This is a genomic window from Parahaliea maris (assembly GCF_008064665.1).
GTDB classification, from domain to species: domain Bacteria; phylum Pseudomonadota; class Gammaproteobacteria; order Pseudomonadales; family Halieaceae; genus Parahaliea; species Parahaliea maris.
In genome coordinates, this window is the sequence record NZ_VRZA01000002.1 from 114,512 (window position 1) to 575,884 (window position 461,373).

A 461,373-nucleotide genomic window follows, 5' to 3' on the forward strand; every position below is an offset into this window, starting at 1 on the left:
CGACGAACTTGGCATAGCGGGCCGCCAGCAGGCGGGGAATATCGGTATCCATGGTGAGCTCTCTTATTTCAGGTTGTTTTCCATCAGCCGGAAGATACGGCGGTACTCGTCCAGCCAGGATTCGGGATTGGTAAAACCGTGGGCATCCAGCGGATAGATGGCCATTTCAAAGTCCGGTTTTTTCAGTTCCAGCAGGCGCTGCACCATCAACACCGAGTCCTGGAAGAACACGTTGTCGTCCTGCATGCCGGAGGCAATCAGCAGCGGTGCCTTCTGCCCCTCGACATGATTGATCGGTGAACTGCGCTCGAAGGACTCCGGGTCCACCAGCGGGTCGTTGAGGATGCGCCGGGTGTAGTCGTTGTCGTAGTGCATCCAGTCGGCGACCGGTCGCAGGGCGGCGCCGGCGGCAAAGGCGTCGGGGGCGCGGAACAGGGCCATGAAGGTCATGAAGCCGCCGTAGGAGCCGCCGTAGATGCCGACCCGCTCCCGGTCCACGCCGTGGTTTGCCGCCAGGTAGTCGATACCGTCCAGGTAGTCCTCCAGTTCCGGGTGACCCATCTGCCGGTAAATGCTGGTGCGCCAGTCACGGCCGTAGCCCTGGGACGCGCGGTAGTCCATGTCCAGCACGACATAGCCCGCCTCGTTCAGCAGGGTGTGGAACATGAATTCACGGAAATAGTAGGGCCAGCCCATGTGGGCGTTCTGGGTGTAGCCGGCACCGTGCACGAACATCACGGCGGGGTAGGATTTGCCCGGGTCGTGGTCTTTCGGCAGGTACAGCTTGGAGTAGATCGGCCGGTCCACGTGGGAGGAGGGCACCTCGACAATGTCCGGCACGGTCCAGTCGATGGCGCTGTAGCGTTCGGAGACGGTGTCGGTCAGCTGGCGCAACTCACCGCTGCCGTCACTGTTGCCCACGTAGAGGTCCGCGTGGCGATCGATCCAGGAGCGCGACACCAGCAGCTTGTTGCCATCCGGCGACAGGGTGAACTGGCTGACGCCGTCCAGGTCGGTCACCTGTTGCAGTGCACCGCCCGCCAGGGGCACCCGATAGATCTCGTAGTTGCCGGGGTGAGCCCGGTTGCTCACGACCCAGGCGTATTTTGCCCGGGGGCCAATGACGGGTTCGCGCACGACAAACTGGCCACTGGTGAGGGCTTTCGGCTTGCGGGCGTCGAGATCCTTGCGATAGAGGTGGGAGTAGCCGCTGCGCTCGGACAGGAACCACAGGGCCTGGCTGTCGGGTAGCCAGCCGAAATCGTCGTATTCCCAGTTGATCCAGGCCTCGTCGCTGAGACGCTCCTGTACCACCGGGGTCAGGTCGTCATCGCTTGGGTCCACGGTGACCAGCCAGCGGTCCTTGAAGTCGGCGGCCAGGAACTCAATGGCCAGGTGCTTGCCGTCCGGGCTCCACTGGATGCCCCGGCTATGCCATTCGATGGCGCCCACGGTCACAGGGCGGACCTTGGGTGCCTCCAGGGCTTTTTTGACCTCGTCCCGGTCGGCGCCGTGGTCCACGTGCCACTCGAGGGCCGATTTGCGCAGTTTCGCCAGCGGGTCCCTGTCGATACCGGGGAGGGCGTCGGTATCGACCTGACGCACGCTACCGCTGGCCAGGTCCACCAACAGCACCTGCTGGGCCGGCTGGGTATTGCGGCCGACCCGGGTGCGGACCTCGCGGGTGGCGACATAGCCGTCGGCGGTGACGTAGTTGGGCATGGTGCCCTTGCGGCCGAGGTCGGCGTCCTTGTCGGTCACCACCAGCGCCAGCGTGTCACCGGCGGGAGAGAGCTGGCGACTCAATACCTTGTACTGGTCGCCCAGGTAGATCGGTTCGGGCCGCTGGTCGCGCTCGCGACCGGCCGCCTTGCCGGCGAGTTCCCGGCGCCGGGTTTCCACCACGGTGCGGTATTTGCGGGCCTGGTGCGCCCGCAGGGGGTCGAAGCCGGGGTCTGCGTCCGGGTCCTTGCCCTCGCGGATGTCGGTCAGGAGCAGGGCGCTGCCGACGGCCTCATCATATTGGTAGAACTGTCCCTCCCGCTCGAATTGCAGGAACTTGCCATTCGGAGAGAACTGCAGGTTGCCCTCGTCGGCGGTGGTGGCTGTAACCCGGCGCACGGCGCCGCCCGGCAGGGCCTTCTGGAACACGTCACCCTGGCTGATCCAGGCGACCCGGCTGCGGTCTGCGTTGTAGACCTTGTTCAGCCCGCTGTCGGACAGGGGCCGGGCTTCATCGATGGGTGTGGCGCTGTCCCCGGCCAGCGGCAGGTGGTAAAGGTCACTGAAATTCTCACCCAACCGCTTCTGGCGGTAGTACACACTGTTGCCGTCATCGGCCCAGTAGGGTTGTTGCGGGGCGTTACCGATCCAGTCCGGGTCGGACATGATCAGTTCCAGGGTGGGCTGCTCCGCACTGTGGGCGGTGCCGGTCACGGTGGCTGCACAGCCGAGCAGGGCGGCGGCGATGAGGCGTTTCACATTTCTTCTCCTGTTGGGTGCCAGCGGCCCTTCAGTACCTCTCCAGACCCCTCCGGGAGGCAGTTCCCGGTGGGCAGTGGTATAGTAGCGGGCTGGCTTTCGCTGCCAACCCTATAGATTCGTTCTCCCTGACTCAAGGTTGCCATGGTATGACCACCAACACCGATGACCTGCGGATTCGCAAAACCAAAGAGCTGCTCTCGCCGGAACAACTCATTGCCGACATTGCCCTGTCGGAGGAGGTCGCCGAACGGGTCGAGCAGGCCCGGCGCAGTATTCACGATATCCTGAGCGGCGAAGACGACCGCCTGGTGCTGGTGGTGGGTCCCTGCTCCATCCACGACCCGGACGCCGCGCGCGACTATGCGAAACGCCTGAAGGCCGCAGCCGACGCGGTGGCCGACGAGATTTTCGTGGTGATGCGGGTGTATTTCGAGAAACCGCGCACCACGGTGGGTTGGAAGGGCCTGATCAACGACCCGGATCTCAACAACACCTTCCAGATCAACAAGGGCCTGCACCTGGCCCGGCAACTGCTGCTGGACCTGGCGGAAATCGGCCTGCCCACCGGTACCGAGTACCTCGACCTGATCAGCCCCCAGTACTACGCTGACCTGGTCAGCTGGGGCGCCATCGGCGCCCGCACCACCGAGAGCCAGACCCACCGCGAGCTGGCGTCCGGACTGTCCTGCCCGGTGGGCTTCAAGAACGCCACCGACGGCGATATCCAGGTGGCCATCGATGCCATCAAGTCGGCCTCCAAGCCGCACCACTTCCTGTCGGTCACCAAACAGGGTCGCTCGGCGATCTTCCAGACGGCAGGCAACGAGGATTGCCACATCATCCTGCGCGGCGGCAAGCATCCTAACTACGATATGTTTTCGGTGGATGACGCCAGCGAGATGCTCGGGAAGGCGGGCCTGCCCGCGCGCATCATGATCGATGCCAGCCACGCCAACAGCCGCAAGATCCCCGCCCGCCAGATCGATGTGGTGCGCGATATCGCCACCCAGGTTGCCCGCGGCAGCCGCAGTATCTTTGGCGTGATGGTCGAGAGCAACCTGGTGGCGGGACGCCAGGACGTGGTGGCAGGCCGTCCCCTCACCTACGGGCAGAGCATAACCGACCCCTGTATCTGCTGGGACAACACCGAGCAGCTACTGGGCGAACTGGCCGCCGCCGTACGCCAGCGCCGGGGCGAGTGACGCCCGGCACACCCTCCCGGGCGAGCTCTCTCAAGCACACTATGCTGAACCAGCCAGTGGCCATCACGGGTCCCTGGCTGGTACCCACTTCCCTCGCGCAGTACATTCGGTAGATAACAAATAGCCGCGAGGAAACACCATGCACCTGGGCTTCAGCTCCATGAACACCGCCGATGACCCGGCCCCCGACCTGCTCGCCCGCACCCTGGAGCAGGCCGGCTTCGAGTCGCTCTGGTATGGCGAACACAGCCATATTCCCGTGTCGCGCCGAACGCCCTATCCCGCCGGTGACGAGCTCCCCGAACCCTACAAGAAGATGATGGATCCCTACGTTTCCCTGATGGCGGCTGCGGCGGCCACAGATACGCTGAAGCTGGGCACCGGCATTGCCCTGCTGATGGAGCGGGAACTGTTTTCCCAGGCCAAGACGATTGGCACCCTGGACCGGCTCTCGGGCGGACGCGTACTGATTGGCTGCGGTGTCGGTTGGAACGAGGAAGAGTTCGAGAACGCGACCAGCCTGCCCTGGAAGAAGCGCTACTCTGCGCTCAGGGAAACCGTGGCGGCCCAGCGGGCGCTGTTCAACGAAGCCGAGCCGACCTACCACGGCGAACTGATTGATTTCGACCCCGTGTGGTTCGAACCCAAGCCCCTGCAGGTGGGTGGCCCGCCGATCATCTTCGGTGCCATGGGCCCGCTGGGCGTGCGCCACGCCGCCGAGTGGGCTGACGGCTGGATGCCGGTGGATGTCGCCATGCCCGACGTCAAGCAGGGCATTGCCGACTTCCGCGCCGCGGTGAGCGCCGCCGGCCGGGACCCGGACAAGGTCGAAATCACCCTGGTGGTGATGTCGCCGGTTACCGCAGACCTGCTCAAGTCCTATCGCGACATGGGGGTGCATCGCTGCAACATTGGCGTGGGGGTGGAAAACTGGGATCGTCCTGAGGTTATCATGCCGATGATCGATGAGTTCGCACGCCTGATCCCCGAACTCTGACACCGCGGTATCCTGCCCCGGATGTGCTAATGTAGCCGCAGTCCGGGGTCGGTGGTCGCCCTGGTGGTAACGGGATTCAGGGTGATGCCTTTGGCTTACAGACTACTTTGCAGCGTATTCTTCTTGCCGCTTTACCTGTCGCTGGCGGCGCCTCTGGTTGCGTCTGAAGTCGCGGAGGAACCCATCGAGCCGCTGGTGGCGCGCGTTGAGAACCAGGTCAGGGAGATTCGGCTCCTGAGTGAACGCCTGGAAGTCGCGGGTCCCCAGGACCGCAATGCTCTGCTGTACCGGCGCGACCAGCGCAGCCTGGAACTGGTCAAGTTGATGGACGACCTCACCCCGCGGGTGATGGCCCTGCCCGAGGACAACCCCCTGCGCGTCGAGTTGGAGGCGCGGATACGTGGTGATCTGGCGGATGTCGGGCGCGCCGTGTTCGAGCGCCTCAATGAACTCGATGACCGCATCGATCAGCTCGGCGCCGATATCGAGCAACTCAGCGGTGCCGAACACATCGAGAGCGAAGCCTATCTGGAGAGCCTGAGTCAGCTCCGCTACCGCTACTACGAGGCGCTGATCGCCTTTTCCAACCGCCGTCAGTCCCTGGGCCTGCCGCAGCTGGAAGTGCTGAAGAAACTGCCCCAGGAGCTGTTCCAGTACGCCGAAATTCAGGTGGGCAAAGTCGAGTTCGTGGGCGCCGCAATCCGGGAGTTACAGAACCGGGTCAAGATCCGCCCCGACCAGACCGAGCTGGTGGTCGCACTGGAGGAACTGCGCATCCAGCGCTCCCGACACATTGCTGACCTTCGCATTGCCATCGAACTGATGGAACAGCTGAATCTCGATAGCACACCCTACCGGACTGTCGCTCTCCAGCAGGGCAACATGGTGTCCCTCAGTCTGTTCGACAGCGGCGTATTTATGGGCATGGTCAAGGATGGCTGGCAGCGTATGCGCCTGTCGCTGGTGGAGCGCGCCCCCGATGGTGTATTCCGCTTCCTGCTGTTCCTGGTCACACTCATCCTGTTCTTCTGGTTCGCCCGGGTGGTGCGCCGGCTGACGCGCAAGGCGCTGGATCGCTCGAATCTGAAAGTATCCAACCTGTTCAAGGACATCATGGTCTCGGTGTCCGGGGGTGTGGTGCTGATCCTGGGCCTGCTGATGGCCCTGTCACAGATGGGCATCTCCCTCGGGCCGATGCTGGCAGGCCTCGGGGTGGCGGGCTTCATCGTTGGTTTTGCGCTACAGGATACGCTCTCCAACTTTGCCTCCGGCGCAATGATCCTGATTTATCGGCCCTTTGACGTCGACGACTTCATCGAAGTGTCCGGTGCCACCGGTTTTGTGAAAAAGATGACACTGGTATCCACCACCATTGCCACCATCGACAACCAGATTCTGGTGGTCCCCAACAACAAGATCTGGGGAGATGTCATCAAGAATGTCACCGCCCAGCGTGTGCGGCGGGTCGACCTGACATTTGGTATCAGTTACAGCGACGACATTCCGCGTACCGAGGCGGTGCTGGCCGACGTGGTAAGCCAGCACGACAAGGTGTTGCGCTCACCGGAGCCGGTAATCAAGGTCCATGAACTGGGTGATTCCTCGGTTAATTTTATCGTGCGCCCCTGGGTGCGCACCGAGGACTACTGGGACGTGTACTGGGATCTTATCCGTGCGGTGAAATTGCGCTTCGACGACGAGGGCATCTCCATACCCTTCCCCCAGCGCGACGTGCATTTCTATCCGGCAAAATCCGCGGCCGAAGCGGGTCAGTAACTCCAGCCGAGTCCCGTGGTCACGCCATAGTCCGTATTGCGGTCGGTGTCGGCCTGGTTGTCGTAGCTGCCGTAGGCGGTGATATCCCAGTACAGGTCGCTGATGATTTCCCAGCGTAGCCTCAGGTCCGTACTACCACGGACCCGGCCGCTCTCGGTGAGGCTGGGGTAGAGCCCGAAGTTGAGGCTGACGTCCGCTTCCGGAGAGTCGAAGCGCCAGAAATCGTAGCCGACGGCAAAAAACGCCTCGACGCTCTGGCGGCTGCCTTCCTCCGAACCCTCCTCGGTCAACACCTGTAGGCCGGCACCGCCGGTAAGCCGGGTCTGGTAGGTGTCGATGAAAAACCGGCCCAACCCTGCACCCACGGACAGCCGGTAATCCACACCCAGTTCATCGTTGCTCTCGTAGTTGCCGTAGTAGCCGCGGAAGGCGCTGGCGCGGTCCCTGGACCATTCCTGCCGGACGAGATCGATCTTGCTGCTCTGGCTGTCGTCCTCCTCGGTCTGGGTGACAGTGGTGCGTGCCCCGAGGCTGTTGCGGGACTGCTGGTCTTCGTAGCTGAGATCGGTATTGAACGTGGTCTGGGCCACCGAGCTGGCCTTGGTGTAGGAGTAGCCCGCGGAGAGGTAGGCCTCGAAGCGGTCTTGCAGACGGTCCTCGATGGGCTGTACCTCGACGATCTCCAGGTACTCCAGCTTGTGCGTGCCGTAGAGGTCCACGATGGCCATTTCGCCGGGACGCTCCCCGGTTTTCAGTTCACCGTAGAAGCGTTCGCCGCTGGTGACCCTGATCTGGTAGTTGTACTTGCTGTCCAGCCGGGCGATCTCCTGCCACTCGATGCTGACGGTGCCCAGCGCGTCAGTGCTCAATTGCAACAGGCCCTGCCTCATCGACTTGATTTCACCGGTGATCCGGTCGCCGTTGTACAGGGTGATGACATCAGTCTTCTGGTGGCCACTGTCCGCGAAGGCCGCGGTGGCGGGCAGCAGGCACAGGCAGAGTACCCGGCACAATGTTCGAAAAGTCAGCACTCGATTCTCCACTGGCGTATTTCCAAAGCCCGATCATGCGAGCTCACGCTAACCATACTAGCGCAAACCTGCGCGCGGGTTTGGGTATCAGATGTTGTACCAGGGCGGGAATGCACGCGCGTACAGCCTGTCGGGGTTTGAATGCCATTGCCGCAAAACAGTAGGCTGCCAGCTCTCTCTTGCAGAGCGAAGCACACGTGTTGGATAAGAATAGATTACTCACGGTGGCGCAGGAGGAGACCGGACTGTCCGACTTTGGCGACCCCGGTTTCCAGCAACCCCTTGAGCTCCTGATAGACGCGCTCAATAACGAAGCGCGCCTCAATGACTTTGGCCAGTTGCGTGCCCAGATGACGCTGAATTCGGGCCTTGTGAACCGGCTGAAGATTGTCGATTACCTGGGCAAGCACCCGGATGTGCTAGAACAGGCGGTACCGCGACCGGTGTTTATTGTCGGGCTGCCCCGCACCGGCACTACCGCGCTGCATCACCTGCTCAACCAGGATGCTGGCAATCGCACGCTGCGTCTGTGGGAAGCCCAGGACCCGGTACCGCCGCCGGAGACCGCGACCTACCACAGTGATCCCCGCATTGCCGCCCGTGCCGACGGGGTGGCCCTCACCGAGCAGTTCCTGCCCGGGTTCCTGAAGACTCACCTGATCGATGCCGAGGAACCCGACGAGTGCTACATGCTGCTCAACCGGGACTTCCTGTCGGTGGAATACTCGGCGATGTTCCACATTCCGAGCTATGCCAACTGGCTCTATGCGAACTTGTGCAAATGCGGTGCCTACGAGAGCCACAAGCGCCAGTTGCAGTTGCTGCAATACCGGCACCCCGGGCACTGGGTACTGAAAGCCCCGTTTCACCAGTTGGGGCTGCGGGAGATTCTGCGGGTCTATCCCGAAGCGATTATCGTCCAGACCCACCGCGCGCCGATGCAGTTTGTCGCTTCCGGCTGCAGCTTCAGTGAGTTGTTGCGGCGCAGCGGCTCGGACCATATCGACCGCGAGGAGATCGGCCGCGACTGGATGGAGATGCTCACCGTCTACACCCGGACCTTTGAAGCCGACCGGGCAGCACTGGAAGCGCAATTCCCGGGGCAGTTCCTCGATATTTTTCACGATGACTTCGTACGAGACCCCTGGCCGGCCGTAGAGTCGATCTATCGTGCCCGGGGTACAGAACTCACCGCTGACGCCCGCGAGACCATGGCATCCTGGCTGGCGGAGCATCCCCAGGGCAAGCACGGGCGTCACGAGTATCACCTGGAAAATTACGGTATCAGCCGCGCCGAGGTTGCAGCGCTGTTCGATGCCTACATGCAACGATACAACCTGGACCTGGATTGACCGGCCAAAGGAGGCAGAGGATGACTGCAAGCGACAGCGAAGAGCGGATTATGAACGGCCAGGCCTGGGCGGACTTCTGCGACGGACTCAAGGAGGCCGGCCAACTGGTATTTGCCGACAAGGCCCCGGCCACGCCTTTCGACCGGGCAGAGGGTTACCGCTACCTGTCGCGCATGCTGCGCGCGGGTCTGGAGAGCTTTGTCGAAGGGGGAGACCCGGCGTTTCCAGTACTGCGCTGCCCGGCCCACGAAACCATCAAGCTGGGCGCCGACAACCCTGACAACCACTACCAGAGCGCGCCCCTCAACCCCGACTACGACTACCGCCTGAAGGGCCAGCGGGGCACCGTGGACTACCTGGGTTTCGGTACCGTGATCAACAAGTACAGCAGCGGCGGGGGCATGAAAACCGATGGCTTCCTGGATTCCCGGGAGATGGACATCGGGGAAGACGGCACCTTCGAGGTCATCATCAGCCAGCGGGAACAGCCGGGCAACTGGCTGCGCATGGGGCCGGAGACCAATGCCCTCAATGTCCGCCAGACCTTCCAGGATCGCAAGCGCGAGGTGCGGGCGGAACTGACCCTGGAGCGAGTCGGCTGGGAGGAGGATCGGCCCGCTCCCCTCACACCCGAAAAACTGGACCGGGGCCTGCAGGGTACAGTGCAGTTTGTGAAGAACACCACGGCCCTGTTCGAGGGCTGGGCCGAGAGTTTCCTGCCCACCACCAACCAGGTTGCGCCTGCCGACCAGGATTACTGCCAGGCCATCGGCGGCGACCCCAATATCTATTATTGCCACAGCGCCTGGGAGCTGGCCGATGACGAGGCCCTGGTCGTCGAGGCAGCGCACATTCCCGTCTGTCAGACCTGGAACTTCGTGTTGCAGAACTGGTGGATGGAGTCACTCGACTTTCGCTACTTCAACATTCATTTCAACAAGCACACCGCGCACTATGAGCCCGATGGTTCGGTAAAAATCATTGTCGCTCACCAGAAGCCGGACCATCCCAACTGGGTGGAAACCACCGGGCATAACCGGGGCACGATGTGCTGGCGCTGGATAGGGGCCGAGTCCCATCCGCCGGTCTCGGCGAAGGTGGTGAAATTCACTGAGTTGTAGCGGGGCCGATTCCCCAGCGATTTTACTGTAGGCGCGTTTTTTCGGGGCCGAGCAGCGACAGCTGTGCTAAGGTGCAGCGCACTTTTTCGAAGATTTTCGCGATACCTCGCCGCACAGTGGCGCGCGATGGTTGGGGCCTGTCGATGCAAAACTGGATGGAACTGTTGCCGCTGGCGCTGGCTATGCTTGGAACGGGTATATTTGCTGGTGTGCTGGCCGGCCTGCTCGGTGTCGGGGGCGGTATCGTCATCGTGCCGGTGCTGGATACCACCCTGGGTGTGATGGGCGTCGACCCGGCTATTCGTATGCACATTGCCGTGGCCACCTCCCTCGCGACCATAATTCTGACGTCGATCTCCTCGACCCGGGCACATCATGCTCGGGGTGCGGTAGATTTTGGTCTGGCACGCGATTGGGGTGTATTCATCCTGCTGGGCTCTGTGGCGGGGACGGTGCTGGCGAGCAGGGTTGACAGCAGTGTGCTGTCCATGGTGTTCGCTGTGGTGGCCATCCTCGTGGCGCTGAAGATGGTGCTGCCCACCGATAACCTGCGCCTGACGGATCACGTCCCCGGCGGGTTGGCAGGTAAACTGCCTCCTGTCGCTATTGGCGGTCTCTCTTGCATGATGGGTATAGGTGGAGGCAGCCTCACCGTGCCCGCTCTGACCCTGATGAGTGTGCCGGTACACCGTGCAGTAGGGACTTCGGCCTTGTTCGGCTTGCTGATAGCAGTGCCCGGAACCATTACCTACATCGCGACCGGCTGGGGTGATCTCCGCCTGCCGGTGGGGAATCTCGGATTTGTGAGTCTGCTGGGCCTCGTGTTCATAGCGCCGATGACGGTACTCACCGCGCCACTGGGAGCAAAGATCGCTCACAGGCTGAACCAGCGCCAGTTGTCTCTGGTGTTCGGAAGCTTCCTTTTGCTGGTCTCGATAAGGATGCTGTATCGCACGTTCAGCTAGTATCCTTGCTCCAGCATCCGGTTGGGCATAGCTGACACACCCCTGACCTACAACGACTCCACCCAGCGACGCAGCAGCGTGACCCCCGCCTCATCCACCAGATGACTACCCAGCGGTGGCATGGCTACGGCATCGCGGCGACCCACCCGCGCAATCAGGATGCTTCTGCCGGGTTCTCCCGGTGCGATGAGCCTGCCGTTTTCGATGCCGAGCGTACCCAGCAGGGGAGTGGTGTCGATCAGTCCGGTGTTAGCCAGCGGGGTAGTGAAGCGCAGGTCGATCTCTGCGGGCGTCGTGCCTCCGGACTGGTGGCATTGGGCGCAGTTCACATCGAGATAAGCCCGCGCCCGGTCCTCGAGCGAAGCCGTGTCGTCGCCGACAGCGGCATAGGCGGGGTAGTTACTGGTGGGGCCAATATCCTCGGTAAACAGGCCGATGTTGTTCCAGCTGCGCAACTGATTGTCTGTGACCTCGCCGGCGTTGTAGTCGAATTCGGTATTGATCTGTGCTGTTCTGATGCCCAGTACGCGGCCGGCGACTGCAGTGTGGCAACGGAAACAGTCGGTGCGAGATGGGTAGGTGTACACCTGGTCGGTGATTTCTCCACTGGCAGTCTGTACCTGCAGCTTTTCAGACTGCCTCCCGGACAGAAGGGTGGCGTCCGTCCCCGCGCTGTTCCAGCGGTAGGTAAAGGCCTGCCAGCCCTGTTCAAGGAGTACCATGACCCGGGTTTCCAAACGGGTCGTTGATGACGTGTCTCCTTCGCGTGCCAGGATTTCAAAGTGTTTGACGGCGATTGTGCCAATGGGAAAGTCCCAGTTACCGGTTGGGGCAAAGCCGATTGCTGCGTTTTCGGGGACCGCGATCCAGCGACGTTTCACGGTGTTGTCAGACCAGAAGGGAAGGTTGACCGTGTACTCGATAAGTCCTGAAGCCGGGGAGAGCGTGTCCAGTGAGCTGAAAAGCCCGGTTTCGGACAACTGGTCGGGTGGATTTTCCCCGCCGCTCTGGGTGAATCCGAAGAGTTCGCCCTGGCGGTTCACGATATACAGTTCCCCATTGCTGTCTTCGCCCAGGGAGGTAGGCGAGTCGGCCTGGGCAATCAGCTGGTTGCCCGTCACCTGCTGCCCGTTGAGCGTGATGGCCCACACGTTGCCCGAGCCGAAATCTGTGTAGATGTAACGGCCGCTGAGACCGGGAATCGCGTTACCGCGATAGACGTAGCCGCCGATCACGGCCACGCCCTGGTCACGGCCGTATTCGAACACCGGTGCAGTGAAGGCCGAGGGTGGCAAGGTGTTGGCGGAATCGTCGTAGGGGAGGGTGCCTTCGAGTACGCGCCAGCCAAAATTCTCACCGCCTCGGGCGATATTGATTTCCTCCTGGGCACCCTGTCCCACATCACCTATCCACATCAAGCCGGTGACGCGGTCAAAGGAAAAGCGGAAAGGGTTGCGCAGGCCATAGGCCCAGATCTCATTGCGAATGGCGGCGTTGTCACGGAACGGGTTGTCCAGGGGAATGGCGTAGGGTAGCGCCGGGTCCGCCGGATGCACGTTCAGGCGCAGGATGGTGCCGAGCAGGTTGCCGCCGTTCTGGGCATTGTTCTGCGGGTCGCCGCCACTGCCGCCGTCACCCAGTGCAATGTAGAGGCGATCGTCCGGCCCAAAGGCCAGCATGCCACCGTTGTGATTGGCGTAGGGTTGCGCCACTTCCAGCAGGATGCGTTCGCTGTCGAGGGCGATCAGATCGGTAGCCGCATCCCAGCGAAAGCGCGCGATGACGGAGCGGCGCGGGTTATCCATGCTGTAGTGCAGGTACAGCAGGCGGTTGGACACAAAATCGGGGTCGAAGGCCATACCCAGCAGGCCCTGTTCGCCGGCAAACAGCAGACGGTCACTCAGGTCCAGTACTGTGCGGGATTCGGTGGTCTGGTCATCATCGACAAACGCCTCCAGTTCGCCGGATTGGCGCACGACCAACAGCCGGCCCTCTCCGGGAACCGCCGTGATGAACAGTGCCGAGGGAAACGTCAGGGCGGCAAAGCGGCGGGTTAACTGGAAATCGCCTTCCCCCGACGCTGTTGTGGGCAGGTTGAAGTCGGCGAGCGGGGTACGCTCGGTCAGGCCGAAGGGGTCCGAAGCGGGTGGTTGTTCCGGTGGGGGTGTAGGGTTGTCGGGTGATCCGCCACCTCCACCGCAAGCGGTCAGTGCTGTCATGCTGGCGAGGAGTAACAGTGTCCGGCAGTATCGGGTTTTCATCCTGTTGAATCCGCCAACTCTTAAAACACTACACCCTGGAAAACGCCGTGATTGGTCTCGACGTCGTAGTCGAAGCTTCTCTGGTCGTAGCCGGCCGCGGCCTGCTCCAGTACAGCGTCGACCTCTTCGCTGATCGTATCGCAGCTGAATTGGCCCCGTGACTCAAAGAAGGCGACAATTTCCTCGAAGGAATCCCGGACAAAATTGGCGTGTCCCCCTTCGTGAGCCAGCAGGGCGAGGTAGAACTCGTCCCACCGTGCCTGCAGGTTTGCGGGCAGGGTGTGCCGTTGCTGCAGACCCGGCATGACGATGGTAATGGTGGCGTCAATGGTCAGCGCGGCGAACCGGCAGTTGCTGCTCCCGGGCTGGAGGCGTTCGGCGGAAAAGGAATAGTCATAGCCGGGCTGGGTAATCCCGACCTGGATGCCTGAGCCCACCGGTTCCGCGTTATAGAACGGGTTATCCTGGGAGTACAGGCTCGCCTGGATCGTCTCGACGCTGTCGCCGTGGATTGGGTAGTGGTCAAGGTTTACCGACTCGCGCAGCGTTACCTTCAGTGTGCTGGAATCGTCGACGGGCAGGGTGCCGTCGGCCACTACCTCGGGCTCGAGAAAGAACTCATCGTCCTGGCCCAGTAGGGCGGATAGCCCTTCATTGCCGGGGAATCCGCGCGTGTTAAGCGGGCCGCAGACGGGTTTTTCGCTGCCGCCACAGAACCTGCCCTGGCCCTCCAGGAATGTGGTAAAGGCGTAACCCGGTTTGGGCTCCACAGAGAATGCTTCATAATAATAGGGGTGATCAACCACCACGGTACAGGTGGTGCCAGCGCGGCAATCGAAGGCGCCGGAGGAGGAGACGACATCTGCCCCCAGAGGCGCTACCACCTGGATTTTGCAGCCAGTGGCACCCCCGAGGGTAAGGAAGGCCGCAATCAACACATATCTCAACACTTTTGCCTTTTCGTTCCTGCTTCTGGTGACAGTATAGGCTCTGCTTATTGCACACGATGGACAGGTTCGCGGTCCAGGCTGAAAACGATCACCCCTCACGCTTTTGCTCAGGGAAGATCGTTGCCTGAATCCGCCAGCGGCCCCTGTGTTGCCAGCCCCATTGCCCGGCTGCGCTGGCGGGCCAGATTGCGCGCCAGTTGCTGCAGGTCCACCGTGCGGTCCATCTCGTCCACGATCTCCAGACCCAGCAGCGTCTCGAAGATATCTTCCAGGGTGATGATGCCATCGACCCCGCCGTACTCGTCTACCACCAGCATGATATGGGTGCTCTGCTCCAGCATGACCTCGAAGGCCCTGAGCAGGTTGATGGCCGCCACCAGCGCCGGAATCTCCCGGCGGTACTGTTCCAGTGGCTGTTCGGCTTCGCCGCGGCCGTGGGCCATGATGAGGTCGCTACGCAGGACGAAGCCGGTGACCTTGTCCTGGTCTGAGCCGTATACCGGGATGCGTGAGAAGGGGTTGTCCTCGTGGTTGGCAATGTAGTCCGCCACGGTCATTTGCTGGGGTAGGGAGAAAACCACCGGGCGCGGTGTCATCACATCCCGGACCTGGGTCTCCCGCAACAGCAGCAGGTTGCGCAAAATCCGCGACTCGTGGTCCTCCAGTTGCCCCTCCATTTCGCCGAGTTCGGCCATCACCGCAAATTCCTCCCGACTCAGGCCCCGCAGGGGCTTGCGGTGGGAGATCAGCTTGGTCAGCCAGTTGGACATTTTTACCAGCGGATACAGCAGCACGATCATCCACTGCAACATGAGGGAGATAGGCGGGGCCAGCTGGCGCCAGTAAAAGGCCCCCAGCGTCTTGGGGATGATCTCCGAGAACACCAGGATGAGGAAGGTCAGCACCGCAGAGAACACGCCCAGCATATTGCTGCCAAACACAATGGCCGCCTGGGCGCCGGCGCCTGCCGCGCCGACGGTGTGGGCGATGGTGTTCAGTGTCAGGATGGCGGAGAGGGGGCGATCGATATCCTGCTTGAGGGCCCGCAGGCGCTTGCCGGCGGGGCGATCCTCCTGTTCCAGCAGGCGGGTATAGGCTGTGGTGACGCTGAGCAGTACCGCCTCCGCCACTGAGCAGAGAAACGACACGCCCAGTGCCAGGCCAACGTAGATAAACAGCAGAGTCATGGCTGCATTGTAGTCGGCCCGGGCGCCATGTACACCGGGTGGGCGTCTGGTGTAGCGGGGGCGTATTTTGCGGCGACTCCTGCGCCTGTGTGAGCTAACATGAGCGTCACGGGCAAAAAAAACCGCTGATGTAGGGATGGGAGATTAACGTGGCGATTCGATTCAGGTACCTGGGCTTGTCAGTATTGGCAGCCACTCTGGGCGCACAGGGGGTGCTGGCCGAGACCGTGACCAAGCAGACCGACTGGATGGAACTGGTCAAGGGTTACAAGGGCAAGCAAATGGGCGCCGAGCTGCGCGACATCGAGTCTGAGGACACCTTTGGCGGTCGAAAAATCACCATTGCCATCCCCAAAACCTCGATGTCAGACCCCGGCATGATGGAAGAGGTGAGGGTTGTGGGGCACCGCCCAGAGGAAACGGAGTTTGAGTTTCCGCTCGAATTCCGCCATGAATGGGTGGACGACTATGACAATGATTACTACGGTCTGGTGCTCTACCTGGGCAAGGACGCCAACGTACCGATCCGGCTCTATATGGAGTCCAACACCGGATTCGCCCGCTGACAGGGCCCCGGGACGGGGCGGATCACGAGAGTGTAAATTTTTCGCCAAGAGATGCGCGCAAGCGCTTGACTCATAACGGCTTCATCCCTATAGTACGCCACCTCAACGCGCCTGTAGCTCAGCTGGATAGAGTACCTGGCTACGAACCAGGCGGTCGCACGTTCGAATCGTGCCAGGCGCGCCATACAAACGAAAAGGGCTCACCCGCAAGGGTGGGCCCTTTTCGTTTGTGGGGTGTGTCTGGCCGAAAGACGTGCCCCGTTCGACAAATTGCGTCAGCAATTTGGACCGAGCCGCTCCCGCGGCGAGCCCGCAGGGTCGCAACGGCCCATAGGCCGATGCGAGTCCATCGTGCCGGTTGGTTTTACCACCTTCATCAATTTAGAACCCGCAACGACCTCATGGCCGTTGCGAGTCCATCGTGCTGTATAAATTGCCCACCTCAATCAATCTGGAACCGGGTGGGCCCTTTTCTTCTGTGTGGTCTCCCCCCACCGCTGTTAGCGGCGGGTTTCCAGTTCCGCTCGCAGCGCCATTTGTGACTGCCGGTCCAGCGGGAACCTGAACATGATTGCCGCCGTGATGAACAACAGCACGGTCGGAGAGGTGGCGACAAGAATGCGTACTCCGGTAATGGTCGCCTCGTCATTCACTCCGTTCGGATCAAATCCCACCATATCCAGCATGGGATAGATGATGCCGACAGAAGCCGCGAGGCCGATCTTGGCGGTCAGCGTCAGCATGGAGTAGTACAGCGCGCTGCGGTACTCGCCGGTCTCCAACCGGTCCTGGTCGATCACGTCCGCCATGATCGAACGCATGAGAAACTCCCGGGCGCCGGTGTTGGTGGCAATAAAGATATAGATCACGAAAGTCAGCCAGAAACTCTCCGGCGGAACGAAGAAAATGCCGGCGGTGCCGATGGACGTGGTCAGTACGGCAATGGCCAGTGCCTGATGTTTGCCGATTTTATAGCTCAGCCTGACAAACACGGGCACCACCAGCAGCCCGACGAGAAACAGCTGCACCAGAAACGTGGTGGCGTGTTCCGGCATGGCCAGCACGTTGCCGATGAAAAAGAAGTGCACGGCCCCGTTGATGCCGCCCTGAATACCGCACAGCAGGTCTGCCAGCAGCAGCCGGCGCAGCGGGCGATTCTGTACGAAGGCGCGCAACGCTTCGCGCCAGTGCGCGTGCTCGTGTTGGCGGCGCGGCGGCTCGGGCGTGGAAAACAACGCAGCGCCGCTGACCAGCGGCAGCGACAGCAGTACGAAGGCGCCCATGATAGCGGCACGGTCGCGCATGCTGGCGTCAATGGCGAGGAGATCGAGGATGGTCGGTAGCGCCAGAACAGTGAGGGCGCCCAGCAGTCCCAGAAACTGTACCGTGCCCATGATGCGCGAGCGGACGTCGTAGTCGGTAGACAGCTCTGACGCCCAGGCGGTGTGCGACAGCGAGAACATGGTCCAGCCCACATACATAATGAGCAGCGCAACCAGCAGGCCGGTGGCACTGGCCGACTCGCCCGGGAAGAACACCAGGTAGACACCGAGCAGGAGCACCGGCACCGATACTACGAGGGCGGTGCGCCTGCGACCCCAGCGCGTATTGATCCTGTCACCCAGCACGCCGAACACGGGATCTGTGGCCACATCAAAGAATCGGGTCAACATGAATATGGAGCCAACTACGGTCAGGCTCAGGCCCAGCTCTGCATACAGCGGCGGCAGAATGATGATGATCGGCAACCCCAATGCGGCAATCGTGGCCGAAGGCGAAGAAAAGGCTATCAGACGGCTCATCGACAGGTTCATGAAGGCATCGGCTCCCCCCGATCAAACTGGTTACCGGCAGCGACACGGCCAGGATCCGGCCGCGCACGCGGTTCGGTGTGATACGCGGTAGTGTATCGCTGATCATGCCGCCCCGAAATGCAGGAAGCACTATGCCCGAGCACACCCCCCGCGGTGAGGGTTAATCAATGGGCCATCGCATGCAGATAGAAGTCCGGGCTGGATGGTGTCTTCATGGTAGCGGCCGCCATGGTAGTCTATGGCACCATGATCGCCCTATCGGTCAGACTCGGCGCATGGAGCACCCGATGAGCAGGCATCGTTCAAACTGCCCCATTGCACGCACGCTGGATGTCCCGACTGAAAAGGGGCAGTCGGTCAACGGCGTCCTGCGCTCCCTGCGTGAGTTCGGGGAACAGCATCTCTGTGGCAGGGTACCCGGGTGACAGAGCGCGTCGATTGCGTTGTTGTCGGTGCCGGAGTCGTCGGGCTTGCCGTGGCCCGTGCCATGTCCGGCGCGGGACTTGAAACACTGGTACTCGAACGCGAACACCAGGTCGGCTCCGGTACGAGTTCCCGGAACAGCGAGGTCATACACGCCGGCATCTACTATCCACGAGGTTCTGTCAAAGCGCAGCTCTGCGTTGAAGGCAGGCAGATGCTGTATGACTTCTGTTCTACCCACGGTGTCGCTCATCGCCGATGCGGCAAGCTTATCGTCGCGACGGGACAGGATCAGGTCGATCAGCTCGAGAACATCCGGGCCGCCGCAACGGGAAATGGTGTAAACGACTTGCGATTTCTGCCAGGTGATGAGGCCATGGCCATGGAGCCGGGGCTGCAGTGTGCCGCCGCCCTATTGTCACCTTCCACTGGCATTATCGACAGCCATGCACTGATGCTCGCCCTCCAGGGTGAACTCGAACACTGTGGCGGCATGGTGGCATTCGGTGCTCATGTGAAGGCGGGCAGACTCACCGGCACAGGCATTCGGCTGGACGTCACCGGCGATGCGGACATGTCACTGGAAACACGTTTCCTGGTCAATTGTGCAGGCCTCTACGCGTGGGGTCTCGCGGGTTCGCTTGACGGGATTGAGCGAGCCTCCATCCCCCCGAGATTCCTGGCCAAGGGTAACTACTACACACTGGCAGGAAGATCCCCGTTTACGCGACTCGTCTATCCGGTTCCCGAGGACGGGGGACTTGGTATTCACCTGACGCTCGACCTGGGTGGCCGTGCCCGCTTCGGACCGGATGTGGAATGGACGACGACTATCGACTATGAGGTTGACCCCTCCCGGTCATCGGACTTTTACGATGCGATTCGACAATACTGGCCTGCACTGCCGGACAACAGTCTCGCGCCCGGTTATGCCGGAATACGCCCGAAAGTATCCGGACCGGGAGACCCTGCGGGTGACTTCACGATCCAGGGGGAAGCTGGGCACGGGATTCCCGGCCTCGTAAATCTTTACGGCATCGAGTCACCCGGGCTCACTGCTTCGCTGGCCATCGGGGCTCGCGTCAGGCAGATGCTGCTGGATCACTGATCCATTCTCGCGTTGGCCCTGCCATGAGTCAGCCATGATAGAGTTCGGGCTGATGCCTGAAGGGTCAAACATGCTCTTTCGAATTCACACCCGGCACTTGCTGACATGCCTGCTGCTTGTCTTCACCTTCCAGGTCTGAAGCGCCTGTGCCTAGACATACCGGACCGCGCCCCCATCCACCCGAATGTTCTGCCCATTGATAAAGCCCGCCCGCGGGCTGGCCAGAAACACCACCAGGTCCGCCACTTCCTGTCGGCTGGCCAGGCGGCCACAGGGGTTGGGAAAGTCGTTCTCCACAATGGCCTGCTGCAATGCTTCCCAATCCGTTGGCCAGCCCTTCTTTTCGGCCTTGGCCAGATAGGCCTGTTCAATTTCTGCGGTATGAATCAATCCGGGAGAGACGGTGTTCACGGTGATGCCGGTATTGCTCAGCTCCCTGGCCAGGCTGGCCGAGCTATTGGATAGTGCCGCCTTTGCCGCATAGTAGTGGGGCATGATGGCATTGGGCTGGTGATCGCCGATGGTACTGAGGTTGATGATCCGCCCCCACTGGTTTTGCTTCATCTGTGGCGTGCAGAGCTGGATCAGCCGTACCGCACTGAGGACATTCACATTGGTGGCTTCGATCCATTGATCAGTGGATAACGAACCCCATTTTCCCATCAGCGCAGCGCCGTAATTATTGACCAGGATATCCGCCTTCATCCCGTGTTGGGCCAGTTGATCCATGACCTCCCGGGCGCCTTCATCAGTCAGGAGGTCGCCTGTCACTGGCACAATGGACAATGCGGGGTCAGCGATGGCCGCCATGGCGGCATCTGCTTCCTGCGGAGTGAACGCATGCAATGCCACAGTTGCACCTTCCTGCGCCAGGGTGGTGGCAATGACATTGCCGGTGCCACGGTGGGCACCACTTACCAGTGCGGTTTTATTCCTGAGTTGTAGATCCATGGACAGGCTACTCTGTGTTTGGAAGTAAAGGGCTTAATAAAGACCTGTTGAAAGTACACAGGCTCGCTGATCCTGTCGACCGGCTTGCTGACCTGCCGAACTTTTGCCGAAGTCGGTCCTGCACGATTGCGCACGGTAGTGCAATTTGCAACGGGCGGAACAGCAAATGATTCAATTAAAACAAAGGATTAGGGCGTTCCGTGATAGCGACGAACCAGGCGGTCGCACGTTTGACAGATCGCGCCGGCAATTTGGCCGGGGGCGCGCACGAGACGAATCGCCACGTGGCGCTGGGCAAAACTGTCCTGATTAAGTAAAGTTAGGCCTGATTAAAAAATAAGGTGGTATTCAGGCATGCAGATCCATAACTATTTCGACTTTCACCTCCGTCGCGCTCCCGAGAGGGACTGCCTGATTTATCAAGGCCAGACCTACAGCTATCAGCAGATAGGCGAGTTGTCCCAGAAAATTGCCAACGGCTTGCTGGCGCTTGGTGTGCAGGCCGATGATCGCGTTGCCATCCTGTGCGAGAACTGCCCTGAATTCCTCGCTTTTATGATGGCCACCAGTCGAATTGGTGCCGTGGCCGTGCCGCTGAACTACCGCCTGGCGCCGCCTGAAACGGCATTTATCCTTGAGGACTGCCAGGCCAGTATCCTGCTTTCACCCGACGACGCCATGAATCCCCATCTGGAAGCCATGGGGGAAGTCACCAGCAAACTCGACAAGGTGATCAGTTGCATCAGCAGTCCGGACTGGCAGGAGTGGGTTGAGCAGCAAAGTGACGACCCGGTCGATATCGATACCTACACACAGGAAGGCTGTTTGCAGCTTTATACCAGCGGCACTACAGGCAAGCCCAAAGGCGTGCCCCTGACTCACGCCAACCTGACCTCGCTGTTCACCAAGCTGCTGGTGGCTGCCGACGACAAAACCCACCCGGATTCACGCGATCTGGTGTGTGCGCCGCCTTTCCACATCGGTGGTTCGGGAAACCTGCTGCTCGCGATGATGGCTGGCGGCGCTGTCGTGCTGCACAAAACTTTCGATCCACTGGCTGTGGTCGATGATCTCGAACGGTACGAGGTTGAAAGTGCTTTTCTTGTTCCCGCCATGATCCTGGCCATTGTCTCGTCGGTACCGGGACTGGAGCAACGGGACTTCAGCGCCCTGAAAAAGATCTCATACGGCGCGTCGCCAATCAGCCCGGCTCTGCTGGAACAGGCTCTGCAGATATTTGGTTGTGATTTTTATCAAGCCTACGGCATGACGGAGACGACCGGCACCATCGTCACACTGCAGCCGGAAGATCACCGAAGCGCGCTGGAAGGGCGACCTGAACTGCTGGAATCAGCGGGCCGTCCGCTGGCGGGCGTTGAAGTCAAAGTCGTCGATTCCGAGGGTAATACCCTGCCTTTCGGCCAGATCGGCGAACTGCTGGTACGCTCAACCTCGAACATGCCGGGCTACTACAATCGTCCGGAAGCCAATGCTGAAACCTTTGTTGATGGCTGGTTGAAAACCGGTGATTCGGCTGAAATGAACGAAGAGGGCTACATATTCCTGCGCGATCGCATCAAGGACATGATTGTCAGTGGTGCGGAGAATATTTATCCGATCGAAATCGAGAATGTGCTCTGCTCCCACCCCGCAGTCGCCGACCTTGCCGTGATTGGTGTTCCCGATGAGAAATTCGGTGAGGCGCCACTCGCCTGCCTGGTGCTCAAGCCGGGACAACACCTTGAAGCCGGGGAAATGGTCGAGTTCCTGCGCGGGAAGCTGGCCGGTTATAAAATCCCGCGTCAGTTGAAGATCTACGATGTATTACCACGCAACCCCTCCGGCAAAATCCTGAAGAAAGATCTGCGCTCGGAGTTCTGGGAGGGCAGGGAACGCCAGATCAACTAGGCCTGGCAGCCTTTCAGACAATATTTGTAAAGTGAGTAAGCTGACAGTATGAAAATCAACAAGCAGTGGCTGCTGAAAAGCCGCCCGATAGATACGCTTTCCGTAGAAAATTTCCAGTGGCACGAGCAAGCCATCCCTGAATTGAAGGACGGTGAAGTCCTCGTGCGTCATCTCTACCTGTCGCTGGACCCGACAAACCGGATCTGGACGAACAGTTGGGACAGTTATTTGCCACCGGTGAAGATCGGTGAAGTCATGCGCGGTATCGGTATAGGCGTTGTCGAGGCGTCCAGGCACAGCAAGTTCAAGCCGGGGGATTTTGTTCAGGGTTTACTGAACTGGCAGACCCATATGCTCACGCACGGTGATCAGCTGGCCAGGCTGAACGTCGCTGAGGGTGTTCCTCTTACTACCTACCACGGTTTGCTTGGAATGATCGGTATGACCGCCTACTTCGGGTTGATGGACATCGGCCAGCCCAAACCGGGTGAAACCCTGGTGGTATCGGCTGCAGCCGGTGCCGTGGGCTCACTGGTAGGTCAAATCGGCAAACTCGAGGGTTGCAGAGTTGTCGGTATCGCCGGCAGTGACGACAAGTGTCGCTGGCTGGTAGATGAGCTGGGTTTCGATGCGGCGATCAACTATAAAACGGGTGATCTCGAGCAACAACTTGAAGCGCAGTGCCCTGAAGGTATCGACATCTATTTCGACAATGTCGGTGGTGACATTCTGAACATCATGCTGGCCCACCTGAATATTGGCGCCCGAATTCCCCTTTGCGGCATGATTTCTACCTACAACGACAAAGAACTCCGTCCGGGCCCCAGCAACATCGGCGCGCTCTTGATGAAGCGCGCGCTGATCAAGGGCTTCATTGTTTCCGATTATTTTGACCGGGCGAAGGAAGCCGGCGAATACCTTTTGAATGCCTATAAAAATGACCAGTTGAAATTCCGCCTGGAAATGCATGATGGCCTGGAGAATGCCCCACACGTTTTCGGCAAGCTTTTCGATGGCAGTAACACGGGCAAGTTGGTGCTGAAAGTCGATCCGGATTGGCGTGAAGCTTAATCGCTGTTCAGATTGACGAAAGCCTGAAATAAGGAAAGCAGATGAAACCCAACCATGAAAATGTCAGTGTGGAAACCAGCGACAATGTCGCCATTGTCCGCTACAGCAACCAGCCAAGCGGATTAATGACCCGAAAAGGCGCGGAATTGCTGCTGAATGCATTGCAGCCGCTGACCGAAGATACCAGCGTCAATGCCGTCGTGCTCACCGGCGGCGACGAGGACGTATTTATTCGTCACGCCAGCGTCGGCCAGATTATTCGCGCAGCCGAAGCGCTCAGGCAAGAACAGGTTCCCAGGGACATCTTCTCGACCACCGCCTACTTTCACCTGTTGCAACTGCTCGATAACAGTCCCAAACCGGTTATTGCGGCAATCAACGGGACCTGTATGGGCGGTGGCTTTGAAATTGCGCTGGGCTGTACGTACCGGATTGCGTCACAACAGGTACAGCACATTGGTCTTCCCGAGATAAAGCTGGGTATATTCCCCGGCAGCGGGGGCACTCAACGACTGAGAGACCTGCTGGGGGTACACCACGCGCGCGCCTTTATCCTCCGTGGCAGAGTGGTCAATGCCACAACCGCGCTGGAAATTGGCTTGGTAGACGAAGTAGCCCCATCGGCACTGGACCAGGCCGTGGTCGTTGCCCGCGAGCTCGCAGCCCGCTCTCCCGCTGCCATCAGAAGCATTTTGCAATTGACCAAATCGAATCCCGATTCGCGGGCAACAGGCCTTATGGACGAGGCCAGGGTATTTGCTGACCTGTTGCTGGAAGATGATGTCGGTATCGACATCATGATCCGCTTTGAAGAGCAGGGTTTGCTGTTGAACGAACTGGAGTAGTATCCAACGAAGCTCCCTTGAGTAGATAACGCATCAACTCCGTAATGGTAGATGTCGCTAGCGAGCCGCCGGGCGGTGGGTCGCAGGTCCGGCATTGAGTGCTGTTACCGCGGCCGATATCATGAGTAGCGACGCCGCGAACCTCGGAGTATCCCTTGACCGATTTCGACAGCTTCATCACCGGCCTGCCCAAGGCGGAGCTGCATCTGCACATTGAAGGCAGCCTCGAGCCCGAGCTGATGTTCGAGCTGGCCCATCGTAATGGCGTCACTATCCCCTATGGCTCAGTCGAGGAAGTCCGGGCCGCCTATGATTTCAGCAATCTTCAGGACTTCCTCGACATCTATTACGCGGGTGCCAATGTCCTGCGCACCCGCGCCGACTTCCACGATATGGCCATGGCCTATTTTCGCCGCGCCGCCCGGGACGGTGTCATCCATGCCGAGCTGATGTTCGATCCACAGACCCACACCGACCGGGGCATCCCGTTCGAGGAGGTGATCGAGGGCCTGCTATCTGCGATGAAACAGGCAGAGACGGAGCTGGGTATCACCAGCCTCCTGATCATGTCCTTCCTGCGCCATCTGTCGGAGGACGCTGCCTTCGAAACCCTGGCCATGGCCGAGCTGTGGCTTGACCGGATCACCGCGGTCGGACTCGACAGCTCCGAAGTCGGCCACCCGCCCAGCAAGTTCGCGCGGGTCTTCGCGGCGGCGCGCGCCAAGGGGCTGAGGCTCACCGCCCATGCCGGAGAGGAGGGCCCTCCCGACTATGTCTACCAGGCGCTGGACCAGTTACAGGTCGAGCGAATCGACCACGGTAACCGGGCGCTGGAGGATGCTGACCTGACCGCGAGGCTGGCCGCGGAAGGTATGACGCTGACCGTGTGCCCGCTGTCGAACCTGAAACTCTGCGTGGTCGACGATTTGCAACACCACCCGATCGACCGCATGCTGGGAGAGGGTTTGAAGGCCACGATCAATTCCGACGACCCTGCCTATTTCGGCGGCTATATCGCCGACATCTATCGTGCCGTGATGGAGGCGAGGGGGCTGGCGCGCGAGGATCTCGTTAAGTTGGCCCGTAACAGCTTTACGGGTTCTTTCCTGCCGCGGGAGAAGGCTGATGCCTGTCTTGCTAAGCTGGAAGCTTTTCTCGATACCTTTTCCGATGCCCTTTCCGATGTCCTTTCCGATGCCAAGGTGGAGAAGCAGTCATGAACTACCGGATATGTGCGCTGTGCTGTGCGTTGATTGCCTGGACACTGGTGGCACCTGCGCAGGCGCAGGATGCCGGGCGCAAGGTCATTATTGATGACGAGGGCTTCGAGCTCATGCACCTCACCCTGCTGGAGAGCAGCAAGATCGATGTCATCGGAATCACCAGCGTTTCGGGCAATACCTGGGCCAATCGGGCCACGGCCATGGCGTTGCGGGGCCTGGAGATTTCGGGGCACGAAGCGGTACCCGTGGCGGAAGGTGCCACCTACCCGCTGCTCAATTCCGAGGCGCTGACCGATCGTTGGGAGGCCCTGTATGGCAAGCTCACCTGGAAAGGTGCGTGGATGAAAGAATGGGTGGAACCCACTGTCCAGTCCACACCGGACTATTTCGGCCCGGACGACCCCGTCAACCTGCCGCAGGGCAATCCGACTTTGCAGCCCACCGGCGAGATCGCAGCCAATTTTATGATCCGCCTGGTGCGCGCCCACCCGGGTGAAATCACTATCGTCGCCTGCGGGCCACTCACCAACCTGGCCCTGGCCCAGCGGCTCGACCCCGGGTTCGCCTCGCTGGTGGGGGAGCTGATTTACATGGGGGGCAGCCTCAACCCGCAGCAGGTGCTGGACAATGTCTCGGCGGAACAATTCGCGCGTGAGTTCGAGAATTCGCCGCGGCGCGAGTTCAACGTGCGCTTCGACCCGGAGGCGGCCAGTATTGTTTCGCGCAGCCCCTGGCCCAAACTGACGGTGGTTCCCATCGACCCCTCAACGGGCACCCAACGCACGCCGGAACTGCTGCAACGTATGAGCAAGGCAGCCAAGCCCGGCGTGGCGGAATTTATCGCGCAGCTGGAGCCCGGTTTCCCGCTCTGGGACGAGATCGTGGCGGGCTATCTGCTCGACCCGGGCATCGCCACCGAGACCGAAGACCTCTACGTCGATTACAACACCCAGTTTGGCCCCGGTTACGGCGACATGCTCAGCTGGCACGAGCATTACCAGCCCGGCCTTGGCGAACGGAAGGCGCACGTGGTGCGCACGGTCGACGCGAAGCGGCTGGAAGCGCTGATGGTAGAGGCGATGCGGGAAGGTGCCCGCTGACTGGGTTGCCGGGCGCGCCAGGATCACGTTGCCGGGCTTGTCAGCCTCCCATCCCGATAATCACGCAGCGCCTGGTTGATCTCGTCGGGTGTGTTCATCACGAACGGCCCATACTGCGCCACCGGTTCGCCGATGGGTTTACCGGCCAGCAGTAATGCGCGTCCGCCTTCTGCACCGGAGGTCAGGGTGACCGCATCGCCATCGGAGAGGATAGCGGCGCTGTGCCGCGGAACGTCACGGCCAGCCACCTGCAACTCGCCCTCGAACACGTAGAAGAACGCATTGTGGCCTGCCTGTACCGGGACCGTGATGTTGCTGTTTGCCGGTAGCTTGACGTCGACATAGAGCGGTTCGGTGCTGAGCCCCTGTACCGGGCCTTCATAGTGCTCGCCATTGAGCTCCAGCTTTCCGGCGATCAGCCTGATTTCCACGCCCTCCGCCAGCACGCGCCAGGGCATTGTCTGCGCGGGAATGTCGCGGTAGTTGGCCGGTTTCATTTTTTCCGCCGCGGGTAGGTTGATCCACAGCTGGAACCCGCGCATGCGGCCTTCGTTCTGCTGCGGCATTTCCGAGTGGATGATGCCCCGGCCGGCGGTCATCCACTGCACGTCTCCAGAGCGCAGGTCACCCCGGTTACCGAGGTGGTCCTCGTGCAGCATATGGCCATCGAGCATGTAGGTCACCGTCTCGAAGCCGCGATGGGGATGGCTCGGAAAACCGGCGATATAGTCTCCGGCGTCGAAGGATGAAAACTCATCGAGCATCAGGAACGGGTCCAGTCGCGCGCCCTGTGACTGGCCCAGCGTTCGCTGCAATTTCACCCCGGCGCCGTCACTGGTGGCCATGCCGGGAATCAGTGTTGTCAATGTACGCTCGTTCATGTTGCCTCCCTGATACCGCGTTATCGCGATCTCAGTTGTCGAATCCCGTTACTCAGCCGGTCGCGGCCGTGTGGGAGGTTAAAGTCCTCGATTGGACCCAGCGGTACGATACCGTTGGGATTGATGGTCTTGTGACTGCGATAGTAATGGTGCTGTATATGTTGCATGTCGACCGTGTCGGCGACGCCTGGCACCTGGTAGAGGTCTCGCACGTAGGCACTCAAGGCGGGGTAGTCGGCCAGCCGCCGGAGATTGCACTTGAAGTGGCCGTGGTACACCGCATCGAAACGCACCAGGGTGGTGAACAGGCGCCAGTCCGCCTCTGTCAGCGTATCGCCCAGCAGGTAGCGCTGTACGCCAAGATGCGCCTCGAGGTTGTCCAGTTCATCGAACAGCGCCTGCACGGCTGCCTTGTACACGGGCTGGCTGGTGGCGAAACCGGCCTTGTACACCCCGTTATTGATGCGCTCGTAGATCCGCTCGTTCCAGTCGTTGATCTGTTCGCGGAGTGCGCGCGGGTAGTAATCACCGGGAACTGCGCCAACGCCATCGAACGCGCTGTTGAACATGCGGATGATCTCCGACGATTCATTGCTCACCGGCCGGTCGAGTTGTTTGTCCCACAGCACGGGCACGGTCACGCGGCCGGTGTACTCGGGGCTGGCGCGCAGGTACAGCTGGTACAGGTAGTCGAAGCCGTAGAGCGTGTCGCCAGTGGCATTCTCGAAGTCGTCGTCGAGTTGCCAGCCTTTCTCCAGCATCAGGGGGTTGACCACCGACACGTCGATCATTTTTTCCAGCCCCTTGAGGCGCCTGAAAATCAGGGTGCGATGGGCCCAGGGGCAGGCCAGCGACACATACAGGTGGTAGCGACCGGGTTCCGCCCGGAAGCCGCCTTCACCGCTGGGGCCGGCGCTGCCATCAGCGGTCACCCAGTTGCGGAAGCGGGCGGCATCGCGCACGAATTTGCCGCCGGCACTGTCGGTGTCGTACCACTGGTCATGCCATTCGCCATCAATCAGTAGTCCCATTGCTCGCTCCAGTTGCTCTCTGAGTTCCGCTCAAGCCGCTGAGGCGACGTCGTCCAGCAGTTGCGTTGCTTTTGTCTTCGCCTGCGCCAGGGCCAGGTCTTTGTGGTCGCCGCTCATGTTGACACCCTCGGCAAAGACAAAGGTGACATCACTGAGGCCGATAAAACCGAGGAACTGTTTGAGGAACGGTACCTGGTTGTCATTGGGTGTGTCGGCGTAGACGCCGCCGCGTGCCGCGAACACCACAACCGGCTTGTTGTCGATCAGCCCTACGGGACCGTTCTCGGTGTACTTGAAGGTCACCCCGGCCCGGGCCAGTTGGTCCAGCCAACTCTTCAGCTGGCTGGGAATGGCGAAGTTGTACATCGGTACACCGAGCACAATCAGGTCGGCTTCCCGCACCTCGTCAATCAGTGCGTCGGAGTGGGCGACGATTTCCTGTTGCCGCTCGTTGCGCTCTGCCTCGGGGGTAAAGAAAGCGCCAACATGCTCGGCGGAGAGGTGGGCCTCAGGTTGCTCGGACAGATCCCGCACGCGCACGGTGCCATCGGGGTTGGCGGCTTGCCAGGCCTCGACAAAGTGGTTGCCCAGTGCCGAGGTGTTGCCCTGGTCGCCGAACAGGCTGCTTTTGATCTGCAGAAGGGTTTTCATGCTGTACTCCATCAATGTCAGTGGAAATTGCGTATGGGGCTATCATCGTATTTGTAAAACTGATAAAAAAGTGGATAAATATGCTCAATTAGATCAGGAAATTCGATATATGAGTGATTCCTCAGCGGTCAGCCTCGATCAGTGGCGGGCTTTGCTGGCCGTGGTGGATAGCGGCGGCTACGCCCCGGCGGCAGAGGCCCTGGGCAAGAGCCAGTCGGCCATCAGTTACGCCATCCAGAAGTTGGAGTCAGCCCTGGATTTGCGAGTGTTCAGCATCGATGGGCGCCGGGCCGTGCTCACTGACGCGGGGCAGGTACTCTATCGGCGGGCGCGACAGCTGGTGTCGGAGGCGGAGGACCTGGAGCACCTCGCCAGGCGTTTGCAGCAGCGCTTTGAGACCGAAATCCATATTGCCGTGGACGCCATCTTCCCGGTCTGGCTCCTGCTCGAAGGCATGGCGGAACTGGCCCAGGCCTTCCCGGATACCCGGGTGCAGGTGTATGAGACGGTGCTGACCGGTACCGAAGAAGCGCTATTGCAGCGGCGGGTGGACCTGGCCCTGGCATCGCGGGTGCCGGTCGGCTTTGTCGGCGACCCGATCATGCGGGCGCACTTCCTGCCGGTCGCCAGCCCGTCGCACCCGCTGCACCAGCTGGGGCGGCCAGTTTCCTTTGACGATCTCCGCCGCCATCGTCAGCTGGTCGTTCGCGACTCGGGTAGCCGTCGCACCGACTCGGGCTGGCTGGGCGCCGAGCAGCGCTGGACGCTGACCAATTTTCCCAGCTCCATTCGCGCTGCCTGCCAGGGGATGGGCTTTGCCTGGTACCCGCAGGACAAGATCAGCGCCGAACTGGCCTGCGGCGACCTCAAGGTATTGCCGATGGAGCAAGGGCAGTCGCGGTTTGCCGACATCTTCCTGATTTTTGCGGACAAGGATGCAGCCGGACCGGCGACGCTGAGGTTGGGGGAGGTCCTGCAGCGCCGGGTGGCGGAGCAATGCCAACTGCGCTCCACTGAGTCATCCAGTTGAGGCTGCGATGTGGCAGCATTGGCCATGTCCTGCAATGCCCACCGATGCCCCATTGTCACCGCCCCGTTAACTATAATGGTTAGCCCGTTCCAAGGGAGGTCGCTCAATGAGAAGGGCTGTGCTGTTTGATCTGAGTGGCGTGCTGTACGATGGTGACGCTGTCATTTCCGGCGCGCGAGCAGCGGTGGCGCGGGCACAGGCGAGTGATTTGCAGGTACGCTTTATCACCAACACCTCACAGAAAACCCGACAACAATTGCTGGAGCACCTGGGGCGGCTGGGCTTCGAGGTACGTCCGGGCCAACTGTTCACGGCGGTGGACGCGGCCCGGGACTGGTTGCGTGAGCACTCCCTGCAGCCCTACTGCCTGGTTCACCACAATGTGCGCAGCGAGTTCGATGAATTCGACCAGGCCAGCCCCAACGCGGTTCTGATTGCCGACGCGGCGGAGGACTTCACCTACGCCAACCTCAACCGGGCCTTCCAGTTATGTATGGACGGGGCGCCTCTGCTGGGTGTGGGCTACAACCGCTATTTCAAGTCGGGCGACGAGCTGTTAATGGATGTGGGGGCCTTCATTCGCGCGGTGGAGTTTGCCGCCGGTGTGGAGGCGACGATTGTCGGCAAGCCCGGTCAGGCATTCTATCAGCAGGTTTTGGCTTCAGCCGGTGTAGAACCCGGCGAGGCGCTGATGATCGGTGATGACGTGATTGGCGATGTGGAAGGGGCCCGCAAGGCCGGGATCCCCGCCTGCCTGGTCCAAACGGGCAAGTATCGGCGGGGCGGTAGCCAGTGGTGCAGGCGCTGTCGCCGAAGGCCGAAGCAGAAATCCGGCAGGGTCGGTATCTTGTTCAACTGCTGGGCTGCGGCACCTGCCACACCGACGGCGCCCTGACCGGGCAGCCACGCTCAGACCGGCTTCTGGCCGGCTCCAGTGTTGGCATCGCGTACTCCAACCCACTTCTGGAGGAAAACCCCGGGGTCGTGTTTCCCCCGAACCTGACGCCTGACCAGGACACGGGGATCGGCCGCTGGAGCGAGGAAGATATCGTACGTTTCTTGCGCAGTGGTATGGACCCAGTGGCTCGCCGGCACCTGCCGGTGATGCCGTGGCCGGCCTATGCCAGCCTGAGTGACGAGGATGCCAGTGCGATTGCCAGCTACCTGAAAAACCTCGCGCCGGTGCGGCATCGGGTGCCGGCGAATGTCGGGCCTGGTTGGGCGACATCTGCGGAGTTTGTCTATTTTGGTGTCTATCGTAGTCAGTAGCGCACGCTGATCCCCCACTGGCCGAGCTCGCTGCGCGGCCTTGCTTTTCGAACGAGGTGCATTCAGCTCACCCGATACCTGGTGAGCTAAAGTGTACACTCAACTTGATCCCTTCAGTCATAGTTCTGGCTCGCGGCCATCGCTAGCCTTTGCACAAGCTTGCAAGACCGGCGCAATAAACAAATCAGCCACGAAAATAATAGTAAGGTTATCTCGATGAATTTTCGTAAGAAATACCTCTGTGCAATGATCGGATCCGTTTCCACCCTGACCTTTGACAGCTCAGTAATTGCGGCAGAGGGGGGCAGTCGCGCGCTCGAAGAGGTCGTGGTGACTGCACAACACCGGGAGCAAAGCATTCTGGATGTTCCCATCTCCATGACAGCGCTGAGCGGGGAAGCCATGGAGCAAATGGGAATGGAGACGCCCATTGACGTATTCGCCCAGACTCCCAATGTCACTGCGCAACTGCCCACCAGTGGTACCGGATTTCCCATTTTCAATATCAGGGGTGTAACCCTGCTGGACTTCACCGATACCAACGAGGCATCGGTAGCCGTGTACGTGGATGAGGTGTATCTCGGCAGCCCGGCCATCCAGAACGGCCAGCTATACGACCTTGACCGGGTTGAAATCTTGCGCGGTCCCCAGGGAACGCTCTACGGGCGCAACAGCACAGGTGGCGTGGTGCAGTTCTACAGTCGCCGGCCGACCGATGAGCTGGAAGGTTACATCGAGGGTACGATTGGCTCCTACGGTGCGAAAACGGTTGAAGGGGCTATTTCCGGACCTTTGGGTGACAGCGTGCGTGGGCGTGTCGCCGTGTTCAGTAATAGCCGGGACGGTTGGCAGGATAACGTTGGGAACGTTCCTGGCGCGTCGAAGGATTTTGGAGACATCGACACCAATGAGGCTATCCGCCTGACCCTCGAGTCGGATCTGAGCGACACGGTGATGGTCACGGGCAACCTCCACTATGGTAATTACGAGGGTGAAACGGACCAGCGGGGTTTCTACGGTAAGGGCGACCCCGCTACCGGTGAACTCTGTTCGATTGACCGGATAATGGCTTCGCAATGTATCGACTATTCGACCGGTCGTACCCAGCGGGGTGATGATCCGGAAGAGGTCATGTCCGATCTCGCTAAGTCACCCATCGAAAACGAGAACTACGGTGGCTGGCTCAAGTTGGACGGGGCGCTGGGCGATATGAATTTCACCTCGATCACCAGTTATGACACCGTCGACAAATACCAGATACTCGATGCAGACAATTCGGATGCAGAGTTGTACGCGCTGGAATTCTATATCGATCACGAGCAGTTCAGTCAGGAGTTTCGGCTTGGCGGAGGTACGGATACGCTGGACTGGATAACCGGCCTTTATTATTACGAGGATTCGCGATTCTTCACCGTTACGTTCCCACAACTGGGTAATGGCTACGGCAGCTTCGCCGAGCAGGAAGTGGAAACGACCGCGGCCTTTGCTCAGGCTACCTACCAGCTTCCGCACAACTTCAGCGTGACGGCCGGTATACGATATACCCAGGACAGCCGCGACCTGAGTGAGATCGCGTCCATTCTCGCCAACGGGCAGGCTGGAACCAAGCAGGGAATTCAGGGCTACAACGTTTCACGTAGCCTCGATGCCAGTAAAACCACCTGGCGGCTGGCGCTGGACTGGGCGTTCGCCGAAGACCAGTTGCTGTACAGCAGTATTTCCACCGGCTTCAAGAGCGGTGCGTTCAATACGCTCTATCCCGGAGCGGAAACCAATGTGACCAAGGCTGACCCGGAAGAGATCACCGTCTACGAAGTGGGAGTCAAAGGTCGACTCATCGATGCCGTTGCCATGACCTATAACGTCGCGGCTTTCTATACCGACTACCAGAACGTCCAGGCCCAGGGAACAGTGATCATCGACGATACGCCGCAGTCCGTGATGGCGAATGTGTCAGATGCAGAAATATGGGGCATGGAAGCCGATTTGTTGATGGAGCCCGTGTCGGGACTGACATTGACCCTTGGTGTCGGTTATCTGGATGCAGAGTACGTTGCCGGATCGAATGATACGTTTAATGGACAACTGATTAACGGCAATCGCCCCGTCATGACCCCGGAACTCAATGTATCGGGTAGTGCGCGTTATGAAATGGACCTGGACAAAGCCGGGTACGCGTATGCCATGGCGGATTTCAATTGGGCGGATGATGTCTTCTTCGGCCCGGATAACCTGGCTACAGAAACCCAGGAGGCGTACGCCATATTCAACTTCCACCTGGGCTGGGTGAATGCCAGCGAAAGCGTGAAAATTGAGGCCTTCGCCAAGAACCTTACAGACGAAGACTACTTCACCCATGCAGTGGATCCCTCTGCCGCTGCGCCTACCCAGGTTTCCTACACCTGGGGTATGCCGCGCACCTGGGGCTTGCAGGCGAAATACTCCTTCTGATTGTCGGGAAAGTGTTCAGCCCGATACGCCTGTGTGCCTTCGTGGTGCGCAGGTTGATTCAGAAGGACGAGTTCTGTCCCCGCCGTCGAGCAAACTTTTGAGAACAGCATAATGAAACAAGAGGCATCTACAACAGTAATCCCTGATACGGTTAGACACTATGTATTGGGTATTCTGCTGCTGACCTACGTGTTCAATTTTGTGGATCGCCAGATCCTGGCCATCTTGCTTTCCCCTATCAAGAGTGAGATGGGCTTTTCCGACAGTGCGCTGGGTTTCCTGACGGGCTTTGGTTTTGCTCTTTTTTATGTCGCAGTGGGAATCCCCATGGCGATGTGGGCCGACCGCGGTAACAGGCGCAATATCATTGCCTTGTCCCTTACCATCTGGAGTGGGATGACTGCCTTGTGTGGCCTGGCACAGAACTTTGTCCAACTCGCTCTCGCGCGTATTGGGGTGGGTATCGGCGAGGCGGGTTGCAGCCCCCCGGCGCACTCCATGATCGCGGACCTCTACGGCCAGCAAAGGCGTGCCACGGCCCTGGCCATTTATTCGCTGGGTGTACCATTTGGCGTGCTGCTCGGGTTTGTCATAGGCGGTTGGGTTAATGAACTGTACGGCTGGCGCATGGCGTTCCTCGCGGCGGGAATTCCCGGCCTCGTATTGGCCTTCGTCGTGCGATTCACCCTGCCGGAGCCGCCTCGGGGGCTGGCGGAAAATCGCCCCGCCGAGCAGGCATCTCCCACCTTGAGCGATACAATAGGCTTTCTACTACGGCGTCCGGCTTTCATCCATATGGTGGCGGGAGGAGCCTTGTCGGCTTTCGTGGGTTACGCCGTCCTGGGCTGGATTCCCTCGGTGTTCATTCGCAGTCATGGCATGACCACGGGTGAAGTGGGTACTTGGCTGGGGCTGATTCTGGGAATACCCGGCGGATTGGGCATCATGCTGGGTGGGCACCTTGCCGACAGCCTCGGCGCAACCGACCGCCGCTGGTCGCTGTGGATTGTCAGTGTGGCACAACTGGTTGCCATGCCGTTCTATATCGCTGTGTTCCTGTCGGGAGACGCCAACTCGGCACTCTGGTTTCTCGTCGTCCCGGTAGCGCTGGGCAACTTCTATCAGGCCACAACCTTCGCACAGACCCAGGGGCTCGTACCGCTCAGAATGCGGGCTACAGCGGCTGCCATCATGCTGTTCGTGCTGAATGTAATAGGGCTTGGCCTCGGCCCCACCACCGTGGGCCTGCTCAGTGACGTCCTGGGGCCACGCTTTGGAGACGATTCGCTTCGCTATAGCCTGACCGTGCTCTCGCTTGCGTGTCTCTGGGCCGCCTATCACTACTACAAGGCCGGCCAGCACCTGCCACATGACCTGGTCGCGCTGCCAGATACGCCGCTTTGTCAGGATGACGCCTCTGAACTGGTCGACGGCCACTTGCAACACGGTGCGAGTTGAGAAGCCGCTGCTGACCCCAACCGACAGACAGGTATTGAGTGAAGATATGAAACCGATTGACCCCGGGCTTTTGACTGGCCTGCCTTCAAAACCCTCCCTCCTGGGTAGCCGCTGTACGGCCTGCGGAGAACACTTTTTCCCTGTCCAGAAGGGGTGCGCCAATTGTTCGTCGGATGATCTGCAAACCGTTGATCTAGGTAGCCGGGGGACCTTATGGACCTGGACCGTTCAACGCTTTGCACCGAAGCCCCCGTATCTCGGCGACCCGAATTCGTTCGAGGCTTACGGTGTCGGCTACGTGGAAATGCCCAGTGGCGTCAAAGTCGAGAGTCGCTTGCTTGGGCTCGGGGAGGACGACTGGACCATCGGCATGGCAATGCAGCTGGAACTGGAGCCCGTCGTGGTTCAAGGAGGCGCCACGGACCTGGTGACGTATGCGTTTCGCGCATTGAGGAAGGAGTGCTGCAATGACTGATGTCGCGATCATCGGTGTCGGCCTGCACCCGTTCGGCCGTACACCGGACAGGAGTGGCCTGGATCAGGGTGTCTACGCCGTACGGGAAGCACTGAAGGATGCCGGGATTCAGTGGAAGGATGTCCAGGTGGCCTATGGGGGCAGCATGGACGGTGGCGACGCGGAAGCCATCGTCAATCAGCTCGGGCTAACGTCGCTGCAATTCACCAATATCTGGAATGGCTGCGCGACAGGAGGGAGTTCCCTGAGTGCGGCTCATAATGCCATCAAAGCAGGTGCGGCAGATATCGCTTTGGCAGTGGGCTTCGACAAGCATTCGCCCGGGGCGTTTAATCCCGATCCAGCCAGTTTGGGGCTCCCAGCCTGGTACGGGGAAACGGGCATGATGCTGACTCCGCAGTTTTTTGCCATGAAGTTGCAGCGCTATATGCACGAACATGCCATCAGTGTTGAGACGCTCTCGCTTGTGGCCGAGAAAGCATTCCATAACGGGTCACTGAATCCGGGGGCCTGGCGGCGCCACGCTCTATCGCGCGAAGATATTGCCAGCTCGCCCATGGTCTGCGACCCACTGCGCAAGTACATGTTCTGCAGTCCTGCTGAAGGGGGAGCGGCCCTGATCCTGTGTCGTGGTGATATCGCCAGACGCTACACAACAAAGCCGGTATGGTTGAAAGCTGCTGTAGTTCGTGGTCGCCATTACGGGTCCTTCGAAGTCTATAGCCCCTGCATTGCCAGGGAGTTGGCGCCTTCCGCCACTGTTACTGCTGCGCGAGATGCCTTCGAGCTGGCCGGCATCGGCCCTGGAGATGTCGACGTACTGCAACTGCAGGATACCGAGTCCGGTGCCGAAATCATGCACATGGCTGAAAACGGGTTTTGCGAGCACGGTGAGCAGGAACACCTGATACGAAGCGGGGTCACCGCAATCGGCGGAGCCATGCCAGTGAACACTGACGGGGGGTGCCTGGCCAACGGTGAGCCTATCGGTGCCTCCGGCTTGCGGCAGATCTACGAAATATGTATCCAGCTAAGGGGCCAGGCCGGCAAGCGACAGGTGCCGAATAATCCGCAAGTCGGTTATACCCATGTTTACGGCGCACCGGGTGTTAGCGGCGTAACGGTGCTTCAGAGATAGAGGAGGGGCTGAGGTAATGGATCTGGCATTGAGTGCTGCTGACATCGCTTTCCGGGATGAAGTGCGCGAGTTTCTTAAGCAGTCCCTGACTCCTTCGCTCAAACGGTCGGGTGACCTGATGACGAGCGTATTTTCCAACTTTGAATCTGCCATGGCGTGGCAGGCCATTCTGGCAGAGAAAGGCTGGGCGGCGCCTGATTGGCCGGTCGAATACGGTGGAACGGACTGGACCGTCAACCAGAAGATTATCTATCTCAAGGAGTCGAAGAGGGCGGGTGCACCTTCACTGCTGCCCATGGGCATCCAGATGCTTGGGCCGATACTCATACGCTATGGAACTGAGGCGCAGAAACACGAACTGCTGCCGCGTATCCTTTCTGGAGAGGATGTGTGGTGCCAGGGTTACTCCGAGCCGGGTGCCGGCTCAGATCTGGCGAGCTTGAAAATGCGCGCGGTTGCGGACGGGGATGACTACATTCTCAATGGCTCCAAGATATGGACCAGCTTTGCCCATCGCAGCAACAAGATTTTCTGTCTCGTAAAAACCGACGTGGACAGCAAGCCCCAGGCGGGGATCAGTTTTATTCTGGTTGACCTCGATAGCGCTGGAGTCACCGTGGCACCCATTGTGTCGATCGATGGGGAAGTGGAGCAGTGCCAGGTTTTCTTTGAAGATGTACGCGTTAGCAAGGATAACCTGGTGGGCAAGGAAAACCAGGGGTGGGAGGTCGCCAAGTGTCTGCTCGAGTTTGAGCGAGGGGGCTATTGCTACTACGCGGCCATCGAAAAGCAGTTGGCTCAGGTGCGACGCCTCGCCGCCGAGGAGAAAACCGCCGAGGGCTGGTTCTATGAACTGGATCCGGTCTTCAGCACCCGTTTGGCCGAACTGGAAATCGAAAAACTGGCCCTTGAGTTTACTGAAAATCGTGTCAATTGCCTGGCGGAGGGGAAGCCGGGGGCCCTCACCTCTCTGGTCAAGGTTGCCGGAACCGAACTCAGTCAGAAAGTTGATGCCCTGGCACTTGAGCTTCGCGGCACTCATCTCCCGCTACTGCAGAATGAAGCACTGTCTTACGGGTTCGAAGGTGGATTCATTGGATCCGAGCACGGCCTCAATATCATGAACGCCTACCTGAATAACCGGGCGTCCACGATCTACGGTGGCTCTGCTGAAATACAGCGCAACATTATGGCCAAGCAGGTCCTTGGCCTGTAAAGAGATATCGCATGAATTTTGAATTTAACGAGGAACAGAAGCTGTTACAGCACAGCGTGGAAGCCTTCCTCCGCGACAACTATGATTTCCAGCGCCGTCAGCAGCAGGTCGAGAGTGATACACCGTTTGACCAGGACCTCTGGCGGCAGTGTGCGGAACTCGGTTGGCTCGGGTTGCCGTTCTCGGAAGAGGATGGCGGGCTGGGCGCTAGCGCAGTCGAGATGATGATTGTTTTCGAACAGTTGGGCAGATATCTGGTTATTGAGCCCTTTTTCGAGACGCTTGTGCTGTTTGGTGGCGCGCTCAAGCGCAGCCGTCACCCGATACGGAGCGAGTGCCTGCAGCAGTTGATATCGGGCCAGTTACATGGCGCGCTCGCTCACTTTGAACTGCACAGCCGTGGGGAGATCGGGAGTATCGAGTCTGTGTCCACCACAACGGACGACGGATTTTGTCTCAAGGGTTGTAAAACCACGGTCTACAATGCCCCTGAGGCCGATTTCGTTATTGTGTCTGCCTTGAACCTGGTGCGGGGAGAGGAGCTTCTGCAGTTGTTTCTGCTGCCTGCTAACAAGCCTGGTCTGGAGATCGAAGCCTACCAGACGACGGATGGGCGTCATGCTGCTGAGCTCCATCTCAACAATGTGCATGTCGACGCCAGTTGCCTGTTGGCAGAGGGTAGCGAAGCACTGGCCATCTTGCGTGAAACCTACGATGATGCGCTGCTGCTGTTGTGTGCGGAACACCAGGGGGCTATGGAACAGCTTCTGCGAGAAACCGTTGAGTATGCCAGTGAGCGCAAGCAGTTTGGGCAAGCCATCGGTTCCTTCCAGGTACTGCAGCACCGCATGGTGGATATGTATATTGCAACAGAACTCGCGCGTTCCTTGCTCTACGCCGCGACCCTGAAATCGGTTGACCAGAGCCCGGACGCAGGGTTATTCATTGCCGCGGCGAAAGTGAAGTCAGACACCTGCGCCAAAGCCGTCGCCGAGAGTGCAGTTCAGATACATGGTGGTATTGCCACTACCAACGAGCTCAGCATTGGCCACTATCTTAAACGCATCATTGTGGTTTCTCATCTGTTCGGCAGCACCCAGTATCACCAGCGCCGTTTTGGAAAATTGTCGCGACAGCTGTTCGCACCTGGCGGGATGGCGTAGGGGTTGGCGATGCAGATAAACTCCGTTGGAGATGTCGTGCGCGTTCATGCGGCAGCCGAACCCGACAAACCGGCGATGATCTTCAATGGTAATGTCACGACCTATCAAGAGCTGGACCAGCGTTCAAACCGGATTGCGAACCACCTCATCGAATCCGGGCTGGCTACGGACTCGCGTATTGCTTATCTCGGCAGGAATACGGACAGTTATTACGAGCTGTTCTTCGGAGCGGCCAAGTCAGGCAGGGTCATACTGACCATTAACTGGCGGCTGGCTGCAGAGGAACTGGCATATATCCTCAGGGATTCAGGGACTGTCTTGTTGTTCGTCGAGAAAGAGTTCGCAGAACGCTGTTTCGACCTAGCTCCAGAATGCCCGCAACTCGCCGAGATTGTTGTACTGGACGCCCGGCTGGAGGGCCATGCCTACTACCCGGACTGGCGAGATCAGGCACCTGCGAAGGATCCTGCGCTGATGGTTAACCCGGACGCACCCTTCGTACAGATGTATACCAGTGGGACCACAGGTCGGCCGAAAGGCGCCGTGCTGCGCCACGACTGCTTTTTCCATCAGCGGCGAGCGGAGGAGGGGGCCGGGGCATGGGCGGACTGGGGCCCTAACAGTGTGAACCTGGTCGCCATGCCAGTATTCCATATCGGTGGATCCGGTTGGGGTTACATTACCTTTCACCATGGCGGTACCAATATCATTCACCCGGAGCCGCAGGCTGAGCGAATCGGTATCGATATTGCGCGCCACCGCATAACCAAGATGTTCCTGGTTCCGACGGTACTGCAGGGCCTCGTAGAGTATGTTAAGCAACATCAGCTCGACGTAACAAGCATCGAGGATATTGTTTACGGCGCATCCCCCATCTCTGAGCATTTGCTTCAACAATCCGTCGGATTGTTCGGCTGCCGTTTCATCCAGCAATACGGCATGACGGAAACCACCGGCGCAGTGACCTACCTGCCCCCGGAAGACCATAGGGTGAACGGCAGCCCGCGAATGCAGTCCTGTGGCATCCCGTTTCCGGGAGTCCAGATCAAGATCTGTGACGAATCCGGGAATCAACTTCCCCCGGACTGCGTGGGAGAGATCTGCATCAAAACACCGGCGATCATGACCTGCTACTGGAATCGCCCGGACGCCACGCGCCAAGCGTTGACTGACGGCTGGTATCATTCCGGAGATGCCGGCTACCTTGATCCCGACGGTTACCTGTTCCTGAGCGACCGTATCAAGGACATGATCGTGTCTGGCGGAGAGAACATTTATCCTGCCGAGATCGAGCGTGTTTTACTGCGACATCCGACGGTCGCGGAAGTCGCAGTGATTGGTGTTCCCGATGAAAAATGGGGTGAGGCCGCCAAAGCCGTGCTCGTCCCCATTGCGGGCGCCACTGTTGATGCGGCCGAGATCGCCCGCTTTGCCCGGAGTTACCTCGCTGGCTATAAAATACCCAAGTCCATTGATGTTACCGACGCACTGCCTCGCAACGCCTCAGGCAAAGTCCTCAAGACGGTTATCAGGGAGCCCTACTGGAAGGAAAGGCAACGTCGGGTGAACTGAAACTCCCCGGTAGCGATATGGGATGCCGAGATGGGTTAAACTAGGGTCCGTGTGGGTGACATCTTCTCTTCAGCGTTCATGGCCAAACCAGAAATCCCGGCGCAACGTCCAGAAATACTGCTACCGCTGAGCGACCTGGAGCCACTTCAGGCCAAGCTGGCTGAAGACGGCTTGTCACTGGCGGATATTTTCTTCGAACTGGGTATTGGTGAACGTGGAATTCTGCCCGAACGGATCAGGTTCTCCGACTACTACCGGGCCCTGGGCCTGTTGTCCAAGACCACCGGTGATGAAATCTATCACCTGTCGTCGCGACCGTTTCTGCGTGGTGCCAACGACTTTATCACCTCCAGTGCCGTTGGGGTAGACAACCTGTTCGAGGCCATGAAGGCCATATCCAAATCGACCAACCTGCTGTACGGGGGCGAGTTCGACTACGTCGAACGACATGGCAGCAAGATCATATTCATCATCGAAGACGCCCATTTTCCGTTCAAGTTTGACGATGCGAATTTCAATTACCTGACGATGGAATGCGCGATCATCTACGTGGTCGCCATGCTGGTCTATCTCTCCGATGGTGCGGCACTGCAGTACCTGAAGAAATTCAAGTGCACACGTCCCCGGTTTGATCCCGAGCGTAATTTTCTCAGCTGCCTCGACGTTCCACTCGTTCACGGTTCCAACAGGTATGAAATGCACTTCGATGCAAAGGTGATGGCGCTACCGGTGGTCGAGTCGGTGCGCAGTGTCAATGTCTCCAAGAAGGTCGCGTTGACCGTGATAGACATGATCGAGGGACGGGTTGGCGGTACTCCCGGTGCGGACAGCATCCCGGAGAGGGTACTGAAAGTCATGGAGGATGGGGTCTACGAGCAGACGGTCATCGCCGAACGACTCCATGTCAGTGTCGCCACCTTGAAGCGTCACTTGATGGACAGCAATACCACTTTCAGGGAGCTACGTGACACCTCGCTTTTCGTCAGGGCGAAAGCGATGCTGGCACTGAAGTACCACCCCAACGAAGTGGCAGAAAAGCTGGGATACTCAGACTTCCGCAGTTTCTACCGGGCATTCAAGCGCTGGTCGGGCGTGACACCACATACCTACGTGAGTAAGCACAGACAGCGTGAAGAATAGCATCACCGGTTAGGTGCAGAGCAATAACAAGTGACCTTTGGCGCTAAAGTGGTAGTATCAGCTGCGGCTTGCGCGAGGGAATACCCGTGTCGTTGCGGGTGTTTCAGTTCCCGGGCATGCCGTTTCCCGAGGTGAAAAAGCGGATATCCTGCTGAGCGGAGAAAACCATGTCAGACCTGATTCAGTTTACCGAAAACAATTCCCATAGCCTCATCGTGATGGATGACGGCAAGGCCAATGCACTCTCCTTTGCCATGTTCGAGGCCCTCAACGCCGCACTTGATCGTGCCGAGCAGGCCGGCAAAGCCGTGGTTCTTGCAGGCCGGGCCGGTAAATTCTCCGCCGGGTTCGACCTCTCGGTAATGGTCAATATGGACGAGGGTACGATCAAGCTGCTGAGAGAAGGCGCTGAACTCTCGCGGCGACTGCTCACTTTTCCCTTGCCGGTTGTGCTGACGGTCAGCGGACACGCCCTGGCGATGGGGGCCTTGCTCTGCCTGTCGGCAGACTATCGGATTGGCGCGCAGGGGGGCTTCAAGATTGGCCTCAACGAGGTTGCAATCGGCATGACCCTGCCCTGGTTCGGCATAGAACTGGCACGGGGTCGGCTGACAACAACACATTTTGATAGCGCTGTAGGCCTGGCCCGTATCTACGACCCGGAAAGCGCAGTGACCGCCGGTTACCTGGATGAGGTGGTGGCAGCGGAAGACCTGCTCAGCCGGGCGACTGAACTGGCTGATTCCCTCGCAGGCCTGAATCTCGAAGCGCACTGTAAAACCAAGGCCCGCACCCGGGAGGATTTGCTGGCCAGGTTTGAAACTGCCCTGGAGCGGGACTTCGAGCGGGGAGAGGCGATGGGGTAGTTGCCCTGCCGAGGTAAGGTTTACGGGGCGTTGAGCTTGAGTTGCTGGAACGCCATTCCCGCCTGAGTGCGATTGTTGACGCCCAGCTTGACCAGGATTGCCGACACGTGCTTTTTGACTGTGGTTTCCTTGATATGCAGTTCGTGAGCAATCTGCTTATTAAGCTTTCCGTCGGAAATCAGGGACAGAACCGCATACTGTTGAGGCGTCAATTCAGCTAACTGCTGGGCAAGGCGGTGGTGTGTGTCGGCCTGGGCGTCCTCCGGAACCAAGTCGACATCCGTTGGCAACCAGCTATCTCCGTCCAGCACGGCGCTAATGGCTTCGCCGATGACTCTCAGGTCCGCAGACTTCGGTATAAAGGCCGAGGCGCCGAACTGCAGCGCCCTGCGCATAATCATGGGCGAGTTCTCGGAAGAAACCATGATAATGGTGACGTCCGGGTAGTGATTACGCAATTGTGTCAAACCGGTAAAGCCGTCGTTTCCCGGCATGTGCAAATCAAGAAAGACCAGTTCGACGCTCGGGTTGCTGTCGACCAGAGCCAGCAGGGAGTCAATGCTGTCTGCTTCAAGAATGGCGACATTCTCCATACATTGTTGCACCGCCTGGATCAACGCGGCCCTGAACAAAGGGTGGTCGTCGGCAATAACGACTGGGGTGGCTTCAGACATGAACCGGTTTCTCACAATATGCAGGCGTAGCCATGGATACCAGAGTCTGCGCGCAAAAAAAAGGCGCACATGACGTGCGCCCATACCTTAGCAAAAGGTCAGTGTTTTAAAAACGGTAACCCACGTTGAAGTGTACGGTTCTGGGGTCGCCATAGTAGCTGACCAGTGTCAGGTCGCCGCCAAGACCGGGGATATAGTTACCATCGTCACCAACGCTGACAAAGTTGTAGCCACCAATCATGTACTCCTCATCCGTGAGGTTCTTGCCGTAGATGCCTGCGGTCCAGTGATCGTTTTCGCTAACCCAGGTGATGCCCAGGTTGACCGTGCCGTAACCATCCTGCTGCAGCAGGTCTGAATCTTCGAACAGGATATAGTCGTCGCGGTAGTAGTAGTTTCCTGTGAAGGTGAATTCACCTACTGACGTAGGCAGCCGATACGTCGCGGCCAGGTTAGCGGTGTAATCCGGCGTATTAGACAGGCCTACCAGGGGCGTCGCGATGCTCGGGTCGTCCTCGATTTCGCCATCAAGCCAGCCGAGCGCAAAATCAAGGCTCAACGCCTCGTTTACGGCCCAGGAAACTTCCGCTTCCACACCGTCGACGGTTGAACCCTTGATATTGCCGAGATTCTGGTTCAACACGGTGGCGTCGTCCGGATCGGGCGTTACCGTAATATACTGCCGATCCTGGTGATCGATGGAGAACAGGGTCAGGTTGGTTCTCAAAGAGGACCCCCAGTCCTTCTTCACGCCGAGTTCATAGGAGTCGACAATTTCCGGGTCAGCGGCTTTCTCGTTTACGGTCGCTCGAGGGTTGAATGTGCCCGATTTGAAGCCCTGGGAGTAACTGGCGTAGAACATGGTCGTATCGTCAAACTGGTATTCGACGCCCACTCGGGGAGTAAAGCGTGACCAGTCCTCCGTGGAGGGGGAATCCAGAATGCCGTCGCCGTTGCTATCCTGTCCCAGTACCTGTGGGAAGAACAGGTCATCAGGGCGCACGTAACCCGGTATCCAGCCGCTAGAGGGATAGACGTTCTCGAAGGCCAGGCCATTGCGAACGTACGCCTCTTTTTCCTCTTTCGTATAGCGTGCCCCAACGGTCATCGACAGTTTGTCGGTGATGTCGAAGCTGGATTGTGCGTAGACGGCAGTGCTTTCACTGTTGTTACAGCCGGTCACCTCGCGGGTAAGTCCCGGCGTGCCGAAGGCCGCGCGGCCGAGGAAGCCCAGCACTGCGTCGAAGTGGCCACAGGACTCGCCGTCGTAGTAATACAAACCGCCAACGAGGCTGAAGCGGCCGCCAGTGTAGTCGAGTTGCAGTTCGTGGCTGGTATTTTCGTCGTCGTAGAACGCCGGCACGTCGAATACATCCAGCGGCGTGTTATCGAAGTCGATGTTGGTGTCGGAGTAGCTCTCGCGTGAGGCGCCAATGTACCGCAGTGTCAGGTCGTCCATGGCATCCCACTCTACCGTGAGGCTATAGCCCTCCAGTTCAACGGAGTTCTCGGTAGGCAAACTGGTGTAGGAGTCGTAGACGCTGCTGGGGACAGGGGCATCCACCAGAATACTCGGGAGCAGACGGTAGCCGCCCTTGGCGTTGGAGTCGTCCTCCGTCTTGTCATAGGCAAAGCGGATGAACAGGTCGTCGGTCGGCGTGAACTCGACGGTCACCTGTCCCGCTGTGAGATCCTTGTTGTAGTTCTCTTTGTCCTGCTTGCCCAGTGACGGGTTAATCGTGACGAATTCGCCGAAGCCGTCGCGGTTGAGGTCTGCGTAGCCGAAACCGACAAACAGGGTATCTTCAATCAGCGGCAGCTTGCCGGTGACCTTGATATCACGCTGGCTGTAGCTGCCCGCGGTAATGTCTACGCTACCTTCCGCCTCACCGCTCATGCGTTTGGTGACGTACTTCACGGCGCCACCAATGGTGTTCTTGCCGTAGAGGGTGCCCTGTGGCCCGCGCAGTACTTCGATGCGCTCGACATCGAGCAGGTCGATAACCGCGCCCTGGGGGCGGGCAAGGTAGACATCGTCGATATAGATGCCCACGCCCGGCTCATATCCCCACAGGGGATCTTGCTGGCCAACGCCGCGAATAAAGGCGGTCAGCGTACTGTTGGTGCCCCGGCTGGTCTGCAGGGTAGTGTTGGGCGAAAACTGCTGAACCTCTGTCAGTACCTCGATCCCGGAAACCGTAAGCTGCTCGGAGCTCAGAGAGGTCACCGCCACCGGCACCTCCTGCAGATTTTCCGATGTGCGGCGCGCGGTGACTACCACGTTTTCCAGTACCCCCGCGCCCTGGGCCATCACTGTCGGCGTGACACCAGCGCCGGCAATGGCAGCAGCCAGTGCAGATAGTTTGAAGGTTTTATTTATCATGGCTATTACCCCAGAGTTATTTTCGTGAGTTGGAATGCGTGTGTTATGAATCGGTCCAAAGGTCAATCAAGCGGCGACTCAAATCCATGGGACCGGGCTGGATATAAGGATCGCTGGGTCGGGCATTGCCACCCACCGACCAAGCGTGAGGAAATCCCGTCAATTCCCAGTACTCGAGCCGGGATTGCTCGCCGCGCCAGGATTGGCTGATATAGGATTCTCCGTTATCGACCAGGGCATCGAGACTATCGAGCCCCAACCGCTCCCGCCATTGACCTACCAACCTTTTGCTGTTCCTGGGATTGACGATGTCATCGTCGCTACCCGTAACCACTACCAGGTCGGGCCATGAGGCCGACGGGGTCTGCTGGCTATCGGGCCATTTCTCACCCGGTCCTGATTTCATGCAGGAAATTGCCGATACCAGGGAATTGGCGCAACCATGGGGAACTCCCGCCACTACGGCTACCGCCTTGAAATATTGCGGATAGTTGTCGGCCAGGTTGCTGGCCATGGCCCCTCCCGCAGACAAGCCCACCAGAAATACGGTTTTGCGGCTCCCTGAAGGATTGAGCCCATTGATCATCGCGATAATGGAGGCGGCTTCTCCTCCCTTCTGATCAGCCGGGTTGAACCAGGAGAAGCAACCATCGAGATTGTTCAGTGCCCGCTGCTGAGGGACCAGTACCAGCATGTCCGCTGCCTCTGCCTGGGCGAGTAATCCACTCGCCTCAGAGAACTGGCGCCCATCCTGTTTGCAGCCATGCAAGACGACGAGCAGCTTTTCCGATGCTTTGTTGCCGCTGAACCAGGCGTCCAGTTCGCCGGGATTGGCTCCGAACTGGCTTAGCTCCTGCCATTGCGACGCGTATAGCCCAGTGCTGAGCAAGCTCAGCAGGGGGGTAGCGATGGCGAGCAAGAATCTATTTATAGTTGAATGTCTTCTCATGCCCGCATTATGTACGTTACCGGGGTGCAGTCTATGGGCCTTTAGTACCCCCTGTACGATGGTAGCAGTTCGGCCCATCGGGGCTTTTGCTATGCTGCTGCAAAACTGGCCTCCAGAAGATAATTTGATATGAAAGGTAAAGTAGCACTGGTTACAGGATCAACCAGCGGAATTGGCCTCGCCATCGCCCGCACACTGGCTGCGCGCGGCTGTCACATCATGCTCAATGGGTTTTTTCCAGCCCAGGCAGGGCAGACCCCCGACCAGCAAGGGCAGGCGCTCGTAGCCGCCATGCAAGAGGAGTTCGGCGTCAGGGTGGCCTACTCGGCAGCTGACCTGAGCGACCCCGAGGCCATTGCCGGTATGCTGTCCGGTACGGTGGAACAGCTCGGCGCTGTTGATATTCTCGTCAATAATGCGGGTATCCAGCATACTGCGCCTGTCGAGGAGTTCACCACGACACAGTGGGACAGGATTATTGCGATCAATTTGTCGGCGGCTTTTCACACTATTCATCACGCGATACCTCATATGCAGCGTCAGCGCTGGGGGCGTATCGTCAATATCGCCTCGGTGCATGGCCTGGTTGGCTCCCTTCACAAATCGGCCTATGTCGCGGCAAAACACGGCATAGTCGGCCTGACCAAGGTGGTTGCCCTGGAGAATGCAGCCAATGGCATTACGGCGAACGCGATTTGTCCGGGGTGGGTGAGTACTGAGCTGATCAAGCGCCAGATCGAGGACATCGTGGAGAGGGAGGGCACGAGTTTCGAGCAAGCGCAACACGACCTGGTGACCGCCAAGCAGCCGCTGCCCAACATGACATCCACGGAGCAGATCGGGGAATGGGTTGCCTTTCTCTGCACTGAAGCCGCAGGCACAACCACCGGTGCCACTCTGGCAGTCGATGGCGGTTGGACCTCGCAGTAAGCTGGAATGACGCAGGGAAAGTGCTAACGGGCCGAGTGGATAAAGTCGCCCATGCAGCGATACAGTTGCTGGCACTCGTCGGGAACCAGGTCCTCGAGGTTCATAAAAGCATGAACCATTCCCTCAAAGTTCTGTATTTCGACGTCAGCATTCAGCGCCGACAGGCGCTCAGCATAGGCCAGGCCTTCGTCTCGTAGCGGATCGCAGCCAGCGACGATCACCAGGGTACGGGGCAGGTTGTCCGGTAGGGGCATGTGGAGGGGAGAGACTGAAGCCCGGTCACAATCTGCAGGCAGGTAGTTGTCGAAGTACCACTGAATTCTCGGTTTCTCAAGAAAGAACCCTTTTCCATTCTCCTCGATCGATGGCATGTTCATGGTGTAATCCACGCTTGGATACACCAGAATCTGCTGCGCGATGTGCAAGTCGGGATTGCCCACCATTCGCGCGACAAGCGAAGTACACATGGCGCCGCCTGCGCTGTCCCCGCAGACCAACAGCGTCTCAGTATGGGCCACGTCCTGCAGTACCTCGCGATAGCGCAGCAGGACTTGCTCACCCTCTTCGAGTGCGTTGGGGTAGGGATACTCGGGGGCCAGTCGATAATCGACTGAGACCACGACCACTTGTGCCGTGTTGGCAATCCGGCGGCAAATCGGGTCGTACAGTTTTGCGCTGCCGCACATATGGCCGCCACCGTGAAAGAATACCATTACCGGCAGGGCGACTGCGGGATCCGGGCTGTAGACCAGCACCGGAACGGCGTGGTCTTCGAGCTGAATCGATTGTTCTGACCAGTAGGAGACAGGTTCTTCCCGCGTGATAAAGGCCGCCAGCGCTTCGAGCCGGCTGCGGGCGAGGGCCGGTGTTGGCTTGATGCCCTCTTTGGCGGCCTGTTCAATCTGGGTGTTGATATTGTCGATAAAGTCGTCGAGTTTTGGCGACAGGATTCCACGCATGGTTGACACCTACTGGTGAGAGGTCCTTCCCTCGGGGAGAAAGAAGCTTCCGATGAAAAACGATGAACTCAGGATACTGACCATGACAAAGGCGGCCGTGAACTCACCGCCGTTGGCGTCCACCAGGATGCCAAAACCCCAGAGTGCGATCGTTGCGACCAGGTAGCTGATGGACCAGAAAAGTGAAAACACAACGGTGATTCTTTGCCCGGTCATGCCAGGGAGTTCGTGGGGAATCGACACCAGTGCGGTGACTGGCATGAAGACCGCAAAGCCGAGCACCATGGCGCTGGCAATGCTCAGCAATTCGTTCGAGCTGAAGCTGAGTATGACAACGCAGACGATCTGCACCAGTCCCGTCCAACGGATTACCGGTACGCGGGCCAGTACTTTGCGGCTGTAAATGATGCCAGCCAGAGTGCCGATAATGCCAAAACCGATCACCCACTTGCTTGCCGCGATACCTGCCTTGGGATAGAAGGTGAACAAGCATACGTAGAATGACAGCATACCCGCGTAGGTCAGGGCATAAGTCCAGACAAAGGAATCTTTCAGGCCTTGAGTGTAACTGTAGTGGGCATCCTGTTCTGACGCATCACCCACAGAGTGCGATTCCTCCTTCTGCCAACGCACGAGCAACCAGAGGACGGCGAACAGCAGGCTGACCACGGAAAACCATACCAGGCTTTGTTGCCAGCCGCCCGTGACCCGGTTGATTCCCGGCATCCCCCAGAGAATCATTGCAGTGCCAATATTGAAGGCCACCGCATTGAGGCCATTGACCGCCGGGCGCTCCTCCACAGAGAAGAATCTCAAGACGATCGGGTTGAAGTACACCACCATCAGTGCGCCGCCCAGGCCCATCAGGAAGCGACTGGCCAGGAGGAGGTCGTAGCTCTGGGCCAGCGGTGTGAAAATACCCAGCCCCACGAGGATCGCCGACACCAGGAATGCGTTCTTCATGCCCAGCTTGACGGCAATCCAGGCGGCAATGAAGGTGCCGACAATTTTGGCAATGGTCACTGCGCCGCTCAGAAAGCTGGCCGAAGCCAGCCCCTCGAGTTGCATGGACTGCATAATTTGGTCCATGCTCGCTGTGCCGCCCACCCAGGCCATTGCGAAAAGCACATAGCTGAGGAAAATAATACCCTCTACCAGGTATTTGTTGGTGATGCTCATGGCTGTCCAGGCTTATTGTTGCTTGTTGTCAGCCTAACCGAGGCGGTGCGAAAAAGAACTACTACCTTAGTTCACCTGGTCAGGGTAGCCTGTTTATGCGAGTGAAATAACGAGGAATAGAGCCTTTGTCGTGGCTTTCCATCGATACCTGGATTATCGCAACCATCGTTTTTGGTTACCTGTCGATATTGTTCCTGTTGGCTTATTGGGCCCAGCACACACGATTCCAGCGCTGGGTAAGTAATCCGTGGGTGTACAGCCTCTCCCTGGGCGTCAGCTGCACCAGTTGGGCTTTCTACGGCGTCATCGGGCAGGCCGCAACCACGGGATACTGGTTATCGCCCATTTACGTCGGCACCGTCGCCATTATGGTGGTGTTCGGGCCGGTCCTGATGAAGCTGTTGCAGGTCAGCAAGCGCCTCAACCTCAGCTCGCTGGCGGACTTCCTCGCGACCCGCTACGAATCCCGTCCGCAAATAGCCGGTATCGTTACTCTGATCACGCTGCTCGGCATGATTCCCTACATCGCGCTGCAATTACGCGCTGTGAGCCAGAGTTTCGACCTGGTGACGGGAACACTGCGCACCGGGTTCAGAACGACCGCCATTGTTACCCTGCTGATGATCGTATTCAGTATTCTGTTCGGCGCCCGGCAGGAAAACGTCCACCGTCATAACTCCGGGCTGGTGTTCGCCATTGCGTTCAATTCGGTTCTCAAACTGATGGCCCTCACTGCGCTGGGTGTGTATGTGACCTTCTTTCTGTTTGATGGCTTTGGTGATCTCATTGGCCGCAATGTCGTGCCCGCATCGACAGCGCAAACCAGCCTCTACTTCTCAGCCGCGCAGGCCCTGCTGGGAGCATTGACTGTCATTACCCTGCCTGCTCTTTTTCATATGCTGGTGGTTGAGAACCACCAGAAGCAGGCGCTGCGCACGGCCCGCTGGCTCTATCCGCTGTATCTCATTGCTATCAACGTATTTGTATTGCCCATTGCCATTGCCGGCCAGGTTACGTTCCCGGGTGAAAGTATCAATGCAGACACCTTCGCCTTGACGCTGCCCCTTTTCCATCACCAGGCGGGCATCAGTATCGCGGTGTTTATCGGCGGGATTGCCGCCGCCCTGTCAATGGTCATCGTCGCCGCTATCGTGCTTGGCAAGATGGTAGTGACCGACCTGCTGACACCGTTGGCGGTAAGGGCCCGTATCTCGACGAGTGAGACGCGAGGTAACTTCGCCGGCTGGTTACTGCTTCAGCGCCGTTTCACGATTGTCATCGTGTTGGGATTGGCGCTGCTGTTCGAGCAGTTTGTTACCCAGGAAGAACACCTCGCGAACATCGGGCTCCTCGCGTTCGTTTTGCTTTCACAGACGGCCCCCGCGGTCATTGCCGGCCTTTACTGGCGGCGAGCCAATGCCACTGGCGCCGTATGGGGGCTGTTAGCCGGCAGTATTCTGTGGATCTATTGCCTGCTGTTACCGGTGCTCTTGCCGCACAGCGCTTTCGTTGCCAGCGGACCTTTCGGCATCGACTGGCTAAAACCCGGTGGCCTGATTCCCTTTTTTGACCATGACATCATTACCCACGGTATTGTTGTCAGCCTGCTTTCAAACACTGCACTTTTGATTCTGTTTTCCCTCCGCTCTTCCCAAACCAGGGCAGAACTGTCACAAGCTGATCTTTTTGTTAATGAAACCTCCACTTCATACGATTACCAGTTGAGCTATGAGGATTTGCATTCCCTTCTGCTCCGCTTTACCGATGACGTGACCGCCCGGCGCTACCAGGATGCGATTCCAGGCGATATCAATCCCAAACAGTATGCCACTGAGAAGTGGCTCAACAGGGTGGAGCAGACGCTGGCAGGAGTGCTGGGAAGTGCCACCACCCGTCTGCTTATGAGCGCGAGTTCACGCGGGCGGAGAGACAAAATTGCGCTCGATCAGGTAGAAGAGTTCGTTAATGAGGCATCCCAGCTGCTGGAGTTCAATCGTGAGTTATTGAATGCGGCGGTAGAGAACATCGAACAGGGCATATCCGTGGTGGATTCAGACATGCGCCTTGTTGCCTGGAACCGTCGCTACCAGACTTTGCTGGATTACCCGGAAGATTTTCTTCGAGCAGGTATGCCGATCGAACAACTCTTGCGCTACAACGCTGAGCGCAACCTGATTTCGGGTGAAGATACCCAGCAACAAATAGCAAAACGCCTCGAACACATGCGCCAGGGGAGGGACCACCATTTTCGTCGCACCTTGCCCTCGGGTCAGGTCATCGAAATTCGTGGCCAGGTAATGCCCGGTGGTGGTTTTGTGAGCACGTTTACTGACATCACCAGCCACGTGAGAGCCGAGCAGGCGCTGAAACAAGCCAACGAGTCGCTCGAACAGCGAGTGGCGGAACGCACCGAGGACCTGTTTAAAGCCAAGCAGCTGGCAGAGGCCGCAAGCAGCAGCAAGTCGCGATTCCTGGCAGCTGCCAGCCACGATCTCATGCAACCGTTTAACGCATTGTCCCTCTTCACCGATATGTTGCATCAGCAATTGGAGGGCAGTGAGCAGGCAAAGCTGACAACCCAGATTCGAACGTCCCTGGAATATGTGGAATCGCTCCTTTCGGACCTGCTGGAAATATCCCGACTCGAAGGCCAGAGTACCTCGGCACAGCTCGAAGACTTTGCTCTCTCTGAGGTTCTGACGCCCCTCGCTGAGGAATTCAATTTGATCGCACTGCAGAAACAGGTGCAGTTCAAATATGTGCCTACCAGCGTTTGGGTACGTTCCGATCGCAAGCTGCTCAGGCGCATCATCCAGAATTTCCTGAGTAACGCCATCCAATATGCCAGCTCACAGGGCGAGCCGCGGGTACTGCTCGGTGTACGTTATCGTGGCGAAGGGCTGGAAATTCAGGTAGTTGACAATGGTCCTGGTATACCACCCGACAAGCAGGAACTGATTTTCGACGAGTTCGAGCGCCTGGCGGACGACGCTGAGCACGCGGGGCTGGGGCTTGGTCTGGCCATATGCGAGCGTATGGCAACCGTACTCAGGACACGTATCTGTCTCGACTCGCAGCTCGGCAAGGGTTCCTGTTTCTCCCTGCCATTGCAGCGAATTCCGAAGTCCGTGGATACCTCTGCTGCGAACAGGGCTCTGGATCGCCAGCCGAAGGGGGATCTGGTCAATCTCCCCGTACTCGTGATCGAAGATAATCTCCTGAATCTCGAGGCATTGTCATCGCAGTTGCGTGATTGGGGTTGCGAGGTGGAATCGTGGCGTTCGTCCGCCGACCGGCCAGAGAATTTTCTCTTTGCCCCGCGCGTGATAATCGTTGATTACCATCTCGACCAGGGTGAAACAGGGGTCTCGGTTGCCGCTGAGCTTGCTGCCGGTATGCGTCAACCGCCGGCCGTCATTGTTTGTTCCGCTGACAGCTCGGAAGAAATTCGTCAGGACTGTATAGACCACGGATTTGCGTTTATCCGTAAACCCGTGAAATCACTGACGCTGAAACGGATGATCAAGAGCCTGCTGGTGTGATTGCGGTTGCTCAGTGACGGGTGAGCTACTTGCTTCAGCCAGTGGTGGCGGGTCGATCGTTGGTTTTCATGCTGATTCGAGTGCCCCCCCGGTTTTCTGCCCAAGGCGCAGGGAAGGGCGGGTACCGTAGGTCAGCGCGCGCCACAGCCATTCCAGTGGCCCCATGCTGTAGCGTCGGAGCCACCACACCGAGAAGATTGCCTGGAAGGCCCAGATAGGGAGAATCACCAGCCAGATCTCCGCCCGGTCCACCTGCTGGTGCAGGCCGAGGCCGAAGCCATACCACACCAGTACCTGGAACACCGACTGCATGAGGTAATTGGTAAAGGCCATGCGGCCGATGGCGCCGAGCACTCGCCGTAAGGCACCGAGAATATTGTAGGAAAACAGTAACTGGACAAGTGCCAGATGGCCGATGCCGATGGCGAGCCGCCGGATGTCGTAGAGGTAGGTGAACTCCACTACAGAAAAATAGTTGAAGCCCCCGGACCACAGTGACCAGGTACGATAGGCGCCCACGCCCAATCCCACACCGTAGCCCGCCAGCAGCAGGCTCCAACTGGTCCCGCGGGATGGCGCTACCATCAGCCCTGCGCGGTACATCAGCATGCCCAGGGCGACGGCCATCAGGCAATCGGTGAGAAAGCGCCAGAAGCTGCGAGAGGCAAAGAACCCCAGGTAGTCCTTGGCGAGCTTCTGCCACAATTCTAACGCGGTACCCTCAGTATAAAGCTCTCTTTCTTCAGTCCGTTTGGCCTCATCCGGTTGCCAGCGCACGTGGCGCTTTTCCCAGCTCTTGATGTCAGATTGCTGTTCATCATCCAGGGTGGTCCCGCTGGCCAGCTCGGCCTTGGCGCTCTGGTACTTTGCATATTGCTCTTCGGTGCTGCTCACCCAGGTGTGAGTGTTGAGCAGTTGTACGGCGAACAGGGCGGCAAACAGCACGGCGAGCCCTCGGGGTGAGAGATTGCGGAAGGCGAATAGCAGTAAGCCGCAAATTCCGTAAAACAGCAGGATATCGTAGGGATACACGATCACCAGCATGTTGATCAGGCCAAAGCCTATGAGCAACAGCATGCGGCGCGCATGGATGTCGAGTGGGTTCAGTGTGGTGTTTTTGGCTTCCAGACGGTCGATAAACAGCAGCATGCCGGCGCCAAAGAGAATGGAGAACAGGGCACGCATGGAGCCTTCAAAAAACGTCCCCATCATCAGCCAGGACAGCAGGTCCGCGGTACTGTCACCTCCGCCAGCGGTGATGTTGAGATAGGCGCCCCCGACCAGGGCCATACCGGTGGAGTTCATGATCAGGATGCCCAGCAGGGCGAGTCCCCGTGCGGAGTCGAGCGCGTCTATGCGCTCGTTCAGCGAGGTTGGCAGTGCAGTGGGTGGAACCGACATTGGCGTTGCTCCCGAGCCGACCGTCAGGAAAATGTAGTCGAGCTTGCTAGTGAGAGCCAGGCATCAAGTACACAATTCTGTCATAAAGTGGAATGCCGGCAGGCCTGTTGGTCATTGCCGGGGCTCCAGCGGAATGCAGGCCCACAGCCGTGCGGATGCAGCATTCAGGCCGCCCGTGGCGAGGTAGACTTTCGACAGGACGTCAAAAGCGCGAAATTACGCGCCTGCGCTGACCCTGGGAACCGGAGACGGCGCCAGTGGCAGACGCGAATACGCCTCGGTCACCACGTGCAGGTAGCCCGAGATCACGCGGGACAGCGGCCACCACACTCCCGATCGTTTGAGGATCTCGTGTGCGATCACTCCCGTCTGCTGGCTGACGTGGCGCCCGATGGCGGATTGCTGCTCCGGGAAAGACAGGCCCAACAACTCAAAGTAGGCCAGGGTGTGCTGGTACAGCACCTGGGCGATCAGATTCACCGTGTCCGGTAGCAGGCGGAAGACCAGATCCTCCTTCAGCGCGCCCGGTAGCACGATGGGGCTGCTGTCGATGTGCTGGTAGTTGATGCCATTGCTGGCGGTAATCAGCGCGTCTACGGCGCGATCCCAGAGTGCGTCCCTGCCAATTTCCGGCGTGTAGAGCGCCTTCAACTCGGTCAGTCCCGGCACATCCCAGGCGTGGGTCACCACATCCATCGGATTGAAGATCCGGTGCAGGTGCGGGCCGAAACGCTGGTTCATGTATCCCGCAAAGGCGGCGTCACCCGGGGAGGGGCCGGCATAGGCGTAGACGTCGATTTCGGTCAGTCCACGGGGGTCCCAGTCGCTCTGGGTATCCAACAGCCAGAGTGCGAGAGCGGGTGACAGGGCGCCTCCGAGGCTGTGCCCCGCCACAGTGAGTTTGAGTTTCTTGCGGCGTCTCTTGAGGTACCCTTCGAGGAATCCGCCCAGTGATTCATTGCTGCCCGGAGGTACCATGCCCTGCAAGGCGCGCAGGCCGGTAAGCGTGCCCCGGGAGATGGCGCCCGCCGGTTTACCGCCCGCGTAGGTCCAGGGGCGGGTCTCGTCCACGTCGAAATCCTCGGCCAGCCAGGCGTAGGCCGAGAACGGATTGGTCCCGGCGATACTGACGAAAAGCTCGTCGCCGCTACCGTGCTCGGCGACGAACATGGTGTTGGCGGGCACGGCTTCGGGAACAGCCTGGAATACTCCCGGCCCCCAGGCGAGGTCCCAGTCACCGAGTGGTTCACTGAGTGCCATTAGAGCCCTCGCCACCAGCTTCCTCGCGTTCTCTTCCACATCGGGCCCCGAGAGTGGCGATCCCAGGTAGGGCACGAATGCCATGATGAGGTTGCGCTGTACCCTATCCAGCGTGCTGGCGCTTGTGGAACACAGATCGGGATTGAACTTGATGCTGGGCTTCACGATAGATTCCCCCTGACTATTGCACAGTCTGGCTGTAATACAGCGATATGAAAGTGGCAAAAGGGTGACGCGGACTGGCGGACAAGGCTGCGTCTTGGTGCGCGTTGGTTATTGCTTGCCTGCCAGAAAAAAGCATAGAAGCGAAGGCGGATAAATCAAGGCAGAATTTGAGCGGCCGGTGGATTGCGACATTTCCGGAGCCAGTAGCACCTGAACACCGACTGATGCTCTATTGGCTCGCGTGCTCGCGCACCTGCGCTTCGCGGTCTGGCCGCAGGCCGATGGTATAGGCTTCCTCGAGAACCTGGTCTAGAGGGCGCCCGCGACCCAGTTGGTAGGCGGCCCACATCACGGCGGCGCGGTTCCCGGAGGCGCAATGCATCAGCAGGGGCTGGTTTGCCGGGTCCTCCACCAGTTTTGCAAAACGGGCGACCGCCTCAGGAGCAGGCCAATCCCGTCCAAGCGGGATATTAACGTAATGCATGCCGGCCTGTTCCACGGCCGTTTCCTCCGTGCCGGGTTCTTCTCCTGCAGTCCGCAGATCCACCACGGTGCGAAACCCGTGTTCAGACAGTTCTTCTGCCGCACCGGGTTGCAGGCTGCCGGAGGTGGCGATCATGGGGCGATGGCGGTGGTAGTTTTCAATTTTCTCACTGACCCTGTCGCCAAAGGGAACATCCGCCATGGCCGCGGGTAGCAGCATGAGGCCGGTGGCCAGCGCGGCCAGTGAGCGCCGCAGGGTGACAAGGGCGGAGTGCTGGTAGTTCATCAAAGAGGTCTCCTCGGGTCTGCCTGGCTTCGTTCCAGAGTGTAGTCGCAGCATTGCGCAAAGGCGATACCGGTAGCTGTGCTCAGCACTACGACGCTCTTTCTACATGCGACACTCTCTACATGCGACATTCTCTACATGCGACACTATGTCACACGCCCCTGCGGCAGTGCGCTGCTACCATGCCTGGCTCCTTCAGTTGTACTGGTTCCGATGATGCGCATGCGATTACGTCCCCTGTCCCGACCCTCGCTCTCTGCCACGCTTTGTGCTGCGTTGGCCTGCGCTGTTCCCTCCGTATCGATGGGCGGGGACGCACTGGAGGAGATGATCGTTACCGCGGTGCGGATGGATAAACCACTGCGCCTCGTCACCGATCCGCTGAAGCCCCGTCAGCCACTGCCGGCGAGTGACGGCGCCGGTTACCTGAAGTCCATCCCAGGATTCTCGGTCATCCGCAAGGGCGGGTCGGACGGCGACCCTGTGTTGCGTGGTATGGCGGGATCCCGCCTGTCCATGTTGCTGGATGGAGACGTCATTCTTGGTGGTTGCAGCAATCGCATGGATCCTCCAACGGCCTACATATTTCCTGAAACGCTCGATGTCATCGAAGTGATCAAGGGCCCTCAGAGCGTGCGCTACGGGCCGGGTAACTCCGCTGGCGTGGTGGTATTTGAACGGGATAACCAGCGTCCGGAGGAGGCCGGCTGGAGCGGTCATGCCAGTTTGCTTTCCGCAAGTGCCGAAAGGCTCGATGGCATGCTGGACGCGCGCTACACCAATCGCGATTTCACCCTGCGTACCACCGGGTCCAGCACCTCTGCGGAAAACTACGAGGATGGTGACGGCACCGAGGTTCACTCCCGCTACGAGCGTTGGACGGCCCAGGTCGATTTCGCCTGGACCCCGGACGATGACACCCGGCTGGAAATGGGCGCAGGCTTCAGTGACGGCGAAGCGGCCTATGCCGATCGTGGCGTGGATGGCTCCCTGTTCCAGCGCGAGGCTTACAGCGCCAGCTTCGAGAAGCGAAACCTCGGTTCTCTTCTGGATAGCATTGAGGTGGCCGCTTACCATAACTATGTTGATCATGTGATGGACAACTACAGCCTGCGGGAACCCGCCGCCATGATGGCCTCGCGGATGGCGATGAACCCGGACCGGGAGACACGGGGGGGCAGGCTGGTTGTCGGCCTGACACCCGCGGCTACCGTCGATGTCACCCTGGGAGGTGACCTGCAGCGCAATGACCACAGCAATCGCAGCAGCATGAACCAGGACATGGTTGATTATCGCGACCTGGCACGTGAACCGGATGCCCGGTTTGAACAGGCCGGCCTGTTTACCGAGGTGAACTGGCGAGCGACGGAAGCCAGTCGCTGGCTGGCGGGTGCCCGTGTCGATCAGTGGGAGGTGAGTGATTTACGCAGCGAAGTCGCCCTTTCGATGATGTCATCGGTCCCCAATCCCACCTCCGGAGAGTCTCGCGATCAGAGTCTCTACAGTGGTTTCATGCGCTTTGAGCGGGATTTCGACAGTCCGGGAACCTATGCCACAACAGCGTACGCCGGTATTGGCCATAGTGAACGTTTTCCCGATTACTGGGAAATGATTGCCAAAGAGACTACGGACTCCGTCAGCGCATTGGGCATCGATCCCGAGAAAACCACCCAACTCGATGTGGGACTCCTCTATAACGCTGACCGCTTCAGCGCGGGGCTGTCCCTGTTCTACAACGAAATCGATGACTTCCTGCTGATCGAATCCGGCTTCGAGAAGCCCGCGGTTATGGGGGCCATGCCGATGAATGCCATGGCGACGAACTCCATGGCCGCCACTCGTGAAACCACCGTGGTGCGTAATATTGCCGCGCGCTCCTGGGGGTTGGAGTGGGATATGGCTTACCGTCTCACTGAGCGGCTGCGTCTGGAGGGCTCCCTGGCCGCCGTTCGCGGTGCCAATGACAGCGACGGAGAGACCCTGCCTCAGTTGCCACCACTGGAGATGCGTATGGGGCTTACCTACGAACGCAGCAACTGGTCTGCAGGCATGTTGTGGCGGGCGATCGCCGCCCAGGACCGGGTCGATCCGGGCCGCGGGAATATTGTGGGCCAGGACTTCGGGCCGACCGACAGTGCCGATGTGCTGTCGCTGAATGTTGGCTGGCAGCCAGCGGCCTCCCTGCTGGTGACTGCGGGAGTGGATAACTTACTGGATGCAACCTACGCCGAGCACATCAGCCGGGCCGGCGCCACCGTGCAGGGCTTCGATCAACTCGCGCGCATCAATGAGCCGGGGCGCACGTTCTGGTTGAAGGCGAGTTACAGCTTCTAACCAGGGGTACCACCGGATTCTGTCGTGCTGGCAGTCAGTTATCCCGCCGCCAGCGCGCCGGCGAGCAGCCGTGCCAGCGGCGGAAGGCGCGGCCGAAATTGGCCGGTTCCCGGTAGCCCAGTAGCTCCCCCACCTCGGCCACGCGCAGGCCAGCATTGCCCAGCAGGGCGCCGGCGAGTTCCCGCCGTTGTTGTTCCATGATCTCCCGGTAGCTGGTGCCTTCCGCTCGCAGCCTGCGGATCAGGGTGCGTTCTGTCATGTGCATATCCGCGGCGATACCGGCCAGGGTTGGTGGTGGCCCCGGCGGTTTTTCCCTGCGTATCAATTGGTCAAAGTGGTTACTCAGCATGTTGCTGACGGCCCAGGTCGTGCTGCCACCCTGTTCCCTGCTGGCGATGATCTCCCGGCAGCGCAGGGTATTGAGACGGTAGGTAACTTCATCGTGCAGGGGGGAGGGCAGTGCACACCAGGTGACCGGCAGGGAAATGGACACGCGGGGGGCGTCGAAGATGACCTGTGCCTGGTAGGTCGCCGTAAAGTTTTCCAGGTCGGGGGGGCGGCGGCCCGGTGAATCGTACCTCGACATTGTGCCCCACAGGATGGCCGAGGATGGTAGCGAGCAGCGACTCGGCAATACGCATGACAACCTGCGCCATGCGTTCGCCAAACACCGCGTCGCCGGTGAGGTCATCGAGGAACAGAAAATAGCGGCGTTCGGCTTCACCTTCTTCAATACGCATGGCCGAGTTGCGGGCCGGATACAGGTTGCCCAGGACTGCTAGCGCAGCGCCCAGGGTGGGCGCGCTGAGGGCGGCGAAGCCCAGCGGGCCGTGAGAGCTGATATTGAACAGGGCCCCCAGTGCCGGTGCCCAGGCACGTCCGGGTTGTGCGCGCTCAAGGTTATTGAACATCAAGGCCAGCGTTTCCCAGGGGATAAAGTCCTCCCGCTCCAGATCGATGGCAGTCACCCTGGTGCCGGCGAGGGCCGCCGCCGGCGTCAGCCATTCGGAGCGCAGAATCAGCCTGGCGTAGGCGGTGGAAATTTCGAGGTTTCGGGCCATACTGTTGGAGCAAGTGTCATTAAATGACCAGAATATCGTCATTTAATGAAATCGGGCAAGAGGACGCTCTCACCTAGACTATCCTTTATCCAATAACGATAAGGATTGCTTCATGATTACCTACACCCTGGACCACCCCGAGCGCGGCCATATCGAATACCGGGACCGCAAACGCTACCTCTGGCTGTCGTCGCTGTTCATGCCCCTGTTTCCGCTACTAGGCGTCCTGCTTTACTTTGGCACCGGTTCACAGTGGGCGTTGGCGGTGCCCCTGGTCTTCAGCTACCTGATTATTCCCTGCCTGGATTACTTACTGGGCTCTGATGAAAACAATCCCCCGGAAGAAATCGTGCCGCAGCTCGAGGCGGATCGTTACTACCGGGTGCTGACGTGGATCACGGTGCCGATGCACTTTATCGTGCTGATCGCCATTGCCTGGTTTGTCGGTACCCAGCCCCTCACCGCCTGGTCGGTGTTGGCGTTGGCGATCACCGCCGGTAGCTACAGCGGGCTGGGGATCAATACCGCCCACGAACTGGGACACAAAAAACCGGCCTTTGAACGTTGGCTGGCGCGGGTGGTGCTGGCCGTGCCGGCCTACGGGCATTTCTGCGTGGAACATAACCGGGGGCATCACAAGGACGTCGCCACTCCCGAGGATCCCGCCAGCTCCCGCATGGGCGAGAACATCTACCAGTTTGCCTTGCGCGAAATTCCCGGCGCCTTCCGCCGCGGGTGGGAAGTGGAGCGCGAGCGCCTGGCACGCCAGGGCCGGTCGGTCTGGTCGCTGCATAACGAAGTGCTGCAATCCTACGCGCTCAGTGCAGTGCTCCAGGGCGCCCTGATCTTTGCCTTCGGCTGGATCATGTTGCCCTTCCTGCTGATCCACAATGTCTGGGCCTGGTTCCAACTCACCAGTGCCAACTACATCGAGCACTACGGCCTGCTGCGCCTGAAGGACAGCAACGGCCGTTACGAGCGCTGCCAGCCCCATCACAGCTGGAACGCGAACTACATCTTCAGCAATATCGTTCTGTTCCACCTGGAACGGCATTCCGACCACCACGCCAATCCGACGCGGCGTTACCAGAGCCTGCGCAATTTCGATGACATTCCGGAGCTGCCCAATGGCTATTACGGTATGTACCTGCTGGCTTACGTCCCCTGGCTGTGGTTCCGCGTGATGGATCCGAGGGTGCTGGCGCTGCCGCACATCCACGGTAACCTGAACCGGGTGAATATCGATCCCGCCCACCGCGACCGGATTCTGGCTCGCTACGGTGCCGGCGGCGTCACCGCCTGAGGAACCCACCATGAGCCGTTATCGCTGCCCGGGCTGTGATTATGTCTACGACGAGGCGCAGGGCGACGAGCATGAGGGCTACCCGCCGGGTACGCCCTTCGACCAGTTGCCCGATGACTTTACCTGCCCCGATTGTTCGGTCCGGGAAAAAAGCGATTTCGAGCCCTTGCCCGACTGATGGCGGCGGCCAATGGCGACAGCCCGCCGTGAAAATAGACTTGCGTTTGTTGGCATCAGCGGGGAATGGAACATGGCGGGTCTCCTGGTGGATTTTGACTACCCAGTCTATGTGCATCGACGATACCCGCCACCCAGAAAACGGCGAACGCCAGTGAGGCCATTTGTAGCGTATTACTGCCCGCGTGTACCCGGGACATGGTTTCCTGGGTCAGTATCAGCAGGTCGGGCGGCAGCGCCCCCGACTCGAGTTCGGCAACCAGCTCCCGGGTGATAGCGAACACGGTGGACACCAGCAGGTAGAGGGGCACCAGGGAGGCGAGTGCCAGGCTCAGCCCGCGCCACCAGCGACCGAGGTAGCAGTGGCCCACTCCGGGAAAGACCAGGGCCGAGAGCAGAGCGGCGCGGGAGGCCCTATCCATGATAGTCCGGCCGGCTCAGCGCCCGACCAGGCGGGTCCACAGCCGGCTGCCTCCGCGGTACAGGAGGAAGGCGAACGGTGAACACAACAGGGCGAGCAGGGTGAACAGCAGCGGGAGACCCAGCACCAGCCAGGGGCCGTCGGTGCGGGAGATGTCGATATCGAGGCTGATGCTGCCCTCGACGCCACCCACCACCAGCAGGAGGGCGGTGAGTACCAGGCCGAGTGTCAGCATGAACAGGCCGGTGTGGCGCAATTGCGCCCCCAGCAACTGTCGGAAGGTCATTGCGGGGCTCCCGGGTCGCGGATCGGCAGTTCGGTGGTGTACTTCACTTCGCTCAGCGCCACCGAGGAAGTAATGTCCTGTACCCCGGGCAATTGGGACAGGTGGTGACGAAAGAAATACTCATAGCTTTCGACGTCCTCGGTGACGATGCGCAGGAGAAAGTCGCTGCGCCCCAGCATGACGTAACACTCGGTGACCTCCGGGAAGGAGCGAATTTTGGCTTCGAAGTCCCCCAGGGCCTGGCGGCCGTTGGCGGACAGCTTCACCTCCGTGTAGACCACGACATTCAGGCCCAGTTTCCTGCGGTTGAGCATCGCCACGCGGCGCTCGATATAACCCTGCTCCTCCAGCTTCTTGATCCGCCGCCAGCAGGGTGGCTGGGACAGGTTGATACGTTCGGCGATGTCCGCTACCGCCAGGCTGGCGTCCCCCTGGAGGAGTTCGAGGATGCGGCGGTCGGTGGCGTCGAGTGACAAGATATGAACCCTCCGTCGGGTATGTGGGTATAAAAATTACAACATAAATAAATTATAAGAAATAAATATATGAATTTTAGTCTCTTCCGCCCCTAAATAGAAAAGAACTCTCTCCGGGTAGGTTCTATAGTTGTTCTCCAGAGTGTCTGCGCCGGGCCAGGAGGTTACCGGGTGGATGCATTGTCAGGCCAGGGGGAAAGGGCGATGAATTCAGATAATGTGACCTATAACGATGCCACCACGGTCCACGGCGGGACCCTGGAGGACATTGTCCCGGAGCAGCGGGCAGGCGCGCTGCGCGGTGCCCAGCTGCTGGCGAAAGCCCTGCAGGCCGAGGGCGTGGATACCCTGTTTGGCTACCCCGGAGGGGCCAACCTGGAGATCTTCGATGTGCTGCGGGAATTCGGCATTCGCTGTGTGCGCACCGAGCATGAGCAGGGCGCGGTCCATGCCGCCCAGGGCTATGCCAGGGCGACCGGCCGGGTGGGTGTTTGCCTGGCGACCTCCGGGCCGGGCGCGACCAACCTGGTGACCGGTATCGCCGACGCCAACAGTGACTCCACTCCGCTGGTCGCCATCACCGGTAATGTCCCCTCCCACCTGTTGGGCAGAAACGCCTTCCAGGAAGTGGATATCGTTGCCATCACGCGCCCGGTGACCAAGCGCAGCTACCTGCTGCAGAAGGTGAGCGACATTCCGGCCACCGTGCGCGAGGCGTTCCTGCTGGCGGCGGGAAACCGCCCGGGGCCGGTATTGATCGACATCCCCAAGGACATCCAGCAGCACTACCCGCGCGATCCCGAGGGCAACTACGTGGCACCGAGGATTCCCGCGGTTATAGAAGCGCCGGAAAAACCGGTGCGCGGCATGACGGAAAATCAGTTGAGTGAGGCCAGCCGCCTGCTGTCTGAGGCGCGGCGCCCTGTCATCTATGCGGGGGGCGGTGTCATCTCGGCGGGCTGCGCCCCGGCCCTGCTGGCCCTGGCGGAGACCTTGCGCTGTCCGGTGACCACCACCCTGATGGGCCACGGTGCCTTTCCTGCCGGCCATGCGCTTTCGCTGCACACGCTGGGCATGCACGGCGCCCGCTATGCCAACGTGGCCGTGAACGAGGCAGACGTGGTACTGGCACTGGGCGTTCGCTTTGATGACCGGGTGACAGGGAACGTGGATACCTTCATCGCCGAGGGGCGGGTCATACACATCGACATCGACCGCGCCGAGCTGAACAAGAACAAGAGCGTTACCCTGCCAATATGGGCCGACCTGCGCGCCGCGCTGGACCAGTTGCTGGAGCGCGTCGTGGCCTGTGCTTCCGGTGAATGGCTGGACTACCTCGGTCGGGTGAAACGCGAGTTTCCCTACACCATACCCGAGCCCGAGAGCGGCGCGATCAGTCCCCAGTACGCTATAACTTTACTCAATCAGCAGACAGCCGGTGAAGCGATCGTATCGCTGGGGGTGGGACAGCACCAGATGTGGGCGATGCAGCACTACCAGCCGAATCAGCCGGCTTCGTTTCTCAGCAGTTCCGGCTTTGGCACCATGGGCTATGGACTGCCGGCCGCGATAGGGGCAAAGGTTGCTCGCCCGGCGCGCCAGGTGGTGGATATCGACGGTGACGGTTCGCTCAATATGACCATCCAGGAACTGGCGACCTGCCGCCGCTACGGCATCGGGGTGAAGGTGATGGTGATCAACAACCAGTGGCTGGGGATGGTGCGACAGTGGCAGGACATGATTTACCAGGGACACCGTGCGGAGTCGGATCTCTCGGATCCCACCTGCGTCACGCCGGCGGGTGAACGGGACATCTATCCCGATTTTCCCACGATCGCCTCGGGATACCGGGTGAGTGCTGAAAGGGTCTCCCGGCGCGAGGACCTGGCACCTGCCATTGCCCGGATGCTGGCCAATCCCGACGAGCCCTACCTGCTGGATGTGATCGTGGCGGCAGAGGAGAACGTCTATCCGATGATTCCGGCGGGGGGCTCCTACCGCGATATCATCATGGGGCCGGAAGACCTGGCAGCCATGTCGGTGGCATCCCAGGGCAGCAACGTTTGAGTCCCCGTCGCAGGCGGGGCTCCTCCGGTTGAATGGGGGGCGCTCTCAGTCGAGGACGCTCAGCTGCCACAGGTCCTTGCGGTTCATGTGGAGCAGGGGCCTGATGGCCAGCAGGCCGGTGCGGCCGATGCTGGTTTCCAGGTGTTCCAGTTCCGCAAACTTCTCCCGAATTTGTGCATCGACAGGTACCTCGAGGCCGTTCTGCCGCATCATCAGTAAGCCCTTGGCCCGCAGCGCCAGTTCGGTGTACACCCGCAGGTAGCAGAGCATATCCACCAATACCGGCCCGTCGAAATGGGCCTTCAGGTCGGCCATGAACTGGCCCGCGCGGGTGGCCCCGAACTGCCCGGAGGTCAACTGGCGGATGAACTGGGCATCGTCGTCGAAGTCCAGCTCCAGCCAGTGGTGCAGGTGGCTGGCACTCAGGATGAATACGCCATAGAGCAAGGCGGGCAGGGTGGTCAGGAACAGCAGGGTCATCTGCACCGGCGGCAACACGAAGTGATTGAACAGTGAGTGCACGGCGATCGCAGCGGCCAGCCCGGGAATGCAGGCCAGCGGGCTGACATGCAGGTGGCGGTCGGAGAAGACCTGGGTGAGTACGGCGAAGATTGCCGTGGCACCGCCGTGCATGATGGCGGTGCCGAATCCGCGTACCACCCAGATCGCGTGGTGGCCATGCTCCGGGCTGGCGAGGTAGTAGAGATTCTCGCCCAGCGCAAATCCCGTACCCACGGCGAATCCGAGAATGGCGCTGTCCACCAGGAAGCCGATGCGGCAGTTGCGCAGCAGGTACACAATGACCAGCGCCTTCAGGGCTTCCTCGGTTATCGGGCCGACATAGCGGGACAGGGACGTGATCGACAGATCGAACAGGTCCCGCAGGGCGCTATTGACGAAGTAGCCCGCCACCGCGAGCAGGCAGCCAGCGCCAATCACCCCCAGCACCAGCCGGGGGCGGACCAGCTTGTAGCTGTCCATGTACATCAGCACCCCGAGGAACACCAGCACGGGCAGCAGGCCCAGGGGAGCGGTCACCAGTAAGTGTGTATTCATGGGCTGAACTTTGCCGGGCTTGTCGAGCATGATCCCCTGATCGGCCGGGGAAATACAAGCCGCCGGGCGGCGCTGCTCTATTCGCCGGCGCCTTCCCGGATCCACTGGCCCAGCAGGTTGCGCTCTTGCTGGGTCATCCCGGTCTTGTTCAGGAACGGCATGTCGGTGGATTCCACCGAGCGGGCCAGAATCCGCGGCGCCCATTGCTCGATCTGGGCCATGCTTTCCAGCATGACGCCCGCCGGGGCCACGGTGAAAACGTCGTCGCTGGGGCTGGCGGAATGGCAGCTGGCGCAGCGCTCGTGAATGATCGTCTGTACCTGTGCGGCACCCACCTGCTGCTCACTGGCTGCGGGAGCCGGTGCCCGCTCGGGCATGATCACCCAGGCCAGAACCGCCGTGGCCACCAGGGCGGCACCCAGTATCCAGGGCTGCTGTATCCCCTTGTGGCGCAGGTTGAAGTAGTGCCTGGCGAAGGCGGTGATGGCAATGATCGCCAGCAGAACCAGCCAGTTGTGTGGGTGGGCATAGGTCATCGGGTAGTGGTTGCTGATCATGATGAACAGCACCGGCAGGGTCAGGTAGTTGTTGTGGGTGGAGCGCAGCTTGGCCTTTGCACCCCAGGCGGGATCCGGCGCTTCGCCCGCCTCGATGGCTGCCACCAGCGCGCGCTGGGACGGCATGATTACCCGGAACACGTTGCCGGCCATGATGGTGCCGATCATAGCGCCCATATGTATGAAGGCGCCGCGTCCGCTGAACAGGTGAGTGAGGCCATAGGTGGTGACCACCGCTAGCGCGATCAGTACAGCCCCAAGCAGGTAACCGTTGCGTGCCAGCGGGGTTGCGCAGAGCAGTTCGTACAACAGCCAGCCACCCGCCAGGAAGCCGATACCGATCGCAATCGCCTGGTACCGGCTGAGGTCTGCCACCCGCGGGTCGATCAGGTAGGCGTCGGCGCCGATATAGAACACCAGGATCATCAGCATCATGCCGGTCAGCCAGGTGGAGTAGGCCTCCCACTTGAACCAGTGCAGGGTCTCCGGCATTTTCTCCGGCGCCAGCTGGTACTTCGCCACTTCGTAGATGCCGCCGCCGTGGATCGCCCACAGGTCACCCTTGATGCCCTGGTCCTGCTTCCAGCGCGGAGGTTCCTCCAGGCTGTTGTCCAGCCACACGAAATAGAACGAGGCGCCGATCCAGGCGACGCCGGTGATGACGTGGAGCCAGCGGAAAATCAGTTGCAGCCAGTCGAGTAAGTAAGCATCCATGGTCTCAGTGAGTATCCGTGTCGTCTCGGTGGTGGGCGCAATGTCCCGCAATGTAGGTCGCCAGTATGGCCCGGTCATCGCCTAGCATGGCCAGCACGAAAAGCTTCTCCAGCAGCGATGCGCAGTGCTGGTAGCGGAACGCCAGCATCGGCGTGGCTGCCGGGTCCAGTACCAGGAAGTCCGCTTCCTTGCCGGCTTCGAAGTTGCCGATATGCTGCTGGCAGTCGAGGCTGCTGGCGCCGCCCAGGGTCGCCAGGTAAAAGGCCTTGAAGGGGGTGAGCTTGTAGCCGCTCAGCTGCTGGGTCTTGTAGGCGTCGGCCATGGTTTCCAGGATGGAAAAAGTGTGACCGGCGCCGATGTCGGTGCCCAGGCCCACGCGGATGCCCTGCTGGACCGCGCGCTGCAGTTTGAACAGGCCGGAACCGAGGAACAGGTTGGAACCGGGGCAGAAGGCAATGTTGGATTCGGTCTCTGCCAACCGCTGCCACTCGGCATCTTCGAGGTGGATGCCGTGGGCGAATACGCTGCGCCTGCCCAAAAGCCCGGCCTGGTCGTAGGTGTCCAGGTAGTGTGCGCAGTCCGGGAACAGTTCCCGCACCCAGGCCACTTCATCCCGATTCTCCGACAGGTGAGTGTGCAGGTGTACGCCCGGGTGTTCCCGCAGCAGGCGGCCCGCCTGCTCCAGCTGCTCGGGCGTCGAGGTCGGGGCGAAGCGCGGCGTGACGGCGTAACGCAGGCGGCCCTTGCCGTGCCAGCGCTCGATCAGTTCCCTGCTCTGCTGGTAGCCCGATTCTGCGGTGTCGGTGAGGGCTTCCGGGGCATTGCGGTCCATCAGCACCTTGCCGCAGATCATGCGCAGGTTGCGCTGCTCGGCGACGGCAAAGAACGCATCGACCGATTCGGGGTGAACGGTGCCAAACACCTGGGCAGTGGTGGTGCCACAGCGCAGCAGTTCGTCGAGAAAGCGCTCGGCGATTGCGGCGGCGTGTGCCCGGTCGGCGAACTCGGCCTCGGTGGGAAAGGTGTAGGTTTCCAGCCACTGCAGCAGCTGTTCACCGTAGGCGGCCACCATTTTGGTCTGGGGGTAGTGGATGTGGGTGTCGACAAAGCCGGGGCACAGCAGCTTACCCGGATAATCATTCAGCGGGGTGCCGGGTGGCAGTTCGGGCAGCAGGGCACTGGCTGGTCCGGTGGCGCTGACCCGGCCATCCTCCACCAGCAACAGGCCGTCTTCAATGTACTGGTAGCTCTCGGCCAGCGGTACGCTGTCAGGGTCCTGCAGGAAGTGCAGGATGTCTCCGCGGAAGGCTTCCAGGCTCATGCCTGCTCCCCCGCGGAAAGCCGGGAATCTGGCGCCAGGGCAAACTCCAGTGAAGGTTCCAGTGCCACCTCGTCGCAGTTGTCACCGGGCCCCTGGCGGTCGACGACCAAAAAGTCGCTTGCCCCGTTTAGGGCCAGGGAGTAATGGTGCCAGGTGCCGCGACGGTAGTTGACGCCCTGGCCCGGCGCGGCCACGAACAGTGTCACTGCATTGACGTCGAAGGGCCCGGGGGGCGCGACGGCGACCAGATAGGGATTGGCAGACAGGGGCATGAAGGCCTGGCTGCCCCGGGGGTGACGCTCCATGACCTCGGCTCGAAAGGGCAGCGCAACCGGCTGGCTGCGGAAGATGCTGATGATGGCGGCGTCTTCCTCGCCCGACAGTTCCGCCTGGGCCAGCGCGTGGTAGCGGGTAGTGCGTCCGTAGTTGATCGGGAAGTGTTCGCGGCTGGCACTGGCCTCGATGACATCGCCGTAGGGCGCAAAGGCGTCGGCGGTCAGTGGCTGGGCGTACAGGCGGCGGATCGACATCAGGAACCCCGGTAGGTCGAGTAGCCGTAGGCGGAGAGCAACAGGGGAATGTGGTAGTGCTCCCCCGTGTCCGGCAGGTTGAAGACCACGTCGGCCCAGGGGTAGAACACCGGGGAGCCCAGCGCTTCGAAGTAGGCGGCGGTGGCGAAGTGCATGCGGTAGGTGCCCGCGGGCAGGACCAGGTCCTGGGGACACAGTCCCGGGAGGCGTCCGTCGCTATTAGTGTGGCCGCCTCCAACCCGCTCCCAGTCGTCACCCGCCTGGCGGTAGAGCGTGATGGCCACATTGGCGGCGGGGCAGCCGCGCGCCGTGTCGAGAATGTGGGTAGTGATCTGGCTCATAGCAGTTTGTCCAGGCGGAGTTGGAAGATTTTGCGCTGCTCTTCGGCGGCGTTTGCCAGTTCCTCTGCGCGCGTGTTGGGTAGCCGCGCCTTGAGCAGGGCCAGCATGTCTGCCGCGCTTTTTCCCGTAGCGCAGACTATAAAGATAAATCCGAAGCGCGCCTCGTAGTCGCTGTTGCCCTGGGCCAGTTCCGTAATGACCGCCTCGGTGGCGCTGGCCACCGCAGCCTGCTCCCCGGCGGCCAGTTGCTTGGTATCCGCGTACTTCGCCTTGAGTGAGTCGACGTCGCCGATTTTGGGGTGACCGTCAAAGGCTTGCAGGTAGTCCGCTTCCTCCAGGCCTCGCCATACCGTATCGGCCGCGTCCTTGAGGCTCTGGGCATCGGCGAAGGGGCGTGCCGCCACGAGTTCGGCGATCCAGCGCTCGCTGGTGCAACACTGGCGCAGCTGCTGTGCCGCCTCGGCCGGCGATGCCGCGTTGAGCGCCTCGATGCTCACTTCAGCCGCTCCCACTCCGGCAGGCCGATGACCCGCAAGCGGCTGACTCCGCCATCCGGGAAAATGTTCAGCCGCATATGGGTAAAGGTCTGTTCGGGGCTGGTCAGGATCTGGTCGATAAACACCTGGGCGCGGTCGGGGCCCAGTGGCGTCCGGTCGATGACGGTAATCCACTCGGTGTTCTCGTCGGTTTCCCGTCCCTCGATGCAGGCGGCTTCCAGTACAAACTCGTCCGGGTAATTGCCCACGAAGTGGGCGGTGTCCACGATCACTTTGCGGATATTGCCCGGCACGCCGAGACGCAGGATGCACCAGTCATTGCCATCGTCCCGGCGCCGGCGGGTCTCCCAGCCGTCGCCCATATTGTCGCCGGGGTGGGGTAGTACCAGGTTGTGGGGTGAACTGTAGAACTGGTCGCTGCACTGCTGGCCGTAGCCGCCGAGAGCTGCGCTGGCGAGGTCGACCAGCTCGCCCTCCACATAGTGCTCCCGGCGCGGCTTGGCCCGGCCCCAGGTGCGCAGGCGGGCGACGCCGCCGTCAGGAAAGATCTTCAGGCGCAGGTGGGTGCAGGGCCTGCGTTCGCTGACGGCAAACTCGTTCTGGGCGTTGGCCTCTAGCGCCGATTTCGGCAACAGGCTGAACCACTCGGTGTCGTCGTTAATCGGGCCCTCCACCCAGGCCCCTTCCAGTGAAGCGTACTCCGGGGCGTTACCGCGAAAGTGGGTGGTTTCCACATCGACGATGTAGATGGAGCCGGGTATGCCCAGCCGCAGGATGCACCAGTCGTAGTCCACGCCCTGCTGGTCCCGGTCGCGGCGGCGGAATGAACGGCGGGACTCCCAGCCGTCCATCCACTGCCCCGTGGCGACAAAATGCCCCTGGCGAAAGATCGGGGGGTTGGGATTGACCAGGTTGGAGGCCTCGGCAAACCACTGGTCGGAGCAGGACAGGGCGCGCCCCCCGATCCGGCCGCTCAGCAGGTTGATGAAATCACGGGTGAACTGGTCAGTGATCATGTCTGGGTTCCGTACTGTTTCAATAGCGGTCGGCCGCGGGCGTGACCGACGACATCGCTCCCTCGGAAGATGTCTTCGCCCCGCAACAGGGTGCGTTCCACCCGGCCTGTGACCTTGTGCCCGGCATAGGGCGTGATCTTGTGCCGGTACTTGATGATCTCGGGTGTGATCAGGTACTCGCCGGTATCGTCGAACACCACCAGGTCGGCATCGTAGCCCGGTGCGATCCGGCCCTTGCGCTCGCCCAAACCGGCAAAGCGTGCCGGGCGGCTCGCCATCCACTCGACTATCTCGGGCAGGCTGAACCCTCGCTGGCGGGCCTCGGTCCAGATCAGTGACAGGCCAAACTGCAGGGAGGAAATACCACCCCAGGCGTTCTCCAGGTCACCGCTGTCCAGGTGCTTGAGCTGTGGTGTGCAGGGTGAGTGGTCCGACACCACCAGTTCGATGATGCCGTCGGCCAGCCCCTGCCAGAGCTTGTCGCGGTTTTCATTCTCGCGAATGGGCGGGCAGCACTTGAACAGGGTTTCACCGTCGGGGCAGGCCTCAGCCCACAGGGTGAGGTAGTGGGGGCAGGTTTCCGCGGTGACGGCCAGGCCTTCTTTCCGGGCGGCGGCAATCATGGCGATGGCGTCGGAGCTCGACAGGTGCACAATGTGCATCCGCGCGCGGACGCCCCTGATCTGCGCTTCCCGGGCGAGATCGATGACCATCCCGATGGCATCGTTCTCCCACTGCCGGGGGCGGGATGCCAGGAAGCTCTGGTAGCTGCGGCCGATTTCCGCCGGAGGCGTATTGTCGCGGTCGAGCTCCGCGTGCACCAGGTAGGGCAGATCGTAGTGGGCGAGGGTAGGGATTGCGGCGCGCATGTGTTCCGCTTCCACCTGGGGGAAGTCGTCCACGCCGGAAAAAATCGTGAAGGACTTCACTCCGAGGATGCCTGCGCGACAGAGGGCGTCGAGTCCGTCCAGGCTATCCGGGACCACCCCGCCCCAGAAGCCGCAGTCCACCCACAGCTGGTCCTGCACGGCGGTCAGCTTTTCCTCCAGGGCGGCGACGGTGGTGGTGACCGGGATGCAGTTGAGGGGCATGTCCACCACGGTGGTGATGCCTCCCGCTGCGGCCGCCTGGGTGGCCGTATCGAAGCCTTCCCATTCGGTGCGGCCCGGCTCGTTGATGTGCACGTGGGTATCGACCAGCCCCGGCATCAGCACTTTGTCGCCAAGGTCTTCCAATGGACAGCCGGGCTCGGCCTGCCAGTCCAGGATGTCGGCAATTTTGCCGTCGGCAATCACTACCGTGGCGGCGCGTTCTTCACCGTCGCTGATCACCCGGCGGCTGCGCAGGGCCCGGATGCTGGCTTCACTCATGGGGAGCCTCCGGACCGGCCAGTGCCTCCCGGACCGGCTGCAATGCTTTCGCATCCGGACCGGCGGCGGGGGTTGCGACCTGCTGCTGGTAGAGGTTGATGATCTGGCCAGCCACCGACACGGCGACTTCCACCGGGCGTTTACCCGGGATGGTGTCCAGGCCAATGGGGCAGTGCACTTGCTCCCAGGCGGCAGGGGAAAAGCCTTCATGCTCGAGCCGCATGCGAAAGCGCCGCCACTTGGTCAGGGAGCCGATGAGGCCAACGTAGCCTGCATCGGCACGTTTCAGGGCGGCCTTGAGGATGGCGTAATCCTGCTGGTGATTGTGGGTCATGATCAGGTACCAGGTGCCTGCGGGCAGGTTCGCCACCTCTGCCGAGGGATCGTCGCTGAAGTGCGCTGCGCCCGTTCCGCTGTCCGGCGCCTCGCTGAAGTGCTCGCGGCTGTCGAACCAGTACAGTCGGCATGGCATCTGCTGCAGCAGGGGAGCCAGGGTACGGCCCACGTGGCCGGCGCCGAACAGGGCGACGTCCAGGGCGGTCCCGGCAAAGCTTTCGAACAGCAGGCTGGTACTGCCGCCGCAGCATTGGCCGAGGGTCGGCCCCAGGGGCAGGTATTCGATGCGCTGGCCTTCTGTGCCGAGCATCTCGGCGGCGATCTGGGCGGCACGCAGTTCCAGGTGGCCACCGCCGATGCTGCCGTAACTGCCGTCGCGGGCAAACACCATCTTGGTGCCGGTGGGGCGTGGCGTCGAGCCCCGGGTGCCCAGCTGGGTCACCAGGACGTAGTCTTCGCCGGAGGCCTGCAAGGACTGTATGGCCTCGCTCCAGTGCAGGTGGGTGTGCAGTTCCTTCATGGTCTTGGCTCCCGGTGCGCCGTGCGCACGGCCTGACAGGCCGCCAGTACCCGTTCGGGGGTGGCGGGTGCGTCCAGGGGAGGACTGTGACGATATTCACCGAGACTGGCAATGGCATCGCGCAGCGCAGCCCAGACGGAGATGGCGAGCATCAGCGGGGGTTCTCCCACGGCCTTGGAATGGAAGATGGTCGCTTCCGTGTTGGGGCTGTCGGGCAGCAGTTCCACGTTCAGTATCTCGGGGGTGTCGCTGATGGCCGGTATCTTGTAACCGGCAGGGCCGGTGGTCTGCAGGCGACCGTCCTCGCCCCAGACCAGTTCCTCGGTGGTCAGCCAGCCCATGCCCTGGATAAAGCCCCCTTCGACCTGGCCGACGTCGATGGCCGGGTTGAGGGAGTCGCCCACGTCCTGGCAGATATCGGTGCGCAGTACCCGGTACTCACCGGTAAGCGTGTCCACCACGACTTCCGATACCGCCGCGCCATAGGCGTAGTAGAAAAACGGCCTGCCCTGGGCGGTGGTGCGGTCGTAGTGAATTTTGGGCGTGCGGTAGTAGCCGGTGGCCGAGAGCGGGACGCGGTGCATGTAGGCCAGTTGAGCCAGTTCGGCAAAGCTCAGCTTGTGTTCTCCGGCGCGGATATAGCCGGCACTGAAGTGAATCTCATCCTCCGCCACCCCGAAGTGTTCGGCTGCGAAGACGGTAAGCCGCCTGCGAATCTTGCCCGCTGCATCCTTGGCCGCCATGCCGTTGAGGTCGCTGCCTGAAGACGCCGCTGTGGGTGATGTGTTGGGCACCTTGTCGGTGCGGGTGGCGGTGCAGGTGATACTCGCCAGGTCGACCTGTAACTCCCGGGCCACGACCTGGGCGACCTTGGTGTAGAGCCCCTGGCCCATCTCCGTGCCGCCGTGATTCAACTGGATGCTGCCGTCGGTATAGACGTGCAGCAGGGCGCCGGCCTGGTTCAGGTGCTGCACGGTGAATGAGATACCGAACTTGACCGGTGTGAGGGCCAGGCCGCGTTTGAGCACCGGGCTCGCTGCATTGGCCTCGCGAATCGCCTCCCGCCGGGCGCGGTAGTCCGCGCTGCGTTCGAGACGCTCCACCAGTGGCGCCACAATGTGCTGGTTGAGCTGCTGGCCGTAGTGGGTCGTGTCGCGACCGCCTTCGGCAGTGTAGAAATTGCGCTTGCGCACATCGAGCGGGTCCAGCCCGGTGGCGGTGGCTATCTGCTCGACGATGTTCTCGATGGCCAGCATGCCCTGGGGGCCGCCAAAGCCGCGAAATGCCGTGTGGGAAACCGTGTTGGTCTGCACCCGGTGGCCCCGAATGTGGGCCGCCGGCAGGAAGTAGGCGTTGTCGGCATGGAACATGGCCCGGTCGACGATGGCATCGGACAGGTCTGGCGACATGCCGCAATTGCCCGCCAGTTCCAGGTCGAGGCCGAGAATCATACCGTCGCTGTCGAACCCGACCTCGTAGCGGCTGTAGAAGGGGTGGCGTTTGCCGGTGGTGATAAAGTCCTCGGCCCGGGCCAGGCGCAGTTTGACCGCGCTCCCGGTGTGCCGGGCCAGCAGCGCCGCCAGGCAGGCCCATTGGTTGGCGTTGGTCTCCTTGCCGCCAAAGGCACCGCCCATCCGGCGCACCTCACAGGTGACAAGGCTGAGTGGCAGCCCCAGCACCTCAGCTACCAGCTTTTGTCCCTCGCTGGGGTGCTGGGTGGAACTGTAGACCAGCATGCCGCCATCGTCCTGGGGCACGGCCATGGCAGCCTGGCCTTCGAGGTACATCTGTTCCTGGCCGCCGCTGTGAAATTCACCGCGCAGGGTGTGGGGCGCTGCCTCCAGGGCGGCGCGGGTATCCCCACGTTGCTGGCTGTGGGTGGGGCGCACAAAACGCTGTTCACCGATGCCATCGACCACGTCCAGTGCCGGTGGCTGTTCCTCGTACTCGATACTGGCCAGGCGGGCCGCCTGGCGGGCGACCTGCTGAGTGCTGGCGGCAACCACGAAGAGAACCTGGCCGAGAAAGGACACCTCGCCCTCGGCCAGTAGCGGATCGCCGGGAAACACGGGGCCGATGTCGCGGTGACCCGGGATGTCGTCGCAGGTCAGCACGGCGGCTACGCCGGGCAGGGCGCGTACCGCGCTCAGGTCCATGGACAGGATCCGGCCCCGGGCGACGGTGCTCAGGCCTGGGTAGGCGTAGAGCAGATTGGCCGGCGCCGGGAGATCGTCGACATAGCGTGCCTTGCCGGACACGTGCAACGCAGCGCTATCATGTTTCACCGCTCCGGCTGTTGCGGGGCCGCTGGTACTGGCTTCTCTTTCTTCCGGCAGCTTACGCATAGTGGGTCACCTGCAGCTGCGCGGGGGAAAGCTGCTGCGACAGCCAGAGCCGGCGCAGAAGGTTGGCGGCGACCTCGCTGCGGTAAGCTGCGCTGGAGCGAAAGTCCGAGATGGGGGTGAAGTCCCCATGCAGGGCGAGGCAGGCTTGCTCCAGGGTTTGCTCGTTGAAGGCCTGTCCTGTCAGGGCTGCCTCGGCAGCCGCCGCGCGCCTGGGTATTTCGGCCATACCGCCAAAGGCGATGCGCGCCGCGGTGATTGTCTCTCCCTCTCCCTGCAGGGTGAGCCGGAACGCAGCGCAGACCGTGGAGATGTCGTCATCCAGGCGTTTGCTGACCTTGTAGACCTGGAACAGGTCGCCCTCATGGGGCAACGGAATGCGGATCGCCTCGATGAACTCACCGGGCTCCAGCGCCGTCTGCCGATACGCCTTGAAGAATGCGTCGATTGCCAGCTCGCGTATTGTTGCACCTTTACGCAGCACCAGGGTTGCCTCCAGGGCAATCAGTACGGGTGGCATGTCACCAATGGGTGACGCATTGGCGATATTGCCTCCCACAGTGCCCTGGTTGCGGATTTGCTGTGAACCGAGGCGCGCCAGCAGCTCCCGCAGCGCGGGCCAGTGCGCGCTCAGCGTAGCCTGGCACCGGCTGTAGGTTACGGCAGCGCCAATTTCCAGGTAGCCCTCTTTCTCCTCCAGCCGCAGTAGTTCGGGTACGCAACCGGTGAATACGAGTCTGTCGCTGGGCTTGAGAGCCTGGGTGAACTCGAGGGCGAGGTCGGTGGCGCCGGCAACCAGTCGCGCATCGGCGTGGTTTGTCAGCAGGGTGGCCAGCTCCTCCAGTGTGGTGGGGGCGTGGTAGCTCTGCTGGGCAAGGTGCAGGCTGCCGGGGGCCGCTGCCAGGGCCGTGAGCCGTTCGGCGACGGCGCTCTCGCCGGCGCTGAAGGCATCCTCGATGGCCGGGTCGTACATCTGCACGGCGGCCTCGACAATTGGCCGGTAACCGGTGCAGCGACAGAGATTACCTCCCAGGGATTCGAGGATTTCCTCGCGTTCCGGCACTGCGTGATTCTTGCGATGGGCAAACATCGACATCACGAAACCGGGGGTGCAAAAGCCACACTGGGAGCCATGGCAATCCACCATGGCCTGTTGCACAGGGTGCAGCCGGTCTTCGCTGGCCAGGTCTTCAACGGTGAGCAGCTGGTGTCCGTGGAGATTTCCCAGCGGGGTGATGCAGGCGTTGAGACTACGGTAGTGAAGCCTGCCGTGCTCGGGGGCGGCGACCACGACGGTGCATGCTCCACAGTCCCCGGAGGCGCAGCCCTCCTTGGTTCCAGTGCGGCCCAGGTGATCCCTCAGGTAGTCGAGCACGGTGGTACAGGGGGCGACCTGGTCGACTTCCTGAAGCTCGTTATTGAGTAAAAATCTGATCATGCCGGGCGCCGGAAAAAACTTGACGATAGTGTCAAAAAACTTACCAGAGTTCGCCGGTTGGCGACAGCGTTTTGTGCCCTGTTGGGCCTGCATTTGCGCCTGTCACCCAGTATAGGTCTGCCCCTTGAACCCTGGATGAAGACGGTAACAGGGGAGGTCAAGGGCCCTGAGATGGCGTCGGTTTGGCGCTTGGCTGGCATGGTAGCAATTCCTCTGTCAGATAAAGGCAAAACGGGCCAGGAAGATACCGCCCAGCACCCACGCGCCCAGCGAGACCTGTCGCGAGCGGCCGGCCACCAGCTTGACGGCAACGTAGGTAATGAAGCCGATGGCGATGCCATTGGCGATGGAAAAGGACAGGGGGATCATGACCGTGGTCAGCAGGGCGGGCAGTAACTCGGTTGGGTCTTCCCAGTCCAGGGCGTGCAGGCCGGAGAGCATCAGCAATGCAACGTAGAGCAGGGCCCCGGCGGTGGCGAAGGCCGGAACCATACTGGCCAGCGGCGATAGAAACATGGCGAGCAGGAACAGCGCACCCACGGTGACCGCGGTGAGTCCGGTGCGGCCGCCGGCCGCCACCCCTGCGGCGCTCTCCACGTAGCTGGTAACCGGGGCGCAGCCGAGAAAGGCGCCCAGTACACTCGCGCTACTGTCGGCCTTGAGGGCGCGGTCCATGTTCTGGATTTCACCTTTGTCGTTGACGAGGTGGGCCCGGGTGGCCACGCCGAGCAGGGTGCCCGCGGTATCGAAGAGATTGACGAACAGAAAGGCGATGATCACGCTGACCATGGCCACATCGAGGGCGCCGGCAATGTCGAGCTGGAACAGCAGGGGGGCAATGCTGGGCGGTGCCGAGACCAGCCCCTGGTAATGGACTTCTCCGATCAGCAGGCCTATTGCGGTAGTGCCGAGGACGCCGAGCATGATCGCGCCAGGTACCTGCCGCACCGACAGCGTGGTGATCAGCAGAAATCCAATCGCGGATAGCAGGGGTCCGGGTTGGGAGAAATCGCCCAGGGCCAGCAGGGTCGCCGGGTTGGCGACGATGATGCCGCCGTTTTGCAGGCCGATGAATCCGATGAACAGCCCCACGCCGGCACCCATTGCCACGCGCATGTCCAGTGGAATGCTCTCCAGCATCCAGGCGCGCAGGCGAGTCACGCTCATCAGAACGAACAGCACACCGGAAAAGAACACCGCGCCCATGGCCACCTGCCAGGTGTAACCCATCTCACCGACCACGGTGTAGGTGAAAAAGGCATTGAGGCCCATGCCCGGCGCCAGTCCCACCGGCCAGTTGGCATACAGGCCCATGAACAGGCAGGCCAGTGCAGCCGCCAGGCAGGTGGCGGCAAAGCTGGCGCCTTCGTCCATTCCCGCCGCGGCCATCATCTGCGGGTTGACGAAGATAATGTAAGCCATGGTAATAAACGTAGTCGCGCCCGCCAGGATTTCGGTAGAGGCGCGGGTGTTGTGCTCATCCAGTTTGAACAGGCGATTGAGCAGGTCTGGCTTCATCGAATCGGTCCTTCTATGCGCGGTAGGTTTGCAGCAGGGTCGTGGCCTGACGGCGTTGTTGCGCCTTGAGCGCGTCGAGGTCAAGGCCGACGATCTCACCGTCGGTAACTCGCCATTCTCCGCCCACCATCACCCGGTCTGCTTTGTGTGCACCGCACAGGAGCAGGGCGGCCAGGGGGTCGTGACTGCCGGCAAAGGGCAGCTCGTCCAGCTTGAACAGGGCCAGGTCGGCCTGCATGCCCGGTGCCAGCGTACCGATATCGGAACGGCCGAGTACAGCGGCGGAGCCGGCCGTGGCCCAGCGCAGTGCGTCGATATGGGTGACCGCGGCGGCGCCGTAACGCAGGCGCTGCAGGTACATGGCCAGCCGCGCTTCAACGATCATGTTGCTGCTGTCATTGGATGCGGAACCGTCCACGGCCAGGCCGAGCCGGACCCCGGCGCCTTCCAACTCCAGGCTGCGGCAGATTCCCGATGCCAGCATCATGTTCGAGCCCGGGCAATGGGCGACGCCGACGCTGGCAGCACCGAGACGGGCGATTTCTGCATCGTCGAAATGGATGCCGTGGGCCAGCCAGGTCCGCGGCTGTAGCCAGCCCACGCGCTCCAGGTAATCCACGGTCCTGCAGCCAAAGCGCTGCAGGCAGAAGTTTTCCTCGTCGAGCGTCTCGGCGAGGTGGGTGTGTAAAAGTACGTCGTGCTTGTCTGCCAGGGCTGCGCTCTCGCGCATCAGTTCCTCGCTGACGGAAAAAGGTGAGCAGGGTGCCAGGGCAATCTGCACCTGCGCGCCCTCGCCGGACTGGTGATAGCGCTGGATGACGCGCTCGCAGTCCGCGAGGATACGCTCCTCGGATTGCACCGTGCTCTGGGGCGGCAGGCCGCCGTCATCGACTCCCAGCGACATCGAGCCGCGGGTGAGGGTAACCCGGTTACCGATGGCCGCACTCGCCTCAACCTGGATGTCGATGGCATCTTCCATTCCCTCGGGGAACAGGTAGTGGTGATCCGCCGCGGTCGTACAACCCGACAATAGCAGCTCGGCGAGGGCGACCTGGGTTGCCGTGTACAGCATCTCGGGCGTCAGGCAGGCCCAGACCGGGTAGAGGCTCTGCAGCCAGTCGAACAACTCCTTGTTCAGGGCCTCGGGCACCGCACGGGTCAGAGTCTGGTAGAAGTGGTGGTGGGTATTGACCAGTCCTGGCAGCAGGACGTGATCGCGGGCGTCAAAACTGTGATCCACCGGAACTGACGGTGTTTCACCGGCGGCCAACAGGGCTTCGATGCGATCGCCGCAGATCACGACACCGCCCGCCGCGGCATCGGGAGTAGCGGTAAAGCAGGCCTGCGGATTCCTGATCCAGGTGCGACGGGTCGCGTTCATTCGGTCTCCTTGTAGACGCTGGCAAAGCTCGAAGGCTAAAAAAGGCGCCCGCAGGCGCCAATCAATGGTGACGACTGCCGGTTGTCAGTAGTCACCGAAAGAATAGCTCAGCGTCAGGGCGACCGTGCGGCCTTCCGACGGCTTCACTACCACCGAGTCAAACAGGTCCGCCGAGGTGTAGTACTCCTCGCCGGTCAGGTTGTTGAACTGCAGCAGTGCCGAGAAGCGGTCGTAGACGTAGCCAAGTGAGCCCGTCCAGACCATGTAGTCGGGCAGCTTGATGGTCTCGAGCGCGTCGGTATAGGTTTCGTCTACCCAGGTGAAGCCGAGGGATGCCGTGAACTCGCCGTCGAACAGCTCCTGGTTCCAGGTGCCGTACAAGCTGACGATGTTGTCCGGCAGACCGCCCCGTTCCAGTTCGGCGCCGACACCGGTGAAGGTGTCGCGGTCGCCGGAAATCCGGCCGCCGTAGACATCCTCCGGGTTCAGCCCGTTCTGGGCGGCGAACTCGGCGCCATTGATCACGACGAAGGTGTTGCCGATCTCGGTCGTTTCGCTGTGGGTGGCGGTGGCCAGGAAGGACAGGTTGTCGTTCACCACGCCGCGGAACTCGAACTCGTAACCGTCGGAGAACACGTTGACCAGTGCGGCAGTCTGGCCGGCACGCTCGGTTTTCTCCTGGTCGTAGTAGGTCAGGGCAGCGTAGATGCGATCATCGAAGCCGGAGAATTTCACCCCGATTTCCTTCAGTTCGGAGTCCTGCAGGAAGGCGCTGGTGGGCACCGAGGCAGGGATGATGTTGCCTAGCTGCTCGGTGCTCAGGGAGCTGGATTCAGCGTAGGTTGCGTAGGGCACCAGGCCAAAGTCCGTGCGATAGGAAAGGCTGAAATTGTAACTGGTGGCATCGTCGCCGCCGCTCACCTGGCCATCGGGGATGCTGTCCAGGGTGGCGTAGGGGATGTTCAGCAGGGTGACCGCCGTTTCCTCGGCGTCGATATCGAAGTCATCGTAGCGCGCGCCCACCAGCATGAAGAACTTGCCGAAGTTGATGTTGGACACGAAGAAGATGCCGAGATCATCCGACTCGGACTTCTGCCCCAGGTTGTAGTTGCGGCCCGGGTCGCCGGAGGCAATACCGATGTTGTTGCCATCGGCATCGGTCTCGAACACCACGCCTTTGAAAGGATCGGTGGTGGCAGGGGCAATCCGGTCGTCGGGGGTTGGCCCTACGCTGATGTCGCGGAAATCGAAGGTCTCGTCGAAGAAGGCGTGGTTCAGCTCCAGGTTCTCCTGGCGGTAGCTGGCCCCCACCACGGTGTCGAAACCGATATTGTCAAACTGGTTCTTGAAATTGAGGGTGGTGCGGAACTCCCACAGGTCGGCATCGGGGTAAAAGGCGGTAAAGCCCCAGCTCTGGTACTTGGTGTGGTCCATGTAGTCGTAGAAGAACTGGTTCTTCCACACCATGTCGTTGTCGAAGGTGTGAGTGACGTCGAAGTAGGCGGTCAGGGCCGTGGTGTCGGCGAAGTCCTCACTGTCGATGAAGGTGGTGTCGTGGTCGAGCTTGGTGGTGCCGACGTTGCTCAGCGGCGAGATCCACGGGGTGTCGTTACCACCGAAACAGGTGATCTCCCGGCCGTTGTACACAGCTGTATTGAAACCGAGACCAGGTACACAGAAGGTGCCGACGCCGGAGAAGGAGTTGTTGATGTCCACCCCGGCCCCGGCGGAAATAAAGCCGGACTCATTGGGGCGCAGGTCCACGCCGCCGTTGCTGTTGCGTGAAGGCGGCGAGCCGGTGATGTAGGTGCCATTGTCGATCAGCTCCTGGGTGACGCGGTTCCAGCCGGGCACCTGAATGCTGTCGGTTTCCTGGTACTGGACACCGAATTCCAGCTTGGTCTTGTAGCTCAGGTCGATGTCGAAGGCCAGTTGGACCAGTTCGTGGCTGGGCTCGTAATCGTCGAAATAGGACTCGGAATCTTCCACTTCGGCAAACAGTTGCACCCCGCCCTCGGCGTCACCCAGGGTGAAGGGCATGCCGAACTCACCGGTCAGTACCCGCTGGTTGTAGGAGCCGTAGGTGCCCTTGATCTGGCCGCTGGGGCCGGCGATGTACTTGTTGTCCTCGCTCTTGGCGGACTTGGGTATGTAGTTCAACTGGCCGCCGATGCTGCCGGTGCCGTACAGCGGTGATACCGGGCCGCGGAGAATTTCCAGCCGCTCCGCGCCGCCGACGATGGTGTTGAAGGCGCCGGGGTTGGCGATACGGCGAAAACCGCGGAAGTAGTTGTCGGCGGGCTCGCCGCGAATATCCATCGCGCCCTTGATACCAAAGAAGGAACTGGTAAACGCCCCCGGCGTCAGGCGCACGAGGTCATCGACACTGCGCAGGGCAAATTTCTGGATCAGGTCCTCGCGCACCTCGGAGATGGAGCGCGGGGTCTCGGCGATGGTCATGTCCAGGCCAAAGGCGCTGTCGGTAGGCTGGTCGGGCAGGATGCTGAAGTAGTCTCCCTTGCCCACTACCACCACTTCTTCCAGTTCGGTCTGCGCCTGGCCGGCAAGGCTCAGGCTTCCGGTGACCGCAAGAACGGCCGCTGCCAGTGGTTTTCTGGCGGCATTGCGATGCTCGTACATTGTGTTTCCCCCACAAAAAATAAAAGAGCAAAAGGACCCAGATTTCGTTGTTGTTGGTGCCGGCAGGGCTAAAGCATTTTCCGTGCCACCTTCTTGACGACACTGTCAGGAAATAGTTGGCAAATTTCCCTGGAGCTGGAAAAACCGGGGGTTTTTGCCTGCATTCAGGGCCAATGCCCCTGCTGCTGCAGGTCCTGGAGGGGGCGGGCGAGGCCTGGGTGGGCGTCATACACGCTTGCTATTGGTGCGGGGCCTGCACCTGAGTTGTGCATTTTCTGACACTTGTGTCAGAAAAGTGGCCTCTTTGGGAGCGCTGTGGGCCGCTGTACCGGGGCTGCGGGCCGCTTGGCACGTATCCTGCTCTTTCCCGTTGATCAACGGCAATGTAGCCGCATTGCCGCCGTTGCGCGGCTGACAGGGGAAGAGAACAATGACCGAACCCACACCCTCGGATCTGATATACCGTCTGGAAGACAGGCCGCCGGTCCTCGAGTCATCCTTTGCGGCCCTGCAGCATTTGCTGGCCTCGTTTGTCGGCATCGTGACCCCGACCCTTATCATCGGCAATCTGCTGGGGCTGCAGTCCGAGGTCCCTTACCTGGTGAGTATGGCCCTGCTGGCCTCGGGTATCGGCACCTTTATCCAGGCCTATCGCCCGCTGGGAATCGGGGCGGGCATGCTGTGTATCCAGGGCACCAGCTTTGCCTTCCTGGGGGCCATCCTGAGCGCCGGTTTCATGGTGAAGGACCAGGGCGGCGGGCCAGAGGCAATTCTCTCGCTGGTGCTCAGCATGTGTTTTATCGGCTCTTTTGTGCAGATCGGCCTGAGCCAGGTGATCCCTCGCCTGCGCCGGGTTGTGACACCACTGGTGACGGGAATCGTCATTACCAGTATCGGGATCAGCCTGATCAAGGTGGGTATGACCGACCTGGCGGGTGGGCAGAATGCAGAGGACTTCGGCGCGCCCCAAAACCTGCTGCTGGGCTTCTTCGTGGTGGCCATCATCGTCGCGATGAATACCTCGTCCAATCCCTGGATCCGGCTCTCCTCGATCATTCTCGGCCTGGTGGCGGGGATCGTGGCGGCGCTGCTGACCGGGATGCTGGCGCCGGGTGCGCTCTCCTTCTCGGCCGATCTCGCCATTCCCCAGCCCTTTCGCTACGGCTTCAGTTTTGACCTGGCGGCGTTTATTCCGCTGGCGGTGATTTACATCATCAGCTCGGTGGAAACGACCGGTGATCTCACCGCCAACTGTGTGATCTCCAACCAGCCCATCGAGGGAGACAGCTATGTGCGCCGTATTCGCAGCGGCGTGCTGGGCGATGGGCTCAATTCGATGATCGCGGCGCTGCTCAACTCCTTTCCCAATACCACCTTCAGCCAGAACACCGGTGTGATCCAACTGACGGGCATCGCCAGCCGCTACGTGGGTATGTACGTGGCGGGCATCCTGGTGGTGCTGGGCCTGTTCCAGGGCATTGGCAATCTGCTGCTGACCATTCCCAAGCCGGTCCTCGGCGGTGCCACCCTGGTCATGTTCGGGACGGTAGCGGTGGCGGGCATCAAGATCCTGGCCACCGAGCATCTCGATCGTCGCAAGGTGATTATCATCGCCGTGTCCTTCGGCTTTGGCCTGGGGCTGGCATTGGTGCCGGAAGTGTTTTCGCGGGCGCCGCAACTGGTGCAGAATATCTTCAGCTCCGCCGCGGCGACGTCGGGGCTTACTGCAATCGCACTCAGTTTGCTGATACCCGAAACCGCTGAGCTAACCCTGGAGGAAGCCACAGCATGAGCAAAGGCCTCGCCCACGTGGAACTCGAACTGCCCTCACACAAGGGCGAGAAGTCCACCGGCCGTATTCGCAAGAAAAACGAAGAAAAGATCATCAATGCCGCCAAGGAGGAGTTCGCGGAAAAGGGCTACCACGGCGCCACGATGGACTCCGTCGCCCGCCGCGCGGGCTTGCCCCGGCCGAACGTCCACTATTACTTTGACAACAAGCTGCAACTCTACGCCGAGATCCTGAGCATTATCGTCGACCTGTGGGACGACGCGCTCAACGACCTCGACCCCGCAGAGGAGCCGGCGCTGGCCCTGCGCGAATATATCCAGCGTAAAATGGCCTTTTCCCGGCGCTACCCGCTGGACTCACGTATCTTTGCCAAGGAGGTGCTGTCAGGTGGGCCGCGGCTGGAGACCTATTTCCAGCGCGGTTACCGGGCCTGGTTCGAGCGCAAGACCCGGGTGTTTCACGAGTGGGCGGCCCAGGGCAAGATGGACCCGGTCGATCCGGCCCACCTGATGTTCCTGATCTGGAGCGCCACCCAGCACTACGCCGATTTCGAAACCCAGGTGAACGCCGCCCTGGGTGTCAGCAAACTCAATGACGAGGAATTCGACGCCGCCACCGAAACGGTGGTGTCGGTGATTCTCAAGGGTATTGGCGTGAGTTAACCCGCCCGCTCCAGCAGGCGCCTGCTGGCCTCGGCGACCCGCGCCCGCATCTGCGGCAGGTCGATGCCCGTCACTTCGCCATTGCTCACCACGCTGCGTCCATTGACCAGTGCCGCCCGTACCTGCACCGGCTCACCGCACAGAATCGGTGCCCACTCGGGAGTATGCAAACCCCAGTAGCGCGGTTGATCCAGGGCGTAGAGCACGATGTCAGCCGGGGCACCCACCCTGATCTCACCCAGGGCCGGCAGGCCGACCATGCGGGCCGCGTCCACAGATGCCCAGCGCAACAGGGTATCGGCGCTGGTGGCCGCAGCGCCGCCCTGCGCCCGGTGCAGCAGCCAGGCCAGGTTGAGTTCCTGCACCATGGAGGCGTTTTCCGAGGAGGCGGAGCCGTCCACGCCGAGGCTGACCGGCATACCCGCCGCCGCCATCTCGAGCACCGGGGCAATGCCGCTTCCCAGCCGGCAGTTGGAAGTGGGGCAATGGGCGATGCCGGTACCGGTGGCAGCGAGGCGGCCAATCGCTTCATTGTTGGCGTGGACCAGGTGGGCGAACCAGACATCGCTCCCCAGCCAGTCACAGGACGCGGCGTAGTCGACGGCGGAGAGGTTTTCCCGCTCCCGGGCCTGCTGTTCGTCGAAGGGCACTTCCAGCAGGTGGGAGTGCAGCCGCAGGGCGTGCTGCCGGGCGTAGCCTGCCAGCGCCTGCAAATCCTCCCGGGTCGTGCTGTGGATGAGGCTGGTGGGCGCCACCACCAGGCGGCGCATGGCATTGTCTTCGCCCTGGTGGTAGCGCCGACGCGTGCGCTCGAGGCCATCGACGAACTGGGCCAGTGTTTCCGGCTGCACCGCGTTGCCACGCATCCCCCGATGGCTGCCGCTGGTCGTCGCGCCGCCGCGGCACAGCACGAGGCGGATGCCAAGGTCCTCGGCCGCCTGCCACAGGGCCTCCTCCACGGCCTGGCCGCCACCCCCATGATACAGGTAGTGATGGTCGCAACAGGTCGTCGCCCCGGAACGCAGCTGTTCCGACAGCCCGACGATGGCTGCGCTGTACATGATGTCCGGGTCGATGGCGGGCCAGTAGCGGTAGGGGACCGCGGCGAGCCAGTCACCGAGGGGTTTGTCGAGTCCCGCGGGGATGGCCTTGAGAATGCTCTGTGCGAGGTGGTGGTGGGTGTTGACCAGGCCCGGGTAGATAACACAGTCAGTGGCGTCGATCACGCTTTCCCCCGGCGCCGGCTGGAGGTCGCGACCCAGCTGGCTTATGACACCGTTGGTGACGCGCAGGTCCCTGGGTGGGTGTGATGGGGAGGAAGAGGAGGGGGCATCGGCGGACCCGGAGGGAGAAACAATAGCGATCGCGTTGCGGACAAGGACATTCATCGGTTGGCTCCTGTTGGGCTCAGAGCAATGTCCCGGGTGGCCCCCTGACCGCTTCTACTGCTGAGTGCTGTAAACACGCAAAGCACTATAAACAGGGTTGCTGCGGGGAGTAAAGTTGTGGGGAGTCCCCGGTACTATTTTCCCTGCCTCGCTGGCTTTCGGTGCAAAAATGAGGTGCATGTTGCGCCAGCCTGGTGCGTGCAGTGGCCGGCATTGCCGGTGGCGAATTGCCAAGCACCTGATTCTAAAGAAAAATGTATGTGTGGCATGGTTTGTGTATTAACTTTGGTGCATTGCGTACTGGTGCTGATCAGTGCGTTCTGCAAGGTGCCGGCAGACGCTGTCCTTCCCTGGGAGCGGCCGGTGCCCTGACAATGATGAATGAGTAGAAGCTGTCAGGTGTCTGGCCCCGCTGCGAGCGGGTTCTTCGGGCGCCGGGGCATTGCTCGCACGAGTCGGTCCGGGATTGCGGCTGATGGCGAGTGGTGCAGGTTTCGAATTCCTTGCTCCCCGCCTTCATTCCCCCTTCCGCACCGGTTGAACCAATCACTGTGAGTAATGGAAGGTGAGATGATAAAAACGAATTCCCTGATGCTGCGTGTGTTGTCGCTGCTGGGGCTGTGGATGCTGGGCACTGCAGCCGCGGCGGCGGACAAGGTCAATTTCCAGCTGGACTGGATGCCGGGTGGCGACAAGGCGCCGGTCTATGTGGGCGTCCAGCAGGGCTTTTTCGCGGCAGAGGGGTTGGAAGTCAAAATCGCCCAGGGGCGGGGCTCCACCGATTCCCTCACCCGCCTTGCCACCGGGATCTCCGATATCGGCCTGTCGGATATTTCCGCCCTGCTGGCCGCCCGTGCTCGCGACGATGTCGGCGTGTCCGCCGTGATGAGCGTGTTCAGCCAGGCTCCCCACGCCTTCTTTACCCTCTCGGATAGCGGTGTCGATACGGTCGCGAAGGTGGCGGGCAAGCGCATCGCGACGTCGGCCTTCACCTCCTCCAACGTGTTTCTGCCGCTGCTGCTGGAAGTGAACCATCTCGATGAGAACGACATTCGCCTGATCAAGGCGGACGTGGGTGCACTGGGCCCGATGTTGATTACCGGAAATGCCGACCTGGTGATTTCCTGGGTTACCGATCGCGAGAAATACCAGGCCCAGGCCAGCGAGATGGGGCGCACCATCAGCATGCTGCCCTGGTACCAGGCCGGCATGGATATTTACGCGACGTCGCTGGTTGCCAGTGACCGCTTCCTGCAACAGCGGCCAGAGGTGGCGCGGCGTTTCATGCGGGCCTATCTCAAGGCTATCGCCTATACCTGGGCGGAGCCCGAACGTGCCGGGGCCATGGTCGAGGCCATGGTGCCCGAAGTCGATGCCGGGGTGGCCACGGCAACCATCCTGACCATGCGCGACCTGGTATTCAATGACGCCAGCGCGCGCCTGGGCCTGGGGGCACTGGACCCGGCGCGCCTGGCCGAGACCTGGCGCTGGGTTGCCAGGGCCCAGGACCTGGACGAGTCGGCGTTCGACCCGGAGACCGCCGTCGCTCGCGAGATCATGGCGGGTGTTGTTCCGGCGCAGCCAGTAAAGGAAGAGGTGACACCATGAAAGCCCATGTCCAGTTTGACCGCGTCAGTCACAGCTATCCCGCTGAATCCGGCGCGCCTGTCGAGGCCCTGCGGGACCTGAATTTCAGTATCGAGCAGGGCGAGTTTGTCGCCGTTCTTGGCCCCTCAGGCTGCGGCAAGTCGACCCTGTTACGTTTGCTGGCGGGGCTCTTTCCCGCCACCAGTGGCAGCGTTTCGGTATACGACTGCCCGGTCAGCGGGCCCCAGGAAAATACCGGTATCGTGTTCCAGAAGCCGACCCTGCTGCCCTGGAAGAACGTACTGGATAACGTGCTGTTCCCGATCCGCTACAAAGCCGGCCGACCCGGCGCCAGGGACATCGAGCAGGCGAAGTCGTTACTGGAGATGGTGGGGCTGGCCGATTTCCAGAAGCACATGCCGGACCAGCTTTCCGGCGGCATGCAGCAGCGGGTAGGGATCGCCAGGGCGCTGCTGCTGGATCCGGAAATACTGATCATGGATGAGCCTTTCTCCGCGCTGGATGCCCTGACCCGTGAGGAGATGGGCTTCGACTTGCTGCGGATATGGCGCCAGCGCCCCAAGACGGTGCTGTTCATCACCCACTCCATTGCCGAGGCCGTGCTGCTGGCCGACCGGGTGCTGGTGCTCAGCGAACGCCCGGCAACGCTGGTCGAGGAAGTGGCGATCGAACTGCCCCGGCCGCGGTCCGCGGACACCATCCACGAACGTGCATTCGCCGATTACACCCAGCGTTTGCGAGAGCTCATTTACCAGCCGAGGCTGACCGTGGTGCCCGGCGGCAAGCAGGATCAGGGAGGCCACCATGCCATCGCTTAATCGCACTGTGCGCCGGGCACTGCCCGTGTTGACACTGTTGAGCCTGATCCCCCTGTGGGAGCTGTGCTGCCGGCTGTTCGAGGTACCCACCTTTGTGCTGCCGGCTCCGTCCGACATTGCCCGGGCATTCGTCGAAGTCGAACCGGCGCGCTGGCTGGGCCACCTGTGGGCGACCCTGCGGGTGGCACTGGCGGGCTTCGCCATCTCGCTTGCCATCAGTATTCCACTGGCGGTGCTGATGGTGCGCTCGCGCTTTCTGTCGCAGACCCTGTATCCCCTGCTGGTGGTCATCCAGTCCACCCCCATCGTCGCCATTGCGCCCCTGATCATCGTGCTGTTCGGCACCGGTTGGGCACCGCGGCTGGCCATCACCAGCCTGATCACGTTTTTCCCGCTGGTGGTGTCGGCTACCACCGGGATGCTGGCTACACCGCAGGAGCTCATCGAGCTGTCCCGTTCCCTGCGCTCGTCGCCAACCCGTGAGATCTGGTACGTGCGCCTGCCCTACGCAATACCGCACCTGTTCAGCGGCATGAAGGTGGCGGTCACCCTGGCCATTATCGGCGCGGTGGTGGCCGAGTTCGTGGCGGCGGAGGAGGGGCTGGGCTATTTCGTCCAGTTCTCCACTTCGTATTTCAAAATTCCCCAGGCTTTTGCCGCGCTGCTGTTTCTGTCGGTGGTCAGCCTGGCACTGTTCAAGGGTGTGCAGTTACTGCAGGCCCTGCTGTTCCGCTGGAGTCTTCCGCGGGACAAAACCTGAGCGCCGCTCCTGATGGCTGCGACGACAGGTAAACGGACCGCCCGGGCGGTCCACAACGGAGTAGAAGCGGCAGGTCGATACCCGGCATTGCTCCATCGCAAATGCACGTGCAGTAATGCACAAGGAGCAAAACCATGACTACAGAAACAGGCAGCAACGCAGTGTCGCTCAGCGAACTTGAGCTGGAGCGAAGCATCGGGGGAATGGGAGAAGAACTGGGCGATGCGGTCATTCCGCTGATCGATATGTCCGACTTCGACCAGCGCAAGCTGGAGATCGCCGACCAGCTCTGGGAGGCGGCGACCGGGGTGGGATTTTTCCAACTGGAGAACCACGGCTTGCCCCAGTCCGAGATCGATGCCGCTTTCGATGCCTCGGCGGATTTCTTCGGCCAGGCAGAGAGCTTCAAGGCGCGCTACCCACTCAAGGAGGGGCAGAATGCCGGCTGGGAGTACCAGGCCCAGGTGCGCCCGTCAGTGGGGGTGGCGGATCGCAAGGAGTCATATCAGTTGACCCTGCCGCGGATGGACGGGCTGTGGCCCGATGAGGAGATCCTGCCGCGTTTTCGACCGGATGTGCTGAACCTGGAATACAAGGCCTGGGAGCTGGGTATGCGGGTGTTGAGCTGCTTTGCTCTCAAGCTCGGATTCGAAGAGGACTTTTTTACCCGCGCCCATGATCGGGAGCAGGCGGACTACCAGAGTACCCTGCGCCTGCTGCACTACTTGCCGGTGCCGGAGGGCGCGAGCCTGCCTGCCAATGCCTGGCGGGCCGGCGCCCACACTGACTTCGACTGCCTTACCATGGTGTTCCAGAAGACCGGGCAGGGCGGTCTGCAGGTGTGTGCGGGCAAGGATGCCGCCCGCAGTCAGTCCTGGGCGCCGGTGGAACCACGGGACGGTATTCTTACCTGCAATATCGGCGATATGCTGATGCGTTGGAGCGATGACCGACTGAAATCGACCCTGCACCGGGTGCGGATGCCCCGTCCGGGGGAGTACGCTGGCTCGCGCTACAGCATCGCCTTTTTCTGCCAGGCCAACAGCGGGGCCGTCATCCAGGGTCCGCAAAAGGTCTATGAGCCGATTACCGCCGCGGACTACCTGCGTCTGCGCCTGCAGGCCAACTTTGGTTGACCCGTTCAGGGGTAAGGACACCGTATGGACATACCCGTTGTTGATTTTTCCACCTATGACCCCGCCTCGGCGGGGGCGATCGAGGCCCTCGCCCGTCAGGTGAAGGCCGCCCTTGGTGAGACCGGGTTCATGACGGTCATCAATAGCGGTGTTGATGAAGCGGCCATCAGCGGGGTGTTCGCCCGCAGCAGTGCGTTTTTTCGTCGTGACAGTGCCTTCAAGGAACGCTTCCTCTACCGTGACGCGGGGGAAAACTTCGGTTACCAGGGGCTGGGGATGGAGAGCCTGGAGCCCGGCAAGCCGGGGGATCTCAAGGAGTCCTTCACCCTGCGCCTTAATAAAAATGCGCCCTTTGCCGACGAGCGCTGGCCCTCAGCCGAATTCCGCGACACCGTCACGGCGTTCTACGGCGAGTGCACCGCGGCGGCGAACCGCATGCTTCACGTCATGGCCAGTGCATTCGCGCTTGCGCCGGACTATTTCAGCTCGACGGTGGGCGGCGAGAACGTCGCCCTGCGCCTGCTGCGCTATCCCGGCGGACAGGCGGTCGAGGAGGGCGGGGAACAATACGGTGCCGGTGCCCATACTGACTACGGGATTCTCACCCTGCTGTTCCAGCGTGATGTGGGAGGGCTGGAAGTGCAGGATCAGCAGGGAAACTGGCAGGCAGTGCCCTGTGTCCCGGGTGCGGTGGTTATCAATACCGGAGACCTCATGGAACACTGGACCAATGGCCGTTTCCGCTCCACGCTGCACCGTGTCAGGCCCATGACCACCTCACGGGAACGCTATTCAGTGGCGTTTTTTGTCGATCCCGACAGCGCGACGCTGGTCGATGCCCTGCCGGCCTGCGTCGACGCGGCCAACCCTCTCCGCTATGCGCCCATTACTGCGGGAGAGCATATCCGGCGCAAACTCGAACGGACACACAATCACTGACGCGAGGGGGTGCCACAGGGGAGGCGGCTGAGGCGCCCCCGGGCGCTGCCGTCTCAGCCGACGGCGATGACCCCGTCAGCCAGGGGAGTGCCACTTTCCTCCCGATTCTGGATGGCGGCGGCAATCCGCTGCAGGGGAATCTCGAGCATTTGTTTCAGCTCTTCACTGGCCCCCGTTTGCGCCAGGGCCTGGTTCATGCACCACAACCACTCATCGCGTTCCACCGGGCCGATCCGGTAGGGGGCGTGGGGTTCGGTCATGCAGACCGAACCGTACTTGTTGGCGTACAGTGGCGGCCCGCCCATCCATCCCGTCAGGTATTCCGCCAGCTTTTCCTTCATGGGACCCAGGTCGGCGGCATGCATGCGCCTGATGGTGGCGGCTTCGGGCGCGCTGTCCATGATGTCGTAGAAGGCATTGCAGAGCTCGCGGATACCCGCTTCGCCCAGTAGTTGATAGGGTGTGCTCATGGTCTGATGTCCGGGTGAGCCCGGCCTGTGTTCGAATGCCCTGTGTTTTTAGCATACTTCGCCCCGGCAGGTCTCATTGCGGGCTCAATCTTCCGCACCAGCCCGGGTATTCCTGTGGTTATTGGACACGCCGTCCTCTCCATAACCTGTGTACCATGGGCTCAGTTGCTACACCCTTATTTGGCGATGTCTGTGCGAGGCAGGCCATCCAGATGTGCGAGGTATTATGTTCCGCCTGACTTGCTGTGCACTGTTGCTCTGGTGCTGCGCCACGCTGGTGCCGCTGGCCCGGGCCCAGGATTCCACCGGAGAGGAGGTATGGATTGCCGTGGACACGGCGGCACTGCGGTTGTCCGTCATGCGCGGCAAACACACCCTGCGTCGGTTCGACAATATAGCCATCGGCAGCAACGGGGTGACGCGGGACAAACGCCGCGGTGATGAGAAAACCCCCCTCGGGGAGTTTCACCTGACCGAAATCCGCACCAGCGAGCGTTTCGACTGGTTCCTCGGCTTCGACTACCCAACCCTCGCTATCGCCGAGAGGGCCTGGCGCAAGGGCGGCATCGGCGATGGGGCCTATGCCGCCATCCGCACGGCCTGGCGGAGCGGGGAACCCCCGCCCCAGGACACTGTACTCGGGGGCCACCTGGGGATACACGGCCTGGGGCGCGGCAACCTGGAGGTGCACCTCACGGTGAACTGGACCAATGGCTGCATTGCCCTGACCAACGAGCAGGTGCTTGAGCTGGTGGAACTGGTGTATCCCGGCACCCGGGTAACGGTCTATTGAACTGTTTCAATCCGCTGTGGACTATACTGTGGGAGCGCTGCGGGCTGAGCCGCTGGCGCCCGATCAATATCAAGAATGGAGATCTGTTTATGCCCGGTAAATTCAAGACCGCCGTCCTGCTCACGTCCGCTGTTGCCTTTGCGGGCCTCACGGGCTGCGCTTCAACTTCGGACCTGGAGGCCCTGCAAGCGGAAGTGCAGAAGGCGAACGATACCGCTGCCAAGGCCGCTGCGGACGCGGCCGCCGCCAAACGTGATGCCGCCGATGCCAAGGCGCTGGCGCAGCAGGCGAACAGCACCGCCCAGCAGGCCAATACCACTGCCAGCGAAACCAGCGAAAAGCTGGACCGCATGTTCAAGAAGTCCATGTCCAAATAGCCTCTGCCCGCCCTCCCGGCGGACGGGGGCTCAGTCCAGGGATATCCTGACCGGTATGCCTGTCTGGGCCTCGATTGCCGCCTGGATGGCGCGGTTGTCGAGCCGGACCCAGCGTCCGGTTCGCGCCCCCTCGATGGCACTGGACACGGCCTGGGTCAGCAGCCCCGGGTCGTCCCGGTCCTCCTCCAGTGGCGGATGTACCTCCAGATAGAGCACGTCGTCGAGCCAGCCAGCCTTGGCCGGTTGATTGACGATATGCACGGGGGTGTTGGCCGCTACCAGCGGGAACAACTCCTCAATGTCCTCCGGCAGCATCCTCACGCAGCCGTGGGAGACCCGCATGCCAACGCCAAAAGACTTGTTGGTGCCGTGAATCAGGTAGCTGGGCAGTGCCAGGTAAATGGCGTAGTCCCCTAGCGGGTTATCCGGGCCGGGCGGTACCACCCTGGGCAAGGGGTCGCCAGCTTCGGCGTGTTCCTTCCTGACGGACTCTGGCGGCGTCCAGGTGGGCCCTTTCTTTTTCGATACCACCCGGGTTTTGCCCAGGGGGGTGGCCCAGTCCATACGGCCGATACTGGCGGGGTAGGTGTGCACCTTCGGGGCTTCCCCCTCTGCCGCTTGCGGGTAGTAGTACAGGCGCATTTCCGGGAGGTTGAGTACCAGTCCGTGGTAGGACGCAACCGGCAGGACAAATTGGGAGGGGATTACCACCGGTGTGCCTTCGCCCGGCAGCCAGCGGTCCACATCGGGGTTGGCGCGCAGGATTTCCTCCTGGCCGATGTCCAGCAGGCGTGCAATATCCAGCAGGGTATCCTCGTGCCGGGCGGGCACGGTGACGGTTTCGCCGATGAGGTCATCACCTACCGGTGGCAGGGGGTAGATCGCGGCGCTGGCGGGCAGGGCGAACAGGAGGCTCAGGGCCAGGGTAAATCGAAACATGGATAAAACTGCTGGCAGGTGGCTTGCGGGATGGAATCCCGGTCGTTGTTTGCTTCTCGATACCCATGATAGCGGGGCACCCGGCACAGAAAAACCCGCCGTCCCGTTTATCCGGTAGACTTGCGCCATGAGTGCAACACGTACCGTCATCCGCCAGGGCATTATCGACGGGCTGCCGATTTTCCTGCCGGCTGTCCCGTTTACCCTGGTGCTCGCCATTGCGATTCTCGAGTCCGGCATGCTCCCCTTTGTCGGTTGGAGCAGTTCGCCGGTGGTTTACGGCGGTGCCGCGCAACTGACCCTGATCACCCTGCTTGGGGACGGTGTCGCCATGGCGGCCGCGGTCACCGCAGCCCTGATCGTGAATGCCCGGCACCTGATGTACTCGGCGGCAATGGCGCCGACCTTTCAGCGCCAGCCGGGCTGGTTCCGCTGGCTTGGCTCCTACTTTCTGATCGACCAGGTCTTCGCCCTGGCCATCCCGCGAATCAACGACGATCCGCACCTGTTCCGCGCCTATTACCTCAGCGTGGGGCTGACCTTCTGGGTCTGCTGGCTGGTCTTTACCGGGGCCGCGCTGATCATGGGGCCGGTCATTCCCGAGGCCTGGGGGTTCGGCTTTGCAGTACCCGTTATGTTCATGGGCCTGCTGGTGACGGGCATCGACCGCTGGCACAAGGCCGCTGCCGCCCTCATTGCCGCGTTGGCCACCCTGCTGGCGGCTGATCTGCCACACCGCGCCGGCCTGCTGGTGGGCGCGGTGGCGGGGGTGCTCGCGGGCCTGATTCTGGATCGCCGCCGATGAGCGCTCTTATCGCCATTGTCATCACCGGTCTCGGCACCTATTTCAGCCGGGCGGTGTTCATCATCGCCCTCGCCAACCGCCATATCCCGCCCCAGTTGCGACTGGCCATGGAGTACGTGGGCCCCTCTGTCATGGCGGCACTGGTAGTCACCATGCTGGTGACGCCGGAGGGCGAGGTGGCACTGGGTGCGCCGGAGGGGCTGGCGCTGCTGACGGCGGCGCTGGTGGTGTGGCGAACCCGCAATCACCTGCTCACGATTGTGTTGGCGATGACCGTATTCTGGAGCCTGCGGGCGGTGCTGGGTTAACCGGGGTCAGAGGCGGGAGGTGCGTGCCTCTCCCTGATCCATTTCGTTGGTGCCAAGCTGGCGTATGAGTTCGATGAAATGCCAGGGCGCGAGCATCGCCGCCGCCTGCTCGGCGGTGAGGTCTGAGGCGAACAGCGCGCCGCTCATCTGGCGTACCCCCTGCGGTGCCAGGTAGTGGTAGTCACTGGCCTCGGACACCCCTTCTGCAATGATGTCCCGGTTCAGGCTGCGCGCCGTACTGATCAGGGCGCGTACCGCCCCGCTGTCGGTCTTTTCGCTGTACTGGGGAGCCAGTTCCGGCGCCAGGCTGAGAGTGGTGATACGGCTGTCGCAAAACTGCTGGAGTGAGGCCCGGCCCTGGCCGAAGCCGGTCACGCTGAGACACACTTCCGCTTCCTGCAGTTCGGTGATCAATTCGCCAAACCGGCCTTCGGCCAGTACTTCCTCGCGCAGGTTCAGTTCCAGTTGCGTCACCGGCAATTTGCTGCCGATCAGCGCCGAGGCCAGCTGTTCGCTGATGTCGGGGCCGAGCTGGCTGGCGCGCAGGGTTATCCGTAGCCGCGGAGCCTGTCGGGTCGACGCGCTGAGCCTGGCAACTTCGGCACAGGCGGTTTCGAACTGCCAGGCAGTCAGTGCCAGGGCCAATTCCCGGTCCCGGTTCGAGCCATCCCATACCCACCAGCCGTTGTCGTCGTCTTCAGCGGCGGGGGCGGGGCAGCAGACCGTGCAATCCAGGGCGACTACCGACCCCATGACAGTATCGACCACCGGGGTGTAGCGCAGGCAGAGGCGCTTGTCCTGCAGGGCCTCGCGCCAGTGCGCGTCGGTGTCGGTTTCCTGTTGCGCTGCCATCAGGGCAGCGGAACAGATCGCAACAGGCTGGGCCGGGTTCTGCTTGGCCACCTTGAGCGCTACCGCGGCACCCTTGAGCAGGGCCTCGGCGGAGTCCCCATGCTGAGGAAAACAGGCGACGCCAATACAGGTTTGCACGGCGACGCTGCGATCATCCACCGTGAGCGGCTCCTGCAGGCGCTTGACGATGCGCTCCGCCACCTGCTGCGCAGATTCGGGCTTGTCCAACTGGTTCAGCACCACGGTGAATTCGTCCCCGCCGAGGCGGGACACACTGATATCGTGCTCGCTGCCATCGGTTGTAGCGACCGTATCGCTGTCCCGGACACACTGCTTGAGCCGCCCCGCCACCTCCCGCAGCAGCAGGTCGCCTACGTGGAATCCCTCCAGTTCGTTGATCTGGCGAAAGTTTGCCAGGTCGACATGGAGCAGGGACAGGTGCTGCTGGGAGCGGCGGCTCAGGCGCAGCAGCAGGTCCAGTTGTTCGAGAAACAGCTGGCGGTTGGGCAGGGTGGTGAGGTGATCGTAGTAGGTGAGACGCTGCAGTTGCTCGCGGGACGCCGATACCGCTTCGCTGGCCCGGTTCAATTCCTCGTTACTGCGGGAGAGCTGGCTGGTGCGCTCCTCGACCTTGCGGTTGAGCAGGTGTTTACCGGTCTCCAGTTCCTGGGTGTAGCGGCCGAGGCTGTCCGCCAGGCGGCGCAGGGCGTGATTGAATTCGCCGCTGGCCCCATTGCCACCTTCCGGCAGGGTCACCTCCTGCTCGCGGTTTGCCAGGTCGTCGACGATCCGGGTGGCGCTGCGCAGTTGTTCCTGCTGGCGCAGGCCAGCCACCAGCAGGGCGCCCGCTGCCAGCGCGGCCAGTACCATCCAGCCAGTCACCAGCCCCAGTACGAGAGGGCGGTTCACGGCGCGCAGGGCCTCGGGATCGATGGTGAAATCCACGTAGCCCATCACAATGTCACTACCCGGGCCGCTGGCGCGGGTGACGGCCTGGACAAAGTCCTGCCCGGTCAGGCCCTTGGCGTCGTGATTGATGCGGGTGATGACCGGCAGGTTGAGGTGAATAGTGGCGCCACTGCTGAGCAGGGTGGCAAACCATGAGGTGCCCTTCAGGCCGCCCTCGTCATCCAGTCCCTGCAGGACCTCCGCATTCAGCGAAGCGCTGCCACGGAGTTTGTCGAGGTCGGGGGGGCGTCCCGCGGGGTGTCCGGCCATGTGGTCGCCGAGGCCACTGTAGACATCGGCCCTGACCACCGCGGGGTGGCGGGTGAGTTCCTGCAACTGGCGCTGCAGGGCGGGAGCCTGTTGGGTGTAAATCAGCCACTGGAGGTCTGCCCGCTGGTCTACCCGGGTGTGGGCGCGGGCGGTGATGTCCTGGAGTTCCTGCTGGTAGAAGACGCGCGCACAGGCTGCCCCCAGAACCAGGCTGCTGACAAGTACCACCGCCATAGCGGCAAGACGGGTTCGTGTTGTAGTGGTCATGCCCCGACCGCGCGCGGCGCCTGTGGCGCTGCTGTCCCCTTCCCTCGGAATGCCCACACCGCAACTGTCCTCAGCACGGGCCTGATGCCCCCGACGTTAGCATGAGGCCTGAACCGGGTGCAATCACGATGGACCGGTAGCGGTTGGGAGGGACTTCACGCTGCGCTACACTGCGGCGCCTGAACACGCTGTGGAACACGGGAGAGGCAGGGCTTGAGTAACGGATTGTGGCTGGCGCTGATAGTGGCCATTCTGGGGCTGGCCTACTGGGCCAGTAACGCCATTCCACGCTGGCGGTTTGAGCGCGCAATGGCCCGCCCGTTCCCGGAACACTGGCAACAGACCCTGGAGAGCCTCCCGCTGTATTCCCGTCTGGAATCCTCCCTGCAGACGGAACTGCGCCACAAGGTCCAGGCCTTCCTTTATCGCAAGCGATTTGTCGGTTGCGAGGGACTTGCGGTCACTGACGACATGCGGGTGACCATCGCCGCGGAAGCCTGCCTGCTGGTCATCAACCGCCCCAGTACGCTCTATCGCGATCTCAAGTGGATCTACCTGTACCCGAGTACGTTCCGCAGTAAACAGCCAGAGCGCAATGAAATCGGGGTGGTGTCAAAACCGGAGGGCAGCCTGTTGGGGGTGTCCTGGAGCAACGGCCGCGTGGTGCTGGCCTGGGACAGCGTGCAGCGGGGCAGTGCCGATTTTGAAGATGGCCACAATGTCGTACTGCACGAGTTCGCACACCAGCTGGACCAGGAGGGCGGCAGTGCCGATGGTGCTCCCCTGCTGAACAGCCGGGCAGCTTACGGGGTGTGGTCAAAGGTGTTGAGTCGCGAGTTCGCCGTTCTGCAGCGGGAGGTTGAGCGCGGCCACCGAACGTTGATTGACAGCTATGGAGCGACCAACCCGGCGGAATTCTTTGCCGTGATCACCGAACTGTTTTACGAGCGCCCCGGCGCCATGCAGGCTACTCATCCGGAACTGTACGCCACCCTGATGGATTACTTTCGGGTTGACCCGCGGCAGTGGCACCGGGGCTGACCCTGCGACTGTCACTTGTGCTAGCTGGCGCGCACTCTACTGCCTGATTATCCTGATTTTCCTGCAACTCCCCCCGTAGGGGATACCGATAATCACAAGGAAAAGGGTCTACCCGTGAGCGCATCTCATCAATTTGCCGAGCTACGCGACAGCGACAGCACCGTGGCCATCGGATTTCTCGAAGCGTTTTTTGATTCCCTGCCCGCTGTGCGCCGGGAAGCCATGTTCGGTCGCTGGCAGGGTGGCTGCTTCAATACGGGGCATCCCGGCGAGGGCATGCTGGACAAGCTCAACTGGTGCGGCAAGCAGTTCAACAGTGACAACGACGTGAACCCGATTATGGTCCGCAGCGCTGATGGCGGGATGGAAGTCAGCGACATCATGGGGCAGGCGCAGTTGCGCATGGTTGAGTACCGCGGTGTGGTGACGGCCACCATGGCCTACGATGACAAGCCGATCTTTGATCATTTTCGCGCCATCGACGACGATACCCTGCTAGGTGTAATGGACAGCAAGGGGCACGAAATTCCCTTGTTTTTCTACCTCGAACGCTGCCCCAGGGGCTAGACACCCATGAAGATTACCGCTGCGGTTGTGCGTCAACCGGGGCACCACTTCGCCCTGGAAAGTTGTGAACTGCAAGCGCCCGGGCCGGGGGAGGTACTGCTCGAACTCGAGGCAGCGGGTATCTGCCACACGGATCTCGCCGCCAGTACGCAGGTGTGGCCGGTGCCTCTACCTGCCGTACTGGGCCATGAAGGGGTTGGCATTGTTCGTGCCGTGGGCGAGGGCGTGGAAGCATTCGCGCCGGGTGATCGCGTGTTGCCGGGCTTCGGCAGTTGCGGTCAGTGCCGCAACTGCCATGGCAATCAACCCGGTTACTGCCAGAACGGTGCCAGTTTCCAGGTTCATGGCCGGCGCCTGGACGGCAGTACGCCGCTGTACCTGAACAGCGAACCCATCACGGGCCATTTCTTTGCCCAGTCTTCCTTTGCTACCCATTGTGTGGCGTCCACCCGCAACATGGTGCGTCTCGACCCGGACCTGCCGCCGGCACTGATGGCGCCACTCGCCTGCGGGGTCCAGACCGGCATGGGCGCGGTGCTGCTGGCGCTGGATGTGCGCGAGGGCCAGGCCATTGCGGTGACCGGTGTTGGCACCGTGGGACTCGCTGCGATCATGGCCGCGCGCATTGCGGGCTGTCGCCGTATTGTCGCCGCGGATATCAACCCGGAGCGCCTCGCGCTGGCGCGGGAGCTGGGGGCGACGGATACCGTCGATACCCGCGAAACACCGCTGCGGCGCAGCCTGCTGAAACTGGGCGGTATGGACGCTGTCGTCGATACCACGGCAGTCCCTGCGGTCATTCGCGAAGCGCTGGAAGGCACCGCACAACGCGGCACTGTGCTCTGTGTCGGTGTATCCCGCCCCGGTGTTGAACTCCATCTCGACCTGGCTGGTCTGACGCTGGCCGGGCGCTCCGTGCGCGGTTCCATCGAAGGTGATGCCGATCCGCGCAGTTTCGTACCGCGCATGATCGAGTACTACCGTCAGGGGCTGCTGCCCCTCGAGAAAATTGTCACTGAATATCCCTTTGAGCGGATCGACGAGGCGGTGCGCGACACCGTCGAGGGGAGGGTGGTCAAGCCGGTGCTGAAAATGCCGGCTCAAATTAGTCCGTAGGGACGATATCAAAGGCGGCGGTAGCCGCTATCTTCACGGAACGTATTGCGACTATAAACAATAAGGAGGCAACACGATGTTCCGAACTTCGGTGCGCAGCGCCTGTGCTGCGTTTTTTGGAGCCTTGACAGTAGCGAGTAGCGTTCAGGCAGTGCCTGATAACGCCCGCCCGCTGCTCGACCAGGCCGCGATCCGGGCACCTTTCAGCGCGGCCTGCGAAGGCCAGCACGATTCGGTGCCCCTGCCCGTCGACCCCCGCACCCTGGTGGTTGAGGGTGTGAATTCCAACCCGGATGCGGCGGTGCAATTCAACGCCTTCTGGGTGGACCTGCACGAACCGGGAGAGGGCTTTCTTCAGGATATCCTGCCCCCACGGCCGCAAAACTGTGGCGAATTCCGGGCGGCGGTGGAGCGCGGCCGATACAACCTGACCCGCAAAACCTATTTCCAGCCCTTTATCACGGCAGCGGCCTACAACAAACTGTGGAGAGTGTGGGACTACCCCTGGCGCCCGTCGGACTTCGAGGAGCAGATCGAGAAGCGTTACGGCTACTACAAGGCGCCCTGGAACAATCCCTATCCCCTGCCCTGGGAAGACCCCAACAAGACCGACGGCGGTAGTGGCCAGTTGCCCCTCGGCATGGTGCAGGACCGCGACGAGAACGGTCGCTACACCGGGCTGATATCGGTCACCTGTTCCGGCTGCCACGACTCGCGCCTCGGCAGTGAGAGCGAAGCGTACTTCAGCTGGGGTCGTTCGGCGGATTCCAACGACGCCGGCCTGGTCCAGTCGGATTTCTTCCAGGCCAACGTGGTAACGGCACCCCTGCAACTGGCGCCCATCCCCTGGAGCACAGGCCGCGGTACCACCGATGCCATCGGTATTGTCGATCTGTTGCCGGCCCTGTTCGACGTGGAGACCATGCAGCTCTACCCCAGCCTGCTGGAATACTTCCCCAGCCACGCCGGCGGTATGTCCAAGGCGCCCCACTGGTACCACCGGGCCTGGAAATCCCGCCAGTTCTGGGATGGCGCCCTGACCTCCGACAACGTGCGCTCTGAGCTGGCCTTTGCCATGGCCAACGTGCTGAAGACGGGCCAGGAACGCCGCGCGGTCTACCCGGAATTCGAGGACAACAACCTGTTCATGATGTCCCTGTCGCCCAAGCCTTACCCGGGTGAAATCGACCTGCAACTGGCCCGTGAGGGCGCGGTGCTGTTCCACGAGCGTGACCTGTGGGCCGATGGCGCCAATGCCGATATCCCCAAGACGCCCGGTAATGGTTCCTGTGCCAGCTGTCACGGTGTCTACTCGCCGCGCTACGCCCACGATACGGACTACCTGCCCGACCCTCGCCTGAAGGGAGTCTCCGGGGTGATTACGCCCACCGAGACCATTGGTACCGATCCTGCGCGGGTCGGCCTGATGGAGGACGAGCGCAAACGCCGCGCCTGGGACACGTCCTGGCTGGCCTATAACGAGTTGAGTCCTGATCACGATGGCTACAATGACGACCTGATCACCAGCGAACTGCGCCGGATTCCCCGGGCGGCCTACGACCGCGGCGAGGGTCCGATCTTCTCCCCGGAAGGCCCCAACAGGTGGATCGATCCCTTCGGCTATGTGGCCAGCCCGCTGTACGGTGTGTGGCAGAACGCGCCCTTCTTCCACAACGGTTCTGTGCCGGACCTGTGGAGCGTGTTGCAACCCGAAGGCAACCGGCCTGATATCTGGAAGCGTCGCTACAGCGATCCCGGTGTGTTCGGCAAGAACAGGGGCTACGATTTCAGCTTCGCCTCCTACGATATGGACAAGCTGGGCTGGAAGTATGAAGAGGAAGAGTGCAGCAACTGGTACTCCCTGTTCAGCCCCTTCCTGCCCTGTACCCAGGACATGGCGACCATCGACATCCTGTTTGCGAATATCGCCAACAAGGCGGCCGAGTTCAATTCGCTGGCTTACCAGTCACCGCCGCCCGTCACCGACAAGCAGATCGAGTCCCGTATGATCTTCAACAGCCATCTGTACGGTAACGGCAACCAGGGCCACGACTTCGTCAAGTCCCTGACCGACGCCGAGCGCTGGGCCCTGATCGAGTACATGAAAACCCTGTAGCACAAGCTGCGGGGTACCCCCCACCAACACTGGCATTGGCCGGCAGTGGAAACTGCCGGTCTTTTTTTTTGCGATCGCTTCCACTTCGGGGGTAGGATGAAGGGCCACTGGCGGTAATGACTGGCTCTGGCATGCTTCCCCTGATCGTTCCAATATCGGCCCTGTTGGTCGGTGTGGCCCTGTTGTTGCTCGGAACCGGGTTGCTCAATACATTGCTCGCCCTGCGCGGCGACCTGGAAGGCTACTCCGCGGGCACCCTCGGCCTGATCATGTCGGGGTATTTTCTCGGCTTTTTCGTCGGCAGCCTGGTGGCGCTGAAGCTGATCCACCGTATCGGGCATATCCGTACTTTCGCCTTCTGCGCGGCCATCGCCTGTTGCACCGTGCTCTTGCACGTCCTGTTCATCAACCCCTATGCCTGGTTCGCTCTGCGAGTCCTCACTGGCGCGGTATTGGTGACCCTGTACACGGTCATCGAGAGCTGGTTGAACGGGGAGACACCGCCGGAGCAGCGAGGACGGGTGTTCGCCATCTACATGGCGGTCAACCTGGCGGCCCTGGCCCTGGCCCAGCAACTGCTCAACCTGGCTTCTCCCGCCGTTTTTACCCTGTTTGCCCTGTCGGCGATGCTGGTGAGTATTAGCCTCGCACCGGTTGTGTGGACGCGGATGCGACAGCCAGAAATTCACACCGCCCAGCGGATGCGCCTGCGGACGTTGTTTCAGATCGCTCCGGTAGCACCCGCGGGCGCCTTGCTGTCGGGCCTGGCCATGGGGGCATTCTGGGGGATGGGTGCCCTCTACGCAGGCCGCGTGGGATTCGACAGCGCCGGGGTAGCCAGCTTCATGACCTGCGCTATTCTCGGTGGGTCATTGCTGCAGTATCCACTTGGCAAGTACTCCGACTCCCACGACCGCCGGCGGGTTCTGGCGATTGTCTGCGCGACGGCTGCCCTGGTAGCGGCCCTGCTGATACCGGCGTCGGGTGCCGGGCGCTGGGTACTGCCGGTGATATTTGCCTACGGTGGCCTGGCGTTTGCGATATACCCGGTAGCAGTCGCCCACCTGGTGGATCACCTGGAGCAGGACAGTATCCTGGCGGGAGGGAGCGCGTTGTTGTTCCTGCACGGCATCGGTGCTGCCTTTGGTCCGGCCCTGGCCGGGCGCGGTATGGAGTGGCTCGGCCCGCAAGCTCTGCCGGGCTACTTTATGCTGGTGCAGCTGGCACTGGCGGGTTTCGTATTTTGGCGCCTGCGCCGGGTGGCGCAGGTCGACGTGTCGGAAGCTGTCGAAGAGGCCGAGGCGGAATCGTCGTCGACGTTTGTGCCCATGCTGCGTACCTCGCCCACGGCCCTGGAACTCCGCCCCGACGAGCACGTCGCGGCGGAGTCCGGGGCGGCGAACGGGGAGCCGTATGAAGAGCCGAATAAAGAGGCCGAAACACCGTCAGATATCCGGTGATGGCGGCGCTCAATTCAGTTCAATAGCCCGTGTTTGCGAGCTATCGCTACCGCTTGCGTGCGGCTACTGGCCGCGAGCTTGCCGTTGATATTTCGCAGGTGAGCACGCACGGTGCTGACCGAGATGAACATGCGCTCGCTGATTTCCTGGTTGCTGAGCCCTTCCGATAGTAGCGCCAACACCTCGAGTTCACGATCAGTAGGATGCTCCTGCAGCCCCTCGACTTTGGGTGTCGGAGCAGGCGGGGGCCTGTTGGAGCCAGGGTCGCGACACAATACCTCCAGGAGTTGCTCACAGTCGGCTGCACCCCCAGTCTCGCGCGCAGCGGACTGCAGCAAAGGCTGCAGGATGGCTTTTTCGTCCAGCAGCAAGCGGCGGTAACCTTCCGTCCTCGCGTGGTCGAGTAACTGCTCGAATCGCCGCAGGGCCCGGGCCCTGTGGCCCTGCTGGAGTTCGGCGCAGGCCAGCAACAGGCGGAGTTTCATAGCGCGGCGAGTTTGCTGTCCTTGTTCTGCCTTGCTCAGCAGGCGGCGCAGTTCGGGTTGTAGGTCGTGCGCCGCCCCCTGGTGCAGCGCCAGTCGCAATTGCACGAGGTCGGGAGTCTCGATGTCATTGGCAAATAGCCAGAGCGAGTTGGTGTTCTGCCACCCGCTGCAGGCCCGGGCCCGGGCGAGAAACTCCCCGGCGGCTTCATACTGTCCCCGGCGCAGGGCGAGGTTGGCCCGCTCCAGGCGGGCGCTGGCCACCAGACGCTGGTTGTCGTTGTGGTAGCCGAGGTGTTCCAGCTTGGTCAGGGCCTGTAAGGCGGCGTCGATATCACCGTGCAGGAAGTGAATGCGCGCGCGCGTGCGATAGCCAACGATGAGATGGTCCGGAATTCCCTGTTCCGCCATGGCGGGCAGATAAGTGTCCAGTAACCGTACCGACTCCTCCAACTGGCCGGTTTCATACAGCGCCTCAGCCAGCAGGATGCCAATAATCGTGCTGCCGGCGCCGACTTCCCGCAGGGTGGTCTGCAGCTGTACCAGGGCAGTGCGCAGGTGACCTGCAAACAGGTGGATGACGACCTCCACACTCTGGGCAAACATCGAGGAAAACCGGTTGTAGTCCACCAGGCCTGCGATGCGGCCCTGATCGATGATGTCTCTCGCCTCGTCCGGGGCGCGATGAACCAGTAGCTCGTAGGCCAGTGATACCTGCAATATCGCGCGCGGGAACGAGGGAGAGGCCGGAAAGATTTCCAGCAGTTGTCGGGCCTCCTCCAGGGCGCCGTCGTGGCGGTCCAGGATTACCTGCAACATCGGGCGCAGTGCGGTTGCGTCACCAAACGGGCTGGCGTGTTCCCTGCGCTGGAGCAGTTCCATGGCCTCGGTGGCACTGCGGGTGAAGGCCACTGCCCAGAGGTGGGCGGTACGCAGTTGCGGCCAGGGCTCGAGCGCCGCCTCCGGCACCGAGTCGAGCAAACCTGCGACGAGGCGACTGCGGCCCTCTCCCAACAGCCGCTCGCTGTGTTGCTCCAGCAGTGGCAATGCGAATTCCAGGTCGTCCGCCGCGATCCCCAGCTCGATCGCCGGCACCACCCGGCCTTCATCCAGGTACCAGTGCGCCGCACGAGCCTGGAGCCGCTGTCGCTCTCCGGGAAGGCGGCGTTCGAGTTGTGTCTGCAGGAAGTCGGCGAACAGCCGATGCAGGCGGTAGCACTGGGGCTGGCCGGCGATCGGCGAAATAAACAGGTTGGCATTGGCCAGAGAGACCAGAATCTGTTCGCTGTGGTCTATCCCGCACACGGCGTTGCAGGCTTCCACGATCAGGTAGGGAAGTACGCTGCAACGTATCAGGAACGCCTGCACCGACTGGGTTTGCGCGGCGAAGACCTCCTCGCTGAGGTAGTCCGAGATCACCTGGGTGGAACCGCTGAAGCTGCCTGCCATGTGCTTGCGATCCGGTGCATTGCGAAGCACCTGGGCGGCGAGCCACAGGGCCACAGGCCAGCCTTCGGTGGCCTGGTGCAGGGCTTGCAAGTCACCCTGGCTGAATCGCGCAGCACAAACCGACTCCACCAGCTGGTGTGCTTCGTCCTCGCTGAAGCGCAGCTCCTCGACGCCGAGTTCCACGACTTCTCCACGTCCTCGCCAGCGCGACAGGCCCATGTCAGCAACAGTGCGGGTGGCCAGGACGACCTGCCCGCCGGGAGGCAGGTGCTCGATCAGCTGGCGCAGACAGGCGAGGACGGCGGAACTGTTGATTGCCTCGCATTCGTCGATGAACAGGGTGAAGCGGTGACGGGCTGCGGCGAGCGCGTCCAGAATCTGCAGTGTTCTATCAGAGCCAGAATATCGCTCGATGTTGCCGGTCTCTACCCCCGCCGACGCCAGGGCCCTGCCGAGGAACCCGAGAAACCGGCTCAGGTCATTGTCGGCCTGGTCCAGCGTCAGCCACGCGGTCGCAACGCCCACCTGCAGCAGGCGTCCGTAAAGCTGGGCCAACAGGATGCTTTTGCCGTAACCGGCGGGGGCCGCGGCACACAACAGTCGCGCGGGCGTTGCGGTGTCAATCGCTGAAAACAGGGAATCCCGGGCAATCACGTGGGGTAACCGCCCAGTGTGTGGCGGCGCTAGCTTGGCGACTGGTGTTGGCGTCCTTGCCACGGCGGTTAATGATCAATGGGACTTATATTGACGGTGATGCCGGTCATGTGTGCCTGGTTGGACAGCTTTTCAAAGCTGTCTGGACCATGGGGCAGTAGTCTGTTCACGTTACTGCCGGGGTGGCGCGAGGCGATGCGCAGGCCCGGGGTGCGGCTATGGCCCCAGCCGTGGGTCATGGCCACCGTGCCCGCGCGCAGCGTGTTGTCGATTGTCACGGAGGTCTCGATATCACCCCAGGCGCTACTCACCCGTATCCGTTCCCCCTCGTGCAGTTGCCTGGCGTCGGCATCTGTCGGGGACAGGTGCAGCGGGTTGTCGAGGAAGCCGTCGCGCTTGAGATAGGGGGTGTTGTGAAACCAGCTGTTCAGCATGTGATTGGTGCGCAGGGAAATCAGTTTCAGTGTGTCCGCGGGCTCTGCCGCCATTTCCTCAAACAGCGTTCGGGCGCGCTCCAGCGCCGCCCCGAACAAGGTCGGTGCGCAATTCACCCGACCGGACTCCGTTTGCAGCCATTCGCTGAAGAAATGCCCGGTCTCATGGTCGGGGAGGGGTACGCAGTGATGGTTCGCCTCGCGCAGCTTGTCGATGCTGAGTCCGGCGTAGCGCAGCATGGCGTTCAGGCGGCCGGTCGGGTCCGGTGTCTCGCTCCGATCGAAGGGGCTTTGCAGCCCCATCGCCTGTAACAATCGTCCCAGTATCCACCATTCCTCGCGGCGCTCGGCCTTTGGTGCGACTACCGCGTCGGTGTACTGGACGTGGGGAACGTATTGCATCCCGAGTCCGCAGATATTGATATCTGCCCGTTCCAGCATGTCCGTGGCGGGCAGCACGAAATCGGCCAATTCCCCGGTCGCGCTGCGAAACAGGTCGATGACTACGAGTAACTCAAGCTCCGGCATTGCCTCGCGCAGCGCATCTTCACCGCCGATGGACAGCAGTGGATTGCCCGCGATAACGAACAGCGCACGCACCGGCTCGTCCCGGTCGCGGATAAATGGCGCCAGCAGGTTGCCGGGAAGTGCCCCGCGAATGTAGCGTATCTCCCCGAGGGGAGAGTCAAAAAACGGCTGGAAATTTCCGGGAACCCGGCCGGCCCGTGCGGCGGGGTAGAACCCCAGCGAGTACAGGTTGCCGCCGCGCTGGTCGAGGTTGCCGGTCACCAGGCTCAGCATCTGCAACAGCCAGTAACACAGGGTGCCCTGACGCCCCATGTTGACTCCGGTGCTCATGTGGACGCAGGCTCGCGCTGCGCTGCCAAACTCCATTGCCATAGCAACGATGTCTTCAGCCGGCAGGCCCACGACCGGGGCGACCCTGGCAGCGGGAAAGTCGGCAACGAATGCCTCCAGCCCCTCGACATGGTCAGCGTGGTTTGCCAGCAGATCGCGCCGCCACAGGTCGGCCCGGCGCATTTCCTCCAGCAGTGCCGCCATCAGGTAGAGATCGGTGTCCGGGCGGATCTGTACCACCTCGCCGGTGCGGGGAGTGGCGGACTCGATGCGGCGGGGGTTGATGTACTTCACCTTGCCGCCGCGCTTCACCACATTGCGGAGTTCCGCCATGGGGTCGAAGATCGACATGAAGCTCATGTGCGATACCTTCGGATTTTCCCCGAACAGAAGGCAGTAGTCGGTGTTTCCCAGATCCGGAATCGGGTGCAGGGTACTGGTGCCGTAGACCGCTTCGGCCGCGGCAAATTTGTTGGCGCAATCCTGGGTGCCCGAGCTAAAGATGCGGTCGGTCCCCAGCTGGGCGAAAAAGTGGCCGATGGCCTCGCTGCCGAGGCTGTTGAATGCGGTGGGGTTACCGATATAGCCCGCCACGGCAGACTCGCCATGGCGGTCGCGAACGGCCTGGGTGCGCCGGGCGATGTCTCGCAGGGCAGTCTCCCAGTCCAGCCGTGCCCAGCCCTCCGCTGATTTGCCGATGGGGTAGTCGAGACGGTCGGGATCGCCGTGTATTTCGGTAAAGTTGATTCCCTTGTGGCAGGCGAACCCCCGGCTTAGCGGGTGTTCGCGCAGGGGAGCCAGCCTGGTCAGCGTCAGTTCGCCGCCGCGCTCCTCCAGCTCGGCCTGCAGCGGGCAGCCGGGCTCACACACGCGGCAGAACGTGGTTTTGGTGGTAGCCATGTTATGAGTCCTTATTCTCAGGAAATCTAAGCACTACAGGGCCGTTTCAACAAGCTATCGGCTCTGATAGCCGTCCCGCTTACAAGGGAATTTCGCGGTGAAATGTCGCCGTCATATTAGTGCGCCAGACTTGTGCAGGGTCCCCTGTGGACTACATTCCAGAGACAGCCGGGTGACCGGCAGATGATTGTGAGGAGAGCTTCCTTATGAAAACAGGATTCGGACTCGTGCTGGCGGGTGTGATGGCGGTGCTGGCCGCGGGTCAGGCGGTTGCAGAGGACACCGGGTTTTATGTCGGCGGCAGCGTCGGCTGGGCCTATCTTGCGGGCGAGGGAACCGACCGTATCGAAGACCAGGACTTCGATTTCAGCGATGACGATGTGGGCTACAAAGTCTACGCCGGGTGGCAGATTCTACCCTTCCTGGGTATCGAGGGAGGGTATGTGGATTTTGGCGAGGTCGAGGATACCACGCCACTGACCCGCACCCGTATCGCCACTGACGGCTGGGACGCCTTTGTGGTCGGCAACCTGCCCCTGGGTTTTATTGACCTGTTTGCCAAGGTGGGTGTCATTGCGTTCGATAGCGACCTGGACTTCAACGGCACCAATATCTCCTTCGACGACAGCGAGTCAGGTACCGAGGGCGCCTACGGTGTGGGGGCGGCCCTTGAGCTCGGCAGCTTTGCCGTGCGCGGCGAGTGGGAGTACTTCGACATCGACGGCCTCGACGACCTCTCTCTCTGGAGCGTAGGACTTACCTACCAGTTCTGAGGCGACTTCAGGTGGCGGCCCGCCTGCGGCCGCCGCCCATACCAAGCCCGAACTGGGCTACCAGGTCGCGCATGACCTCCAGTACGCCACCGCCGAAGGTATTGATCTGGCAGCGGCGATACTCCGCCTCCAGTTCTCCCTGTAGCAGCGCGCCGGCACTCCCTGCGCGCAGGTTGGCCGCTGGTCCCATGGCATCGATGAGCAGGCGATAGATCTCGATCTGGGATTCTGTGCTGAATGTCTTGATGGCGGAGGAGTACGCGGGGTCGGGCTCTTCCGTTTCCATTTTCGCGACCATGCGCCAGGTGGTCAGGCGCATTGCCTCGAGGCGGGCGTAGGCCTGTCCGAGCAGGGACTGTACCACCGGCTGGTCGATGGGGCGCTCCCCGCCGGGCTGTTGCGCCCTGGCCCAGGCCAGCGCCTCCTCATACAGCTTCCAGGCGTAGACGCCGATCGCGGCCAGGCCAACGCGTTCGTGGTTGAGCTGTGATGTGATGAGCTTCCAGCCGCCGTTGAGGTCGCCGCAGATCATGTCATTTGGACAGCGCACGTTGTCGTAGTAGGACATGTTGGTGCGTACATCGCCGACCGTATGGATCGGGCTGTAGCTGAAGCCCGGCTGTGTGGCGTCGACCATGAAAACGGAAATTCCGGCGTGGGGGGAACTGGCCTCGGGGTCGGTGCGGGCGGCCAGCCAGATGTAGTCGGCGGCCTCTGCGCTCGAGGTGAAGACCTTGGTGCCGTTGATAACCCAGTCGTCACCGTCGCGCACCGCGCTGGTTTGCAGGCTGGCGAGGTCGGTTCCCGCCTGGGGTTCTGTGTAGCCAATGGCAAAGTGCAGCTCGCCGGCGGCAATCCGCGGCAGGAAGAACTGCTTATGGGCCTCCGAGCCATTGGCGATGATGGCCGGTCCCACGGTGTTGATGGTGACGAAGGGCAGGGGGGCGCAGGCCAGTTGGGCTTCTTCGAACAGGATCATCTGATCCATCGGGCCCCTTCCCTGGCCACCGTAGGCTTCTGGCCAGCCCAGGGTAAGCCAGCCGTCCCGGCCGATCTGGCGAATCACGGATTTGTAGGCATCCCCGCCTTCATTGCCGCGGGTGGCGGCGATCAGCTCCGGGGTCATCAACTCGCGGAAGTAGTTGCGCAATTCCCTGCGCAGGTCTTGCTGCCGGGGGCTCAGTTCGAGGTGCATGGCGGGCTCGTTGTTATGGTGTGGGGCAGATTGTTGTTGAAGTTGAATTCAAATTCAACAATAATTCGGTCACGCCAAGGTAGCGACATAATTTTAATAATCAGCAGCCCGGACAGAACGAAAAGCAGTGAACCCAGCCAAGCCAGATAGCCCCCGCCGCAGCGCGCGAGGGGAAGCCGCTCGCCAGCGCCTGATGGATGCCGCCGTCCGGGTCCTCGACCGGGTGGGTTTCCACCAGATGCGCATCAAGGACGTGACCCATGAGGCGGGTGTTGCCACGGGGCTCTTCTACCACTACTTCAAGGACCTGAGGCAGTTGGTGGACGAGGTGCTCGACGCGCATATCGCCGAGTTTGAAGCGGTGGACGTGATCGAGCGGGAGGTCAGCAAGGGCGACTGGTTCAATCGGCTGCGGGCCCACTATGAAATCTGTGTGCGGGTTCATGCCGAGCATCCCGGCATTATGCGCTGCATCGCCCAGTTCAGTGCCGACGATCCCGTTTTCCGCGAGCGCTGGAAGCGCTCTTTCAATCGGCGCCTCGATCTCCTTGTGGAAGTGTTCCCCTACGTCTTTCCCGATTGCCGGCTGAGCACCCCGGAGGTGGAGTTGCTGGTGCACGGTTTGTCCGGAGTCGGCAAGGAGCTCATGGCCGAGTATTACATCGACCGGGATCCGGTGCTGCGCCAGGTGGAACTGTCCCAGGAGGCGATGGCGGAATGGCTGGCCGCGCTGTTGTACCGCGGCCTGTTTGCCTGCAACCCGCCGGCAGAACAGCTGCGCCATGCCCAGCAAATATTGACGATTCGCAGGAACTGACAGATGTCCCATACAGCTCCCGATTTGACACCTTTTCTCGGCGGTGACCGCGGTCCCTACAAGAGCTGGGATCCGGTCAACCCGGCGATGATTCGCCACTGGTGCGAGGCACTGGGAGACAGCAACCCCATCTACACTGACGCCAGTGCGGCCAGGGATGCCGGCTTCAACGGCCTGGTGGCGCCACCTACCATGCTGCAGGCCTGGACCATGCGCGGTTACCGCGAGCAGCGGCCGCCGGGTTCCGATACCAGCGACCCCTTTGCGGTACTGGTGGCCCTGGAGGAGATGGGCTATCCCGCGGTGGTGGCGGTGAACTGCGAGCAGGAGTACCTGCAGTATGTGACTGAAGGTGACGAGCTCTACCATCGCTCCACCATCGAGTCGATTTCCGAACAAAAAACCACGGCGCTGGGCGTCGGCTTCTTCGTCACCGAGCTGTCCACCTACTACAACCAGCGCGACGAAGTCGTGGGCACGATGCGCTTCCGGGTATTCAAGTTCGCGCCCCACGAGCGGGATGATGCTCCGGCGGTCACCGACACCGGCGACGGCTTGCCGCCCGCGGTGCGTCGCATGCGCCCGGTACGCAATCACGATACCCGGTTTTTCTGGGAGGGTGTTGAGGCGGGCGAGTTGCGGGTGCAGCGCTGCCTGGGCTGCCAGACCCTGCGCCATCCTCCTGCTCCCGCCTGCCCGGACTGCCAGTCCCTGGAATGGAAGGCGCAGCCGGTCAGTGGGCGCGGCCATGTCTACAGCTTTGTCATCATGCACTATCCCGAAATTCCGCCCTTCGACTACCCCAACGTGATCGCACTGGTGGAACTGGAGGAGGGCACCCGCCTGGTGAGCAACCTTGTGGGTGTGTCACGACACGACGTGTCCATAGGCATGCCGGTCCAGGCGGAGTTCAGTGAAGTGGAGCCGGGTTTCCACCTGCACCAGTTCCGGCCGGCCGAGGCTGATTGATGGACTTTTCCTACAGCGACGACCATCAGTCCGTAGCGGATCTGGCGAAACAGGTTTTTCGCGATATGGTCAGCGATGGCGAGGCCGATCCCGCACTGTGGCAAACCCTCGCCGATGCCGGTTTGCTGGGGGTGGCGCTGGGCAGCGACAGTGGCGGTAGCGATCTGGGATTTATCGGCGCCGGCCTGGTGCTCCGGGAGCAGGGCGCGGTGCTGGCACCGGTGCCGCTGCTGCCGGCCATGGTTGCCGCACTCAGTCAGCAAGAGGCCGGCATTACCGCGTCCGTGGCGCGGTTTGTGAAGGGCGAGTCCTGGTCAGTGGCCTGCGTTGATGGCGGCCTCGAACTGGCAGGCGATACCGTCAGCGGGGAGCTGGCCTGCGTGCCCTTTGCCCTGGGGGCGGAGACCGTTGTCGCCACGGCGGGCCACCAGCTGCTCCAGGTGGCGCTGGCGCAGCCCGGGGTATCGCTCGAAGCCCAGCAATTGACCAGCCATCTCCCCGCCGCCCGGCTGCGCTTCAAAGAAGCGAAGGCGCAAATACTTGGCACCGATGCGGCCGTGGAGCGTTTGCGGCAACGCCTGCTGGTGGCAACGGCCATGCTACAACTTGGGGTCGTCGACGAGGCGCTGGCCAGGACAGCGGCCTTTACCGTAGAGCGCAGTCAGTTTGGCCAGCCCCTGGCGCGTTTTCAGGCAGTAGCACAACGTGCCGCGGATGCCTACATCGACGTCGAGGCTCTGCGCGCCACCGCCGAGAGTGCGTTGTGGCGGCTGGATGCAGGACAGGACGCCACCCTGGAAGCCGCAACGGCACTGTGGTGGGCGGCGGAAGCAGGGCATCGCGTTGCGCATACCGCACAACACCTTCACGGTGGTATCGGCGCCGACATCGACTATCCCATCCACCGCTATTTCCTGTGGGCGAAGCAGGTCGAATTCAGCCTGGGCGGTGCGGCACACACGGCGGCCCGTATCGGGCGGGACCTGGCGCTGCACCCCACTATCGGAGGACGTAAGTGAAAACCCGGAACATTGCCGAAGTGCGGGTGGGAGATTCCCTGCCCGAGTTGGTCATCGACATCACCCCGCGCCTGATTGTGGGTGCGGCCATTGCCTCCAGAGACTACCAGAACGTGCATCACGACAAGGCGGGTGCCCAGGCCCTGGGGTCGCCGGACATTTTCATGAACATCCTGACGACCAATGGCCTGGTTGGGCGCTATGCCACCGACTGGGCTGGCCCCGGCGCTCGCCTCGGCAAGGTGGCGATCCGCCTGGGGGCGCCCAATTATCCCGGTGACACCATGACCTTCCGCGGTGAGATAGCTGCGGTGGAGCCCTCGTCCCGACGCGTCGTACTGGACGTCAAGGGCAAGAACAGCATGGGCTACCACGTAACAGGCAACGTGGAGCTTATCCTCCCGGAAGAGGTGGCGGCATGACGCGCTCCGGATTGCGAGACCGGGCTGCCATCGTTGGTGTGGGTGCCACGGAGTTTTCCAAGGATTCCGGGCGTACCGAGATCCAGCTGGGGGTTGAGGCAATTCTGGCCGCACTGGCCGATGCCGGTATCGACCCGGTAGAAGTGGATGGTATGGCCACCTATACCATGGATAACAACCCGGAGATCGAGTTGCACCGTCTTATTGGCGGCCGCGCCCTGCGTTTCTTTTCCCGTGCCCACTACGGTGGCGGGGCGGCCTGTGCACCGGTCATGCATGCAGCGATGGCGGTGGCCACGGGGGTTGCTGACGTGGTCGTGGTTTATCGGGCCATGAATGAACGCTCGGGTTTCCGTTTTGGCCAGGGCGGCCTGCTCACCGAAGATCCCAATGCATTTGAAACTGTCGATTTCGGCTGGTATTTCCCCCATGGCCTGATGACGCCAGCCAGCTGGATTGCCATGTTTGCCCAGCGCTACCTCCACGAAACAGAGGCGACCGACGAAGATTTCGGTCGGGTAGCGGTAGGAGGGCGCGATTTCGCGTCTACCAATCCCAGGGCCTGGTTCTACCAGCAGCCGATCAGCCTGGAAGATCACCAGGCCTCGCGCTGGATCGCCGAACCCCTGCGCCTGCTCGACTGCTGCCAGGAGAGCGATGGCGCTGTTGCCATGGTGATTACCTCTGCCGAGCGGGCGCGGGATTTGCTGCAACCGCCGGTGCTGGTGCGCGGCGCTTCCCAGGGAGCGGCCGATGACCAGCGCATGATGACCTCCTTTTACCGCAAAAGCCTCACCGGACTGCCGGAAATGGGTGAGGTGGCGCGCAACCTTTACGCAATGTCGGGCCTCGGCCCGGAAGACATGCAGGCCGCCGTGCTGTACGACCATTTCACGCCGTTTGTATTGCCGCAACTCGAGGAGTTTGGCTTTGCACCGCGCGGAGAGGCCTGCCACTTTCTGCGCGAGGGGCACCACTTGAGAGGCGGTAAGTTGCCGGTGAACCCCCATGGTGGGCAACTTGGCGAGGCCTATATCCACGGCCTGAACGGGGTGGCGGAAGGGGTGCGCCAGGTCCGTGGCGAAGCCGTCAACCAGGTAACCGGGCTGGAGCATATTCTGGTGACGGCGGGTACGGGTGTGCCGACCAGCGGGCTGATACTGGGGGCGGCAAACTGACATGCACCTGATCGATTACGACAATCCCGCCGACCGACACCTGGGGCGGGCCCTGCGAGACCAGGCTGCAGCCATTGGTGATCAACCCTTCCTGCTCTACGGTGAGCAGCGCTTCAGTTATGCCCAGGCCAATGACCGGGTGAATGCGCTGGCCGCAGGCCTGGCCCGGCGCGGCCTGGTGGCTGGCGAACGGGTCGCGTTCTACATGGACTCGACCCCTGATGTTATCTTCCTTGCGCTGGCCGCCAACAAACTGGGCGCTGTCTGGGTGCCGATCAACAGCGATTACAAGGGCGACTGGTTGAGTGACAGTATTGCGCGCAGTCGCCCAACCCTGCTGGTCACCGACAGCCAGCATGCAGAGCGCGTGGCGACAGTGCGCGACAGTCTGGGATCGCTGGCCATTGCCTGCCTTGGCGAATGCACTCATTTACCCGCTGCGGAACCGCTCTCCTCGCTGTATGAGGAGGGGGCAGGGGAACCGGATATGTCGGGCTACCAGTCTGGCGATACCTGCGCGGTGTTGTGGACATCGGGCACCACCGGCCGCTCCAAGGGCGTCATGCAAAGCCACAACGTGTGGTTCAATGCGGTGATTTCCGCCAACAACCAGTTCGGTATCGCGCCGGGGGATGTCGTTTTTTCCGTGCTGCCACTCTACAACTCGGCGGCCTGGGTGACTTCGGTGTTCCGCGCGATGCTGGCCGGCCTGCCGCTGGCCCTGGACCCTGCGTTCTCGGTGAGCACGTTCTGGGACCGGGTGGATTATTACGGTGCCACCCAGAGCTTTACCCTGGGGGCAATGCACATGTTCCTGTGGAACGCCCCCTCCAGGCCCGACGATGCCGACCACAGCCTGAAGAAGCTGATGGCGGTACCCATGCCGGCACAGCTGGCGGGGCCTTTCAGTGAACGTTTTGGTGTGCAGCTGATGCCCCAGGGCCTCGGCCAGAGTGAAGCATTTACCGTGATCAACCAGGACAACTGCGAGCGAGACCAGGTGCCGCCGGGAAGTTGCGGCACGCCGGCAACGGGTATGGACGTCCGCCTGGTGGATGATGGCGGTGCGGATGTGCCGGTGGGAGAGCCCGGTGAGTTGTGGCTCAGGCCCCGGAAGCCACACTGTATCTTCAACGGCTATTTTGACGACCCGGATGCGACCGCGGCCGCTTACAGTGGCGACTGGTATCGAACGGGCGACCTGTTGCGCCGGGACGATGCAGGCTACTACTACTTCTGCGATCGCAAGAAGGATGCCGTGCGCTACAAGGGGCGCAACATATCGACCTTCGAGGTGGAGATGGCCGTGCGGCGCCATCCTGCGGTGGCTGATTGCGCCGCCTATGGCATTGCCAGTGATGAACTCGACAGTGAAAGCGAGTTGAAAGTGGATGTCATCGTAAAGCCGGGTATGAGCCTGGAGCCGGAACAACTGGCTCGATTTGTCAACGATAATGCGCCTTACTTTTTTGTACCGCGTTACATTGAATCCGTCGTTGCCTTGCCCTATACCCCGACCAACAAGGTGCAGAAATTTCGCCTGCGCGAGCGCGGCCTGACGGCACAGACCTGGGATGCCCGTGCAGAGGGCTTCGAGGTCAGGCGATAGATCGAGTGTCTCCGTCAGGCCGCGGAGCTCAAAAGGAGAAGGATTGGTAACAGTTAAGTACAGACAATAAAAACAAGGAGCGATAATCGCTGAACGGAACAGCAGTACGACGAAGTAAGTTTCAATAACCCAAAATAACAGCAATTGGAGCAATACTATGTCTCACTTCGGCTGCAACACCCGCAGTACCCTGACACCCCTCGCCGCCGCCCTGATTCTGGCCGGTGCTACCCAGTCTCCGGGTGCCCTCGGGCAGGAACTGGTTCTGGAAGAGATCGTGGTCACCGCCCAGCGGCGCCAGACCATGCTGCAGGACACCCCGATCGCGGTGACCGCGTTCAACACAGAAAAAATAGTGGACCTTGGTATCTACGACGTTTCCGATATCGGAGGCCTCGCGCCCAACACCAACATCCAGAAGCAGCCATCGTCCAATTCCAACATGTCCATCTATATACGGGGCGTGGGCAGCGGTGAGACCTCGCTCATGGTCGACCCCAAAACCAGCTTTTACCTCGATGGCGTGTACATGAGCAAAACGGTGGGCGCGGTGTTCGACATCGTCGACCTGGAAAGCGTGGAAGTGCTGCGAGGGCCGCAGGGCACCCTGTTCGGACGTAACAGTACTGGCGGCGCTCTCAACGTAACCACGGTAAAACCGACCGGTGAGCTCGGCTTCAAAGCGGAGGCCAATTTTGGCAACGACGGCTATCAGCGCACCGCTCTGTCCCTGGACCTGCCGCGCGTTGGCATGATGTCGGCAAAGATATCCGGGATGATCATGGAGTACGATGGCTGGGCGGAGAATGATTTTCCCGGGCAGGAGCGCGACATGGCGAGTGAGGATAACGAAGCCTATCGCATCGCCCTGCGCTTTGAGCCCATGGACAGCCTCACCATCGACTACGTTTACGATCGTACCAATAACGCGGGTGTTCCCACGCCGTTCCAGATTACCAAGGTGAAGGACAGTCTCTACAACGGCTTCACCACCACTCCGTTTCCCTTCACCTTCCTCGGCGGTTCGCTGTATCAGGACATGGCAGCGACAGTGGGGGATCCCGATAAGCGCCGCGAGGACTACACCCTGGATGCGGTGACGGAAGAGTGGCTCGACGTCAAGGGCAACACCCTGACCGTCGCCTGGGAGTTCGACAGTTTCCTGCTGAAATACATTTTTGCCGACCGGGACACCAACTCCGGCTACGGCTCCACCGATCTTGACGGTGGCGCCTACATAGCCCGCGACCTGCTCTATGGCGGAGGGTTCCCCGTTCCAACCCCCGGTTTTCACGCCACTATCGACAAGGGGTTTATCGAGCTCACCACCAATGAATTGCAGTTGATTGGCGACGCCTTCGACGACCGCCTGCAATATACGGTGGGGTATTACCAGTACAAGGAGGAGATCTACCAGAGCAATCCGCAGACCTTTTCCCTGCCCATTCAGTTCTTCCTGGGAGCGGGATTTGATGATGCCTATGTTGCCGCCGGTCTGTGTAACGACATTCCGGGCGCGGGCCTGGTCTGTCAGGGTACCCAGCGCCTGCCGTTCCCGTTTCCCTTCCCGGAGGCAGACCCGAACCTGAATGGTCAGGTGGACTTTATTTACGGGCAGAAAACCGAGTCGTGGGCGGTTTACACCCAGGGCACCTACGCTCTCACTGATCGCCTGGACCTTACCGCAGGCGTCCGTTATACCGAGGACGACAGGGAGGGCTTCCTGTTCAATGAGAGTATCGGGCAGAGCTCATTCGATGAGCGATTCACCAATTCCGGAACCTGGGACAACGTCAGCTACCTGGCGACCCTGAGTTATGAACTCATGGATTCGGTGAATATCTATGGTACCTATTCCACGGGTTACAACAGTGGAGGTTTCAATTCCCGGGCCTCAACCTTCAGTTCATGGCAAACGCCCTACGATGAAGAAGAACTGTTCTCCTATGAACTGGGACTGAAGTCCGACTGGTTCGGTAGCAGGGTGCGCCTGAATGCCGCGCTGTTCTACAACGACTACGAAGATATCCAGGTTGCCCAGTTCGAAGCGGGCTCGGGGGGGGCTTCCAGTCGAATTGTCAACGCGGGTAAAGCGACGTATCAGGGGTTGGAAATCGAGCTGACCGCTTTGATTACCCAGGGCCTGCTCGCAGAGTTGAGCTACGGCTACCTGGATGCCGAGTTTGATGAATACCTGGCCCGCAACCCGGCCACCGACAGGGAGGAAAACATCGCTGATGTCACCACGGTCAGTCGCGCTCCCGAGAATAGCGGCAACCTTGGCCTGCAGTATGATTTCGAGCCCTGGAGCTTCGGCGCCCTGTCGGCCCGGGTGGATGTACAGTACACGGATGGCTTTACCTTCCACCCCTTCCAGAACCAGTTCGACAGCGCCGACGACCGAACGATAGTCAACGCTCGCCTGAGCCTGAAGGATATCAACGTGGGCTCCAGCGGCAGCTTGCGCATCGCCGGCTGGGTGAAAAATGCCACCGATGAGGAGTACCGGGAGTGGGGGATCGATTTCGGTACGCTCGGGTTCGCCGGTGATACCTACGGTCGGCCGCGTACCTACGGTGTTGACCTGATCTACGAGTTCCGCTAGGCGGCGCGGGCCAGCCCTGCTTGTCACCCTCTCCGTCTGCGGTCACGTGTCACCGTGACCGCAGACCCCCTCCCATTCCAGGCCCCCGGATGCCCTGTCGCCGCAGGTAGCCACTTTCGACCGATTTCAGGGGGTTTCGCTGTCCACCGGATTGACCCGCCGACGATTCCTGACAATACTGTGCAGTTATAGTAAGACCTGATAAATGGACTTATTCAGCCGGCACCAATGGAGTGCCCGAGCACGGCATAACAGGGGAACGGAATGGGTAATCGAGCGCTGTCTGCCTTTGCGGCAGGCGTAGTGGCATTGGGGGCGATTGCGTCCACGGCGGTAGAGGCGGCTGGTGTTGCCGTCGGGAGGGACCAGAGCCTCGAGCTGTCTGATCCCTCTATCACCCGGGTAGAGGTGCTGGCTTCCCAGGCCCTGCCTGGGCATGACCCCAATGCCCTGCTCAGTCCCTTCACCGGGCAGGGCCCCTGCCTGACCTACGCCTACGATGACGCCCTGGTGCTCAACCAGGAGGTCCGCCTGGCCCTGTTCGATGCCAGCGACAACGTGGTTGGCCTGCCGATCATCACCGTCGACAACAGCTACTTCAACTCGGTGGACGCCAGTTGCGGGGTGGTGGTGGTTCCCAACCAGCAGCCCATCGCGGTAGACGACAACTTCGGCACCAATTATGTCGGCGCCAACGTGCTGGCGAACGATATCGACCCCGACGGCGATCCGCTGACCGCGGTCCTCCTGACGCCGCCCACCGCGGGCTCGGTCGTCCTGAATGCCAACGGTACTTTTGTCTACACCCCGCCGGCGGGCTTTTCCGGCGATGTGACCTTTACCTACGAGGCCTTTGACGGTACCGATGGCAGTACCAGCCCGGGTATTGTCTCCCTGACCGTGGTAGCGGTTGTCACTCCGAACCAGGCTCCGGTGGCGGTGGCCGATGATTTCGGCACCAGCTACGCTGGCGCCAATGTGCTGGCAAACGATAGCGACCCGGATGGTGACGCGCTGCTCGCAGCGCTTATCACCGGCACCACCAACGGGGTGGTGGTCCTGAACACGGACGGTACCTTCCAGTACACCCCGAACGACGGATTCTTTGGAAGCGACAGCTTCAGCTACCGGGCCACGGACGGGACCCTGTTGAGCGATACCGTTACCGCGACCCTCGAGGTAGCGGAGCCGCCGCCACCGCCACCGCCGCCGCCCACCAACGGTGTCCCCCGGGCGGAGGACGACGATTTCGGTGCCGATTATGAAGGCGCCAATGTCCTCGACAACGATTCCGACCCCGATGGTGATCCGCTCACGGCCATCCTGGTGTCCGATCCCTCACGCGGTTCGGTGACCCTGAACCCGGACGGTACCTTCGAATACATTCCCGAGCTCGGTTACACCGGTCCGGACAGCTTTACCTATCGGGCTTCCGACGGTGTGGTACCCAGTGAAATCGCTACTGTCTCATTGATAGCCCAGTTACCGGCCACCAACCTGCCGCCGGTCGGTGGGGACGACGACTTCGCTGAGGATTACGAGAACGGCAATCTGCTGGACAATGACCTGGACCCCAACAATGACACACTGATTGCCATCCTCGTGACACCTACCGAGTTTGGTGATCTGGAACTCCGGGAAGACGGTAGCTTCACCTACCGGCCCTTCGCCGGCTATGCGGGGCCCGATTCGTTCACCTACAAGGTGCGCGACCGTCCGCTGGGCGATCCCACCGGCCTGGAGTCGGATCCGATCCTTGTGCGACTGCAGGTGGATCCGTCGGCGGCCGCCGCTGACGGGGTGACCGGCAAAATCGACGCCGACGGCACCTCTGTGCTGGGTGGCGCTTCCGCCAACGAACTGCGCACCTCGCGCCGGATAGACCAGATCTGTCCGCGCATCGATCCGCAGACCCCGGACCAGGAAGACCTGCAGCGCCTGTGCACCAACCTGCGGGCCCAGGGGACCACCGCGAAACAGGCGCTGGTAGCCCTGCGAGCAATTACGCCCGAGGAACTGAGCGCCATCAGCAAAGCCTTCCGGGTGCTTTCCTTCAGCCGCTTCCGCAATATCGGCGCCCGGATATCCCGGGTGCGCGACGGTGAGTCGCGGGGTGTCAGCATCGCCGGCCTCAATATCCGGGCGGGCGATACCCTGGTCAGCGGCAACGACATTCAGTCAGCGCTATCCGAAGGCCTGGCGGCCATGGGCCTGGGGGCCAGTGCCGATGAAGAGGGCGGTGAAGACCTGCTGCGGGAGTACAGCCGCCTGGGTCTGTTCATTCGCGGCGATCTCAATTTCGGTGAAGGTGACGAGACGGAACTGGAGTCGGGCTTTGACTTCGATGCCCAGACCCTGACCGTGGGTGCGGATTACCGGATCAACGACAACCTGTTTGCCGGTGCATCGGTCAGCCTTGGCCAGTCCGAAGTCGACTTCGCCAACAACGGCGGTGAAACCACGACCGACAACTATTCCGTCGCCTTGTACGGGAGCCTGTATTCCGGTAATGGCTATCTCGACGGCATCGTCAGCTACGGTTGGTCCGACGTGGAGACCGAACGCAATATTTTCTACACCGATTTTGGCGGTACGGTGGACCGGGTGGCCGAGGGTAGCTCCGACGGCGACGAGTATTACATCAGCTTTAACGCCGGTTACAACTTCAACTGGGGTGCCTTGAACGTCGACCCGTTGGCGCGTTTCTTCTACCTCGATGGCTCGGTGGACCCCTTCACCGAGACCGGGGCGGGGGGCTGGAACCTGGCGATCGACGAGCAGGAATTTGAGTCCCTGAGCCTGAGTGCCGGAGGCCAGGTCAGCTATACCTTCCTGCCCAGTTGGGGGGTCATCACGCCCTACCTGCGCATCGAATACACCCGTGAATTTGAGGACAGCGCCGGTGGTGTGCGCTACCGCTTCGCCAACGACCCGCTGGGCCAGTTCAATGACACCAACGGCATGCGCATCGAGGCGGACGACCCCGATACCGGCTACATGGTGTACGGCGCAGGGGTGGCCGCCCAGTTTATCCACGGCATCAGTGGCTTCGTGAATTACCAGGCCTTGGGTAGCTACGACAACCTGAGTGGCGAGATACTCTCTTTCGGAGCGCGCTGGGAAGCGCACTTCTAGACAGTGAAATCAGGGACGATTACGGGAAGACCAATATGGCATCACTAAAATTATCAGACTCCGCCTTCGGTACCCTCGGGCTGACCATCACCGAGGCAATTGATCTGGCGGACATCTCTTCGCAACTGTCCAGCCTTCTGGGTGTCCCCTTCAGCTTCGAAAGCCTGGATGTGTCCAGCGTGACGCGCACAGGGCTAACGGCGGCAGGCATTGGTGTGCCTGGCGGCACCTTGACCGTGGGAGACTACTTCAATTTTGCAGCCGTTGCGCCGGTCAGCGGTTTCAGTAACCTGGCCCTCACTGAGGCGACCATCGCTGCACATGGCGCTTCTTTCGAGATCAGGGGTGAGGGCCAGCTGTTTGGCTTCGGCGCCGACTTTGGTTTCGATTTCGGCGCCGACGTATCGGTGCTGGATTTCTCCGCCACCGGGGCGGCGCCGCTGGAATTATCGATCGGTGGGGTGGCTTCCTTCGACAATGCCAATCTCCGTAGCGGCTTCGAGGTCATTGGCAATGATGTGGCCAACTTCTTTGCCGGTTTCGAGAGCTTCAGCCTTGATTACCAGGGCAGCAATACTTTCAGGGCCGGGGGTGGCGATGACATCGTGGCCGGTGGTTTTGGTGCGGAGTTGATCGAAGGCGGGGCTGATAACGACCTGCTGTTCGGCGACCTGTATACGGCTTCTTCCTTCAGCGACTCCTACGTGGACGTGATCTACGGTGACTTCGAAACGCCCCTGGACGGCGCGGTAGAAGGAGACGATGTGCTGTTTGGTGGCCGTGGCAATGATGAGCTTTACGGCGGGGGTGGTAACGACCTGCTGTTCGGGGGCAACGATTTCTTTGAAGAGGATACCGACCTGCTGGTTGCAGGGGACGGTAACGATGTTCTTTACGCAGGAACCGGGGCAGACAGCCTGACCGGTGACGCGGGGCGGGACCGCTTTATTTTCGCAGAGGATTACGATATTCCCACCGGTGTGTTTGATGGAGAGGTGGAGGTTGTGCTCCAGACGGGGTTTGGCGTTTCGTTTGTCGAGGCACCCAACGTGCTCGAGGACTTCGCCCCGGGTGAGGATATGCTGGTGGTGCAGGGCAATCAGTTCACCCTCGAGATACTCTCGATCGAAGGGTTTCCCAGCGCGGGCTTTGCGACCAATAACGCCGGAGAGTTGGTCGTGGACCTGGGCCTTGACCTGGTCGAGGGCGGAGACTTTTATACCTTTGTCGACCGGCAGGGAAACTTCGATCTCTCGGCTTCGCTGTTGCGCTTTGATATGTTCACGGACGCGCAGGACCCGGACTTCGATTATGACCTCGGCCTCAACTGGTTCATCCCGCAGGACGAGAGTTCAGCGCCAGCCTCGATCGAAATTGTCTACGATAGCCCTGACGATTCCGGGCGCTTCGAAGTGTTTGGGCCGGGAGAGTTTGATTATATCTTTGACGACTTCGACAGCCTCCAGCTGACACCCTTCGGAACCGACGGTGTGTTCGCAGGGCAAGACAAGTTTGATCTCACGGCCTTTAATCTCGGCGCTGTCGACTCCACGGCGATAGAAGACATACTGTTTACCACGGTGGGCGATTACGGCCCGTTCACCTTCGAGAGCTTTACGCCCGACGATGCGCCGATAGATAATTTTTTCTTCGACACCGACGCCCAGGTCGACAGGGCCGTCAACGTGGAATGGTCTCCTGGATTCAACGGCGAGAACGGCTCCATCGCGGTCTACGTCGATGCCAACTTTGATGGGGGCTTCCACCCCGATGACGATCTCTTCTTCTTCGTGGGAACCCTGGAAAATGGCAATGGCGCGTTTTATGGTGGTGATTTCGGCTTGCAACTGACCAAGGAGGATCTCTACGCGGACGCCAATGCGGACGGTAGCGGTACCGGTATTTTCATCTTCAACGATGATCAGTACGACCTCTGGTTTAATGATATCGCGCCCCCGGAAGAACCGATCGTCGCTGCCTGATCGGGGCAGCCCGCGGTTTGTCCGGGGCTGGCCCGTAGCTGAGATGCGAGCGATACATGCGATACAAGAGGGGCCATCGCGATCCCGGTGACAGAACGGAAGAATAGCGGCGAATTGAAACAGGCCTTGCAGCTGTGCAGGGCCTCTTTCTTTGTAGTTCTGGCTTTCAGCCTCGCCATCAACCTGCTGCTGTTGACCCCGGCTTTCTACATGCTGCAGGTCTACGACCGGGTAATTCCCAGTGCCAGCCTGCCGACACTGCTGATGCTGACGCTGGTGGTGCTGCTCCTGTTCGCCACTATCGGTGCGCTGGAGTGGGTGCGCTCGCAGATTTTGCTGCGCACCGGCGCGCGCTTCGATACCCTGCTGGAAGCCCGCGGTTTCGAGGTGTCCTTCCGTCAGGCACTGTATACCTCGGGGCAGGCGGCCCAGGCTCGATCCCTCGCCGATCTCTCCGTGCTGCGCCAGTTCATTTCCGGCAATGCACTGCTGGCCTTCTTCGACGCCCCCTGGTTGCCGCTCTATCTGCTGGTGATGTACTGGTTTCATCCCCTGTTCGGGCTGGTGGGCCTGCTGTCGGCGCTGGTGTTGCTGGGTTTGGCCCTGCTGAACGCGCGTCTCGGCCGGGACACGCAGGCCGAACTGGGCGAAGAATCCTCTGCGCTTGAATCCTTTGTGCTGAAGAACCTGCGCAACGCGGAGGTGATCGAGGCCATGGGCATGCTGGGTGATATCCGCAATCGCTGGCAGTCGAGATACCAGTCACTGCTCGCCCGGCAACTGCAGCGTGGTTCCACCGCGGGGGCACTCGCCTCGCTGTCGCGGACCTTCAGGCTCACGGTGCAATCACTGGTTCTGGGGCTGGGCGCGTATCTGGTGATCGAACAGCGTCTTACCCCCGGGCTCATGATCGCTGGCTCGATCCTGTTGGGCAGGGCCCTGGCACCCGTGGACCAGTTGATTTCCGGCTGGCGCCAGTTCGTACAGGCGCGGCTGGCGTACCGACGCTTCGACGGACTACTGCAGAAAATCCCGCCACTACCCGAGCGCATGAGCCTGCCTGCGCCCGAGGGGCTGATTACCGCAGAACAACTTTCCCTCGCACCGCCCGGCACCCGTAACCTGGTGCTGCGCAACGTGAGCTTTCGTATTGAACCGGGCGACAGTGTCGCCATTGTCGGGCCCAGTGGTTCGGGCAAGACCAGCCTTGCCCGGGCAGTGCTGGGCATCTGGCCGGTAACCGGCGGCAAGCTGCGCCTGGATGGTGCTGAGGTCTACACCTGGAATCGGGAAGACCTGGGGCCGCACGTCGGCTACCTGCCGCAGGACGTGGAACTGTTCGAGGGGTCGGTGAGCGAGAACATTGCCCGCTTTGGCACTGTGGATGCAGCCGCGGTGGTCGAGGCGGCGCGCCAGGCGGGAGTGCACGAGGCCATTCTCAGTTTGCCGGGTGGCTACGATATGCAGATTGGTGCCGGTGGCAGCGCCCTCTCTGCCGGCCAGCGCCAGCGTCTGGCCCTGGCCCGGTCCCTCTACGGCAACCCCTGCCTGCTGGTGCTGGACGAGCCCAACTCCAATCTCGACGACCGCGGTGAACTGGCCCTGATCGAGGCGCTCAGGGCGCAGAAAGAGCGGGGCGCCACTGTCCTTGTCATCTCCCACCGCAAGACCATCCTCGCCGCCGTGGACAAGTTGATGGTGCTGGGGGGTGGGGGTGTTACCCACTTCGGGCCCAAGGAGGAAGTGCTCGAAGCGTTGCAGTCCCAGGCGCGGCGGCGGCAGCGCGATTCGGCGGTGGGCTCATGAACGAGTCGGTGCTCGATACGTCTGACACACGCTACCGCTGGATCGGTGGCATTGTCCTGTTCCTGGTCTTTGTCGTATTTGGCGGCTGGGCGGCTTTTGCGCCCCTGGACAGCGCGGCGCTGGCGCCCGGTGTGGTAACGGTGAAAAACTATCGCAAGACCCTGCAACATCTCGAGGGCGGCATTGTCGAGGCTATCCATGTTCGTGAAGGGGACCCCGTCGCGGCAGGGGACCCACTGATCGTCCTGGATGCCACCCAGTACCGTGCCGAAAGCGAGGTGCTGCGCGGGCAGTACATTACGCTCAGGGCATTGGAATCACGGTTGTTGGCAGAACGTGATGGCAAGTCCAGCGTGGCCTATCCCGCCGAACTCACGGAGATGAATGATCCCCGGGTGGAGGCGGCCATCGCCGGCCAGAACGAGATATTCAATGCGAGAATGAGTGCCAATGCCGGCGAGCGGGAAGTGCTGGAGCAGCGTGTAGAGCAGCTCGAATCGCAGATCAGCGGCGTGGAGGCCGTGCGCGAGAGCAATGCCCGTCTGCTGGCCTCCTACGAATCCGAGATCAAGGACCTGCAGAGCCTGCAGGAGCGTGGTTTTACCGGCAAGCAGCGCCTGACAGAGGTCCAGCGGGCCTACGCCAGCCTGGTGGGAGAAAACGCCGAAGCCCTGTCGAAAATTTCCGCCAACCGTATCCGCATCGGTGAAACCCAGCTGCAGATTATCCAGTTGGAACGTTACCAGAGAAGTGAAGTTGTGGATGAACTGGAGGATATCCAGTCCCGGCTGTTTGACGTGAATGAACGGCTGCGAGCGGTAGAGGACAAGGTGGCGCGCACAGTGATCCGCGCCCCGGTCAGTGGCATCGTACTGGGTTTGAGTGTACACACTGTCGGTGGCGTAGTACGTCCCGGCACAGCACTCATGGATATTGTGCCGAAGGAACAGCAGTTGATGGTCGACGCGGAAATCTCCCCGGTGGACATCGACCGGGTACGCACCGGTGGCAAGGCTCGGATCCGATTCAGCGCCTTCAAGAGCGCGAGTACGCCGATTGCCGAGGGGCATGTGGTCAACATTTCCGCCGACCGCCTGATCAATGCCAACAGCGGTGAGCCCTATTACCTGGCCCAGGTGGAAGTGGATCCCGCAAGCCTGGCGCGCATGGCAGACCTGAGGCTGGTGCCGGGTATGCCGGCGGAGGTGTTGATCAATACGGGGTCACGCACCTTGCTGCAGTACCTCGTTCAGCCCGCCAGCAATGTGATGGCCCGCTCCTTTATCGAGGATTGAGTCATAGCGGCAGCGCATCGAATAGCGCTGTTACTTTTCGACCGAGGTTTCCCCCCTGCAACGCATGGCGCTGTTTGGCATTGATATCGGCGCGACCGCGCGCCGCCAACGCCAGCGCCTGATCCAGCACACCTTTTTCAAACTGATCTGCACGAGCGCCGATACCTCGGCCGGCCGCTACGATCCGCCTGGCCGTGTAGAACTGTTCCAGCCCCATGGGCAGCAGGAGTTGCGCGGTACCGGCGAGAAACGCCTGGGCACTGGTGGTGTGGCTCGCCATGGTAATCACCAGGTCCGCCTGGTCGAATGTCTGGCCCAGGTCGAGCGGTCGCCCGGTCATGTTGATTGCCGGGTAGGCCGCGCTTGCGGATGCCGGTAAACCGGGGCAGTAGATCAGGGCGCAGGCGTCGCTCTGGCCGAGATGTTGCAGATGTTGCAAAAGCCGCGGCAGGCCCGGAAAAGGCTGGAGGTAGCCAAACACCCTGGTGCCGCTCCGCTCGGGCCATTGTGGCCTGGCGCCGGGTTCGGGTGCAGCCACACCCAGGTAGGAAGGTGTTGGGCGCTCGCCAAAGGGGTCGATGTCCGGCAGTGTCATCAACAGTTGTTCGTCGGCCTGGGCGTAGAGTTCAGCCGGGTGCGTCAGCGCCTCTGTTTGCACACTGTTTACCCAATGCACGAGTTGTGTTTCGGCGGTAGCCAGTGCACGGGTGTTGGCCTCGGTATTGCGAACCCGGGGGAACAGGCCGAAGTAGGGCAGGTCGACGCGGGGCAGGGTGAAGCCGTTGCCGATGATCCATTTTTGCCAGGGGCGACCCAGGCTGGCGATCAGGGCCGCCGGTGCAAACTCGTACAGCACGACGTCCGGTTGCAAGCGGTCGAACAAGGCCTGCCAGCCGGCGACCCGGGGCGCGAGTTCGTCGGCAGCCCCCAGGTTGTGGAGTAGCACCTGGGTGAACGACAGCAGCTGGGCCGCGGGTGGCTTGCGTTGTTGCGGGGAGAGGGGTGCCGGCACGATATCAATGGCGTGGCCGGCGAACCAGCGCGCCGCGATGTCGACGTTGGGCACCGCCAGCGTCACCCGGTGGCCACGGCGTACTGCCTCCTTCACCCAGGGCGTCAGGTTGGCGAGGTGACCAGTGCCTCCTCCCATTTCCCAGACGCACAGTATGCTGGCCATTCCCCGATTCCCCCGCTTCGTTAAAGGGGGTCAGGGCTGGATTGCGATGGTGAGGCTGACACTCACGCGGTATTCATTCTCCCCGCCGGCCACCGGTACCGAGTCGGCAGCAGCCATTTCGCTCATCCGGAACATCGGGGCAGGGGAGGGCCCGCCGCGGTAGCTTTGTTCCTGGATTTCGATGATGTCACCGGTTTTCACCCCGGCGGCCGCGGCCAGGACCTTTGCCCGGGACAGGGCGTCGCGCATCGCTCGCTCGCGAGCCAGATCGATGGCCTCCTCCGGGTTGGCGTTACCCAGGCTGATTTGCCCGCCTTCGTTGACGCCCTGCCTGACTGCCGTATCGAGCAGTTTTCCAACCAGGGTGATATCCCTGATGCGCACACTGAGGCCGTTGCGCACCACGTAGCCAATAATGGTGGGCCCCTGTTGTTCACCTGCAGCTCTCGGGTCCGGCCGTGCATAGCGGGGAGCGATAGAGAAATTACTGGTTTGCAGGTCCTTCTCCGCCACGCCGGCCTCGCGCATGGCCGCCATCACCTGCCGCATGGCTTCTGAATTCGCTGACAGGGCAGCGCTGGCGCTCTCGCCCTCCCGGGTCACGGTCAGCGACAGTGTGGCCATGTCCGGCGCCAGCACGGCACTGCCTTCGCCAGTTACCTGTATGCGCCCGGGCAGGCTTTCCCCGGCCACTGCCAGAGACGAGAACACGCTGGCACAGCACAGTACCCAGCAGGCCAGCAAACTGCGTATCGACATGGCTGCTACCCCCGTGGGCCGAACAGGAACCACAGCACCAGGCCGAGTACCGGGAGCACCAGAATGACCACGATCCAGATGACTTTCTTCAGTGTGTCTGCGTTCGACTGCAGGACGTTCACAATGGCCCAGATGTCGGCAATGAGAATCAGTAGTCCGAAAATGCCTGATACCTGTATGTTCATTAACCTCTCCCTTGATCTGGCTGACCTCGTGCCAGCCGTAACGGAAAAACCGCCATTATCCGGCGGCTGTACAGCTCAACTATAGTGGGGATTACGACAACTACAAGTCACGGAAGCGGGGCAACCAAAGCTCGCTGCAACGTGTAGTGGCGGCGTTCAGTCCTGTACCTTGCCCCGCAGCGCCTTGACTTGCCCGCGGCGATTCTTTGCATCCATCCGTCGTTTTTGCGAGGCGCGGGTCGGGCGCGTGGGGCGGCGATTCTTGGGGACATGGCTGGCATCGCGAATGAGTTGCGCCAGTCGTTCCAGGGCGTCGGTGCGGTTTTTTTCCTGGGTGCGATGTCGCTGGGCCTTGATGACCACCTCGCCATCGCTGGTGACGCGACGATCCGACGCGGCGAGCAGGCGTTCTTTTACCGGTTCGGGCAGCGACGAAGCGCGGATATCGAAGCGCAGGTGAATCGCACTGGAGACTTTATTGACGTTCTGCCCGCCTGCCCCCTGTGCCCTGATGGCGCTGAATTCAATTTCATCCTCGGACAGTGAAAGCCCGGGTTCGATGCGTAACAACCAATATCTCCTGTCATTTCAATGCAACCGGTCGGTGCCGGCGTTGCGCGGGGCAGCTCTGCCACGCGCTTGCTGGTCAGCGTCCAACTCCCGGCGGCTCGGGTCCTGGCTGCGCCAGACGCGCTGCTGTGAGCTGGCCTGGCTGCGGTGGCCAGAGGCGCCGAAATTCTGCGGCTTGACCCTGACCTGGTCGTCGGAGGCCTTGTTACTCGCGCAGGCGACGTCGGTAAAGGTGGTCTTGCCGGTGGCCGGGTCCACACACTTGTATACCTTGGCCTGGGCCACACTCGCGCTGAGCAGCAGTCCGATGACTGTCATCCGGATGAACATGGGCTGTTCTCCCCATTTACTGAAAACCACCTGACACACTAGCGGGTTGAGCCCACGCTGGCGGCAATTTTCCGGGAAAAAGTCCGGATTTCAGCACTGCTGGGCCTATAACCCGGCGGCGAAGGCCAGGTATTCCAGCTTGTCCGAGCGAATGTCGGCATCCGGGCCACTGCCACCGGGCTTGCCATCGGCCCCGTAGGTTTGCAGTTGGTAAGGGCTCCTCACACCACCCCACGCCGGGCCTTCGTAGACGTAGGGCCTGTTCCAGGGGTCCTTTGGTAGCGCTTCAAGGTAGCCGCCCTCAGGGTAGTTATCCAGTGGCTTGGCGCTCTCGGGTTTACTGACCAGCGATGCAAGCCCCTGCTCGGTCGAGGGATAACCTCCATTTTCCATGTAGTAGCGCTCCAGGGTGGCTGCAAGCATGGCCATGTCCGCCGCAGCCCGTGCTGTGTGCGCGGCGCTGTCACCGCTGACCGGGATCCCCAGCATTGCCTCGACCACCTGTTTCGGGTTCTCGGCGCAGTACACTGCCAGGTCTTCGCGGCTGGGTCGCACCCTGGCCTCGCCATCCACGTAGACAAAGCGGCGCTTGCTGCTGCTTTCACCCCAGCGGTCAAAGCGTTCGTACATGCCGCATAGCACGCCGGAGGGATACTGTTCGATTTCGCTGATTTCCGTTGTTCCCTTGGGGCCAAAGGCAGCGGTAACGGCCTCGGTGGCCTCCTGGGCCGGGTCCGCGCAGGCGCCCAGTAACACAGCCAGCGGGAGGGTGGCCAGCAGGTGTTTCAACATGATGGCCAGGGGTTGTTTCAACATAGAGAATCTCTTGGTTCCAAAGTGTGGCATTCAGACAGCCGGATGGTGGGGAAATTCCCCGCCGGGGGCGCTCAGTCCGGATACTCGCGGCCGGCGTGAAGCACCCGGGTCGCGAGTTGGACCTCCTTCAGGAATAACACCAGGGCCACGATCAGCAGGAGCAGGGCGAGCATGAACAGGCTCACCACGACCTGGGCAATGTGCAGGTCCCACAGGTGGCCGATGAACAGGCTGACTATCACGCTACACACCGAGAGGCCCGACGCTGTGCACATGCCGATCGACCAGTTGATCAGGCGAACCCGTCGCCACAGGGTGCGCAGCTCCACCCGGGTCATCGACAGCCTCGGCTCCTCGGTCACCGTGCCTACCCGGAGTTCGACGATGCGCGCGCGATCAACGATGCGGCTGAGGCGGCCGGACATGACATTGAGAAAGCCGGCGATACCCGCCAGCAGAAACACGGGGGCAACGGCCAGCTGAATAATGCCCGCCAGGACCTGTATCGAGTTATCCATGGCGCTATTTTGCAGGAGCTTCAGGGCGTATACCAGATGGGGGAACCTAATGCCCGCGCCCGGATACTGCCCGGCAGTGCTCCGTTGCCAGTGTCGTGACCCTGCCAGACTGCGGCGCTGCCTAACAGAAACAGGTGAAGAATTTACAATTGCCGGGAACCGTCCGCCCGGGTGACACTCTAATCCCCTGTTATCCAGTATCGAGGTTCCCTTTCTCTCGTGACCCGTCTACTCACGCTCTGCTTCCTGCTGGCCACCCTCGGTGTGGCCGCGGCCTCTGCTGCTGAGCCGCAGGCGGCGCTCGATTCCGGGCTTTGCGTCCTGGGTCAGGACACGAGTGGCGACCGGGAGTTGGACGATCCTGCTGTACTGCCGTCCGCCATTGCCGATGCGGCCGTTCCCTGTCCGGGGCTAGCGCACGCTGTTCCCCCTGTAACAGCGCGCCTGTACCGACATACGAACGCGCCCCGCATTCGGGCACCCCCCACCTTCACCGCCTGACGTTCACGCGGCCGGGCCTTTCACGGCTCGCCAGAAAACTGTTCAGAACGGCTCCTGTCCCGGTTGACAGGGCGCCCTTATCAAGGTGAAAACAATGAAAACGCTGGAATTGAAACCCCTTCAGTCCATTGACCATCTGGTCCACCCCGAGGAATTTGCCGATATCACCTGGGATTCGTCGGCCCTGGAGATCTTTACCGACTTCCGCTTCCACAAGCCCCTGGTTATTTACCAGGGAGTGTCCGTCAGCGAGGCGGACCGTCGCATGCGCCGCGCGCATGTCAAACTGATGCTGGTAGTGGACGCGCACGACGAGTTCGTGGGTACGATCAGCGCTTCCGATCTGGAGCACCAGAACCTGATGTCCCACATCTCGCGAGGCAGCGCCCGGGATGATTTGCGGGTGGTCGATCTGATGTCACCGCGCAGTGAAATCCAGGCCCTCGACTTCGACCTGCTCGCCCATGCCCGCATCCGGGATGTGGTGGAAACCCTCAAGCAGCGAGGGCAGCAACACTGCCTGGTGGTGGATTCCGGCCTGCATCATATCCGCGGACTGATATCGTCCAGCGATATCGCGCGCCGACTCCACATGCCGATAGAGATCGCGCGCCAGAACAGCTTCGTCGACCTGTTCAACGCCATCCGCCACTGATCCGGGCCCTCCGACCACCGCGCGCCAGTTGGCGCGCGGGCGGTCAGCCGGCGCGCAGCTGGCCGAGAAAGTGCATGTGCTTTTCGTACTGGGTGATGACGTCGGCCAGGATCTGGTTCTTGTTCCACTCCATGATGTCGTAGGCCTGGCTGCCTTCACTGAGGAAGACCTCTGCCCGATAGTACTCCAGCTTGTCCCCGCGCTCGTGGCGGGTGTCCCGCATGATGAAGGCCGGCGCCCACCGGGCGACCGGTCGCACGCCGTAATGGAAATCGCGCTCGCTGTCGTGCTTGACCTCCAGCCGGACTCTCCCGTCCTCGCCCTCGCTCACCTGGGCTTCCAGTCCTTCCAGGTGAATGGCAGTGGCGAACTCCTCCAGGGTGTCGCGCACCTCGGTGTCGATGAACGCCAGGACTTCCTGCTTTTTCGGGTGATGGATCACCCGGCGCAGGCGCTGTTGCCAGGGTATCGGGTGCTGGCTGACTAGCGGGGTCGTGGTCGCTTCCCGCAGGGTGTGGCGTTTCATCACTTCCATGCGCAGCGCGCGCAGCAGCCCCCAGCACATGAGCACCATGACAATGGTGAAGGGCAGGGCGCTGGCAATGGTGGCGGCCTGCAGGCCCTGTAAGCCTCCGGCCACCAGCAGGGCGGCGGCAATACAGCCCTCCGAAGCAGCCCAGAAGATGCGTTGCCACACCGGGGATTCATCCTCGCCGCCCGCCGTCAGCATATCGACGACCAGGGAGCCCGAGTCGGAGGAGGTAACAAAAAAGGTAATGACGAGCAGGGTTGCCAGGCCCGAGGCAACAGCGGAGAGGGGCAGGTATTCGAAGAACTTGAACAGGGCAACCGAGGTGTCCGCGGCCACGGCGTCCGCCAGTTCCGTCGCCCCGTTGATCAGTATCTCGTACTGGGCGGTATTGCCGAATACCGTCATCCATAAGAACGTAAAGCCCGTGGGCACCAGCAGCACGCCGATCACGAATTCGCGTATGGTCCTGCCGCGGGAGACCCGGGCGATAAACATGCCTACAAACGGTGACCAGGCGATCCACCAGCCCCAGTAAAACAGGGTCCAGCCACCGATCCAGTCACTGGGGCGGTAGGCGTACAGATTGAAGGTGGTCTCCACCAGTTGCGACAGGTAGGCCCCCAGGTTCTGGAGGTAGGCCTGGACGAGGAAGATGCTGGGCCCTTCCAGCAGGACGAACAGCAGCAGGGCTGCCGCCAGAACCATATTCAGTTCCGAGACACGACGAATACCCCCGTCCAGCCCCATGACCACGGAGATAGTGGCGAGGGCGGTAATGGAGAAGATCAGTACCACCTGTACCGTGGCGCTGACCGGAATCTCGAACAGGTAGTTGAGGCCGGAGTTCACCTGGATCACCCCGAAACCGAGAGAGGTGGCTACGCCGAACAGGGTGCCAAGTACCGCGAAGGTATCCACCGCGTGGCCTATCGGCCCATGAATACGCTCACCGATAATGGGGTAGAGCGCCGAGCGAATGGTGAGTGGCAGCCCCTGGCGGAACGAGAAATAGGCCAGCGACAGGGCGACCACCGCATAAATGGCCCAGGCGTGAATGCCCCAGTGGAAATAGGTGATGCGCATCGCCTCGCGGGCGGCAGTGATGGTACCGCCTTCCCCGACAGGCGGGCTCATGGTGTGCATGACCGGTTCGGCCACCCCGAAGAACATCAAACCGATGCCCATGCCGGCGGAAAACAGCATGGCGAACCAGGAGGTGTAGCTGTAATCCGGTTCGCTGTGCTCGGGCCCCAGCTTGATCTGGCCGAGTTCGGAAAAGGCGAGATAGAGGACGAAAATCAGGAATAGCGCTACGGCCAGGATGTAGAACCAGCCCACTTCATTCACTACCCAGTCCTGCAGTTGGCCGAACCAGCGGTCTGCAGTGTCGGGGCTCAGCACGGCGAAGATGACGATCAGGAGGGCGAGGGTGGCGGAGCCGAAGAAAACAGGGGGATTGATGCGCGCTTTGATGGGGGGCATTGGTACTCCTGTGTGGTGCGGGGCTCGCCCGCAACGCGGGACGTTACCTTCATCCTAGCACTTTAATCGCGAGTCTGCGGTGGGGCGCTCCCGCCCGCGCTTGGCGGACTCGCCAGCGGATGGGCGTTTTCCGTAGGGCCGGCCAGCGGTTACCATGGCGCAGTTTTGGCGATCCCGCCCGTTCCGCCCGGAGTACCACAATGCATAATACTGACCTTGACCTGTCCTCCGCCGCCCTGGCGACCACCCACGAAGTCTTCAACCAGTCCCGGGCGCTGGAGGGCTACAACAGTTACTCCGGCGATACCGCACTGCGCGAGGCCGTGGAGCGGCACGGCGCCGCCTGGGCCGAATCCCGCTTGACGGAGCACGGCGCGCGCTGTGGCAGTGCCCAGGTCTACGAGTGGGGCTTTCAGGCCAACGCGAGCAAGCCGCAGTTTGCCTCCCACGACCGCCAGGGCCACCGGGTTGACCTGGTCAGGTACCACGACGCCTACCATCACCTCATGACCCTGGGGCTGGAGGCTGGCCTGCACAGCACTCCCTGGACCGATCCAGGCCCCGGGGCCCATGTGGCGCGGGCCGCACAGTACTACCTGCAGGCCCAGGTGGAGTCCGGGCACGGTTGCCCGCTGACCATGACGTTCGCCTCGGTTCCCAGTCTGCGTCTCACGCCCTCCCTCGGCGACACCTGGCTGCCGAAGATTCTCAATCGCGCCTACGACCCGCGCAATGTGCCCCACACCGAAAAGCAGGCCCTGACCATCGGTATGGGGATGACCGAGAAGCAGGGGGGCTCGGATGTGCGCGCCAACACCACCCGGGCCCGGCCCCTGGCTGGCGGTGGCCCCGGTGACGCCTATGAACTGGTGGGGCACAAATGGTTCACCTCGGCACCGATGTGCGATGCCTTTCTGGTATTGGCCCAGGCCGAGGGCGGCCTGAGCTGTTTCCTGGTGCCTCGCTGGCGCGACGATGGCAGCAAGAACCCCATCCAGGTGCAGCGACTCAAGGACAAGATGGGCAACGTCTCCAATGCCTCCTCGGAAATAGAACTGCGCGGGGCTCTCGGCTGGATGGTCGGGGAAGAAGGGCGCGGCGTGCGGGCCATTATCGAGATGGTTTCCATGACCCGTTTCGACTGCATGATTGGCTCGGCGGCCGCCCAGCGCCAGGGCGTGGCCCAGGCGGTGAATCACGCTGCCGGGCGATCCGCCTTCGGCAAGACCCTCATCGACCAGCCGCTGATGCGCAATGTACTGGCGGACCTGCAACTGGAGGCGGAGGGCTCGCTGGCCCTGACTTTGCGTATGGGTGAGGCACTGGACAAGAGCCTTGCTCCCGGCGGCGACGAACAGGAAAAGCTGTTACTGCGCCTGGGGCTGCCGACCGGCAAGTACTGGATTTGCAAGCGCACGCCCTTCCACACCTACGAGGCCATGGAGTGCCTGGGCGGGAACGGGGTCACCGAGGACTTTATTATGGCCCGACTGTACCGTGACGCGCCCATCAACGCGATCTGGGAAGGGTCAGGCAATGTCCAGGCCCTGGATATGCTGCGAGCCCTCAGTCGGAGTCCGGAGACCCTGGAAGCCTGGTTTGCCGAACTCGGACGGACCCGCGGCGACGACCCCCGCCTGGATGCTGCGGTGGGGCAGTTGCAAGCCGAGTTCAGCGATCCCGACGACATCGAGTATCGCGCCCGCCAGATTGTTGACCAGCTGGCCCTGACCATGCAGTCGAGTCTGCTGTTGCGCACGGGTAACCAGCCGGTGGCGGAGGCGTTTATCGCCTCGCGGTTGGTCGGAGGCAGCCAGCGCAATTTTGGTGGCCTGCCACGCGGTCTCGACATTGATACCCTGATTCGCCGGGCCGATCCCCACGGTTGAATTCACGGCCGCTCGCACTCGCGGCGGGCTATTGAAACCCGTCTCGGAAGAGGATGCCCTGCCCCGGGCAGGGTATCTCCCAAGTTTCCTGCCAACAGCGCGCCTGCTACACTGACTACCTCGCCTGATTCCAGCCGGCCCGGGACCCCGCCCCGGGCAGTTACCGGATTACTGGTATCAGGACCATGACATAACACGAGGTCATAGTGACACGACACAAAGCGCTCGCCGCCTTGCTGCCCGGACTACTGGTTGCGGCCTGTAGCTCTACGCCCGTAGAGCCTCCCGCTGTCGCCGAGGAGCGGGTCTGTCCCCCGGTGCCCGTGGTTGAATGTCCAGTCTGCGATGCGCGGGCCTGTCCGGCGCCTCCCGTGGTGGAGAAAGTGATCACCCGCACCGTCCCCGCACCGGCCCCGGTACCGCTGAGGGCGGGCAAGCTTAACCTGCCGGTGATTGGTTCCGAGGAGTGGGCGACGGTAGAGCCGCCCGGGCTGGAGCTGAAGGCCCGCATCGACACCGGTTCAGATGTCACCGTACTGACGGTCCAGAACCTGCGCCAGTTCGAAAAGGATGGCCAGCGCTTCGTGATGTTCGACCTGTCCGGCGCAGAGAGTGAGCAACCGGTGGAAGTGGAGACCCCGGTAGAACGGCGGTTGATGATCAAGCGGCGCGATGGCAGCAGCGAGCGGCGCTATATCGTCCAGCTCTGGCTCACCATCGGAGATAGTCGCTCCCTGATCGACGTGGCCCTGAGCGAACGCGATGAATCGGAATTTCCGCTGCAGGTCGGGCGTAACTTCCTTACCGATGTCGCCATTGTCGATGTCGGCCAGCGCTATCTCGCCGATTAGGGTTGCGCCAGGATGATTGCCTCCAAACTCAAGATTGGCCTGGTCGCTGCCTTCCTCATCGTGTTTGGTCTCGGCCTGACCCTGTACAAGGCCGGTCGCCTCGGCCTGCCATTGCTACCCGGCGAATCCCGGGAAGTGTGGACCATCGAGTCAAAAATCAGTTTCAAGCCGTCCTCGGGCCCTGTGGAAGTCGACCTGAAAATGCCCCAGGCCCTCGGCGGCTGGGTTCTCCTGGATGAGCACTTTGCCTCGTCCGGCTTTGGCTTTTCGGTCGACGACGAGGCCGGCCGTCGCGAGGCGCGCTGGACCCGCCAGGACCTGGAGCGGCCGACCACGCTGTACTACAAGATCCAGTCCTACCGGGCCAACGTGGACTCGCTGCCCGACTACCCGGTACAGCTCGACAGCAAGCCGCGGATGCAGGCCGACCAGCTCACCGCCATGGAGCGGCTGGTGGAACTGTTACGGGAGAAGTCCACCGGGCCGGAAACCCTCGCTCGTCTGCTCATACAGGATCTGAATCGGAGCGAACCCGACGCCGACACGGCCTTCCTGATCGACAGTTATGCCGGCTCGTTACAGGAATTGATGCTGCATGTAATGACCTTCGCCGAGATTCCCGCACACCTGGTACGGGGCATCCGGCTGGAGGACGGGCGCCGCCGCCAGACCCTCAGCGCCATGTTGGAAATTTACGACGGCGACCGCTGGGTACTGCTGGACCCGGTCAGCGGTGAAGTGGGTTTACCCGATGACTTCTTCGTCTGGCAGCGGGGCCCCGGCACCGTCCTGCGGGTGATGGGGGCGCGGGATTCGCGGCTCGAGTTTGCCCTGGTCAGCAACAACGTGCCCGCCAAGACCGTGGTATCGATGGAGCAGCAGAGCGAGCAGTTCGCCCTGCTGGACTTCTCCATCTACGCCCTGCCGGTGGAGCAGCAGGGTATCTTCAAGGGACTGCTGCTGATACCCGTGGCCACGTTCATGGTCGTGCTGCTGCGGCTGATTATCGGGGTGAAAACCTCGGGCACCTTCATGCCGGTACTGATTGCGCTGGCGTTCCTGCAGACCACGTTGTGGGTTGGGCTGGCCATCTTCCTGGTGATCGTCGGGGTAGGGCTGTGGATACGTTCCTGGTTGTCGCATCTCAATTTATTACTGGTGGCCCGGGTCTCGGCGGTCATTATTGTGGTGATACTGCTGATGGCTACCATGGCCATCATCGCTTACAAGCTGGGCCTGGACCAGGCGCTGACAGTCACCTTCTTCCCCATCATCATCCTGGCGTGGACGGTGGAACGGATGTCCATACTGTGGGAGGAAGAGGGCGGCCATGAGGTGCTGATCCAGGGCGGTGGCAGCTTGCTGGTGGCGGTGCTCGCCTACCTGGTGATGTCGATTCCGCTGGTCGCCCACCTGACCTTCAACTTCCCCGAACTGCTGTTCAGCCTGCTGGGAGTGGTATTGCTGCTCGGCAAGTACACCGGCTATCGCCTGTCAGAGCTCTACCGCTTCCGGGAAATGGTGAAACCCCAGTGATCCGCCTGGTCTCTCCGCGCACCCTGCGCAAACTCGGCATCCTCGGCATGAACCGGCGTAACGTCGGTTTTATCGGGCGCTGTAACGTGCGCCGCAACTACCGGCTGGTGGACGACAAACTGCTGACCAAGCACGCCGCACTTGACCGCGGGGTGCCCACCCCGGAGCTCTACGGCGTGGTGGAATACCAGTTCGAAATCAACGATATCGTGGAGGAACTGGCCCAGCGCGAGAGCTTCGTGATCAAGCCGGTGCAGGGCAGCGGCGGCAAGGGCATCCTCGTGATCACCGGACGCGATGGCGACCACTTTGTGAAGTCCTCCGGCGCGGTGATCGACGCCGATGCCCTCCGGCGCCACACCTCCAATATTCTCGCCGGGCTGTACAGTCTGGGCGGCCGCAACGACCAGGCGATGATCGAGGCCCTGCTGGACTTTGATCCCGTGATGGCCCCCTACAGCCACGAGGGTGTGCCGGATATACGGGTGATCGTCTATCGCGGCGTGCCGGTCATGGCCATGATCCGCTGTGCCACCCACGCTTCCGATGGCAAGGCCAACCTGCACCAGGGCGCTGTAGGGGTGGGCATCGATATTGGCAGTGGCTGCCCCGTTGCAGCCGTGCAACAGGGCAGGCTGGTGACCCATCACCCGGATACCGGCGCGCGCTTTACCGAGCTGAAGATTCCCCGCTGGCAGGAGATCCTTGAACTGGCCGCGGGCTGCGCCGAGATGTGCGGTCTCGGTTACCTCGGCGCCGACATCGTTCTCGACCGGAAACGCGGGCCCATGCTACTGGAGCTGAACGCCCGCCCCGGGCTGTCCATCCAGGTGGCCAACCAGGAGGGGCTGATCGGCCGCCTGCACCGCGCCGACGAGATTGCCGACCGCTGTGACACCGACGCCGAGCGCATCGCCGCCGCCCGGGAGGCTTTCAGCGTGGAGAACATGGTCCCCCTGGCGGAACAGGCTGCCGCCCTGTCCTGAACCCGGCCATGTGGGCCTTCCAGTCAGCCGCGCTGGGACGAAAGATTGCCGCCGTCCACCACCAGTTCGGTGGCGGTAATATAGCTGGCGTCATCCGATAGCAGGAAGCGTACCGCAGTACCGATTTCCCGCGGCTCTCCCAGCCGCCCCAGCAGGATCCGTCGCTCAAAGGCCTCTTTTTGCCCGGGGGCGTGCTCCAGTCCCCCCAGCAGCATCGGGGTGGCAATGTGCCCCGGTGATACCGAATTGATGCGCACCCCATAGCGGGCCAGTTCATCGGCCAGCGCCCGGTTCATGGCCAGCATGCCGCCCTTGCTGGCACTGTAGGTGGGGTTCATGGCATTGCCCTGGGTGGCATTGATCGAGGAAATTCCGACCACCGCGGCGCCCGGCGTGGCCTTGAGGTCTTCCAGCATGGCCTGGATAAGGAAGACCTGGGCGCGCAGGTTGATGTCCATCACCTGTTGCCAGGTGTCCTGGGTGAGTTGCTCGATGGTCGCTACCCCGCTGACGCCGGCGCTGTGGACCAGGCCGCCGAGCGGGCCCAGGGCTTCCCGGCTGGTAGCGACCCCGGCACGAATCGCGTCGAGGCTGGCGACGTCCACCGCCAGCCCGATTGCCTCAATGTCGTACTGCTTCGCCAGTTCACTGGCGAGGTTCTCCGCCGCAGCGGCATCGAGGTCCCAGATTGCCACCGGGCGGCCGGCTTCGGCCAGGGCCTCGGCGCAGGCGCGGCCGATGCCCGAGGCGCCACCGGTAATGATCACGGGCGTCAGGGGTGAGTGTGAAGGGCGGGACTGGTTGGCCACGGCAAGTTCTCCTCGGCTGGGTGCCGGCTTTGTGCCGGCAATAGGCGGCTGGCGCAGGATGGATATGCGCTTTAATTCTACCTGCGGGCAGGTAAGTGGCAAGGCCGACACCCGGATCGGAGCGCATTGGTTTAAATTTCGGTCAATTCCCGGGGGTGAGGTCCACCTCCGCAGAGCTCTGGGCTATAGTGTCCTGCATTTTGTCTTGGGGTTTAAGGAAGCGGGAGGCTATGGGGTCGCAGAGCGAGAGCCAGCATATCCAGCAGGCGGGAACGGCGATTCCACAACTGCACATCCTCACCTACAACGTGCACAAGGGTTACTGTGCAGGCAACCGGCGCTTCATGCTGGACGCCATGCGTGAGCGAATCGCTGAAACCGGGGCCGATATCGTCTTCCTGCAGGAGATCCACGGCCACGCTGAGAAAAGTGCCCGCAAGCGCCGTCGCGCCTCCTACCCCGACCAGCCTCACTTCGAGTACCTGGCGGACCAGTCCTGGCCCCACTACGCCTATGGTCGCAACGCCATCTATCGCAAAGGGGATCACGGCAATGCCATCCTCAGCATGCACCCCTTCACGCGCTGGGAAAATATCGACGTGGCCCTGTTTCCGCGCTCCAGTCGGAGCATCCTCCACGGGGTGATCGACATTCCCGGCTTCGACAAACCGGTACACACGCTGTGCGTCCACCTCGGCCTGCTCGAGCGCGAGCGCCGGGCCCAGATCCGCACCCTGGTGGAGCGCATCGAGGAGCACGTGCCGCGGGACGAGCCGATGATCATCGCCGGCGATTTCAATGACTGGCGCATGCAGGCCGAGCGCCACTTGCGCAGCGACCTGGGCCTCAGGGAGCTGTTCGTCAAGTTGACCGGGCGTCACGCCCGCACCTTCCCGGTCTGGGCCCCGGTGTTTCCGGTCGACCGCATCTACTACCGCGGGCTCAAGCCGGTGTCCTGCGCCTGCCTGGGGGAGGGCAGCTGGCGTGAATTGTCGGATCACGCGGCCTTGTTCGGGGTGTTCGAGCTTTCCGGGCATTAGTACCAATCCGGTTGCAACCGGTGGCGATTCGCGTATGATCTGCGCCCTTCGCACTTGCTGACAGTGCCCGCGTTGTTGTCAGCATTCCCCTTCTGTTAAGAGAAAGTTGACTATGACATTCCAAGACCTCGGCCTGTCCGAGGCCCTGTTGCGTGCTATTGCCGAGCAGGGCTACAACACCCCTTCACCCGTCCAGGCCAAAGCCATCCCCCACGTGCTGGAGGGCAGCGATGTCATGGCGGCTGCCCAGACCGGTACCGGCAAGACCGCCGCTTTTACCCTGCCTCTGCTGCAGCGCCTCGAGGGCGGCCAGCGTCCGCCCCGTCGCGGTTGCCGGGCCCTGGTACTGACACCGACCCGCGAGCTGGCGGCCCAGGTACAGGACAACGTGCGCGAGTACAGCCGCTACCTGCAGCTGAACTCGGCCTGCGTCTTTGGCGGCGTCAAAATCAACCCGCAGATCGCTCGCCTGGAACGGGGTGTTGACGTACTGGTCGCTACCCCGGGCCGTCTGCTGGACCTGCACGGCCAGGGCGCCCTGCACTTCGACAACCTCGAAGTGCTCGTGCTGGACGAAGCTGACCGGATGCTGGACATGGGCTTTATCCACGACATCCGTCGGGTTGTGAAGCTGCTGCCTGAAAAACGCCAGACACTGATGTTTTCCGCCACTTTCTCCGGTGACATTACCGGGCTGGCCCAGGGCTACCTGCAGAACCCGGTCAAGGTCGAGGTAACCCCGCCCAACAAGACCGCGGATACCGTCAAACAGTGGGTATACCCGGTCGACAAAAAGCGTAAGCCGGCACTGCTGAGCCACCTGGTGAAGGAAAACAACTGGGCCCAGGTACTGGTATTTACCCGCACCAAGCACGGCGCAAACCGTCTGAGTCAGCAACTGGAAAAGTCCGGCATCAGCTCCGCCGCGATTCATGGTAACAAGAGTCAGAACGCGCGTACCCGTGCTCTGGGTGACTTCAAGCTGGGTAAAGTGCAGGCCCTGGTCGCCACGGATATCGCAGCGCGTGGCCTCGATATCGAGCAGCTGCCACAGGTGGTGAACTTTGACTTGCCCAATGTGGCCGAGGACTACGTGCACCGCATCGGCCGCACTGGTCGTGCCGGCGCCGCCGGTCGCGCCTACTCCCTGGTCAGCGCCGATGAGGTGGACTACCTGAGAGATATCGAGCGCCTGATTCGCCAGAACCTGCCGCGGGAGTCGGTGGAGGGCTTCGAGCCCGATCACAGTGTTCCCGACACCCCGCCGGCTCCCACCGGGCCGCGTCAGGGTAACGGTGGCCGTCGTTCCCCGGGGCGCCCTGGGCAGGGCCAGGGTCGTCAGGGCGAAGGCCGACAGTCCGCTGCCCGTGGCAATGGCGGCGGCAATAACAGTGGTAACAACAGTAATGGTCGACGCCGCCGCGGTGGCCGCGGCCGTCGCAGTGGTGCAGGGCAGGGCGCCAGCCAGTAACCCGACACCCGGCCACCGCGCCGGGCCGCTGTTTTATTACTGTCACATTTCTGCCGCATACTGCGCTGCAATGAATCCAGCAGGCAGACAGTTCAGGGTGGTGCACGCGATCGGGAGTTGCCCGCGCTGATGGCCCTGTGGCCGTCCCGCTCGCTGCCTCCCGACCCCGCCAGCGGGGCGGAAGTCCTGTACCTCCAGCACGCGCCCCTGCGGCGCGTGGATAAACGCTTCCTCTCCTGGTCCATCGACATTTCGGTCTTTGCCGGTGGCCTCTGGTGGGAGGGCGCGGGGCGCGCCCGGCGAGGTGTCGGCACGCTGCCGGTTCCCCCGCTTTCCCTGGACAGTAAAGGGCTGGATCGCCTGGTGTCGGCCCTGGGCCCCGCCTACCTGCGTATCGGTGGCTCCGAGGCCGACCGCATCCACTATTTCGAGGCGCCGCCTGACGAAGAGGGTGGCCTGGTGCTTTCCCGTTCCCGCTGGGATGCCTTGCAGGCGTTTATCGCCCGCCATGACCTGGGTCTGATTTTTACCTGCAAATACGGTCTGTTCCGGCGCAGTGAGCACGGCAGTTGGGACGGCAGCGAACTGGAGCGGCTCCTGCAGCACGCCTGTGAGCGCGGCCAGCGCATCGACGTGTTCGAGCTGGGCAATGAACTCAATGCCTACTGGGCTTTTCACGGCCTGCGTGCGCAGCCGGGAGCTCGCAGCCTGGCCAGGGACTACGACCGTTTTGCCGAGCTGGTACGCCAATACTATCCCGAGGCGCGCATTTCCGGCCCCGGCAGCGCGTTCTGGCCGCGATTGGGAGAGACCTTCCGCCCCTTTACCCGCATAACGCCCCGCTTTCTGGCCAGCCTGCAGCAGTCGCTGGACATCGTCGACTGGCACTACTACCCCTTCCAGAGCGAGCGCAGCCCTTTGCGCACCCGCAGTGCGCGGCTGGAGGCCATGCTCGACCCGCGGGCGCTGGATGATTTCGGTCGCTACAGCCAGCAGCTGTCCCGTCTGCGGGACCGCTTCCAGCCGGGGGCGGAATTGTGGACCGGCGAGACAGGGTCCGCGCAGTGCGGCGGCCAGCCCTTTCTGTCCGATCGCTGGGCTTCCAGTTTCTGGTGGGCGGACCAGCTCGGCCAGGGTGCCGCTCTCGGCCAGCGGGTGATGGTGCGGCAGGCGCTGATCGGCGGCGATTACGGCATGATCGATCGCCTGACCCTGAAGCCGCGGCCGGATTACTGGGTGAGCTGGTTGTGGCAGCGCCTGATGGGGCAGCGGGTGTTCCGGGTGCGCAGCTCGGATCCCTACCTGCGTGCCTACCTGCATGAACGCCCGGATGCCGATGGCAAAACCCTGATGCTGATCAACCTGCACGGGGAACCGCTGCCGGTAAGCCTGCGCGGTTTCGGGGAACCCCTGGGCGCCTATACCCTGACCGCCAAGCACCCCACGGCGCGCAAGATCCGTATCAATGGCCTGAAGCCCCGCCTGCACAAGGGGCGCCTTACGCTCACGGATATTCCTGTGGTGCCGCTGCCATCGACCCTGCCACCGCACAGCATCACGTTCTGCCTGTTGCCGGGCTGAGAAAGGTCTATCAGGTGACTTAATTGCCGCCCCCCGCTCTGGTAGGCTTGCTACTGCTTTTGTCGACTACCCCTAACAACAATCAGGAGTCACCATGGCGTTGGATACTATTCCTTCACTGCTGAATCACTGGGCCGATACCTGCCCGGATACTGTCTGGATGCGCACGCTGGGCGAGGGTGGTCGTGAATGGACCTGGGGGCAGGCACGGGATGAGGCCATGGCCGTGGCCGCCGCACTGGAAGAAGCCTTTGGTTCCCGCGCCAGTATGGCCATTGTGGCGAAGAATGATCCCCACTGGTTTCTCGCGGACCTCGCTGTCATAGCCTCCGGCAACATTACCGTGGGGCTCTTCACTACCCTGCCGGCGGATACCGCCCGGTACATCCTCGATTTTGCCGAGGTCAAAGTGGTGTTCGTGGGCGAAACCGGGAACTGGGATGCGGTCAGCGGGGTATTGCCGGAGGGCGTGACCCTGGTAACCCTGCCGGGGGTGGAGCTGGCCCAGGAACACCTCACCTGGGAGGAACTGCTGGAGCGCGGTGCCGGGCGCCGGCCGACTTACCAATGCCAACCGGATGAGCTGATGTCCCTGGTATTCACCTCCGGCACCACTGGCAAACCCAAGGGGGTCATGCAAACTCACCAGAGCAACCTGGTTCCCATTCGCCGTTTCACCACCACCTTCGGCGCCGAGGAGGGCACCCGCTATTTTTCCTATCTTCCCCTGTCGCACATCGCCGAGCGCCAGATCGTGGAATTCTCCTCCCTGGTGGTCTGCGGCCAGGTGACCTTCAACAGCGGGTTGGAGAACCTGTTGCCGGAACTCCAGCAGACTCGCCCCCATATCTTCTTTGGCCCGCCGCGTATCTGGGAGCAGTTCCAGCAGGCGGTGATCGGCAAACTGGGTGGCCAGGCGGCCCTGGATGCCGCGCTGGAAGCCGATCGCGAGGGCACCGGTCAGCTTATCCTCAGCACCATGGGCCTGGACGAGGTGCGCTACTGCCTCACCGCGGCAGCTCCTACGCCGCCGCCGCTGATTCACTGGTTTGGCGAACTCGGCCTGACCCTGATGGAGGGTTTCGGCCAGACCGAGGCCATGGGGTTGATCGTCAGCAGTCACGACGACCGCCGGATCGGTTCGGTCGGCAAACCCCTCCCTGGCGTGGACATACGTATCACCGAGGAGGGCGAGCTGGTGGTGCGCTCCCACGGCAACACGCCGGGTTACTACAACGATGCCGACAAAACAGCCGAGTTACTGCGCGACGGCTGGCTCCATACCGGCGACAAGGCGCGGATCGACGAAGACGGCTTTGTCTACATTACCGGCCGGGTGAAAGACTATTTCAAGACCATCCAGGGCAAGTTTGTGGCGCCGCCGCCGATCGAGGGGGCCTTTGCGAAGAATCCACATACCGAGCAGCAGTGCCTGCTGGGTCGTGGTTTCTCCAAGACCGTCATGGTCGCGGTGCTGACCGAGGAGGCCCAGGGGCTGCCCCGCGATGCGGTGGAAAGTTCTGTCCGCGATATGGTGGCGGGCATCAACGATACGGTAGAGCACCACGCACGTATTGGCGCGGTGATTCTCAGTGAGGAACCCTGGAGCATCGAAAACGGGATTCTCACCCCCACCCTGAAGATCCGTCGCGAGCAGGTCGAGGGTCGTTTTGGCGAGCTGGCCCAGCAACTGGCGCGCCGCTCGGCAGAGGAAAAAGCCCTGCTGCTGCACTGGCTGGAGGCCTGACCACCTTGCATATCTGGGTCGACGCCGACGCCTGCCCTGTAGCTATCAAGGAGATCCTGTTCCGGGCGGCCCAGCGCACTGGCCTCGACATGACCCTGGTGGCGAATCACGCCATGCAGGTGCCCAAGGCGCCCAATATCCGTTTCAGCCAGGTGGAGAAGGGGTTCGATGTTGCCGATAACGCCATTGTGGAGCGGGTGGAAGCCGGTGACCTGGTGATCACCGGGGACATCCCCCTGGCTGCGGAAATCGTCGCCAAAGGCGCCCGTGGCCTCAGCCCGCGGGGCGATCTGTACACGGCTGAAAACGTGCGTGCGCGCCTCAATATGCGCGACTTCATGGCCACCCTGCGCGACAGCGGGGTGGACACGGGCGGCGCGCCGCCACTGAGCCAGGCAGACCGCCAGCAGTTTGCCAGTCGGCTGGACCGTATCCTGGCACAGGCCGTTCCCCGAAGCTGAACGCGAGCGCTGGGCAGCGTCATCTTGAGTATATGCAACATTTCGCCCGTCTGTGTTGCAGAGGGGGGGCGGCGCCCGGCTTACATCGGGCTCCCCGCGGGGGGGATCTGGTCTGAGGCGGTTTCCTCGGGTTTCAGGTCGCCCACTTCGTCTTCCAGGCCCCGGGGGTCGAGGTCGAAGGCGGTGGGTGCGGCTTCCATGCCAGCGGCGGAGAAAGGTGTTTGTTCTTCCACCGTAACTGCCCGGCGCCGGGTGCACTGGATGCCGACATAGACCGAGAACACGGCGCATAGCCCGGAGGAGGCCCAGAACAGGGCGGCCGGCGTCAGTGCGGTCATCAGTTGTCCCAGTAGCAAGGGAGCGGCCGCGGCAGAGAGCGCATTCAGCATCAACACGGACGTGCCGATCTCCACGAACTCGTGGCTGGCCGAGTTGTCGGCCGCCGTGGCCAGCGAGATGGCGTAAATCGACATGGTGCTGGCGCCAAACATGAACACTGCACCGAGGTGCCAGCTCTGGCCGATACTCCAGGCCACGGCAGCGGCGGTCAGGGTGCCCAGCAGGCACAGGGCCAGCATCACCCGGCGCCGGTCTACCCGGTCAGACAGCCAGCCGATGGGATACTGGAACAGTGCGCCCCCGGCGATGGCGCTGGTGATGAACAGGGTGACGTCGGACAGGGATGTGCCGTAGCGCTGGGCAAATACGGCCCCCAGGGACCAGAAGCCGCCCACCACCAGCCCGGACACAATGGCGCCGGCAAACGCGGCGGGAGAGCGCTGGTAGAGCAGGCTGAAGCGGGTGCGGGTGGATTCCAGGGGTGCCGGAGCCAGGCGGCTGGTCAGCCCCACCGGTACGATGGCCAGGGCCAGGAAGATCGCGGCGAGGGTGAACGGCGTGGCGCTGTCGATGGGGCCGACGTTGATCAGGCTCTGGCCTGCCGCCATGGAGACCAGCACGATAAAGGTATAGATGGCCAGCACCTGGCCCCGGGTTTCGGGCGTGGCCTGGTCATTGAGCCAGCTCTCGATCACGGAGTAGAGGCCGCAGATCATGGCGCCGGTGCTGAAGCGCAGGAGCAGCCAGGCGCCCCAGTTGTCGAGCATCTCCAGGCCCAGCAGGGCGGTGATAAAGATCGCCGTGAGTACGGCAAAGCTGCGGATGTGGCCGACCTTGGCAATGATGCGGGGAATGACCAGGGCGCCGCCCACGAAGCCCAGGAAATAGGCTGAGGCGCTCAGGCCGACCTGGAATTCCGAGAATCCAACGACCGAGCCGCGCAGGGGTAGCAGGGTGATTTGCATGCCGTGCCCGATCAGCAGCAGCGATGTCGAAATCAGCAGGGAAGTGACGGTGAGAAGTGCGCGCATGGTGCAGCCCAATGGTCATGGGGGTGGGTCGTTTCGGGTTGCGCAAAGCGTACTACGAAACGGCCCTCAGGCAACGACCGACTTTTGGTAAATTGCACCAGCTGTGTCGAGCTGTCGGCCGGTTCGGTGTCAGCCGGAGCGGGTCGCAGCCAGGCTGTGTTTGACGGCTTCCAGGTGGTCTGCAAAATCCGCACCCTTGCGCAGGGCAAGGGTGGTCACCAGGGCATCGATGATCACCAGTTGGGCGATGCGCGATGTCATCGGGGTGTACAGGTCGGTATCTTCACCGCAGGCGACCCCCAGTACCATGGAGCAGGCCTTCGCCAGTGGCGAGCCCGGGGCGGTCAGGCCGATCACCTCGGCGCCACTCGGCCGCGCCAGCCTGGCGACCTCGGTGATCGCCCGGGTGCGGCCGGTGTAGGAGATGCACAACAGGCAGTCATCCGGCTGCAGGCTGGCGGTGAGCATGCGCTGGTTGATGATATCGGTATGGGCAACGACCGGGGTTTTGAAGCGCAGCAGCTTGTGCTGGGCATCCAGGGCGACCGACGCCGAGGCACCGAGGCCGCACAGGGCGATGGAGCGGGCCCCATCCAGCGCGTCCACCGCGCGCTCCAGGGTGCTGGTGTCCAACTGGTTGTGGGCGCTGTTGAGACTGGCGTGGGTGGCCTCGAAGATTTTCGCGGCAATGTGGCTGCCGGAATCCCCCGGTTCGATATCGCGCGCCATACTGGGGCGGGCGCGCGCCAGTTCACCCGCCAGTTGCAACTTGAAGTCGGGAAAGCCCCGGGCGCCCATGGCGCGGCAGAATCGATTTACCGTCGGTTCGCTGACCCCGACGGCGGCGGCGAGTCGGGCGATCGGCGTGTTCAGTACTGCTTCCGGGTCGGCCAGCACGTGATCTATCAGCTTGCGTTCGGCCTTGCTGCGTCGCGCTTCGGCATCCCGCATCTCCGCCATCAGGCTCATGATTCATTATTCTCGTCGTAGGCTTGTCTCTAAAATGTAATAAAACAACATAATGATGGCAAGTACCTTTTGCCTGCCGGGACACTTTGGTGGGTGCTTTCCGGGCGGGCGGGGAGAAAAAACTTCGTATTAAGGGGTCTTATAACTTCAGGATATATTTCATTCCCGTGCGCACTGGCCTCATTCTGTTCCGTCTCGCCCTTGCCTTGGTCCGGGTGTTGGGCTACAGTTTTAAAAATGTAATAAAACAACTTTTTGGCGAGGTAGAGAACAGTATGCAGCCATCCGCGATGAAGTCGATTCTGAGTCCCTGCCGGGTGCTCCCGGTGATCACCGTGCTCGATGTCGGGCAGACCGTCACCCTGTCGCGCACCCTGCTGGACAGTGGTATGCCCGCAGTGGAGATTACCCTGCGTACCCCGGCGGCCCTGGAGGCCATTGCCGCCGTGAAAGCTGAAGTCCCCGAACTGCAGATTGCCGCCGGTACCGTCACCAACGCCGCTGAGCTCGATGCGGCCATGAGCGCTGGCGCAGATTTTGCAGTTAGTCCGGGGAGCACGCCTGCCTTGCTCGGCGCGGCGGCGGAGCGTGGGGTGGGGCTGGTGCCCGGTGTCGCCTCTCCCTCGGAGATCATGCTGGGGCTCGACCACGGCCTCGACACCTTCAAGCTGTTCCCCGCCACCGCGTTGGGGGGAATCCCCATGCTCAAGGCCCTGGGTGGGCCGTTCCCGCAGGTGAATTTCTGCCCGACGGGCGGACTCACCCCGGAGAACTTCCGCGACTACCTGGCCCTGCCCAATGTAGTCTGTTGCGGCGGGTCCTGGATGGTGGCACCGGCACTGGTGGAAGCGGGCGACTGGAAGCACATTGCAGCCCTGGCGGCAGACGCCATGGCCTTACACGGCAACTGATACGGAGAATTGACGATGCAACACAAGCCTATCCGCGTCGGGATCATGGGCTTCGGCCAGACCGGCCGCCAGATCTATGACCTGGCCTCCCGCAGTGACGACGTTGAGGTGGTCGCCATTGCCGATATTGGCAAGCCCGATATTCTCCACTACCTGCTGTGCTCCGAAGTGGATGAGCCCGCCCGGCACACCCTGGAGGGTAACTTCCTGGTGAACCCGCGTTTTCGTTCCCGGCTGATGCGCATCGACCAGCCCGCAGAGATGCCCTGGGACATGTTTGGCGTGGACGCGGTTATCGACTCCACCGGTAAATTCCGCGACACCGCCTGCATGCGCGACCACCTGGACAACGGTGCTCCCCGGGTACTGCTGCGCACGCTGCCGCTCGATGGCATTGACCGAATTGTCATTCCGGGTATCAACGGCAGCCAGATCGATACGGCCGACCGCATGATCTCGGCCGGCTCCGCCACCACCACGGCCCTCTGCCTGCTGCTGCATATCCTGTCCCAGCGCTTTGACATCGAGTGCGGCAGCATGACCACCGTACACGCCTACACCTCGGACCAGGCCCTGCAGGATTACGCCGGCTCCGACTTCCGTCGCAGCCGGTCGGCGGCGGAAAATATCATTCCCAACAACCACGAAGCCGGGCTCTGGTTGGGGCACATCCTGCCGGCGATGGACGGCAAGATCACCACCTCCGCCCTCAACGTGCCGATTCACGAGGGCTGCCTGCTGGACCTCAACCTGGTGGTGACGGACGCCTCGGTGACACCGGAAGACATCAACCAGGCGGTGCGCGATGCGGCGGGTGACTACCCCGGTATGGTGGCTGTAGTCGAGGACCCGATTGTCTCCTCCGACGTAATTGGCAATCCCCACTCGCTGCTGTTTGACGCCAAGGGCACCATCAAGGCCGGTGATCACACCATCAAGTGCCTGAGCTGGTACGAAAACCTGGGGCACGCAGCGCGTCTGCTGGACGTGGTGCGCCTCTACGCCGAACTGGACCGCAAGCAGGAGGCCGCGTAAATGAAAGTCGCCATCAATGGATTTGGCCGTATCGGCCGCTCGGTCTTTCGCATCCTCGAGGAGGTGGAAGGGGTGGACGTGGTTGCCATCAACGACCTGTTTGACCCGGATGCCCTGCGTTACCTGCTCAATTACGACACCGTGATGGGGCCGTTCGGCAAGAGCCTGAAACTGGAGGACGGCCATTTCGTGACACCCAAGAGCCGGGTGAAGCTGCTGAGTGAACGCAATCCCGCTGATCTGCCCTGGGCGGAGATGGGGGTGGATGCGGTGGTGGAGTCCACCGGTGTATTTCGCAAGCGTGCGCAACTGGAACAGCATCTCGAAGCCGGGGCCGGGAGGGTGATTCTGACCGTGCCGGCGGCCGATCCGGTGGACTACACCGTGGTGTTGGGGGTAAATGAGGACGGCCTGACCGCCGAACATCGCATCATTTCCAATGCCAGCTGTACCACCAACTGCCTGGCGCCCATGGCGCGAGTTCTCGACGAGGCCTTTGGCATCGAGGAGGGCGTCATCAATACGGTACACGCCTACACCAACGACCAGCGCCTGGCCGATGTACCGCACTCAGACTGGCGCCGCAGCCGGGCCGCCGCCGAAAACATCATTCCCACCTCGACTGGCGCGGCCAAGGCCGTGGGGGAAGTGTTGCCACAACTGAAGGGCAAGCTTCACGGCATCGCGGCCCGGGTGCCGGTGCCGGATGGTTCGGTGGTCGACCTGTTCGTCAAGCTCGGCCGGGAGATCACGGTAGACGAGGTGCACCAGGCGGTGCGTGAGGCTGCCGCCTCGGAGCGCCTGAGCGGGATTCTGCAATTCAGTGACCAGCCCATAGTGTCTTCTGATATTATCGGTAACTCGCACTCCTCGATTTACGATTCCGGGTTCAGCGCCGTAACCGGCGGTCGCTACCTGAGGGTGCTCAATTGGTACGACAATGAATGGGGCTATTCAAGCCGCGTATGTGACCTGCTCTCCCGGGTAGGTAGCTGGTAAGGGAACCGGGTATGGGACCAGTAGAAGTGGAAGAGGGGCAGGCGGACTACAGCGGCTTGCGCAGTAATGTCAGCTTTCTCGGGCGTTTGCTCGGCGAAACCATCGCCGATGCCGAGGGTGCCGAGTTTCTCGAGCTGATCGAAAAGATTCGCGGCCTGTCGAAGACCGCGCGGCTGGCGTCAGGGGATGACGGTGGTGTGGAACGCGAAGAGTTGCTCGGCGTTCTGCGCAACCTGGACAACGCCCAGCTGGTGCCGGTGGCCCGCGCCTTCTGCCAGTTTCTCAACCTGGCCAATATCGCCGACCAGCACCACACGGTCTCGCGTCAGATGGACCCTCTACTGTCGGCTTCCCGCCAGCTGTCCACCACCCTCACCGGGCTGGCGGAGGAGGGGGCTACCCGTGAGCAGATCGTCGAAACTATCGACAAATTGCGGATCGAGCTGGTACTCACTGCCCATCCAACCGAGATCATGCGCCGTACCCTCATCCACAAGCACACCGAGATCGGCCGCTGCCTGTCGCAACTGGAGCTTGGCGGGCTCACCGAGCGTGAGCAGCAGCGCCTGCACGACCGCCTGCGCGAGTTGATCACCCAGATCTGGTACGGCGACGACTTCCGCCTCACCCGGCCCACCCCGGTGGACGAGGCCAAGTGGGGCTTTGCCGTGGTGGAGGACTCCCTGTGGCGGGCCGTGCCTGAATTCCTGCGCCGGCTGGATAGCGCACTGCAGGAGGCCTGCGGCCAGAGCCTGCCGCTGGACGCGGCACCGGTGCAGTTCGTGTCATGGATTGGTGGCGACCGCGACGGCAACCCCAACGTGACCCACAAGGTGACCGACGAGGTGATGTGGCTGAGTCGCTGGCAGGCGACGGATCTCTACCTCAAGGATGTGGAGCAGCTGGTGGAAGAGCTGTCCATGACCAAGTGCAATGAACACCTGCGCGCGCTGTCGGGAGACGCTCACGAACCCTATCGCGAAGTGCTGCGGGAACTGCGCGGCACCTTGCGTAGCCACCTGGCCGATATCGAGGTGGTATTGGCGGACCCGATGCGCAGTGACCTGGCGCCGCTGGATGAGGAAGTCCTGTGGAAGCCGCTCAAGGCCTGCTACGACTCGATGCTCGAATGCGGTATGGGCAGCATCGCCAACGCCGGCCTGCTGGACCTGCTGCGGCGTGTGCGCTGTTTCGGCGTTCACCTGCTGCGCCACGACATCCGCCAGGACAGTGCCCGGCACACCCAGGTGCTGTCGGAACTGACCAGCTACCTTGGCCTGGGGGATTACGCCGAGTGGGATGAGCAGGCCCGCTGCGCCTTTCTCCTGCAGGAGCTGGCGAGCCGTAGGCCACTGATTCCGCCACGCTGGCAACCCTCCGAGGACGCAGCCGAGGTGCTGGCCACCTGTGAAGTGGTCGCGCGCCAGCCCAGGGAAGCGCTGGGAGCCTACGTGATATCCATGGCGCGCCAGGCCTCGGATATCCTCGCGGTGCACCTGCTGTTGCGGGAGACCGGTTGCCCCTTTGAACTGCCGGTGGCCCCCCTGTTCGAAACCCTCGATGACCTGTCGCGCGCGCGTGAGGTGATCAGCAGCCTGCTGGCCAACCCCTGGTACCGTGGCCTCATCGACGGCCGCCTGATGGTCATGATCGGCTACTCCGACTCTGCCAAGGACGCCGGGGTGCTGGCCGCCTCCTGGGCCCAGTACCGGGCGCAGGAGGAATTGCTGGCGGTGTGCGACGAACACAAGGTGAAACTCACCCTGTTTCACGGTCGCGGCGGCACGATTGGCCGCGGCGGGGCGCCCGCCCATGCCGCGTTGCTGTCACAGCCACCGGGAACCCTCGAGAACGGACTGCGGGTCACCGAGCAGGGCGAAATGATCCGCGCCAAGCTCGGCTGGACTGCGCTGGCGGTCAAGACCCTGGCCCTGTACACCACGGCAATCTGTCGCGCCAACCTCTTTACGCCGCCGGCCCCCAGGCCCGAGTGGCGCGAGATCATGGAGTCCCTCTCCGAGGATTCCTGCGAGGCCTATCGCGCGGTGATTCGCGGTGAACCCGAGTTTGTTCCCTATTTCCGTTACGCCACACCGGAACAGGAACTGGCGGGTCTGCCGCTTGGCTCCCGGCCTGCGCGCCGGGCCAAGGGCGGTGGTATCGAGAGCCTGCGCGCCATTCCCTGGATCTTTGCCTGGTCCCAGAACCGGCTCATGCTGCCGGCCTGGCTGGGTGCCGGCAAGGCCCTGCAGCAGGCAATTGATCGCGGTCAGCGCGATGTGCTGGAGGAAATGGCCGCCAACTGGCCCTTCTTTGCTACCCGTCTCTCGATGCTGGAGATGGTATTCGCCAAGGCCGATGTCGGGCTGTCCGCCCACTATGACGACTGCCTGGTGCCAGAGGAATTGCGGCGCATAGGTGAAGATTTGCGCACCCAGCTTGCCAATGACAGTGCCACTGTTCTCGCCTTGCACGGGCTCAGCGCACCGCTGGAGGATTCTCCCTGGATCCGGCAGTCAATCCAGTTGCGCAATATTTACACAGACCCCCTCAACGTCCTGCAGGCGGAACTTCTGCAGCGTCAGCGCGTCGAACCTGAACCGCTGCTGGAGCAGGCGATCATGGTGACCTTTGCCGGTATCGCTGCCGGTATGCGCAATACTGGCTAGCGGTCCAGGCGCAGGTGCGCTTGACCCTGTAACACGCCGCCACCAGAATGCTTGCAGGCCGCTTCGGCGGCCGCACTCCCAATACGAATTACGAGGCTCGCAATTATGAAGAACCTGTTCAAAACCTTTGTCGCCGTGTTGGCTTTTACCATCGGGGGCCAGATGGCATGGGCTGACAGCTACAGTGATGCGATCAAATCGTTCAAGGAAGCGGGAGAGAGCGGGAAATATTTCGATTCCGCCTACGGTTATGCCCTGTTCCCGACGATTGGCAAGGGCGGTATCGGTATCGGTGGTGCCCACGGCAAGGGCAAGGTTTACGTGCAGGGAAATCCAGTGGGTGAGTCCAGCATGACCCAGGTGACCGTCGGCTTCCAGCTGGGTGGCCAGGCCTACAGCCAGATCATCTTTTTCAAGGATCAGCGCGCCTTTGAGGAGTTCACTTCCGGCAACTTTGAATTCAGTGCCCAGGCCACCGCTGTGGCGATTACTGCCGGCGTTTCCGCCGAAGCCAATACTGGCGGCGGCGCTGCCGCTGGCGCCAGCGGCGGCAGCAACAATGCCAAGACCTCCCACGGTGGTTACCGCAAGGGCATGGCCATCTTTACCATTGCCAAGGGTGGCCTGATGTACGAGGCGGCCCTCGGCGGCCAGAAGTTCAGCTACTCGCCCCTCTAACAGACACTGCACAGGCGCTGCCCGCGCAGGCGGGCCAGCGTCGCCAGATCACACTGCCGCCCCGGTACCTGCCGGCTGGCGGCAGTGTTGTTTCTGGCACCTGGATTCTGCCCCTCACACTTGATGACTTCGGCCTGTTATCCGTTATACGGGGGTCCGGCCGCTTCCTGCCGCCCTGTTGCGGCGGCCCCCTTTGATGCGGCCTAGCAAATTCGATAACAGGAGAGACAGAATGCTCAAGGCAGCATACGGCCGAGCTATTGCCCCGCTGGCACTGGCAGTGGCGACCAGCACATTTGCCGCGCCCGCCACCGAACCGGAGGTGAGAGAGTTCATCGACAGCGCCGGTGCGCGCGCCGGTGAACTCGGGGTAAAAGCCACTCGTGCAGAGTGGGTATTTCAGAATTTCATTACCCACGATACTCAGCAAATGGCGGTGGAAGCCAGCAAGGCCCTGACTACCGAGGGTGGTAGCAACGCCCGCGAAGCCCGTGATTACCTGGCGTCCCCCGGCCTGTCACCGGCCACCCGCCGCGATCTCGAGCTGATCCGGCATAGCGTTTCCGTACCGTCGCCGGCGGATGCCCGGAGCATTGCGGAGCTGGTGGAGATCGGAGCCGAGCTCAAAAGCATTTACGCCACCGGCAAGTACTGCGCTGAGGACGGTGAGTGCAGCGTATTGCGGGACATGGAGCTGCGTATGGCCAACAGCCGGGATTCCGACGAGCTGCTGGAACTGTGGCAGGGCTGGCGCCAGGTGTCGCCTCCGATGCGCGACCTCTATTCGCGGCAGGTGGAGCTGGCCAACAAAGGAGCCCGCGACCTTGGCTATGTGGACCTGGGGGATTACTGGCGCAGTCGTTACGACATGAGCGGCGAGGCTTTCTCTGCCGATATGGAACGTTACTGGCAGGAGGCCAAGCCACTGTACGAGGCGCTGCAATGCCATGTCCGGGATCGCCTGGAGGCGTTCTACGGTGAAGCGGTAATGCCCGACGACGGCACTATCCCCGCGCACTTGCTCGGCAATATGTGGGCCCAGGGCTGGTCCAACATCGAGGACGTGGTGATGGAGGGAGCTTTCGAGGCGCCCTATGACCTGACCCGTATCCTCGAAGAGCGCGAGATGGACGAGGAGGCCATGGTGAAAATGGCCGAGGGTTTCTTCACCTCGCTGGGCCTGGAGCCGTTGCCGGAGACCTTCTGGGAGCGTTCTCTGTTCACCCGCCCCGAAGATCGCGACGTCGTCTGCCATGCCAGCGCCTGGGACGTGGACGCCAAAGACGACCTGCGGATCAAAATGTGTATCCAGCGCACCGGGGAGGAAGTCCGGGTGGTGCACCACGAGTTGGGTCACAACTACTACCAGCGCGCCTACAACGAGCAGCCCTATTACTACCGTGGCTCTGCCAACGCCGGTTTTCACGAGGCGCTGGGGGATGCGATCGCGCTGTCGGTCACTCCGGCCTACCTGGTGGAGCTCGGCCTGCTGGACCAGTTACCCGAGACCAGCGAAGCCAACACCATCGCCCAGTTGATGAACCTGGCCCTGGACAAGGTGGCCTTCCTGCCCTTTGGCTACATCATGGACAAGTGGCGCTGGCAGGTGTTTGCCGGCGAACTGACCCCCGAGGAATATAATGCGGGCTGGTGGAAGTTGCGGCGGGAGTACCAGGGTATCTCGAGCCCGGTTGCCCGCGGCGCAGATGCATTCGATCCCGGTGCCAAGTACCACATCCCCGCCAACGTTTCCTACAGCCGCTATTTCCAGGCCCACCTGTTGCAGTTCCAGTTCCATCGCGAGATGTGCGAGAAGGCCGGGTTCAAGGGGCCGTTGTACGCCTGCTCTGCCTACGGCAGCAAAGCGGCGGGTGAGGCCCTGAACGCCATGCTCAGCGCAGGCAGGAGCGTGCCCTGGCAGCAGACCCTCGCGGACTTCACCGGCAAGGACGATGTCGATGTCTCTGCCATGCTGGAATATTTTGCTCCGCTCAAGTCCTGGCTGGACGAGCAGAACCGCGGGCGGCAGTGCGGCTGGGAGGCCTGAGCCCCTCATCCGGGTGTCACCCCTTTAGATAAACTCCAGAAGCAGCGTGATGGCTGCCATGGTAGCCATCGTGCAGATGCCGGCACCCAGCGCCAGCGGGTGCCGGTTCTCGATGAGGCGAACCAGCAGCCCGCGGCGATCGCTGCGGGCTCCCCGCTCGACGACGGGAACCGCCAGGCGCTGGAGCGCGTCGGTGTCGAATGCCGGCAGATAGCGCGGACCGGAGTAGACGAGGACATCGTCGATCATCAGGAACCAGCCCCGGTAGCGGATGCGGGCTTCGCTGCCGATGTGGTAGGTCCCGCGGTGATCCACCAGTAGCAGGCGGTCGTCCAGTACCCCGATGTGGCCGATGCGACTGCGAATGTACAGCCACAGGCTCAGGGCCGGGCCCCCGAGTAACAGCATCAGGGCGGCCAGGGTCGAGGTATCTACCTGCACGACCACGGCCAGCACCAGCACAAGGCAGGTGAGCGACAGGTAGAGTCGCGCCCAGCGTCGCAGGCGCGCTTCGCGGTTGGCAGCGTGGGGAATCCAGCTGGCCTCCTTGCCAATGCTGTCGATAGGTTCTGCGCCGCGCAGCCCCTCGGGTTTGAAGGCAATCTGCCTCAGGTCCTGGTACCAGGCCATCAGGCTGCAAGCGATGAACGCGAGCCAGGCGAGGCTCTGCAGGCCCTGGGTAATGAAGGTGTGCTGTTGCAGGGCGAATTCACGGGATTCGATTTCCTCCGTGAGCAGGTCGGAACTGAAATCAACTTCCGGTGCGCCCTCGGCGCTGAAGCGGACGATCTCCCTTCTGCCAGGGTCCAGTACCAGCAGTTTCTCTCCCCAGGTCAACAACTGCTGTGGATGGAAGCCCGCGGGTAGTGGCAGTTCCCGTTCAAATCCGAAGCGCTGGTCAAACTGGTACAAGCCGCGTTCACCGGTTTCCGGATTGGCGAGTACCACCCACCAGTGGCTGCTGTTGCTGGTGAGCCCGGTGACCTGCTCCCGGCCCGCCTCCAGCGCCTGGGGGGCGAGCAGGATGATTTCGTCCAGCTGCGCGCCGAGGGCGTCGTCCTCGTAACGCAGTACGCTGAGCGCCGGGCCCTCGGCGCTAGCGACATAGAGTAGCCCGTCTCTCGGTTGCAGCCCGGGGTACTGGCCAAAGTCATGGGTTACCTCGGCCTGCACTGCGCCCTCGGGATCCAGTTTCCGCAGGCGCCATGGCTCCGGTATCGCTTGCAGCATCATGCCGCTGAAGGGGTGAACTGCAAAAACTGCCGGCAGTGCCGCCTGGGGGCCATGCGGCTGGCACTCTCCAGCTGCCAGCCGACAGCGCCACAGGCCGCGCTCGCCCGGTTCCCCGTTTTCGCCGGGTAGCGAGCGGGCGAGCAGGAAGTGACTTTCCCCGTCCGCGCCCATACTGACCTGCTCAACCTCTGCCAGCCCCAGTGATTGCAGAGGCAGTCGTTCGCTGCCTACCCCGGAGCGATCGTGGAGCAGCAGCTCCTCCGGCAATGCCAGAATCAGGCCTCCGTCCGCCCGTGACGCAATCGCGGTAGCTCCCGTAGGCGCTGGCGGCGGGTGCAGGACCTGACCCACTATGATGGTGACGATCATCAGGACCAGCGACAGGACACTACCAGCCAGGTAGCGCCTGGCGAGAACCCGGGCACGTTGCGGACGCTCCCGCAACGTCGTGGTGACCCGGAAGGGGCTCAGGGCGTAGAGATTGGGTGTCGCGCTGCGGGGCCTCTGTTTTGCCCTGTTGCCCGCATCTGATGTCGGGTGCTCTGCCTTGGCGCTCTCTGCGGCGTCGCGTTCTGCGCTCGCTTTACCCGCAGCCTCCGCTGCTTTGCGCTCCGCTTCGGCCTCGCGTTTTGCCTCCGCGGCTTTGCGTTCAGCTTCTGCTTTACGCTCGGCTTCGGCCTGAGCCTTCTCCGCGGCTTTGCGTTCAGCTTCTGCTTTACGCTCGGCTTCGGCCCGAGCCTTCTCCGCGGCCCTGCGTTCCGCTTCGGCTTTGCGCTCGGCCTCTTCCCGAGCTTTCTCCGCGGCCCTGCGTTCCGCTTCGGCTTTGCGCTCGGCTTCGGCCCGAGCCTTCTCCGCGGCTTTGCGTTCCGCTTCGGCTTTGCGCTCGGCTTCGGCCCGGGCTTTCTCCGCGGCTTTGCGTTCAGCTTCGGCCTTGCGCTCGGCCTCGGCCCTGGCTTCTTCCACAGCTTTCTGTTCTGCGGCGGCCCGACGCTGTGCCTCCGCCTCGGCCTGGCGGGCAGCCTTGCGTTCCGCCGCAGCCCGTCGCCTGGCCTCGGCCCTGTTTCGCCGTTCCGCCTTGCGCTTTTCCGCGGCTTCCTGCCGGGCCGCTGCCCTGGCCTCCTGTTCTGCCTTGCGGGCCGCGGCGGCCTCTGCCGCCAGACGAGCCTTTTCTTTCTCTGCCAGCGCTTTTTCCTGCGCCAGCCGGGCGCGGTCAGCGGCCTCGCGCTCCTCGGCCAATTTGCGTTCAAGGGCGTGAGCGCGCTCGCGGGCTTCGGCCTTGAGGCGCTCGCTGTTCTCTGCTTCGCGGGCTTTCGCGGCTGCAGCGGCCGCTTCGGCCCTGGCATCAGATGAGCGTTGAGCCGGGGCCTGGGCGGCGGAACTCACCGCCCATTTCTGGTCGATATGATCGCCCTCGCGGTGGACCATGCCCTCTCGCTGCAAAGCGCGGAGGTTGCGGTTGGCAGGCTTTGCCGGCGGCGGGGTAGCCGGGCTGGTTTTTGGGGTGTCATCGCGAACCAGCTGGGTATTGGCGCCGATGACGTAGAGCTTGTGGTAGAGATCTGCGGCGGTTTTACGGTCGAGATCCTGGCGCAGGGTAACCGCTTCGCCAGTAAAACAGGCATCGACCGCGGCAGGATCCTCGATGCCCAGTATTTCAGCGAACTGGCGTTTTACTTTCTCCGGGTCACGTCCCGGTTGGATCTCTCCATGGAACGTGAGGTTGAATAGATGCACCTCGCCCCGCAAGCCCCTGATGTCGTTATTAATAGGCTGAAAATGTACGGGCTTTTGCCCGGCTTGGCCAGCGGGAATGGCACGACTCTCGCTTTAGTCTGGTCCGGCCAGGTGAGGTCCGGCAGGTGAGGCCCGGCCGGGGGTGGCCCGGCCGGGCTCGGTCAGTTCAACCTGCGTTGTTCGGGCGGTGCAACTCGGCGAAGGTGGCGCAGAGCCGGATGGTCTCCAGGCTGTTGGCGAGGTAGCGGGGGCCGGACTCGAGGCTGTCGATGATCGGGGCAAAAGCCGCCTCCACTTTGGCGGCATCCTCCAGCGAACAGAACTCGTCGAAGTAGGCGGGCAACTGCCCCTTGCGCCAGCTGTCCATGCGACCCAGCACGCCGTCCATGTTGGCGCTTACCCAGTCGAACAGGGCATCGCGGGTTTGTGCGTGGGCCATCTGGCTGCCGAGAATGTCGAAGATCTCATTGTCGCGCAGCTCGGGTGACAGGATTTTCTCGCGCATCGCCGCAGCCACTTCGGGGTCGGTACTCCAGGCCATGGCGCCGAGCAGGTATTCCCGCAACAGGGCATTGTCGGAGGCCTGAAAGTGTTTCCACAACAGGTCGGTAAAGGCCTTGCCGTGGGCTTCGACACCGGCGAGCAGGGCGATGTAGCGGATATTGGTGTCGATGGCGTCGGGGTGTAATTCCTCATCGCCTCCAAAGCCGGTAAATGACTCGCCGGCAGACACCAGGCGGGCGTGGATCTCAGGGTCTTCCGCTCCCAGGCCGAGGGTGGATAGCATCAGCATGCGGAACTGCTGCTGATCCTGTGTGGGTTCCTCCAGCTTTTCCAACTCGGCAAGTACCGGCCGATACCAGTCGCGCATGCGCGCCAGCAGGGCGTCGCGATCCGCGCCGGTTAATACATGCTCCTTGAGCTTGTACAAGTCCGCGCGCGGCGCGATGGCCACTCGCCAGGAGTCAGCCCGGGTGAGCGGCCCCACGGATTCCAGGTAACTGGCCAGGGTCAGGCTGCCGTTATTGAGGGCGGCACTCATGCTTCCCGCAACGGAAATCTGTTCGCTGGTATTCAACTCGTCGAAGCGCGCCAACAGCGACTGCCACTGTTCCGGCGGCAGTGACCAGCGGTAGTAGCTGGCCCCACCGGTGTTGGGCAGGACGGCTTCGGGACACTGTTCTCCCACCAGCGGGACGGTCTGTGTGGCCTCCTTCAACAGGAAGCACTGGCTGTCCTCGCCTTCACCCGACAGGCTGCTGACACAAGCCGGCACGATCCAGGTCTGGTCGGTGGAGCCCTCGGAACCCGCGGGCAGGTAGCGCTGCTGGCTGATGCTCAACTGCGGTCCCGCCTCACCGCACTGCAACTCGGTGGCCAGTATCGGCAGCCCGGGTTGCTCGATGTAACTGCGGAAGGCAGCCCGCAGGTCGGTACCGTTGACCTGGGGATTGGCATCGGCGATGGCGCCGATGAAGTCCTCGGCGGTGGTGTTCTGGAAGGCGAATGCCTGCATGTAGTGACGGATGCCATCGCGGAATGAGTCTGTACCGAGGAAGGCTTCGAACATGGACAAGACGCCGCCACCTTTCTGGTAGGTGATGCCGTTGAATGCCGAGCCGATGTCTTCGTGGCGGTTAATCGGTTCGCGAATCTGGCGCGCACTGGCCAGGCTGTCGTTGACCATCACGTTGGCGCTGCTGTTGAGCAGAGACTCGCGGTAGTGCTGGTCCGGGTACAGGCTGTCCAGGATGATGTAGGAGTTCCAGGTGGCGAATGACTCGTTGAGCCAGATATCGTCCCACCACATGGGAGTGACGAGGTTACCGAACCACTGGTGTGCCAGTTCGTGGGCGTGGGTGGAGAAGAACCCGCGTTTCTGGCTGACCGGGGCGTTGTCGTCCAGCAGGATCAGCTGTTCGCGGTAGGTAATGGCCCCGGCATTTTCCATGGCCCCGGCGGAAAAGTCAGGCACCGCGATAATGTCCAGCTTGGCGTAAGGGTAGGGCGTGGCGAAGTAGTCCTCCATCGCTTCCACGATAGGCGCTGTGTTCTCCAGAGCGTAGCGGATCTCCTCACCCTTGCCACGGGTGGTGATGCCGCGTAGCGGGATGGGCTGTTCGCGGCCCGCACCCGCTGGAATCGGCTGGTAGTCCACCACGTCGAAGGGCCCTACAGCGAAGGCGATCAGGTAGGTGGGCAGGGGCTTGGTGGTGGCGTAGGTGATCGTCCGGGTACCGTTGCCATTGTCGATCATCGCGGTTTCCGGCGTGTTGGTGACGGCCACGTCGTTTGCCGGCACCGTGAGCCGGATATCAAACGGTACCTTGAAGGCGGGCTCGTCGAAGGACGGGAAGGCCAGGCGTGCCGAGGTGGCCTCGAACTGGGTGAACGCGTAGCTTTCGCCCCCGCTTTCCACCTTGTACAGGCCTTCCAGGTTGGTGTTGAAAGGCGCGGTGTAGTCAAAGTGCAGGCGCGCTTTCATGCCGGTCAGGAGTTGCGTTGCGGTGACCCTGGCCGTGCCGGAGGGTAGTACCTGCTCCCAGCTCAATTCCACGACGCTACCGTCTTCCAGGGTAGCACTGGCGCTGCTGACGTCGAGCCCGTTGCCGTGCATCCAGAAGTATTCCAGCGGCTGCTGAAGCAAGACCTCGATCTCGACACTACCGCTGAAACGCTCCTCGCGAGGGTCGATGGTGAGGGCAAGATCATAGTGGCGCGGCTGCACATCCTCGGGCAGTCGGGCAGAAGGGGCCTCGGTGGGGTAGGGAGCAGCCGGTTCACTTGCAACCTCGACATCGACTTGCCGGGTTACGGTCTGCTCTTCCTTCGGTTCCGGTGCTTTATTGCAGGCACTCAACAGGGAGAGGGTGCCTAGCAGCGCGCAAATCATCAAACGGCGGGTCTTCATACTGTTCACCTGGGGGGGAGAATGGCGCGAAACCGGGACTGGACTTCGCGCCGGGGTGGAATCAGGGAGTATCGGTAGCCACGGCCACCGGGGTGACTTCCTCGGAATGCTCCCAGCGTTTTGCCCGCAGGCTGATCAGCGCAATGATGATACCGATACCGATGCTGAACAGGCTGATCTGCAGGTAGAGGTTGGGCAGTTCGCTGACGTTATTGGGGTCGAAGTTACCCGCCAACAGGCCGGAGATGATGTTGCCGATGGAGTAGGTGAGTACAAAGACGCCCATCATCTGGCCGGCGAAGCGCTTGGGTGACAGTTTGCTGACCGCCGACAGGGCGACCGGGCTCAGGCAGAGCTCGCCCACCGTGTGCAGGAAGTAGGTTGTAATCAGCCAGTAGGGCGCGACCTTCAGACCCTGGGCGGCGTACTGGGCGGCGAAGAACATCACAATAAAGCCACTCGCCATGATGATCAGGCCGATCGCGCACTTCATGCCGTAGGAGGGGGAGATCATGCGCTTGCCGAGGTTGATCCACAGGGCGGCGAAGAAGGGCGAGAGAATCACGATAAACATCGGGTTCACGTTCTGGAACCAGGACGCGGGCAGTTCGAAAGAGCCGATCAGCCGGTCGGTGTAGTCGCGGCCAAACAGGTTCAGGGACGAGCCCGCCTGCTCGAATCCTGACCAGAAACAGGCGGACGCAATGCACACCAGGAACAGGGCCCACAGCTTTTTCTTCTCGGCGTCGTTGAGGTCGCCCATGAAGTAGATAAAGCCGTAGTAAGCGAAAAAGATCAGGGTGAAGGCGATGGCAGTGTACTGGGCCAGGGCTACAGCGTTGATGGTGATGGTGCCGCTCAGGGCCAGTCCGGTAACCACGGCTACCGCGGCCACCACGGCCCAGATGCCGGTCCAGGCCTTGCGGGCGCCCGCCGGAGTCATGGGAATTTCCGGCTCCAGGCTGGCACCGCCGAGATTGCCGATGGTGCGACGGTACTGCACCAGGCCGACAGCCATGCCGACCGCGGCAGCGCCGAAGCCCCAGTGCCAGCCGATGTTCTCACCGAAGTAACCGCAAATGGTGTAGCCGAGGACCGAGCCGATGTTGATACCCATGTAGTAGAGGGCGTAGCCGCCGTCCCGGCGCACGTCTTCTTCGGAATAGAGTTGGCCTACCAGGGCGCTGATGTTGGGCTTGAGCAGGCCGGTGCCCGAGGCCACCAGAATCAGGCCGATAAAGAAGGTACTGTCATTGGGGATCGCCAGCACGATGTGGCCGCACATGATCACCACCCCACCCCAGAAAACCGTACGTTGCCCCCCCAGCAGGCGGTCGGCAATCCAGCCCCCCGGCAGGCCCAGGAAGTACACCGAGCCGGTGTACAGGCCGTAGATGGCGGTGGCGGTGGCCACGGTGAAGGCCAGGCCTTCCTGCTGCACGCTGGCGGTCATGAACAACACCAGCAGTGCGCGCATGCCGTAGTAGCTCATGCGCTCCCACATTTCGGTGAAGAACAGGGTGGAAAGGCCTTTGGGGTGGCCAAAGAAGCCGCTGTCCATGGGGGTGCCCACGGCGCTGGTTGTCGCATTTGTCATGCTGTGCTGATCCTTTGATTGATAGAGCCTGGCTTGTGGCCGGTGGCGTCATTATAGGGATTATCGGGTTATGACGAAAAAGTGACCGTTTTCCTCAACTTTAATTCGCACAATTCGTCTCCGTGCGCGGTCCGGCTTTAGCCGGTATGATAGCGCCCTCGCCGAGGCCTGGCTAAGAAATAGGCAGGTGACACAATCTGGCGAAAATTTGAGCAAACCGTCCCGTGGCGACCCACCCGGTCACGCGGTGCGACTCCGGCGCACCACCCTCGCGCCCAATCAGAAAAATAGCAGGATCCTATGAAAAAACTCCTTCTGGCTCCCGTCGCCGCAGCGCTGCTGGTGGCGTGTAACGACAGCAATACGCCCGACCCCGCCGCCAGCGCGACCGCGCCCGCGGCAGTTCACGCCGAGTCCACCGCCAGCGTCGAGGCACCGGCGGAAAGCTTCCGCTACGTCATCGATCGCTTCGCCGATATCCAGGTACTGGCCTACCAGGTGCCCGGCTTTGAGGATCTCAGCCTCAAACAAAAAGAGCTGCTGTATTACCTGCACCAGGCCGCGTACGCCGGCCGGGATATCATGTGGGACCAGAACTACCGCTATAACCTGCGTATCCGTCGCACCCTGGAATCGGTGGTGCGCAACTACCCGGGTGATCGCAGCACTGAAGCTTTCGCCAACTTCATGACCTACGCCAAGCAGGTCTGGTTCGCCAACGGCATTCACCACCATTACTCCACCCTGAAGTTCCAGCCTGCTTTCAGTGCCGAGGACTTCGCTGGCTACGTTAATGCCGTTGCCGAGGCGGATGACCTGCCGCTGGCCGAAGGCCAGGATGTCGCCGGCCTCATTACCGAACTGACGCCCGTCATCTTCGACCCCGCCATCGCACCCAAGAAGGTAAACACCGCCGCGGATGTCGACAAGGTGGCTGCCTCGGCCGTGAATTTCTACGGTGAGGATGTGACCGAGCAGGAAGTGCGGGATTTCTACGCCGCCCAATCCGCCGATGACGGCGATGAGCCTGTCTCTCACGGCCTCAACTCCAAGCTGGTCAAAAACGCTGAGGGCCAACTGGAAGAGAAGGTGTGGAAGGTGGGCGGCATGTATTCGCCGGCCATCGAGCAGATTGTTGTCTGGTTGAACAAGGCCGTTGCCGTCGCGGAGAACGACAAACAGCGCAAGGCACTGGAACTGCTGGTGAAGTACTACCAAACCGGTGACCTGCATACCTTCGACGAATACAGCATTGCCTGGGTCGAGGACAGCGATTCCCGGATCGATGTAGTCAACGGCTTTATCGAAGTCTACAACGATCCCATCGCCTACCGTGGCTCCTTCGAGTCGGTGGTCTCTTTCCGCGATATCGAGACCAGCAAGCGTATCGCCGCCATCGGTGCCCAGGCCCAGTGGTTCGAGGACAACTCGCCGATCATGGACGAGCACAAACGCGCCAATGTCAAAGGCATTCTCGGCAAGGCGATTACCGTTGTTGCCGAAAGTGGCGACGCTTCTCCCAGCACGCCTATCGGCATCAACCTGCCGAACGCCAACTGGATTCGCGCCGGACACGGTTCCAAGTCGGTGAACCTGTCCAACGTTGTCGAGGCCTATGACGCCATACCGAGCAAGGCCCTGCACGAATTCGCCTGGGATGAAGCGGAAATCGAGCGTGCGGAGAAGTACAAGGTAGTGACCGGTGCCCTGCATACCGACATGCACGAGGTGATCGGCCATGCCTCTGGCAAGATCAACCCCGGAGTGGGAACGCCCAAGGAAACCCTTAAACAGTACTCTTCCACCCTGGAAGAGGGGCGGGCCGACCTGGTGGCCCTCTACTACATGATGGACCCCAAGCTGGTGGAACTGGGCGTCATGCCCGACATGGACGCCGGCAAGTCCGAGTACGATGGCTACATCCGCAATGGCATCATGACCCAGTTGTACCGGCTCAAGCCGGGTGAGCTGATCGAGGAAGCGCACATGCGCAACCGCGCCATGGTGGCTCGCTGGGCTATGGATATGGGCAAAGAGGATAATGTCATCGAGCGCCGCGAGCGCGACGGCAAGACCTATTTTGTCGTCAACGACTACCAGGCACTGCGCGGCCTGTTCGGTGAGCAACTGCGGGAACTGCAGCGGATCAAGTCCGAGGGTGACTTCGACGCGATCCAGCACCTGGTTGAGAACTATGGCACCCAGGTCGATCCGGAGCTCCACGCAGAAGTCATCGAGCGCTACGCGGCGCTGGACGTGGCTCCCTACAAGGGTTTCGTCAATCCTTACCTGGAGCCGGTGGTGGAGAATGGCGAAATTGTCGACGTGACCGTCAGCTACCCCGAAACCTTCGAGGAGCAGATGCTGTACTACGCCGAGCACTACTCCTTCCTGCCCAGCGACAACGGCTGATAACCGATAACTGCCGCCCCTGGGGGCGGCAGTCCTCTCCTGTAATGGCACTTGCCGCAGTCCCGGGAACGCTTACTACACGACCCCGCAGATAAGCCCTCCGGGGTATAACTTCTGCAGCCACCCCGGGGTTTTGTTGCAGCGGGCTCTGTCACCGCGGCCGCGGCCGGATAGACTTCAGGCACTTTGATTTTCCCTGGCAGTGGAGGACGGCGTGGATCGATTCGAAAACAAGGTCGCTTTTATCACGGGGGCGGCGTCGGGTATCGGCCTGGCCACGGCACGGCGCCTTGGCGAGGAGGGCGCGCGCCTGTTTGCCTGTGATATCAACGCAGAGGGCCTGGAGCGGGAAATGACCGCCCTGCGGGAACGCGGGGTAGAAGTCCGGTTCCGGGTGCTGGATGTGACTGACGACGCCGATTGTGCCGAGGCCGTGCAGGAGTGTGTGGCCGCCTACGGCCAGCTGGATATTCTCTGTAATATCGCGGGCATGGTGTGCACGGCCAACTTTACCGATCTGACGGCCGAGCGCTGGCGCCGGGTGATGGACGTGAACATCAACTCGGTGTTCGTGCTCTGCCTGGCCGCCATGCCCCACCTGCTGGAAAGCGGCGGCAATGTCGTCAACATCGCCTCGACCGCGGGGATTGCCGGGCTGCCCTACAATTCAGCGTATTGCGCCAGCAAGGCCGCGGTGCTGAACTTTTCCAGGGCGCTGGCCGTAGAGTATGCCAGTCGGGGCGTTCGGGTGAATGCGGTGTGTCCTGGGGGCGTGAATACGCCGCTGATCCAGAATGCCCAGGCTCCGGAGGGAGCGGACCTGGCCCTGTTCGGGCGGATGTCGCCCATCACCCCCTTCATGGCCGAACCGGAGGAAATTGCCGGCTCAGTGGCTTACCTCGCCTCGAATGAGGCGCGTTTCGTCACCGGATCTGCGCTGGTGATCGACGGCGGACAAACGGCAGTCTGATCTCTGCCGCCGGCGACGGCCTCAGGCGGCGGCCGCCGGGTTTTGCGCGACCTGTTCCTGCAGCAGCAACTGCTGCAGATCGGCCGGCTTACGCAAGCGCTTGATCCGTTCGAACAGGAGCGCCGCCTGGGGGTAATAGGTGCGCAGGTAGACCAGCCACTGCTTCAGCGGATTGCCGACGCAGTCGGCGTCGTAGCTCGCCAGGGTCAGGTCGAAGAAGGTCAGGATGAGGTCGCAGACCTCGGCCCAGGCCAGCGGTGCGATGTCCTCCCCACTGTCGGCGGCGCGCAGCAGGCGCGGCAGGTCGGGGCGGCACAGTGCCCCACGGCCCAGCATCAGGTCGCCGCACTGGCTGACGTCACGGCAGCGGCGGGCGTCTTCAAGACTCCACACCTCGCCGTTGGCGATCACTGGAATGGCCAGCCACTGGCGCGCCAGGGCGATCTGGTCCCAGTGGGCCGGGGGCCGGTAACCCTGGCGCTTGGTGCGGGCGTGAATGGTCAGTTCACTGGCGCCGGCCCCGGCAATGGCCTGGATATTGTCCCGGAAGCGTTCGGCGTCGTCGTAACCCAGGCGTATTTTCACGGTCACCGGGGTGGTCGCAGGCACCGCCTGGCGCACCGCCTCGACAATAGCGCCGACCCGCTCCGGTTCGCGCAGCAGGATGGAACCGCCGTCGGAGCGGTTGACGGTTTTTGCCGGGCAGCCAAAGTTGAGGTCGATACCCGGCGCGCCCAGTTCCGCCCCCCGCGCAGCGTTTTCCGCCATCGGCTGTGGCTGCCCGCCCAGCAGTTGCAGGTATACCGGTACCCCGGCCGGAGTGGTTCCCGCGCTCGCCAGTTCCGGGCAGATCCGGTGAAACACCCGCGGTGGCAGCAGGCGATCGCTCACCCGCAGGAATTCGGTGACGCAGCGGTCCAGCCCGCCCAGTGAGCTGAGCAGGTGGCGCATGGTGTGGTCGATAACCCCCTCCATGGGGGCGAGCATGAGTCGCATGGTGCTGTTCTTGCGTTAGTCGCTGATGCCGGCCCGGACGCCTTGAGTCAAGTCCAGGCCCCGGGGTTGATTGGGCCAGGGCGGGATTATACGCGTTGCGGCTCGCCCTGCGGAATGCCACTTTGGCGTTATTGGTCATCGGCCACCGTCCTGCTTTATGATACCTGACTTGTTTCAGACGCCGCAGGCAACCAGGGGGAATCATGCAGGCCGGCATTATCGATCAGGGGCTCGAGCTCATGCTGTACGGCATGGGCACCGTGGTGGTGTTCCTGGCGCTGCTGGTGCTCGCCACGACTGTCATGTCGCGCCTGGTGGAACGCTACTTTCCCGAGCCGGAACCGGAACTGCCAGCGCCGCGCAAGGCCGCCGCCCTTGCCGCCGACCCGGCCGCCGACCCCCAGCTTGTCGCGGTGATCAGTGCCGCCATTCATCAACATCGCAACCGTCGCTGATCCCGGCGCACGGCCTTACCAGTGAAAGAGGTATCCTGTCATGGAAGCAACTAAACGTCCCCTGGGCATCACCGATGTGGTACTGCGGGATGCCTCCCAGTCGTTGCTGGCGACTCGGGTGCGGCTCGATGACATGCTGCCCATTGCCGAGAAACTGGACGCGGTCGGTTTCTGGTCGCTCGAGTCCTGGGGCGGGGCGACCTTCGATGCCTGCATCCGCTACCTGGGCGAGGACCCCTGGGAGCGTATCCGCGAACTGAAAAAGGCCATGCCCAATACGCCTCAGCAGATGCTGTTCCGGGGTCAGAATATCCTCGGCTATCGCCATTACGCCGACGACGTGGTGGCCAAGTTTGTCGAGCGGGCAGCGGTCAACGGGGTAGACGTGTTCCGCGTGTTCGACGCCATGAACGATATGCGCAACATCGAAGTGGCGCTGAAGGCGGTCAAGCAGGTGGGCAAGCACGCCCAGGGCACCATCTCCTACACCTTGAGCCCGGTGCACGACATCGATACCTGGGTGGAGCAGGGCAAGCGCATCGAGGACATGGGCGCCGACTCCATCGCCATCAAGGATATGGCGGGGCTGTTGCGGCCCTACGACGGCTATGAACTGGTCAAGCGCCTCAAGGCCAGCTGTGATATTCCGATCCACATGCAGTGTCACGCCACCACCGGGCTGTCCACCTCCACCATTCTCAAGTGCGTGGAGGCGGGCATCGACAATGTCGATACCTCCATTTCCTCCATGTCCATGACCTATGGCCACTCGCCCACCGAGACTGTAGTGGCCATTCTCCAGGGCACCGACCGCGATACCGGCCTGGACATCGAAAAGCTGGAATCCATTGCCGCCTACTTCCGCGAGGTGCGCAAGAAATACGCGAAATTCGAGGGATCACTGCGCGGTGTCGACTCCCGCATCCTGGTGGCACAGGTGCCGGGCGGGATGCTGACCAACATGGAAAACCAGCTTCGCGAGCAGGGCGCTGCGGACCGCCTCGACGAGGTGCTGGAGGAGATTCCACGGGTGCGCAAGGACCTGGGTTACATTCCGCTGGTCACGCCAACTTCACAGATCGTTGGCACCCAGGCCGTACTCAACGTGCTTACCGGGGAGCGCTACAAGTCGATTTCCCGGGAAACCGCGGGGGTACTCAAGGGCGAGTACGGTGCCACGCCGGCACCGGTGGACGGTGATCTGCAGCAGCGGGTGCTGGAGGGCGGTGAGGCCATCACTTGCCGCCCCGCGGACCTGTTGAGCCCGGAGGTCGATACCCTGAGTGACGAGCTGCGTAAGTTGGCGGGCGAAAAAGGTATCAAGCTGACCACTGGGGAGGGTGAGATCGACGATGTACTGACCTACTCCCTGTTCCCCCAGGTCGGGCTCAAGTTCCTCGAGAATCGCGGTAATCCGGACGCCTTCGAGCCGGCGCCGGGCAGCGAGCCTGCGGCCCCTGCGGCAGCACCCGCCGCGCCGGCCGCTCCCCAGGAGGGCCCGGCAGTGTACACAGTTCGTGTCAACGGCCAGTCCTATGTGGTTGAAGTGGCCGACGGCGGCGAGGTGACGTCGGTGCAGTCGGCGGCGCCTGTTGCGGCGCCCGCTCCCGCCCCGGCGCCAGCTGGCGGCGGTGAACCCCTGCCGGCTCCGCTGGCGGGCAATATCGTGCGGATCAACGTGGCCGCCGGTGATGCCGTCTCCTCCGGTGACGTGGTGCTGGTGCTGGAGGCCATGAAGATGGAAACCGAGGTGAGGGCACCCCGGGATGGCAGTGTCGGCGAGGTCTGCGTGAAAGTCGGTGACGCCGTGAAAGTGGGCGATGCGCTGATCAAGCTGGGATAAGACCGCATGGAAAACCTGCTCACATTGTGGCACGCCTCCGGACTGGTGCAGATGGAGATCGGCCAGGCGATCATGATCCTGATCGGCCTGCTGCTGTTGTTCCTGGCCATTCGCAAGGGCTTTGAGCCCCTGTTGCTGGTGCCAATTGGCTTTGGCGGCATCCTTGCCAACATCCCCGGGGCGGGCCTCGCCTACTCGGCGGTGGAGAATGCCCTGCATCACGCCGACCCCCGGGTGCTGGCGGAGGTGGCGCAGCTGTTCAGCCTGCCTGCCGATGCCGGCATCAAGGCGATCATGGCCGCCTATGACAGCGCGGGGCCGGTGGCGCAGATGGCCCTGAAAGGGCTGGCCGAGAGCGCCGGCTACAACAACGGCATGCTCTACAACTTCTATACCGTGGCCATCGCCTCCGGTGTGGCGCCGCTGGTGATTTTCATGGGGGTTGGGGCGATGACCGATTTCGGCCCCCTGCTGGCCAATCCCCGCACCCTGTTCCTCGGCGCCGCCGCCCAGTTTGGCATCTTCGCCACGGTGCTGGGCGCGGTGGGCCTGACCGCACTCGGGCTGATGGATTTCAGCATCGCCGACGCCGCCGCAATCGGCATTATCGGTGGCGCCGATGGGCCGACGGCCATCTACGTTTCCAGCGTTCTGGCCCCGGATCTGCTGGGCGCCATCGCGGTGGCGGCCTATTCCTACATGGCCCTGGTGCCGATGATCCAGCCGCCGATCATGCGCCTCCTGACGACAAAAGAAGAGCGCGCTATCGAGATGAAGCAGCTGCGGCATGTGTCCAGGCGGGAGAAAATCGTGTTCCCGCTGGTGCTGCTGATCCTGGTGGCCCTGCTGCTGCCGGACGCGGCGCCCCTGCTCGGCATGTTCTGTTTCGGCAACCTGATGAAAGAGTGCGGGGTGGTGGAGCGCCTGTCGGATACCGCCCAGAACGCCCTGATCAACATCACCACCATCTTTCTCGGCCTGTCGGTGGGCTCCAAGCTGGTGGCCAGCAAGTTTCTCGATATCGAGACCCTGGGCATTCTCGGGCTCGGCATTGTCGCCTTCGGCATTGGCACGGCCTGCGGGGTATTGATGGCCAAGCTGATGAATCGCTTCAGCAGTGTGCCGCTGAACCCGCTGATCGGGTCGGCCGGGGTATCGGCGGTGCCGATGGCTGCGCGGGTGTCGAACAAGCTCGGCCTCGAGGCCAATCCGCAGAACTTCCTGCTGATGCATGCCATGGGGCCGAATGTGGCCGGGGTAATCGGCTCCGCGGTGGCCGCCGGGGTGATGATCAGCCTTGTCGGATAAAAAGTCGGATAAAAAGTCGGATAAAAGGTCGGATAACAAGCGTGTAATGGCCGTGCAATGAGCTGCCGAAGAAAAAGAACGGATGCCGTGCTGATCGCATTAGGTATCCGTCCTCTATTTTTTGTACACTGTGCGACTTATACGAATTAGCCGGGCCCAGGACGAATGAACCCCAACTATCTTGATTTTGAACAACCCATTGCCGAGCTGGAAGTCAAGATCGAAGAGCTCCAGCACGTGGGCTCAGACGCTGATATCAATATCAGCGAGGAAATCGAGAAGCTGCGAGAAAAGAGCACCAAGCTCACCGAGAAAATCTACGGCAACCTCAGTCCCTGGGACATCGTCAAGGTCGCGCGCCATCCCCTGCGGCCCTATTCGCTGGATTACATTCCCCGTATTTTCACCGAGTTCGATGAACTGCACGGTGATCGTCGCTTCGGCGACGACCGCGCGATCGTCGGCGGGGTAGCGCGCCTGGCGGGACGCCCGGTCATGGTGATCGGCCAGGAGAAGGGGCGGGCAGTCAAGGACAAGGTCATGCGTAACTTTGGCATGCCCAAGCCCGAGGGTTACCGCAAGGCCCTGCGCCTGATGGAAATGGCCGAGCGCTTCAAGATGCCGGTGGTGACCCTCATCGATACCCCCGGGGCCTACCCCGGTATCGACTCCGAAGAGCGCGGCATTTCCGAGGCCATCGCCCAGAACCTGGCGGTAATGTCCCGCCTGGCTACGCCCATTATGTGCGTGGTGATCGGGGAGGGCAGCTCTGGTGGCGCCCTGGGTATTGGCGTGGGTGACCACCTGGCGATGCTGCAGTACGCCACCTACTTCGTGATTTCCCCCGAGGGCTGCGCCAACATCATCTGGAAGAGTTCGGAGTTCGCGCCGGATGCAGCCCAGGCGATGGGGGTAACCTCCAGCGTGCTGGAGGAGCTCGGCATTGTCGATGCCACCATCCCCGAGCCGCTGGGTGGGGCCCACCGCAATGTCGGCCAGATGGCCGAGCGTATCCAGCAACACCTGATTGGCGAGCTCGACCGGCTGCAGCAGATGCCGCTGGATGAAATGCTCGAAAAGCGCTATCAGCGCCTGATGTCCTACGGCAACTAACGCGCCCCGGCCCCCGCGGGCCGGCCCCCGATAGCCGTGGCCTCGTCCGCACTCACTGTCGATCACGTTCTCCACCAGCTGCTTCCGCTGGCAACTGCCCCCCACTGGTGGGTGGCCTACAGCGGGGGACTCGACTCCACGGTGCTGCTGCACCTGCTGGTCAACGCACGCCGGATCAACCCCGGCCTGCCTGCTCTCACCGCGCTGCATGTCCACCACCAGTTACAGGCGGAGGCCGACAGCTGGCTGGCGCATTGCAAGCAGCAGTGCGAGGGGTTGGGGGTGAACTTTGATGCGCAGCGAGTTGCGGTAGCGGTGCAGGGGCGCGGCCTGGAAGCCGCCGCCCGCGACGCCCGGCAAGCGGTGTTTGCGAACCGCCTGGGTCAAGGTGAAGTCCTGCTGACGGGCCACCACCAGGACGATCAGGTCGAGACCTTTTTCCTGCGCCTGCTGCGTGGCGCTGGGGTGGAGGGGCTGGGCGCCATGGCAGCCAGTCGCCCGCTGGGGGAGGGGCAGCTGCATCGACCGCTGCTGGAATTTCCCCGGGAACAGCTGCTGGCCTACGCCCGCCTGTACAACCTGTCCTGGATCGAGGACCCCTCCAATCGCGATACCGACCTGGACCGCAATTACCTGCGGTCCCGGGTGCTGCCTATGTTAGCCGAGCGCTGGCCGGGATACCGGGCCACAGTGAGCCGCGCTGCCCTCGAGCAACAGGCGGCCGCCCACGCGCTGGCAGAGGACCTGCCCCCGATCACGACGCTCCACAATCGCTTTGGCGACCCGGGGCTGCCCCTGGATGATGTGCTGGAACAGGGGGATGCCCAGGCCGCACGGCTGCTCCGGCGCTGGTTGCGGCAGCAGGGGCTGCGCGCCCCCGATCGGGCCAGCTTGCTGGAATTCCTGCGTCAGCTGGGGCAGGCTGCGGCCGATCGTGAGCCGCGGCTGGTCGTCGACGGTGCGGTGTTTCAGCGCTTCCTGGGGGAGCTGTATCGGCTGCCCGCGACGCCGGATTGGCGGGCCGCCGAAGGGCTGGAGCTGGGCGCCGGGAACCCCCTGACACACCCCGGACTGGGGCGGCTGAGCCTGGTGCCGGCGGGTGAGGGAGAGCCGGGTATTGTGCTCGCCCCGGAAGAGCGTCTGACCCTGCGCTTTCGCAGGGGCGGCGAGCGTTGTCGCCTTGCCAGCAGAGAGGGTAGCCACAGCCTGAAGAAGCTGCTGCAGGAGGCCGCTGTGCCGCCCTGGTGGCGGGAGCGACTGCCGCTGCTCTACCGCGGCGAGGAATTACTGGCGGTGGCAGATTGCTGGTACTGCTCCGGGGACGTCGAAGAGGGGCATAGGGCGAGTCGCAAGCGCTGGCAAGTGCGCTGGGAGCGAAATTCTGCCACCGCCGCCGATTGAGCCAAATGCCGCTTTCTGCTAGTCTGATTTCCCATCTTTTTGCAGTACCCGCGCTCTGTCTGTCGCCCCCGCGTGCGACCCGGAGTGCGGGTTTTGTGTGTCCCGAACAACAGCGTACAGTAGGCTTTTCATGACGCGATATGTCTTCGTCACCGGTGGTGTGGTTTCGTCTCTAGGCAAGGGGATCGCAGCCGCATCCCTGGCGGCGGTGCTGGAGGCCCGTGGCCTGAAGGTCACCATGCTCAAACTGGATCCGTACATCAACGTCGATCCGGGCACCATGAGTCCCTTCCAGCACGGCGAGGTCTTCGTCACCGAGGACGGCGCCGAAACCGACCTGGACCTGGGGCACTACGAGCGCTTCACCCACGCCAACATGCGCCGGAGCAACAACTTCACCACCGGCCGGGTGTACAATGCCGTTCTGCGCAAGGAGCGCCGCGGTGATTACCTCGGCGGCACCGTGCAGGTGATTCCGCACATCACCGACGAGATCAAGCGCCGGGTCATCCTCGGCGCCGGCGATGCCGACGTGGCCGTGGTGGAAATCGGCGGTACCGTGGGTGACATCGAGAGCCAGCCCTTCCTCGAGGCGATTCGCCAGTTGCGTATCGAGGTGGGGTCCAGCCGCGCCCTGCTGATGCACCTGACCCTGGTGCCCTACATTGCCACCGCCGGCGAGACCAAGACCAAGCCCACCCAGCACTCGGTGAAGGAACTGCGCTCCATCGGCCTGCAGCCGGATATCCTGCTGTGCCGCAGCGAGGTGGAAATCGACGAGGGCGCGCGCAAGAAGATCGCCCTGTTCACCAACGTGGAAGAGCGCGCGGTGATCTCCCTGCCCGATGCCGACTCCATTTATCGCATCCCGGGCATCCTGCAGAAGGCGGGCCTGGACGATATCGTGGTGGAGCGCTTTGGCCTCAAGTGCGACAAGGCCGACCTGTCCGAGTGGGACGAGGTGCTGCGCCGGGAGTTCTCCGATACCCGGGGCAAGGTGCGCATCGCCATGGTCGGCAAGTACATGGACCTGCTGGATGCCTACAAGTCGTTGAATGAGGCTCTCAAGCACGCCGGCCTGCAGACCCTGGCCGAGGTCGAAGTGGACTACATCGACGCCGAGGACATCGAACGCGACGGCACCGCGGTGCTGGAGAAAGCCGACGCCATCCTGGTGCCAGGCGGTTTTGGCGATCGCGGTATCGAAGGCAAGATCACCGCCGTGCGCTACGCCCGCGAACACAAGGTGCCCTTCCTGGGAATTTGCCTCGGCATGCACGTGGCCCTGATCGAATACGCCCGTAATGTCTGCCACCTGGAAGGGGCCCACTCCACCGAAATGGAACCCTCCACGCCTCACCCCATTGTCGGCCTGATCACCGAATGGCAGAACGTGGACGGCAGCACGGAAACCCGGGACGAGAATTCCGACCTCGGCGGCACCATGCGCCTGGGCGCCCAGCAGTGCCACCTGGAGCCGGGCTCCAGGGTACGGGAGATCTACGGCAAGGAGTCGGTGATGGAACGCCACCGCCACCGCTACGAGATCAACAACAACTACATCCAGCAGCTGCAGGACGCCGGTGTACGCATTGGTGGCTGGTCGGCCGATCGCTCCCTGGTGGAGATGATCGAACTGCCGGACCACCCCTGGTTTGTCGCCTGCCAGTTCCACCCCGAATTCACGTCCCGTCCCCGCGGTGGCCACCCCCTGTTTACCAGCTACGTGGAAGCGGCGCTGGCCCACGCCGCCGCGGCGCAGGACTGATACCAGTAACTGCCCGGGCCCCCGGCCCGGGCCGATCGAGGATCACGTACCGTGAGTACTGAAACCCTGACGATAGGCGATATCACTATCGCCAACCACGCCCCTTTCGTATTGCTCGGCGGTATCAATGTGCTGGAGAGCCGCGAGCTGGCCCTGGCCGCGGCCGAACACTACGTGGCAGTGTGCGCCAAGCTCGCCATTCCCTACGTATTCAAGGCCTCCTTCGACAAGGCCAATCGCTCGTCCATCCACTCCTTCCGTGGTCCCGGCCTCGACGAGGGCCTGAAAATCCTTGATGAGGTGAAAACCACCTTCGGCGTCCCGGTCATCACCGACGTGCACACCCCGGAACAGGCGGCGCCGGCGGCGGCCGTGTGCGACATCATCCAGTTGCCGGCCTTCCTGGCCCGGCAGACCGACCTGGTGGCGGCGATGGCCGCTACCGGCGCCATCATCAACATCAAGAAGCCCCAGTTCCTGGCGCCCAGCCAGATGGCCAACGTGGCGGAGAAATTCCGCGAGTGTGGCAACGACCGGTTGATGATCTGCGAACGCGGCAGTAATTTTGGCTACGATAACCTGGTGGTCGACATGCTGGGCTTCGGAGTGATGAAGCAGACCTGCGGCAATGTGCCGCTGATTTTTGACGTGACCCATGCCCTGCAGTGCCGCGACCCGGGTGGCGCGGCCTCCGGCGGGCGCCGGGGGCAGGTGGTCGACCTGGCCCGCGCCGGTATGGCCACGGGGCTGGCGGGCCTCTTTCTGGAAGCCCACCCCGACCCGGACAAAGCCCTCTGCGACGGCCCCAGTGCCCTGCCACTGGATCTGCTGGAGCCCTTCCTGGCCCAGGTCAAGGCGGTGGATGACCTGGTCAAGAGCTTGCCGGCACTGACAATTTCCTGAACGCGATCATTCGACGCAATCATTCGAAACGGAGCACATCTCATGAGCAAGATAGCCAACGTACAGGCCTTCGAAGTAATGGATTCCCGGGGCAACCCGACGGTGATGGCCGAAGTCACACTGGAATCAGGGCATGTCGGCTCAGCCTGTGCCCCCTCCGGTGCTTCCACCGGGTCCCGTGAGGCACTGGAACTGCGCGACGGCGACAGCAGCCGCTACCTCGGCAAGGGTGTGCTGAAGGCCGTGGCCAATGTGAACGGCCCCATTCGCGACCTGCTGCTGGGTGTGGACGCAATCGCCCAGCGCGAGCTGGACGACCTCATGATCAAAGCCGACGGTACCGAGAACAAGGCCAACTTCGGCGCCAATGCCATCCTCGCCGTTTCCCTGGCCGCCGCCAAGGCGGCTGCCCAGACCAAGGGCGTACCGCTGTACCAGCACATCGCCGATATTAACGGCACCACCGAGTTCAGCATGCCGGTGCCGATGATGAACATCCTCAACGGCGGTGAGCACGCGGACAACAACGTCGATATCCAGGAATTCATGGTGCAGCCGGTCGCCGCCACCTCCTTCGCCGAGGCCCTGCGCGCCGGTGCGGAAATCTTCCACCAGTTGAAGAAAGTCCTGTCGGCCCGCAGCCTCAACACCGCGGTAGGGGACGAGGGCGGCTTCGCCCCCAACCTGCCCTCCAACGAGGCGGCCCTGGAAGCCATCGCCGAGGCGGTGGCCAAGGCTGGCTACGAGCTGGGTGTGGACGTGACCCTGGCCCTGGACTGTGCCGCCTCCGAGTTCTACAAGGACGGTGTCTACGACCTGGCGGGCGAGGGCAAGCAGTTCTCCAGCGCCGAGTTCTGTGACTACCTGGCGGCCCTGGCCGACGCCCACCCGATCATCTCCATCGAGGATGGCCTGGACGAGTCCGACTGGGATGGCTGGAAACTGCTGACCGACAAGATCGGCGACAAGGTACAACTGGTGGGCGACGACCTGTTCGTGACCAACACCAAAATCCTCAAGCAGGGTATCGAGCGCGGCGTGGGCAACTCCATCCTGATCAAGTTCAACCAGATCGGCAGCCTCAGTGAAACGCTGGATGCCATCGCCATGGCCAAGGATGCCGGCTACACCGCGGTGATCTCCCACCGCTCCGGCGAAACTGAAGACACCACCATCGCCGACCTGGCGGTGGCCACTGCCGCCGGCCAGATCAAGACCGGCTCCCTGTGCCGTTCCGACCGGGTAGCCAAGTACAACCGCCTGCTGCGCATCGAGGCGGAGCTGGGCGCTGCGGCTCCCTACCGCGGCCTGGCAGAGTTCAAGCAGGACTAAGCGACCGCGACGATGCGCTGGCTGCTCGCGGTTCTCGTGGCTCTGCTGCTGGTGCTTCAGTACCGGCTGTGGATCGCCGAGGGCAGTCTCGCCGAGAAGCACCGGCTGGAGCTGCAGGTGGTGGAACAGACCGCCATCAACGCGGAACTCCGGGAGCGCAACGCGGTGCTGGAGCGGGAGGTCCTGGAGCTCCAGAGCGGCAACCGGGGCGTGGAGCAACGCGCCCGGGAGCAACTGGGGCTGATCCGCGAGGGTGAGGTGTTTTACCAGTTTGCCGAGGAGGAAGACTCCCGGCAGAGGCCGGTCGCCAGGCTCCCCAGCCAACCTGACACCGTCAACCCGGACCCCTCCGCCCCCCAGCCCTCGGAGTCCGGCGATTGAGTAGCCCGGCCCTCTACGGTGTCATTCCCGCCGCCGGCGTCGGCCGGCGTATGGGCAGTGACCTGCCGAAGCAGTACCTGCCGCTCGCCGGGGAACCGCTATTGAGTCACAGCCTCCGGGCGCTGCTGGATTGCCCCGGGATGCAGCGGGTGGTGGTTGCCCTGCACCCGGATGACGGTTATGCCGACAGCGTGGCCGCTCTCAGTGACGAACGCGTTGTGCGGGCCGCCGGCGGTGCCGAACGGGCGGACTCGGTGCTGGCCGGGCTCGAGGCTCTGCAACAAATTGCATACGACGATGACTGGGTCCTGGTGCACGACGCGGCAAGGCCAGGCCTGGCTCGCGCGGACCTCGCCCGGCTGATTGCCGGGGTGGGCGACCAGCCGGGTGGTGGCATTCTCGCCCTGCCGGTGGTGGACACCCTGAAGCGCGCCGGTGCAAACGACCTGGTCGAGGCCACGGTGGACCGGGCGCGCTACTGGCGTGCCCAGACGCCCCAGATGTTTCGTCTCGGCGCGTTGCGCGAAGCCCTGCGCGGCGCACTGGCGGCGGGGGTCACTGTCACCGACGAGGCCTCCGCCATGGAGTGGGCCGGACACCCGGTGCAGCTGGTCGAGGGCAGTCCCGGCAACCTCAAGGTGACCGTTGCCGCCGACCTGGCGCTGGCCGGCTTCTACCTCGCCTCTTCAACACAGGAAAAGCAGTGATGCGAATCGGCCACGGTTATGATGTGCACCGCTTTGGCCCCGGTGACCAGGTGGTGCTCGGTGGCGTGCCCATTCCCCATCCGCACGGCCTGGTGGCTCACTCCGACGGTGATGTATTACTGCACGCCATCTGCGACGCCCTGCTGGGGGCGATTGGCGCCGGTGACATCGGCCGTCATTTCCCCGATACCGACCCGGCCTATGCCGGTGCCGACAGTCGCGAGTTGCTGCGGGCGGTCTTGGTCAGGGTTGCCGAGGCCGGTTGGCAGCTCGGCAACCTCGACGCCACGGTCATTGCCCAGGCCCCGAAACTGGCGCCGCACGTTGCTGCCATGCAGGCCCACATCGCCGCTGACCTCGATGCCACAGTAGCCCAGGTCAACGTCAAGGCCACCACCACCGAGGGGCTCGGGTTTACCGGCCGGGGGGAGGGTATTGCCGCCCACGCGGTGGTGCTGCTGGTCCCGCGATGACAGTCACCTGGCCCACTGCAGGCGCAGCGCCAACCGGCCGCGGCCTGATCCGCTGCACGCCCGAGGATTTCGTGGTTCGCGAGCAGCTTGGCTTTGCCCCCGACGGCTCCGGCGAGCACGCGTTCCTGCACCTGGAAAAACGCGGGCTCAATACCGCGGACCTGGCCCAGCGGATATCGGAGATATCCGGGGTGCCGCTGCGGGATATCGGCTTCAGCGGCATGAAAGATCGCAATGCCGTCACCAGCCAGTGGCTCAGCGTCGGCCTGGCCGGGCAGCCGGAGCCGGACTGGCTGCAGCTCGAGATAAAGGGCGATGTCCGCGTACTGGAGGCCACCCGGCACGGCCGCAAGTTGCGGCGTGGCGTGCACCGTGCCAACTCCTTTTGCCTGACCTTGCGCCAATTACAGGCCGATCGGGTGGAACTCGAGCAGCGTCTCGCCGGGGTGCGCAGCGGCGGAGTGCCCAACTACTTTGGCGAACAGCGCTTTGGGCTGGGCGGCAGTACCCTGGCCCAGGCCCGGCAGTGGGCCGCCCGCAGCAACAGCGGCCGCGGCGGGCGCAAGATTTCCCGCAACCGCCGCAGCCTCTACCTCTCGGCCCTGCGCTCGCTGCTGTTCAACCGATTGCTGGCGCAGCGGGTTGAAGAGGCCACCTGGAATACCATCCTCCCGGGGGATGTCTGCAGTCTGCAGGGCACCCGCAGCCGTTTCGCCTGTGAGCAACCCGACGCCGACATTACGGCCCGTGCCAGCGCCGGCGACCTGCACCCGGCACTGCCCCTGTGGGGGCGGGGCGAAGCCCTGCAGGGGGATGCCCGGCAGCGGGCGCAGGCACCGGTGCTGGCCGAAGAGGAGGGTGTGTGCGCTTTCCTCGAGCAAGCCGGCCTGAGCCTGGACTACCGCCCGGCGCGCGCACTCCCGGATGACTTTTGCTGGGAGTTTTGTGATGATGACAGCCTGCAACTGACGTTCAGTCTGGGGGCTGGAAGTTACGCAACCGCCGTATTGGCGCAGATATTAGAATATTCACAAGGGGACTTTGCGTTTGGTGACGGCAGTGAGTAGCGTCGACCTCAACGGTATTGGCATGACCTCCCGGCGCACGCGTGAGCGCCTGGTGCAGCGCCTGGTAGAGCAGGGAATTCGCGACCAGCAGGTGCTGGATGTCATGCGAACCACTCCCCGCCATATTTTTCTCGACGAGGCCATGGCCCACCGGGCCTACGAAGACACCGCCCTGCCCATCGGTTACCAACAGACCCTGTCCCAGCCCTATATCGTGGCGCGTATGACCGAACTGCTGTTGGCGGACGGCCCGCGCGACAATGTGCTGGAGATCGGCACTGGCTCCGGCTACCAGACCGCCGTGCTGGCGCAACTGGTGGGCGAGGTGCACAGCGTCGAGCGGATCAAGCCCCTGCTCGACAAGGCCCGGGCGCGCATGCGCCAGCTCAAATTCCGCAACGTCCAGCTGCGTCACAGCGACGGTGCCCTGGGTTGGGCCGACAAGGGGCCTTTTGACGGCATCCTCAGTGCGGCAGCACCGGAACAGATACCCCGGGAACTGCTGGCCCAGCTCGCACCTGGGGGGCGCCTGGTTATCCCGGTGGGCGGTGAGACCCAGCACCTGCAGGTGGTCTGCCGCCGTCCCGAGGGCTTTGTCACCGAAATTGTCGAGGCGGTTCGCTTCGTACCCCTGCGACCCGGCACGGAGCGCTAGTTCATGTCGTGGTTGGGCATTTACCTGCGCGGTGTGCTGATGGGCGCCGCTGATATCGTGCCGGGCGTATCCGGTGGCACCATGGCGTTCATTACCGGCATCTACGACCGTCTGCTGGGGGCGATCCGCGCCTTTGACCTGGAAGTTCTGGGCATGGTGGTGCGCGGTCGTATCAAGGATGCCTGGGAGCACGTGGACGGCACTTTCCTGCTGACCCTGCTGGCCGGTATTGCCACCAGTATCCTGTCCCTGGCACGCCTGATCTCCTGGCTACTGGAACACCACCCGATTCCCCTGTGGGCGTTCTTTTTCGGCCTGATCCTGGCCTCGGCCCTGGTGTTGTTGCGGCAGGTGGGGCACTGGAATCCGGCCCGGGTGGCCAGTCTGCTGGCCGGTGCCGGCGCCGCTGCGGCGGTGGCCCTGTCGCCGGCCCTGGGCCTCGACAACGCGGGCCTGCCGGCGGTATTTGCATCCGGCTTCCTGGCGATTTGCGCGATGATCCTGCCGGGTATTTCCGGCAGCTTCATTCTGGTGTTGCTGGGGATGTACGCCGTGGTACTCACAGCACTGAAGTCCCTGGACCTGGGCTTTATCCTGGTGTTCGCGGCCGGCGCGGCCTGTGGCCTGATGTGCTTTTCCCGCTTGCTGCACTGGTTGCTGCACCACTATCACGCCGCCACCCTGGCCCTGCTGACCGGTTTCCTGTTCGGGTCCCTGGCGATCGTCTGGCCCTGGAAAGAGGCCCTGGGCTGGGTGGTGGGCTCCCACGGTGAGCCGCGCCCGGTGCAACAGGTGCCGATCCTGCCGGGGCAGTACCAGCAACTGACCGGGGAAGACCCCCAGCTCTGGCTGTGCCTGCTGCTGGCTGTGGTGGGTGGCGTGGCGGTCTGGTTGATCGATACCCGCTGGAACCGGGACTGACCGGGGCCGCGTCGACGGAGAAACGCTTTCGGGCAAAGGAGGGGCCTTGTCGTACAAGCTGTACTGCTGCCTGCTTCTGTGCTGCCTGACCGCCTGCGGGAGCACACCTGCGCCCATCGAGGACCGCAACAGTCCCGCTGCACGCCCCAAACCCCCTGTCTACCGGTCCGGAGAGGCCCTCGCCCCGGGGCGTTACCGGGTGCGCCAGGGCGATACGCTGTATTCCATCGCCTGGCGCAATGGCCTCGACTTCCGCGCCCTGGCGGCGGCCAATGGTATCCGCGCCCCCTACACCATCTACCCCGGCCAGGAACTGGACCTCAGGGCTGCGCCTGTCCCGAGTGCGGCGCCTTCCAGTGCCTCCAGCAGCCAGACGTCCCGCCAGGTCACCACACCCGCGCCGGCGCCTGCCACCAGGACGGTACCAGCGGACCGTGTCACAAAAGAGTCACCGGGTTCCGGTAAAAAGGTCATTGCCGTCGAGTCAGCACCGCCCCCGGCGCCAGCCGTGCCGCAGAAAGCGGTGAGCGCCTGGCGCTGGCCGACCAGCGGTGCGCTGGTACGCCGCTACTCCAGCAGTGTCCACAAGGGCATCGATATCGGGGGTAATCGCGGTGAGCCGGTGGTGTCGGTGGCAGATGGCGTCGTGGTCTACGCCGGTACGGGTATCGCAGGTTTCGGGGAGTTGCTGATCGTCAAGCATAACGACACCTACCTCAGCGCCTACGGTCACAATGACCGGCTGCTGGTGGGAGAGGGTGCCAGGGTCAGCTCCGGGCAGAAAATTGCGGAAAAAGGCAGTTCGGGCACTGATACCGTGAAGTTGCACTTCGAGATACGGCGCAACGGAAAACCGGTGGATCCGCTCCAGCTCCTGCCCCGCCGTTAGTACTAGCGATAATTAAGATAGTCGCAGTTATATGCCAATCGGAATATGGTTGTCGAAAAAATCGTCTCGCCCCCGCTTGAATTCCCCAAGGCTTTGGGAGTAACCTGTCCGGCCGGCGAGAAATACTCTCAATCGTTCCATCGGATGATCAATGAGGTATAGCCCATGGATGTGGATGCGCCAAAAAAAAACTCGAAACGGATTTCGAAACAAAATGAAAACAGGGGCGACAGCAGTAGTCCTGATTCTGCCTATCCGGTCAGGAAAACGGCCGGGGCAAAGTCTGTGAAGTCTCCTAAAGTCAGGAAGCCTCCCGCCCCCCGGGAGGCCGACGGCGATCGCGATGACGACGAGGCTTTCAAGCGGGCCAAGTCCAGTCGGGCGGTAGAAAAGTCCCTCGACCCAACCCAGTTGTACCTGAATGAGATCGGGTTTTCGCCGCTGCTGACAGCGGACGAAGAGAAGTATTTCTCCCGCCTGTCTCGCAAAGGTGATGCCGAAGCCCGCCGGCGCATGATCGAAAGTAACCTGCGCCTGGTGGTCAAGATTTCCCGCCGTTATATCAACCGTGGCCTCACCCTGCTGGACCTGATCGAAGAGGGTAACCTCGGCCTGATCCGGGCTGTGGAGAAGTTTGATCCGGAACGCGGGTTCCGCTTCTCGACCTACGCCACCTGGTGGATACGCCAGACCATCGAGCGGGCCATCATGAACCAGACCCGCACCATCCGCCTGCCCATTCACGTGGTCAAGGAACTGAACGTCTACCTGCGTGCAGCGCGGGAGCTGACCCAGAAGCTGGACCACGAGCCCAGTGCGGAGGAAATCGCCGACATGCTCGACAAGCCGGCGGATGATGTTAAGCGCCTGCTCGGCCTGAACGAAAGGGTCACCTCAGTCGACCTGCCTGTGGGCCAGGATTCCGACAAGACGGTGGTCGATACCATCGCCGACGTGCAGGTGTCGGATCCGTCCCAGCTGCTGCAGGAAAACGACATCAACGACAATATCGCCATCTGGCTGGACGAGCTGAGCGACAAGCAGCGCGAGGTGGTGTCACGCCGCTTCGGGCTGCGCGGTTACGAAAGCAGCACCCTGGAAGAAGTGGGTCGGGAAATTGGCCTCACCCGGGAGCGGGTGCGTCAGATCCAGGTCGAGGCGCTGCGGCGGCTGCGGGTGATTATGGAGACCCAGGGCCTGACCGGGGACTCCCTGTTCAATTAGCTGAACCCTGCAGATCCACTGCCCACAAAAAACCCCGCTCACTGGCGGGGTTTTTTATGGGGAATTGACGGGGCCTAGCGCTCCAGCAACTCCAGCTTGTTCGGCTTGTTGGCCCACTCCTCGGCATCGGCGGGAGCGTCCTTCATCTCGGTGATGTTGGGCCACACCTCGGCCAGCTCCGCGTTCAGCTCGAGGAACACCTGCTGGTCTTCGGGCAGCTCGTCTTCGGAGAAGATCGCGTCCACCGGGCACTCGGGCTCACACAGTGCACAGTCGATGCACTCGTCGGGGTGAATCACCAGGAAGTTGGGGCCTTCGTAGAAGCAGTCTACGGGGCACACCTCTACACAATCGGTGTGCTTGCACTTGATACACTGTTCACCTACGACAAATGTCATGCTGCTTCTGCCTCTTGCTTCCCGTCTCTGGCGGGGGCCCGTGTTGAAAGGGCGGCCATTCTAACTGTTAAGCGGCTGTAATTGAAGCCTTTTTCATTCCAGCAGGGCCTTCAGCTGATAGAGCATTTGCTGGGCCTGGCGGGGGCTCAGGTCGTCCACGTCGAGGCCCTCCAGCGCCACCACCGCGGGGTGGGGTTCGGCACTGGCAAAAAGCTCTGCCTGGGCCGGCGCAGGGCCGGGTGACCGGAGCGGGGCGGGGTTTTGCGAGCTGCCACTTTCCAACTCGGCCAGTTTGTCCTGTGCGGCGGCCAGTACCGGGGCGGGAATGCCTGCGAGCTTGGCCACCTGGAGGCCAAAACTGCGGTTGGCCGGCCCCTCCTGTATGTGGTGGAGAAACACCACGTGGTCCTGGTGCTCGGTGGCGTCCAGGTGCACGTTGGCCATGGTCCCGCACTGCTCCGGCAGCGCGGTCATCTCGAAGTAGTGGGTGGCAAACAGGGTAAAAGCCTGTACTCGCTGCGCCAGGGCGACCGCCGCCGCCCAGGCCAGGCTGAGGCCGTCGAAGGTACTGGTGCCGCGGCCAACCTCGTCCATCAACACCAGGCTGCGGGGTGTGGCGTTGTGCAGGATGTTGGCGGTTTCGGTCATCTCCACCATGAAGGTAGAGCGCCCGGATGCGAGGTCGTCCGAGGAGCCTATCCGGGTGAAGATGCGGTCGATGGGTGCCAGCCGCGCCGCGCTGGCGGGAACGAAGCTGCCGATATGGGCCAGCAGGGCGATCACCGCATTCTGCCGCATGTAGGTCGATTTACCGCCCATGTTGGGGCCGGTGATCAACAGCATGCGACGCTGTGTATTCAGCAGCGTATCGTTGGCGATGAAGGGTTCTTCCAGGACCTGCTCCACCACCAGGTGGCGGCCGGCACTGACTTCGAAGACCTGCTCGTCGCAAAATTCCGGCTGGCACAGGCTGAGGCTGTCGGCGCGCTCCGCCAGGCAGGCCAGTACATCGATCTGCGAGACGGCCGCCGCGGTGTCCTGCAGCGCCCCCAGGTCTTCATTCAGGCGCTCCAGCAACTCTTCGTACAGGGCCTTTTCCCGGGCCAGGGCCCGGCTTTTGCTGGACAGGGCCTTGTCCTCAAAGGTCTTGAGCTCGGGGGTAATGAAACGCTCGGCATTTTTCAGGGTCTGGCGACGCACGTAGGCCGCGGGCGCCTGGTCGGACTGGGCGCGACTGATCTCGATGTAGTAACCGTGCACCCGGTTGTAGCCCACCTTCAGGGTCGAGATGCCGGTGGCCTCGCGTTCCCGGCGCTCGATGTCGAGCAGGTAGTCGCCGGCGTTGCTGCTGATCTGGCGCAGTTCGTCCAGTTCGCTGTCGTAGCCCTCTGCGATCACACCACCGTCACGGATCACCACCGGCGGATTGTCGATGATGGCCCGCTGCAGCAGGTCCACCAGCGTCGGGTAGTCACCCGCCTGATCGGACAGGCTGGCCAGCAGGGGAGCCGGGCACAGGTTCAGTTCGCTGCGCAGGCGGGGAAGGGCGGCCAGTGAGGCGCACAGCCTGGACAGGTCTCGCGGACGGGCCGAGCGCAGGGCTACCCGCGACAGGATGCGCTCCATGTCGCCGATGGGTTTGAGGGCTTCGCGCACCGTCTCATACAGGTAGTTGTTGCACAGCGCGCCAATGGCACCCTGGCGCTCCTGCAGTATCGCCACATCGGTGAGGGGGCGGTGCAGCCAGCGTCGCAACAGGCGGCTGCCCATGGCGGTGACGCCCTTGTCCAGTACCGCCAGCAGGGTGTGGGTTTCCCCCCCGGCCAGGTTCAGGTCAATTTCCAGGTTGCGCCGGGTGGCGGCATCCATGATCACGCTCTCGGCGCGATTCTCGTGACTGATTGAGCGGATGTGGGGCAGGCTGGAGCGCTGGGTGTCCTTGACGTACTGCAGCAGGCAGCCGGCGGCGCCAATGGCCAGGTCCAGGTCGTCGCAGCCGAAGCCCTTGAGGTCGTGGCTCTGGAACTGGGTGTTCAATGCGCGGCGCGCACTGCTGCTGTCGAACTCCCATTCCGGCTGGCTGCGAGCCCCCCGGCGGCCGGTAACCACCGGCAGGTAGAGGCTTTCGAGATACAGGGTCTCCGCGGGATCCAGGCGCTGCAATTCACTGGCCAGGGCCTCCTCGCCGTCGACTTCCAGCGCCCGGAAGCGGCCGCTGGACAGGTCCAGGTAGGCGAGGCCGAAATGCTCGCCCCGGCTGTTGATGGCCAGCAGGAGGTTGTCCACCCGGTCCTGCAGCAGGGCCTCGTCGCTCAGGGTGCCCGGAGTGACCACCCGCACCACCTTGCGTTCTACCGGCCCCTTGCTCTCGGCCGGGTCCCCGATCTGTTCGGCAATGGCCACCGACACCCCGGCCCGCACCAGCCGCCCCAGGTAACCCTCGGCGGCGTGATAGGGCACCCCGGCCATCGGAATCGGCTCGCCGCCGGACTTGCCGCGGGCGGTCAGGGTGATGTCGAGGATTTCCGCCGCCTTTTTGGCGTCGTCGTAGAACAGCTCGTAAAAATCCCCCATGCGGTAGAACACCAGGTCCTGGGGGTGGTCGGCTTTGATGCGCAGGTACTGCTGCATCATCGGGGTGTGTGTAACTGGTTGATTCAATTCGAAAAAATCTCTTTGGAGCGCGTCGGGTCAGGGGCGAAACGAAGCCGCTATGATAAGGAATGCTGTCGGTGGATGACAGAGGAGGATCGATATCACCTACATCGATGGTTTTGCTTGTGCGGTACCCACTACCAGGAAGGAGGCGTTCATCCGGCGTGCGGGCCATGCCGAGTCGACGCTTATGGAGTGGGGCGCCTCCAGGATGCTGGAGTGCTGGGAGGGCGAGCGCGAGTCTGCGGGCGCAGCCAGGTCAATGACTACCGACGCTCTATTTTTTGAATGTCCTTTTTCAGTTGATCGTTGATCATGGCACTGAGTTCGATTCCGGCTGCTTTCGCTCTGGCGGAAAAGTAGTCCAGAACGTCGGGTTCGAGGTACAGCGGTACCAGATGCTGCTGTTCGGCCGTGTAAAACTTCCCGCGTTGGCCTTTGCTGAAGTCGTATTCGTCACGCATGCTGATTTCCCTGTTCGTATTGCCGGACCTCGGTTTTGGTGGCGTGTCGGGCTGAAATTACCCGGATGGTAACGCAGTCTGGCGACTCTTCATAATAGCTGTGAATTACCACCAGATAGTGTTGGCCGTTGATCGTGCCCATTGTGGCCCATCGGTCCTCGCCTGGAGCGGATTCCACGCTATCGTAGACGCTCAGGGCCATTGGGTCCTTGAAGATCGCAACGGCTTGCTCAAAGCCTACACTGTGTTTCTCAAGGTTCCTTGCGGCTTTTTCGGGGTCCCATTCGAAGCTGTACTTCATTGCATTAGCGCCCGCTCGCAGAGTCCTCTGATGGAGTAGAAAGCTTCAGCGAGAGAGTCCATCTCGGCAAGCGGATTGCCGGATTTGATGGAATCCGGGTGTACGCTTTCTAGGATGGGGCGTTGTCAGTTCTCAGTCCCTGGAATTTCGGAGACTGCACAACTTCCTGATCGACAAAGTGCCGGTGCTGTCGCAGAGCGGGAAGCAGTACGCTGTCAGCGTAGGCACAACCGGTAGCGATCGGGTCGAGCTGCCCGCTTTTTCCCGCCTGAATCGCTGTGTGACCTTCGCCCTTCGTCAGCATCTCCAGCATTGGTGTGTAGCCCGGCTCCCAGGCGGCCAGAGCCGGCAATCTCTGGCGTAGCGCCTTCAGAATCCCCATGCCGGCAAAATCCAGATCGCCCCAGAAAAACACCGGCAGCGAATCGCCGAGCCACCGACTGTGGAAGCTCACGCTGTCGCTTCCTGGCAAAAAGGCGAATCGGGTATGTTCGCTGCCCAGGCGCTGGGCGCTGGCGCGGAAGCCGCCGCTGTACAGCAGCGCAAATCCGGGGGGTGGCTTGTCCGCGAGCCGCAGGAAGCTGTCCTGGTTCTCGACGATTAGCAATTGCCTGAATCCCAGTGGGGCGAAGGCGGTGAGCAGAAGAGCGCGGGGAGCGATACCCGTCGCGCGTGCACCGTACAGTTTCGCGAGTAATTCCTGTCGTCCATCGAGGAACTTGGAGTCTCCGCGGAAACACCGAGCGGAAATTTCACGCAGGCTAAGACCGTATTGCAGCCAGTTGCCCACGGCCACAAAGGCCTCAACGACCTCGTCGGAACCGTATCCATCGATGGTGATGGGCGCTGCCAGCAAGGCCGCGCCCTGGTCAGCGAAGTGCTGCCGGTGTGGCGCTACGGCAGCCTGCCATGCCGTTGTGGCCGGGTCGATCCGCGGTCGCTGTAGCCATTGCCTCAGCAGGTCCTCACTTTCGTGCCTCAGGCGAAGCTGGGCATTCGCGTAGGGCTCTTCGTGGCGGGGCGCGCGCCGGTCGAGCTGTATGCTGAATAGGCCGTAGTGTTGCTTGAGAGTTTCGATCAGTTGCCAGCGATACCCGGCTTCACCGTCAAAACGAAACAGGGCAGGGAGGGTGGAGCGGGTTACGCGACGGGTAATGGCCCGTGTACGCGGTTGCTCCAGTCGATCCAGAAACCAGTGCAGCAAATCCCGCAGCCAGGGTTCCTCCGCCAGCCAGTTGGGCGGCGGTGTGCCTGTGTTATCAGGGGCATCCGGCATCTATAAACCATCCATTATAAACCATCCATAAAATCCAGCGCTCCCTGCTGTCGAATCACCCGACGGTGCTGGGCCCACAGTTCGGCGACCCGCTCCACATTGAGCTGCTGGCGGTCCAGCAGTACCCGGGTGTTCAGTTCGCCCACCGCCTGCGGGCTCGGCACCTTGCTGAACACGAACTGGTTGCTCACCAGGTCGAGGAAGGGGCCAGCCTTGGAGGTCGGCATAATGAAAATGAGCTGCAGGCCAAGGGTGTTGGTGAGGTAGCCAATGACCTCTCGCGAACGGGCCTCGTCCATGTGCATGAAGGCCTCGTCGACGATCACCATGCGCAGGTGGCTGTCGCCCTCGCCGAAGCGGAAGGCGCTGGTGATGGCGGCGGCGCGGATAATATAGGCCGGGGTCTCCAACTGTCCGCCGGAGCCGGTGCCGTACTGGCTGAGGCGGATCGGGGCCTTGTGTTCCGGCGTTTTAAGAATGTCGTAGCGACGGTAGCGGCGGTAGTCGCTGATCCGTTCCAGTTCCCTCAGGGCCTGCTGTTCATTGCCATCCAGCAGCAGGGCCAACAGGCGGTCTCGCACCGCAGCGGCCCTGTCCGGGAGGCTGGCCTCGAACAGGCTGCTGCCGTCACCGAGATTGGGGATCTTGATCACTTCGCGGAAAAAGTCCCAGTACTCCTTGAATTCCGGTAGCCACTGCCACTCGAAGGCGAAGGTTTCCCGGTCGGCACCGAACTGGTGGTGTTCCAGTTCCTTGTTCAGGTTTTTCAGGCTGCGTTCGCCCTCGCGAATGGCCTGGTGGATCTCGTGGCAGAGGTCGCTGACGAAGGTGGTGTTGAAGGTGTCGCGCAGACCGCTGAGCTGCTCCTGTTTTTCCAGCAGCACGTTGTTATGGAGGCGATTGTGCAGGTTGTCGATCTGCTGGTGCAGGCCACGGATGTGGCCGAAGAAGGGGGCGCTGTGTGGGTCTTCCGCGCAATCGTCGAGCAATTGGTCGGCGGGCAGGGCCTGTAGGTTGTAGCTGTTGATTACCTGCTGCAAGGCCACCAGCGACTTGCCGAGCAGATTATTGCAGGACGCCTCCTCGACGGCGAAGTCAATCTCCACATGGGCCTGGTTCAGCCGCTCATCCATGGCGTCGATGCGCGAGTCCACCTCCAGCCCCGGCCAGTGGCGGCGGCTGGCGAGCAGGGCGGTTTCCGCCGTGTCGCGCGCTTCCATCAGGTCGTCGCTGCGGTCCGCCAGGTCCTTGATGCGCCTGCCACAGCTGCGCAACTGCTCTTCAATCTGGCCGCTGTGTTTGTCGAGCTCACGCTGGTGTTGCTCCAGTTCACCGTGTTGCTGCTGTAGCGCGGCCTGCTCCTGCTGCAGGTCGCGGTGGGCGCTGAGGTCCAGTGCCTCCAGTTGCTGTTCCACTGCGCGCAGCTGGTGTTGGGTGTCGAGCATGGCGGTAACGCTTTCTACCCAGGCCAGGGGTTTTACCTTTACCACCTGCTGCTGTAGTTGCCTCACCGCCTGGTAGCCTTCGCTGGCCCTTCGGCACTGTTGTTGCAGCTCTTCCAGACGCTGTCGTTGGGCCTGCAGGTTGCGCTCGCGGGCGGCTTCACCGAACACCAGTTGGTCGTCGTCGATGTCGCAGCGGAACATGGCGTAGTTGCCTGAGCCCAGACCGTCGCGGGTCAGGCCGCGACGGGCCAGTCGCAGGGTTTCAGCGTCGCTCACGCGCTGCAGGTTGCCATAGGACGCTTTCAGGTAGTGTTCGGCGCTGCGGTGGCTGAAGCGCAGTACATGGAAGATGGAATCTTCCGGCAGTGACTGGCGCTCGGCGTCGCGCCGGGCCTGTTCGCCCTGGATGACACGCGCCCGGTTGCGATTGCGTCCGGCGAGGCGGCGCACGATGCGGATGGCTTCCGCTTCGTATTCCGGCTCCACCAGAATGCCGAAGCGGGCGCCGCCGATGTAGCCTTCGATGGCCATTTGCCAGTCCGGGTCGGTGACTTCCACATGGTCGCAGAGAACCCGCGGATCGGCCTGCGGACAGGCTTTGTGGATGGCGGCCAACGCCTCTTCCACGTCCCGAGGGTAGTTGACCCGCCGCGCCTCCAGGGTGGCGATGCGCTGCTCAATATCTTTTGCCTGTTGCTCTCCGGCGCGCACATCCCGCTCCCGATCACCCACGATGCGGTCCAGCCGCTGGGCGAGGGAGGGCGCGGCGTCGCCCTGCGGGTCGATGTCACCGGGCCGATGCAGCAATTCAGCCAGCTGGTTTTGCAGGGGCTGTTCCGCGCGGGCGCGGTCGAGGCTCGCCTCCAGCGGGCTGAGATCGATCCAGTCCCGGGACAGCAGCTGGTTCAGGTCGGGCAGGGGCGCGTCACTCTGCCCCAGCAGGGTTTTGACGGGCACGCGCCAGCCGCGACTGGCCAGCTCCGGCAGCAGTAACTCCAGGCTGTGTCGCGACAGGAGTTCGCGGATGTTGCGCAGGGCCGCAAGGTTGGTGCCGCGCTGGTGGTCCTGCTCGAGCAGCGGGCGTGCCCCCAGCTGCAGTTCGCGGCCGAGCTCGGCGCAGCGTGCTTCCAGCTCCTGCTTGTTGCGCAGTGCGGGTACCCCCTGGATGCGGGCCTCCAGACTGACCAGTTCCCGGTGTGACTGGTCCAGCCGTCTCCGGGTCTGCTGCTGATCCTCTTCCAGGCCCTGTTGCTGCTGGCGCAGGGCGAGCTGTTGATCCTTTTCCCGGATATAGTGCCGCTGGTTTTGGCGGTAGCATTGGGCGGCGGCACCGTAGGCCAGGGTCGTGCGTTGCAACCAGCACTCCAGGTAGTCCCCGGCGCACTGGCGCGCCTGTTCCAGGTGGGCCACGCTGGTGCGCAGCGCTCTGGCCTCCTCTTCCATACCGTGGACCGTGCGCAACAGGTCGCGAATCCGGCGGATCGTGTCGCCCAGATCACGGGCCTCCAGCACTTCGTTGGCGACAAACTGGTCGATGGACTCCACCGGTTTGTAAGCCATGAAGCGGGCGAAAGTACGGGCAGCATTGGTGCCCTCGCGATTGGAGACCGCATCGCGCTTGCCCCGCAGGGCGCCGTAGAGACGGGCCAGGTAGGCTCCTTTGCGCTCGTAGATTTCCACCGCCTTTTTGCCGAACTCCATGCGCAGGAGGTTGGGCAGTTCGTTGACCGGCGTAACATGTTTGCCATCGGGGTAGCTGCGCACGAAGTGGGGCAGGCTCAGCATCTCGCCAGGTACGATCATCAGCAGCAGGTCGTCCTGACGCGCCTGGCGGTTGCTTCCGGCTGTGTCGAGGTGGGCGCGCACACCGATCACGGCGGTGAAGGGCTCGGCGCTCTCGCCTTTGGTGGGGTGAAAGACGCCGGCGATATAGCCGTCGCAGTCCCAGGGGCGGGCAAAGGCGCCATCATCGCAGCCAAGAATATAGGAAGCCAGGGTGCGTACCTGCTTGCCGCCGCGGCCGCGCTGGGTGGTCTCGTCCTGTCCCGGGTTGTAGTTGAACAGGTTGTCGTGGGCGGCGGTCATCAGGGTCTGCAGGGCGTCGGCAGCGGTGGTTTTGCCGGAGCCGTTGCCGCCGGAGAACAGGTTCACCGGCCCGTATTCCAGTTCTTCCGCTGGCAGGTTGCCCCAGTTTGCCGTGATGGAGCGCTTCAGGTACATGGTGTGCTCCCGTCGACAGCTGCCCTGTCATCATCGTCGTCAGCGGAGCCTCCAGCCATAGGGCCGGCGTCCGGCCCCAGCAGCTGCGTCAGCACGTTGTCAGTGATCAGGCTGGTGATATCGGGGCGGATGGTGAGCCAGGCCTCGGCATCCTCCAGCGCTTCGTCCCCGGCGCTGCGGATCAGGCGCAGCTGGCGCAGGCGTCGAAACAGGGCCCTGCGCTCCACAACACCATCTGGTAGCGGCCTTCCCAGCAGGTTCTTGCTGGCCAGATTCAGGCTTTCCAGCGGCAACACCACCTGTCCGAGCTCGTCGATCTGACCCTCCCTCAGGGCCTTGTCGTACTCCGCACGCAGCACCAGAATGGCCGCCACTTCCTGCTGGGTGAGGCGCTGGCGCAAACCGCTGTTGAAGCTGTCATCTGTATCGGCCAGTCCAGGCACTTCTGCCCCGGGGGGGAACAGGCGCAGCGAGTGAAAGCGCGGTTCGTGCAGGATGCGGATGCGCAGTACCTGCAGGTAATCCTCCACCAGGTCCGCCACCTGCAGGTAGCGGTCGTAGAATTCGGCCTCGCGCTTGCTCTCGTCGCGGCACAACACGCCGTTATCCAGCAGGCGGATCATGAGTTCGGAAAATTGCTCCGGGCTCAGGCCCCGGGTTTCCAGGGTCTCCTCAATGATGTTGCTTATCGTCATCCTGTTCCAGTTCCAGCAGGAAGCCATCCCTGCGCGTGAAGTAGTGTTCGCCGGTGATCGGCTCGTGGGTTTGCTCAACTTTCAGGTGGAAACCACCGCTGCGGTGCTCCGCACTGCCCAGCTCGATGACGTGGCTCAGCGCAAGCAGATCGGCGGCGCTGTCGATCGGCAGGTCGCGGCTGTCGATACGGCGGCTGGCACCGAGGGCATCCCGCAGGTAGTCGCGCAGGGCACCGCTGTTGATGTTGAAAGCTTTGTCCAGCAATTGCTGTGTCAGCAGCTCGCGCAGGGTGGCAGCGTCGGGTGATGCGATATCGTTGATGCGGCTCTGCACGACCCGCTGAGTGCGTCTTTCCCGCAGCCGGTTTTGTGCGGGGTCCACCAGTCCAACACGAAGTTCGGCCATCAGTTCGCCGGCAGCATTGAGCCGCTGCTCGAACTCCCTGTCATCCAGGCCGGAGAGCTCGCGGCACAGGCCGACGATGTCATTATGCTTCTGGCTGTGCAGGTAGTTGAGTTGGCGAATGATAATGTCGGCGCGCTTGGTGAAACCTTGCAGGGTGCGCCGCAGGGCCGGCAGCATGATTTCCGAGGCATTGCGCATGCGTGTTTCAATGCTGTCCAGCAGCTGCCACAGCACCGAGGCGTCCTCGTTGACCACCAGGTCCGGCGCCAGTCGCCTCAGTTCGCGCTCGGCGGCCTGTTTCCAGCTGTTGTGCTTGCGACGAATACTGGCGATGGTGTTCTGGATGCGATCGCGGTGCTTTTCCACGCTGTCGGCGGAGAGGCGAATCGCGACATCGGGCTGGAAGCGCTTTTCCATGAATTCGAAGAACTGGTCCGAGGCCTGCTGCACCAGCTGCTGGGCTTCCACTTCCCTGACCAGTTCCCGCTTGCGCTCCTCCAGTTCGGCGATGATGTCTGTAAAGTCGGCGATGATACGCTCCGAGTGTTCATGAGCGTCCAGCAGGTCGTAGACCTCACCGCGGTCGAGGAAGGCGGCCAGTGCATTGAGCGTATTGCGGGTGTTGCGGTGACGGGTGCGCACACTGCGCCCGTCCACCTCCGCCAGGGTCTGGGTAAACAGGCGCCCGGTACGGCTGAAGGGATAGGTGGATTGAAAGGAGGCCTCGTCCTTGTCCCGCTTGAGCCAGCCGTAATCCACCAGCTGGTTCAGAATCCAGCTTGCCTGTTCCCGGCTACTGGTAAAGCGCCCCTCGTCCTCGCCCTCCAGCAGGGGCGCCCGTTCCAGCGCTTCGCTGAATATGTCCAGCACCTGCTCCCGGCGCAGGGATTCGCCATAGTCGGCGCGGGCGCTATAGAGTCGTTCGTGCAGCAGGCGCAGGCATTCGGCAATCTGTTCGCGGTACTTGCCGGTCAGGGGGCGAAAAAACTGGCTGCGCTCATCGGAGAAGAACATGGTTGGTATCGGCCTGGTGGTGTTCTCGACAGGGCTTGAATCCGGCGTGCCTGAGGCGGGCGGCAGGCGCACCCGGAGCCAGCCGCACAACATAACAGAGTCGCCTCGCCTGGAGTAGTTTGTTCCCGCACTTAAGACTGCGGTAACACAATCTCGCTAGTATGCCCCGCAAGTCAGGAGACTTCGGGAGACATCCGCATGAATCGCAGCATATCGCAACTGCTCACCTGTCTGGCGCTGTGCCTGGGAACCACCGTAGCCGTGGCCCAGGACAATACCGTTTCGGCGGACGACATTCGCGCGCGCTGGGAACACGCCAATTTTGAGCTTTCCGGCGATGCCCGCGAACACGCGTTGGAGGAGGTGGCCGCGGCCTGTGAGCAAGCCACCGGCACCCACCGGGAAGACGCCGCACTGCTGACCTGGTGTGGCATTACCCACTCCAGCTACGCGGGAGCGAAGGGCGGCCTCGGAGCACTCGGTGAGGCCAAGCGCGCACGCGCTCTGCTGGAGCAGGCGGTGGAGGCGGATCGCAGCGTGCTCAACGGCGCCGCCCTGTGCAGCCTGGGCACGCTCTACGCCAAGGTACCCGGCTGGCCGCTGGGTTTTGGCGATGATGAGAGAGCAGAAAAATACCTGCAGGAAGCCCTGACGGTGGCCCCGGACGATATCGACAATAACTATTTCATGGCAGACTTTCTGTACGGCGAGCATCGCCGGGAGGAGGCTCTCAAGTACCTGCAGCACGCGCAGCAGGCCAGCCCAAGGCCCGGCAGGGAGGTCGCCGACCGCGGCCGCCAGGTGGAGATCAGCCAGCTGGCGACGCAACTTGCAAAATGACCTGACCCTGTGAGGCCTTGATGAACAAGCCGTTGCCCCCGCGTTACAGCCCGAGCCTGGTGGCTCTGCACTGGTTGACCCTGCTGTTGATAATTGGCGCCTACGCCAGTATCGAGCTTCGGGAGTTGTTTGAACGCGGGACCCCCGAACGTGACTTCATGAAGTGGCTGCATTTCAACCTGGGCCTGACCGTATTCGCGGTGACCGGCGCCCGTCTGGTGGCTCGCTGGTTTACACCGCTGCCGGCAGCGCTCGCCGGGACGCCTGGCTGGCAGGTCCTGTCTGCCCGCTTGCTGCACCTGGGTCTTTACCTGCTGCTGCTGGCCATACCCCTGCTGGGCTGGGCAATCCGCAGTGCCGAGGGTCATGAGGTCTCCCTGTGGGGGCTCGGGATTCCGGCGCTGCTGCCCGCCAACGAGGAGCGGGCAGAACTGCTCGAGGAGGTTCACGAGGTGCTGGGCACGGTGGGCTACTTCCTCATCGGGCTGCATGCACTGGCGGCGCTGGTGCATCACTATGTGCAGTCCGACGATACCCTGCGGCGGATGTTACCCGCGCGGCGCTAGGAGGCGTTGCGTGACAGGGCGGCCGTCGCCACCAGCGCCATTAGCGCCGCCGTTATGATGGCGGGAGCAATACCCCACAGGTCGGCGGCGGCGCCCATCACCAGGCTGCCCACGGCGGGCCCGCCCATGGCGAAGACGGTCCACAGGCTGAGGACCCGGCCGCGAAAACCCTCGTCCACGGCCAGTTGCGCCAGGGCCTGACTGCAGGTTCCCGTCATCGTGGTCAGGAGGCTCAGTGCGCCCACCACGATCGCGGTGGTGGCGAGGCTGGACAGCCAGGCCGCGGGCAACAATACCAGCGAGCTGCCCAGCAGGCAGGCCTTTATCAATCGCTGCAGCGCTTCCTCGCCACCGTGTTGGCGAGCCAGCAGCAGTCCGCCGATGACTGAGCCGGCGCCAGCGGAGCCGGTCAGTACCGCCAGGCTCGTAGCCGACCCGTCCAGCAACTTCCCCGATAGCGCCGGCAACAGTTCCAGCACGGTGCGACCGAGCAGCCCGTTGACCAGGGTCAACAGCAGCGCCAGGCGTATCGTGTCGTGCGCTCGCGCGTAGCGCATGCCCGCCGCCAACTGGGCGAGCATGGCGCCCTGCGACCGATGTTCCGGGGCTTCGATGCCGCGGATCGCCAGCAGTGGTAAACAGGCGCCGGCGAAGAGGCAGGCGGCGATTGCAAACGCCAGGGACAGGGACGTATGCGCCAGCAGCCAGCCGGCCGCCGCCGGTCCGAGAATGCGCGACACATTGAATACCACGGCGGTGATCCCGATCGCCCCCGGCAGTGTTTCGCGGGATACCAGGCGCGGTAACAGGGCCAGCCGCATCGGGTGATGCGCCGCGCTGATGGCGCCAATGCCCAGGGCCAGCAGTAACAGCCACTCGATGGAGAACCAGCCCAGCAAGATAGAAACAGCGGCCAGGGCTCCCAGTAGACCCTGGCTGCCAATGGTGCAGAGCAGGCCGCTGCGGGGGCTGACGCGGTCGGAGATGACGCCAAACAGCGGGGACAGGACGAACGTGGGCAGCAACATCAGGGCGCTGGTGATGCCCACCCAGAGTGCCGACTGGGTCAGTTCCCAGGCACTCCAGCCCAGCAGGAAGCGGCTGATCCAGGTCCCCATGTTGGACTGGCAGGAGGTGAAAAAGTAGCGCCGGAAGCCGGGCTCGGAAAATGCGGAAACCCGGGGTTGCGGGTCGCGGCCACCGTCGCCGGGTTGCTTGCTGTTGTCGTTACTGGTGGAGCGCAATGGCGTGTCGGGGAGTGGCCGCGGGGCTCGCCACTCTAGCGGTTGAGGGCACATACGGCAACGCCTGCATTGTGGCGACACTTGTAACTTTCACCGCAAGCACCATATTTAGGGTTTGGTAGCGCGAGTATTTCTCGCGCTGGGATACGGGCTAGTGAGGGCGCGGAAGGGCTTATGGAATTCAAGGATTACTATGCCATTCTCGGCGTTGAGCCGGATGCGGAAAAGGCGGACATCAAGACCGCCTATCGCAAGCTGGCGCGCAAATACCACCCGGACCTCAACCCGGGTGAGGAAGCCGAGGAAAAATTCAAGGAAGTGGCGGAAGCCTGGGAAGTTCTGGGCGACGATACCCGCCGTGCGGAATTCGATGAGCTGAGGCGCTACGGCGGCCGCAGGGCCGGTGGCTTTGAGCCGCCGCCCGGGTGGGAGTCGCGGGCTGCCGGGGGCAGCCATCACTTCAGCGGCGATTTCTCCGATTTCTTCAACAACATTTTTGGCGGTGGCTTCGACGCCGGCCCGGGTGAACAGGCTTTCCACCGCGGCCGCCCCGGGCGCGACGTGGAAATCGAGATGCCGGTCTTTCTCGAGGAGACCCTCGCAGATACCCAAAAACCCGTGGAATATGAATTGCCGGTGATCGAGAACGGCCAGCGGGTCACCCGCCGCAAATCGCTGAAGGTCACGATTCCCGCGGGTGTAGGAGAGGGCGAGCGCATTCGCCTGCGCGGCCAGGGCGTGCCGGGCCAGGGCGGTGCCCCGGACGGTGATCTCTACCTGCACATCCGCCTGGTACCCCACCCGCTATTCGATGTGCAGGGGCACGACCTGTTGGTGACCGTGCCGCTGGCCCCCTGGGAGGCGGCCCTTGGTGCCAAAGTGACGGTGCCGACGCTGGATGGCAAGGTGACCCTGACGGTAGCGCCGGACAGCCAGGCCGGTCGCAAGCTGCGGATCAAGGGCAAGGGGCTGGTCAGTAAGTCCGGCCGGGGTGACCTCTATGCGCTGTTGAAAGTGGTCATGCCACCCAAGGCCGGCGACAGGGCCCGGGAACTGTGGCAGTCCCTGTCCGAGGAACAGGCTTTTGATCCGCGGGCCGAGTGGAGGGCGTCAGCATGAGCACCAGTATCCTGCGGATTACCGCGAGAGAATTCTGCGAGCGTGAAGGTGTCACCGAAGAACAGGTGGTGACGATTGTGGAGCAGGGGATTGCCCGCCCGACGGCCGGGCAGCAGGCTCGCGACTGGGAGTTCGACACCACCTCGGCCCGGTGGATGCAGAAGGCGGTACGCCTGCATCGCGATTTCGACCTGGACTGGGTGGCCACGGCCATGTTGGTCGACCTGTTGCGTCAGCGCGACCGTCTCCACCGCGAGAACCGCAAGCTGCGGCAACAGTTGCGGCGCTTTCTGCTGGAGGATTGACCACCCGTCTGGACTGTTATCATGCGGGGCTATACTGTGGTGAGGGACGCCCGGGGTCGGTCGATCGCCGCCGGGGGATGTGTCCCCTGGCAGAGGAGTGCGCGTGGGTAGCGATATCGACAGGACCGATTTTGACGACGGCGAGTTTGCCGCCTTCGGACAGCGTCTGGAGGACAACCTGCGCCAGTTGGAGGAGACCCTGGCGCAGCCGGGCTTCGGTGCCGGGAATGGTTCGCTCGGCTCGGAACTGGAGATGTATCTGGTCGACGCCGATGGCCTTCCCCTTCACGCCAACCAGGAGTTGCACGCCGATGCCAATGACCCCCAGCTGACGCTGGAGCTCAATCGCTACAACCTGGAGTACAACCTCTCACCCTGGCCGCTGGACGGACAGCCCTTCGCCAACACCGAGCGCGAAATACTGGACAAGCTGTCGGGCCTGCGGCAACTGGCAAAGGCCCGGGGCGGGCAAATTGTGCTCACCGGTATTCTGCCGACCCTGCGGCGAACCGACTTTGGCCCCCACTGCATTACCGACCGCAAGCGTTACCACGCCCTGGTCAAGCAGCTTATCCGACGTCGCGGCCACGCCTTCAGTGTGGATATCAACGGGCCGGAACCCCTCAGGCTGCGCATGGCCGACATTACCCTGGAGGGCGCCAACACCTCCTTCCAGGTGCATTACCGGGTCCGCCAGGAGGACTTCGCCGACACCTTCAACGCTATCCAGCTGGTCACACCGCTGGTGCTGGCGGTCTCTGGCAATTCGCCCACCCTGTTTGGTCACTGCCTGTGGCACGAGACGCGGGTGCCCCTGTTCAAGCAATCCATCGATACCCGCATCCGGGACCGCTACGGCTGGAACGAGCCAGCCCGGGTCAACTACGGCCACGGCTGGGTTCGCCGCGGCGCGCTGGAACTGTTTGTCGAGGCGGTGCGCCTGTACGAGCCGTTGTTGCCGGTGTGCGCAGACGCCCGCGAAGCGGAGCGCGAGCCACCGCCCCTGTCGGAGCTGCGCCTGCACCAGAGTACGGTCTGGTCCTGGAATCGCCCGGTCTACGACCCGGCGGACGGCGGTCACCTGCGGATAGAAATGCGCGCGCTCCCGGCGGGGCCTACGCCGCTGGACATGGTGGCCAACGCCGCGCTGTTGATCGGCCTGGCGGAGGGGATGCGTTCGCGGATACACACCCTGTTGCCGGGGCTGCCGTTCTACCTGGCCGAGCACAATTTTTACCGGGCTGCCCAGTACGGCCTGGCCGCGCCCCTGGTATGGCCGGAGACCGGCAGCAGCGGTTACCGCGAGCACCGCGCCCTGACTATCGTGCGCGAACTGTTGCCGCTGGCATACCGTGGGCTGGCTGAGCTCGGTATTGATAACGCCGAGGCGGAGCAGTACCTGGGGGTGATCGCCCAGCGCCTGTCCCGGGCCCAGACCGGGGCGTCCTGGCAGCTGATGCGCCTGGCGCGCCTGCGCTGTGAGCTGCCCCCGGAGGAAGTGAACAGCGCCTTGCTGAAGGAGTTTATCGGCCACAGCGTGAGTAATCGGCCAGTGGCGGAGTGGCCCTTGTGAGGCGCTTCCGGTTTTTACGCAACCCTGACCCGGCGTCCCTCGGCAGCGACCTGGAATCGTTTCTGCGCGCTCTCGGTGGCCCTGCGTGCCTGTTCCTCGAAGGCGCCGACAGTTCTCGCACCCGGGCCTTTGTCACCCTCCTGCACGGCAATGAGCCCTCCGGCGCCCGGGCCCTGCTGCACTGGTTGCAACAGGGGCGGCAGAGCGCGGTGAACGTGGTGTGTATTGTCGCGTCGGTCAATGCCGCCCTGCAGCCCCCGCTCTACAGCCATCGTATGCTGCCGGGGGCACGGGATCTCAACCGCTGTTTCCGGCCTCCCTTTTCTGATGAGCAGGGACACCTGGCCGAAGAAATCCTGGAAATCCTGCGCCTGCACCACCCGGAAGCGGTAGTGGACATGCATAACACATCGGGCTCCGGCCCGGCTTTCGGTGTTTGTACCCACCGGGATCGTCACCACGACGCGCTGGTGTCGCTGTTTACCCGGCGCCTGGTGATTACCGATATCGGCCTCGGTGCGCTGATGGAGATCACCGAGGAGAGCTGTCCCACGGTCACCGTGGAAGTCGGGGGGCGCCTGGATCGGGAGGCCCAGCTCACGGCCGACGCGGGGCTGGTGCGTTATTTTACCGCCGACAATGTACTGACACCCGTCGCCAACCCGGAGACGCTCGAGTACTTCGAGCACTCCATACGGCTGGAGCTGAACCCGGGCATGGCCCTGGCCTACGCCGACCAGCCGGTGCCGGAGGCCGACGTGACGCTGCTGCCGGATATCGAGCGGCACAATTTCCAGCCGGTAGACCCGGCTGTTGCCCTGGGCTGGGTCAAGGGCGATGCCAAGCGAGTCTTCCGAGCCCGAGATGGGGGCGGTCGTTGTGCGGTAGCCAGCCTGGTGCGGGTGGAGGAGGGCGCGCTGTTCCCGGCGCAGCGCCTCAAGCTGTTCATGGTGACCAACAACCCGGATATCGCCCAGTCGGACTGTATCTGCTACGCCGTCGAAGTCTAGGGCTGTCATCGGGCTGTCACAAAACTGACTTATCCTGCCGCTTTTGTCGCAAATGACCAGAGGCCGGTGCAACTCCCCCTTCCTGTAAACAACAAGCTGCAGTACTTCCTGTTGCTGGCGCTACTGGCCCTGGGGCTGGCGGTACTGAGTGTAATCCTCAGCACGCCTCGGGTCGGGGCACTCGTCCTCAGCGAATACCAGTCCGTCTCCTGTACCACCGGCGCAGCCGCGGGCAAGGATAACCTGCAGATACTCACCCTGACTGACGCCTACGTCGAGGAACTGGCCACTGCTACCTGTGCTGGCGAGGCGGTGGCGCGGGATTACAGCGACGTCACCATCAGCTGGCGCCCCCGTAGCTTCCTGTCTGGCAAGGACATCCTGGAGGGGCGCTACGACCTGTTCTGGAACCGCGAGCACCTGGTGCTGGGGATGGTGCCGGAGTTTTTTGACTACTATCAGCCGCTTCTGGAAACGCCCAGCTACGCGGTGTACTGGTTCAGCCGCGGCGGCCTCCCGGAAATGACCCGGGAGTACCTTGAGGGCAAGGTGGTGGGCCTGCTGGATGACCCCAGTAGCCAGACCTTCTACCAGCGACCCATGAATGCCCTCCACGAAGCCGGTATTGAGCTGACCGATCAGCAGTTGCGGTTATACCCCGATCCCCATGCCCTATATCGGGCATTCACCACCGGAGAAGTCGATATCATCAGCGGGCCCATTTTTCTCGCCGAGCGCTTTCAGCTCGCCTACGAGCACCAGTTACTGATCGAGGACCGGGTCACTTCTGGCACCTGGTATGTGAACCGGCGCCTGGTGGGCAGCGGGGTCGAGTGCGACCTGCTGGCGGCGCTGGGGGTGACAAACCCCCTGTTGATTGGTGATCCTCTGGTCGCCGAGGGCATTCAATGCCCCTGACGCGGCGCCTGCGGGTCTGGCTCATCATCGCTATCGGGCTCTATGCACTACTGGTGGGTGTTGGTCAGAGTTATGCCGTGGACGTCTTCGTCCGGCAACTGCAGCAGGAACTGGCGGCATCGTTCCCGATCCGGCTCGCCTACATGATGCCGAGCTGGGAGGAGAGCTCCTTCTCCTGGACAGGGGTTGCCGAGGACGTCGACCGGGACCTGGCCGACCTGCCCCTGGCGCGTCCCGGGCCACTGGCACACTGCTCAGCGCGAGTTACGCGCGTGCAGGGGCAGGACACAGCGGAAGCGGCCGCTGGCGATCGTGTACTGTCGTTCGAGTGGCAGCAGGCAGACGAGACACGCTCGCTACAGGTGGCCGTGAGTTGCCAGCGCAACTGGCCTTTCCTGTTGCTGGGTCAGGGGGCTCTGGTGGCCCTGTTTACAGCATTTTGCCTGGCACTGCCACGGCCGCCCTCGACACGCCAGCGCCGGTACCGGAAAAGCTTGATGCAGCTGGGCATCCCGCGGGGACAGGCCACGCGCTGTGTGCGTGGGGTCGATGCGCTGTCGGACCTGCAAGTGAGTGTGTTGAACAGCCTGTTGGGGCGCGTACAGACGGCGGAATTCGGCCTCCTGTCCGCGATGTTTGACTGGGTTGGCAGTGCAAAGGTTGCCGCGCTTGAGCCGGGAGACCTGCGCTGGTTCGAGCTGGCCCTCGAGCAGGACGAAGGGGAAGGTCTGGCCGCGTGGGAGAGCGCGCTGCAAGTGGCCCGCTCACCGGCCGAACTGGTGTTCTGCCCGGCGGAGTCAACAGTCCGTATCCACGGCCTGGCCGTGAAGCTTCCGGTAACTCCCTTCATCTATTACTACTGGTACGCCATGCGCCGCCTGCGGGACGGGGCCGGAGAGGGGGGAGGCTGGTTTACCAACCCCGCTTCCAATCGCAGCGACCGCGAGCACGCCGGTGAACTGGTGGAATTGATGGAAGCCCACCAGGGGCACGGTAAGGCGACCCGCGACCTGCGCGAGAAAGGCCTGCGCTCCAAGATCCTCGACCAGAACCGCAGCAAGGTGAAAGAGCACCTGGCGAGCCTGCTCGGTGAGGCCCTGGCCGGCGATTACCTGTTCGAGATGGAGCGTGACCCGCGCACGGCGAGGTTCCGCTACCGGATCGCTACCGATCCCCGTCATATTCGGGTGGAATCAACCCCGGAATGCACCCCGGAAGGGCTTGGAGAGATTGGAGAAACCGATTTGGAATGACTGTAACTACCTGAAATAAAGGGAAAACTAGTTTAGAGATGTCTCTCTGGCCGGTTTCGGCCCCCGTGTAACAAAACGCTCATATTCCATCCCGATACTGCTGCCCCAGCAACGCGCTGATGCGCACTTTCACCACCCATGTACGACACACAACAGATGTTTCTGGGGAGATACAGATGACAGTTTTCCGCAAGTTTCCGCTGGCCGTCGCCGTAGGCGCAGCCCTCGGCATTCCGACCGTTCAGGCCCAACAGCTCGAAGAGGTAGTCGTTACCGCTACCCCGATTCGTGACAGCCAGCAGGCCTCCATCGACGCCAAACGCTTTGCCGACAACTACGTGGATATCGTTTCCGCCGATACCATCGGCCAGTTCCCGGACCAGAACCTGGCGGATTCGCTGGGCCGCCTGCCGGGCCTTGCCATCGAGCGCGACCAAGGCCAGGCCCGCTACATCAACCTGCGCGGTGCGCCCTTCCGGTACACCACCATCGCCTTCGATGGGATCGACGTGCCGGGGGCAGAGAATGGTCGTATCCCGCGTTTCGACAGCTTCCCCTCGGTGATCACCAGCCGCATCGAGGCCAACAAGGCCATCCTGCCCAACATGCCCGGTGAGTCTGTGGCGGGCTTTATCAACATCCATACCTTCAGCCCCTTCGACAAGGAAGGTTTCTCCATGGCGGCTGATGTGGGCACCGGCAAGCAGGACCTGGGCGACGGCGATATCGAGAAGTATGGCCTGCGGGGTTCCTGGTCCAATGACAATTTCGGCCTGATGCTGTTTGGCTCCGAGAACAGCCGCGAACAGATTACCGACAACCGCGAATATGAACTGGAGCCTGGCGAGAATGGTGAACTCACCGTGCACGACCTGGACTTCCGCAGCTACAAGGTGAAGCGTGAAGACCAGGCCTACGGCGGCCATCTGGAGTACCGTGGCGACGGCGCCCTGCAGCGGGTTTATGCCTCCAAGCTCTACAGTGAGTTCCAGGATCACGAAGAGCGCAACCAGTGGGCGTTTTCGTCTGCGGCGCCGGTGGCCGGTGTGACAGCGGAAAATGTGCCGATGATCGTGTCGCGCAACCTGGAGCAGGGTCTGTACGAAAACTCCACCGACACCACCACCCTGGGCGTCGACGTTCAGGCGGGTGAATGGTTTGTGGAAGGCAGTGTCAACTACACTGAGACCGAGTTCGGTATGGACCTGCCCATTCCCTACAGCGTGGGCGGCTTCACCATGGCGGACTACGACCTCAGCGACATCGAGGACCCGAAACTCTACCTGGCCACTGACCTGGCCGACATCGAGTACGCCATGACCCTGGGCCTGCACTACGTGCAGCAACTCGATATCGAGGCCACCAAGTACAAGCTCGATGCAAGCCGCGATCTGGACCTGTTCGGCCAGGCTTCAACCCTGTCCCTGGGCACCCAGTGGGACCAGCGCGAAGCCGGCGGTTTTGTCGCGACGCCGGTAATCGGTGCCTTCCCGGCGGAGATCGATATCGCCGACTACGACACGGGCAAGGCCTGGGACGCCAATACCACCAATACTATCGGCGGCACCTACTTCAATAATGCCGGCCTCTACAATGCCTGGGCCAACGCAGCAGACCTGTCGGTCAACGGGCTGATTGGTGAATCCAACCTCATTGCCATCGAGGAAGACATCATCGCCGCCTATGCCATGCTTCGCACCGAGTTCAGCTGGGGTAACGTGGTGGGCGGCGTGCGCGTCGAGCAGACCGACTACACCAGCCAGGGCACTCTCAACGATACCTCGGTGTCGGTGGACGACAGCTTCACCAATGTGTTGCCCAGCCTGCACTTCAACTTCGACCTGACCGAAGAGCTGAAGTGGCGGGTGTCTGCCTCCACCGGCGTCAACCGCCCCACCTACAACGAGTGGCGTGCGGCGGCGAGTGTCGATGTCACCGAGCAGACCGTCACCGGCGGTAACCCCACCCTGGAAGCGGAAGAGGCCATTGGAGTCGATACTTCCCTGGAGTGGTACTTCGCCCCGGCCAGCATCCTCTCCGTGGGTGCCTTCTACCGCGAGATCGACAACGTCATCTACACCGACGTTTCCACCATCGACGGCGGCATTTACTTCCCGCCCGCCGCCGGCGAATCCTGGGAATTCCAGGGTGCGGTCAATGGCAAGGACGGTATGATGCAGGGCCTGGAATTCAACGCCATCGCCCTCGCGGAAGACGTGCTGCCGGCGCCCTTCGACGGCCTCGGCATCAGCGCCAACCTGACCCTGATCGACTCGGAGTTCAAGTCGCTCGACGGCCGTACACTGGACCTGCCGGGCACCTCGGACATGGTCTACAACATCTCCCTGTTCTACGAGAAGTACGACCTGTCGGTACGCCTGAACTACCAGTACCGCGACGAATGGATCTCCCCGATCGAGGACCCGAGCGAGTACTGGGGTGAGCAGGAACGTGTCGACCTCTCCGTGGTGTACACCCTGCCCTTCGACTGGGAGGAGACCGCCGTGTCCCTGTACGCCAACGCCAACAACCTGACCGATGAGACCGATGTGCGCTACAGCGGCAACGGCACCATCAACCAGGCGGAGAGCTACGGTCGTCGCTACCTGGTGGGTGTGCGCGTCAACTTCTGATCGGGGCTGATGTCTGCCCTGAACCCACGCGCCGGCGCTGCCGGCGCGCTTTCCCAAATTCCAAGGATCACGCAATGAAATCCCTTAAATACCTTGCCCTGGCCGTCAGCTTGGCCGGGCCCCTCTTCGCACCGATGGTCAATGCCGATATCGCAACCGCGGAAGCCCTGCAGCAGAAAACCGGTGCGCTCGACACCTATCGCAACGTGCTGCCGCTGGAAGGCGGCTCCAACTTCCGTGACCTCGGCGGCTACGTTACCGAGGACGGCAAAACCGTACGCAAGGGCCTGCTTTATCGCTCCGGTGTAATGACCAACCTTACCGATAAGGACGAGGACTACCTGTCCGGCATCGGTTTCGAGGCGGTGGTGGACCTGCGCAGTGCCGAAGAGCGCGAGCTCTACCCCAACCACTGGGTGAAAGACGCCAGCATCGACTACGTGGCGGTGGACTACCACTTCATGGATATGATGAAAGGCGGCGCCCGGAAGGAAATTTCTGTCACCCACGACATGGGCCAGATGTACCGGGGCATGCCCGTCAGCCTCAAGCCCCAGCTGACCGCCTACTTCGAGCAGGCCGTGGCCGGCCACGCGCCGCTGGTGGTCAATTGCTCCGCGGGCCAGGACCGCACCGGCATCGCTTCCGCCCTGATGTTGACCGCCCTGGGTGTGCCGCGCCCGCAGGTGATGCAGGACTATGTACTGTCCACTGAATACCGCCGGCCGCTGGTGGAGAAGGGCGGTGTCGACCTGGCCAGTGCCGCCAAAACCAACCCCTTCGCCGCGCTGATGCTGCGTTACTCGGACAAGGAGTCCACCCGCGCTGCGCCGCTGATCACCGCCGAGGGTATTCCCTACCTGTACTATGCCCTGCAACAGATCGAGGCGGACTACGGCTCGGTGCTGGCCTACATGGACAGGGAACTGGGAGTGGATGCAGCGGACGTTGCGCGCCTGAAAGAGCTGTACCTGATGTAACCTCCTGCGAATCCACTACTCTTCAGGGCCCGGCTGCGAACCTGTCCGCTTTTCAGGCAGGTTCTCCGGGCCCGCTCGCATCTGGTGGAAAATTCCGCCGCTCCGGGGTTGCTTTTCAGATTCAAAGCACTGAGTATATATACAGTAGTTTTACTGTATGGCGTACTGGATACCCCGGAGGCAAATCATGGACGCGAATAAAGAAAAAGCACTGGCGGCAGCCCTGACCCAGATCGAGCGGCAGTTCGGCAAGGGCACGGTCATGCGCATGGGCGACAACGAGCGCGTGGCAATTCCCGCCATCTCCACCGGCTCCCTGGGTCTGGACATCGCCCTCGGCATCGGCGGGTTGCCCAAGGGCCGTATCTGCGAAATCTATGGTCCGGAGTCCTCCGGTAAAACCACCCTGACCCTGCAGGTGATCGCCGAGGCCCAGAAAGCCGGCGGCACCGCTGCCTTTATCGACGCCGAGCACGCCCTGGACCCGATCTACGCCGAAAAGCTGGGTGTACAGGTGGACGACCTGATCCTGTCCCAGCCCGATACTGGCGAACAGGCCCTGGAAGTGGCGGAAATGCTGGTGCGTTCCGGCGCGGTCGATGTGCTGGTAGTGGACTCCGTGGCGGCGCTGACGCCGAAAGCTGAAATCGAGGGCGAGATGGGCGATTCCCATGTCGGCCTGCAGGCCCGTCTGCTGAGCCAGGCCATGCGCAAACTCACCGGTACCATCAAGCAGACCAACTGCCTGGTGATCTTCATCAACCAGATCCGCATGAAGATCGGCGTGATGTTCGGTAACCCCGAAACCACCACCGGGGGTAACGCTCTCAAGTTCTATTCCTCCGTACGTCTCGACATCCGCCGTATCGGTGCGGTGAAAGACGGCGATGAGGTGGTCGGCAACGAGACCCGGGTGAAAGTGGTCAAGAACAAGGTCTCGCCGCCCTTCAAGCAGGCGGAGTTCCAGATCATGTACGGCAAGGGCATCTACCACATGGGCGAGGTCATCGACTGGGGTGTGAAACTCAATCTGGTGGACAAGGCCGGCGCCTGGTACTCCTACAAGGGTGACAAGATCGGCCAGGGCAAGGCCAATGCCGCCAAGTTCCTGGAGGACAACCCGGCCGTCGCCAACGAGATTGAAACGGCCATTCGCAGCCAGACCATGGCGAGCGCTGTTCCCGCCAAGGCTGCCGAGGCGGAAGCCGAGGAATCCGCTGCGGAGTGACGGGATGCCCGCGCACTTTTCGGGGTCGCGGGCCGTTCGCACTTCCATGAAGAATCTGTGAAGAGTTCGCTTTCCCCCTCGGCGTCGGGTCCACTGAACCCACTCTCGCTCCCGACGCCGTTTTTATGCCTATAGTTATGGGCTCCCCTGATGCTGCCTGATCACCCCGATTCCGCTGACTCCCCGATGGAGACCGCAGACCTGCGCCCGGCAATTCGCCTTGCGGCGATGGACCTGCTGGCCCGCCGCGAACATTCCCGCACTGAACTACTGCAGAAACTGGGCCGGCGGTTTGAGGACCGGGAGACCATTGCCGAGGTGCTGGATGGACTGGCGCAAGACAAACTTCAGAGCGACAGCCGTTACGCGGAGAGTTTTGCGCGGCAGCGGGTGTTGCGTGGCCACGGGCCCCTGCGCCTGCGCCAGGAAATGCGACAGAAAGGGATTCCGGATGATGACGCCAGTGTTGCCCTGGAGTCCCTCGATGTGGACTGGGAGCAACTCGCCCGGGAAGTGTGCCAGAAGAAGTTTGGCTTTGGGGCGCCGGCTGATTTCCGGGAAAAGGCCCGCCGCCAGCGTTTTCTCCAGTATCGGGGGTTTTCCGCCGACCAGATTGCCGCCTGCCTGCCCTGGTAACCGTGATTTGCTAAGCTTGTGACCGTATCCGGCCCAGAGGGCTGCTCCACCGCCGGATGAATCGCCAGCGGGTAACCAAAAAGGGAAGAACCATGTCGATACTCTCTGATTCACGCCGCACCAGTGCGCCCTGGCATCTGTGGGTAGTTGGCGTGTTGTCCCTGCTGTGGAACGCCATGGGCGCCCTGGACTATGTGATGACTCAGACGCGCAACGAGCAGTATATGAGTGCCTTCAGTGAGGAACAGCTGGCCTTTTTCTACGGCTTGCCTGTCTGGGTGGTCGCGTGCTGGGCGATTGCCGTCTGGGGCGGTGTGCTGGGCTCGCTCCTGCTGTTGTTTCGACGCAGGCTGGCGGTAGTGGTGTTCCTGGTTTCCCTGGTCACCATGGTAGCGACGACGGTACACAATTACCTGCTTTCCAATGGCCTCGAAGTCATGAACGACCCCTTCACCCTGTGGTTCTCGGGGGCGATTTTTGTGATCGCCGTGTTCCTGTTCTTCTATGCGGGTATCCAGAGCCAGCGCAACATCCTGCGCTAGCTTCATCCGGTAACACTCCCCCTTTCGGTGCGCTCTGCGCACCATGCTGACGCCCACAACGGTGCATGGCCACCGGTGGAACTGGCCTGATACCTACTCAAGCCAGTAAATCTGCGGGCTCTGAAAAGTTGGCCCGATGCTTGCTTTGTTACGGGCAGTAACACCAGGTCTTAAATTTTTCGGCAACGAAGCCTGCACTTTGGTGCGCCAATCGGCGCAGCGGAGTGCAGGTTTTTTTTTGGACAGGAGAAAGGTCATGGCAATAAAAACTGGGGTTGGGATTATGAAAACTACGGCAGTTCTCGGTGCTGCGGTGTTGGCAGCTACGGCGGCAATGGCAGAGGAAAAGGCGCTGGACGGCGCCGATTCCCCGTTGGAGATGCTGACAGAGGGCAAGTTCGCAGCCGACCTGCGCTACCGCTTCGAGCACGTGGATATGGAGAACTTCGACAAGAATGCCGATGCCTCCACCCTGCGTACGCGGGTCAACTTTACCACCGCCAACTGGAAGGGACTCACCCTGATGGGCGAGGTGGACAACGTTACCTCGATCGGTGACGACCGCTACAACTCCACCGAGAATGGCCAGGGCCAGTATCCGGTGGTAGCGGACCCCGAGGGCACAGACATCAACCAGGCGTGGGTGAAATACAGCGGCGAGTCCGCTTCAGGCGCCTACGGCCGCCAGCGGATCGTGCATGGCAGCCAGCGCTTTGTCGGTGGGGTGGCCTGGCGCCAGAACGAGCAGACCTACGACGGCGTGCGCTTGCAGTGGGGCGCGGATGCCCTGGCGCTCGACTACGCCTATGTCTACAACATCAACCGGATCTTCGGCCCCGACGATGGCGCCCAGCCGGCTGACTGGCACGGTGAGAACCACCTCCTGCGCGTGAACTTCACGCCCTGGGAAGGTCACCAGTTCACGGCTTTCGGCTATCTGCTCGACATCGACCCCCAGAGCGGTTACCCGGCGGGCCGGGCAGAGGGCAATGGTTCCGACACCTGGGGCCTCGAGTATGGCGGCAAACTGGGCCCGGTGGGCGTACGCGCCGCCTTTGCCCGGCAGTCCGACGGCGGACAGAGCCCGCTCGATTACAGCGCCAACTATTACATGGTCGAGGGTGACATTGCCCTGGGCCCGGTAAAAGCGCTGGCGGGCTACGAGGTGTTGGGCGCCGGAGATGGCGTGGGCTTCAAGACACCGCTGGCCACTCTGCACAAATTCCAGGGTTGGGCGGACATGTTCCTGGTGACACCCGGTGACGGCATCGAGGACATGTACCTCGGTCTGAGCGGAAAACTGGGACCGGTGAAACTGGCTGGCACCTGGCATGACTTCCAGGCAGAGGACAGCAGTGCCGATTTCGGCACCGAACTGGACCTGGTAGCCACCTGGCCCATCAATCCGAAGTTGAGTTTGCAGCTGAAGTATGCAAATTTCTCTTCTGACGACAGCAGCCGTTACGCCGACACTGAAAAGGCGTGGATGACGGTTCAGTTCAAGATCTGATGTAGAGGACGCGCAACGGCCGGGGGCCTGCCCGCTGCGCCCCCGGGGTGATCACTATCGACGACTCTTCTTCAGCGCCGCTGCGAGTGATCCTCGTAGACGACAACCCTGCCCGTGCCAACGCCGTGGCGGAGGGGCTGGCGCGGCCTGGCCTCGAGATTCTCTCGGTCATTCCCACCGCGTCCGGCCTGCTGTACCAGATGGCCCAGCAGGAACCGGATGTGGTGGTAATCGCCCTGGACTCGCCGGACCGGGACGTACTGGAGAGTCTGTCCATTGCCTCCACCCACAATCCGCGGCCGGTGGTGATGTTTTCCGGTAGCGGTGATTCGGGCTTCATCGGTGAGGCGATCCGGGCGGGTGTCACTGCCTACCAGGCTGAGGACATCAATCCAGAGCGGGTCCAGGCGGTGATCGACGTCGCCATGGCCCAGTTCTCCGCCTTTAACGACCTGCGCCTGGAACTGGACCGGACCCGGCAACAACTGGCCGATCGCAAGCTGGTGGAGAAGGCCAAGGGGCTGATCTGCGCCATTCACGGCGTCGACGAAGAGGAAGCCTTCAGTACCCTGCGGAAACTGGCGATGGACCAGAACCAGACCCTGGGAGAGGTGGCGGGCAATGTCATTGCCGTGCTGGAAAAATCGCGACCGGAGCGAAAACCACGATGAGTGAAGGACTACGCCTGCCGGCGGCAGAGAAACGGGAATTACGCCTTGGCTACCTGCGGCTGAACGACAGTGCGCCACTGGTGATGGCACAGGAACTGGGCTTCTACGAACGCTACGGCCTGGACGTTACCCTGGAACGCGAGATTTCCTGGGCCAACCTGCGGGACAAGCTGGTGATTGCCGACCTCGACGCGGCCCAGATGCTGGCGCCCCTGCCCATAGCCACCTCGCTGGGTGTAGGCGGTATGCGCGCCGATGTCATTACCGGCCTGGCCCTCAGCCTCAACGGCAACGCGATCACCGTAAGCCGGGAACTGGCCACAATCCTGGAACAGCATGGCGGCAGCGCGGAGCAGGGAGCCCGCAGTACCGCCCTGGCACTGGGGCGTTACCTCAGTGCATCAGGTACCGGTGAGCCCGGCAGCAAACCGGAGCTGACCTTCGCCTCGGCCCACACCTTTTCCTGCCATACCTTCTTCCTGCGGCTCTGGTTGCAGAGCGGGGGTGTCGACCCGGAACACGATGTCCGTATCATCGTACTGCCTCCGGAGCAGATGGTGGACAGCCTCGCCCGGGGCATTATCGACGGTTACTGCGTGGGCGAGCCCTGGAGTACGGTCGCGGTACAGCAGGGCATCGGCGCCATTCAGGCCACGGGGTACGAACTGTGGAACAACAGCCCGGAAAAAGTGCTGGCGGTGACCGAGTCCTGGCACCGGCAGCACACCGCCACCCACTTACGCCTGCGCCTGGCCCTGATGGAAACCTGTCGCTGGCTGTCGGACCCCGTACATCGCCTCGAGGCGGCAGAAGTGTTGGCCCGCCCGGAATATCTCGACCTGCCTGTCGAAACCCTGCGGCCTGCGCTGGCCGGAGCGCTGGTGTTCTCGCGCGGTGGTGCGGCCCACGAGATGCCTGATTTCCACGTGTTTGGACGTTACCAGGCGGGTTTCCCCTGGCGTTCCGACGGCGAGTGGCTGGCTGCCCAGAGCAGTGCGCTACTGGGCAAAACCCTGAGCGAGGAGCGCTGCAAGTCGCTGGTACAGCAGACCTGCCGCACCGATCTCTACCGTGAGGCGGCGCGTTACCTGTCGCTACCGGCTCCGGCGACCGACTACCGGCCCGTCAATGCCCACAGCGAGAGTTGGGAACAGGCTCCGGGCATTACCCTCGGCGCAGACCACCGGTTCGAACCTCCCTTCTGAGTGCGGTTTCCAGGGAGGCCGCGACGATCCCTGTCAGTCCAGCAACAGCACCAGGGTCAGCAGCTCCAGCAGCCCCAGGCCGATGGCAATCAGCTTCCAGGTTCGCACCGGGTCGCGCTCCAGCAGCGGCCGCTGGTGAAAGGCGAGGTAGCCCGGGTTGGGTTTGTGCAATTCGTGAACGAATTCCGCAACATCCCCATGGCGCCGTTCCGGGTGGAATCTCATGGCCTTGCGCAATGCGCCATCTATCCACTGCGGCACCAGGGGATTGATCTGGTAGCTGGGGGTGTAGGTGGTAGAGAGGAACTCGCGGGCATTGCGGCAGTGCTCCAGGCGGCCCTGGAAGGGGAGGGTGCCCGTCAGCATCTCAAAGCAGATGACCGCAAGCGAAAACAGGTCGGCGCGGGCGTCAATGCCCGCCCCGACATGGTACTCCGGCGCTGCGTAGGTCGCCGTGCCCAGTACGTGGTCTCGTTGCAGGGGAGTGGCGATCTCGTCGATACCGGCCACCCTGCAGGATCCGAAGTCGATCAGCTTCACCTGGCCCTGGCGGTCGATCAGGATATTGTCGGGCTTTAAATCCTGGTGCAGGGTTTCGCGCCGGTGCATGGCCCGCAGCCCCTTGGCGACCTGGTCTGCCAGGTAGACCACCTCTTCCACCGCCGGGCGTGGGTGCTCGCGCATCCACTGCGCCAGTGACATGCCGGCTACGTACTCCGTGAGATAGTACAGGCAACTGCGTGGACGGGGTGGCTCGAGGACCCGCACCACGTAGGGGCTGTGAATCCGCGAGCCAATCCAGCTCTCCATGACAAAGCGTTCGATGTAGGCCGGGTCGTCCTCGAAATTGACCGAGGGCGTTTTCATGCAGTACTGCTGGCTGCTGTCGACGTCGCGCACCAGATACACCTGGCTGCGATTGCTGGCGTGCAGCTCGCGCTCGATGCGCAGGCCGTCCAGCACGTCCCCCTCGTTGAGAAAGGGGGGGAAGCGCAATTCGGTGAGCTTCTCCACCACCTCGTCCATTTCCGGGCGGGGCAGGCTGACAATGCGCAGCATCTGGCTGCTGAGGTTGTCCTGGCTGCCGGCAGCCAGAGCCGCTGCGTTGAGTTGCTCGCAGCGCGCCTCCAGCGTAAGGTCCTCTCGCTTCGCCCACTGCACCAGCTCCTGGTGCGTCAGCGGATCGTGCACGCCATCGGTGGTGAGCAGGAACAGGTCGCCCTGTTCCAGTGGCAGGCGCTGGTAATCCACATCCAGTCGCACATCCAGCCCCAGTGCCCGGGAAAGGTAGGTCTGGCCGTTGCCCACGGGGACCGCGTGGTCCTGGGTCAGTTGCTCCAGCTGGCCCTCACGGAACCGGTAAATGCGGCTGTCACCGACATGGAAGAGATGGGCGTGCTGGCTTTTGAATACGACGGCGCTGAAGGTGGTGAGGAAGCCCTTGCCGCTGTCCGGCAGGTGTTGGCCATTGCGATACAGCCAGCGGTTGAGGGCGGTCAGCACCTGTTGCACCGAGTGGCGGACACTCCAGGCTTCCGGGGTGGAAAAGTAATCCGAAAGGAAGCTGGTCACGCTGCTCTGGCTGGCTTCCTGCCCCGCTTCTGCGGCGCTGACCCCGTCGGCGATGACGGCCGCGGCACCCTTGGTGGTGAGCAGGCTATCGACGGGAATGCGGATGCCAATGGCATCCTCGTTGACGGATTTGACCCCGGCGCAACTGTGCTGGCCCACCTCGAACAGCAGGCGCTGCTCCAGGTGGGCGGCCGTGCTTGCTGCCGGCTGTGCAGTCATCAGGCCACGTCGATCAGTTGTACGCTGCCGTCGGGAAGCACTTCCTGCATTTGGCCCTCGGGTTCTTCGACAAACTGCACGATAAGAAAGCACACACCCGCGCTGGCGGCAATGATCATGAAGAAGGTGGAGGCGTCGACAAAGGTCAGGGCGGTCAGGTATACCACCGCGCCCACGTTGCCGAAGGCGCCCACCATTCCGGCGATCTGGCCCGTCATCCGGCGTTTGATCAAAGGGACCATGGCGAACACCGCGCCTTCACCGGCCTGCACAAAGAAGGAGCAGGCCATGGTCGCGATCACCGCGGCCGGCAGCCACCAGCCGCTGTCGACCTGTGCCAGAACCAGGTAGCCCACCGCCAGGCCGGCAATCAGAACCGAGAGAGAACGCTTGCGGCCAAAGGTATCGCTGAAGTAGCCGCCGGAGGGGCGCGCTACCAGGTTCATGAAGGCGAAGCCGGAAGCCAGCAGTCCGGCAGTCACGGCATTCAGTTCGAAGGTTTCCATGAAGAAAAGTGGCAGCATGGAGACCACAGCGAGCTCCGAGCCAAAGGTCACGAAGTAGGCCCAGTCCAGCGCGGCCACCTGCTTGAATTTGTAGCGGTCGATGTCTGGCACGCCGTTTTTAAGGTGGTCGCGATTGACCCGCCAAATCTGGCTGACCTGAAATACGAACATCACGAAGAGTACGACGTACATGCTTTGGGTTGCCGTGTCGCTCAGCAGGGCGAGGTTGGCCGGTGACAGGCGCCAGCTGGTGACGGCCAGGGCAATGTACAGGGGCAGCGTCATGGCGATGTAGAAGTAGAAGTCGCGCCAGCTGCTCACTTCCAGGCCGCCGTGACGTTTGGGCTTGAAATAGGTAGAGCCCTTGGGCGTATTGCGTGCCCGGATGTAGAAAAAGATGCCGTAAGCCAGGGACAGCAGGCCGGTGCTGGCGATCGCGTAGCGCCAGCCGTCGTCACCGCCGTACAGCAGCGCGAGGGTGGGCAGGGTCATTGCCGCAGCGGCGGAGCCAAAGTTACCCCAGCCGCCATAGATGCCCTGGGCCATGCCGACCTGGCGCGCCGGGAACCACTCGCCGATCAGGCGGATACCGATCACGAATCCCGCGCCGACAAAGCCGCCGAGAAAGCGGAACAGGGCGAGCATTTCGTAGCTGGTGGCAAAAGCAAAACCCCAGCAGAAAAAGGAACTGAGGATCAGCAGCAGGCTGAACACAAGGCGTGGGCCAAAACGGTCCACCAGCATACCCACCACGATCCTCGCGGGGATGGTCAGTGCGACATTCAGGATCAGCAATGCCTTGAGCTGCGGGGTCGTCAGATCAAAGGCCTCACGGATGTGGGACATCAGGGGCGCGTGGCTGAACCACACCACGAAGGTAATAAAGAAAGCCACCCACGTGAGGTGGAGGGTACGGACAGGCGCGCGCGACAAGTCCAGTACGTTAACCGGGCTACTCATGATAAAACTCTCATGGAAGATAACGGGAAGGACCGAGCGCGCCGTTACGCTCGCGTTTGGATTAGTGCAAAGTGTGTGCCAGAGAGGTCGGGAGGTGAAGGCCCCGGAATTAGTGGGTTTCGCCGGGGTGGCACAGTCTTCCTTGTGCCTTCATGACCTTATGTGGTGCGCAAATGAATTAAAATGAGGCGCTGTTTGCCGGGAGGCGCACCAATGTTGACGCGCGAGTTCGGCTGGCCAATTTCGCTTGGTACGCTGTTTTGAGGGGCTCGAGGGGGCGGCTGTCCTACTGGCTCATCACCTGGCCGGACTGGAGCCGGGGTGCCAACAGATCGCGCACCAAATCAGTTCGAAATCGGCCGGAACGCACTGTACTGAGCCGAAAATGTCTCTCTTTTCCCGGGCGCCGGAGTAGTAATAATCCACTAACTCTCTGAAAAATAAATAAAAGCCGTTTTCTGGCATAGACATTGTATTTTTTTACCCGCACGTCCCCACATCGCTGTCCTATTTCCACGAGCAACGTCGCTCCCGCTCCCCGTCACCCCGTGTCGGCCGCGGAGGCAACGGTGTGCGTGGACTCAAAAGACTTGCGCCATCGGCGCGAACTGAATTGCGGAGTAGGAAGTGATGAGCACGCGCAAAATCCTCGTAGTTGGCAACGGCATGGTCGGGCACCACTTTGTGGAAAGCCTTGTCGGTCTGAAGACAGCGGACGACATTACCGTCATCGGCGAAGAACCCCGTCCGGCATACGACCGCGTTCACCTGTCTGAAGTCTTCTCCGGACGCGAGCCCTCCGATCTCGCCCTGGCCACCCGGGAAACCTATGAAAACTGGGGTGTGACAGCACACTTTGGCGATCCGGTTGTGCGCATCGAGCGTGCCAGGCGCGAGGTCGTCACCAAAGGCGGTCGCCGCTTCAGCTATGACAAGCTGGTGCTGGCCACTGGCTCCTTCCCCTTTGTGCCGCCCGTCAAAGGCGCTGATAACAAGCGCTGTCTGGTTTATCGGACCATCGACGACCTGGGCCAGATCAAGGCCACCGCCAAGGACAGCACCCGCGGCGTGGTCGTGGGCGGGGGGCTGCTCGGCCTGGAATGCGGCAACGCGCTGCGCAATCTCGGGCTGGAAACCCATGTGGTGGAATTCGCTCCCGGTCTGATGGGCGTGCAGCTCGACGAGGGTGGCTCCAATATGTTGCGCCGCAAGATCGAAGCCCTGGGCGTGCGGGTCCACACCAGCAAGAACACCCAGCAGATCGTCGAGGGCGAGAGCAGTGCCCTGAGCATGGAGTTTTCCGACGACACTGCCCTGGACACCGACATGATCGTCTTTTCGGCCGGTATTCGCCCCCGGGACCAGCTGGCCCGTGAGAGCGAGCTGGCTGTCGGCGAGCGCGGCGGCATCGTCATCGACTACAAGTGTAAAACCTCGGACTCGGATATTTTCGCCATTGGCGAGTGCGCCCTGTTTGGCGGCCGCATCTACGGCCTGGTGGCCCCCGGTTATCGTATGGCCGAGGTTGTCGCCAACCAGCTGGCCGGTGAACAGGAGGCCAGCTTCCAGGGCGCGGACATGAGCACCAAGCTGAAGCTGCTGGGAGTCGATGTCGGGTCCATCGGCGACGCCCACGGCCGCACCGAGGGCAGTATCTCCTATGTATTCAGTGACGAACGCGCCGAGGTGTACAAGCGCATCGTGACCAGCGGCGACGGCAAGCTGCTGCTGGGCGCCGTGCTGGTGGGTGACTGTGAAGACTACGACACCCTGCTGCAGTACTTCCTGAATGAAATCGAGCTGCCGGCCGAGCCGGAAAGCCTGATTGTTCCCGCGGCGGGCGACAAACCCCTGCTGGGCGCTGCCGCGCTGCCCATGACCGCTACCGTGTGTTCCTGCCACAACGTGACCAAGGGTTGCATCATCGAGGCACTCGATAGCGGTTGTTGCAGTCTCGGTGAGGTGAAGTCGGAGACCAAAGCCAGCACCGGTTGCGGCGGTTGCGCCGCCATGCTCAAGAACGTGGTGGAAGACGAGCTCTCCGCCCGCGGCGTGGTCGTCGACAAGAGCATCTGCGAGCACTTCCCCTATACCCGCCAGGAACTGTTTCACCTGGCCAAGGTGGGCGAGGTGAAAACCTTCCAGGACATGATCGATGGCCACGGCAAGGGCCGCGGTTGCGATATCTGCAAGCCGGCCATCGCCTCCATCATGGCTTCCCTGTGGAACGATCACGTCCTGGAGCTGCCCCATGTCGGCCTGCAGGACACCAACGATACCTTCCTGGCCAACATGCAGAAGGATGGCACCTACTCCATCGTGCCGCGTATCGCCGGCGGCGAGATTACCCCGGAGAAACTCATCGTGCTCGGCGAAGTGGCGAAGGAGTACGGCCTGTACACCAAGATTACCGGTGGCCAGCGTATCGACCTGTTTGGCGCCCGCCAGAACCAGCTGCCGGAAATCTGGCGCAAGCTGGTGGACGCTGGGTTTGAAACCGGCCATGCCTATGGCAAGGCCCTGCGCACCGTGAAATCCTGTGTGGGTAGCACCTGGTGCCGCTATGGCGTGCAGGACAGCGTCGGCATGGCGATCTTTATCGAGAATCGCTACAAGGGCCTGCGTTCCCCGCACAAACTGAAGAGCGCGGTATCCGGTTGCACCCGCGAGTGTGCCGAGGCCCAGTCGAAAGACTTTGGCGTTATTGCGACAGAGAATGGCTGGAACCTTTACCTCTGTGGTAACGGGGGCATGAAGCCCCGGCACGCCGACCTGTTCGCCACCGATCTCGATGACGAAACCCTGATCAAGTACATCGATCGCTTCCTGATGTTCTACGTCCGCACTGCGGACCGCCTGCAGCGCACCTCCGTGTGGATGGATAATCTCGAGGGCGGCCTGGATTACCTGCGGGAAGTCATCATCGAGGACAGCCTGGGCATCTGCGCTGAACTGGAAGCCCAGATGGCAGCGGTGGTCGGCACCTACCAGTGCGAGTGGACCACCACCATTAACGATCCGGAAAAACTCAAGCGCTTCCGCCAATTCGTGAACTCTGACGAGGAGGACAGTGGCGTGGTGTTTGTGCAGGAGCGGGGCCAGATCCGGCCGGCGCAGCCCGAGGAAAAAATCCGCCTGGTGGCCAGCAGCAAATAAGCGGCGGGCCATAGCGTAGCAGACACGCATTTGAAAAAGGCCCCGGCGGCCACGGTGTCGCCAGGGCAGTGAACGACAGGAGTAAAGGGATGGAAGCGGTGAAGCAGGACGATTGGCAAACAGTATGCACCCGGGACGACCTGGTGCTGAACTCCGGCGTCTGTGCGCTGGTCGGAGGCGAGCAGGTTGCCATATTCTACCTGCCGGATACCGACAGGCAGGTATTCGCACTGGGGAACAGGGATCCCATCGGCAAGGCCAATGTCATGTCCCGGGGTATCGTCGGCGACCTGCAGGGCCAGGTGGTGGTGGCGTCCCCGCTCTACAAACAGCACTTCAACCTCGAAACAGGCGCCTGCCTGGAAGAGGAGGGGGTGTTCCTGCCGGTTTACGATATCCAGCTGGATGGTGATGCCGTCAACGTGAAAGTGGCAGGCTGACAGGACGCATTCGATGCTCTTTGGACGACGCAAAAAGAACCCGATCATCCTGCGCGACAAGGGGGTGGTGGAGTGGAAGTACGCGACCTGCGGCTATTGCTCCACTGGCTGCTCCATTGAAGTGGGGCTGGATGCTGCGGGCAAGGCGGTGACGACTCGCGGCGTGGCCGACGCGCCGGTCAATCGGGGCAAACTGTGCATCAAGGGTATTACCGAGGCCGGCATCCTGAATGCCAGCGGCCGCGGCACTGAACCGCTTCTGCGCGATCACACCTATGAGCCTTGGCAGGCCGTGAGCTGGGATGACGCGCTGGACAAGACCGCCGCGGAATTCCGTCGCATCCAGGAGAAGTACGGCCGGGATGCCGTGGCGGTGGTGTCCACCGGCCAGATTCTCACCGAAGAGTTCTACACCCTCGGCAAGCTGGTGCGCGGCGTGATTGGCACCAATAACTACGACGGTAATACCACGCTGTGCATGGCCTCCGCGGTGTCGGGTTACAAGCGCTCTTTTGGCAGCGATGGCCCGCCCGGATGCTACGACGATTTTTCCCATACCGATTGTCTGCTGGCGTTTGGCTCCAACCTGCCCGAGCAGCACCCGGTGATTTACTGGCGCCTGAAAGAGGCGCTGGAGCGCAAGCGTTTCCCGATCATCGTTGTGGATCCGCGGGTGACCATGTTCGCCCAGTTCGCCGACATCCACCTGCCCATTACACCCGGCACCGACCTGGTCCTGCTCAACAGCCTGTGCCATGTCATCCTCAAGGAGGGCCTGGCGGACGAGGGCTACATTGCGGCTCATACCAATGGCCGCGAGGAATTCGCTGCCCTGGTCGAACAGTATGACCCGGGGATGGCCGCCAAGATCACCGGTATCGACGAAGACACCATCCGTCACGTAGCGCGACTCTATGCCGGCGCCGGCGCCGCCATGAGCATCTGGACCATGGGGATCAACCAGAGTACCCACGGTTCCGATGGCGTCGCCGCCATCAACAATCTCAACCTTATCACTGGCAATATCGGCAAGCCGGGGGGCACTTCGCTCTCCATCACCGGGCAGTGCAATGCCATGGGCACCCGCGAATGGTCGTCCTGTTCCGGCCTGCCGGGCTATCGAGTGCTGGAAAACCAGGCCCACCGTGAGGAGGTTGGCAAGTTCTGGGGAGTGGACCCGGAGTTCTTCCCGGAGAAACGCGGGCGTTTCATGACCGACATCTTCCCGGCTATCGAGACCGGTGAGATCAAGGCCCTGTGGCTGGTGGCCACCAACCCCATGACCTCTATGCCCAATACCGGCAGGATGCGCAAGATACTGGAGAAGCTGGAGTTCTGTGTGGTGCAGGATTCCTACGTGGACGTCGAGGCCAACCAGTACGCCCACGCCTATTTTCCCGCCAGTGTCTGGGCGGAGAAGGACGGCTGCTTTACCAACACCGAGCGCCGGGTAAACCGGGTAACCCCGGTGACCGCGCCGCACGCCAACTCCAAACCCGACCTGTGGATTTTCAGTGAACTGGCCAAGCGCTGGGAGCAGGGGCGGAAAATGGCCTTTCCCGAGGCGGCCTCGGATGTATTCGAGGAGATGAAAGCCCTCTCGGTGGGCACCGGGGCCAATGGCGCGCCACGTAACCTCGACATTTCGGGAATGAGCTACGACCTCATCCTTGAGCAGCGTGGCATTCAATGGCCCATGCGGGAAGGCGATGCAACAGGGAGTGCCCGACTCTACACCGACGGCGTGTTTCCCTATCCGGACGGCAAGGCAAAGTTGCTGGCGCTGCCCTGGACAGACAACAACGAGAATCCCGATCCGGACTTCCCCTTCTGGTTGAACAGCGGCCGGGTGGTAGAGCACTTCCACACCCGCACCCGCACCGGCAAGGTGGGTAACTGCAACAAGTTCAGCCCCACTGCCTACATGGAGATGAACCCGGATGCAGCGCGGGAGCTCGGTATCGAGAACATGCAGTACGTTCGCCTGGTATCCCGTCGCGGTGACGCCATCGTGCTGGCCCAGCTCACCCAGCGAGTGCCGCGCAACATGGTGTTCGTGCCATTCCACTTCCACGATTGCGTCAATCGCGTCTCCCTGGGACTGCTCGACCCGCATTCGCGACAGCCGGCTTTCAAGCAGGCCGCGGTGCGCATAGAGCACGTGGACCAGGCCGAGGCGGCCCGCCTGAATCGCGAAATGAGAACGTTCTAGTATGTCGGTAAAACTGTTCGAACCCATTGCCAGTACCCGGCCTTCCCAGTCGCTGTTCCCCCTGCGGGACGACGAGCCGGAATACGCCCTGCTGAATGACCCGGAGAGTGCCGAGGTCAATCGCTATGGCAATCGCATTGCCCTCAAGGAACTGGTCGACGAGGCGACCTCGCTGAACATCAACGGTGTTCGTGAGGTCGGCTTCAACCCCAACCGCAACAAGCAGCACGCGTTCCATTTCACCGCGGATAACTGCATTGGCTGTCACGCCTGTGAGTCCGCCTGCAGTGAGAAGAACGACCTGCCGCCTCACCTGAGCTTCCGCAGCGTGGGGTACGTGGAGGGCGGCACCTATCCCAACTTTGTGCGCATGAATATTTCCATGGCGTGCAATCACTGCGACGACCCTGTGTGCCTGAAGGGCTGCCCGACCCGCGCCTACACCAAGCATCCGGAATACGGCGCGGTGATCCAGGACCCGGATATCTGCTTTGGCTGCGGCTATTGCACCTGGGTTTGCCCCTATAACGCGCCGCAGCTCGATCCGGTGGCGGGGCAGGTGGAAAAATGCAACATGTGCGTGGACCGGCTGGAAGTGGGGCTCAAACCCGCCTGCGTCTCGGCCTGCCTCGGCAATGCCCTGAACTTCGGTGTGGTGGAAAACACCCCGGACCGCCGGGAGCAGATCGACACCCGCATTCCCGGTTTCCCGGATCCGGAAATCAGCAAGCCCAATATCCGCTTCCAGCAGACCCGTTCCATGCCCCGCGAGCTGACCCGCACCGATTCGGCGCCGGTCAAGTACCGCCGTGACGACGAGGCCGGGCACTATCGCCCGGCGGTCGATAAAAAAACGGGTACCGCCCGCCACTGGAGTCTCTCCCGTCTTTCCAGCCGTGAAAATCCGCTGGTGTTGTTCACCCTCGCGGCGCAGGCGGCCATCGGCCTGTTTGCCATGCTGCTGCTGGGTACCCTGGCGGGTAACGAAGTGGTCGGCACGGTCAGCCGTTCAGTGGTTTACCCGGGCGCGGTGGCCCTGTGCCTGGGACTGGTCGCCTTTGGCCTGTTCATGTCAACGGTCCACCTTGGCAAGCCGATTCGCTTTTATCGCGGCTTCAACAATTTGCGCCATTCGCCGGTGGCGCGTGAAGGGGCGGGCGTCGCCGGCTTCATGGCCTTTGCGGGGCTGCACATGCTCGCGATACTGGGGCAGCAGGAATGGCTACAGTCCTTCCTGCCAGGCCTAACCGGGTTCGCCGGCGTATTTGAAACGACCGCTGTGGTGACCGGTTTGCTGGCCATCGCCAGCTCGGCCATCGGCCTGTACTACATGTACCGCTGCTACCGCATCAAGGCGCGGCCGTTCTGGGACCACAAGCAGACGGGCTTCGCCTTCGTCGGCTGTAGCCTGTACCTCGGCGCCCTGTGCCTGGCGGCAACGGGCAGCGTGGCGATGCTGTTGGCGGGGATGCCGCTGTCGCCGCTGCTGGGGCTGTGTGGCTCATTGATGGCGCTCGGACTGGCGCTGGAAGCGATTGGGCTCTACCTGCACGCCAGGGATATGAACGCCGCCGGCAACGAGGGCGCAGTGTCCCACTACGTGCAGTGCACCACCTTTGGCAAGACCTACCTGTTGCGCAACGCTTTACTGATAGTGGCCCTGGCGGGGCTGGCGACAGCGCCCCTGTATGTGTCGTCAACGGTGGGTATGGTGCTGTGGTTCGTACTGGCGCTGGCCGCGGTTGGCGTTGCCGTCATCGGACGCGCGCTGTTCTATGTGCTGGTGGTGCCGACCACCATGCCCGGTGCCTTCTTCTGGAAAAACAAGGGTTTTGAGCAACACGCGCGGGATATCGGCCTGGCCGCCATGCCCCAGGTAGGGGTGGTACCCGACCTCCACTGACTGTCTGTTCTCCTTGTAACGCGCCGTGGGACATACCTGCCCACGGCGCGTTTTTTTTGCCCACTCGATTCTGTCGGCACCCTTTGATTCCGCGCTACGGGTGATTGCGCACTGTTCGTGATTGCGCACTACTGGTGCCCGCGCACCAAGACGTGACAGCTCATGCACCGTTGCAGAGTTCAACTCCGGGCGCAGGGGCCGCTTCACTGTGATGAAGTGTTTATAAGTATATGAAAATAAATAGTTTTCGCTTTTCTGGCACGCCACTTGATAATAATATTACGCAGTTTCATCACATCGCTACTCCTCTTATTCACGAGCAACGACGCTCTTGCCCATCGCTGACTTCAGCTGATGGCAGGAGGAGTCGCCTGTGCGTGATCCACTCAAACTTGAAGGGGAAGAGAACAATGCAGCGCAGATGGACATCTTTTGCAGGTTGGCGCAAGTTGCCGCAGGTACTGGTTACTGCCGGTGCACTGCTACTGGGTCATACGGTGAGCGCCGAAATCGGCGAGCCGGAAAAAGACGAACTCAAGTTCGGCTTCATTAAACTGACCGACATGGCGCCGCTTGCCATTGCTTATGAAAAAGGCTTCTTCGAAGACGAGGGCCTCTACGTCACCCTGGAAGCCCAGGCCAACTGGAAAGTTCTGCTGGACGGCGTGATCGACGGCCAGCTCGATGGCGCGCACATGCTGGCCGGTCAGCCGCTGGCGGCAACCATCGGTTTTGGCACCAAGGCGCATATCGTCACCCCGTTCTCCATGGACCTGAACGGCAACGGTATTACCGTTTCCAATTCCGTCTGGAATGAGATGAAAGCGAACCTGCCGATGATGGACGACGGCAAGCCCGTGCATCCCATCAAGGCAGATGCCCTCAAGCCCGTCGTCGAGAAATACACTGCCGAGGGCAAGCCCTTCAATATGGGCATGGTGTTCCCGGTTTCCACCCACAACTACGAGCTGCGTTACTGGCTGGCCGCTGGCGGCATTCACCCGGGCTACTACGCACCGCACAAGGGCGACATCTCCGGGCAGATCAGCGCCGAGGCCCTGCTGTCGGTAACCCCGCCCCCGCAAATGCCTGCAACTCTCGAGGCCGGCACCATCTACGGTTACTGTGTGGGTGAACCCTGGAACCAGCAGGCGGTGTTCAAGGGAATAGGCGTGCCGGTCATCACCGACTACGAGATCTGGAAGAACAACCCGGAAAAAGTGTTCGGCCTGACCCAGGAGTTCACCGAGAAGTATCCCAACACCTCGGTGAGGGTGGTGAAGGCCTTGCTGCGCGCGGCCAAATGGCTCGACGACAAGGACAATGCCAACCGGCCCGAGGCGGTGGATATCCTGTCCTGGCCGGAGTACGTGGGCGCCGATGCCGAGGTGATCGCCAATTCCATGACCGGTACCTTCGAGTACGAGAAGGGTGACAAGCGCGAGGTTCCCGACTTCAACGTGTTCTTCCGCTACAACGCAACCTATCCCTACTACTCCGACGCCATCTGGTACCTGACCCAGATGCGTCGCTGGGGCCAGATTGCCGAGCCCAAGTCCGACGACTGGTACAAGCAGGTGGCACAGAGCGTGTACCGCCCGGACATCTACCGCCAGGCGGCTGAAGAGCTGATTGCCGAAGGCGAGATGGCGGCTGGCGACTTCCCCAACTTCGACTCGGAGTCGGGTTACAAACCGGCGCAGCATGCGTTCATCGACGAAATCACCTACGACGGTCGCTCGCCCAACGCCTATCTCGAGAAATTCACCATCGGTCTGAAAGGTGCGGAAGTCCTGTAAGGGGCTTTCGCAACGACCGTTCAATCTGCCTTGCGGAGGTGTGTCATGGCTGAATCAGTAGTGGCGGAAGCGCAACCCGTCATGGACCAGCGCTTCGAACAGATCATGGAGCGAATCAATCCCCAGCGCCTGCTGAAAGTGGTGCTGCCCCCCCTGCTGGGAATCATCGTATTCCTGGGGGTGTGGCAGGCCGCCGCCGAACGGATCGACACCTCGCTGGGGCAGTTCCCGGGCCCGGTGCAGGTGTGGGAGCAGGTTGAAAACCTCGCCGGGGAACATGTGCGGGCACGGGAAAAAGAGGCTGCCTTCTATGAACGCCAGGAGGCACGCAATGCAAAAAAGCTGGCGGCGAACCCGGACGCAGAGGTGAAGTGGCGGGACTATACCGGCAAACCCGTGTTCCTGGACCAGATCTGGACCAGCCTGGTGACCGTCGCGGCCGGCTTCGTACTGGCCAACCTGGTCGCCATTCCACTGGGCATCGTGTGCGGCCTGTCGAGCGGTATCTACAAGGCGGTCAACCCGATCATCCAGGTGTTCAAGCCGGTTTCGCCCCTGGCCTGGCTACCGCTGGTGACGATGGTCGTCAGTGCTACCTATACCAGCGAAGATCCCATGTTCGACAAGTCCTTTCTGAACTCGGCGATCACCGTTGCCCTGTGCTGCTTGTGGCCGACCTTGATCAATACCACGGTAGGAGTCGCGGGGATCGACCGGGACCTGGTGAACGCCAGTCGCGTTATGTCCCTGTCGCCGACACTGCACGTGCGTAAGATCGTACTGCCGGCCTCCATGCCGATGATTTTCACCGGCCTGCGCCTGTCGCTGGCGACCGGCTGGATGGTGTTGATCGCGGCGGAGATGCTGGCCCAGAACCCGGGGCTCGGCAAGTTTGTCTGGGACGAGTTCCAGAACGGTAGTTCCGATTCACTCGGCCGCATCATGGTCGCCGTGCTGGCCATTGGCTTCATCGGTTTTGCGCTCGACCGCACCATGCTGGCCCTGCAGGGCCGATTCAACTGGGATAAACAGGCGGTGCTGCGCTAGCAGTGCCGGGGGAGACGACTATGAACGCGAACTATCTGGAACTGACCGGTGTGGGTATCGAGTTCGATACCGGGGGCAAAACGCCCTTCCGCGCCCTGCAGAATGTAAACCTGAAAATCGCCGAAGGGGAGTTTGTCTCCCTGATCGGTCACTCCGGCTGCGGTAAATCGACGGTGCTGAATATCATCGCCGGCCTGCACCAGGCCACCGAGGGCGGCGTGATCCTGGAGGGCAGGGAGGTGGTCCGGCCGGGCCCCGACCGCGCCGTGGTGTTCCAGAATCACTCGCTGATGCCCTGGCTCACCGTGTACGACAACGTGGCCCTTGCAGTGGACCAGGTGTTTCGCAAATCCAAGACCCGCGCCGAGCGCCGGGAATGGATCGAGCACAACCTGGAGCTGGTCAATATGAGCCACGCCCTGCACAAGTTGCCGGCGGAGATTTCCGGCGGTATGAAGCAGCGGGTCGGCATTGCGCGCTGCCTTGCCATGCAGCCCAAGGTCGTGTTGATGGACGAGCCTTTCGGCGCCCTCGACGCCCTGACGCGGGCCCAGTTGCAGGATTCCCTGATGCAGATCCAGGCTGACCTGGGCAATACGGTGGTGATGATCACCCACGACGTGGATGAGGCCGTGCTGCTGTCGGACCGGATCGTCATGATGAGCAATGGCCCCGCGGCCACCATCGGCGAAATCCTCACCATCGATCTGCCTCGTCCCCGGGACCGTCTGGGCCTGGCGGAAGACCCTCATTTCGTGCACCTGCGTCACCAGGTACTGGAGTTCCTCTACGCCCGCCACGGCACACCCACGGCCCAGGAGTCAGCGGCGCCCGTCGGCGGCCCCACCCCGGTCACCGATGTGTCACCGGTCGCGGCCCCGGCCAGGCAGGAGAGCACTGGCAGCGCAGAGGGAGGAAGCGAAGCAGCCTGAAAGGGCTGAGGGTGCGGTACCCCGGAGAAGGCTGTGCTAGGCTGAAGGCAGTGAGGTCATTGGAACGCAGCCTTGACGCCCACGCACCGATACAGCCAGGTTCTTATATTGCCGGCCCTCGCGTGCCTCAGCGCACTGGCCGGCGCGGCCCCGGAGGGCCAGAACCGCTGGACTGAAGACGCCGTGCGACGTGCCGAGCACGCCAGGGGTGCCTATGCGCCCGATCTGATCGAGCCACTCAGCGACAGTGCCCGCTTTCACAGCGAAGCCGGTAAGCACAGCGATGCCATCAGCGATTACCAGCGAGCCCTGCACCTGACCCGCATCAACGGCGGGCTCTACAATGCCGGCCAGATCCCCCTGTTGCAGCAGCTGGCGGTGAGCCAGGAATCCCTCGGCCAGCTGCTGGAGGCCGACAGCACCCGGGATTACCTGTACCGGGTGCAACGCAATGTGTTGTCAGCCGACCCTGCCGAAAGTGCCCGCGCCGCGCTGGTCCGGGCGCGCTGGAAGCGGAACCTGTACCGCGCCGGCGTTGGTCACGAGCCCTACCTGTGGCTGTTGCAGAGTCACCGCGCCCACGCTGAGGCCCTGGAGCTGCTGGGGCCGGATAATCCGGATTTCAGCGCGCGACTGGAGCACGTTTATGGCCGCATGGAAACCGAGTACCTGATTTCCCACTACCGGAATCCCCAGCAACGCGGCCTCAGTTTTTCCTCCCCCGGGTTTGCGGGAAGGGTAAGCCTCGACGCCGATGCCTTCCGCCTGCTCAAAAAGCACAACTACCGCAACGGGCGCAAGACGCTGCAGCAGGCCATCGATCTGTTGCAGAGTATCGACCCCTTGCCCCTCGAGGAACTGGCCCGGGTGCACATTGCCCTGGGCGACTGGCACCTCTGGTGGTTCCAGCACTCGAGCGCCCAGCACAGCTACCGCGATGCCTGGCGGCTGTGGGAAGGCGAGCGGGGTGCCGGCACCGCCGCCAGTGCGCTGTTTCCCGAGCCACGACTGCTGCCGGACGGACAGAAACTCGGCAGCGGCAGTGTGGGCGGGGAGGCCGGAGCTCATGTGCGCTTCCGGGTTTCAAAGAAGGGAGAAGCCAGGGACATCGAAGTGCTGGAGCTTGCGGCGCCACCCGGCAGGGATAGCGATTTCGCCCGGGTGGTCGTGTTTAACCTGCTCAAGGAGTACCGCTTCCGGCCAGTGGTGCGCGCCGGTGAGGTGGTGACGGGCGAGCCGGTTGAACGTCGGTTTCGCTTCGACTACTGAGGGGAAGGGTGCGCGCGGGGTTTCCTTTGCAGATACTGCGATCCGGTCATAGGCAGGCCATGGAATCTGGTCTAGTCTGAGGGCTGGCTGGATCAGTACCATCCGGCTGGCACGCAACCGCGGACCCTGTGTGAGGTGAGACTGTCGCCAGGAGATACCCCACGACGCTGCCGGGTTGCCGATGGACCGTGACAAAACGCGCGAGGAGTGGCTGTGAACAACAGTGGAAAGTACCGGGCAGGGTGGGCGACACGGAGTTTCATGAAGAGCTCCCACGGACGTGGACGGTTGCTGCTGGGATTGCTGCTCATTGGATTGCTGGGGGCCTGCACGCAGGCTACGATCGAGGTTGAAGGCGAACGTCCCCCCGCCAGCTTTGCCCTGGAGCCGGCAAGCACCGGGCTGCTGGCCGAAATTGCCGAGGGCATCACCGCCGGGCACGGCGAGGAGGCGTCCGGTTTTCGCATTCTGGACTCCAGCCACTCGGGACTCTACTGGCGCCTGGCCCTGATCGACTCCGCAACCACCTCGCTGGAGATACAGACCTATCTCTGGTACCCCGATGCCAGTGGCCGCCTGTTGCTGGAGCGGGTGGTGGCCGCTGCCCGCAGGGGGGTGCGGGTTCGCCTGATCCTCGACGATCTCCTGTTGCAGGGGCAGGACCAGCTGATCGCCAACCTGCAGGCGCAGGACAATATCGAGTTTCGCATTTTCAATCCCTGGAGCCAGCGCGACAGCCTGCTGGATCGGGCCGGCGAGATGATCGCCGAATTGGAGCGGCTCAATACCCGCATGCACGACAAGTTGCTGATCGCCGACGGGCGCGCGGCCGTGATCGGCGGCCGCAACGTGGGGGACCACTATTTTGGCCTCAACGAGATCTATAATTTCCACGACACGGACCTGTTGGGCATCGGTCATATCGGCGTGCAGGCCAACGCCATGTTCGACAAGTTCTGGAACAGTGACTGGGTGGTGTCAGCCGGTAACCTGTCAACTGCTCCGGACCCGGAGGTCGCGTATGAGCAATGGCAGGACCTCGTTGCCCGGAACGTCACATCGCCCGTGCTGGAAGCCTTTCCGCGACGGGTGAAGGACTGGTCCGGCGAGTTGCGCAGGGAGGCCAAAGACCTGCGGATCGGCCGCAGTAAACTGGTCTACGACGAGACGGCCACCGAGCAGATCAGCCAGAATGTGCTGTCCCAGATATTCAACTTTTTCAGCCTGGCCCAGCGCGAGCTGCTGATCATGAACGCCTACGTGATTCCGTCCGAGAAGGTCATCACCTTTATGCAGGAGCTCACTGACCGCGGCGTCAAAACGCGGCTGCTGACCAATTCCCTGGCCTCCCACGATGTACCGGCCGTTAACAGCCACTACGAACCCTGGCGGGATGATTTCCTCGAAGCCGGCATCGACCTGTACGAGCTGCGCTCGGACCCGGCCATCGCCGCCACCGTGGTTGATGTGGCGCCGGTGCAGGCGGAATTCACTGGCCTGCACAGCAAGACGGCGGTGGTGGACCGACGTTATGTGTTCATTGGCTCGATGAACTTTGATCCGCGCTCGGCCAGGATCAATACCGAGATGGGCGCCTTCGTTGATTCGCCCGCATTGGCGGAGGATATGGCGGCCATCATCGAGCGGGACATGGCGCCGGAAAATGCCTGGCGAGTGCAACTGGATGCTGAAGGTGAGCTGTACTGGCAAAACAGCGAGGAGACGGTGACCCGGCAACCGGCGCGCAATGGCATGCAGCGGGTGATGAACCTGTTGATGAAACTCGGACCAGAGGATCAGTACTGAGCGCTATGGGCGGCCATGCCGGAGGGCGGTACCTGTCGCTTGGCAAACCGCTGTTGTCCCGAGTGCTCCTGGTACTGCTGGCCCTGGGGTTGGCCGCCTGTGGCACCCAGTCCTACATTCCCAGGTCACTGGATAACGCGGATTTCCTGCAGCGTGGCCTGAGTCAGAATGACGGCCCGGTGCGGGTCGGGGCCGCGGTTCCCGACGCCGAAGAAACCCTGCAACTGACGGGCCTGGATCTCTACGACCAGGGTATACAGCCGGTCTGGCTGCGGGTGGAGAATACGGGAACGGAGCCCCTGCGGATCGCCCTGAGCAGCATCGACCGGGAGTATTTCTCCCCCATCGAAGTAGCCTACATGAACCGTGGCGCCTACAGTAGCAAGGGCTATACCGCCATGGAAAGGTGGTTTCATGAGCACGGGCTTGAGCGTACGGTGCCACCGGGACAGTCCCGGGAGGGGTTCGTGTTCACCCACCGGATGCCCGGTACCAAGGCTTTCAACCTGGATATCTACGGTAATCAGCAAGCCTATAACTTCACGTTTTTCCTGCCGCTGCCGGGGTTCGCCGCCGACTACACCGAAGTCGATTTCACGACACTCTATGCCCCGGACTCCATCCGGCAGCTTGATCGTTCAAGCCTGAGACACTGGCTCGAGAATGAGCTGTCCTGTTGCGCGACGGGGCCTGAAGGCGTTGGCGATGGCGGGCCCTTGAATGTGGCCCTGGTGGCGAGCCCGCTGGCGCTGCGCAGGGCACTGTTTCGCGGTGGTTGGTGGGAGTCCCGGGCCGATGATCCGACTACCCGGCGGGCCCGCGAACACCACTACCGCGGCCGCCCCCCGGATGCCATTTTCACGCTGAACCGGATGGACAGCAACGAGCGGCTGCAGCTGCACCTGTGGCTCGCGCCATTAACGGTTGAGGGTGAACCTGGATGGGTGGGGCAGGTCCTGTACCGGCGGGTGCGCTCGGGGCTCGAGGCCCTGTCCGGGCTGGAGAACTACCTGGACAGCGGGTGGCGATTGCGTCTGTTTGCCAGGGAGAGCGTGGAATCCGACGTGGACAACGCCCATCGCTACCTGGTCCAGAACCTGTGGTACAACCAGAGCCTGCGCTCTATCGGCTTCCTCGGCGGGGCGGGGGAGTCCAGTTCCGAGGCGCCGCGAACTACCTTCGACGGCTTTCCCTACGTGACCGAGGGGTTTCGCGCGGTCATGTTTCTTTCCGAGCAACCGGTGGCGATGAGCGAAACGACCCTGATCTACCAATCCTCCCGGCGCCGTGAGTTGTTACAGGGTGACCCGGTGCCGCCGCCGAATGACCGCCTGCACCGCCTGCAACAGGGCAACCTGACCATTACCTCGGCGGTACCGAGCGCCCGGGAGGCAAAAGCGATCTTCGGTGTGGATCTCTACCGGCGCAACATCCAGCCGGTCTGGCTAAAGGTCGAAAGCAGCAGTGATCGCGACCTGGTGTTGACGCCCTACGGCCTCGATCCGGCCTATTTCAGTCCGCGGGAATCGGCCCAACGATTGCGGGGCAACGCGGTGGACGACAGCTCTGTTTCCAGTACCGCATTCGAAAAACGGGCGATCAACCACTTGCAACTGCCGCCCCACAGCAGCCACTCGGGCTATATTTTTACCCGCGTGGACGAGGGCACCAAATCCTTCAATGTCGACGTGGTGGGTGATGGCGAACCCTACCTGATGACCTTCGTGGTGCCGGTACCGGGACTCAAGCTGGACCATTACTCCCGCGACTTCGCCGGGCTGTACCCTGCGGAGGAGTTGCAGGATGTGGACTTACCGGGCCTGGCCGCAGCCCTCGACCAGTTGCCCTGCTGCGTTCGCGATGCCAGTGACAAGGATGACGGCGACCCGCTCAACCTGGTGCTTGTCGGCGGGATCGATGACCTGTATTACGCTTTCCTGCGCGCGGGCTGGGATGAAACCGAGACCATCTACGCCACGTCCCTGTGGAAGACTGGCCTGTCGGCCCTGTCGGGTGGACGCTACCGCTATTCCCCGGTCAGCGCCCTCTACGTGTTTGGCCGGGCACAGGATGCGGCCTTCCAGCGCGCTCGCAGCAGTATTCACGAACGCAATCACTTTCGCATCTGGCTGACGCCCCTGAGAGTGGAGGGCAAGCCGGTGTGGATTGGCCAGATCAGTCGCGACATTGGCGTTCATTTCACCTGGCGTACCATCACCACCCACAAGATCGACCCGGATGTCGACGAGACCCGGGAGTACCTGCTGGAGAATCTGGCCTACGCCCAGGCCGTCAAGCGCTTCGGCTATGTGGAGGGCGTGGGGCGGGCGGACTACGGTGAGCCGCGGGGTAACCTCACCGGTGATCCCTACTTCACCGATGGCCGGCGGATACTGCTCTGGCTCAGCCGCGAGCAGACGGCCATCGACAACATCGACGTACTCGGCTTCCTTCGCCCGGACGCTCCCCCCGCCTTGCCGCTTTCGCCTTAGCCCGGATTCTGGTCTACTCTAGTTCAGTGTCCGCGCGCCCGGGGGCGCAGGGGGAGCATTGCGAGTCCGTGCCTATCTCATCCAGCTGAGTCTGCTGACAGCGCTGCTGCCGGCCACGGTCACGCATGCCGCCCACCCCAATAATTCCATCGCCCCCAAACCCCCTCCGCCCACCCGTTACGGCCTGACCATCAAGCGCGCCGACGACGAGCGCTTCGCGCCCTTTGTTCCCGACCAGTCACTCAACCAGGCCCCTCGCGGCCCCTACCTCGCCATGGTCGAGTCGGCGGAACTGGCTGCCGGACCCTATTCCCCCGACCTGGTGGAGCCCCTGCACACCCTGGGGCAGAGCCTGCAGGCCGCCGGCCGCTACAACGAGGCCATTCGCCACTACCGGCGAGCGCTGCACCTGCTGCGGGTGAACCAGGGCCTGTACGACCCGGCACAGCTCCCCCTGCTGGAGGCTCTCGCCGAGAGCCTGGTGGCACTGGGTGACCTGCCCCAGGCCGACCGTACCCACGATTACCTGTTCCGGGTACAGCAGGCCACCTACGCCGCGGACAGCACCGAATTGCTGCAGGCGGCGTCCCGACATGCAGAGTGGAAGCGCTCGACCTACCTGGCCGGCTACGGCTTCGACACCTTCCGCCGCCTGGTGGAGATGCACCGCACCCATGACGACGTCGCCGATGCCCTGGCGGAAACCGACCCTTATGACGCCTCCCGCTTACCGCACCTGTATCGACGGATGCGCGCGGAATACCTGGTGTCGCGCTACGAGGGCGAGCAGGACCCGGTGTTCAGTGTGCGGGGGTCTGGTGTCAGTGGTGAGCGCTACGCTGTCAGCACGGACCTCGACTTCGAGGACTTCCGCCTGCTCAAGAAACACAACTTCCGCAATGGCCGGATGACCATGGAGCAGATCATCGATGTGCTCGAGCACCGGCAGGACACGGCCCCGGAGGACCTGGTCAGAGCCCATGTGGCACTCGGCGACTGGTTCATGTGGTGGGACCAACCCGCCCGTGCCATCGGCTCCTACGAATCGGCCTGGGCCGCGATGGACCCCCATGGCGGCGGCGCTCCCGTGCTGTTTGAGGAGCCCGTCGAGTTGCCCGCCGACAAGGTGTTCCAGCCCACGCTGCCGGCGGTGGAAGGGGGCTTCAATGCCCGCGCCAGGGTTCGCTTCGATGTATCGCGCCTGGGCCAGGTACGTAACATCGAGTTCCTCGAGGTGGAAACGGAACAGGAAGAGAAGCGCGAAACCGCCCGACTCGCCCTCTATCGCCTGCTCCATGATTTCCGCTTCCGTCCCATCCTGCGCGACGGCGAGGCGGTGGCCGCGCGGGGTATCGAACGCGAGTACCGGTTCGAGTACTGACCACAAAACGGATACCACACCAATATCAGGGAGAAGATTTAATGCATCGTCGTCAATTTGTCGGGGCGGGCGTGGGCCTGCTGTTGGCCGGGTACACCTTGCCTTCAAGAGCACTTACCGCAGTGTACGCCGGGCTACAATCGGTGGACTCAGATATCCAGGCCCTTACCCTGGACGACCGCCAACAGATTATTCCCAGAGCTGCCGTGCAGGAGTTGGCCGACAGCCTGCGCGGCCGTCTGCTGCTCCCCGGAAAGACTGGCTATGAACTCGCCCGCCAGGTGCTCAACCCCGCTATCGACAAACACCCGGCCCTGATCGTCCAGCCAACCGGACCGGCCGACGTGCAGTCCGCCGTGCAGTTTGCCGGCGCCAACAACCTGGTGATCGCGGTCAAATGCGGCGGGCACAGTTTTTCCGGCAAATCCACCTGCGATGGCGGCCTGCTGATCGACCTTTCCCGTTACCGCAATGTGCACGTAGACAGCGAGCGCCGGCTGGCCTATGTCACCGGGGGGAGTCTGTTGGGCGCGCTGGACCACGAGACCCTGGCCCGCGGCCTGGTCACCACAGCAGGTACGGTCTCTCACACCGGAGTAGGGGGGCTGGCTACCGGCGGCGGATTTGGCCGGGTTGGGCGTCGATTCGGTCTGGCGCTGGACAACATCCACGCGGTGGACGTTGTTGGCGCCGACGGCCAGTTACGCCATGCCAGTGCCGAGGAAAACCCGGACCTGTACTGGGGAGTGCGCGGCGGCGGCGGCAACTTTGGTGTGGTGACCAACTTTGAATTTCACTTGCATCCGATGCAGCGCAAGGTCATCGGTGGAAAACTGATGTACAGCATGGACAAGGCCCGGGCCCTGCTGGAAACCTATGCCGAACATTCCCCGCGGATGCCGGACGAGATGTATATCGATTGCGGTGTGGCCTACCCGCCCGGCGGCAGCGCGGGCTTTGCCAATCTGGATATCTGCTACAGCGGGCCGCCGGCGGACTATGAGAAGTACATGCGACCCTTTGCGTCGTTGGGCGAGCCACTGCAGAACGGCGTTCGCGAGGTTGACTACGTAGCCCTGCAGCGCAGCGGTGACTTCTCCGACCCGCGGGCGATGGTGTCCTATGTGAAGGACGGTTTCCTGGATGGTATTCCGCAAGCCATGGTGAACGATATTCTGGAAGGACTGGAAGCCGATCCAGGGCGCTTCACCCAGTTCTATTTCCAGCACGCGGGTGGTGCTATCGGCCGGGTGGAGCCGGGCGATACTGCCTTCGTCCAGCGTTATGTGACCCACGACGCCATGGTCATTCTGGCCTGGCCCCCCACCGCTGATTCCGACAAACATGTCGCCTACATCCGCGACTACTGGGGCCAGTTGGAACCCTACACCCGCGGTTTCTACACCAACGTCGAAGACAGTGCCCGGCTGGTGCAAATGCAGAGCAATTTCGAGGGCAACTTCCAGCGTCTGGTGTCGCTCAAGGATCGCTATGACCCCCGCAACCTGTTCCGCCTGAACGCGAATATCAAGCCTTCGGCTATGGGTTGAAGCCTCCCCCTGAATGCCTGCTGTGAACGGCAGGCATTCGGCAGGTATGTGGTCACCGGTTCAGTTTGCTATACACTCGTACAGTCACTTTTTCGCCTCGCTTGTGGCGGGGCGGAACGTGGCCCATGCTGCCGAGCGAGTTCGACAATAACAATCAACCGGAGGCTGACAATGCTGACCCGCCTGGATGACTACCCGATTCACCAGACCGCCGAACCGATTGCCCGGACTGCCAGCAGTGACCGTTACACCTACGATCGCTACTGGTACAACGGCCACGACCGGGAGGGCAGTTTCTACTTCGGTGTGGTGCTCTGCCGTTATCCCAACCTCGGCATCATGGATTGCAGCCTGAGTGTGGCGCTCGACGGTCGGCAGTACGCGTTTCACGGTTCCCGTCGGGCGCCGGTAGAACCGACCGAGACTGAAGTGGGCCCCTTCAAGCTGGAAATCCTCGAGCCCATGGGGCGGCACCGGGTGACCATTACGGAAAACGATACCGGCATCTCCTGCGACCTGGTATTCACCCCGCGGACCGCCTGTATCGAGGAGGGGCGCCAGACCCTGCGCAATGAGCGTCACATGATCATGGACGCCACCCGCCTGGATCAGTTTGGCAAGTGGGAAGGCTGGATTCGTCTCGACGGTCGCGAGCTGGCCGTTGGCGGTGAGGCGACACTGGGTCTCAAGGATCGCTCCTGGGGTATTCGCCCGGTCGGGGAGGCCTATCCCGGAGGTGCTCCGATCTCCTCTTTCGAGGCCACCCATTTCTGCTGGCTGCCCGTTCACTGGGAAAATCGTTGCACCCTGGCGAGCTGGTTCGAGGATGCCGCCGGGCACCAGTGGCACACGGACCAGTGCATCCTTCCCCGCTACGCCAGCATGAGTGACATTCCGGGAACCACCGACCCGGCTGCCTCGGTGTGGCACGGCAATGTCGGACACGCCCTGGAACTGATCCCCGGGACCCGGCGGGCCAGCTCGGCCGTGGTAACGATGAACGACAGGGGCGGGGAGTCACTGGAGATAAAGGTCGAACCGCTACTGTTACACCGGATGAAAGGCCTGGGCTACCAGCACCCGGAGTGGGGCCACGGCAAGTGGCACGGGGAGCTGGTCATTGCCGGAGAGAGCTGGGATGAGGCCGACCTCGACCCGCTGGCACTGGAGAACATTCACGTGCAGCAGGTGATACGTGCCACCTGTAACGGCGAGGTGGGATACGGTGTGCTGGAGCAGCTGCACATCGGCGCCTCCGCCAGCTACGGCTTCAAGGACTGGTTCGACGGCGCCAGTTGAGGCGGGTTTGCACCCGCCCAATCCCTTCAGCGGTCAGTCGTCCACCCCAAAGGGCGGTCGCTGCCCACCACAGAGTACGTCGGTGACGTGCTCAGTATCCATGTACTCCTTCAGCCGCAGCAGCTTGCCGTCACGAAACTCGAACAGGAAGTGGTAGTCGTTTTCGTAGCTCTGCCCCGATACGTGTTCACCCTGGCTCACGGCTTCAACCGCCACCTTGTCGCCCTCTGCCACCATGCCGTTGATGGTGAAACGCAGGCCGTCGGGAAACACCGTAAAGATATTGTTGATCGCCCTGGGCAATTGGTCGTACTCCGCTTCTCCGGAGATCAGGGTACTGCCCATGGTTTGCACGCAACCGTCCGGTGAGTAGGCGGCAACCACCGCGTCGACATCGCCATTGTTCAGGGCGTCGAAAAATTGGGTGACGATGGTTTTGTTGGTCTCTTCGATGGTCATGCTGCACCATTCCTGTTGCGTCGGCGTGATTGGCTGTCACCTGCATGATAGCCCCGCGGCGCGAGGGTGCCACGCCGGGGAGTTCAGCATTCTGTGCCGGGACGATGCTTGTTTTCTATCGATTGCGGCCGAGCCGCTCGTGGGCATCCACCCACTCATTGCGCCGGGTCGTCTTGTCCACCCGGCTGGCTGCGCCCAGTGACAGTTCCCCCGCTACCACCAGGGCTGCGGCAATCTCGGCGAGCTTGAGGGCCTTGCCCGGGCCGTAGCAGTCCATGATTTCCAGGCACTCACGTTGGGTAGGCAGGGCGGTGCCGCCGCCGTAGGTCGCGAGGATCAGCGCGGGCAGGGTGATGGAAAAGTGATAGTCGCCGTTGCGGGTCACCTTGTTGTAGGTGGTGCACTGGTTGGACTCGCCGATGTTGGCGATGTCCTGGCCGGTGGCCAGGTACAGTGCGGCCAGGCCATTGGCGGGGTGGGCCGCATTGTTCGAGGAGTCGGTGAGGAAAGCGCTGAGGGTACTGATGCCCTGGCCGTAGTGCATCTGCTCCGGGGTGATGCGCAGGTTGTCCATCAGCACCTGGCGTGGAATGGTGAGTTCGGCGGTTACCCGGCGTCCGCGGCCTTTCAGCAGGTTCACTGAAGAGGTCTTCTTCTCGGTGTCGAAGTTGCCAGAGAGCAGGTAGTGCGACAGCGCAGGGAACTCACCGTTGATCCATTCACAGGCGGCGAAGGTCGCCTTGCTGGTCATGTTCTGGCCGGCGGCATCACCGGTGCTGTAGTCGAAGCGGGTGAACACCATGTTGTGGGCGATGTAATGCTCGATCTCGCGCAGCTTGCCGACGCTGGTGGTGCCCTCGGCAACTGCCCGGATACGCTGGGTGTTTTCCACCAGCCACAGTTCAAAGTCGCGGGCGTCACGGGCGTTGCGGAACACGAAGACCGGCGCCCGTTGCATGGCCTCGCCGCACACGGTGGTCATGACGCCACCGCTCTCGCGGATCACTTTCATACCGCGGTTGTAGCTGGCCAGCATGGTGCCTTCCACGGTGGCCATGGGTACGTAGAATTCACCCTGGGCGTGCTCGCCGTTGACACTCAGCGGCCCGGCCAGGCCAATTGGCACCTGGGCAACCCCGAACAGGTTCTCGATATTGCCGGACATCTCTTCCGGCTTGAACGAAAACTGACGGGTGTGCTGCAGGCGGGCCGGGGTGTTGTCCTCGATAAACTGCTGGCGCTCGGCGACGACCTCCGGGCTGTAGTCATTGTCGCTGGAACGGGGGATTTTCTTGCTCACGGTACTGACTCCGGTTGTTATTGTGAAAGCCGGAAACGGTACGCGGTCGGCGGGTGGGGGTCAATTCACGCTGACGTGGTACTGGCCGCCAGATGGCGCCGGATCACGTTCAGGAAGTCGGCCCCGTACTTGTCCAGTTTGCGCTCTCCCACGCCGTTGATATGCGCCATATCCGCCAGGCTCTCGGGCAGCGTGTCGCACATTTCCAGCAGGGTGCGGTCGTTGAAGATGATGTAGGGCGGTACCCCCTGGGCCTCCGCCAGTTCCCGCCTGCAGTTGCGCAGGGCCTCCCATAGCCCGACGTCGATGTCCTCCGGCAGCGCCCCCTTGGTCTGGCGTTTGGCCGCCTTCTGGGGCTGGTCCCGGCGCAGGTCCAGCTGCTCTTCCCCGCGCAGCAGGGGCCGGCATTTTTCCTGCAGGCGCAGGGCGCCGTGGCGTTCCATATCCACGCTCAGGTATCCCCGGGCCACCAGCTGGCGGAACACCGAGCGCCACTGGTTGCCGTCGAGGTCCTGGCCGACGCCGAAGGTGGGCAGTTCGTCATGGCGCAACTGGGTCACCCGCTCGGTGGCATTGCCCCGCAGGACATCCACCAGGTGGTTGACGCCAAAGCGCTGGCCGGTACGGTAGGTGGCCGACAGCGCTTTTTGCGCGGCCTCCGTGCCGTTCCAGGTGTCTACCGGGTTGAGACAGGTGTCGCAGTTGCCGCAGGCCCCGGGGAGGTGGTCGCCGAAGTAGTGCAGCAGGGCCTGGCGGCGGCAGCTGGTGATCTCGCACAGGCCGAGCATGGCATTCAGGCGCTGCTGTTCGGCGCGCTTGTGTTCCTCGCTGCCTTCGGAGCCCTCCATCATCTGCCGCAGCTTGATCACGTCCTGCAGGCCGTACACCATCCAGGCATCGGCGGGCTGGCCGTCGCGGCCGGCGCGGCCGGTTTCCTGGTAGTAGGCCTCGATGGTCTTGGGCATATCCAGGTGGGCGACAAAGCGCACGTCGGGCTTGTCGATGCCCATGCCGAAGGCAATGGTGGCCACCATGACCAGTCCCTCCTCACGCAGGAAGCGGGACTGGTGGGTGGCCCTCAGGCGGGCGTCGAGGCCGGCGTGGTAGGGCAGGGCATTGAAACCCTGTTCGCACAGCCAGGCGGCGGTCTCCTCCACCTTGTTGCGCGACAGGCAGTACACGATGCCGGCATCCTCGGGGTGCTCGTCCCGCAGGAAGCGCAGTAACTGCTGCCGGGGGCTCTGCTTCAGGCTGATGCGGTAGCAGATGTTGGGGCGGTCGAAGCCGGCCACGAACTGGCGGGCCTGGCCCAGGTCCAGCCGCTGCACGATTTCCGCCCGGGTACGGGCGTCGGCGGTGGCGGTCAGGGCGATGCGCGGCACCGATGGAAAGCGCTCATGCAGCAGGCTCAGTTGCAGGTAGTCGGCGCGAAAGTCGTGGCCCCACTGAGACACACAGTGAGCCTCGTCGATGGCGAAGAGGGCGAGGTGGGCCCGCTCCAGCAGGGCCAGGCTACGCTCCTGGATCAGTCGCTCTGGCGCGATATAGAGCAGGTCGAGCTCGCCGGACAGCAGGGCCCGCTCCACGGCCACGACCTCCTCCATGGCGAGGCTCGAATTGAGGAAACTCGCCCGCACCCCGAGCTGGCGCAGGGTGTCTACCTGGTCCTGCATTAACGCAATGAGCGGCGAGATCACCACCGCACAGCCGGGGCGCACCAGGGCGGGAACCTGGTAGCACAGGGACTTGCCGCCCCCGGTGGGCATCAATACCAGGGCGTCGCCACCGGCAATAACGGTGTCGACAATATCCTGCTGGTGGGCGCGAAACTGTTCGTAACCGAAAACGGTCTGGAGGGTGGTGAGGGCAGCGGTTGCAGTGCGGGTGTCAGTCATGGCGCGCAGTATACCCGCCCCGGCCGGTGATGAAATGCGCGGCGCGCCAGACGGACGCTTTTGCCCTGTTTAAGCGCCTGTTTTGGCGCGTGTTTCAGGTCCTGAGCGCGTTGAGCACCTCGTTGCGTAGTTGCCGCGGGTCGATCACCCGGTCGAAGGCCATGGCGTCAGCCGGAATCCAGGCCCCGGATTGCAGGGCCGCCATGCGCTCTGCCTCGTCCTCTGCGGCACCGCTCGCTGCCGCGCCGCCCAGGGCGGGGACGCCGCCCAGGCTGACGCAGGGCAGGGCCAGGCTGACCACCTGGTGATCGAAGGGGTTCATGCCCATCACCGAGCTGCCGAAACCGAAGGCCTTGCGCAGGGTGATCACCACCTTGCGGCCGCGATGGGCGCGCTGGGCGCGGAACATGTGGCCCGCGGCGCGCAGTATGCCGGACTGCTCCGAGGCCGGGCCGGGCATGACCCCCGGGTTGTCCACGAGGCTGACCAGGGGCAGGTCGAAGGCACTGGCCATGTCCAGGAAGTGGGCGGCTTTTTCCGCCGCCTCGCTGGTGATGGCCCCGGCCTGGACAGCCGGCTGGTTGGCCAGCAGCAGGCACGGGGTGCCGCCAATGCGGGCGAGGGCGGTGATGATGTTCCTGCCGTAATCCGGCTGCAGTTCCAGCAGGCTGTCTTCATCCACCAGCAACTCGAGGACCCGCTGCATGTTGTAGGACTGTTGCGGGGTTGGAGGGATGATGTCCAGCAAAGCCCCGAGGTCGGGCTCTTTGGTGTCCGGCCGCTCGCCGGTGAGGGGCAGCGATGCGCCGGCGCGCAGCGGCAGGTAAGACAGGAAACGCCGGGCCAGGGCCAGCGCGGCGGGGTCGTCGGCGCACAGGTTGTGGGCAACCCCGCTCTCCCGGGTGTGCATGCGGGCGTTGCCCAGCTCTTCGGGGGTCACTGTCCGGCCCAGGGCGGCCGCCACCAGCGGCGGTCCGGCGCTGAACAGGGTGGCGCCTTCGCTCATGATGATGAGGTCGGCGAACATGCCGGTGAGGGCGCCGTGGCCCGCAGAGCTGCCCAGCACCAGTGAGACCACCGGTACCTGGCCCTTGAGATCGGCCACCAGTTGCAGGTCACCCGGGGCATGGGGATAGCGCTCGGACTGGTTGGTTGCGCGCTCACCGGCGCCGTCCAGTATCAGCACCAGCGGCAGTTGCTGCTCCAGTGCCAGGCGCACCAGGCGGGCCCGCTTGGCCGCGTTGGGATGGCCGATGGAGCCGCCTTTGACCGTGAAGTCCTCGGCAATCACCACCACCGGGCGGCTGTCGATACGGCCGCTACCGCCAACCAGGGCGTCCGCGGGCACCGGGGGTTCGCCGCCCGGATGGCAGCCGCCGGCGAGTGCGCCGTATTCGCTGAAGCTGCCAGCATCCAGCAGCAGGTCGATACGCTCCCGGACCGTCAGGCGGCTGCGGCTGTGCTGGCGGGCGATTTTGTCTTCACCGCCCATGGCGCGGGCCCAGGCGTTTCGTTGTGCCAGCTGTTCCAGCAGCGCGTTCCAGAGATCACGGGAGTCTGACATGACCGGGTCCGATGCGAAAATGAGGGCTAACGTTACGGTCCGGCACAGGGTGGGGCAATCCCCGGGAGGACTTCCCCGGGGATCGGTTTAATCTGGTGGCATGCGCGCTGGCGTCAGGCCTCGTCGGGTACGTTGTAGTGGCGCTGGTAGCGGGCAAACAGTTTTCGCTCGGCAGCGCGTGAATCTTCGACGCTGTAGGCATGCTTGCCGAACTTGCCCCGGGGCTTGCCCGCCAGGTAGCTTGCCATGGCCGCGCGCGTGGCCTCTGCCAGCGGCATGTCGAAGTGTTGGTAAAGGGCTTCGATGCAGGCGAGGGGGTTATCCATGAGGTCCTGATAGCGGGAGTCGGCGATGCTGTGTGAAGGAATGACGCCGGCCGCACGCTGGTCCATGACCTTTTCCAGACGGGCGGCAGTGGCCTCACCCATGATGATGTTCTCGAACAGCGCCGCATTGAAGGGCTGGTCCGAGCGCATGTGGTAGAGCGTGCCCATCAGGCTGGTGGCCGACGCCATGCACTTGATCGGGTCGCGGTGGGTCTGCACGATGCGCGCATCCGGGTATACCTGCAGCAGTACCTCCAGGTGCACCTGGTGTTCCGGTGCCTTCAACAGCCAGCGCTTGCGGGGGTTCTTCCACTGCAGGATCTGCAGGATGGTCTTGTGGTAGCGGTAGACCGGGGCGAAGTCCGCCTGTGCGAGCCAGGCGCCATAGCTGGGCGTCTGGTGCAGGGAGGCGATGTGGTCGCTGATGAAACTCCCCGCCATCAGCAACCCGCACTCGGCGGGTATGTCCCCACGCATTTCGTGCATGCCGGCGAACTCGGGTGCCACCCGGTTCCACTGGGTAAACAGCCTGTCGGCCCAGGCGATACGTGGATCATTGTGATAGCTCGCGGTTTCCGGCGGCGGACAGGGTCTGAGGGCTTCCCACATCTGCGGCACCCCGACGTCGGCATCCTGCGACAGCAGTTCGTAGAGAATGGAGGTACCCGAACGGGGCAGGCCCGCGATCACCATCGGTGCCGGTACTTCCTGTTCCAGGATTTCCGGGTGTGACGCCAACAGCGCCGTGACCTGCAGCCGGGTACACAGCCACAGGAAGATATCGTGGCGCGCCATCAGGCGCCCCATCAGGGTGAGCTCGGCTTCGGTCTCCAGCGCACGGATCAGGACCCGGAAGGGTTCACGCCAGCCGTCGTCACCAAAATCCGACAGGCCGGTGGCGCGGCCGGCCTGCGCGAGCAGGGAGGCCTCATCCAGTGGTACCACGGCCTGCAGGTCGAAGCAGGCACCTTCGGCGTTCATCGCCGAGAGCCAGTCCGGGTGGGGTGGGGCGGTGCACTGGGCGGTGGGTGCGGGTGCCATGGTCGTCTCCTTCCGCTAAGCCGAATTACGCCCGAAAGCGCTTGCAGATCCCGCGCCGCCGCCCCGCCAGTTGTTGGCGCCGCTGCTCCGGGCTGATGCGCTGCACCGCGGCGGGCAGGTACCGTGCGAGTTCACTTGATTTTACCTGCTCGCACCGGGGGACCGGGCAGGAACTCGCGCCCATCCAGCGGGTGGTGATGTAGCCCTCGACGTGCCCGGAAGGGTCCAGCCAGTTTGGCAGGCCCGGGTCGGTATGGGCGACCACCAGGATCAACTCGCCGCTGTCTTCGAGTACGGCGTGATGGCAGTTGGTGCTGCACAGGCGGTAGCGGTAGTCCATGGTTTCCCACCAGTAGTTACCGAACTCCACCGCCCAGTAGTCCGCTTGCGGTGGCGTGACCCGCACGATGAGGGCCTCGTCTTCGGGGACCTGCCAGTAACAGATCAGCGGCTCGCCGCCGGGAGTGGCGTCGATCCTGTTGTCGTCCAGCTGGCGGTAGGACAGGAAGCGGTTGGGCTGGCAGCGCCACTTGTCGATCATGTCGGCCCAGTAGCGGGTGGACGTGCGCACCCACTCAGCGCTGGCCATGAGGCCTCGCTGCAGGTCTGCGACCCCGAATACAGGGGCGGGAAGGTCGTCCCCGAGGCGGTCGATGCGGGCGTCCATGGGCGCCTCGTTTTCCCAGTCGGCAAAGAACTGGCGAACGGTGACCCGCCAGCTGCCGGGGGTGGTCCTGATCCAGTTGCCGTTGCCGTTGTCGTTGCTGGAGCCCGCGGGAGGCTCTGGCCCGAGGAAAATCTCGAAGTAGCCATCGTCATCGACATGGATGTCGCGGTCGATCAGGTTGCCGACCACCCCACCGCCCCAGGGCGTGGCGCCGTCCTCCAGTACGGTGACCGCAAAAAAACGCGCCTGGCCGCGGTAACCGCTGATGCGGTAGCTGTGTTCGCCGTTGACCGGGGCGCCCACGTAGAGGGCGTCGGTGTTGTCGCCGCCCTGTTTTCGCAGGGGGTCAAAATAGCGCAGCAGCTCCGGGAAGTCGGGGTTGTCGTTTTCCAGGTTGAACTGCAACGCCAGGGAAATGTTGCGGGCCAGCAGGCGCAGGCCCTTGGCGCGGTCGATGTCGTGGTGGGGGGCCGTGTCGCGAAAGACCAGCTCCCCCGCCGATTTCAGCTCGTCGCAAAAGGCGTTCCAGCTTTGCCTGAGTGTCGCGTCATTGGGATTGTCGCCAAACATGGTGTTGCCCCTGTCGGTGTGAGTCGCTATGACCTGTGCCGCATCATACCGGCCCGGGGGCAATGTCGGGGCGGGTTAACCGGCACGCCCGGGGCCTGGTTCAAGTATTCGTCGCAACCGGCTCTGGCAGGTCGTAGGCCGCCCAGTCCGGTTTTCGCATCAGTTCCACGAAGCGGTTGTAGTTCCACGGCCAGCTGGAGGGGACCCCGTCCTTGTCGAGGTACCAGCTGACGCAGCCGCCCTGGAACCAGACGGTTTTCTTCGCCGCCTCGACCCGGGCCGCCTCGTAGGTGTCCAGGGCCTCCCGGGTGGGAGCGAGCTCGGGACACTCGCCGCTGCGGATCCGGTCCAGCAACTGTTCGATGTACACCCACTGGTTCTCGGCAATATCGATCAGGGAGAAATTGCCCACCGGGCCGGAGGGGCCATTGAGCATGAACAGATTGGGGAAGTCCGGCATGGAAATCGCGAGATAGGCCAGTGGCCGGTTTTTCCACAGGTCTTCGAGATCAGCGCCATTGCGCCCGGTGATGGTCATCGGCCGCATGAAACAGTCCGCGTGGAATCCGGTAGCGAAGACGATGATGTCCAGCTCGTGCAGCACGCCGTCCCGGGTGCGGATGCCTTCGGGTTCGATGCACTCGATGCCCGCCGTCACCAGGGCGCACTGTGGATGCTGGATGGCCTGGTAGTAGTCGGGCGAAAAGATCAGGCGTTTACACAGGGGGGCGTGGTCCGGGCGCAACTGTTCCCTGAGTTCCGGGTCGGTGACGCTGTTTTCCAGGTTGGCCAGGCAGTAGTCTGCCATCTCCCTGGCGCCCTCGGACTCCATGTCGGTAATGGCCTGGGTGTAGCGTTCGACCCCCGCCATGTACTCCTCGGTGTTGAGCATCTCTTCCATCTTTGCCGGGTTGCTCATGGCCGCGCGGAAGGCGGCTCGCTCCTCCTCGCTGAAGTAGCCGTTCTCCACCGGCATGATCCACTGGGCAGTGCGCTGGTAGTGCTCCAACTTCGCCGCCTTGCCCGCCAGGGCGGAGATGATCTGCACACCGGTCGATCCGTTGCCGATCACGCCGATGCGTTTGCCTTCCAGGGACACACTGTGATCCCAGCGCGCAGAGTGGAAGAGCTGGCCATTGAAGCTGTCGGCGCCCCGGATGTCGGGAAAGCGCGGCTTGTGCAGCACGCCGGTAGCGGCGATCAACACGTCTGCTACATCTTCGCGGCCGCTCTTGAATCCGAGGTGCCAGCGACCGTCGCGAAACTCGGCACGGCTGGCCTCTTCGTTGAAGCGAATCAGGTCGAACAGTCCGTATTTGGCCGTGGTGCGCTCGAAGTAGTCCTGGATCTCCGCCCCCGGGGGCAGGTGGCGGGTCCAGTCCGGGTTGCGCTCGAAGGAGTAGGTGTAGTGATGGGAGGGTACGTCGCAGGTCAGCCCCGGATAGGTGTTCTCGCGCCAGGTGCCGCCGACACGGTCGGCCTTTTCGTACAGGGTAACGTCCCGGTAGCCGCGTTCCAGCAGCTTGATTCCTGCGAGGATGCCGGCCATACCGGCCCCGAGGACGACGACGCGTAGATCTTGCTCTGCCATGGTGATTACTCTCTGTTTCGCTGCTGCTTTGGATGGGTACAGCTTAGAGAGCTCTGGTTTAGCAGGGCATATCAAAAGTGATAATTCGACACTACATTATTGCTCGCATTTCCGGGGCGGGTGTAAGCTCGACCCATGGCAAAACCAGTGCGGGAAAAACAAGTGCGCGAGCGGTCCTCTCTCGAGGCGGTGCGGGATTCCTTTATGCCGCTGGTCAGCCTATTGCAGGGCGAAGTGACGACCACGGCGGCCAGCGCCCGGCGGTCGCCGCGCAACCTGGGAGAATTTACCCGCTGGTACCTGGAGGTGGTGCAGCAACTCGAGGCCCAGGTGGCCGAGGAGTTCGAGCGCCCCTCAATGGCACGGGATGCTGTGGAGTTGATGTGCCGCAGCGCCCTGAGTGCCTCCGACCTGGCCGAGGCCATCGCCATCTGCTCTCGCTTTATGGCCCTGCTGCATCCCCGCGCCGGCCTGTTGACGCTGGTGGTCAAGGGCGAGACCGCTTCCCTGCAACTGGACTCCCTGCGCCCGCGTACGACAACCGCGAGCAGCCTGGTGGATATCACCGGCCTGTTTGCTTTTCGCCAGCTGTTGCAGTGGCTGTCCGGTCGCGAGTTGCCCCTGGCCCAGGTGCGCATCGGCCCGATCCAGCGCGACGATGTGCTGCCCTTTCTCAAGCTGTTTCGCGCCCCGATACTGGCCGGGGGTGAGCATTACTCCCTCGACTTTCACGCCGATGCCCTGCACTGGCCCTGTGTACGTGGCCGCGCCGAGTTCGACAGTTTCTTCGACTGCTTCCCCTGTGCCGTCTTCGGCCTGCGGGCCCATGACCTGCGTGCCCAGGTCAGCGCCTTGATGGTGGCGGCCCTGGAGCGTGGTGAGGGCATTCCCACCCAGGACCGTCTGGCGAGCATCCTGGAAATTCCCCTGTCTACCCTGCGCCGGCGGTTACGGGATGCTGGCGCCGGATACCGGGAGTTGCGCGAGCAATGCCTGTCCGAAGTGGCGATCCGCCTGCTCCAGCGCGGTGATCTCAGCATTACCCAGGTCGCCGCACGCCTGGGCTTCAGCGACGCGGGGGCGTTCCGGCGGGCCTTCCATCAGTGGTACGGCTGTTCGCCGAGAGCCTGGCTGGCGGCCCGGGAGTAGCCTGCGTTCACGGCAGGCGAATCACTTCCGGTTGGCCGGATGGAATTGCCAATGCCGGCGTTAGCTAGTGTAATGCCCGGGGTTTCCCGCCTGCACATCACTCACTGGAGAAGGAATGCCGCGTTTTATTCACACCGCCGACTGGCAGATGGGCCGTCAGTACAGCCGCTTTGAAAGCGATGATGCCGCGATGCTGGTGGAGGCCCGCTTTACTGCCATCGAACGGATTGCGGAGTTGGCCAATGAAACGGCTTGCGATGCGGTGCTGGTGGCCGGTGACGTGTTCGACAGCCAGACCGTAGCCGATCGCACCCTGCTGCGGGTATTCAACGCCATGGCGGGCTTTGCCGGACCCTGGGTACTGCTGCCGGGCAACCACGATGCCGCCCTGAGCGAAAGCGTGTGGACCCGTGCCCAGCGCCTGCAGGCCGTGCCGGACAACGTCATCCTGGCCCTGTCCCCCGGGGTGTATCCCCTCCCGGAGCAGGGACTGGCCATACTGGCCGCGCCGCTCCTGCAGCGCCATACCTACGATGACCTGACCGCGGCCTTCGATACGCTCGCAAGCGAGCCTGGTTTGCTGCGTATCGGGCTGGCCCATGGCGCCGTGCAGGGCCTGCTTGCCGAGGATATCGACTCGGCCAATCCCATTGCTCCCGACCGGGTGCAGCGAGCGCAACTGGATTACCTCGCGTTGGGTGACTGGCACGGCATGAAATCCGTGAATGAGCGCTGCTGGTATAGCGGTACGCCCGAGCCGGAGCGCTTCCGCGACAATGACCCGGGATACGCCCTGGTAGTCGAGGTGTCGAGCCCCGGGGAGGTTCCCGACATTACCCCCCACGCCATCGGCCGTTATCAGTGGCAGCAGCGACGACAGGAATTTACCGTGGCTTCTGACCTCGATGTGTTTATCGAGGCCTTGCAGCAGGTGTCGGAATACGCGGTCCTTGAGCTTACCCTGGCTGGGCAGATGAGCCTGGCCGACGAGGAGCGGCTGGCGCAGGCCCTGCGCCAGGCCCACGCCCGCTGTCGCAGCCTGCAATGGAATGACAGCGATCTCCGTCTGTTGCCCACAGAAGACGATATTGCCAATCTGCATGCCGACGGCTACCTGGAGGACGTGATAGCGGAACTGAATGCACGCCAGGCCGCCGGCGAGGACGAGACGGCCCGGGATGCGCTGCTGATACTGGCCAGCCTGTTACGTGAACGACAGCCAGTGGAAGGGGTGAAAGCGTGAAGTTGCTTTCGCTCACCGTGGACCAGGTACGACAGTTCCGCGCCCCCTTTACCCTCGACGGACTGGCGCCCGGTATCAACCTGATCAGTGGCCCCAACGAATCGGGTAAAAGCACCCTGGTGCAGGCGATTCGCGCCGCCTTCTTCGAGCGCTACGCCTCGAGCAGCGTCGACTACCTGCAACCCTGGGGTGATAGTTCGGCGGCGCCCAGCGTCGAGTTGTTGTTCGAGGCCCAGGGCGCCCGCTGGCACCTGCGCAAGCGCTTCCTGAAAAAGAAACGCTGTGACCTGACCATAGATGGCCAGTCCTGCAGTAACGACGAGGCCGAGGAAAAACTGGCCGGGCTGCTGGGCTTCCAGTTCGCGAAAAAAGGCGCCAGCAAACCCGATCACTGGGGCATCCCGGGCCTGCTGTGGGTAGAGCAGGGGGGCGGTCAGTCCATCGAGGCGCCGGTATCCCACGCCAGCGAGCATTTGCAGTCTGCCCTGAACAGCCTGTTGGGAGAGGTGGCCTCCAGCAGCGGCGACGACCTGATCCAGCAGGTGGAGCAACAGCGCCAGCTGTTGCTGACCGCAGCCGGCAAGCCCCGTGGCGAATACGCAGAACTGGCTACGACCTGCAGCGCGCTGGAGGGGCAGCTTGATGACCTGGATACCCGCATACGGCACTACCGCGAGCGGGTGGACAGGCTGGCGCTGGTGCAAACCGAGCACCGCCGGGCGGAGCAGGAACGGCCCTGGGAGAGCCAGTTGCAGGAGGCCGATAAAAGCGCCCGTCAGCTGGCGGCCATCGAGCAGGAGCAGCGGGAATTACAACGCGACGAGGACCAGCGCCGGCAGACCGAGGCCACCCTGCAGGCCTACCGGGACCAGCAGGCGCAGGCCCATCGACAGGCGCGGGAACTGCAGCAGCGCAAGGTTGCCGAGGCCGACGCCGAGGCCGCACTGGAAACTCTGCAGCAGGCGAGCGAACCTGTACAGGCCAACGTCGCTGCGGCCCAGCAGGCCTATGACAATGCGGCCCGTGAACTGCAACAGGCGCGGGAGTGGGAGCGTCGCGACGGCCTGGAGAAGGCCTTGCAACAGGCTACGGAACAGTTGGCCGAGGGACTTGATGCCCTGCAAAGGGCAGAGCAGTTGCAGCAGTCTCTGGCCGGGGTCCGGCAGGCCCTGGGTGAACTCCGTATCGATGAGGCTGTTGTCGAAGACCTGGAGCAATTGACCGCCGAACTCACCGATACCGGCATCCGCCTGGAGGCCATCGCGACGCGCGTCAGTTACCAACTCGATCCCGGTGTCAGCATCACGCTGGCGGGAGAGCAGGTAAGCGAAAGTGGCGAAACCCTGCTGACCGACGCGACCCGGATGTCAGTCCCCGGTGTGGGCAGCTTTGAGATCACACCGGGCGGCACTGATATCAATGCCCTGCGGCGTACCCAGTCAGAGCAGCAGGCGGCAGTCGCGTCCCTGTTAGCGGAAACAGGCGTGTCGTCACTGGAGGAGGCCCGCAACCGCGCCCGGGAACAGCGCCGCCTGGCCGAGGACGCCAAACGTCTGGATGCCGAATTGCGGGCAGTGGCTCCCGGCGGGCTGGATCTGCTGCGCGAGCGGCACGCTGAATGTGCGCGGCAATGCGACACCGCTCGCCAGCAATTGCAGGCCCTGCCCGCGGCCGCTGAGCGAACTGGCCCCTCGCCCGACGTCGAGGCGGCGCAACAGACGCAACAGGACGCCGCTGGCGCGCTGAAGGCGGTAGAGGCGAGGCGGGAAGCGCATCAACTGGAGTTATCCCGTGCAGAGGTGCGCCTGGATAGCGCCCGTACAGAGGTCAAGCAACTGGCCAATACCCTGGCAGCACCTGAGTTCAAGGCGCGTGAGAACGAGCTCGCCGATCAACTACTCCGCACGGAGCAGGCGCTGGCGGCCTGCCTGGAGCGTATCGAGCGGCGCCAGCGGGAGATCGACGCGGCGCGTCCGGACCTGCTGCAGCAGGATATCGAGCGCCTGCGCAGCAGCGCGACTATCCTGCAGGAAACCCATCAGAAGCGGGCCGAGGAGTTGGCCAGCCTGCGCAGCGCCCTGCAGAGTGAGGGCGCCCATGGACTTGAAGAAGAAAGAGCCACGCTGGAGAACAACCTCCAGCATAACCGGCGGCGCCACGCCGAGTTGGAGCGTCGCGCCCGTGCCCTCGACCTGCTGCTGAGCCTGCTCACGGAGCGGCGCCAGGAGTTGACGCGGCGCCTGCAGGCACCACTACAGAAGCACCTGGATCACTACCTGGGCATTCTGTTTCCGGACGCCGGCCTGCAGGTGAACGACGCCCTGGTCCCCGAGCAGTTCCAGCGCAAGGGCGAACTCGGTCGTTTTGCCGACCTCAGCTTCGGCGCCCGTGAGCAGACCGGCCTGATCGCCCGCCTGGCCTATGCCGACCTGCTGCAGGAGGCGGGCCGGCCCACCCTGATCATTCTCGATGACTCCCTGGTGCACAGCGACCGCGAGCGCCAGGGGATCATGCAGCGCGTGCTCTTTGATGCGGCCCGCCGCCACCAGATACTGCTCTTCACCTGTCACCCTGAAAACTGGCAGGGTCTCGGTGTGGCGCCAAGAGACCTGCCTGCCCTCAAGTTGGGTACAGCCGGCGCTTGAACGGTTTCCGCAGACCGGTGTGAGGCAGCGCTACCGCCCGTCGATTCAACAGGCTGAACCAGTTGCCTCCCTGGTGTTGCCTGCACTTTACGCCCTGCTGAATGGGGAGGCAGTATCGGTGGCAAATACCCCTGAGTGAGAGGAGATTTGCCCCGATGATCGAAGGCCTGACGGTGAGTTCAGACGTGGTGGAAATCGAGGCGCCGGCTGCACTGGTGTGGGATGTGCTGGTGGACTTTGCCAATTACGGTAAGTGGAATACCTTCTGCCCGGTCGCCGAAGCAGAGCTGGTACTGGACACCCCGATCCGCATGCAGGTGGACCTGGGGTTTGGTCTGCAGGAGCAGGTCGAGTATATCTGCCTGATTGAACCCGGTTACCGGGTTGCCTGGCGGATGGAAAACCGTCCGGAAGATCCGATTCACGCCGTTCGCACCCAGACCATCGAGCCGCTGGGCAAGAACTGCTGCAGTTACGTCTCGGTCGACGAGTTTGGTGGTCCGGGTGCGGAAGAGATGATGGGCGCCCTGGGCAAACCGGTGGAAACCGGCTTCAACCGCTGTGCTTACGACTTGAAGGCTTACTGCGAAAAACGCTTCGCTGCGATGCGAATGCGCTGCTCAGGCCCTGACCGGGGCGTGATGTAACAGCAGCGCTGGATGTGCCGCTGTACTGGCAGCGCGCAAGGGTGGCGAAGGCGCTGGTTGATGAGCTGTCGAACACGGTGTTGGCCGCTGCCGCCGAGGTACTGGTTTCCGGCTAGCTGCTGCATTGGCCACGTCGCGCAACCACCAGCTGCCGGTTTGCGCCCGCCGCCGACCGTTGCATAATAGCCACTGTCTGCAGGCTGCGACGGAAAGCATATGTACGACTACGGCGAAGCATGTCCCATCTCCATGGCGAGTACGGTGCTCTGCGAGCGCTGGACCCTGCAGATCGTCCGCGAACTGTTTTTCGGTTCCACCCGCTACTCCGAAATCCAGAAATACATCCCCAATATTTCACCGTCACTGCTGCGCGACAGGCTGCGCTTTCTCGAGGAGAAAGGTATTGTCCTGCGCAAACGCTGTGGCACGGGTAACCGCTACGAGTACCACCTGACTCCGTCGGGCAAGGCCCTGGCGCCGGTGCTGACCGAACTGGGGCGCTGGGGCTTCCAGTACGCCCGGGAGGGGATGACGGACAAGCTCAACACCGTATCCGGACTGGTACGCGACTACGCCGGTGGCCTGAACGTGGATGAACTCCCCTCGGGAGATTTTGTGCTGCAGTTCCATCTCACCGATATCAAGCCTGACGGCAAGCGCTTCATCTACATCCGGGATGGCGTGGTGCAGGAATGTGCCCAGGACCTGGGTTTCGAGGTAGACGTGTATATCACTTCCACGGTGAAGACGCTGACCCGTGTCTGGTATGGCGAACTGGATATCCATGCCGCCATCGAGTCGGAGCTGGTGACCGTGGTCGCACCCCCGGTCTTCCTGAAAAACCTGAGTCGCTGGCTCGGTATCAGCTCCTTTACCACCGGTAATCCGCGGGTTGGGCCCGCCTGATTTACTACAGATTTCATAGTGGCTTACTACAGATTCTGACCTGTGTTGCGCAGGGCAAACTGCCTAGACTTTTTATCAACCGGGGATGGCCCGGCGCGATAAAACAGACTGACAAAGTAGGGAGTTACCGACATGAGCAACGAAGCAAACATCGAGAACAGCACTCAAACCAACGACCTGATCATCGTCATGACCAAGGGCATCTATGACGAGGTGTCCTCAGTGGGCCTCACCATCGCCAACGGTGCCCTGACCTCAGGCAAAACCGTGGGCCTGTTCCTGACCAGCAGCGCCATCGACCTGGTGCGCAAGGGCGGTGTCGACCACACCCACGTCCACCCCATGGAAAGCCTGAAGGGCTTGCTGGACTCGTTCATGGAGCGTGGCGGCGATGTCTGGGCCTGTCCGCCCTGCACCACGGCGCGTGGCTACGATGAGGACAGCCTGATCGATGGTGTGGTCATCCATGGTGCCAGCGTGATCATGGAGCGTATTGGCAACGGTGCCGCGACGCTGACCTTTTGACAGCGGCCTGGGGGAATAGGTGAAAGTAGTGTTCAGTGGCGGCCCTGGCGCGGGTAAAACCAGCGTGCTGGAGGCACTCCAGCGGCTGGGATACCCGGTCGTTCATGAGTCGGCACGGGACGTCATTGCGGGAAGAAAGGCCAGAGGCCTGAGCCCGCGGCCGGCGCCAGAGGTCTTTGCCCGCGAGATTCTGGCGCTCGACAGGCAGCGTTACCGGGAGCCGCATCCGGAGGATGCCACGGTATTTTTTGATCGATCTCTCATCGATGCCCTGTGCCTGTTGGAGCAGGCAGGTAAGTTGCCAGTCGAAGAGAGGGGCGCACTACTGGAGGAGTACCGCTATCACCCCACCGCATTCCTGTTCCCCCCGTGGCGGGAAATCTACTGCCAGGATGCCGAGCGTGACCAGGGTTTTGGTGAAGCGGTAGCCGTGTTTGAGCGTTTACACGACTGGTACCTTGCGTGCGGCTACGAAGTTGCCACAGTGCCCCTCCTGGCGGTGGAAGAGCGCTGTGCATTCATCCTCCGGCAACTTGGGCCGGGGTAGTACTCGCTCGCCAGGCGGGTACGACCGGCATCGAGTGCCAGTCTGATATCGCGTTCAGTAGCTGACCTCGATTGGTATTATCGCCGGGTAGGCAGTGCAGTTGATCTATATTGTCAGTTTTGGGCGTTAACCAATCCGGGATAAGTCGTCATGAAAAAGATAACTATCGTAATAACCGGTGGAACCGCCGGCATCGGCCTGGCGACAGCCAGGTATTTTTCCGATCGCGGACACCGGGTTTTCATTTCCGGGCGCGATAAACGGCGCCTTGATTCGGCTTTGGCTACGTTGTCTGATACTTGTGGCGGCGCTGTAGGCGACGTCAACGACACTGAGAGCCTGCAGCGCTTGTATGAAATGGCCGGCCCTATTGATGTTCTATTTGCCAACGCCGGTGTGTCCTACGCAGCCAAACCGCTCCACGAATTGTCGATTGAAGAAATTGAACGCATCGTCAACACGAACTTTATGGGGGTTATCCGCACCATTCACACAGCCATTCCCAGTATGAACAATGCGTCATCACTGATCATCAATTCTTCCACGATCGGCAAGTACTCTTTCTCTGGACAATCCGTGTACGGTGCAACAAAGGCCGGAGTAGAAGGCCTGACCCGTGGTCTGGCGGGTGAACTCGCTCCTTTGGGAATCCGCGTTAATGCTATTCGAACGGGCTTCATCGACACCGAAATAATCGAAAATTCCGGTGTGCCGACAGCCGAGGCAAATGCCATACGAGCCGGTGCTGTCAGCGCGATCCCCAGGCGAGAGATAGGAAAACCCGATGAGATTGCCGAGATCGTCGAATTTCTCGGTCTTGGGGCGTGCTTTGTCAATGGCGAGGTCATTACCGCTGACGGAGGGCAGACCGCCTGCTTTGTGCCCCCGCCTTACGATGCGTAAAGGCAGTCAGCGTGCATGAACCCTGCGAGTTTGCTCACCCGGTATCAGCAGTGGATGAGTGATTGCGCAGACCATTGTCTGACGTGGCAGGGAAGTATCCCATTCAATCGATTTGAAGCCAGAAGCTGGTCTGCAGCGTCAGGGCGAACCCCAGGATGGCTCCCAGTGGCGGTGCCCAGTGGTTTTTCAGCCGGGACTGGGGGGCGATGTCCTGGAATATGATGTACATAATGCCCCCGGCGCTCATCAACATGATGGAGCCGATGATCACGCCTTCATCGCGGATCAGAAAATGTGCTGCAACCGCCGCGATCGGGCCGATCGGTGTCAACAGCAGCATGAAGGCAAGGATGCCACGGGAGCGGTGTGATCGTTCCTTGTCCAGCTCCCGGTAGGCGTTGAAACCTTCGGGTATGTTCTGGGCGCCAATCACCAGGGCGAGGAGCAGTGCTGTTGATGGATTCGACACCGCCAGGGCACCCAGGGCGAGTGATTCCGGGAGGTAGTCGAGCAGCATTCCCATCAACTGAGGATTCTGGCGGTGACGCAAGCCCAGGGTACGTTCAATCGCAAAAAATGCGAAACCACCCAGCGCAAACACGAGAACGCCCAGCGGTTGGCTGTCGAACCTCGCCATGCCCTCCGGTAGCAGGACTTCGAATACTCCGCCGAGGAGCAGCCCTCCACCCAGGGCGATCATGAAGTGGCGAAATTCGTTTTCCAGCCACCTGGGTCGAACGCGCTCGATCCTGGCCACGGCGCCGCCCAGGGGCATGCACAGTCCAGCGGCAAAGGTCAGCAGTGAAATGTAGGCCAGGTCCGTCATAACCTGGCGAGCTTATCAGTAAACCTGAAAGACGGTGAAGACGGTCCGCTGCTTCACTTACCCGACCGGCAGGTAAAATTGTTCATACCACCGCCGCAACTTGGTTATCGGCCCGTCCCCGTCACACAGGATGGGGTCTTCGCGGTACATCTTGTCCTGCCAGATCAGCACATCCTGGCCAAAGGCGGCGTGGGCAGTGACCGGATAGAGTCGGGTGAATTCCTCCGGCAGGGGTTCGTCGGTCAGGCTGCTCATGATCACGGCCGAGCACAGGTCGACTTCATCGTCGTTTACAGGGGTGTGGTAGTTTACCCACCAACTCCTGAAGCTGATCTCCGGGCTGCGTGACTCGGTGTAGTAATACATGATGGAGGGGCCGTGGTAGGTGGCGTCGCCCCAGGCGTCGGCATCCATTCCGGCTCCCTGGTTGCGGACGTCTACCAGGTCGAAATCGAGTCCGGGAGGGGTGATCATGCCGGCTTCAGGATCGCGTTTTACTTTTGATATCTGGGTAACGGTGTAGTCCCCGAAGCGGTTCTCGAAGGACTGTACATTGCCGCCGTGCACGTGGGGAAAGTGGGCTATGTCGACGATATTCTCGATCACGTCGCAGGGCTGAGCACGGATGCGGGAGCGCTGGAATTGCCATTCGCCCCAGTTTTCCGCTCCCCAGTCATCGATCGTGGGAATGTAGTCCACGGGTGCACTATCGTCGGGGCAATACCACAGCGCGATAAAGCCATTGCGTTCCATCACCGGCCAGCCCTTGAGGGCATGTTTGGCTCTTTCCGGAATCTTCTTCGCGTAGGGTATCGCCACACATTCGCCTGTGCCGTTGAACTCCCAGCCGTGAAAGGGGCAGGCGATGTTATCGCCGTGGATTCTGCCGCCGTCACTCGCCAGGTTGGCACCGAGGTGGGGACAGTAGGCATCGAGAATACAGGGTTGCCCGGATTCACCGCGCCAGGCCACGAACTCACGATCAAAATAGTGCAGCCGTTTTACTTCACCCGGAGCCAGTTCGCTGGAGAAGAGTACGATGTGCCAACCGCGAGCATAGTGGCCGGCTTGCAGAAACGCATATTTCGGTGAGGTCATGGCGGGGCTTCCTCCTCAGGGGGTAGCGAACGCGTGCTGTGCCGCGATGTAGGCGAAGGTCATCGCGGAACCAATGGTGGAACCGGCGCCGGGATAGGTGTCACCCATAACCGCCGAGCTGGCATTGCCCGCGGCATACAGGCCGTCGATGGTATCGCCATTGCCGTCCAGCACCTGGCCGAACTCGTTGCACAGCAGTCCACCTTTGGTATCGAGGTCGCCCGGCTCGCAGCGCAGGGCATAGAAGGGGCCACGATCCAGCGGTGCCAGGGACGGGTTGGGCTCCACCTTTGGGTCTGCATAGTAACGGTCGTGCAGGCTGTCGCCGCGGCCAAAGGCAGGGTCCTTGCCAAGCCGGGCGTGGTCGTTGAAGTCGGCGACGGTTTGTTCCAGCGCCGCTGCATCAATGCCGATCTGACGCGCCAGCTCGGCCAGCGTCCCGGCGCGTGTCAGCAGCCCGCTGTCAAAATAGTTCGGCGGCAGCTTGCTGTCGGGCGTAATTTTAGAAGGTTTTATGTGCCCCGCGGTATATTTTTCCCGGAACGTGGTATCGAAGATCAGGTAACAGGGAACGGCACCTTCACCGCGCGCTTCGCTCGCGTACTGGTCTTTGACCACGTCTTCATAGGGCTGGGCTTCGTTGGTAAATCGTCTACCACAGCGATTGACCATGATGGAGCCCGGATTGGACTTGCCGGAGATCAGCGCCAGGCTGCGGCCGTCCGGGAGAATGTAGGTAGGCGACCACCAGGCGCTGCCCATAAAGCCCAGTGCCGCATCGACCTTCTCCCCAAGGGTGATGCTGTCACCGGTCGAGCCCGGGGCGGCGGCGGTCCAGCGGTCGCTGGAGGGCTGCGGTTGATACTGGCGCCTGAGAATCGCGTTGCGGGCGAAACCGCCGGTGGTCAGCAGCACGCCGCGCCGGGCCCTTACCACGATATCTTTCCCGCTGCGGCATACGCGAGCTCCGCTAACACGCCGCCCCTCGCACAGCAGTTCGCTTACCGGGGCGTCGAGCCACAGGGGAATGTCGCGGTCCAGCATGGAACGACGCAGGCGGCCCACCAGGGCGGGGCCCAGGGTCAGGCGATCATCGCCGCGGCGAGCGAGCCGTGCCGGCAGGTCGAGGTAGTAACGTGCCGCCAGGCGGGCACCCAGAGCATAGGCACCGAAGTCCATCTCCTGCAGTCGTCGCCCCTCGACAACGGATACGTTGAACGGGAGGAGCAGATCCGTGTAGTGGTCCCTGCTCATGGTCGCCGCCGCACCGCCCAGGTGGCGGATATGCATGGGTGCCGGATCCATCGAACGCCCGCCGGATTGATAGCCGGGTACGCTGTCGTAGTAATCCATGTAGGCGGGCAGGGGCGTGTAGTGCACGTGACTGTGCTGCATCATGAAGCGCAGCATCTCACTGGCGCGCTCGGCATAGGCACGAACCCGGGCTTCGGGCACGCTGTCCCCGATCAGTCCCCGCAGGTAGCTCAGGGCCTGCTCGGAGTCGTCATCAATGCCGAATTCCGCCAGTCGATGATTGGCGGGAATCCACGCGACCCCACCGGACTTGGCGGTGGTGCCGCCGTAAACGGGTTCTTTTTCCGCCAGTAACACGCTGCCGCCTAACTGGTGCGCTACTACCGCACCCGTCATGCCACCGGCACCGGCGCCAGCTACCAGCCAGTCAACTTCGATCTCCCCGCTCACGGCCTGGAGCCACCGTGGGAGCGGGGATCGTGGTCAGCCTGTTTCTGATTATTGTTCACGGCGTCTCTCCCTGTTGTTCGCGCATGGAAACACGATGAGTGCCACTTGAACACGTGCGCAGGGCGCCGCTGCGAACAATCCCCAAGGCAGTTCAATAATACGGCCACGGAAATTGACCGCTATCCCGGCGGGCCCTAAGCTCCCTTTTGCTTTCATCCGGGGACCCGATAACGTGATAACTCCTGACCTCGTGCACGCATGCATTGGCTCGTTCTGCGCAACCGGAAAACGGGTGCCGGAGAGCGTATGAGCCCTGTTGTGCCTGCGATAGTGCCTGCGATTGTACCTGCGATGATCCGCCTGCTACTGGGCCTGCTGGCTGCCAGTGCCGCCTCTTCGGTCTCTGCCATCGACTACAGTGAGCAGCGCCAGCCTTGCGCGGATCACCGTGAGTTCCGGCAACCCTTCTTTGGTGACCTGCACGTCCACACCCGCTATTCGCTGGATGCAAGTACCCAGGGTACCCGTACCAGCCCGGCCCAGGCCTACGGTTTTGCCAGGGGGGAGACCTTGCCTGTCCAACCCTGGACCGACGATGGGCAGGGGTTGCGATCCCTGCAACTGCGGCGCCCGCTGGATTTCGCGATGGTTTCGGATCACTCTGAGCTGATTGGCGAAGTCGCGATGTGCAATACACCGGGCATGGAGGGCTACAGTTCCTGGCAGTGCCTGGTCTATCGTTACTGGCCCCGCGGGGCGTTCTACCTGTTCAATGCCTGGTCCTCGATCAAGGCCTCCCATCTCGGCCTGTGCGGCGACAATGACCTACTCTGTCTGGAGGCCGCCAGGGGGCCCTGGCAGGAGATGCAGGAGGCTGCGGAGCAACATTACGACCGTTCCGACGAATGCCGCTTCACCACCTTCGTTGGCTACGAGTGGACCGGTGGCGAGCCGGACAGCGGCGGCAACCTGCACCGCAATGTGGTGTTTCGCAATGCCAGCGTCCCCCCGCTGCCCATCAGTTTTATCGACGGCCCGGCAGCCTCCAGCCTGTGGCGCAGCCTGGACACCCAGTGCAACAGCGCCGACGGCGACTGCGATTCCCTGGTGATTCCCCACAATGCCAACCTGAGCGCGGGTTACATGTACAGCGGCCTCAAGGATGATGGCAGCCCGATGGACAGCGAATATGCGCGGTTGCGCCGGCAGTTCGAACCCCTGGCGGAAATCATGCAGCACAAAGGTGCTTCCGAGTGTTTTTACCAGGCGGGAGTGACCCAGGATGAGCTCTGTGCTTTCGAACAGCAGCCTGTCGACAACATCTCCGGCCTTGATACTCCCCCGAGGCCTGATACGGGTTTTCTGCGTCGGGCGCTGGGTGACGGTCTGTCCCTCGAACGCGAGCTTGGCGTAAACCCCTACCAGCAGGGCTTTATCGCCAGTACCGATACCCATTTGGGCGCGCCCGGTGCCGCGGATGAAGACCGGTTCCTCGGCCACGGTGGTGCGGGCGTTCCGGCGGCGAAGGAGATTCCCCCGGGGCTGCCGGACAAACTGGAATACAACCCCGGTGGTCTGGCGGTGCTGTGGGCCGAGGAGAACAGCCGCGACGCGCTGTTCGACGCCATGCGCCGGCGGGAGGCCTATGGCACCAGCGGACCGCGTATCGAAACGCGCCTTTTTGCCGGCTGGGATTACCCCGATGATCTCTGTGAACAACCCGAACGGGTGAAACTGGCCTACAAAAACGGTGTGCCCATGGGAGGGGAGTTGTCAGACCCTCCAACTGCCGACGCCAGCCCCGCCTTCATGCTGGCGGCACGACAGGATGCCGGTACGCCCGGGCACCCGGGAATGCCCCTGCAGCGCATTCAGATTGTGAAAGTCCGGGTTGACGCCGCGGGAGAGCGCCACGAACAGGTACTGGACGCGGTAGGAGAAGACGATGGCAGTGCGGGTGTCGACACCGATACCTGCGAAACCTGGGGGCAAGGACACGCGCAATTGTGCACCGTGTGGCGCGATCCCGCCTTTGACGCCGGCGAGTCAGCGTTCTACTACTCGAGAGTCATCGAGAACCCGAGCTGTCGCTGGAGCCAGCGCCAATGTGTGGCGGCCGGAGTGGACTGCGCCGCGCCAGAGAGCGTTCCGGATGACTACGCAGCGTGTTGCTCGGCCACGCATCGCCCTGTTATCCAGGAGCGTGCCTGGACTTCGCCCATCTGGTACACGCCGGCAGATTAGATCGGGCTCTTGCCCGCACTGACGTCGAGCACCTGGCGGGCGTAGCTCAGGGCTGCCCGGGAATCTACCCGGCTGCTGTAGGCTTCGATAAACAGCTTGCCTGCCACGACCCCTTCGGGGTTGATAACGATCATGCCGGGGTAGGGGATGCCGTAGTGATCGTCCCCGGGCTGGTACTCGGCGTTGAGGATTCCCAGTGTCTTGAAACTCAGGGCATCGACATCCGAGAGCAGCGGGATGGTTATGCCGCGCTCGGCGGCAAAGGCCTGCTGTATTTCGGGGGCGTCGTAGGTTATGCCGACCAGGCCTATGCCCGCAGCATCGAAATCCGCCTTGTGTTCCTGTAACTGGATCATCTGTTTCATGCAGTAGGGGCACCAGGACATGGAGCGGCTGGCCACCAGCACCGTGCCCCTGGGGCCGGCAAAATCTGCCAGCTGTCTTATCACCTGCCCCTGGTACCGGGCGTGCACACCGGGGAAGTGGCTGCCGACTGCCGGGCCGGGGTCGAAGTCGTCGGTGTCCGCGGGCACGAACATGTTCTCGGTGACCTTGTCGTAGGCGGCCTGCTTCACCTTGTCCTGGTTCTTGTACAGCAGCGCCAACGCCAGGCCCAGTACAACAGCCAGCACAATGAGGGTGCGATGCATTTCGTCACTCCGTTATGAGCTTATGCGAATTTGGTTAGTCTATCCGTGCCGGCCTCGCTTGTCCCACTCAGGGGCATTTGCGTATGCTTGCGCTTTCTCCGCAATGGGCCACGAGTTTCCCGATGATCGACCAGTTACTGATTTCAGCTGTCTTCCTGTTTTTGCTCGGGAGCCTGATTTTCACTGACTGGCCCGCCGCGCGCATTTTCGCCGGTGCCATGTTGGCGGCCTATTTCGCCGGCCTGGTGGATACTGCCGAGGTGCTGGACAAGGCCTCCAATGTGGGCCTGATCACCCTGGTGCTCTTGCTGCTGGTGTCGGTGGGACTGGAGCGCCTGTCCTGGCTCAATCGCCTGTCAGGTAAACTGATTACCCCGATGCTGTGGGTCACCCTGCTGAGGCTGGGCGGGGTCACAGCGCTGTTCTCGGCCTTCGTCAACAATACGGCGGTGGTGGCAACCCTGGCCCAGACCGTGCGCAACAATCGCCATCACCCGGCGTCGCGTCTGCTCATTCCCCTGTCCTATGCCGCCATTCTCGGCGGTACCATGACGCTGATCGGTACCAGTACCAACCTGATTGTCAGCAGCTTCCTGCAGGACGCCACCGGCCAGAGCCTGTCGTTTTTCGACTTCACCGTTGTCGGCGGCACAGCCACCGCGGTGGGCCTGCTGGTGTTGCTGATTTCAGTTCGCCTGCTGCCGACCGACAGTGCCGAGAAAATCGACATCAATGAATACCTGATCGAAGCGGAAGTCTCTGAGGGTTCCAACCTGATCGGGCGTACCATTGCCGAGAACCGGTTGCGTGACCTTGAGGACCTGTTCCTGGTCGAGATCGTCCGCGACGAACACCTGATCTCGCCTGTGGCTCCCAGTGAGTACATCGAGGCGGGGGACAAACTTATCTTCTCCGGCGATATCAAGCAGGTGGCCGCCCTGGATGCCCTCGACGGGCTTCACCTGTTCGCGGTGGAAGAGGGCCTGCTGCGGGAGAATATGATGGAAGTGATCGTGATGCCCGACGCCAGCATCGAGGGCAAGACCATCAAGGAGAGCGGCTTCCGCTCCCTGTTCGACGCGGCGGTGGTGGGCATGCGGCGGGGTGGCAAGCGCCTGTCGGGCAAGCTCGGCAACATCACGATCCAGGCCGGTGACAACCTGATGCTGGCCACAGGGCCGGACTTTCACGATCGCAACAACCTGGGCAAGAACTTCGTGGTGATCGACGAGTCGGTTAACGGGGCCAACTCCACACCCCTGCAGAACTGGCTGGTGAGCCTCGGGCTGCTGGGCATTGTCGCCCTGTCGGTGCTCGAGTGGCTGCCGCTCGTCAAGGGGCTGACCCTGTTGCTGGTCGTCATGCTGGTGTTGGGGCTGGTGCGTGGCTCCGAACTGCGGCGTCGCTTCCCCTTCGAGATCTGGCTCATTATTGCCTCAGCCCTGACCCTCTCGCAGGCGCTGACCAATTCGGGGCTGGTGTCGTTGCTGGCCAACGGCTTGCACACTTACCTGGGCGTGCTGGGCCCCCACGCGGCGCTGATCGGCATTTATCTGGGAACCCTGTTACTCACTGAATTGATGACCAATAACGCGGCCGCGGCGCTCAGTTTCCCTATTGCCTTCGGGCTGGCGGAAAGCTTCGGGGTCAGTGTACTGCCCTTCGTGATGGCGGTGGCCTTTGGCGCCAGTGCCAGTTTCCTGACGCCCTACGGCTACACCACCAACCTGATGGTGCAAAACCTTGGGGGTTACGCCATGCGTGACTACGTTCGCGCTGGACTGCCGTTGTCCGTGGCTTATTCGACCGTGGTGCTGGTGTTGCTGCCCATCGTGTTTCCCTTCTGAGGCGCAGTTCCCACTGGGGTCTCAGGGCACGATACTCAGCCCCCGTCTGGCCTTCGAACTGCCACGGGCTTTGGCGCCCGCCCGCGCGCTGAGCTCCGCAAAGGCATCTTCGAGGCAGCTTCTGTAAAACTCCGGGTCCGGCAGGATGTCGCGATCGGCGAGTACCGAGAGGGTGACCTTGCCGGCGTAGCTGAACACCATGTGAAAAATGCCCACACCGGGGGTCAGAACGCCCAGGCCGTAGTAGTCGACCATGCGGGCACCGGCGCAGTACAGCGGAAAGGGTGGCCCGGCCACGTTGGAAATGATGGTGCTCACGCCAACCGGCATGTAACGCGACAGTCCGTAGTGAGACCACAGCCCGGTCACGGGCCGCGTCAGGGCCGGCGAGAAGGCGCCGGCCAGCTTGATCACGTCTGCCAGGGGGGATTGCTCGCCAAAGGCCTTGGCGTCGGAACTCGAGCGGCTGATGGCGGAGAGGCGCTCCAGGGGATCCTCGATGTCGCTGTGCAGGCTGGTGTAGAGGGCTCCCACCTGGTTGTTGTCACTGCTCCCCGGCCGGCGATTGCGCAGATTGAGCGGCAGGGTGGCGGTGAGGGAACCCTCCGGCTCCTCTCCGTGTGCGTTCAGGTAGCGGCGCAGTGCTCCGGAGACGATGCCGATGGCCACGTCGTTGACCTTGACCCCGGCGAAGGTCTTGACGCGCTTGATCTCATCCAGGGAAAAACTCGCCGCGTCAAAGACACGGTGTGGTCCCACCGGGCCATTGAAGCGTGTCCGTGGACTATTGAGCTCGGGCCGTGGAATCTGGCCCAGGGCGAGCCCGGCCCCGTACTGGCACAACCGCCCCGTGGTACTGACGCTGCCGCGCAACCAGTCCAGGCTGTTGCGCACGCCGTTGACCGAAGCACGGCTCAGGAGCTCCGCCACCGAGGGGGGCGTCTCCGCGAAGTGCGTTTCCGGCGGCGGGGTGGAGGGCGCCGGTTCGGGTTCCGGGTCGTGCAGCAGAGCCATTACGCTGGCGCCTCCGGCCCCATCCACCAGGGAGTGGTGCAGCTTGGTATAGATGGCGAACGCACCCTGTGGCAGGCCGGGTATGTTGTCCAGGCCCTCAATCACGTAGGCTTCCCAGAGCGGGCGGTGCATATCCAGCGGCCTGGCGTGCAGGCGAGCAACCTGGATACACAACTGCCGCCAGTCACCGGGGTGGGGCAGGGCGATGTGGCGCAGGTGGAACTCTACGTCGAAATTGGCGTCCCTGATCCAGTAGGGGCGATCGAGTCCTCCAGGCACGTTAACCAGCCGGGTGCGAAACAGTGGTTGGTGTTGCAGGCGGCGTTCAAAGTTGGCAATGACCTGCTTGAAGCGCACAAAGTTATCCGGCGCTGACGCCGGATCGTAGATTCCCAGGCCGCCAATATGCTGAGGCGTATTGGCCTGTTCCAGGTTGATAAAGGCTGTGTCGAGAACACCCAGTTGTTTCATAGTTGTCTGTCTCCGGGCTCGCAATGCAGAGCTAAAGCTTAACCCGGTGAGATGCGCTGTCCAGCGCAACCTGCACCAACCGGCATCCCGGCGCTGGCAACACCTGTACTGTTGCGTTCTGCTGTTGCTGCTGTTCCCGGCGCTGTCCTCCATCGCGGAGCCGGGAGCGCCCTATGGCGAGCAGCTGTTGCGCAGCGGCCAGCAGTGGGCCGACGCCCACCTGCCCGGGGAGGGCGTGGCTGCCGAGCCCGAAGTCGGCGCCGGGGTGGAGGCTGCCTACAAGGGTTACCTGGAGCAACTGGAGGTCCTGCAGCGGCGCGGTGGTCCCTATGCGGTTGGCCTGTCGGAGACACTGGGCGCGATGGCCGCGTTGCAACGCCAGCGAGGCGACCTGCAGGGCGCCGAGTCCCTCTACGCCCGGGCCCTGCATATTCAGCGCATCAATGAGGGGCTGCGCAGCGAAGGGCAGCTGGAACTGTTGCGTCGGCTGATCGAACTGGCGCGGGATGGGCAGGATCTCGGAGCCCTGGACGATCGTTACGCCTACCTGTACTTCCTCCAGGGCGGTGCGCAGCCGCCGCGAAACCGCCAGGCCCTGGCGGTACAGCTGGAATACCTGCGTTGGCAGCGTGAGGCGCTGCGCCTCGGGGTCGGTGCGGGGCGCGGGCAGCGGCGCCTGCTGGAATTGCTCGAACTCAATGATCGCCTGCTGGAGGGGACGGCTGCGGGTACGCCGGCCGCCCTGCCACCGGCCAGTCGCTGGCCCCTGTTCGAGAGCCAGCTGCGCAACCTCTACCTGCTGCAGGACTCGCTGCCACCGGTGCTGGATGACCCCGGCATGCGCGTAGCGAGGCGCTTCGATCTGCAGGCGGATAACGAACTGGCCAATGAGCGCCAGCGTCTCGAGCAACAACGACGCAGCGGGCTGGCTCGGGGGCGGAAGCTGCTGCAGGATGCCATCACATCGATGCCGGTGGATGCACCCGAGCGACGCGCGGCGCGGCTGGCGCTGGCGGATTGGTATCAGTGGCACGGACAGACCCGCCGTGCAACGGAGATCTACTCGGCGCTGGTGCGTGAACTCGTTGCCGCAAACGATACGGCCACCCTGGCCGCCTGGTTCGCCGAACCTCTGGAACTGCCGGACAATGGCGCCTTCTGGCAGCCCCTGGCGCCCGGGGAGGTGGCCAGTGCGCCGATCTCCCTGGGCTTCAAGGTCGATGAGCGCGGCAGGGTACGGGAACTGGCGTCACTGGCGGTGCCCGAGGCGGCCGAAGAGGTAGAGACCCGGCTGCGCCGGGTTCTCGCCGATACCCGGTTCCGGCCGCGTTTCGACCGCGCGGGGGTGCCTCGGGCGTCGCAGCTTGAGCGCTCCTATGAGTGGCTGCCCCTCAGGCGTTCTCGATGGCCATGATCGCGCCGCGGGCCTCGACACTGCCGCGGGTTTTCCACTCGAACAGGTCGCCGCAGTGCTTGTCGACGCAGCGTTCGGCCATCTCCAGGAAGGTGGAGCGCTCCGGGTCGGCGATGTAGATGTGTTTCACCCCCGCCTTGACCGCGCGGTTGACCATGTTGGTGACAGGCTTGACCAGTTCGTCCCAGAAGCAGATGTCGGCTGCAATCAGCATGTCGTACTTCTTCAGGTCTTTCACGGTGAGCTGCTCGAACCGGCGGGCCACGGTTTTGGTTTTCACCCCGTTCAGAGCCGCAACCTCGTCGAGGTAGGGGAATACATCCGGGTCGGCATCCACGGAAGTCACCTTGGCGTCCAGCTTTTTGGCGCACCAGATACCCCCGATGCCCCAGCCACAGCCGACATCAATCACCCGCTGGCAGTTTTCTGGCGGGTGTTTCTTCAGATAGTCGATGAGCAGGGCACTGGATTTCCAGAACTTGTTGCCGTGTATGGAGGGGACTGTGCCCTGGCGTCGCACCCGGCGGATGTTGGGGTGGCTTGATGTGGGAATGGTGACACCGCGAAACGTTCTCGCTACCGTCGGTTTCGATCGGCCCAATTTACTGTCCTTTTCTGCAGATTTTGCTAGAGGTGGGGTGCCCATTGTGGCATTTTGCAGTGGATCATTACCAGTCGCATTATGTTTCGCTGTGGGGAGCGAGTCCGGTGAATGCGCCGGAGCCATACCAGAAGCAGGAGATACCCCGATGTCCCGGATACGGCCCCAGGTCGAGCTGTTTGAGAAGAACAAGCCACGGCAGGCACGCGCCAAGCGCACTTACGACAACATCCTGCTGGCGGCGGCAGAGCTTCTGGTAGAAGTGGGGGTGGAACGCATTTCCACCAACCTTATCGCCGAGCACGCCGGCATCACCGTGCCGGCACTGTATCGCTACTTTCCCAACAAGTACGCAGTGCTCTACGCCCTGGGTGCGGCCCTGATGGATCTCCAGAACCAGATTTTCGAGAGCTGGCAGGAGCGCCATTTCAGCGCCGGTGGCGCGGGCGCGCTGATGGAAAATATCGAAGAACTGCTACTCGAGACTCACCGGGCAACCCGCAACCAGGTGGGAGGGCATGAAATCACCCAGGCCCTGCGCGCGGTGCAACCGCTACAGGAGTTGCGGCAGCAGTCTCACGCGCTGATTGGCCAGCGCTTCTGTGAAGTGGCGGCCCACGCCCTGGGGCGGGAGCCGGACGAGGAGATGACCATCCACGCCACCATTACTGTGGACACCTTTTACAGCCTGGTGGAACTCGCGCTCAATGACGGGCCGATCCCGGCTGAAGGCCTGCTGCGCCACGGCGGGCGCATGATCCAGCTGTACTGGCAGGACGTGATAGAGCAGGCAGGTAGCCCGGTCTGAAATCGCCCCGCGCGGGGTGAGTGGCGCTGTCAGTCCAGCGCCACCACGTCTTCCGCCTGCGGGCCCTTGGCACTGTTGCCGACCACAAAGCCCACTCGTTGTCCGTCCCTGAGGCTGCGGCGGCCATCGCCACGGATGGAACGGAAGTGGACGAAAATTTCGTCCCCGTCCTCCCGAATAATAAAGCCGAAGCCCTTCGAAACATTGAACCACTTCACTTTGCCTTCCTCTCGGTCGGCGTTGTCCTCGACGTGGGAGCGGTGGGCGGCCTGGCTGGCCCGGCCGGCCGGTTCCGCCGTCGTCGCGGCGGGCAGCAGGGCGGTGACGAGGGTAGCAATAGCGAAACAGGCGAATAGCAGCAGGTCGGGGGAACTTTCGCCGCGTAGCAAGGTGGCGGCGACGGTGGCGGCGACGGCGATCAGCAGGCTGAGAATAATACGGATGGTGAGAGTCATGTCTGTCCTCTGGTTGGCTTGATATGGGTGTAGGCCTTGCGGCGGTTTTGCTCCGCTGCACCCCGGGGCGCGGCGGTGGTGCGCAGGCCGATTGCCCGGCGCGCGCAGGTTCCCGCGGTGTTCTGCGGAAAATACCGGCAATCCGGCAACAACAAATCTTGCCGTTACAGGAATGGCGGACTGTGCAACGATGGATTGGGTGCCGCGTGGAGTCGGGAAGGGCTTCGCTGCCATGCCTTCCGCGATAGCGGCGGGCCGGGGTTACAGTTTCAGCACATCTTCGGCCTGAAGTCCCTTGGGACCTTCGACGAGTTTGAACTCGACTGACTGGCCTTCATTGAGTGTACGGTAGCCATCACCCTGAATGGAGCGGAAGTGCACGAACACATCGTCATCGCCTTCCTCGCGGGTAATGAAGCCAAACCCCTTGGCGTTGTTGAACCACTTTACTGTGCCATTGACACGATCACTCATACCACTTTCCTCGGATTACCACTTTTTATTATTCCCCGCCGCCCAATGCCACGGGGTTGTGAAACCCTTGTTACCGAGGTCGATGCTGCGCCGGCTATACCGGCGCCTCACATCTGCGCTATACGCTGCTCCTGTTCCCGGAGCTTGGACAGCGCCTGTTGCTGGGCCTGCTGTTTTTCGCGTTCCTTGGCGACAACAGCCTCGGGGGCTTTGTCGACGAAGGCGGCATTACTCAGTTTGCCTTCGATGCGCGACAGCTCTTTTTCCAGCTTTTCAATTTCCTTGGCGAGGCGCTGCAGTTCCGCTTCCCGGTCGATGAGATCTGCCATCGGCACCAGGATTTCGAGATCACCGACCAGTGCCGTGGCGGCCACCGGTGCGTCTTCGCCTTCAGCCAGGAACCGGATGGATTCCAGCCTGGCCAGTTTTCTCAGGGCGGCGGCATTTTGTTCCAGTCTGGATTTATCGCTCTCGTCGCCGTTCCTGAGCATCACCGTGAGAGCCTTGCCGGGCGGGATGTTCATCTCGCCTCTTATATTTCTCACGCCCACGATGACGCCTTTGAGCCATTCTATATCCGCGTTTGCGGCGCTGTCCACGCTTTCACCCTCACTGATTGGATAGGGCTGCAGCATGATGGTGGCGCCGTTCTTGCCCGCCAGCGGGGCCACGGTTTGCCAGATTTCCTCGCTGATAAAGGGCATGAAGGGGTGCAGCAGGCGCATGGAGGCCTCCAGCACGCGAATCAGGGTGCGCCGGGTGCCGCGCTTGGCGGCCTCTGAAGCGTCGTCATCCCACAACACCGGCTTGGACAGTTCCAGGTACCAGTCGCAGTATTCGTTCCAGATGAATTCGTACAGTGCCTGCGATGCATGGTCGAATCGGTAGGACTCCACCGCCTGCGCCACCGCGGCCTCGGTTTTCTGCAGCTGGCCAATGATCCAGCGGTCCGCCAGGCTCAGTTCCACCTCGCTATTGCCGGCCTGGTCGCAGTCCTGCCCCTCGCAATTCATCATCACGTAGCGGGCGGCGTTCCATATCTTGTTGCAGAAATTGCGGAAGCCCTCGATGCGGCCGATATCAAAGCGAATATCGCGGCCGGTCGACGCCAGCGAATAATAGGTGAAACGCAGGGCGTCGGTACCGTAGGCGGCAATGCCCTCCGGGAACTGCTTGCGCGTCGCCTTGTCGATTTTTGCGGCCAGTTGCGGCTGCATCATGCCCGAGGTGCGCTTGCTCAGCAGGGATTCCAGGTCGATCCCGTCGATCAGGTCGATGGGGTCCAGCACGTTGCCCTTTGACTTGGACATCTTCTGGCCTTCGGCATCCCGCACCAGCCCGTGGACGTACACGGTGTGGAAGGGGACTTCCTGACGGAAATGCAGGGTCATCATGATCATCCGGGCGACCCAGAAGAAGATAATGTCGAAGCCGGTTACCAGTACCGAGCTGGGGTGGAAGGTGGCCAGTTCCGGGGTCTCTTCGGGCCACCCAAGGGTGGAGAAGGTCCACAGGGCGGAGCTGAACCAGGTGTCGAGGACATCTTCGTCCTGGCGCAGGCTGACGTCTGCGCCGAGGCTGTTTTCGCTGCGTACGGCGGCCTCGTCCTCGCCCACGTAAATGTTGCCGGCGTCGTCATACCACGCCGGAATGCGGTGCCCCCACCACAGCTGGCGGCTGATACACCAGTCCTGGATGTCGCGCATCCAGGCGTAGTAGGTGTTCTCCCACTGCTTCGGCACGAACTGGATGTCACCGTTCTCCACCGCCTCGATGGCGGGTTTTGCCAGGGTCTTGGCGTCCACGTACCACTGGTCGGTGAGGTAGGGCTCGATGACCACACCGGAGCGATCCCCCCGGGGTACCTTGAGGGTGTGGGGCTCGATCTTGTCCACCAGGCCCAGGGCTTCCAGGTCGGCCACCACGCGCTTGCGCGCCTCGAAGCGGTCGAGTCCCCGGTACGCATCAGGCACGCTGTCGTTGAGGGCGGCGTCGTCGGTCAGGATGTTGATCATGGCCAGGTTGTGGCGCTTGCCCATCTCGTAGTCGTTGAAGTCGTGGGCGGGGGTGATCTTCACGCAGCCGGTGCCGAATTCGCGGTCCACGTAATCGTCGGCGATGATCGGGATTTCACGTCCGGTCAGGGGCAGGGTGATGGTCTGGCCGACCAGTGCTGCGTAGCGCTCATCCTCCGGGTGTACGGCCACGGCAGTATCACCGAGCATGGTTTCCGGGCGGGTGGTGGCCACGGTCAGGTGGCCCTCGCCGGAGGTCAGCGGATAGCGGAAGTGCCAGAGGGAACCCTGCTCTTCTTCGGAAAGTACCTCGAGGTCGGACACGGCGGTGTGCAGGGCCGGGTCCCAGTTGACCAGGCGTTGGCCGCGGTAGATCAGGCCTTCTTTGTACAGTCGGATAAACACTTCCTGCACCGCCTTGCTCAGGCCCTCGTCCATGGTGAAGCGTTCACGGGACCAGTCCGGCGACGCGCCCAGGCGGCGCAGCTGCTGGGTAATCTGTCCACCGGACTGCTCCTTCCACTCCCAGACCTTTTCGATGAACTTGTCGCGGCCGAGTTCGTGACGGTTGGTGCCCTGGGCTTCCAGCTGGCGTTCCACCACCATCTGGGTGGCGATGCCGGCGTGATCGGTGCCGGGTTGCCACAGGGTGTTGTCGCCGCGCATCCGGTGGTAGCGGATCAGGGCGTCCATGATCGCTTCCTGGAAGCCGTGGCCCATGTGCAGGCTGCCGGTGACATTGGGGGGCGGGATCATGATGCTAAAAGCGGATTCACCGCCCTGGGGCTTGAAGTAGCCCCTGGCTTCCCACTCCTGGTACCAGCGGGTTTCAATGTCGGCGGGTTGGAAGGTCTTGTCCATGAAAAATGCGATCCGGGCGAAGTCAGGGTATGTGTAAAACGGGTGTCGGCTGCGGCGATCAGGCCCAGGGGCACCGAGTCGCCCGGCAGGGCCGGAAAAAGAGCGGAATTATACGCGCTGGGCCCGGGCTGGGCCAGCCATTGGTGGGCTGGGAATGGGCGCCGTTAGCGCCCGGCCGGCAGGTCGTGTTTTTCGAGCTGGTAGCCGCGCTCCTTGTAATAGCGCCAGCTCTGGCGCAGGGCCTGCAAGGCATCCGGTTCCTGGGTGACCACCTCGGCGACCCGGTGGAAGCGGCCGAAGAACCCCGGGATTTCCAGCTGCAGGTTGATCAGCAGGTCGTCGTGATCGGTCGGCTCCTGGCCCCAGCCGATGGCGATCAGGTCGCTGTCGGGGCTGCCGCAGAGGCCGTGGGGCAGAAAGCTGCTGGGCCGGAACGACCACAGCAGCTCGTCGAGCTGCTGTGCCTGGGCTTCGTTCACCGCGTTGATGAAGATGCGGTGTCCCTGGGCGAAGGCCTTGTCGGCGAGGCGCGCTGCCACGTACAGGCGCTCCACCTCGCCGGCGGCCTGCACGACATAAAACCCGACCCGGGTCATGCGGACGCAGCGCGTTCCTGCAGGTAGCGGGTCAGTAGCGGTACCGGACGTCCGGTGGCGCCCTTGGGTGTGCTGTCCCAGGCCGAGCCGGCGATGTCCAGGTGGGCCCAGTCGTAGTTCTCGGCAAACTTGGACAGGAAACAGGCCGCGGTGATGCTGCCGCCACCGGGTCCGCCGATGTTGGCGAGATCGGCGAAATTGCTGGCGAGCTGCTTGTGGTAGTCGTCCCAGAGGGGCATCCGCCAGGCGCGATCCCAGGTCTGCTGGCCGGCGGTCAGCAGCTGGTCGGCCAGTTCGTCCTTGTTGGCATAGAGGCCGGAGGCGTGGGAGCCAAGGGCGACGACGCAGGCGCCGGTCAGGGTGGCGATGTCCACCACCGCAGCGGGCTTGAAGCGCTCGGCGTAGGTCAGGGCGTCGCACAGTACCAGGCGGCCCTCCGCATCGGTGTTGAGGACTTCGATGGTCTTGCCCGACATGGAAGTCACCACGTCGCCGGGTTTGGTGGCCCGGCCGCTCGGCATGTTTTCCGCCGCCGCCACGATGCCTACCACGTTGAGGGGCAGTTCCAGGTCGCGCACCGCCTGCATGGTGCCGAATACCGAGGCTGCGCCGCCCATGTCGAACTTCATTTCGTCCATCTTGGCACCCGGCTTGAGGGAGATGCCGCCGGTGTCAAAGGTGATGCCCTTGCCCACCAGGACGTAGGGCTTGTCCTTCGCCTTGCCGCCCTTGTACTCCATCACGATCAGCTTGGCCGGCTGGTCGCTGCCGGCAGAGACCGACAGCAGGGAGCCCATGCCCAGCTCCTGCATTTTTTTCTCTTCGAGCACACTGGTGGACAGCTTCTTGTGTCCCCGCGACAGGCTGCGTGCCTGCTGAGCGAGGAAGGTCGGTGTACAGATATTGCCCGGCAGATTGGCCAGGTTACGCGCCAGGTTGACGCCGTGGCCGATATGGCTGCCGCGGTCCAGCGCCCCCTGGGCCCTGGCGGTGGCCAGGGCCTTGCCGGGGTTGACGCCCAGCTTGCGCAGCGCCAGGGCTTTCTTGGGCTTGCTGACCGTTTTGGTGTAACGGTAGGCGCTCTCGATGAGCTGCCGGGGCAGTTGCTCCAGTACTTCCTCGACGTCGACTTTGGCATCGGCGAGATCGCCGAGGTGAATCACTGCGTCACTGGCGCCACTTTTGTTGAGGCGGCGGTAGAGGGCGGCAGTGACCTCACGGGCCGTACTCTGGTCGAACTTGTCGATGGGGCCAAAGCCGAGCAAGAGCACGCGCTGGGCATTGCCGAGCCCCGTCAGCATGCTGCTTTGCCCTACCTTGCCCTCGAAGTCGCCGAGTTTGACGACAGCGGTAACCGCGCCGTCGCTGGCTTTGTCGAAATCCTGTGCCGCTGCGGACAGGGTTTTGCCAAACACCGGCACGATGGCGCATTGGGTTTTGCCCTTGGTTGCATCGGCGCTCTGGCGAGCGGTAAAAGTAATCGAGGTCATCGGGGTTCCTTGCTTCGCATCGTGTCGCGGTAGTGTATGATGTCGGGCGCCCAAACTGAACCGAGCCGCATTCTCCTCACGCCCTCCAGACGATGAAAATCCTGCGCTATCTAACCCGGGACGTCCTCACGCACATGCTGGCGGTGAGCTTTGTCCTGCTGGTGGTGATATTCAGCGGTCGCTTTGTGAAATACCTGGCAGAGGCAGCAGTGGGTGACCTGGCGGCCGACATCCTGTTGCCGGTTATGTTTTTCCGCCTGCCGGGTTTCCTGGAGTTGATTGTACCACTGGGCCTGTTCATCGGCATTCTGATGTCTTACGGGCGGCTCTATGTCGAGAGCGAGATGGTGGTGCTGAGCGCCTGTGGGGTGAGCCCGGCGCGGCTGGCGGCCTACACCATGGTGCCTGCCTTCCTGGTGGCTGTGCTGGTGGCCTTGCTCAGCCTGCTCATTACCCCGCTCGGCGCGGCCCGTTCCGCAGAGCTGCTGCAGGACCCGAGTTCCTCCCAGGGCTTGCAGTCGCTGGCCGCCGGCCGTTTCCAGCGCCGCCGCAGCAGCGACGTGGTCAGCTATGCCAGCGATATCGACGCCGGCACCGGGGTTATGCACTCGGTGTTTCTCTCCCAGGGCAACGCGCGCAACGGCGAAAATTCCCGCATGGTGGTGACGGTCGCCCGAGAGGGAGAGGTGCGGATGGACCCGGAAAGTGGCGCCCGCTACCTGGAGTTACGCGACGGCTATCGCTACGAGGGCATGCCGGGCTCGCTGGATTACCGGGTCACCCAGTTTGCCCGTTTTGGCGAACTGATCCCGGAGCCGGAAGGCGGTATCCGCACGGCCGCACCGGTGGACGGGCGCTCGACCCGCGCTCTGCTGCAGTCGCAGGAGCCCCAGGATGTCGCGGCCCTGCACTGGCGTTTATCCCTGCCTGTCATGGTACCGATTGTCGCCCTGATCGCCCTGTGCATGAGCCGCACTGATCACCGCCGCGGCCGCTATATCAAAATGGCACCCGCCTTTCTGCTCTACATTGGCTATCTGCTGCTGCTGACCAATGCCCGCTCCGCGGTAGAGGAGGGCAAGACGGGTATGCTCGGCGGATTCTGGGCAGTCCATCTGGGCTTTCTGCTGCTGGGGCTGGGTATGTTGTTTGGTGGCGACCTGTGGTCGCGCTGGCGCTATCGGAGGCAGTTGCGTGCGCAGGCTTGACCGTTACCTGGGCCTGACGGTGGTGGCGTCCACCGCGCTGGTGCTGGTGGTGATCGTGGGGCTGGATGCCATGGCCTCCTTCATCGACGAGTCCGGGGATATCTCGGACAGCTACACCATGTTGGAGGTCCTGCTCTACGTGCTGCTGACCATTCCCGGGCGGTTGTACGAGTTCACCCCCTTTGCCGCCATGATCGGTTGCCTGGTGGGCCTGGGGCAGCTGGCTTCCAGCAGTGAGCTGGTGGTGATGCGAGGGGCGGGAGTATCCATAGCGAGACTGGTGTGGATCGTGATGAAGCCCACCCTGGCCATCGCCCTGGTGGCCTTCCTGCTCGGGGAATACGTCGCCCCGCGGGCCGAGCAACTGGCCCAGAGTCGCCGCGCGATCGCCCAGAACCCCGGCGAAGGTGTTGCCGGCCGACACGGGCTGTGGAACCGGGAAGCCGACACCTTCCTGCATTTCAACGCCCTCGATCCTGACGGTGAAGTGCTCGGCGTGGTGATGCTGCAGTTTGACCAGCGCTTGCAGTTGAAATCTGCCCTGCGCGCCCGGCGCGCCAACTTCGCCGGGGATCACTGGGTGATGCACGAGGTTGTGCGGACTGATTTCACCAGCTGGCAGACGACTCACAATACCTATGAAACCCTGCGCTGGGATACCGCAATTACCCCGGAACTGCTGACCATGGAGGTGGTAGAACCCGACCAGTTGCCCCTGGTGGACCTCTACCGTTACAGCCGCTACCTGGCGCAACAGGGGCTCGACGCCGAAGATTTCGAATTGGCCATGTGGAGAAAGCTGCTACAGCCCCTCGCGGTGGCCGGGCTGGTGTTGGTGGCCATTTCCTTTATTTTTGGCCCCCTGCGTGATGGCACCCTTGGCTTCCGCATTTTCGCCGGAGTCCTCGTGGGCATCGTGTTCCAGACCAGCCAGGACCTGCTCGGGCCGGCCAGCCTGGTCTTTGGCTTCTCTCCGCTCTATGCCGCCCTGTTGCCGATACTGGTGTGCTTTGGCGCCGGCTTGCTGCTGCTGAACCGTTCGCAGTAGTCAGGCGGCGGGTTCAGCCGCTTTTCCTTTTTTTTTCCTGGGCGGCTTGTCCACCAGCAACAGTTCGGTACCGGAGAGGTAGTCGTGCCAGTAGCGGCCGCGACGGTCGAACAGGCACCACCAGTAACCCATGCCGAGACAGGCGGCGGACAGGAGGGCGCCCAGGCAGCGGCGCACGGACTGGCTCCAGCCCGGGGCGCTACCGTCACTCGCCACCAACTTGATGCGCCAGGCCTGCATGCCCAGGGTCTGGCCGCTCTTGAGCCAGAAGGCGCTGAAAAAGCCGATCACCGTCACCAGGGCAATGAGTTGCACCAGTTGCGGATGCAGGGGCTCGGCATCGCCTCTGGCGATCGCGCCGTGCAGCGCCATGGCGATTCCCACGTTGAGCATGATCAGCGGCAGCACCAGGAAAGTGTCGTACACCATGGCGATGAGGCGGCGGGGCAGGGCAGGGGGGCGAGATTCAGGCATGGCGGAATTCTAGCGGTCGGATTACCGAATTGTAAATTGAGCCGTATTCCGGCCCCGTGCTACATTCGGCGCCCATTGGAGGGAGTATTGAATGAAAGTCCTGCTTGTCGAAGACGACCCGTCAGTCGGTAGCTTTATTGCCGGGGAGCTCAGTGCTGCCGGCTACGACTGCCTGTTGCAGGATGACGGTGAGCAGGGTCTGGCGGCGGCCCTGGAAGGCAACTTTGACGTGCTGGTGGTGGATCGCATGCTGCCCGGACGCGATGGACTGTCGATCGTACAGGTGCTCCGCGAGTCAGGGGATACCACTCCGGTGCTGGTGCTGAGCGCCCTGGGCGATGTCGAGGACCGGGTCGAGGGCCTGCACTGCGGTGCAGACGACTACCTCACCAAGCCCTTCTCCATGGCGGAACTGCAGGCGCGGCTGGAGGTTTTGCACCGGCGCGCCAGCACTTCCAGCGATGCCCCCACCCGGCTGCAGGTAGCCGATCTGGAGATGGACCTGCTGACCCAGGAAGTCCGCCGCCAGCAGGTCAGCATCACCCTGCAACCCCGGGAGTACAAGCTCCTGGAGTACCTGATGCGACACGCGGGGCAGGTGGTTACTCGCGCCATGTTGCTCGAGCATGTGTGGGGTTATCACTTTGACCCACAGACCAACGTGATCGACGTGCACGTATCCCGACTGCGGCAGAAGATCGATCGCGATTTCGATACGCCCCTGCTGACAACCGTTCGCGGCGCCGGCTATCGCCTTGGCGCAGACTGACGCGGGATAGCGCCCATGCGCGTGCTGCAGGTCATCAATTCCCTGACCTTCCGCTTCATTCTGCGGTATGTCATTGCCCTGGTGGTCTCGGTATTTGCCGTACTGAGCCTGCTGTACACCTACCTGAGCTACGGCTACTTCACCGGCCTCACCGACAGCATCAATGACGAGCTCGATACCCTGCAACTGGTGTATCGCGGCCAGGGTATCAATGGCCTCAGGCAATACGTCGGCGACCAGATCAGCGCCCCGGCGGGCGCCAGCTTCTCCTATCTGCTGACCAGCCCCGAGGGTGACAAACTGGGTGGTGACCTGCCGTCCACCCCGCGCTATCGGGAGTTCACCGAGGGCTGGCTGGCCTTTCAGGAATCGCTCCTGCACCGTGGCGAGACCTCCGATGTGGATTTCATCGCCCGCTCCCGCCGGCTGGATACCGGCCTCAACGCCCTGGTGGCCTACAACTTTGCCGCGGTGTCCGAGAGTGGCGCCGTCGTATTCGGCACCCTGTTGTGGGCGATGATTGCCACCCTCATTCTGGGAATCATTGGTGGTTTTTTTGCCGCCTCGTTTGCCATGCAGCGGCTGGAGGACTTCAGCCAGCGCCTGTCGCGCATCGTGCGCGAGAATCCGGCCGAACGGATGCCGATGAAAGGAGAGGAGGGCTACCTGCGGGAGATGTCCCTGGTCACCAATCGCATGCTGGACCAGATGAGCCAGTTGATGCAGGGCATCAAGCTGGTGTCGGACAATATCGCCCACGATCTGCGCACGCCGCTGACCCGTATCCGCAACCACCTGAACCAGTTGCGCGACGGGCTGGAGCCGGAGCGTCAGGAAGCGGTGGACCGCGTGATCGAGGACTGTGATGACCTGCTGGCGACCTTCAATGCGCTGTTACGCATATCCACCCTGGAGAGCGGCAGCCGCAGCGCGCCGGAAACCCGGGTCGACCTGGGTGGGTTGCTGGCGGATGTCGTGGAGTTGTACGAGCCGCTGGCGATCGACAAGGGCGTTGAATTGAACCTGGATGTGGCAGGCGAGCACAGTGTGCGCGGTGATAACGACCTGCTGTTCCAGCTGTTTGCCAACCTGGTGGACAACGCGATCAAATACACACCTGCCGGTGGTGTCATCGCTGTCAGGGTCGGCGCCGGTGAGGTTGCAGCGGGACACCGTATTGTGGTGGCGGACAACGGGCCGGGCATTCCGGTCACCGATCGCAAAAATGTCTTCCGCCGCTTTTACCGCCTGGAGGCCAGTCGCGGCAAGGAACCCGGGCATGGCCTGGGGCTCAGCCTGGTGATGGCGATCGCCCATTACCACCGGGGCACCGTACAGCTGGCGAGCAATCGCCCCGGCCTGAAGGTGATCGTGGAGCTGCCCTGAACGCCCGGGATACCTCAGGGTTTGTCCACAGACAGGTGGCTGGTATCCGGTGCGTTGACGGGATCCTCCTTCCGATATTGGCTTTCCAGTAGTTCGCTGCCCGCCGGTGCGACCTCCATGTCATCGAGGTTGAGCTCGGGGGGCTCCGCGGGAGGCGCCGCACAATCACTGAAGTCACTGCCCTCTGGGGCCAGGTCGATGGCGCTGGTGTCCGGGGCGGGCACGTCGGTATCGCGCGGCAGGTTGGGAATGGTTTCACCGGTGGCGGCCACGCTCAGGTGGCCGGTGTCCGGTGCTGCCGGTGGCGGTGGAGGTTCCTCGGAAAGGCGTTCGCCAGCCGCTGCCAGCGACAGGGCGGAGGTGTCCACGTCCCTGTGCACCGGCTGGGCGCGCTCCTGTGGGCGCAGCACGTCGCTGCCAGGGGGGCTGAGTTCGAATGGACCTTCCCCGGCTTCCGCCTGGGCCGTACTGGCTTCGGTTTCCGCGCCGGCAGCCGGCTGTGGCTGGGCCCGGGGTTCGGAGAGAGGTCCGGAGGGAGGTTCGGCAGGAGCCTGGTCGCCGGTCAGTGCAGCCAGTCGTTCGGCCATGGTCATTGGCGGGGCGTCAGCCGGAGCGGATTGCGCCGCGGTCGGTGGCGATTCCGGGCCTGCCGCCGGGTCTGTTGCTGGCAGGCGTTTGATCACCGGTTTGGCGCCCGCCCGTTCCAGCGCCTGCTTGAATTTCACTGCGGTGGCTTTGTCGCATTCGCGCTTGATCAGCTGCGCCTTGCCGCTGAACAGTTTTGCCAGGGTCTGCTCATCGGCCTTGAACAGGGCCTGCACACGCTGGCGCACGGTCGCACTGTCCTGTCCGGGTAGTACTTCTCCGGCAAAATATACGTTATAGAGTGGTTCCATTCCTGCTCCCCCGCGCTGGAACTGTCGTCGCAGTATAACGCGCCAGCCGCTGCTCACAACGCGGCCTGAGGTCTGCTAGTATGGGCCCCCCTTGAACAAGGACTGCTGTCCACGATGAGTGACCGGGTTCCCACACGTTTTGTGCGCAGCCTGTTGCGGCTGGTTTACGATCACGGCCACGATTTTTCCGCGGTACTGGCAGATGCCGGTCTCGACTTCAACCCGCTGGAAGAGGACGCGCCCGGGTACCGCGCCGAAGTGAGCGCCATGCAGTACTCCCGGGTTTACCAGCAGGTATTGCGACGGCTGCAGGATGAAACGTTCGGCGTGGCCGATAACGGCCTGGCGACCCCCGGCGCTTTCCGCATGATGTGCTATTGCATCATCGCCTGCGATACCCTCGGTCAGGCGATCCAGCGGGCGGCGGAGTTCTACCGCACTTTCTTCGATGAACGCAGCCAGCTGTACGCCAACTTCTCGGAGCCGGTGGCCCGGGTGGGTTATCGCCGTTTCCAGCCTCCCCAGGCAGGTCAGGTCGGGGCCATGGAGGCCTATGGGCTGTCGGTCTGGCACCGCTTTTTTGGTTGGCTCTGCGGCCGCCCGATCGAACTCAAGCGGGTGGATTTCAAGGGCGCTGCACCGCAGCGGATGGACAAGTACGAAGCGCTGTTCTGTGCCCCCCTGTATTTCAACCAGAGTTCGGACCTGCTCTATTTTGACAGCGCCTGCCTGTCGTGGCCGGTGGTGCACACCGAGCACTCCCTGCAGGAATTCCTGCGCACCGCGCCCTACCAGTTGCTGATCATGGATGTCGATCCCGGCAGCGATAACCTGGCGGCCCAGGTGAAGGCCATGATCGGACACGACTTCAGTGAAGGGTTCCCCAGCTTCGAAACCATCAGCTCGGCCCTGAACATGTCTGCCCCCACGCTGCGCCGCCGACTGAAGCGGGAGGGCACGACCTTCCAGCAGATAAAGGACGACGCCCGCTGTGACGCGGCCCGCCTGCACCTGGGGCGGCCGGAGCTCTCCATCAACGAGGTCGCCCTGCAGCTGGGCTTTACCGACCCGAGTGCTTTTCACCGCTCCTTCAAGAAATGGACCGGTCAAACCCCCGGCCAGTACCGCGCCGGGCAACGTAAACTCGCCTGACTTCCAGCGGCGGGTGTATGGAGAGCGCCCGCGGCGGGTGTATAGAAAGCCCCCCTCTGCGGTATAATTAGGCCCCATTTTTTGCTGTATCCCCGGAGAGTCCCTTGCAGGTACAGGCGCAGATAGAGAGCACCCTCAACGAGGCCCTTGCCCCCACCTTTCTCGACGTGGCGAACGAGAGCCATATGCACAGCGTGCCGCCCAACTCGGAAACCCATTTCCGGGTAGTGGCCGTGAGCGAGGCCTTTGCCGGCCAGCGCAAAGTCGCCCGCCACCAGCGCATCTACGCGCTGCTGGCAGAGCAACTGGCGGGGCCAGTGCACGCCCTGGCGCTGCAGCTTTACACGCCGGGTGAGTGGAGTGAGCGCGAGGAGCAGGTGCGCCCTTCGCCGGAATGCCTCGGTGGCAGCAAGGCTGAGGAGCGCAAATCGTGAACGTTGTTGTTGCCGCCCTGTACAAGTTTGTAGGCCTGCCAGACTTTCACGAGCTGCGTGAGCCCCTGCTGGATACCTGCATTGCAGCCGGCGTCAAAGGCACGCTGCTGCTGGCCGGGGAGGGGATCAACGGTACGATCGCGGGAAGCCGCGAGGGCATTGATGCGGTACTGGCCTTTCTGCGCGCCGATCCGCGGCTGGCAGATATTGAACACAAGGAATCCTTCGACGATCACATGCCGTTCTACCGGATGAAGGTCAAGCTCAAGAAGGAGATTGTCACCATGGGTGTCCCGGGCATCGATCCCAATGCCCGGGTGGGGACCTACGTGGCGCCCGGGGACTGGAACGCCATCGTCAACGACCCCGAGGTCCTGCTGATCGACACCCGCAACGACTACGAATACGGGATTGGCACTTTTCGTGGCGCGGTTGACCCGCATACGACCACCTTCCGCGAATTCCCCGATTATGTCCGGCGCGAACTGGACCCGACAAAACAGCGCAAGGTGGCCATGTTCTGCACCGGCGGGATTCGCTGTGAGAAGGCCTCCGCCTTCATGCTCAACGAGGGTTTCGAGGAGGTGTACCACCTGCAGGGCGGCATTCTCAAGTACCTCGAAGAGGTGCCCGAGGGTGAGAGCACCTGGGAAGGGGAGTGCTTCGTTTTCGATAATCGCGTGGCTGTGAATCACCAGTTGGAGAAGGGGCAATACGACCAGTGTTACGGTTGCCGGCACCCCATCACGGAGCAGGACAAGCTTTCGCCGAAGTACGAAAAGGGCGTCTGTTGCCCGGGCTGTTACGACAACCTGAGCGATGACCAGAAAGCGCGTTTTGCCGAGCGCCAGAAACAGATAGAGCTGGCTGCTGCCCGCGGTGAAGCCCATGTCGGCGCGGCCCCTCCCGCCCGGCAGGAACCCCACCCCGAGCAGGCCGAGGGTTATTGACCCACGGGTTCAGGGGTAGGTCCATTCCCTGTGCGGGGCGCTAGAGGTGCGGTAGCAGGGCACTTCTGAATATGCCGACGGGGATGTAACGGCTGAGGCCGTCACCATCACCCTGGGATATCACGCCGGCCAGGCTAGGGGTGCCATCCCGGGAAAGCTGGATGACCGCTCCTCCTGACGCTCCCTTGTAGGCTTTGCAGTCACTGTCGGTATAGCCCGAGCCCGGCTCGCCGCCGGTTACCCGGCATTGCGGGTCGTACGTGAGCCGTGTGCCGCCCTTGCCGAGCCCCGTATCACGGCTGTAGCCGGCCATGAGCAGCGGTTCTTTATCCGCCACAGCGCCCACTTCCAGGGCCGGAGCCTCTCCCCTGGGCACCGGGCGCTGCAATTTCAGTATCGCCCAGTCGGCGTCAATATCGCCGCCATCGGCGACCTGTCTCGCCTCGATTTCCACTGGCTGATCGTCTGCGTCAACGACCTGGAACAGGATGCGCTGGCTCAGGTCTTCGTAGTATTCCACGCAATGCCAGGCGGTCACGATGGTATCGGCTGCCCGGTCGCTTGCTCCTCGCACCAGCGTGGCACTGCAGCGTTCGGTATGGTGCCGCCGTCTCCCTTCTTCGTAACGTATCCCCGGAACGGTCAGCCTGCCGACCGCGCGCAGCCAGTCGGGGGATACGCCCGCCTGAAAGGTTTGTCGCGGGTCATTATCGTCCTCTGCCGCGAGCAGGGCGCTACCGGCTGGCAGCAGGAGCGCGAGCAAAAAGGTGCGTAAGTGACGGAATGGCAAGGTATTTCCTCGCGTGGCTCAACTTATTGTGCCCCCGGCGACCGGCCCGGGTTGGCCGCCCCGGGGCTGGGCAGTAGGATGGCCCCGGATACTAGAACAGAGCTTCTCCGCGGTAAAGCGCGGGTGGCTGCAGCACAGGACGGGAGACAGTATGCCTGAGGCGAATCAAGTGGTGGTGGTGACCGGGGCCAGTCGCGGCGCCGGTAAGGGAATCGCCGAAGCACTGGGGGCCACTGGCGCCACAGTTTACGTGACAGGGCGGACCGTCGAGGAGGGATCGGCTGATCTCCCCGGCACCGTGGCTGCTACCGCCGAAGCGGTGAACCGGGCCGGAGGAGTGGGGATTGCCGTCGCCTGCGATCACAGTGACGACGCCCAGGTAGAGGCGCTGTTCCAGCGAGTGGCCGAGGAGCAGGGAAGACTGGATATCCTGGTCAACAACGCGACCTATGTTCACGATGCCCTGGTCCAGGCCGGGCCATTCTGGGAGAAACCCCTGTCATTGACCGACATCTGGGATGTCGGTATGCGTTCACACTATGTGGCCAGCTATTACGCCGCGCCCCTGTTGTTGCGCAGCGATGCTGGCCTGGTGGTTAATACCAGTTCCTTTGGCGGGCGCATCTACATGCACGGGCCCGCCTATGGCGCCGGCAAGGCCGCCGTCGACAAGATGGCCCACGATATGGCGGTGGACTTCAGGCCCTACAACGTTTGCGTGGTCTCCATCTGGATGGGCTTGCTGCTGACCGAGCGCACCCGTCGGGTGTTCGAAGCCGAGCCGGACAAGTACGCCGATCTGGCGGCTACCGCCGAGCACCCGCAGTTTACCGGTCGAGTCATCGCCGCCCTGGCGCGCGATCCGGCGCGAATGGAGAAGTCCGGCCGGGTGCACATCGGTGCCGAACTGGGGCAGGAGTACGGCGTGAGCGACCTCGAAGGCCGGCAGCCCCCGTCGCACCGGGCTTTCTTCGGTCCGCCCACGGAATTCGGGGATGCCGTTGTGGAGTAGCGCCCGCGGCGGTTGTGTAAAGCGCCTGCGGCGGTCCTGTAAAAAGCACCGATAACCCAAATAGAGGATGTGCAAGGCCCCGCAGAACGCTTTAATCAGCAGCGAAAATACAGAACAGGACCCGGTCCATACCCTTAACAATCGACCGGAAGAAGTTGACCAACGCAAGGTATAGCCATGAACGGTATAGCGATGAACGCCTACGGACTCGAATCTCCCCGCGCCCAGGAATTGATAGCCGCCGCCAGAGCCATGGGGCCCGCCCTGCGGGAGCGCGCTGCCCAGTGTAAGGCGGAACGCAAGGTTCACCCCGATACCATCGCCGATTTCCACGAGGCGGGTTTTTTCAAGATCCTGCAGCCGGAACAGTGGGGTGGCTACGCCATGGATCCCCAGGTGTTCTACTGTGTGGGCCTGGAGATTGCACGCCACTGTATGTCCAGCGCCTGGGTGCTGGGCGTGGTGGCGGTCCACAACTGGCAGCTGGCGGTGTTCGATGACCAGGCTGCCCGGGACGTCTGGGGTGAAGATCCCTCTGTATTGATTTCCTCCTCCTACGCCCCGGTGGGCAAAGTAGAGGTTGTGGATGGCGGCTTCCGCCTCAGCGGGCAGTGGAGTTTTTCCTCCGGCTCGGAACACTGCGAGTGGGCCTTCCTTGGCGCCGTGGTGCCGACCCCCGAAGCCCCCTTCGATATGTCCAACTACCGCACTTTCCTTGTTCCCCGCAGCGACTACGAAATTGTCGACAACTGGGATGTCGTCGGTCTGCAGGGTACCGGCAGCCACGATGTACGGGTGGACGGCGCATTCGTGCCCGAGCATCGTACCCACCGTTCCATGGACGGCTTCCTGTGTGAAAACCCGGGCAATGCCGTCAATGACGCGCCGCTGTATCGCCTGCCTTTCATGCAGGTGTTTGTGCGGGCCGTGTGTACCGCAACACTCGGTGCACTCGAAGGCTCGCTGGCGCAATATATCGAGGTCGCCAAAACCCGTCGCGTGGGTCCCATGAAGATGAGCGACGATCCCTTTGCCCGCCAGCTTGCGGCGGAAGTCAAAGCCTCCATCGAGGAGATGAAGCTCACCATGGTGCGTAACTTCGACGCCATGATGGACTGCACCCGGGCCGGCAAGCCCATCCCGGTCGAGGACCGGGTGCGCTACCGCTACGATTCCGCGGTGGTCGCCGACCGCTGCGTAGAGCTGTCCGGCAAAATGCTCAAGGCGGCCGGGAGCAGCGGCATACGCAACGGTAGCGACCTGCTTGCCAGTCACCTCGATATCCTGGCCAGCCAGGCTCACGTGGCAAACCACGTCAATCCCTTCGCTATCAACTTTGGTGGCGTCCTGTTCGGCTCTGATAACGCCGACTACGCTATCTGATGTCCCGAGAATAAGGAGAATGCAATGGGAATGATTGGACGCCTGCCAGAGGGCAATTACGCAGACTGCGCCAATGGCTACCGCATGCACTACCTGGATGAAGGTGAGGGAGAGGTGGTGGTGTTCCTCCATGGCTCCGGTCCGGGTGCGAGCGGCTATAGCAATTTCAAGGGTAACTTTCCCTCCCTGGTGGAGGCGGGGTATCGCTGCATCGTTCCCGATCACATCGGCTACGGCTTTTCCGACAAACCGGACGATGTCGACCACCCCCTGTCCTTTTTTGTTGAGTGCATCAAGCAAACCCTGGACGTGGCTGGTGTAGAGCGTTGCACCATCGTGGGCAACTCACTGGGAGGCGCCATCGCCCTGGGCCTGGCGCTGGATTATCCGTCGCTGGTGGAAAAACTGATTCTCATGGCGCCCGGTGGGCTCAGCGAATTGCCCCAATACCAGCAAATGCCGGGGATGCAGAAGGTATTCAAGGTTTTCGGTTCCGGCGAACCAGTCACCCACGAGGTGATGAAGGATTTATTCGCTACCGGACTGATGTACGATCCGGCTTATGCCACCGACGAACTGGTCGAAGAGCGCATGCAGATCATGCAGATCATGAATGGCCACTGCATGGCGACCATGCAGGTGCCGGTGCTGACTTCCCGGCTGGGCGAGCTCGAGTGTCCGGTACTCGGGTTCTGGGGTATGGATGAGCAGATGATGCCAGAGAACGGAATCATGGCCATGGCAAAAAACATCAAACACTTGCGGCTCATCCTGGTGACTGAGTGTGGCCACTGGGTCATGGTCGAGCACGAGGGCATGTTCAACCGCGCCTGCCTGGACTTTCTGCAACATGGATAAGCAACGCATAGCCGAACTGGGCGATGAACTGTATCGAGCCCTGCGTGAGGGGGGCACCCTGGCGCCGCTGACAGATCGCGAGTCCGACATCACCATCGACGACGCCTACCACATCAGCCTGCATATGCTGAACCAGCGGGTGGAGCGGGACGGTGAAACCGTAGTGGGCAAGAAGATCGGTGTGACCAGCGCACCTGTGCAGGAAATGCTCGGTGTGTTCCAGCCGGACTTCGGCTTTCTCACCGACGCTATGGTCTACCCCGACGGCGCGGACATTCCCGTTGCCGGCAATCTGATCCAGCCCCGTGCGGAAGGGGAAATTGCCTTCCGCCTGAAAAAAGACCTGCAGGGCCCGGGGGTTACCGAGGCAGATGTGCTGGACGCGACCGAATCCATCATGCCCTGTTTCGAGATCGTCGATTCGCGCATTGACGACTGGAAAATCAAAATCCAGGACACCGTGGCCGACAATGCCTCCTGCGGTGTCTATGTCCTGGGCCAGAATGAAGTGGACCCCCGGGAATTCGATCTGCCCAATCTGAAAATGACCATCTGGAAGAACGGTGAATTCCACAGCGAGGGTCTGGGCAGTGCGGTGCAGGGTAACCCCCTCACAGCGGTGGCCTGGCTGGCCAATACCCTCGGCGAGTTCGGCATACCGTTTCGGGCCGGCGAAGTCATTCTGTCCGGTTCGCTGGCACCGCTGATTCCCGTGGTGGCCGGCGACGAAATGCGCCTTGAGATAGAGGGCATCGGCGGCTGTGCCTGTCGCTTTGTCTGAACAAACCGGACCGGGAAAACGGTTCCATACAAGCTAGCGCCGGGCACAACGCGCCCGCACAGAGGAAACCAAGCACCATGAGCAACAAAATCAAGGCCGCCATCATCGGCCCCGGCAACATCGGCACCGACCTGCTGATGAAAGCCATGCGCTCCGACGTCATCGAGCCCGTGTGGATGGTCGGCGTCGTCCCCGACTCCCCCGGCCTGGCCCGGGCCCAGGAAATGGGCCTGAAAACCACGGCCGAGGGTGTCGACGGCATGCTGCCCACCATGCAGGCCGACGGCGTACAGATCTGCTTCGACGCCACCTCCGCTTATGTCCACGCGGAGAACAGCCGCAAGGTCAATGAGCAGGGTGCGGTCATGATCGACCTGACCCCCGCCGCCATCGGCCCCTTCTGTGTGCCGCCGGTGAACCTGGCGAATGCGGTGGCGGAGCAAAAGATGAACGTGAACATGGTCACCTGCGGTGGCCAGGCCACCATTCCGCTGGTGGCCGCGGTGTCCCGGGTGCAGCCCGTGTCCTACGCCGAGATCGTGGCCACGGTGAGCAGCAAGTCCGCCGGCCCCGGTACCCGCAAGAACATCGACGAGTTTACCCGCACCACCTCCCGCGGGATCGAACTGGTGGGCGGTGCCGACAAGGGCAAGGCAATCATCATCATCAACCCGGCGGAGCCGCCGCTGATCATGCGCGACACGATTCACTGCCTGACGGTGGATGAACCGGACCAGGAGGCGATTCGCAAGTCGATCGACGAGATGATCTTGGAAGTCCAGAAGTATGTGCCGGGCTACACGCTGAAGAACGGGCCGGTGTTCGATGGCAAGCGGGTGTCGATTTATATGGAGGTGGAAGGCCTCGGGGATTTCCTGCCGAAGTATGCGGGGAATCTGGACATCATGACGGCGGCGGGGCTGCGGACGGCGGAGATGTATGCGGAGGAGATTCTGGCGGGGCGGTTTGTGCCGGCGGCGGCCTAAACGGTCTACTGCTCATGTTAAGCGCATTGAGCGTTAGGCTCATTGGGTCTTACCGAAGCTGTAGCACTCCGCGATTCGGCGTTCGCACCGGGGGGTGCCTTCCGCGACTCGCCGTGAACCCATCCATGGGGGCTCGACAGCGGCATCCATGCCGCTGACGGTCGCTACAGGCACCCCCCGATGCGAACGCCTTGGCTGGGTGGAACGGGCGGCAATGGGATCTGCGTTTACGCTGGGTTTACCGTCAGCTTACGTAGCACGTGACCCGGTCGTATTCGCACAAGAGAGGTAGCGGTGTCGGGGTAAGGCCCGGAGGGACTCTATGAGGCATGGATGCCGATTAGAAGCGTACATGGATGTACTTGCAGCGTGTCCCGGAGGGCCTTACCGCGGCGCCGCTACCGGCAGAAAAGCACCTTATACCACCGAGCGCCGATTTTGCTTAGGTGACTCACCATGAACATAGTAAACAGAGACTCAACACCATGGATCTGAAAGGCAAGAAAATCACCGTCCACGACATGTGCCTGCGCGACGGGATGCATCCCAAGCAGCACCAGATCACCGTGGACGAAATGGTCACCGTCGCCAAGGCGATGGACGAGGCCGGCATTCCCCTGATCGAAGTGACTCACGGCGATGGCCTGGGTGGGGCTTCCGTCAACTACGGCTTCCCCGCCAACACCGACCAGGAATACCTGAGCGCCGTGTGCGGTGCGGTGAAGAACACCAGAGTCTCGGCCCTGCTGCTGCCCGGCATCGGCACCGTCGACCACCTCAAGATGGCCGTCGACTGTGGCATCGGCACCATCCGCGTGGCCACGCACTGCTCCGAGGCCGACGTATCCGAGCAGCACCTGACCATGGCCAGCAAGATCGACGGTCTCGATGTCGTCGGGTTCCTGATGATGGCCCACATGATCTCGCCCGAAGAGCTGGTCGAGCAGTTGAAGATGATGGAAGGCTTCGGGGCCAACTGCGTGTACATCACCGACTCCGCCGGCTACATGCTGCCCGATGACGTCAGTGCCCGGGTGGCGCTGGCGCGGGAAAAGCTGAATCCAGCGACCGAGATCGGCTTCCACGGCCACCACAACCTCGGCATGGGCATTGCCAACTCCCTGGCGGCGGTGGAGGCAGGTGCGAATCGTATCGACGGCTCACTGGCCGGGCTTGGCGCCGGTGCCGGCAACACCCCTCTGGAAGTGTTCCTGGCGGTGTGCGACCGCATGGGCGTGGAGACGGGGGTGGACCTGTTCAAGGCCATGGACGTGGCGGAGGACCTGATCGTGCCGCTGATGGACCACATCGTGCGGGTGGACCGGGATTCCCTGACCCTGGGCTGGGCGGGGGTGTACTCGTCCTTCCTGCTGTTCGCCAAGCGGGCGGCGGCGAAGTACAACCTGTCGGCGCGGGATATCCTGGTGGAACTGGGCCGGCGGCGCACGGTGGGCGGCCAGGAAGACATGATCGAGGACCTGGCGCTGGATATGGCGCGAGAGCGGGACAAACTCGGCGCCTGATGCGCCGACTATTGCTACCCGACTACCGGCAGCACGCGCCCTCTGGCGTGCTGCCGACAGCTCCACAAACGGCTGGCTGACCGGGCAGGTCAGTTCTCCCCGGGTAGGGGTGGGGGCCGGCTGAATTCCTCCCAGCGTTCCTGCAGTACCGCGTAGTCCCTGTCATTGTCCACGTCGATGGCGCAGCCGCCGAGGGTGGTCTCAACAATCCCGGCCCTTGTCCTGAGTACCGCGGAGGCGATGCCTTCCACTTCCTCCTGGCGTACTTTCCTGCGGGCAAATCGCCACAGGGCCTTCCATCCCAGCTGGTGGCCGACTTCCGCCAGCTGCAGCATCAGGTACAGGTAAAGGGCTCGCCAACCAATCCCTTGCTGGGACAGCAGGTCGCGGGCGGTGCGCAGCATGTTGCGAAAATCCCGCTGGTAGCGGAAGCCGTAGATGTCCTCGATATAGGCCCGATTCTCTACCCGCAGCGGGCGCACCAGGTGCAGGTTGTTGAGGCGGAGGCTGGCTTCTGCGAGATGCAGGTAGCGCATGTGGATACCGGGCCGGCCGTCCCGTGGGTAAAAGCGCTGTAACGCCTGTTCCGCGCTCATGCCCACGCAGTAATCGAGGGGGCGTTCAGCGCAGCGTGCGAGAAATTCGTCGATCTCCGCGCGGCTGATCAGGGGCATATCGGCACCCAGTACCAGCACCTGCCGGTCGGGGTTCTCCCCGGAACCTTGCGTCAATCGGGTGAAGGCCTTCCAGAAATTCTGGTAGGCGGTATCTTCCTGTTCCAGTAACAGAACGGGCGTTGCCAGGGGGGTGTTGGCCACAGTGTCCGCCAGTTGGGCTTCGGGGCCGACTACCGTGATGCTGCGGATGTGGGCGACCTGGCCCAGCGCCAGCAATACCCGCTGCAGGAGGGAGTGGCCGCCGAGGGCGAGCAGGGCCTTGTTGGTGACCCCGGCAACGGCACGGGCGGCGCCGCGGTCGCCGGCAAGCACGATGGCATCCACAGGACTGACCACCGCGCTCACCTCAATGGGCTCTCACGGTACTACACCCCGGTCAGGCGGTTGAGGCCGTTGAGCGCCGCGATGCGGTAGGCCTCCGCCATGGTCGGGTAGTTGAATGTCGTGGTAATGAAGTAGCGCAATGTGTTGCCCTTGCCTTCCTGTTTCATGATGGCCTGGCCGATGTGGATGATCTCGGTGGCCTCCGCTCCAAAACAGTGTATACCGAGTATGGCCAGTGTGTCGGGGCAGAACAGGATTTTCAGCATGCCCACATCCTCGCCGGAAATCTGTCCGCGGGCGGTGTCCTTGAAAAAGGCCCGGCCCACCTCGAAGGGAATGCGGGCGTCGGTGAGTTCCTTCTCGGAGCGTCCCACCGAGCTGATCTCGGGAATGGTATAGATGCCCGTCGGCACGTCATCGACGTAGCGCACTCGCTCCTTGCCGCGGGAAACAGCGGCGGCCGAGCGGCCCTGGTCATAGGCGGCGCTGGCCAGGCTGGGCCAGCCGATAACGTCGCCCACGGCGTAGATATTGGCCACTTCGGTCTGGTACTGCTGGTTGACCTGCAACTGGCCGCGGCTGTCAGCCTCCAGGCCGACGGCGCCCAGATTCAGCTTGTCGGTATTGCCGGTGCGGCCGTTACACCACAGCAGGGCGTCACCGCGCAGGCGCTTGCCGGATTTCAGATGCAGGGTAACCCCTTCCTCCGTGGCTTCGACGCGCTCATAAACCTCGCGGTGGCGCACCATGACGCCCATGTCCCGCAGGTGGTAGTTCAGGGCCACCGAAATTTCGTCATCGAGAAAGGCCAGCAGGTAGTCGAAGCTGTTGATCAGTTCTACCTTGATGCCCAGGCCGCTGAAGATAGAGGCGTATTCACAGCCGATCACTCCGGCGCCGACAATCAGGATCTTGCGCGGTGTGTGCTTCAGATCGAGGATGGTATCGCTGTCGTAGACACGTGGGTGGCTGAAATCCACATCCTCCGGCTGGTAGGGACGGGAACCCGTAGCGATAACGATATCGCGAGCGGTCAGCTTTTCGATAATGCCGTCGGACTGGCGGATGGCCAGAGTGTGCTGGTCGACAAAGCTGGCCTGGCCGAGATGCAGGTCGATGGCATTGCGGGCGTAGAACTTGCTCCGCATCTCTACCTGCTTCTCGATCACCCCGCTGGCGACCGATAGTGCGGTGGGGTAGGGGATCTGTCGGCTGTGGCCGATTTCCCGAAACAGGCGCCCGCTGTTGAAGCGCATCAGTTGCTTGACCGCGTGGCGCAGGGCCTTGGAGGGAATGGTACCGCGGTGGGTACAACCGCCGCCCACCATGGGGCGGTCCTCGATCACGGCGGCGCGCTTGTTGTGCTTGGATGCGTTCAGTGCAGCACTTTCGCCCGACGGGCCGCTGCCGATTACCAGTACATCGTAATCGTAAGTCGTCATGGTGTTGAATCCTTACCGGGAGTGGGGCCCGGGATCACCGGTCCGCCAGAGGCGCGTATTGTAGTCATACAGCCAGGTCAGGTAAATTCGGAGCATTTCACAAGATGAGCAATGACGATGAGCGCAGTGAGACTGGTCATAGGTAACCGCAACTACTCCTCCTGGTCACTGCGCGCCTGGCTGTCCCTGCGTAAAAGCGGGGTGAGTTTCGAGGAAATCGTGCTGCCGCTGGATACCCCGGAATTTGCCGCAAGGGTGGGTCAGTACTCCCCCTCGCGGACCGTGCCGGTGTTGCAGCACGGGGAGCACTGTATCTGGGATTCTCTGGCCATCTGTGAATACGTGAACGAGCAGTTTGCCGGTGGCGAGCAGTGGCCCGGGGATCCCGCCGCGCGCGCCTTCGGCCGGTCCCTGGTGGCGGAAATGCACAGCGGCTATGGGGCACTGCGTGGCGCCATGCCGATGAATTTCCGTGCCCGTGGCCGGGTGGTGGCTCGCAACCCGGCACTGGAGGCCGATATTGCCCGGGTCATCGAGCGCTGGCAGACCTCCCGGGAACGCTATGCTGCCGACGGCCCCTGGTTGTTGGGGCGGTTCAGTATTGCTGATGCATTTTTCGCACCCGTGGTGGTGCGATTCGGCGGTTACACTGTGGAATTGCCCCCGGGCCCGGTGGCGGATTACGCCGTCCACTTGCGCTCCGATCCCGACATGCTGGACTGGGAAGCGGCAGCCGCAGCCGAGACCTGGATCGTCCAGGCGGACGAGGCGGGAGTCGAGGCCGGTACTGCCCTGGCCTCCGATGACTGAATACCTCCTGGTTCCACTGACCTTTCTCACGTCTGCCCTGGCGGGGGCGATTGGCATGGGGGGCGGTGTCCTGCTGCTGACCTTGATGCCAGGGCTGGTTCCTGTTGCAGCCATCCTGCCCCTGCACGCCCTGACCCAACTGGCGAGTAACCTGTCGCGGGCGGGCTTTGGCTGGAAACACATCGACTGGACCCTGGCCCCGGCCATTGCCGCGGGCGGCTTGCTGGGGGCGGCGGTGGGCGGGGGAGTATACCGACACCTGTCACTGGAATGGCTACCGGCAGTGGTCGGCGTGCTGATTCTGTTGATCACCTGGCTGCCGTTGCCGAAACCACGGGGGCGTGGACAGTTTGCCCTGGCGCTGCTGGGTTTCTACCAGACGGGCCTGGGGATGGTGGCCGGGGCGACCGGTCCCCTGGGGGCCGCCGTATTGGCGCGCTACCGTGTCGAGCGGGACTGGCTGGTGGTCAACACCGCGGTGTATATGAGTATCAGCCACATGCTGCGCTGCCTGGCGTTCGCATTGCTGGGGTTCAGCCTGGGCCCCTGGTGGCCGCTGCTGCTGGCGATGGTTGCCGCCAGCATTGTCGGTTCCTGGGCCGGTACCCGCCTGCGGCGGTTTCTTCCCCAGGCAGATTTCCAGCGCTGGTTCCGCTGGCTGGTCACCCTGCTGGCCCTGCGGATGATCTATCTGGCCTTGTGAACCCTGCCGCTGGCGCGCAGCTCAGCTGTGGCGTTTGTTTTCCGCCTCGTGCAGGGCGTCAGCCCGGTCGTGTGCGGCGTTCTGGCGATCCAGCATGCCGATGTCGAGCACAGGTGAGGCGTCGATATGCTGGGCATCCATCATCTGGGCAATCCGCTGGAGCGACGAGATGATCATGGTCTGTTCCCATTCCTGGAGGTCGCCGAACTGGCGCGTGAACTGGGCCTGCAAGGGCAGGGGAGCACTTTTCAGCACCTCCATGGCTTCGTCCGTCAGGTAGGCGTGCACCTTGCGCTTGTCCGTTTTCGAGCGCTCCCGGTAGATCAGGCCGCGCTTCTCCAGGCGATCCAGGATCGAGGTCACTGTAGCCTGGCTCAGGCTGACATCTGCCGCCAGCTCGCCGATGGTGACCTCGCCCTTGTCGCGGATGGTCTGTAGCAGCAGGATCTGCGGCGCCGTCAGGCCGGTCGTTTTTGCCAGGTGCTTGGAGTGGAGGTCGGTGGCGCGAATCACGCGCCGGAGGGCGACCAGGACTTCTTCAATGCGGCCCAAGAGTGTTTCCTGCCCGATAAATAGAAAGGCCGAATTATACCCATCCGCCTCGCATCCGCCTAAGGACTCGCCGCCCAAATGCTTTGATGTACTGCGCTTTTTTTGCTGAAAATCCACTGTCATTGATCTTCAAACCGTCATAAATATTTTGTGAACTAAATATAAATATGCACCATTACGGGGCCTATTCTCGCTTATCGTGAGCAAAATGTGAACATTAACAGGAAATATAGGGTTAAAAAATGGTGCGCGCGCCCTTATAATATCGAACACGAAATATTTGAATCGAAATATTTAGGAGTAAATAGATGAGTGTTGAAATCACATTGCGCGTCCCCACGGCGGAAGACGGCAGTGGGGTGCACCACCTGATCGGGCGCTGTCCGCCCCTGGATACCAATTCCATGTACTGCAATCTGTTGCAGTGCGCCCATTTCGCCGAGACCTCGGTTGCTGCGGTGATGGGCAATGAGCTGGTGGGTTTCATTTCCGGGTACATCATTCCCGGCCGGGAGGACACGCTGTTCATCTGGCAGGTAGCCGTGGGTGAGAAAGCCCGGGGCCAGGGGCTGGCCGGGAAAATGCTCGCGCACATCGTCGACCGCGAACGCTGTGCAAGTGTGCGCTTTATGGAAACCACCATTACCGAGGACAACGAGGCCTCCTGGGCCCTGTTCACTGGCTTCGCCCAGCGCCGGGAGGCGGAAATGTCCCGCAGTGTCATGTTCGATCGCGAACGCCATTTCGGCGGCGACCACGCTTCCGAGTTACTGGTTCGCATTGGTCCGTTCGGCGGCCTGGCGGCCGTTCGGGCGGCCGGCTGAGGTGCGGCTGGCTGAGGCGCAGCCAAACCCCCTTCAGCCCGCAAGGCTATTCACCGTTAAAACACATTCAAGCAGAGGAACTGCAATGAAAATTTTTGAAGAAATCGAATCCGAAGTTCAGAGCTATGCCCGCGCCTTCCCGCGGGTGTTCAATCGTGCCCAGGGTGAGTTTCTTTACGATGAGGACGGCAACGAATACATCGACTTCCTGGCCGGTGCCGGCACTCTCAACTACGGTCACAACAACCCGGTGTTCAAGGAAAAGCTGCTCGAGTACATCCACTCCGACGGCATTACCCACGGCCTCGACCTGCACACCCGGGCGAAGCAGGAATTCCTGGAGACCTTCAACGACAAGATTCTCAAGCCGCGCAGCATGGAATACGTCATGCAGTTCACCGGCCCCACCGGCACCAATGCGGTGGAAGCGGCCCTGAAACTGGCCCGCACCATCACCGGGCGCGAGAACGTGATCTCCTTCACCAACGGTTTCCACGGCGTGAGCCTGGGCTCTCTGGCCACCACCGGCAACTCCCACCACCGCGGTGCCGCAGGCATCACCCTGGGTGGCAGCAGCCGGATGCCCTACGACGGCTACCTGGGTGAAGACATGGACACCACGGCCTACCTGGACAAGGTACTGTCCGATTCCAGCAGCGGTGTTGATCACCCCGCGGCGGTTGTCGTGGAGACGGTTCAGGGTGAGGGTGGTATCAACGCAGCCAGCTTCGAATGGCTGCGCAACCTCGAAACCGTGTGCCGCAAGCACAACATGCTGTTGATCGTGGACGACATCCAGGCAGGTTGTGGCCGTACCGGTACTTTCTTCAGCTTTGAGGAAGCCGGTATTACCCCGGACATCATCACGCTGTCCAAGTCGCTGGGCGGCTACGGACTGCCCTTTGCGGTGGTGCTGATTCGTCCGGAACTGGACCAGTGGCGTCCGGGTGAGCACAACGGCACCTTCCGCGGCAACAACTTTGCATTCGTGACGGCGACAGCCGCCATCAACGAGTACTGGAGTGACGACAAGTTCTCTCGCGGCATCCGCGCCAAGGGTGAGTATGTGGCCAAGCGCCTGGAGCAAATCGTCGCAAAATACGGTGAGGGCAACTTTACCTCCTGTGGTCGTGGCATGTTCCGCGGCATCAACTGTGTGAATGGTGATATCGCTGGCAAAATTACCCGCGCTGCCTTCCAGAAGGGCCTGATTATCGAGACCAGTGGCGCCGACGACCAGGTGGTCAAGTTCCTGTGTCCGCTGGTGATCAGCGAAGCCAACCTCAAGCGCGGCATCGATATCGTCGAGCAGGCGATTGCAGAGGTTTGCGCCAAGGAGGACAGCATTCCCGAAACCGTCGACTATTTCGACGATGACTACCAGATCGACGCCGGTGACGAGACGGACCGCGAGGTCCTGAAGCGCGCCAGCTGAACCCTGCCGTTAACCCTTTGATTTGACGACTTCTCCCCGGGCGCTGTCCCGGGGGGCTCTACTGCAAGGAGAAAGTAGCAAGATGATTGTGAGAGACCTGGAAACCGCCGCCGCTTCCGGCCGCAAGATTGTTTCACCCGATGGCAACTGGGACAGCGTGCGCATGTTGTTGAAAGACGACAACATGGGTTTTTCCTTCCATATCACCACGATTTACGAGGGTGCCGATTTCGGTATGCACTACCAGAATCACCTGGAGTCGGTTTACTGCATGTCCGGAGAGGGTGAAGTGGAAACCGTGGCCGACGGCAAAAAGTACCCGATCAAGCCCGGTACGCTCTATATCCTCGACCAGAACGACAAGCATATCCTGCGAGCCTTCAAGGAAATGAAAATGGCCTGTGTGTTCAATCCGCCCCTGCACGGGACTGAGGTTCACAACAAGGAAGGTGCCTACGAACTGGAGGCCGACACGGTTACCGACTGAGTACCTGACGCCGCGCCGCGCGCCCGTTGCGACAACCTGCGCGCGGCGACCGCAGCTACCAGTCATTCAACCGGACCAGGAGAGAACATGAGTTTGCACAGCGTGGAGAAAATCGGTGGCACGTCCATGAGCGACTATGTCGCCGTGCGCGATCACATCGTATTTGCCCAGGCGGCACCGGACACCCAGTACCAGCGGGTGTTCGTGGTATCCGCCTACGGCGGTATCACCAACAAGTTGCTGGAAGATAAGAAGGACGGCTCGCCGGGTGTCTACGCCCTGTTTGCCGAGGGCTTCAAGGACGATAACTGGGCGGAGGCGCTGGAGGGCGTCCGCGGCATCATGTACGACAAGAACGCCAGTCTGTTCAAGGACGAGCTCGAACTGCGCGCCGCCAATGAGTTTATCGGCGAGCGGCTGGACAATGCCCGCAAATGCCTGGAAGACCTGCAGAGCCTGTGTCGCCACGGTCACTTCTCGGTGGAAGACCACCTGATGACCGTGCGCGAGATGCTGGCCAGTGTCGGTGAGGCCCACAGCGCCTGGAATACCGCCAGGCTGCTCCGGCGCGATGGCATCAATGCGGTCTTTGTCGACCTCACCGGCTGGCAGTCAGCCGAGCATATCTCCCTCGACGAACGTATCCTGCGCGCCTTTGCCGGCATCGACCTGAACCAGCAGATGCCGATCGTTACCGGCTACGCCCATAGCGAGGACGGCCTGATCAACTCTTTCGATCGCGGCTACAGCGAAATGACGTTCAGTCGTCTCGCGGTGCTGACCCAGGCGCGCGAAGCCATCATTCACAAGGAGTTTCACCTGAGCACGGCTGATCCCGGCCTGGTGGGCGAGGACAAGGCGGTACCGATTGGCAGGACCAATTACGATGTCGCCGACCAGCTGGCCAATCTCGGGATGGAGGCGATTCACCCGAAAGCGGCCAAGGGACTGCGCCAGAACGGCATTCCCCTGCGGGTAAAAAATACCTTTGAGCCGGAACATGGCGGCACCCTTATCACTGGCGACTACGTCAGCGATACGGCCTGTGTCGAAATCATCGCCGGCTGTCGCGGAGTGTACGCGTTGGAGCTGTTCGACCAGGATATGGGCGGCAAGGTCGGTGACTACGATGCGGAGATCCTGAAAACCATTCAGCGTTTCAAGGCGCACAACGTGGCCAAGGATATCAATGCCAATACTGTGACCAACTACCTGTCGACCAACCTCAAGACAGTGAAGCGGATCAAGAACGTATTGCAGGAACGATTCCCGGAAGCGGAAATCCGCCAACAGAAGGTGGCGATTGTCTCTGCCATCGGCAGCGACATGCAGGTGCCGGGGATTCTCGCCAAGACGGTGAACGCCCTGTCGGAGCACGACATCAGTGTGCTGGCCATCCACCAGTCCATGCGCCAGGTGGATATGCAGTTTGTGGTGAACGAAGAAGACTACGAACAGGCCATTCGCAGCCTGCACAAAGGCCTGGTAGAGCCGCACGATCACGGCCGGGCAATCTGCCTCGCTTCCTGAGCCTCGCGGCTTTCTCAGCGCCCGCCCTTCGCGGCGGGCGTTTCAGTGATGCTGATGTTCCATTGTCGGGGCTGCCGAGGGCGGGGAGAGCAGGTGCCCGCTGTGAGCGGCGGTGAGATACAGGCTCCAGAGGCCTCCGGCGATTAACAACAGGGCCAGCGCAATGCGCAGGCCCCGTGCCCGCAGCAGCCCCTGTAACCGGCTCGCTCCGACACTGGCCAGTACCATGGCCGGCAGGGTGCCGAGGCCGAAGCACAGCATCATAACGGCGCTCCCGGCCACACTCTGTTGGGTGGCCGCCAGCGCCAGCGCGCTGTAGATCAGGCCGCAGGGCATCATGCCCCAGCACAGGCCGAGTCCCAGCGCTTGCGCTGCGCTCCGCACCGGCAGTAGCGGTTTCGCCAACGCCTGCACCGGTCGCCACAGATAGGCGCCCCCGCGCTCCAGCCACTGCAGGCCCCGCCACCAGTTCCCGATGTAGAGCCCCATTGCCACCATCAGCAGACCGGCGCAATAACGCAGGGCAATGGTCCAGCTGGCGATATCGGGAATCGCCGCCAGGTAGCCTGCCGCCGCGCCGAGCGCGGTGTAGCTCAGCAGGCGGCCGCTGTGGTAGCTGGCGGTGATCGAGCCGCTGGTATTCCCGCCCAGGCCGAGGGCCGCTGTGATACCGCCACACATGCCCAGGCAGTGACCGGCACCGGCCAGTCCTACAGCGAAGGCGGCAATCAGTTCAGTAATGGTCACGGGTTGGGGTGGCGGTCCTGCTGGTCGCTGTCTGCGTCCTGTTTGCCGGGTTTGGCGTCCTCGTCCATCAGCACCCGCCAGGCTTCTTTGTCGAGGTCTTCGTACTGGCCGCTGTTGATCGCCCACAGCAGCAGCCGTACCGCGATAATGCAGAAGATCAGCGCAACCGGAATCAATAAGTAGAGGCTTGCCATGGCGAGTCAGTTGCCGTTGCGGGTCAGTCGCAGGGAGTTTAACACCACCAGCAGCGAGCTGGCCGACATGCCCAGGGCGGCGGCCCAGGGAGGAACCAGCCCGCAGGCGGCGAGAGGGATGGCGCAGCCATTGTATCCCAGGGCCCAGGCCATGTTCTGCAGGATGATGCGACGGCAGCGCAGGGCGGTGCGCCAGGTCAGGCCCACGGCATCCAGGTCGCGGCCTTCGATCACGAAGTCGGCCTGGGCGCGGGCCAGGTCGGTGGCGTCTGCGACCGCGAACGAGGCATCCGCCTGGGCCAGCAGGGGGCCGTCGTTGAGGCCGTCGCCCACGGCGACCACCACCCTGCCTTCCTTTTGCAGTTCATCCAGCCGGGCCAGTTTCTGCTCGGGACTGAGCCCTCCGGTTGCCCGGTCCAGGGGCAGGGAGCGGGCCGCTGTCGCGACCCGGTCGGCACTGTCCCCGGACAGCATTTCCGTGTGCAGTCCGGCCTGCTGTAGTTGCTGTAACTGGGCGGCGGCCTCGGGCCGGAGCCTGTCGTCGAAGGCGAACCAGGCCTGCGGTGCGTCGGCCCGCACCAGCGCTACCCAGTAGTGCTGCTGGTCGGGAGCTGCGGGCAACTCCGGGGCGATAGCGCGGCAGAACGCAGCACTGCCCATGCGCCACTCACGCTGTTCTGCGTCCCGGGCGCTGACCCCCGCACCTACCTCGTAGAGGGCGTCGTGAAATCCCGGGGCTGCTGCCTGCTGGTCGAAAACCCTTGCCACCGGGTGTCGCGAAGCGCGCTGCAGCGCGGCCGCTACGGCGCACAGGGCAGTGTCCTGGCCGGTTTGTGGCTGCTCCCCGGAGAGCGGCACGATGGTCTCGATTGCAAACCGGCCGGTGGTCAGCGTCCCGGTCTTGTCGACCACCAGGGTGTCTGCTCGCGCCAGGGCATCCAGGGCGTTCTCACCGTGAACCAGCACCCCTTTGCGCCGTAGTGCCGCGGCGGCACTGGTCAGCGCAGCGGGCGTCGCCAGGGCGAGGGCGCAGGGGCAACTGATCACGAGCACCGACAGGCTGACCCACAGGGCGCGTGCCGGGTCGATGCTGTACCACACCAGGGCGGTGGCCGATGTCAGCAGCAGGACCGCCAGCACAAAAGCGCCGGCAACCCGGTCCGCCAGGCGCCACAGCAGTGGCTTGGCCCCGCTGGCCCGCCCCACGGACTGTTGCAATGCGGCCAGACGGCTTTCGCTAAAGGGACCGGCAGCGGCGATTTCCAGGGCGCCCTCCAGGTTGAGAGTGCCTGCAAAGACCGTGTCGCCCGGGCCGATTACCCGGGGCTGGTGCTCACCATTAAAGGTGTCCTCGCGGACCGAGCCTTTGCCTTTAATCACCGTGCCGTCCACGGCCAGGGTGCTGCCGGCGGGCACCAACAGGTGATCCCCGCGAATTACCGCCACCCGGGGGATGGGTGTCCAGCTATCGTCTTCCCGCCGCTGCACCACCGCGGGCAGCGCGCTTTCCACCTCATACCAGTTGAGCTGGAACCGGCGGCGCATGCGCTGCTCCAGGAATCGGCCCAGTAACAGGAAAAAGGTAAACATCACCACGGAGTCGAAGTACACCTGGCCGCTGCCGGAGAGCGTCGCCCAGGCACTGGCCAGCCAGGCCAGGCCAATGGCCAGGGCCACCGGCAGGTCCATCACCAGGGCGCCGGCGCGCAGGTGGCGCCAGGCGTTCTCGAAAAAGGTGCGGGCGGAGTACAGCACCACGAAACCGGTGATGATCAGGCTCACCCAGCGCATCAGGTCCCGGTACTCGCTGTCGATGCCCTGGAGGTCCCCGGCGTGCAGGGCAATGGCGAACATGCCGGCCTGCATCATCCCGAGGCCGGCCACCGCCAGCCGCCGCAAACTACGCCGGTGGTCGGCATCCAGTTGTTCGCGCTGGGCCTGTGCCAGGAAGGGTTGGGCGTGATAGCCGAGCCGTTCGATACGCTCGAACACCCGGGACAGGGGCAGTTGGTCGCTGTGGAAACGGATGTCCAGGCGCTGGTGCTGCAGGTTGACGTTGACTTCGACCACACCCTCCAGCTGGGACAGCCCCTGTTCGATCAACCAGGTACAGGCGGCGCAACTGACGCCTCCCAGCAGCAGGCGGGCGTGGCAGATGCCGTCGGATTCCGCAGTGCTGAAGCCCGCGGCCACCTCGGGCTGGTCGTATATCTGGAAAGCGGCGGCACCCGGCGTGGTGTCCGGGCGCTCGCCATAATCTGTGCGGCGCCGGTAATAGGCTGCCAGGCCCCCGTCGCGCACCAGTGTCGCCACCGCCTCGCAACCGGGGCAGCACATGGGCCGCAACGCACCCTCTATTTCTACCTTGAAGTCACTGCCTGCCGGAACGTCCTCGCCGCAGTGGAAGCATCGGGTCTGTTCGCGCGGCGCGGGAGAAGAGGGCGTCTGCGCGATGGCCTCAACTCTTGCCGTCATGGATGAAGTCGCTGGCCGCAAAGGACCCGTCCAGGCGCCAGGGTGTTTCGCCTGTGCTCTCGAGCACCCAGTGCCAGCCGACTGCCGGCACCTGGGGCAGGCGGGCGCGGTAACGCCCGGGGCTGGCCTGGATCAGCTCCGCGCTGAAATCCCGGTCGGCCTCCATGGGGTGGGAGATGAAGAGCTGCAGGCGGCTGGCAACGGCCGGCCCGGAGATCATCACCAGCAGTTCATCCCCCTCCAGCTGGAGAGTGGCACGGATGCCTGCGGCTTCCGCCCGTTCCCGTTTAGCCAGCTCCCGGTTGATGGCCAGCCCGTCCTTGTAGTACTCGTCCACCACCAGGTCGTCTGAACCGCTGTAGGCAATGACCATGGTCCAGATACTCGCGACAACCACAGCGCCAGGCAGGCCAATGAGGAACCAGGGCCAGAACTGGCGGTACCAGGGTGGGGCTACGATGTCATCGGAAAGTGTCATTCGAAGGGAATCATGAAACGTGATTCGACAGCCATGTGAATGTCGGGATTATCCGTAGAGCGCACATCGAATTCAATTTCGGTACTGGGCTTGTCGAGCACGCCGGCGGGCATGCGCAGGCGCAGCGAGAGTTCGCGCACCTCACCGGCATTGAGGGTGTAGTGGGTTTCGCCAATCACCTCCACCGCTTCCAGGCCTTTGACGTCGAGCTCGTATTCGTGCATTTCCGCGTCCATGTTGGCGAGATGGAGGGTGTAGATATTGTCGATCTCGCCGCTGGCGGAGGTGGTGTAGAGCTGGCTGCGATCGCGGAATACACCCACTTCGAGCGGTATGCGGCTGGCGATGGTGTAGGTGAATACGCCCACCATCAGGCACAACATGGCGGCATAGCCAATAATGCGCGGGCGCAGCCAGTGGGTGGTCCCGCCCTCGAGCTGGTGCTCGCTGGTGTAGCTGATGAGGCCGCGGGGGTACTCCATCTTGTCCATGATCGAGTTGCACGCGTCCACGCACAGGGCGCAGCCGATGCACTGGTACTGCAGACCGTCACGGATATCGATACCGGTGGGGCAGACCTGGACACAGAGCTCGCAGTCGATGCAGTCACCGAGCCCCTCGGCGCGATGGTCGGCATTGCGCTTGCGGGAACCGCGCGGGTCACCACGGGCGGGGTCGTAGGACACAATCAGGGTGTCCTTGTCGAACATCACCGACTGGAAGCGGGCGTAGGGACAGACATAGGTGCACACCTGCTCGCGCATCCACCCGGCATTGATGTAGGTGGCGCAGGTGAAGAACACGGTCCAGGCCGTGGCCATGAGGCCCGCACTGCCGGTGAAGAGGTCCGGGAGCAGGTCGCGAATGCCATAAAAATAGCCGATGAAGGTGAAGCCGGTGGCGAAGGCCACCAGTAGCCAGCCACCGTGCTTGGCGCCCTTGCGCAGGACTTTCTCCGGCGACCAGGGCGCCCTGTCCAGCTTCATGCGCTGGTTGCGGCTGCCCTCGGTTTTCTGCTCGATCCACATGAAGATGCTGGTCCACACCGTCTGCGGGCAGGTGTAGCCGCACCAGACGCGACCGGCAAAGGTGGTGACCGCGAACAGGCTGTAGGCGGCGATGATTAGCAGAAAGGCCAGCAGCGGAAAATCCTGTGGCCAGAAGGTCAGGCCCAGAATGTGGAATTTGCGCTCCGGCAGATCGAACAGGATGGCCTGGCGGCCGTCGATATTGAGCCAGGGGAGCAGGAAGTACCCCAGCAGTAACGGCCAGCCGGTATACAGCCGGATGCGCTGGTAGAACCCCTCGATCTTGCGGGTGTAGATTTTTTCGCGGTGCTGGTAGAGGTCTACCTCGCCGACCTCGGCGGGAGCGACCTCTTGTACATCGATCAGGTCGGGGTCAGACATGTCACTTTCCCGTTGCGCTCAGGAGGGACAGCGCGCCCCGTGGGGGGCGCGCCGGAGAGGTTCGGCTGGCTTTAGCGAGCGGCCTCGCGCAGGCCGTACACATAGGCGGCCAGAATGTGGATTTTCTCGGGGCCGAGCTGCTCCTTGAAGGAGGGCATCATACCGTTGCGGCCGGCGCGAACCGTGTGGGCGATCTCGCTCTGGGAGCCGCCGTACAGCCAGATGCCATTGGTCAGGTTGGGGGCGCCCATGGCGGGGTTGCCCTTGCCCTCGGGGCCGTGGCAAGCGACACAGTAGGTCATGAAGTGTTGCTTGCCGGCCTCGGCCATGGCTGAATCAGGCTCGCGATTGTTGAGTGCGAGCACGTAGGCGGTCACTTCCTCCACGCCGCGATCGCCGATCACCGATTCCCAGGCAGGCATCGCCGCCTGGCGGCCGCCAATGATGGTCGTCTCGATGGTCTTGGCATCGCCGCCGTAGATCCAGTCGTCGTCGGTGAGGTTGGGGAAGCCGTAGCCGCCCCGGGCGTCGGCGCCGTGACACTGGGCACAGTTGTTGCCGAACATGCGCATGCCCATGCGGCGTACCGCCGGGTCGTTGGCAATCTCCTCGATGGGCATCGCGAGGTAGCGGTCGTACATGGCACGGTGGCGCTCTTCCGCTTCAGCCACGCGCTCGGCGTGCTGACCGGTGGAGGTCCAGCCAATCGCCCCGGCGTAGTTACCCATGCCCGGATAGACCACCAGGTAGCCGATGCCCCAGATGATGGTGATCAGGAACATGAAGAACCACCAGGCGGGGAGGGGGTTGTCGTACTCCTCGATCCCGTCGTAGGCGTGGCCGGTGGGTGTGTCTTCCTTTTTAGCACCGGTTTTACGGTTGCCCAGCAGCAACCAGCTCATGGCGATCAGCGTGATGCTGGTGAGGACAATAATCCAGACGCTCCAGAAACTAGTCATTCCTGACTTCCTCCCGCATCGTACGTTGGTTCTGCTCCTCATCGGCGAAGGGCAACTGGGCCGCCTCATCGAAGCTGGCGCGCCGCTTGCTGCTGTAGGCCCAGAAGCACAGGCCGATAAAAGAGATCATAAGAAACAGGGTACTCAGTCCCCTCAGGTCATTGATATCCATCGCTACCTCCGCATCTGCAGGAGTGTGCCGAGCTGCTGCAGGTAGGCGACCAGCGCGTCTACCTCGGTCTTGCCTTCCACCGCAGCGGCGGCGCCGGCAATGTCGTCGTCGGTGTAGGGCACGCCGACGGCGCGCAGGGCCGCCATCTTGCGCCCGGTTACACTGCCGTCCACCGTGTGATCGAACAGCCAGGGGTAGGAGGGCATTACCGATTCCGGAACCACGTCGCGCGGGTTGTAGAGGTGCGCGCGGTGCCAGTCGTCACTGTAGCGGCCGCCCACCCGGGCGAGATCCGGCCCGGTGCGCTTGGAGCCCCACAGGAAGGGGTGGTCGTAGACGAACTCGCCGGCCACGGAGTAGTGCCCGTAACGTTCGGTTTCCGCACGCAGCGGCCGGATCATCTGCGAGTGGCAGGTATTGCAACCCTCGCGAATATAGATGTCGCGGCCTTCCAGGGCGAGGGCGGGCAGGGGCTGCAGGCCTTCGATCGGTTCCTTCACCTGCTTGCCGAACACCAGGGGTGCCAGCTCCACCAGGGTGCCAAAACTGATGGCGACGATGGTCAGCACCATCATCAGGCTGACATTGGTTTCGATTTTGTCGTGTTTGCTCAGGGCCATGTTATCCGCTCCTTACGCCGCGCTGGCTGCCGCGGAGGCAGGCTGGTCTTCGCTCGCATCGCGGCGGGCGGTCATGTACAGGTTGTAGGCCATCACCAGCATGCCGGCGAAGAAGATGCCGCCGCCGATTACCCGCACGAGGTAGCCCGGGTGGCTGGCGGCCACCGACTCGACGAAGGTGTAGGTCAGGGTGCCGTCCTGGTTATAGGCGCGCCACATCAGGCCCTGCATGATGCCGTTGACCCACATCGAGGCGATGTAGAGCACCGTACCGATGGTGGACATCCAGAAGTGGACATTGATGAGTTCCACGCTGTACATCTTCTCCTTGCCAAACAGAATCGGAATAAGGTGGTAGGTGGCGCCGATGGAAATCATGGCTACCCAGCCGAGGGCACCGGAGTGCACGTGGCCGATGGTCCAGTCGGTGTAGTGGGACAGGGCGTTGACCGTCTTGATCGACATCATCGGCCCCTCGAAGGTGGACATGCCGTAGAACGACAGGCTCACCACCAGGAAGCGCAGGATGGGATCGGTGCGCAGTTTGTGCCACGCGCCGGAGAGGGTCATCATGCCGTTGATCATGCCGCCCCAGGAAGGTGCCAGCAGAATAATGGACATCACCATGCCCAGGCTCTGGGCCCAGTCGGGCAGGGCGGTGTAATGCAGGTGGTGAGGGCCGGCCCAGATGTACACCGCGATCAGTGCCCAGAAGTGAACAATTGACAGGCGGTAGGAGTACACGGGGCGCTCGGCCTGCTTGGGCACAAAGTAGTACATCATGCCGAGGAAGCCGGCGGTGAGGAAGAAGCCCACCGCGTTGTGGCCGTACCACCACTGCATCATTGCATCGACCGTGCCGGCATAGACCGAGTAGGACTTGGTCAGGCTAACGGGAATCGCCAGGCTGTTGAGAATGTGTAGCACCGCCACCGTGAGAATAAAGCCGCCGTAGAACCAGTTGGCGACATAGATGTGGCTGGTATTGCGCTTGGCGACGGTGCCGAAGAACACAATGGCGTAGGCCACCCACACCACGGCGATCAGGATGTCGATTGGCCACTCCAGCTCGGCGTACTCCTTGGAGGAGGTCAGGCCCAGCGGCAGGGTGATGGCGGCCAACACGATCACCAGTTGCCAGCCCCAGAAGGTGAAGGCCGCCAGTTTGTCGGAAATCAGCCGAGTCTGGCAGGTTCGCTGCACCACGTAATAGGATGTGGCAAACAGTGCACTTCCCCCGAAGGCGAAGATCACCGCATTGGTGTGCAGTGGTCGCAGGCGCCCGAAGCTGGTCCAGGGAAGGTCGAAGTTGAGTGCCGGCCAGGCGAGCTGGGCGGCGATCAACACGCCCACCAGCATGCCGACAATCCCCCAGACCACGGTCATCACCGCGAACTGGCGTACCACCTTGTAGTTGTAGGTGGGGTGCTCCAGTGCAGAATTAAGTTCGCTCATGATTTACTTCCAAAGTCATGCAGGTGGTTAGCGGGTGAGCTGCTCAGTCGGTGAAAGCCGGAGCGGCGCCAAGATCCCACAGGAACACCGACCCGACCATGAGGCAGATCAATATAACCAGTGAAATTGCGATCACGGCGCTGGAGAACAGAAAGCCACGTTCTTCCGGGATGTTCATGATGATCGGGATCCCCAGGTAGAGCAGGTACACCGACCAGCTGACGGCGGCAACGCCAATCAGCAGGTCCAGCCACAGCAGCGGGTAAAAACCCACCAGGCCTGCAATAAACATGGGGGTGGCGGTGAGGCCGGCTACCACAATGCCTTTGACGGTGCTGGATTCGGCACCGTAGGTATGTGCCATCCAGTGAATGAAGTAGCCGATGCCCGCAACACAGGCGACCATGCCGAGGTAGAAGAGGATACTGATCTGGCGGGCGCTTTCCGGCGTCAGCTTGACCGCCTGCTCGCTGCTGCCGACCGTCCAGCCCACCTGGCTGGTGCCGAAGTACCAGGCTACCGCCGGCAGGATCGCCATGATGCAGGGGTACAGCGCCAGGGTATTGAACGACGGCCCCGGTAAATTTGCGATGGTGCGCCATTGCACGCTGGGCTTTACCAGCAGACCAAAGGTGTGTTGGATCATCTTATTGCTCTCTCCCCCAATGGCTTTAAACCGATGTGGCCCGTACCCGGAATCGGGAATGCCGTGTCGCGTTCGCGGTACTGCCGGCCGGTGACATTCTGAATGTAGTGGTCGCATTAACCCCACAGCTCATGCGGGAAATTGTAGCCTAATTGCCTTGGCATACAAACTGATGCAGATCAATTTTCCCGTGGAAACCAGTGCACTGGAGCCGGGGTGAGGCTGATTTTCGCTCAGCCCAGTGACGCGACGCTCTTGAGCACCAGGCGCACCAGTTCCGCCTGACGGGAAACTCCGGTCTTGGCAAAGATGGATTTGAGTTGCGCCCGGGCGGTGTGCTGGGAAACGTTCTGCGAATCAGAGACTTCCGCAAGGCTCAGGCCGCGGGACAGCAGAATGGCGAGATTGGCTTCCGCCGGCGTCAGGCCGAACAGCTCTCCCAGGGTTTGCTGGGAGGCGGACTCGCGCAGGTCGGGGTCACTGATGAATACCGCTGCGCAGGGGCTGGCCTGGGCCTCGCCCCACTCCGAGCTGGCGATGGGGCGGATAACGAGGCCGAGATCCTGGTGGCCGTTTTCCCGCGGCACCCGCAGGGCGCGCACCACAGAGGCTTCGCCGCGTTGCTGGGCACGGATCACGGTAGTCAGCGCTTCCTGCAACCGCCGGTTGAGATCGCGGCCCCCGATCTGCAAGTGCTGCTCCTTCATGAACAGGCCGTTGCGTTCTTCCAGCAGCGCCTTGGCCAGGGCGTTGGTATTCAGTATCCGCCCGGTCTCGTCGAGGATCACGGTGGCGACCGAGAGCTGGTCGACCGCGCCGGCGTAAAGGTCGCGCTCGGTGGTGGTGCGGCTGAGTCGGGCGTAGATGTGAATCGCCCGCTGCAGGTGCGGGGTGATGCTTTCCAGCAGTGTGCGATCGGCGCGCTCAAAGGCACCGTCCTGGCGCCGGCGGGAAAATCGCAAACGAGCCACCATGCCCCCCGGTTCCGCCGTGTCGATGCCGAGAATATGAAACAGATCCACCGGCTGCAGGTAGTGGCGGTAGTAGTCGGAATTCTCCAGCTCCTCCCCGTCCAGCATATCCTGCAGTGTCACCACTTTGTTCAGTGGCAGGTTGATGAAGGGGTCGAGGGCGAAAAACTGTTCGCGGTAGGCGCTCACCTCCCAGTCATTGGGGTCGGCCAGGTTGTTGCCAGCGCTGTCGCGGACGCTGTTCAGAATAAGGCCGCGGTCGTCCTCGGCGGGCGGGCGCAGTACCAGGGATGCCACCTGGGCGCCGAACACTTCCCTCAGGCGGGGCAGGGCACTCTGCCAGGGCCGGGCTTCCAGTGGTCCTTCGTAGATCAGGCCGAGCAACTGGTCGTAGTCGGGACCGCCTCTATCCATGGGGTGCGGCATCCTATTTTTCGATGCTCGACAGTTCGGCGGCGATGTCCGTCAGCAGCTTGGGCCTGCCGACTCCCCAGCCCTGCAGGAAGTCCACGCCAAGCTCTTCCAGTTTGACGATGATGGGTTCGTTCTCCACCGACTCGGCAATGGTTTCCTGCCCCAGGAAGTGGGCCAGGTCGTTGATCGAACGGGTCATCGTGTAGTCGTTGCGGTTTTCGTGGATGCCGGTGACAAAGGTTCCGTCGATCTTGACGTAGTCCACCGGCAGCTCCCGCAGGTAGTTGTGGCTGGCCAATCCCGTGCCGAAATCGTCCAGTGAGAATTTGCAGCCGATACTGCGGAAGGCGCGCACGAAGTCCGCTGCCTTGACCAGGTTGGTAATGGTACCGGTTTCGGTGATCTCGAAGCACAGGCGATTGGTGCCCACGCCGAATTCCGAGATCTGCTCGAACAGGTACTCCATGAACGCGTCATTGGTAATACTGGTGCCAGACAGGTTGATGGCGAGGCTGGGCACGACCTTTTGCGCATCCATGAGCTGACTGATCCACTGGAAGGCTTCGCGTACCACCCAGCGGTCCACCTCGGTCATGAAGCCATGGCGCTCGGCAGCGAGAATGAATTTCTCGGGTGATTCGATGTCACCCTCCGGTCCGCGCAGGCCGAGCAATAGCTCGTAGTGGCGGCTTATCCTGCGCTCGCCGCGCAGTTCCGTCTTGACGATGGGCTGGGCCCGCAGCACAAAGCGCTCGGTGGCCAGCGCCCGCTCCAGGTCCTGCCGCGATTCCTGGCGTAGATGTTGTTGCCGGGCCACTTTTTCGGCGCTTTCCCGGTACAGTTCAACACGGTTGCGGCCCTCCGCCTTGGCTGTGTGCATGGCCTGCTCAGCACCTTCCAGAATGGCATCCACGCTGACGCTGTAGTCGCTGATGGGGGCCATGCCAATGGAGACCGTGAAGCGGATCAGTTCCCCCTCGATCTCCAGGTTTCCGCTCTCGATATCTCCGCGTATTTTCTCGGCCGCGGCCAGGGCGCGCTCGATGTCGTGATCGATCAGGAGAATGCCAAAGCTGTCATTCCCGAGGCGGGCGGTGGACATTTTGCTGCCGTGCAATTGCGACAGCAACTTGGCGAATTCCGCCAGTACCTGGTCCCCCGCCACCTGGTCGTAGACCTCGTTAACCAGGCGGAACTGGTCGATATTCAGGTGCAGTACCGCGTGCTGGGACGACTTGCGATTGGCGTGGCGAAGCGCGCGGGCGACCTGGTCGATAAAGGTCTCGCGGTTGATCAGCTGGGTGAGCTGGTCGTGGTTGCGGCTGAAATTCAATGTGCGTTGCACCGATTCCAGCGTGCCGTACATGCTCTGGTCGACCAGCGACATGCGGTCCGCCGTCGACGGCGGCTTGGCGCCGCGGCTGAGCTGGCGGGCAAGCTGGACTGCATTCATCTCGGCGACCTTCTGACCGCGCTCATTGACGAAGATGAAGTGGTCGTTGTCGGGGCTGAGCCAGGCCAGTTGCATACGCTTGCGCTCGCCGTGGCGGTCCCGGTAGCTGAGCCAGCTGCCGGTTTCCAGCTGTTGCACGCGACCCACCCAGCGCCGCAGGCGGTGGGTGCGCGCCAGTCGTTCATTCAGGTCAGCGCCATTGGCGCCGGAGTTGAAGTCGCTGTCGTCGAGCTGGGCGCTGGCAACGGGCTTCTCGCCGGAGAGTGCCTCGCGCAGCTCCGCGAGTACCGGACCGAGTTCCAGGTTGGCAGGCAGTTCAGAACTGACCTGCTGTTCCAGCATGTCGATGAAGGGCCCCGCCTCGAGTCCGTGCTGCATGGACAGGCCGTCGCTGGACTGTCCCTGCTGCTCCGCCAGCCACTCGCTGAGCAGGTCCAGGGTGCGCAGCTGATCCTGCCAGCTGGCGCTGTCGGTACCCTGCTTGACGCAGGTCAGAACCAGCAGGTCGCGCCAGCCGTGGTGGATGAAGTCCAGCAGCAACTGGGGAACGTCACCTTCCCCCAGCTGGTCCCGGATAGCCCGGTCGACTTCCGCCCGGGCCTGCCGCAGGCGGTACTGGCCCTCCTGGGTGCGAATGACGCGTTCGATGTTGCGCGCCTGGGCCGCTTCCTGTTGCTGGACCAGCTTGTCGATCTGCTCCAGCGCGGTATCGAATACCTGCGCGTCGCGATCGTAGCGCTCGACGATCGAGCCGATGATCTCCGTGACCTTGCCTTCCAGCATCCGGTTGGGGAAGTTGCCACTCGCGGCCAGTTGCGCCAGCTTGTCGATAACGCCGCGTGCCGCGTGCTGGTGATCGATGAAGAACTGAGGCTCCTGCAGCGCCAGTTTGGCCAGTGGCACCTGGAGGTCGGAGAGCGTGGGCTGGAGCTGGGACGACACATCCACCTGGGTCTGCAGGGTGTCGAACAGGGTGTCAACCAGATCGAGCTGGTTGATGCTGTCCGGGCCGGAGCCGGCCGTGCCCCGCAGGGTGGCAAAGCGATCGCTGTTGGCCGCCAGAAATTGGCGCAGTGAGCCGAGATCGCGCAGCTCTGCACGCAGGGCACTGTCACGCTGCAGGTTGTCGAGGGCCAGCAGCACCGACTCCGCGCTGGCCGCCGGCGAGTCACTCGCCACCGCATTCCCGGGCAGCACCTCGCGCTGGAAATTCAGGGCGTCGAGCACCGACTGGTAAACCGCGGGCCCGGGGCCTTGTGGCTCGCTGGATCCCGGGCCCTGGCCGCTACCGGCGTCGTCTGCCGCCTTCGCCGGCTCCGGTTCGGTCTGTTCCTGTTCCTGTTCCTGTTCCGGTCGCGGTGGCCGGTCTCCGCGCTGGCGCTCTGCCAGGGCGCGCTCCAGCACAGATCCCTTGCTGCGAATTTCCTCTTCCAGGTCGGGATAGACACCTGCCGCTTTCAGTTTGGCATTCAGGCGCTCGTAGTAGCCCTCCAGGTGGGGCATGAAATTGCGCATGAATCCGTCGAAGATCGCCGGTGTCGCCGTGTGGTTGATCTCCGCCCTGGCCAGCAGGCTTTGCAGCCCGGTACAGAGTTCGGCCACGTGCATCGGCAGGCGCAGGTCCAGGGGTGAGACGTCGAGCACGTCGGCCAGGCGCACGGTCAGGCATTCCAGCACTTCGCCGTACCACTCCCGGCCGATGTTGATCATACGGTCTACCGCCAGGTAGTCCTCGAAGTCTGCCAGGTCGACCAGGTCGAGGGTGTGATCTTCCGACTTCCCGGTCTGCTGCCACAGCCGGGAGGCCGGGGACACCGGCGTCAGGTCGCGGAAGTTGGTCCGGACCTGTTGCATCAGGCCGCTCTTGAAGTCCTTGCCCGCTTTGTGCAGGTCGCGGGCAGCTTCCGCCAGGGCGCTGGCATGGGAACTGCTGCCGCGGGTGGTTCGCTCCCTGAGGTAATGGGGCAACTGGTCGATGAACGCGGCCCACAGTGGTTCCAGCTGGGCGCAGGCGATGCGCTCGAAGTCCGCGAGAGTATTGCCACTGCCGGTGGCGGCGATGGCCTGTTCGTCGGGTTCCCCGGCTGGGGCGGAAAGACCCTGGTCGAAGGCTTCCAGGTTGCGACCCGCTGCCTCGTCCGCAGGCTTCAGCAATACCGTGCCTCCGTTGATGCCGGCGATGGTTACGCGGATACGCTCGATGGGACCGTTGGCGCCCTCCAGCGCCTGGGGCACCAGGGTGGCCACAGCCCCCTGTTTAAGACTGAGCCGCTTGGGACCCCGCCCACCGACGAGCCTGACCTCGCGCAATTCGAGCTGATCGCTCCCGGTTCGGCTGACACGGCCCGACAGCTGCACCTCATCGGGCAGTTCCAGGACCGCGGCATGACTGGCAGATGGAGGAGCGGATTGGGACATTCAGACTCGTAGTTATCGCTGCGGGGGGTGCGCTTCCCCCGCGGGGTGTTTCGCTGCCGGCAGTATACCGCGATGCACCCGGTGGACAACCGGTGCGTGTCAGGGGGCGCCGGTTTTCGGCAGTGCAAAGGCGACGATGGCGTCCCCCGGTTCCGACCAGCCGTGGCCACCGGCGGCGATGACCACGAACTGGCGGCCACCGGGGCGTGCCCGGTAACTCAGGGGAGTGGCGTTGCCGGTGTAGGGAAGCTGGTGCTTCCAGAGTTCCTCCCCGGTGCGGGTGTCAAAGGCGCGGAAGGTTCCGTCCGTGGTGGCACCGATGAAGGTCAGGCCACTGGCGGTTGTCAGGGGGCCGCCGGTGTTGGGGGTGCCGGCTTCAAACCAGAAAGGCCAGGGGGCGAGGCCGCGGGTGGTGCCCAGTGGTCGCCGCCACAGGACTTCGCCGCTGCCCAGGTCCACTGCGGCGAGACTGCCCCAGGGCCGCGGATTGCAGGGCGCGCCGAGGGGGGACATCAACGGAAAGCGTTTGACCCCGTAGGGGGAACCGCGCATCGGGTAGTACTCCAGCGGGTAGCTGCCCTGGTAGCCGGCAGCGTCGTATTCCGCTCGCGGTATCAGCTGGACCACTGCGGCCAGGTGCATCTGGTTCACCAGCGCAATCGCCCGCTGGCCGTCGATACTGATGCCGCCCCAGTTGATGCCTCCGGTGGTGGTGGGGTACAGCACCGAGCCCTTCAGCGACGGCGGGGTGAACATGCCGTCATTGCGATAGCGGGCCAGTTCCCGTTGGCAGGCGGCGCGGTCGAACCAGACAAATCCGTCCATGTCCTCCGCCTGCAGGTGTTCGGGTAGGTGGAGCGGGCCGGGGTGGGTGGGGAAGGGCTGTGTCGGGGAGAGGGTCTCACCGGGAACCCCGTCCCCGGGAACCGGCCTTTCCTCAACCGGGTAAAGGGGAGCGCCGGTTTCCCGGTCCAGCAGGAACAGGTGTCCCATCTTTGTCGCCTGGGCCAGGCCGGGGCGGCCGTCCCCCACGCCGGGGAACTGGAACAGGGTGGGTTGGGAGGCGACATCGTAATCCCAGACATCATGGTGGACGGTCTGGAAATGCCAGCGATAGGTGCCGGTGGCGGCGTCGAGGGCCACCACGGAGGAGCCCAGTGCATCGATGCCCTGGCGATCGCCGCCATAGACGTCCGGCGACGGGTTGCCGGTAGGTACGTAGACAAGGCCCCGGGCGGGGTCACCGGCAATGGGTGCCCATACATTCGGGGTGCCGAGATGATAGCGGTTTTGCTTCAGTGTGTCCCGGTGCGCGTGCCGGTAGGCTTCGGTCACCGGCTCCCAGGCCCAGACCAGGTTGCCGCTGCGGACGTCGTAGGCGCGCACCACCCCGCTGGGAACGTCGCGGCGCTCGTTGTCGGGGATCGCCGCCCCGACAATCGCCAGGTCGCCTTGCACCCACGGTGGCGAGGTGGGGTAGTACTCGCCTGTCCGGGCGCCGTCGATGCCGGTTTTCAGGGAAACCCGTCCGGCTGTGCCAAAATCCTCGCAGGGCTGGCCCGTGGCGGCGTCCAGGGCGATCAGTTCGGCGTCCCGCGTGCCGTACAGGATCCGGGTGCGGCAGGCGCCAGCGCCGGGGCCGTCATCCTGCCACAGCGACACTCCCCGGCAGATCACCGGGTACAAACCGCTGTGGCGGTTGCGTACCTGGGGATCGAAAGACCACTGTTCCCGGCCGGTTTCCGCGTCCAGGGCGAATACCCGGCCGAAGGGGGTGCAGTAATAGAGGGTGCCGTCGGCGACCAGCGGCGTGACCTGCAGCGAGGTGAAGCCCCATTCGCCGCGCCCGTCGGCAATGTCACCGGAACGATGTTCCCAGGCGACTTCGAGGTCGCTGACGTTGGCGGGGGCGATCTCCATTAGTGGCGAGTACTGGGCGCCATCGGTGCCGCCGTAATTGCGCCAATCGGCGGCGGGGCGCGGTGCTTCGGTTGTGGGCGATGCGGGGGCGCTGTCGGGCAGCCGGCAGCCGGCCAAACACAGGCTCGCCGTGGCCAGGGCCAGGGCGAGCCGGGGTGTCACTCGGTGCTCCCGGCGTTGGCGGCATCGAGGAACGCGGGCTTTTCGCCGCCGCCGTGGACGGCAATGCTGGCGCCGCTGATATAGGAGGCCAGCGGCGAGGCCAGGAACAGGCAGGCGTCGCCAATATCCCCGGGCAGGGCCATCCGTTCCAGCGGTATGGTGGCGCCAACGGCGGCGATGCCTGCCTCGTCACCGTAATGCAGGTGACTCTGCTCGGTGCGTACAAGGCCGGCGATCACCGCGTTCACCCGTACCTTGGGGGCCCACTCAACGGCCAGTGAAGTCCCGAGGTTGACCAGTCCCGCCTTGGCGGCGCCATAGGCGGCGGTCCCGGGGGAGGGGCGAATGGTGCTGACACTGGCGATATTGATGATGCTGCCACCGCTCTCCTGCTGCTGCATCTGCCGGTTGGCCACCTGGCTGAAGTTGAGCGGGGCGATCAGGTTGAGGCGGATAATCGACTCGGAAAAGCGCGGCGAAGCGGTGGCGGCGTCGGCGTAGGGGGCGCCGCCGGCATTGTTTACCAGTATATCGAGGCGGCCAAAGCGCTGCACCGTCGCCGCGACGCAGGCTTCGACCTGTTCGAAGTCGCGCACATCGCAGGCGGTGAAGGCCGCCTGGCGTCCCTGTGCTTGCGGTAGCGTTTCCGGTTCGCTGCGGCCGCAGACCATGACCTCGGCTCCCGCGGACAGAAAGCGCTCGGTGATACCGCGGCCCACGCCCTTGCCACCACCGGTGACCAGAACGACCTTGCCGCTGAAATCCAGAGGGGTATCCATTGTGGTTTAACTCCTTATGACAAGCGCCCGGGGCGTCTTGTGGTCATCTTTTGATTTCCCTAAGATGCCGTGGCACTGCGCATGCTAAACGAATTCGGGAGGCTGGCAAGCGAAGCGCCGCCAGTGTTGCCGGGCGCTGCCAGCGAAGTGCCTCTGGTCGCACTTTCTGAACTCTTCTCCCGGGGTAATCCAGCCAACAGGACATAATGATGACAACAGACAACTTACCGGTACTGGCCATTCTCGGAGGAACCGGCGATCTCGGCACGGGGCTCGCGCGCCGCTGGGCCCAGGCGGGCTACCGGGTGATTATTGGCTCCCGGACCAAGGAGAAGGCCGAGGCCGCGGTCGCCGACCTGCGGGAGGTGATGGCGGAGCGCGGCGTCGGAGCCGTCGTGGTGGAAGCCATGGAAAACCTCGCCGCGGCGCAGGCAGCGGATATCGTGACTCTCACCGTTCCCTTCAGCCACCAGGCCAGTACGCTGGAGCTGGTCAAGCCCGCCCTGCAAGGCAAGATCCTGATCGATGTGACGGTGCCGCTGGTGCCTCCGCGCGTGGCCCGCGTGCAGCTGCCGGAGCAGGGCAGCGCCGGGCAGATTGCCCAGGAGCTGCTGGGTGAGGAGGTGGCGGTTGTGTCCGCCTTCCAGAATGTGGCCGCTCACCACCTGCAGGAGGGCGCCGGCCTGGATTGCGACGTGCTCGTCTGCGGCAACAAGAAGGACGCCCGGGCCGAGGTAATCAAGCTGGTGGAGGCCGCGGGGATGCGCGGTTATCACGCGGGCATGATCAATAACGCCGCTGCCGCCGAGGCACTTACCTCGGTTCTGATCACTATCAACAAGCAGTACAGCTGCCACGCTGGCATACGCATAACCGGTCTGGATCATGCTGAAGAATGAGCGGTACGGTTCAGGTCATCCCCCTGCGGGACTTTCCGCTGGTCGCGCCGGGCGATGATCTCGCGGCCTTGATCAGGGCGTCGCTGGCCGATAATCAAATCGAACTGGCGTCCGGGGATGTGCTGGTAGTGGCGCAGAAGGTGGTGTCCAAGGCCGAGGGGCGCTACGTGCGCCTGGCCGATGTCGAGCCCTCCGGGCGAGCAGCCACGATCGCCGCCCAGGCCGACAAGGATCCGCGCCAGGTGGAATGCATCCTGCGGGAGTCCCGCGAGGTGCTCCGCGTTCGCCCCGGCGTGATTATCGTAGAACACCGGCTGGGGTTTGTGATGGCCAACGCCGGTATCGACCGCTCCAACATCGAGCAGCCGGACGGTGACCCCCGAGTTCTCCTGTTGCCGGAAGATCCCGACCGCTCCGCCGAAACCCTGCGCAAGGCCCTTACCGGGCGGCCGGGGGAGGCGCCCATGGTGATCATCAATGACAGTGTGGGTCGCGCCTGGCGCAAGGGCACCGTGGGCATGGCCATCGGCAGCGCCGGACTCGATCCGCTGTACAACCAGGTAGGCGAGCGCGACCTGTTCGGCAACCAACTGGAAGTGACCGAAGCGGCTGTCGCCGATGAACTGGCGGCGGCGGCCTCCCTGGTGCAGGGGGAATCCGATGAGCGCTGCCCCGTGGTGCTGGTGCGCGGTGCCCGCGTGCGCAGTGGCCTCGGGGGCGCCAAGGCGATCCTGCGTGAACGCGAAATGGACATGTTCCGCTAGTGGCCGACAGCAGCAGGAAGAAAATTCTGGCGCTCTCCGGCGGTGTCGGTGGCGCCAAACTCGCCCTGGGGCTGGCCCGCGAACTCGCGCCGGAGTCGCTGGCGGTGGTGGTCAACACGGCAGACGACTTTCGCTATCACGGCCTGACTATCAGTCCGGATATCGACACCCTGCTGTACACATTGTCCGGGCGCAGTAACCGGGCGCAGGGCTGGGGTCTCGAGGGAGAGACCTGGCTGGTGCGCGATGCGCTCGAACAGCTCGGGGCCGATACCTGGTTCCAGCTGGGTGACCGGGATATCGCGACCCACCTGTTGCGCAGCGGTCGCCTCGCCGCGGGCGATACCCTGAGCGAGGTCACCGCCAGCCTGGCGCGGGCCATGGGCATCGCCGTGCAGGTTCTGCCCATGTCGGACCAGAGCGTGTCGACGGTGGTGCACAGTGACGAGGGGGACCTGGCGTTCCAGGAGTACTTTGTCCGGCGTCGGTGTGAACCGCGGGTAACCGGCTTCAGTTTCCGGGGGCAGGCGGAGGCACGGCCGGCTCCCGCGCTGCAGGCCTTGCTGGATTCGGGCCAGGTTTCGGCTGTCGTGATCTGCCCGTCGAACCCCTTCGTCAGTGTCGATCCGGTGCTGGGGATTCCCGGTCTGTGGCGGCAGCTGGCCGGCCTGGGCGTGCCGGTGATTGCGGTGTCACCCATTATCGGCGGCCGCGCCGTCAAGGGGCCTGCGGCCAAGATGATGGCTGAGCTGGGCCTGCCGGTGGATGCAGCGGCGGTGGTCCGTCACTACAGCGAACATTACCCGGGGCTGGTCACCGAGTTTGTGCTGGATACAGAGGATGCCGCGCTCGCCAGTGAACTCGAGCAGTCCACGGTATTGTGCAATACACTGATGCAAACCCTCGACGACAAGCGCGCCCTGGCGCGTTTCGTCCTGCAACTGGCGGGCTGTTGATGCTGCACGTTTTATTACCGCTCAAGGACCTGGTCGCGGCCAAGACCCGCCTCGCCGGCATACTCTCGCCGTCCGAACGGCGCGGCCTGATGCAGGCCATGGCCGAGGATGTGCTGGCGGTGCTCAGTTCGCACCCCGCGGCGGACCGTTTGTGGCTGGTGTCCGATGACCCCGGCGCGGCCCTGCTGGCGGAACATTTTCACGCCCGTCACCTGGCCGAGCGGGCGCTCGGCTGCAGCGGGCTAAACCGGGTGCTGGCAGCAGCCTGTGACCGTATCGATGCAGGCCCGGGGGACCACATCATGGTCCTGCATGCCGACCTGCCCTGGCTGGCGGCGCGGGATGTGGACGCCGCCCTGACCAGGTACGCCGCAGCCGGCGGCTTGCTGCTGGCCCCGGATCGCAATGGCGCCGGTACCAACCTGATGGTGTTCCCGGCTGCGAGTCGTCCGTCCTTCCGTTTTGGGACAGATAGCTGCGAGCGCCACCGACAGTGGGCGCGGGAGGCGGGAGTCCGGTGTACCCTGTTACAGCGCAAGGGTACAGCACGTGATATTGATCATCCGGCCGATATCGCCCAGTTGCTGGTCGCCACCGATATCGGTGATGCCACCCGGGCCTGGCTGGATCAGCCCGGTCTGCGCGCGCGACTCACGCTGGCAATCCCGCAAGCCGGCTCGATACAACAAGGCCCTGCCAAGGCGGGCACAAAAGGGGGATACGGGGCATGACAGCTGGGACAAACGGTCTGGCATTGCTGGATGCAATCCATTCGGCCTGGGAAACAGGGCGGCCACCGTCGAGTGATCTGTGCCTGGCACTGGCCGACCAGGGCGACACCGCTGCGCTTGCCTGCCTGGCAGGCGCCTTGCGCGACAGCGGCCACCGCAATGTGATCACCTATTCCCGCAAACTGTTCCTGCCCCTGACGCACCTGTGCCGCGATGTGTGTCACTACTGCACCTTTGCGCGCACGCCGAAAAGGGTAGAGCAGCCCTACATGAGCATCGAACAGGTGCTGCAGCAGTGTCGGGAGGCGGAGAAACTCGGTTGCCAGGAGGCGCTGCTGACCCTCGGTGAGAAGCCGGAACTACGCTACAGCGCGGCGCGCAAGGCGCTGGCGGCCATGGGCTACAGCAGCACCCTGCAATATGTAGAGGCGGTGGCCGCCGCCATCCTCGAGGAGACCAGCCTGCTGCCGCATATCAATGCCGGCTGCATGACCGCCGAGGAAATCGCGGGTCTGCGCCGGGTCAGTGCCTCCATGGGGATCATGCTCGAATCGGCGTCGGAGCGCCTGTGCCAGAAGGGCATGCCTCACTACGGCTCCCCCGACAAGCAGCCCGCCCGGCGCCTGGAAACCATCGCCCTGGCCGGGGAGGCCGCGGTACCGTTTACCTCGGGTATTCTGATTGGCATCGGTGAGACCCGTCTCGAGCGCATCGAATCCCTGCTGGCCCTGCGCGCCCTGCACCTGCAGTACGGCCACTTGCAGGAAGTGATCGTGCAGAACTTCCGCGCCAAGCCGGGCACGCTGATGGCCGCTGCCCCGGAGCCCGATCTCAATGAGCTGCTGTGGACTATCGCCGTGGCGCGGCTGGTGTTCGGGCCGCAGATGAATGTGCAGGCGCCACCGAACCTGAGTCCCGGTGTGCTGCCGCAGCTGGTGGCCGCAGGCATCAATGACTGGGGCGGGGTTTCCCCCCTGACCCCCGATTTTGTCAATCCCGAAGCGCCCTGGCCGCACCTCGACAGGCTCGCCGGGGAAACCCGCGCAGCGGGCAAGTACCTGGACCAGCGCCTGACGGTGTATCCCGCCTTTGTGCAGCGGCCCGACACCTGGCTTGACCCAGCCCTGCGCGGGCCGGTGTTGCGCCTCTCGGACAGCGCGGGCCTGGCCCGCCGCGACCACTGGGCCCCGGGGGAGGACGCCCCGGTTCCCCGGGAGGACGCACTGCTGCTGGCGCCGGACTATCGCCCGGCGGCGCCTTCCGCGGAACTACAAACTATTCTTGACGACTGCCGAGCCGGTCATGAACTGGATGAGGCGGCGGTGGCACGGCTGTTCGAAGCCCGCGGCGATGACTTCACCCATGTGGTGCGGGCGGCGGACGCATTGCGCCGGGCGGTCAGCGGAGACAGCGTGAGTTACGTGGTCAACCGCAATATCAACTACACCAACGTGTGCTACTTCAAGTGCCAGTTCTGTGCCTTTTCCAAGGGCAAGCAGCACGAGGAGTTGCGCGGCCGCCCCTACGATATCAGCGGTGAGGAGATCGCCCGGCGTTGCCGCGAGGCCTGGGAGCGGGGCGCCACCGAGGTCTGCATGCAGGGGGGAATCCACCCCGACTACACCGGCCAGACCTATCTCGACATCCTGCGCACCGTGCGCAGCGCCACGCCGGACATGCATATCCATGCCTTCTCGCCACTCGAGGTGGCCCAGGGCGCAGCCACTCTCGGCCTGGCGCCGGGGGTGTACCTGCGGCAGTTACGTGACGCCGGGCTCAACACCCTGCCGGGTACTGCGGCGGAGATCCTCCACGACGAGGTGCGCGATGTCCTGTGCCCGGACAAACTCAGCAGCGGGGAGTGGCTGGAGATCATGGAGGCGGCCCACGAGGTGGGCTTCAGGACCACGGCCACCATCATGTATGGCCATATCGACCAGCCCCGGCACTGGGCGCGTCACCTGCTGGAGATCCGGCGGCTGCAACAGAAGTGGGGCGGCTTTACCGAGTTTGTCCCCCTGCCTTTCGTGCACATGGAAGCGCCCATGTACCTTCGTGGCCGGGCCCGGCGCGGCCCGAGTTTCCGCGAGGCCGTGTTGATGCACGCGGTGGGCCGGCTGGTATTCCATGGCCTGATCGACAATATTCAGGCCTCCTGGGTGAAAATGGGGGCGGAGGGAGTGGCCGCCTGTTTGCAGGCCGGGGTTAACGACCTGGGCGGTACCCTGATGAACGAGAGCATCACCCGCGCTGCCGGTTCCAGCCACGGCCAGGAGTGGGCGCCCGCAGTGATGGAAGCCCATATTCGCGCTGCCGGGCGCAGCCCGCGCCAGCGCACGACCCTGTACGGCGAGGTTGGCGAGGAACGGCAACGGGCCGCCCGGCGCGCAGGCGACCTGCTGGAGGTGCAAAACCAGCCCGCAGGCAAACGGCAGCGCAGCAAGTGTCTGCCCCCTGCTTCACCCCGGCCGCTGACCGAGAGGGCGGAACAGGTGGTGCTGCTGGCCGCCTGTAACTGAGGGCGGCGCGTTGAACAGTCGCAGCATACAACTCGAGCCGACCTGGCTGGCGCAGCTCGAGAGCGAATTCGAGCAGCCCTACATGCAGTCGCTGTCGCAGTTCCTGCGGGCTGAAAAGGCGGCCGGCAAGCGCGTGTTTCCCGCCGGGGAGGACATCTTCAATGCCTTTGCGCACACGCCGCTGCCAAGGGTCAAAGTGGTCATCCTCGGCCAGGACCCCTATCACGGTGAGGGCCAGGCCCACGGGCTCTGTTTCTCGGTCAAGCCGGGGGTGGCGGTGCCGCCATCGCTGCAGAATATCTACAAGGAAATCCACGCCGAACTGGGGTATCCCATTCCGTCCCACGGACATCTCACCCGCTGGGCCGACCAGGGGGTGCTGTTGCTGAACAGTGTGCTCTCGGTGGAGTGCGCCAAAGCGGCATCACACCAGGGCAAGGGCTGGGAGCAGTTCACCGACCGGGTGGTGGAGGTGGTCAACCGCGAGTGCAGTGGCGTGGTGTTCCTGCTGTGGGGCAGTTACGCCCAGCGCAAGGGCGCGGTGATCGATACCCAAAAACACTGCGTTCTGAAAGCGCCGCACCCGTCGCCCCTGAGTGCCCATCGCGGCTTCTTCGGCTGTGGGCACTTTGTCAAAGCCAACGAGTACCTCACCTCACGGGGCGCAACGCCGATCGACTGGCGAATCCCCGACTGAGCTGGCGCGGGCGGGTTACGGGCGAGGCGGGCCAGGCGAGAGACTAGTTCCCGTCCGTTTCGGGGTCGCTATCGCCGACCAGTTCCGCGGGCACCGTGAGCGTGATCGCCGGTCCGCCATCAGGGGCCAGGTACAGGGTTTCCCTGCAGGCTTTCAGGGTGGTGCTGAGTAACAGCGTGCACCCCTGGTCGGGGCTGCCGACGGCATTGACCACGTTGCCCACCGCCTGGCTTGCCCCCTGCTGGAATACGGGGGCGCCGGCACCCGGTGCGCTGGCGCAGTCCACGCGGCCAATGAAAGCCCGGCGTTTGGACTTGCCCCGGTAGTGCAGGCGGGCGATGACCTCCTGTCCGGTGTAGCAGCCTTTCTGGAAACTGACGAAGCCCTCCAGGTCAAAATTCAGGGCCTGGGGCAGGAATTCCTCGACGGTCTCCGCTTCGATGCGCCCGAGGCCGGAAGCGATTTGCAGCGCTTGCCACTGGCTACTGTCCGCCGCTTCCAGGGAGCTCAGGCCCGCGCTGATATCGCCGCGCTCCGGGGAGGCGTAGAGCTCGAACTGCTGGCCTGCCTCGTCCATCTGCACCAGGCTCAGGCCTTCGCCGCTGACACTGCCAAAACGCCCTTCGGGCAGATCCGGGAACAGGGACCCCAGTGCTTCGGCCAATTCATCACCCCATAAGGCGAATACGCGCCAGTTCTCCAGCCGTTCCACGCTGGCCTTGGAGAACACCACGTATTTGCCCAGGCGCGTTGCAGTGCTGGCTGCGATATCGGCGCGCAGTCGCAACAGGTACTGGTCCGTCGTGCACTGCACCAGCAGGAGGTCAGCGATGATCCGGCCCTGGGCATTGCACCAGGCACCGGGAGCGGCGTGGGCGGCATCGATCGCCCGCACATCGCAGGTGAGCTGCCCCTGCAAAAAGGTGGCTGCATCGGGCCCGCTGACCTGCAGCAGGCTCTCATTATCCAGTTGGCTGTAAAAAGCGGGCACGACATCTCACTCCTGTTGGGCGGACTCATGATAGGGCTTTGCCCGGGCACTGTCAGCCAGTGGTAGCCTTGGGTGTATAATGCCGGCCTTTGATGTTCCCCAAACAGCACAGAGGCTTATGATTCAGGACGAAGAACTTAAACGCATGCGCTGGGCCAGTCGCCGCGGCATGCTGGAGCTGGACCTCGTTCTGGAGCCTTTTGTCTCCGCCTGTTACAGCGGGCTGGATGAACGCGACCGGCAGCGCTTCCAGCAGTTGATGGAGTGCGAGGACCAGGAGCTGTTCGCCTGGTTCCTGCGCCGGGAGCAGCCCCAAAATGAAGACCACGCCGCCATCGTGGCGAAAATCCTCGACTACGCTCATCGCCGCGATCGATCTTGAGCGGTCGCGGCGAGGCATCGCCTGTTACACCCTGCTGTTCTCGGCCCTGTTAGCGGCCCCGCTGCTTGTTTTTCTCGACGGTTACCCACTCGGTGCCGGCGCGGCCCTGTTGCTGGCCCTGTCTCTCGTCAGTGCCGGGCAGCGGAAGCGCCCCGTGGGGCTGCGCTGCCTGGCGGGGCAGTGGCAATTCAGGTTCCGCGCGCGCGGCTGGGTGCCGGTAGAGATCCTGGGGCCAGTGCACAGCCCGCCGTGGTTACTGGCCTTTCGCTGGCGCGCCGTGGACGGGATGGCAGGGCAGGGGCGCCCGCTGGGTTCCGCTGTCCGCTGGCTTTATCTCTGGCCCGATAGCCTGCAAGCGGAGCAGTGGCGCCAGCTGCGCAAGCTGCTGCGGGTGGCGGGCACTGATGCGGGCTCAGCTGGACAGGGCTGAGTTGGCCGGTACCAGCACGGTATCGAGAGCCTCCGGCAGAGTGTCGGGATAGTCCAGGGTGTAGTGCAGGCCACGGCTCTCTTTGCGGGCCAGGGCGCAGCGGATCATCAACTGGGCCACCATGGCCAGGTTGCGCAGCTCCAGCAGGTCATTGCCGACCTTGTAATTGCTGTAGTACTCGGCAATTTCCTTTTGCAGGAGTTCAATCCGGTGCTCGGCCCGCTGCAGCCGCTTGTTGGTGCGGACGATGCCCACGTAGTCCCACATGAAGCGGCGCAACTCGTCCCAGTTGTGGGAGATCACTACGTCCTCGTCGGAGTCGGTGACCTGGCTTTCGTCCCAGGCCGGGACCGGGCGGGGTGTCGGCGCCGCGTCGATGGTCGCGGCAATATCGGCGGCCGCGGCGCGGGCATACACGATGCACTCCAGCAGGGAGTTGCTGGCCATGCGGTTGGCGCCATGCAGGCCGGTGCAGGAGGTCTCGCCCACTGCGTACAGCCCGGCGAGGTCGGTGCGGCCGCGGGTGTCCACGACGATACCGCCGCAGGTGTAGTGGGCCGCCGGCACCACCGGGATGGGCTCCCGGGTGATGTCGATGCCGAGTTCCGCGCAGCGCTGGGTCACGGTGGGGAAGTGCTCGCGCAGGAAATCGGCGGGTTTATGGGAGATGTCGAGGAATACGCAGTCCACACCGAGGCGCTTCATCTCGTGGTCGATGGCCCTGGCCACGATGTCCCGTGGTGCGAGTTCGCCGCGCTCGTCGAAACGGTGCATGAAGGGTTCGCCGTCCGGCAGCAACAGGCGGCCGCCTTCCCCGCGGATCGCCTCGGTGACCAGGAAGGACTTGGCCTTGGGGTGGTACAGGCAGGTGGGGTGGAACTGGTTGAACTCCAGGTTGGCCACCCGGCAACCGGCGCGCCAGGCCATGGCGATGCCGTCGCCGCTGGCGCCGTCCGGGTTACTGGTATAGAGATAGGCCTTGCTGGCGCCGCCCGTGCCCAGTACCACGGCCCGGGCCAGGTGTAGCTCAACGTGATCGGTCTGGCGATTGAGGATGTAGGCGCCCTGGCAGTGGCCGTCCTCCACGACGAGGTCCACCGCCACCCGGTGGGTGAGTATTTCGATGTTCGGCGCCGCCAGGGCCCGCTCGGTCAGTACTTCGGAGATGGCGCGGCCAGTGCGGTCGGCGGCATGGATAATCCGGCGGTGGCTGTGACCACCCTCCATGGTCAGGTGAAACTCGTCGTGGTGGTCCGGGCGCAGGTCGAAGTCTACGCCCTGCTGGACCAGCCATTCGACGCAGTCGCGGCTGTTGCTGACCGTGAATTCCACCGCCTCGCGCTTGCACAGCCCACCGCCTGCAGCCAGGGTGTCCTCGACATGGGAATCGATACTGTCCTTGGTGTCCAGTACCGCGGCCATCCCGCCCTGGGCCCAGTAGGTAGATCCCTGGTTGACGTCGGCCTTCGACAGTACGGCCACCCGCAATGCCTGTGGTAATTGCAGGGCCAGACTGAGGCCGGCGGCGCCGGCGCCGATAATCAGCACATCGTGTTCGAGAGGGGAGGGCATGGGCTCTGCTTGCTGCGTTTCCGAGTGACTTATATTATGGGCGCCAATCACTTACGTGTGTCGCGTCGAGCCGGCGAGTATAAAGCAGTCCACGCGAGTTAAGGAAATATTACAGTTGGGGAACTTTTTGCGTTCGACTGTCTCTTACTGTCGTCCCTGGCGGCAGTGCAGCGAACTTTCAACGCCCACCGCGGTCTATCGGGACAGATGCTTGAGTAATACCGGGGCATGCATGTCCAGGACTATGGAGGGGGACAGGACGTGACTGCCGAAGTAACGGACAAGCAGCTCGTTGCCAAGGTGAAGAAGGGCGATTCCCGCGCCTTCGACATGCTGGTGCTGAAATATCAGCACAAGATCCTTGGTCTGGTGAGTCGCTATGTCCACGATTCCGATGAGGTGCAGGATGTTGCCCAGGAGGCATTCATCAAGGCGTATCGCGCACTGCCCAATTTTCGCGGCGACAGTGCGTTTTATACCTGGCTGTACCGAATTGCCATCAACACGGCCAAGAACTACCTGGTGTCACGCTCCCGGCGCCCCCCGGGCTCTGATGTGGAGGTCGAGGACGCCGAGTACTACGAGGGTGGCGGCGCCCTGCGCGATATCGAATCGCCGGAATCCGCGCTCTTCGGAGCGGAGCTCAAGGCCGTGGTCGAACGGGCAATCAGCGAATTGCCAGATGATTTGCGAACTGCGGTAACTTTACGTGAATTTGATGGTCTCAGTTATGAGGATATTGCGGAGATCATGGCGTGCCCGGTAGGAACGGTGCGTTCACGGATCTTTCGCGCCAGGGAGGCAATTGACCGACAGGTCAAACAACAGGTTGACGGCGATGGCTGATGAAAGGCCATTCATACAGGTAACACAATTCGTGCGGCGGCGCGGAGGAAGACATTAAATGAGTGATAGAATGCGTGAGTCCCTCTCGGCCCTGATGGACGGAGAAGCGGACGAGTTGGAGCTGGAGCGGGTGCTCAGGCAGATCGGTGAAGATTCCGAGCTGCGTGAAACCTGGGTCCGCTACCACGCGGTGCAGACTGTCCACAGCGGTCAGGCCTTCCCTGATCTCACCATCGATATTTCCGCCCGGGTTCGCGACGAGCTCAATAGCGTGCCCGCCGCCAATCAGCGGCGCTGGCAGTCCCTGCTGCGGCCGGTAGCCGGCTTCGCGGTAGCGGCCTCAGTGGCCACCACCGTGGTGCTCGGCGGCCAGCAACTGGCGGGGCTTGACCCCGCAGCCGCCGGCAGCGAATCCAGTGTTGCCGCCGGTGTTTCTCCGGTGGGCCTGGTCAACAGCCTCGGTGCCACCTCGGTGCGCGCCAGCTACGGCACCCAGGCGCCTCCGGTCCTGCAGCCCGCGACCCGCACAGCCTACAGTGAACTGGCGCGCCAGCGCCTGCAGCGCTTTGCCCAGGAGCACGCCGAGCAGGCGGCCCTGAACACGCCCCAGGGCATGCTGCCTTTCGCCCGCGTCGAACGTATCACCGAGTAACCCGGTTGTGCAGATTCCGCGCCCAGGATTCATGCTGACCACCCAGGCCCGGCGCCTCTGCCGCTGGTTACTCGCCGCGGCAACCTCCCTGCCTGCCCTTACCCTCGCTGCAAGCTGCCCCGGTGCCGATCCGGAGGCGTTGCAGTGGCTGGACCGCATGTCCCGCAGCAGCCACCAGACGGCCTATCACGGCGTAGTCACCCTGCAGCGGGGTGAAGACATGCAGGTGATGCAGATATCCCATTCGGTCAACGGCGACAACAGTTCCGAGCAGTTGACCAAACTCACCGGCCAGGGCGCACAGATCGTGCGCGAGAGTCATCCCCTGGACTGTGTCCACACCGGTCACCGCCTGCTGCAGCTGGGGTCAAACCTGGGAGCGGGAGAGTGCGGAGTTGCGGAATATTACCGTTTTGAAGTGTCCAAGGGCGAACGCATCGCCGGGCGGCAGGCCGTACGCATTCTGGTGGAACCGCTCGATATGTACCGCTACGGCTACCTGATGGAGCTCGACAGCGAGACCGGGTTGTTGCTCAAATCCAGTACCCTGGGGCGCGGCGACCTGGTGCTCGAGCGCTTCCAGTTTGCCGACCTGTCCTACGGCAGCCCGATGCCCTCCAGCGCCGATGTGGAGGTGGTCCACGAGGCCAGTCACCCGCTGCCCGACAGCGCCATGAGCACGGCCGATGTCAGCGGTGCCTGGGCCGTTGGCTGGCTCCCCCGGGGCTTTGTCGTCACCGATTCCCGGTCCGAGTCCAACGGCCGCCGCACCTATACCGACGGCCTGGCGGCTTTCTCGGTCTTCCTTGAGCCCCTGTCCCGGGAGATCCGCTCGGGAGAGGGCATCGCCCGGGAGGGCAGTACCCTGTCCTATACCCGCGGCCTGAGCCTCGACGGCCAGCCGGTGCTGGTGACGGTGATCGGCGAAGTGCCGGTCAACACCGCACGCATGGTCGCCGATTCCGTGCGCTGGACGCAGTAACATGCTGCTGGAAAGCGGCGAGGTCGTGGCGGTTGAGGCCGATGCGGTATGGGTCGAAACCCTGCGCAAGAGCACCTGCGGCACCTGCAGTGCCCAGAAAGGTTGCGGTCACGGCCTGCTCAACCGCCTCGGTAGTGGCCGCCGGCACTACATCCGGGTGCTGGCCGGTGAACTGGACCCGGGGCAGTGCCGGGTGGGCGATACCGTCGATTTCGCGCTGCCGGAGTCGGTGCTGCTGCGCGGCTCACTGATTGTCTACCTGTTACCGTTACTGGCCATGCTGGCCGGTGCCCTTATCGCCTCCGCACTGTGGCCCGGGTCTCCCGACCTGGCCGGCCCGGGCGGTGCAGCGGCCGGTTTTGCACTGGGGTTCATGGCCGTGCGCCTGCATGCCCGCCAGCACGCAGACGACCCGGATATGCAGCCCACGCTGGTGGCCAGGCACAACGCTCCCGCGGCTCACGTCGCGGCGATTGAAGTCACCTGAATCGTCCCCACCTCTGTTGCACGCTTGTTGCCAACCGTTCCGATCACCTACGCAAGGAAGTCTGGAAGCATGAAAGTACTGACCTGCCGACTGTCAGCCGCCCTGATGCTGACCCTGTTCACTCTGCTGGCAACCCTGCCCGCACGCGCCGCGGAACTCCCGGATTTCCGCGAGATTGTGGCCAAGAACTCACCGGCTGTGGTGAAGATCATCGTCGAACACAGTGCCGGCGGGGGGCAGCAGCTGCAGGGCCAGGAGGAAATTCCCGAGTACCTGCGCCGCTTTTTCGAGTTTCGCGGTAATCCCCCCGGAGGCCAGCGTCCCTCCATGGCGATGGGCTCGGGTTTCATCATTTCCGATGACGGCTACATCGTGACCAATAACCATGTGGTGGAAGGGGCCAGTAGCGTACTGGTGCGCCTGAACGACCGCCGCGAGTACGACGCCGAGGTGGTGGGTACCGACCCCCGCTCCGATCTCGCCCTGTTGCGGATCGAAGACGACGACCTGCCCATGCTGCCGCTGGCCGCTGATGGCGATCTCGATGTGGGCGAGTGGGTGCTGGCCATCGGCTCTCCCTTTGGCCTGGACTACTCGGTGACGGCCGGCATCGTCAGCGCCAAGGGCCGCAGCCTGCCCACCGAGCAGGGCGAGAACTACGTGCCCTTCATCCAGACCGACGTGGCGATCAACCCGGGCAACTCCGGTGGTCCCCTGTTCAACCTGGATGGCGAGGTGGTGGGGGTCAATTCCCAGATATTTACCCGCAGTGGCGGCTCCATTGGCCTGTCCTTCGCGATCCCGGTCAGCGTTGTCCACAACGTGGTGGAGCAGCTCAAGGAAAATGGCCGGGTGACCCGCGGCTGGCTGGGCGTGACCATCCAGGACGTGGACCGGACCCTGGCGGAATCCTTCGGCCTCGAGCGCCCGATGGGTGCCCTGGTCTCCCAGGTGGCCGAGGACGGCCCCGCCGACAAGGGCGGCCTGCAGTCCGGCGATGTCATCCTGCGGTTTAACGGCAAGCCCATCGAGTCCTCTTCCGATCTGCCCCATGTGGTTGGCCTGATCGCACCCGGTACCACTGTACCGGTGGAAATTGTTCGCGAGCAGAAGCGTCGCAGCCTGAAGGTGAAAGTCGGCGGGCTGGACGCGGACGACAGCTATGCCCTGACCCCGGGGCGCGGTGGCGAGGCCGAGGGTGACCGCCTCGGTGTGCTGGTGGAGGACGCCAGCCCGGAAGCCCTCGAGCGCTGGGGTCTCAGTGGCGGTGTGGTGGTGCGCAAGGTTGCCGCCGACTCTCCCGCCGCCGAGGCCGGTGTGGTGCCCGGGGATGTGATCACCCTGGTAGGCTCGACGCCAGTGACCAATATCGACGCTTTCGAACGGGCCGTGAGCAAGCTGAAACCCGGAACATCGGTGCCCCTGCGCCTGCTGCGCCGCGGCGCCCCGATCTTTATCGGCCTCAAGCTCAAGGACGACTGAGCGGGCGGTTCATGGGTAGAGGATGCGGCCGGTGCCCGATAGCGGAGCCGGTTGCGTTAGGGTACAATCTCGCGTCTTTTTCGCCGCCCGGCCCACCGCCGGGCGCTGCCCAACCGAGCTTTGCCGAGTGAGTGACCTCAAGCACATCCGCAATTTTTCCATCATCGCCCACATCGATCATGGAAAGTCCACGCTCGCCGACCGTTTTATCCAGCATTGCGGCGGCCTCTCCGACCGTGAAATGGCCGAGCAGGTGCTCGATTCCATGGATATCGAGCGCGAGCGCGGCATTACCATCAAGGCCCAGAGTGTCACTCTGGACTACACCGCCCGCGACGGCGAGACCTACCAGCTGAACTTCATCGATACCCCGGGGCACGTGGACTTCTCCTACGAGGTGTCCCGCTCGCTGTCGGCCTGTGAGGGCGCGCTGCTGGTGGTGGATGCCGGCCAGGGTGTCGAGGCCCAGTCGGTGGCCAACTGCTACACCGCTATCGAGCAGGGCCTGGAAGTGCTGCCCATCCTCAACAAGATGGACCTGCCCCAGGCCGACCCGGACAAGGTCAAGGTCGAGATCGAGGAAATCATCGGCATCGATGCCACCGACGCCTGCCCGGTGAGCGCCAAGACCGGTCTTGGCATCGAGGACGCGCTGGAGTACCTGGTACACAAGATTCCGCCGCCGGAAGGGGACCGCAACGCCCCCTTGCAGGCGCTGATCATCGACAGCTGGTTCGACAATTACCTCGGCGTGGTGTCGCTGGTACGCGTTAAGCAGGGCGTGCTGAAGAAGCGCGACAAGTTCGTGACCAAGTCCACCGGCAAGACCCACCAGGTGGACAGTATTGGCATTTTTACCCCGAAGCGCATCGAAACCGGTGAACTGCGTGCCGGCGAGGTGGGTTTTGTGGTGGCGGGGATCAAGGACATCCACGGTGCCCCCGTGGGCGACACCCTGGTGCCTGCCAACCAGACCGACGTGCCGGCGCTGCCGGGCTTCCAGAAGGTCAAGCCGCAGGTTTACGCGGGTATTTTTACCATTTCCTCAGACGACTACGAGGACTTCCGCGACGCCCTGGCCAAGCTGACCCTGAACGACGCCTCCCTGTTCTACGAGCCGGAAACCTCCGACGCCCTGGGCTTCGGTTTCCGCTGCGGCTTCCTCGGCATGCTGCACATGGAGATCATCCAGGAGCGGCTCGAGCGCGAGTACGACCTGGACCTGATCACCACGGCTCCCACCGTTATCTACGAGGTGGTGAGGAAGGGCGGTGACGTTATCCAGGTCGACAACCCCTCGGCCCTGCCGGATGTCGGTGACATCGAGGAAATGCGTGAGCCCATCGCCCGCTGCAACATCCTGGTGCCCCAGGACTACCTCGGCAACGTGATCACCCTGTGCGTGGAAAAGCGCGGCGAGCAGGTCGATATGCAGTTCCTGGGCAGCCAGGTCTCGCTGACCTATGACATTCCGATGGCCGAGGTGGTGCTGGATTTCTTCGACCGATTGAAATCCGTCAGCCGCGGCTACGCCTCCCTGGATTACAGCTTCCAGCGCTTCGAGGCGGCGCCGCTGTCGCGCCTCGACGTATTGATCAACGGTGAGCGCGTCGACGCCCTGGCGATCATTGTGCACCGCGACCAGGTGCAGTACCGGGGTCGCGCGCTAACCGAAAAAATGAAGGAACTGATTCCCCGGCAGATGTTCGATGTGGCCATTCAGGCCGCCGTAGGTGGCAAGGTCGTGGCGCGCCAGACGGTCAAGGCACTGCGCAAAAACGTGACCGCCAAGTGTTATGGTGGTGACGTGACCCGCAAGCGCAAACTGCTGGAGAAACAGAAGGCGGGCAAGAAACGCATGAAACAGGTGGGCCGGGTGGAAATACCCCAGTCTGCATTCCTCGCCGTACTGAAAGTAGACGGCTAAACGAGCCCCGGGATACGGCATGTCGATAGATTTTCCCCTGATACTCGTCATTCTTGTTTTTGGTAGTGGACTGATCTGGTTGGCCGATTCGCTGTTCCTCGCGCCGAACCGGCGCCGGGTGCTGGCGACGCTGGAGCAGCAGTATCCCGCACGCGAGGAAGAGGGCAGTCCCCAGGCCGCCCAGTTCGCCGCCCAGGCCAAGGCCAGGGCCAGCGAGCCGATGGTGGTGGAATACGCGCGGTCATTTTTCCCGGTGCTGTTCGTGGTCTTTGTGCTGCGCTCCTTTCTGGTGGAGCCCTTCCAGATCCCGTCATCCTCCATGGTGCCGACCCTGCAGGTGGGGGATTACATCCTGGTCAACAAGTTCACCTACGGTATTCGCCTGCCCGTGGCGCGGACCAAGGTGCTGGACCTGAATGAACCCCAGCGCGGCGATGTGATGGTGTTTTTCCCGCCCCATATGAACGATACCTACTACATCAAGCGGGTGATCGGTCTGCCGGGGGACACGGTGACCTACCGCAACAAGCGCTTGTCGGTGAACGGCGAGCCCCTGTCCTGGGATCCGCTGGCGGAACTGCCCGATGGCAGCGGTCGCCACGCCGTTGCCCTGGAACAGCTGGGCGATGCCAACCACCTGGTGCAGGTCGACCCGATGCGGCCCTCGCGGGATTTTTCCGTGCTGGTGAAGCCGGGCCACTATTTCATGATGGGTGACAACCGCGACAACTCCAGCGACAGCCGGGTCTGGGGCCAGGTACCCGAGAAAGATATCGTGGGCAAAGCCTTCGGCATCTGGATGCACTGGGACTCCTTGTTCAGTATTCCCAGTTTCAGTCGTGTAGGCGCGATAGAATAGCTGCTATAAGATAGGCACATCGGCCAATCACAGGGGAAGATAAGAATGAATCTGCGCCAGCGTCAGTCAGGGATGTCACTGCTGGGGATGCTCTGCATCGCCATCATGCTCGGCTTTTTTGTCATGTGTATTCTCAAGCTGGGCCCCAGCTATTTCGAATACCTGTCCGTGAAGGAGATCATGGGCAAGGTCTCCAAGGAATTTGAACCGGAGAAGGACAACATCGCAGACATTCGCCGGCACATCGCCAACCTGCTTAACACCAACCAGATCTACGCCCTGAAGCCCCAGGATGTCGAGGTATTCCGCAAGGACGGTAAAACCTATATCGACTCCAGTTACGAGGCGCGTATTCCGATCATGTGGCGGATCGACGCCGTGCTCAAGTTTGACGATCTCAAGTACGAGGCCGGCCATCCCGAGCCGCTGCTCTCGAACCCATGAGGTACCGTGGATAAACTCGCTCGTCTGGAAAAACGTCTCGGTTACCAGTTCCGGGACAGGGAACTGCTGCAACTGGCCCTGACGCACCGCAGCGCCGGCAACAGGAATAACGAGCGCCTGGAGTTCCTCGGGGACTCCATCGTCAACCATGTCATCGCCGAAGCCCTGTATCACCGTTTTCCCGAAGTGAGGGAAGGCGAGATGAGCCGCATGCGCGCTTCCCTGGTCAAGGGGGATACCCTGGCCCGGGTGGCGAAGGAACTGGAGTTTGGCGAGTGCCTCAAACTCGGTGCCGGCGAGCGCAAGAGTGGCGGCCACCGCCGCGGGTCCATCCTGGCTGACGCCTTCGAGGCAGTCGCCGGCGCCATCCTTCTGGATAGCGACGTGGACACCTGCCGCCGTTTCCTTCTCGAGCACTTTGAATCCCGCCTGGCGGACCTGGACCAGGGTGACGCCGGCAAGGATGCGAAGACCCGCCTGCAGGAATTCCTGCAGGGGCGCGGGAATCCACTGCCGGTCTACGAGTTGCTGAATGTCGAGGGCGAGGACCACCAGCAACATTTTGAAGTGAGCTGCCGCCTGCAGCGCCCGAGGCTGTCCGTGCAGGGTGAGGGCAGCAGCCGCCGCAAGGCCGAGCAGGCCGCCGCGGCCACCGCACTCGAGAGGTTGAATGCCCGTGCCTGAAATTACCGGACGTTGCGGCTATGTAGCCATCGTCGGCCGCCCCAACGTCGGCAAGTCCACTCTGCTCAACTACCTGCTGGGACAGAAGATAAGCATCACCTCGCGCAAGCCCCAGACCACCCGGCACCAGGTGCTGGGGATCAAGACCGAGGGCGGCAACCAGATCATTTTTGTCGACACGCCGGGGCTGCACCAGTCCGAGCCGAAAGCCATCAACCGCTTCATGAACCGCGCCGCCAGTTCCGCCATCCAGGACGTGGATGTAGTGGTGTTCGTGGTCGACCGCACCGCCTGGACCGACGAGGACGAAATGGTTCTGCAGCAGGTGCAACGTGCCGGTCGGCCCACCATCCTGGCGGTGAACAAAGTCGATTTGCTGCAGGACAAGTCAGTGCTGCTGCCGCGCTTGCAGGAGCTGTCGGACAAGGGCGCGTTCGCCGCCGTCATCCCCCTGTCGGCCCTGCGCCAGACCAATCTCGACGCGCTGGAAACCGAGGTGCTGAAGCTGTTGCCGGAGTCCGTGCATTTCTTTCCGGAAGAGCAGATCACCGACCGTAGCCAGCGCTTCCTGGCAGCGGAGATGGTGCGCGAGAAAATCATGCGCCAGCTGGGCGACGAACTGCCTTATTCGGTTACCGTCGAAATCGAGGAGTTTGCCCAGGAGGGCGAGACCCTGCATATCTCTGCCCTGATTCTCGTGGAGCGCAAGGGGCAGAAGAAAATCCTGATCGGGGAGGGCGGTTCCCGCCTGCGCAGTATTGGCACCGAGGCTCGTCGTGACATGGAGCAGCTGTTCGACAGCAAGGTCATGCTGCGGCTCTGGGTCAAGGTGAAATCCGGCTGGTCGGACGACGAGCGGGCCCTGCGCAGCCTGGGCTACGACGACCGCTGATTACCCGCCCGTGCGCGTCAACCTGCAGCCGGCCTACCTCCTGCATGCGCGACCCTACCGCGACAGCAGTCAGCTTCTGGAAATGTTCACCGCCGAGCATGGCCGTATCAGCCTGGTCGGTCGCGGCGTGCACCGGCGGGCCCGTGGTGGCAGCCTGCGTGCGACCCTGCAGCCCTTTCGGCCCCTGCTGATCTCATTCACCGGGCGCAGCGAATTGCAGACCCTGACCGCCGCGGAGAGCGCGGCGCCGGGAGTCAGGCTGGGCGGCGAGCGCCTGTTCAGTGGTCTTTACCTGAATGAACTGCTGCTGCGCCTGCTGCATCGGCACGATCCCCATCCCACCCTGTTCGCGGGCTACGGCGAGACCCTCCAGCAGCTCGCCGCAGCTGCCCAGTCCGAGGGGGTACTGCGCCAGTTCGAACTGCAATTGCTGGAGGAACTCGGTTATGGCTTCGACCCTACCGCCGACGCCCACAGCGGTGAATCGGTGCGAGACGGGGGCTGGTATCGCTACAGTGAGGGCCTTGGGCTGGTCCAGTGCCAGCCCGGGTCCAGCGCCCCGGGGTCGCTGTTTCCCGGCGCCGACCTGCTGGCGATCAGCCGGGGAGAGCTGGGCGGTCCGGTCTCGCTGACCGCCAAGCGCCTGTTGCGGGCAGTGATTGCGGAGCACCTGGGCGGGCGTCCCCTGCATACCCGGGAACTGTTCCGCCAGTATCGACAGGGGAGTGACAATCAGGGTGATGAGGTGAATTCGTGATTGCAGTCGGAACCGATATTCTGGAAATTCAGCGCATCGAGGGCACGGTATCGCGGCTGGGCGAGCGTTTCGCCGCCCGCATCCTGCGCCCCGCTGAACTCGCGGATTATCGCGCCAGCAAGCAGGGGCTGCGCCTGCTGGCCAAGCGTTTCGCCGCCAAGGAGGCCATCGCCAAGGCCCTGGGAACCGGCATCGGTCGCGGGGTCAGCTGGCAGGATATGGAGGTACTGCACGACGACAACGGCGCGCCGCTGGTGCACCTGGAAGGCGGCGCCGCGGCCGCGCTGGCGGCGCGCGGTGCCAGCCGGGTGCTGTTGAGCCTGGCGGACGAGCGCCACTACGTGGTCGCCTTTGCCGCCCTGGTCTGAGCGCGGGCATCGCCAAAGGGGACTGCCAGCCGCCGTCAAAGCCGATATACTCTGCGCTGATCGTGGCGGTAGTGAGTTATGTCCCAATATCCAACCATTGAATCCTGCATCGGCAATACCCCGTTGGTGCGATTGCAGCGCCTGCCGGGCGACACCAGTAATACCCTACTCGCGAAACTGGAAGGCACCAATCCCGCCGGCTCGGTAAAGGACCGCCCGGCCCTCAGCATGATTGCCGAGGCCGAGGCCCGCGGTGACATCCGCCCCGGTGACAGCCTGATTGAGGCCACCAGCGGCAATACCGGTATCGCCCTGGCCATGGCCGCCGCCATTCGCGGCTACCGCCTGACCCTGATCATGCCTTCGCATATGAGCGATGAGCGCAAACAGGCCATGTCGGCCTACGGTGCGACCCTGGTAGAGGTAACCCAGGAAGAGGGCATGGAAGGCGCCCGTGACCTGGCCCTTGAGATGCAGGCCCGGGGAGAGGGCAGGGTGCTGGACCAGTTTGGCAATCCCGACAATCCCCTGGCTCACTACAAGGGTACCGGTCCCGAGATCTGGCAGCAGACCGGCGGTAGCATTACCCACTTTGTCAGCTCCATGGGCACCACCGGCACCATCATGGGCTGTTCTGCCTACCTCAAGGAGATGAATCCCGACATCCAGATCATCGGCCTGCAACCCCAGGACGGTTCGAGCATTCCGGGTATCCGCCGCTGGCCGGAGGCCTACCTGCCGAAAATCTACGACGCCGCCCGGGTCGACCGGGTACTGGATATTTCCCAGCAGGAGTCGGAGGAGACCATGCGCGCGCTGGCCGCCCGCGAGGGCATTTTCTGCGGCGTTTCATCCGGCGGCGCCATCGCCGGTGCGCTGCGCCTGTCGCAGGAGGTGGAAAATGCGGTGATCGTGGCGATCATCTGTGACCGGGGCGACCGCTACCTGTCCACCGGCGTGTTCTCCGGCGACTGAGCATGGTTCGGGTCAGGGAACAATCCCATCTGAGCGAAGCGGGCGAGGTCGATCTCGACCGCTGGCTGGCACAGCTGCCGGTCACTTTCGATGAGCAGGAGCAGGCCCGTTTGCTGGAGGGCCTCAATCTCGCCCAGGGCGCGGCCGAACGCCCCGGCAATGACGTGCCCGACTGGGCCAGTGAGTCCAATACTTTTACCGCCGGTCTCGATATCACCCAGATCCTCGCGGAACTGCACGTCGGGGTGGACTGCCTGCTGGCGGGCCTGTTGTACCGGGCAGTGCGGGAGGATCGCCTGTCGCTGGAAGAAGTGTCCGAGCGGTTTGGCGAAGAGGTGGGCACCATGCTGCTGGGGGTGCTGCGGATGGCGGCCATCTCCGAGCTGAAGAACCCCACCGAGAGCCCGGTGCTGGGCCAGGCCCACGGCCAGAAAGACAACATCCGCAAAATGCTCATCTCCATGGTGGACGATGTGCGGGTGGCGCTGATCAAGCTGGCGGAACGTACCTGTGCGATTCGCGCAGTGAAAAATGACAGCGCCCGGCGCCGGCCCATTGCCCAGGAGGTGTTCGACGTTTACGCGCCGCTGGCCCACCGCCTTGGTATCGGCCATCTGAAATGGGAACTCGAGGACCTCTCTTTCCGCTACATCCACCGCGATGCCTACCGCAAGATCGCCAGCCTGCTGGACGGCAAGCGGATGGAGCGGGACCGCTTTATCCAGCGCGTGCGTGAGGAACTGACCCGGGTACTGGGCAATGCGGGGCTGGAGTTCGAGATCACCGGACGCGCCAAGCACATCTACAGCATCTGGCGGAAAATGCAGCGCAAGGGCATCGGTTTTTCCCAGGTCTATGACATCCGGGCGGTGCGGATACTGGTACCGGAGATCAAGGATTGCTACGCCACCCTCGGCCTGGTGCACGGCCTCTGGCGCAACATCCCCAACGAGTTCGACGACTACATCGCCAACCCCAAGGAGAACGGCTATCGCTCCCTGCACACTGCCGTGATCGGCCCTGAGGGCAAGATCCTGGAAGTGCAGATTCGCACCCGCCAGATGCACGAGGAAGCAGAGCTGGGGGTGTGTGCCCACTGGCGCTACAAGGGCTCCGACGGCGAGTCGGGGATGGCCAGCACCTACGAAGAAAAAATCGCCTGGCTGCGCCAGGTACTGGACTGGCACGAGGAGACCGGCGACACCCACGGGGTGGCCGAGCAGTTCAGCTTCGATGTGGCCCAGGACAGGGTTTACGTGTTTACCCCCGAGGGCGACGTGGTCAACCTCGCCCAGGGCGCCACACCGCTGGATTTTGCCTACCACGTCCACACCGAGGTGGGACACTGCTGCCGCGGTGCCAAGGTCAACGGCTCGATCGTGCCACTGACGTACTGCCTGCAGACCGGTGAGCGGGTGGAAATTCTCACCAGCAAGGAGGGCCGGCCCAAGCGCGACTGGCTGCAACCAGGGCTCGGTTACCTGCGTACCTCCCGAGCCCGCGCCAAGGTACAGCACTGGTTCAAGGCCCAGGCCCGGGAAGAGAACATCGACGCCGGACGCCACCTGCTGGAGCGGGATTTCAAGCGCATGGCGCTTACCAGCCTGGATTACAAACGCATCGCCGCCAAGGTCCAGATGAGCACGGTGGAAGACATGTACGCCGCCGTGGGTGCGGGGGACCTGTCCTCGGCCCAGGTGCTTAACGCTGCCCAGGGCCTGGTAGAGAAGATCAGCGAACCGCGGCTGGAAATCGGCCGCAGCGGCAGCCGCAAGGTCTCCGGCAGCCGGGTGCATGTGCGTGGCGTGGGTAATCTGCTCACCCACATGGCGGGCTGCTGCAAGCCCCTGCCGGGAGACACCATCACCGGCTTCATCACCCAGGGACGGGGGGTCAGTATTCACCGCAGCGACTGCGCGCGGCTGGTGCACCTGGAGGAATCCTCCCCCGCGCGTATTATCGAAGTCGACTGGGGCGAGTCGGAGCAGGAAAACTACGAGGTCGACGTGGCCATCGAGGCCTACGACCGCCAGGGCCTGCTGCGGGATATTACCGGCCTGTTCGCCAACGCCCGGATCAACGTATTGTCTATTAACACCTCCACCAACAAGCAGCGCCATACGGCGACCATGCGGCTGCGGGTGGAGGTGCCCAACCTCGGAGCCCTGTCGCGCCTGCTGGAGCGCATCAACCGCCTCAGTAACGTCGTTTCAGCTTCGAGGTTATCGGAATAGGAAGGGGAAATGACCCGGGAACAGTACAGCATAGCGGACCTGTTGCGGGTCATGGAACGTCTGCGCGACCCGGAGCACGGCTGTCCCTGGGACCTGAAGCAGGACTTTCGCAGCATTGTTCCCTCGACCCTGGAGGAATGTTACGAGCTGGCCGAAGCCATTGAGCATGACGATTTCCCCCATGTGGCCGAGGAGCTTGGCGACGTCCTGTTCCAGGTGATTTTTTACACCCAGTTGGGCCGTGAACGCGGTTTCTTCAGCTTCTCCGAAGTGGTCGATACCCTGGTGGAAAAACTGGTTCGCCGCCATCCTCACGTGTTCGCCGACGGCGAGATCGAAGGTGTCGTGGGGGAGCGTATTGCCGTCGCCCAGGTCAAGGACAGCTGGGAAGCTATCAAGCAGCAGGAGCGCCACGAGCGCTCCCAGCACGGTCTGCTGGACGATGTACCGGTAGCCCTGCCGGCGCTGCCCCGGGCGCAGAAGCTGCAGAAGCGGGCGACGCGGGTGGGGTTCGACTGGCCGGCCGCCGACCCGGTATTCGACAAACTGGATGAGGAGGTGACTGAGCTGCGCCAGGCCATCGTTGCCGGCGACAGCGCCGCGGTGGAGGAGGAGGTCGGCGACCTCCTGTTCACCTGTGTCAACCTGGCGCGCAAGCTGGGGGTAGACGCCGAAGCCGCCCTGCGGCGCTCATCCAGCAAATTCGAAGGCCGCTTCCGGCGCATGGAAACGGCCGCGACAGCGGCGGAATCGTCCCTGTCCGAACTCGACAGCGAAGCTCTGGAGCGGCTGTGGGAAGGCGCCAAGGGGGGCGATTGACGGGGCTTGTGCTTCCCCGGCCCGCTGTGTATGGTTAATCCCCTCCGCAGGATTTATAACATCAATGTACCCGTCCGGTGTGATGCCGGTACCCACGCTATTATCGAGGAAACACCCGAATGCGATTGATTCTTTTGGGCGCGCCAGGCGCTGGCAAAGGCACCCAGGCACAGTATATCTGCGAGAAGTACAACATCCCCCAGATATCCACGGGTGACATGCTGCGCGCAGCCGTCAAGGCCGAAACCGAACTGGGTCTGCAGGCCAAGGAAGTCATGGATGCGGGTGGCCTGGTTTCCGATGAAATCATCATCGGCCTGGTCAAGGAACGTATCGCCGAGTCAGATTGTGCCGGTGGCTTCCTGTTCGACGGTTTCCCGCGCACCATTCCCCAGGCAGAGGCCATGGTGGAAGCGGGTGTCGATCTCGATCACGTTGTTGAAATCGCCGTGGACGATGAGGAAATCATCGCCCGCCTGAGCGGTCGCCGCGTACACCCGGCCTCCGGCCGTGTTTACCACGTGAAGTACAATCCGCCCAAGGAAGAGGGCGTGGACGATGTTAGCGGTGAGCCACTGGTACAACGCGACGACGACCAGGAAGACACGGTTCGCCGCCGCCTCCAGGTCTACCAGGAGCAGACTGCACCGCTGATCGATTTCTACCAGGGCATGACCGGCGATGCCGCGCCGAAGTACCACCGCATTGTTGGTGTAGGCGGTGTCGAGGATATTCGCGACCAGGTGTTTGCTGCGCTGGGTGGTTGAGTTCTGCACTTAGTGTGCAGGTAGAGAAAACCCGGCCATAAGCCGGGTTTTTTTATGCCCTTTCTATGGGGGTAGAGATCAGTTACGGAAGTTTCAGTGAGTGGAGCTTCGTAGGTCGGGTGCGATCTGGGCGTACACCTCCCCGGACACGCTAAAAGCATGACATCCATGTCGCGCTCCTCACCGGCCATCCATGGCCGCTGAAGGTCCGGGGAGGCGTACCCCCAGCTCACACCCTGCTTCGGTACGAGATTCTGTCGCCAGCTACGTAGTTTCCAATCTGGGTGATTCTCTGGTGGAGCGAGCACGGCGCGCGGGGCCCTTCCGGGACCGTCAGCGGCAAGGATGCCGCTGAAGAGCCTCCATGGATGGATTCACGGCGAGTCCCGGAAGGGCTCCGGGTGCCGTGCGCGCGGGTTCAGGGCTCTGTCAGAGCAGAGCTCCCAAAATGAACCAGACCGTAATATACGAAGAAACTCACTCCCCGCGATAAAACACCGCCTCCGCATCACCCCCCAGCATCTGCCCCCGCACCAGCGGAATCGGCGGCCCGCCATAGGACAGGAACTCATCGTGGAATTGTCGCCACGCGTCGCGGCCGCCGCGCTCCTTCACCCAGTCGTCTCTCAGTTGCCGGATCATCAACTTGCCCAGCGTGTAGTTCAGGTAGGCCGGGTCATAAGTGCCGCGGGCGGCCTGCTGCTCCGCCGTGCCCTTGTCCTGGTAGGCCTGCTCCATGAACAGCTTCTCCGACTCCTCGATACTCATGCCCTGGGTGTGCAGGCCGATGGCCGAGAGAAAGCGGGCGTTGCGCAGCAGGGCATTGGCCAGCTGGCCGATACGGGTTTCCGGAGAGCGGTCACGCAGGCCCGCCTCCAGCATCATCTCCTCCGTGTAGTGGGCCCAGCCCTCGCCGAAGGCGTAGGTCACGAACACCCGGCCGAAGGTGAATTCCGCGCGGTTGGCGTGGACAAAGTTGAGGAAGTGCCCCGGCCACACTTCGTGCACAGAGGTAAACAGCAGGTCTGATTCCCCGGGAATGTAGGCCTCCTGAACGTCCTTCGGCCAGGCCGGATTGGGCGGTGAGATGTTGTAGATGGAAGGCTGGTCCTTCTCGTAGGGGCCGGCGATGTTGATGAAGGCCGCGTTGGAGCGGGCGTAGGGCGGCGACTCCTGTACCAGGGCTTCTTCCTTGCCGGGAATGGTGACCAGGTCCTTGGCTATCACGAAGGCCTTGGTCTCCTCGAGTTGGCGCCGGGCGGCGGCGACCGGGCCGCCCTCGGGTTTGCGGTTCGCCATTTTGGCAAAACACTCGGCAATGGGCTTGCCCGGGGCGAATTCGGCGCAGGCCTGCTTGAGGGCGGCCTGGTTGCGAGCCATGTCGGCGCGGCCGATGGCCTCGAGGTCCTTCAGGGAAATGTCGACGCGCTCAGTGGCGTAGATCATTTTGCGGAACAGCTCGGGCCCCATGGCGTAGTCTTCCGTCGCCGTAGCGCGGTTGGACTCCAGGTAGTCCGCCAGACCCTGTATGGCACTGGCGGCGTTTTCCCGGGCGGTGTTGAAATCGGCCAGCAATTTCTCGTCTTTGACGCTGGCAAAAGCCTCAGCCACGTCATCGCGGAAGAAGGCTGCGAGGCCGCCGAAGGAATCGATGCCGTATCGCAGCACGGTGCGCGGCATCGGCATGCGCAGGTTATCGCGAATCTGGGCGATGGCCGTCGGCAGGTTGTTGGCGTAGCGGGTAAAGGATTGTATGCGCTCTTCCGGCGGGGCGTAGGTCAGGCTGATGTAGGGACTGGGGCCAATCGAGTCGGTGAGCCAGCTGAAGTAAAAATCCGGGCTGCGGAAGGGCCACTCGGCGTCGTCCAGCCAGAACAGCTGGCCGTCGATGGCGGATACCAGGTAGTCACGCTGGTACTGCTGTTCTGCGGTCAGATCCTCGTCCCGGTAGGCCAGGGCAGACTGCCGCTGGGCCTTGAGACGGGCAATTTCCCGGGCAATGCCTTCCTTGCTCCAGTCGGGTAGTTGACCGTCGAACTCGTGCCGCCCCTGCACCACCGCAAAGGCCGGGTGGGCGACCAGGAAGGACTCGATGTAGTGGTCTACGAATACGGGCCACTCCGGCTTCTGGGGGGTGGTCGCCTGCCCCGCCAGGGGCAGGGTCAGTAATAAGGCGGCCAGTGGCGGTCGAGTGGCGGCGAGCAGTTGCTTGAGCATTGCGGGTTCCTTGTTGGGATACCCCGCAACTCTACCACGCCGACTTCGGGGCTGGCGCCCCGATCACGCTTTGCGGGTGGCAGCTTTCGACTTGGGTCTCGCGCTACCCTTGGCAGCGCGCCCGGTTTTGCCGCGAGCGGGAGCCCTGGTCTTCTTCGCGCTGTTGCGGGCGGCGGTTTCCAACTCGGTAAACGACTCCTGGATACAGTCCTGGTAGAACTGGGGATCGGGCATCATGTCGCGGTCACAGATGAAGGCGAGGGACATGAGTCCGTTGTAGCTGTTGATGGTGTTGAACAGGCCGACACCGTCCACGGGGCAGCCCGCGCCAATCCAATTGATAGCCTTTGCTCCGCACATATACACAGGTGTCTGGGCACCGGGTACGTTGGTGACGATGGTGTGGACGACCGGATTGCGTGAAGTCAGCCCGGTGGCAGCCATCAGCCGCATTCCCAGGGCCGCAACGCTGGTAGGCACGGATTCAGCGACATCGACCATCAGGCTGGCCGAGACCGCGTTGGCATAGGCCTTGGAAGCCACCGCGTCAGCGTTGATCGCGCGCAGGCGCTGCAACGGATCCTCGATATCGGTGCCGAGGGTCAGGCGCATGCCGGCTACCGCGTTGCCGCCACCGGCGTTGTGCTGGTCTGGACGGCGAGTGCTGATGGGAACGCCGGCCACCATTGAGCCCTCCGGAAGTTCGTCCTTGTCCTGCAGGTATTTGCGCAGGGCACCGCCAAATACCGCGAGCACCACATCGTTCAGGGTGCAGTCACCTACCGTATTTTTGATGGCTTTCATGGCTTCCAACTCGACCACCACTGAACCGAACACCCGGTGCGGGGAAATATCCCGGTTAAAGCGCGTCTTGAAACGGATGCCGTGGTCAAGCATCCCCTCTTTACTGGCGGCGACTTCCGGCGGCAGGTTGAGGGAGCCCAGAGCTGTCTTTGCCGCCGAGACTGCTTTCGATGGCTGCTTCAGCAGGTTGATATAGGAGCGGCTGAGCAGCTTCCACTGCGATGGAACGGCTTCCGGGCGCCATTCGTCGGGGCGATCACTGATGCTGGGGATGGGCGACAGGTCATGTAGCTCTGACACGATCTGGTTGCCGGTGGCGCCATCGATGGCCGAGTGGTGAATTTTCATGTACATGGCGAAACAGCCGGGGGGCAGGCCCTCGATGTTGTCCAGTCCCTCGATAATATAAGCCTCCCAGGGGGGGCGTTTCATATCCAGCGGACGTGAGTGCAGGCGGCCAATGAGGATGCAGAACTGGCGCCAGTCTCCCGGTTTGGGCAGGGCCAGGTGGCGAACGTGAAACTCCAGGTCGAAGTTTTCGTCCTCCACCCAATAGGGGTTGTCGATGTCCAGGGGCACTTTCACCAGCTTGCGGCGGAACACCGGTGACAGGCGCAGGCGGCTGCGGAACACCTCCAGTACGTCCTTGAAGCGCACAGGACCGTCCTCAGGGCTGGAGGAAGGGTCGTAGATCATGACCGGGCCAATGTGCATGGGGGAGTGTTCCCGCTCATTGAAGACGAACATGGAGTCGATGGGGCTGAGCTGTTTCATGTCTCTTACCTGTTAGCGTTGGTGTGTCCGGCCGCCACTTGTTATCTCAGCAAACACACCGCGTTGCAGGTCGAGCGGGCCAGTGAAGTATAGTTTTACACAAAAAAAGATAATTTAGCCAGAATTAAAAAACTGTCAATCAAATTGACAAATATGCAGGGGCGGTCTAACCTTTGTTGCACCCTGACCAACCACAGGAGGGCCACCGATGAGCCGCCTGACAGCCACTGACGCCATGTTTGCCTACGCAGACAGTCCTACCACACCGATGAACATGGGTTCCGTGCAGTTCCTGCGCTTGCCTACCGAGGATGTCGACGCATGGTTTGAAACGCTGCGGTCCTTTCTGGTGGAGCGGGTTTCCCAGGTGCCACGCCTGAGCCAGCGGCTGGTGGTCGACGCCCTCGGGCTGCCGAGCTGGGCGCCAGTGGACGATATCGACTTCGACTATCACATTCGACGCACCCGCGTGCGCGGGGGGAGTGAGCGGGAACTGGCGCGCAAATTGGGCCGGCTACAGCACATCCCCTTTGATTTCGAACGGCCCCTGTTCATGTTCTACCTGATCGAAGGCCTGGAGGATGGCCGGGTAGTGTTGCTGCACAAGTACCACCACGCCCTGGCAGACGGGAAAACGGCAGTGCGTCTGGTGGACCTGTTCAGTGACGAGGGTGCGCCCTGGCCGACCGGGGAGGAAGAACCGTTCGACCCGCCTGGCTGGCTGCGACGCAACGTTGGCGGGGTGGTGGAGGATGGCAAGCGCCTGCTGCAGACCGCGGGTGCACTCGCGGGCGCCAGCCGGGCGCTGGTGAAAACAGATTCCCGGGACATGCTGCTCAAGCTGGCCCGGCGCCCGGTCACCCATTTGAACGGCCCCCTGTCAGAGGAGCGCCAGTTCGTGTCGCGCTGCTGGCCGGTGGAACCATTGCACCGGGTACGCAAGGCGCTGGGACTCACCTTCAATGACATTGGCCTGGTGCTGTTTGGTGGTGCCCTGCGGCGCTACCTGGACGAACTGGATGCGCTGCCGGATCGCAGCCTGATCTGTAACGTGCCAGTGGCTGTGGCGGGCAGCGGCAGCGGTGGCAATTCGGTGCTTTCCATGTGGGTGCCGTTGGGCACGGACATTGCCGACCCGCAAGAGCGCGCGGCCTTTGTCCAGCGAGAGGCAATTGCCTCGAAGGCGTTTCTGCAGTCAGTAGTGACCGCTTCTGCAGTGGGCAGCGGCATGCGGATGCCCTCGCTGATGGTGCGCGCCATGGCGCTGCCGCTGTCCTCCGGCACCCTGGCAAAACTGAATCCGCCTCCCGGCAATGTGGCCCTGTCCAATGTGCCCACGCCGGCAACGCCGATTCATGTGGCCGGGGCCCTGGTTGAATCAAATCACGGCATGCCCATGCTCCTGCAGGGCCAGGCGGTGGGCGGCACCTTTACCAGTTACGCCGGCCAGGTAGTGACCGGGCTCATCTGCTGCGCCCGGGCTGTGCCGGAACCTGAACGGATTCTCGATTACATGCTGGAGGAACAAAAAATGCTGGAACAGAGGCTGTTTGCGACCAAGCCCAGGAGGCGGAGTGCCCGACGCGTTGGCAAGGGGAGTTCACCTGCATGAGGCGAATGCTACAGGATGTGCTACGGCTGCAGCGTGATTTCTCCCGTTCTTCCCTGGACCGCGGTACTGCGCTGACGCTGGACCGCTGGCTGCGGAGCCAGGCCCCGCGTACTGAACACCCCAGGCCGGTGATTACCCTGCCGGGATTCGCCGCGCCCCGTTCCAGCCACCGCAGCCTGCGTCGGTTCCTCTCTGGCCGGGGTTTTGTGGCGGAAACCTTTCAGGCGGGGTTTCCGCGCGGCCAGGATATCCCCGCGTTTATCGAAAGCCTGGAGGAGGAGCTCGGCGAACGCATCAGGACGCTTTCCGAGCGCTATGGCTGTGGTGTTTCCCTGGTGGGGCAGAGCGCCGGTGGCTTGTTTGCCCGCGAGTTTGCCGCCCGTTTTGGTGACGGTGTCGACCGGGTCGTCACCCTGGCGGCGCCGACCAATGACCCGGCACAGGCGGCGTTGCAGAACAGCGCCCTGGAGTGGCTGGTGGGGCGGGTGTCCGGTGCAGCAGACTTCAACGAGCAGGCGGGCCCGGCCGGGCTGTTTCACTGGCCGGCCGGTACCCCCGATATCCCCTACGTGGCGATCTGTTCGCCTGTGGATGGGGCGGTGCCTGAGCCCACGGCGCTGATTCCCCGGGCGACCGTGGCGGCGAGCGCCTCCGGCGCGCCGCGGGAAAATATCCGGGTGCGCAGTTCGCACTTTGGCATGCACCGCCACCCCCTGGTGCTGCTGGCGCTGGCGGATCGCCTGTGCCAGCCGCGCGACGACTGGCAGGCGTTCGACCCTCGCGACTATATCCGCTACCTGCCTGAGTCGGCCCTGCGCCGCCACTTTCCCGGGACGGATGTCTCTGAAGGGGGCGAAGGCGCCGTCTGATCCGGCGCCTTGTAGGATTTAGCGGGGCGAGTCCGTATAATCGCCCCTCCCTGAATCAATACCCCGAAAATCATGACTGTCCGCACTCGCGTTGCACCTTCACCGACCGGTGATCCCCACGTAGGCACTGCCTACATCGCCCTGTTCAATCTCTGCTTTGCCCGCGCCCACGGCGGGCAGTTCCTGCTGCGGATCGAAGATACCGACCAGGTCCGCAGTACCCCGGAATCGGAGCAGGCCATCCTGGATTCCCTGCGCTGGTTGGGGCTGGACTGGGATGAGGGGCCCGATGTCGGCGGAGAGCACGGGCCCTATCGCCAGAGCGAACGCATGGAACTCTACGGTGAGTACGCGCGCCAACTGGTGGAGGAGGGCAAGGCCTTCATCTGCTACCGGACCGGTGAAGAGCTGGACGCACTGCGCGAGGCACGCCGGGCGGCCGGCAACAGTATGGCCCTGAAACCGTCGGATCTGAAATTGCCCGATGACGAGGTGGCCCGCCGCGAAGCCGCCGGTGAACCCTATGTCATTCGCATGCTGGTGCCCGAGGAAGAGGGGCGCTGTGAAATCGATGACATGCTGCGTGGCACCATCGAACTGGACTGGAACCTGGTCGACGCCCAGGTGTTGTTGAAATCCGACGGCATGCCCACCTACCACCTCGCCAACGTGGTGGACGATCACCTGATGGGTATCACCCACGTGCTGCGCGGCGAGGAGTGGATCAACTCGGCGCCCAAGCACAAGTTGCTCTACGAATACTTCGGCTGGGAAATGCCCAGACTGTGCCACCTGCCGCTGCTGCGCAACCCCGACAAATCCAAGCTGAGCAAGCGCAAGAACCCCACCAGCATCCTGTACTACCAGCGCATGGGTTTCCTGCCGGAGGCGCTGCTTAATTACCTGGGTCGCATGGGCTGGTCCATGCCCGACGAGCGCGAGAAGTTCTCCCTGGAGGATATGCTGGGCGCCTTCGATATCCAGCGTGTATCCCTCGGCGGCCCGATCTTCGACGTGGAGAAACTGCGCTGGCTGAACGGCCTGTGGATGCGCGAGGACCTGGATACCGAGCAGCTCGCCCAGCGCCTGGTGAACTGGGCACTCAACGCCGACAACCTGCGCAAGGTCCTGCCCCACGCCCAGAAGCGCATGGAAACACTCAGTGATTTCGCACCGCTGGCGGCGTTCCTGGTGTCTGGCACGCTGCCGATTACCGAGGAGAGCTTTGCCGCGGTGAAGGGTGAGCGAGAGGACGTGGTGCGCGGCCTGCAATTCGCCCTGTGGCGAATGGAAGCCCTGCGCCACTGGAATCGCGATGCCATCTGGAATGAGCTGAAAACCCTGGCCGATGCCGAAGGCGTGAAAGTGAAAGACTTCCTGGCACCCGTATTCATCGCCATCGCCGGCACCAGTGCGTCCTTCTCCGTGGTGGATTCCATGGAGTTGCTGGGCCCCGACATGAGCCGGGCCCGCCTGCGCCACGCCATCGAGGTGCTGGGCGGCGTATCCAAGAAGGCCGCCAAGCGGCTGGAGAAAGCCTACCAGGCGCTACCGGCCGCGGCCGGTTAAAGTCACTCCCCCGGAGCCCAGCCGCAGGGCTCCAGACCTCTCGGGTGCCCTCCGCCGTGTGACCGGTGCCCGCTAGCCCCCCGGTACCTGCTGCGCCTACAATGGCCCGTTGCGGTAAACAACGGAACTCGCCATGGCCATTTCAACCTTCGACCTGTTCAAAATCGGTATCGGACCGTCCAGTTCCCACACCGTGGGCCCCATGAATGCGGCCCGCCAGTTTGCCCGGGGCCTGGTCGACGCGGGCAAGCTCACAGCCTGCAGCCGGGTCACGGCAGAACTTTTCGGTTCCCTCGGGGCTACGGGCGCCGGGCACGGTTCGCCCAAGGCGGTGATTCTCGGGCTGGAAGGGGAGGCGCCCGAATCCGTGCTGGTGGAGAGCATTCCCGAGCGTGTCGCCGCGGTGCGCGAAAACAGCAAGCTGAAGCTGATGGGCGAACACGAGATCGAATTCAGTTACCGCAACGACCTGATCATGCACCGCAGCGAATCGCTGCCCTATCACGCCAACGGCATGCGCTTCAGCGCCTTCAATGCGAGTGGGGAAAGTCTCGATGTCCGTGTGTATTACTCGGTTGGCGGCGGCTTCGTGGTCGATGAAAAAACGGCCAAGGGCGATGTGCTGGTGGAAGACCCCACCGCGCTGACCTACCCCTTTACCAGCGCCGCCGAATTACTCGCCCAGTGTCGCGAGCACGGCCTGTCCATCAGCGGGCTGATGCTGGCCAATGAAAAGGCCTGGCGCAGCGAATCTGAAATCAGGGAGGGGTTGCTCGCTATCTGGCGGGTGATGGATGACTGCATTCGCGCGGGCGCTTCCACCGAAGGCATCATGCCCGGCGGCCTCAAGGTCAAGCGCCGTGCCGCCCAGTTGTATCGGCAGCTCAAGAGTTCGTCCGGTTCGCTGGGCGACGATACCCTGACCACCATGGACTGGGTGACCCTCTATGCCCTGGCCGTGAACGAGGAAAATGCAGCGGGCGGGCGCATTGTCACCGCGCCCACCAATGGCGCCGCCGGCATCATTCCCGCCGTACTCAAGTATTACCTGACCCACTGCAAGGGGGCCAGCGAGGACGACGTACCGCGCTTCCTGCTCACCGCCGCCGCGATCGGCATCCTGTACAAGATCAACGCCTCGATCTCGGGCGCCGAGGTCGGCTGCCAGGGAGAGGTCGGCTCGGCCTGCTCGATGGCGGCGGGCGCGCTGGCGGACGCCCTGGGCGGCACACCGGCACAGGTGGAAAACGCCGCCGAAATTGCCATGGAGCACAACCTGGGTTTGACCTGCGACCCGATCGGCGGCCTGGTGCAGGTGCCATGCATCGAGCGCAATGCCATGGCGGCCATCAAGGCCATCAGCGCCGCCCGGATGGCGCTGCGGGGATCAGGGGAACACTATGTCTCCCTCGACCAGGTCATCAAGACCATGCGCGATACCGGCCGCGACATGCAGGAGAAGTACAAGGAGACCGCCCGCGGCGGATTGGCCGTGAATGTGCTGGAGGTACCGGTCAGTATTATCGAGTGTTAGGTGCGATTGCAGAAAAGTGCTCTGTACAGTGTTGACATACCCCCGGGGGCTCACTAAAATGCGCACCTCTTCGTTGAGAGAGGCAGGACTAAAAGCCTTCCATTTCAACGAGTTACCAGTTTACTGGGGCTATAGCTCAGCTGGGAGAGCGCAACACTGGCAGTGTTGAGGTCAGCGGTTCGATCCCGCTTAGCTCCACCATTTAAAACCTCCGATCCGAAAGGGTCGGAGGTTTTTTTTATGGTCCGCCGGTCGAACCGCTGACCATGTTAGCGCCGGATGGCCGGCCCGTTCCCTGTCGGACGCGACCCCGGCCGTTAGCTCCACCAAACGAAAAACCCTCGAACCGAAAGGTCCGGGGGTTTTTTTATGGTCCGCCGGTCGAACCGCTGACCATGTCAGCGCCGGGTGGTCGGCCCGTCCGATCCCGCTTAGCTCCACCAAACGAAAAACCCTCGAATCGAAAGACTCGGGGGTTTTTTTATGGTCCGCCGGTCGAACCGCTGACCTTGTCAGCGCCGGGAGGCCGGCCCGTTCGACGTCGGGCGCGACCCCGGCCGTTAGCTCCACCAAACGAAAACCTCTCCAATCCGTTCATTACTCCAGCCGGGCATTGGCTAAGGTGCCTGTGGCTTACTGTCGGTTCAGTCTTCTTCACTTCAGGCGACTCGGGTATTGGCATGATGGCATCGAAACGAATGCGCCCGGTGATTTCAAGTTGGAGTAACTCGATTGCGATCAAGGTGTGCACGAGCAGGAACAACACCGCGGTAACTATCTTCAATGAACTGTTAAGGCGGCGTAAAAATATCGATGGATTCGCGGTGTTTTCGCTTCGCGCCAATCTGCGCGTCCCGTGTCATGTCTCTGTTCTTTTGACATGAATACAAAACGGGGGGAAGCACTCTGTGCCGTGATCGAAAGTTTGCAAACAGAAAACGTGCTGGCGCATGACGCTTAAGCATAAGTGTGACGCCAACAGAGGCCATCCGGAATCTGCGGAAACGGTGGGACAGGTCGAAGATTTCTATAAAAAGCGTAATTGTTCCAAAAAAAATCTACAGAACATTTTCTAGCGAAGATGATATGAAATCGTATCTTGCGAATGTGCTACTGGCGTTTGAAGAGTAACGAAATATTTCCAGGAAATATACAAAACCCCTTTATTTATAGTGTTATACGGGTTTTTCGAGTGATTGGGTATGCGTTGCGCGGTTTGGGTGCGGGCTGTGGCGTGCAGCTGATATGCCGAAAAACCCGTTTATATACAGTGTATTACGCTATTGGATTGTATTGTGTACTTTATTGATTGTTGTTATTTTGATCAGGCGTCACCCGTACACAACCGTGGAGAATTGCGTAATGGCAACCGCTAAGAAAAAGGCAACTGCGAAGACAAAGGCAAAAGCCCGCAAGGCACCAGCGAAAAAAGCTGCTGCCAAAAAAGCACCACGCAGGAAAGCTGCAAGCAAGCCTGCAGTCACTCCGGCACTGAAACGCGCAAGCGAAGCGCTGAACAAGCTCGAAAAAGGACTGGTGGCAGAACAAGCCAAACTGGCAGATGCGCGCAAGCGCGTAGCTGCTGCAAAGGCGAAAGCCGACAAGCGTATGTCAAAAGGTGCAGCAACCGCTTCATCGAAAGCGTCAGCCCGGGTCAAGGCAGTGCGTGAACGTATTGCCGCGGCCAAGAAGCGTGTTTTTGAATTGGCTGAAGATGCCAAGGTAAAAGCAGCGCAGATGGCGGCAAAAGAAAAGCTGATGGCGAAGAAAGCGGAACTGGCGGCGAAAGCCGAGGCAGACAAGGCCAAGGCACTGGCCAAGCACGCTTCTGCCTGGGCCAAGGCACGAGCCAAGGCTGACGCCAAGAAACTCTCAGCACTTGAGAAAAAACTGGAGAGTCAGGTTAAATCCGCCGAGAAGAAAGCGGCTGCCAAGTTGAAAGCTGCTGCCAAGAAGGCCTCAGCCAAACCGAAGCGCAAAAAGGCAGCCGCCAAGAAGAAGGCCGCAGTCAAAAAGGCTGTAGTGAAAAAGGCCGCCGTCAAAAAAGCCGCGCCCAAGCGCAAAGCGGCAGCCAGGAAGAAAGCCGCAGTGAAAAAGGCCCCGGCCAAAAAAGCTGTAGCGAAGAAGGCCGCAGTCAAGAAAGCCGCCGTCAAAAAAGCCGCGCCCAAGCGTAAAGCGGCAGCCAAGCGCAAAGTGGCTCCGAAAAAGGCCGCTGCGAAGTCCTGATATCCCGGCTTCGCTCCATCACCTATCTACCGCCGGCCTCTGTGCCGGCGGTTTGCGTTTCGGCTGCCGGATCGACCCGCTGTATCAGGTGGGACTGAGTTTGCCGTCATCATCCAGTTGATTGATATTGTGGAAGCCGGCTGCCTGGTCGGAGAAATCTACCCGTTCCCGCCGTAAGGTGGCGTACCAGCCGCGTACCGAGCGCTCGCCCCTTTGCAGGTACTGGTGCAATGACGGCAGGCAGGGACGTCGCAATATTGCTGCGAGATACTGTTCCCGATCACCGTCAAATGCCACGCTCAGTTGCAGTGCAGGGTCAGACATGGGCGCCAGTAAACGACTGGCCAGATCAGTGGGCAGTCCGGGCGTATCGCAGGCGCTGACCAGCAGGAATTCCGTGGTGAGTGCAGTTGAAGCCGCAGCGATTCCCGCCAGGGGGCCCTCGAAACCGGGTAGCTCGTCCCGGAACAGGCGGTCGGCCAGGGTGCTGTAAAAGTGCGTATTGCGGTTGCAACTGATCCACAACTCCCCGACCTGCGGGCGCAGCCGGCTGGCGACATGCCTGGCCAGTGCCTGGCCCCGCCATACCACAGTGCCCTTGTCCCGGCCGCCCATGCGGCGGCCGGCGCCACCCGCCAGAATCAGGCCGGTGATCTGTTCGGTATCGGCATTGAGCTTTATCAGGGGGAATTCCTCGTTGTGCACTTCTTCGCCCGGAGCGCCTGTGGGATAATTCCAGAATTACATGAGTCGGGCAATGGGCCGGCTCCTCTCAACCTCTGCATGATCTCTCTGCATGGCGAATATCCTCGCAATCGACACTTCCACCGACGCCTGTTCCGTCGCTTTACAGCGGGAAGGCAGCATCAGCGAAATCCACGAAATCATCCCGCGTCAGCATAGCCAGCGGCTGTTTGGCATGCTCTCCGAGTTGCTGGCGGACGGAAAATTGCGGGAGCAGGGTATCGAAGCCGTGTCCTATGGTGCCGGACCGGGTTCCTTTACCGGACTTCGTGTCTGTGCCAGCGCGGTCCAGGGGCTCTGCTATGCCAACAGTTTGCCCGCCATTCCGGTGTCCACCCTGGAGGCTCAGGCACACGCTGCACGGCGCGAAGGGCTGACCCGGGTGGGTGAATACCTGCTAAGTACCCTGGATGCCCATATTGGCGAACTCTACTGGAACGTGTGTCATATAAAGGAAGACCGTATCGAGGTCGTGACGCCGCCGGGGGTTTGCAAGCCCGCCGATTTGCACGTGCCCGGCGATTTTCCGCTGCGGGTAGTGGGCAGCGGCTTGACCCATATCGAGCAGATCCCGGCTGCGGTTCGGGAGCGGATCACGGCGACACACGCAGACCTGCTGCCGCGAGCCAGGGATCAGTTCCCCGCGGCTGCCGCGAAGCTGTCTCGTGGCGACCTCCAGCAGGCGGCCGACGTGTGTCCCGTCTATGTGCGGGACGAAATTTCCTGGAAGAAATTGTCAGAGCAAGGCAAACAAACATGATCGATGGAACTCAGGCCCTCATTCTTGCGCTGTTGCAGGGCCTTACCGAATTCCTGCCCATCTCCAGTTCCGCCCACCTCGTTATCCCCTCTCTCATTCTCGGCTGGCCGGATCAGGGCCTGGCGTTTGACGTTGCCGTCCACGTGGGAACGCTGTCGGCAGTGGTGTGGTTCTACCGGCGGGACCTGCTGGCGATGGCCGGTGCCTGCCTTCGCCCGGCGGGTGCCGAGGCGCGCGGCCAGCAAATTCTCGTCGTCCAACTGGCGGCGGCGACCCTCCCGGCTGTGGTACTGGGATTGCTGGCCGACGATTTTATTGAAGCCAATCTACGCACCCTGCCGGTTATCGCCACCACCACCCTGGTGTTTGGCCTGCTGCTGGGGCTGGCGGACCGGCGGGGTGGTGGTGCCGTCCGCTTGAACTGGGGAATTGCGATCGCGGTGGGCTGCGCCCAGGCCCTGGCCCTGGTGCCCGGAGTGTCCCGCTCAGGGGTGACGATTACCGCGGCACTGATGTTGGGGTTGTCACGTCAGGATGCGGCGCGCTTTTCGTTCCTGCTCTCCATTCCGGTGATTGGCGGCGCCGGGTTGCTCAAGTCACTGGACCTGGCGGAGCAATCTGCCGCGGTGGACTGGGGCTGGCTGGGTTTTGCGGCCCTTGTGGCAGGTATCACGGCTTACGCGTGTATCGATCTGTTTCTCCGCCTGCTGGACAGGGTAGGGATGATGCCCTTCGTCTACTACCGGATTGCCCTCGCCGGGCTTCTTTATGCCATCTGGGTGGTCTAGCTAAAAATCTTCCGGGCAACATCTGAAGCCTTTGCTACACTTTTTCAGACCAGCAAGGGTGACTCCCGGAGGACCCAGGCGATGCCCAAGATTGTGGATCACGAAGAACAGCGGTTACTGCTTTCGGCAACGGTCTCCCAGGTCGTCGCCGAGTCCGGTCTGGAACATACCACCCTGCGTACAGTTGCCGCCCGGCACGGATGTACCAAGGGCATGGTGCAGCACTATTTCTCCGACAAGGACGAGTTGTTGCTGGCGGCACTGAATTACATTGAAGATCAGTGTGATGCCCGCCTGCCTGGCGAAGATGACGGTCCCGGTGGCCTCACCTCCCTGCAGGCTCGTCTGCAGGCGCAACTCCCCCTGACCGATGCCCTCGTCGACGAATGGCGGGTGCGCCTGGCCTTTGTCACCCTGGCTGGACAGTCCGACGCGGTGGCGGAGGTCCTCGCCGAGCGCCAGGCTGCGCGGCAGGCGTTGGGCCTGAAATTTCTGCGGCAGGCACAGAAGCAGGAACTCAAGAAGGGCGTATCCCCCCTCAGCGCCTGGCGTTCGCTGCAGTGCCTGGTGTCGGGGCTGGGTGTGAGCGCGGCGGCCGGTGATGGCCAGTGGAGCCCCGCGGTGCAGAAAGCCCTGTTGAAGTCGGCAGTCAACGACTTGCGCCGCTAGGGGCGGCCGACTACCCTAGCGGGCTTTCGGGGGCCTCGCGGCTCCCTGTCACCCAGTTCAGGTAGTCTCATGTCCCAGGCAAACCCAGAAGCATTCAACCTGGCGCTGTGCGAATTTCTCGCCCGCGCCGTTACCCCCTTTCACGCCGTAGAAGCCATGGCCTCAATATTGGCCGAGGCCGGATTCAAACCCCTGAGTGAGGCCGAGAACTGGCAGCTGCAGCCCGGCGGCAAGTATTACCTTACGCGCAATGGCAGCGCCCTCATTGCCTTCGTTCATGGAGCGAATGCCGGACCGGAACTCGGTATGCGCATGGTGGGCGCCCATACCGACAGCCCCTGTCTGATGGTAAAACCGCAGCCCGAGAAGGTGCGCCAGGGCTACTTCCAGCTGGGAGTGGAAGTCTACGGTGGCGTACTGCTCAACCCCTGGTTCGACCGCGACCTGTCCCTGGCGGGGCGGGTGAGCTACGCCGACAAGAGCGGCGCCATGCAGACGGCGCTGGTCAATTTCCAGCGCCCCATTGCCTATATACCCAGTCTGGCCATTCACCTGGACCGCGAGGTGAACCAGCAGCGCAGCGTCAATCCCCAGACCGACATCCTGCCGGTACTGACCCAGCTACCCGCCGGTGACAGCATCGATTTTCGCCACCTGCTGGCGGAGCAACTGGCGGCGGAGCACCCCGCCATTGAAGTCGACCGGGTGCTGGACTATGAACTCGCCTTCTACGACACCCAGGTTGCCAGCCTGGTGGGCCTGAACGGTGAGTTCATCGCCTCGGCCCGCCTCGACAATCTGCTCAGCTGCTTTACCGGATTGCAGGCCCTGCTGGCTGCCGATGGCAGCCAGAGCAGCCTGCTGGTGTGCAACGACCATGAGGAAGTGGGCAGCCAGTCCGCGGCCGGTGCCCAGGGTCCGTTCCTGCGCTCGGTGCTGCGACGTCTCGCCGGGGGTAACGACACGGTGTACGCCGGGCTCACTGACCGCTCGATGATGATCTCTGCAGACAACGCCCACGGTATCCACCCCAACTTTGCCGATAAGCACGACGACAACCACGGCCCCAAACTCAATGCCGGGCCGGTCATCAAGATCAACGCCAACCAGCGCTACGCCACCAACAGTGAGACGGCCGGACTGTACCGCCTGCTGGCGGCGGCAGAGGAGGTACCGGTACAGGCCTTCGTGGTGCGTACCGACATGGCCTGTGGCAGCACGATCGGCCCGATTACCGCGGGCGGCACCGGCATCCGCACCCTCGACATCGGTGTACCCACCTTCGGTATGCATTCAATCCGCGAATTGGCCGGGAGCCGGGACGCCTGGGACCTGAACCGGGTGCTGCGGCGTTTCTACGACCATTCCGGCCAGCTCTTCCCCGGCTAGCCAGCGCTGCCCAGGGCCTTGCGGGCACTCCTGCTTTCCGCCTACGACGCCGGTAGTCACCGCTACTGGCGACGTGGTCTGCAGTCCCTGTTGCCGGATTGGAACTGGCAGTGTCTCAGCCTGCCGCCGCGGCATTTCAGCTGGCGGGTCCGTGGCAATCCACTGCACTGGGCCCTGCGGGAAAGGCCGGTGCTGGAAAGCGCGCCGGATGTCCTGATAGCGACCTCCATGGTCGATCTCGCCACCCTGCGTGGCCTGGTGCCCGCGCTGACCCGGGTGCCGACCCTGCTGTATTTCCACGAGAACCAGTTCGCCTATCCCGAGGGGCGTGGTCGTCACGGCCTGCTGGAAGCGCAGATGGTGAGTCTCTACAGTGCCCTGGCGGCCGACCGGCTGGCGTTCAACAGCGCATGGAACCGGGACAGTTTTCTGGACGGTGTGGAAGCGCTGTTGGGTCGGCTGCCTGACTTTGCCCCGCCTGAGGCCGTGACCCTGCTTGCCCGGCGCAGCGAGGTATTACCGGTGCCCCTGCTGCCGGCAGAGGAGACCCGCTGCACACTGCCTGTCTGGGAACATGAGGCGCCCGCCGACCAGCGTCCGCTGCGCCTGTTGTGGCCCGGCAGACTGGAGTACGACAAGGGCGGGGAGGGGTTGGAAGCGTTGCTCGCGGAACTGGAGCAGCGGCAACTCGATTATGAACTGGCCATAGTGGGACAGACGTTCCGGGAACTTCCCCCGCCGTTCCGGCGGATTCGGGAGCGTTATGGCCCACGGCTGGTGCAGTTTGGCTGGCTGGAAGATACCGCGGACTACCAGGGCCTGCTCAGCCGGGCCGACATCGTGCTGGCGACGGCACTGCACGAGTTCCAGGGGGTCGCGGTGATGGAGGCCGTGGCGCGGGGCTGCCTGCCAGTATTGCCCGACCGCCTGGCCTACCCGGAGCTCTATCCCCGGGAGGGGCTGTACCCATCCCACCCCGAGGATCCTCTGCGCGAGGCCCGGGCGGCGGCGGACAAAATCGTGCAGGCCACCCGCGGCCTGCGCCAGGGAGTGCTCACGGCGCCTCCGGTTGACGCGTTTAGCCTGGCTGCGCTGCGCCCCGCCTACAGGCGGCTGTTGGGCGAGCTGGCCGGGGGCGGGGAATCCCGCTAGAATTGCCGCCTTTTACAACCGAGCCAGCCGTATGAGCCAAGCCGCCAAACAGCGCGTCCTGACGGGCATCACTACCACCGGAACGCCCCACCTGGGCAATTACGTCGGCGCCATCCGTCCGGCGATCACGGCCTCCCGCGATACCAGTTTCGAGTCCTTCTTTTTTCTGGCCGATTACCACGCCCTGATCAAGTGCCAGGACCCGGACCATGTCGCCCAGTCCAGCCGCGAAATCGCGGCGACCTGGCTGGCCCTGGGTCTGGATACCGACAAGGCGGTGTTTTACCGCCAGTCCGACATTCCGGAAATTCCCGAACTCACCTGGATTCTCACCTGCAATACCGCCAAGGGCCTGATGAACCGCGCCCATGCCTACAAGGCCGCGGTGCAGGACAACGAGGCGGCCGGTGAAGACCCGGACTTCGGCATTACCATGGGCCTGTTCAGCTATCCGGTGCTGATGGCGGCGGATATCCTGATGTTCAATGCCCACCGTATTCCGGTGGGCAGGGACCAGATCCAGCACGTGGAGATGGCCAGGGATATCGCCCAGCGCTTCAACCACAATTTCGCCGAGCTGTTCACCCTGCCAGAGGCGGTGGTGGAGGACCATGTCGCGGTCCTGCAGGGGCTGGATGGGCGCAAGATGAGCAAGAGCTACAACAACACGATTCCCTTGTTCCTGGCGGAAAAGCAGCTCAAGAAGCACATCAACAAGATCAAGACCAACCTGCTCGAGCCCGGTGAGCCCAAAGACGCGGACGATTCCACCGTGTTCCAGATCTGGAGCGCCTTCGCCAGCCCCGAGGAAACCGCGCGCATGCGCAGCGAGTTCGAAAATGGCATTGCCTGGGGCGAGGCCAAGAAGCAGCTGTTCGAACTGGTCAATGGCGAACTCGCCGAAGCCCGTGAAGAGTACAACCGGCTGATGGACGACCCGGCCTATATCGAGTCCGTGCTGGTGCGCGGGGCGGAGAAGGCCCGGGCTTACAGCGCACCGCTGCTGGCCCGGGTGCGGGAGGCGGCCGGTATCCGGCCGATGGCCTGAGGGGCGCTTAGCCCCCCAGACGCTTAACCACCCAGACGATAGTCCAGCGCCAGGTAGACCCCCCGGGGCTGGCCGACAAAGTAGCGGTATTCGCCAAAACCAAAGTCGGCCCGCTCGGCGTAGTCTTCATCCAGCAGATTGGTCACCCGCACGCTCGCCGACAGCCCGTGACTGAGGGCGGTGGACGCTCGCAGGTTGAGCAGGTTGTGACCGTCGTACTGGAAACTGTTGGTAGGCTCAAGGTAGTACCTGTCGAGGTAGACCCACTCCAGCTCGGCGGTGGCCGACTCACCGCGCCACCCCAGGCGGGCACTGCCGAAGCGCCGCGGGGCGGTATCGATGTCGTTGCCGTCAATGTTCTCGTTCAACCCCAGCAGCGGCGGGTTGTTGTCGTAGCTGTGCTTGGCGACCGTAAAGTCGAGGCCAGCGTACCACTGCTCCAGAAAGCGGTAATCCAGCGCTAGTTCAGCGCCGCGGTGCAGGGTGCGAGCGCCACTGACGTTAAAGCGGTCGGCATCCTGGAAGATCACGTCGTCCTTGCGCATGTGGTACAGCGAGACACTGTAGTCCAGGCTGCCGGCAACGCTGCCGCGCAGGCCCACTTCGATGTTGGTGATCTGTTCCGAGTCCAGGTCGGCCACCTGCTGGCCGGCCTGCAGGCGATAGAGTTCCGCCGTTTCCGGTGCCCGGAAGCCGTTGGCGGCCCGGGCGAACAGGACCTGTTGCGGGCGGTATTCATAGGCCCCGCCCAGGTTGACCGAGATGTCGTCAAAGTTGTCTTTCCGGTCCGACGGCCGGAAAAAGCGACAGGCGCTGGCCTCGGGGGCACAGGCGGGGCCGTCGCCGGTGTGATTGCTGTAGTCGTAGCGGGTGTCCTCGTAGCGCAGGCCGCCGTCCAGGGTCCAGCGTTCGCTGAGTTGCCAGCTCAGCTGGGTAAACAGGGCGGCGGTGAGAGCATCCACCGAGTAGTCGTAGTGCACCCCGGCGGGCTGGTTGGGGCTGAAGTCCCGGGCCTGGGTTTCCTTCAGCCAGCCATCGGTAAACTCCGCTTCCGCGCCCGCGATCCAGGTCAGCTGATCCGCCTGGCCCTGTACCAGGGTGCGCAGGCCGAGACTTTCGTGGCCGTTGTCCTCCACTGCCTTCCAGGGCAGGAAATGCTGGAGGAACGTCATGCGGTTATTGCGGTAGTAGGGGGTGACCTGCAGCAGTACACCGTTCCCCAGCTCCCGTGAAGCCTGGCTGTAGGCCCGTACCGACCAGGCGTCGCGGTAGGCTTCGGGATTGGGATTGTCGCGGCGCAGGTCGTCGTCTTCGTAGACCTTGTAGCCGGTGATAAAGCCCGCGGTCTCCTGGTTGAGGTTGCTGCCCTCCAGTAGCGAGCGGAAATTCCACTCGCTGCCGCTGTAGTCGTGGCGAAGGCTCAACTTCTGCTGGTCGTAGCCGGCATCGTCGAGGTAACCGCCGTCAGTGCTGCCATTGGCCCGCAGGTCGATACCATGGGCGCCGTGGGTCCCGCTGTAGCGGTAGGCTCCCCGGTAGTAGTCGTTGGGGCCTCCCTCCAGCGACAGGGTCTGCAGCGGGTCTTCGGCGGGTTCCGGCGACAGTACGTTGATTACGCCGTGCATGGCGCTGGTACCGTACAGTGCGGTGGCGGGGCCCTTGATGACCTCGACCCGGCCGGCCTGTTCAAGGTTGGCGTCGAACAACTGGTTGACGTTGCAGAAGCCGGGAGCTCGCAGGCTGATACTGTCGGCCGCCATCAGGAAGGAGCCGCAGCCGCCGGCGCCGGTCAGGACCGGTGAGCGCAGGGCGGTCAGGCTTTCCTGGCCATTGCCGCGGCTGATCCAGGTGCCTGGCACCCGCTGCATGAGTTCATTGGCGTGCACCGCGGCGGTGAGTTCAATGGCCTCCTCGTCGACCGTGCTGTGGCTGAGCGGAAGCCGCAGAGCGTCGCGTGGTGTGCGGGTCGCGGTGACCAGCACCTGTTCCTGTTCGCGCTGGCCGGTCTCGGCAGCGGCAGCGAGGCTGCAGCCGATAAGTGGTAACAGCACGAGTTGGCGGGAAACGGCCTTCATTACATCTACATCCTGCTTCTTATAGTGACTTGGCTCGCAAACCTGCCGGGGCGTGGATGCCGCTGGGGCAGGGCTGGGCTATTCTAGCCTTTTTGCGCCGTTGGCAGCAGGCTTGGCCGACTACGAACAGGAAAACTTGTGCAAGAAAGCAGCACGACCCATAAATTGCTGTACTCGGGTTTCCGCCGCAACGCGACCCTGGCCTTGCTGGTCCTGGTCAACCTGCTGCCGATCTATGGCGTGTTGGCACTGGATTGGGATGTCGGCTCCCTGATGGTGCTGTACTGGTCGGAAAACCTCGTGCTGGGTTTCTATACCCTGTTGAAAATGCTGATTACCTCGCCGATCGGCGGCTTGTTTTCCGGCCTGTTTTTCAGCATTCACTACGGTGGTTTTTGCGCCGTCCACGGGCTGTTCATCATGACCATGCTGGTCAATCCGGACATGGAATTCCTGTCTGGCGACGGGCACTGGCCTTTCTTCTTCATTTTCCTCGAACTACTGGTGAGCGTGGTCCGGCAGGTGCTGGAATATGCGCCGCCCGCCTGGCTGGTGGCCTTCGCCGGGTTGATGGTCAGCCACGGTGTGTCGTTCGTGCTCAATTTCCTGCTGGCCGACGAGCGCGATCGCCTGGGGATCAAGGCGCTGATGTCCGCCCCCTATGGACGCATCGTCATTCTGCACATCGCCGTGATCATCGGGGGCATCGCAGTGGCGGCCCTGGGGGAGCCCCTGGCGATGCTGGTGGTGCTGGTCCTGCTGAAGCTGGCGGTGGATATCGCCCTGCACCTGCGGGAACACCGGCGGACCGGTGAGCGCGAACCGGTGACCTACCGTCCCTTCGCCGAGATAAAAAACGCCCAGCGATCCAGAACCAGGTTATAGCAGGTCGGTGAGTGAAATGCCGATGCCGATCCGGTTGGTCAGGTGGTCGTGATCGATCAGGCTTTCACCGTAACCGTAGAAGTACTGCACGTAGCCCTTGAAGCGGGGGCTGATGGGGAAGGACCACTCCGCTTCCACCGCACCCTTGTTGTCGCTGCGCAGGTTGTTGCGCACCATCAGTGAAAACTCGTGCTGTCGGTACTTCCAGACGCCGGTAAGGTCGCCATAGCCGTAGTAGTCGAGGATGTCCGGGTTGTCGTCATCCTCCTCTTTCTCGGGCAGGCGGTACCAGGCGCGGGCGCTCAGGGTCATTCGTTCGCGCTCGAACACCGCCCCGGCCATCACCCGGTTCCAACTGCGGGAGAGGTCGCCGCCCTGGCCGTTTGACTGGTGATTGATGCCAAGGCTCAACACGGTATTGGTGAAACCGAGCACCTGCCAGTCATTGGCGAAGGTCAGGAAGGCCTCCGGCTGGTAATTGGTCTCGCGGAAGGGTGACGACTCGTTATAGACCTGCCACCAGTTCTGCTGGGTATAGCCCGCCCAGAGGCTGCCGTGTTCGCCAAAGATATCCTTCCAGACCAGGGCCTTTACACTGAACTGGAACTTGGCCTCGGTCTCCTGCATGTCCTCGCCGGGGTACTGCAGGTCCCAGGGCTCCTCATTCAGCCTGGCATTGTAGGTTACCGGTAACAGGTAGTTGCGGTGGTGGGGCGTCAGTACGAAAGCGTTGTACGCGGTGGCTTCCTCCTGGCGCAGGCGCTCGCCCGCCAGCAGCTCCTTGCGACCCGGGCCTTCCTCCTGCAGCAGCTCCTGTTCCGGGGCGTTATTGGCCGTCGGGTCGGTAACGGCAGCTTGCGCTGCGGCGAGGGCGTCGTAGCATCCCAGGCGCAGGGCGTCGTCCCGGATCAGGGCGCAGTCAGCCAGGGAGGTGTTGCCGGCAGCGCCCTGGGACAGCAGTAGTGCCGGCAGGGCCAGGACCCGCAATAGCCGGCTGCGCAGAAACAGGATTCGCGAGAAAGGGCGTGAATGCATGGGGAAATCCAGTGAGTAATGGCGCCCGGTCGGAGAGGGCGGCGGCTGCAATTCATGGGCGGGCAATGATAGTGGACAGGGTCGGCAGCGACAAACCGGCTCCACGCCAGGGATGCCCGATGCGGGTGATTTTGCTATGATTCGCGCGTTTCCTGCACCGGCCGTGCCCCACGGATTTTCCAGGCTTTCATCACAGATCAGGACATTCACATGAGTCTTGCAGACAAGGTATTGTCGGTTAACAACGATCTTCCCATTCGCACCGCGCAACCGGTGCACAGCGGCAAGGTGCGCTCGGTTTACTGGCTGACGCCCGAGGACAGTGCCCGGCTGGTCGCTGATCGCGGCTATAACGTCACCGCCGACGCACCGCTGGCGATCATGGTGATCTCCGACCGGATTTCCGCCTTCGACTGTATCTGGCACGGCGAGGGCGGCCTGAAGGGGGTGCCCGGCAAGGGCGCAGCACTCAATGCCATCTCCAACCACTGGTTCCGCCTGTTCCGTGAGCGGGGCCTGGCCGACAGCCATATCCTGGAGATCCCCCATCCCCTGGTGTGGATCGTGCAGAAAGCCCGGCCGGTAATGATCGAGGCCATTGCCCGCCAGTACATTACGGGTTCCATGTGGCGCGCCTACGAGAAGGGCGAGCGCGAGTTCTGTGGTATCGCCATTCCCGACGGCCTGCAACGCGACCAGAAACTGCCGGAGTTACTGATTACCCCATCCACCAAGGGCATCCTCGAAGGGATACCCGGTGTGCCGGCGGTGGATGACGTGAATGTCACCCGGGGCGACCTTGAGGCCAACTACGCCGCCTTCAACTTCAGCAGCCCGGCGGATATCGATCGCTATGAAACCCTGCTGCGTGAGGGCTTTGACGTCATCAGCGCCGAGTTGGCCAAACTCGACCAGATTTTTGTCGATACCAAATTCGAGTTCGGCTATGTCACCGACGCCTCCGGCCAGGAAAAACTGATCTACATGGACGAGGTCGGCACTCCGGATTCCTCCCGTATCTGGGATGGCCCCGCCTGGCGCAACGGTCGCATCGTGGAGAATTCCAAGGAGGGCTTCCGCCAGATGCTGCTGAACCATTTCCCCGACAGCGACATTCTCCTCAACAAGGACCGCATGGCCGAACGCCAGGCGCTGGCGCGGGACAACGACCTGCCAGAGGCGGTACTGATGGAGTTGTCCCGGACCTACGTGGGCATCGCCGAGCGCGTCATCGGAGACAAGCTGACCATTTCTGACAATCCCAAGGCGGAAATCATCGCGGTGTTGCGCGACGAGTTCGGCCTGGTCGATTGATTGCCCCTTGCTGACCGAGCCCTTTTTCTATCTCGTCAGCATTCCCGCGGTACTGCTCTATGGCGTTGCCAAGGGGGGCTCTGGCGGCGCCATCGCCATGGTGTGGCAGAAGTCGGGGCCGGGTAAAACACTGTCAACTGGGCTACAGTGTTTGGCGTCCGACCTGCGGTAGCCTCCTATGTTGCGCTCGCGCCGGAGGCCGGTCGTACAGCGTTCATGTAAATAGATAGAAGGATAACAAGCATGCCTACGTGTTCCCGCCTTGGTCGCCTGCTGGCGACCCTGTCGCTTGCCATTGTTTGCCAGGTCTCTCTGGCGGCGGAAAAGCCCAACATTCTGGTCATTTTCGGTGACGATATCGGTATGTGGAACATCAGCCGCTACAGCATGGGGCAGATGGGCTACCAGACACCGAACATTGACCGGATTGCCAACGAAGGCACGATCTTCACCGATTATTATGGCGAGCAGAGCTGCACTGCCGGTCGCTCGGCCTTCATTACCGGCCAGCACCCGCTGCGCACCGGCCTCACCAAGGTGGGGGTACCGGGAGCGGATATCGGCTTGCAGCCCGAAGATCCCACGCTGGCTGAACTGCTGCGCCCACTGGGGTACACCAGTGGCCAGTTCGGCAAGAACCACCTGGGTGACCGGGATGAGTTCCTGCCCACCAACCATGGCTTTGACGAGTTCTTCGGCAATCTCTACCACCTGAATGCGGAAGAAAACCCCGAAGATCCGGACTATCCCCAGGACCCGGCATTCCGCAAGCGCTTTGGCCCCCGCGGCGTGATTCACAGCTACGCTGACGGCCGGGTCGAAGACAGCGGCCCACTGACCCGCAAGCGTATGGAGACCGTGGACGAAGAGTTTCTGGCGGCATCGCTGGATTTCATCGACCGTGCCCACGAAGCTGAAAAACCCTTCTTCGTCTGGTTCAACTCCACGCGCATGCATTACTACACCCACGTCAAGGACGAACAGCTGGGCGCCAGTGGCCAGGGCTTCTATAACGACGCCATGATGGAACACGACGGTCACGTGGGGCAGCTCCTGGCCAGACTGGACCAACTCGGCATTGCCGATAACACCATTGTGCTCTACACCACGGACAACGGCCCCCATTTCAACCAGTGGCCGGACGCAGCTATCACGCCCTTCCGCGGTGAAAAGAACACCAACTGGGAAGGGGGCTTCCGGGTGCCAGCCATGGTGCGCTGGCCCGACCGGATTCCGTCCGGACGCATCAGTAACGACGTGATGTCCCACCTGGACTGGGTGCCGACGCTGATGGCGGCAGCCGGTGATGACGAGGTGAAAGCGGAACTCAAAAAAGGCAAGCGCGTGGGCGACAAATCCTTCAGGGTGCACCTCGATGGATACGATTTCCTGCCCTATCTGACCGGCAAGACCGACGAGGCGCCACGACAGGAATTCTTCTATTTCAGCGACGATGGTCAGCTGACCGCTTCACGTATCGGTGACTGGAAAATGGTGTTCGCCGAGCAGCGCGCGAAAAAATTCGATGTGTGGCGCGACCCCTTCGTCCCTCTGCGGATACCCAAGGTATTCCACCTGCGCCGCGATCCCTTCGAGCGCGCGGACACGGACTCCAACAGCTACAACGTGTGGTGGGATCACAAGATCGGGCCGCAGGGGATGAAGGCGCAGGTTGCCGTGGGTGCCTTCGTCAGGTCGCTGCAGGAATTCCCGCCGCGCCAGCGCCCGGCGTCATTTACGGTGGACCAGATACTGGAAGCCCTGTATAAGCCCTAGGTTGCGCAGCAGAGAACGGAACGACAGCCATGAGAATTATTCCCCTGAGTGACACGGTGGCCGCCTCCGAGCAGATTTCGCCGGCGGATATGCCGGCCATTGCCGAGGCTGGTTTCAAGGTCGTGTTCAACAACCGCCCGGATGGTGAAGTCCCCGGGCAGCCCAGCAGCGCCGAAATGGCGGCAGCGGCCGAGGCGGCGGGGCTCGAGTACCGTTTTCTGCCGGTGACGGCGATGAATTTCCCGGGCGCGCAACTCGCCGATATTGCCGCGGCCTTCGATGAGGGCGGCCCGGTGCTGGCGTTCTGCCGCAGTGGGACCCGCTCCACCAACCTGTGGGTGGCCTCCCGACCTGCGCCGGAACGCGCCGAGGCCCGGGAACGGGCCCGGCAACTCGGCTATGACCTGTCGATGGCCGATCGCCTGGGTTAAGTAGAGAGCCTCAGCTGCGGGGCAGGGTGTGCACCTCGTCCCCCAGCTCCGCCAGGGCGCACAACCACTTGTCGATCAGCGCCGGGTCCGCAGGGGCGGCACTCACGCCACTCGGCAACTCCCCGGCCAGCACGCTGTCCACCGCGAAACTCACTGTATGGGACACCAGGCGACCCATCGCCGAGCCGGTGTCATTGCCCCGGGCGTCGATACACAGGCCGCCGTGCCAGGCGCAGGTGTCCCCGTCCAGGGCTTCCAGTTCCACGCACAGCACCACCCGGTCTGCCTCGCCCTCGTCGTAGGCGTACTTCTCCCACAGTTCGGCGCCCAATGCCTGCAGGCGCAGTTCACCGGATTCGCCTTCCAGGGTGTCGAGTTCCTCGAACAGCGGGCGCCAGGCGGCCGCCCAGCCGTCCAGGCGAAGGGTGCCGCGCACGAATTGGTCCAGCTTCCACCCGGCGTCAAATCCGTACTGGTTGATGAAGGGCAGGGAGTCGCGGTTGGCGTAGGCCTCGAACTGCTCGTGTCCGCCCGGTAGCGCCGCTTCGTATCGGCTCAGGCCCTGCCAGGGGCGCTGTACGATCTTCTCTTTACCGTTCTCCACGCAGCGTGAGGGGGAGCGCAGTGCGCGCAGCACGCCCACGGGCGACCAGCTGAACTTGTAGCGAAAGTCATTCGCCAGGGCGGGAAAGCCGCCGCACCATGAGCGAAAACGCAGGCGGTGGCCTTCCTGGTGCAGGGGGCGGTAAGCGTGCAGGAGCCGGTGCGCCAGCAGGTGGTCGAGGCCCGGGTCGAGGCCCACCTCGTTCACCAGGCACAGTCCCCTGGTCCTGCCCTCGCTGTCCAGGTCCTGCATGTCGGGGGCAATGTACGAACTCGAGATAAAGTGGGCGCCGCTATCCAGGGCCAGCCGTGCCACTTTCAGGTGCAGGTCCGCCGGTAACATGGAAACCAGCACGTCCCCCGGGTTAACCGCAGCGGACAGGGCGCTAAAGTCCAGTTCGCGAATCCCGGGTGGGTTGGGCAGGCCGGCAACGGTGGCCCGGGCCCGGGCCGGGGTGCGGTTCCAGAGGACCAGCGGCGTGTCGCCGCCGGCCAGGCGGCGAATACCGGGAGCGCTGGAGAGGCCGGCGCCGAGCCAGTGTACGGTGGGCATGTCAGGATTCCTTGAGTGTTTGGCAGTGTTGCAGGAAAAGGTTGCGGTTGGCCTGCCAGGGGGCGGCTGGGAAGTGGGGCAATTGTAGCAGCGCGGGCAGCAACTGGGCGCTGAAATCGGCGCTGGACTCCCGCGGCAGCAGGGAGGGCAGGTTGTCGATGGCGACCATATCGAGTGGTAGTCCATCTTCCAGCAGGCGCTGCGCAGGTGAGCCAAAGGAGGTGCACTCGCTGTACAGCGGCAGGGGGTTATAGGGGCTGCCGGGATCACAGCTGACGTCGCTGATTGCGCTCAGGCGGCGCGACGCTTCGCTTACCAGGGGCAGCGTGAGGAAGGGCGGCATCGGGCCCTGCAACAACACGCAGTTTACCAGCAGGTCGTACTGCAGGATGTCGGGGAAGGGCCCGCCCCCCCGGGTTTCCTCGATGTCCCACCCGGTTACCGGCAGGGCCAGCGCTTCCAGCAGGGCGCGGGCGCCACTGCCGCAGCGCCCGGCGGCGCCGATCACCAGGCAGCGGGGAGGGGCCTGGCCCACGGCCGATGCCGTCACCTGGCGCAGGTGTTCGAGCAGGGCCTGACGATCCTCCCAGGGGCTTACCGGGGCCATCGCCAGCTCCGCATGTTGCTGTTGCGCCGCCCAGCACAGGAGCCCCAGTGCCGCCCCCAGGTAACCGGCCCAGTAGCCGAAGGCGGCCAGGCGTCGCCCGTTGCCATCCACGAGATACTCGAGGTCCAGCAGCTCGCCACCCCCGTGCTGGAACCGCTGTAACAGGGCTTCGGCGCCCGGTTGCTGTTTGTAGGCGTGGGCAAAGTAGATGTGTCGGTGCGGCAGGGGAGAGCTGTCGTCGGGCAACTCCTTGAGTCCCAGTATGAAGGCGCCCGAGGGAGCCTCCCGCCAGCTTCCCGGTTCGGCCAGCTGGCAGCCGAGGCCGAGGTAGTCGTTGTCGTCAAAGCAGCGGCGGGCTGAGCGTTCCACCACCACCTGTATACCGGCGTTCAGCAGTTGCTCGGCATCGCCGGGAGTCAGTGGGCTGCGGGCCTCGCTGGCGCGGTGCTCCGCACGCAACCAGAGGGTAGTTTTGGTGGGCATTTTGGCTCTCGAAATTGGGCTACTCTACCGCAAGCAGGAGGTGTCTGTCCGGGTTAACAGTGGTTTACGCTTGCGCTTTTGGCCCGCTCTGATAGCCTCCGTTGCCATTGTTTGCTTTTGTCTACAAGGAAAACTACCCATGCCCCGAGCGCTCAAACTGCTTGCCGCCGCCTCCCTCGGAACCCTGCTGGCGACTCCCGTTGCCTTTGCCAGTGAATCGGCCAGTGAACTCAGTGACGCGGTGAAAGCCGATTATAAATCCCATCTCGGTCCGCTGTTTGACTATTTCCACCGCAATCCGGAGCTCTCCATGATGGAGACCAAAACCGCCGCCCGGATGGCCAAGGAGCTGCGCGCGGTGGGCTTCGAGGTCACCGAAGGCGTGGGTGGCACGGGCATCGTTGCCATGATGGAAAATGGTCCGGGGCCCCTGGTCATGATGCGCGCCGACATGGACGGGCTACCGGTGGAGGAAAAGTCCGGGCTGCCCAACGCGTCGCGGGCGAAGCAGGTGGACTGGGACGGCAATGAAGTGTTCGTCATGCACGCCTGTGGCCACGACGTGCACATCACGTCCCTGGTAGGTACTGCGCGGGCCATGGCGGCGCGCAAGGACCAGTGGTCCGGTACCCTGATGCTGATCGGCCAGCCTGCGGAGGAGCGGATTGGCGGCGCCAAGGTGATGATGGAAGACAATCTGTGGCAGCGCTTCGGCAAGCCCGATTACGCCCTGGCCCTTCACGTCACTTCGGAGCTGCCAACAGGCAAGCTCGGGGTGACCGAGGACTCGCCGTACTCCGGCGCCGACACCGTGGATATCATCATCCACGGCGTGGGTGCTCACGGCGCCAGCCCCCATCGCGGGGTGGATCCTGTGGTGCTGGGCAGCCAGATCGTGTTGGCCCTGCAGACCGTGATCAGCCGCGACAAGCCGCCGCGTGAGGGTGGTGTCATCACCGTCGGCGCTTTCCACGCCGGCACCAAGCACAACATCATCTCCGACGAGGCTCGCCTGCAACTGACAGTGCGTAACGACAACCTCGAAACGCGCAAGGTGCTGTTGGACGGAATCAAGCGGGTGGCGGAAAACATGGGCCGGGTTGCCGGTCTGCCGGAAGACAAGCTGCCTGAGGTGATCGTGTCCGAAGAGTGGGTGCCGCCCACTATCAACGACACCAAACTGACCCAGCGCCTGCGCAGTGTCTGGGTTGAAAAACTGGGCGCAGATACCATCGCCGAGCCGGAGAAGCGCAAGGGCATGGGTGCGGAAGACTTTCCGTTCTTCACCACGGACCCCTACATTCCCAGCACCTACTTCGCGGTTGGCGGCACTCCCCAGGCTGACTTCGATCGCGAAGAGGCGGGCGGTGCCCAGGTACCATCCCACCACTCTCCGTTGTTCAAGATCACCCCGGAGCCGGCGGTCACGCTGGGCGTAGAAGCGACCGTGACGGCGCTCATGGACCTGCTGCAAGCGCCGAGGTGAGCAAGGCAAGCGTACCCCTGCGTCTGGCCAGCACTGTCGTGCTGCTGCGGGACGCAGGCGATGGCCTGGAAACCCTGCTGCTGCGGCGCAACAAAGCCCTGCTGTTTGCCGGTGGGTTCTGGGTGTTTCCCGGCGGCGCTATCGAGGAGCAGGATTTCGCCGCCTGCGAAGGCGACTGCGAGCAGGCGGCGAGGGTAGCGGCTGCCAGGGAGGCCATGGAGGAGGCGAGCCTGGAACCCCGGCTCGACGATATGCGCCTGTTGAGTAACTGGATCACTCCGGTGGTGGAACCCAAACGCTTCGATACCTGGATCTACGCCGCCCCGGTTGCCAGTGATGAGCGGGTGGTGATCGACGGCAGTGAAATCCATGACTGGTGCTGGATTGGCCTCAGGGACGCAGTGACGCAACACGAGGCCGGGGAGTTGGGTATTCTGCCGCCCACCTATCTCACCCTGCGGCAGTTACAGCACTTTGACAGTGTCGACGCTTTCCTCTCCTCGCCGCCGGTCAGCGATCCGCTGCAGGTCCTGCCGGTGTTCGGTCAGGAAAACGGTGAAACCCTCGTCATGTTCGCTGGCGACGCCGGTTATGAAGCGGGAGATGCGACGCGACCGGGTGCCCGCCATCGTGCCATTCTTCGCGACCGCCGCTGGCAGTATATTTACCAACCCACTGATACCCACTTTCCGCGGCTGGACAATGTCTGAACAGAACGAAGCGCACCCCCTCTGGGACTGGCCAACCCGTCTTTTTCACTGGCTGCTGGTGGCGGCCCTCCCGCTGGCCTGGTGGACGGCGGAGGAAGGCCACATGGAATGGCACGAGTGGACAGGTTACCTGTTGCTGGTACTTGTCGTATTCCGGCTGGCTTGGGGCTGGGTGGGCAGCCGCGCTTCCCGCTTCGCCACGTTCGTGCGCGGTCCCGGCGGGGTGTTCGCTTACCTGAAAGGACAGGCGCCGGGCCCTGAAGGGCATAATCCCCTGGGGGGCTGGGCGATACTGTTGATGTTATTGCTGCTGCTACTGCAGGTTGTCAGTGGCCTGTTCAATGGCGACGACATCCTGTTTGACGGCCCCCTGCGGCACCTGGTGAGCAGCGAATGGCAGGATCTATTCGGCGTCCTGCACGACCTGTGTTTCAACCTGTTGCTGGGAATGATCGGCCTGCACCTGCTGGCCATCGGCTACTACCAGTTGGGCCGCGGTGAAAAGTTGGTCCAGGCCATGTTGCGGGGGCATGCCAGCGGGCGCGAGGGAGTCGCCCCGCCAGCGCCCTGGTGGCGCGCACTGCTGCTGGTGGTGTTGGCCGGTGCCGGGCTGTGGGGCCTGCTGGCGTTGGTGCCGGCACCGGTCAGTTACTGGTGAGCGGGTTACCCCGCGGGGAGACTCAGTACAGGTAGTTCTTCGACTTGTAGTCGTCGTGGCAGGCCTTACAGGCCTTGCCGACCTCACCGAAGGCCTGGGCTACGGCCTTGCGATCGCCCGCAGAGTCCTCAACCACATCTTCCAATTGGTCTGCCGCTTTGCCCAGGGCGGCGAACTTGTCGGAGAAATCGTCCATGTTGCTCCAGATTTCCGGCTTGGCCCGGGTCGTACCCTTGTCGGAGCCTTCGGCGAAGAAGCGCAGCACATCCAGTTCGCCCAGGTTGTCCAGGTCTTCGGCGTAGCGCTTCAGTTTGGCCTCGTCCCAGGGGGCTTCGCCCTTGATCATGGCGCCAATGGGGCCGAAGTTCATTGCCACCAGGGCAAAATAGGACTGCCGTGCTGACTGTAGCGGTTCCTTGTCGTCAAAGTGTGAAACGGCTGCGGGAGCCAGGATAACGGAGCTCAGGGTAGCGGCGGCAATAAACGAGTGACGTAACAACTTGCGCATGAAGTATTCCTTGTCGATGGGGTGTAAGAGGGGGTGGCGCTGACCTGCCACCACCATCTTAGTCAGTGGCGGTGCCGGCAGGCAAGCCCGCGCGGGTTCCCCACCACGGTGCGTGCCGGGTGCACTGTGGTCCAGCTTTTCATTCCGCGGCCCTTGTGGCGGCCAATTTATTGAACCTCTGCTGTGTTCACCGGGGGCCCCGCACCGAAATCGCGGGCGGCTGGGCTACCATTGCGCCTTGATTTTTGCGAGGTGGTGCATGGCAGCAGGACAGCAGTGGGATTACAGCTTTGATGTGGTGGTCGTCGGTTCCGGCAACGGTGGCCAGACGGCCGCCCTGTGTAGCTATGAAATGGGGGCCCGCGACGTCCTGGTGGTGGAAAAGTCGAATCTTTACGGCGGTACCAGTTCCATTTCCGGTGGCGGCGTATGGATTCCGTGCAATCGCTACGCGAGGGAACAGGGCGCAGAGGACTCCATCGAAGATGCGCGCAAGTACTTGCGCCAGTTGATCACCGAAGAGGAAGTGCCCGACTACCAGCTCGACGCCTATCTCGAGAACGGGCCCAAGATGGTCGAGTTCCTGCATCAGCGCACCCGGGTCCGCTACGTGTCCCTGGCCCATTACCCGGATTACTACACCAACCTGGACGGCTCCCGTGAGGGGCATCGCTCCATGGAACCGGAAACCTTCAATGCCGACGAACTCGGTGAGGAGTGGCGCCGCTTGCGCCGGACCCATCCAATGATGCACCTGGGCGGGTTGATCGGTATTACCCAGGTCGAGGCGGCATTGTTGGTTGGGCAGCAACCAGGCTGGTGGAAAACCGCCGCCAGGCTGGTACTGGATTACCTGCTGGACATTCCCTGGCGCCTGAAAGACAAATTCCACCGCCGTCTCGCGACGGGCTGTGCCGGTGTGGCGCGCCTGCGCGCTTCCCTGCAGGACCGGGATATTCCCCTGTGGTTGAACACCGCAATGACCCGGGTGATCGACGAGGACGGCAAAGTTCTGGGTATTGAAGTGGAGCGGGGCGGCCAGACCCTGCGTATCCAGGCGCGCAAGGCGGTCATCCTGGCGGCGGGCGGTTTCGAACACAACCAGGCCATGCGCGAGCAATACCTGCCACAACCTACTGATCACCGCTGGAGCGCGGGCGCGCAGGAGAACACCGGCGACGCTATCCGCGAGGGCATCCGCCTGGGGGCGAAGATGCACCGCATGAACGAGGCCTGGTGGTGCAACACAATTTCCGTGCCCGGCGAGGAGATACCCCGCCTGAGCATCATGGAAAAGTCCTACCCGGGCTCTGTGGTGGTGAACCCCGCCGGGGAACGCTTTGGTAACGAATCCCAGAATTACATGGCGTTCCAGCACGAAACCTTTCGCAAGCACAGCGAGACCTACCCCTGCAGCCCCAGCTGGCAGGTGTTCGACGCCAATTTCCGCGCGCGGTATTTTGTCGGGCCACTGTACAACAGCAAATTCCGGCCGGACTGGATGTTGCCGGGGCGCTACGAGCAGGAGGGCTTTTTCGCCAAGGCCGACACCATTCCCGAGCTTGCCCGCAAGATCAATGTCGACCCGGATGGCCTGCAAAAAACCGTCGACAAGATGAACGAATACGCCCGCACGGGGGTCGACCTGGACTGCCAGCGTGGCGATGCGGCCTACGATCGCTACTACGGCGATCCGCGTTTTTCACCCAATCCCTGCCTGGGACCAGTGGACACCGCCCCGTATTATGCAATGAAGGTTGATCCGGGCGACTTCGGAACCCAGGGGGGTATGGTCATCAATGCAGATGCCCAGGTACTCCGGGAAGACGGTTCAGTGATTGCAGGGCTTTATGCTATCGGCAACTGCAGCGCGCCGACACTGCCCTGTTATCCCGGCCCGGGTTCGACCCTGGGGCCGGCCATGACCTTTGCCTACCAGGCCGCCAAGGCCATTACCGGCTACCGCGACTGAGTAGGCTTTTAGCGCAGGGCCAGTCAGCGCAGGGCCAGTGCCAGCACCAGCAGGGTGCTGGCACAACTCCAGGATCCCACGATGCGGATACCGATACGCTGCCAGGGCCGGCGTAACAGTTCCACCAGGCCGGCGATAACAATCAGGGCGATCGCCGCGCCCACCCAGCAACCCAGCAGGGCGGCAAAGGTCTGCTGGCGGCTGAGTCCCACATCGACCCCGGAATCGAGTCCGATCACCAGGCCCAGCAGGGCGCCCAGCACGGTGAATACCAGCAGCGGCAATTTCCACTGTAGCGCCACCAGCAGGCCGCAGAGCAAACCGCTGAGCAACAGCAATTGCTCCAGCGGCAGTCCGGTGCTCACCTCCAATCCGGCCAGGGTCAGGCCGAGGGCGAGTGTGAGCAGGAAAGGGGGGTAGGCCCGACGCATCGCGCTCACACCGCATTGCCCTACCAGCAGGGCAAAGGTGAGCAGTGCGAGGGCGTGGGGCAGCACCATCACCGGGTGCAGCAAACCGCCGTAGAAGTGGCCGATACCCTCAATCGGGCTGTGGGCAAAGGCCAGTTGGGGTAGCAGGCTCCCCAGGGCCAGCAACCAGCGCTTCATTCAGAGTGCGCGTGCCAGGAACAGGGCGCCGGCACAGGCGATCACGGCGCCGCCGGCACGTACCAGGGGCTTGCCAAGGCGCAGGCTGGTGAGCATGCCAAAGGCAATGCCCGCCAGGTGCAGCAGGCCGGTGGAGAGCACAAACCCTACGCTGTAGGCCAGCGGGCTGGCCGAGTGCGGCAACTCTGTGCCGTGGGCATGGCCGTGAAAAATCGCAAAAATGCCCACCATCACGGCCGCGATTGCCAGCGGCGGCCTGGCGGCCAGCAGCACCATCAGGCCGAGGACCAGCGCCGAGCCGGCGATGCCGATTTCCACGCCCGGCAGGTGGATGCCCGCTACCCCCAGGGCACCGCCAAGCGCCATTACCATGGGAAATACCACCGGCAACACCCAGATTGCCGGCCGCCCCAGGAAGGCTCCCCATAAGCCAACCGCGACCATCGCCGCGACGTGATCCCAGCCCATCAGCGGGTGGAGAAAACCGCTGCTGAATCCACCGGCGATGTCTGTGGGGGCATGGGCGCTGGCGCCACTGGCTAACAACAGGAGCGCGCCGGCGAAAACGGCGTGAGCAGGGAAGCGGGAGTTCATTTGTTACGGCCTTTTTACAGTGTGGGCGGGTGTGGGCGATCGAGCTGCATCATACCCAATTCAAGGTATCGGTGTCAGGCTTGTCGTGGGCGCTGAGCAGGCAGTCGAGCAGCGTTTTGACAATCCGGTTGGGTGGTGGTGAGCGGCGCAGGATGGCGCTGAATTCACAGACGTATTGAAAGGTCTCCGGGAGCAGGGCGCGCATTTGCCCCCTGGCCTCGAAGGCCGCTGCGTAATGTGCCGGCAGGTAGCCCACGTAGGCCCCCGACAGCACCAGGTGGGCCACGGCTTCCTGGTCGTAGGCAGTGGCCTGGCGCTGCTGGCCCAACTGGCGTGTCACCTCCATGTTGGGGCTGTGATAACCGATGCCCACGTACTTGCTGTGGCGTACGGCGTCGGCGTCCGGTGGCCGTGTAAAGAGCGGGTGGCCGGGCCCGCAGTAGAGGTACATCTGCTCCCGGAACAGGGGGAAGTAACGCAGGCTGGCGGAGGGGCGGTGCTCCGGAATGATACCGATGTGATAGCGCCCCTCGATGACACCGCGCTCGATGGCGTTAATGGGCTCCACATGCAGTTGCGGGTGCACATCGGGCGCCTGCTGGTCGAATTGTCCCAGCGCGGTGGCGATCCTGCAGTCGGGGTTGGAGGCGGTCTTGTCGAACAGGGCCAGCGTGACATTACCGGTCAACTGCCGGTGCAGGTCGTTCACCTCGTGCTGGAAGTCCTCCATCGCCGACATCATTTTTTGCGCACTGCTGTGGACCTGCTGTCCCTCGGTGGTGAGGGCGAAACCGCCGCGACCGCGGCGGCAAAGGGTCACCCCGAGGCGGGTTTCCAGGTCCTTGATATGGCGTGAAATGGTGGAGCGATTGATATTCAGCTCCAGCTCCGCCGCGGCGAAGCCGCCGCAGGCGACCACGGCGCGAAATACCCGCAGCAGGCGCAGGTCGTTGTCGGTCACGGTGCCGAGGAGGGCGCGTTTCTTCATCGTGCTGGCCGTCTGGTAAAAGTTTCATGATAACGAAACTATAGGTTCTCAATCATTAATTTATGAAACTAATGCCGGGCCCTAGAATGGGTGTTTTTCCACCACTGGACCAGGAAGGCCATGACCCAGATGCCAGACACCCAACACCTCACCCGCGCGCAACTGGAAGCGCACTGGATGCCCTATACCGGCAACCGGCAGTTCAAGGACGACCCGCGCATGATTGTCGCGGCAGAGGGCTGCTATTACATCGACGACCGCGGTCGCAGGGTCCTCGATGGCCTCTCCGGCCTGTGGTGCAGTGGCGCCGGCCACAACCGCGCCGAGATTACCGAGGCCGTCCACCGCCAGATGCAGACCCTCGACTACTCACCGGCTTTCCAGTTTGGCCAGCCGCGCTCCTTTGAACTCGCCAACCGCATCAAGTCGCTGACCCCGGACGGGCTGGACTACGTATTCTTCACCAACTCCGGCTCCGAGTGCGCCGACACCGCCCTGAAGATGGCGCGGGCCTACTGGCGCCTCAAGGGCCAGCCGACCAAGACCAAGCTCATCGGCCGCTCCAAGGGCTATCACGGGGTGAATTTCGGCGGCATCTCGGTCGGGGGTATCGGCGCCAATCGCAAGCTGTTCGGGCAGGGCGTGGACGCGGACCACCTTTCCCACACCCTGCTGCCGGAAAACGTGTTCACCCGCGGCATGCCGGCCGCTGGCTGGCAACTGGCCGACGAGCTGCTGGAACTGATTGCACTCCACGATGCGTCCAATATCGCCGCGGTGATCGTCGAGCCCATGGCCGGCTCCGCGGGGGTAATCCCGCCACCGGCGGGCTACCTCAAGCGCCTGCGTGAGATCTGCAACGCCCATGACATCCTGTTGATCTTCGACGAGGTGATCACCGGCTTCGGCCGCTGTGGAGCCATGACCGGGGCCGAGGCCTTTGGTGTGGTGCCGGACATCATGAATGTGGCCAAGCAGTTGACCAATGGCGCCATTCCCATGGGGGCTGTAATCGCGAAAGACGATATCTACCAGACCTTTATGGCCCAGGGCGGGCCGGAGTACATGCTCGAGTTCCCCCACGGTTACACCTACTCGGCCCATCCAGTCGCCTGCGCCGCGGCCATCGCTGCTCTGGATGTGCTGGAACAGGAGCAGTTGCCGGCACGGGTGGCTGAACTCGCGCCCTATTTCGAGAACGGGCTGCACACCCTGCAGGGTGCTCCCCACGTCAGCGACGTGCGCAACTTCGGTTTCGCCGGCGCCCTGCAACTGCAGGCCTATCCCGGTGAGCCCGCGCGGCGTCCCTACGAGGTGGCGATGAAGATGTGGGAGAAAGGCTTCTACGTGCGCTACGGTGGCGACACCATCCAGCTGGGCCTGCCCTTTGTTATCGAGAAGGACGAGATCGACAGTCTGCTCAGTGCCCTCGGCGAGACCCTGCAGGAACTGGCATAATCGGGTTTTCAGCGCATTGGTTGTACTCCCGAATTGGCGGATTCCGATTCCCTCAAACTGATCCTCACTGCGTTATCCGTTAGTGGCCCCACCTTCGGGTGGGTGCTGCTGGGGGTTCTGCTGCGCCGTGTCGGCCTGGTGAAACAGCAGCACGTCGACGCTATCGCCCGCCTGGCATTTAATGCGGCCCTGCCCCTGCTGCTGTTTATCAGCGCGGCAGCGGTGGACTACAGTCGGGTCACCGATGCCCGCTACCTGCTGGCGGGCATCGTGGCCACACTGTTGACCCTTGGCGCAAGTTGGATCTACTGCCGCTGGCGCGGTTTTGCCCTGGATGACACCGGCATTTTCATGCAGGCGTCCTATCGTTCCAATCTCGCCATTGTCGGTATCGCCCTGTGCCACGCGGCCTACGGTGAAGCCGGCCTGGCGCTGGCGGCCCTGCCGCTGGCGGTGATGACGGCGCTCTATAACGTATTGGCAGTAGCGGTTCTCAACGCCACCCTCGGTGGCCAGCGTTCTCCCGGCGCGATGATCCTGGGCATGCTGCGCAACCCCTTGCTGATTGGTATCGCCCTCGGGGTCGCGGCGTCGCTGGCGAGCTGGCAGTTACCGCCACTGTTCACCCATGCCGGCGACGCGCTTTCCAATTACTTCCTGCCCCTGACCCTGGTGTCCATCGGCGGCGCCATCAAGCTCAATACCCTGCATCGCCTGGGCCGCCTGACCTGGGAGGCCGCCATTTGGCGGCTCTGTGTCGGGCCGGCGCTGGGTATGGCGGTGGCCCTGGGCATGGGTGTCGAAGGGCCGCCACTGGGTGTGCTGTTCCTGCTGCTGGCATCACCCGTGGCGGCGGCCAGCTTCGTGATGGTAGTGGCCGCCCGGGGCAACGGTACCCTGGCGGCGAACATCATTATTCTAACGACCCTGCTGTGCGGGCTGACCGCAACCGCGGGCTTTCTGCTGCTGGTGTGGCTGGGGTTGGTCGGGGAGGTGGTGTGATGCGCCCGGTCCCTGGTGGGGACCGGGCAGGGGTTGTCAGCGGCCGAGAATCGAGCGAGCTACCAGCTCGCGCATGATCTCCGAGGTGCCGCCGTAGATGCGCTGGATACGCGCGTCGGTGTAGTAGCGGGAGATCGGGTACTCGGTGGTGTAGCCGTAGCCGCCGAACAGCTGCAGGCAGTCGTCGATGGTTTTGCACTGCATTTCGCAGGCGGCCAGCTTGAGCATGGCGGCCTTGTCGGCGGTCAGCTCGCCGCGACTGTACTCGTCGGCGCACTGTTCGTACAGGGCGCGATTGAGGGCGATCTCGGTGCGTACATCCGCCAGCTTGAAGCGGGTGTTCTGGAAACTGCTCACGCTCTGGCCAAAGGCCTTGCGTTCCTTCACGTACTCGACGGTGCACGCCAGCGCGCCCTCGGCAGCGGAGACGGCCTGGGCGGCGATACCGAGGCGCTCCCGGGGGAGCTCTTCCATCATGATCATGAAGCCCTTGTTCTCCTCTCCCAGCAGGGCGTTTGCAGGTACCCGTACGTCCTGGAAGAACAGCTGCGCAGTGTCGGAGGTGTGCTGGCCGATTTTCTCGATCTTCTTGCTCTTCTCGAAGCCGGGCAGGCTGGCATCCACCAGGAACAGGCTGGTGCCCTTGGCGCCCTTGCCCGGGTCGGTGAGGGCGGCAACGATGACCACGTCGGCGTGGATGCCGTTGGTGATGAAGATCTTGGAGCCGTTGATGACCCACTCGTCGCCGTCGCGTACCGCGGTGGTGCGAATACCCTGGACGTCGGAACCGGCGCCGGGTTCGGTCATGGCGAGTGCGCCCACGGCCTCACCGGTCACCATTTTGGTGAGCCACTGCTGCTTCTGTTCTTCGGTACCGTGGCGGCTGATGTAGGGCGCCACGATGTTGGAGTGGATGCCGGTGCCGGTGGCGATACCGCCAAAGCCCATGGCAGAGAGCTCCTCGATCAGGGCCAGGGTGACGTGCGGCGTGGTACCGGCACCGCCGTAGGCCTCGTCGACGTCGGGGCACAACAGGCCGGCTGCGCCGAGGGTGTGCCATAGCTCGCGGGGGACCAGGTGATCTTCTTCCCACTGCTCGAAATGGGGGGCAATCTCCTGCTCGAAGGCCCGGCGGGCCATGTCTCTGAACAGGGTCAACTCTTCTTTGTCCACGACGTACTCCAAATGGTGAATTCAGGGGGGCAAATTTTGCGCAAAAGTGCCGGCCAAGACAATGACTCAACCCGCCAGTTTTTGATTATAGGTGACACTCGGTGGTTAAATCCTGCGCAGCAAGGGAATAAACCCACAGCTATGAACCCGGATTTACCATTAAATGACAGTATTGGCTGACCTCCACCGCCCGGGCATCGCCACCCATTTCGCCCGTGTCCTGGTACAGCGGGCGGTGCCCCTGGGGGTGCCGGAGGCCGACCTGCTTGGCGCGGTTCGCCTGAACCGGGTACTGCTGGAGGAGGGGCGGGTGCGCATCAGTCCGGCCCAGCTCGGGGCGTTGATGCGCCTGGTGTGGCGCGAACTCGACGACGAATTGATGGGCTTTGGTGCAGGGCGGCACCGCTTCGGTACCTTTGCCCTGATGGCGCGGCAGATGGTCGACAGCAGTACGCTGGGGGAGGCCCTGCGCTACTCCGTGCGGTTTTACAATCTGACCTCACCCGCCCTGCGCTGGGAGCTGAGCGAAGGTGGCGTCTGCGAGCTGGCGCTGCGCCTGACCGAGCCCGAACGCGACCCCGACCACCTGCTGGAAGAGTTCCTGTTGCTCATGTGGCACCGCTTCTGCAACTGGCTGGTGGGTGAGCGCATGCCGCTGCGGCGCACGGGCTTCGCTTTCGAACCGCCTGCCCATCGCCCTGAGTACCGGCTGATGTTCCCCGGTCCGGTGTACTTTTCGCAGGAGGTTAGCAGTATCCAGGTGGACGGGGCCTGGTTGAAAGCGCCGGTGATCCGTTCGCGCCGTGACCTGAGGCGCTTTCTGCAGCGCCTGCCGGACGAGTGGTTCGTCAAACAGATCTTCGCCGACAGCGTCAGTGCGCGGGTATTGCGCGCGCTGGCGGATGCCTCTGCCTCCCTGAGCCTGGAACAGCTGGCGGACCAGTGGCACGTGAGCAGCCGCACCCTGCACCGCCAGCTCAAGCGCGAAGGGCACAGTTTCCGGCGCCTGCGCGAGCAGTTCCGTCGGGAGCGGGCGGAGTCGCTGTTACTGGAAGGAAACGGCCCTATCGGTGAGGTGGCGCAGTCACTGGCGATGACCGAGCCGGCCTTTTCCCGGGCCTTCAAACAGTGGACCGGCATGTCGCCACTGGCCTACCGCCGCGCCCGGGGGCGATAACCCCCTCGGGGAGGTAGCCAGTCTCGGGCGGAGTGCTACACTAGGTGCCCTCTGCACACTCTACGAACTGCAGTAAGAACCTGCATCACGAACCCGCAATCGGAGAATAACCATGCACGAATTTACCAAGTTCTACATCGACGGCCAGTGGGTCGATCCCGAGACTCCGCGCACCCTTGAAGTGATCAACCCGGCGACCGAAGACGCCTGTGGGATTATCAGCATCGGCTCTGCGGCGGACGTGGACAAGGCAGTCGCCGCAGCGCGCAAGGCGTTTGAAACCTACGGTTACAGCTCCCGGGAAGAGCGTATCGCGGTGCTGGAGGCCTGCATCGCCTCCTACCAGAAGCGCTACGACGACATGGCTGCCGCCATCAGTGAAGAGATGGGCGCACCGAAAACCCTCGCCGTGCAGGCCCAGGCTGCCCTCGGCATTGGCCACCTCACCGAGGCGCTGAAAGTCCTCAAGGACTTCGAGTTCGAGGAAGACCTGGGCGCGCACCGCGTGTTCAAGGAACCGATCGGCGTCTGTGGCCTGATCACCCCGTGGAACTGGCCCGTCAACCAGATTGGCTGCAAAGTGGCCCCGGCCCTGGCGGTGGGGTGCACCATGATTCTCAAGCCCAGCGAAGTCGCGCCCCTGTCGGCCTATATCTGGACTGAAATCATGCACGATGCGGGTGTGCCCGCCGGTGTCTTCAACCTGGTGAACGGCGACGGCCCCGGTGTGGGCACTGCCCTCAGCAGCCACCCCGACGTGGACATGATGTCCTTCACCGGTTCTACCCGTGCCGGCACCCTGGTCGCGCAGAACGCGGCGCCGACCGTCAAGCGCGTGGCCCAGGAACTGGGTGGCAAGTCCCCCAATATCATTCTGGACGACGCCGACCTCGAAGCCGCCGTTACCCGCGGTGTGCTGCACATGTACCAGAACACCGGGCAATCCTGTAACGCACCTTCCCGCATGTTGATCCCCCGGGCCAAGCTGGAGCAGGCGGAAGAGATCGCCAAGGGTGTCACTGCCGGTGTGGTAGTGGGCGACCCCCAGGACGAGGCGACCACCATGGGTCCGGTCGTATCCGAACTGCAATTCAACAAGATTCAGGGCCTGATCGAGAAAGGCATCGAAGAAGGCGCCAAGCTGGTCGTCGGTGGCCCCGGCCGTCCGGAGGGTATCGACAAGGGCTACTTTATTCGCCCCACGGTGTTCTCCAACGTGACCAACGAGATGACCATTGCCCGGGAGGAAATTTTCGGTCCGGTGCTGGCCATGATCCCCTACGACACCGAGGAAGAAGCACTGCGTATCGCCAACGATACGCCCTACGGCCTGGCCGGATATGTGCAAAGTGGTGATATCGAGCACGCCCGCAAGGTGGCCTCCCGGATTCGCGCGGGCAATGTCCACATTAACGGCGCTACGGGTGGCTTCGATGTACCCTTTGGCGGCTTCAAGCAGTCTGGCAACGGCCGCGAATGGGGCGCTCATGGCTTCACCGACTTCCTTGAAATCAAGGCTGTCGAGGGATACGCCGCCTGATGAAAGACTTCGTTCTCGCCATCGATCAGGGCACCACCGGGTCCACCGTCGCCCTGATGGATGGGCGGGGGCGAATCTGTGCCAGCGTCAACTACGAGTTCCCCCAGCACTTTCCCCAGCCGGGCTGGGTGGAACATCGTCCCGCGGACATCTGGCATTCGGTGGAGAAGGGCATCCGCGCAGTGCTGCGCAAACGGGTGTGCACGCCGGCGCAAATTGCCGCAATTGGCATTACCAACCAGCGCGAGACTACCGTCCTGTGGGACCGCGACACCGGAGAAGCGCTGAACAACGCCATTGTGTGGCAGTGCCGTCGCACCAGTGATTTCACCGAGTCTTTGAAATCCGCCGGGCATGAAAAAATGGTTCGCCGCAAGGCGGGCCTGGTACTCGATCCGTACTTTTCCGCCAGCAAGTTCCGCTGGCTACTGCAGAATACCCGAGGCATCGGTCGCAAGCTGCGCGCCGGCAAGGTGGCCGGGGGCACCATCGACAGCTACCTGATCTGGCAGCTGAGTGCGGGTGACGCCCATGTCACTGACGTCTCCAACGCCTCGCGCACCTCGCTGATGGACCTCAAGCGCTGTGACTGGGACAGCGAACTGCTGGACCTGTTCGAAGTGCCGGGCAGTATCCTGCCCCGGGTGGTTCCCTCCAGTGCGGTGCTCGCTCACACCAAAGGGGTGAAAGGGCTGCCGGATGGCATTCCCATCGCTGGCGTGGCCGGTGACCAGCAGGCCGCCCTGTTCGGGCAGGCCTGTTTTACCCCGGGTGATGTCAAATGCACCTACGGCACCGGTTCCTTCATCGTGATGAATACCGGCGACAAGGTGCTGCAGTCCCGCTCTCGCCTGCTGAGCACCCTGGCCTGGCAGCTGGGAGAGGGCGGCAAGCCGGTGTACGCCCTGGAGGGCGGTGCCTTTATCTGTGGTGCCGCCGTGCAGTGGTTGCGCGACGAATTGCAGATCATCAAGAGCGCCCCCGAGATCGAAGCCCTGGCCCGCCAGGTGGAAGATCACGCCGGCGTGGAGTTTGTGCCGGCGCTGACCGGCCTCGGTGCGCCCCACTGGGCACCGGAGGCGCGTGGTAGCCTGACCGGGCTGACCCGCGGCACCGGCCGCGCCCATATCGCCCGCGCCACCCTCGACGCCATGGCCCTGCAGAATGCCGATATCCTGCTGGCGATGGAGCGCGACCTGGGCAAGCGCATGAAACCCCTGCGCGTGGATGGTGGCGCGGCTGCCAATAATCTGCTGATGCAGATCCAGGCCGATATCCTCGGCCGTAAACTGATTCGTCCCAAGGTGATCGAAACGACCGTCGCGGGTGCCTGCTATCTCGCGGGCCTTGGCGTTGGCATGTGGAGCGGCGTCGGGGAAATCCGGAAAATCTGGGAAGCGGAGCAGGAGTTCCGGGTGCAGATCAAACCCGCCCGTCGGCGGGAGCGTCTGGCCAGCTGGCAGAAGGCGCTGGAGCGCACGTTGCTTTAGTTCCCAGCCGGGAACCAGCAAGAGTACTGCCGTGGCCGATATTCTCCCTTTCAAGAAGCCCTCCCTGCAGGAAAAGCACAAGGGCAAGACCCTGTGTAAGCACGGTCATCACAAATGGGTGGTGGACAAGGCAAAGCAATTTGACGTCAAGCAGGGCAAGCTGGTGACCCGCTACCGCTGCAGTCGCTGCGGCAAGGAACGGGTCAAGGCACACTGACACCCCGGGAAAACTCAGCAGGGAAACACCGCATGACGCCAGGCATCGACGCCGCCCGCAAGGCGGGCATTGCCTTTGACATCCACGAGTACGACCACGACCCGGCTGCGGCGTCCTATGGCCTCGAAGCGGCGGAAAAGCTGGGCGTGCCGGCGGAACAGGTGTTCAAGACCCTGGTGGTGGATGCCGGCGGAGCCCTTGTCGTCGCAATCCTGCCGGTGAATGAGACTCTCAACCTGAAAAAAATCGCCCGCGCGGCCGGCGCCAAGAAGGCCGCCATGGCCGACAGCAAGCGCGTTGAGCGCAGCAGCGGCTACGTGCTCGGCGGCGTCAGCCCGCTGGGCCAGAAGCGCGCGCTGGCGACCTATCTCGATGCCAGTGCAGACGAGCTGGACTCGATCTATGTCAGTGCCGGGCGGCGCGGTCTGGAAATAGCGTTAGCACCAGCGGATTTACTGGCAATAACAAGGGGCTCGCTGGCGGACTTGTGTAACAGCTAGCGCTTGTTTCCGCTTTGAAGGCTGTCCCGTATTTCGCGCAACAGCAGGATATCCTCGCTCGGCTCCTTTGGCTTCGCCGGCGCCACTTCCTCTTCCCGCCTGAGGCGGTTGATGCTCTTGACCAGCAGGAACACGGCGAAGGCCACGATCAGGAAGCTGACCACGTTATTGATGAACAGGCCGTAGTTGATCGTAACCGCACCCTCTGCGGCGGCCTGTTCGACGGTCTGGAATTCTCCCGAGCCATCGATGACCCAAAACAGGTTGGAGAAGTCCACGCCCCGCAGCAGCAGGCCGATCGGCGGCATGATGATGTCGTTCACCAGGCTTTTGACAATGGTGCCAAAGGCGCCGCCGATGATAATCCCGACGGCCATATCGACGACGTTGCCCTTGACGGCAAACTGCCTGAACTCGCTGATCATACCCATGATTTTCTAGCCTCCCAGGCTCGCTACCACGTCCACCATGGCCGCCGTCAGCGCCGCCAGGTCCTCGTCGTTCATGATGAAAGGCGGCATGACATAGACCAGCTTGCCAAAGGGCCTTACCCACACCCCGCGCTCGACAAACAGGGGCTGTACCACCTTCATATCCACGGGTTGTTTCAGTTCGATCACGCCGATGGCGCCCAGGGTCCGCACCTCCGCAACAGCGGGCAGGTCCCGCGCGGGCGCCAGCCCGGTCTCGAGCGCAGCGTTGATTCTCTGTACGCTGCGCTGCCAGGGCTGTGACAGCAGCAGTTCGGTGCTGGCGATGGCTGCGCTGCAGGCCAGGGGATTGCCCATGAATGTCGGGCCATGCATAAAGGCCCCGGCCTCGCCTTCGCTGATGCCCTCGGCAATGCGGGAATTGCACAGGGTTGCCGCCAGGGTCATATAGCCCCCGGTGAGCGCCTTGCCGAGGCACAGGATGTCGGGGACGATGCCGGCGTGTTCCAGTGCAAACAGCTTGCCGGTGCGGCCAAATCCGGTGGCGATCTCGTCGAAAATCAACAGCACGTCGAAGGCATCACACAGCGCCCGCAACTTGACCAGGTATTCCGGCGAGTAAAACCGCATGCCGCCGGCGCCTTGGACTACAGGCTCTACGATGACCGCCGCGATCTCGTGGTGCCGGTCCGCCAGCAGGTCTGCCATGGCTTTGATGTCGCTGTCACTGCAAGGCTCGTCGAAGGGGCAGGGGGGCGCAGGGGCGAAGTGATGTCGGGGAAGGACGTCACCGAACAGGTGGTGCATGCCGGTGACGGGATCACAGACCGCCATGGCGCCGAAGGTGTCGCCGTGATAGCCATTGCGCAGGGCCACCAGCTTTTGCTTGTCGGGACGGCCCACGGAGTACCAGTACTGCAGGGCCATCTTCAGCGCCACCTCCACCGCGACGGAGCCGGAATCGCTGAAGAATACCCGATTGAGACTGGCCGGGGTGATGTCGGTGAGAATCCTGGCCAGCTTGACCGCGGGTGGATGGGTGAGGCCACCAAACATCACGTGGGACATCTGCTCGAGTTGCTCGCCCAGGGCACGATTCATCACCGGGTGGTTGTAGCCGTGAATGGCGCACCACCAGGAGGCCATACCGTCGACCAGTTCGCGGCCGTCAGCCAGGGTGAGGCGTACGCCCTTTGCCGAGACTACCGGGAACACATCCGGTGCCTGGGTGGCGGAAGCGTAGGGGTGCCACAGGGTGGCGCTGTCGGCCGCGACCAGTTCTTGCCAGTCCGGGTGGGAGAAATTTTTCACAGTAACTCCATAATGGCCGCGCGGACGTTGTCCAACAGCAGCGGCTGGGCCTCGGCGGTCGGGTGGATGCCGTCTCCCTGCATCAGCGCGGGGTCGGTCGCCACCGCCTCCAGCAGGAAGGGGCCGAGGACGCTATCGGTTTCTTTTGTCACTGCCGGGTAGGACTCGCGGAACATTCCGGTGTATCGGCTGCCATAGTTGGGTGGAATCTCCATTGGCAGCAGCATGACCCGGGCGCCCGCGTCCTGGGCCAGGGCAACCATTTGCCGCAGGTTGCTGCGCAGTTTGGCGATGGGATAACCGCGGAGGCCGTCGTTACCGCCGAGTTCAATGATCACGGCGGAGGGCTGGTGTTCCTCCAGCAGCGCGGGCAGGCGCCGGAGGCCACCGGCGGTGGTTTCACCGCTGATGCTGGCGTTGACCACGTCCACCGGTTTGCCGGACGACTGCAGCTCGTCGTCCAGCAGGCTCACCCAGCCCTGTTCCAGAGACAGGCCGTAGGCGGCGCTGATACTATCCCCGAGCACCAGCAGGGTTCCTGCTTTACCAGGTAGTGAAATCAGGCACAGCAATCCGAACAGCAAGGCGCTGCGTAGCTTTTGCCGGAGAAGGCTGCGCTGTAAACGAGAGAAAGGGTTACGCATGATCAGAGCCGAAGATCTTCAGAAACGGGTCCCCATGGCGGGGCGAGAGCTGGAGATACTGAAAGGGATTAACCTCGAAATCAAGTCGGGCGAGACGGTGGCCATTGTCGGCGCCTCGGGCTCCGGCAAGTCGACCCTGCTGGGGCTGCTGGCCGGGCTGGACGAGGCCTCCTCCGGCAGTGTGGTGATTGGCGAAACCGACCTGGCGGCGCTCGACGAGGACGGGCGGGCAGCCTTCCGTGCGGAGAATGTCGGCTTTGTATTCCAGTCTTTCCAGTTACTGCCGGCGCTGACCGCGCTGGAAAATGTCATGTTGCCGCTGGAACTGAAGGGTCAGCAGGACGCCCGGCAGCAGGCCGAGCACTTCCTGGCGCGGGTGGAACTGGGCCAGCGCATGGATCACTACCCGAGGCAGCTGTCCGGAGGCGAGCAGCAGCGGGTGGCCATTGCCCGGGCCTTTGCCTCGCGTCCGGAGATCCTGTTCGCCGATGAGCCCACCGGCAATCTCGACAGTCGCACCGGCGATCACATCATCGAGTTGCTGTTCCAGCTCAACCAGGAGCACGGCACCACCCTGGTACTGGTCACCCACGACCTCAAACTCGCCGACCGCTGCCAGCGCTGCCTGCAGCTGGATGGCGGTGAACTGGTAGCCTGAACCATGGCGATGACAGCAAGGCGTATGCTGGCGCGGGACTGGCGCGGGGGCGAACTGGGAATCCTGATCGCGGCACTGGTGCTGGCGGTAGCCGTGGTCACTGGAATCAGTGCCTTTACCACGCGCCTGCAAGTGGCGCTGGAGCAGGAGAGCCACCGATTCCTGGCGGCAGACCTGGTGTTGCGCGGTGGGCGGGAACTGCCCGCCCGGTGGCGCGCGCAGGCCGAGGAAAGCGGGTTGGCCTTTGCCAGCACCCTGAGCTTTCCGTCGATGGTCTTTGCCGGCGATGAGGACATGATCCTCGCCTCGATCAAGGCGGTAAGTGAAGCCTATCCGCTGCGCGGGGAACTGACCTACAGCGATGAGCCCTTTGGCCCCGTGCTGCCGGCCACTACTGGTCCCGGCCCGGGAACCGTGTGGCTGGACTCGCGCCTGTTTGCCCTGCTGGATGTGGCCGTTGGCGAGCGCGTGACCATCGGCGAAGCGGACTTCGAAGTAGTAGCCGCCGCCCGCACCGAGCCGGACCAGTCGGCGGGCTTTTACAGCCTGGGGCCGCGGGTCCTGATGAACTACGCCGATATCCCGGCGACCGGTGTGGTACAGCCCGGCAGCCGGGTGGAGTATCGCCAGCTCTACGCTGGTGCGCCAGATACCCTGGCCGGGTTTCGAGCCTGGGTAGAACCTCAACTTGCCAGTGGCCAGCGCCTGCTTGACGTCAACCAGGGGCAACCCGGTATCGGCCGCGCCCTGGAGCGTGCGGAGCAGTTTCTGCTATTGGCAGGCAGCCTGGCAGTGGTATTGGCCGGGGTTGCCATCGCCCTCGCGGCCCGACGTTTCAGTGAGCGCCACACCGATTACGTCGCCATTATGAAGAGCCTCGGCGCCGCGTCCGGTGCAATTAACCGCCTGTATGGCAGCAGCCTGATGCTGCTCGGTGCGCTGGCTACCTTGCTTGGCTGTGCTGCAGGCTGGGCGCTGCAGGCGCTGTTTTTCGCCCTGTTTGCCGACCAGTTGCCGGTGATGCCCGGGCCGGCGGGTATCCGCCCCTACGCCATCGGCTTTGCGACGGCCTTCGCCTGCTTGCTGTGTTTTGCCTGGCCACCGCTCAGACGCCTTGGCCAGGCCAGCCCCCTGCGGGTACTGCGCCGCGACATGCCGAGCGAAAACCGCCGCACGCTGGGTGACTATCTGGCGGGCTTCGTCGCCGTGGCCGGACTGATGTGGTGGTACAGCGGAGACTGGAAACTGACCCTGGCGTTGCTGCTGGGCCTGTTTATTACTGCAGTGCTGGGACTCGGCCTCGCCTTGACCCTGTTGCGTGGCGGGCGCCTGGTGGGCATGAGCGCCGGCAGTATCTGGCGCCTGGCCCTGGCCGGCCTGCAGCGCCGGGGCACCGCCAACGCCCTGCAGGTGGTCATTTTCGCGATGGCCATCATGTTGCTGCTGGTACTGGTACTGGTGCGCACCAGCCTGATCCGCGAGTGGCAGGCCCAGTTGCCGTCCGACGCTCCCAATCACTTCATGCTCAATATTGCGCCGGAAGAAGTGCAGGACGTCGAACAGATGCTGCGAGCCAACGCCGTCCCCAGCGAGGCGCTGTACCCTATGATTCGCGGGCGGGTGATGTCGGTGAATGGCGAGGAGCTGCCGTCGCACGAGGAAACGGATACCGAGCGCCACCAGCGCGGGGCCAATTTCACCTGGTCCGACGGGATACCCGTGGGCAATCAACTGGTCGCGGGGCAGTGGTGGCTGCCGGGCACGGAAGCCGATGTGGTATCGCTGGAAGAGGAGTTTGCCCAACGTCTTGGTGTCACGGTGGGTGATCGTATCGGTTTACTGATTGGCGCAGCACCACTCGAGGTCACCGTCACCAGCGTGCGCAAACTTGACTGGCAGTCCTTCAGGCCCAACTTCTTCATGGTGTTTCCGCCGCAAGTGCTCAAGGACTTTCCCGCCACCTTCATGACCAGCTTCCACCTGGACGCGGCGGAGAAGCCCTTCCTGAACCAGTTTATCCGCCGCTTCCCCACCGTGACCGTGGTGGAGATGGACGTGGTGGTGGAACAGGTGCGCGGAATTATCGACCAGGTGTCAGCAGCGGTGGAGCTGGTGCTGGCGGTCATCCTCGCCGCGGGTTCGCTGGTGCTGGTGGCCGGTGTGCGGGCCAGCGTGGATACGCGTATGCACGAGAGCTCGGTACTGCGCGCCCTCGGAGCGCGCCGCAGCCTCATCCTCGGGGGCTTGGCCATCGAGTTTGCCTCCATGGGCCTGTTCGCCGGAATACTGGCCACGGTGGCCGCGGAGTTTTCAGTGTACGTCCTGCAGGCCTGGGTGCTGGACATGCGCTATGCGCCTTCGCCCTGGCTGTGGCCAATTGGTATCGGGTTGGGTACTGTGTTGATCTGTGCCCTCGGCGTTTACAGTTGTCGGGGGGTAGTATCGAGCCCGCCAGTGGCGGTGTTACGGGAACTGTGAACGATGCACTCCAACATCACGGACTACGTGGCGGAGCTGAAGCACAGGCGCCGGGCGCTACTGAAATCCTACGATGATGAAAACCTGCACCAACTGCGGGTGAACATACGTCGGCTACGGGGCCTGTTAAAGCAGCGACCCGACAAAGCGTCGCGGAAATTGCGACGCGAGCTGGGAAAACTGGTGAAGCGTACGAATCGCGCTCGCGACTGGGACACACTGGCTGGCTACGCCGCCCGGGTTCTGACGCCCGGGCAGTTGACGGTGCTTCGCCCGGTGATTGCTGCGCAGCAGGCTGAACCCCACCGGAAGGCACTCAGAATGCTCCAGACTCGCCGCTGGTCTTCCGCGCTGAAGCAGTTGAAAAAATATCGTGACAGCGGAGAACCCGGGGCTGTCGTCCTTCGGAGCCATACCGGGGAGTCCGCAAAAGCCCTCAAACGCGAGAAACAGGCCCGCCGGCAGGCACTGGCCCGGGGTGATGACGACGACTGGCACGCGTTACGTATCGCCATCAAGGATCTCCGCTATACGCTTGAATCCCGGGCGCTGTCGGGCAAGGGCCCTAAAGCCGAAGTGCAGGCCACTATTCACCAGTGCAAGCAGCTCCAGGATGCACTCGGCGACTGGCACGATGCTGTAGTTCACCAATCGCTCCTGAAGGAGCTGGCGGCCAGCGCCCAGGCGCTGGAGGATCCTGAAGTGATGGCGGTCGTAGAACTGCTCGCTGGGACCCTGAGCGCCCGCAGCCGGGACTGCCTGAAGCCCGTGCGGGAAATCCTTGACCGGGCAGCGGAGTAGCCGGCACAAAACATTCATCAACGCCACTCTCGTGCGCTGGTAGGATTTGTCCGAATACCGCAATGAGGACGGACCATGCCTCAGGTCAACGAACCCGATGTTCCAGACGGGAAGAGTTTGCAAGCACTGATCAGCGAGCTGGCGACGATCAGGCGGGAAATGCTGGCAGCGGCAGGGCGAGTGCCGGGCAGCGTCCATCCTTCGCAGCGCGAAAGCGCGGTCAACCTCCTGCACTATCTCGCCCTGCGGCACAGGGACCTGAGGCCACTGCAGGCCCGGCTTGCCGTGCTGGGTCTGTCTTCCCTCGGGCGTTCCGAGTCCCACGTACTCGCGTCTATCGATGCTGTGCTGGGCACCCTGTGCAAACTGACCGGAACAACCTGGGAAGAGGGTGATGAACTCGTCGGCGCGTTACAGTTTCGCCGCGGGGGTGAGCTGCTCGAGGAGCATACCCGGGCGCTGCTGGGTCCGCCCCCCGTTGGGCGCAACCCGCGAATCATGGTGACCATGCCCAGCGAGGCGGCGACCAACTACCCGCTGGTGCGGGACCTCGTGCAGGCCGGTATGGACTGTATGCGGATCAACTGTGCTCACGACAGCGCGATAGAGTGGGGCTTGATGATCGACAACCTGCGCCGGGCAGAGGAAGAGCTGGGGCGTTCGTGCCGGGTCAGTATGGACCTGGCGGGGCCCAAGCTGCGCACCGGGCAGATCGAGGGGGGATTGGCGGTGGCACGCTGTCGTCCGACGCGCAACGCCTTCGGCGAGGTCACCAGGGCCGCGCGCCTGTGGTTGAGTCCAAGGGACAATCCCGCCGCCTCGCCAACGCCCGCCGACCTGTGCCTGCAGGTGGATGCCGGTTGGCTGGCCGCACTGGCACCGGGGGATGAGGTCTGCCTCACCGATACCCGCGGAGCGCATCGGCGGATGAGGGTGCTGGATGCGGCCCCATCCGGCGTGTGGTTGGAGGGATTGAAGACGGCGTACTTCTCGCCAGATGTAGTGCTGCACCACCACCGTGCGAACGGCAAGGATTGCCAGACGCCGGTGTACGGCGTGCCCTGCATCGAGGCAGCGATAACGCTCGCCCCGGGTGACCTTCTCATCCTCAAGCCGGGCCAGGAGCCGGGCCGGGCTGCCATTCGTGACAGTGGTGGCGCGCTGCTTACCCCGGCCAGTATCAGCTGCACCCTGCCCGAGGTGCTCGCCTGCGTGAATACGGGGGAAGAGGTCTGGTTTGACGATGGCAAGATTGGCGGCGAAATCGAGAGCATCTGTGACGGGCAGCTCTACGTACGGATACACCACACCGGGCCCGACGGCAGCAAACTGCGCGCCGACAAAGGCATCAATTTCCCCGGTAGCCGGCTCGACCTGGCGGCGATGACCGGGAAAGACGTGCTTGATCTCGATTTTGTCGCCCGCCGCGCACAGATGGTGGCGTTGTCATTCGCAAATACAGTGGACGACGTAGAGGCGCTTAAATCACGCCTGCTAGCGTTTGGCGAAGACGTTCCCGCCATCGTGCTGAAAATCGAGACCGTCGCGGGTTTCCATAACCTCCCAGCCATGCTGTTGGCGGCGATGGCCGCTCCGGTTTGCGGCGTGATGATCGCTCGGGGCGATCTGGCGGTAGAGGCCGGGTTCGAGCGCCTGGCGGAAGTGCAGGAAGAAATCCTCTGGCTGTGCGAGGCGGCGCATGTTCCCGTTATCTGGGCGACCCAGGTGCTGGAGACCCAGGCCAAGACTGGCGCCCCCACCCGGGCGGAGATCACCGACGCCGCCATGGGCCACCGCGCTGAGTGCGTGATGCTCAACAAGGGCCCGCACATCCATGAGACCGTGCGAACGCTGGACAACATACTGCGACGGATGCAGGGCCATCAATTCAAGAAACAGGCGATGCTGCGGGAGTTGAGCCTGGCGGGGGCGTTCAGCCTTGGAGGGTGAGTCGGAGTAACCCGTCGACTGCCATGCCATAATCCATGGTCTCGCCGGTCCAGTAAGGCCGAATCGTGTTGGCCTCAACATTGGGCCCCAGTTTCCTGAGGGCCAGCGCTGACGTCTCCGCGGAGACGTCCGGATACTGCGGGAATAAGCTGCTCTTGATGGCAGAGCCGGCTGGTGTGGTAAAGCGCAGAGCCGGTGAGGCGTGACCTTCACTCGGTACCGCCTCGATACGGAAGCCGCCCTGGTGCAGCAGACGGTGATGGTAGCGGCACAGGGTCACCAGGTTGTTCAGGCTGGTTTCGCCGCCATCGGCCCAGTGCTGGATATGGTGGGCATCCACGTAACGCGATTCGCAGCAGCCTGGCACGCGGCAGGTTTTGTCTCGCAGTGCCAGGGCCCGGCGAATGGCAGGCGGCACGGTGCGGGCGCGGCGGCCAATATTCAGCACTTCTCCATTGTTGTTTTCCAGCACGGTCACCAGGCTGGCGTCACAGGACAACCGGCGGGTGGTATCCGGGCTGAGCCATTGTTTATGTTCGAATTCACAGCAGTGGGGGCCGTGTGTATGCGTCGAGCCGCTCTTTTGCAGAGTGTCGATATCTATGTGCAGTATGATCTGGCAGCGTTCGGCACCTTTCAGGGCCTGAGGAGAAGTGCCACCTGCGCTGGTGGCGAGAAAGTGTTCGGTAATCTTGACCAGGGCATCGGCGCGGGTGTGTTCCAGTAACTCTCGAAACCGGTTGCCTGATTCCCGTTGTTCGCGCTCGACGGTTGCGGAAAACGTCTCCGCGGAGACGTCTCCAGCGGAATCGGCTGCGCAGCTTTCCTGAAGCGCCTGTTGATGCTCAGCCTGAATCGGCGCCGCCACAGCTTCCAGCGCCTTGATAACCTTCTCGCCCGCTTCAGGCGGCAGTTTGGCGTGAATGACCCACATGCCATCGTCGTCCTGGTAGTACAGCAGCTTGCGGTTGTTCTCCTGTTCGTTCTCCCGGCGCCTATCCGACAGTTGCTTTTTAACCTTATCGAACTTGCCCACCAGTTTTTCCATATGGCTGGCGGTGCCGTGGCGGGCGATCATCAGCAGGTAGTCCTCATTGTCCGCAGTAGCTACGCGGGTCATGGCCCGGACTTTGGAATAACTGATTTCGCCTTTGGCGAAGGCGGAGTCGATCAATGGCAGTTCCTCCAGCCTGTGCGCCACCCGTATCTTTTCCCGGGCAGCCCCCAATGCAATGCCGCATTGCCAGTTGAGCCAGTGGGCACAGGTGCGCACCGTGCCGCCGCCGCTCCAGCCCTTGCAGTTGTCGAATTCGGCGATGAGTTTCAGCAAGCGATGGGTAGCGGCGTTGATCTGACCGGCGAGGAGGGTGATTTGCCGAGCGAGATCATCGGTGTCATCTGCGTGAAAAGGCTCTGTGATTCGGACTGGAAGGTTCATGGTGACGCCATCGAAATGCTGGTTGCATATACAGTATTTATTGTGGTTCAACCTGCGGCGTATTTCAAAGTGTTCCGGGTGGGCTTTTATATCGATTGTGCATATCACTGACAGTGATCGGGATTTCTGAAATATGGGTATTTGAGGCCGCTTTCGCCTATATTCTGACTGCGCTTGTGGAGTCGCTATAATGCATCTTACGTTTGGATTATCGGATACGTTTTCAAGAGGGAGGATCGCAAATGACTCAGCCGGTACTAGCCTCGGATACGCCTTACGCAGTGGAAGTAGAAGCGGGAAAATCGTATTTCTGGTGCGCCTGTGGTCGAAGTCAATCGCAGCCTTTTTGTGATGGCTCTCATAAAGACACTGGTTTTATACCTCTGAGATATGAGGCACTCAAATCAGAGAAGGTCTTTTTTTGCGGCTGCAAGAGTACGAAATCGCAGCCAATGTGCGATGGCAGCCACAAAATATAGGAATTGAAGGCTGCAGGAACTGTAGTCCATATACGCCTTTGCTACGGAATGGGTTCATCGGCAACGCCGGTTTTTGCGGAGCGAGCGACCGTGGCCGCTTTAGCCTACTGGCGGACTACTGGACTTCATTTATTGTCGTCAGCTAACCTCGTTTGGAAAGATTACTGGTCGGTGCGCGATAGTGAAGAAATTCAACCTCTCGGAATTGGCTGCCATAGCCGAAGTTGTCGGAACAGTTGCAGTAATAGTTTCATTGGTGTTTGTTGCATTTCAGTTGCAGCGAAACACGAATGAATTACAGGCTGGGCACTCAAATGACCTATACGACTCGCTTCGGGAAATTGAGCTTCTGATGCTATCTTCGCCTCGCCTTACGTCGGCATATTCCAAAGGGTGGAATGGCCTTAGAGACGAGATGTCGGAGGACGAGGCCGCAGTTTTCCAGATGTACCTGACGCAGGTTCTCAACGTCTGGGAACAGGCGTACTCTCGGTCAGTTGATGGCTCTATGTCAGCGGAGGAATACTCTGGCTGGGAGGGGACGTTTTCGGAATACGTACAACAGGGGATGACTGAAGAAGACCTTGAATACGTGCGAGCCTGGTTTGATCCGGAATTCATAACTCTCATCGAAGCAAAACTAAAATCCGGTCAGCATTAGTCATGGGAGGCAGACCTTTGCTGCAAATCAGAGTGTCCCACATGAGGTGAAAGCGGTCCCCTTTGTCGGTCCAGGGGCGACTTATGGCAGTTTCCCGTTTCCGCCTACTTTGCGGCTTTTGGTCTACACTTCCTGCGATCTCTACATTTGACCCCAGGCGGTCATTCATAGAAACCAAAAAGAGCCGTTTGTGTCCCAGTTTGAATTCATCTTCGTCCTGATTTCGATTATCGCTGGTCTGGCACTTGCCCAGCTTCTTTCTGGAATGACGCGTCCACCAAGAAATTCTCTCGGCCGGCTCGACCTTACACACGTGGCATTTTCGGCTGGAACGACCGTGCTCCTGATCACGATTTGGTGGTCAACGTTTCGCTGGCAAACGTATGAGACGTGGACGGTTGTCGAGTTCCTTCTGCTCTGCGGCTATGTGTCGTTGTTTTATGTCAAATCGGTGATACTCAGCCCTTTGCGGACGGAGGAGTTGCCCGCGTTCGAGCAGATTCGAGGCAAGTTTTATGCTGTGCTTGCTCTGTACTGCATCGTGGAACCGGTGGTGATTTTCCTGCGGGATGGTGAATTGGCGCCTTGGTACTACGTACCAATGATGGTTCACTTCTTCGTGTTAGCAGGTCTGGGTATCTACATGGGCAAGGCGATCTTTGATCGGGTGTTTTCTGTCTGGTTTTTAATAGTCAATATTGCCTGGATATTCCTTGCACGATTTACCGGGTAGAAGCGACCGCTTCTGAATTCGCTTGATCAGCGAAATTGCGTCTGTTCTTTTCCACGGTCCCATCTGCCTGGTAGTCCTTACGCTGACTTAACATCCCTGTACAGCGCGTTGGCTTCTCCTTCCCGTTCGTACATCAACGTTTCTATGTATGTTTGGTATTCGGGGAAGAACAGCGACTTGCGGTTAGTCCAGTAATACTCGAAGCCGGGTGTACCCCGGATGGTTCCCAGTGTGCTGTTGATCGCATCCAGCATCCTGGGGTCCAGCGTTCCTTCCTCGACCAGATAGAAGTTGTTCTGAAACTGCAGCATTACCGTATGAAGGACAAAAACAAACCTTACCGCCTCAATATCAGTCAGGTTCTCCGGGTTTCTGATGCCACGCAGCCATATTTCCGCAAGTTCAGCGTTGCCGGACACCATGTTGTAGAAACCGATGAACTCGGAATTTGCATGACTCGCTGTTTCTGAGCGAGTGGCGCTGGTGTTATCGGTGACCTGAACACCTACGTAGACAAGCGATACGATCAGGCCGACGGCAGAAACGATTTCCGCCCAACTTGCGGCTTCAGACAGTTTCATATTTTTTCTCGTTATCAAGAACAATTGTCGAGACGCTGTAAAAACCTCGAATTTTGGGCTGATCTCTAGCGGATTATCGGCGGTCGTCACCCGTAATGTAATGAAGCCGCCCGCTGATCTGTCTACAGGTAGGGCGCAGATATGGGTCCTACAAGACCTGCAGAGTGCCATAGTAGACAGTATAGTCCGGTGAGCAAGATGACAGCTGTGAGGTGGAAGGGGGCAGTACCTGGTTCAGCAAACTGTTATTGAGCGAACAATGCGTTTTCCTTGCCGTGTGATAGCTGGCGACTTAAGTCAGCTCTGTGCTACATCTCGTAGAAAGCCAAGAACAATAACAGGAGTGATGCTGTGGATAGACGTGAATTCCTTCAGGGTGCGGGTGCTTTGGGTGGACTGTCGTTGCTGGGCACAGCGATGGCCGCTGCCGAAGAGGGAGGCAGTGGCAGCCGTGGTGCTATGGCGGATTTGCTGGCGGCGATGGCCGAGGTGGAGCAGACCTATCTCAGCCCAGCATACGGCGTGGTCAGGCCCGATGACGTCGCCGAGGGCGAGCGCTTGCTGGCCCATGTGTTGCACACCGGTCTCCAGTTCTGGCTGGAGGCCGACCTCGACCGACCACAATTCATCCCCTATGTGACGGATCGTCGCAAGCTGTTGGGTGATAACCCCGATGCGCTGTATTACTTTGCCGCCGTTCGTGGTGGGGCTCGCTACCGGATCAGAGGGCAGATCGGTGCGGCGACGTTCACCTCGTTTACTGTGGAGGCGGGCAGCGGAGAGGGGCGGGTAGCCACCGCCTCTCTGGCCGAACTGGATGACGGTAGCCTCGAGATCGCCGCTGATGGCTCCTTCGAAATCCAGCTGGGAGGAGAAAAACCAACCCGTGGTAACTGGCTGCCACTGCCTCCCGAGGCTGCCCAGGTGACGACCCGCCATTACTACGAGACACCGGTCAGTGTGATGAAGGATCCTGCAGCGACGCAGGTGCTTTCCATCGAGCCCGTTGATCCGCCAGCCCTGAAGCCGTGGGGCGGTGACAGCGAGATCGCTACTCGACTGCGCCACGTCGCAAATTTCGTGCGCGGGCAGGTGGCCATGTCGATCCCCGACCCCGCCAAACGACCTCCGATTCCCTGGGTGTCCACTGTGCCCAACCAGTTCCAGAGCCCCGGCCAGTGGCGCAGTGAAACCGGCTACGGCAACCTGAGCGCCTGGTATGCCATGGCGCCCTATGTGTTGCTGCCCGGGCAGGTACTGGAAATCAGCGGGCGCTTTCCGCCCTGCCGCTTTGCCAATGTCGTGCTGTGGAACCGCTTTATGCAGAGTTACGACTACCGCCAGCGGACTGTCTCGTTCAATCGCAACCAGCTGGCGTACGAAGACGACGGCAGTTTCCGACTCCTGCTCGCCCATGAAGATCCGGGGCATCCCAACTGGCTGGATACCGAGGGGCGCGTCTCCGGGCTGGTGTACTGGCGCTACCTGTTGCCACGGGAGACGCCGGAGGGAGTGACAACGCGTCTGCTGTCCGGCTAGCTCCAGGGCCGGGTGATGGCAGGCTGTGTATCAGGTGATATGCTCCGGGGGCGATGATGGAGAGTGCCCATGCAAAGTCCCTATCCCGACAGTGTGCTGGCCCAGCGGCAACTGATACCGGAGATCTACGGCAAGGTTGATTTTTCCCTGGTGCCAGAACGCTTTACCGCAGAGCCGGATGCGGAGAGCGCGATTCGTCGTGAGTATCGGGCGCGGCGTGGCGCGCTGCTAGCAGACAGCGCCACGGTCAAGCTGATTCGGGATTACACGATGATGGGTGACAAGGTTGCGGACGCCTACGCAGCCCTGATTCCCCAGTACGGTTTCAGGACCCTGGTCAGCCTGCTCGAAGCGGCCTGTGACAAGGGGCTCGACGCGTTGTCGTCGCCGCCGGTAGAACTGGTTACCTTCATCCGTTCAATGGAAGAGAAGCCCGCCTGGCTCGACATGAGCCTGGTGGAGGAGGGCGCCTTCGAGGAGCGCAATGCATTTGTGAATCTCGGCCCCTATACGATTCGCGGGGCGTTTATCGCCACCTTCATGAACAAGTATTCGGCCCTGCCGATGGCCATGACCGGGGCGCTGTCGGGGGAGCTTTCCGCCAAGCGCGTATTCGAGACGGCGACGTTCTTCGGCGCCACGATACTGCCCGGCGCCCTGGATCGTTACGGTGAAGGCTTTAAAGCCGCAGCCAAAGTGCGTTTGATGCATTCCATGGTGCGGTTTCACGCCCTGCGCAGCGAGCGCTGGGACGTCGCGACCTATGGCATTCCCATTCCCCAGGTGGACCAGATGCCTGCCGGATTGATCTCGATCTACCTGCTGTCGATGAAAGTCCTCGGCGAGGGCCGCAAAACCTTCTCGGCATCGGAGCGGGCCCGGCTGGAGCTGTCGCGTTACCGTTGCTTCCTGCTGGGCCTGCCGGAGGAGCTATTGGGAGAGACGCCGGAGGATATCGTCCGGCTGATGATGACCCGCAATGCAACCCTGCGGGCGGGCTTTGACGACGCAACCTGCGGTGAACTGGTGCGCGCTACCATGGCGGCGGACTTGCGCCGCAATCCTTCACAATGGGGCGCGGTGTCGAACCGCCTGGAGCAGGGCTTCTCCAAGTATTTCTTCGTCAAGAATTTTTGCGATGACGACTTCGCCCGGGCCCGGCGCATCGGTGTCACCCTCAGTCCGGGAGACTGGCTGGCGGTGGTGCTGACCGCACTGCTGATATTCGGCAAATTGCGCCTGTACCGGCTGGCTTTGGAGATACCCCCTTTGCGGGCCGTGGCGGGCAGGTCCCTGCTACGTCGACTGCGCCTGCTGCTGTCGCGCTGGGGGCGGGCGGAGTTTGTGACGGACGCATCCAGTTACCGCGAGCCTGCTGACCCGGCTCCCCGGGTGTCGTCTCAGGAATAGAACACCGCCACCCAGACGGTCCGTCTGTCGGTAGCGGTCCAGGAGACCCGGTGCCTGCTGTGGGCCGGGATGGTGAGGTAGTCCCCTTTCTGTAAGCGGTGAACCATGCCGTCGTCGAAGGTCACTTCGGCTGCGCCCTGGATCACCAACACCCATTCGTGTTCCGCCTGGTCGTACCAGCCGGTCTCCGGGGAAGTCTGGCCGGTGGACACAATTCGCTCGATGCGTACTGTGTCTCCCCGGGCGAGGTCGGTGAAGATTTCCTTACCCCAGGAGGGCGGAATGGATTCCAGCAGGTTGCCATGCTGTTTCATTGAGTGCGTCCTCTGCGCTGGGGCGAGTCATGGGAGCCCGCCGGTCCTTTTCAGTTTGGAATAATACAAGCGCCGCGTCATGCCAATTCTATGGAATCCTTTCCGCTGTGGATGCTTTACCATCAGGTGAGCTGTGCCCTGACCTAGTGACCACAGGAGTGGGCCGCCAATCGCCGTAGCGCACAGTGAGCTGTTGCAGAGAACCCGATTGGTGGTATCCGGGGATGTGATTCGATGACCGATCAGGCCGAGTCCGTCGAGGCGCCTGATGCCTCTGCAATGCCGGTGACCTCGTCGCCGGCGCATTCACGTTGGCACGATTTCCTGCTGACCCTGCCACAACCGCTACTCGTACTGGGCTCCATGTTTTCGGTGGCGCTGGTGTACACCTATCAGTGGTTCGACCCGGGCCTGTACGCCGTCATCATGACGGTGCTGCCCTTGCCCCTCGTCCTGATAGCGGAGCGCATCTGGGGCAAGCGCGAGGACTGGGAGTTGAGTCCGCGGGAGTTTGCGGAAGACGCCTTCTGGATTGCCGGTAGCGGTCTGTTGTGGGTGCCGCTGTACGTGGATTATTACAAGACACCGATTTCCGAAGGCTTCAGAGCAGTGCGCGATCTTGCGCCCCTGGATATCGAACTGGCGCCGCAGTCCGTCATTGGACTGGTTTTCGGGGCGATCCTGGTCAGGACACTGGCCGAGTTTATCTACTACTGGCTGCACCGCGCCCAGCACGAGTCCCTGTTCTGGTGGCGAATTCACGCCACCCATCACCACATCACCAAGATGGGCGCTGCGCGCAGCGACCGCACCCATCCCCTGGAATTCCTCGCCCTGATGATCGGCACGCCCATCATACTTGCGCTGACCGGGGCCAGCGACGCCCTGATCGCAGTCACCGGCGCTTTCGGATTCTTCAGTGGCTACCTCAATCACGCCAACCTGCCGCTGCGGTCTGGCATCTACGGGCTCTATTTCACCACCGCGGAGCAGCATCACCTGCATCACTCCCGGGATATGGACAGCAGCAACTCCAATTACGGCTGCACCATCATCATCTGGGACCGTATCTTCGGCACCTACTCGGGCCGCACGGATATCGAGGCCATTGGCGCCGGCACAGGCAAGGCCCTGAGCATCTGGGACCAGTACAAAATGGCCTTTGTCTCGACGGACCGACTCACCAAATACTAGGGGGCAAAACTGTGATTGAGGGGAGGGCAGTAGTGGGGGCGGCAGCACTGTTGATGGCGGCCACTGCCGTCCTGGCGCAGGCATCTCTGGCAAGCGATCAACAGCAGGCGCTGGAGGCCAACCGGAACACCGCGGAGGCATTTATCGACGCGTTTTACTCCTTCGACCCGGCACAGTTGGCGCCGCTGCTGGAGCATGCCGATGAGAGTGCCGGCAAGATTCTGCATTACCAGGGCTGGGCCGAGGGCGGAAACTACAAGGTCCTGCAGCGCCAGGCCTGCGAAGCCGAATCGGCGTGGAAGTTTCACTGTGCTGTCACCGTGCAGGACGATCCTGTGCTTGCCCTGCAGACCGGGTTCAATGTGACCGACACTTTCCACCTGACGTTTGCCGGCCAGGCTATCGCGTCAATTGAAACCAGCTCCAACGACCAGCCCATTTACTACGAGGCGCGGGAATGGGTGGAGCAGAATATGCCCGAAGTGATGGCGGGACCCTGCGCCGAGAGCGCGGCGACGCCGGCAGCCTGTGCCCGGGCCATGACGGAGGGCTACAAGGCGTTTTATGCCATCAGGCAGGAGAAGGGGGAGAATTAGCCTGGCCGGGTTTGTTCCCGGCGAATACCTGCAATAAACGTGCGCACACTCAGGTCCACCTGGCGCTCGAGGTCGATGTGGCGCTGGAACAGGTCCGGCACATCCACCCGCAGGGTGGCCAGGCCGTGGATGCCCGCCCAACCCGCATTGGCAAGATAGACGAGGTCCTGCTCGGCGAAGATACCGCGTTCCATACCGTGACGCAGGATGGTCTGTACCAGCAGGAAGGTGGCCCGGCTGGCTTCACGCAATTCAGGGTACTGCTCGGCTGGCTGGGTGGCGGGGCCGAACATCAGTTTGAACAGTTGGGGGTTTTCTGCGGCGTAGGCCACATAGGCGTGGGCGAAAGCCATCAACTCGGCTTCCGGGCAGTCACCGGCTTGCTGTCCGGCCTGCTTGAGGGCCGTGAGCAGCCCGCGGTAACCGCGGGCTGCCATGGCGGCGAACAGTTCGCCTTTGTCGGCAAAGTGACGGTAGGGCGCCGTCTGGGACACGCCGATGGCGCGCGCCAGGGCACGCAGGCTCAGGGTTTCGGCACCCTGTTCCCGCAGCTGGTCCACGGCGGTGTCGAGCAGTTCCGCCCGCAGGTTGCCGTGGTGGTAGCTTCGGCTGGCTCCCTCGTCACTCATTGCCCGGTCGCAGGTCAGGGCAGCAGGTGCTTGACCGCGTCGCGCTCTTCGGCCAGTTCGGTTTCCGTGGCCGTCATCTTGGCCTGACTGAACTCACCCACGTCCACGCCCTGGACGATTTCCCAGTCGCCACCCTTGCAGCGGCAGGGGAAGGAGTAGATCAGGCCTTCGGCGATGCCGTAGGAACCGTCGGAGTACACACCCATGGAGACCCAGTCGTCGCCCTCGGTGCCCAGCGCCCAGCTGCGCATGTGATCGATGGCAGCGTTGGCGGCAGAGGCGGCGGAGGAAGCGCCACGGGCCTTGATGATGGCGGCACCGCGCTGCTGCACAGTGGGGATGAAGTCCGCTTCATACCAGGCCTGGTCAACCAGTTCGATCGCCTTGGTGCCATCGACTTCGGCATTGAACAGGTCGGGGTACTGGGTGGCGGAGTGGTTGCCCCAGATGGTCATGCGCTTCACGTCGTTGACGGTCTTGCCGGTTTTCTGGGCAATCTGGGTCATGGCGCGGTTGTGATCCAGGCGGGTCATCGCAGTGAAGTTGCGCGGGTCGATGCCCGGCGCGTTGCGCTGGGTGATCAGGGCGTTGGTGTTGGCGGGGTTGCCGACGACCAGGACCTTGATGTCCTTGCTGGCGTTGTCGTTGATCGCCTTGCCCTGCACGGAGAAGATCGCCGCGTTGGCTTCCAGCAGGTCCTTGCGCTCCATGCCCGGGCCGCGGGGGCGGGCGCCGACCAGCAGGGCGTAGTCGGTGTCCTTGAACGCCACGTTCGGGTCGTCGGAGCAGGTGATGCCGGCCAGCAGCGGGAAGGCGCAGTCGTCCAGCTCCATGCGAACGCCCTCGAGGGCTTCCATGGCGGGGGTGATGTCCAGCAGTTGCAGGATCACGGGCTGGTCGTCGCCCAGCATGGCGCCGGAGGCGATACGGAACAGCAGGGCGTAGCCGATCTGGCCAGCGGCGCCAGTGACGGTGACTCGAACAGGTGCTTTCATGGAGAGGCGTCCTCAGTCGGATGGTGGGGGAAATTGGGGCGCACATTGTCCGGGGAAATGGATGAAAAAACAAGCAGCCCCCTGTAAAATGCGCCGCGAATCAATGACATGACGAAAACCCTTTATGCGCGAACTCTCTCGCAAGGAAAAAACCGAGTTCAACAAGCTGCAGAAACGGCTGCGCCGCAACGTGGGCAACGCCATTGCCGACTACAACATGATCGAGGATGGCGACCGGATCATGGTGTGCCTGTCCGGCGGCAAGGACTCCTACGGCATGCTCGATGTGCTGATGAACCTGCGCCAGAGCGCGCCGGTGGACTTCGAGCTGGTGGCGGTGAATCTCGATCAGAAGCAGCCCGGTTTCCCCGAGGAAGTCCTGCCGGCCTACCTCGAGGCACTCGATATTCCCTACTACATCCTCGAGAAGGACACCTACAGCATCGTGCGCGAAGTGGTGCCCGAGGGCAAAACCACCTGCGGCCTGTGCTCACGCCTGCGCCGGGGCAGCCTGTACGGCTTCGCCGCGGACATCGGCGCCAACAAGATCGCCCTGGGTCACCACCGGGACGACATTGTCGAAACCCTGTTCCTCAACATGTTCTTTCAGGGTACCCTCAAGGCCATGCCCCCCAAGCTGTTGAGCGATGACGGTAAAAATGTGGTTATCCGGCCCCTGGCATACTGCAAGGAGAAGGACCTGATGGCCTACGCCGATTACAAGGCCTTCCCCATCATTCCCTGTAACCTCTGCGGTTCCCAGGAAAACCTCCAGCGCCAGCAGGTGAAACTCATGCTGGCGGAGTGGGAGCGGCAGTACCCCGGCCGCACCGAGACTATCTTCCGCGCCATCAAGAATGTGGCGCCTTCCCAGCTGGCAGACACAGGATTGTTTGACTTTGCCGGCCTGCGCTCAGGCAGCCTGCGCGCGGAGGTCGACAACGACCTTCACCTCCCTGGCATCCGGGTCGTCAATCTCTAGTGGCCTCCCTGCTGGAGGCCGTGGACCTCGGCCTGGTGCGGGGTGGCCGGGACCTGTTCCAGCAACTCAGCTTCGAGGTCGGCCCCGGCCAGCTGGTGCAGATTGAAGGCGTTAACGGCGCCGGCAAGACCAGCCTGTTGCGGATTCTCGCGGGTCTGTCCCGCTACGGCTTCAGCGGCAGGGTGATCCGCCACGCCCCCCTGATGTATCTGGGGCATCATAGCGCGGTGAAGGGCATGCTGACGCCGCGCGAGAATCTGGCGTGGCATATCTCGGGGGAGGGGAGTTACAGCCCCGGGGAGATTGACGACGCCCTCGCCCGAGTCGGGCTGTACGGTTACGAAGACGTTCCCAGCCATGCGCTGTCCGCTGGCCAGCATCGCCGGGTCAACCTGGCGCGGCTGTACCTGTCCCGGGCCCCCCTGTGGCTGCTGGATGAGCCCTTTACCGCTATCGACAAGGGCGGCGTCGCGGAGCTGGAAGCCCTGCTGGTGCGACATGCCACCGCCGGCAACGCGGTCATACTGACATCTCACCAGAGCCTGTCGGTCAGCTACCCGGTGGCCATGCTCGACCTGCTGACGGGCCTGGCCGCGTGATGGCTCCCGGCGCCCTGGCGTTCTGCAGCCGCATCCTGCGCCGTCAACTGGTGCTGGCCCTGCGCCGCCCGGTGGATATCGGCAACCCGCTGCTGTTCTTTGCCATGGTGGTGGCCCTGTTCCCGCTGGGGCTGGGCCCGGCGCCGGCGGCGCTGGCGGGCTTCGCCCCCGGCATCCTGTGGATTATTGCCCTGCTGGCCAACCTGCTGACGGCAGACAACCTGTTTCGCGGCGATTTCGAGGACGGCAGCCTGGAGCAACTGCTGTTGTCACCCCAGCCCCTGTACCTGTCGGTGCTGGCCTACACCCTGGCGCAATGGCTGGTGACCGGCCTGCTGCTGGCCCTGGTGTCGCCGCTGTTTGCAGTGATGCTGGGCTTGTCAGCCAGCGCGATCCCGGTGCTGATGTTCAGCCTGCTGCTGGGTTCTGCGGTACTGAGCCTGGTGGGCGGTATTGGCGCCGCACTCACTGTGGGCCTGAAGCGTGGCGGCATGCTGATTGCGCTGCTGATCCTGCCCTTCTATATGCCGGTGCTGATCTTCGGCAGTGCTGCGGTACAGGCGGTGGCGGGGGGCATGGATGCCTCTGCCCACCTGGCGATACTCGGGGCCATGCTCTGTTTTGCCATCGCTCTGGCGCCGCTGGCCATCGGCGCTGCACTGAGGATCAGTATCGATGCCTGATGTCACACTCTTTGGTCATCCTGTGAACACTGACAGGGCGTTATTGTTGGCCCCCTTACTCGGAGTATAATGCCGCCGCTATGTGGTCCTTCTTCCATAAACTCGGTTCTCCCCCCTGGTTGTATCGCATCGCCGGCAGCATCCTGAGCTGGCTGTTGCCCCTGACCCTGGTGGCGCTTGCGGCAGGGGCGGTGTGGGGCCTGCTGTACACCGCGCCCGATTTTCGCCAGGGCAACAGCTACCGCATTATCTATATCCACGTTCCCGCTGCGGTGGTGGCTCTCGCCGGGTATTACGTGATGGCCATCGCCGGCGGTATCAGCCTGATCTGGAAAATGAAAATGGCCGATGTGGCCATGAAGTCCTGCGCGCCGGTGGGCGCCGCCCTGACCTTTATCGCCCTGGTGACGGGTTCCATCTGGGGTAAGCCCACATGGGGCACCTGGTGGGTGTGGGATGCCCGCATCACCTCCATGTTGATCCTGCTGTTCCTCTACCTCGGGGTCATCGCCCTGTATGAGGCCTACGACAACAAGGACGCGGCGGGCAAGGCCTGTGCCGTCCTGAGCCTGGTCGGTACGGTGAACATTCCCATCATCTACAAGTCGGTGGACTGGTGGTACAGCCTGCACCAGCCGGCCTCGATCAAGTTCACCGGCGAATCGAGCATCGACCCCAGCATGCTGTATCCTCTGCTGTTGATGATCGGCAGCTTCTACGCCCTGTTCACCTGCGCCCTGCTGATGAACATGCGGCTGGAAATTCTGCGCCGCGAGGCCCGTACCGGCTGGGTACGCAAATTGGTGGGAGCCTGATGTATTTCGACAGTTTTCACGCCGCCCTGGTGATGGATGGCCACGGTGCGTTCGTCTGGGCCGCCTATGCGATTACCGCGATGGTGCTGATAATTCTGCTGCTGACGCCGGTGCTTCGCAGCCGGCGCCTGCGCCGGGAGCTGGCCGGGGAAATCCGCCGCCGGGAGATGACGCAAACCGGGAGGGAGGGCCCCCATGCATCCAGTACGTAAACAACGCCTGATCATCGTGCTCTGTGTGGTGGTGTTTTCCAGCGCTGCCATCGGCCTGATGGCCTACGCCCTGCGCGGCAATATCAATCTCTTTTTCCCGCCGGTCGAAGTGGCAGCGGGCAAGGCGCCGGTGGGCCAGCCGATTCGGGTCGGCGGCATGGTGGTGGACGGCTCGGTACAGCGCAGCGACAACAGCCTGCATATCCGCTTTGAAGTGACGGACTACCAGGCCTCGGTGCCGGTGGTGTACGAGGGCATCCTGCCGGACCTGTTTGATGAGGGGCAGGGGGCGGTGGCCGCCGGTGTGCTGGATGAGAACGGTGTGCTACAGGCCACCGAAGTGCTCGCCAAGCACGACGAAAACTACATGCCGCCAGAAGTGGCCGAGGCCCTGGAGGCCTCCAAAGCCATGGATGCGGCGAAGGCCAAGGGAGCGGGCGAATGATTCCGGAGTTTGGGCATTTCTCACTGATCATCGCCCTGTGCCTGGCGGTGCTGCTGGCCACGGTCCCCCTGTGGGGCGCCTGGCGTCGCAATACCGGCGCCATGGCACTGGCACCCGGGCTGGCAATGGGACTGCTGGTGTTTACCGCGATCAGCTTTGTCTGCCTGACCATCGCCTTCCTGCAGGATGATTTCTCGGTCGAGGTCGTTGCCAACAACAGCAACAGCCTGCTGCCGCCCATCTACAAGTTTTCCGCGGTGTGGGGCAACCACGAGGGTTCCCTGTTGCTGTGGGCCCTGACCCTTGCCGGCTGGACGGCGGCCGTGGCCACCTTCAGCCGCCAGCTGCCGTTGATGGTACTGTCGCGGGTGCTGGCGGTCATGGGTTTCGTCGGGGTGGGCTTCCTCTCCTTCTCCCTGTTCACCTCAAACCCCTTTGCGCGGCTGATACCGGGCACCCCGTCCGACGGCCAGGACCTCAACCCGCTGCTGCAGGACCCGGGCCTGATCATTCACCCGCCGATTCTCTACATGGGTTACGTGGGCTTTTCCGTGGCCTTCGCCTTCGCCATCGCCGCCCTGCTGGGCGGGCGCCTCGACGCCGCCTGGGCCCGCTGGTCGCGGCCCTGGACCAACGTGGCCTGGGCCTTCCTGACCCTGGGCATCATGCTGGGCAGCTGGTGGGCCTACTATGAACTGGGCTGGGGCGGCTGGTGGTTCTGGGACCCGGTGGAAAATGCCTCCTTCATGCCCTGGCTGGCAGGCACCGCGCTCATTCACTCGCTGGCGGTAACCGAAAAGCGCGGCCTGTTCAAAAGCTGGACAGTCCTGCTGGCGATTTTTGCGTTTTCCCTCAGCCTGCTGGGGACCTTCCTGGTGCGCTCCGGGGTGCTGACCTCGGTGCATGCCTTCGCCACCGATCCCGCCCGCGGCCTGTTCGTACTGGTGTTCCTGGCCATCGTCGTCGGCGGCTCGCTAACGCTCTACGCCCTGCGCGCGCCTGCGGTCAACAGCCGGGTGGGCTTTGCCGGCCTGTCCCGGGAGACCCTGTTACTGGTCAACAACGTGGTGTTCCTGGTGGCCACCCTCACGGTGCTGTTTGGCACCCTGTTCCCGCTGCTGATGGACGCCCTGGGGCAAGGCAAGTACTCGGTGGGTCCGCCTTACTTCAACGCCGTGTTCGTGCCCCTGATGGCGCTGCTGATTCCCTTTATGGGGCTGGGCCCGGTGTCGCGCTGGAAGCGCGACAGCGCCAGCCGCTGGAAGGCGGAACTGCTGGTGCCGGCGCTGGCCGCGCTGGCCTGTGGCCTCACCCTGCCGCTGCTCCACGGTGACTACAACATCTGGGTCGCCCTGGCGCTGGTGCTGGCGGGCTGGCTGTTGCTGGGCCTGGTGCGGGATGTGTGGCAGCGCCTGCGGTCGGCGCCCTCGCTGGCCCGCGGCCTGCGTCGCACCCCGGCCAGCTATTGGGGCATGGTCCTCGCCCATCTCGGCTTTGCCGCCGCAGTGGTTGGCGTCGTCGTGACCAGCCAGTACAACATCGAGCGCGACCTGAAAATGGAAGTCGGGCAGGCGGAAACCCTGGCCGGCTACCGCTTCGAATTTACCGAGCTGGCCAATTTCCGCGGTCCCAACTACCTCGCTGACGAAGCCCGGTTCGTGGTGACCCGCGATGGCCGGGAAATCGCTCGCCTGGCTCCCCAGAAGCGCCGTTACCTGGCCAGTGGGCAGATCATGACCGAGGCCGCGATAGACGACGGCCTGTTCCGCGATCTCTTCGTGGCCATGGGTGAACCGGTAGGCCAGGGCGGCGCCTGGGCCATCCGCCTGCACTACAAACCCATGGTGCGCTGGATGTGGCTGGGGGCGATCATGATGGCCGTTGGCGGCTTCGTTACGGTGGTGGATAAACGCTATCGGCGCCAGCGCGCGGCGAGTGCGGCAGGGGAGGTGGCCCATGGCGCCCAGGCTTAAGCTGTTCCTGCCGCTCATCCTGTTTGTGGTGCTGGCCCTGTTCCTGTTTCGCGGCTTGTCGCTGGACCCGCGGGCGATGCCTTCGGCGCTGATCGACAAGCCGTTTCCCTCCTTTACGCTGCCAGCCCTGCAGCGGGAGCAGACCCTCGACCGCAGCCTGTTGCTGGGCAAGGTCAGCCTGGTGAACATCTGGGCCACCTGGTGTATCTCCTGCCGCGTCGAGCATCCCTACCTCAACCAGCTGACCGAGGCCGGGGTGCATATCGTAGGGGTGAACTACAAGGATGACAGCGATGCCGCGAAACGCTGGCTGGCGGATCTCGGTGACCCCTACAGCATCAATGTCGTCGATGCCGAGGGTAGCCTGGGCATCGATCTGGGCGTCTACGGCGCGCCGGAAACCTACTTTGTCGATGCCGAAGGGGTGATCCGCTATCGCCATGTGGGTGTTATCGACGAACGGGTGTGGAACAGCAAGCTGGCGGCTATCTATCGGGAGATCGGTGGCGAGCTGCCGCAGCAACTGGCGGAGGCATCCCCATGAGAACGCTACTTGGCCTGGTCCTGCTGTGTTATGCCCTGGCGGCAGCGGCGGTGATCGAAACCTATGAATTCAGCGACCCGGCGCTGGAAGAACGCTACCACGCCCTGAGCCAGGAGTTGCGCTGTCCGAAATGCCAGAACCAGAACATCGCCGACTCCAATGCCCCCATCGCCCAGGACCTGCGCAAGCAGCTCTACCAGCAACTGGAGGCCGGGGCGTCGGACGAGGAGATCCTCGAGTACATGGTGGCTCGCTACGGTGAGTTCGTGCGCTACCGGCCCGAGATGGGCGGCGCCACCCTGATCCTGTGGCTGGCTCCGCTGTTGTTACTGGTGCTGGCCGCCGGCGTTGCGGTGGCGGTAGTGCGGTCCCGCCGCAATGCCGCCGAGGCGCTGAGTGACGAAGAGCAGCGCAAGCTGCAGGAAATGCTGGAGCGGGAGCAAGACGCTTGACCACTTTTATCCTGGCCTGTGCGGGGCTCGTCCTGCTCAGCGGGCTTTTCTATCTGTTTCCCTCCCGCCGCGGTAGCGGTGCACAGGAGCTGGAACGCGCCAACTTCGAGTGGTACCGCCTGCGCCAGCAGGAGCTGGCAGAGCAGGGCGACGATGCCCTCGACGACGATGCGCGCCTGCGCCTGCTGGAAGAGGAGCAGGCGCGGGCTGCCAACAAGTCCGAGCCGATGCCGGAGAGCCGGCGCTTTCCCGGCTGGCTGTTGCTGCCGGTGGTGGCGGTGGGTTCCGGTGCGTTGTACTACCTGCTCGGCGCCGCTCCCGACGTCCTCCTCAATGCCCGCCTGCAGCAACTGGATGAAACCGCGACCGCCACCGAAGTCTACTCGGTCATGTCTGCGGTAGAGCAGCGCTCCTCCCAGCGTCCTGACAACCTGCACTATCGCGCCCTGCTGGGCCGCTATTACATGGGGCAGGAGGAGTACGTACAGGCGGCCGATACCTACACTGCCATGGCCGAGGCCGCGCCGGGGGATGCCTATGCCCTGGCCTACGCAGCCCAGGCCCGCTACCTGGCAGCTGGCCGGGTACTGGACGGTGAATCCCAGCGCATGGCGGAAGCGGCGCTGGCGATCAATCCGCACCAGCGTACGGCCCTGGGCCTGCTGGGCATGGTGTCTTTCGAATCCGGGCAGTATCGCGCCGCGATCCAGTACTGGGAGCGCCTGCGCGCGACCGAGCAACCGGGCTCCGAAAGCGACAACATGATCGCGGGCGTCATCGCCCAGGCCCGGGAGCGTCTCGGCGAAGCGCCGGAGGAGGCGGTTGAACCCGCCGCGGCACCGGTTGCCAGTGGCGAGTCGGTTGCCTCGGCAGGCGTCACCGTTCACGTGAGCCTGCCGGCGGGTGCCAGCGTGAACCCGGATGACACGGTGTTCGTACTGGCCCGCAATCCCACCAGTGGCAGCCGCATGCCCATTGCGGTACAGCGTCTGCGCGCGGCCCAGCTGCCCATGACCCTGCGCCTGGATGACCGGCACTCCATGGCCGGGCAGAAAATCTCCACCAGTGACGAAGTGATTGTCGTGGTGCAGGTATCACCCAGCGGCCAGCCCGGTGAGTCCAATGCCAGCTGGCTTGGGCAGGGTGGTCCGCTGCAGCCTTCGGCCTCCGGTGAGCCCGTGGAGATCGAACTGACGCAACGGCGGGGATAGATCCGCCGCTGGCCCGGGTTGACGCCAGCCACCGGTAGCCTAAATTTCTGGCATGGCCAAAAGATGGGTTTGCCTGCTTTTGTGCCTGGCGTTTGCGGTTACCAGCCGGGCGCAATCCAACCTCTCGACCCTGGGTGATCTGCTCGGGGCCTTGAGTGAGCGCGGCTACCGGATTGTCTACAGCGACAGTAGCGTGCCGTTGCAGCAGCCCCTGCAACAACCTTTATCCGGGGCCGATGTCAGTCTCGATTCCCTGCGGGATGTACTCCAGGTGCTCGACCTGGAACTGCGGCCGGTCGACGGTGCCTGGGTGATTGTCCGGGCAGAAGATGAGCCCCCCGCCGAGCCTTCCGCCCGGGTCGATGATCCCCCCGTCCTTGAAACGGTGATCGTCACCGGCACCCTGCATCGCTTCCCCGCTGGCGGGACGGCCGCCTCCCGGTTCAGCTTCAAGGCCCAGGATCTCTCGCGCCTGCCGTCGCTGGCCTCCGATGCGCTGCGGGCCAGCCTGCGGGTGCCGGGTGTGTCCTCGGTAGGCGTTTCGGCTCGACCGCGGGTGCGCGGCGGGCTTCCCGACGAAGTACTGGTCATACAGGACGGGGTGGAGCTGCTGGAGCCCTTCCACCTGGCCGATTACCACAGCGCCTACAGCGCCATTGACTACCGCACTGTGGAGTCCCTGGATTTCTACACCGGAGGGTTTCCCTCCCGCTACGGCAATCGCATGAGCGGGGTCATGGACATCCGCCAGCAGTGGCAGGAGGAGCAGTACCACACTGACCTGGGCGTCTCCTCCTTCGCCAACTTTGTCCATCATCGGGGCACCTTCGGGGAGCAGCATCCGGGAGGCTGGCTGTTTTCCTGGCGCCAGGGTGACCTCTCGGACCTGACCGACTACATCGAGACGCGTTCCGGGCAGCCCCGATACCGGGACGCCGGCCTGCGGGGCAGTGTGGATGTGTCGCCACAGTGGTCGCTCAGCGGCGGCTTCGTGTACAGCGAGGACGACATCGACTTCAGTGATGAAGAGGAGGCCGCCGCGTCCGAGGTCGACATGCGCTACGCCTGGGTAGGTACCGACCTGTCGCTGCAGGAGCACCTTGAAAGCCGTTTTACGCTGTCCTGGCTGTCCCTCGACCGCCGCCGTTTCCAGGCCAGCTTTGAACAGCCGGACCCCGAAGACCCGGAGCCCCAAGACCCTGAGAAAGGCGGGTTCCTCGATCACCGGCAGGAAGTCGAGCGCCTGGCGCTGCGCAATGACTGGTCTCTGCTGCGCGGTGACTGGTTGTGGGAAGCCGGCTGGCAGGCGGACTACAGCCGGGCGGATTATCGCCACCAAAGCCTGTTCAATCGGGGTGAGCTGGCGGATCTGCTCGGCTCCGAACGGGAGGTGGACCGGAGCCTGCGGGTGCGGCCCTCGGGCTGGGCGGGCGGGCTGTACCTGCAGACCCAGTGGCCACTGGTGCCGGGTTTGATCGTACAGCCAAGCCTGCGCTGGGATCGCCAGGATTACTACCAGAACGGGGGTTCCGACAGCCAGTTCTCCCCCCGCCTGGGGTTGCGCTGGGAGCTCGGCGACCAGCTCCACCTGTCCCTCAGCCTGGGCCGTTTCCACCAGCCCGAGGCGATCAACGAACTGCAGGTGCTGGACGGCGTGACGGAGTTCTTTCCGGCCCAGGAATCCGACCAGGCCGTGCTGGGGCTGTACTGGGGGCATGGCCGGGTAGCCTTCAATGTCGAGCTGTACCAGAAGCGCTATCGCGAGCAGAAAGACCGCTTCGAGAATATCTTCAATCCCTTTGTACTGCTGCCCGAACTGGAGCCGGATCGGGTCGCCCTGAGTCCGGACCGCGCCCGCGCCAGGGGGCTGGATATCGACACGGCGCTGGAGTTGACGCCGTCACTGACTGCGGTGCTGCGCTACAGCTACATGGACGCCTCCGATCGCATCGATGGCCGCTGGGTGGACCGTCGTTGGTCCCAGGAACAGACGGTCAATGCAGGAATCGGCTGGGAGCGGGACGGGTTCAGTATTGGCCTGGCACTCACCTGGCACTCGGGCTGGCGCAGCTCGGAATTGCCCGCATTTGTTTCGGAAGATACGGAGATTCCGGTGGCCTCGGTGCTCAACAACACCCAGTTACGCGAGTATTTTTCCCTGGACCTGGGGGTTAGCAAGTCCTGGGAGATTGGCCCTACGCGCCTCAAGCTCTATACCGATATCAGTAACCTCACCGACCGCAAAAACCAGGCCGGTATCGATTTCGATATCGAGGAGGTGGACGGCGGTTACCTGCTGCTCCAGGATCCGGAAACCCTGCTTCCCCGGGTTGTCTCGGTGGGCGCGACGCTGTCGTTCTGACGTTTTCCTACAGACGTTCCCTCAGCGCAGTGCAATGCGCAATTGACCCTGGCCGCGGCTGGCGACGAGGTCGGTGGCGAGCAGTACCGGGTCGATGGCCTGTTCCGGGTTCCAGTCACCCAGTTCACCGTGCAAGGTGGTACGTGCCGCCTCCTCACGCGCGCCGGTGCTGCTGAACTCCAGCCGCAGGCCGGTCTCCGCGCTGACCCACTCGAGAAATGCCAGGGCGCTGCTGCCCTCCAGTTCGAAGGCGGTCGCGCTCTGGTAGATCCAGTCCCAGGCGGTACCGCGGGAACCGACTGCTCGCTCGCTGATCCGGGCCCCGGAGTCGATGCGCAGTTGCACGGCCGAGCCGCTCGTGGCTGCCGCGCGCTGTTGGATCTGTCCCTGGCGCAATTCAATGGCCCCGAGGCGCACGGTGGCGACGGTCTCCCGCTCGCCGACCTGCACCATAAACTGGGTGCCGATGTCCCTGATACTGCCCCATGGCGTGGAGACCGAAAACGAACGTACCGCCTGGCTCAGGCCGTCACTGGCGTAAAGGCGCCCCCGGTGCAGGAACACACCGTCGGCCTGGAGGGTAATCCGGGAGTCGCTATCCAGGCGGACCCGGTGGGCTCCGAGCACAATGGCGGCGTAGCCGTTCACACCGCTGTGGAGTACGCTGCCCACGGCGAGCATCTGGCCGCCGGCGATGGGCTGTCGCTCAGCGCCGGAGATCACGCTGACCTGTCCCCGGGTCGACTCGACACTGGCGGTCACAGCTTGGGGACGGGGTTGCTCCTGCTCTGGGTAGATCAGCACCAGCAGCAAGGCAGCGACAGCGGCCAGGCTGCCGGCAATAAGCCTGCGCTGGCGCCGGCGCCGTTGCACTACGGGCGCCAGTTCCGCCCGGAATCGGGACTCCCAGCGCTGCATCGCCTCGGGGGTTGCCGTCTCGCGTCGACCCGCTGTGCGCAGGAGAACACCGATGTCCGGCTCCTTGGGTTGCTGTGTTTCGTCACTCATGGTTCGTGTTACTCCCAGGCCTGGTGCAGGGCCTCTCCACAGATTTCCCGGAACGCGCGGCGCGCCCGGGCGAGCAGCGACTGGGTGGCGGCGTCACTCAGCCCGAGACGGGAACCGATTTCCAGCGAGCTGAAACCCTCGATGTACTTCAGTTCCAGTGCCGTAGCGTAGTGCTCCGGCAGTTGGTCCAGGGTGAGCTGGACCAGCTGTGTGACCTCCTGTCGGCGGCGCTGCCACTCCGGTGACGCTTCGCTCTCCGAGGCCAGCGCTTCCACCACCGCGCTGAGTAACTCGTCGTTGAGGAAGGTCGTGGTGCGGTCCTCGCGGGCAGCTTCACGCTGCAGGTGGCGGTGCATTTCGTGGCGGGCAATGGTGATCAGCCAGGTCAGCAGGCTCGCCTCGCCGCGATAGGTCTCCAGCTTGCGTGCCGCCTGGGTCAGGGTGACCTGGACCAGATCCTCGACGTCATCGCGATTGCGCATGCGCAATACGAGGTAGCGATAAAGGCGCGGAAAATACTCATCCATGAAGCGCCGCAGGGCGCGCTCATCACCCGCGAGCATGCGCCGCACGAGCCGCCGGTCACGGCTCCACTGGATTGGGCTGACGGCCCCTGTATCGTCGTTGTGCCACATAGCAAAAGTATAGAGGGCCGCTGTGGTAATAATCTGTCGGCCCAGGCCGATATTTTTACCCCGGTGCGACAGATTTCCCGCCAGGGGGCACTCCTACATGGCACTTGCCCAGCAAACGGGTGAGCAGAAACCAAGGAGGCTGTTATGAATATGCTGCAAACCCATTCCCTCGCTGTGGCGGCCATATCGGTGGTCTCGCTGTCAGCGTTGGCATCATTGCCCGGCCACGACAAACGCGAGTTCACCGACGAATTCAGTTGCCCGAGCGGGGCGTACATCAATAGCGGGGGAGTAAACCAGTACTTTCCCCTGAATGTGGGCACGGTTGCCTACCTGAACAACCAGGCCTGCGTGGACGAGGGCGAATGTGACGAACTGGAGGAGGTCACGATTACCGTGACTCCCAATACCGAGCTGGTCGACGGTGTATTGGCTCGAGTGGTTGAGGAACTCGAACTGGAAGGCGGTGAAGTAGTAGAAACCTCGCTGAATTACTACGCGGAGTGTGATGGCACTGGCGATGTTTTCTATTTTGGTGAAACCGTCGTTGATGGTGACAACAATCCACTACCCGACGGCTGGCTCGCCGGCGAGAACGGTGCCCGGGCGGGGATCATCATGCCCGGTGGCAGCTTCCTGCTGGGAGCCCGCTATTTCCAGGAGGTGGCGCCGGGAGTGGCACTCGATCGCGGCGAGCACGTTGGTATGGGGTTGAGCTTTCCCAACCCGAATGACGGCCCGGACTTCGAGAATTGTGTGCTGGTCAGCGACACCAACTTCCTCTCCGACCCCAAGGGCAAGGAAAGTGATGAGAAAGTCTATTGCCCGGGCGTTGGCCTGGTAATGGATGAGGAACTGGAACTGGTCACGTTTTCTCCGTGAACGTCCGACACCCGGTCAGGGTAGCTCCCTGACCGGATGCACCTCCGCGACATCGGCCGTTCGGCCCTCGCCGTGACACACGCTGCACTGCTCGACAACTTCCGCGTTGTCGAGGGCGGCCTGTGTCGTGTCGAAGCTACCGCCATTGGCGGTCATGTGGGCCCGGGCCACGCTGTCGTCATGGCAGCTCGAGCATACGGCGGTGGTCGGGGTGACTACCGTATCGTCCCGCGGGTCGTCGTGCAGGTCGCCGGTATCCACCGTGCTGCCGAGCACGGTACTCGCCAGGGGCAGGGTAAAGCCGCTCTCTGTATGACAGGCGCGGCAATTGCCGATATTGCCGGGGTAGTGCACCGTGTCTTCGTCATACACGTAGGTGGTGAAGCCGCGGAAGCCAACGATCTGCAGGGGGTTCTCGCGGATACCCGCGGCGTGGATGCCGTGAATCATGGTCTTGAAGTCCAGTGATTCTTCTGCCTTGCCATCGGTCGGTGGTGTGGCGGCGATTGCGCGGACTTCGCGGTCGGTATTGCGGGGGTTGTGGCAGGTCACACAGCTGTCGATATTGTTACTGCGGTTATCGCCGTGCAGCGACAGAGACTGGTGACAGACCAGGCACTGGCCGATGGCCACTGACTGGCGGCGGGCCGTCGCCTGGCCATCCGCTTCGTCAATGGAGAAGAAGCCGTGGGCATTGTCCAGCGGGACTCTCAGGCTCTCGCCTTCGTCATCCTCTATCACAGCCCGCCCTTCAACAACGGCTACGCCACTGCCGGAGGCTGCGATACCCGGCGCCGTTGAAGCGTCAGGGATCGGCTGGCCGAGGGTGACCCGGAAGCTGCCGTCACCGTTGGGGGTCGAGCCGGAGGCGCTGACCGCAACCGAACTGGCGTCGTCGGCACCGTTACCGGTGTTGTGATAATCGCCGGTGTCCCAGGCCACGCGAACGTTGAGTGACGCGCCGGAGCCTGTCCACACCGGGTCGTTCAGCAGGTCGTAGTCCTCGCCGGTCTGCGGGTTGCTCACCCGGAAATTGATGGTGGGCGCCTCCCCTGGTGCACCGCCATCCACACTGATGACCTCCGCAGCAAACTGCGCACGGGCTTCGTCCACGGGAATGCTGTGGCTGTCGGCGATGCTGCCGACGAAGCCGGTGCTGGAGTGGCAGCTGGCGCAGCGGCTGTCGTCTTCCTGGCCACCGGCGTGGCGGCTGAAGTCCAGGTCGTCGTGGCAACTGCCGCAGGCCGCCTGGCTGGGGTACTCGTTCCAGTTGTCGCCCTGGGCGGTCAGCAGCAGGTCGTCGCGATCCCCTATGGTGCCGGTGCCGACGTGACAGTTGGTGCAATTGCGAATGTCCTGGGGATAGTGCAGCAGGGAATAGTCGTGAGCCCTGCTGCCAAATCCATAGATCACGTATTCGCCCCCGGCCTGGACACTCGGCAGGTTGGCGCCGCGGTGAATTTTGTGGGCCATGACCTTGAGGTCGACCGTATTGCCGCTGTTGGCGTCGGTCGTGCCCGGGTTGTGGCAGGTGACGCAGTATTCGATCTCCACCCGGCCGCTGCCGTGGAGCGCGAGCTTGTCGTGGCAGCGATTGCAGTTGCTGGTGGCGGCGATGTCGCGATGGAGTATGCCGTCGGTGGCGCCGCTGGCCGGTACCCAGTCGTACACCGGGTTGGCAGTTCCGCCGCTGTTACCGAATTGAATCGCGATGCGATGGGTAAGGCCGGTTTCTACGCTCAGGTCCAGGCCTTCGGATTCCGCCTGGGCCAGAATATCCTCCGGAAGGGTAGAGATATCGGTGGCAAAACGGTAACGGTAGCTGCCGTCCCCGCTATTGGTCAGTTCGCCACTGGATTCGGTGGTGGCCTGCAGTTTCGGTTCGGTGCCCGGCCCCACGCTCCCGGCCTGTTCGATGCGGTTGATATAGGACTGCCAGTTTCCGGTGAAATTGCCCAGTGGGCTGGTGCGTAACTTGGCGATGATGAAACGTACGTCGTCTCCGGTCAGGTCGGTGATGGCGATGTTGTTTTCGTTGGCGAGCTGGAAGTCCACCACCGGTTGACCATCGTCCGGGATCGTTGCGCCGGTGATGGCGGCCCGCAACTCCAGGGCCTCGGCGTAGGGTGCCGGGCTGGGCTCGGGTACTTCCGGCGGCAGGGGTACCTGGCCCCCGGGGGCCTCGGGTCCGGGCTCGACGCCGGCGGCGCGGTCACCGCCACCGCCGCCGCCACAGGCAGCCAGCAGACAAACAGCCAGTGCCATTACGGCCTGGCGCAGCGGTCGTCCCCAGTGTCGTCGTATCGGTTTCATAGTCCTCTGCCCTCTCAAACCATGGGGGTCATTGCCAGCGGTAAATCACCGACGCCCCCAGGTAGTGGATGCTGTCGTTGGGATTGCGCTGGCCGGAGCCGAGCACCTTGTCGAGGGTATCTACCTCGACGTTGCGCCAGGCCCAGTCGTTGGTGTCGTAGCGGTAGTACTGGTAGTTCAGCGCCAGGGTCAGGTCGTCGCGCAGGTGCCATTGGCCTGTGGCGTCCAGCTGCTGCAGTTGGGTATCCACGTCCGGCAGGTCAGCGGGGTTGAGATCCGCGGCGCCCGCGGCGGACATGCGCTGGCGGGCCCGGGTATCCACAAAACTGTAGGCCAGTTGAAGGTCCAGGCGTTCCGCCGGTTGCCACTGCAGGGAGGCGCCGAGATTGAGGCTGTCGTCCTGGGCCGCCAGCGACCAGTTGCGAGTGGGATCGCTGGACTGGGGCAGGGGCGGCGTGACGGCGAAGGCATTCTTTTCCTGGCCGCCGCGGAAGGCGCGAGAGCGCTGGTCCGCCCGATAGCGATCGAAACCGCCGTACAGGGTGGCGGTCAGTGCAGCAGCGGGGTGATAGCTGGCGCTAAGCTGGAGGGTCTGCCAGTCGGCGCCGGTCAGCCCCAGCTCGGTCTTGTCGTAATCGTCATCCCGCCAGCGCAGGTCGAGGTCGAAGCTCCAGCTGGCGATGGGGCTGTAGTTCAGCCCCAAGCGGGCGCCCAGCTGTTCGCGGTTGGCGAGGTAAAACTGGCTGAGCTCTGGGTGATTGTTAAAACGCTGATTGTCGGGCGTCGCGTTGATCAACCCGGCGTCGAGCAGGGCGTAGTAGGACTGATCCCAGTAATAGGTACTGGCGGCGCGATCCGCCCAGCTCAGTTCCAGGCGACCCTGCAGTCCCGCGGCGAGCCTGATCCTGTAAGAGGCCGTGAGGCGGTCCTCCTCGGTGGTTTCCACCGCGGCGTTACGCCGGTCGATCTCCTCGTATTCATACTCCAGGCCAAACCGGTGGCGGCTGGACAGGCGGTAGCGAAGCTCGCCGCCGATTTGCTGTGACAGGTAATCGTGGGCGGTGTTATACACCGCGAGAGCGTCCCGGGGCTGGCTGCCGCCATCGCCGCGAATGTAGAGGTAGCGGTTGCGGTCAACGTCGTAATCACGTTCCCGGGCGCGGAACCAGCCCTCCACCTCCAGCCCGGACAGGGGGCGCCACCAGAGCTTGCCATTGACCACCGAGCTCGCTACCTCGCCGTCCAGGCTAGCGGTCGGTAGCGGCTGGGTGACATTCAGGGCGCTGTTTACGCTGTAATCCAACAGGGCCTCATCCTGGGTAGCCAGGGCGTGGTAGCCGTCAAAGCTCAGGCGCAGGGTCGGTGCCAGCAACCAGGTACCGCTGAGCCGCCCGCTCCACTGTTCGTTGTCCGGTGCCAGGGCCAACCCGCCGTAGCCCTGGGGGTAGCGTACCGCGGGGCTGAAGCTGCTGTAGGGGTTCTGCCAACTCAGCAATGAGTCCTGGTTGTCAAAACCGCTGTATTGCAGCATGGCATCCAGTTGCAGGGCGTTGCCGGCAAAGCGCAGGCCCAGCTCGCCCTCCTGGTTGCGGTAATCCACGGGGTAGGGCAGGAGGGTGGCGTCGGCAGAGGCGCCATCGATATAGATACCGGCGCCGATATCACCCGTGCCCTGCTTCTCTTCGTACAGCCAGCTGCCATAGAGCATCCAGGCTTCGTTGAGCCTGCCTTCGAGGGCCAGGCGATAACGGTCGCGCTCCAGTTCCCGGTTCAGGGTTCTGAGGCTGCTCTGCAGATTCTGGAAACCACTGGTTTGCAAGGCACTTTGCCAGTCGCCGGGGAGTGTGAGGGCGGTGGTTCCCCGAAAGGGGGTGGCGCCACTGTCGTTGCGTACCTGGCGCTGTGAATCCAGTTCAAGTTCCAGTTTCAGGCGCTGGCCGAGGCCCCAGGTCACCCGGCCCTCCCGGGTAGGCAGCCCCAGGTCCGTCAACTGGATATCCCAGGTGCTGTCAGCGTTGCCGTAATCGCGCCACTGCAGGTTGCCGATCAGGTTCACGCCCTGCTCATCCAGCCCGTTGTACTGGCCGAAGGTGAAATTGTCGTCGCTGGTATAGGCCGCGCCCAGCTCGACCGCGCCGCGGTAATCGGTTTGCCAGCGGGTGCTGAGGGGGCGGGTCTCCCGTGCGAGGGGGGCGAAAGGATCCCCGGGATCTGCGGCCTGGGCCGGGAGCACGAGTGCGCACAGGGTCAGGCCGCAGCCCGGCCAGCGCAGGGAGTTGCCAGCGCCTCGGCGAATCACCGCGTGAGCCTCGCGCCGGAGGGGTGATTGGAGCCGTGGACCTGGCCGTGGCAGTTCAGGCAGTTCTTGCCCAGCACGTTCTGGTTGGGGCTGCCGCCGGCCAGCCCCTCGGCCCCGTAGGGCAGGCTGGGGTGGAAGGCGGCGGCGTGGCACTGCTGGCACAGGGCGGGCCCGCGGGCCGTCAGCAGGCGATCGTGGACCGAGCCGTGGGGTTGGTGACACAGACTGCAGTCCTCACTGGCCGGGGGGTGCTCCCAGAGGAATGGACCGCGTTTTTCACTGTGGCAGCTCAGGCAGTTGTCGTTGAGCGTGACCTGGCGCAGCAGTGCCGGCGTGGAGGATCCGTGGGGGTTGTGGCAATCAGTGCATTCGGTTTTGCCCTCGGCAATCGGGTGGCGCGATGGCAGCCGCAGCTCCGCCCGCACGCTGCTGTGGCAGTTCAGGCAGCCCGTGGTGGCCGGGTCCTGGGCCACGCTGAACTGTGACTGCCGGTGGAGGGTGTGGCAGTCACTGCAGGCGAGGTCGGCCGATTCGTGGCTGCTGCCCGCCCAGTGCATCTGCTCACCACCCGCGTGACAGCCGAGGCAGGCGCCACTGGCATCCGTGGACGCCAGCGGCCAGCGCGGGCCAAAACTGAGGTCAGGGGCCGCGTTGGTGGGGGCGGCGACGTGTGAGGCGCTGCTGCCATGGCAGGCCATGCAGGCATCGCTGCCACCGCCCGCCAGGCTGGCGTGGGGTGTGTGCAGAATGGCGTTTACCGGGTGGTCGGCGCTGTCCAGGTGGCAGTCGAGGCAACTGTCGGCGGCGCTCGCGCTAACACTCCACAAGCACAGGAGCAGTATGGCGAACAGGCCCTGTAATCGCAGTGGCATCGTCTTACTCGGCCTTGAAGTCCGTATCGTCGCCCTGGAAGCCGAGCGTCTGGGGCAGTGATACCCAGTGCTTTCCGCCCGGGTTGTCGCTGCCGTGCAGGGCGATACCGAAGGTGTAGGTGTCGTTCTCCAGCAGGGCGCGCTGGCCTTCACTGCCCGCCATCGGCCGGCGTAGCACGACCTGCCAGCGTCCGTCGCGATAGTTTGCGCTGCCCGTCAGCGTGCTGGCTTCATGCCACACGGGTTGGGAAAGCAGTACAGCGCTCTCTATCCGGCCGGATGCTTCACCCTGCAGCTTCACGCGCCACAATTCCCCGTACTGACCCGCGTCCTGCAGGGCGCGCAGTTCTCCCGCGTCCTTCAGCAGGGCCGGGCGGCCTATCGCCTGTTGCTGGGCCCGGGAGGCCAGCAGATATTTGCCGGTGTCCTGGCCGCGGTCGCGACTCATGCCGGGCATATCGCTGTGACAGGCGGCAAAACAACCGGCGCGCTGGATGGTCGGGGTCTGGCTGTCTCCCCAGAGCAGGGCGATATCGGCATCGTCCGGTGGGCCGGCCCATGCCAGTTGGACTTCCAGTGTATTGCCGCTGCGGCCAACGCTGACTTGCACCGCGCGGGTGGCCGGCCGGAAGTCACCGGCGAGGTCGCTGCCCATGCGGGCTTCATCACCGCGGTGACACTGCTGGCAACTGGCACCGTGACGCAGGGGCTGTGAACCGGGGTGTATGCCCAGCAACCACTCGCTGTCGGACTGGCCGGGGAAGAACAGGTTGACTTCCTTGCTGGCGACGGCGGTGGGCACCATGGGGGGGACGGCATCGGCAGGGCCGTGAGCGATCCCCTGGTGGCAATCCAGGCAGCTGCGGTCTTCGCGAACCATGACTTTGTGGTAGCTCCTGGCCTTGTCGCTCACCGTTGGCTCATTGGCCATGGCGGTCAGGTCGTGGCAGGTGCGACAGCCTTCGGAGCGTGTTTCCAGCGCAGTGGCCACGACCGGTTGCGCATCGTGGGGGCTGTGGCAGCTGGTGCAGGCCGGGTTGTTGTCGCGGTGACTCGCCAGCCCGTGGACGCCGTCACGCTGCACCTTGTGGCACACCGTGCAGACCTCGGTTTGCGAGGAACTCGCCAGCACCTTGTCCGGCATCTGGTGAATGTCGTGGCAGGTAACGCAGGTGATGTCTGCCTGGTTGTGGGGGGCACTGTCCCAGTGCCCGACCGGTTTGTCCTGGTGGCAGGCCAGGCACTGGCCGTCCTGGCTGTTCTTGGCGGCCGTCCAGCGCGGGCCGAAACTGATTCCGGGGGCTACCTGGGTTGGCGCGCCGGCGTGGCCCGCGCTGGGGCCGTGGCAGCTTTCACAGCCGCGATTGGCCATCGGTGTGTCCGGGTTGTCGGCCTGTCCGTGGGGGCTCTCCAGCATGGGATGCACCGGAGAGTCAGGGCCGAAATCGTGGCAACCCAGGCACTGCTGGCTACCGCCCGCGGAGAAGCCGTCCGCCGATTGCGCGGGAGCCTGCGCCGCAAGCAGGAGTAGCAGCGCCAGCAGGGGGAGGCGCCACCAGGTGGCGGGTGAAATGGCGACACTCGGCGTTTGACCCATGCTGAAAATCCTTTGCTGGTCTGCGGCTAGTGGCTCGCTGCCACACCGGGCAGGTTGCGCGGGTGCGCAATACCGGCGTGACAGTCGATACAGGTTTTGCCCTGGCTCTCCATGGAGAGATGGTATTTGCGGGCCTTGGCGGTTTGAGAAGTTTCCAGCATCCGCTCTACTTCGTGGCAGTTGCGGCACTCCTGGGAGTTGTTGGCCTTGAGACGGGCCACTTCCCGGGCCTTCATGGCAGGAGCGTGGGCGGCGTACTTCTCGGGCGTGTCGATGACCCCGGTGAAGTGACCCCAGACCTCGCGCGAGGCCTGGATCTTGCGGATCATCTTGGGCACAAATTCCTTCGGCACATGGCAGTCGGAACAGGAGGCGTGGACGCCGCTGGGGTTGCTGAAGTGGGTGGTTTCCTGCAGCTGCGGGAAGGGATTGCTGCCCATTTCATGGCAACTGGTGCAGAACGCTTCGGTGTTGGTGGCATGCATGGTGGCGTTGAAACCGAGCACGCCCACGACGCCGAGTACCAGACCGGCACCCACCAGTGCGAGCACCGAGTATTTCGCTGACGGGCGTAGCAAACCTCGCAACCAGGACAGCATTCCTTTCCCCCAATACCCACAAGCTTTGTATTGGTATTAAGTTAGTGCAGCCGGCGCCATGGTGCAACAGCCCACGCGGATTGTAATAGACAATTAATTATCCCGATCAGCGCGGGGAGAGCGTTCTGAGCGGGTGATCGATCGACCCGAAAGCCCGGGCGACCGGGCTTCGGGAGGGAGACTTAAGCCTAGAAGGATACGTCCCACTGCAGGCGGACGCGGTTGTCCGAGACATCCCGGGAGAGGAACTCGTCTTCCAGGGTGAGGTGGGAGTAGTCCAGGGTCAGCTTGTTGTTGTGACCGTTGAAGAACCAGTTCAAGCCCATTGTGTACTCCCTGCGCTCGTTCTCCAGCATGCGATCGCTCGCGTTGGGCTCATCCACGAAGGCGTAACGGAAGGCGACCTCGAGCGGCGCTGGCACTACCGGGAACAAGTGGTGGAAGAAGTAGCCGGCCTGAGCGTAGCCGCCGGTCAGTTCCTCCTCAGTACCCCGGTCTGAGTCCTTGATGGTTTTGTTGTGATATTCCTGCAGGGCAGAGAAACCGCGCCACTTGAAGGAAAACTCCTGGGTCCACTGGTCGATCTCGTACAGCCCTGGCTGGTCGACGAGAGGTGATGCGTAGCCGTCGAGGCGGCCGCAACCGGAGGATGACCAGCGGGTGCAGACACCCTCGTTGGTGAAGCCGGCAAAGGCGAGGGCGCCGGTGGGCTGTTCGGTGTATTCGACATCGGTCATGCGCCAGGGCATATCCCGGCCGAGGAAGTTCCATTGCAGGCGACCCATGTACATCAGGTTGTCGTCGTCGTTGGCAACACCGCGGCCCTCGCCGGTGAAGGCGCCCACGTAGTAGCGCATGTCGGCCGGCGTTTCCTGGAACAAGTGGCCGCGCAACTGCACGCCCATCTGGCGATCGATGGTAAACACCCGGTTGGCGATGGAGCGTTCGACAAATTGCTGGCGGCCGGAGGAGGCAACACGTTCCTGGTTGAGGTCCACCTTCCACTGGCCGAGGCGCAGGGTCGCCCAGTCCCATTTGGCGATGTCGGCGCGCCAGGTGATCAGGCGGGAACTGGCCGCGTAGCTCTCGTCGTCCGAGTCCCGGGTGGGCTGCAGATCCACCTCGAAGTAGTACTTCAGCCAGGGCTGGTAGCCGTGGCCGCCAATTTTCATCCGCAGCCGGCGAGTCTCAAAGTCGCGGGTCTCGGGTTCCTCAAAGCTGGCCACCTGGCGGGGGTCGCTCCGAAAGGGCTCGCTGTAGCGCATCTGTGCGCGCCACTGCAGGTTGGTCTGGAAACGGCCGTCTTTGGTCTCGAGGCGGAAGCCCTTGTCGGTGTAGTCGGCATTGACCGGGAAGCTGTCGGCGACCTGGCTGGCGAAGCTCTGCATGAAGCCGCCCTCGCTGTCATCGCTCAGGCGCCTGTCTACCGCATCGGCAACGGCGACATCGATCTGGCGGGCCACGTCAGGGGATACCGGCTGTTCGGCCAGCTTGGCGGGGGCCGGCGGTGGTGCCGGTGAGGCAGCGGCGCCGCCGAGGATGTCCTCGCTGGTCAGGGCCGGTTTCTGCATCAGGCTGTCGTACTGTTCCTGGGTGATCACGCCATTACCCAGGAGAATGTCCAGCAGTGCCTTGTCTGCTGCGGCAGCGGGCACGGTGGTTCCGGCCAGCGAAAACAGTAGAGGCACGCCGGCAAGGGAGCGGAGCGGCGAAGGCTTCTTCACGGTCATGTCATCCTTTGGTCGTTCAATTGCTATCTGAAAGCTGAGATGACGTTCACAGGGTGGTCGCAGCTGCCGAAGTTTAAAACGGCTGCAAAGGGCGGAGTCGACGCTCGTACTGCGTGGCTGGATCAACGTCCCTTTTATAATGTGACATTTTTGTGAACGTTATGTGACGCGAAATATACGGTAATTTGGTATCCGTTGTTACCGGTTTTGGTGGCAATAATGACGTTTCAAGCGGGAGCGCACCGCCCGGCCGGGCGGCGTGCGCAGTGTTGAAAGGTGTGTCGCGGCGCCGTTGCCCGGTGTAGAAGGTTCAGCGCAACAGGGTGTCGAGTACCAACCCCAGCAGGAACAGCCCACTGAAGGGGCGGGTATGGCGAAAGGCGTGGGCTGAGAACCACAGGGGCCAGATGGCCTCGGGGTAGCCCTCCGGGCGCTCCGCGGGTTTGGGGCGACCAAACACGGCCCACAGGTGCCGCAGTTTCGGCAGTGCCAGCAGCACCAGCAACAGGGGCCAGCCGAAACTGCCGGTGGCTACCAGCAGCACGCACAGCAGGTACTGGGCCGCCAGCATGAGGCGGGTTGCCTGCCGCGACAGCTTGTCCCCGAGCAGTACCGGCAGGGTATGGACGCCCTTGGCGAGATCGGCGGGGGCCTTGTCAGTGTGCTTGCCGAATAGCACCGTGGTCGGGCCCAGGGCGAACACCACGCTGAGCCAGCATACGTCCCAGCTCCAGTGGCCCGCCGTCACATAGTAGGTGCCACCCACCATCAGAGGGCCCCATACCAGCAGTACCGCCGGCTCGCCGAGGCCGTAGTACTTGAGTGGCCAGGTGTAGAACAGCACGAAGAAGGCGCCGGCCAGCATGAGATCGAGGGTCAGTCCGCTGCGCAGCCAGACCAGCCACAGGCCGAGGGCAATGGCCACGCCGCCGGTGAAGCCGAGGTAGCCCCAGAACTGGCGCTGGCTGACCAGGCCGTCCTCCAGCACGTGAACGCCGTACTGGTTGCGGTAGTAGTTGTTGCGGTCGATGCCGCGGCGTGAATCGGTGTAGTCGTTGAGCAGGTTGTTGGTGGCATGGGCAAACAGCAGGCCGAGGGTGGCCAGCAGCCAGGGGGTGAGGGCAAAGGCGCCGGCGCGCCAGGCCAGCAGGCCTCCCAGGGCCGCGGCAGAGAGCGTCATCACCAGTACCGACGCCCGACAGGCGATCAGCCAGCGGGCGACGATGTCGAGGGACTCCCATTCTGCCGGTTGCAGTTTGGGCATCTTGTTCAGGGCTCGGCCCCACATCTGCAGGTCTAAGGTCGCCATCGTCCTCCCCGGCGTTGATTTCAGGATTTATAGGCTGCGGGCATAGTGTTACCGAATTAAGTCCGATACACTAGATGTAGTGCTCCGGGGTCGCTGAAAAACCGCATGCTTTCGGCATAAAGCCTTATAAAACAACAGGGTGTGAAAGTTACTTAAGGTTCTATGAGACTCAAGTCCATCAAGTTGGCCGGGTTCAAGTCATTTGTAGACCCGACGACTGTCAGCTTTCCCAGCAATATGTGTGCGGTGGTCGGCCCCAACGGCTGCGGCAAATCCAATGTGATCGACGCTGTACGCTGGGTCATGGGTGAGAGCTCGGCCAAGAACCTGCGCGGCGAATCCATGACCGACGTCATTTTCAATGGCTCGGTCAACCGCCAGCCCGTGGGGCAGGCGTCCATCGAACTGGTGTTCGACAACAGCGACGGTGGCGTCGGTGGCGAGTACGCCAGCTACGCGGAAATCTCCATCAAGCGCCTGGTTACCCGCGAGGGTCAGTCCGAATATTTCCTCAATGGCACCAAGTGCCGCCGGCGCGACATCACCGACATCTTCCTCGGCACCGGCCTCGGCCCCCGCAGCTACGCCATTATTGAGCAGGGCATGATTTCGCGCCTGATCGAGTCCAAGCCCGAAGAGCTGCGCATCTTTATTGAAGAAGCGGCAGGTATCTCCAAGTACAAGGAACGGCGCAAGGAAACCGAGAGCCGGATGCGGCGCACGCTGGAGAACCTCGAGCGCCTCACCGACCTGCGCGACGAACTCGAACGCCAGTTACAGCATTTGCAACGCCAGGCCCAGGCGGCGGAAAAATACAGCGAATTCAAGGAAGAAGAGCGCACTTTTAAAGCGCAACTTCAGGCCCTGCAATGGCGCGAACTGGACGCGCAGGTGCGCACGGCGAGCCAGTCCATTGGCGAGCTGGAAGTCAAACTGGAGTCGGTGCATGCGGAACACCAGCAGGTAGACACCGCCATCGAGCAGTACCGGGTCGACCACGCCGACCGCAACGACGCCTTCAACAAGGTGCAGGCCAACTACTACGCCCTGGGTTCCGAGGTCGCGCGCATCGAGCAGACCATCAAGCACCAGCAGGAGCGCGGCCGCCAGTTGCACGAGGACCTGAGCCAGACCTTGGCCAGCCTGTCCCAGTCCGAGACCCACCTCGAGGACGACCGGCGCAAGCTGGCGGTCTGGGAGGAGGAGCTGGAGGGTCTGGCGCCGGACATGGAAATGCTGCAGGCGGTGGAGCAGGGCTCCGCCGAAGCCCTGTTGCTGGCCGAGGAAGCCATGCACGAGTGGCAGCAGCGCTGGGACGAGTTCAACCAGCACGCCGCCGAACCGCGCCAGCAGGCCGAGGTGCAGCAGTCGCGTATCCAGCACCTCGAGCAGGCCACCCAGCGCCTGCAAAACCGTATCAACCAGCTGGACCAGGAGCGCCAGAACCTGGCTCCCGGGCCGGCGGACGACGATATTGACACCCTCTCCGAGCAACTGGCCGAGACCGAGATGGTCATGGCCGAGCACGAGCAGCGCGGTGAAGCGCTGGTGGAGGAGCTCGGCAGCCGCCGGGAGCGCGGCGAGGCGCTGGGCGGTGAACTGGACGCATTGCGCTCCTCCCTGCAGCAGAAACGCGGCCGGCTCGCCTCCCTCGAGGCCCTGCAGCAGGCGGCGATGGAAGACAGCGACCAGGCGGTCGGCGAGTGGTTGCGCGGGGCGCAGCTGGAAGACCGTCCGCGCCTGCTGGAACAGCTCGATGTTGACGAGGGCTGGCAACTGGCGGTGGAAACCGTGCTGGGCGACTACCTGCAGGCCGTCTGTGTGGATGACCTGGCGGGCCTGGGCGACAGCCTGGGCGCCCTTGAGCGCGGCCAGCTGGCGCTGGTACAGAGCGGTGCCGCGGTGCCGGCGGGAGCCGACGATCTGGCCGCCAAAGTACGCCACGGCGGGCTGGCGGGGCACCTGTTGTCCGGTGTGAAAGTCGCCGCCGACCTGCCCGCGGCCATGGCCCTGCGCGGTACCCTGGCCCCGGGCGAATCGGTCATCACGCCGGAAGGTATCTGGCTGGGCGCCAACTGGCTGCGGGTTACCCGGCTGGCGGACCAGCAGGGCGGCGTTATCCAGCGTCAGCAGGAACTCGAAAGCCTGGGCGCAGAGGTCGAATCACTTGCCGGGCGCATTGCCGACCTGGAGTCGGAACAGCAGAGCGTGCGGGAGCAGGTTCGGCAACTGGAAGAACAGCGCCAGCAGGGCCAGCGCGAGCTGCAGGCGGTGACCCGCCAGCACGCGGATTACAGCGCCCAGCTGTCGGCCCATCGCGCCAAGGTGGAACAGATCACCGCCCGCCGTGAGCGTCTGCAGGCGGACATCGAAGAAGCCCGGGCCCAGTTTGGCCAGGAGCAGGAGAGTATCGCCGAGGCCCGCCAGATCCTGGCCGAGGCCATCGAGCGCATGGAAACCGATTCCCGCGAGCGCGAGATGTTGCTGTCCACCCGCGACGAAACCCGCTCCAACCTGGATTCCGTGCGGCAGAAGGCGCGTCACGACAAGGACGCGGCCCACCAGTCCGCCATGCGCTACCAGTCGCTGGAAACCCAGCTCAATGCGGTGCGCCAGACCATCGAGCGCACCCAGGGCCAGGTGGCCCAGCTACAGGAGCGGCGGGAGAGTCTCGAGAGCAGCCTGAACGACAACGACAACCCGCTGGACTCCCTGCAGGAAGAACTGGAAGCCCAGCTCGAACTGCGCCTGCAGTCGGAGGGCGAGCTCACCGAAGCCCGCCAGGCCATGTCGGAAGTCGAGCACCAGCTGCGCCAGGCGGAACAGCAACGCGCAGCCATCGAGCAGCGCGCCCAGGGCGTGCGCGGTGAGCTGGAGCAGTTGCGCCTCAAACACCAGGGCCTGCAGGTCCAGCGCGAGAACATCCAGCGCCAGCTCAACGAGGGCGAGCACGACGTGCAGCAGGTCCTCGAGACCATGCCCGAGGAGGCCAACGAAGCCGAGTGGCAGCGCTCCCTCGAGCGCGTCGCCAATCGCATCGCGCGGCTGGGCCCGATCAACCTCGCGGCCATCGACGAATACAGTCTGCAGTCTGAGCGCAAGAACTACCTGGACGCCCAGAACGAAGACCTGGAAACCGCGCTGGAAACCCTGGAGTCGGCGATCCGCAAGATCGACAAGGAAACCCGCAACCGATTCCGCGACACCTTCGACCGGGTGAACAGCGGCCTGCAGGAGTTGTTCCCGCGGGTGTTCGGCGGCGGCAGCGCCTACCTGGAGCTAACCGGTGAGGACTTGCTCGACACGGGCATCTCCATCATGGCGCGCCCGCCGGGCAAGAAAAACAGCACGATTCACCTGTTGTCGGGCGGCGAGAAAGCGTTGACGGCCATTGCCCTGGTGTTCTCGATTTTTCAGCTCAACCCGGCGCCTTTCTGCATGCTGGACGAGGTGGACGCGCCGCTGGACGATGCCAACGTGGGTCGCTACGCCCGCATGGTCAAGGAGATGTCGGAGAAAGTGCAGTTCATCTACATTACCCACAACAAAATTTCCATGGAGCTGGCGGACCAGCTCATGGGCGTCACCATGCACGAGCCGGGGGTTTCCCGTCTGGTGACGGTAGACGTGGAAGAAGCGGCCGAACTGGCCGCAAGCTGAAATCGAGTCAGATACGGGCGCGAGGGATATGGCGGACTTAACGATTCGGGACTGGATGGTCATCATCGGGGCGCTGCTGATACTGGCAGTGCTCGCGGATGCCTGGCGGCGAATCTACCAGGACCGGCGGGCGCCGGTGCGTATGAAACTCGCCACCGCTGGAGACAGTGGTGACAGCGAGGGCGGCGAGCGGCGCGAGCGGGATATCGACCTGGCGTGGCTGAAAGAACTGCCCAACGGCGGCGCGCGGGTGGTCGATCGCGGCGCCGACGACGAGTATGAGGACGCGTACGAGAACGACTTCGACGAGCGCCCGGAGCCTGCTCCCGCCCGAGTGGCGAAAGCCGAGGCGGCCGAGGTGAAAGCGGCAGTGGCAAAGGAAGCCGCACAGCAAACTGAACAAGAGCGTAGCGCCCAGCCGGCGGAGCCCGCCCAGCCTGTGCCTCGCGACACCGTTGTGGAAAAGCCTGCCCCGGCCAGCCGGAAACCGGCACCGCCCCCGGTGGAAGACGAGGTGGAATTGCTCACCGGCATGAGTTCCAGCGACGAGCCGGAAAACTTGGACTGGCTGGATGCCCTGGAAGCAGAGTCGAAACCGGAACCCCAGGTCAGCCAGGCCCGTGCCCACCTGCCCCGGGACATCGACCCCGAAGTGTTCATGCTCAACGTGGTCGCCCGGGACCCCCAGGGCTTCCGCGGTGATGACATCATGCAAATCCTGCTCGCCTGCGGGCTGCGGTTTGGTGACATGAACTTCTTCCATCGCCACGAGCATGACACCGGCCGCGGCCCCATCCAGTTCAGCGTGGCCAACATGTTGCAGCCGGGTGTGTTCGACATCGACAACATGGCCGACTTCACCACCCAGGGCCTGGTGTTCTTTGTCACCCTGCCCGGGCCGGACGACATGATGAAAGCCTACGACTACATGCTGGAAACCGCCCAGGCTGTGGCCCGTAACCTCAAGGGCGACGTGCTGGACGAGACCCGCAGCGTGCTGACCCGGCAGACCCTGGAGCACGCCCGCCAGCAGATTCGCGACCTGGAGAGGCGCCTGCTGGCGAAGGCTCGCTGAAGCAGCCCGGCGAGCCACGGCGACCGGCACGTAATACGACCATCGAGAAGCACACGTGAGTCAACTCCCCGTCGAGCAGGAGCTCGCCACGCTGCGTGAGCAGCTGGAGAACTGGAACTACCAATACTACGTCCTCGACGACCCCAGCGTTCCCGACGCCGAATACGACCGGGCTATGCGCCGGTTAACGGAGCTCGAAACGGCCCATCCGCAGCTGTTGCGCCCGGACTCCCCAAGCCAGCGGGTGGGCGCCGAGCCGCTGGCAGGATTCACCCAGGTTCGCCACGAACTCCCCATGCTGTCCCTCGACAACGCCTTCAGCGCCGAGGAGCTGGGCGATTTCAACCGGCGGGTACTGGAGCGCCTGAAGCTGCCCCCTGACACCGAGTTGGAATACGCCTGCGAGCCCAAGCTCGACGGCATCGCGGTCAGCCTGTTGTACCGGGACGGCGTACTGGAGCGGGGTGCCACCCGTGGTGACGGCACCACCGGGGAAGACATTACCCACAACGTGCGTACCATCCAGTCGGTGCCGCTGCGCCTGCGCGGTAGCGGATACCCGGCGCTGCTGGAAGTCCGCGGTGAAATCTATCTCCCCAAAGCGGGCTTCGAGGCGCTTAACGCCCGCGCCCGGGAGCAGGGCGAGAAAACCTTTGTCAATCCGCGTAACGCCGCCGCGGGAACCCTGCGCCAGCTCGACGCCCGGCTCACTGCCCAGCGTCCGCTGCAGATGTGCTGTTACAGCGTTGGCCTTTATGAGGGCGGGGATTTGCCGGTGCGGCAATCCGATATTCTCGACCTGTTGCACGAATGGGGCCTGCGGATCAATCCCGAATCCGAGGTGGTGCAGGGCTTTGCCGCCTGTGACGCCTATTACCAGCGACTCGCCGAGCGCCGGGACAGTCTGCCTTACGACATCGATGGCATCGTCTACAAGGTCAATGACCTGGCGCTGCAACAGCGGCTGGGTTTCGTGTCGCGCGCCCCGCGCTGGGCGATCGCCCGGAAGTTTCCTGCCCAGGAGGAAATGACCCGCCTGCTCGCGGTTGAATTCCAGGTGGGTCGAACCGGTGCGATCACACCGGTAGCCCGGCTCGAGCCGGTGTTTGTGGGCGGCGTCACCGTGAGTAATGCGACCCTGCACAACAGCGACGAGATCGAGCGGCTCGGCGTCATGGTGGGTGATCATGTCATTGTGCGCCGGGCGGGCGACGTCATTCCCCAGGTGGTGTCGGTGGTGCTGGAAAAACGCCCGGCGGACGCCAGCGCCGTCGAGTTCCCGGAAACCTGCCCGGTGTGCGGCTCGGCCGTGGAGCGGGAGGCGGACGAAGCTGTCTTGCGCTGCATGGGCGGGTTGGTCTGCGCCGCCCAGCAGAAGGCCGCCCTGCGGCATTTCGTTTCGCGCAAGGCAATGGATATCGACGGTCTGGGCGACAAGCTGATCGAGCAGCTGGTGGACCGCGAACTGCTGGAGAACGCTGCGGGGCTGTACACACTCGACAAGCCGACCCTGCTGGACCTCGAGCGTATGGGTGACAAGTCCGCCGACAAATTGCTCGACGCCCTGGAGGCCAGCAAGTCCACCACCCTGGAGCGCTTCATCTACGCGCTGGGCATTCGCGAAGTCGGGGAGGCTACGGCACGCAACCTGGCGCAGTTTTTCGGGTCCTGGGAGGCCCTGGCTGCAGCGCCGGAAGAGAAATTGCTGGAAGTCCCGGACGTGGGGCCGGTGGTCGCCGATCACCTGCGCCAATTCTTTGACGACAAGGCGATCATGGCAGTGGTAGAGAAACTGCGCGCGGAAGGTGTGCACTGGGATAACGTGGAAGTGCGCGCAGCGGAAGAGTTGCCGCTGCAGGGCGAGACGTGGGTGGTCACCGGTACCCTGGAATCCATGGGGCGCAGCGAGGCCAAGAATCACCTGCAGGACCTCGGGGCCAAGGTGGCGGGGAGCGTATCTGCGAAAACCACCCGGGTGGTCGCCGGACCCGGTGCGGGTTCCAAGCTGGCCAAGGCCGAGCAGCTCGGCGTGGAAGTGATCGATGAGGCCGCCTTCCTCGCGCTGCTGGCCGGTCACGGGGTGGCGCCATGAACCCGCTGCCGCGCCTGCTGGCCCTGGCCATCCTGCTGGCGCTCGGGGGCTGTGCCACGTCCACGCCCGATAACGTGGACAACATCTGCAGTATATTCCGGGAAAAAGATGACTGGTACGAGGATGCGGCGGACGCCCGGGACGAGTGGGGCAGCCCCATCCCGGTAATGATGGCGATCATGCACCAGGAATCAAAATTCGTTGCCAAGGCCAAACCCCCGCGCAAGAAGATTTTCGGTTTTATTCCCGGGCCGCGCCCCTCGGATTCCTACGGCTACAGCCAGGCCCTGGGGTCCACCTGGAAGAGCTACAAGCGCGATGCCGGGCGCTACGGCGCCGACCGTGACGACTTTGCCGACGCCATCGACTTTATCGGCTGGTACAACCACCAGTCCTGGAAGCGCAGCGGTATTTCCCGGGACGACGCCTATCATCTCTATCTCGCCTACCACGAGGGACACAGCGGCTATAACCGTGGCAGCTATCGCAGCAAGGGCTGGCTGCAGGGCGTGGCCGCCAAGGTCAACCGGCGCGCGGCGAGCTACTCTTCGCAGCTGGCCAGTTGCGAAGAGGATCTCCAGGATGACGGCTGGTTCTTCGGCATTTTCTAGGGTCCCGGGCAACGCGGTTTAACATCCCACCCGTGCACTGTCATTGGGCGTGAAGTGTCGGTAATTTCACCGAAAAGCCTTGCATCAGCGGGTGAAAATCCACGGTAGCTGTGACAAACTCGGCACACGTTTATAACAGGCGCGGAGCAAAGCTACCGCGCGGGAGTAAAGCGCTGCCGTGGAACCAACAGATGTAAAGAACCCCGAGTACTTTCACAAGGTGGTGGACTGCCAGTACGCCTGTCCTGCCCACACCCCGGTACCGGAATACATTCGCCTGATTGCCGCCCAGCGGTACACCGAAGCCTACATGATCAACTGGGAATCGAATGTGTTTCCCGGTGTGCTCGGCCGTACCTGCGACAGACCCTGCGAACCAGCCTGCCGCCGCGGCCGGGTGGAGAAGGAGCCGGTGGCCATCTGCCGCCTGAAACGGGTGGCGGCCGACAACAAGGACAGCATTGCCGATCTCCTGCCGGAGATACCGCGACAGAAAAACGGCAAGCGCATCGCCTGCATTGGTGCCGGCCCGGCCTCGTTGACCGTGGCTCGCGACCTGATGCCGCTGGGTTACGACATCGACATTTACGACAACCAGATGGCCGGCGGCGGCATGATGCGCAGCCAGATTCCCTCCTTCCGCTTGCCGATCCAGGTGCTCGACGAGGAGGTCAACTACATCCTCGACATGGGGGTGACCACCTTCTTCGACACCGAAGTGACCAGCATGCGCTCGATCCTGGACAAGGGTTACGACGCGGTGTTTGTCGGCACCGGTGCGCCCCGCGGCAAGGGGCTCGACCTGCCGGGCCTGGAAGAGGCCGGCGACGCGGTGCATATCGGCATCGACTGGCTGTCCAGTGTGGCCTTCGAACACACCCACAAGATCGGCAAGAGAGTGCTGGTGCTCGGTGGTGGTAACACCGCGATGGACTGTTGCCGTACCTCGAAACGCCTGGGTGGCGAGGATGTCCGGGTGGTGGTGCGCAGTCCCTTTGCCGATATGAAGGCCTCCCCCTGGGAGAAGGAGGATGCCATGCATGAGGGGATCCCGATCTACGACAACCACACGCCGAAAGAGTTTGTCCTCGAGGATGGTGAACTCAAGGGTATGCTGTTTGAAAAGGTCGAGGCGAAGTACGACGAGAACGGCAAGCGCAGCCTGGTGCCCACCGGTGAAGACCTGGTATTCATGGAAGCGGATGACGTCCTCATGGCCATTGGCCAGGAAAACGCCTTCCCCTGGATTGAGCGCGACGTCGATATCGACTTCGACAAGTGGGACATGCCGGTGGTGGACGCCACCAGTTTCCAGTCCACTAACGAGAAAGTATTCTTCGGCGGCGACGCGGCCTTTGGCCCGGAAAACGTGATTACCGCAGTGGCCCACGGTCACCAGGCCGCCATCAGCATCGACCTGTACTGTCGAGGCGAGTCTGTGCAGAACCGCCCGGCGCCGTTCACCAACCTGGTCAGCCAGAAGATGGGTATCCACGAGTGGAGTTACGACAACGCCGTGGAATCCGACGAGCGCTACGTGGTGCCCCTGGCACCCCTGGCAAAGGCCCTCGGCGATCGCAAGGTGGAGGTTGAACTCGGCTTTGACCAGGGCATGGGCTTCAAGGAGGCGGAGCGCTGTCTCAACTGCGACGTGCAGACGGTATTCCAGGAAGATCGCTGCATCGAGTGCGACGCCTGTGTGGATATATGCCCAACGGACTGCATCAGCTTTGTCGGCAACGCCGGGGAAGAGGAACTGCGAACCCGGCTCAGCGCGCCTGCGGGTAACCTGGCCCAGGACCTGTACGTTTCCGAGTCACTGCCCACCACGCGGGTAATGGTCAAGGATGAAAACGTGTGCCTGCACTGCGGGCTGTGTGCCGAGCGTTGTCCGACCACGGCCTGGGACATGCAGAAATTTTTCTACGGCGTGACCAAAGCGGGGCAAACAGCATGAAGTCTCTGGAAGCCGTCAACGAATTTGTTATCAAGTTCGCCAACGTCAACGGTACCGGTTCCGCCAGTGCCAACAACCTGTTCGCCAAGGCCCTGTTCCGCATGGGGCTGCCAGTCAGCCCCAAGAACATTTTTCCCTCCAATATCCAGGGCCTGCCGACATGGTATGAAGTCCGGGTGAGTGAGAAGGGTTACCTCGGGCGCCGTGGCGGTATCGATATCATGCTCTCGGTCAATCCCCAGAGCATGCCCCAGGACATCCGCGAAGTGGAGCCGGGCGGTTACTTCATCTACGACAACACCAAGCCGCTGGACCTGCGGCTGATCCGCAACGACGTCAATATCATCGGTCTGCCACTGACCCGGATCTGTAACGAGCAGTACAAGGACCCGCGCCAGCGGCAGCTGTTCAAGAACGTGATCTACGTCGGCGCGCTGGCGGCGCTGCTGGATATGGACTTCGGCGTGATCACTGAACTGGTGGGTGACCAGTTCAAGGGCAAGGAAAAACTGGTGCTGCCCAATATCCACGCACTGGAACTCGGCCACCAGTACGTCAAGGCCAACCTCGAGTGCCCCATTGGCATCCGCGTGCGCAAGAGCGACAAGGTGGGCGACAAGATCCTGCTTGATGGCAACACTGCCCTGGGCCTCGGTGCTGTCTATGGCGGCGCCACGGTGGCCGCCTGGTACCCGATTACCCCGTCCACCTCGGTGGTGGACGCTTTCGAGCGCTATGCCAAGCGCCTGCGCATCGATCCGGGCACGGGCTCGCGCAATTACGCCATTGTCCAGGCAGAGGACGAACTCGCCGCCATGGGGATGGTGATTGGTGCCAGCTGGAACGGGGCCCGCGCCTTTACCGCCACCAGCGGCCCCGGCCTGTCGCTGATGAGCGAGTTCCTCGGCCTCGCCTATTTTGCGGAAATTCCCACCGTGCTGTTCGATGTGCAGCGGGCGGGGCCGTCAACCGGCATGCCCACCCGCACCCAGCAGTCGGACGTACTGTCGGCGGCCTATGCCTCCCACGGCGACACCAAACAGGTTCTGCTGTTCCCGTCGACGCCGAAAGAGTGCTTCGACATGGGGGCCGCGTCTTTCGACCTGGCCGAGCGTCTGCAGACGCCGATCATCCTGATGACGGACCTGGACCTGGGCATGAACGACAACATGTCCGAGCCGCTGGACTGGGACGACGATCGCAAGTACGACCGGGGCAAGGTGCTGAGCGCCGAGGACCTGGACCAGATGGAGCGCTACGGGCGCTACCTGGACGTGGACGGAGACGCCATCTGCTACCGCACCTATCCCGGTACCCATCCGGAGAAGGGCGCCTTCTTTACCCGGGGAACCTCCCGCGACGAGTACGCCGTGTACACCGAGCGCGGCGAGGAATACGAAAAGAACATGCATCGCCTGATGGCGAAATGGGAAACCATCAAGCAGCACGTGCCGAAGCCGGAAGTGGTCCGTTGCGGCAGCGACACCGACACCGCGGTGTTGTTCTACGGTACCAGCGAGGAGTCCTCCCGGGAGGCCATGGACTACCTGGCCGAAGAAGGGATCTACCTGAATGCCATGCGGGTCCGGGCCTTCCCTTTCAACGACGAGGTGGAGGCCTTCCTGGCGGAGCACGAGCGGGTGTTTGTCATCGAGCAGAACCGCGACGCCCAGCTGCGCACCCTGTTGATGGCCGAGTTCGAACTGGGGCCGGACAAGCTGAAGTCCGTGCTCTGCTTCGACGGCACCCCCATCAGCGCCCGCAACATCCGCAAGCAGATCCTGATGCAGATGCCCGGCCACAATGTCACGCCGCTGCACCGCGAGCGCGTGGTCGGCAATGGAGAATAAACGATGAGCTACCAGGTTCCGAAGTTTCGCCACCCCGACCTCCCGGTCAATGAGCTGGGTTACACCCGCGCCGACTACGAGGGCGCCATTTCCACACTCTGTGCCGGCTGTGGCCACGATTCCATTTCCGGCTCCATTGTTCGCGCCTGCCACGAGCTGTCGCTGGAGCCCCACAAGATTGCCAAGCTTTCCGGCATCGGCTGCTCCTCCAAGGCGCCCACCTATTTCCTGGGCAAGTCCCACGGCTTCAACTCCGTGCACGGGCGCATGCCTTCGGTAGTGACCGGGGCAGCCATGGCCAATCGCGAGCTGATGTACCTGGGGGTATCGGGAGACGGCGATACGGCGTCCATCGGCATGGGGCAGTTCACCCACGCCATCCGCCGCAACCTCAACATGGTGTACATCGTCATGAACAACGGTTGCTACGGTCTCACCAAGGGCCAGGATTCGGCCACCGCCGACGAGGGCTCCGCCAGCAAGAAGGGCGACCCCAACCCCTTCGGCGCCATCGACCTCCCGGGGCTGGCGCTGCAGCTGGGGGCGACCTTCGTGGCACGGTCCTTTTCCGGTGACAAGGACCAGCTGGTGCCGCTGATCAAGGCGGCCATGACCCATCGCGGTTTCGCCCTTATTGATGTGGTCTCTCCCTGCGTGACGTTCAACAACAACGCCGCCTCCACCAAGAGCTACGAGTTTGTTCGCGAGCACGCAGCGGCCACCGGCACCGTGGACTTCGTGCCCATGCGCGAGGAAATCACCACCTCCTATGAGCCGGGCCACAGCCAGGAAGTCACCCTGCACGACGGCTCGGTCCTGCACCTGCACAAGCTGTCCGATGACCTGGACCCCTTCGATCGCAGCTCCGCCATGCTGGCGCTGGAGCGCTATCGCAGTGCCGGCCAGATCCTCACCGGGCTGATCTACATGAACAAGGACTCCCACGACCTGCACGAGGTGCTGGAGACCAGCCGTCGGCCCCTGAACACCCTGGTGGAGGAAGACCTGTGCCCGGGGAACAAGGTTTTGCAGAATATCAACGCCAGCCTGCGTTGATCGCGGCTGTTTTGGCGGATTTGGGGGTGAATGCCACCGCTATGGTGGCATTTGCCCTGCATGTCATGAGCTTGTCATAATTTCATCATCTAATAGACTCCCTGAAATGGAGCTATCGGGAATTATTGACCCATGAATGAACGTAAGGTACTGATTGTCGACGACGAATTCGCCATTCGCGACATGCTGCGGATGGCGCTGGAGATCGCCGAGTTTCGCTGCCTGGAGGCTGAAAACATCCACGACGCCTTTACCCAGGTGGTGGATGAGCGCCCCGATATCATTCTGCTGGACTGGATGCTGCCGGGTGGCAGCGGCCTCGAACTGTTGCGACGCCTGAAGCGGAATGACACCACCAGGGATATTCCGGTGGTCATGCTCACTGCCAAGACGGCCGAGGACAACGTGATCCAGGGACTGGATGTCGGCGCCGACGACTACATCACCAAACCCTTCGCCCCGCGGGAGCTGATTGCCCGCATCAAGGCCCTGCTGCGCCGGGTAGCCGGTGGCGACGAGGAGGACCGCATCCAGGTGGCCGACCTGGTGCTCGACGGCGAGAGCCGGCGCATTTTCCTCGCCGATGAGCCGGTCGATATGGGCCCCACGGAGTTCAACCTGCTGCAGTTTTTCATGTCGCACCCGGAGCGGGCCTATACCCGCAACCAGTTGCTCGACCAGGTGTGGGGCGCCAATGTCTATGTGGAAGAGCGCACGGTGGACGTGCATATTCGCCGCCTGCGCAAGGCCCTGCAGACCCCTGAGCACGACTACAGCGACCTCATCCAGACGGTGCGCGGCACCGGCTACCGCTTCTCCAGCCGGGGAGTCCCCGCGCGGTGAGAGCCCCGGGTAGCTGGCTGCTGGAGCTCCAGCGACTCGGCTTGTTAGTCCTCGTCAGTGCCGGCCTCGGCTGGTTGGTCGGGCGCCCGTGGCTGGCCCTGGCCATCGCCCTGGTGGGCATCACCCTGTACTGGCTGCGCCAGTTACTGCGTGTTCACCGCTGGCTCGAGAACCCGGAACAACTCGCCCCCGAGGGCGTGGGTATCTGGGGCGAGGTCTACGACGAGATCTATCACCTGCAACGCCGCAACCGCGAGAGCTACCAGCGCTTGCAGTCCACGGTGGACTACCTGCAGGATTCTTTCGCCGCCATGCGCGACGGCGTGGTCATGGTGGACGGTACCGGCGCCATCGAGTGGAGCAATACGGCGGCGCAGAAAATGCTCGGCCTGCAGATTCCCCGTGACCAGGGCCAGGCGCTGCTCAACCTGGTGCGTATCCCCGCCTTTAACCAGTACTTTCTGTCCGGTGATTTCAGCGAGCCACTGAAGTTGAACCTGGGTAACGAGCGCCGCCAGATCGTGCAGTTCGAAATCACGACCTTCGGTGAAGGCGACCGCCTGGTGTTCGCCCGCGATATCACCAAGGTGGCCCAGCTGGAACAGATGCGCCGTGATTTCGTCGGCAACGTCTCCCACGAGTTGCGCACACCGCTGACGGTGATCAAGGGTTACCTGGAAACCATACTCGCCTATGGCGACCAGCTCGAGCCCCGCTTCGTGCGCCCGCTGCAGCAGATGGACCAGCAGGCCCAGCGCATGGAAAACCTGCTCAAGGACCTGCTCTGGCTGTCGCGCATCGAGAGCGTGGAGAGCACGCCCAAGCACAAGCAGGTGGACGTACCCGCCCTGTTGCAGGAGCTGCACGACGAGCTGTTCACCACCTATCCGGAGCGGCGCCTGGACCTGGAACTGGAATGTGACTGCAAGGTGCTCGGCGACTACCGGGAACTGCACAGCGCGGTGTCCAACCTGGTAATCAATGCCTTCAAGTACAGCCCCGAGGACACGCCGGTGACCCTGCGCTGGCAACGCTGGGGCGAACTGGAGGGGCAAAAGGCGGCGCTGTCGGTGGTGGACCGGGGTATGGGAATCGCCGAGAGCCACTTGCCGCGTTTGACCGAGCGCTTCTACCGGGTCGACGACAGCCGCTCGTCGCAAACCGGCGGCACCGGGCTGGGGCTTGCGATCGTCAAACACGTGGCTGCCTCCCACCAGGCGGAGTTGCAGATTGAAAGCCGACTGGGAGAGGGCAGCACCTTCAGGATGGTGTTTCCATTGCCCTGAACCCGGCGGGTCCGTAGCATTCGGGAGTGAACAATAAAACGGGCATTCAGGAGCCATTCATGAGATCGATCAGGACCATTGTCGTTGCCCTCGGGTTGGCGCTCGCCGCCCCGCTGGCGGCTGCGGGGGTCGATCAGGCACTGAAGGATTACCAGGTCGCCAGCGGGGTGTCGGGGAAACTGTCGAGTATTGGCTCGGACACCCTGGCCAACCTGATGACCCTCTGGGCGGAAGAGTTCAAGCGCGCCTATCCCAACGTCACCATACAGATTCAGGCCGCCGGCTCGTCTACGGCGCCCCCGGCCCTCACTGAGGGCACGGCTAACCTGGGGCCGATGAGCCGCAAGATGAAGGACAAGGAAATCGAGGCCTTCGAAAGCCGTTATGGTTACAAGCCCACCGCGGTCCCCCTGGCGATCGATGCCCTTGCGGTCTATGTGCACAGTGACAACCCCATTGGTGGCATGTCACTTGAGGATGTGGATGCCGTCTTTTCCTCCACCCGGCTGTGTGGCCGCAGCGGTGACATTCGGCGTTGGGGAGCGCTGGGGCTCGGGGGCTCCTGGGCCACGCGTGATATGCAATTGTTCGGCCGCAACTCAGTGTCGGGTACCTACGGTTATTTCAAGGAAGAGGCCCTGTGCAAGGGCGATTTCAAAAATAACGTGAATGAGCAGCCAGGTTCCGCATCCGTCGTCCAGTCGGTTTCGACCTCCCTGAATGGCATTGGTTATTCCGGCATCGGCTACAACACCTCCAGCGTCCGCGCGGTACCGCTGAGCAGGCACTCTGGCGGTGAAACCGTGGCCGCGACTGCGGAGAATGCAGTCACCGGTGCCTATCCGCTGGCACGCTTTCTCTACGTTTATGTCAACAAGGAGCCCAGCAAGCCCCTGGCCCCGATGGAGCGGGAATTCCTGCGTCTCGTTTACTCCCGGCAGGGCCAGGAAGTCGTCGTGAAAGATGGTTACATCCCTCTACCAGCAATGATGGTAGAGCGCTTTGCTGCCGAGCTGGGGCTGTAGTGATGGTAGACCTGTCACTGCATATTCCCGCGAACCGGGAAAAGGCCCGGCGCTACAGGGACAGGTTGGCCACGGTGGGAGTCACCGCCGGGGGGGCCGCCGTGCTGCTGGCCATTCTCCTGATTTTCTTTTATTTGCTCTATGAAGTGTTGCCGCTGTTTGGTGGCACTTCGGTAGCGGACAACACGCCCGATACCTGGCAGGGCGGCGCGCCGCCGGCCTACCTGTCGCTGGAAGAGCAGGGCGAAGTGGGGCTCGCGGTTTCGGCGGGCGGCGAGGCCATCTTTTTCAGAGTGGCGGACGGGCGGATCATCAGTCGCCGTGAGCTCGGCGCCGGGCGCGCGCCAGTGACGGTGCTGGCCGGCGCTGCCGCCGGGGGGCGAACACTGGCGCTGGGTCATGCGGATGGCTCGGTCAATCTGCTGCGTTCTGATTACCGCCTGGGCTATCCCGAGGGTCGCCGGGTTATTACGCCCTCCCTGCGTTCACTGTACCCCGACCGGGAGCTTCGCCTCGGCACTGGCGCTGTGGCTGCCCTGGCCGTTCAGGATAGCGAGGACGGCCTGCTGCTGGTGGCAGAGCTGGCAGGGGAGGGGCTGCGCGGATTGCGCTTCCGGCGCCAGCAGAATCCGCTGACCGGGGAATCAAGCCTGGAGCCATCCACGCTGCGCTTGCCCGCGCTGCCGGGGCAGTCGGCGGCGCTCTACCTCGGCGCGGGGCAGCGCTGGCTTTACCGTCTGGATCAGGACGGCGGCTACGTTGTGCTCGACCTGCAGTCGGGTGAGGACGCTGGTGTTGCAACGATTGTCGATCAGGGGCGCCTTTTTGAGAATGGTGCAGCGTTGGCCACCAGCGCGATGCTGCTGGGTGACATATCGCTGCTGGCAGCTTCTGAAGCAGGGAAACTGCACCAGTATTTCATGGTGCGCGACGGGCGGGGCGGCCATCAACTGCAGCGGGTGAGGAGCTTCGATACCGGCGGGGTCGTTGTTCGGCAACTGGTGCCTGAACAGCGGCGCAAGGGCTTTGTCGCGCTGGGGCGAAGCGGGGAGCTGCAGATTTTCCATACCACCGCTCACCGTCGCCTCTACGTCCAGGCCACCGGGATGGATCTTGCAGGTCAGGCGGCGATTTCACCCCGGGGTGACACGCTGATTGCAGTAGACACCGCAAACACCCTGCACTCCTGGGCGGTGGATAACGAACACCCCGACATATCCTGGTCGGCCCTATGGCAGAAGGTGTGGTACGAAAGCCACGATGAGCCCGCCCACATCTGGCAATCCTCTGCCGCCAACAACGATTTTGAACCCAAGTACAGTCTCGCCCCGCTGGCCTTCGGCACCCTCAAGGCGGCCTTCTACACCATGCTGATTGCGGCACCGCTGGCGATTTGCGGGGCGATCTATACGGCTTACTTCATGGCCCCCACCCTGCGTCGCAAGGTCAAGCCACTGATCGAGTTGATGGAGGCCCTGCCAACGGTGATTCTGGGGTTTCTCGCGGGCCTGTGGCTGGCGCCGATTGTCGAGGACAGGCTGGCGGGCATCTTCTCCTTCCTGGTGTTGATGCCCATAGGCATCCTGCTGTTCGCCTACCTGTTTTCTCACTTGCCCCTGGCGATTCGCCGGCGAGTACCGGACGGTTGGGATGCCGCACTGCTGATTCCCGTCGTGGTATTGATCGGCTATCTGGGCTTTGCCCTCAATGGCCCCCTGGAGCAGCTGCTGTTTGGCGGTGACATGCGCCTGTGGATCGGTCGCGAACTGGGTGTTTCTTTCGACCAGCGCAATTCCCTGGTGGTGGGTATTGCCATGGGCATGGCGGTGATACCGACCATCTTCTCTATCGCCGAGGATGCAATATTCTCGGTTCCCGGTCATCTCAGTGATGGCAGCCTGGCCCTTGGGGCGACACCCTGGCAGACCCTGACCGGCGTGGTATTGCCCACCGCCAGCCCGGGTATTTTCTCCGGTCTTATGATCGGCCTTGGGCGCGCGGTCGGGGAGACCATGATCGTGCTGATGGCCACGGGCAATACCCCGATCATGGACGCCAACATCTTTGAAGGGATGCGCACCCTGTCAGCCAACATCGCCATCGAGATGCCGGAGGCGGAAGTGAACAGCACCCACTACAGGATTCTGTTCCTCGCGGCCTTCGTGCTGTTCCTGTTCACCTTCGTGGTCAACACCATTGCCGAACTGATTCGCCAGCGGCTGCGCAGCCGGTACGGGTCGCTCTGATGACTCAGCCGGATATTCACGCGCGGGGCCACAGGGGGCCACTGACCTGGATGCGCAGCGGGGAGCCGATGATCTGGCTGAACGCCGCTGCCGTCAGCCTCAGCGTCGTTGCTGTGCTGGGACTGCTTCTGCTGCTGGCAGTGCGCGGCTTCGGCCACTTCTGGCCGCGCGATGTCATGGCGGTGAGTACCGCCTACGCGGGCGCAGAACAGCGGTTGTTGGGAGAGGTGGTGGATTGGGCGCAAGTGCCCGCCCAGCAGTTGCGAGAAGCCGGGTTTGAACTCACGGGCCCAGGGCCGCTTTACGGGCGCTCCCTGATCAAGCAGGGTAATCGCGAATATTTCGACAGTGACTTTATCTGGGTGCTCGACGAGCATATGGGGCCGCGGGCCTATCCGCCTTCCGTGGCGGTCGTCGAGCGACTGGAGTGGGGTAACCTCTACGGGGAGCTGCAGTCCGTTCGGGTCGATGACAGGATCCTGGCGGATACCGGCGCCTCGGATAGGCTCTGGCCCGCTTTTCAGGGGCTGATTGCCGATACCCGCCAGGTGCGGGACGAGATCCGCCATATCGAGCGCGACGAGATTGGCGGTATCAACCACCGGATGGAGCGCCTGCGTCTGCAGCAACGCTCTCTGGAGCTGGACGGCGAGCTCGACGCGGCTGCCCAGGCGGACCTGGCAACTGCGAGAGCGCAACTGGATGCCGAGTACGACGTGCTGCATGTGCAGTTGCAGGCGCTCTACCAGAGTATTCAGGGCGCGTCCTACACGGTGCGTCTCGCCGATGGGCAGCTTGTCGAGTTGCCGGTCGCCAAGGTGGTGCGAGCCTACCAGCCCAATGCCATGAACCGCTGGCAGAAGTGCGCCCTGTACCTGGAGAAACTGTGGGAGTTCTTAAGCGATGAACCCCGCGAGGCCAATACCGAGGGCGGTGTGTATCCCGCCATTTTCGGCACGGTCATCATGGTAATCCTGATGTCGATTATCGTTGCGCCCTTCGGGGTGCTGGCCGCCGTCTACCTGCGGGAATATGCGCACCAGGGGTTTGTCACCCGCATCATCCGGGTGGCGGTTAACAACCTCGCCGGTGTGCCATCCATTGTTTACGGCGTGTTCGGGCTGGGGTTTTTCGTCTACTTTGTTGGCGGTGAACTGGACGAGCTGTTTTTCGCCGCGGCCCTGCCGAGCCCGACCTTTGGTACACCGGGGCTCATGTGGGCGTCGCTGACACTCGCCCTGCTGACCCTGCCGGTGGTGATTGTGGCCACCGAGGAGGGGCTCGACCGTATCCCGGTATCGATCCGGGAGGGCAGCCTGGCCCTGGGTGCAACCCGGGCAGAGACGCTCTGGCGCGTTGTCCTGCCGATGGCCAGTCCGGCGATGATGACCGGCCTGATTCTCGCGGTGGCCCGGGCGGCGGGGGAGGTGGCGCCACTGATGCTGGTGGGTGTGGTCAAGCTCGCCCCCTCGCTGCCGGTGGACGGTAACTACCCCTTCCTGCACTTCGATCAGAAATTCATGCATTTGGGGTTCCACATCTACGACGTCGGCTTCCAGAGTCCCAACGTGGAGGCGGCGCGGCCGCTGGTATATGCTACCGCGCTGTTACTCGTCGTCCTGATTGCCTTGCTGAACCTGACCGCGGTTACCCTGCGCAACCACTTGCGCGAGCGCTACAAATCACTGGAGAACTAGTCGAACCATGGCAGAACACGTGATCGACATTCAGGCCCTGCGTCGTTCGGCGGTGAAGTCCGGACAGGAAGTACTGCCCACCAGCCTGGCGATGCGCAATCTCAGCCTGTTTTATAACAACGACACCCAGGCGTTGTACGACATCAACCTGGACATTCCCCGGCAGCGGGTCACGGCTTTCATCGGCCCCAGTGGCTGTGGTAAATCGAGCTTGCTGCGCTGTATCAATCGGATGAACGACCTGATCGATGGCTGCCGTGTAACCGGTGAGCTGTTGCTGGAGGGTGAAAATATCTACGATCCGCGGGTCGACGCGGCAAGCCTCCGGCGCCGGGTGGGCATGGTATTCCAGAAACCCAATCCGTTCCCCAAGACCGTGTATGAGAATGTCGCCTATGGCCTGCGCATCCAGGGGCTCAACAAGAAACGGGTGCTGGACGAGGTGGTGGAAAAATCCCTGCGCGCCGCCGCGCTGTGGGATGAGGTGAAAGATCGCCTGCACGAAAACGCCCTGGGCATGTCCGGTGGCCAGCAACAGCGCCTGGTGATTGCCCGGACCATCGCGGTGGAGCCGGATGTCTTGCTGCTGGATGAACCGGCCTCGGCCCTGGACCCGATTTCCACGCTGAAAATTGAAGAGCTCATCTATGAGCTCAAATCCCGCTACACTATAGTGATAGTCACGCACAATATGCAGCAGGCGGCACGGGTGTCGGACATGACCGCCTTTATGTACATGGGCAAACTCGTCGAATTCGACCAGACCGACAGCCTGTTTACCAACCCGGCCAAGAAGCAGACGGAAGATTACATTACCGGTCGTTACGGTTGAGCGAGTCGCCCCCAGGAGAGGCAGGATGTTTCAGCAGGATAGCTACAGGCAGCACATTTCGGCCCAGTTCAACGCCGAACTGGAGGCGGTGAAAAACCATTTGCTGGAGATGGGTGGCCTGGTCGAGCAACAGGTAGCCCGCGCGGTAGAGTCCCTGTTGAGTCGCGACAGCGGCCTGGCCGAGGAAATCATCGTCAACGATGAACTCGTCAACCAGCTCGAGGTGAGCATCGACGAGGAGTGCTCGCGCATCCTCGCCCGGCGCCAGCCGGCCGCGTCAGACCTGCGCCTGGTATTTACCATTGCCAAGGTGACCACCGATCTCGAGCGGATCGGTGACGAGGCCTCCAAAATCGCCCGCCAGGCCGTGCGCCTGTCCGAGGAGGATGCCTCACCCAGCAACTTCGTCGAGATTCGCCATATCGGTGGCCACGTGGCCAACATGCTGCGCAAGTCGCTGGATGCCTTCGCCCGGCTGGATGTGGATATGGCGGTGGAAACCATTGTCGCTGATCGCTCGGTCGACGCCGAGTACTCGACGGCCATGCGCAGCCTGATCACTTTCATGATGGAAGATCCGCGCACCATCGGGGCGGTGATCAACGAAATGTGGGCCCTGCGCAGCCTCGAGCGTGTCGGTGACCACGCCAGCAATATCTCGGAGCACGTGGTGTACCTGGTTCGAGGGCTGGATGTGCGCCACGTCGAACCGGATGAGCTGGTCGCCCACGTAGAGGAGTCGGAACGCAACAGCTGACGCTTTTGATTTTAAGCTGCTGCAACGCTTGCAATGACCGCCCGCATCAGTAAAATACCGCGCTTCTGATCGACAGGTCGGAAGCGCTGCGTCCCCTTCGTCTAGTGGTCCAGGACACCGCCCTTTCACGGCGGGAACAGGGGTTCGAACCCCCTAGGGGACGCCATACAATTTGCGATGACCGGTTTTCCAGAGTCGGCATTGCACGCAGAAAAGCCCGGTATCCTACCGGGCTTTTTTGTCTGTACCTGCGCCGGGTGGAGGAAGTCCATGAGTCGTTTCTGGAGTGCCGTGACACACAAGCTCACTCCCTACGTGCCAGGGGAGCAGCCGCGTCACAAGCGCCTGATCAAGCTCAATACCAACGAGTCCCCGGTAGAGCCCTCGCCGCGGGTGCTGGAAGCGATTGCCGCTACTTCCGGCGACATGCTCAGGCGCTACCCCGACCCGGAGTCGGTGGCCCTGCGCGAAAGCCTTGCCCGTCGTTTTGGCCTCGCTCCCTCGCAGGTGTTTGTGGGCAACGGCTCTGACGAGGTCCTGGCTCACGCCTTCCTCGGCCTGCTGCAGCACCCGAAACCCATTCTTTTTCCCGATATTACTTACAGCTTCTATCCGGTGTGGGCGGGGCTTTACGGTATCGAATTCGAGCGCGTGCCCCTGGACGAGGACTTTCGCGTCGACGTCGCTGACTACCAGCGCCCCAACGGTGGCATCATCCTGCCCAACCCCAACGCACCCACCGGAGTGCTGCTGTCGCTGGCGGAGATTCGCCAGTTGCTGGAAGCGAACCGCGACAGCGTCGTGGTGGTGGACGAGGCCTATATCGATTTCGGCGGTGAATCTGCTGCGGCGCTGATTCCGGAGTTTGACAACCTGCTGGTCGTACACACGCTGTCCAAGTCGCGGGCCTTGGCTGGCCTGCGGGTGGGATATGCGCTGGGCCAGGATGAGCTCATCGAGGGGCTTTCGCGGGTGAAGAACTGCTTCAATTCCTACCCCCTGGACGTCGTGGCCCAGCGCGCGGCCGTGGCGTCTATCGAGGACGAGGCCTGGTTCCAGGCCGGTTGCCAGGCGGTGGTAGACAATCGGGAGTGGCTGCAACAGGCCCTGGCCGGACTGGGCTTTCGCTGCCTGCCGTCTGCGGCAAACTTTGTTTTTGCCAGCCATCCGGAACGCAACGCTGCGGATCTGTTTCAGGCCCTGCGGGAGCAGGGCATCGTAGTGCGCTACTTCGACAAGCCCCGGATCAACCAGTATCTTCGCATCAGTATCGGGTCACGGGAAGACTGCGAGGCGTTGATCGAGGCGCTTCAGGCCCTGCTGGCCTGAAGCCGGGCAGGGCCATCAGGCCCTAGCACTTCTGGAGAACGACGCTGCCGATACTGTAGCCGGCACCGAAGGAGCAGAGTACGCCCAGGTCGCCACTGACGAGGTCAGCGCGGTGCTTGTGGAAGGCGATGACCGAGCCGGCGGAACTGGTGTTGGCGTACTCATCGAGAATGGTGGGCGCTTCCTCGGCGGTGGCCTCACGCCCCAGTACCTTTCTGGCAATCAACTGGTTCATGCTCAGGTTGGCCTGGTGCAGCCACATGCGGCGCAGGCTGGTGGCGGGGATATCCAGTTGCTCGAGTTGTGCTGACATCTGCCTGGCAACGGCGGGACACACTTCCTTGAACACCTTGCGGCCTTCCTGCACGAACAGTTTGTCCGGCTTGCCGATGCCGGACTCGTCCCCGCGGTTGAGGAAGCCGAAGTTATTGCGGATATTGTTGGAAAACATGGTCTGCAACTTGCTGTCGAGAATGCGGTAGCAGTCGGTGCTGGTGGCGTCTTCCTCGCGCTCCACGATCACCGCAGTGCAGACATCCCCGAAAATGAAATGCGAATCGCGGTCACGGAAATTCAGGTGCCCGCTGCAGATTTCCGGGTTCACCATCAATACGCAGCGCGCGCTGCCGTTGGCAATCGCGTCACGGGCCTGCTGGATGCCAAAGGTCGCAGAGGAGCAGGCTACGTTCATGTCGAAGCCGAAACCCTCGATGCCCAGGGCCGCCTGGATTTCCACCGCCATGGCGGGGTAGGGGCGCTGCATATTCGACGCAGCGACAATGACGGCGTCGATATCCGCAGCACTTTTGCCGGCCTGGGCCATGGCGTCGCGCGCGGCGGCAACCGCCATTTCACACTGCACCGAGGGTTCCTCGTTGCTGCGCTCGGGAATGTTGGGGGCCATGCGGGCGGGGTCGAGAATCCCCGTCTTGTCGACTACGTAGCGGGATTTGATGCCCGATGCCTTGACGATGAACTCCTCGGAGGAATGGCCAAGGGCTGGCAATTCACCGCGCTCGATGGCCTCGGCATTGTCGCGATTGTAGTCGTCTACCCAGGCGTTGAAGGCGGTCACCAGTTCGGCGTTGGTGATGGAGTTCGGGGGGGTGTAGAGGCCGGTGCCGCTGATGACAATGGCGGACATGCGGTGTTGCTCCTGCGCTGATTACGGGGGCCTTCAGGGAGGCCGGAGAATGTGGGTAAGTGTACCTTGAATCGCCAGGTTGCGCCGGCTTTGGCCGGAAAATTACCGCTTCCCGCCGCGCCCCGGGGTATTGGCAGGTCTCACTACGTCGCCCAGCCTGAGGTCCACAAACTCCCTGATATCCCCGGCGAGTTCGCGATAAAAATGTCGGCTCGGGGCTCCGGCCCGCCAGGCCAGGCCGTGATCGCGCACCAGGGGCATGCCCTCCACCTGGCAAACGTAAAGCGCTTCCGGTTTGTGCATTTCCGAGTGGATGTACAGGGCCGGCAAAAACGCGGTTCCGAGCCCCATCACGACCATCTGGCGCAGCGTGTCGAGGCTGGTGCCCTCGTAGTCACGCTCGATGGACGCCCCCAACTTGTCGCAGACACTTTTTACCAGGCTGTGGATGTGGTGTTGGGCTTCCAGGGTGAGCACGCGTTCGCCGCGCAGTTGTCGTGGGCGGACCACCGGAGTGCCTGAGAGTGAGTGGTCGGCGGGCACCACGTAGCGTAGCGGCTCAGTGAACAGCGCTTCGATAATGAGATCGTCCGCCCTCACCGGGAGCGGCAGAATCGCAATGTCGAGGGACCCGTTGCGCAATTCCTGCAGCAGTGTCTGGTGTGGTTGCTCGCGCACGTAGAGCTTGAGTTTGTGGTAGCGCTTGTGCAGTTCCGGCATGACGTGAGGCAGCAGATAGGGACCGAGCGTCGGGGGAACGCCGAGGCGATAGGTTGTCTGGCGACCCTCGCTCACCACGGCCGCGCGCTCTTCCAGGGTGCGCATGGCGGCCAGTACGTCGCGGGTGTGGGGTAGCAGTTCCCGGCCTTCCGGCGTGAGGTGGGTCCCGCTGCGGGAGCGCTCCAGCAGGGCGACCCCGAGGCTGCTCTCGAGGGCGCTGATCTGCGCCGTCAATGCCGGCTGGCTGATTTCCAGCTCGTCGGCGGCACTGCGGTAATTCAGCATGCGCGCTACCGCTTCAAAGTACTCGAGTTGACGCACGGTTGGGGATTTCTGGCGGGCCACGGTACCCTCCTGGAACGAACATTGATAACCTAACCCTATCAACAAATTAGAGATACATCTATGAAATTATCAGTATAAGTTCCATGTCAGAGTTTCCAATATCCACTACTCAGCCATCCGTGAGAGGAGCCACCATGGACCACGTTGTATCCGGCATCGCCAAATTCCAGAAAGAAGTTTTCCCGCAAAAGGCGGACAGCTTCCGTGAGCTCGCCGGCGGCCAGCAGCCCGAAGTGCTGTTCATCACCTGCGCCGATTCCCGTATCGACCCCAGCCTGATCACCCAGACCGAGCCGGGTGAACTGTTCATCCTGCGCAACGCCGGCAACGTCGTACCGCCTCACAGCAACGATACCGGCGGCATGACCGCGTCCATCGAGTACGCCGTAGCGGTGCTGGGTGTGACCCACATCGTGGTGTGCGGCCACAGTGACTGCGGTGCGATGAAGGGCGCCCTGAGCCCGGAATCCCTCGTTTCACTGCCCCACGTCAAGGAGTGGCTCGGCCACTGCCGCGCCGCGGTGGAAGTGGTGCGCGAGCAGAAGGGCGAAGTCTGCGCCGAGCACCTGGACTGCGTGACCTCCGAAAACGTGGCCCTGCAGCTGCAGCACCTGCGCACTCACCCCGCCGTTGCCGCCAAACTGGCGACCGGCAAGGTCCAGCTTCACGGCTGGGTATACAACATCGGCACCGGCGAGGTGCTGGTTTACGACGAGCCCACCCGCAGCATGTCCCCGCTGACGGGGGCTGAACTGGCTGCCAAGAGCGCCGCGGAGGCCTGATCATGGTCAAGCTCGACTTCAGTAACGTGCGTGGCGATATCGCCGGCGGTATTACCGCCGGCGTTGTCGCACTTCCACTGGCCATCGCGCTCGGCGTCGCCTCGGGCATCGGCCCCATGGCCGGCCTCTACGGCGCCATCGCCGTCGGCTTCTTCGCCGCCCTGTTCGGCGGAACCCCCTCCCAGATCTCCGGCCCCACCGGCCCCATGGTCGTGGTGCTGGCGGGGCTGGTCGCCAGCCTGTCAGGCAGTGTCGAACTGGTGTTTACCGCGGTGATGCTGGCCGGTGTGCTGCAGATCGTGTTCGGCGTTCTCGGGGTGGGCCAGTACATTCGCCTGGTGCCGTACCCGGTGATTTCCGGCTTCATGTCGGGCATCGGCGCGATCATCATCATCCTTCAGCTCGGCCGCCTGATGGGCCACGCTCCCCCCGGAGAGCCGGTGGCGGCGATGATTTACCTGCCCCACGCCCTGAGCGATATCAATTTTGCCGCCCTGGCACTGGGTCTTGGTACCCTGGCTGCCACCTACATGTGGCCGTCACAGTGGGGCAAGTACCTGCCCGCGCCGCTGGCAGCCCTGATAGCGGGTACCCTGATCGCGTTCTTTGCACTCGATATTCCCGTGCTGGGTAGCATCCCCACCGGCTTGCCGAGCCTGCACATGCCGGTATTCGACCGCGACAGCCTGTTCCTGGTCGTTGAGGCGGCGGTTATCCTCGCCATCCTCGGCGCGATCGACAGCCTGCTGACCTCCCTGGTGGCAGACAACATGTCCCGCACCCGCCACGACTCCAACAAGGAGCTGATCGGGCAGGGTATCGGTAACGGCATCGCCGGCCTGATCGGCGGTATCGCCGGCGCCGGTGCCACCATGCGTACCGTGGTCAACATCCGCACCGGTGGCCGCACCAACCTGTCCGGCATGGTCCACGCCCTGGTTCTGCTCGCCGTCGTACTGGGCCTCAGCCCGCTGGCTGCCAACATCCCCCACGCCGTGCTGGCCGGTATCCTGGTCAAGGTGGGTCTGGACATCATCGACTGGAGCTATCTCAAGCGCGCCCACCGCGGCCCGCGTTGGGACCTGGCCCTGATGGTGCTGGTACTGGGCCTGACGGTGTTCGTCGACCTGATCACCGCGGTTGCCGCCGGTGTGGTCCTCGCCGCCCTGGCCTTCGTCCGCCAGGTGGCCAAGGCCCAGGTGGAAAGCCTGAAAAACCTGCCGGAGCACCTGGATTCCCCGGAGGAGAAGGAGCTGCTGGAGGACATGCGCAAGCAGGTCTCCCTGTTCGACTTCGGTGGCCCGATGAGCTTCGGCGCCGCGGCGGACCTCGGTCACCATGTGCGCGAGCACAGTGAGCCCGGCACCCGCATCATGATCCTCGACTTCTCCCGGGTGCCGTTCCTGGACCTGTCGGCGGCACTGGCCATCGAGACCATCGCCACCGACGCCAAGGGCAGCGGCAAGTCGCTGTTCCTGGCGGGCATGAGTGACGAGGTGCGCGAGGTGCTGTCCGGGGTGATGGGCGGCGTTCCCGGCTCTGGTGACTATGAAACACGTCTCGAAGCCCTGCGGGCGGCGCACTATGCGCTGTCCGGGGAGCATGTCACGGAGAAGAAGCCCGACGTAATGATCGGGAATGTGGCTCCGGCGCATTGATGTAACGGGTGTGGGGGAGGGCGTAACTGTTTAGCCCTCGCACCAGCTACTCAACTCAAGGCTCGCTTTTCTAGCGGGCCTTTTTTGTATCTGTGGCTCGGGACTGAAGGGGCTCTGAAATAACTTGGGTGGCGGTCGCCACTGCCGGGGAGGCTTACTCGTGTGAGTTCATGCCCGTGGCCGTGGCTCTCGCCTGAAACAGGTGAGGGGGCGACTCGTACGGGCGGGCCCCCTCCGCGAACCGCCAAAAAGCAGACATCCATGTCAGGCTCGACGGCGGCCATCCATGGCCGCCGACGTTCGCTATGGGGCCCCGCCCGTACGAGCCTTGGCTTCAACCACGACACGCTGGCCAACCTTGTTCAGGAAAGGACTTTAACCAGCGCTCGTTACCTTAACCGCGGTACCACCAGGCTTTCCCGATACTCAGGGGTTGCCGAGCAGGGCGCCGTTGCCGGGGAGGCTGTAGCAAATCTGGGCGTCCATGGACGGACGCCCAGAAGCCTGACATGGATGTCCGCTTTTTGGCGGTTTGCGAAAGCCTCCCCGGCAGCGGCGACCGCCCCCGCATCAGATTCAAAGCTCAGGAATCACGCACTTTGGATACGGGTAGGAGGGGCCCACAAACAAAAAAGCCAGCGGAATCTCTCCCGCTGGCTTCTTGGTCTAACGACTCAGGCTGCGATTAGCGCTGGTCGAGGGCCACGTAGTCGCGCTGGGCGTGGCCGGTGTATAGCTGGCGCGGGCGACCGATGCGGTAGCTGCCGCTGATCATCTCGTGCCAGTGGGCGATCCAGCCTACCGTGCGGCCCACGGCGAAGATTACCGTGAACATGCTGGTGGGGATGCCGATGGCCTTGAGGATGATGCCCGAGTAGAAATCCACGTTCGGGTACAGCTTCTTCTCGATGAAGTACTCGTCTTCCAGGGCAATTTGCTCCAGCTTCTTGGCGATGGCCAGCAGCGGGTCGTTCTCGATGCCCAGTTCCGCCAGAACCTCGTCCGCCGCTTCCTTCATTACCTTGGCGCGCGGGTCGAAGTTCTTGTACACGCGGTGGCCGAAGCCCATCAGGCGGAAGGGGTCGTTCTTGTCCTTGGCCCGGGCCACGAACTCGTCGATGCGGGACACATCGCCGATTTCTTCCAGCATCTCCAGTACCGCCTCGTTGGCGCCACCGTGAGAGGGGCCCCACAGGGCCGCGATGCCGGCCGCGAGGCAGGCGAAGGGGTTGGCGCCGGAGGAGCCCGCCAGGCGCACCGTGGAGGTGGAGGCGTTCTGCTCGTGGTCGGCGTGCAGCAGGAAGATGCGATCCATGGCCTTGGCCAGGGTCGGGCTCACCTTGCTGGGCTCGCAGGGGTTGCCGAACATCATGTGCAGGAAGTTCTCTGCGTAGCCCATGCTGTTGTCGGGGTACATGAACGGCTGGCCGATGGAGAACTTGTAGCTCATGGCGGCCAGGGTGGGCATCTTGGCGATCAGGCGGAACGCCGCCACCTGGCGGTGGTGCTCGTCGGAGATGTCCAGGGAATCGTGGTAGAAGGCGGAGAGGGCGCCGACTACGCCGCACATGATGGCCATGGGGTGCGCATCGCGGCGGAAGCCATTAAAGAAGGTGCGGATCTGCTCGTGCACCATGGTGTGGTTCTTGACAGTGTTGACGAATTTTTCGTACTGGGCCTTGTCAGGCAGTTCGCCGTACAGAAGGAGGTAGCAGGTTTCGAGATAGTCGGATTGTTCGGCGAGTTGGTCGATGGGGTAGCCGCGGTGGAGGAGGACGCCCTTGCCGCCATCAATGTAGGTAATCTGGGATTCACAGGCGGCGGTGGAGACGAAACCGGGGTCGTAGGTGAACATTCCCTTACCGGTGAGGCCGCCCACGTCTACCACGTCTGGCCCCAGTGTGCCCGAGTAAATGGGCAGTTCGATGGCCTCATCAATGCCATCGACAGTCAATGTCGCTTTTTTGTCACTCATCAAAAGGTCCTGCTAGGAAGTGTTTTCGGTGGGGTGCTCAACTATAGAGTTTCGTCAGATTTTGTCAATTGATCGGGCCGATTTGACCCTATAGCGGTAGGTTCTGCGGGTATTTTCGCCAATCGGGATAAGCGAAGATCGGCGACGTTTGCGTCAGACGCTTCGGGAGGCCCTGTTCCGCGCTCGCCGACTCGTGCCGCCTGGCCGGTATATCGCCCCGGTTATATTACAGGTTTGTAATCGTGGCCCAGAGTCCATATAATTTTGCGCGTTTTGGTTTTGGCTGATTCTCACTGCAGGACAGCAAAAAGCCCGGCTTCGCCGGCCCTATAACCGCCGTCAGGCGTCAAAACGATGGTACCCACACTGTGAAAGACAAGCGTCCCGTAAACCTGGACATTGGTACCATGCGGCTTCCTATTACCGCATGGGCGTCCATTACGCACCGCGCCTCCGGCGTTTTTATTTTTGTCGGCATGGCCGTTCTTATCTGGGCGCTCGACGCCAGTCTGAAAAGCCCCGAGAGCTTCTCCTCATTGCAGGAGTGCCTGACCAGCCCGATCGCCAAACTGGTGATCTGGGCGATCATGGCGGGTCTCATCTACCACTCATTGGCAGGCGTCAAGCACCTGATCATGGATTTCGGTATCGGTGAAACCATGGAAGGCGGCGTGACCGGTGCTCGCATCGTCATCGCCCTGTCTGTCATTCTGACTGTTCTCGCGGGGGTGTGGATATGGTAACTGCCGTAACCAGTTTTGGTCGTTCCGGTCTTTCCGATTGGCTGGTCCAGCGTGTCAGCGGCGTTATTCTGCTGGCTTATTTCATCTTCATTGCATGTAACGTCATCAACGGTGTCGACTACGTCAGCTGGAAAGCGCTCTATGCCCAGACCTGGGTGAAGGTGTTCAGCCTGATGGCCATCCTGTCCCTGGCCGCTCACGCCTGGATCGGTATGTGGGCCGTATTCACCGATTACCTGACCGAGCGCCTGATGGGCTCAACCGGCAACTTCCTGCGGGTCACCCTGCAACTGCTCGTTCTGGTCACCATCTTTATTTACGTGGTCTGGGGCGTCCAGATCCTGTGGGGTTACTAAGCGATGTCGAACATGCGAACTATTTCCTTTGATGGCGTGATCGTCGGCGGCGGCGGTGCGGGTATGCGCGCTGCTCTCCAGCTGGCGCAATCCGGTTACAAGACCGCGGTAATCTCCAAGGTGTTTCCCACTCGCTCCCACACGGTATCCGCCCAGGGCGGTATTACCTGTGCCATTGCCAGTGCCGATCCCAACGACGACTGGCGCTGGCACATGTACGACACGGTCAAGGGCTCCGACTACATCGGCGACCAGGACGCGATCGAGTACATGTGTTCCGTGGGCCCCGAGGCTGTGTTCGAGCTGGAGCACATGGGCCTGCCGTTCTCCCGTACCGAGGAGGGCCGTATTTACCAGCGCCCCTTCGGTGGCCAGTCCAAGAATTTCGGTGAAGGTGGCCAGGCGGCCCGTACCTGCGCCGCGGCCGACCGTACCGGCCACGCCCTGCTGCACACCCTGTACCAGGGCAACATGAAGAACAACACCGTCTTCTTCAACGAGTGGTACGCCACCGACATCGTGAAGAACCAGGACGGCGCCGTCGTCGGCGTGATCGCCATCTGCATGGAGACCGGTGAAACGGTCTACGTGAAGTCCAAGGCGACCGTTTTCGCCACCGGCGGGGCAGGGCGTATCTACGCTTCCACCACCAACGCCCACATCAACACCGGCGACGGTATTGGTATGGCCCTGCGCGCGGGTTTCCCGGTGCAGGACATCGAGATGTGGCAGTTCCACCCCACCGGCATTCACGGTGCCGGCGTACTGGTCACCGAGGGTTGCCGCGGCGAGGGTGGCTACCTGGTGAACAAGGACGGCGAGCGCTTCATGGAGCGCTATGCGCCCAACGCCAAGGACCTGGCCGGCCGCGACGTCGTCGCCCGCTCCATGGTCATGGAAATCCTTGAAGGCCGCGGCTGTGGCCCCGAGGGTGATCACGTCTACCTCAAGCTCGACCACCTGGGTGAGGAAGTGCTGCACAGCCGCCTGCCCGGTATCTGCGAGCTGTCCGAGACCTTCGCTCACGCCAACCCGGTGAAAGAGCCGGTGCCGGTGGTGCCTACCTGTCACTACATGATGGGTGGTATCCCCACCAATGTGCACGGCCAGGCCCTGACCATCGACGCCGATGGCAACGACCAGGTGATCCCCGGGCTCTACGCCTGTGGCGAGGTGGCCTGTGTGTCGGTACACGGCGCCAACCGCCTCGGCGGCAACTCCCTGCTCGACCTGGTGGTATTCGGTCGCGCCTCCGGCCTGTTCATCGAGAAGGCCCTGCGCGAGGGTATCGACATGCGCGATGCCTCCGACAGCGATATCGACCAGGCCATGAGCCGCCTCGACAAGCTGAACAACTCCACCGGTGGCGAGAAGGTTGCGGACCTGCGCAAGGAACTGCAAACCACCATGCAGAACCACTTCGGTGTGTTCCGCAACGAGAAGTTCATGCAGGAGGGCATCCAGAAGCTGGCCGACCTGCGCGG

The 461,373-nt window shown here is 62.7% G+C and carries 391 protein-coding genes and 3 tRNA genes (2 of these 394 only partly in view); 251 read left to right on the forward strand and 143 right to left on the reverse strand.

What is annotated here, in order from left to right; genetic code table 11:
* Both FV139_RS04990 and FV139_RS04995 read right to left on the reverse strand, forming a co-directional pair.
* A protein-coding gene (locus FV139_RS04990; RefSeq protein WP_148067168.1) for a nuclear transport factor 2 family protein crosses the window boundary here: on the reverse strand, positions 1-52 show its start. It extends 353 nt beyond the left edge of the window; the window shows 52 of its 405 coding nt (coding positions 1-52); it begins with the start codon at positions 50-52; the stop codon falls past the left edge of the window.
* Positions 53-63: 11 nt separating this feature from the next.
* The gene (locus FV139_RS04995; protein WP_148067169.1) at positions 64-2,481 is read right to left on the reverse strand and encodes a prolyl oligopeptidase family serine peptidase; all 2,418 of its coding nucleotides are present in this window, start codon (positions 2,479-2,481) and stop codon (positions 64-66) included.
* A 149-nt stretch (positions 2,482-2,630) separates the two neighbouring features.
* Here FV139_RS04995 and FV139_RS05000 point away from each other — a divergent pair, with 149 nt between their 5' ends.
* The 3 genes from FV139_RS05000 to FV139_RS05010 all read left to right on the forward strand — a co-directional run bounded on the left by FV139_RS05000 (position 2,631) and on the right by FV139_RS05010 (position 6,459).
* On the forward strand, positions 2,631-3,686 hold the full coding sequence (locus FV139_RS05000; protein ID WP_148067170.1) for a 3-deoxy-7-phosphoheptulonate synthase: 1,056 nt from the start codon (positions 2,631-2,633) through the stop codon (positions 3,684-3,686).
* Positions 3,687-3,825: 139 nt separating this feature from the next.
* Complete coding sequence (locus tag FV139_RS05005; RefSeq protein ID WP_148067171.1) at positions 3,826-4,683, forward strand: LLM class F420-dependent oxidoreductase; 858 nt, start codon at positions 3,826-3,828, stop codon at positions 4,681-4,683.
* A 90-nt stretch (positions 4,684-4,773) separates the two neighbouring features.
* A complete protein-coding gene (locus tag FV139_RS05010; RefSeq protein WP_213004026.1) occupies positions 4,774-6,459 on the forward strand; it encodes a mechanosensitive ion channel family protein in 1,686 nt (561 codons plus the stop codon).
* Here the strand turns inward: FV139_RS05010 and FV139_RS05015 are convergent.
* Positions 6,453-7,490, reverse strand: a complete 1,038-nt coding sequence (locus FV139_RS05015; protein ID WP_148067172.1) for a DUF481 domain-containing protein — start codon at positions 7,488-7,490, stop codon at positions 6,453-6,455. The two genes, FV139_RS05010 and FV139_RS05015, sit on opposite strands and share 7 nt — an antisense overlap.
* A gap of 200 nt (positions 7,491-7,690) precedes the next feature.
* Between FV139_RS05015 and FV139_RS05020 the strand changes: the two genes are divergently transcribed.
* The 3 genes from FV139_RS05020 to FV139_RS05030 all read left to right on the forward strand — a co-directional run bounded on the left by FV139_RS05020 (position 7,691) and on the right by FV139_RS05030 (position 10,928).
* Positions 7,691-8,842: a sulfotransferase family protein gene (locus FV139_RS05020; protein WP_148067173.1), complete on the forward strand. Its 1,152-nt coding sequence runs from the start codon at positions 7,691-7,693 to the stop codon at positions 8,840-8,842.
* 20 nt (positions 8,843-8,862) lie between these two features.
* Positions 8,863-9,963 (forward strand): DUF1214 domain-containing protein, encoded by a 1,101-nt coding sequence (locus FV139_RS05025; RefSeq protein WP_148067174.1) that lies wholly within the window; start codon positions 8,863-8,865, stop codon positions 9,961-9,963.
* Positions 9,964-10,106: 143 nt separating this feature from the next.
* Positions 10,107-10,928, forward strand: coding sequence for a sulfite exporter TauE/SafE family protein (locus FV139_RS05030; RefSeq protein WP_148067175.1), 822 nt, complete (start codon positions 10,107-10,109; stop codon positions 10,926-10,928).
* Between the two features lie 47 nt (positions 10,929-10,975).
* Here FV139_RS05030 and FV139_RS05035 read toward each other — a convergent pair whose 3' ends face one another.
* The 3 genes from FV139_RS05035 to FV139_RS05045 form a co-directional block, all read right to left on the reverse strand.
* The gene (locus tag FV139_RS05035) at positions 10,976-13,189 is read right to left on the reverse strand and encodes a PQQ-dependent sugar dehydrogenase (protein ID WP_148067176.1); all 2,214 of its coding nucleotides are present in this window, start codon (positions 13,187-13,189) and stop codon (positions 10,976-10,978) included.
* Positions 13,190-13,209: 20 nt separating this feature from the next.
* Positions 13,210-14,127, reverse strand: coding sequence for a DUF922 domain-containing protein (locus FV139_RS05040; RefSeq protein WP_235898588.1), 918 nt, complete (start codon positions 14,125-14,127; stop codon positions 13,210-13,212).
* A 119-nt stretch (positions 14,128-14,246) separates the two neighbouring features.
* Positions 14,247-15,326, reverse strand: coding sequence for a CNNM domain-containing protein (locus tag FV139_RS05045; protein ID WP_148067178.1), 1,080 nt, complete (start codon positions 15,324-15,326; stop codon positions 14,247-14,249).
* Between the two features lie 176 nt (positions 15,327-15,502).
* On the opposite strand from FV139_RS05045, the gene FV139_RS05050 reads away from it, so the two are divergent.
* Positions 15,503-15,892 carry a hypothetical protein gene (locus FV139_RS05050; RefSeq protein ID WP_148067179.1) on the forward strand — a complete coding sequence of 130 codons (390 nt, stop codon included), beginning with the start codon at positions 15,503-15,505 and terminating at the stop codon, positions 15,890-15,892.
* 107 nt (positions 15,893-15,999) lie between these two features.
* A tRNA-Arg gene (locus FV139_RS05055) sits at positions 16,000-16,076 on the forward strand.
* 316 nt (positions 16,077-16,392) lie between these two features.
* Here FV139_RS05055 and FV139_RS05060 read toward each other — a convergent pair.
* A complete protein-coding gene (locus tag FV139_RS05060) occupies positions 16,393-17,694 on the reverse strand; it encodes an MFS transporter (RefSeq protein ID WP_187276404.1) in 1,302 nt (433 codons plus the stop codon).
* Between the two features lie 299 nt (positions 17,695-17,993).
* On the opposite strand from FV139_RS05060, the gene FV139_RS21025 reads away from it, so the two are divergent.
* On the forward strand, positions 17,994-18,131 hold the full coding sequence (locus FV139_RS21025; RefSeq protein ID WP_187276405.1) for a hypothetical protein: 138 nt from the start codon (positions 17,994-17,996) through the stop codon (positions 18,129-18,131).
* The gene (locus FV139_RS05065) at positions 18,128-19,237 is read left to right on the forward strand and encodes an NAD(P)/FAD-dependent oxidoreductase (RefSeq protein WP_148067181.1); all 1,110 of its coding nucleotides are present in this window, start codon (positions 18,128-18,130) and stop codon (positions 19,235-19,237) included. The genes FV139_RS21025 and FV139_RS05065 overlap by 4 nt, the downstream gene beginning before the upstream one ends.
* Positions 19,238-19,387: 150 nt before the next feature.
* Here the strand turns inward: FV139_RS05065 and FV139_RS05070 are convergent, their stop codons facing one another.
* Positions 19,388-20,188 carry an SDR family NAD(P)-dependent oxidoreductase gene (locus FV139_RS05070; RefSeq protein ID WP_148067182.1) on the reverse strand — a complete coding sequence of 267 codons (801 nt, stop codon included), beginning with the start codon at positions 20,186-20,188 and terminating at the stop codon, positions 19,388-19,390.
* Between the two features lie 354 nt (positions 20,189-20,542).
* Between FV139_RS05070 and FV139_RS05075 the strand changes: the two genes are divergently transcribed.
* The 5 genes from FV139_RS05075 (at position 20,543) to FV139_RS05095 (ending at position 26,335) form a co-directional block, all read left to right on the forward strand.
* On the forward strand, positions 20,543-22,096 hold the full coding sequence (locus FV139_RS05075) for a long-chain-fatty-acid--CoA ligase (RefSeq protein WP_148067183.1): 1,554 nt from the start codon (positions 20,543-20,545) through the stop codon (positions 22,094-22,096).
* A gap of 48 nt (positions 22,097-22,144) precedes the next feature.
* Positions 22,145-23,167: an NADP-dependent oxidoreductase gene (locus FV139_RS05080; RefSeq protein WP_148067184.1), complete on the forward strand. Its 1,023-nt coding sequence runs from the start codon at positions 22,145-22,147 to the stop codon at positions 23,165-23,167.
* A gap of 41 nt (positions 23,168-23,208) precedes the next feature.
* Positions 23,209-24,012 (forward strand): enoyl-CoA hydratase/isomerase family protein, encoded by an 804-nt coding sequence (locus FV139_RS05085; protein WP_148067185.1) that lies wholly within the window; start codon positions 23,209-23,211, stop codon positions 24,010-24,012.
* A 155-nt stretch (positions 24,013-24,167) separates the two neighbouring features.
* Positions 24,168-25,232 (forward strand): adenosine deaminase, encoded by a 1,065-nt coding sequence (locus FV139_RS05090; protein ID WP_148067186.1) that lies wholly within the window; start codon positions 24,168-24,170, stop codon positions 25,230-25,232.
* Positions 25,229-26,335, forward strand: a complete 1,107-nt coding sequence (locus tag FV139_RS05095; protein WP_148067187.1) for a nucleoside hydrolase — start codon at positions 25,229-25,231, stop codon at positions 26,333-26,335. Before FV139_RS05090 ends, FV139_RS05095 begins: the two co-directional genes overlap by 4 nt.
* A gap of 23 nt (positions 26,336-26,358) precedes the next feature.
* Here FV139_RS05095 and FV139_RS05100 read toward each other — a convergent pair whose 3' ends face one another.
* The 3 genes from FV139_RS05100 to FV139_RS05110 are packed head-to-tail and all read right to left on the reverse strand — an operon-like array spanning position 26,359 to position 28,898.
* Entirely contained in the window at positions 26,359-27,216 is an 858-nt protein-coding gene (locus FV139_RS05100; RefSeq protein ID WP_148067188.1) for a pirin family protein, read from the reverse strand.
* A 20-nt stretch (positions 27,217-27,236) separates the two neighbouring features.
* Complete coding sequence (locus FV139_RS05105) at positions 27,237-28,247, reverse strand: glutathione S-transferase family protein (RefSeq protein ID WP_148067189.1); 1,011 nt, start codon at positions 28,245-28,247, stop codon at positions 27,237-27,239.
* A gap of 30 nt (positions 28,248-28,277) precedes the next feature.
* Entirely contained in the window at positions 28,278-28,898 is a 621-nt protein-coding gene (locus FV139_RS05110) for an FMN-dependent NADH-azoreductase (protein WP_148067190.1), read from the reverse strand.
* Between the two features lie 109 nt (positions 28,899-29,007).
* Here FV139_RS05110 and FV139_RS05115 point away from each other — a divergent pair, with 109 nt between their 5' ends.
* From FV139_RS05115 to FV139_RS05170, 12 genes are all read left to right on the forward strand, one after another.
* On the forward strand, positions 29,008-29,928 hold the full coding sequence (locus tag FV139_RS05115) for a LysR family transcriptional regulator (protein ID WP_148067191.1): 921 nt from the start codon (positions 29,008-29,010) through the stop codon (positions 29,926-29,928).
* A 106-nt stretch (positions 29,929-30,034) separates the two neighbouring features.
* Positions 30,035-30,823: a TIGR01458 family HAD-type hydrolase gene (locus FV139_RS05120; RefSeq protein WP_148067192.1), complete on the forward strand. Its 789-nt coding sequence runs from the start codon at positions 30,035-30,037 to the stop codon at positions 30,821-30,823.
* On the forward strand, positions 30,724-31,197 hold the full coding sequence (locus FV139_RS21205) for a c-type cytochrome (RefSeq protein ID WP_235898555.1): 474 nt from the start codon (positions 30,724-30,726) through the stop codon (positions 31,195-31,197). Before FV139_RS05120 ends, FV139_RS21205 begins: the two co-directional genes overlap by 100 nt.
* Before the next feature lie 216 nt (positions 31,198-31,413).
* Positions 31,414-33,648, forward strand: coding sequence for a TonB-dependent receptor (locus FV139_RS05130; protein WP_148067194.1), 2,235 nt, complete (start codon positions 31,414-31,416; stop codon positions 33,646-33,648).
* A gap of 111 nt (positions 33,649-33,759) precedes the next feature.
* Positions 33,760-35,106, forward strand: a complete 1,347-nt coding sequence (locus tag FV139_RS05135) for a spinster family MFS transporter (protein ID WP_148067195.1) — start codon at positions 33,760-33,762, stop codon at positions 35,104-35,106.
* Positions 35,107-35,152: 46 nt separating this feature from the next.
* The gene (locus tag FV139_RS05140) at positions 35,153-35,581 is read left to right on the forward strand and encodes a Zn-ribbon domain-containing OB-fold protein (protein ID WP_187276407.1); all 429 of its coding nucleotides are present in this window, start codon (positions 35,153-35,155) and stop codon (positions 35,579-35,581) included.
* Positions 35,574-36,719 carry a thiolase family protein gene (locus tag FV139_RS05145; RefSeq protein ID WP_148067197.1) on the forward strand — a complete coding sequence of 382 codons (1,146 nt, stop codon included), beginning with the start codon at positions 35,574-35,576 and terminating at the stop codon, positions 36,717-36,719. The genes FV139_RS05140 and FV139_RS05145 overlap by 8 nt, the downstream gene beginning before the upstream one ends.
* 16 nt (positions 36,720-36,735) lie before the next feature.
* Positions 36,736-37,935, forward strand: a complete 1,200-nt coding sequence (locus FV139_RS05150) for an acyl-CoA dehydrogenase family protein (protein WP_148067198.1) — start codon at positions 36,736-36,738, stop codon at positions 37,933-37,935.
* Between the two features lie 11 nt (positions 37,936-37,946).
* The gene (locus tag FV139_RS05155; RefSeq protein WP_148067199.1) at positions 37,947-39,098 is read left to right on the forward strand and encodes an acyl-CoA dehydrogenase family protein; all 1,152 of its coding nucleotides are present in this window, start codon (positions 37,947-37,949) and stop codon (positions 39,096-39,098) included.
* Between the two features lie 9 nt (positions 39,099-39,107).
* Positions 39,108-40,670, forward strand: a complete 1,563-nt coding sequence (locus FV139_RS05160) for a long-chain-fatty-acid--CoA ligase (RefSeq protein WP_148067200.1) — start codon at positions 39,108-39,110, stop codon at positions 40,668-40,670.
* 78 nt (positions 40,671-40,748) lie between these two features.
* On the forward strand, positions 40,749-41,810 hold the full coding sequence (locus tag FV139_RS05165) for a helix-turn-helix domain-containing protein (protein ID WP_148067201.1): 1,062 nt from the start codon (positions 40,749-40,751) through the stop codon (positions 41,808-41,810).
* Positions 41,811-41,977: 167 nt separating this feature from the next.
* Positions 41,978-42,676 (forward strand): crotonase/enoyl-CoA hydratase family protein, encoded by a 699-nt coding sequence (locus FV139_RS05170; protein WP_148067202.1) that lies wholly within the window; start codon positions 41,978-41,980, stop codon positions 42,674-42,676.
* Between the two features lie 20 nt (positions 42,677-42,696).
* On the opposite strand, the gene FV139_RS05175 is transcribed toward FV139_RS05170, so the two are convergent.
* The 3 genes from FV139_RS05175 to FV139_RS05185 all read right to left on the reverse strand — a co-directional run bounded on the left by FV139_RS05175 (position 42,697) and on the right by FV139_RS05185 (position 46,652).
* Complete coding sequence (locus FV139_RS05175) at positions 42,697-43,350, reverse strand: response regulator transcription factor (RefSeq protein WP_148067203.1); 654 nt, start codon at positions 43,348-43,350, stop codon at positions 42,697-42,699.
* A gap of 106 nt (positions 43,351-43,456) precedes the next feature.
* Entirely contained in the window at positions 43,457-45,733 is a 2,277-nt protein-coding gene (locus tag FV139_RS05180) for a TonB-dependent receptor (protein WP_148067204.1), read from the reverse strand.
* Positions 45,734-45,776: 43 nt separating this feature from the next.
* Positions 45,777-46,652: an extracellular catalytic domain type 1 short-chain-length polyhydroxyalkanoate depolymerase gene (locus FV139_RS05185; protein WP_187276408.1), complete on the reverse strand. Its 876-nt coding sequence runs from the start codon at positions 46,650-46,652 to the stop codon at positions 45,777-45,779.
* Between the two features lie 159 nt (positions 46,653-46,811).
* Here FV139_RS05185 and FV139_RS05190 point away from each other — a divergent pair, with 159 nt between their 5' ends.
* Positions 46,812-47,612 (forward strand): 3-hydroxybutyrate dehydrogenase, encoded by an 801-nt coding sequence (locus tag FV139_RS05190; RefSeq protein WP_148067206.1) that lies wholly within the window; start codon positions 46,812-46,814, stop codon positions 47,610-47,612.
* A 23-nt stretch (positions 47,613-47,635) separates the two neighbouring features.
* Here FV139_RS05190 and FV139_RS05195 read toward each other — a convergent pair whose 3' ends face one another.
* Together FV139_RS05195 and FV139_RS05200 are read right to left on the reverse strand one after the other, a co-directional pair.
* Positions 47,636-48,571, reverse strand: coding sequence for an alpha/beta hydrolase (locus tag FV139_RS05195; RefSeq protein WP_148067207.1), 936 nt, complete (start codon positions 48,569-48,571; stop codon positions 47,636-47,638).
* Between the two features lie 9 nt (positions 48,572-48,580).
* Positions 48,581-49,750 carry an MFS transporter gene (locus tag FV139_RS05200; RefSeq protein WP_148067208.1) on the reverse strand — a complete coding sequence of 390 codons (1,170 nt, stop codon included), beginning with the start codon at positions 49,748-49,750 and terminating at the stop codon, positions 48,581-48,583.
* Between the two features lie 125 nt (positions 49,751-49,875).
* On the opposite strand from FV139_RS05200, the gene FV139_RS05205 reads away from it, so the two are divergent.
* Positions 49,876-53,292: a hybrid sensor histidine kinase/response regulator gene (locus FV139_RS05205; protein WP_213004027.1), complete on the forward strand. Its 3,417-nt coding sequence runs from the start codon at positions 49,876-49,878 to the stop codon at positions 53,290-53,292.
* Positions 53,293-53,358: 66 nt separating this feature from the next.
* Here the strand turns inward: FV139_RS05205 and FV139_RS05210 are convergent, their stop codons facing one another.
* The 3 genes from FV139_RS05210 to FV139_RS05220 form a co-directional block, all read right to left on the reverse strand.
* A complete protein-coding gene (locus tag FV139_RS05210; protein ID WP_148067210.1) occupies positions 53,359-54,693 on the reverse strand; it encodes a DUF418 domain-containing protein in 1,335 nt (444 codons plus the stop codon).
* 216 nt (positions 54,694-54,909) lie between these two features.
* Positions 54,910-56,118: a lipase family protein gene (locus tag FV139_RS05215; RefSeq protein WP_148067211.1), complete on the reverse strand. Its 1,209-nt coding sequence runs from the start codon at positions 56,116-56,118 to the stop codon at positions 54,910-54,912.
* Positions 56,119-56,347: 229 nt separating this feature from the next.
* Positions 56,348-56,887: a fused DSP-PTPase phosphatase/NAD kinase-like protein gene (locus FV139_RS05220; protein WP_187276409.1), complete on the reverse strand. Its 540-nt coding sequence runs from the start codon at positions 56,885-56,887 to the stop codon at positions 56,348-56,350.
* Between the two features lie 222 nt (positions 56,888-57,109).
* Here FV139_RS05220 and FV139_RS05225 point away from each other — a divergent pair, with 222 nt between their 5' ends.
* Complete coding sequence (locus tag FV139_RS05225) at positions 57,110-59,221, forward strand: TonB-dependent copper receptor (protein WP_148067213.1); 2,112 nt, start codon at positions 57,110-57,112, stop codon at positions 59,219-59,221.
* A gap of 34 nt (positions 59,222-59,255) precedes the next feature.
* Here FV139_RS05225 and FV139_RS05230 read toward each other — a convergent pair whose 3' ends face one another.
* Both FV139_RS05230 and FV139_RS05235 read right to left on the reverse strand, forming a co-directional pair.
* Positions 59,256-59,714 (reverse strand): helix-turn-helix transcriptional regulator, encoded by a 459-nt coding sequence (locus tag FV139_RS05230; protein ID WP_187276410.1) that lies wholly within the window; start codon positions 59,712-59,714, stop codon positions 59,256-59,258.
* Complete coding sequence (locus FV139_RS05235; RefSeq protein ID WP_187276411.1) at positions 59,659-60,282, reverse strand: AraC family transcriptional regulator ligand-binding domain-containing protein; 624 nt, start codon at positions 60,280-60,282, stop codon at positions 59,659-59,661. Before FV139_RS05235 ends, FV139_RS05230 begins: the two co-directional genes overlap by 56 nt.
* A gap of 112 nt (positions 60,283-60,394) precedes the next feature.
* On the opposite strand from FV139_RS05235, the gene FV139_RS05240 reads away from it, so the two are divergent.
* Both FV139_RS05240 and FV139_RS05245 read left to right on the forward strand, forming a co-directional pair.
* Positions 60,395-61,585, forward strand: coding sequence for an alkane 1-monooxygenase (locus FV139_RS05240; protein ID WP_148067216.1), 1,191 nt, complete (start codon positions 60,395-60,397; stop codon positions 61,583-61,585).
* Positions 61,586-61,595: 10 nt separating this feature from the next.
* On the forward strand, positions 61,596-61,763 hold the full coding sequence (locus FV139_RS05245; protein ID WP_148067217.1) for a rubredoxin: 168 nt from the start codon (positions 61,596-61,598) through the stop codon (positions 61,761-61,763).
* 55 nt (positions 61,764-61,818) lie between these two features.
* Here the strand turns inward: FV139_RS05245 and FV139_RS05250 are convergent, their stop codons facing one another.
* From FV139_RS05250 to FV139_RS05260, 3 genes are read right to left on the reverse strand one after another with little or no spacing between them, the layout of a single operon-like run.
* Complete coding sequence (locus FV139_RS05250) at positions 61,819-62,184, reverse strand: hypothetical protein (RefSeq protein ID WP_148067218.1); 366 nt, start codon at positions 62,182-62,184, stop codon at positions 61,819-61,821.
* A gap of 15 nt (positions 62,185-62,199) precedes the next feature.
* Positions 62,200-62,469, reverse strand: coding sequence for a hypothetical protein (locus FV139_RS05255; RefSeq protein WP_148067219.1), 270 nt, complete (start codon positions 62,467-62,469; stop codon positions 62,200-62,202).
* Positions 62,466-62,945 carry an Lrp/AsnC family transcriptional regulator gene (locus tag FV139_RS05260; RefSeq protein WP_235898556.1) on the reverse strand — a complete coding sequence of 160 codons (480 nt, stop codon included), beginning with the start codon at positions 62,943-62,945 and terminating at the stop codon, positions 62,466-62,468. Before FV139_RS05260 ends, FV139_RS05255 begins: the two co-directional genes overlap by 4 nt.
* A 204-nt stretch (positions 62,946-63,149) precedes the next feature.
* Between FV139_RS05260 and ilvB the strand changes: the two genes are divergently transcribed.
* On the forward strand, positions 63,150-65,012 hold the full coding sequence (ilvB, locus tag FV139_RS05265) for a biosynthetic-type acetolactate synthase large subunit (RefSeq protein ID WP_148067221.1): 1,863 nt from the start codon (positions 63,150-63,152) through the stop codon (positions 65,010-65,012).
* Positions 65,013-65,057: 45 nt separating this feature from the next.
* On the opposite strand, the gene FV139_RS05270 is transcribed toward ilvB, so the two are convergent.
* From FV139_RS05270 to FV139_RS05335, 14 genes are all read right to left on the reverse strand, one after another.
* Positions 65,058-66,068: a PrsW family glutamic-type intramembrane protease gene (locus FV139_RS05270; protein ID WP_187276412.1), complete on the reverse strand. Its 1,011-nt coding sequence runs from the start codon at positions 66,066-66,068 to the stop codon at positions 65,058-65,060.
* A 77-nt stretch (positions 66,069-66,145) separates the two neighbouring features.
* Entirely contained in the window at positions 66,146-67,339 is a 1,194-nt protein-coding gene (locus FV139_RS05275; protein ID WP_148067223.1) for a urate hydroxylase PuuD, read from the reverse strand.
* Between the two features lie 4 nt (positions 67,340-67,343).
* Entirely contained in the window at positions 67,344-68,660 is a 1,317-nt protein-coding gene (gene guaD / locus FV139_RS05280) for a guanine deaminase (protein WP_148067224.1), read from the reverse strand.
* Positions 68,657-69,190 carry an ureidoglycolate lyase gene (locus FV139_RS05285; protein ID WP_148067225.1) on the reverse strand — a complete coding sequence of 178 codons (534 nt, stop codon included), beginning with the start codon at positions 69,188-69,190 and terminating at the stop codon, positions 68,657-68,659. The genes guaD and FV139_RS05285 overlap by 4 nt, the downstream gene beginning before the upstream one ends.
* Positions 69,190-69,531, reverse strand: coding sequence for a hydroxyisourate hydrolase (uraH, locus tag FV139_RS05290; RefSeq protein ID WP_148067226.1), 342 nt, complete (start codon positions 69,529-69,531; stop codon positions 69,190-69,192). Before uraH ends, FV139_RS05285 begins: the two co-directional genes overlap by 1 nt.
* On the reverse strand, positions 69,528-70,028 hold the full coding sequence (uraD, locus tag FV139_RS05295; RefSeq protein ID WP_148067227.1) for a 2-oxo-4-hydroxy-4-carboxy-5-ureidoimidazoline decarboxylase: 501 nt from the start codon (positions 70,026-70,028) through the stop codon (positions 69,528-69,530). Before uraD ends, uraH begins: the two co-directional genes overlap by 4 nt.
* The gene (alc, locus tag FV139_RS05300; protein WP_148067228.1) at positions 70,025-71,044 is read right to left on the reverse strand and encodes an allantoicase; all 1,020 of its coding nucleotides are present in this window, start codon (positions 71,042-71,044) and stop codon (positions 70,025-70,027) included. The genes uraD and alc overlap by 4 nt, the downstream gene beginning before the upstream one ends.
* The gene (gene allB, locus FV139_RS05305) at positions 71,041-72,414 is read right to left on the reverse strand and encodes an allantoinase AllB (protein ID WP_148067229.1); all 1,374 of its coding nucleotides are present in this window, start codon (positions 72,412-72,414) and stop codon (positions 71,041-71,043) included. Before allB ends, alc begins: the two co-directional genes overlap by 4 nt.
* Complete coding sequence (gene xdhC / locus FV139_RS05310) at positions 72,407-73,270, reverse strand: xanthine dehydrogenase accessory protein XdhC (RefSeq protein WP_148067230.1); 864 nt, start codon at positions 73,268-73,270, stop codon at positions 72,407-72,409. The genes allB and xdhC overlap by 8 nt, the downstream gene beginning before the upstream one ends.
* Positions 73,267-75,615: a xanthine dehydrogenase molybdopterin binding subunit gene (gene xdhB / locus FV139_RS05315; protein ID WP_148067231.1), complete on the reverse strand. Its 2,349-nt coding sequence runs from the start codon at positions 75,613-75,615 to the stop codon at positions 73,267-73,269. The genes xdhC and xdhB overlap by 4 nt, the downstream gene beginning before the upstream one ends.
* On the reverse strand, positions 75,608-77,050 hold the full coding sequence (gene xdhA, locus FV139_RS05320; protein WP_148067232.1) for a xanthine dehydrogenase small subunit: 1,443 nt from the start codon (positions 77,048-77,050) through the stop codon (positions 75,608-75,610). The genes xdhB and xdhA overlap by 8 nt, the downstream gene beginning before the upstream one ends.
* A 216-nt stretch (positions 77,051-77,266) precedes the next feature.
* Positions 77,267-78,568, reverse strand: coding sequence for an NCS2 family permease (locus tag FV139_RS05325; RefSeq protein ID WP_148067233.1), 1,302 nt, complete (start codon positions 78,566-78,568; stop codon positions 77,267-77,269).
* Positions 78,569-78,581: 13 nt separating this feature from the next.
* Entirely contained in the window at positions 78,582-79,949 is a 1,368-nt protein-coding gene (locus FV139_RS05330) for an 8-oxoguanine deaminase (protein ID WP_148067234.1), read from the reverse strand.
* Positions 79,950-80,033: 84 nt separating this feature from the next.
* A complete protein-coding gene (locus FV139_RS05335; protein ID WP_148067235.1) occupies positions 80,034-82,589 on the reverse strand; it encodes a TonB-dependent siderophore receptor in 2,556 nt (851 codons plus the stop codon).
* Between the two features lie 430 nt (positions 82,590-83,019).
* On the opposite strand from FV139_RS05335, the gene FV139_RS05340 reads away from it, so the two are divergent.
* A complete protein-coding gene (locus FV139_RS05340; RefSeq protein ID WP_148067236.1) occupies positions 83,020-84,381 on the forward strand; it encodes a uracil-xanthine permease family protein in 1,362 nt (453 codons plus the stop codon).
* On the forward strand, positions 84,378-85,043 hold the full coding sequence (locus FV139_RS05345) for a TetR/AcrR family transcriptional regulator (RefSeq protein ID WP_213004028.1): 666 nt from the start codon (positions 84,378-84,380) through the stop codon (positions 85,041-85,043). The genes FV139_RS05340 and FV139_RS05345 overlap by 4 nt, the downstream gene beginning before the upstream one ends.
* Here FV139_RS05345 and FV139_RS05350 read toward each other — a convergent pair.
* Positions 85,040-86,431: an amidohydrolase family protein gene (locus FV139_RS05350; protein ID WP_148067237.1), complete on the reverse strand. Its 1,392-nt coding sequence runs from the start codon at positions 86,429-86,431 to the stop codon at positions 85,040-85,042. The two genes, FV139_RS05345 and FV139_RS05350, sit on opposite strands and share 4 nt — an antisense overlap.
* Before the next feature lie 570 nt (positions 86,432-87,001).
* Here FV139_RS05350 and FV139_RS05355 point away from each other — a divergent pair.
* The 5 genes from FV139_RS05355 to FV139_RS05375 all read left to right on the forward strand — a co-directional run bounded on the left by FV139_RS05355 (position 87,002) and on the right by FV139_RS05375 (position 91,692).
* The gene (locus tag FV139_RS05355) at positions 87,002-88,039 is read left to right on the forward strand and encodes an ABC transporter substrate-binding protein (RefSeq protein ID WP_213004029.1); all 1,038 of its coding nucleotides are present in this window, start codon (positions 87,002-87,004) and stop codon (positions 88,037-88,039) included.
* Positions 88,036-88,857: an ABC transporter ATP-binding protein gene (locus FV139_RS05360; RefSeq protein ID WP_148067238.1), complete on the forward strand. Its 822-nt coding sequence runs from the start codon at positions 88,036-88,038 to the stop codon at positions 88,855-88,857. Before FV139_RS05355 ends, FV139_RS05360 begins: the two co-directional genes overlap by 4 nt.
* A complete protein-coding gene (locus FV139_RS05365) occupies positions 88,844-89,617 on the forward strand; it encodes an ABC transporter permease (protein WP_148067239.1) in 774 nt (257 codons plus the stop codon). The genes FV139_RS05360 and FV139_RS05365 overlap by 14 nt, the downstream gene beginning before the upstream one ends.
* A 134-nt stretch (positions 89,618-89,751) precedes the next feature.
* Positions 89,752-90,753, forward strand: a complete 1,002-nt coding sequence (locus tag FV139_RS05370; protein ID WP_148067240.1) for an isopenicillin N synthase family dioxygenase — start codon at positions 89,752-89,754, stop codon at positions 90,751-90,753.
* Positions 90,754-90,777: 24 nt separating this feature from the next.
* Positions 90,778-91,692, forward strand: a complete 915-nt coding sequence (locus FV139_RS05375; RefSeq protein WP_148067241.1) for an isopenicillin N synthase family dioxygenase — start codon at positions 90,778-90,780, stop codon at positions 91,690-91,692.
* A 53-nt stretch (positions 91,693-91,745) separates the two neighbouring features.
* Here FV139_RS05375 and FV139_RS05380 read toward each other — a convergent pair whose 3' ends face one another.
* Entirely contained in the window at positions 91,746-92,162 is a 417-nt protein-coding gene (locus FV139_RS05380; protein ID WP_148067242.1) for a group II truncated hemoglobin, read from the reverse strand.
* Between the two features lie 226 nt (positions 92,163-92,388).
* Between FV139_RS05380 and FV139_RS05385 the strand changes: the two genes are divergently transcribed.
* Together FV139_RS05385 and FV139_RS05390 are read left to right on the forward strand one after the other, a co-directional pair.
* Positions 92,389-92,955 carry a L,D-transpeptidase gene (locus tag FV139_RS05385; protein ID WP_148067243.1) on the forward strand — a complete coding sequence of 189 codons (567 nt, stop codon included), beginning with the start codon at positions 92,389-92,391 and terminating at the stop codon, positions 92,953-92,955.
* Between the two features lie 89 nt (positions 92,956-93,044).
* Positions 93,045-93,332, forward strand: coding sequence for an Lpp/OprI family alanine-zipper lipoprotein (locus FV139_RS05390; RefSeq protein ID WP_148067244.1), 288 nt, complete (start codon positions 93,045-93,047; stop codon positions 93,330-93,332).
* 30 nt (positions 93,333-93,362) lie between these two features.
* On the opposite strand, the gene FV139_RS05395 is transcribed toward FV139_RS05390, so the two are convergent.
* The gene (locus FV139_RS05395; protein WP_187276413.1) at positions 93,363-94,271 is read right to left on the reverse strand and encodes a L,D-transpeptidase family protein; all 909 of its coding nucleotides are present in this window, start codon (positions 94,269-94,271) and stop codon (positions 93,363-93,365) included.
* A 127-nt stretch (positions 94,272-94,398) separates the two neighbouring features.
* On the opposite strand from FV139_RS05395, the gene FV139_RS05400 reads away from it, so the two are divergent.
* Entirely contained in the window at positions 94,399-95,076 is a 678-nt protein-coding gene (locus tag FV139_RS05400) for an AzlC family ABC transporter permease (protein WP_148067246.1), read from the forward strand.
* On the forward strand, positions 95,073-95,384 hold the full coding sequence (locus FV139_RS05405) for an AzlD domain-containing protein (protein WP_148067247.1): 312 nt from the start codon (positions 95,073-95,075) through the stop codon (positions 95,382-95,384). Before FV139_RS05400 ends, FV139_RS05405 begins: the two co-directional genes overlap by 4 nt.
* 6 nt (positions 95,385-95,390) lie before the next feature.
* On the opposite strand, the gene FV139_RS05410 is transcribed toward FV139_RS05405, so the two are convergent.
* Positions 95,391-97,721, reverse strand: coding sequence for a diguanylate cyclase domain-containing protein (locus tag FV139_RS05410; protein ID WP_148067248.1), 2,331 nt, complete (start codon positions 97,719-97,721; stop codon positions 95,391-95,393).
* Between the two features lie 213 nt (positions 97,722-97,934).
* Between FV139_RS05410 and FV139_RS05415 the strand changes: the two genes are divergently transcribed.
* The 5 genes from FV139_RS05415 to FV139_RS05435 all read left to right on the forward strand — a co-directional run bounded on the left by FV139_RS05415 (position 97,935) and on the right by FV139_RS05435 (position 104,021).
* Positions 97,935-98,762, forward strand: coding sequence for a M90 family metallopeptidase (locus tag FV139_RS05415; protein ID WP_213004030.1), 828 nt, complete (start codon positions 97,935-97,937; stop codon positions 98,760-98,762).
* A gap of 114 nt (positions 98,763-98,876) precedes the next feature.
* On the forward strand, positions 98,877-99,329 hold the full coding sequence (locus tag FV139_RS05420) for a DUF4334 domain-containing protein (protein ID WP_148067249.1): 453 nt from the start codon (positions 98,877-98,879) through the stop codon (positions 99,327-99,329).
* 6 nt (positions 99,330-99,335) lie between these two features.
* The gene (locus tag FV139_RS05425) at positions 99,336-100,445 is read left to right on the forward strand and encodes an NAD(P)-dependent alcohol dehydrogenase (RefSeq protein WP_148067250.1); all 1,110 of its coding nucleotides are present in this window, start codon (positions 99,336-99,338) and stop codon (positions 100,443-100,445) included.
* 76 nt (positions 100,446-100,521) lie between these two features.
* Positions 100,522-102,561, forward strand: a complete 2,040-nt coding sequence (roxA, locus tag FV139_RS05430) for a rubber dioxygenase RoxA (protein ID WP_213004031.1) — start codon at positions 100,522-100,524, stop codon at positions 102,559-102,561.
* Between the two features lie 131 nt (positions 102,562-102,692).
* On the forward strand, positions 102,693-104,021 hold the full coding sequence (locus FV139_RS05435; RefSeq protein WP_148067251.1) for an MFS transporter: 1,329 nt from the start codon (positions 102,693-102,695) through the stop codon (positions 104,019-104,021).
* Between the two features lie 14 nt (positions 104,022-104,035).
* Here FV139_RS05435 and FV139_RS05440 read toward each other — a convergent pair whose 3' ends face one another.
* Positions 104,036-106,606, reverse strand: a complete 2,571-nt coding sequence (locus FV139_RS05440) for a LuxR C-terminal-related transcriptional regulator (RefSeq protein WP_148067252.1) — start codon at positions 106,604-106,606, stop codon at positions 104,036-104,038.
* Between the two features lie 68 nt (positions 106,607-106,674).
* Positions 106,675-108,798: a molybdopterin-containing oxidoreductase family protein gene (locus tag FV139_RS05445; protein ID WP_148067253.1), complete on the reverse strand. Its 2,124-nt coding sequence runs from the start codon at positions 108,796-108,798 to the stop codon at positions 106,675-106,677.
* Between the two features lie 206 nt (positions 108,799-109,004).
* Between FV139_RS05445 and FV139_RS05450 the strand changes: the two genes are divergently transcribed.
* Positions 109,005-109,571 carry an outer membrane beta-barrel protein gene (locus tag FV139_RS05450; protein ID WP_148067254.1) on the forward strand — a complete coding sequence of 189 codons (567 nt, stop codon included), beginning with the start codon at positions 109,005-109,007 and terminating at the stop codon, positions 109,569-109,571.
* A gap of 7 nt (positions 109,572-109,578) precedes the next feature.
* Here the strand turns inward: FV139_RS05450 and FV139_RS05455 are convergent, their stop codons facing one another.
* Entirely contained in the window at positions 109,579-110,766 is a 1,188-nt protein-coding gene (locus FV139_RS05455) for an acyl-CoA dehydrogenase family protein (RefSeq protein ID WP_148067255.1), read from the reverse strand.
* Between the two features lie 127 nt (positions 110,767-110,893).
* On the opposite strand from FV139_RS05455, the gene FV139_RS05460 reads away from it, so the two are divergent.
* The 11 genes from FV139_RS05460 (at position 110,894) to FV139_RS05510 (ending at position 127,603) form a co-directional block, all read left to right on the forward strand.
* A complete protein-coding gene (locus FV139_RS05460) occupies positions 110,894-111,583 on the forward strand; it encodes a TetR/AcrR family transcriptional regulator (protein ID WP_148067256.1) in 690 nt (229 codons plus the stop codon).
* 3 nt (positions 111,584-111,586) lie between these two features.
* Positions 111,587-112,552 (forward strand): bifunctional MaoC family dehydratase N-terminal/OB-fold nucleic acid binding domain-containing protein, encoded by a 966-nt coding sequence (locus FV139_RS05465; protein ID WP_148067257.1) that lies wholly within the window; start codon positions 111,587-111,589, stop codon positions 112,550-112,552.
* Positions 112,552-113,571: an acyl-CoA dehydrogenase family protein gene (locus FV139_RS05470; protein ID WP_148067258.1), complete on the forward strand. Its 1,020-nt coding sequence runs from the start codon at positions 112,552-112,554 to the stop codon at positions 113,569-113,571. Before FV139_RS05465 ends, FV139_RS05470 begins: the two co-directional genes overlap by 1 nt.
* Entirely contained in the window at positions 113,568-113,993 is a 426-nt protein-coding gene (locus FV139_RS05475; RefSeq protein ID WP_235898557.1) for a MaoC family dehydratase, read from the forward strand. The genes FV139_RS05470 and FV139_RS05475 overlap by 4 nt, the downstream gene beginning before the upstream one ends.
* Positions 113,990-115,171, forward strand: a complete 1,182-nt coding sequence (locus FV139_RS05480) for a lipid-transfer protein (protein ID WP_148067259.1) — start codon at positions 113,990-113,992, stop codon at positions 115,169-115,171. The genes FV139_RS05475 and FV139_RS05480 overlap by 4 nt, the downstream gene beginning before the upstream one ends.
* Position 115,172: 1 nt before the next feature.
* Positions 115,173-116,780 carry an AMP-binding protein gene (locus FV139_RS05485; RefSeq protein ID WP_148067260.1) on the forward strand — a complete coding sequence of 536 codons (1,608 nt, stop codon included), beginning with the start codon at positions 115,173-115,175 and terminating at the stop codon, positions 116,778-116,780.
* 157 nt (positions 116,781-116,937) lie between these two features.
* Positions 116,938-119,385 (forward strand): TonB-dependent receptor, encoded by a 2,448-nt coding sequence (locus FV139_RS05490; RefSeq protein ID WP_148067261.1) that lies wholly within the window; start codon positions 116,938-116,940, stop codon positions 119,383-119,385.
* Positions 119,386-119,649: 264 nt separating this feature from the next.
* Positions 119,650-122,520 (forward strand): autotransporter family protein, encoded by a 2,871-nt coding sequence (locus FV139_RS05495; protein WP_148067262.1) that lies wholly within the window; start codon positions 119,650-119,652, stop codon positions 122,518-122,520.
* A gap of 35 nt (positions 122,521-122,555) precedes the next feature.
* Positions 122,556-124,502 carry a calcium-binding protein gene (locus tag FV139_RS05500; protein ID WP_148067263.1) on the forward strand — a complete coding sequence of 649 codons (1,947 nt, stop codon included), beginning with the start codon at positions 122,556-122,558 and terminating at the stop codon, positions 124,500-124,502.
* An 87-nt stretch (positions 124,503-124,589) separates the two neighbouring features.
* Positions 124,590-126,308 (forward strand): type I secretion system permease/ATPase, encoded by a 1,719-nt coding sequence (locus FV139_RS05505; protein ID WP_213004032.1) that lies wholly within the window; start codon positions 124,590-124,592, stop codon positions 126,306-126,308.
* The gene (locus FV139_RS05510) at positions 126,305-127,603 is read left to right on the forward strand and encodes an HlyD family type I secretion periplasmic adaptor subunit (RefSeq protein WP_148067264.1); all 1,299 of its coding nucleotides are present in this window, start codon (positions 126,305-126,307) and stop codon (positions 127,601-127,603) included. Before FV139_RS05505 ends, FV139_RS05510 begins: the two co-directional genes overlap by 4 nt.
* Position 127,604: 1 nt before the next feature.
* Here FV139_RS05510 and FV139_RS05515 read toward each other — a convergent pair whose 3' ends face one another.
* The 7 genes from FV139_RS05515 to FV139_RS05545 form a co-directional block, all read right to left on the reverse strand.
* Positions 127,605-128,780, reverse strand: a complete 1,176-nt coding sequence (locus tag FV139_RS05515) for a hypothetical protein (protein WP_148067265.1) — start codon at positions 128,778-128,780, stop codon at positions 127,605-127,607.
* Positions 128,781-128,810: 30 nt separating this feature from the next.
* Complete coding sequence (locus FV139_RS05520; RefSeq protein ID WP_148067266.1) at positions 128,811-129,539, reverse strand: SIMPL domain-containing protein; 729 nt, start codon at positions 129,537-129,539, stop codon at positions 128,811-128,813.
* A gap of 5 nt (positions 129,540-129,544) precedes the next feature.
* Positions 129,545-129,724 carry a PLDc N-terminal domain-containing protein gene (locus FV139_RS05525; protein WP_148067267.1) on the reverse strand — a complete coding sequence of 60 codons (180 nt, stop codon included), beginning with the start codon at positions 129,722-129,724 and terminating at the stop codon, positions 129,545-129,547.
* Positions 129,725-129,880: 156 nt separating this feature from the next.
* A complete protein-coding gene (gene arfB / locus FV139_RS05530) occupies positions 129,881-130,294 on the reverse strand; it encodes an alternative ribosome rescue aminoacyl-tRNA hydrolase ArfB (protein ID WP_148067268.1) in 414 nt (137 codons plus the stop codon).
* Between the two features lie 18 nt (positions 130,295-130,312).
* Positions 130,313-130,624: a DUF4124 domain-containing protein gene (locus FV139_RS05535; RefSeq protein WP_148067269.1), complete on the reverse strand. Its 312-nt coding sequence runs from the start codon at positions 130,622-130,624 to the stop codon at positions 130,313-130,315.
* Between the two features lie 105 nt (positions 130,625-130,729).
* Positions 130,730-131,440, reverse strand: a complete 711-nt coding sequence (gene gspG / locus FV139_RS05540) for a type II secretion system major pseudopilin GspG (RefSeq protein ID WP_187276414.1) — start codon at positions 131,438-131,440, stop codon at positions 130,730-130,732.
* Positions 131,441-131,511: 71 nt separating this feature from the next.
* Positions 131,512-131,958, reverse strand: a complete 447-nt coding sequence (locus tag FV139_RS05545) for a DUF2721 domain-containing protein (protein WP_148067271.1) — start codon at positions 131,956-131,958, stop codon at positions 131,512-131,514.
* Between the two features lie 595 nt (positions 131,959-132,553).
* Between FV139_RS05545 and FV139_RS05550 the strand changes: the two genes are divergently transcribed.
* Positions 132,554-133,114, forward strand: a complete 561-nt coding sequence (locus tag FV139_RS05550) for a CBS domain-containing protein (RefSeq protein WP_148067272.1) — start codon at positions 132,554-132,556, stop codon at positions 133,112-133,114.
* A 43-nt stretch (positions 133,115-133,157) separates the two neighbouring features.
* Here FV139_RS05550 and FV139_RS05555 read toward each other — a convergent pair whose 3' ends face one another.
* Positions 133,158-135,128 (reverse strand): BCCT family transporter, encoded by a 1,971-nt coding sequence (locus FV139_RS05555; RefSeq protein WP_148067273.1) that lies wholly within the window; start codon positions 135,126-135,128, stop codon positions 133,158-133,160.
* Between the two features lie 200 nt (positions 135,129-135,328).
* Here FV139_RS05555 and FV139_RS05560 point away from each other — a divergent pair, with 200 nt between their 5' ends.
* The 4 genes from FV139_RS05560 (at position 135,329) to FV139_RS05575 (ending at position 140,390) form a co-directional block, all read left to right on the forward strand.
* On the forward strand, positions 135,329-137,017 hold the full coding sequence (locus FV139_RS05560) for an acyl-CoA dehydrogenase family protein (protein ID WP_148067274.1): 1,689 nt from the start codon (positions 135,329-135,331) through the stop codon (positions 137,015-137,017).
* A gap of 206 nt (positions 137,018-137,223) precedes the next feature.
* Complete coding sequence (locus FV139_RS05565) at positions 137,224-137,868, forward strand: ATP-dependent zinc protease family protein (RefSeq protein WP_187276415.1); 645 nt, start codon at positions 137,224-137,226, stop codon at positions 137,866-137,868.
* Positions 137,869-137,880: 12 nt separating this feature from the next.
* Positions 137,881-139,404, forward strand: a complete 1,524-nt coding sequence (locus FV139_RS05570) for an inactive transglutaminase family protein (protein WP_187276416.1) — start codon at positions 137,881-137,883, stop codon at positions 139,402-139,404.
* Positions 139,401-140,390: an alpha-L-glutamate ligase-like protein gene (locus tag FV139_RS05575; protein ID WP_187276417.1), complete on the forward strand. Its 990-nt coding sequence runs from the start codon at positions 139,401-139,403 to the stop codon at positions 140,388-140,390. Before FV139_RS05570 ends, FV139_RS05575 begins: the two co-directional genes overlap by 4 nt.
* 23 nt (positions 140,391-140,413) lie before the next feature.
* Here the strand turns inward: FV139_RS05575 and FV139_RS05580 are convergent, their stop codons facing one another.
* Positions 140,414-141,199, reverse strand: a complete 786-nt coding sequence (locus tag FV139_RS05580; protein ID WP_148067276.1) for an SDR family NAD(P)-dependent oxidoreductase — start codon at positions 141,197-141,199, stop codon at positions 140,414-140,416.
* A gap of 230 nt (positions 141,200-141,429) precedes the next feature.
* Between FV139_RS05580 and FV139_RS05585 the strand changes: the two genes are divergently transcribed.
* From FV139_RS05585 to FV139_RS05605, 5 genes are all read left to right on the forward strand, one after another.
* On the forward strand, positions 141,430-142,239 hold the full coding sequence (locus tag FV139_RS05585) for an endonuclease/exonuclease/phosphatase family protein (protein WP_148067277.1): 810 nt from the start codon (positions 141,430-141,432) through the stop codon (positions 142,237-142,239).
* A gap of 112 nt (positions 142,240-142,351) precedes the next feature.
* Positions 142,352-143,710, forward strand: coding sequence for a DEAD/DEAH box helicase (locus FV139_RS05590; protein WP_148067278.1), 1,359 nt, complete (start codon positions 142,352-142,354; stop codon positions 143,708-143,710).
* A 129-nt stretch (positions 143,711-143,839) separates the two neighbouring features.
* The gene (locus FV139_RS05595) at positions 143,840-145,291 is read left to right on the forward strand and encodes a glycosyl hydrolase family 79 N-terminal domain-containing protein (protein WP_148067279.1); all 1,452 of its coding nucleotides are present in this window, start codon (positions 143,840-143,842) and stop codon (positions 145,289-145,291) included.
* Positions 145,292-145,385: 94 nt separating this feature from the next.
* Positions 145,386-147,038, forward strand: coding sequence for an AMP-binding protein (locus FV139_RS05600; RefSeq protein WP_148067280.1), 1,653 nt, complete (start codon positions 145,386-145,388; stop codon positions 147,036-147,038).
* Between the two features lie 5 nt (positions 147,039-147,043).
* Positions 147,044-147,499, forward strand: a complete 456-nt coding sequence (locus FV139_RS05605; RefSeq protein ID WP_148067281.1) for a YaiI/YqxD family protein — start codon at positions 147,044-147,046, stop codon at positions 147,497-147,499.
* 80 nt (positions 147,500-147,579) lie between these two features.
* On the opposite strand, the gene FV139_RS05610 is transcribed toward FV139_RS05605, so the two are convergent.
* The gene (locus FV139_RS05610; protein ID WP_148067282.1) at positions 147,580-148,869 is read right to left on the reverse strand and encodes an MFS transporter; all 1,290 of its coding nucleotides are present in this window, start codon (positions 148,867-148,869) and stop codon (positions 147,580-147,582) included.
* A 129-nt stretch (positions 148,870-148,998) separates the two neighbouring features.
* The gene (gene hexR / locus FV139_RS05615) at positions 148,999-149,838 is read right to left on the reverse strand and encodes a transcriptional regulator HexR (RefSeq protein ID WP_213004033.1); all 840 of its coding nucleotides are present in this window, start codon (positions 149,836-149,838) and stop codon (positions 148,999-149,001) included.
* Between the two features lie 290 nt (positions 149,839-150,128).
* Between hexR and FV139_RS05620 the strand changes: the two genes are divergently transcribed.
* The 6 genes from FV139_RS05620 to FV139_RS05645 all read left to right on the forward strand — a co-directional run bounded on the left by FV139_RS05620 (position 150,129) and on the right by FV139_RS05645 (position 158,177).
* Positions 150,129-150,749: a bifunctional 4-hydroxy-2-oxoglutarate aldolase/2-dehydro-3-deoxy-phosphogluconate aldolase gene (locus tag FV139_RS05620; RefSeq protein ID WP_213004034.1), complete on the forward strand. Its 621-nt coding sequence runs from the start codon at positions 150,129-150,131 to the stop codon at positions 150,747-150,749.
* Between the two features lie 15 nt (positions 150,750-150,764).
* Positions 150,765-151,784: a type I glyceraldehyde-3-phosphate dehydrogenase gene (locus FV139_RS05625; RefSeq protein ID WP_235898558.1), complete on the forward strand. Its 1,020-nt coding sequence runs from the start codon at positions 150,765-150,767 to the stop codon at positions 151,782-151,784.
* Positions 151,785-152,783, forward strand: a complete 999-nt coding sequence (gene gap / locus FV139_RS05630; RefSeq protein WP_148067284.1) for a type I glyceraldehyde-3-phosphate dehydrogenase — start codon at positions 151,785-151,787, stop codon at positions 152,781-152,783. It abuts the gene before it with no gap.
* Between the two features lie 11 nt (positions 152,784-152,794).
* Entirely contained in the window at positions 152,795-155,452 is a 2,658-nt protein-coding gene (gene ppc, locus FV139_RS05635) for a phosphoenolpyruvate carboxylase (protein WP_148067285.1), read from the forward strand.
* Positions 155,453-155,557: 105 nt separating this feature from the next.
* Positions 155,558-156,130: a YSC84-related protein gene (locus FV139_RS05640; RefSeq protein ID WP_148067286.1), complete on the forward strand. Its 573-nt coding sequence runs from the start codon at positions 155,558-155,560 to the stop codon at positions 156,128-156,130.
* Positions 156,131-156,362: 232 nt separating this feature from the next.
* Complete coding sequence (locus tag FV139_RS05645; protein ID WP_187276418.1) at positions 156,363-158,177, forward strand: M2 family metallopeptidase; 1,815 nt, start codon at positions 156,363-156,365, stop codon at positions 158,175-158,177.
* 24 nt (positions 158,178-158,201) lie between these two features.
* On the opposite strand, the gene FV139_RS05650 is transcribed toward FV139_RS05645, so the two are convergent.
* The 3 genes from FV139_RS05650 to FV139_RS05660 form a co-directional block, all read right to left on the reverse strand.
* Complete coding sequence (locus FV139_RS05650) at positions 158,202-161,144, reverse strand: hypothetical protein (RefSeq protein WP_148067288.1); 2,943 nt, start codon at positions 161,142-161,144, stop codon at positions 158,202-158,204.
* A gap of 166 nt (positions 161,145-161,310) precedes the next feature.
* On the reverse strand, positions 161,311-164,055 hold the full coding sequence (locus FV139_RS05655; protein WP_148067289.1) for a M1 family metallopeptidase: 2,745 nt from the start codon (positions 164,053-164,055) through the stop codon (positions 161,311-161,313).
* Positions 164,056-164,116: 61 nt separating this feature from the next.
* Positions 164,117-165,652, reverse strand: a complete 1,536-nt coding sequence (locus FV139_RS05660) for a peptide MFS transporter (RefSeq protein WP_235898559.1) — start codon at positions 165,650-165,652, stop codon at positions 164,117-164,119.
* 300 nt (positions 165,653-165,952) lie between these two features.
* On the opposite strand from FV139_RS05660, the gene FV139_RS05665 reads away from it, so the two are divergent.
* Positions 165,953-168,064 carry a dipeptidyl-peptidase 3 family protein gene (locus FV139_RS05665; RefSeq protein WP_148067290.1) on the forward strand — a complete coding sequence of 704 codons (2,112 nt, stop codon included), beginning with the start codon at positions 165,953-165,955 and terminating at the stop codon, positions 168,062-168,064.
* A gap of 214 nt (positions 168,065-168,278) precedes the next feature.
* Positions 168,279-169,034: an SDR family NAD(P)-dependent oxidoreductase gene (locus tag FV139_RS05670; RefSeq protein ID WP_148067291.1), complete on the forward strand. Its 756-nt coding sequence runs from the start codon at positions 168,279-168,281 to the stop codon at positions 169,032-169,034.
* 21 nt (positions 169,035-169,055) lie between these two features.
* Here the strand turns inward: FV139_RS05670 and FV139_RS05675 are convergent, their stop codons facing one another.
* Entirely contained in the window at positions 169,056-170,030 is a 975-nt protein-coding gene (locus FV139_RS05675) for a tRNA dihydrouridine synthase (protein WP_148067292.1), read from the reverse strand.
* Between the two features lie 203 nt (positions 170,031-170,233).
* On the opposite strand from FV139_RS05675, the gene FV139_RS05680 reads away from it, so the two are divergent.
* The 16 genes from FV139_RS05680 (at position 170,234) to rpoS (ending at position 186,470) form a co-directional block, all read left to right on the forward strand.
* Complete coding sequence (locus FV139_RS05680) at positions 170,234-170,485, forward strand: OadG family protein (protein ID WP_148067293.1); 252 nt, start codon at positions 170,234-170,236, stop codon at positions 170,483-170,485.
* Between the two features lie 40 nt (positions 170,486-170,525).
* On the forward strand, positions 170,526-172,328 hold the full coding sequence (gene oadA, locus FV139_RS05685) for a sodium-extruding oxaloacetate decarboxylase subunit alpha (RefSeq protein WP_148067294.1): 1,803 nt from the start codon (positions 170,526-170,528) through the stop codon (positions 172,326-172,328).
* A 6-nt stretch (positions 172,329-172,334) separates the two neighbouring features.
* Positions 172,335-173,636, forward strand: coding sequence for a sodium ion-translocating decarboxylase subunit beta (locus FV139_RS05690; protein WP_148067295.1), 1,302 nt, complete (start codon positions 172,335-172,337; stop codon positions 173,634-173,636).
* Positions 173,637-173,801: 165 nt separating this feature from the next.
* Complete coding sequence (gene accA, locus FV139_RS05695) at positions 173,802-174,749, forward strand: acetyl-CoA carboxylase carboxyl transferase subunit alpha (RefSeq protein WP_148067296.1); 948 nt, start codon at positions 173,802-173,804, stop codon at positions 174,747-174,749.
* A 36-nt stretch (positions 174,750-174,785) separates the two neighbouring features.
* Positions 174,786-176,150, forward strand: a complete 1,365-nt coding sequence (gene tilS / locus FV139_RS05700; RefSeq protein ID WP_148067297.1) for a tRNA lysidine(34) synthetase TilS — start codon at positions 174,786-174,788, stop codon at positions 176,148-176,150.
* A 130-nt stretch (positions 176,151-176,280) separates the two neighbouring features.
* Positions 176,281-177,918 (forward strand): CTP synthase, encoded by a 1,638-nt coding sequence (locus FV139_RS05705; RefSeq protein ID WP_148067298.1) that lies wholly within the window; start codon positions 176,281-176,283, stop codon positions 177,916-177,918.
* Positions 177,919-177,969: 51 nt separating this feature from the next.
* Positions 177,970-178,821, forward strand: a complete 852-nt coding sequence (gene kdsA / locus FV139_RS05710; RefSeq protein ID WP_148067299.1) for a 3-deoxy-8-phosphooctulonate synthase — start codon at positions 177,970-177,972, stop codon at positions 178,819-178,821.
* 42 nt (positions 178,822-178,863) lie between these two features.
* On the forward strand, positions 178,864-180,153 hold the full coding sequence (gene eno / locus FV139_RS05715; protein ID WP_148067300.1) for a phosphopyruvate hydratase: 1,290 nt from the start codon (positions 178,864-178,866) through the stop codon (positions 180,151-180,153).
* 12 nt (positions 180,154-180,165) lie between these two features.
* Entirely contained in the window at positions 180,166-180,534 is a 369-nt protein-coding gene (gene ftsB, locus FV139_RS05720; protein ID WP_148067301.1) for a cell division protein FtsB, read from the forward strand.
* A complete protein-coding gene (gene ispD, locus FV139_RS05725; RefSeq protein ID WP_213004035.1) occupies positions 180,531-181,241 on the forward strand; it encodes a 2-C-methyl-D-erythritol 4-phosphate cytidylyltransferase in 711 nt (236 codons plus the stop codon). Before ftsB ends, ispD begins: the two co-directional genes overlap by 4 nt.
* On the forward strand, positions 181,241-181,714 hold the full coding sequence (ispF, locus tag FV139_RS05730; RefSeq protein ID WP_148067951.1) for a 2-C-methyl-D-erythritol 2,4-cyclodiphosphate synthase: 474 nt from the start codon (positions 181,241-181,243) through the stop codon (positions 181,712-181,714). The genes ispD and ispF overlap by 1 nt, the downstream gene beginning before the upstream one ends.
* Positions 181,711-182,781, forward strand: a complete 1,071-nt coding sequence (gene truD, locus FV139_RS05735) for a tRNA pseudouridine(13) synthase TruD (protein ID WP_148067302.1) — start codon at positions 181,711-181,713, stop codon at positions 182,779-182,781. The genes ispF and truD overlap by 4 nt, the downstream gene beginning before the upstream one ends.
* 22 nt (positions 182,782-182,803) lie before the next feature.
* Entirely contained in the window at positions 182,804-183,436 is a 633-nt protein-coding gene (locus FV139_RS05740; protein WP_148067952.1) for a protein-L-isoaspartate(D-aspartate) O-methyltransferase, read from the forward strand.
* A gap of 3 nt (positions 183,437-183,439) precedes the next feature.
* The gene (locus tag FV139_RS05745) at positions 183,440-184,357 is read left to right on the forward strand and encodes a DUF368 domain-containing protein (RefSeq protein WP_148067303.1); all 918 of its coding nucleotides are present in this window, start codon (positions 183,440-183,442) and stop codon (positions 184,355-184,357) included.
* 46 nt (positions 184,358-184,403) lie between these two features.
* Positions 184,404-185,246 carry a peptidoglycan DD-metalloendopeptidase family protein gene (locus FV139_RS05750; protein ID WP_235898561.1) on the forward strand — a complete coding sequence of 281 codons (843 nt, stop codon included), beginning with the start codon at positions 184,404-184,406 and terminating at the stop codon, positions 185,244-185,246.
* A gap of 285 nt (positions 185,247-185,531) precedes the next feature.
* Positions 185,532-186,470, forward strand: a complete 939-nt coding sequence (gene rpoS / locus FV139_RS05755; RefSeq protein ID WP_148067304.1) for an RNA polymerase sigma factor RpoS — start codon at positions 185,532-185,534, stop codon at positions 186,468-186,470.
* A gap of 74 nt (positions 186,471-186,544) precedes the next feature.
* Here the strand turns inward: rpoS and fdxA are convergent, their stop codons facing one another.
* Positions 186,545-186,868, reverse strand: a complete 324-nt coding sequence (gene fdxA / locus FV139_RS05760) for a ferredoxin FdxA (RefSeq protein ID WP_148067305.1) — start codon at positions 186,866-186,868, stop codon at positions 186,545-186,547.
* A gap of 93 nt (positions 186,869-186,961) precedes the next feature.
* Positions 186,962-189,502: a DNA mismatch repair protein MutS gene (gene mutS / locus FV139_RS05765; protein ID WP_148067954.1), complete on the reverse strand. Its 2,541-nt coding sequence runs from the start codon at positions 189,500-189,502 to the stop codon at positions 186,962-186,964.
* Between the two features lie 130 nt (positions 189,503-189,632).
* Here mutS and FV139_RS21370 point away from each other — a divergent pair, with 130 nt between their 5' ends.
* Positions 189,633-189,836: a DUF1428 family protein gene (locus tag FV139_RS21370; RefSeq protein WP_407946811.1), complete on the forward strand. Its 204-nt coding sequence runs from the start codon at positions 189,633-189,635 to the stop codon at positions 189,834-189,836.
* Here the strand turns inward: FV139_RS21370 and FV139_RS05775 are convergent.
* The 6 genes from FV139_RS05775 to FV139_RS05800 all read right to left on the reverse strand — a co-directional run bounded on the left by FV139_RS05775 (position 189,790) and on the right by FV139_RS05800 (position 197,344).
* On the reverse strand, positions 189,790-189,987 hold the full coding sequence (locus tag FV139_RS05775) for a hypothetical protein (protein ID WP_148067306.1): 198 nt from the start codon (positions 189,985-189,987) through the stop codon (positions 189,790-189,792). The two genes, FV139_RS21370 and FV139_RS05775, sit on opposite strands and share 47 nt — an antisense overlap.
* Entirely contained in the window at positions 189,980-190,288 is a 309-nt protein-coding gene (locus tag FV139_RS05780; RefSeq protein WP_148067307.1) for a BrnT family toxin, read from the reverse strand. The genes FV139_RS05775 and FV139_RS05780 overlap by 8 nt, the downstream gene beginning before the upstream one ends.
* Positions 190,289-190,397: 109 nt before the next feature.
* Positions 190,398-191,564 carry a Wadjet anti-phage system protein JetD domain-containing protein gene (locus tag FV139_RS05785; protein WP_148067308.1) on the reverse strand — a complete coding sequence of 389 codons (1,167 nt, stop codon included), beginning with the start codon at positions 191,562-191,564 and terminating at the stop codon, positions 190,398-190,400.
* 14 nt (positions 191,565-191,578) lie between these two features.
* Complete coding sequence (locus FV139_RS05790; protein ID WP_148067309.1) at positions 191,579-195,229, reverse strand: ATP-binding protein; 3,651 nt, start codon at positions 195,227-195,229, stop codon at positions 191,579-191,581.
* Positions 195,220-195,924, reverse strand: a complete 705-nt coding sequence (locus FV139_RS05795; RefSeq protein ID WP_148067310.1) for a DUF4194 domain-containing protein — start codon at positions 195,922-195,924, stop codon at positions 195,220-195,222. Before FV139_RS05795 ends, FV139_RS05790 begins: the two co-directional genes overlap by 10 nt.
* Positions 195,902-197,344 carry a Wadjet anti-phage system protein JetA family protein gene (locus FV139_RS05800; RefSeq protein ID WP_148067311.1) on the reverse strand — a complete coding sequence of 481 codons (1,443 nt, stop codon included), beginning with the start codon at positions 197,342-197,344 and terminating at the stop codon, positions 195,902-195,904. Before FV139_RS05800 ends, FV139_RS05795 begins: the two co-directional genes overlap by 23 nt.
* Before the next feature lie 198 nt (positions 197,345-197,542).
* Here FV139_RS05800 and FV139_RS05805 point away from each other — a divergent pair, with 198 nt between their 5' ends.
* Both FV139_RS05805 and FV139_RS05810 read left to right on the forward strand, forming a co-directional pair.
* Complete coding sequence (locus tag FV139_RS05805) at positions 197,543-198,184, forward strand: tetratricopeptide repeat protein (RefSeq protein WP_148067312.1); 642 nt, start codon at positions 197,543-197,545, stop codon at positions 198,182-198,184.
* 20 nt (positions 198,185-198,204) lie between these two features.
* Positions 198,205-198,750 (forward strand): cytochrome b, encoded by a 546-nt coding sequence (locus FV139_RS05810; RefSeq protein WP_148067313.1) that lies wholly within the window; start codon positions 198,205-198,207, stop codon positions 198,748-198,750.
* Here FV139_RS05810 and FV139_RS05815 read toward each other — a convergent pair.
* On the reverse strand, positions 198,747-199,994 hold the full coding sequence (locus FV139_RS05815) for an MFS transporter (RefSeq protein WP_187276419.1): 1,248 nt from the start codon (positions 199,992-199,994) through the stop codon (positions 198,747-198,749). The two genes, FV139_RS05810 and FV139_RS05815, sit on opposite strands and share 4 nt — an antisense overlap.
* A 174-nt stretch (positions 199,995-200,168) precedes the next feature.
* Here FV139_RS05815 and FV139_RS05820 point away from each other — a divergent pair, with 174 nt between their 5' ends.
* The 14 genes from FV139_RS05820 (at position 200,169) to FV139_RS05885 (ending at position 215,577) form a co-directional block, all read left to right on the forward strand.
* Entirely contained in the window at positions 200,169-201,113 is a 945-nt protein-coding gene (locus FV139_RS05820; protein ID WP_148067315.1) for a DnaJ C-terminal domain-containing protein, read from the forward strand.
* Positions 201,110-201,418: a chaperone modulator CbpM gene (locus FV139_RS05825; RefSeq protein WP_148067316.1), complete on the forward strand. Its 309-nt coding sequence runs from the start codon at positions 201,110-201,112 to the stop codon at positions 201,416-201,418. The genes FV139_RS05820 and FV139_RS05825 overlap by 4 nt, the downstream gene beginning before the upstream one ends.
* Positions 201,419-201,521: 103 nt before the next feature.
* Positions 201,522-202,991 carry a glutamate--cysteine ligase gene (locus FV139_RS05830; RefSeq protein WP_148067317.1) on the forward strand — a complete coding sequence of 490 codons (1,470 nt, stop codon included), beginning with the start codon at positions 201,522-201,524 and terminating at the stop codon, positions 202,989-202,991.
* Positions 202,988-204,001 carry a M14 family metallopeptidase gene (locus FV139_RS05835; protein ID WP_148067318.1) on the forward strand — a complete coding sequence of 338 codons (1,014 nt, stop codon included), beginning with the start codon at positions 202,988-202,990 and terminating at the stop codon, positions 203,999-204,001. Before FV139_RS05830 ends, FV139_RS05835 begins: the two co-directional genes overlap by 4 nt.
* Positions 204,002-204,067: 66 nt before the next feature.
* Complete coding sequence (locus FV139_RS05840) at positions 204,068-204,919, forward strand: hypothetical protein (RefSeq protein WP_148067319.1); 852 nt, start codon at positions 204,068-204,070, stop codon at positions 204,917-204,919.
* Complete coding sequence (locus FV139_RS05845) at positions 204,910-206,172, forward strand: hypothetical protein (RefSeq protein ID WP_148067320.1); 1,263 nt, start codon at positions 204,910-204,912, stop codon at positions 206,170-206,172. The genes FV139_RS05840 and FV139_RS05845 overlap by 10 nt, the downstream gene beginning before the upstream one ends.
* 176 nt (positions 206,173-206,348) lie before the next feature.
* Positions 206,349-208,805, forward strand: coding sequence for a TonB-dependent receptor (locus FV139_RS05850; RefSeq protein ID WP_187276420.1), 2,457 nt, complete (start codon positions 206,349-206,351; stop codon positions 208,803-208,805).
* Between the two features lie 74 nt (positions 208,806-208,879).
* A complete protein-coding gene (locus FV139_RS05855; RefSeq protein ID WP_148067322.1) occupies positions 208,880-209,785 on the forward strand; it encodes a tyrosine-protein phosphatase in 906 nt (301 codons plus the stop codon).
* A 187-nt stretch (positions 209,786-209,972) separates the two neighbouring features.
* Positions 209,973-211,013, forward strand: coding sequence for a recombinase RecA (recA, locus tag FV139_RS05860; protein WP_148067323.1), 1,041 nt, complete (start codon positions 209,973-209,975; stop codon positions 211,011-211,013).
* A 150-nt stretch (positions 211,014-211,163) separates the two neighbouring features.
* Positions 211,164-211,649 carry a regulatory protein RecX gene (locus tag FV139_RS05865; RefSeq protein WP_235898562.1) on the forward strand — a complete coding sequence of 162 codons (486 nt, stop codon included), beginning with the start codon at positions 211,164-211,166 and terminating at the stop codon, positions 211,647-211,649.
* A gap of 92 nt (positions 211,650-211,741) precedes the next feature.
* Positions 211,742-212,191, forward strand: a complete 450-nt coding sequence (locus FV139_RS05870; RefSeq protein WP_148067324.1) for a hypothetical protein — start codon at positions 211,742-211,744, stop codon at positions 212,189-212,191.
* A gap of 283 nt (positions 212,192-212,474) precedes the next feature.
* On the forward strand, positions 212,475-213,701 hold the full coding sequence (locus FV139_RS05875; RefSeq protein ID WP_187276421.1) for an alginate export family protein: 1,227 nt from the start codon (positions 212,475-212,477) through the stop codon (positions 213,699-213,701).
* Between the two features lie 47 nt (positions 213,702-213,748).
* A complete protein-coding gene (locus FV139_RS05880; RefSeq protein ID WP_148067326.1) occupies positions 213,749-214,372 on the forward strand; it encodes an ANTAR domain-containing response regulator in 624 nt (207 codons plus the stop codon).
* Complete coding sequence (locus FV139_RS05885; RefSeq protein WP_148067327.1) at positions 214,369-215,577, forward strand: CmpA/NrtA family ABC transporter substrate-binding protein; 1,209 nt, start codon at positions 214,369-214,371, stop codon at positions 215,575-215,577. The genes FV139_RS05880 and FV139_RS05885 overlap by 4 nt, the downstream gene beginning before the upstream one ends.
* A gap of 33 nt (positions 215,578-215,610) precedes the next feature.
* Here the strand turns inward: FV139_RS05885 and FV139_RS05890 are convergent, their stop codons facing one another.
* Complete coding sequence (locus FV139_RS05890; RefSeq protein ID WP_148067328.1) at positions 215,611-217,368, reverse strand: bifunctional protein-serine/threonine kinase/phosphatase; 1,758 nt, start codon at positions 217,366-217,368, stop codon at positions 215,611-215,613.
* A complete protein-coding gene (locus FV139_RS05895) occupies positions 217,368-218,834 on the reverse strand; it encodes a NarK family nitrate/nitrite MFS transporter (protein ID WP_148067329.1) in 1,467 nt (488 codons plus the stop codon). The genes FV139_RS05890 and FV139_RS05895 overlap by 1 nt, the downstream gene beginning before the upstream one ends.
* A 630-nt stretch (positions 218,835-219,464) precedes the next feature.
* On the opposite strand from FV139_RS05895, the gene nirB reads away from it, so the two are divergent.
* From nirB to FV139_RS05960, 13 genes are all read left to right on the forward strand, one after another.
* Entirely contained in the window at positions 219,465-221,990 is a 2,526-nt protein-coding gene (gene nirB / locus FV139_RS05900; RefSeq protein ID WP_148067330.1) for a nitrite reductase large subunit NirB, read from the forward strand.
* Positions 221,991-222,079: 89 nt separating this feature from the next.
* Positions 222,080-222,430 (forward strand): nitrite reductase small subunit NirD, encoded by a 351-nt coding sequence (gene nirD, locus FV139_RS05905; protein ID WP_148067331.1) that lies wholly within the window; start codon positions 222,080-222,082, stop codon positions 222,428-222,430.
* A gap of 13 nt (positions 222,431-222,443) precedes the next feature.
* Positions 222,444-224,642 carry a molybdopterin oxidoreductase family protein gene (locus FV139_RS05910; protein WP_148067332.1) on the forward strand — a complete coding sequence of 733 codons (2,199 nt, stop codon included), beginning with the start codon at positions 222,444-222,446 and terminating at the stop codon, positions 224,640-224,642.
* Position 224,643: 1 nt separating this feature from the next.
* The gene (locus FV139_RS05915; protein ID WP_148067333.1) at positions 224,644-226,545 is read left to right on the forward strand and encodes a DmsC/YnfH family molybdoenzyme membrane anchor subunit; all 1,902 of its coding nucleotides are present in this window, start codon (positions 224,644-224,646) and stop codon (positions 226,543-226,545) included.
* A gap of 410 nt (positions 226,546-226,955) precedes the next feature.
* Complete coding sequence (locus tag FV139_RS05920) at positions 226,956-228,344, forward strand: CmpA/NrtA family ABC transporter substrate-binding protein (protein ID WP_148067334.1); 1,389 nt, start codon at positions 226,956-226,958, stop codon at positions 228,342-228,344.
* A 105-nt stretch (positions 228,345-228,449) separates the two neighbouring features.
* Complete coding sequence (locus tag FV139_RS05925) at positions 228,450-229,391, forward strand: ABC transporter permease (protein WP_235898589.1); 942 nt, start codon at positions 228,450-228,452, stop codon at positions 229,389-229,391.
* Positions 229,392-229,411: 20 nt separating this feature from the next.
* On the forward strand, positions 229,412-230,323 hold the full coding sequence (locus tag FV139_RS05930) for an ABC transporter ATP-binding protein (RefSeq protein ID WP_148067336.1): 912 nt from the start codon (positions 229,412-229,414) through the stop codon (positions 230,321-230,323).
* Positions 230,324-230,431: 108 nt separating this feature from the next.
* Positions 230,432-231,592 carry a tetratricopeptide repeat protein gene (locus tag FV139_RS05935; RefSeq protein ID WP_148067337.1) on the forward strand — a complete coding sequence of 387 codons (1,161 nt, stop codon included), beginning with the start codon at positions 230,432-230,434 and terminating at the stop codon, positions 231,590-231,592.
* Between the two features lie 261 nt (positions 231,593-231,853).
* On the forward strand, positions 231,854-233,398 hold the full coding sequence (locus tag FV139_RS05940) for a phospholipase D-like domain-containing protein (protein ID WP_148067338.1): 1,545 nt from the start codon (positions 231,854-231,856) through the stop codon (positions 233,396-233,398).
* Between the two features lie 62 nt (positions 233,399-233,460).
* The gene (locus tag FV139_RS05945) at positions 233,461-235,890 is read left to right on the forward strand and encodes an LssY C-terminal domain-containing protein (RefSeq protein WP_235898590.1); all 2,430 of its coding nucleotides are present in this window, start codon (positions 233,461-233,463) and stop codon (positions 235,888-235,890) included.
* 58 nt (positions 235,891-235,948) lie between these two features.
* Positions 235,949-237,271 (forward strand): tetratricopeptide repeat protein, encoded by a 1,323-nt coding sequence (locus FV139_RS05950; RefSeq protein WP_148067340.1) that lies wholly within the window; start codon positions 235,949-235,951, stop codon positions 237,269-237,271.
* A gap of 41 nt (positions 237,272-237,312) precedes the next feature.
* Positions 237,313-238,821 (forward strand): FAD-binding oxidoreductase, encoded by a 1,509-nt coding sequence (locus tag FV139_RS05955; RefSeq protein ID WP_148067341.1) that lies wholly within the window; start codon positions 237,313-237,315, stop codon positions 238,819-238,821.
* 171 nt (positions 238,822-238,992) lie between these two features.
* The gene (locus tag FV139_RS05960; protein ID WP_148067342.1) at positions 238,993-240,120 is read left to right on the forward strand and encodes a hypothetical protein; all 1,128 of its coding nucleotides are present in this window, start codon (positions 238,993-238,995) and stop codon (positions 240,118-240,120) included.
* A gap of 33 nt (positions 240,121-240,153) precedes the next feature.
* Here FV139_RS05960 and FV139_RS05965 read toward each other — a convergent pair whose 3' ends face one another.
* The 7 genes from FV139_RS05965 to FV139_RS05995 all read right to left on the reverse strand — a co-directional run bounded on the left by FV139_RS05965 (position 240,154) and on the right by FV139_RS05995 (position 249,533).
* Positions 240,154-240,579, reverse strand: coding sequence for a nuclear transport factor 2 family protein (locus FV139_RS05965; protein ID WP_148067343.1), 426 nt, complete (start codon positions 240,577-240,579; stop codon positions 240,154-240,156).
* Positions 240,580-240,694: 115 nt separating this feature from the next.
* On the reverse strand, positions 240,695-241,879 hold the full coding sequence (locus FV139_RS05970; RefSeq protein ID WP_148067344.1) for a hydroxymethylglutaryl-CoA reductase: 1,185 nt from the start codon (positions 241,877-241,879) through the stop codon (positions 240,695-240,697).
* A 65-nt stretch (positions 241,880-241,944) separates the two neighbouring features.
* Entirely contained in the window at positions 241,945-243,774 is a 1,830-nt protein-coding gene (recQ, locus tag FV139_RS05975; RefSeq protein ID WP_148067345.1) for a DNA helicase RecQ, read from the reverse strand.
* Positions 243,775-243,868: 94 nt separating this feature from the next.
* The gene (locus tag FV139_RS05980; RefSeq protein ID WP_148067346.1) at positions 243,869-245,338 is read right to left on the reverse strand and encodes an acyl-CoA carboxylase subunit beta; all 1,470 of its coding nucleotides are present in this window, start codon (positions 245,336-245,338) and stop codon (positions 243,869-243,871) included.
* Positions 245,339-245,451: 113 nt separating this feature from the next.
* Entirely contained in the window at positions 245,452-246,705 is a 1,254-nt protein-coding gene (locus FV139_RS05985; protein ID WP_148067347.1) for a sulfotransferase family protein, read from the reverse strand.
* A gap of 25 nt (positions 246,706-246,730) precedes the next feature.
* Positions 246,731-247,942 carry a DUF1214 domain-containing protein gene (locus FV139_RS05990; protein WP_148067348.1) on the reverse strand — a complete coding sequence of 404 codons (1,212 nt, stop codon included), beginning with the start codon at positions 247,940-247,942 and terminating at the stop codon, positions 246,731-246,733.
* Positions 247,943-248,042: 100 nt separating this feature from the next.
* Positions 248,043-249,533 (reverse strand): flavin-containing monooxygenase, encoded by a 1,491-nt coding sequence (locus tag FV139_RS05995; protein ID WP_148067349.1) that lies wholly within the window; start codon positions 249,531-249,533, stop codon positions 248,043-248,045.
* A 162-nt stretch (positions 249,534-249,695) separates the two neighbouring features.
* Between FV139_RS05995 and FV139_RS06000 the strand changes: the two genes are divergently transcribed.
* From FV139_RS06000 to FV139_RS06040, 8 genes are all read left to right on the forward strand, one after another.
* The gene (locus FV139_RS06000) at positions 249,696-250,682 is read left to right on the forward strand and encodes a helix-turn-helix transcriptional regulator (protein WP_187276423.1); all 987 of its coding nucleotides are present in this window, start codon (positions 249,696-249,698) and stop codon (positions 250,680-250,682) included.
* Between the two features lie 115 nt (positions 250,683-250,797).
* Positions 250,798-251,925 carry a metallophosphoesterase family protein gene (locus tag FV139_RS06005; protein ID WP_148067351.1) on the forward strand — a complete coding sequence of 376 codons (1,128 nt, stop codon included), beginning with the start codon at positions 250,798-250,800 and terminating at the stop codon, positions 251,923-251,925.
* Positions 251,922-254,570: an AAA family ATPase gene (locus FV139_RS06010; RefSeq protein ID WP_148067352.1), complete on the forward strand. Its 2,649-nt coding sequence runs from the start codon at positions 251,922-251,924 to the stop codon at positions 254,568-254,570. The genes FV139_RS06005 and FV139_RS06010 overlap by 4 nt, the downstream gene beginning before the upstream one ends.
* Before the next feature lie 155 nt (positions 254,571-254,725).
* Positions 254,726-255,217, forward strand: coding sequence for an SRPBCC domain-containing protein (locus tag FV139_RS06015; protein WP_187276424.1), 492 nt, complete (start codon positions 254,726-254,728; stop codon positions 255,215-255,217).
* Between the two features lie 216 nt (positions 255,218-255,433).
* A complete protein-coding gene (locus FV139_RS06025; RefSeq protein ID WP_148067354.1) occupies positions 255,434-256,123 on the forward strand; it encodes a winged helix-turn-helix transcriptional regulator in 690 nt (229 codons plus the stop codon).
* 132 nt (positions 256,124-256,255) lie between these two features.
* On the forward strand, positions 256,256-256,648 hold the full coding sequence (locus FV139_RS06030; protein ID WP_148067355.1) for a DsrE family protein: 393 nt from the start codon (positions 256,256-256,258) through the stop codon (positions 256,646-256,648).
* Between the two features lie 19 nt (positions 256,649-256,667).
* A complete protein-coding gene (locus FV139_RS06035; RefSeq protein ID WP_148067356.1) occupies positions 256,668-257,195 on the forward strand; it encodes an AAA family ATPase in 528 nt (175 codons plus the stop codon).
* 150 nt (positions 257,196-257,345) lie between these two features.
* Positions 257,346-258,098, forward strand: a complete 753-nt coding sequence (locus FV139_RS06040; RefSeq protein WP_148067357.1) for an SDR family NAD(P)-dependent oxidoreductase — start codon at positions 257,346-257,348, stop codon at positions 258,096-258,098.
* Between the two features lie 103 nt (positions 258,099-258,201).
* On the opposite strand, the gene FV139_RS06045 is transcribed toward FV139_RS06040, so the two are convergent.
* The 3 genes from FV139_RS06045 to FV139_RS06055 are packed head-to-tail and all read right to left on the reverse strand — an operon-like array spanning position 258,202 to position 261,726.
* Positions 258,202-258,924: a ZIP family metal transporter gene (locus tag FV139_RS06045; RefSeq protein WP_148067358.1), complete on the reverse strand. Its 723-nt coding sequence runs from the start codon at positions 258,922-258,924 to the stop codon at positions 258,202-258,204.
* Between the two features lie 57 nt (positions 258,925-258,981).
* On the reverse strand, positions 258,982-260,022 hold the full coding sequence (locus tag FV139_RS06050) for a Rieske 2Fe-2S domain-containing protein (protein ID WP_148067359.1): 1,041 nt from the start codon (positions 260,020-260,022) through the stop codon (positions 258,982-258,984).
* A 15-nt stretch (positions 260,023-260,037) separates the two neighbouring features.
* Entirely contained in the window at positions 260,038-261,726 is a 1,689-nt protein-coding gene (locus FV139_RS06055) for an FAD-binding protein (protein WP_148067360.1), read from the reverse strand.
* 306 nt (positions 261,727-262,032) lie between these two features.
* On the opposite strand from FV139_RS06055, the gene FV139_RS06060 reads away from it, so the two are divergent.
* On the forward strand, positions 262,033-263,970 hold the full coding sequence (locus FV139_RS06060) for a DUF3604 domain-containing protein (protein ID WP_148067361.1): 1,938 nt from the start codon (positions 262,033-262,035) through the stop codon (positions 263,968-263,970).
* Here the strand turns inward: FV139_RS06060 and FV139_RS06065 are convergent.
* On the reverse strand, positions 263,967-264,620 hold the full coding sequence (locus FV139_RS06065) for a peroxiredoxin family protein (protein ID WP_148067362.1): 654 nt from the start codon (positions 264,618-264,620) through the stop codon (positions 263,967-263,969). The two genes, FV139_RS06060 and FV139_RS06065, sit on opposite strands and share 4 nt — an antisense overlap.
* A 122-nt stretch (positions 264,621-264,742) precedes the next feature.
* Here FV139_RS06065 and FV139_RS06070 point away from each other — a divergent pair, with 122 nt between their 5' ends.
* Positions 264,743-266,467 (forward strand): SLC13 family permease, encoded by a 1,725-nt coding sequence (locus FV139_RS06070; RefSeq protein ID WP_148067363.1) that lies wholly within the window; start codon positions 264,743-264,745, stop codon positions 266,465-266,467.
* 21 nt (positions 266,468-266,488) lie between these two features.
* Here FV139_RS06070 and FV139_RS06075 read toward each other — a convergent pair whose 3' ends face one another.
* Positions 266,489-267,952 carry a WS/DGAT/MGAT family O-acyltransferase gene (locus FV139_RS06075; RefSeq protein WP_148067364.1) on the reverse strand — a complete coding sequence of 488 codons (1,464 nt, stop codon included), beginning with the start codon at positions 267,950-267,952 and terminating at the stop codon, positions 266,489-266,491.
* Between the two features lie 46 nt (positions 267,953-267,998).
* Here FV139_RS06075 and FV139_RS06080 point away from each other — a divergent pair, with 46 nt between their 5' ends.
* Positions 267,999-269,366, forward strand: a complete 1,368-nt coding sequence (locus FV139_RS06080; protein WP_148067365.1) for a tetratricopeptide repeat protein — start codon at positions 267,999-268,001, stop codon at positions 269,364-269,366.
* On the opposite strand, the gene FV139_RS06085 is transcribed toward FV139_RS06080, so the two are convergent.
* On the reverse strand, positions 269,344-269,967 hold the full coding sequence (locus FV139_RS06085; RefSeq protein ID WP_235898563.1) for a class I SAM-dependent methyltransferase: 624 nt from the start codon (positions 269,965-269,967) through the stop codon (positions 269,344-269,346). The two genes, FV139_RS06080 and FV139_RS06085, sit on opposite strands and share 23 nt — an antisense overlap.
* Positions 269,968-270,115: 148 nt before the next feature.
* On the opposite strand from FV139_RS06085, the gene FV139_RS06090 reads away from it, so the two are divergent.
* A complete protein-coding gene (locus tag FV139_RS06090) occupies positions 270,116-270,775 on the forward strand; it encodes a TetR/AcrR family transcriptional regulator (protein WP_187276425.1) in 660 nt (219 codons plus the stop codon).
* A 29-nt stretch (positions 270,776-270,804) separates the two neighbouring features.
* Here FV139_RS06090 and FV139_RS21210 read toward each other — a convergent pair whose 3' ends face one another.
* From FV139_RS21210 to FV139_RS06115, 5 genes are all read right to left on the reverse strand, one after another.
* Positions 270,805-270,993 (reverse strand): cold shock domain-containing protein, encoded by a 189-nt coding sequence (locus tag FV139_RS21210; RefSeq protein ID WP_235898591.1) that lies wholly within the window; start codon positions 270,991-270,993, stop codon positions 270,805-270,807.
* Between the two features lie 498 nt (positions 270,994-271,491).
* Positions 271,492-271,704, reverse strand: coding sequence for a cold-shock protein (locus FV139_RS06100; protein WP_148067369.1), 213 nt, complete (start codon positions 271,702-271,704; stop codon positions 271,492-271,494).
* 107 nt (positions 271,705-271,811) lie between these two features.
* Positions 271,812-274,580, reverse strand: a complete 2,769-nt coding sequence (locus FV139_RS06105; RefSeq protein WP_148067370.1) for a valine--tRNA ligase — start codon at positions 274,578-274,580, stop codon at positions 271,812-271,814.
* 164 nt (positions 274,581-274,744) lie between these two features.
* The gene (locus FV139_RS06110) at positions 274,745-275,176 is read right to left on the reverse strand and encodes a DNA polymerase III subunit chi (RefSeq protein ID WP_148067371.1); all 432 of its coding nucleotides are present in this window, start codon (positions 275,174-275,176) and stop codon (positions 274,745-274,747) included.
* A complete protein-coding gene (locus FV139_RS06115; RefSeq protein ID WP_148067372.1) occupies positions 275,173-276,666 on the reverse strand; it encodes a leucyl aminopeptidase in 1,494 nt (497 codons plus the stop codon). The genes FV139_RS06110 and FV139_RS06115 overlap by 4 nt, the downstream gene beginning before the upstream one ends.
* 92 nt (positions 276,667-276,758) lie before the next feature.
* Here FV139_RS06115 and lptF point away from each other — a divergent pair, with 92 nt between their 5' ends.
* Together lptF and lptG are read left to right on the forward strand one after the other, a co-directional pair.
* Entirely contained in the window at positions 276,759-277,874 is a 1,116-nt protein-coding gene (gene lptF / locus FV139_RS06120; RefSeq protein ID WP_148067373.1) for an LPS export ABC transporter permease LptF, read from the forward strand.
* Positions 277,861-278,922 carry an LPS export ABC transporter permease LptG gene (gene lptG, locus FV139_RS06125; protein WP_148067374.1) on the forward strand — a complete coding sequence of 354 codons (1,062 nt, stop codon included), beginning with the start codon at positions 277,861-277,863 and terminating at the stop codon, positions 278,920-278,922. The genes lptF and lptG overlap by 14 nt, the downstream gene beginning before the upstream one ends.
* Here lptG and FV139_RS06130 read toward each other — a convergent pair whose 3' ends face one another.
* Positions 278,923-279,396 carry an RDD family protein gene (locus FV139_RS06130; protein ID WP_148067375.1) on the reverse strand — a complete coding sequence of 158 codons (474 nt, stop codon included), beginning with the start codon at positions 279,394-279,396 and terminating at the stop codon, positions 278,923-278,925.
* Positions 279,397-279,487: 91 nt separating this feature from the next.
* Between FV139_RS06130 and FV139_RS06135 the strand changes: the two genes are divergently transcribed.
* Both FV139_RS06135 and FV139_RS06140 read left to right on the forward strand, forming a co-directional pair.
* Positions 279,488-280,165: a response regulator transcription factor gene (locus FV139_RS06135; protein WP_148067376.1), complete on the forward strand. Its 678-nt coding sequence runs from the start codon at positions 279,488-279,490 to the stop codon at positions 280,163-280,165.
* A 15-nt stretch (positions 280,166-280,180) separates the two neighbouring features.
* On the forward strand, positions 280,181-281,551 hold the full coding sequence (locus tag FV139_RS06140; RefSeq protein WP_148067377.1) for a sensor histidine kinase: 1,371 nt from the start codon (positions 280,181-280,183) through the stop codon (positions 281,549-281,551).
* Between the two features lie 14 nt (positions 281,552-281,565).
* On the opposite strand, the gene FV139_RS06145 is transcribed toward FV139_RS06140, so the two are convergent.
* Positions 281,566-282,447: a hypothetical protein gene (locus tag FV139_RS06145; protein WP_148067378.1), complete on the reverse strand. Its 882-nt coding sequence runs from the start codon at positions 282,445-282,447 to the stop codon at positions 281,566-281,568.
* Between the two features lie 114 nt (positions 282,448-282,561).
* Here FV139_RS06145 and FV139_RS06150 point away from each other — a divergent pair, with 114 nt between their 5' ends.
* The 3 genes from FV139_RS06150 to trhO all read left to right on the forward strand — a co-directional run bounded on the left by FV139_RS06150 (position 282,562) and on the right by trhO (position 284,983).
* Positions 282,562-283,599 carry an AraC family transcriptional regulator gene (locus FV139_RS06150; RefSeq protein WP_235898564.1) on the forward strand — a complete coding sequence of 346 codons (1,038 nt, stop codon included), beginning with the start codon at positions 282,562-282,564 and terminating at the stop codon, positions 283,597-283,599.
* A 104-nt stretch (positions 283,600-283,703) separates the two neighbouring features.
* Positions 283,704-284,033 (forward strand): BolA family protein, encoded by a 330-nt coding sequence (locus tag FV139_RS06155; RefSeq protein WP_148067379.1) that lies wholly within the window; start codon positions 283,704-283,706, stop codon positions 284,031-284,033.
* Positions 284,027-284,983 carry an oxygen-dependent tRNA uridine(34) hydroxylase TrhO gene (gene trhO, locus FV139_RS06160; RefSeq protein ID WP_148067380.1) on the forward strand — a complete coding sequence of 319 codons (957 nt, stop codon included), beginning with the start codon at positions 284,027-284,029 and terminating at the stop codon, positions 284,981-284,983. The genes FV139_RS06155 and trhO overlap by 7 nt, the downstream gene beginning before the upstream one ends.
* 40 nt (positions 284,984-285,023) lie before the next feature.
* On the opposite strand, the gene FV139_RS06165 is transcribed toward trhO, so the two are convergent.
* Entirely contained in the window at positions 285,024-285,773 is a 750-nt protein-coding gene (locus tag FV139_RS06165; RefSeq protein ID WP_148067381.1) for a trypsin-like serine peptidase, read from the reverse strand.
* Positions 285,774-285,924: 151 nt separating this feature from the next.
* Here FV139_RS06165 and FV139_RS06170 point away from each other — a divergent pair, with 151 nt between their 5' ends.
* From FV139_RS06170 to dmpG, 6 genes are all read left to right on the forward strand, one after another.
* Positions 285,925-286,785: an SDR family NAD(P)-dependent oxidoreductase gene (locus tag FV139_RS06170; RefSeq protein ID WP_148067382.1), complete on the forward strand. Its 861-nt coding sequence runs from the start codon at positions 285,925-285,927 to the stop codon at positions 286,783-286,785.
* Between the two features lie 177 nt (positions 286,786-286,962).
* Positions 286,963-288,168: an acyl-CoA dehydrogenase family protein gene (locus tag FV139_RS06175; RefSeq protein ID WP_235898565.1), complete on the forward strand. Its 1,206-nt coding sequence runs from the start codon at positions 286,963-286,965 to the stop codon at positions 288,166-288,168.
* A 24-nt stretch (positions 288,169-288,192) separates the two neighbouring features.
* Positions 288,193-289,026, forward strand: coding sequence for an alpha/beta fold hydrolase (locus FV139_RS06180; RefSeq protein ID WP_148067383.1), 834 nt, complete (start codon positions 288,193-288,195; stop codon positions 289,024-289,026).
* A complete protein-coding gene (locus FV139_RS06185) occupies positions 289,019-289,807 on the forward strand; it encodes a fumarylacetoacetate hydrolase family protein (RefSeq protein ID WP_148067384.1) in 789 nt (262 codons plus the stop codon). Before FV139_RS06180 ends, FV139_RS06185 begins: the two co-directional genes overlap by 8 nt.
* 77 nt (positions 289,808-289,884) lie before the next feature.
* On the forward strand, positions 289,885-290,793 hold the full coding sequence (locus tag FV139_RS06190) for an acetaldehyde dehydrogenase (acetylating) (protein ID WP_148067385.1): 909 nt from the start codon (positions 289,885-289,887) through the stop codon (positions 290,791-290,793).
* A 485-nt stretch (positions 290,794-291,278) separates the two neighbouring features.
* Positions 291,279-292,316, forward strand: a complete 1,038-nt coding sequence (dmpG, locus tag FV139_RS06195) for a 4-hydroxy-2-oxovalerate aldolase (RefSeq protein WP_148067386.1) — start codon at positions 291,279-291,281, stop codon at positions 292,314-292,316.
* Positions 292,317-292,405: 89 nt separating this feature from the next.
* On the opposite strand, the gene FV139_RS06200 is transcribed toward dmpG, so the two are convergent.
* Both FV139_RS06200 and sthA read right to left on the reverse strand, forming a co-directional pair.
* Positions 292,406-293,329, reverse strand: a complete 924-nt coding sequence (locus tag FV139_RS06200) for an NTP transferase domain-containing protein (RefSeq protein ID WP_187276426.1) — start codon at positions 293,327-293,329, stop codon at positions 292,406-292,408.
* A 29-nt stretch (positions 293,330-293,358) separates the two neighbouring features.
* Positions 293,359-294,759, reverse strand: a complete 1,401-nt coding sequence (gene sthA, locus FV139_RS06205) for a Si-specific NAD(P)(+) transhydrogenase (protein WP_148067388.1) — start codon at positions 294,757-294,759, stop codon at positions 293,359-293,361.
* Between the two features lie 117 nt (positions 294,760-294,876).
* Between sthA and FV139_RS06210 the strand changes: the two genes are divergently transcribed.
* Together FV139_RS06210 and FV139_RS06215 are read left to right on the forward strand one after the other, a co-directional pair.
* Complete coding sequence (locus FV139_RS06210; RefSeq protein ID WP_148067389.1) at positions 294,877-295,569, forward strand: glutathione S-transferase family protein; 693 nt, start codon at positions 294,877-294,879, stop codon at positions 295,567-295,569.
* Positions 295,562-296,272 (forward strand): sulfite exporter TauE/SafE family protein, encoded by a 711-nt coding sequence (locus FV139_RS06215; RefSeq protein WP_148067390.1) that lies wholly within the window; start codon positions 295,562-295,564, stop codon positions 296,270-296,272. Before FV139_RS06210 ends, FV139_RS06215 begins: the two co-directional genes overlap by 8 nt.
* Before the next feature lie 21 nt (positions 296,273-296,293).
* On the opposite strand, the gene FV139_RS06220 is transcribed toward FV139_RS06215, so the two are convergent.
* Complete coding sequence (locus FV139_RS06220) at positions 296,294-296,824, reverse strand: MarR family winged helix-turn-helix transcriptional regulator (protein ID WP_235898566.1); 531 nt, start codon at positions 296,822-296,824, stop codon at positions 296,294-296,296.
* 308 nt (positions 296,825-297,132) lie between these two features.
* Between FV139_RS06220 and ectA the strand changes: the two genes are divergently transcribed.
* The 4 genes from ectA to FV139_RS06240 all read left to right on the forward strand — a co-directional run bounded on the left by ectA (position 297,133) and on the right by FV139_RS06240 (position 301,100).
* Complete coding sequence (ectA, locus tag FV139_RS06225) at positions 297,133-297,648, forward strand: diaminobutyrate acetyltransferase (RefSeq protein ID WP_148067392.1); 516 nt, start codon at positions 297,133-297,135, stop codon at positions 297,646-297,648.
* Positions 297,649-297,733: 85 nt separating this feature from the next.
* Positions 297,734-299,083, forward strand: coding sequence for a diaminobutyrate--2-oxoglutarate transaminase (gene ectB / locus FV139_RS06230; RefSeq protein ID WP_148067393.1), 1,350 nt, complete (start codon positions 297,734-297,736; stop codon positions 299,081-299,083).
* An 82-nt stretch (positions 299,084-299,165) separates the two neighbouring features.
* Positions 299,166-299,570 carry an ectoine synthase gene (locus FV139_RS06235; RefSeq protein WP_148067394.1) on the forward strand — a complete coding sequence of 135 codons (405 nt, stop codon included), beginning with the start codon at positions 299,166-299,168 and terminating at the stop codon, positions 299,568-299,570.
* Between the two features lie 87 nt (positions 299,571-299,657).
* The gene (locus FV139_RS06240) at positions 299,658-301,100 is read left to right on the forward strand and encodes an aspartate kinase (RefSeq protein ID WP_148067395.1); all 1,443 of its coding nucleotides are present in this window, start codon (positions 299,658-299,660) and stop codon (positions 301,098-301,100) included.
* A 42-nt stretch (positions 301,101-301,142) separates the two neighbouring features.
* Here the strand turns inward: FV139_RS06240 and FV139_RS06245 are convergent, their stop codons facing one another.
* From FV139_RS06245 to FV139_RS06310, 14 genes are all read right to left on the reverse strand, one after another.
* Positions 301,143-301,847, reverse strand: coding sequence for a sulfite exporter TauE/SafE family protein (locus tag FV139_RS06245; protein ID WP_148067396.1), 705 nt, complete (start codon positions 301,845-301,847; stop codon positions 301,143-301,145).
* Positions 301,844-302,041: a cbb3-type cytochrome oxidase assembly protein CcoS gene (gene ccoS / locus FV139_RS06250; RefSeq protein ID WP_148067397.1), complete on the reverse strand. Its 198-nt coding sequence runs from the start codon at positions 302,039-302,041 to the stop codon at positions 301,844-301,846. Before ccoS ends, FV139_RS06245 begins: the two co-directional genes overlap by 4 nt.
* Positions 302,042-302,047: 6 nt before the next feature.
* The gene (locus FV139_RS06255; RefSeq protein WP_148067398.1) at positions 302,048-304,516 is read right to left on the reverse strand and encodes a heavy metal translocating P-type ATPase; all 2,469 of its coding nucleotides are present in this window, start codon (positions 304,514-304,516) and stop codon (positions 302,048-302,050) included.
* Entirely contained in the window at positions 304,500-304,994 is a 495-nt protein-coding gene (locus FV139_RS06260) for a FixH family protein (RefSeq protein ID WP_148067399.1), read from the reverse strand. The genes FV139_RS06255 and FV139_RS06260 overlap by 17 nt, the downstream gene beginning before the upstream one ends.
* On the reverse strand, positions 304,991-306,403 hold the full coding sequence (gene ccoG / locus FV139_RS06265; RefSeq protein ID WP_148067400.1) for a cytochrome c oxidase accessory protein CcoG: 1,413 nt from the start codon (positions 306,401-306,403) through the stop codon (positions 304,991-304,993). The genes FV139_RS06260 and ccoG overlap by 4 nt, the downstream gene beginning before the upstream one ends.
* A 71-nt stretch (positions 306,404-306,474) precedes the next feature.
* Positions 306,475-307,362, reverse strand: a complete 888-nt coding sequence (gene ccoP / locus FV139_RS06270; protein ID WP_148067401.1) for a cytochrome-c oxidase, cbb3-type subunit III — start codon at positions 307,360-307,362, stop codon at positions 306,475-306,477.
* Positions 307,355-307,534, reverse strand: a complete 180-nt coding sequence (locus FV139_RS06275; protein WP_148067402.1) for a cbb3-type cytochrome oxidase subunit 3 — start codon at positions 307,532-307,534, stop codon at positions 307,355-307,357. The genes ccoP and FV139_RS06275 overlap by 8 nt, the downstream gene beginning before the upstream one ends.
* A gap of 2 nt (positions 307,535-307,536) precedes the next feature.
* Entirely contained in the window at positions 307,537-308,154 is a 618-nt protein-coding gene (gene ccoO / locus FV139_RS06280) for a cytochrome-c oxidase, cbb3-type subunit II (RefSeq protein WP_407946803.1), read from the reverse strand.
* Between the two features lie 12 nt (positions 308,155-308,166).
* Positions 308,167-309,609, reverse strand: a complete 1,443-nt coding sequence (gene ccoN / locus FV139_RS06285; protein WP_148067403.1) for a cytochrome-c oxidase, cbb3-type subunit I — start codon at positions 309,607-309,609, stop codon at positions 308,167-308,169.
* 43 nt (positions 309,610-309,652) lie between these two features.
* The gene (locus FV139_RS06290) at positions 309,653-310,255 is read right to left on the reverse strand and encodes a Yip1 family protein (protein WP_148067404.1); all 603 of its coding nucleotides are present in this window, start codon (positions 310,253-310,255) and stop codon (positions 309,653-309,655) included.
* A 233-nt stretch (positions 310,256-310,488) separates the two neighbouring features.
* Positions 310,489-311,640: a helix-turn-helix transcriptional regulator gene (locus tag FV139_RS06295; RefSeq protein ID WP_148067405.1), complete on the reverse strand. Its 1,152-nt coding sequence runs from the start codon at positions 311,638-311,640 to the stop codon at positions 310,489-310,491.
* A gap of 13 nt (positions 311,641-311,653) precedes the next feature.
* A complete protein-coding gene (locus FV139_RS06300) occupies positions 311,654-315,511 on the reverse strand; it encodes a DUF1631 family protein (RefSeq protein WP_148067406.1) in 3,858 nt (1,285 codons plus the stop codon).
* 99 nt (positions 315,512-315,610) lie between these two features.
* Positions 315,611-317,593 carry a pyrroloquinoline quinone-dependent dehydrogenase gene (locus tag FV139_RS06305; RefSeq protein ID WP_148067407.1) on the reverse strand — a complete coding sequence of 661 codons (1,983 nt, stop codon included), beginning with the start codon at positions 317,591-317,593 and terminating at the stop codon, positions 315,611-315,613.
* The gene (locus FV139_RS06310) at positions 317,590-318,372 is read right to left on the reverse strand and encodes an SDR family oxidoreductase (protein WP_148067408.1); all 783 of its coding nucleotides are present in this window, start codon (positions 318,370-318,372) and stop codon (positions 317,590-317,592) included. The genes FV139_RS06305 and FV139_RS06310 overlap by 4 nt, the downstream gene beginning before the upstream one ends.
* 209 nt (positions 318,373-318,581) lie before the next feature.
* Here FV139_RS06310 and npdG point away from each other — a divergent pair, with 209 nt between their 5' ends.
* From npdG to ung, 6 genes are read left to right on the forward strand one after another with little or no spacing between them, the layout of a single operon-like run.
* Positions 318,582-319,271: an NADPH-dependent F420 reductase gene (npdG, locus tag FV139_RS06315; RefSeq protein ID WP_148067409.1), complete on the forward strand. Its 690-nt coding sequence runs from the start codon at positions 318,582-318,584 to the stop codon at positions 319,269-319,271.
* Positions 319,268-320,035 (forward strand): coenzyme F420-0:L-glutamate ligase, encoded by a 768-nt coding sequence (gene cofE / locus FV139_RS06320; protein ID WP_148067410.1) that lies wholly within the window; start codon positions 319,268-319,270, stop codon positions 320,033-320,035. Before npdG ends, cofE begins: the two co-directional genes overlap by 4 nt.
* Positions 320,035-320,991 carry a 2-phospho-L-lactate transferase gene (gene cofD, locus FV139_RS06325; protein WP_187276427.1) on the forward strand — a complete coding sequence of 319 codons (957 nt, stop codon included), beginning with the start codon at positions 320,035-320,037 and terminating at the stop codon, positions 320,989-320,991. The genes cofE and cofD overlap by 1 nt, the downstream gene beginning before the upstream one ends.
* A complete protein-coding gene (gene cofC / locus FV139_RS06330) occupies positions 320,991-321,722 on the forward strand; it encodes a 2-phospho-L-lactate guanylyltransferase (protein WP_148067411.1) in 732 nt (243 codons plus the stop codon). Before cofD ends, cofC begins: the two co-directional genes overlap by 1 nt.
* Positions 321,719-324,241, forward strand: coding sequence for a 5-amino-6-(D-ribitylamino)uracil--L-tyrosine 4-hydroxyphenyl transferase CofH (cofH, locus tag FV139_RS06335; RefSeq protein WP_148067412.1), 2,523 nt, complete (start codon positions 321,719-321,721; stop codon positions 324,239-324,241). The genes cofC and cofH overlap by 4 nt, the downstream gene beginning before the upstream one ends.
* 10 nt (positions 324,242-324,251) lie before the next feature.
* Positions 324,252-324,938 carry a uracil-DNA glycosylase gene (gene ung, locus FV139_RS06340; protein WP_148067413.1) on the forward strand — a complete coding sequence of 229 codons (687 nt, stop codon included), beginning with the start codon at positions 324,252-324,254 and terminating at the stop codon, positions 324,936-324,938.
* A gap of 43 nt (positions 324,939-324,981) precedes the next feature.
* Here the strand turns inward: ung and ygfZ are convergent, their stop codons facing one another.
* Positions 324,982-325,929 (reverse strand): CAF17-like 4Fe-4S cluster assembly/insertion protein YgfZ, encoded by a 948-nt coding sequence (gene ygfZ / locus FV139_RS06345; protein ID WP_148067414.1) that lies wholly within the window; start codon positions 325,927-325,929, stop codon positions 324,982-324,984.
* Between the two features lie 118 nt (positions 325,930-326,047).
* Between ygfZ and FV139_RS06350 the strand changes: the two genes are divergently transcribed.
* Together FV139_RS06350 and FV139_RS06355 are read left to right on the forward strand one after the other, a co-directional pair.
* On the forward strand, positions 326,048-326,311 hold the full coding sequence (locus FV139_RS06350; protein ID WP_148067415.1) for an FAD assembly factor SdhE: 264 nt from the start codon (positions 326,048-326,050) through the stop codon (positions 326,309-326,311).
* Complete coding sequence (locus FV139_RS06355) at positions 326,247-326,741, forward strand: protein YgfX (protein ID WP_148067416.1); 495 nt, start codon at positions 326,247-326,249, stop codon at positions 326,739-326,741. The genes FV139_RS06350 and FV139_RS06355 overlap by 65 nt, the downstream gene beginning before the upstream one ends.
* On the opposite strand, the gene nadB is transcribed toward FV139_RS06355, so the two are convergent.
* Positions 326,724-328,313 carry an L-aspartate oxidase gene (gene nadB / locus FV139_RS06360; protein WP_148067417.1) on the reverse strand — a complete coding sequence of 530 codons (1,590 nt, stop codon included), beginning with the start codon at positions 328,311-328,313 and terminating at the stop codon, positions 326,724-326,726. The two genes, FV139_RS06355 and nadB, sit on opposite strands and share 18 nt — an antisense overlap.
* Positions 328,314-328,574: 261 nt before the next feature.
* Here nadB and rpoE point away from each other — a divergent pair, with 261 nt between their 5' ends.
* The 16 genes from rpoE to adk all read left to right on the forward strand — a co-directional run bounded on the left by rpoE (position 328,575) and on the right by adk (position 343,488).
* Positions 328,575-329,159 carry an RNA polymerase sigma factor RpoE gene (gene rpoE / locus FV139_RS06365; RefSeq protein WP_187276428.1) on the forward strand — a complete coding sequence of 195 codons (585 nt, stop codon included), beginning with the start codon at positions 328,575-328,577 and terminating at the stop codon, positions 329,157-329,159.
* Between the two features lie 58 nt (positions 329,160-329,217).
* Positions 329,218-329,811 (forward strand): sigma-E factor negative regulatory protein, encoded by a 594-nt coding sequence (locus FV139_RS06370; RefSeq protein WP_148067419.1) that lies wholly within the window; start codon positions 329,218-329,220, stop codon positions 329,809-329,811.
* 31 nt (positions 329,812-329,842) lie between these two features.
* On the forward strand, positions 329,843-330,793 hold the full coding sequence (locus tag FV139_RS06375; RefSeq protein WP_148067420.1) for a MucB/RseB C-terminal domain-containing protein: 951 nt from the start codon (positions 329,843-329,845) through the stop codon (positions 330,791-330,793).
* A 1-nt stretch (position 330,794) separates the two neighbouring features.
* Positions 330,795-331,280, forward strand: a complete 486-nt coding sequence (locus FV139_RS06380) for a SoxR reducing system RseC family protein (protein WP_148067421.1) — start codon at positions 330,795-330,797, stop codon at positions 331,278-331,280.
* 69 nt (positions 331,281-331,349) lie between these two features.
* Positions 331,350-332,762, forward strand: coding sequence for a DegQ family serine endoprotease (locus FV139_RS06385; RefSeq protein ID WP_235898567.1), 1,413 nt, complete (start codon positions 331,350-331,352; stop codon positions 332,760-332,762).
* 127 nt (positions 332,763-332,889) lie between these two features.
* Positions 332,890-334,689 carry a translation elongation factor 4 gene (lepA, locus tag FV139_RS06390; protein ID WP_148067422.1) on the forward strand — a complete coding sequence of 600 codons (1,800 nt, stop codon included), beginning with the start codon at positions 332,890-332,892 and terminating at the stop codon, positions 334,687-334,689.
* A gap of 19 nt (positions 334,690-334,708) precedes the next feature.
* Complete coding sequence (gene lepB, locus FV139_RS06395) at positions 334,709-335,548, forward strand: signal peptidase I (protein WP_148067423.1); 840 nt, start codon at positions 334,709-334,711, stop codon at positions 335,546-335,548.
* Positions 335,549-335,593: 45 nt separating this feature from the next.
* On the forward strand, positions 335,594-335,992 hold the full coding sequence (locus tag FV139_RS06400; protein WP_148067424.1) for a DUF4845 domain-containing protein: 399 nt from the start codon (positions 335,594-335,596) through the stop codon (positions 335,990-335,992).
* Positions 335,993-335,998: 6 nt separating this feature from the next.
* Complete coding sequence (rnc, locus tag FV139_RS06405; protein WP_148067425.1) at positions 335,999-336,676, forward strand: ribonuclease III; 678 nt, start codon at positions 335,999-336,001, stop codon at positions 336,674-336,676.
* Positions 336,663-337,568: a GTPase Era gene (gene era, locus FV139_RS06410; protein WP_148067426.1), complete on the forward strand. Its 906-nt coding sequence runs from the start codon at positions 336,663-336,665 to the stop codon at positions 337,566-337,568. The genes rnc and era overlap by 14 nt, the downstream gene beginning before the upstream one ends.
* A 10-nt stretch (positions 337,569-337,578) precedes the next feature.
* A complete protein-coding gene (gene recO / locus FV139_RS06415) occupies positions 337,579-338,325 on the forward strand; it encodes a DNA repair protein RecO (RefSeq protein WP_213004038.1) in 747 nt (248 codons plus the stop codon).
* Entirely contained in the window at positions 338,322-338,693 is a 372-nt protein-coding gene (gene acpS, locus FV139_RS06420) for a holo-ACP synthase (protein WP_148067427.1), read from the forward strand. Before recO ends, acpS begins: the two co-directional genes overlap by 4 nt.
* Before the next feature lie 78 nt (positions 338,694-338,771).
* Positions 338,772-339,668, forward strand: coding sequence for a cysteine synthase CysM (gene cysM / locus FV139_RS06425; RefSeq protein WP_148067428.1), 897 nt, complete (start codon positions 338,772-338,774; stop codon positions 339,666-339,668).
* Between the two features lie 2 nt (positions 339,669-339,670).
* Positions 339,671-341,902, forward strand: a complete 2,232-nt coding sequence (gene relA / locus FV139_RS06430) for a GTP diphosphokinase (protein WP_148067429.1) — start codon at positions 339,671-339,673, stop codon at positions 341,900-341,902.
* Between the two features lie 9 nt (positions 341,903-341,911).
* Positions 341,912-342,721, forward strand: a complete 810-nt coding sequence (mazG, locus tag FV139_RS06435; protein WP_148067430.1) for a nucleoside triphosphate pyrophosphohydrolase — start codon at positions 341,912-341,914, stop codon at positions 342,719-342,721.
* Between the two features lie 119 nt (positions 342,722-342,840).
* Positions 342,841-343,488 carry an adenylate kinase gene (gene adk / locus FV139_RS06440; protein ID WP_148067431.1) on the forward strand — a complete coding sequence of 216 codons (648 nt, stop codon included), beginning with the start codon at positions 342,841-342,843 and terminating at the stop codon, positions 343,486-343,488.
* A 477-nt stretch (positions 343,489-343,965) separates the two neighbouring features.
* Here adk and FV139_RS06445 read toward each other — a convergent pair whose 3' ends face one another.
* Together FV139_RS06445 and FV139_RS06450 are read right to left on the reverse strand one after the other, a co-directional pair.
* Complete coding sequence (locus tag FV139_RS06445) at positions 343,966-345,705, reverse strand: DUF885 domain-containing protein (RefSeq protein ID WP_148067432.1); 1,740 nt, start codon at positions 345,703-345,705, stop codon at positions 343,966-343,968.
* Between the two features lie 63 nt (positions 345,706-345,768).
* Positions 345,769-347,283: a WS/DGAT/MGAT family O-acyltransferase gene (locus tag FV139_RS06450; RefSeq protein WP_148067433.1), complete on the reverse strand. Its 1,515-nt coding sequence runs from the start codon at positions 347,281-347,283 to the stop codon at positions 345,769-345,771.
* A gap of 208 nt (positions 347,284-347,491) precedes the next feature.
* Between FV139_RS06450 and FV139_RS06455 the strand changes: the two genes are divergently transcribed.
* The 6 genes from FV139_RS06455 (at position 347,492) to FV139_RS21035 (ending at position 355,093) form a co-directional block, all read left to right on the forward strand.
* Complete coding sequence (locus FV139_RS06455; protein WP_148067434.1) at positions 347,492-348,895, forward strand: wax ester/triacylglycerol synthase domain-containing protein; 1,404 nt, start codon at positions 347,492-347,494, stop codon at positions 348,893-348,895.
* Positions 348,892-349,764, forward strand: coding sequence for an esterase/lipase family protein (locus tag FV139_RS06460; protein WP_148067435.1), 873 nt, complete (start codon positions 348,892-348,894; stop codon positions 349,762-349,764). Before FV139_RS06455 ends, FV139_RS06460 begins: the two co-directional genes overlap by 4 nt.
* Positions 349,765-349,836: 72 nt before the next feature.
* Positions 349,837-351,333 (forward strand): glutamate--tRNA ligase, encoded by a 1,497-nt coding sequence (gene gltX, locus FV139_RS06465; RefSeq protein WP_148067436.1) that lies wholly within the window; start codon positions 349,837-349,839, stop codon positions 351,331-351,333.
* Positions 351,334-351,466: 133 nt separating this feature from the next.
* Entirely contained in the window at positions 351,467-352,867 is a 1,401-nt protein-coding gene (locus FV139_RS06470) for an L-serine ammonia-lyase (protein WP_148067437.1), read from the forward strand.
* 125 nt (positions 352,868-352,992) lie between these two features.
* A tRNA-Ala gene (locus FV139_RS06475) sits at positions 352,993-353,068 on the forward strand.
* Positions 353,069-354,229: 1,161 nt separating this feature from the next.
* Positions 354,230-355,093: a hypothetical protein gene (locus FV139_RS21035; protein WP_187276430.1), complete on the forward strand. Its 864-nt coding sequence runs from the start codon at positions 354,230-354,232 to the stop codon at positions 355,091-355,093.
* Positions 355,094-355,177: 84 nt separating this feature from the next.
* Here FV139_RS21035 and mobA read toward each other — a convergent pair whose 3' ends face one another.
* A complete protein-coding gene (gene mobA / locus FV139_RS06485) occupies positions 355,178-355,798 on the reverse strand; it encodes a molybdenum cofactor guanylyltransferase MobA (RefSeq protein WP_148067438.1) in 621 nt (206 codons plus the stop codon).
* A 91-nt stretch (positions 355,799-355,889) separates the two neighbouring features.
* Between mobA and tsaB the strand changes: the two genes are divergently transcribed.
* From tsaB to trpS, 6 genes are all read left to right on the forward strand, one after another.
* Positions 355,890-356,597: a tRNA (adenosine(37)-N6)-threonylcarbamoyltransferase complex dimerization subunit type 1 TsaB gene (gene tsaB / locus FV139_RS06490; protein WP_148067439.1), complete on the forward strand. Its 708-nt coding sequence runs from the start codon at positions 355,890-355,892 to the stop codon at positions 356,595-356,597.
* On the forward strand, positions 356,597-357,385 hold the full coding sequence (locus tag FV139_RS06495) for an undecaprenyl-diphosphate phosphatase (RefSeq protein ID WP_148067963.1): 789 nt from the start codon (positions 356,597-356,599) through the stop codon (positions 357,383-357,385). Before tsaB ends, FV139_RS06495 begins: the two co-directional genes overlap by 1 nt.
* Positions 357,386-357,466: 81 nt before the next feature.
* On the forward strand, positions 357,467-358,054 hold the full coding sequence (locus tag FV139_RS06500; protein ID WP_148067440.1) for a TetR/AcrR family transcriptional regulator: 588 nt from the start codon (positions 357,467-357,469) through the stop codon (positions 358,052-358,054).
* Between the two features lie 69 nt (positions 358,055-358,123).
* Positions 358,124-359,443, forward strand: coding sequence for a M18 family aminopeptidase (locus FV139_RS06505; RefSeq protein ID WP_148067441.1), 1,320 nt, complete (start codon positions 358,124-358,126; stop codon positions 359,441-359,443).
* Between the two features lie 18 nt (positions 359,444-359,461).
* Complete coding sequence (locus FV139_RS06510; protein ID WP_148067442.1) at positions 359,462-360,595, forward strand: tRNA-queuosine alpha-mannosyltransferase domain-containing protein; 1,134 nt, start codon at positions 359,462-359,464, stop codon at positions 360,593-360,595.
* A 31-nt stretch (positions 360,596-360,626) separates the two neighbouring features.
* Complete coding sequence (gene trpS, locus FV139_RS06515; RefSeq protein ID WP_148067443.1) at positions 360,627-361,643, forward strand: tryptophan--tRNA ligase; 1,017 nt, start codon at positions 360,627-360,629, stop codon at positions 361,641-361,643.
* A gap of 23 nt (positions 361,644-361,666) precedes the next feature.
* Here the strand turns inward: trpS and FV139_RS06520 are convergent, their stop codons facing one another.
* Complete coding sequence (locus FV139_RS06520) at positions 361,667-363,718, reverse strand: TonB-dependent receptor (RefSeq protein WP_148067444.1); 2,052 nt, start codon at positions 363,716-363,718, stop codon at positions 361,667-361,669.
* A gap of 138 nt (positions 363,719-363,856) precedes the next feature.
* On the opposite strand from FV139_RS06520, the gene FV139_RS06525 reads away from it, so the two are divergent.
* Entirely contained in the window at positions 363,857-364,603 is a 747-nt protein-coding gene (locus FV139_RS06525; protein ID WP_148067445.1) for a DUF6498-containing protein, read from the forward strand.
* Here the strand turns inward: FV139_RS06525 and FV139_RS06530 are convergent.
* Positions 364,598-365,638 (reverse strand): phospholipase A, encoded by a 1,041-nt coding sequence (locus tag FV139_RS06530; protein WP_148067446.1) that lies wholly within the window; start codon positions 365,636-365,638, stop codon positions 364,598-364,600. The two genes, FV139_RS06525 and FV139_RS06530, sit on opposite strands and share 6 nt — an antisense overlap.
* 210 nt (positions 365,639-365,848) lie before the next feature.
* Between FV139_RS06530 and FV139_RS06535 the strand changes: the two genes are divergently transcribed.
* The 3 genes from FV139_RS06535 (at position 365,849) to FV139_RS06550 (ending at position 369,159) form a co-directional block, all read left to right on the forward strand.
* The gene (locus FV139_RS06535; RefSeq protein WP_148067447.1) at positions 365,849-366,952 is read left to right on the forward strand and encodes a phosphoribosylaminoimidazolesuccinocarboxamide synthase; all 1,104 of its coding nucleotides are present in this window, start codon (positions 365,849-365,851) and stop codon (positions 366,950-366,952) included.
* A 243-nt stretch (positions 366,953-367,195) separates the two neighbouring features.
* Positions 367,196-368,728 (forward strand): arylsulfatase, encoded by a 1,533-nt coding sequence (locus FV139_RS06545; RefSeq protein ID WP_148067448.1) that lies wholly within the window; start codon positions 367,196-367,198, stop codon positions 368,726-368,728.
* Positions 368,729-368,757: 29 nt separating this feature from the next.
* Positions 368,758-369,159 (forward strand): TIGR01244 family sulfur transferase, encoded by a 402-nt coding sequence (locus FV139_RS06550; protein WP_148067449.1) that lies wholly within the window; start codon positions 368,758-368,760, stop codon positions 369,157-369,159.
* Between the two features lie 10 nt (positions 369,160-369,169).
* On the opposite strand, the gene FV139_RS06555 is transcribed toward FV139_RS06550, so the two are convergent.
* Both FV139_RS06555 and FV139_RS06560 read right to left on the reverse strand, forming a co-directional pair.
* Positions 369,170-370,315, reverse strand: coding sequence for a saccharopine dehydrogenase family protein (locus FV139_RS06555; RefSeq protein ID WP_148067450.1), 1,146 nt, complete (start codon positions 370,313-370,315; stop codon positions 369,170-369,172).
* 1 nt (position 370,316) lies between these two features.
* Positions 370,317-371,405, reverse strand: a complete 1,089-nt coding sequence (locus tag FV139_RS06560) for a saccharopine dehydrogenase (protein WP_148067451.1) — start codon at positions 371,403-371,405, stop codon at positions 370,317-370,319.
* Positions 371,406-371,544: 139 nt separating this feature from the next.
* On the opposite strand from FV139_RS06560, the gene FV139_RS06565 reads away from it, so the two are divergent.
* From FV139_RS06565 to FV139_RS06575, 3 genes are read left to right on the forward strand one after another with little or no spacing between them, the layout of a single operon-like run.
* Entirely contained in the window at positions 371,545-372,891 is a 1,347-nt protein-coding gene (locus tag FV139_RS06565) for an amidohydrolase (RefSeq protein ID WP_148067452.1), read from the forward strand.
* Positions 372,888-373,601, forward strand: a complete 714-nt coding sequence (locus tag FV139_RS06570; RefSeq protein WP_148067453.1) for an NUDIX hydrolase — start codon at positions 372,888-372,890, stop codon at positions 373,599-373,601. The genes FV139_RS06565 and FV139_RS06570 overlap by 4 nt, the downstream gene beginning before the upstream one ends.
* A complete protein-coding gene (locus FV139_RS06575; protein WP_187276431.1) occupies positions 373,594-374,259 on the forward strand; it encodes a cytochrome b/b6 domain-containing protein in 666 nt (221 codons plus the stop codon). Before FV139_RS06570 ends, FV139_RS06575 begins: the two co-directional genes overlap by 8 nt.
* Before the next feature lie 22 nt (positions 374,260-374,281).
* Here FV139_RS06575 and FV139_RS06580 read toward each other — a convergent pair whose 3' ends face one another.
* Positions 374,282-374,767 carry a c-type cytochrome gene (locus FV139_RS06580; protein WP_148067455.1) on the reverse strand — a complete coding sequence of 162 codons (486 nt, stop codon included), beginning with the start codon at positions 374,765-374,767 and terminating at the stop codon, positions 374,282-374,284.
* Between the two features lie 259 nt (positions 374,768-375,026).
* Here FV139_RS06580 and FV139_RS06585 point away from each other — a divergent pair, with 259 nt between their 5' ends.
* Complete coding sequence (locus FV139_RS06585; RefSeq protein ID WP_148067456.1) at positions 375,027-376,739, forward strand: FAD-binding protein; 1,713 nt, start codon at positions 375,027-375,029, stop codon at positions 376,737-376,739.
* Between the two features lie 23 nt (positions 376,740-376,762).
* Here the strand turns inward: FV139_RS06585 and FV139_RS06590 are convergent, their stop codons facing one another.
* The 3 genes from FV139_RS06590 to FV139_RS06600 are packed head-to-tail and all read right to left on the reverse strand — an operon-like array spanning position 376,763 to position 378,929.
* On the reverse strand, positions 376,763-377,347 hold the full coding sequence (locus FV139_RS06590) for a HupE/UreJ family protein (protein WP_148067457.1): 585 nt from the start codon (positions 377,345-377,347) through the stop codon (positions 376,763-376,765).
* A complete protein-coding gene (locus FV139_RS06595; RefSeq protein WP_148067458.1) occupies positions 377,348-377,941 on the reverse strand; it encodes a HupE/UreJ family protein in 594 nt (197 codons plus the stop codon).
* A gap of 49 nt (positions 377,942-377,990) precedes the next feature.
* Complete coding sequence (locus FV139_RS06600; protein WP_148067459.1) at positions 377,991-378,929, reverse strand: LysR family transcriptional regulator; 939 nt, start codon at positions 378,927-378,929, stop codon at positions 377,991-377,993.
* 120 nt (positions 378,930-379,049) lie between these two features.
* Here FV139_RS06600 and FV139_RS06605 point away from each other — a divergent pair, with 120 nt between their 5' ends.
* Both FV139_RS06605 and FV139_RS06610 read left to right on the forward strand, forming a co-directional pair.
* The gene (locus FV139_RS06605; protein WP_148067460.1) at positions 379,050-380,387 is read left to right on the forward strand and encodes an aspartate aminotransferase family protein; all 1,338 of its coding nucleotides are present in this window, start codon (positions 379,050-379,052) and stop codon (positions 380,385-380,387) included.
* A gap of 33 nt (positions 380,388-380,420) precedes the next feature.
* Positions 380,421-381,389: an AEC family transporter gene (locus tag FV139_RS06610; protein ID WP_235898568.1), complete on the forward strand. Its 969-nt coding sequence runs from the start codon at positions 380,421-380,423 to the stop codon at positions 381,387-381,389.
* Between the two features lie 36 nt (positions 381,390-381,425).
* Here FV139_RS06610 and FV139_RS06615 read toward each other — a convergent pair whose 3' ends face one another.
* Complete coding sequence (locus tag FV139_RS06615) at positions 381,426-382,562, reverse strand: acyl-CoA dehydrogenase family protein (RefSeq protein WP_213004040.1); 1,137 nt, start codon at positions 382,560-382,562, stop codon at positions 381,426-381,428.
* 163 nt (positions 382,563-382,725) lie between these two features.
* Here FV139_RS06615 and FV139_RS06620 point away from each other — a divergent pair, with 163 nt between their 5' ends.
* The 5 genes from FV139_RS06620 to ybaK all read left to right on the forward strand — a co-directional run bounded on the left by FV139_RS06620 (position 382,726) and on the right by ybaK (position 387,486).
* A complete protein-coding gene (locus FV139_RS06620; RefSeq protein ID WP_148067462.1) occupies positions 382,726-383,739 on the forward strand; it encodes an AraC family transcriptional regulator in 1,014 nt (337 codons plus the stop codon).
* Positions 383,740-383,851: 112 nt separating this feature from the next.
* Positions 383,852-385,279, forward strand: a complete 1,428-nt coding sequence (locus tag FV139_RS06625) for an aldehyde dehydrogenase family protein (RefSeq protein WP_148067463.1) — start codon at positions 383,852-383,854, stop codon at positions 385,277-385,279.
* Entirely contained in the window at positions 385,279-386,769 is a 1,491-nt protein-coding gene (gene glpK / locus FV139_RS06630; protein WP_148067464.1) for a glycerol kinase GlpK, read from the forward strand. Before FV139_RS06625 ends, glpK begins: the two co-directional genes overlap by 1 nt.
* A gap of 31 nt (positions 386,770-386,800) precedes the next feature.
* On the forward strand, positions 386,801-386,986 hold the full coding sequence (locus FV139_RS06635) for a hypothetical protein (RefSeq protein WP_148067465.1): 186 nt from the start codon (positions 386,801-386,803) through the stop codon (positions 386,984-386,986).
* Between the two features lie 32 nt (positions 386,987-387,018).
* Positions 387,019-387,486, forward strand: a complete 468-nt coding sequence (gene ybaK / locus FV139_RS06640; protein ID WP_148067466.1) for a Cys-tRNA(Pro) deacylase — start codon at positions 387,019-387,021, stop codon at positions 387,484-387,486.
* On the opposite strand, the gene mscL is transcribed toward ybaK, so the two are convergent.
* Genes mscL through FV139_RS06655 form a run of 3 tightly spaced genes read right to left on the reverse strand, consistent with a single transcriptional unit; the run spans position 387,483 to position 389,755 of the window.
* The gene (mscL, locus tag FV139_RS06645; RefSeq protein WP_148067467.1) at positions 387,483-387,917 is read right to left on the reverse strand and encodes a large-conductance mechanosensitive channel protein MscL; all 435 of its coding nucleotides are present in this window, start codon (positions 387,915-387,917) and stop codon (positions 387,483-387,485) included. The genes ybaK and mscL overlap by 4 nt on opposite strands.
* Before the next feature lie 6 nt (positions 387,918-387,923).
* Positions 387,924-389,228, reverse strand: a complete 1,305-nt coding sequence (gene bioA / locus FV139_RS06650) for an adenosylmethionine--8-amino-7-oxononanoate transaminase (protein ID WP_148067468.1) — start codon at positions 389,226-389,228, stop codon at positions 387,924-387,926.
* Positions 389,225-389,755, reverse strand: coding sequence for an arylesterase (locus tag FV139_RS06655; protein WP_235898569.1), 531 nt, complete (start codon positions 389,753-389,755; stop codon positions 389,225-389,227). The genes bioA and FV139_RS06655 overlap by 4 nt, the downstream gene beginning before the upstream one ends.
* A 115-nt stretch (positions 389,756-389,870) precedes the next feature.
* Here FV139_RS06655 and FV139_RS06660 point away from each other — a divergent pair, with 115 nt between their 5' ends.
* The 4 genes from FV139_RS06660 (at position 389,871) to FV139_RS06675 (ending at position 395,759) form a co-directional block, all read left to right on the forward strand.
* On the forward strand, positions 389,871-390,530 hold the full coding sequence (locus tag FV139_RS06660; RefSeq protein ID WP_148067470.1) for an ABC transporter ATP-binding protein: 660 nt from the start codon (positions 389,871-389,873) through the stop codon (positions 390,528-390,530).
* 9 nt (positions 390,531-390,539) lie between these two features.
* Positions 390,540-393,008 (forward strand): ABC transporter permease, encoded by a 2,469-nt coding sequence (locus tag FV139_RS06665; protein WP_235898570.1) that lies wholly within the window; start codon positions 390,540-390,542, stop codon positions 393,006-393,008.
* A 3-nt stretch (positions 393,009-393,011) separates the two neighbouring features.
* Positions 393,012-393,809 carry a CHAD domain-containing protein gene (locus FV139_RS06670; RefSeq protein ID WP_148067471.1) on the forward strand — a complete coding sequence of 266 codons (798 nt, stop codon included), beginning with the start codon at positions 393,012-393,014 and terminating at the stop codon, positions 393,807-393,809.
* A gap of 75 nt (positions 393,810-393,884) precedes the next feature.
* A complete protein-coding gene (locus FV139_RS06675) occupies positions 393,885-395,759 on the forward strand; it encodes a pyruvate kinase (protein ID WP_148067472.1) in 1,875 nt (624 codons plus the stop codon).
* Here the strand turns inward: FV139_RS06675 and FV139_RS06680 are convergent.
* The gene (locus tag FV139_RS06680) at positions 395,743-397,197 is read right to left on the reverse strand and encodes an HNH endonuclease signature motif containing protein (RefSeq protein ID WP_148067473.1); all 1,455 of its coding nucleotides are present in this window, start codon (positions 397,195-397,197) and stop codon (positions 395,743-395,745) included. The genes FV139_RS06675 and FV139_RS06680 overlap by 17 nt on opposite strands.
* 242 nt (positions 397,198-397,439) lie before the next feature.
* On the opposite strand from FV139_RS06680, the gene FV139_RS06685 reads away from it, so the two are divergent.
* The 3 genes from FV139_RS06685 to FV139_RS06695 all read left to right on the forward strand — a co-directional run bounded on the left by FV139_RS06685 (position 397,440) and on the right by FV139_RS06695 (position 399,070).
* Positions 397,440-397,676 carry a CDGSH iron-sulfur domain-containing protein gene (locus FV139_RS06685; RefSeq protein WP_148067474.1) on the forward strand — a complete coding sequence of 79 codons (237 nt, stop codon included), beginning with the start codon at positions 397,440-397,442 and terminating at the stop codon, positions 397,674-397,676.
* A 181-nt stretch (positions 397,677-397,857) separates the two neighbouring features.
* Positions 397,858-398,337: a hypothetical protein gene (locus FV139_RS06690; RefSeq protein ID WP_148067475.1), complete on the forward strand. Its 480-nt coding sequence runs from the start codon at positions 397,858-397,860 to the stop codon at positions 398,335-398,337.
* A gap of 190 nt (positions 398,338-398,527) precedes the next feature.
* The gene (locus tag FV139_RS06695; protein WP_148067476.1) at positions 398,528-399,070 is read left to right on the forward strand and encodes a hypothetical protein; all 543 of its coding nucleotides are present in this window, start codon (positions 398,528-398,530) and stop codon (positions 399,068-399,070) included.
* A gap of 77 nt (positions 399,071-399,147) precedes the next feature.
* Here the strand turns inward: FV139_RS06695 and FV139_RS06700 are convergent, their stop codons facing one another.
* Complete coding sequence (locus FV139_RS06700; protein WP_148067477.1) at positions 399,148-399,651, reverse strand: hypothetical protein; 504 nt, start codon at positions 399,649-399,651, stop codon at positions 399,148-399,150.
* 351 nt (positions 399,652-400,002) lie between these two features.
* Between FV139_RS06700 and FV139_RS06705 the strand changes: the two genes are divergently transcribed.
* Together FV139_RS06705 and FV139_RS06710 are read left to right on the forward strand one after the other, a co-directional pair.
* Positions 400,003-401,190 (forward strand): DUF1214 domain-containing protein, encoded by a 1,188-nt coding sequence (locus FV139_RS06705; protein WP_148067478.1) that lies wholly within the window; start codon positions 400,003-400,005, stop codon positions 401,188-401,190.
* Between the two features lie 69 nt (positions 401,191-401,259).
* A complete protein-coding gene (locus FV139_RS06710; protein WP_148067479.1) occupies positions 401,260-402,600 on the forward strand; it encodes an oxygenase MpaB family protein in 1,341 nt (446 codons plus the stop codon).
* On the opposite strand, the gene FV139_RS06715 is transcribed toward FV139_RS06710, so the two are convergent.
* Positions 402,591-402,914 carry a cupin domain-containing protein gene (locus FV139_RS06715; RefSeq protein WP_148067480.1) on the reverse strand — a complete coding sequence of 108 codons (324 nt, stop codon included), beginning with the start codon at positions 402,912-402,914 and terminating at the stop codon, positions 402,591-402,593. The genes FV139_RS06710 and FV139_RS06715 overlap by 10 nt on opposite strands.
* 234 nt (positions 402,915-403,148) lie before the next feature.
* Between FV139_RS06715 and FV139_RS06720 the strand changes: the two genes are divergently transcribed.
* Positions 403,149-404,108 (forward strand): sterol desaturase family protein, encoded by a 960-nt coding sequence (locus FV139_RS06720; RefSeq protein WP_148067481.1) that lies wholly within the window; start codon positions 403,149-403,151, stop codon positions 404,106-404,108.
* A 32-nt stretch (positions 404,109-404,140) separates the two neighbouring features.
* The gene (locus FV139_RS06725) at positions 404,141-404,704 is read left to right on the forward strand and encodes a hypothetical protein (RefSeq protein WP_148067482.1); all 564 of its coding nucleotides are present in this window, start codon (positions 404,141-404,143) and stop codon (positions 404,702-404,704) included.
* Here FV139_RS06725 and FV139_RS06730 read toward each other — a convergent pair.
* Together FV139_RS06730 and FV139_RS06735 are read right to left on the reverse strand one after the other, a co-directional pair.
* On the reverse strand, positions 404,701-405,333 hold the full coding sequence (locus FV139_RS06730; protein WP_148067483.1) for a TetR/AcrR family transcriptional regulator: 633 nt from the start codon (positions 405,331-405,333) through the stop codon (positions 404,701-404,703). The two genes, FV139_RS06725 and FV139_RS06730, sit on opposite strands and share 4 nt — an antisense overlap.
* A gap of 14 nt (positions 405,334-405,347) precedes the next feature.
* Positions 405,348-406,328: a malate dehydrogenase gene (locus tag FV139_RS06735; RefSeq protein ID WP_148067484.1), complete on the reverse strand. Its 981-nt coding sequence runs from the start codon at positions 406,326-406,328 to the stop codon at positions 405,348-405,350.
* Positions 406,329-406,452: 124 nt separating this feature from the next.
* On the opposite strand from FV139_RS06735, the gene ttcA reads away from it, so the two are divergent.
* The 11 genes from ttcA to FV139_RS06790 all read left to right on the forward strand — a co-directional run bounded on the left by ttcA (position 406,453) and on the right by FV139_RS06790 (position 416,606).
* Complete coding sequence (gene ttcA, locus FV139_RS06740) at positions 406,453-407,310, forward strand: tRNA 2-thiocytidine(32) synthetase TtcA (RefSeq protein ID WP_148067485.1); 858 nt, start codon at positions 406,453-406,455, stop codon at positions 407,308-407,310.
* Positions 407,310-407,909 carry a cytochrome c biogenesis heme-transporting ATPase CcmA gene (ccmA, locus tag FV139_RS06745; RefSeq protein WP_328592273.1) on the forward strand — a complete coding sequence of 200 codons (600 nt, stop codon included), beginning with the start codon at positions 407,310-407,312 and terminating at the stop codon, positions 407,907-407,909. Before ttcA ends, ccmA begins: the two co-directional genes overlap by 1 nt.
* Positions 407,909-408,592 (forward strand): heme exporter protein CcmB, encoded by a 684-nt coding sequence (gene ccmB / locus FV139_RS06750; protein ID WP_148067967.1) that lies wholly within the window; start codon positions 407,909-407,911, stop codon positions 408,590-408,592. The genes ccmA and ccmB overlap by 1 nt, the downstream gene beginning before the upstream one ends.
* Before the next feature lie 80 nt (positions 408,593-408,672).
* Complete coding sequence (locus FV139_RS06755) at positions 408,673-409,407, forward strand: heme ABC transporter permease (protein WP_148067486.1); 735 nt, start codon at positions 408,673-408,675, stop codon at positions 409,405-409,407.
* A complete protein-coding gene (ccmD, locus tag FV139_RS06760) occupies positions 409,407-409,619 on the forward strand; it encodes a heme exporter protein CcmD (protein ID WP_148067487.1) in 213 nt (70 codons plus the stop codon). Before FV139_RS06755 ends, ccmD begins: the two co-directional genes overlap by 1 nt.
* Positions 409,603-410,064 carry a cytochrome c maturation protein CcmE gene (ccmE, locus tag FV139_RS06765; protein ID WP_148067488.1) on the forward strand — a complete coding sequence of 154 codons (462 nt, stop codon included), beginning with the start codon at positions 409,603-409,605 and terminating at the stop codon, positions 410,062-410,064. Before ccmD ends, ccmE begins: the two co-directional genes overlap by 17 nt.
* Positions 410,061-412,037, forward strand: coding sequence for a heme lyase CcmF/NrfE family subunit (locus tag FV139_RS06770; RefSeq protein ID WP_148067489.1), 1,977 nt, complete (start codon positions 410,061-410,063; stop codon positions 412,035-412,037). Before ccmE ends, FV139_RS06770 begins: the two co-directional genes overlap by 4 nt.
* Positions 412,021-412,581, forward strand: a complete 561-nt coding sequence (locus FV139_RS06775) for a DsbE family thiol:disulfide interchange protein (protein WP_148067490.1) — start codon at positions 412,021-412,023, stop codon at positions 412,579-412,581. The genes FV139_RS06770 and FV139_RS06775 overlap by 17 nt, the downstream gene beginning before the upstream one ends.
* Positions 412,578-413,033: a cytochrome c-type biogenesis protein gene (locus FV139_RS06780; protein ID WP_148067491.1), complete on the forward strand. Its 456-nt coding sequence runs from the start codon at positions 412,578-412,580 to the stop codon at positions 413,031-413,033. Before FV139_RS06775 ends, FV139_RS06780 begins: the two co-directional genes overlap by 4 nt.
* Positions 413,030-414,244: a tetratricopeptide repeat protein gene (locus FV139_RS06785; protein WP_148067492.1), complete on the forward strand. Its 1,215-nt coding sequence runs from the start codon at positions 413,030-413,032 to the stop codon at positions 414,242-414,244. Before FV139_RS06780 ends, FV139_RS06785 begins: the two co-directional genes overlap by 4 nt.
* A 52-nt stretch (positions 414,245-414,296) precedes the next feature.
* A complete protein-coding gene (locus FV139_RS06790; protein ID WP_148067493.1) occupies positions 414,297-416,606 on the forward strand; it encodes a TonB-dependent receptor plug domain-containing protein in 2,310 nt (769 codons plus the stop codon).
* Between the two features lie 21 nt (positions 416,607-416,627).
* Here the strand turns inward: FV139_RS06790 and FV139_RS06795 are convergent, their stop codons facing one another.
* Positions 416,628-417,614 carry a FecR family protein gene (locus FV139_RS06795; protein WP_148067494.1) on the reverse strand — a complete coding sequence of 329 codons (987 nt, stop codon included), beginning with the start codon at positions 417,612-417,614 and terminating at the stop codon, positions 416,628-416,630.
* Positions 417,615-417,622: 8 nt separating this feature from the next.
* On the reverse strand, positions 417,623-418,177 hold the full coding sequence (locus FV139_RS06800; protein ID WP_187276432.1) for an RNA polymerase sigma factor: 555 nt from the start codon (positions 418,175-418,177) through the stop codon (positions 417,623-417,625).
* A 216-nt stretch (positions 418,178-418,393) separates the two neighbouring features.
* On the opposite strand from FV139_RS06800, the gene FV139_RS06805 reads away from it, so the two are divergent.
* Positions 418,394-419,131, forward strand: a complete 738-nt coding sequence (locus FV139_RS06805) for a hypothetical protein (protein WP_148067496.1) — start codon at positions 418,394-418,396, stop codon at positions 419,129-419,131.
* Positions 419,132-419,146: 15 nt separating this feature from the next.
* On the opposite strand, the gene FV139_RS06810 is transcribed toward FV139_RS06805, so the two are convergent.
* The 7 genes from FV139_RS06810 to FV139_RS06840 form a co-directional block, all read right to left on the reverse strand.
* Positions 419,147-421,444: an OmcA/MtrC family decaheme c-type cytochrome gene (locus FV139_RS06810; RefSeq protein ID WP_148067497.1), complete on the reverse strand. Its 2,298-nt coding sequence runs from the start codon at positions 421,442-421,444 to the stop codon at positions 419,147-419,149.
* A gap of 28 nt (positions 421,445-421,472) precedes the next feature.
* On the reverse strand, positions 421,473-423,743 hold the full coding sequence (locus tag FV139_RS06815; RefSeq protein WP_187276433.1) for an MtrB/PioB family decaheme-associated outer membrane protein: 2,271 nt from the start codon (positions 423,741-423,743) through the stop codon (positions 421,473-421,475).
* Positions 423,740-424,615, reverse strand: a complete 876-nt coding sequence (locus tag FV139_RS06820) for a DmsE family decaheme c-type cytochrome (RefSeq protein ID WP_148067499.1) — start codon at positions 424,613-424,615, stop codon at positions 423,740-423,742. Before FV139_RS06820 ends, FV139_RS06815 begins: the two co-directional genes overlap by 4 nt.
* Before the next feature lie 4 nt (positions 424,616-424,619).
* Entirely contained in the window at positions 424,620-426,212 is a 1,593-nt protein-coding gene (locus FV139_RS06825; RefSeq protein ID WP_148067500.1) for a cytochrome c3 family protein, read from the reverse strand.
* Positions 426,213-426,238: 26 nt separating this feature from the next.
* On the reverse strand, positions 426,239-426,811 hold the full coding sequence (locus FV139_RS06830; protein ID WP_213004041.1) for a NapC/NirT family cytochrome c: 573 nt from the start codon (positions 426,809-426,811) through the stop codon (positions 426,239-426,241).
* Between the two features lie 188 nt (positions 426,812-426,999).
* Positions 427,000-428,535, reverse strand: a complete 1,536-nt coding sequence (locus FV139_RS06835; protein WP_407946806.1) for a porin — start codon at positions 428,533-428,535, stop codon at positions 427,000-427,002.
* A 316-nt stretch (positions 428,536-428,851) separates the two neighbouring features.
* The gene (locus FV139_RS06840; protein ID WP_187276434.1) at positions 428,852-429,850 is read right to left on the reverse strand and encodes a prenyltransferase; all 999 of its coding nucleotides are present in this window, start codon (positions 429,848-429,850) and stop codon (positions 428,852-428,854) included.
* Between the two features lie 162 nt (positions 429,851-430,012).
* On the opposite strand from FV139_RS06840, the gene smc reads away from it, so the two are divergent.
* From smc to hisC, 16 genes are all read left to right on the forward strand, one after another.
* On the forward strand, positions 430,013-433,510 hold the full coding sequence (smc, locus tag FV139_RS06845; protein ID WP_148067502.1) for a chromosome segregation protein SMC: 3,498 nt from the start codon (positions 430,013-430,015) through the stop codon (positions 433,508-433,510).
* 28 nt (positions 433,511-433,538) lie between these two features.
* Positions 433,539-434,585 carry a cell division protein ZipA gene (zipA, locus tag FV139_RS06850; RefSeq protein WP_148067503.1) on the forward strand — a complete coding sequence of 349 codons (1,047 nt, stop codon included), beginning with the start codon at positions 433,539-433,541 and terminating at the stop codon, positions 434,583-434,585.
* Between the two features lie 55 nt (positions 434,586-434,640).
* Positions 434,641-436,677: an NAD-dependent DNA ligase LigA gene (gene ligA / locus FV139_RS06855; RefSeq protein ID WP_148067504.1), complete on the forward strand. Its 2,037-nt coding sequence runs from the start codon at positions 434,641-434,643 to the stop codon at positions 436,675-436,677.
* Positions 436,674-437,288, forward strand: a complete 615-nt coding sequence (locus FV139_RS06860) for a transglycosylase SLT domain-containing protein (protein WP_148067505.1) — start codon at positions 436,674-436,676, stop codon at positions 437,286-437,288. Before ligA ends, FV139_RS06860 begins: the two co-directional genes overlap by 4 nt.
* Before the next feature lie 178 nt (positions 437,289-437,466).
* A complete protein-coding gene (locus FV139_RS06865; protein WP_148067506.1) occupies positions 437,467-439,245 on the forward strand; it encodes an FAD-dependent oxidoreductase in 1,779 nt (592 codons plus the stop codon).
* Complete coding sequence (locus FV139_RS06870) at positions 439,242-441,095, forward strand: 2-oxoacid:acceptor oxidoreductase subunit alpha (protein ID WP_148067507.1); 1,854 nt, start codon at positions 439,242-439,244, stop codon at positions 441,093-441,095. The genes FV139_RS06865 and FV139_RS06870 overlap by 4 nt, the downstream gene beginning before the upstream one ends.
* A 3-nt stretch (positions 441,096-441,098) precedes the next feature.
* Positions 441,099-442,151: a 2-oxoacid:ferredoxin oxidoreductase subunit beta gene (locus tag FV139_RS06875; RefSeq protein ID WP_148067508.1), complete on the forward strand. Its 1,053-nt coding sequence runs from the start codon at positions 441,099-441,101 to the stop codon at positions 442,149-442,151.
* Between the two features lie 132 nt (positions 442,152-442,283).
* Positions 442,284-442,994, forward strand: a complete 711-nt coding sequence (gene phoB, locus FV139_RS06880; protein ID WP_148067509.1) for a phosphate regulon transcriptional regulator PhoB — start codon at positions 442,284-442,286, stop codon at positions 442,992-442,994.
* A complete protein-coding gene (gene phoR, locus FV139_RS06885; RefSeq protein WP_148067510.1) occupies positions 442,991-444,280 on the forward strand; it encodes a phosphate regulon sensor histidine kinase PhoR in 1,290 nt (429 codons plus the stop codon). Before phoB ends, phoR begins: the two co-directional genes overlap by 4 nt.
* Positions 444,281-444,339: 59 nt before the next feature.
* Entirely contained in the window at positions 444,340-445,305 is a 966-nt protein-coding gene (locus FV139_RS06890; RefSeq protein ID WP_148067511.1) for a PstS family phosphate ABC transporter substrate-binding protein, read from the forward strand.
* Positions 445,306-445,307: 2 nt separating this feature from the next.
* The gene (locus tag FV139_RS06895; protein WP_148067512.1) at positions 445,308-447,551 is read left to right on the forward strand and encodes an ABC transporter permease subunit; all 2,244 of its coding nucleotides are present in this window, start codon (positions 445,308-445,310) and stop codon (positions 447,549-447,551) included.
* A complete protein-coding gene (pstA, locus tag FV139_RS06900) occupies positions 447,551-449,248 on the forward strand; it encodes a phosphate ABC transporter permease PstA (protein ID WP_148067513.1) in 1,698 nt (565 codons plus the stop codon). The genes FV139_RS06895 and pstA overlap by 1 nt, the downstream gene beginning before the upstream one ends.
* A gap of 7 nt (positions 449,249-449,255) precedes the next feature.
* On the forward strand, positions 449,256-450,080 hold the full coding sequence (gene pstB, locus FV139_RS06905) for a phosphate ABC transporter ATP-binding protein PstB (RefSeq protein ID WP_148067514.1): 825 nt from the start codon (positions 449,256-449,258) through the stop codon (positions 450,078-450,080).
* 25 nt (positions 450,081-450,105) lie between these two features.
* Positions 450,106-450,837, forward strand: a complete 732-nt coding sequence (gene phoU / locus FV139_RS06910; RefSeq protein ID WP_148067515.1) for a phosphate signaling complex protein PhoU — start codon at positions 450,106-450,108, stop codon at positions 450,835-450,837.
* 90 nt (positions 450,838-450,927) lie between these two features.
* Positions 450,928-451,003, forward strand: a tRNA-Glu gene (locus FV139_RS06915).
* Between the two features lie 104 nt (positions 451,004-451,107).
* Positions 451,108-452,166, forward strand: coding sequence for a histidinol-phosphate transaminase (gene hisC, locus FV139_RS06920; RefSeq protein WP_148067516.1), 1,059 nt, complete (start codon positions 451,108-451,110; stop codon positions 452,164-452,166).
* Positions 452,167-452,188: 22 nt separating this feature from the next.
* Here the strand turns inward: hisC and FV139_RS06925 are convergent, their stop codons facing one another.
* Together FV139_RS06925 and FV139_RS06930 are read right to left on the reverse strand one after the other, a co-directional pair.
* Positions 452,189-453,310: a beta-ketoacyl-ACP synthase III gene (locus tag FV139_RS06925; RefSeq protein ID WP_148067517.1), complete on the reverse strand. Its 1,122-nt coding sequence runs from the start codon at positions 453,308-453,310 to the stop codon at positions 452,189-452,191.
* A 102-nt stretch (positions 453,311-453,412) separates the two neighbouring features.
* A complete protein-coding gene (locus tag FV139_RS06930; RefSeq protein ID WP_235898571.1) occupies positions 453,413-454,375 on the reverse strand; it encodes a hydrogen peroxide-inducible genes activator in 963 nt (320 codons plus the stop codon).
* A gap of 134 nt (positions 454,376-454,509) precedes the next feature.
* Here FV139_RS06930 and FV139_RS06935 point away from each other — a divergent pair, with 134 nt between their 5' ends.
* Both FV139_RS06935 and FV139_RS06940 read left to right on the forward strand, forming a co-directional pair.
* Complete coding sequence (locus FV139_RS06935; RefSeq protein WP_148067518.1) at positions 454,510-455,157, forward strand: carbonic anhydrase; 648 nt, start codon at positions 454,510-454,512, stop codon at positions 455,155-455,157.
* Positions 455,158-455,159: 2 nt separating this feature from the next.
* Positions 455,160-456,815 (forward strand): SulP family inorganic anion transporter, encoded by a 1,656-nt coding sequence (locus tag FV139_RS06940; RefSeq protein ID WP_148067519.1) that lies wholly within the window; start codon positions 455,160-455,162, stop codon positions 456,813-456,815.
* Positions 456,816-457,500: 685 nt separating this feature from the next.
* Here FV139_RS06940 and gltA read toward each other — a convergent pair.
* Positions 457,501-458,790: a citrate synthase gene (gltA, locus tag FV139_RS06945; RefSeq protein WP_148067520.1), complete on the reverse strand. Its 1,290-nt coding sequence runs from the start codon at positions 458,788-458,790 to the stop codon at positions 457,501-457,503.
* Between the two features lie 368 nt (positions 458,791-459,158).
* Between gltA and sdhC the strand changes: the two genes are divergently transcribed.
* The 3 genes in view from sdhC to sdhA are tightly spaced (at most 3 nt apart) and all read left to right on the forward strand, a layout consistent with a single transcriptional unit that may run on beyond the window.
* Positions 459,159-459,533, forward strand: coding sequence for a succinate dehydrogenase, cytochrome b556 subunit (gene sdhC, locus FV139_RS06950; RefSeq protein WP_148067521.1), 375 nt, complete (start codon positions 459,159-459,161; stop codon positions 459,531-459,533).
* Positions 459,527-459,889 (forward strand): succinate dehydrogenase, hydrophobic membrane anchor protein, encoded by a 363-nt coding sequence (gene sdhD / locus FV139_RS06955; RefSeq protein WP_148067522.1) that lies wholly within the window; start codon positions 459,527-459,529, stop codon positions 459,887-459,889. Before sdhC ends, sdhD begins: the two co-directional genes overlap by 7 nt.
* Before the next feature lie 3 nt (positions 459,890-459,892).
* Positions 459,893-461,373, forward strand: partial view of a succinate dehydrogenase flavoprotein subunit gene (gene sdhA / locus FV139_RS06960; RefSeq protein WP_148067523.1) — the 5' portion only. It continues 292 nt past the right edge of the window; 1,481 of the gene's 1,773 nt are visible here — the first part of the coding sequence; it begins with the start codon at positions 459,893-459,895; its stop codon lies beyond the right edge, outside the window.

Excerpts from the sequence above, each read along its gene's own strand:
- FV139_RS05000 (WP_148067170.1), top strand. The coding sequence starts at position 2,631 with ATGACCACCAACACCGATGACCTGCGGATTCGCAAAACCAAAGAGCTG.
- FV139_RS05005 (WP_148067171.1), top strand. The coding sequence starts at position 3,826 with ATGCACCTGGGCTTCAGCTCCATGAACACCGCCGATGACCCGGCCCCC.
- FV139_RS05025 (WP_148067174.1), top strand. The coding sequence starts at position 8,863 with ATGACTGCAAGCGACAGCGAAGAGCGGATTATGAACGGCCAGGCCTGG.
- FV139_RS05030 (WP_148067175.1), top strand. The coding sequence starts at position 10,107 with ATGCAAAACTGGATGGAACTGTTGCCGCTGGCGCTGGCTATGCTTGGA.
- FV139_RS05035 (WP_148067176.1), bottom strand. The coding sequence starts at position 13,189 with ATGAAAACCCGATACTGCCGGACACTGTTACTCCTCGCCAGCATGACA.
- FV139_RS05045 (WP_148067178.1), bottom strand. The coding sequence starts at position 15,326 with ATGACTCTGCTGTTTATCTACGTTGGCCTGGCACTGGGCGTGTCGTTT.
- FV139_RS05060 (WP_187276404.1), bottom strand. The coding sequence starts at position 17,694 with ATGAGCCGTCTGATAGCCTTTTCTTCGCCTTCGGCCACGATTGCCGCA.
- FV139_RS21025 (WP_187276405.1), top strand. The coding sequence starts at position 17,994 with ATGAGCAGGCATCGTTCAAACTGCCCCATTGCACGCACGCTGGATGTC.
- FV139_RS05070 (WP_148067182.1), bottom strand. The coding sequence starts at position 20,188 with ATGGATCTACAACTCAGGAATAAAACCGCACTGGTAAGTGGTGCCCAC.
- FV139_RS05075 (WP_148067183.1), top strand. The coding sequence starts at position 20,543 with ATGCAGATCCATAACTATTTCGACTTTCACCTCCGTCGCGCTCCCGAG.
- FV139_RS05080 (WP_148067184.1), top strand. The coding sequence starts at position 22,145 with ATGAAAATCAACAAGCAGTGGCTGCTGAAAAGCCGCCCGATAGATACG.
- FV139_RS05085 (WP_148067185.1), top strand. The coding sequence starts at position 23,209 with ATGAAACCCAACCATGAAAATGTCAGTGTGGAAACCAGCGACAATGTC.
- FV139_RS05095 (WP_148067187.1), top strand. The coding sequence starts at position 25,229 with ATGAACTACCGGATATGTGCGCTGTGCTGTGCGTTGATTGCCTGGACA.
- FV139_RS05100 (WP_148067188.1), bottom strand. The coding sequence starts at position 27,216 with ATGAACGAGCGTACATTGACAACACTGATTCCCGGCATGGCCACCAGT.
- FV139_RS05105 (WP_148067189.1), bottom strand. The coding sequence starts at position 28,247 with ATGGGACTACTGATTGATGGCGAATGGCATGACCAGTGGTACGACACC.
- FV139_RS05110 (WP_148067190.1), bottom strand. The coding sequence starts at position 28,898 with ATGAAAACCCTTCTGCAGATCAAAAGCAGCCTGTTCGGCGACCAGGGC.
- FV139_RS05115 (WP_148067191.1), top strand. The coding sequence starts at position 29,008 with ATGAGTGATTCCTCAGCGGTCAGCCTCGATCAGTGGCGGGCTTTGCTG.
- FV139_RS05120 (WP_148067192.1), top strand. The coding sequence starts at position 30,035 with ATGAGAAGGGCTGTGCTGTTTGATCTGAGTGGCGTGCTGTACGATGGT.
- FV139_RS05130 (WP_148067194.1), top strand. The coding sequence starts at position 31,414 with ATGAATTTTCGTAAGAAATACCTCTGTGCAATGATCGGATCCGTTTCC.
- FV139_RS05135 (WP_148067195.1), top strand. The coding sequence starts at position 33,760 with ATGAAACAAGAGGCATCTACAACAGTAATCCCTGATACGGTTAGACAC.
- FV139_RS05140 (WP_187276407.1), top strand. The coding sequence starts at position 35,153 with ATGAAACCGATTGACCCCGGGCTTTTGACTGGCCTGCCTTCAAAACCC.
- FV139_RS05145 (WP_148067197.1), top strand. The coding sequence starts at position 35,574 with ATGACTGATGTCGCGATCATCGGTGTCGGCCTGCACCCGTTCGGCCGT.
- FV139_RS05150 (WP_148067198.1), top strand. The coding sequence starts at position 36,736 with ATGGATCTGGCATTGAGTGCTGCTGACATCGCTTTCCGGGATGAAGTG.
- FV139_RS05155 (WP_148067199.1), top strand. The coding sequence starts at position 37,947 with ATGAATTTTGAATTTAACGAGGAACAGAAGCTGTTACAGCACAGCGTG.
- FV139_RS05160 (WP_148067200.1), top strand. The coding sequence starts at position 39,108 with ATGCAGATAAACTCCGTTGGAGATGTCGTGCGCGTTCATGCGGCAGCC.
- FV139_RS05165 (WP_148067201.1), top strand. The coding sequence starts at position 40,749 with ATGGCCAAACCAGAAATCCCGGCGCAACGTCCAGAAATACTGCTACCG.
- FV139_RS05170 (WP_148067202.1), top strand. The coding sequence starts at position 41,978 with ATGTCAGACCTGATTCAGTTTACCGAAAACAATTCCCATAGCCTCATC.
- FV139_RS05175 (WP_148067203.1), bottom strand. The coding sequence starts at position 43,350 with ATGTCTGAAGCCACCCCAGTCGTTATTGCCGACGACCACCCTTTGTTC.
- FV139_RS05180 (WP_148067204.1), bottom strand. The coding sequence starts at position 45,733 with ATGATAAATAAAACCTTCAAACTATCTGCACTGGCTGCTGCCATTGCC.
- FV139_RS05190 (WP_148067206.1), top strand. The coding sequence starts at position 46,812 with ATGAAAGGTAAAGTAGCACTGGTTACAGGATCAACCAGCGGAATTGGC.
- FV139_RS05195 (WP_148067207.1), bottom strand. The coding sequence starts at position 48,571 with ATGCGTGGAATCCTGTCGCCAAAACTCGACGACTTTATCGACAATATC.
- FV139_RS05200 (WP_148067208.1), bottom strand. The coding sequence starts at position 49,750 with ATGAGCATCACCAACAAATACCTGGTAGAGGGTATTATTTTCCTCAGC.
- FV139_RS05210 (WP_148067210.1), bottom strand. The coding sequence starts at position 54,693 with ATGTCGGTTCCACCCACTGCACTGCCAACCTCGCTGAACGAGCGCATA.
- FV139_RS05220 (WP_187276409.1), bottom strand. The coding sequence starts at position 56,887 with ATGAACTACCAGCACTCCGCCCTTGTCACCCTGCGGCGCTCACTGGCC.
- FV139_RS05225 (WP_148067213.1), top strand. The coding sequence starts at position 57,110 with ATGCGATTACGTCCCCTGTCCCGACCCTCGCTCTCTGCCACGCTTTGT.
- FV139_RS05235 (WP_187276411.1), bottom strand. The coding sequence starts at position 60,282 with ATGGCCCGAAACCTCGAAATTTCCACCGCCTACGCCAGGCTGATTCTG.
- FV139_RS05240 (WP_148067216.1), top strand. The coding sequence starts at position 60,395 with ATGATTACCTACACCCTGGACCACCCCGAGCGCGGCCATATCGAATAC.
- FV139_RS05245 (WP_148067217.1), top strand. The coding sequence starts at position 61,596 with ATGAGCCGTTATCGCTGCCCGGGCTGTGATTATGTCTACGACGAGGCG.
- FV139_RS05250 (WP_148067218.1), bottom strand. The coding sequence starts at position 62,184 with ATGGATAGGGCCTCCCGCGCCGCTCTGCTCTCGGCCCTGGTCTTTCCC.
- FV139_RS05255 (WP_148067219.1), bottom strand. The coding sequence starts at position 62,469 with ATGACCTTCCGACAGTTGCTGGGGGCGCAATTGCGCCACACCGGCCTG.
- ilvB (WP_148067221.1), top strand. The coding sequence starts at position 63,150 with ATGAATTCAGATAATGTGACCTATAACGATGCCACCACGGTCCACGGC.
- FV139_RS05270 (WP_187276412.1), bottom strand. The coding sequence starts at position 66,068 with ATGAATACACACTTACTGGTGACCGCTCCCCTGGGCCTGCTGCCCGTG.
- FV139_RS05275 (WP_148067223.1), bottom strand. The coding sequence starts at position 67,339 with ATGGATGCTTACTTACTCGACTGGCTGCAACTGATTTTCCGCTGGCTC.
- guaD (WP_148067224.1), bottom strand. The coding sequence starts at position 68,660 with ATGAGCCTGGAAGCCTTCCGCGGAGACATCCTGCACTTCCTGCAGGAC.
- FV139_RS05285 (WP_148067225.1), bottom strand. The coding sequence starts at position 69,190 with ATGTCGATCCGCCGCCTGTACGCCCAGCCACTGACCGCCGACGCCTTT.
- uraH (WP_148067226.1), bottom strand. The coding sequence starts at position 69,531 with ATGAGCCAGATCACTACCCACATTCTCGACACGGCGCGCGGCTGCCCC.
- alc (WP_148067228.1), bottom strand. The coding sequence starts at position 71,044 with ATGATCACTGACCAGTTCACCCGTGATTTCATCAACCTGCTGAGCGGC.
- allB (WP_148067229.1), bottom strand. The coding sequence starts at position 72,414 with ATGAGTGAAGCCAGCATCCGGGCCCTGCGCAGCCGCCGGGTGATCAGC.
- xdhC (WP_148067230.1), bottom strand. The coding sequence starts at position 73,270 with ATGAAGGAACTGCACACCCACCTGCACTGGAGCGAGGCCATACAGTCC.
- xdhB (WP_148067231.1), bottom strand. The coding sequence starts at position 75,615 with ATGCGTAAGCTGCCGGAAGAAAGAGAAGCCAGTACCAGCGGCCCCGCA.
- xdhA (WP_148067232.1), bottom strand. The coding sequence starts at position 77,050 with ATGATCAGATTTTTACTCAATAACGAGCTTCAGGAAGTCGACCAGGTC.
- FV139_RS05325 (WP_148067233.1), bottom strand. The coding sequence starts at position 78,568 with ATGAAGCCAGACCTGCTCAATCGCCTGTTCAAACTGGATGAGCACAAC.
- FV139_RS05330 (WP_148067234.1), bottom strand. The coding sequence starts at position 79,949 with ATGAACGCGACCCGTCGCACCTGGATCAGGAATCCGCAGGCCTGCTTT.
- FV139_RS05335 (WP_148067235.1), bottom strand. The coding sequence starts at position 82,589 with ATGTACGAGCATCGCAATGCCGCCAGAAAACCACTGGCAGCGGCCGTT.
- FV139_RS05340 (WP_148067236.1), top strand. The coding sequence starts at position 83,020 with ATGACCGAACCCACACCCTCGGATCTGATATACCGTCTGGAAGACAGG.
- FV139_RS05345 (WP_213004028.1), top strand. The coding sequence starts at position 84,378 with ATGAGCAAAGGCCTCGCCCACGTGGAACTCGAACTGCCCTCACACAAG.
- FV139_RS05350 (WP_148067237.1), bottom strand. The coding sequence starts at position 86,431 with ATGAATGTCCTTGTCCGCAACGCGATCGCTATTGTTTCTCCCTCCGGG.
- FV139_RS05355 (WP_213004029.1), top strand. The coding sequence starts at position 87,002 with ATGATAAAAACGAATTCCCTGATGCTGCGTGTGTTGTCGCTGCTGGGG.
- FV139_RS05360 (WP_148067238.1), top strand. The coding sequence starts at position 88,036 with ATGAAAGCCCATGTCCAGTTTGACCGCGTCAGTCACAGCTATCCCGCT.
- FV139_RS05365 (WP_148067239.1), top strand. The coding sequence starts at position 88,844 with ATGCCATCGCTTAATCGCACTGTGCGCCGGGCACTGCCCGTGTTGACA.
- FV139_RS05370 (WP_148067240.1), top strand. The coding sequence starts at position 89,752 with ATGACTACAGAAACAGGCAGCAACGCAGTGTCGCTCAGCGAACTTGAG.
- FV139_RS05375 (WP_148067241.1), top strand. The coding sequence starts at position 90,778 with ATGGACATACCCGTTGTTGATTTTTCCACCTATGACCCCGCCTCGGCG.
- FV139_RS05380 (WP_148067242.1), bottom strand. The coding sequence starts at position 92,162 with ATGAGCACACCCTATCAACTACTGGGCGAAGCGGGTATCCGCGAGCTC.
- FV139_RS05385 (WP_148067243.1), top strand. The coding sequence starts at position 92,389 with ATGTTCCGCCTGACTTGCTGTGCACTGTTGCTCTGGTGCTGCGCCACG.
- FV139_RS05390 (WP_148067244.1), top strand. The coding sequence starts at position 93,045 with ATGCCCGGTAAATTCAAGACCGCCGTCCTGCTCACGTCCGCTGTTGCC.
- FV139_RS05395 (WP_187276413.1), bottom strand. The coding sequence starts at position 94,271 with ATGTTTCGATTTACCCTGGCCCTGAGCCTCCTGTTCGCCCTGCCCGCC.
- FV139_RS05400 (WP_148067246.1), top strand. The coding sequence starts at position 94,399 with ATGAGTGCAACACGTACCGTCATCCGCCAGGGCATTATCGACGGGCTG.
- FV139_RS05405 (WP_148067247.1), top strand. The coding sequence starts at position 95,073 with ATGAGCGCTCTTATCGCCATTGTCATCACCGGTCTCGGCACCTATTTC.
- FV139_RS05410 (WP_148067248.1), bottom strand. The coding sequence starts at position 97,721 with ATGACCACTACAACACGAACCCGTCTTGCCGCTATGGCGGTGGTACTT.
- FV139_RS05425 (WP_148067250.1), top strand. The coding sequence starts at position 99,336 with ATGAAGATTACCGCTGCGGTTGTGCGTCAACCGGGGCACCACTTCGCC.
- roxA (WP_213004031.1), top strand. The coding sequence starts at position 100,522 with ATGTTCCGAACTTCGGTGCGCAGCGCCTGTGCTGCGTTTTTTGGAGCC.
- FV139_RS05435 (WP_148067251.1), top strand. The coding sequence starts at position 102,693 with ATGCTTCCCCTGATCGTTCCAATATCGGCCCTGTTGGTCGGTGTGGCC.
- FV139_RS05445 (WP_148067253.1), bottom strand. The coding sequence starts at position 108,798 with ATGGCTACCACCAAAACCACGTTCTGCCGCGTGTGTGAGCCCGGCTGC.
- FV139_RS05450 (WP_148067254.1), top strand. The coding sequence starts at position 109,005 with ATGAAAACAGGATTCGGACTCGTGCTGGCGGGTGTGATGGCGGTGCTG.
- FV139_RS05455 (WP_148067255.1), bottom strand. The coding sequence starts at position 110,766 with ATGCACCTCGAACTGAGCCCCCGGCAGCAAGACCTGCGCAGGGAATTG.
- FV139_RS05465 (WP_148067257.1), top strand. The coding sequence starts at position 111,587 with ATGTCCCATACAGCTCCCGATTTGACACCTTTTCTCGGCGGTGACCGC.
- FV139_RS05470 (WP_148067258.1), top strand. The coding sequence starts at position 112,552 with ATGGACTTTTCCTACAGCGACGACCATCAGTCCGTAGCGGATCTGGCG.
- FV139_RS05480 (WP_148067259.1), top strand. The coding sequence starts at position 113,990 with ATGACGCGCTCCGGATTGCGAGACCGGGCTGCCATCGTTGGTGTGGGT.
- FV139_RS05485 (WP_148067260.1), top strand. The coding sequence starts at position 115,173 with ATGCACCTGATCGATTACGACAATCCCGCCGACCGACACCTGGGGCGG.
- FV139_RS05490 (WP_148067261.1), top strand. The coding sequence starts at position 116,938 with ATGTCTCACTTCGGCTGCAACACCCGCAGTACCCTGACACCCCTCGCC.
- FV139_RS05495 (WP_148067262.1), top strand. The coding sequence starts at position 119,650 with ATGGGTAATCGAGCGCTGTCTGCCTTTGCGGCAGGCGTAGTGGCATTG.
- FV139_RS05500 (WP_148067263.1), top strand. The coding sequence starts at position 122,556 with ATGGCATCACTAAAATTATCAGACTCCGCCTTCGGTACCCTCGGGCTG.
- FV139_RS05510 (WP_148067264.1), top strand. The coding sequence starts at position 126,305 with ATGAACGAGTCGGTGCTCGATACGTCTGACACACGCTACCGCTGGATC.
- FV139_RS05515 (WP_148067265.1), bottom strand. The coding sequence starts at position 128,780 with ATGGCCAGCATACTGTGCGTCTGGGAAATGGGAGGAGGCACTGGTCAC.
- FV139_RS05520 (WP_148067266.1), bottom strand. The coding sequence starts at position 129,539 with ATGTCGATACGCAGTTTGCTGGCCTGCTGGGTACTGTGCTGTGCCAGC.
- FV139_RS05525 (WP_148067267.1), bottom strand. The coding sequence starts at position 129,724 with ATGAACATACAGGTATCAGGCATTTTCGGACTACTGATTCTCATTGCC.
- FV139_RS05535 (WP_148067269.1), bottom strand. The coding sequence starts at position 130,624 with ATGTTCATCCGGATGACAGTCATCGGACTGCTGCTCAGCGCGAGTGTG.
- gspG (WP_187276414.1), bottom strand. The coding sequence starts at position 131,440 with ATGTTGAAACAACCCCTGGCCATCATGTTGAAACACCTGCTGGCCACC.
- FV139_RS05545 (WP_148067271.1), bottom strand. The coding sequence starts at position 131,958 with ATGGATAACTCGATACAGGTCCTGGCGGGCATTATTCAGCTGGCCGTT.
- FV139_RS05550 (WP_148067272.1), top strand. The coding sequence starts at position 132,554 with ATGAAAACGCTGGAATTGAAACCCCTTCAGTCCATTGACCATCTGGTC.
- FV139_RS05555 (WP_148067273.1), bottom strand. The coding sequence starts at position 135,128 with ATGCCCCCCATCAAAGCGCGCATCAATCCCCCTGTTTTCTTCGGCTCC.
- FV139_RS05560 (WP_148067274.1), top strand. The coding sequence starts at position 135,329 with ATGCATAATACTGACCTTGACCTGTCCTCCGCCGCCCTGGCGACCACC.
- FV139_RS05570 (WP_187276416.1), top strand. The coding sequence starts at position 137,881 with ATGATTGCCTCCAAACTCAAGATTGGCCTGGTCGCTGCCTTCCTCATC.
- FV139_RS05585 (WP_148067277.1), top strand. The coding sequence starts at position 141,430 with ATGGGGTCGCAGAGCGAGAGCCAGCATATCCAGCAGGCGGGAACGGCG.
- FV139_RS05590 (WP_148067278.1), top strand. The coding sequence starts at position 142,352 with ATGACATTCCAAGACCTCGGCCTGTCCGAGGCCCTGTTGCGTGCTATT.
- FV139_RS05595 (WP_148067279.1), top strand. The coding sequence starts at position 143,840 with ATGGCCCTGTGGCCGTCCCGCTCGCTGCCTCCCGACCCCGCCAGCGGG.
- FV139_RS05600 (WP_148067280.1), top strand. The coding sequence starts at position 145,386 with ATGGCGTTGGATACTATTCCTTCACTGCTGAATCACTGGGCCGATACC.
- FV139_RS05610 (WP_148067282.1), bottom strand. The coding sequence starts at position 148,869 with ATGCGCGCACTTCTCACCGTCACTTCCCTGCTGATTTCGACATCGCTG.
- hexR (WP_213004033.1), bottom strand. The coding sequence starts at position 149,838 with ATGAGCCTGATGGCGGAGATGCGGGATGCCGAAGCGCGACGCAGCAAG.
- FV139_RS05620 (WP_213004034.1), top strand. The coding sequence starts at position 150,129 with ATGAAGTCGATTCTGAGTCCCTGCCGGGTGCTCCCGGTGATCACCGTG.
- FV139_RS05625 (WP_235898558.1), top strand. The coding sequence starts at position 150,765 with ATGCAACACAAGCCTATCCGCGTCGGGATCATGGGCTTCGGCCAGACC.
- gap (WP_148067284.1), top strand. The coding sequence starts at position 151,785 with ATGAAAGTCGCCATCAATGGATTTGGCCGTATCGGCCGCTCGGTCTTT.
- ppc (WP_148067285.1), top strand. The coding sequence starts at position 152,795 with ATGGGACCAGTAGAAGTGGAAGAGGGGCAGGCGGACTACAGCGGCTTG.
- FV139_RS05640 (WP_148067286.1), top strand. The coding sequence starts at position 155,558 with ATGAAGAACCTGTTCAAAACCTTTGTCGCCGTGTTGGCTTTTACCATC.
- FV139_RS05645 (WP_187276418.1), top strand. The coding sequence starts at position 156,363 with ATGCTCAAGGCAGCATACGGCCGAGCTATTGCCCCGCTGGCACTGGCA.
- FV139_RS05655 (WP_148067289.1), bottom strand. The coding sequence starts at position 164,055 with ATGAAGACCCGCCGTTTGATGATTTGCGCGCTGCTAGGCACCCTCTCC.
- FV139_RS05660 (WP_235898559.1), bottom strand. The coding sequence starts at position 165,652 with ATGACAAATGCGACAACCAGCGCCGTGGGCACCCCCATGGACAGCGGC.
- FV139_RS05665 (WP_148067290.1), top strand. The coding sequence starts at position 165,953 with ATGAAAAAACTCCTTCTGGCTCCCGTCGCCGCAGCGCTGCTGGTGGCG.
- FV139_RS05675 (WP_148067292.1), bottom strand. The coding sequence starts at position 170,030 with ATGCGACTCATGCTCGCCCCCATGGAGGGGGTTATCGACCACACCATG.
- FV139_RS05680 (WP_148067293.1), top strand. The coding sequence starts at position 170,234 with ATGCAGGCCGGCATTATCGATCAGGGGCTCGAGCTCATGCTGTACGGC.
- oadA (WP_148067294.1), top strand. The coding sequence starts at position 170,526 with ATGGAAGCAACTAAACGTCCCCTGGGCATCACCGATGTGGTACTGCGG.
- FV139_RS05690 (WP_148067295.1), top strand. The coding sequence starts at position 172,335 with ATGGAAAACCTGCTCACATTGTGGCACGCCTCCGGACTGGTGCAGATG.
- accA (WP_148067296.1), top strand. The coding sequence starts at position 173,802 with ATGAACCCCAACTATCTTGATTTTGAACAACCCATTGCCGAGCTGGAA.
- FV139_RS05705 (WP_148067298.1), top strand. The coding sequence starts at position 176,281 with ATGACGCGATATGTCTTCGTCACCGGTGGTGTGGTTTCGTCTCTAGGC.
- eno (WP_148067300.1), top strand. The coding sequence starts at position 178,864 with ATGAGCAAGATAGCCAACGTACAGGCCTTCGAAGTAATGGATTCCCGG.
- ftsB (WP_148067301.1), top strand. The coding sequence starts at position 180,166 with ATGCGCTGGCTGCTCGCGGTTCTCGTGGCTCTGCTGCTGGTGCTTCAG.
- ispF (WP_148067951.1), top strand. The coding sequence starts at position 181,241 with ATGCGAATCGGCCACGGTTATGATGTGCACCGCTTTGGCCCCGGTGAC.
- truD (WP_148067302.1), top strand. The coding sequence starts at position 181,711 with ATGACAGTCACCTGGCCCACTGCAGGCGCAGCGCCAACCGGCCGCGGC.
- FV139_RS05740 (WP_148067952.1), top strand. The coding sequence starts at position 182,804 with ATGACCTCCCGGCGCACGCGTGAGCGCCTGGTGCAGCGCCTGGTAGAG.
- FV139_RS05745 (WP_148067303.1), top strand. The coding sequence starts at position 183,440 with ATGTCGTGGTTGGGCATTTACCTGCGCGGTGTGCTGATGGGCGCCGCT.
- fdxA (WP_148067305.1), bottom strand. The coding sequence starts at position 186,868 with ATGACATTTGTCGTAGGTGAACAGTGTATCAAGTGCAAGCACACCGAT.
- mutS (WP_148067954.1), bottom strand. The coding sequence starts at position 189,502 with ATGATGCAGCAGTACCTGCGCATCAAAGCCGACCACCCCCAGGACCTG.
- FV139_RS05775 (WP_148067306.1), bottom strand. The coding sequence starts at position 189,987 with ATGCGTGACGAATACGACTTCAGCAAAGGCCAACGCGGGAAGTTTTAC.
- FV139_RS05780 (WP_148067307.1), bottom strand. The coding sequence starts at position 190,288 with ATGAAGTACAGCTTCGAATGGGACCCCGAAAAAGCCGCAAGGAACCTT.
- FV139_RS05785 (WP_148067308.1), bottom strand. The coding sequence starts at position 191,564 with ATGCCGGATGCCCCTGATAACACAGGCACACCGCCGCCCAACTGGCTG.
- FV139_RS05790 (WP_148067309.1), bottom strand. The coding sequence starts at position 195,229 with ATGTACCTGAAGCGCTCCATCACGGCAAACTGGGGCAACCTGCCAGCG.
- FV139_RS05795 (WP_148067310.1), bottom strand. The coding sequence starts at position 195,924 with ATGACGATAAGCAACATCATTGAGGAGACCCTGGAAACCCGGGGCCTG.
- FV139_RS05800 (WP_148067311.1), bottom strand. The coding sequence starts at position 197,344 with ATGTTCTTCTCCGATGAGCGCAGCCAGTTTTTTCGCCCCCTGACCGGC.
- FV139_RS05805 (WP_148067312.1), top strand. The coding sequence starts at position 197,543 with ATGAATCGCAGCATATCGCAACTGCTCACCTGTCTGGCGCTGTGCCTG.
- FV139_RS05810 (WP_148067313.1), top strand. The coding sequence starts at position 198,205 with ATGAACAAGCCGTTGCCCCCGCGTTACAGCCCGAGCCTGGTGGCTCTG.
- FV139_RS05820 (WP_148067315.1), top strand. The coding sequence starts at position 200,169 with ATGGAATTCAAGGATTACTATGCCATTCTCGGCGTTGAGCCGGATGCG.
- FV139_RS05825 (WP_148067316.1), top strand. The coding sequence starts at position 201,110 with ATGAGCACCAGTATCCTGCGGATTACCGCGAGAGAATTCTGCGAGCGT.
- FV139_RS05845 (WP_148067320.1), top strand. The coding sequence starts at position 204,910 with ATGCCCCTGACGCGGCGCCTGCGGGTCTGGCTCATCATCGCTATCGGG.
- FV139_RS05850 (WP_187276420.1), top strand. The coding sequence starts at position 206,349 with ATGACAGTTTTCCGCAAGTTTCCGCTGGCCGTCGCCGTAGGCGCAGCC.
- FV139_RS05855 (WP_148067322.1), top strand. The coding sequence starts at position 208,880 with ATGAAATCCCTTAAATACCTTGCCCTGGCCGTCAGCTTGGCCGGGCCC.
- recA (WP_148067323.1), top strand. The coding sequence starts at position 209,973 with ATGGACGCGAATAAAGAAAAAGCACTGGCGGCAGCCCTGACCCAGATC.
- FV139_RS05865 (WP_235898562.1), top strand. The coding sequence starts at position 211,164 with ATGCTGCCTGATCACCCCGATTCCGCTGACTCCCCGATGGAGACCGCA.
- FV139_RS05870 (WP_148067324.1), top strand. The coding sequence starts at position 211,742 with ATGTCGATACTCTCTGATTCACGCCGCACCAGTGCGCCCTGGCATCTG.
- FV139_RS05875 (WP_187276421.1), top strand. The coding sequence starts at position 212,475 with ATGAAAACTACGGCAGTTCTCGGTGCTGCGGTGTTGGCAGCTACGGCG.
- FV139_RS05885 (WP_148067327.1), top strand. The coding sequence starts at position 214,369 with ATGAGTGAAGGACTACGCCTGCCGGCGGCAGAGAAACGGGAATTACGC.
- FV139_RS05890 (WP_148067328.1), bottom strand. The coding sequence starts at position 217,368 with ATGACTGCACAGCCGGCAGCAAGCACGGCCGCCCACCTGGAGCAGCGC.
- FV139_RS05895 (WP_148067329.1), bottom strand. The coding sequence starts at position 218,834 with ATGAGTAGCCCGGTTAACGTACTGGACTTGTCGCGCGCGCCTGTCCGT.
- nirB (WP_148067330.1), top strand. The coding sequence starts at position 219,465 with ATGAGCACGCGCAAAATCCTCGTAGTTGGCAACGGCATGGTCGGGCAC.
- nirD (WP_148067331.1), top strand. The coding sequence starts at position 222,080 with ATGGAAGCGGTGAAGCAGGACGATTGGCAAACAGTATGCACCCGGGAC.
- FV139_RS05910 (WP_148067332.1), top strand. The coding sequence starts at position 222,444 with ATGCTCTTTGGACGACGCAAAAAGAACCCGATCATCCTGCGCGACAAG.
- FV139_RS05915 (WP_148067333.1), top strand. The coding sequence starts at position 224,644 with ATGTCGGTAAAACTGTTCGAACCCATTGCCAGTACCCGGCCTTCCCAG.
- FV139_RS05920 (WP_148067334.1), top strand. The coding sequence starts at position 226,956 with ATGCAGCGCAGATGGACATCTTTTGCAGGTTGGCGCAAGTTGCCGCAG.
- FV139_RS05925 (WP_235898589.1), top strand. The coding sequence starts at position 228,450 with ATGGAGCGAATCAATCCCCAGCGCCTGCTGAAAGTGGTGCTGCCCCCC.
- FV139_RS05930 (WP_148067336.1), top strand. The coding sequence starts at position 229,412 with ATGAACGCGAACTATCTGGAACTGACCGGTGTGGGTATCGAGTTCGAT.
- FV139_RS05940 (WP_148067338.1), top strand. The coding sequence starts at position 231,854 with ATGAAGAGCTCCCACGGACGTGGACGGTTGCTGCTGGGATTGCTGCTC.
- FV139_RS05955 (WP_148067341.1), top strand. The coding sequence starts at position 237,313 with ATGCATCGTCGTCAATTTGTCGGGGCGGGCGTGGGCCTGCTGTTGGCC.
- FV139_RS05960 (WP_148067342.1), top strand. The coding sequence starts at position 238,993 with ATGCTGACCCGCCTGGATGACTACCCGATTCACCAGACCGCCGAACCG.
- FV139_RS05965 (WP_148067343.1), bottom strand. The coding sequence starts at position 240,579 with ATGACCATCGAAGAGACCAACAAAACCATCGTCACCCAATTTTTCGAC.
- recQ (WP_148067345.1), bottom strand. The coding sequence starts at position 243,774 with ATGACTGACACCCGCACTGCAACCGCTGCCCTCACCACCCTCCAGACC.
- FV139_RS05980 (WP_148067346.1), bottom strand. The coding sequence starts at position 245,338 with ATGTCAGACTCCCGTGATCTCTGGAACGCGCTGCTGGAACAGCTGGCA.
- FV139_RS05985 (WP_148067347.1), bottom strand. The coding sequence starts at position 246,705 with ATGGCACCCGCACCCACCGCCCAGTGCACCGCCCCACCCCACCCGGAC.
- FV139_RS05990 (WP_148067348.1), bottom strand. The coding sequence starts at position 247,942 with ATGTTTGGCGACAATCCCAATGACGCGACACTCAGGCAAAGCTGGAAC.
- FV139_RS05995 (WP_148067349.1), bottom strand. The coding sequence starts at position 249,533 with ATGGCAGAGCAAGATCTACGCGTCGTCGTCCTCGGGGCCGGTATGGCC.
- FV139_RS06005 (WP_148067351.1), top strand. The coding sequence starts at position 250,798 with ATGCCGCGTTTTATTCACACCGCCGACTGGCAGATGGGCCGTCAGTAC.
- FV139_RS06015 (WP_187276424.1), top strand. The coding sequence starts at position 254,726 with ATGATCGAAGGCCTGACGGTGAGTTCAGACGTGGTGGAAATCGAGGCG.
- FV139_RS06025 (WP_148067354.1), top strand. The coding sequence starts at position 255,434 with ATGTACGACTACGGCGAAGCATGTCCCATCTCCATGGCGAGTACGGTG.
- FV139_RS06030 (WP_148067355.1), top strand. The coding sequence starts at position 256,256 with ATGAGCAACGAAGCAAACATCGAGAACAGCACTCAAACCAACGACCTG.
- FV139_RS06040 (WP_148067357.1), top strand. The coding sequence starts at position 257,346 with ATGAAAAAGATAACTATCGTAATAACCGGTGGAACCGCCGGCATCGGC.
- FV139_RS06045 (WP_148067358.1), bottom strand. The coding sequence starts at position 258,924 with ATGACGGACCTGGCCTACATTTCACTGCTGACCTTTGCCGCTGGACTG.
- FV139_RS06050 (WP_148067359.1), bottom strand. The coding sequence starts at position 260,022 with ATGACCTCACCGAAATATGCGTTTCTGCAAGCCGGCCACTATGCTCGC.
- FV139_RS06060 (WP_148067361.1), top strand. The coding sequence starts at position 262,033 with ATGAGCCCTGTTGTGCCTGCGATAGTGCCTGCGATTGTACCTGCGATG.
- FV139_RS06065 (WP_148067362.1), bottom strand. The coding sequence starts at position 264,620 with ATGCATCGCACCCTCATTGTGCTGGCTGTTGTACTGGGCCTGGCGTTG.
- FV139_RS06070 (WP_148067363.1), top strand. The coding sequence starts at position 264,743 with ATGATCGACCAGTTACTGATTTCAGCTGTCTTCCTGTTTTTGCTCGGG.
- FV139_RS06075 (WP_148067364.1), bottom strand. The coding sequence starts at position 267,952 with ATGAAACAACTGGGTGTTCTCGACACAGCCTTTATCAACCTGGAACAG.
- FV139_RS06090 (WP_187276425.1), top strand. The coding sequence starts at position 270,116 with ATGTCCCGGATACGGCCCCAGGTCGAGCTGTTTGAGAAGAACAAGCCA.
- FV139_RS06100 (WP_148067369.1), bottom strand. The coding sequence starts at position 271,704 with ATGAGTGATCGTGTCAATGGCACAGTAAAGTGGTTCAACAACGCCAAG.
- FV139_RS06105 (WP_148067370.1), bottom strand. The coding sequence starts at position 274,580 with ATGGACAAGACCTTCCAACCCGCCGACATTGAAACCCGCTGGTACCAG.
- FV139_RS06110 (WP_148067371.1), bottom strand. The coding sequence starts at position 275,176 with ATGACCCGGGTCGGGTTTTATGTCGTGCAGGCCGCCGGCGAGGTGGAG.
- FV139_RS06115 (WP_148067372.1), bottom strand. The coding sequence starts at position 276,666 with ATGACCTCGATTACTTTTACCGCTCGCCAGAGCGCCGATGCAACCAAG.
- lptF (WP_148067373.1), top strand. The coding sequence starts at position 276,759 with ATGAAAATCCTGCGCTATCTAACCCGGGACGTCCTCACGCACATGCTG.
- FV139_RS06130 (WP_148067375.1), bottom strand. The coding sequence starts at position 279,396 with ATGCCTGAATCTCGCCCCCCTGCCCTGCCCCGCCGCCTCATCGCCATG.
- FV139_RS06135 (WP_148067376.1), top strand. The coding sequence starts at position 279,488 with ATGAAAGTCCTGCTTGTCGAAGACGACCCGTCAGTCGGTAGCTTTATT.
- FV139_RS06140 (WP_148067377.1), top strand. The coding sequence starts at position 280,181 with ATGCGCGTGCTGCAGGTCATCAATTCCCTGACCTTCCGCTTCATTCTG.
- FV139_RS06145 (WP_148067378.1), bottom strand. The coding sequence starts at position 282,447 with ATGGAACCACTCTATAACGTATATTTTGCCGGAGAAGTACTACCCGGA.
- FV139_RS06150 (WP_235898564.1), top strand. The coding sequence starts at position 282,562 with ATGAGTGACCGGGTTCCCACACGTTTTGTGCGCAGCCTGTTGCGGCTG.
- FV139_RS06170 (WP_148067382.1), top strand. The coding sequence starts at position 285,925 with ATGCCTGAGGCGAATCAAGTGGTGGTGGTGACCGGGGCCAGTCGCGGC.
- FV139_RS06175 (WP_235898565.1), top strand. The coding sequence starts at position 286,963 with ATGAACGGTATAGCGATGAACGCCTACGGACTCGAATCTCCCCGCGCC.
- FV139_RS06180 (WP_148067383.1), top strand. The coding sequence starts at position 288,193 with ATGGGAATGATTGGACGCCTGCCAGAGGGCAATTACGCAGACTGCGCC.
- FV139_RS06185 (WP_148067384.1), top strand. The coding sequence starts at position 289,019 with ATGGATAAGCAACGCATAGCCGAACTGGGCGATGAACTGTATCGAGCC.
- FV139_RS06190 (WP_148067385.1), top strand. The coding sequence starts at position 289,885 with ATGAGCAACAAAATCAAGGCCGCCATCATCGGCCCCGGCAACATCGGC.
- dmpG (WP_148067386.1), top strand. The coding sequence starts at position 291,279 with ATGGATCTGAAAGGCAAGAAAATCACCGTCCACGACATGTGCCTGCGC.
- sthA (WP_148067388.1), bottom strand. The coding sequence starts at position 294,759 with ATGACGACTTACGATTACGATGTACTGGTAATCGGCAGCGGCCCGTCG.
- FV139_RS06210 (WP_148067389.1), top strand. The coding sequence starts at position 294,877 with ATGAGCGCAGTGAGACTGGTCATAGGTAACCGCAACTACTCCTCCTGG.
- FV139_RS06215 (WP_148067390.1), top strand. The coding sequence starts at position 295,562 with ATGACTGAATACCTCCTGGTTCCACTGACCTTTCTCACGTCTGCCCTG.
- ectA (WP_148067392.1), top strand. The coding sequence starts at position 297,133 with ATGAGTGTTGAAATCACATTGCGCGTCCCCACGGCGGAAGACGGCAGT.
- ectB (WP_148067393.1), top strand. The coding sequence starts at position 297,734 with ATGAAAATTTTTGAAGAAATCGAATCCGAAGTTCAGAGCTATGCCCGC.
- FV139_RS06235 (WP_148067394.1), top strand. The coding sequence starts at position 299,166 with ATGATTGTGAGAGACCTGGAAACCGCCGCCGCTTCCGGCCGCAAGATT.
- FV139_RS06240 (WP_148067395.1), top strand. The coding sequence starts at position 299,658 with ATGAGTTTGCACAGCGTGGAGAAAATCGGTGGCACGTCCATGAGCGAC.
- ccoS (WP_148067397.1), bottom strand. The coding sequence starts at position 302,041 with ATGGCAAGCCTCTACTTATTGATTCCGGTTGCGCTGATCTTCTGCATT.
- FV139_RS06255 (WP_148067398.1), bottom strand. The coding sequence starts at position 304,516 with ATGACGGCAAGAGTTGAGGCCATCGCGCAGACGCCCTCTTCTCCCGCG.
- FV139_RS06260 (WP_148067399.1), bottom strand. The coding sequence starts at position 304,994 with ATGACACTTTCCGATGACATCGTAGCCCCACCCTGGTACCGCCAGTTC.
- ccoG (WP_148067400.1), bottom strand. The coding sequence starts at position 306,403 with ATGTCTGACCCCGACCTGATCGATGTACAAGAGGTCGCTCCCGCCGAG.
- ccoP (WP_148067401.1), bottom strand. The coding sequence starts at position 307,362 with ATGACTAGTTTCTGGAGCGTCTGGATTATTGTCCTCACCAGCATCACG.
- FV139_RS06275 (WP_148067402.1), bottom strand. The coding sequence starts at position 307,534 with ATGGATATCAATGACCTGAGGGGACTGAGTACCCTGTTTCTTATGATC.
- ccoO (WP_407946803.1), bottom strand. The coding sequence starts at position 308,154 with ATGGCCCTGAGCAAACACGACAAAATCGAAACCAATGTCAGCCTGATG.
- ccoN (WP_148067403.1), bottom strand. The coding sequence starts at position 309,609 with ATGAGCGAACTTAATTCTGCACTGGAGCACCCCACCTACAACTACAAG.
- FV139_RS06290 (WP_148067404.1), bottom strand. The coding sequence starts at position 310,255 with ATGATCCAACACACCTTTGGTCTGCTGGTAAAGCCCAGCGTGCAATGG.
- FV139_RS06295 (WP_148067405.1), bottom strand. The coding sequence starts at position 311,640 with ATGGATAGAGGCGGTCCCGACTACGACCAGTTGCTCGGCCTGATCTAC.
- FV139_RS06300 (WP_148067406.1), bottom strand. The coding sequence starts at position 315,511 with ATGTCCCAATCCGCTCCTCCATCTGCCAGTCATGCCGCGGTCCTGGAA.
- FV139_RS06310 (WP_148067408.1), bottom strand. The coding sequence starts at position 318,372 with ATGGATACCCCTCTGGATTTCAGCGGCAAGGTCGTTCTGGTCACCGGT.
- npdG (WP_148067409.1), top strand. The coding sequence starts at position 318,582 with ATGACAACAGACAACTTACCGGTACTGGCCATTCTCGGAGGAACCGGC.
- cofE (WP_148067410.1), top strand. The coding sequence starts at position 319,268 with ATGAGCGGTACGGTTCAGGTCATCCCCCTGCGGGACTTTCCGCTGGTC.
- cofC (WP_148067411.1), top strand. The coding sequence starts at position 320,991 with ATGCTGCACGTTTTATTACCGCTCAAGGACCTGGTCGCGGCCAAGACC.
- cofH (WP_148067412.1), top strand. The coding sequence starts at position 321,719 with ATGACAGCTGGGACAAACGGTCTGGCATTGCTGGATGCAATCCATTCG.
- FV139_RS06350 (WP_148067415.1), top strand. The coding sequence starts at position 326,048 with ATGATTCAGGACGAAGAACTTAAACGCATGCGCTGGGCCAGTCGCCGC.
- FV139_RS06355 (WP_148067416.1), top strand. The coding sequence starts at position 326,247 with ATGAAGACCACGCCGCCATCGTGGCGAAAATCCTCGACTACGCTCATC.
- nadB (WP_148067417.1), bottom strand. The coding sequence starts at position 328,313 with ATGCCCTCCCCTCTCGAACACGATGTGCTGATTATCGGCGCCGGCGCC.
- FV139_RS06370 (WP_148067419.1), top strand. The coding sequence starts at position 329,218 with ATGAGTGATAGAATGCGTGAGTCCCTCTCGGCCCTGATGGACGGAGAA.
- FV139_RS06375 (WP_148067420.1), top strand. The coding sequence starts at position 329,843 with ATGCTGACCACCCAGGCCCGGCGCCTCTGCCGCTGGTTACTCGCCGCG.
- FV139_RS06380 (WP_148067421.1), top strand. The coding sequence starts at position 330,795 with ATGCTGCTGGAAAGCGGCGAGGTCGTGGCGGTTGAGGCCGATGCGGTA.
- FV139_RS06385 (WP_235898567.1), top strand. The coding sequence starts at position 331,350 with ATGAAAGTACTGACCTGCCGACTGTCAGCCGCCCTGATGCTGACCCTG.
- lepB (WP_148067423.1), top strand. The coding sequence starts at position 334,709 with ATGTCGATAGATTTTCCCCTGATACTCGTCATTCTTGTTTTTGGTAGT.
- FV139_RS06400 (WP_148067424.1), top strand. The coding sequence starts at position 335,594 with ATGAATCTGCGCCAGCGTCAGTCAGGGATGTCACTGCTGGGGATGCTC.
- era (WP_148067426.1), top strand. The coding sequence starts at position 336,663 with ATGCCCGTGCCTGAAATTACCGGACGTTGCGGCTATGTAGCCATCGTC.
- cysM (WP_148067428.1), top strand. The coding sequence starts at position 338,772 with ATGTCCCAATATCCAACCATTGAATCCTGCATCGGCAATACCCCGTTG.
- relA (WP_148067429.1), top strand. The coding sequence starts at position 339,671 with ATGGTTCGGGTCAGGGAACAATCCCATCTGAGCGAAGCGGGCGAGGTC.
- mazG (WP_148067430.1), top strand. The coding sequence starts at position 341,912 with ATGACCCGGGAACAGTACAGCATAGCGGACCTGTTGCGGGTCATGGAA.
- adk (WP_148067431.1), top strand. The coding sequence starts at position 342,841 with ATGCGATTGATTCTTTTGGGCGCGCCAGGCGCTGGCAAAGGCACCCAG.
- FV139_RS06445 (WP_148067432.1), bottom strand. The coding sequence starts at position 345,705 with ATGCTCAAGCAACTGCTCGCCGCCACTCGACCGCCACTGGCCGCCTTA.
- FV139_RS06450 (WP_148067433.1), bottom strand. The coding sequence starts at position 347,283 with ATGAAACAGCTCAGCCCCATCGACTCCATGTTCGTCTTCAATGAGCGG.
- FV139_RS06455 (WP_148067434.1), top strand. The coding sequence starts at position 347,492 with ATGAGCCGCCTGACAGCCACTGACGCCATGTTTGCCTACGCAGACAGT.
- FV139_RS06460 (WP_148067435.1), top strand. The coding sequence starts at position 348,892 with ATGAGGCGAATGCTACAGGATGTGCTACGGCTGCAGCGTGATTTCTCC.
- gltX (WP_148067436.1), top strand. The coding sequence starts at position 349,837 with ATGACTGTCCGCACTCGCGTTGCACCTTCACCGACCGGTGATCCCCAC.
- FV139_RS06470 (WP_148067437.1), top strand. The coding sequence starts at position 351,467 with ATGGCCATTTCAACCTTCGACCTGTTCAAAATCGGTATCGGACCGTCC.
- FV139_RS21035 (WP_187276430.1), top strand. The coding sequence starts at position 354,230 with ATGGCAACCGCTAAGAAAAAGGCAACTGCGAAGACAAAGGCAAAAGCC.
- tsaB (WP_148067439.1), top strand. The coding sequence starts at position 355,890 with ATGGCGAATATCCTCGCAATCGACACTTCCACCGACGCCTGTTCCGTC.
- FV139_RS06500 (WP_148067440.1), top strand. The coding sequence starts at position 357,467 with ATGCCCAAGATTGTGGATCACGAAGAACAGCGGTTACTGCTTTCGGCA.
- FV139_RS06505 (WP_148067441.1), top strand. The coding sequence starts at position 358,124 with ATGTCCCAGGCAAACCCAGAAGCATTCAACCTGGCGCTGTGCGAATTT.
- trpS (WP_148067443.1), top strand. The coding sequence starts at position 360,627 with ATGAGCCAAGCCGCCAAACAGCGCGTCCTGACGGGCATCACTACCACC.
- FV139_RS06520 (WP_148067444.1), bottom strand. The coding sequence starts at position 363,718 with ATGAAGGCCGTTTCCCGCCAACTCGTGCTGTTACCACTTATCGGCTGC.
- FV139_RS06530 (WP_148067446.1), bottom strand. The coding sequence starts at position 365,638 with ATGCATTCACGCCCTTTCTCGCGAATCCTGTTTCTGCGCAGCCGGCTA.
- FV139_RS06535 (WP_148067447.1), top strand. The coding sequence starts at position 365,849 with ATGAGTCTTGCAGACAAGGTATTGTCGGTTAACAACGATCTTCCCATT.
- FV139_RS06545 (WP_148067448.1), top strand. The coding sequence starts at position 367,196 with ATGCCTACGTGTTCCCGCCTTGGTCGCCTGCTGGCGACCCTGTCGCTT.
- FV139_RS06550 (WP_148067449.1), top strand. The coding sequence starts at position 368,758 with ATGAGAATTATTCCCCTGAGTGACACGGTGGCCGCCTCCGAGCAGATT.
- FV139_RS06555 (WP_148067450.1), bottom strand. The coding sequence starts at position 370,315 with ATGCCCACCGTACACTGGCTCGGCGCCGGCCTCTCCAGCGCTCCCGGT.
- FV139_RS06560 (WP_148067451.1), bottom strand. The coding sequence starts at position 371,405 with ATGCCCACCAAAACTACCCTCTGGTTGCGTGCGGAGCACCGCGCCAGC.
- FV139_RS06565 (WP_148067452.1), top strand. The coding sequence starts at position 371,545 with ATGCCCCGAGCGCTCAAACTGCTTGCCGCCGCCTCCCTCGGAACCCTG.
- FV139_RS06575 (WP_187276431.1), top strand. The coding sequence starts at position 373,594 with ATGTCTGAACAGAACGAAGCGCACCCCCTCTGGGACTGGCCAACCCGT.
- FV139_RS06580 (WP_148067455.1), bottom strand. The coding sequence starts at position 374,767 with ATGCGCAAGTTGTTACGTCACTCGTTTATTGCCGCCGCTACCCTGAGC.
- FV139_RS06585 (WP_148067456.1), top strand. The coding sequence starts at position 375,027 with ATGGCAGCAGGACAGCAGTGGGATTACAGCTTTGATGTGGTGGTCGTC.
- FV139_RS06590 (WP_148067457.1), bottom strand. The coding sequence starts at position 377,347 with ATGAAGCGCTGGTTGCTGGCCCTGGGGAGCCTGCTACCCCAACTGGCC.
- FV139_RS06595 (WP_148067458.1), bottom strand. The coding sequence starts at position 377,941 with ATGAACTCCCGCTTCCCTGCTCACGCCGTTTTCGCCGGCGCGCTCCTG.
- FV139_RS06600 (WP_148067459.1), bottom strand. The coding sequence starts at position 378,929 with ATGAAGAAACGCGCCCTCCTCGGCACCGTGACCGACAACGACCTGCGC.
- FV139_RS06605 (WP_148067460.1), top strand. The coding sequence starts at position 379,050 with ATGACCCAGATGCCAGACACCCAACACCTCACCCGCGCGCAACTGGAA.
- FV139_RS06620 (WP_148067462.1), top strand. The coding sequence starts at position 382,726 with ATGACAGTATTGGCTGACCTCCACCGCCCGGGCATCGCCACCCATTTC.
- FV139_RS06625 (WP_148067463.1), top strand. The coding sequence starts at position 383,852 with ATGCACGAATTTACCAAGTTCTACATCGACGGCCAGTGGGTCGATCCC.
- glpK (WP_148067464.1), top strand. The coding sequence starts at position 385,279 with ATGAAAGACTTCGTTCTCGCCATCGATCAGGGCACCACCGGGTCCACC.
- ybaK (WP_148067466.1), top strand. The coding sequence starts at position 387,019 with ATGACGCCAGGCATCGACGCCGCCCGCAAGGCGGGCATTGCCTTTGAC.
- mscL (WP_148067467.1), bottom strand. The coding sequence starts at position 387,917 with ATGGGTATGATCAGCGAGTTCAGGCAGTTTGCCGTCAAGGGCAACGTC.
- FV139_RS06660 (WP_148067470.1), top strand. The coding sequence starts at position 389,871 with ATGATCAGAGCCGAAGATCTTCAGAAACGGGTCCCCATGGCGGGGCGA.
- FV139_RS06665 (WP_235898570.1), top strand. The coding sequence starts at position 390,540 with ATGACAGCAAGGCGTATGCTGGCGCGGGACTGGCGCGGGGGCGAACTG.
- FV139_RS06670 (WP_148067471.1), top strand. The coding sequence starts at position 393,012 with ATGCACTCCAACATCACGGACTACGTGGCGGAGCTGAAGCACAGGCGC.
- FV139_RS06675 (WP_148067472.1), top strand. The coding sequence starts at position 393,885 with ATGCCTCAGGTCAACGAACCCGATGTTCCAGACGGGAAGAGTTTGCAA.
- FV139_RS06680 (WP_148067473.1), bottom strand. The coding sequence starts at position 397,197 with ATGAACCTTCCAGTCCGAATCACAGAGCCTTTTCACGCAGATGACACC.
- FV139_RS06685 (WP_148067474.1), top strand. The coding sequence starts at position 397,440 with ATGACTCAGCCGGTACTAGCCTCGGATACGCCTTACGCAGTGGAAGTA.
- FV139_RS06700 (WP_148067477.1), bottom strand. The coding sequence starts at position 399,651 with ATGAAACTGTCTGAAGCCGCAAGTTGGGCGGAAATCGTTTCTGCCGTC.
- FV139_RS06710 (WP_148067479.1), top strand. The coding sequence starts at position 401,260 with ATGCAAAGTCCCTATCCCGACAGTGTGCTGGCCCAGCGGCAACTGATA.
- FV139_RS06715 (WP_148067480.1), bottom strand. The coding sequence starts at position 402,914 with ATGAAACAGCATGGCAACCTGCTGGAATCCATTCCGCCCTCCTGGGGT.
- FV139_RS06720 (WP_148067481.1), top strand. The coding sequence starts at position 403,149 with ATGACCGATCAGGCCGAGTCCGTCGAGGCGCCTGATGCCTCTGCAATG.
- FV139_RS06730 (WP_148067483.1), bottom strand. The coding sequence starts at position 405,333 with ATGAGTGACGAGGGAGCCAGCCGAAGCTACCACCACGGCAACCTGCGG.
- FV139_RS06735 (WP_148067484.1), bottom strand. The coding sequence starts at position 406,328 with ATGAAAGCACCTGTTCGAGTCACCGTCACTGGCGCCGCTGGCCAGATC.
- ttcA (WP_148067485.1), top strand. The coding sequence starts at position 406,453 with ATGCGCGAACTCTCTCGCAAGGAAAAAACCGAGTTCAACAAGCTGCAG.
- ccmB (WP_148067967.1), top strand. The coding sequence starts at position 407,909 with ATGGCTCCCGGCGCCCTGGCGTTCTGCAGCCGCATCCTGCGCCGTCAA.
- FV139_RS06755 (WP_148067486.1), top strand. The coding sequence starts at position 408,673 with ATGTGGTCCTTCTTCCATAAACTCGGTTCTCCCCCCTGGTTGTATCGC.
- ccmD (WP_148067487.1), top strand. The coding sequence starts at position 409,407 with ATGTATTTCGACAGTTTTCACGCCGCCCTGGTGATGGATGGCCACGGT.
- ccmE (WP_148067488.1), top strand. The coding sequence starts at position 409,603 with ATGCATCCAGTACGTAAACAACGCCTGATCATCGTGCTCTGTGTGGTG.
- FV139_RS06770 (WP_148067489.1), top strand. The coding sequence starts at position 410,061 with ATGATTCCGGAGTTTGGGCATTTCTCACTGATCATCGCCCTGTGCCTG.
- FV139_RS06775 (WP_148067490.1), top strand. The coding sequence starts at position 412,021 with ATGGCGCCCAGGCTTAAGCTGTTCCTGCCGCTCATCCTGTTTGTGGTG.
- FV139_RS06780 (WP_148067491.1), top strand. The coding sequence starts at position 412,578 with ATGAGAACGCTACTTGGCCTGGTCCTGCTGTGTTATGCCCTGGCGGCA.
- FV139_RS06790 (WP_148067493.1), top strand. The coding sequence starts at position 414,297 with ATGGCCAAAAGATGGGTTTGCCTGCTTTTGTGCCTGGCGTTTGCGGTT.
- FV139_RS06795 (WP_148067494.1), bottom strand. The coding sequence starts at position 417,614 with ATGAGTGACGAAACACAGCAACCCAAGGAGCCGGACATCGGTGTTCTC.
- FV139_RS06800 (WP_187276432.1), bottom strand. The coding sequence starts at position 418,177 with ATGCTCGCGGGTGATGAGCGCGCCCTGCGGCGCTTCATGGATGAGTAT.
- FV139_RS06805 (WP_148067496.1), top strand. The coding sequence starts at position 418,394 with ATGAATATGCTGCAAACCCATTCCCTCGCTGTGGCGGCCATATCGGTG.
- FV139_RS06810 (WP_148067497.1), bottom strand. The coding sequence starts at position 421,444 with ATGAAACCGATACGACGACACTGGGGACGACCGCTGCGCCAGGCCGTA.
- FV139_RS06820 (WP_148067499.1), bottom strand. The coding sequence starts at position 424,615 with ATGCCACTGCGATTACAGGGCCTGTTCGCCATACTGCTCCTGTGCTTG.
- FV139_RS06825 (WP_148067500.1), bottom strand. The coding sequence starts at position 426,212 with ATGGGTCAAACGCCGAGTGTCGCCATTTCACCCGCCACCTGGTGGCGC.
- FV139_RS06830 (WP_213004041.1), bottom strand. The coding sequence starts at position 426,811 with ATGCTGTCCTGGTTGCGAGGTTTGCTACGCCCGTCAGCGAAATACTCG.
- FV139_RS06840 (WP_187276434.1), bottom strand. The coding sequence starts at position 429,850 with ATGGCGACCTTAGACCTGCAGATGTGGGGCCGAGCCCTGAACAAGATG.
- smc (WP_148067502.1), top strand. The coding sequence starts at position 430,013 with ATGAGACTCAAGTCCATCAAGTTGGCCGGGTTCAAGTCATTTGTAGAC.
- zipA (WP_148067503.1), top strand. The coding sequence starts at position 433,539 with ATGGCGGACTTAACGATTCGGGACTGGATGGTCATCATCGGGGCGCTG.
- FV139_RS06860 (WP_148067505.1), top strand. The coding sequence starts at position 436,674 with ATGAACCCGCTGCCGCGCCTGCTGGCCCTGGCCATCCTGCTGGCGCTC.
- FV139_RS06870 (WP_148067507.1), top strand. The coding sequence starts at position 439,242 with ATGAAGTCTCTGGAAGCCGTCAACGAATTTGTTATCAAGTTCGCCAAC.
- FV139_RS06875 (WP_148067508.1), top strand. The coding sequence starts at position 441,099 with ATGAGCTACCAGGTTCCGAAGTTTCGCCACCCCGACCTCCCGGTCAAT.
- phoB (WP_148067509.1), top strand. The coding sequence starts at position 442,284 with ATGAATGAACGTAAGGTACTGATTGTCGACGACGAATTCGCCATTCGC.
- FV139_RS06890 (WP_148067511.1), top strand. The coding sequence starts at position 444,340 with ATGAGATCGATCAGGACCATTGTCGTTGCCCTCGGGTTGGCGCTCGCC.
- FV139_RS06895 (WP_148067512.1), top strand. The coding sequence starts at position 445,308 with ATGGTAGACCTGTCACTGCATATTCCCGCGAACCGGGAAAAGGCCCGG.
- pstA (WP_148067513.1), top strand. The coding sequence starts at position 447,551 with ATGACTCAGCCGGATATTCACGCGCGGGGCCACAGGGGGCCACTGACC.
- pstB (WP_148067514.1), top strand. The coding sequence starts at position 449,256 with ATGGCAGAACACGTGATCGACATTCAGGCCCTGCGTCGTTCGGCGGTG.
- phoU (WP_148067515.1), top strand. The coding sequence starts at position 450,106 with ATGTTTCAGCAGGATAGCTACAGGCAGCACATTTCGGCCCAGTTCAAC.
- hisC (WP_148067516.1), top strand. The coding sequence starts at position 451,108 with ATGAGTCGTTTCTGGAGTGCCGTGACACACAAGCTCACTCCCTACGTG.
- FV139_RS06925 (WP_148067517.1), bottom strand. The coding sequence starts at position 453,310 with ATGTCCGCCATTGTCATCAGCGGCACCGGCCTCTACACCCCCCCGAAC.
- FV139_RS06935 (WP_148067518.1), top strand. The coding sequence starts at position 454,510 with ATGGACCACGTTGTATCCGGCATCGCCAAATTCCAGAAAGAAGTTTTC.
- FV139_RS06940 (WP_148067519.1), top strand. The coding sequence starts at position 455,160 with ATGGTCAAGCTCGACTTCAGTAACGTGCGTGGCGATATCGCCGGCGGT.
- gltA (WP_148067520.1), bottom strand. The coding sequence starts at position 458,790 with ATGAGTGACAAAAAAGCGACATTGACTGTCGATGGCATTGATGAGGCC.
- sdhD (WP_148067522.1), top strand. The coding sequence starts at position 459,527 with ATGGTAACTGCCGTAACCAGTTTTGGTCGTTCCGGTCTTTCCGATTGG.